The 457,450-nt window shown below is 68.7% G+C and carries 424 protein-coding genes, 3 tRNA genes, 1 pseudogene and 1 riboswitch (2 of these 429 only partly in view); of the genes and pseudogenes, 182 read left to right on the forward strand and 246 right to left on the reverse strand.

What is annotated here, in order from left to right; all coding sequences use genetic code 11:
- The 7 genes in view from KV397_RS11380 to KV397_RS11410 are tightly spaced (at most 32 nt apart) and all read right to left on the reverse strand, a layout consistent with a single transcriptional unit that may run on beyond the window.
- Window positions 1-459, reverse strand: partial view of an NAD-dependent succinate-semialdehyde dehydrogenase gene (locus KV397_RS11380; RefSeq protein ID WP_131493442.1) — the beginning only. It extends 1,014 nt beyond the left edge of the window; 459 of the gene's 1,473 nt are visible here — the first part of the coding sequence; it begins with the start codon at window positions 457-459; its stop codon lies beyond the left edge, outside the window.
- The gene (locus KV397_RS11385) at window positions 456-1,409 is read right to left on the reverse strand and encodes an NAD(P)-dependent oxidoreductase (RefSeq protein WP_131493440.1); all 954 of its coding nucleotides are present in this window, start codon (window positions 1,407-1,409) and stop codon (window positions 456-458) included. Before KV397_RS11385 ends, KV397_RS11380 begins: the two co-directional genes overlap by 4 nt.
- Window positions 1,406-1,942 (reverse strand): formaldehyde-activating enzyme, encoded by a 537-nt coding sequence (fae, locus tag KV397_RS11390; RefSeq protein WP_131493438.1) that lies wholly within the window; start codon window positions 1,940-1,942, stop codon window positions 1,406-1,408. The genes KV397_RS11385 and fae overlap by 4 nt, the downstream gene beginning before the upstream one ends.
- The gene (locus KV397_RS11395) at window positions 1,942-2,883 is read right to left on the reverse strand and encodes a glycine betaine ABC transporter substrate-binding protein (RefSeq protein WP_131493437.1); all 942 of its coding nucleotides are present in this window, start codon (window positions 2,881-2,883) and stop codon (window positions 1,942-1,944) included. The genes fae and KV397_RS11395 overlap by 1 nt, the downstream gene beginning before the upstream one ends.
- A 32-nt stretch (window positions 2,884-2,915) precedes the next feature.
- A complete protein-coding gene (locus KV397_RS11400) occupies window positions 2,916-3,707 on the reverse strand; it encodes an ABC transporter permease (RefSeq protein WP_248569614.1) in 792 nt (263 codons plus the stop codon).
- 2 nt (window positions 3,708-3,709) lie between these two features.
- Window positions 3,710-4,747, reverse strand: coding sequence for an ABC transporter ATP-binding protein (locus KV397_RS11405; RefSeq protein ID WP_131493433.1), 1,038 nt, complete (start codon window positions 4,745-4,747; stop codon window positions 3,710-3,712).
- Window positions 4,740-5,453 (reverse strand): ABC transporter permease, encoded by a 714-nt coding sequence (locus tag KV397_RS11410; protein WP_131493431.1) that lies wholly within the window; start codon window positions 5,451-5,453, stop codon window positions 4,740-4,742. The genes KV397_RS11405 and KV397_RS11410 overlap by 8 nt, the downstream gene beginning before the upstream one ends.
- Window positions 5,454-5,522: 69 nt before the next feature.
- Here KV397_RS11410 and KV397_RS11415 point away from each other — a divergent pair, with 69 nt between their 5' ends.
- A complete protein-coding gene (locus KV397_RS11415) occupies window positions 5,523-6,374 on the forward strand; it encodes an IclR family transcriptional regulator (protein WP_131493429.1) in 852 nt (283 codons plus the stop codon).
- 13 nt (window positions 6,375-6,387) lie between these two features.
- On the opposite strand, the gene KV397_RS11420 is transcribed toward KV397_RS11415, so the two are convergent.
- The gene (locus KV397_RS11420; RefSeq protein ID WP_131493510.1) at window positions 6,388-7,374 is read right to left on the reverse strand and encodes a LacI family DNA-binding transcriptional regulator; all 987 of its coding nucleotides are present in this window, start codon (window positions 7,372-7,374) and stop codon (window positions 6,388-6,390) included.
- Between the two features lie 159 nt (window positions 7,375-7,533).
- Here KV397_RS11420 and KV397_RS11425 point away from each other — a divergent pair, with 159 nt between their 5' ends.
- The 5 genes from KV397_RS11425 to KV397_RS11445 all read left to right on the forward strand — a co-directional run bounded on the left by KV397_RS11425 (window position 7,534) and on the right by KV397_RS11445 (window position 14,205).
- Window positions 7,534-8,451, forward strand: a complete 918-nt coding sequence (locus tag KV397_RS11425; RefSeq protein ID WP_261811301.1) for a carbohydrate ABC transporter permease — start codon at window positions 7,534-7,536, stop codon at window positions 8,449-8,451.
- A 1-nt stretch (window position 8,452) separates the two neighbouring features.
- Complete coding sequence (locus KV397_RS11430; RefSeq protein WP_052193637.1) at window positions 8,453-9,343, forward strand: carbohydrate ABC transporter permease; 891 nt, start codon at window positions 8,453-8,455, stop codon at window positions 9,341-9,343.
- A gap of 67 nt (window positions 9,344-9,410) precedes the next feature.
- The gene (locus KV397_RS11435; RefSeq protein ID WP_261811302.1) at window positions 9,411-10,772 is read left to right on the forward strand and encodes an ABC transporter substrate-binding protein; all 1,362 of its coding nucleotides are present in this window, start codon (window positions 9,411-9,413) and stop codon (window positions 10,770-10,772) included.
- Window positions 10,773-10,849: 77 nt separating this feature from the next.
- Window positions 10,850-12,598 carry a glycoside hydrolase family 35 protein gene (locus KV397_RS11440; RefSeq protein WP_261811303.1) on the forward strand — a complete coding sequence of 583 codons (1,749 nt, stop codon included), beginning with the start codon at window positions 10,850-10,852 and terminating at the stop codon, window positions 12,596-12,598.
- A gap of 146 nt (window positions 12,599-12,744) precedes the next feature.
- The gene (locus KV397_RS11445) at window positions 12,745-14,205 is read left to right on the forward strand and encodes an MFS transporter (RefSeq protein WP_248569616.1); all 1,461 of its coding nucleotides are present in this window, start codon (window positions 12,745-12,747) and stop codon (window positions 14,203-14,205) included.
- On the opposite strand, the gene KV397_RS11450 is transcribed toward KV397_RS11445, so the two are convergent.
- Window positions 14,206-15,237, reverse strand: a complete 1,032-nt coding sequence (locus KV397_RS11450; RefSeq protein ID WP_261811304.1) for an LD-carboxypeptidase — start codon at window positions 15,235-15,237, stop codon at window positions 14,206-14,208. It lies immediately after the preceding gene.
- 73 nt (window positions 15,238-15,310) lie between these two features.
- Here KV397_RS11450 and KV397_RS11455 point away from each other — a divergent pair, with 73 nt between their 5' ends.
- Together KV397_RS11455 and KV397_RS11460 are read left to right on the forward strand one after the other, a co-directional pair.
- Entirely contained in the window at window positions 15,311-15,517 is a 207-nt protein-coding gene (locus KV397_RS11455; RefSeq protein ID WP_047523260.1) for a hypothetical protein, read from the forward strand.
- A 77-nt stretch (window positions 15,518-15,594) separates the two neighbouring features.
- The gene (locus KV397_RS11460; protein WP_261811305.1) at window positions 15,595-17,481 is read left to right on the forward strand and encodes an ABC transporter ATP-binding protein; all 1,887 of its coding nucleotides are present in this window, start codon (window positions 15,595-15,597) and stop codon (window positions 17,479-17,481) included.
- Window positions 17,482-17,919: 438 nt separating this feature from the next.
- On the opposite strand, the gene KV397_RS11465 is transcribed toward KV397_RS11460, so the two are convergent.
- A complete protein-coding gene (locus tag KV397_RS11465; protein ID WP_261811306.1) occupies window positions 17,920-19,782 on the reverse strand; it encodes a phosphoenolpyruvate carboxykinase (GTP) in 1,863 nt (620 codons plus the stop codon).
- Between the two features lie 111 nt (window positions 19,783-19,893).
- Here KV397_RS11465 and KV397_RS11470 point away from each other — a divergent pair, with 111 nt between their 5' ends.
- On the forward strand, window positions 19,894-21,336 hold the full coding sequence (locus KV397_RS11470; protein ID WP_047523168.1) for a helix-turn-helix transcriptional regulator: 1,443 nt from the start codon (window positions 19,894-19,896) through the stop codon (window positions 21,334-21,336).
- A 27-nt stretch (window positions 21,337-21,363) separates the two neighbouring features.
- Here KV397_RS11470 and KV397_RS11475 read toward each other — a convergent pair whose 3' ends face one another.
- Entirely contained in the window at window positions 21,364-22,410 is a 1,047-nt protein-coding gene (locus KV397_RS11475) for a winged helix DNA-binding domain-containing protein (RefSeq protein ID WP_131494415.1), read from the reverse strand.
- Window positions 22,411-22,454: 44 nt separating this feature from the next.
- Complete coding sequence (locus KV397_RS11480) at window positions 22,455-23,903, reverse strand: glyceraldehyde-3-phosphate dehydrogenase (RefSeq protein WP_261811307.1); 1,449 nt, start codon at window positions 23,901-23,903, stop codon at window positions 22,455-22,457.
- 160 nt (window positions 23,904-24,063) lie between these two features.
- On the opposite strand from KV397_RS11480, the gene KV397_RS11485 reads away from it, so the two are divergent.
- A complete protein-coding gene (locus KV397_RS11485) occupies window positions 24,064-25,407 on the forward strand; it encodes an amidohydrolase (protein ID WP_261811308.1) in 1,344 nt (447 codons plus the stop codon).
- A gap of 128 nt (window positions 25,408-25,535) precedes the next feature.
- Here the strand turns inward: KV397_RS11485 and KV397_RS11490 are convergent, their stop codons facing one another.
- From KV397_RS11490 to KV397_RS11535, 10 genes are all read right to left on the reverse strand, one after another.
- Window positions 25,536-26,525, reverse strand: a complete 990-nt coding sequence (locus tag KV397_RS11490) for a methyltransferase family protein (RefSeq protein WP_131494412.1) — start codon at window positions 26,523-26,525, stop codon at window positions 25,536-25,538.
- 73 nt (window positions 26,526-26,598) lie between these two features.
- Window positions 26,599-27,297, reverse strand: a complete 699-nt coding sequence (locus tag KV397_RS11495) for an alpha/beta fold hydrolase (protein WP_261811309.1) — start codon at window positions 27,295-27,297, stop codon at window positions 26,599-26,601.
- 34 nt (window positions 27,298-27,331) lie between these two features.
- Window positions 27,332-27,919, reverse strand: coding sequence for a TetR/AcrR family transcriptional regulator (locus tag KV397_RS11500; protein ID WP_131494410.1), 588 nt, complete (start codon window positions 27,917-27,919; stop codon window positions 27,332-27,334).
- Between the two features lie 47 nt (window positions 27,920-27,966).
- A complete protein-coding gene (locus KV397_RS11505; RefSeq protein ID WP_261811310.1) occupies window positions 27,967-28,800 on the reverse strand; it encodes an ATP-binding cassette domain-containing protein in 834 nt (277 codons plus the stop codon).
- Entirely contained in the window at window positions 28,797-30,632 is a 1,836-nt protein-coding gene (locus tag KV397_RS11510) for a dipeptide/oligopeptide/nickel ABC transporter permease/ATP-binding protein (protein WP_261811311.1), read from the reverse strand. The genes KV397_RS11505 and KV397_RS11510 overlap by 4 nt, the downstream gene beginning before the upstream one ends.
- Window positions 30,629-31,570 (reverse strand): ABC transporter permease, encoded by a 942-nt coding sequence (locus KV397_RS11515; RefSeq protein WP_131494407.1) that lies wholly within the window; start codon window positions 31,568-31,570, stop codon window positions 30,629-30,631. The genes KV397_RS11510 and KV397_RS11515 overlap by 4 nt, the downstream gene beginning before the upstream one ends.
- A 75-nt stretch (window positions 31,571-31,645) precedes the next feature.
- Window positions 31,646-33,175 (reverse strand): ABC transporter substrate-binding protein, encoded by a 1,530-nt coding sequence (locus KV397_RS11520; RefSeq protein ID WP_261811312.1) that lies wholly within the window; start codon window positions 33,173-33,175, stop codon window positions 31,646-31,648.
- A 369-nt stretch (window positions 33,176-33,544) separates the two neighbouring features.
- Window positions 33,545-34,885 (reverse strand): HNH endonuclease signature motif containing protein, encoded by a 1,341-nt coding sequence (locus KV397_RS11525; protein WP_261811313.1) that lies wholly within the window; start codon window positions 34,883-34,885, stop codon window positions 33,545-33,547.
- A 145-nt stretch (window positions 34,886-35,030) separates the two neighbouring features.
- Window positions 35,031-35,603: a hypothetical protein gene (locus tag KV397_RS11530; protein WP_261811314.1), complete on the reverse strand. Its 573-nt coding sequence runs from the start codon at window positions 35,601-35,603 to the stop codon at window positions 35,031-35,033.
- Window positions 35,604-36,010: 407 nt separating this feature from the next.
- Window positions 36,011-36,973: an aldo/keto reductase gene (locus KV397_RS11535; protein ID WP_261811315.1), complete on the reverse strand. Its 963-nt coding sequence runs from the start codon at window positions 36,971-36,973 to the stop codon at window positions 36,011-36,013.
- A 100-nt stretch (window positions 36,974-37,073) separates the two neighbouring features.
- On the opposite strand from KV397_RS11535, the gene KV397_RS11540 reads away from it, so the two are divergent.
- The 6 genes from KV397_RS11540 (at window position 37,074) to KV397_RS11565 (ending at window position 43,247) form a co-directional block, all read left to right on the forward strand.
- Entirely contained in the window at window positions 37,074-37,808 is a 735-nt protein-coding gene (locus KV397_RS11540; protein ID WP_261811316.1) for an SDR family NAD(P)-dependent oxidoreductase, read from the forward strand.
- Window positions 37,809-37,948: 140 nt separating this feature from the next.
- Window positions 37,949-39,049 carry a zinc-binding dehydrogenase gene (locus KV397_RS11545; protein WP_261811317.1) on the forward strand — a complete coding sequence of 367 codons (1,101 nt, stop codon included), beginning with the start codon at window positions 37,949-37,951 and terminating at the stop codon, window positions 39,047-39,049.
- Between the two features lie 7 nt (window positions 39,050-39,056).
- The gene (locus KV397_RS11550) at window positions 39,057-40,019 is read left to right on the forward strand and encodes an aldo/keto reductase (RefSeq protein ID WP_261811318.1); all 963 of its coding nucleotides are present in this window, start codon (window positions 39,057-39,059) and stop codon (window positions 40,017-40,019) included.
- Between the two features lie 33 nt (window positions 40,020-40,052).
- Window positions 40,053-41,051, forward strand: a complete 999-nt coding sequence (locus KV397_RS11555; RefSeq protein ID WP_261811319.1) for an alpha/beta hydrolase — start codon at window positions 40,053-40,055, stop codon at window positions 41,049-41,051.
- Window positions 41,048-42,031 carry an alpha/beta hydrolase gene (locus KV397_RS11560; protein ID WP_261811320.1) on the forward strand — a complete coding sequence of 328 codons (984 nt, stop codon included), beginning with the start codon at window positions 41,048-41,050 and terminating at the stop codon, window positions 42,029-42,031. Before KV397_RS11555 ends, KV397_RS11560 begins: the two co-directional genes overlap by 4 nt.
- A gap of 94 nt (window positions 42,032-42,125) precedes the next feature.
- A complete protein-coding gene (locus KV397_RS11565; RefSeq protein ID WP_261812672.1) occupies window positions 42,126-43,247 on the forward strand; it encodes a multidrug effflux MFS transporter in 1,122 nt (373 codons plus the stop codon).
- Window positions 43,248-43,353: 106 nt separating this feature from the next.
- On the opposite strand, the gene KV397_RS11570 is transcribed toward KV397_RS11565, so the two are convergent.
- The 3 genes from KV397_RS11570 to KV397_RS11580 all read right to left on the reverse strand — a co-directional run bounded on the left by KV397_RS11570 (window position 43,354) and on the right by KV397_RS11580 (window position 46,814).
- Window positions 43,354-44,139: a tetratricopeptide repeat protein gene (locus tag KV397_RS11570; RefSeq protein WP_261811321.1), complete on the reverse strand. Its 786-nt coding sequence runs from the start codon at window positions 44,137-44,139 to the stop codon at window positions 43,354-43,356.
- 1,418 nt (window positions 44,140-45,557) lie between these two features.
- Entirely contained in the window at window positions 45,558-46,223 is a 666-nt protein-coding gene (locus KV397_RS11575) for an SDR family oxidoreductase (RefSeq protein ID WP_261811322.1), read from the reverse strand.
- A 39-nt stretch (window positions 46,224-46,262) separates the two neighbouring features.
- Window positions 46,263-46,814, reverse strand: a complete 552-nt coding sequence (locus tag KV397_RS11580; RefSeq protein WP_261811323.1) for a hypothetical protein — start codon at window positions 46,812-46,814, stop codon at window positions 46,263-46,265.
- Between the two features lie 66 nt (window positions 46,815-46,880).
- Between KV397_RS11580 and KV397_RS11585 the strand changes: the two genes are divergently transcribed.
- Both KV397_RS11585 and KV397_RS11590 read left to right on the forward strand, forming a co-directional pair.
- A complete protein-coding gene (locus tag KV397_RS11585) occupies window positions 46,881-47,465 on the forward strand; it encodes a TetR/AcrR family transcriptional regulator (RefSeq protein WP_261811324.1) in 585 nt (194 codons plus the stop codon).
- Between the two features lie 94 nt (window positions 47,466-47,559).
- The gene (locus tag KV397_RS11590; protein ID WP_261811325.1) at window positions 47,560-49,545 is read left to right on the forward strand and encodes a primary-amine oxidase; all 1,986 of its coding nucleotides are present in this window, start codon (window positions 47,560-47,562) and stop codon (window positions 49,543-49,545) included.
- Window positions 49,546-49,805: 260 nt separating this feature from the next.
- Here the strand turns inward: KV397_RS11590 and murQ are convergent, their stop codons facing one another.
- Window positions 49,806-50,741, reverse strand: a complete 936-nt coding sequence (gene murQ / locus KV397_RS11595; RefSeq protein ID WP_261811326.1) for an N-acetylmuramic acid 6-phosphate etherase — start codon at window positions 50,739-50,741, stop codon at window positions 49,806-49,808.
- Window positions 50,731-51,624 carry an N-acetylglucosamine kinase gene (locus KV397_RS11600; RefSeq protein WP_165875489.1) on the reverse strand — a complete coding sequence of 298 codons (894 nt, stop codon included), beginning with the start codon at window positions 51,622-51,624 and terminating at the stop codon, window positions 50,731-50,733. Before KV397_RS11600 ends, murQ begins: the two co-directional genes overlap by 11 nt.
- 134 nt (window positions 51,625-51,758) lie before the next feature.
- Here KV397_RS11600 and KV397_RS11605 point away from each other — a divergent pair, with 134 nt between their 5' ends.
- On the forward strand, window positions 51,759-52,616 hold the full coding sequence (locus tag KV397_RS11605; RefSeq protein ID WP_047521658.1) for a MurR/RpiR family transcriptional regulator: 858 nt from the start codon (window positions 51,759-51,761) through the stop codon (window positions 52,614-52,616).
- A gap of 18 nt (window positions 52,617-52,634) precedes the next feature.
- Here KV397_RS11605 and KV397_RS11610 read toward each other — a convergent pair whose 3' ends face one another.
- Window positions 52,635-53,741, reverse strand: a complete 1,107-nt coding sequence (locus KV397_RS11610) for a DUF998 domain-containing protein (RefSeq protein WP_256536055.1) — start codon at window positions 53,739-53,741, stop codon at window positions 52,635-52,637.
- Between the two features lie 102 nt (window positions 53,742-53,843).
- Between KV397_RS11610 and KV397_RS11615 the strand changes: the two genes are divergently transcribed.
- The 8 genes from KV397_RS11615 (at window position 53,844) to KV397_RS11650 (ending at window position 61,542) form a co-directional block, all read left to right on the forward strand.
- Window positions 53,844-54,800 (forward strand): AraC-like ligand-binding domain-containing protein, encoded by a 957-nt coding sequence (locus KV397_RS11615; RefSeq protein ID WP_047521664.1) that lies wholly within the window; start codon window positions 53,844-53,846, stop codon window positions 54,798-54,800.
- Window positions 54,801-55,029: 229 nt separating this feature from the next.
- On the forward strand, window positions 55,030-55,818 hold the full coding sequence (locus KV397_RS11620; protein ID WP_261811327.1) for a molybdenum cofactor biosynthesis F family protein: 789 nt from the start codon (window positions 55,030-55,032) through the stop codon (window positions 55,816-55,818).
- 24 nt (window positions 55,819-55,842) lie between these two features.
- On the forward strand, window positions 55,843-56,232 hold the full coding sequence (locus tag KV397_RS11625) for a nuclear transport factor 2 family protein (RefSeq protein WP_047521667.1): 390 nt from the start codon (window positions 55,843-55,845) through the stop codon (window positions 56,230-56,232).
- 67 nt (window positions 56,233-56,299) lie between these two features.
- Complete coding sequence (locus KV397_RS11630) at window positions 56,300-57,472, forward strand: ABC transporter substrate-binding protein (protein ID WP_047521669.1); 1,173 nt, start codon at window positions 56,300-56,302, stop codon at window positions 57,470-57,472.
- A gap of 71 nt (window positions 57,473-57,543) precedes the next feature.
- Window positions 57,544-58,404 carry a branched-chain amino acid ABC transporter permease gene (locus KV397_RS11635; RefSeq protein ID WP_131493782.1) on the forward strand — a complete coding sequence of 287 codons (861 nt, stop codon included), beginning with the start codon at window positions 57,544-57,546 and terminating at the stop codon, window positions 58,402-58,404.
- Entirely contained in the window at window positions 58,391-60,163 is a 1,773-nt protein-coding gene (locus tag KV397_RS11640; protein ID WP_261811328.1) for a branched-chain amino acid ABC transporter ATP-binding protein/permease, read from the forward strand. Before KV397_RS11635 ends, KV397_RS11640 begins: the two co-directional genes overlap by 14 nt.
- The gene (locus KV397_RS11645; RefSeq protein WP_047521675.1) at window positions 60,160-60,852 is read left to right on the forward strand and encodes an ABC transporter ATP-binding protein; all 693 of its coding nucleotides are present in this window, start codon (window positions 60,160-60,162) and stop codon (window positions 60,850-60,852) included. Before KV397_RS11640 ends, KV397_RS11645 begins: the two co-directional genes overlap by 4 nt.
- Before the next feature lie 39 nt (window positions 60,853-60,891).
- Complete coding sequence (locus tag KV397_RS11650) at window positions 60,892-61,542, forward strand: HAD-IA family hydrolase (protein WP_205802376.1); 651 nt, start codon at window positions 60,892-60,894, stop codon at window positions 61,540-61,542.
- A 12-nt stretch (window positions 61,543-61,554) separates the two neighbouring features.
- Here KV397_RS11650 and KV397_RS11655 read toward each other — a convergent pair whose 3' ends face one another.
- Together KV397_RS11655 and KV397_RS11660 are read right to left on the reverse strand one after the other, a co-directional pair.
- On the reverse strand, window positions 61,555-62,370 hold the full coding sequence (locus tag KV397_RS11655) for an SDR family NAD(P)-dependent oxidoreductase (RefSeq protein WP_047521679.1): 816 nt from the start codon (window positions 62,368-62,370) through the stop codon (window positions 61,555-61,557).
- A gap of 53 nt (window positions 62,371-62,423) precedes the next feature.
- Window positions 62,424-63,170, reverse strand: a complete 747-nt coding sequence (locus KV397_RS11660) for an SDR family NAD(P)-dependent oxidoreductase (protein WP_261811329.1) — start codon at window positions 63,168-63,170, stop codon at window positions 62,424-62,426.
- Window positions 63,171-63,414: 244 nt separating this feature from the next.
- Here KV397_RS11660 and KV397_RS11665 point away from each other — a divergent pair, with 244 nt between their 5' ends.
- From KV397_RS11665 to KV397_RS11685, 5 genes are read left to right on the forward strand one after another with little or no spacing between them, the layout of a single operon-like run.
- Entirely contained in the window at window positions 63,415-64,872 is a 1,458-nt protein-coding gene (locus KV397_RS11665) for an APC family permease (protein WP_248569631.1), read from the forward strand.
- Between the two features lie 44 nt (window positions 64,873-64,916).
- Window positions 64,917-65,756 carry a molybdenum cofactor biosynthesis F family protein gene (locus tag KV397_RS11670; protein WP_261811330.1) on the forward strand — a complete coding sequence of 280 codons (840 nt, stop codon included), beginning with the start codon at window positions 64,917-64,919 and terminating at the stop codon, window positions 65,754-65,756.
- 1 nt (window position 65,757) lies between these two features.
- Window positions 65,758-67,401, forward strand: a complete 1,644-nt coding sequence (locus KV397_RS11675) for an amidohydrolase (protein ID WP_261811331.1) — start codon at window positions 65,758-65,760, stop codon at window positions 67,399-67,401.
- 27 nt (window positions 67,402-67,428) lie between these two features.
- Window positions 67,429-67,785, forward strand: a complete 357-nt coding sequence (locus KV397_RS11680) for a YidH family protein (RefSeq protein WP_047521713.1) — start codon at window positions 67,429-67,431, stop codon at window positions 67,783-67,785.
- Window positions 67,786-67,798: 13 nt separating this feature from the next.
- Window positions 67,799-68,182, forward strand: a complete 384-nt coding sequence (locus KV397_RS11685) for a DUF202 domain-containing protein (protein WP_227991460.1) — start codon at window positions 67,799-67,801, stop codon at window positions 68,180-68,182.
- A 72-nt stretch (window positions 68,183-68,254) separates the two neighbouring features.
- Here the strand turns inward: KV397_RS11685 and KV397_RS11690 are convergent, their stop codons facing one another.
- The 5 genes from KV397_RS11690 to KV397_RS11710 are packed head-to-tail and all read right to left on the reverse strand — an operon-like array spanning window position 68,255 to window position 73,981.
- The gene (locus KV397_RS11690; protein ID WP_261811332.1) at window positions 68,255-70,570 is read right to left on the reverse strand and encodes an arylsulfatase; all 2,316 of its coding nucleotides are present in this window, start codon (window positions 70,568-70,570) and stop codon (window positions 68,255-68,257) included.
- Window positions 70,571-71,359, reverse strand: coding sequence for an ABC transporter ATP-binding protein (locus KV397_RS11695; protein WP_131493793.1), 789 nt, complete (start codon window positions 71,357-71,359; stop codon window positions 70,571-70,573). It lies immediately after the preceding gene.
- A complete protein-coding gene (locus KV397_RS11700) occupies window positions 71,356-72,192 on the reverse strand; it encodes an ABC transporter permease (RefSeq protein WP_153243746.1) in 837 nt (278 codons plus the stop codon). Before KV397_RS11700 ends, KV397_RS11695 begins: the two co-directional genes overlap by 4 nt.
- Entirely contained in the window at window positions 72,192-72,971 is a 780-nt protein-coding gene (locus KV397_RS11705; protein ID WP_194239194.1) for an ABC transporter permease, read from the reverse strand. Before KV397_RS11705 ends, KV397_RS11700 begins: the two co-directional genes overlap by 1 nt.
- 5 nt (window positions 72,972-72,976) lie before the next feature.
- Window positions 72,977-73,981: an ABC transporter substrate-binding protein gene (locus tag KV397_RS11710; protein ID WP_261811333.1), complete on the reverse strand. Its 1,005-nt coding sequence runs from the start codon at window positions 73,979-73,981 to the stop codon at window positions 72,977-72,979.
- A 150-nt stretch (window positions 73,982-74,131) separates the two neighbouring features.
- On the opposite strand from KV397_RS11710, the gene KV397_RS11715 reads away from it, so the two are divergent.
- The gene (locus KV397_RS11715) at window positions 74,132-74,743 is read left to right on the forward strand and encodes a TetR/AcrR family transcriptional regulator (protein WP_261811334.1); all 612 of its coding nucleotides are present in this window, start codon (window positions 74,132-74,134) and stop codon (window positions 74,741-74,743) included.
- A gap of 92 nt (window positions 74,744-74,835) precedes the next feature.
- Here the strand turns inward: KV397_RS11715 and KV397_RS11720 are convergent, their stop codons facing one another.
- From KV397_RS11720 to KV397_RS11730, 3 genes are all read right to left on the reverse strand, one after another.
- The gene (locus KV397_RS11720) at window positions 74,836-76,299 is read right to left on the reverse strand and encodes a GMC family oxidoreductase (RefSeq protein WP_232762315.1); all 1,464 of its coding nucleotides are present in this window, start codon (window positions 76,297-76,299) and stop codon (window positions 74,836-74,838) included.
- A 3-nt stretch (window positions 76,300-76,302) separates the two neighbouring features.
- Window positions 76,303-77,742, reverse strand: a complete 1,440-nt coding sequence (locus KV397_RS11725) for an aldehyde dehydrogenase family protein (RefSeq protein WP_194239193.1) — start codon at window positions 77,740-77,742, stop codon at window positions 76,303-76,305.
- A gap of 541 nt (window positions 77,743-78,283) precedes the next feature.
- A complete protein-coding gene (locus KV397_RS11730; RefSeq protein WP_194239192.1) occupies window positions 78,284-78,721 on the reverse strand; it encodes an Lrp/AsnC family transcriptional regulator in 438 nt (145 codons plus the stop codon).
- A 152-nt stretch (window positions 78,722-78,873) separates the two neighbouring features.
- Here KV397_RS11730 and pdhA point away from each other — a divergent pair, with 152 nt between their 5' ends.
- From pdhA to paaZ, 8 genes are all read left to right on the forward strand, one after another.
- Window positions 78,874-79,992: a pyruvate dehydrogenase (acetyl-transferring) E1 component subunit alpha gene (gene pdhA, locus KV397_RS11735; protein ID WP_131493801.1), complete on the forward strand. Its 1,119-nt coding sequence runs from the start codon at window positions 78,874-78,876 to the stop codon at window positions 79,990-79,992.
- Window positions 79,989-81,017: an alpha-ketoacid dehydrogenase subunit beta gene (locus KV397_RS11740; protein ID WP_194239191.1), complete on the forward strand. Its 1,029-nt coding sequence runs from the start codon at window positions 79,989-79,991 to the stop codon at window positions 81,015-81,017. The genes pdhA and KV397_RS11740 overlap by 4 nt, the downstream gene beginning before the upstream one ends.
- Window positions 81,014-82,411: a dihydrolipoamide acetyltransferase family protein gene (locus tag KV397_RS11745; RefSeq protein WP_261811335.1), complete on the forward strand. Its 1,398-nt coding sequence runs from the start codon at window positions 81,014-81,016 to the stop codon at window positions 82,409-82,411. The genes KV397_RS11740 and KV397_RS11745 overlap by 4 nt, the downstream gene beginning before the upstream one ends.
- Before the next feature lie 133 nt (window positions 82,412-82,544).
- Window positions 82,545-83,864, forward strand: coding sequence for an MFS transporter (locus KV397_RS11750; protein WP_047521704.1), 1,320 nt, complete (start codon window positions 82,545-82,547; stop codon window positions 83,862-83,864).
- 130 nt (window positions 83,865-83,994) lie between these two features.
- Complete coding sequence (locus KV397_RS11755) at window positions 83,995-85,185, forward strand: acetyl-CoA C-acyltransferase (protein ID WP_261811336.1); 1,191 nt, start codon at window positions 83,995-83,997, stop codon at window positions 85,183-85,185.
- On the forward strand, window positions 85,185-85,940 hold the full coding sequence (locus tag KV397_RS11760) for an enoyl-CoA hydratase/isomerase family protein (protein WP_261811337.1): 756 nt from the start codon (window positions 85,185-85,187) through the stop codon (window positions 85,938-85,940). Before KV397_RS11755 ends, KV397_RS11760 begins: the two co-directional genes overlap by 1 nt.
- Window positions 85,937-86,803 carry a 3-hydroxyacyl-CoA dehydrogenase family protein gene (locus tag KV397_RS11765; protein ID WP_261811338.1) on the forward strand — a complete coding sequence of 289 codons (867 nt, stop codon included), beginning with the start codon at window positions 85,937-85,939 and terminating at the stop codon, window positions 86,801-86,803. Before KV397_RS11760 ends, KV397_RS11765 begins: the two co-directional genes overlap by 4 nt.
- Before the next feature lie 14 nt (window positions 86,804-86,817).
- Window positions 86,818-88,902 carry a phenylacetic acid degradation bifunctional protein PaaZ gene (gene paaZ, locus KV397_RS11770; protein ID WP_261811339.1) on the forward strand — a complete coding sequence of 695 codons (2,085 nt, stop codon included), beginning with the start codon at window positions 86,818-86,820 and terminating at the stop codon, window positions 88,900-88,902.
- Window positions 88,903-89,170: 268 nt separating this feature from the next.
- Here paaZ and KV397_RS11775 read toward each other — a convergent pair whose 3' ends face one another.
- From KV397_RS11775 to dhaK, 8 genes and pseudogenes are all read right to left on the reverse strand, one after another.
- Window positions 89,171-89,779, reverse strand: coding sequence for a TetR/AcrR family transcriptional regulator (locus KV397_RS11775; protein ID WP_081997108.1), 609 nt, complete (start codon window positions 89,777-89,779; stop codon window positions 89,171-89,173).
- Between the two features lie 79 nt (window positions 89,780-89,858).
- Complete coding sequence (paaK, locus tag KV397_RS11780) at window positions 89,859-91,184, reverse strand: phenylacetate--CoA ligase PaaK (RefSeq protein ID WP_407665261.1); 1,326 nt, start codon at window positions 91,182-91,184, stop codon at window positions 89,859-89,861.
- A gap of 25 nt (window positions 91,185-91,209) precedes the next feature.
- On the reverse strand, window positions 91,210-91,638 hold the full coding sequence (paaI, locus tag KV397_RS11785) for a hydroxyphenylacetyl-CoA thioesterase PaaI (RefSeq protein ID WP_261811340.1): 429 nt from the start codon (window positions 91,636-91,638) through the stop codon (window positions 91,210-91,212).
- Between the two features lie 113 nt (window positions 91,639-91,751).
- A complete protein-coding gene (locus tag KV397_RS11790) occupies window positions 91,752-93,038 on the reverse strand; it encodes a hypothetical protein (RefSeq protein ID WP_261811341.1) in 1,287 nt (428 codons plus the stop codon).
- 145 nt (window positions 93,039-93,183) lie between these two features.
- Complete coding sequence (gene ptsP / locus KV397_RS11795; protein ID WP_407665301.1) at window positions 93,184-94,854, reverse strand: phosphoenolpyruvate--protein phosphotransferase; 1,671 nt, start codon at window positions 94,852-94,854, stop codon at window positions 93,184-93,186.
- Between the two features lie 108 nt (window positions 94,855-94,962).
- Window positions 94,963-95,697, reverse strand: a pseudogene (locus KV397_RS17455) (HPr family phosphocarrier protein); the annotation flags it as partial.
- Window positions 95,697-96,338, reverse strand: a complete 642-nt coding sequence (gene dhaL / locus KV397_RS11800) for a dihydroxyacetone kinase subunit DhaL (RefSeq protein ID WP_131494420.1) — start codon at window positions 96,336-96,338, stop codon at window positions 95,697-95,699. The gene dhaL and the pseudogene KV397_RS17455, both read right to left, overlap by 1 nt.
- Entirely contained in the window at window positions 96,338-97,330 is a 993-nt protein-coding gene (gene dhaK / locus KV397_RS11805; protein WP_047522754.1) for a dihydroxyacetone kinase subunit DhaK, read from the reverse strand. Before dhaK ends, dhaL begins: the two co-directional genes overlap by 1 nt.
- A 158-nt stretch (window positions 97,331-97,488) precedes the next feature.
- Between dhaK and KV397_RS11810 the strand changes: the two genes are divergently transcribed.
- On the forward strand, window positions 97,489-98,256 hold the full coding sequence (locus KV397_RS11810) for an IclR family transcriptional regulator (protein ID WP_047522738.1): 768 nt from the start codon (window positions 97,489-97,491) through the stop codon (window positions 98,254-98,256).
- Window positions 98,257-98,290: 34 nt separating this feature from the next.
- Here KV397_RS11810 and KV397_RS11815 read toward each other — a convergent pair whose 3' ends face one another.
- Entirely contained in the window at window positions 98,291-100,414 is a 2,124-nt protein-coding gene (locus KV397_RS11815; protein ID WP_131494421.1) for a RecQ family ATP-dependent DNA helicase, read from the reverse strand.
- A 60-nt stretch (window positions 100,415-100,474) separates the two neighbouring features.
- Between KV397_RS11815 and KV397_RS11820 the strand changes: the two genes are divergently transcribed.
- The 7 genes from KV397_RS11820 to KV397_RS11850 all read left to right on the forward strand — a co-directional run bounded on the left by KV397_RS11820 (window position 100,475) and on the right by KV397_RS11850 (window position 105,559).
- Window positions 100,475-100,894, forward strand: a complete 420-nt coding sequence (locus tag KV397_RS11820) for a pilus assembly protein CpaE (protein ID WP_153243736.1) — start codon at window positions 100,475-100,477, stop codon at window positions 100,892-100,894.
- A gap of 85 nt (window positions 100,895-100,979) precedes the next feature.
- Complete coding sequence (paaA, locus tag KV397_RS11825) at window positions 100,980-101,954, forward strand: 1,2-phenylacetyl-CoA epoxidase subunit PaaA (protein ID WP_261811343.1); 975 nt, start codon at window positions 100,980-100,982, stop codon at window positions 101,952-101,954.
- Window positions 101,954-102,259, forward strand: coding sequence for a 1,2-phenylacetyl-CoA epoxidase subunit PaaB (gene paaB, locus KV397_RS11830; RefSeq protein ID WP_029262355.1), 306 nt, complete (start codon window positions 101,954-101,956; stop codon window positions 102,257-102,259). Before paaA ends, paaB begins: the two co-directional genes overlap by 1 nt.
- Complete coding sequence (paaC, locus tag KV397_RS11835) at window positions 102,256-103,107, forward strand: 1,2-phenylacetyl-CoA epoxidase subunit PaaC (RefSeq protein ID WP_261811344.1); 852 nt, start codon at window positions 102,256-102,258, stop codon at window positions 103,105-103,107. Before paaB ends, paaC begins: the two co-directional genes overlap by 4 nt.
- The gene (paaD, locus tag KV397_RS11840; RefSeq protein WP_047522724.1) at window positions 103,101-103,595 is read left to right on the forward strand and encodes a 1,2-phenylacetyl-CoA epoxidase subunit PaaD; all 495 of its coding nucleotides are present in this window, start codon (window positions 103,101-103,103) and stop codon (window positions 103,593-103,595) included. The genes paaC and paaD overlap by 7 nt, the downstream gene beginning before the upstream one ends.
- Window position 103,596: 1 nt before the next feature.
- On the forward strand, window positions 103,597-104,775 hold the full coding sequence (gene paaE / locus KV397_RS11845) for a 1,2-phenylacetyl-CoA epoxidase subunit PaaE (RefSeq protein WP_261811345.1): 1,179 nt from the start codon (window positions 103,597-103,599) through the stop codon (window positions 104,773-104,775).
- Window positions 104,776-104,788: 13 nt separating this feature from the next.
- Window positions 104,789-105,559 (forward strand): enoyl-CoA hydratase/isomerase family protein, encoded by a 771-nt coding sequence (locus KV397_RS11850; protein ID WP_248569650.1) that lies wholly within the window; start codon window positions 104,789-104,791, stop codon window positions 105,557-105,559.
- Between the two features lie 9 nt (window positions 105,560-105,568).
- Here KV397_RS11850 and KV397_RS11855 read toward each other — a convergent pair whose 3' ends face one another.
- Together KV397_RS11855 and KV397_RS11860 are read right to left on the reverse strand one after the other, a co-directional pair.
- Complete coding sequence (locus tag KV397_RS11855) at window positions 105,569-110,359, reverse strand: DUF4132 domain-containing protein (protein WP_261811346.1); 4,791 nt, start codon at window positions 110,357-110,359, stop codon at window positions 105,569-105,571.
- A gap of 7 nt (window positions 110,360-110,366) precedes the next feature.
- Window positions 110,367-110,768 (reverse strand): hypothetical protein, encoded by a 402-nt coding sequence (locus KV397_RS11860; RefSeq protein WP_261811347.1) that lies wholly within the window; start codon window positions 110,766-110,768, stop codon window positions 110,367-110,369.
- A gap of 132 nt (window positions 110,769-110,900) precedes the next feature.
- On the opposite strand from KV397_RS11860, the gene KV397_RS11865 reads away from it, so the two are divergent.
- Window positions 110,901-112,424, forward strand: coding sequence for an ATP-dependent DNA ligase (locus KV397_RS11865; protein ID WP_261811348.1), 1,524 nt, complete (start codon window positions 110,901-110,903; stop codon window positions 112,422-112,424).
- A gap of 7 nt (window positions 112,425-112,431) precedes the next feature.
- On the opposite strand, the gene KV397_RS11870 is transcribed toward KV397_RS11865, so the two are convergent.
- Window positions 112,432-112,941: a phosphoribosyltransferase gene (locus KV397_RS11870; RefSeq protein ID WP_047522748.1), complete on the reverse strand. Its 510-nt coding sequence runs from the start codon at window positions 112,939-112,941 to the stop codon at window positions 112,432-112,434.
- A 162-nt stretch (window positions 112,942-113,103) separates the two neighbouring features.
- On the opposite strand from KV397_RS11870, the gene KV397_RS11875 reads away from it, so the two are divergent.
- The 3 genes from KV397_RS11875 to KV397_RS11885 are packed head-to-tail and all read left to right on the forward strand — an operon-like array spanning window position 113,104 to window position 116,051.
- A complete protein-coding gene (locus KV397_RS11875; protein WP_261811349.1) occupies window positions 113,104-114,753 on the forward strand; it encodes a thiamine pyrophosphate-binding protein in 1,650 nt (549 codons plus the stop codon).
- Window positions 114,754-114,780: 27 nt separating this feature from the next.
- Window positions 114,781-115,635, forward strand: coding sequence for a PhzF family phenazine biosynthesis protein (locus KV397_RS11880; protein WP_131494429.1), 855 nt, complete (start codon window positions 114,781-114,783; stop codon window positions 115,633-115,635).
- Window positions 115,636-115,661: 26 nt separating this feature from the next.
- Window positions 115,662-116,051: a VOC family protein gene (locus KV397_RS11885; protein WP_261811350.1), complete on the forward strand. Its 390-nt coding sequence runs from the start codon at window positions 115,662-115,664 to the stop codon at window positions 116,049-116,051.
- Here the strand turns inward: KV397_RS11885 and KV397_RS11890 are convergent.
- The 6 genes from KV397_RS11890 to KV397_RS11915 form a co-directional block, all read right to left on the reverse strand.
- Window positions 116,048-116,422, reverse strand: coding sequence for a VOC family protein (locus KV397_RS11890; RefSeq protein ID WP_047522708.1), 375 nt, complete (start codon window positions 116,420-116,422; stop codon window positions 116,048-116,050). The two genes, KV397_RS11885 and KV397_RS11890, sit on opposite strands and share 4 nt — an antisense overlap.
- An 85-nt stretch (window positions 116,423-116,507) precedes the next feature.
- The gene (locus KV397_RS11895; protein ID WP_261812673.1) at window positions 116,508-117,131 is read right to left on the reverse strand and encodes a response regulator transcription factor; all 624 of its coding nucleotides are present in this window, start codon (window positions 117,129-117,131) and stop codon (window positions 116,508-116,510) included.
- 2 nt (window positions 117,132-117,133) lie between these two features.
- Window positions 117,134-118,336: a sensor histidine kinase gene (locus tag KV397_RS11900; protein WP_261811351.1), complete on the reverse strand. Its 1,203-nt coding sequence runs from the start codon at window positions 118,334-118,336 to the stop codon at window positions 117,134-117,136.
- Between the two features lie 28 nt (window positions 118,337-118,364).
- Window positions 118,365-119,120 carry an ABC transporter permease gene (locus KV397_RS11905; RefSeq protein ID WP_261811352.1) on the reverse strand — a complete coding sequence of 252 codons (756 nt, stop codon included), beginning with the start codon at window positions 119,118-119,120 and terminating at the stop codon, window positions 118,365-118,367.
- 1 nt (window position 119,121) lies between these two features.
- Complete coding sequence (locus KV397_RS11910) at window positions 119,122-120,096, reverse strand: ABC transporter ATP-binding protein (protein ID WP_261811353.1); 975 nt, start codon at window positions 120,094-120,096, stop codon at window positions 119,122-119,124.
- Between the two features lie 299 nt (window positions 120,097-120,395).
- Entirely contained in the window at window positions 120,396-122,267 is a 1,872-nt protein-coding gene (locus KV397_RS11915) for an FAD-dependent monooxygenase (protein ID WP_153243731.1), read from the reverse strand.
- A 145-nt stretch (window positions 122,268-122,412) separates the two neighbouring features.
- On the opposite strand from KV397_RS11915, the gene KV397_RS11920 reads away from it, so the two are divergent.
- Window positions 122,413-123,123, forward strand: a complete 711-nt coding sequence (locus tag KV397_RS11920; protein ID WP_134353208.1) for an IclR family transcriptional regulator — start codon at window positions 122,413-122,415, stop codon at window positions 123,121-123,123.
- 119 nt (window positions 123,124-123,242) lie between these two features.
- On the opposite strand, the gene KV397_RS11925 is transcribed toward KV397_RS11920, so the two are convergent.
- Window positions 123,243-124,622, reverse strand: a complete 1,380-nt coding sequence (locus tag KV397_RS11925; protein ID WP_256536018.1) for an MFS transporter — start codon at window positions 124,620-124,622, stop codon at window positions 123,243-123,245.
- Window positions 124,623-124,763: 141 nt separating this feature from the next.
- Between KV397_RS11925 and KV397_RS11930 the strand changes: the two genes are divergently transcribed.
- The 9 genes from KV397_RS11930 (at window position 124,764) to KV397_RS11970 (ending at window position 133,949) form a co-directional block, all read left to right on the forward strand.
- Window positions 124,764-126,233, forward strand: coding sequence for a fumarylacetoacetate hydrolase family protein (locus KV397_RS11930; RefSeq protein ID WP_407665262.1), 1,470 nt, complete (start codon window positions 124,764-124,766; stop codon window positions 126,231-126,233).
- Window positions 126,230-126,916, forward strand: coding sequence for a GntR family transcriptional regulator (locus tag KV397_RS11935; protein ID WP_131492447.1), 687 nt, complete (start codon window positions 126,230-126,232; stop codon window positions 126,914-126,916). Before KV397_RS11930 ends, KV397_RS11935 begins: the two co-directional genes overlap by 4 nt.
- A complete protein-coding gene (gene hpaE, locus KV397_RS11940; RefSeq protein WP_131492449.1) occupies window positions 126,913-128,412 on the forward strand; it encodes a 5-carboxymethyl-2-hydroxymuconate semialdehyde dehydrogenase in 1,500 nt (499 codons plus the stop codon). The genes KV397_RS11935 and hpaE overlap by 4 nt, the downstream gene beginning before the upstream one ends.
- A 93-nt stretch (window positions 128,413-128,505) precedes the next feature.
- The gene (gene hpaD, locus KV397_RS11945; RefSeq protein WP_131492451.1) at window positions 128,506-129,672 is read left to right on the forward strand and encodes a 3,4-dihydroxyphenylacetate 2,3-dioxygenase; all 1,167 of its coding nucleotides are present in this window, start codon (window positions 128,506-128,508) and stop codon (window positions 129,670-129,672) included.
- A 9-nt stretch (window positions 129,673-129,681) separates the two neighbouring features.
- Window positions 129,682-130,467 carry a fumarylacetoacetate hydrolase family protein gene (locus KV397_RS11950; protein WP_047522684.1) on the forward strand — a complete coding sequence of 262 codons (786 nt, stop codon included), beginning with the start codon at window positions 129,682-129,684 and terminating at the stop codon, window positions 130,465-130,467.
- Window positions 130,452-131,252, forward strand: a complete 801-nt coding sequence (locus KV397_RS11955) for an HpcH/HpaI aldolase family protein (RefSeq protein WP_261811355.1) — start codon at window positions 130,452-130,454, stop codon at window positions 131,250-131,252. Before KV397_RS11950 ends, KV397_RS11955 begins: the two co-directional genes overlap by 16 nt.
- A gap of 111 nt (window positions 131,253-131,363) precedes the next feature.
- Window positions 131,364-132,611: an MFS transporter gene (locus KV397_RS11960; protein WP_261811356.1), complete on the forward strand. Its 1,248-nt coding sequence runs from the start codon at window positions 131,364-131,366 to the stop codon at window positions 132,609-132,611.
- Between the two features lie 22 nt (window positions 132,612-132,633).
- A complete protein-coding gene (locus KV397_RS11965; protein WP_261811357.1) occupies window positions 132,634-133,353 on the forward strand; it encodes a DUF6882 domain-containing protein in 720 nt (239 codons plus the stop codon).
- A gap of 32 nt (window positions 133,354-133,385) precedes the next feature.
- Window positions 133,386-133,949, forward strand: a complete 564-nt coding sequence (locus tag KV397_RS11970; RefSeq protein ID WP_248569654.1) for a phage holin family protein — start codon at window positions 133,386-133,388, stop codon at window positions 133,947-133,949.
- Window positions 133,950-133,995: 46 nt separating this feature from the next.
- Here KV397_RS11970 and KV397_RS11975 read toward each other — a convergent pair whose 3' ends face one another.
- A complete protein-coding gene (locus tag KV397_RS11975) occupies window positions 133,996-134,874 on the reverse strand; it encodes a bifunctional methylenetetrahydrofolate dehydrogenase/methenyltetrahydrofolate cyclohydrolase (RefSeq protein ID WP_248569655.1) in 879 nt (292 codons plus the stop codon).
- A complete protein-coding gene (gene glyA / locus KV397_RS11980) occupies window positions 134,871-136,145 on the reverse strand; it encodes a serine hydroxymethyltransferase (protein WP_047522668.1) in 1,275 nt (424 codons plus the stop codon). Before glyA ends, KV397_RS11975 begins: the two co-directional genes overlap by 4 nt.
- 40 nt (window positions 136,146-136,185) lie before the next feature.
- Window positions 136,186-136,270, reverse strand: a riboswitch (ZMP/ZTP riboswitch).
- A 106-nt stretch (window positions 136,271-136,376) separates the two neighbouring features.
- On the opposite strand from glyA, the gene KV397_RS11985 reads away from it, so the two are divergent.
- The 6 genes from KV397_RS11985 (at window position 136,377) to KV397_RS12010 (ending at window position 143,921) form a co-directional block, all read left to right on the forward strand.
- A complete protein-coding gene (locus KV397_RS11985; protein WP_153243725.1) occupies window positions 136,377-137,888 on the forward strand; it encodes a family 20 glycosylhydrolase in 1,512 nt (503 codons plus the stop codon).
- Entirely contained in the window at window positions 137,885-139,054 is a 1,170-nt protein-coding gene (locus KV397_RS11990; protein WP_131492465.1) for an N-acetylglucosamine-6-phosphate deacetylase, read from the forward strand. The genes KV397_RS11985 and KV397_RS11990 overlap by 4 nt, the downstream gene beginning before the upstream one ends.
- A 696-nt stretch (window positions 139,055-139,750) precedes the next feature.
- The gene (locus KV397_RS11995; RefSeq protein ID WP_261811358.1) at window positions 139,751-141,751 is read left to right on the forward strand and encodes a sigma-70 family RNA polymerase sigma factor; all 2,001 of its coding nucleotides are present in this window, start codon (window positions 139,751-139,753) and stop codon (window positions 141,749-141,751) included.
- Between the two features lie 9 nt (window positions 141,752-141,760).
- Window positions 141,761-142,132 carry a YrdB family protein gene (locus KV397_RS12000; RefSeq protein WP_131492468.1) on the forward strand — a complete coding sequence of 124 codons (372 nt, stop codon included), beginning with the start codon at window positions 141,761-141,763 and terminating at the stop codon, window positions 142,130-142,132.
- Between the two features lie 24 nt (window positions 142,133-142,156).
- On the forward strand, window positions 142,157-143,521 hold the full coding sequence (locus KV397_RS12005; protein WP_153243722.1) for an FAD-binding oxidoreductase: 1,365 nt from the start codon (window positions 142,157-142,159) through the stop codon (window positions 143,519-143,521).
- Entirely contained in the window at window positions 143,514-143,921 is a 408-nt protein-coding gene (locus tag KV397_RS12010; RefSeq protein WP_047519834.1) for an NUDIX hydrolase, read from the forward strand. The genes KV397_RS12005 and KV397_RS12010 overlap by 8 nt, the downstream gene beginning before the upstream one ends.
- A 15-nt stretch (window positions 143,922-143,936) precedes the next feature.
- Here KV397_RS12010 and nagB read toward each other — a convergent pair whose 3' ends face one another.
- The 5 genes from nagB to KV397_RS12035 all read right to left on the reverse strand — a co-directional run bounded on the left by nagB (window position 143,937) and on the right by KV397_RS12035 (window position 151,459).
- Entirely contained in the window at window positions 143,937-144,716 is a 780-nt protein-coding gene (gene nagB / locus KV397_RS12015; RefSeq protein WP_047519835.1) for a glucosamine-6-phosphate deaminase, read from the reverse strand.
- Window positions 144,709-145,674, reverse strand: a complete 966-nt coding sequence (locus tag KV397_RS12020; protein WP_205802334.1) for an ROK family protein — start codon at window positions 145,672-145,674, stop codon at window positions 144,709-144,711. The genes nagB and KV397_RS12020 overlap by 8 nt, the downstream gene beginning before the upstream one ends.
- 43 nt (window positions 145,675-145,717) lie before the next feature.
- Window positions 145,718-146,905, reverse strand: a complete 1,188-nt coding sequence (locus tag KV397_RS12025; protein ID WP_131492472.1) for an ROK family transcriptional regulator — start codon at window positions 146,903-146,905, stop codon at window positions 145,718-145,720.
- Between the two features lie 79 nt (window positions 146,906-146,984).
- A complete protein-coding gene (locus KV397_RS12030) occupies window positions 146,985-150,251 on the reverse strand; it encodes a family 20 glycosylhydrolase (RefSeq protein WP_261811359.1) in 3,267 nt (1,088 codons plus the stop codon).
- A complete protein-coding gene (locus KV397_RS12035) occupies window positions 150,242-151,459 on the reverse strand; it encodes a type III PLP-dependent enzyme domain-containing protein (RefSeq protein WP_261811360.1) in 1,218 nt (405 codons plus the stop codon). The genes KV397_RS12030 and KV397_RS12035 overlap by 10 nt, the downstream gene beginning before the upstream one ends.
- A gap of 25 nt (window positions 151,460-151,484) precedes the next feature.
- Here KV397_RS12035 and KV397_RS12040 point away from each other — a divergent pair, with 25 nt between their 5' ends.
- Together KV397_RS12040 and KV397_RS12045 are read left to right on the forward strand one after the other, a co-directional pair.
- Window positions 151,485-151,889, forward strand: coding sequence for a RidA family protein (locus KV397_RS12040; protein ID WP_047519842.1), 405 nt, complete (start codon window positions 151,485-151,487; stop codon window positions 151,887-151,889).
- A 99-nt stretch (window positions 151,890-151,988) separates the two neighbouring features.
- Window positions 151,989-153,485 carry a L,D-transpeptidase family protein gene (locus KV397_RS12045; RefSeq protein ID WP_261811361.1) on the forward strand — a complete coding sequence of 499 codons (1,497 nt, stop codon included), beginning with the start codon at window positions 151,989-151,991 and terminating at the stop codon, window positions 153,483-153,485.
- A gap of 230 nt (window positions 153,486-153,715) precedes the next feature.
- On the opposite strand, the gene KV397_RS12050 is transcribed toward KV397_RS12045, so the two are convergent.
- A complete protein-coding gene (locus KV397_RS12050; protein ID WP_134353193.1) occupies window positions 153,716-155,935 on the reverse strand; it encodes an NADP-dependent isocitrate dehydrogenase in 2,220 nt (739 codons plus the stop codon).
- A 177-nt stretch (window positions 155,936-156,112) separates the two neighbouring features.
- Between KV397_RS12050 and KV397_RS12055 the strand changes: the two genes are divergently transcribed.
- Window positions 156,113-156,571 carry a GNAT family N-acetyltransferase gene (locus KV397_RS12055; protein ID WP_131492478.1) on the forward strand — a complete coding sequence of 153 codons (459 nt, stop codon included), beginning with the start codon at window positions 156,113-156,115 and terminating at the stop codon, window positions 156,569-156,571.
- 102 nt (window positions 156,572-156,673) lie between these two features.
- Here the strand turns inward: KV397_RS12055 and KV397_RS12060 are convergent, their stop codons facing one another.
- The 8 genes from KV397_RS12060 to KV397_RS12095 form a co-directional block, all read right to left on the reverse strand.
- Entirely contained in the window at window positions 156,674-157,489 is an 816-nt protein-coding gene (locus KV397_RS12060) for a hypothetical protein (protein ID WP_261811362.1), read from the reverse strand.
- A gap of 121 nt (window positions 157,490-157,610) precedes the next feature.
- Window positions 157,611-159,425, reverse strand: a complete 1,815-nt coding sequence (locus KV397_RS12065; RefSeq protein WP_261811363.1) for an ABC transporter ATP-binding protein — start codon at window positions 159,423-159,425, stop codon at window positions 157,611-157,613.
- Entirely contained in the window at window positions 159,422-161,353 is a 1,932-nt protein-coding gene (locus KV397_RS12070) for an ABC transporter ATP-binding protein (protein ID WP_131492481.1), read from the reverse strand. Before KV397_RS12070 ends, KV397_RS12065 begins: the two co-directional genes overlap by 4 nt.
- Window positions 161,354-161,672: 319 nt before the next feature.
- Window positions 161,673-162,170: a methylated-DNA--[protein]-cysteine S-methyltransferase gene (locus tag KV397_RS12075; protein WP_261811364.1), complete on the reverse strand. Its 498-nt coding sequence runs from the start codon at window positions 162,168-162,170 to the stop codon at window positions 161,673-161,675.
- Complete coding sequence (locus tag KV397_RS12080) at window positions 162,167-163,687, reverse strand: DNA-3-methyladenine glycosylase 2 family protein (RefSeq protein ID WP_261811365.1); 1,521 nt, start codon at window positions 163,685-163,687, stop codon at window positions 162,167-162,169. Before KV397_RS12080 ends, KV397_RS12075 begins: the two co-directional genes overlap by 4 nt.
- 179 nt (window positions 163,688-163,866) lie before the next feature.
- Window positions 163,867-165,321, reverse strand: coding sequence for an aldehyde dehydrogenase family protein (locus KV397_RS12085; RefSeq protein ID WP_261811366.1), 1,455 nt, complete (start codon window positions 165,319-165,321; stop codon window positions 163,867-163,869).
- Window positions 165,318-166,496: an acyl-CoA dehydrogenase family protein gene (locus tag KV397_RS12090; protein WP_261811367.1), complete on the reverse strand. Its 1,179-nt coding sequence runs from the start codon at window positions 166,494-166,496 to the stop codon at window positions 165,318-165,320. Before KV397_RS12090 ends, KV397_RS12085 begins: the two co-directional genes overlap by 4 nt.
- On the reverse strand, window positions 166,493-167,818 hold the full coding sequence (locus KV397_RS12095; protein ID WP_261811368.1) for an aminotransferase class III-fold pyridoxal phosphate-dependent enzyme: 1,326 nt from the start codon (window positions 167,816-167,818) through the stop codon (window positions 166,493-166,495). The genes KV397_RS12090 and KV397_RS12095 overlap by 4 nt, the downstream gene beginning before the upstream one ends.
- Before the next feature lie 89 nt (window positions 167,819-167,907).
- On the opposite strand from KV397_RS12095, the gene KV397_RS12100 reads away from it, so the two are divergent.
- Window positions 167,908-169,245, forward strand: a complete 1,338-nt coding sequence (locus KV397_RS12100) for a PucR family transcriptional regulator (RefSeq protein WP_261811369.1) — start codon at window positions 167,908-167,910, stop codon at window positions 169,243-169,245.
- Here KV397_RS12100 and KV397_RS12105 read toward each other — a convergent pair.
- Together KV397_RS12105 and KV397_RS12110 are read right to left on the reverse strand one after the other, a co-directional pair.
- Complete coding sequence (locus KV397_RS12105) at window positions 169,242-170,393, reverse strand: CaiB/BaiF CoA transferase family protein (RefSeq protein ID WP_261811370.1); 1,152 nt, start codon at window positions 170,391-170,393, stop codon at window positions 169,242-169,244. The genes KV397_RS12100 and KV397_RS12105 overlap by 4 nt on opposite strands.
- Complete coding sequence (locus KV397_RS12110) at window positions 170,390-171,409, reverse strand: LacI family DNA-binding transcriptional regulator (RefSeq protein WP_165875511.1); 1,020 nt, start codon at window positions 171,407-171,409, stop codon at window positions 170,390-170,392. Before KV397_RS12110 ends, KV397_RS12105 begins: the two co-directional genes overlap by 4 nt.
- Before the next feature lie 141 nt (window positions 171,410-171,550).
- Between KV397_RS12110 and KV397_RS12115 the strand changes: the two genes are divergently transcribed.
- Genes KV397_RS12115 through KV397_RS12160 form a run of 10 tightly spaced genes read left to right on the forward strand, consistent with a single transcriptional unit; the run spans window position 171,551 to window position 182,110 of the window.
- A complete protein-coding gene (locus KV397_RS12115; protein ID WP_261811371.1) occupies window positions 171,551-173,578 on the forward strand; it encodes a primary-amine oxidase in 2,028 nt (675 codons plus the stop codon).
- Between the two features lie 37 nt (window positions 173,579-173,615).
- Window positions 173,616-175,226: an ABC transporter substrate-binding protein gene (locus tag KV397_RS12120; protein WP_131494452.1), complete on the forward strand. Its 1,611-nt coding sequence runs from the start codon at window positions 173,616-173,618 to the stop codon at window positions 175,224-175,226.
- 1 nt (window position 175,227) lies between these two features.
- A complete protein-coding gene (locus KV397_RS12125) occupies window positions 175,228-176,193 on the forward strand; it encodes an ABC transporter permease (protein ID WP_131494453.1) in 966 nt (321 codons plus the stop codon).
- Complete coding sequence (locus KV397_RS12130; RefSeq protein WP_052193482.1) at window positions 176,190-177,074, forward strand: ABC transporter permease; 885 nt, start codon at window positions 176,190-176,192, stop codon at window positions 177,072-177,074. The genes KV397_RS12125 and KV397_RS12130 overlap by 4 nt, the downstream gene beginning before the upstream one ends.
- Window positions 177,071-178,066, forward strand: a complete 996-nt coding sequence (locus KV397_RS12135; protein ID WP_081996984.1) for an ABC transporter ATP-binding protein — start codon at window positions 177,071-177,073, stop codon at window positions 178,064-178,066. Before KV397_RS12130 ends, KV397_RS12135 begins: the two co-directional genes overlap by 4 nt.
- Window positions 178,063-178,833 carry an ATP-binding cassette domain-containing protein gene (locus KV397_RS12140; RefSeq protein ID WP_261811372.1) on the forward strand — a complete coding sequence of 257 codons (771 nt, stop codon included), beginning with the start codon at window positions 178,063-178,065 and terminating at the stop codon, window positions 178,831-178,833. Before KV397_RS12135 ends, KV397_RS12140 begins: the two co-directional genes overlap by 4 nt.
- A complete protein-coding gene (locus tag KV397_RS12145; protein WP_240740585.1) occupies window positions 178,830-179,849 on the forward strand; it encodes a P1 family peptidase in 1,020 nt (339 codons plus the stop codon). The genes KV397_RS12140 and KV397_RS12145 overlap by 4 nt, the downstream gene beginning before the upstream one ends.
- The gene (locus tag KV397_RS12150; RefSeq protein ID WP_131494458.1) at window positions 179,819-180,496 is read left to right on the forward strand and encodes an FMN-binding negative transcriptional regulator; all 678 of its coding nucleotides are present in this window, start codon (window positions 179,819-179,821) and stop codon (window positions 180,494-180,496) included. The genes KV397_RS12145 and KV397_RS12150 overlap by 31 nt, the downstream gene beginning before the upstream one ends.
- Window positions 180,493-181,584, forward strand: a complete 1,092-nt coding sequence (locus tag KV397_RS12155; RefSeq protein ID WP_261811373.1) for a C45 family autoproteolytic acyltransferase/hydolase — start codon at window positions 180,493-180,495, stop codon at window positions 181,582-181,584. The genes KV397_RS12150 and KV397_RS12155 overlap by 4 nt, the downstream gene beginning before the upstream one ends.
- A 1-nt stretch (window position 181,585) precedes the next feature.
- Complete coding sequence (locus KV397_RS12160; RefSeq protein WP_261811374.1) at window positions 181,586-182,110, forward strand: hypothetical protein; 525 nt, start codon at window positions 181,586-181,588, stop codon at window positions 182,108-182,110.
- Window positions 182,111-182,259: 149 nt separating this feature from the next.
- On the opposite strand, the gene purH is transcribed toward KV397_RS12160, so the two are convergent.
- The 3 genes from purH to KV397_RS12175 form a co-directional block, all read right to left on the reverse strand.
- Window positions 182,260-183,867, reverse strand: coding sequence for a bifunctional phosphoribosylaminoimidazolecarboxamide formyltransferase/IMP cyclohydrolase (gene purH, locus KV397_RS12165; RefSeq protein WP_047523111.1), 1,608 nt, complete (start codon window positions 183,865-183,867; stop codon window positions 182,260-182,262).
- 35 nt (window positions 183,868-183,902) lie between these two features.
- Entirely contained in the window at window positions 183,903-184,490 is a 588-nt protein-coding gene (purN, locus tag KV397_RS12170; RefSeq protein ID WP_047523110.1) for a phosphoribosylglycinamide formyltransferase, read from the reverse strand.
- A gap of 63 nt (window positions 184,491-184,553) precedes the next feature.
- Window positions 184,554-185,954 (reverse strand): cell division protein PerM, encoded by a 1,401-nt coding sequence (locus KV397_RS12175; RefSeq protein WP_261811375.1) that lies wholly within the window; start codon window positions 185,952-185,954, stop codon window positions 184,554-184,556.
- A gap of 90 nt (window positions 185,955-186,044) precedes the next feature.
- Here KV397_RS12175 and KV397_RS12180 point away from each other — a divergent pair, with 90 nt between their 5' ends.
- Entirely contained in the window at window positions 186,045-187,520 is a 1,476-nt protein-coding gene (locus KV397_RS12180; protein ID WP_261811376.1) for an NCS2 family permease, read from the forward strand.
- Between the two features lie 177 nt (window positions 187,521-187,697).
- Here KV397_RS12180 and KV397_RS12185 read toward each other — a convergent pair whose 3' ends face one another.
- The gene (locus tag KV397_RS12185) at window positions 187,698-188,099 is read right to left on the reverse strand and encodes a VOC family protein (RefSeq protein ID WP_261811377.1); all 402 of its coding nucleotides are present in this window, start codon (window positions 188,097-188,099) and stop codon (window positions 187,698-187,700) included.
- Window positions 188,100-188,173: 74 nt separating this feature from the next.
- On the opposite strand from KV397_RS12185, the gene KV397_RS12190 reads away from it, so the two are divergent.
- Window positions 188,174-188,749 (forward strand): TetR/AcrR family transcriptional regulator, encoded by a 576-nt coding sequence (locus tag KV397_RS12190; protein WP_261811378.1) that lies wholly within the window; start codon window positions 188,174-188,176, stop codon window positions 188,747-188,749.
- 94 nt (window positions 188,750-188,843) lie between these two features.
- Here KV397_RS12190 and sucD read toward each other — a convergent pair whose 3' ends face one another.
- The 3 genes from sucD to KV397_RS12205 form a co-directional block, all read right to left on the reverse strand.
- A complete protein-coding gene (gene sucD / locus KV397_RS12195) occupies window positions 188,844-189,746 on the reverse strand; it encodes a succinate--CoA ligase subunit alpha (RefSeq protein ID WP_261811379.1) in 903 nt (300 codons plus the stop codon).
- 18 nt (window positions 189,747-189,764) lie between these two features.
- Window positions 189,765-190,931 carry an ADP-forming succinate--CoA ligase subunit beta gene (sucC, locus tag KV397_RS12200; protein ID WP_153243701.1) on the reverse strand — a complete coding sequence of 389 codons (1,167 nt, stop codon included), beginning with the start codon at window positions 190,929-190,931 and terminating at the stop codon, window positions 189,765-189,767.
- A 115-nt stretch (window positions 190,932-191,046) separates the two neighbouring features.
- Window positions 191,047-191,400, reverse strand: coding sequence for a DUF2510 domain-containing protein (locus KV397_RS12205; RefSeq protein WP_153243700.1), 354 nt, complete (start codon window positions 191,398-191,400; stop codon window positions 191,047-191,049).
- A gap of 59 nt (window positions 191,401-191,459) precedes the next feature.
- On the opposite strand from KV397_RS12205, the gene KV397_RS12210 reads away from it, so the two are divergent.
- Both KV397_RS12210 and KV397_RS12215 read left to right on the forward strand, forming a co-directional pair.
- Window positions 191,460-192,122 (forward strand): TetR/AcrR family transcriptional regulator, encoded by a 663-nt coding sequence (locus KV397_RS12210; protein WP_047523102.1) that lies wholly within the window; start codon window positions 191,460-191,462, stop codon window positions 192,120-192,122.
- A gap of 63 nt (window positions 192,123-192,185) precedes the next feature.
- Window positions 192,186-193,421 (forward strand): acyl-CoA dehydrogenase family protein, encoded by a 1,236-nt coding sequence (locus tag KV397_RS12215; RefSeq protein ID WP_153243699.1) that lies wholly within the window; start codon window positions 192,186-192,188, stop codon window positions 193,419-193,421.
- 21 nt (window positions 193,422-193,442) lie between these two features.
- Here KV397_RS12215 and KV397_RS12220 read toward each other — a convergent pair whose 3' ends face one another.
- The gene (locus tag KV397_RS12220) at window positions 193,443-193,976 is read right to left on the reverse strand and encodes a GNAT family N-acetyltransferase (protein WP_261811380.1); all 534 of its coding nucleotides are present in this window, start codon (window positions 193,974-193,976) and stop codon (window positions 193,443-193,445) included.
- Between the two features lies 1 nt (window position 193,977).
- Complete coding sequence (locus KV397_RS12225; protein WP_153243698.1) at window positions 193,978-194,466, reverse strand: hypothetical protein; 489 nt, start codon at window positions 194,464-194,466, stop codon at window positions 193,978-193,980.
- 72 nt (window positions 194,467-194,538) lie between these two features.
- Here KV397_RS12225 and KV397_RS12230 point away from each other — a divergent pair, with 72 nt between their 5' ends.
- Together KV397_RS12230 and KV397_RS12235 are read left to right on the forward strand one after the other, a co-directional pair.
- Window positions 194,539-195,990 (forward strand): phytoene desaturase family protein, encoded by a 1,452-nt coding sequence (locus KV397_RS12230; RefSeq protein WP_153243697.1) that lies wholly within the window; start codon window positions 194,539-194,541, stop codon window positions 195,988-195,990.
- A 149-nt stretch (window positions 195,991-196,139) separates the two neighbouring features.
- A complete protein-coding gene (locus KV397_RS12235; protein WP_153243696.1) occupies window positions 196,140-197,183 on the forward strand; it encodes an ATP-dependent DNA ligase in 1,044 nt (347 codons plus the stop codon).
- A 6-nt stretch (window positions 197,184-197,189) separates the two neighbouring features.
- Here the strand turns inward: KV397_RS12235 and ligD are convergent, their stop codons facing one another.
- The 6 genes from ligD to KV397_RS12265 all read right to left on the reverse strand — a co-directional run bounded on the left by ligD (window position 197,190) and on the right by KV397_RS12265 (window position 207,349).
- Window positions 197,190-198,263 carry a non-homologous end-joining DNA ligase gene (gene ligD / locus KV397_RS12240; RefSeq protein WP_153243695.1) on the reverse strand — a complete coding sequence of 358 codons (1,074 nt, stop codon included), beginning with the start codon at window positions 198,261-198,263 and terminating at the stop codon, window positions 197,190-197,192.
- Window positions 198,264-198,332: 69 nt separating this feature from the next.
- Window positions 198,333-199,475: an SseB family protein gene (locus tag KV397_RS12245; RefSeq protein ID WP_165875442.1), complete on the reverse strand. Its 1,143-nt coding sequence runs from the start codon at window positions 199,473-199,475 to the stop codon at window positions 198,333-198,335.
- 63 nt (window positions 199,476-199,538) lie between these two features.
- Window positions 199,539-202,016, reverse strand: coding sequence for an ATP-dependent helicase (locus KV397_RS12250; protein ID WP_153243693.1), 2,478 nt, complete (start codon window positions 202,014-202,016; stop codon window positions 199,539-199,541).
- Between the two features lie 102 nt (window positions 202,017-202,118).
- A complete protein-coding gene (locus KV397_RS12255) occupies window positions 202,119-205,193 on the reverse strand; it encodes a lamin tail domain-containing protein (protein WP_261811381.1) in 3,075 nt (1,024 codons plus the stop codon).
- A 141-nt stretch (window positions 205,194-205,334) separates the two neighbouring features.
- On the reverse strand, window positions 205,335-206,357 hold the full coding sequence (locus KV397_RS12260; protein ID WP_261811382.1) for an ABC transporter permease: 1,023 nt from the start codon (window positions 206,355-206,357) through the stop codon (window positions 205,335-205,337).
- A complete protein-coding gene (locus KV397_RS12265) occupies window positions 206,354-207,349 on the reverse strand; it encodes an ABC transporter ATP-binding protein (RefSeq protein ID WP_227991432.1) in 996 nt (331 codons plus the stop codon). Before KV397_RS12265 ends, KV397_RS12260 begins: the two co-directional genes overlap by 4 nt.
- Window positions 207,350-207,438: 89 nt before the next feature.
- On the opposite strand from KV397_RS12265, the gene KV397_RS12270 reads away from it, so the two are divergent.
- The gene (locus tag KV397_RS12270; RefSeq protein WP_131492512.1) at window positions 207,439-207,837 is read left to right on the forward strand and encodes a YccF domain-containing protein; all 399 of its coding nucleotides are present in this window, start codon (window positions 207,439-207,441) and stop codon (window positions 207,835-207,837) included.
- Window positions 207,838-207,863: 26 nt separating this feature from the next.
- Here the strand turns inward: KV397_RS12270 and KV397_RS12275 are convergent, their stop codons facing one another.
- Entirely contained in the window at window positions 207,864-208,850 is a 987-nt protein-coding gene (locus KV397_RS12275; protein ID WP_131492514.1) for a glycerophosphodiester phosphodiesterase family protein, read from the reverse strand.
- A 90-nt stretch (window positions 208,851-208,940) separates the two neighbouring features.
- On the opposite strand from KV397_RS12275, the gene KV397_RS12280 reads away from it, so the two are divergent.
- Window positions 208,941-209,867, forward strand: a complete 927-nt coding sequence (locus KV397_RS12280) for a Bax inhibitor-1/YccA family protein (RefSeq protein WP_131492515.1) — start codon at window positions 208,941-208,943, stop codon at window positions 209,865-209,867.
- A gap of 64 nt (window positions 209,868-209,931) precedes the next feature.
- Here KV397_RS12280 and KV397_RS12285 read toward each other — a convergent pair whose 3' ends face one another.
- The 11 genes from KV397_RS12285 to KV397_RS12335 all read right to left on the reverse strand — a co-directional run bounded on the left by KV397_RS12285 (window position 209,932) and on the right by KV397_RS12335 (window position 221,749).
- The gene (locus KV397_RS12285) at window positions 209,932-211,227 is read right to left on the reverse strand and encodes an RNA polymerase sigma factor (RefSeq protein WP_261811383.1); all 1,296 of its coding nucleotides are present in this window, start codon (window positions 211,225-211,227) and stop codon (window positions 209,932-209,934) included.
- Between the two features lie 15 nt (window positions 211,228-211,242).
- Window positions 211,243-211,668, reverse strand: a complete 426-nt coding sequence (locus KV397_RS12290; RefSeq protein WP_261811384.1) for a YciI family protein — start codon at window positions 211,666-211,668, stop codon at window positions 211,243-211,245.
- Window positions 211,669-211,919: 251 nt separating this feature from the next.
- Entirely contained in the window at window positions 211,920-213,308 is a 1,389-nt protein-coding gene (locus KV397_RS12295) for a glycosyltransferase (protein ID WP_227991428.1), read from the reverse strand.
- Window positions 213,309-213,316: 8 nt separating this feature from the next.
- Window positions 213,317-214,903: a glutamine-hydrolyzing GMP synthase gene (gene guaA, locus KV397_RS12300; protein WP_261811385.1), complete on the reverse strand. Its 1,587-nt coding sequence runs from the start codon at window positions 214,901-214,903 to the stop codon at window positions 213,317-213,319.
- A complete protein-coding gene (locus tag KV397_RS12305) occupies window positions 214,900-215,412 on the reverse strand; it encodes a DUF3817 domain-containing protein (protein ID WP_131492524.1) in 513 nt (170 codons plus the stop codon). Before KV397_RS12305 ends, guaA begins: the two co-directional genes overlap by 4 nt.
- 53 nt (window positions 215,413-215,465) lie before the next feature.
- Window positions 215,466-216,443, reverse strand: coding sequence for a class I mannose-6-phosphate isomerase (locus KV397_RS12310; RefSeq protein ID WP_261811386.1), 978 nt, complete (start codon window positions 216,441-216,443; stop codon window positions 215,466-215,468).
- Window positions 216,440-217,648 carry an ADP-dependent glucokinase/phosphofructokinase gene (locus KV397_RS12315; protein ID WP_261811387.1) on the reverse strand — a complete coding sequence of 403 codons (1,209 nt, stop codon included), beginning with the start codon at window positions 217,646-217,648 and terminating at the stop codon, window positions 216,440-216,442. Before KV397_RS12315 ends, KV397_RS12310 begins: the two co-directional genes overlap by 4 nt.
- Before the next feature lie 37 nt (window positions 217,649-217,685).
- A complete protein-coding gene (locus KV397_RS12320) occupies window positions 217,686-218,549 on the reverse strand; it encodes a ketose-bisphosphate aldolase (RefSeq protein ID WP_131492529.1) in 864 nt (287 codons plus the stop codon).
- A gap of 49 nt (window positions 218,550-218,598) precedes the next feature.
- Window positions 218,599-219,444: a carbohydrate ABC transporter permease gene (locus tag KV397_RS12325; RefSeq protein ID WP_131492531.1), complete on the reverse strand. Its 846-nt coding sequence runs from the start codon at window positions 219,442-219,444 to the stop codon at window positions 218,599-218,601.
- Window positions 219,445-219,446: 2 nt separating this feature from the next.
- A complete protein-coding gene (locus KV397_RS12330) occupies window positions 219,447-220,370 on the reverse strand; it encodes a carbohydrate ABC transporter permease (RefSeq protein WP_261811388.1) in 924 nt (307 codons plus the stop codon).
- A gap of 80 nt (window positions 220,371-220,450) precedes the next feature.
- The gene (locus tag KV397_RS12335) at window positions 220,451-221,749 is read right to left on the reverse strand and encodes an ABC transporter substrate-binding protein (protein WP_131492534.1); all 1,299 of its coding nucleotides are present in this window, start codon (window positions 221,747-221,749) and stop codon (window positions 220,451-220,453) included.
- Between the two features lie 230 nt (window positions 221,750-221,979).
- On the opposite strand from KV397_RS12335, the gene KV397_RS12340 reads away from it, so the two are divergent.
- Together KV397_RS12340 and KV397_RS12345 are read left to right on the forward strand one after the other, a co-directional pair.
- Window positions 221,980-222,786 (forward strand): DeoR/GlpR family DNA-binding transcription regulator, encoded by an 807-nt coding sequence (locus KV397_RS12340; protein ID WP_131492536.1) that lies wholly within the window; start codon window positions 221,980-221,982, stop codon window positions 222,784-222,786.
- A gap of 69 nt (window positions 222,787-222,855) precedes the next feature.
- Complete coding sequence (locus KV397_RS12345; RefSeq protein ID WP_261811389.1) at window positions 222,856-223,479, forward strand: VOC family protein; 624 nt, start codon at window positions 222,856-222,858, stop codon at window positions 223,477-223,479.
- A gap of 71 nt (window positions 223,480-223,550) precedes the next feature.
- Here KV397_RS12345 and KV397_RS12350 read toward each other — a convergent pair whose 3' ends face one another.
- The 13 genes from KV397_RS12350 to guaB form a co-directional block, all read right to left on the reverse strand.
- Window positions 223,551-228,140 carry an ExeM/NucH family extracellular endonuclease gene (locus tag KV397_RS12350; protein WP_261811390.1) on the reverse strand — a complete coding sequence of 1,530 codons (4,590 nt, stop codon included), beginning with the start codon at window positions 228,138-228,140 and terminating at the stop codon, window positions 223,551-223,553.
- Window positions 228,141-228,407: 267 nt separating this feature from the next.
- On the reverse strand, window positions 228,408-229,166 hold the full coding sequence (locus tag KV397_RS12355; RefSeq protein ID WP_131492589.1) for an SURF1 family protein: 759 nt from the start codon (window positions 229,164-229,166) through the stop codon (window positions 228,408-228,410).
- A gap of 58 nt (window positions 229,167-229,224) precedes the next feature.
- Entirely contained in the window at window positions 229,225-230,340 is a 1,116-nt protein-coding gene (locus tag KV397_RS12360; RefSeq protein WP_047524178.1) for a GuaB3 family IMP dehydrogenase-related protein, read from the reverse strand.
- A gap of 241 nt (window positions 230,341-230,581) precedes the next feature.
- On the reverse strand, window positions 230,582-232,270 hold the full coding sequence (locus KV397_RS12365) for an ABC-F family ATP-binding cassette domain-containing protein (protein ID WP_261811391.1): 1,689 nt from the start codon (window positions 232,268-232,270) through the stop codon (window positions 230,582-230,584).
- An 87-nt stretch (window positions 232,271-232,357) separates the two neighbouring features.
- A complete protein-coding gene (locus KV397_RS12370) occupies window positions 232,358-234,163 on the reverse strand; it encodes an ATP-binding protein (protein WP_261811392.1) in 1,806 nt (601 codons plus the stop codon).
- Window positions 234,160-234,507, reverse strand: coding sequence for a response regulator (locus KV397_RS12375; RefSeq protein ID WP_153243680.1), 348 nt, complete (start codon window positions 234,505-234,507; stop codon window positions 234,160-234,162). The genes KV397_RS12370 and KV397_RS12375 overlap by 4 nt, the downstream gene beginning before the upstream one ends.
- Window positions 234,504-234,647, reverse strand: a complete 144-nt coding sequence (locus tag KV397_RS12380; protein WP_165875444.1) for a hypothetical protein — start codon at window positions 234,645-234,647, stop codon at window positions 234,504-234,506. Before KV397_RS12380 ends, KV397_RS12375 begins: the two co-directional genes overlap by 4 nt.
- The gene (locus KV397_RS12385; RefSeq protein ID WP_131492546.1) at window positions 234,644-236,131 is read right to left on the reverse strand and encodes a glycosyltransferase family 2 protein; all 1,488 of its coding nucleotides are present in this window, start codon (window positions 236,129-236,131) and stop codon (window positions 234,644-234,646) included. The genes KV397_RS12380 and KV397_RS12385 overlap by 4 nt, the downstream gene beginning before the upstream one ends.
- Complete coding sequence (locus KV397_RS12390; protein WP_261811393.1) at window positions 236,128-236,844, reverse strand: PHP domain-containing protein; 717 nt, start codon at window positions 236,842-236,844, stop codon at window positions 236,128-236,130. The genes KV397_RS12385 and KV397_RS12390 overlap by 4 nt, the downstream gene beginning before the upstream one ends.
- Entirely contained in the window at window positions 236,841-237,830 is a 990-nt protein-coding gene (locus KV397_RS12395; RefSeq protein WP_153243677.1) for an ATP-grasp domain-containing protein, read from the reverse strand. The genes KV397_RS12390 and KV397_RS12395 overlap by 4 nt, the downstream gene beginning before the upstream one ends.
- Complete coding sequence (locus KV397_RS12400; RefSeq protein WP_131492552.1) at window positions 237,830-238,873, reverse strand: response regulator; 1,044 nt, start codon at window positions 238,871-238,873, stop codon at window positions 237,830-237,832. The genes KV397_RS12395 and KV397_RS12400 overlap by 1 nt, the downstream gene beginning before the upstream one ends.
- Before the next feature lie 143 nt (window positions 238,874-239,016).
- Window positions 239,017-239,331 carry a DUF2277 domain-containing protein gene (locus KV397_RS12405; RefSeq protein ID WP_047524170.1) on the reverse strand — a complete coding sequence of 105 codons (315 nt, stop codon included), beginning with the start codon at window positions 239,329-239,331 and terminating at the stop codon, window positions 239,017-239,019.
- A 150-nt stretch (window positions 239,332-239,481) separates the two neighbouring features.
- Window positions 239,482-240,984 (reverse strand): IMP dehydrogenase, encoded by a 1,503-nt coding sequence (guaB, locus tag KV397_RS12410; RefSeq protein WP_047524169.1) that lies wholly within the window; start codon window positions 240,982-240,984, stop codon window positions 239,482-239,484.
- A 319-nt stretch (window positions 240,985-241,303) separates the two neighbouring features.
- Here guaB and KV397_RS12415 point away from each other — a divergent pair, with 319 nt between their 5' ends.
- The 4 genes from KV397_RS12415 to KV397_RS12430 are packed head-to-tail and all read left to right on the forward strand — an operon-like array spanning window position 241,304 to window position 245,320.
- The gene (locus KV397_RS12415) at window positions 241,304-242,590 is read left to right on the forward strand and encodes a branched-chain amino acid ABC transporter permease (RefSeq protein WP_081997086.1); all 1,287 of its coding nucleotides are present in this window, start codon (window positions 241,304-241,306) and stop codon (window positions 242,588-242,590) included.
- Between the two features lie 3 nt (window positions 242,591-242,593).
- On the forward strand, window positions 242,594-243,571 hold the full coding sequence (locus KV397_RS12420) for a branched-chain amino acid ABC transporter permease (RefSeq protein WP_131492557.1): 978 nt from the start codon (window positions 242,594-242,596) through the stop codon (window positions 243,569-243,571).
- Window positions 243,561-244,556 carry an ABC transporter ATP-binding protein gene (locus tag KV397_RS12425; RefSeq protein WP_052193800.1) on the forward strand — a complete coding sequence of 332 codons (996 nt, stop codon included), beginning with the start codon at window positions 243,561-243,563 and terminating at the stop codon, window positions 244,554-244,556. Before KV397_RS12420 ends, KV397_RS12425 begins: the two co-directional genes overlap by 11 nt.
- Entirely contained in the window at window positions 244,553-245,320 is a 768-nt protein-coding gene (locus tag KV397_RS12430; RefSeq protein WP_047524167.1) for an ABC transporter ATP-binding protein, read from the forward strand. Before KV397_RS12425 ends, KV397_RS12430 begins: the two co-directional genes overlap by 4 nt.
- 121 nt (window positions 245,321-245,441) lie before the next feature.
- On the opposite strand, the gene KV397_RS12435 is transcribed toward KV397_RS12430, so the two are convergent.
- The 3 genes from KV397_RS12435 to groES all read right to left on the reverse strand — a co-directional run bounded on the left by KV397_RS12435 (window position 245,442) and on the right by groES (window position 248,179).
- Window positions 245,442-246,695 (reverse strand): ABC transporter substrate-binding protein, encoded by a 1,254-nt coding sequence (locus tag KV397_RS12435; protein ID WP_131492558.1) that lies wholly within the window; start codon window positions 246,693-246,695, stop codon window positions 245,442-245,444.
- 144 nt (window positions 246,696-246,839) lie between these two features.
- Window positions 246,840-247,772: an EamA family transporter RarD gene (gene rarD / locus KV397_RS12440; protein WP_153243674.1), complete on the reverse strand. Its 933-nt coding sequence runs from the start codon at window positions 247,770-247,772 to the stop codon at window positions 246,840-246,842.
- Between the two features lie 110 nt (window positions 247,773-247,882).
- Complete coding sequence (groES, locus tag KV397_RS12445; RefSeq protein ID WP_047524164.1) at window positions 247,883-248,179, reverse strand: co-chaperone GroES; 297 nt, start codon at window positions 248,177-248,179, stop codon at window positions 247,883-247,885.
- Between the two features lie 169 nt (window positions 248,180-248,348).
- On the opposite strand from groES, the gene KV397_RS12450 reads away from it, so the two are divergent.
- Complete coding sequence (locus tag KV397_RS12450) at window positions 248,349-249,554, forward strand: class I SAM-dependent methyltransferase (protein ID WP_407665302.1); 1,206 nt, start codon at window positions 248,349-248,351, stop codon at window positions 249,552-249,554.
- Between the two features lie 7 nt (window positions 249,555-249,561).
- Here the strand turns inward: KV397_RS12450 and KV397_RS12455 are convergent, their stop codons facing one another.
- Genes KV397_RS12455 through KV397_RS12500 form a run of 10 tightly spaced genes read right to left on the reverse strand, consistent with a single transcriptional unit; the run spans window position 249,562 to window position 257,742 of the window.
- Window positions 249,562-250,737 (reverse strand): hypothetical protein, encoded by a 1,176-nt coding sequence (locus KV397_RS12455; RefSeq protein ID WP_261811395.1) that lies wholly within the window; start codon window positions 250,735-250,737, stop codon window positions 249,562-249,564.
- Window positions 250,721-251,857 carry a hypothetical protein gene (locus tag KV397_RS12460; RefSeq protein WP_261811396.1) on the reverse strand — a complete coding sequence of 379 codons (1,137 nt, stop codon included), beginning with the start codon at window positions 251,855-251,857 and terminating at the stop codon, window positions 250,721-250,723. Before KV397_RS12460 ends, KV397_RS12455 begins: the two co-directional genes overlap by 17 nt.
- Before the next feature lie 4 nt (window positions 251,858-251,861).
- On the reverse strand, window positions 251,862-252,350 hold the full coding sequence (locus tag KV397_RS12465) for a hypothetical protein (RefSeq protein WP_047524160.1): 489 nt from the start codon (window positions 252,348-252,350) through the stop codon (window positions 251,862-251,864).
- Window positions 252,347-253,414 carry a tRNA (adenosine(37)-N6)-threonylcarbamoyltransferase complex transferase subunit TsaD gene (tsaD, locus tag KV397_RS12470; RefSeq protein ID WP_047524159.1) on the reverse strand — a complete coding sequence of 356 codons (1,068 nt, stop codon included), beginning with the start codon at window positions 253,412-253,414 and terminating at the stop codon, window positions 252,347-252,349. The genes KV397_RS12465 and tsaD overlap by 4 nt, the downstream gene beginning before the upstream one ends.
- Complete coding sequence (gene rimI, locus KV397_RS12475) at window positions 253,411-253,899, reverse strand: ribosomal protein S18-alanine N-acetyltransferase (RefSeq protein WP_261811397.1); 489 nt, start codon at window positions 253,897-253,899, stop codon at window positions 253,411-253,413. Before rimI ends, tsaD begins: the two co-directional genes overlap by 4 nt.
- On the reverse strand, window positions 253,896-254,513 hold the full coding sequence (tsaB, locus tag KV397_RS12480; protein ID WP_261811398.1) for a tRNA (adenosine(37)-N6)-threonylcarbamoyltransferase complex dimerization subunit type 1 TsaB: 618 nt from the start codon (window positions 254,511-254,513) through the stop codon (window positions 253,896-253,898). Before tsaB ends, rimI begins: the two co-directional genes overlap by 4 nt.
- 60 nt (window positions 254,514-254,573) lie before the next feature.
- On the reverse strand, window positions 254,574-254,945 hold the full coding sequence (locus KV397_RS12485; protein WP_047524156.1) for a flagellar assembly protein FliW: 372 nt from the start codon (window positions 254,943-254,945) through the stop codon (window positions 254,574-254,576).
- Window positions 254,942-255,823, reverse strand: coding sequence for a flagellar hook-associated protein FlgL (gene flgL, locus KV397_RS12490; RefSeq protein ID WP_047524155.1), 882 nt, complete (start codon window positions 255,821-255,823; stop codon window positions 254,942-254,944). The genes KV397_RS12485 and flgL overlap by 4 nt, the downstream gene beginning before the upstream one ends.
- Window positions 255,824-255,836: 13 nt before the next feature.
- On the reverse strand, window positions 255,837-257,246 hold the full coding sequence (gene flgK / locus KV397_RS12495) for a flagellar hook-associated protein FlgK (protein ID WP_153243666.1): 1,410 nt from the start codon (window positions 257,244-257,246) through the stop codon (window positions 255,837-255,839).
- A 13-nt stretch (window positions 257,247-257,259) separates the two neighbouring features.
- Window positions 257,260-257,742: a flagellar protein FlgN gene (locus tag KV397_RS12500; RefSeq protein WP_047524153.1), complete on the reverse strand. Its 483-nt coding sequence runs from the start codon at window positions 257,740-257,742 to the stop codon at window positions 257,260-257,262.
- A 196-nt stretch (window positions 257,743-257,938) separates the two neighbouring features.
- On the opposite strand from KV397_RS12500, the gene KV397_RS12505 reads away from it, so the two are divergent.
- The 17 genes from KV397_RS12505 to KV397_RS12585 all read left to right on the forward strand — a co-directional run bounded on the left by KV397_RS12505 (window position 257,939) and on the right by KV397_RS12585 (window position 272,465).
- Entirely contained in the window at window positions 257,939-258,739 is an 801-nt protein-coding gene (locus KV397_RS12505) for a sigma-70 family RNA polymerase sigma factor (protein ID WP_261811399.1), read from the forward strand.
- Window positions 258,740-258,848: 109 nt separating this feature from the next.
- Window positions 258,849-259,679, forward strand: coding sequence for a flagellin N-terminal helical domain-containing protein (locus KV397_RS12510; RefSeq protein WP_047524151.1), 831 nt, complete (start codon window positions 258,849-258,851; stop codon window positions 259,677-259,679).
- Window positions 259,680-259,754: 75 nt separating this feature from the next.
- Window positions 259,755-261,143, forward strand: coding sequence for a flagellar filament capping protein FliD (gene fliD, locus KV397_RS12515; protein ID WP_047524150.1), 1,389 nt, complete (start codon window positions 259,755-259,757; stop codon window positions 261,141-261,143).
- Window positions 261,144-261,145: 2 nt separating this feature from the next.
- A complete protein-coding gene (fliS, locus tag KV397_RS12520; RefSeq protein WP_261811400.1) occupies window positions 261,146-261,532 on the forward strand; it encodes a flagellar export chaperone FliS in 387 nt (128 codons plus the stop codon).
- Between the two features lie 2 nt (window positions 261,533-261,534).
- Window positions 261,535-261,825, forward strand: a complete 291-nt coding sequence (locus tag KV397_RS12525) for a hypothetical protein (protein WP_231555080.1) — start codon at window positions 261,535-261,537, stop codon at window positions 261,823-261,825.
- Between the two features lie 112 nt (window positions 261,826-261,937).
- The gene (gene flgB, locus KV397_RS12530) at window positions 261,938-262,279 is read left to right on the forward strand and encodes a flagellar basal body rod protein FlgB (protein ID WP_047524147.1); all 342 of its coding nucleotides are present in this window, start codon (window positions 261,938-261,940) and stop codon (window positions 262,277-262,279) included.
- On the forward strand, window positions 262,276-262,668 hold the full coding sequence (locus tag KV397_RS12535; protein WP_047524146.1) for a flagellar basal body rod protein FlgC: 393 nt from the start codon (window positions 262,276-262,278) through the stop codon (window positions 262,666-262,668). Before flgB ends, KV397_RS12535 begins: the two co-directional genes overlap by 4 nt.
- Window positions 262,668-262,970 carry a flagellar hook-basal body complex protein FliE gene (gene fliE / locus KV397_RS12540; RefSeq protein ID WP_047524145.1) on the forward strand — a complete coding sequence of 101 codons (303 nt, stop codon included), beginning with the start codon at window positions 262,668-262,670 and terminating at the stop codon, window positions 262,968-262,970. Before KV397_RS12535 ends, fliE begins: the two co-directional genes overlap by 1 nt.
- Window positions 262,970-264,595 (forward strand): flagellar basal-body MS-ring/collar protein FliF, encoded by a 1,626-nt coding sequence (gene fliF / locus KV397_RS12545; protein ID WP_261811401.1) that lies wholly within the window; start codon window positions 262,970-262,972, stop codon window positions 264,593-264,595. The genes fliE and fliF overlap by 1 nt, the downstream gene beginning before the upstream one ends.
- Window positions 264,592-265,596, forward strand: a complete 1,005-nt coding sequence (fliG, locus tag KV397_RS12550; protein WP_134353140.1) for a flagellar motor switch protein FliG — start codon at window positions 264,592-264,594, stop codon at window positions 265,594-265,596. Before fliF ends, fliG begins: the two co-directional genes overlap by 4 nt.
- Window positions 265,586-266,191 carry a FliH/SctL family protein gene (locus KV397_RS12555; RefSeq protein WP_261811402.1) on the forward strand — a complete coding sequence of 202 codons (606 nt, stop codon included), beginning with the start codon at window positions 265,586-265,588 and terminating at the stop codon, window positions 266,189-266,191. Before fliG ends, KV397_RS12555 begins: the two co-directional genes overlap by 11 nt.
- On the forward strand, window positions 266,188-267,483 hold the full coding sequence (locus tag KV397_RS12560) for a FliI/YscN family ATPase (RefSeq protein WP_261811403.1): 1,296 nt from the start codon (window positions 266,188-266,190) through the stop codon (window positions 267,481-267,483). The genes KV397_RS12555 and KV397_RS12560 overlap by 4 nt, the downstream gene beginning before the upstream one ends.
- The gene (locus KV397_RS12565) at window positions 267,480-267,902 is read left to right on the forward strand and encodes a flagellar export protein FliJ (protein WP_131492584.1); all 423 of its coding nucleotides are present in this window, start codon (window positions 267,480-267,482) and stop codon (window positions 267,900-267,902) included. The genes KV397_RS12560 and KV397_RS12565 overlap by 4 nt, the downstream gene beginning before the upstream one ends.
- A complete protein-coding gene (locus KV397_RS12570) occupies window positions 267,899-269,293 on the forward strand; it encodes a flagellar hook-length control protein FliK (protein WP_261811404.1) in 1,395 nt (464 codons plus the stop codon). Before KV397_RS12565 ends, KV397_RS12570 begins: the two co-directional genes overlap by 4 nt.
- A gap of 15 nt (window positions 269,294-269,308) precedes the next feature.
- The gene (locus tag KV397_RS12575; protein ID WP_153243660.1) at window positions 269,309-269,746 is read left to right on the forward strand and encodes a flagellar hook assembly protein FlgD; all 438 of its coding nucleotides are present in this window, start codon (window positions 269,309-269,311) and stop codon (window positions 269,744-269,746) included.
- A gap of 31 nt (window positions 269,747-269,777) precedes the next feature.
- On the forward strand, window positions 269,778-270,938 hold the full coding sequence (locus KV397_RS12580; protein ID WP_131491850.1) for a flagellar hook protein FlgE: 1,161 nt from the start codon (window positions 269,778-269,780) through the stop codon (window positions 270,936-270,938).
- A gap of 60 nt (window positions 270,939-270,998) precedes the next feature.
- Window positions 270,999-272,465 (forward strand): alanine/glycine:cation symporter family protein, encoded by a 1,467-nt coding sequence (locus KV397_RS12585; RefSeq protein WP_134353134.1) that lies wholly within the window; start codon window positions 270,999-271,001, stop codon window positions 272,463-272,465.
- A gap of 32 nt (window positions 272,466-272,497) precedes the next feature.
- On the opposite strand, the gene KV397_RS12590 is transcribed toward KV397_RS12585, so the two are convergent.
- Window positions 272,498-274,021 (reverse strand): SulP family inorganic anion transporter, encoded by a 1,524-nt coding sequence (locus KV397_RS12590; RefSeq protein WP_256535950.1) that lies wholly within the window; start codon window positions 274,019-274,021, stop codon window positions 272,498-272,500.
- A gap of 164 nt (window positions 274,022-274,185) precedes the next feature.
- Between KV397_RS12590 and KV397_RS12595 the strand changes: the two genes are divergently transcribed.
- Window positions 274,186-274,590 (forward strand): MerR family transcriptional regulator, encoded by a 405-nt coding sequence (locus KV397_RS12595; RefSeq protein ID WP_407665265.1) that lies wholly within the window; start codon window positions 274,186-274,188, stop codon window positions 274,588-274,590.
- On the opposite strand, the gene KV397_RS12600 is transcribed toward KV397_RS12595, so the two are convergent.
- Both KV397_RS12600 and KV397_RS12605 read right to left on the reverse strand, forming a co-directional pair.
- Complete coding sequence (locus tag KV397_RS12600; RefSeq protein WP_134353132.1) at window positions 274,583-275,068, reverse strand: hypothetical protein; 486 nt, start codon at window positions 275,066-275,068, stop codon at window positions 274,583-274,585. The genes KV397_RS12595 and KV397_RS12600 overlap by 8 nt on opposite strands.
- A 127-nt stretch (window positions 275,069-275,195) precedes the next feature.
- Complete coding sequence (locus KV397_RS12605) at window positions 275,196-276,581, reverse strand: TrkH family potassium uptake protein (RefSeq protein ID WP_227992026.1); 1,386 nt, start codon at window positions 276,579-276,581, stop codon at window positions 275,196-275,198.
- 218 nt (window positions 276,582-276,799) lie between these two features.
- On the opposite strand from KV397_RS12605, the gene nhaA reads away from it, so the two are divergent.
- On the forward strand, window positions 276,800-278,098 hold the full coding sequence (nhaA, locus tag KV397_RS12610) for a Na+/H+ antiporter NhaA (protein ID WP_131491846.1): 1,299 nt from the start codon (window positions 276,800-276,802) through the stop codon (window positions 278,096-278,098).
- 19 nt (window positions 278,099-278,117) lie between these two features.
- Here nhaA and KV397_RS12615 read toward each other — a convergent pair whose 3' ends face one another.
- Genes KV397_RS12615 through KV397_RS12625 form a run of 3 tightly spaced genes read right to left on the reverse strand, consistent with a single transcriptional unit; the run spans window position 278,118 to window position 280,200 of the window.
- Complete coding sequence (locus KV397_RS12615; RefSeq protein ID WP_261811405.1) at window positions 278,118-278,885, reverse strand: ABC transporter permease; 768 nt, start codon at window positions 278,883-278,885, stop codon at window positions 278,118-278,120.
- Window positions 278,882-279,646 (reverse strand): ABC transporter ATP-binding protein, encoded by a 765-nt coding sequence (locus KV397_RS12620; protein WP_261811406.1) that lies wholly within the window; start codon window positions 279,644-279,646, stop codon window positions 278,882-278,884. Before KV397_RS12620 ends, KV397_RS12615 begins: the two co-directional genes overlap by 4 nt.
- Window positions 279,643-280,200, reverse strand: a complete 558-nt coding sequence (locus KV397_RS12625) for a TetR/AcrR family transcriptional regulator (RefSeq protein WP_261811407.1) — start codon at window positions 280,198-280,200, stop codon at window positions 279,643-279,645. Before KV397_RS12625 ends, KV397_RS12620 begins: the two co-directional genes overlap by 4 nt.
- 80 nt (window positions 280,201-280,280) lie before the next feature.
- On the opposite strand from KV397_RS12625, the gene KV397_RS12630 reads away from it, so the two are divergent.
- The 3 genes from KV397_RS12630 to KV397_RS12640 are packed head-to-tail and all read left to right on the forward strand — an operon-like array spanning window position 280,281 to window position 282,752.
- On the forward strand, window positions 280,281-280,970 hold the full coding sequence (locus KV397_RS12630; protein WP_261811408.1) for a TetR family transcriptional regulator: 690 nt from the start codon (window positions 280,281-280,283) through the stop codon (window positions 280,968-280,970).
- Window positions 280,971-281,020: 50 nt separating this feature from the next.
- On the forward strand, window positions 281,021-281,959 hold the full coding sequence (locus KV397_RS12635; RefSeq protein ID WP_261811409.1) for an ABC transporter ATP-binding protein: 939 nt from the start codon (window positions 281,021-281,023) through the stop codon (window positions 281,957-281,959).
- Window positions 281,952-282,752, forward strand: coding sequence for an ABC transporter permease (locus tag KV397_RS12640; RefSeq protein WP_261811410.1), 801 nt, complete (start codon window positions 281,952-281,954; stop codon window positions 282,750-282,752). The genes KV397_RS12635 and KV397_RS12640 overlap by 8 nt, the downstream gene beginning before the upstream one ends.
- Here the strand turns inward: KV397_RS12640 and KV397_RS12645 are convergent.
- Window positions 282,703-284,040, reverse strand: coding sequence for an FAD-dependent oxidoreductase (locus tag KV397_RS12645; RefSeq protein WP_261811411.1), 1,338 nt, complete (start codon window positions 284,038-284,040; stop codon window positions 282,703-282,705). The genes KV397_RS12640 and KV397_RS12645 overlap by 50 nt on opposite strands.
- An 84-nt stretch (window positions 284,041-284,124) precedes the next feature.
- Between KV397_RS12645 and KV397_RS12650 the strand changes: the two genes are divergently transcribed.
- The 13 genes from KV397_RS12650 to csrA all read left to right on the forward strand — a co-directional run bounded on the left by KV397_RS12650 (window position 284,125) and on the right by csrA (window position 293,864).
- On the forward strand, window positions 284,125-284,466 hold the full coding sequence (locus KV397_RS12650) for an ArsR/SmtB family transcription factor (RefSeq protein WP_261811412.1): 342 nt from the start codon (window positions 284,125-284,127) through the stop codon (window positions 284,464-284,466).
- 140 nt (window positions 284,467-284,606) lie between these two features.
- A complete protein-coding gene (locus KV397_RS12655) occupies window positions 284,607-284,858 on the forward strand; it encodes a flagellar FlbD family protein (RefSeq protein ID WP_134353121.1) in 252 nt (83 codons plus the stop codon).
- Complete coding sequence (locus KV397_RS12660) at window positions 284,858-285,670, forward strand: motility protein A (RefSeq protein ID WP_131491838.1); 813 nt, start codon at window positions 284,858-284,860, stop codon at window positions 285,668-285,670. The genes KV397_RS12655 and KV397_RS12660 overlap by 1 nt, the downstream gene beginning before the upstream one ends.
- On the forward strand, window positions 285,667-286,476 hold the full coding sequence (locus KV397_RS12665; RefSeq protein ID WP_261811413.1) for an OmpA/MotB family protein: 810 nt from the start codon (window positions 285,667-285,669) through the stop codon (window positions 286,474-286,476). The genes KV397_RS12660 and KV397_RS12665 overlap by 4 nt, the downstream gene beginning before the upstream one ends.
- A 48-nt stretch (window positions 286,477-286,524) precedes the next feature.
- The gene (locus KV397_RS12670) at window positions 286,525-287,457 is read left to right on the forward strand and encodes a flagellar motor switch protein FliM (protein ID WP_134353120.1); all 933 of its coding nucleotides are present in this window, start codon (window positions 286,525-286,527) and stop codon (window positions 287,455-287,457) included.
- A complete protein-coding gene (gene fliN / locus KV397_RS12675) occupies window positions 287,454-288,113 on the forward strand; it encodes a flagellar motor switch protein FliN (RefSeq protein ID WP_047524792.1) in 660 nt (219 codons plus the stop codon). Before KV397_RS12670 ends, fliN begins: the two co-directional genes overlap by 4 nt.
- A 23-nt stretch (window positions 288,114-288,136) precedes the next feature.
- The gene (gene fliO, locus KV397_RS12680; protein ID WP_261812675.1) at window positions 288,137-288,610 is read left to right on the forward strand and encodes a flagellar biosynthetic protein FliO; all 474 of its coding nucleotides are present in this window, start codon (window positions 288,137-288,139) and stop codon (window positions 288,608-288,610) included.
- A complete protein-coding gene (gene fliP, locus KV397_RS12685; RefSeq protein WP_047524788.1) occupies window positions 288,607-289,422 on the forward strand; it encodes a flagellar type III secretion system pore protein FliP in 816 nt (271 codons plus the stop codon). The genes fliO and fliP overlap by 4 nt, the downstream gene beginning before the upstream one ends.
- Window positions 289,419-289,691 (forward strand): flagellar biosynthesis protein FliQ, encoded by a 273-nt coding sequence (fliQ, locus tag KV397_RS12690; RefSeq protein WP_047524786.1) that lies wholly within the window; start codon window positions 289,419-289,421, stop codon window positions 289,689-289,691. The genes fliP and fliQ overlap by 4 nt, the downstream gene beginning before the upstream one ends.
- A gap of 4 nt (window positions 289,692-289,695) precedes the next feature.
- Window positions 289,696-290,457 (forward strand): flagellar biosynthetic protein FliR, encoded by a 762-nt coding sequence (locus KV397_RS12695; protein ID WP_047524783.1) that lies wholly within the window; start codon window positions 289,696-289,698, stop codon window positions 290,455-290,457.
- The gene (locus KV397_RS12700) at window positions 290,454-291,545 is read left to right on the forward strand and encodes an EscU/YscU/HrcU family type III secretion system export apparatus switch protein (RefSeq protein ID WP_131491834.1); all 1,092 of its coding nucleotides are present in this window, start codon (window positions 290,454-290,456) and stop codon (window positions 291,543-291,545) included. The genes KV397_RS12695 and KV397_RS12700 overlap by 4 nt, the downstream gene beginning before the upstream one ends.
- Window positions 291,542-293,608, forward strand: coding sequence for a flagellar biosynthesis protein FlhA (locus KV397_RS12705; protein WP_261811414.1), 2,067 nt, complete (start codon window positions 291,542-291,544; stop codon window positions 293,606-293,608). Before KV397_RS12700 ends, KV397_RS12705 begins: the two co-directional genes overlap by 4 nt.
- Window positions 293,609-293,612: 4 nt before the next feature.
- Window positions 293,613-293,864, forward strand: coding sequence for a carbon storage regulator CsrA (gene csrA, locus KV397_RS12710; protein ID WP_047524777.1), 252 nt, complete (start codon window positions 293,613-293,615; stop codon window positions 293,862-293,864).
- Here the strand turns inward: csrA and KV397_RS12715 are convergent.
- The 8 genes from KV397_RS12715 to coaA form a co-directional block, all read right to left on the reverse strand.
- Entirely contained in the window at window positions 293,861-295,015 is a 1,155-nt protein-coding gene (locus tag KV397_RS12715) for a hypothetical protein (RefSeq protein ID WP_261811415.1), read from the reverse strand. The two genes, csrA and KV397_RS12715, sit on opposite strands and share 4 nt — an antisense overlap.
- Window positions 295,012-296,610, reverse strand: a complete 1,599-nt coding sequence (locus tag KV397_RS12720; RefSeq protein ID WP_261811416.1) for a sensor histidine kinase — start codon at window positions 296,608-296,610, stop codon at window positions 295,012-295,014. The genes KV397_RS12715 and KV397_RS12720 overlap by 4 nt, the downstream gene beginning before the upstream one ends.
- 206 nt (window positions 296,611-296,816) lie before the next feature.
- Entirely contained in the window at window positions 296,817-297,617 is an 801-nt protein-coding gene (locus tag KV397_RS12725; RefSeq protein ID WP_232762443.1) for a response regulator transcription factor, read from the reverse strand.
- On the reverse strand, window positions 297,614-298,111 hold the full coding sequence (tsaE, locus tag KV397_RS12730) for a tRNA (adenosine(37)-N6)-threonylcarbamoyltransferase complex ATPase subunit type 1 TsaE (RefSeq protein ID WP_227992019.1): 498 nt from the start codon (window positions 298,109-298,111) through the stop codon (window positions 297,614-297,616). The genes KV397_RS12725 and tsaE overlap by 4 nt, the downstream gene beginning before the upstream one ends.
- Entirely contained in the window at window positions 298,108-299,214 is a 1,107-nt protein-coding gene (alr, locus tag KV397_RS12735) for an alanine racemase (protein WP_261811417.1), read from the reverse strand. Before alr ends, tsaE begins: the two co-directional genes overlap by 4 nt.
- Entirely contained in the window at window positions 299,211-299,570 is a 360-nt protein-coding gene (locus KV397_RS12740) for a holo-ACP synthase (protein WP_047524761.1), read from the reverse strand. Before KV397_RS12740 ends, alr begins: the two co-directional genes overlap by 4 nt.
- 94 nt (window positions 299,571-299,664) lie before the next feature.
- Complete coding sequence (glmS, locus tag KV397_RS12745) at window positions 299,665-301,512, reverse strand: glutamine--fructose-6-phosphate transaminase (isomerizing) (protein WP_261811418.1); 1,848 nt, start codon at window positions 301,510-301,512, stop codon at window positions 299,665-299,667.
- Window positions 301,513-301,575: 63 nt separating this feature from the next.
- Window positions 301,576-302,529: a type I pantothenate kinase gene (gene coaA, locus KV397_RS12750; RefSeq protein WP_134353110.1), complete on the reverse strand. Its 954-nt coding sequence runs from the start codon at window positions 302,527-302,529 to the stop codon at window positions 301,576-301,578.
- Between the two features lie 28 nt (window positions 302,530-302,557).
- Between coaA and KV397_RS12755 the strand changes: the two genes are divergently transcribed.
- Together KV397_RS12755 and KV397_RS12760 are read left to right on the forward strand one after the other, a co-directional pair.
- Window positions 302,558-303,532 (forward strand): Ppx/GppA phosphatase family protein, encoded by a 975-nt coding sequence (locus tag KV397_RS12755; protein WP_131491827.1) that lies wholly within the window; start codon window positions 302,558-302,560, stop codon window positions 303,530-303,532.
- A gap of 4 nt (window positions 303,533-303,536) precedes the next feature.
- On the forward strand, window positions 303,537-303,926 hold the full coding sequence (locus KV397_RS12760; protein WP_131491826.1) for a VanZ family protein: 390 nt from the start codon (window positions 303,537-303,539) through the stop codon (window positions 303,924-303,926).
- On the opposite strand, the gene KV397_RS12765 is transcribed toward KV397_RS12760, so the two are convergent.
- Both KV397_RS12765 and KV397_RS12770 read right to left on the reverse strand, forming a co-directional pair.
- Window positions 303,871-305,148: a polysaccharide biosynthesis protein gene (locus KV397_RS12765; protein WP_261811419.1), complete on the reverse strand. Its 1,278-nt coding sequence runs from the start codon at window positions 305,146-305,148 to the stop codon at window positions 303,871-303,873. The two genes, KV397_RS12760 and KV397_RS12765, sit on opposite strands and share 56 nt — an antisense overlap.
- A gap of 141 nt (window positions 305,149-305,289) precedes the next feature.
- On the reverse strand, window positions 305,290-305,733 hold the full coding sequence (locus tag KV397_RS12770; protein ID WP_052193329.1) for a GtrA family protein: 444 nt from the start codon (window positions 305,731-305,733) through the stop codon (window positions 305,290-305,292).
- 54 nt (window positions 305,734-305,787) lie between these two features.
- Between KV397_RS12770 and KV397_RS12775 the strand changes: the two genes are divergently transcribed.
- The gene (locus KV397_RS12775) at window positions 305,788-306,573 is read left to right on the forward strand and encodes a glycosyltransferase family 2 protein (protein WP_131491824.1); all 786 of its coding nucleotides are present in this window, start codon (window positions 305,788-305,790) and stop codon (window positions 306,571-306,573) included.
- Entirely contained in the window at window positions 306,570-308,021 is a 1,452-nt protein-coding gene (locus tag KV397_RS12780; RefSeq protein ID WP_153243642.1) for a hypothetical protein, read from the forward strand. Before KV397_RS12775 ends, KV397_RS12780 begins: the two co-directional genes overlap by 4 nt.
- A 78-nt stretch (window positions 308,022-308,099) precedes the next feature.
- Here the strand turns inward: KV397_RS12780 and glmM are convergent, their stop codons facing one another.
- The 4 genes from glmM to KV397_RS12800 all read right to left on the reverse strand — a co-directional run bounded on the left by glmM (window position 308,100) and on the right by KV397_RS12800 (window position 311,305).
- Entirely contained in the window at window positions 308,100-309,458 is a 1,359-nt protein-coding gene (gene glmM / locus KV397_RS12785; protein WP_047520846.1) for a phosphoglucosamine mutase, read from the reverse strand.
- A gap of 14 nt (window positions 309,459-309,472) precedes the next feature.
- A complete protein-coding gene (gene rpsI / locus KV397_RS12790) occupies window positions 309,473-309,958 on the reverse strand; it encodes a 30S ribosomal protein S9 (protein ID WP_017828210.1) in 486 nt (161 codons plus the stop codon).
- 27 nt (window positions 309,959-309,985) lie between these two features.
- Complete coding sequence (gene rplM / locus KV397_RS12795; protein ID WP_047520838.1) at window positions 309,986-310,432, reverse strand: 50S ribosomal protein L13; 447 nt, start codon at window positions 310,430-310,432, stop codon at window positions 309,986-309,988.
- Window positions 310,433-310,636: 204 nt separating this feature from the next.
- The gene (locus KV397_RS12800) at window positions 310,637-311,305 is read right to left on the reverse strand and encodes an endonuclease/exonuclease/phosphatase family protein (protein WP_047520836.1); all 669 of its coding nucleotides are present in this window, start codon (window positions 311,303-311,305) and stop codon (window positions 310,637-310,639) included.
- Window positions 311,306-311,642: 337 nt separating this feature from the next.
- Here KV397_RS12800 and KV397_RS12805 point away from each other — a divergent pair, with 337 nt between their 5' ends.
- The 5 genes from KV397_RS12805 to KV397_RS12825 are packed head-to-tail and all read left to right on the forward strand — an operon-like array spanning window position 311,643 to window position 314,818.
- On the forward strand, window positions 311,643-311,948 hold the full coding sequence (locus KV397_RS12805) for a hypothetical protein (RefSeq protein ID WP_261811420.1): 306 nt from the start codon (window positions 311,643-311,645) through the stop codon (window positions 311,946-311,948).
- Entirely contained in the window at window positions 311,945-313,135 is a 1,191-nt protein-coding gene (locus KV397_RS12810; protein ID WP_261811421.1) for an apolipoprotein A1/A4/E family protein, read from the forward strand. Before KV397_RS12805 ends, KV397_RS12810 begins: the two co-directional genes overlap by 4 nt.
- A gap of 9 nt (window positions 313,136-313,144) precedes the next feature.
- The gene (locus KV397_RS12815; RefSeq protein WP_261811422.1) at window positions 313,145-313,702 is read left to right on the forward strand and encodes a hypothetical protein; all 558 of its coding nucleotides are present in this window, start codon (window positions 313,145-313,147) and stop codon (window positions 313,700-313,702) included.
- Window positions 313,686-314,294, forward strand: a complete 609-nt coding sequence (locus KV397_RS12820) for a hypothetical protein (RefSeq protein ID WP_261811423.1) — start codon at window positions 313,686-313,688, stop codon at window positions 314,292-314,294. Before KV397_RS12815 ends, KV397_RS12820 begins: the two co-directional genes overlap by 17 nt.
- Entirely contained in the window at window positions 314,291-314,818 is a 528-nt protein-coding gene (locus KV397_RS12825) for a hypothetical protein (protein WP_261811424.1), read from the forward strand. The genes KV397_RS12820 and KV397_RS12825 overlap by 4 nt, the downstream gene beginning before the upstream one ends.
- 26 nt (window positions 314,819-314,844) lie before the next feature.
- Here KV397_RS12825 and truA read toward each other — a convergent pair whose 3' ends face one another.
- The 3 genes from truA to KV397_RS12840 form a co-directional block, all read right to left on the reverse strand.
- The gene (gene truA, locus KV397_RS12830) at window positions 314,845-315,687 is read right to left on the reverse strand and encodes a tRNA pseudouridine(38-40) synthase TruA (protein WP_261811425.1); all 843 of its coding nucleotides are present in this window, start codon (window positions 315,685-315,687) and stop codon (window positions 314,845-314,847) included.
- A gap of 135 nt (window positions 315,688-315,822) precedes the next feature.
- Window positions 315,823-317,364, reverse strand: coding sequence for an APC family permease (locus KV397_RS12835; RefSeq protein ID WP_261811426.1), 1,542 nt, complete (start codon window positions 317,362-317,364; stop codon window positions 315,823-315,825).
- Between the two features lie 99 nt (window positions 317,365-317,463).
- Window positions 317,464-317,829, reverse strand: a complete 366-nt coding sequence (locus tag KV397_RS12840; protein WP_131491815.1) for a winged helix-turn-helix transcriptional regulator — start codon at window positions 317,827-317,829, stop codon at window positions 317,464-317,466.
- Window positions 317,830-317,922: 93 nt separating this feature from the next.
- Between KV397_RS12840 and KV397_RS12845 the strand changes: the two genes are divergently transcribed.
- Window positions 317,923-318,768 (forward strand): SDR family oxidoreductase, encoded by an 846-nt coding sequence (locus KV397_RS12845; protein WP_248569703.1) that lies wholly within the window; start codon window positions 317,923-317,925, stop codon window positions 318,766-318,768.
- A gap of 61 nt (window positions 318,769-318,829) precedes the next feature.
- Here KV397_RS12845 and KV397_RS12850 read toward each other — a convergent pair whose 3' ends face one another.
- The 9 genes from KV397_RS12850 to KV397_RS12890 all read right to left on the reverse strand — a co-directional run bounded on the left by KV397_RS12850 (window position 318,830) and on the right by KV397_RS12890 (window position 322,893).
- Complete coding sequence (locus KV397_RS12850; protein ID WP_227992017.1) at window positions 318,830-319,195, reverse strand: hypothetical protein; 366 nt, start codon at window positions 319,193-319,195, stop codon at window positions 318,830-318,832.
- Window positions 319,177-319,797: an Asp23/Gls24 family envelope stress response protein gene (locus KV397_RS12855; protein ID WP_153243637.1), complete on the reverse strand. Its 621-nt coding sequence runs from the start codon at window positions 319,795-319,797 to the stop codon at window positions 319,177-319,179. The genes KV397_RS12850 and KV397_RS12855 overlap by 19 nt, the downstream gene beginning before the upstream one ends.
- Window positions 319,794-320,360: an RNA polymerase sigma factor gene (locus KV397_RS12860; RefSeq protein WP_047520823.1), complete on the reverse strand. Its 567-nt coding sequence runs from the start codon at window positions 320,358-320,360 to the stop codon at window positions 319,794-319,796. The genes KV397_RS12855 and KV397_RS12860 overlap by 4 nt, the downstream gene beginning before the upstream one ends.
- Before the next feature lie 123 nt (window positions 320,361-320,483).
- Complete coding sequence (locus KV397_RS12865) at window positions 320,484-320,657, reverse strand: CsbD family protein (protein ID WP_047520821.1); 174 nt, start codon at window positions 320,655-320,657, stop codon at window positions 320,484-320,486.
- Window positions 320,658-320,746: 89 nt separating this feature from the next.
- Window positions 320,747-321,364 carry a hypothetical protein gene (locus KV397_RS12870; protein WP_261811427.1) on the reverse strand — a complete coding sequence of 206 codons (618 nt, stop codon included), beginning with the start codon at window positions 321,362-321,364 and terminating at the stop codon, window positions 320,747-320,749.
- Window positions 321,361-321,927 (reverse strand): hypothetical protein, encoded by a 567-nt coding sequence (locus KV397_RS12875; protein WP_261811428.1) that lies wholly within the window; start codon window positions 321,925-321,927, stop codon window positions 321,361-321,363. The genes KV397_RS12870 and KV397_RS12875 overlap by 4 nt, the downstream gene beginning before the upstream one ends.
- Window positions 321,924-322,265, reverse strand: a complete 342-nt coding sequence (locus KV397_RS12880) for a hypothetical protein (protein ID WP_261811429.1) — start codon at window positions 322,263-322,265, stop codon at window positions 321,924-321,926. The genes KV397_RS12875 and KV397_RS12880 overlap by 4 nt, the downstream gene beginning before the upstream one ends.
- Window positions 322,262-322,453 carry a DUF2273 domain-containing protein gene (locus KV397_RS12885; RefSeq protein WP_047520813.1) on the reverse strand — a complete coding sequence of 64 codons (192 nt, stop codon included), beginning with the start codon at window positions 322,451-322,453 and terminating at the stop codon, window positions 322,262-322,264. Before KV397_RS12885 ends, KV397_RS12880 begins: the two co-directional genes overlap by 4 nt.
- Complete coding sequence (locus KV397_RS12890; RefSeq protein WP_047520882.1) at window positions 322,450-322,893, reverse strand: Asp23/Gls24 family envelope stress response protein; 444 nt, start codon at window positions 322,891-322,893, stop codon at window positions 322,450-322,452. The genes KV397_RS12885 and KV397_RS12890 overlap by 4 nt, the downstream gene beginning before the upstream one ends.
- Before the next feature lie 186 nt (window positions 322,894-323,079).
- Between KV397_RS12890 and KV397_RS12895 the strand changes: the two genes are divergently transcribed.
- On the forward strand, window positions 323,080-323,391 hold the full coding sequence (locus tag KV397_RS12895) for a hypothetical protein (RefSeq protein ID WP_227992007.1): 312 nt from the start codon (window positions 323,080-323,082) through the stop codon (window positions 323,389-323,391).
- A 20-nt stretch (window positions 323,392-323,411) separates the two neighbouring features.
- On the opposite strand, the gene KV397_RS12900 is transcribed toward KV397_RS12895, so the two are convergent.
- A complete protein-coding gene (locus tag KV397_RS12900) occupies window positions 323,412-323,747 on the reverse strand; it encodes an L-rhamnose mutarotase (protein ID WP_131491807.1) in 336 nt (111 codons plus the stop codon).
- A 191-nt stretch (window positions 323,748-323,938) separates the two neighbouring features.
- Here KV397_RS12900 and KV397_RS12905 point away from each other — a divergent pair, with 191 nt between their 5' ends.
- Window positions 323,939-325,582, forward strand: a complete 1,644-nt coding sequence (locus tag KV397_RS12905) for an AAA family ATPase (protein WP_165875412.1) — start codon at window positions 323,939-323,941, stop codon at window positions 325,580-325,582.
- A gap of 921 nt (window positions 325,583-326,503) precedes the next feature.
- Here KV397_RS12905 and KV397_RS12910 read toward each other — a convergent pair.
- The 22 genes from KV397_RS12910 to KV397_RS13015 form a co-directional block, all read right to left on the reverse strand.
- A tRNA-Met gene (locus tag KV397_RS12910) sits at window positions 326,504-326,577 on the reverse strand.
- A gap of 34 nt (window positions 326,578-326,611) precedes the next feature.
- Window positions 326,612-326,683: transfer RNA gene (locus KV397_RS12915), tRNA-Thr, on the reverse strand.
- A gap of 68 nt (window positions 326,684-326,751) precedes the next feature.
- Window positions 326,752-328,035: a M23 family metallopeptidase gene (locus tag KV397_RS12920; RefSeq protein WP_261811430.1), complete on the reverse strand. Its 1,284-nt coding sequence runs from the start codon at window positions 328,033-328,035 to the stop codon at window positions 326,752-326,754.
- A gap of 121 nt (window positions 328,036-328,156) precedes the next feature.
- On the reverse strand, window positions 328,157-328,951 hold the full coding sequence (locus KV397_RS12925) for an inositol monophosphatase family protein (protein ID WP_261811431.1): 795 nt from the start codon (window positions 328,949-328,951) through the stop codon (window positions 328,157-328,159).
- Window positions 328,948-329,958, reverse strand: coding sequence for a hypothetical protein (locus KV397_RS12930; RefSeq protein WP_261811432.1), 1,011 nt, complete (start codon window positions 329,956-329,958; stop codon window positions 328,948-328,950). The genes KV397_RS12925 and KV397_RS12930 overlap by 4 nt, the downstream gene beginning before the upstream one ends.
- A 115-nt stretch (window positions 329,959-330,073) precedes the next feature.
- Window positions 330,074-330,874 carry an enoyl-CoA hydratase/isomerase family protein gene (locus KV397_RS12935; protein ID WP_261811433.1) on the reverse strand — a complete coding sequence of 267 codons (801 nt, stop codon included), beginning with the start codon at window positions 330,872-330,874 and terminating at the stop codon, window positions 330,074-330,076.
- Between the two features lie 46 nt (window positions 330,875-330,920).
- Window positions 330,921-331,412 (reverse strand): FBP domain-containing protein, encoded by a 492-nt coding sequence (locus KV397_RS12940; protein WP_047520802.1) that lies wholly within the window; start codon window positions 331,410-331,412, stop codon window positions 330,921-330,923.
- 9 nt (window positions 331,413-331,421) lie between these two features.
- Window positions 331,422-332,390 (reverse strand): glycoside hydrolase family protein, encoded by a 969-nt coding sequence (locus KV397_RS12945; protein WP_261812676.1) that lies wholly within the window; start codon window positions 332,388-332,390, stop codon window positions 331,422-331,424.
- An 11-nt stretch (window positions 332,391-332,401) separates the two neighbouring features.
- Window positions 332,402-333,352, reverse strand: coding sequence for a carbohydrate ABC transporter permease (locus KV397_RS12950; RefSeq protein WP_134353075.1), 951 nt, complete (start codon window positions 333,350-333,352; stop codon window positions 332,402-332,404).
- Entirely contained in the window at window positions 333,352-334,293 is a 942-nt protein-coding gene (locus KV397_RS12955; protein ID WP_131491799.1) for a carbohydrate ABC transporter permease, read from the reverse strand. Before KV397_RS12955 ends, KV397_RS12950 begins: the two co-directional genes overlap by 1 nt.
- 82 nt (window positions 334,294-334,375) lie before the next feature.
- Entirely contained in the window at window positions 334,376-335,668 is a 1,293-nt protein-coding gene (locus KV397_RS12960) for a sugar ABC transporter substrate-binding protein (protein WP_047520795.1), read from the reverse strand.
- A gap of 9 nt (window positions 335,669-335,677) precedes the next feature.
- Window positions 335,678-336,799, reverse strand: a complete 1,122-nt coding sequence (locus tag KV397_RS12965) for a LacI family DNA-binding transcriptional regulator (RefSeq protein ID WP_261811434.1) — start codon at window positions 336,797-336,799, stop codon at window positions 335,678-335,680.
- Window positions 336,800-336,902: 103 nt separating this feature from the next.
- Window positions 336,903-337,784 carry a bile acid:sodium symporter family protein gene (locus KV397_RS12970; protein ID WP_261811435.1) on the reverse strand — a complete coding sequence of 294 codons (882 nt, stop codon included), beginning with the start codon at window positions 337,782-337,784 and terminating at the stop codon, window positions 336,903-336,905.
- 73 nt (window positions 337,785-337,857) lie between these two features.
- The gene (locus KV397_RS12975; RefSeq protein WP_047520791.1) at window positions 337,858-338,310 is read right to left on the reverse strand and encodes a hypothetical protein; all 453 of its coding nucleotides are present in this window, start codon (window positions 338,308-338,310) and stop codon (window positions 337,858-337,860) included.
- A gap of 223 nt (window positions 338,311-338,533) precedes the next feature.
- Window positions 338,534-338,618: transfer RNA gene (locus KV397_RS12980), tRNA-Tyr, on the reverse strand.
- Between the two features lie 86 nt (window positions 338,619-338,704).
- The gene (locus KV397_RS12985; protein ID WP_261811436.1) at window positions 338,705-339,634 is read right to left on the reverse strand and encodes a PfkB family carbohydrate kinase; all 930 of its coding nucleotides are present in this window, start codon (window positions 339,632-339,634) and stop codon (window positions 338,705-338,707) included.
- Window positions 339,635-339,844: 210 nt separating this feature from the next.
- Window positions 339,845-343,720: a DNA-directed RNA polymerase subunit beta' gene (gene rpoC, locus KV397_RS12990; RefSeq protein ID WP_047520787.1), complete on the reverse strand. Its 3,876-nt coding sequence runs from the start codon at window positions 343,718-343,720 to the stop codon at window positions 339,845-339,847.
- 81 nt (window positions 343,721-343,801) lie between these two features.
- Window positions 343,802-347,305 (reverse strand): DNA-directed RNA polymerase subunit beta, encoded by a 3,504-nt coding sequence (gene rpoB / locus KV397_RS12995; RefSeq protein ID WP_261811437.1) that lies wholly within the window; start codon window positions 347,303-347,305, stop codon window positions 343,802-343,804.
- A gap of 209 nt (window positions 347,306-347,514) precedes the next feature.
- Complete coding sequence (locus KV397_RS13000) at window positions 347,515-349,233, reverse strand: ABC transporter ATP-binding protein (protein WP_261811438.1); 1,719 nt, start codon at window positions 349,231-349,233, stop codon at window positions 347,515-347,517.
- A complete protein-coding gene (locus KV397_RS13005; RefSeq protein ID WP_047520784.1) occupies window positions 349,230-350,195 on the reverse strand; it encodes an ABC transporter permease in 966 nt (321 codons plus the stop codon). The genes KV397_RS13000 and KV397_RS13005 overlap by 4 nt, the downstream gene beginning before the upstream one ends.
- Before the next feature lie 34 nt (window positions 350,196-350,229).
- The gene (locus KV397_RS13010) at window positions 350,230-351,234 is read right to left on the reverse strand and encodes an ABC transporter permease (RefSeq protein ID WP_047520782.1); all 1,005 of its coding nucleotides are present in this window, start codon (window positions 351,232-351,234) and stop codon (window positions 350,230-350,232) included.
- A gap of 86 nt (window positions 351,235-351,320) precedes the next feature.
- On the reverse strand, window positions 351,321-352,994 hold the full coding sequence (locus tag KV397_RS13015; protein ID WP_047520780.1) for an ABC transporter substrate-binding protein: 1,674 nt from the start codon (window positions 352,992-352,994) through the stop codon (window positions 351,321-351,323).
- 163 nt (window positions 352,995-353,157) lie between these two features.
- Here KV397_RS13015 and KV397_RS13020 point away from each other — a divergent pair, with 163 nt between their 5' ends.
- Window positions 353,158-354,078, forward strand: coding sequence for a sugar kinase (locus KV397_RS13020; RefSeq protein ID WP_261811439.1), 921 nt, complete (start codon window positions 353,158-353,160; stop codon window positions 354,076-354,078).
- A gap of 27 nt (window positions 354,079-354,105) precedes the next feature.
- On the opposite strand, the gene KV397_RS13025 is transcribed toward KV397_RS13020, so the two are convergent.
- From KV397_RS13025 to KV397_RS13045, 5 genes are read right to left on the reverse strand one after another with little or no spacing between them, the layout of a single operon-like run.
- Window positions 354,106-354,972 carry a MurR/RpiR family transcriptional regulator gene (locus KV397_RS13025; protein WP_131491791.1) on the reverse strand — a complete coding sequence of 289 codons (867 nt, stop codon included), beginning with the start codon at window positions 354,970-354,972 and terminating at the stop codon, window positions 354,106-354,108.
- A gap of 12 nt (window positions 354,973-354,984) precedes the next feature.
- On the reverse strand, window positions 354,985-356,496 hold the full coding sequence (locus KV397_RS13030) for a glycoside hydrolase family 3 N-terminal domain-containing protein (RefSeq protein WP_261811440.1): 1,512 nt from the start codon (window positions 356,494-356,496) through the stop codon (window positions 354,985-354,987).
- Window positions 356,493-357,326, reverse strand: coding sequence for a carbohydrate ABC transporter permease (locus KV397_RS13035; RefSeq protein WP_047520772.1), 834 nt, complete (start codon window positions 357,324-357,326; stop codon window positions 356,493-356,495). Before KV397_RS13035 ends, KV397_RS13030 begins: the two co-directional genes overlap by 4 nt.
- Window positions 357,323-358,297: a carbohydrate ABC transporter permease gene (locus KV397_RS13040; protein WP_047520770.1), complete on the reverse strand. Its 975-nt coding sequence runs from the start codon at window positions 358,295-358,297 to the stop codon at window positions 357,323-357,325. The genes KV397_RS13035 and KV397_RS13040 overlap by 4 nt, the downstream gene beginning before the upstream one ends.
- A 15-nt stretch (window positions 358,298-358,312) precedes the next feature.
- Complete coding sequence (locus KV397_RS13045) at window positions 358,313-359,599, reverse strand: sugar ABC transporter substrate-binding protein (RefSeq protein WP_261811441.1); 1,287 nt, start codon at window positions 359,597-359,599, stop codon at window positions 358,313-358,315.
- Between the two features lie 149 nt (window positions 359,600-359,748).
- Between KV397_RS13045 and KV397_RS13050 the strand changes: the two genes are divergently transcribed.
- The 4 genes from KV397_RS13050 to KV397_RS13065 all read left to right on the forward strand — a co-directional run bounded on the left by KV397_RS13050 (window position 359,749) and on the right by KV397_RS13065 (window position 363,069).
- Window positions 359,749-361,005, forward strand: a complete 1,257-nt coding sequence (locus KV397_RS13050; RefSeq protein ID WP_153243619.1) for an LCP family protein — start codon at window positions 359,749-359,751, stop codon at window positions 361,003-361,005.
- A 29-nt stretch (window positions 361,006-361,034) separates the two neighbouring features.
- Window positions 361,035-361,895, forward strand: coding sequence for a spermidine synthase (locus KV397_RS13055; protein WP_131491787.1), 861 nt, complete (start codon window positions 361,035-361,037; stop codon window positions 361,893-361,895).
- 111 nt (window positions 361,896-362,006) lie between these two features.
- Window positions 362,007-362,534 carry a hypothetical protein gene (locus KV397_RS13060; protein WP_047520763.1) on the forward strand — a complete coding sequence of 176 codons (528 nt, stop codon included), beginning with the start codon at window positions 362,007-362,009 and terminating at the stop codon, window positions 362,532-362,534.
- 46 nt (window positions 362,535-362,580) lie between these two features.
- Window positions 362,581-363,069 carry a SprT-like domain-containing protein gene (locus tag KV397_RS13065; protein ID WP_047520761.1) on the forward strand — a complete coding sequence of 163 codons (489 nt, stop codon included), beginning with the start codon at window positions 362,581-362,583 and terminating at the stop codon, window positions 363,067-363,069.
- Window positions 363,070-363,076: 7 nt separating this feature from the next.
- Here KV397_RS13065 and KV397_RS13070 read toward each other — a convergent pair whose 3' ends face one another.
- The 11 genes from KV397_RS13070 to KV397_RS13120 all read right to left on the reverse strand — a co-directional run bounded on the left by KV397_RS13070 (window position 363,077) and on the right by KV397_RS13120 (window position 372,722).
- A complete protein-coding gene (locus tag KV397_RS13070) occupies window positions 363,077-363,499 on the reverse strand; it encodes a DUF3054 domain-containing protein (protein ID WP_261811442.1) in 423 nt (140 codons plus the stop codon).
- Window positions 363,500-363,565: 66 nt separating this feature from the next.
- A complete protein-coding gene (locus KV397_RS13075; protein WP_248539771.1) occupies window positions 363,566-364,225 on the reverse strand; it encodes a 2-phosphosulfolactate phosphatase in 660 nt (219 codons plus the stop codon).
- A gap of 18 nt (window positions 364,226-364,243) precedes the next feature.
- Complete coding sequence (locus KV397_RS13080; protein ID WP_261811443.1) at window positions 364,244-365,704, reverse strand: ABC transporter permease; 1,461 nt, start codon at window positions 365,702-365,704, stop codon at window positions 364,244-364,246.
- Complete coding sequence (locus tag KV397_RS13085; protein ID WP_261811444.1) at window positions 365,701-366,462, reverse strand: ABC transporter ATP-binding protein; 762 nt, start codon at window positions 366,460-366,462, stop codon at window positions 365,701-365,703. Before KV397_RS13085 ends, KV397_RS13080 begins: the two co-directional genes overlap by 4 nt.
- Before the next feature lie 92 nt (window positions 366,463-366,554).
- A complete protein-coding gene (locus KV397_RS13090) occupies window positions 366,555-367,190 on the reverse strand; it encodes a response regulator (protein ID WP_047520746.1) in 636 nt (211 codons plus the stop codon).
- A complete protein-coding gene (locus KV397_RS13095; protein WP_047520744.1) occupies window positions 367,187-368,365 on the reverse strand; it encodes a sensor histidine kinase in 1,179 nt (392 codons plus the stop codon). The genes KV397_RS13090 and KV397_RS13095 overlap by 4 nt, the downstream gene beginning before the upstream one ends.
- 61 nt (window positions 368,366-368,426) lie before the next feature.
- Window positions 368,427-369,218 carry a class I SAM-dependent methyltransferase gene (locus tag KV397_RS13100; protein WP_261811445.1) on the reverse strand — a complete coding sequence of 264 codons (792 nt, stop codon included), beginning with the start codon at window positions 369,216-369,218 and terminating at the stop codon, window positions 368,427-368,429.
- A 35-nt stretch (window positions 369,219-369,253) separates the two neighbouring features.
- A complete protein-coding gene (locus KV397_RS13105) occupies window positions 369,254-370,408 on the reverse strand; it encodes an AMP-binding protein (protein WP_261811446.1) in 1,155 nt (384 codons plus the stop codon).
- A gap of 13 nt (window positions 370,409-370,421) precedes the next feature.
- The gene (locus KV397_RS13110) at window positions 370,422-371,342 is read right to left on the reverse strand and encodes a 1,4-dihydroxy-2-naphthoyl-CoA synthase (protein WP_131491783.1); all 921 of its coding nucleotides are present in this window, start codon (window positions 371,340-371,342) and stop codon (window positions 370,422-370,424) included.
- A 47-nt stretch (window positions 371,343-371,389) separates the two neighbouring features.
- Window positions 371,390-372,388, reverse strand: a complete 999-nt coding sequence (locus tag KV397_RS13115) for a permease prefix domain 1-containing protein (RefSeq protein ID WP_131491782.1) — start codon at window positions 372,386-372,388, stop codon at window positions 371,390-371,392.
- Between the two features lies 1 nt (window position 372,389).
- Window positions 372,390-372,722, reverse strand: a complete 333-nt coding sequence (locus KV397_RS13120) for a PadR family transcriptional regulator (protein WP_232762505.1) — start codon at window positions 372,720-372,722, stop codon at window positions 372,390-372,392.
- 129 nt (window positions 372,723-372,851) lie between these two features.
- Between KV397_RS13120 and KV397_RS13125 the strand changes: the two genes are divergently transcribed.
- A complete protein-coding gene (locus KV397_RS13125; RefSeq protein WP_261811447.1) occupies window positions 372,852-373,835 on the forward strand; it encodes an o-succinylbenzoate synthase in 984 nt (327 codons plus the stop codon).
- Between the two features lie 97 nt (window positions 373,836-373,932).
- Here KV397_RS13125 and KV397_RS13130 read toward each other — a convergent pair whose 3' ends face one another.
- A complete protein-coding gene (locus tag KV397_RS13130; RefSeq protein ID WP_047520733.1) occupies window positions 373,933-374,556 on the reverse strand; it encodes a TetR/AcrR family transcriptional regulator in 624 nt (207 codons plus the stop codon).
- Window positions 374,557-374,687: 131 nt separating this feature from the next.
- Here KV397_RS13130 and KV397_RS13135 point away from each other — a divergent pair, with 131 nt between their 5' ends.
- From KV397_RS13135 to KV397_RS13145, 3 genes are all read left to right on the forward strand, one after another.
- Complete coding sequence (locus KV397_RS13135) at window positions 374,688-377,543, forward strand: efflux RND transporter permease subunit (RefSeq protein ID WP_261811448.1); 2,856 nt, start codon at window positions 374,688-374,690, stop codon at window positions 377,541-377,543.
- The gene (locus KV397_RS13140) at window positions 377,540-379,513 is read left to right on the forward strand and encodes a YhgE/Pip domain-containing protein (RefSeq protein WP_261811449.1); all 1,974 of its coding nucleotides are present in this window, start codon (window positions 377,540-377,542) and stop codon (window positions 379,511-379,513) included. The genes KV397_RS13135 and KV397_RS13140 overlap by 4 nt, the downstream gene beginning before the upstream one ends.
- A gap of 120 nt (window positions 379,514-379,633) precedes the next feature.
- Window positions 379,634-380,224 carry a 2'-5' RNA ligase family protein gene (locus KV397_RS13145; protein WP_261811450.1) on the forward strand — a complete coding sequence of 197 codons (591 nt, stop codon included), beginning with the start codon at window positions 379,634-379,636 and terminating at the stop codon, window positions 380,222-380,224.
- Between the two features lie 3 nt (window positions 380,225-380,227).
- Here the strand turns inward: KV397_RS13145 and KV397_RS13150 are convergent, their stop codons facing one another.
- Complete coding sequence (locus KV397_RS13150; protein WP_131491778.1) at window positions 380,228-381,733, reverse strand: leucyl aminopeptidase family protein; 1,506 nt, start codon at window positions 381,731-381,733, stop codon at window positions 380,228-380,230.
- 55 nt (window positions 381,734-381,788) lie between these two features.
- Window positions 381,789-383,450 carry an AbgT family transporter gene (locus tag KV397_RS13155; protein ID WP_131491777.1) on the reverse strand — a complete coding sequence of 554 codons (1,662 nt, stop codon included), beginning with the start codon at window positions 383,448-383,450 and terminating at the stop codon, window positions 381,789-381,791.
- Window positions 383,451-383,546: 96 nt separating this feature from the next.
- Here KV397_RS13155 and KV397_RS13160 point away from each other — a divergent pair, with 96 nt between their 5' ends.
- On the forward strand, window positions 383,547-385,115 hold the full coding sequence (locus KV397_RS13160; RefSeq protein ID WP_131491776.1) for an SLC13 family permease: 1,569 nt from the start codon (window positions 383,547-383,549) through the stop codon (window positions 385,113-385,115).
- A gap of 16 nt (window positions 385,116-385,131) precedes the next feature.
- Here the strand turns inward: KV397_RS13160 and KV397_RS13165 are convergent, their stop codons facing one another.
- From KV397_RS13165 to KV397_RS13195, 7 genes are all read right to left on the reverse strand, one after another.
- The gene (locus tag KV397_RS13165) at window positions 385,132-385,767 is read right to left on the reverse strand and encodes a response regulator transcription factor (RefSeq protein WP_153243608.1); all 636 of its coding nucleotides are present in this window, start codon (window positions 385,765-385,767) and stop codon (window positions 385,132-385,134) included.
- Between the two features lie 141 nt (window positions 385,768-385,908).
- A complete protein-coding gene (gene ccsB / locus KV397_RS13170) occupies window positions 385,909-386,883 on the reverse strand; it encodes a c-type cytochrome biogenesis protein CcsB (protein WP_131491774.1) in 975 nt (324 codons plus the stop codon).
- A gap of 4 nt (window positions 386,884-386,887) precedes the next feature.
- The gene (resB, locus tag KV397_RS13175) at window positions 386,888-388,672 is read right to left on the reverse strand and encodes a cytochrome c biogenesis protein ResB (RefSeq protein WP_261811451.1); all 1,785 of its coding nucleotides are present in this window, start codon (window positions 388,670-388,672) and stop codon (window positions 386,888-386,890) included.
- Between the two features lie 52 nt (window positions 388,673-388,724).
- A complete protein-coding gene (locus tag KV397_RS13180; RefSeq protein WP_047520718.1) occupies window positions 388,725-389,504 on the reverse strand; it encodes a cytochrome c biogenesis CcdA family protein in 780 nt (259 codons plus the stop codon).
- Window positions 389,505-389,520: 16 nt separating this feature from the next.
- Window positions 389,521-390,171, reverse strand: coding sequence for a TlpA family protein disulfide reductase (locus KV397_RS13185; protein ID WP_047520716.1), 651 nt, complete (start codon window positions 390,169-390,171; stop codon window positions 389,521-389,523).
- A 62-nt stretch (window positions 390,172-390,233) separates the two neighbouring features.
- Window positions 390,234-390,605 carry a MerR family transcriptional regulator gene (locus KV397_RS13190; RefSeq protein ID WP_261811452.1) on the reverse strand — a complete coding sequence of 124 codons (372 nt, stop codon included), beginning with the start codon at window positions 390,603-390,605 and terminating at the stop codon, window positions 390,234-390,236.
- Window positions 390,606-390,776: 171 nt separating this feature from the next.
- Window positions 390,777-392,966 carry an alpha/beta hydrolase gene (locus KV397_RS13195; RefSeq protein ID WP_261811453.1) on the reverse strand — a complete coding sequence of 730 codons (2,190 nt, stop codon included), beginning with the start codon at window positions 392,964-392,966 and terminating at the stop codon, window positions 390,777-390,779.
- A gap of 567 nt (window positions 392,967-393,533) precedes the next feature.
- On the opposite strand from KV397_RS13195, the gene KV397_RS13200 reads away from it, so the two are divergent.
- Window positions 393,534-394,043: a hypothetical protein gene (locus tag KV397_RS13200; RefSeq protein ID WP_261811454.1), complete on the forward strand. Its 510-nt coding sequence runs from the start codon at window positions 393,534-393,536 to the stop codon at window positions 394,041-394,043.
- Window positions 394,044-394,056: 13 nt separating this feature from the next.
- Here the strand turns inward: KV397_RS13200 and KV397_RS13205 are convergent, their stop codons facing one another.
- A complete protein-coding gene (locus tag KV397_RS13205) occupies window positions 394,057-397,617 on the reverse strand; it encodes a KAP family NTPase (protein ID WP_261811455.1) in 3,561 nt (1,186 codons plus the stop codon).
- A gap of 176 nt (window positions 397,618-397,793) precedes the next feature.
- Here KV397_RS13205 and KV397_RS13210 point away from each other — a divergent pair, with 176 nt between their 5' ends.
- Both KV397_RS13210 and KV397_RS13215 read left to right on the forward strand, forming a co-directional pair.
- Complete coding sequence (locus KV397_RS13210; protein WP_261811456.1) at window positions 397,794-398,774, forward strand: HamA C-terminal domain-containing protein; 981 nt, start codon at window positions 397,794-397,796, stop codon at window positions 398,772-398,774.
- Window positions 398,771-401,428 (forward strand): DEAD/DEAH box helicase, encoded by a 2,658-nt coding sequence (locus KV397_RS13215; protein ID WP_261811457.1) that lies wholly within the window; start codon window positions 398,771-398,773, stop codon window positions 401,426-401,428. Before KV397_RS13210 ends, KV397_RS13215 begins: the two co-directional genes overlap by 4 nt.
- 815 nt (window positions 401,429-402,243) lie before the next feature.
- Here the strand turns inward: KV397_RS13215 and KV397_RS13220 are convergent.
- Both KV397_RS13220 and KV397_RS13225 read right to left on the reverse strand, forming a co-directional pair.
- Window positions 402,244-402,633 (reverse strand): helix-turn-helix domain-containing protein, encoded by a 390-nt coding sequence (locus KV397_RS13220; RefSeq protein ID WP_261811458.1) that lies wholly within the window; start codon window positions 402,631-402,633, stop codon window positions 402,244-402,246.
- A complete protein-coding gene (locus KV397_RS13225) occupies window positions 402,630-402,911 on the reverse strand; it encodes a hypothetical protein (protein WP_261811459.1) in 282 nt (93 codons plus the stop codon). Before KV397_RS13225 ends, KV397_RS13220 begins: the two co-directional genes overlap by 4 nt.
- Before the next feature lie 239 nt (window positions 402,912-403,150).
- On the opposite strand from KV397_RS13225, the gene KV397_RS13230 reads away from it, so the two are divergent.
- Window positions 403,151-404,056 carry an NAD(P)/FAD-dependent oxidoreductase gene (locus tag KV397_RS13230; protein WP_261811460.1) on the forward strand — a complete coding sequence of 302 codons (906 nt, stop codon included), beginning with the start codon at window positions 403,151-403,153 and terminating at the stop codon, window positions 404,054-404,056.
- Between the two features lie 73 nt (window positions 404,057-404,129).
- On the opposite strand, the gene KV397_RS13235 is transcribed toward KV397_RS13230, so the two are convergent.
- Together KV397_RS13235 and KV397_RS13240 are read right to left on the reverse strand one after the other, a co-directional pair.
- Window positions 404,130-404,759, reverse strand: a complete 630-nt coding sequence (locus tag KV397_RS13235) for a histidine phosphatase family protein (protein ID WP_047520707.1) — start codon at window positions 404,757-404,759, stop codon at window positions 404,130-404,132.
- Between the two features lies 1 nt (window position 404,760).
- On the reverse strand, window positions 404,761-405,135 hold the full coding sequence (locus KV397_RS13240; RefSeq protein WP_131491769.1) for a DUF5684 domain-containing protein: 375 nt from the start codon (window positions 405,133-405,135) through the stop codon (window positions 404,761-404,763).
- A 143-nt stretch (window positions 405,136-405,278) separates the two neighbouring features.
- Between KV397_RS13240 and aspS the strand changes: the two genes are divergently transcribed.
- Window positions 405,279-407,060 carry an aspartate--tRNA ligase gene (gene aspS / locus KV397_RS13245; protein WP_131491768.1) on the forward strand — a complete coding sequence of 594 codons (1,782 nt, stop codon included), beginning with the start codon at window positions 405,279-405,281 and terminating at the stop codon, window positions 407,058-407,060.
- Between the two features lie 76 nt (window positions 407,061-407,136).
- Here aspS and KV397_RS13250 read toward each other — a convergent pair whose 3' ends face one another.
- Complete coding sequence (locus KV397_RS13250; protein WP_261811461.1) at window positions 407,137-407,964, reverse strand: sulfite exporter TauE/SafE family protein; 828 nt, start codon at window positions 407,962-407,964, stop codon at window positions 407,137-407,139.
- A gap of 65 nt (window positions 407,965-408,029) precedes the next feature.
- Here KV397_RS13250 and KV397_RS13255 point away from each other — a divergent pair, with 65 nt between their 5' ends.
- From KV397_RS13255 to KV397_RS13280, 6 genes are all read left to right on the forward strand, one after another.
- Window positions 408,030-408,545 carry a GNAT family N-acetyltransferase gene (locus KV397_RS13255; protein ID WP_248539755.1) on the forward strand — a complete coding sequence of 172 codons (516 nt, stop codon included), beginning with the start codon at window positions 408,030-408,032 and terminating at the stop codon, window positions 408,543-408,545.
- Between the two features lie 134 nt (window positions 408,546-408,679).
- Window positions 408,680-409,819: an ABC transporter substrate-binding protein gene (locus KV397_RS13260; protein ID WP_131491765.1), complete on the forward strand. Its 1,140-nt coding sequence runs from the start codon at window positions 408,680-408,682 to the stop codon at window positions 409,817-409,819.
- On the forward strand, window positions 409,816-410,754 hold the full coding sequence (locus KV397_RS13265; protein WP_232762520.1) for an ABC transporter permease: 939 nt from the start codon (window positions 409,816-409,818) through the stop codon (window positions 410,752-410,754). The genes KV397_RS13260 and KV397_RS13265 overlap by 4 nt, the downstream gene beginning before the upstream one ends.
- Window positions 410,751-411,545 (forward strand): ABC transporter permease, encoded by a 795-nt coding sequence (locus KV397_RS13270; RefSeq protein WP_153243600.1) that lies wholly within the window; start codon window positions 410,751-410,753, stop codon window positions 411,543-411,545. Before KV397_RS13265 ends, KV397_RS13270 begins: the two co-directional genes overlap by 4 nt.
- Entirely contained in the window at window positions 411,542-412,633 is a 1,092-nt protein-coding gene (locus tag KV397_RS13275; RefSeq protein WP_261811462.1) for an ABC transporter ATP-binding protein, read from the forward strand. Before KV397_RS13270 ends, KV397_RS13275 begins: the two co-directional genes overlap by 4 nt.
- 88 nt (window positions 412,634-412,721) lie before the next feature.
- Window positions 412,722-412,901: a YegP family protein gene (locus KV397_RS13280; protein ID WP_134353040.1), complete on the forward strand. Its 180-nt coding sequence runs from the start codon at window positions 412,722-412,724 to the stop codon at window positions 412,899-412,901.
- A gap of 241 nt (window positions 412,902-413,142) precedes the next feature.
- Here the strand turns inward: KV397_RS13280 and KV397_RS13285 are convergent, their stop codons facing one another.
- From KV397_RS13285 to KV397_RS13325, 9 genes are all read right to left on the reverse strand, one after another.
- Window positions 413,143-413,898 carry an amino acid ABC transporter ATP-binding protein gene (locus tag KV397_RS13285; RefSeq protein WP_047523409.1) on the reverse strand — a complete coding sequence of 252 codons (756 nt, stop codon included), beginning with the start codon at window positions 413,896-413,898 and terminating at the stop codon, window positions 413,143-413,145.
- Window positions 413,895-414,692, reverse strand: a complete 798-nt coding sequence (locus KV397_RS13290) for an amino acid ABC transporter permease (RefSeq protein WP_131491760.1) — start codon at window positions 414,690-414,692, stop codon at window positions 413,895-413,897. Before KV397_RS13290 ends, KV397_RS13285 begins: the two co-directional genes overlap by 4 nt.
- 34 nt (window positions 414,693-414,726) lie before the next feature.
- Window positions 414,727-415,545, reverse strand: a complete 819-nt coding sequence (locus KV397_RS13295; protein ID WP_131491759.1) for a basic amino acid ABC transporter substrate-binding protein — start codon at window positions 415,543-415,545, stop codon at window positions 414,727-414,729.
- 174 nt (window positions 415,546-415,719) lie between these two features.
- Entirely contained in the window at window positions 415,720-416,022 is a 303-nt protein-coding gene (locus KV397_RS13300; protein ID WP_131491758.1) for a Dabb family protein, read from the reverse strand.
- Window positions 416,019-416,315 (reverse strand): glutaredoxin family protein, encoded by a 297-nt coding sequence (locus tag KV397_RS13305; protein WP_047520571.1) that lies wholly within the window; start codon window positions 416,313-416,315, stop codon window positions 416,019-416,021. Before KV397_RS13305 ends, KV397_RS13300 begins: the two co-directional genes overlap by 4 nt.
- The gene (locus tag KV397_RS13310; RefSeq protein ID WP_047520569.1) at window positions 416,312-416,614 is read right to left on the reverse strand and encodes a rhodanese-like domain-containing protein; all 303 of its coding nucleotides are present in this window, start codon (window positions 416,612-416,614) and stop codon (window positions 416,312-416,314) included. Before KV397_RS13310 ends, KV397_RS13305 begins: the two co-directional genes overlap by 4 nt.
- 78 nt (window positions 416,615-416,692) lie before the next feature.
- Window positions 416,693-416,791 (reverse strand): 30S ribosomal protein bS22, encoded by a 99-nt coding sequence (locus KV397_RS13315; protein ID WP_003792170.1) that lies wholly within the window; start codon window positions 416,789-416,791, stop codon window positions 416,693-416,695.
- Between the two features lie 123 nt (window positions 416,792-416,914).
- Window positions 416,915-417,106: a helix-turn-helix domain-containing protein gene (locus tag KV397_RS13320; protein ID WP_047520567.1), complete on the reverse strand. Its 192-nt coding sequence runs from the start codon at window positions 417,104-417,106 to the stop codon at window positions 416,915-416,917.
- Between the two features lie 350 nt (window positions 417,107-417,456).
- The gene (locus tag KV397_RS13325) at window positions 417,457-417,873 is read right to left on the reverse strand and encodes an ArsR/SmtB family transcription factor (protein WP_261811463.1); all 417 of its coding nucleotides are present in this window, start codon (window positions 417,871-417,873) and stop codon (window positions 417,457-417,459) included.
- 106 nt (window positions 417,874-417,979) lie between these two features.
- On the opposite strand from KV397_RS13325, the gene KV397_RS13330 reads away from it, so the two are divergent.
- The 4 genes from KV397_RS13330 (at window position 417,980) to KV397_RS13345 (ending at window position 422,503) form a co-directional block, all read left to right on the forward strand.
- A complete protein-coding gene (locus KV397_RS13330; protein ID WP_047520583.1) occupies window positions 417,980-419,410 on the forward strand; it encodes a TrkH family potassium uptake protein in 1,431 nt (476 codons plus the stop codon).
- Window positions 419,403-420,074, forward strand: coding sequence for a potassium channel family protein (locus KV397_RS13335; RefSeq protein ID WP_047520565.1), 672 nt, complete (start codon window positions 419,403-419,405; stop codon window positions 420,072-420,074). The genes KV397_RS13330 and KV397_RS13335 overlap by 8 nt, the downstream gene beginning before the upstream one ends.
- Before the next feature lie 78 nt (window positions 420,075-420,152).
- Complete coding sequence (locus KV397_RS13340; RefSeq protein WP_153243596.1) at window positions 420,153-420,929, forward strand: ABC transporter ATP-binding protein; 777 nt, start codon at window positions 420,153-420,155, stop codon at window positions 420,927-420,929.
- On the forward strand, window positions 420,911-422,503 hold the full coding sequence (locus KV397_RS13345; protein ID WP_261811464.1) for a hypothetical protein: 1,593 nt from the start codon (window positions 420,911-420,913) through the stop codon (window positions 422,501-422,503). Before KV397_RS13340 ends, KV397_RS13345 begins: the two co-directional genes overlap by 19 nt.
- 46 nt (window positions 422,504-422,549) lie before the next feature.
- On the opposite strand, the gene proC is transcribed toward KV397_RS13345, so the two are convergent.
- Window positions 422,550-423,389: a pyrroline-5-carboxylate reductase gene (gene proC / locus KV397_RS13350; RefSeq protein WP_261811465.1), complete on the reverse strand. Its 840-nt coding sequence runs from the start codon at window positions 423,387-423,389 to the stop codon at window positions 422,550-422,552.
- A gap of 60 nt (window positions 423,390-423,449) precedes the next feature.
- Here proC and KV397_RS13355 point away from each other — a divergent pair, with 60 nt between their 5' ends.
- Complete coding sequence (locus KV397_RS13355) at window positions 423,450-424,421, forward strand: cation diffusion facilitator family transporter (RefSeq protein WP_047520558.1); 972 nt, start codon at window positions 423,450-423,452, stop codon at window positions 424,419-424,421.
- A gap of 28 nt (window positions 424,422-424,449) precedes the next feature.
- Here the strand turns inward: KV397_RS13355 and tadA are convergent, their stop codons facing one another.
- Window positions 424,450-424,905 (reverse strand): tRNA adenosine(34) deaminase TadA, encoded by a 456-nt coding sequence (gene tadA / locus KV397_RS13360; protein WP_131491752.1) that lies wholly within the window; start codon window positions 424,903-424,905, stop codon window positions 424,450-424,452.
- Window positions 424,906-424,986: 81 nt separating this feature from the next.
- Between tadA and upp the strand changes: the two genes are divergently transcribed.
- Window positions 424,987-425,619 (forward strand): uracil phosphoribosyltransferase, encoded by a 633-nt coding sequence (upp, locus tag KV397_RS13365; RefSeq protein WP_047520553.1) that lies wholly within the window; start codon window positions 424,987-424,989, stop codon window positions 425,617-425,619.
- 6 nt (window positions 425,620-425,625) lie between these two features.
- Here upp and KV397_RS13370 read toward each other — a convergent pair whose 3' ends face one another.
- From KV397_RS13370 to nadE, 3 genes are all read right to left on the reverse strand, one after another.
- A complete protein-coding gene (locus KV397_RS13370) occupies window positions 425,626-426,405 on the reverse strand; it encodes a GNAT family N-acetyltransferase (RefSeq protein ID WP_261811466.1) in 780 nt (259 codons plus the stop codon).
- The gene (locus KV397_RS13375) at window positions 426,402-429,872 is read right to left on the reverse strand and encodes a TM0106 family RecB-like putative nuclease (RefSeq protein ID WP_261811467.1); all 3,471 of its coding nucleotides are present in this window, start codon (window positions 429,870-429,872) and stop codon (window positions 426,402-426,404) included. Before KV397_RS13375 ends, KV397_RS13370 begins: the two co-directional genes overlap by 4 nt.
- 85 nt (window positions 429,873-429,957) lie before the next feature.
- Window positions 429,958-430,776, reverse strand: a complete 819-nt coding sequence (gene nadE, locus KV397_RS13380; RefSeq protein WP_047520547.1) for an ammonia-dependent NAD(+) synthetase — start codon at window positions 430,774-430,776, stop codon at window positions 429,958-429,960.
- Between the two features lie 109 nt (window positions 430,777-430,885).
- Between nadE and KV397_RS13385 the strand changes: the two genes are divergently transcribed.
- Window positions 430,886-431,443 (forward strand): phosphorylase family protein, encoded by a 558-nt coding sequence (locus tag KV397_RS13385; protein ID WP_153243591.1) that lies wholly within the window; start codon window positions 430,886-430,888, stop codon window positions 431,441-431,443.
- A gap of 26 nt (window positions 431,444-431,469) precedes the next feature.
- Here KV397_RS13385 and KV397_RS13390 read toward each other — a convergent pair whose 3' ends face one another.
- From KV397_RS13390 to KV397_RS13400, 3 genes are all read right to left on the reverse strand, one after another.
- On the reverse strand, window positions 431,470-434,469 hold the full coding sequence (locus KV397_RS13390; RefSeq protein ID WP_261811468.1) for an AAA family ATPase: 3,000 nt from the start codon (window positions 434,467-434,469) through the stop codon (window positions 431,470-431,472).
- Entirely contained in the window at window positions 434,470-435,639 is a 1,170-nt protein-coding gene (locus KV397_RS13395; protein ID WP_153243589.1) for an exonuclease SbcCD subunit D, read from the reverse strand.
- Window positions 435,640-435,751: 112 nt separating this feature from the next.
- Complete coding sequence (locus KV397_RS13400; RefSeq protein ID WP_047520540.1) at window positions 435,752-436,060, reverse strand: GNAT family N-acetyltransferase; 309 nt, start codon at window positions 436,058-436,060, stop codon at window positions 435,752-435,754.
- A 332-nt stretch (window positions 436,061-436,392) separates the two neighbouring features.
- On the opposite strand from KV397_RS13400, the gene KV397_RS13405 reads away from it, so the two are divergent.
- From KV397_RS13405 to KV397_RS13415, 3 genes are read left to right on the forward strand one after another with little or no spacing between them, the layout of a single operon-like run.
- Complete coding sequence (locus KV397_RS13405) at window positions 436,393-437,100, forward strand: winged helix-turn-helix domain-containing protein (RefSeq protein ID WP_131491746.1); 708 nt, start codon at window positions 436,393-436,395, stop codon at window positions 437,098-437,100.
- Between the two features lie 43 nt (window positions 437,101-437,143).
- Window positions 437,144-438,103, forward strand: a complete 960-nt coding sequence (locus KV397_RS13410; protein WP_261811469.1) for a DNA-3-methyladenine glycosylase family protein — start codon at window positions 437,144-437,146, stop codon at window positions 438,101-438,103.
- A gap of 22 nt (window positions 438,104-438,125) precedes the next feature.
- Window positions 438,126-438,323: a hypothetical protein gene (locus tag KV397_RS13415; protein WP_047520535.1), complete on the forward strand. Its 198-nt coding sequence runs from the start codon at window positions 438,126-438,128 to the stop codon at window positions 438,321-438,323.
- Between the two features lie 18 nt (window positions 438,324-438,341).
- Here the strand turns inward: KV397_RS13415 and KV397_RS13420 are convergent, their stop codons facing one another.
- From KV397_RS13420 to KV397_RS13435, 4 genes are read right to left on the reverse strand one after another with little or no spacing between them, the layout of a single operon-like run.
- Complete coding sequence (locus KV397_RS13420; protein WP_131491744.1) at window positions 438,342-439,097, reverse strand: iron ABC transporter ATP-binding protein; 756 nt, start codon at window positions 439,095-439,097, stop codon at window positions 438,342-438,344.
- A complete protein-coding gene (locus KV397_RS13425) occupies window positions 439,094-440,122 on the reverse strand; it encodes an iron chelate uptake ABC transporter family permease subunit (protein ID WP_261812677.1) in 1,029 nt (342 codons plus the stop codon). Before KV397_RS13425 ends, KV397_RS13420 begins: the two co-directional genes overlap by 4 nt.
- Window positions 440,123-440,129: 7 nt before the next feature.
- Window positions 440,130-441,116 carry an iron chelate uptake ABC transporter family permease subunit gene (locus KV397_RS13430; RefSeq protein ID WP_261811470.1) on the reverse strand — a complete coding sequence of 329 codons (987 nt, stop codon included), beginning with the start codon at window positions 441,114-441,116 and terminating at the stop codon, window positions 440,130-440,132.
- 48 nt (window positions 441,117-441,164) lie between these two features.
- Window positions 441,165-442,160, reverse strand: coding sequence for a siderophore ABC transporter substrate-binding protein (locus tag KV397_RS13435; protein WP_131491742.1), 996 nt, complete (start codon window positions 442,158-442,160; stop codon window positions 441,165-441,167).
- Window positions 442,161-442,260: 100 nt separating this feature from the next.
- Here KV397_RS13435 and KV397_RS13440 point away from each other — a divergent pair, with 100 nt between their 5' ends.
- The 4 genes from KV397_RS13440 (at window position 442,261) to KV397_RS13455 (ending at window position 445,912) form a co-directional block, all read left to right on the forward strand.
- Complete coding sequence (locus tag KV397_RS13440) at window positions 442,261-443,028, forward strand: siderophore-interacting protein (protein ID WP_248539742.1); 768 nt, start codon at window positions 442,261-442,263, stop codon at window positions 443,026-443,028.
- 393 nt (window positions 443,029-443,421) lie between these two features.
- Window positions 443,422-444,591 carry an RtcB family protein gene (locus tag KV397_RS13445; protein WP_131491740.1) on the forward strand — a complete coding sequence of 390 codons (1,170 nt, stop codon included), beginning with the start codon at window positions 443,422-443,424 and terminating at the stop codon, window positions 444,589-444,591.
- A 236-nt stretch (window positions 444,592-444,827) separates the two neighbouring features.
- Complete coding sequence (locus KV397_RS13450) at window positions 444,828-445,085, forward strand: hypothetical protein (protein WP_227991990.1); 258 nt, start codon at window positions 444,828-444,830, stop codon at window positions 445,083-445,085.
- Complete coding sequence (locus KV397_RS13455) at window positions 445,085-445,912, forward strand: acyl-CoA thioester hydrolase/BAAT C-terminal domain-containing protein (RefSeq protein ID WP_131491738.1); 828 nt, start codon at window positions 445,085-445,087, stop codon at window positions 445,910-445,912. The genes KV397_RS13450 and KV397_RS13455 overlap by 1 nt, the downstream gene beginning before the upstream one ends.
- 2 nt (window positions 445,913-445,914) lie before the next feature.
- Here the strand turns inward: KV397_RS13455 and KV397_RS13460 are convergent, their stop codons facing one another.
- Genes KV397_RS13460 through sigJ form a run of 3 tightly spaced genes read right to left on the reverse strand, consistent with a single transcriptional unit; the run spans window position 445,915 to window position 449,678 of the window.
- The gene (locus KV397_RS13460; protein ID WP_261811471.1) at window positions 445,915-447,375 is read right to left on the reverse strand and encodes an MFS transporter; all 1,461 of its coding nucleotides are present in this window, start codon (window positions 447,373-447,375) and stop codon (window positions 445,915-445,917) included.
- A gap of 55 nt (window positions 447,376-447,430) precedes the next feature.
- Window positions 447,431-448,780, reverse strand: coding sequence for a M20/M25/M40 family metallo-hydrolase (locus KV397_RS13465; RefSeq protein ID WP_261811472.1), 1,350 nt, complete (start codon window positions 448,778-448,780; stop codon window positions 447,431-447,433).
- A gap of 16 nt (window positions 448,781-448,796) precedes the next feature.
- On the reverse strand, window positions 448,797-449,678 hold the full coding sequence (sigJ, locus tag KV397_RS13470) for an RNA polymerase sigma factor SigJ (RefSeq protein ID WP_047520518.1): 882 nt from the start codon (window positions 449,676-449,678) through the stop codon (window positions 448,797-448,799).
- 121 nt (window positions 449,679-449,799) lie between these two features.
- Here sigJ and KV397_RS13475 point away from each other — a divergent pair, with 121 nt between their 5' ends.
- Both KV397_RS13475 and KV397_RS13480 read left to right on the forward strand, forming a co-directional pair.
- Complete coding sequence (locus KV397_RS13475; RefSeq protein WP_261811473.1) at window positions 449,800-450,540, forward strand: SDR family oxidoreductase; 741 nt, start codon at window positions 449,800-449,802, stop codon at window positions 450,538-450,540.
- 92 nt (window positions 450,541-450,632) lie between these two features.
- Window positions 450,633-451,073: a VOC family protein gene (locus KV397_RS13480; RefSeq protein WP_315972128.1), complete on the forward strand. Its 441-nt coding sequence runs from the start codon at window positions 450,633-450,635 to the stop codon at window positions 451,071-451,073.
- A 12-nt stretch (window positions 451,074-451,085) separates the two neighbouring features.
- On the opposite strand, the gene KV397_RS13485 is transcribed toward KV397_RS13480, so the two are convergent.
- The 6 genes in view from KV397_RS13485 to KV397_RS13510 are tightly spaced (at most 41 nt apart) and all read right to left on the reverse strand, a layout consistent with a single transcriptional unit that may run on beyond the window.
- Window positions 451,086-452,600, reverse strand: a complete 1,515-nt coding sequence (locus KV397_RS13485) for a PucR family transcriptional regulator (RefSeq protein ID WP_131491732.1) — start codon at window positions 452,598-452,600, stop codon at window positions 451,086-451,088.
- Window positions 452,597-453,625, reverse strand: coding sequence for a DUF917 domain-containing protein (locus KV397_RS13490; protein WP_261811474.1), 1,029 nt, complete (start codon window positions 453,623-453,625; stop codon window positions 452,597-452,599). The genes KV397_RS13485 and KV397_RS13490 overlap by 4 nt, the downstream gene beginning before the upstream one ends.
- 10 nt (window positions 453,626-453,635) lie before the next feature.
- Entirely contained in the window at window positions 453,636-454,754 is a 1,119-nt protein-coding gene (locus KV397_RS13495; RefSeq protein WP_047520508.1) for a DUF917 domain-containing protein, read from the reverse strand.
- Window positions 454,751-455,851, reverse strand: a complete 1,101-nt coding sequence (locus KV397_RS13500) for a DUF917 domain-containing protein (protein ID WP_047520506.1) — start codon at window positions 455,849-455,851, stop codon at window positions 454,751-454,753. The genes KV397_RS13495 and KV397_RS13500 overlap by 4 nt, the downstream gene beginning before the upstream one ends.
- Before the next feature lies 1 nt (window position 455,852).
- Window positions 455,853-457,400 carry a hydantoinase/oxoprolinase family protein gene (locus KV397_RS13505; protein ID WP_261811475.1) on the reverse strand — a complete coding sequence of 516 codons (1,548 nt, stop codon included), beginning with the start codon at window positions 457,398-457,400 and terminating at the stop codon, window positions 455,853-455,855.
- Window positions 457,401-457,441: 41 nt separating this feature from the next.
- Window positions 457,442-457,450, reverse strand: the 3' end of a protein-coding gene (locus tag KV397_RS13510; RefSeq protein ID WP_047520504.1) for a purine-cytosine permease family protein. The gene runs 1,329 nt beyond the window's last position; 9 of the gene's 1,338 nt are visible here — the last part of the coding sequence; its start codon lies beyond the right edge, outside the window; the stop codon is at window positions 457,442-457,444.

Here is a 457,450-nt window from a genome sequence, read left to right on the forward strand (position 1 = left end):
CGGTCCGACCGGACGCTTCGCGACCAGAAGCCGGTTTCGACCGTCCGGCGCGGTCGCGTATCGCCCGGAGATGCGCGGGGCCTCCTCCGAGAACCAGCGCAGGAACTCGGCGCCGTAGGCCACCTCGGCCCGTGACTCGGCGAGGGGTTTACCCATCTCGAGTGTCATGACCAGTGCGAAGTCGTCGGCGCGCGCGGTCACGAGTTCGAAGGCGCGGCGCAGGATCTCACCGCGGACGCGCGGCGCCGTATCCGCCCAGCCGGCTTGGGCCGCCACCGCCGCATCGAGGGCTGCCATGCCGTCCTCCGCTGTCGCGTCGGCGACTTCGGCGAGCACCTCGCCGGTCGACGGATCGTGCACCTCGAAGGTGCGACCGGAGCTGGCGGAGCGCCATTCCCCGCCGATCAGCAGACAGGTAGGCACCGAGGCGATGACCTCGGTCTCGCGAAGGGCGGTCATGCGGCCACCTCCCGACGCAGATCGCGGCCGAGGAGCTCCTCGTACAAGCGCACCGGGGCCATCTCCCCCGCACGGTCCCCGTAGCTCGCGCGGGCGCGTCGGAAGATCTGCTCGACGAGCGAGGACAGTTCCACGGGCATGCCCACAGAGCGGGCGAGGTCGACCGAGAGTCCCAGGTCCTTGCAGGCGAGGGCGATCGCGAAGCCCTCGTCGTAGTCCCCGTGGTCGAGGATCGACAGCACGTCACGCGAGACGAACGTGCTGTTGGCCGGGCTCGCGATGAGCGCATCCCGCAGGACGCCGAGATCGACTCCTGCCGCGACACCGACCGACAGCACCTCGGCGGTCGCGACCAGGTGCGAGAACCACAACTGATTGATCATGAGCTTCACCGCGTATCCGGCGCCGTGTCGTCCCACGTGGAGGATCCGCTCGGGATCTCCCATCGCCTCGAAGACGGGACGCAAGCGCTCGACGTCCTCCGCCTCGCCACCCACGAAGATCTGCAGCATGCCGTTCGCCGCCCCCACCGACATCCCGCTCACGGGCGCGTCGAGCAGGTGCAGGTCTCGCCCGGTGGTCGCCGCGCGAACGCCGTCGAGCACGTCTGGCACCGAGGTGGACATGTCGATCCAGGTACCGCCGTCCGGAAGCCCGGCGACCAGTCCGTCCGGCCCCGAGGCCACGGCCTCGACGTGTTTCGGCGTTGGCAGCATCGTGATCACCAGGTCGCTGGACGCTGCGACGTCACGAGGCGTGTCCGCCCAGCGAGCGCCGCCGGCGAGCAACTCGGACGCCGACTCGCGCCGGAGGTCGGTGACCACGAGCGGGAAACCGGCCGCCTGAAGGTTTCGGGTCATGCCGGAGCCCATGTTGCCGAGGCCGATGAACCCGACGGTGGGCCGGGTCTCGGTGTGTGCGGGGTCGAGCACAGGGGTGGGGGAACTCATAGGTCGTGCGTTTCCTTCGAGACGGGGGCGGCGGAGGTGAAGAAGGGGTTGCGGGGCTCGTGCCGCACGGCCAGGACCTCGTCGAGGTCGGGCAGCCCGGCGGCACCGTTGGCGAGAGCGGTGCGGATCGCCTCGCGATTGTTCCGATAGACGGCCTCGGCATCATCGGCCGCGGGATTCACCCACACGGCCGCGATGAGCGCGTGCGTGTCCGCGGCCTCACGGGGGATCGTGCCGTCGGCGACTGCATCCGCGACGCCGGACGCGACACCCGCCTGCGCAGGGCCCCAGATGAGGAGCCCGTGCTCCTCGCTCGCCGGGGCGGCCTTGGTGACGAACAGCGTCATCGGCTTGACCGGGAGGGACGGGCGGAGCACCGCCACGAAGGGCACGTGCCCCTGGCTGGGGCCGGCGAGGGCCGTGGCCCACGCCGTACCCGCCGGGCCTTCACGATGGCCGAGCACCGTGTTGATGTGCGCCGCGTTCGCGCCGTCCCCGACGAAGCTCTCACCGAGCTGAAGGGTCGAGACCATCAGATGAGCCCCTGATCTTCGAGCCAGTCGATCGCGATGTCTTCCGGGTCCTCCCCGTCGACGTCGGCCTTGGCGTTGAGCTCCTGCATAACCTCGGTGGTCAGTAGTGGGCTCAGCTTCGCCAGCACATCGGCGATCGCCGGATAGTCGTCCAGCGTGCTCTGCTTGAGCGTGAAGCCGCCCTGGTAGCTCGGGAAGAACTCCTTGTCATCGGCCATGACCACCAGATCGAGCGCCGGGATGCGACCATCGGTCTGGAACACCTCGCCGAAGTTGCAGTCATCGCCCTTCTGGGTCGCGGTGTAGATGACGCCGGTGTCCAGCATCGTGACGTTGGCGTCGGGTGCGTCGAACCCGTAGGCCGCCTTGAGACCGGGCCAGCCGTCGTCCCGCGTGGAGAACTCGCTCTCGATACAGAACGTCTGATCAGCGCTCGGGAGCTTCGCCACATCACTGAGAGTCTTCACACCCAGCTCGTCGGCCTCGCTCTGACGGATCGCGAAGGCATAGGTGTTGTTGAACGGGGCGGGGTCGAGCCACGCGATGCCGTTCACGGCGTCGGCCTCCTTGACCGCCTCGAACTGCGCCTCAGCGCCCTGCACCGGCGCGGTGTTGCCGTTGTAGGTGATCCAGGAGGTGCCGGTGTACTCCCAGTAGCCGAGGAACTGGTCGTTCTCGAGCGCCTGGCGCACATTGGCGGATCCGACCAGCTTGGTGTTGGCCTCGACGTCGGCGCCGTGTGCGTTGAGCAACTCGGCCGTCATGTAAGCGAGGATGTACTGCTCGGAGAAGTCCTTGGAGCCGATCTCTCCGGTGAGACCGTTGAGCTCGTCGCCCTGGGCGCCGGAGCCACCGCCGGAGCTGGAAGTGCAGCCGGTAAGGAGCAGGGCGCCGGCGGCGAGTGCGGCGAACGAAGCGGATGCGATGGTGCGGGTTTTCATTGCGGTTCCTTTCGGGAAGGGAGCGATGGAGGTCAGAGACCCTTGGGGCGCACGATGTCCTCCACGACACCGGCCGCCCAGTCGATGAGCACGGCGATCGCGGCGACCAGGACCGCGCCAACGACGAGAACGGGATAGCGCTGCAGCTTGAGGCCGTTGATGATCATGTCGCCGAGACCGCCGGCATTGATGAACGTCGCGACCGTGGCCACTCCGACGGCGAAGACGAGGGCCGTCCGAAGCCCCGCGAGGATCACGGGTGAGGCGAGCGGAAGCTCGACCCGGCACAGCACCTGGGATGAGGTCATGCCCATGCCCCGAGCCGATTCGCGGATGTTCGGATCGACCTGCGCGAGCCCGGTAATCGTGTTCTGCAGCACGGGCAGGAAGGAATAGATGACGAGGGCGAGGAGAGCTGTCGTGAATCCGGTCTGCCAGACGATCGCGAGCAGGATCACGACCCCGATCGCCGGAGTGGCCTGCCCGATGTTGGCGATGCCGATCACGATGCCGCGGAAGACCTTCGAGCGCGATCGGCTCACGGCGATGCCGGCCGGGATGGCGAGCACGGCGACGAGGACGGAGGCGATGATCGAGAGCACGAGGTGCTCGCCGATCCGCGACGTGATGTAGCCGGCGTTGAGGGTGCGCCGTTCGATCGAGTCGAGCTCCAGGCTGGTGACCCACGCGTAGGTGAGCAGCAGCACGACGGCGACGACGATCAGCGGCATCGTTCGGCGCAGCAGCACGGGCATCCCCCGGCGCTGCACGTTCTGGGTCTGCACCACCGTGGTCGCCGAAGGGACCACCTGCGGGCCGGTCATGCTCAGGCCTCCTCGGCACGGCGTGCGGGCCCTTCGGCCCCGAGCGCCGCAGAGATCGCCGCCTGATCGATCGAGCCGACGGCGGTCCCACTACGCGTCACGTTGACGCGCGGGGCGCCGGTGACGACGAGCGTGTCGAGGGCCTCCCGCAGGGAGGCGTGCTCATCGACGGACGCCGCGGGTGCTGCGGTGTCCACCGCCCCGATACGGGCATCGGTCACGGGGATGAGGGCGAGCCGCTTGAGCGCGGCACCCTCTCCGATGAACGAGCGCACGTAGTCGTTGGCGGGTTCCGCGAGGATGCGCGCCGGGGTGTCGAACTGCTCGATCCGGCTGCGATCGCTGAGCACCGCGATGCGGTCCCCCATCCGGATGGCCTCTTCGAAGTCGTGCGTGACGAAGATGATGGTCTTGCCGATGTCCGCCTGCAGCCGGAGGAACTCGGCCTGCAGCTTCTCGCGTGTGATCGGATCGGTGGCCCCGAAAGGCTCGTCCATGAGCATGACGGGAGGGTCGGCGGCGAGCGCCCTGGCCACGCCGACACGCTGCTGCTGACCGCCGGACAGCTGACGCGGGTAGCGCTGCGCGAACGTGCCAGGGTCGAGCTGGACGGTACGCAGGAGCTCATCGACGCGATCGGCGATCCGCGACTTCGACCACCCGAGGAGCTTCGGCACGATCGCGATGTTCTCCGCGATCGTGAAGTGCGGAAACAGACCGATCTGTTGGATGACGTATCCGATGTGCCGGCGCAGCTCGTTGCCATCCAGTGACAGCACGTCGTCGCCGTTGATGCGGATGGAACCGGAGGTGGGTTCGATGATGCGGTTGATCATCTTCATGGTCGTGGTCTTGCCGCAGCCGCTGGGACCGACGAACATGATCAGCTCGCCCGGTTCCACGCGCATCGAGAAGTCCTCGACGGCCGGCACCTGCTGCCCCGGGTACTGCTTCGTGATGTGGTCGAGCACGATGTCGGCCCCGCCCTGCTGGGCCGCGAGCGAGGAGAGAACGCCGGTGTTCGTAGTGATGTCAGGCACGGAGACCCCTTGAAGTGGTAAGGCGGGCGACGAGCACGAGGATGCCGTCAAGGATGAGAGCGAGGAGGATCACGACGACGGTGCCGGTGAGGGCGTAGTTGAGCGCGTTCTTCGAGCCGAGCGAGCTCAGCCCCTTGAAGATGTACTCGCCCAGTCCGGGACCGGCGACGTAAGCGGCGATCGCCGCGATGCCGACGGTGAGCTGGGCTGCCACGCGGATTCCGGTCATGATGACCGGCCACGCGATCGGGAGCTGAACCGTGAAGAGGATGCGGGTCGGCCCGAGGCCCATGCCGCGCGCCGATTCGAGCACTGCGACGGGGACTTCGCGGAGCCCCACGACGGTGTTCCGAACCACCGGGAGCAAAGAGTAAAAGACCAGTGCTACGACGGTGGGAAGCCAGCCGAGACCGAGCACTGGGCTCAGGAGAGCGAGGAGGGCGAGCGAAGGGATCGTGATAGCGACCGCTGCGGCGGTGAGGACGCTGGTCCGGGCGACACGGCGGTCGCGGACCAGGATACCGAGACCCATTCCGATGATCGCCGCCAAGACGACCGAGATGATGACGACGACGAGGTGATCGCGGGTGAGTTCGAGGATGTCGTCCGCACGACGTGTGAGGAAGGCCATGAGGTCTTCCCAGTTGAATCCGGACAAGGGGGCTCCTGTCTCGTCGCTGAGGCCGGTACCGGGTATGAGATTCACCGTAGCTTGCGTAACCATTTCGTCAAATAGAGTTGTCTATATGGCAACTATTGACGCTAAACTCCCGTTGTGACCACCACGACACCCTCAGCCCCCCGGCGCAACTCCTCCGGCCTCGGGCGCGACATCGAGATCCTCGAACTCCTCGGCGGAGACGACGCTCTTCGATCGGGCGGACTCGGCGTGTCCCAAGTCGCCCAGGCGACCGGACGTGACAAGGCCGTCGTCTCCCGTACGCTCGCGACCCTCGCCGAGACGGGGCTCGTGGAGCGCGACGAGGAGACGCTGCGGTATCTCCTCGGGCCTCGGCTGTACGCCCTCGCCGCGCACACCGCCACCTCCACGCTCGTGCACGCCTCGCGCAGCATCCTCCGCCGCCTCGTGCAGTCAACGCGCGAGACCAGCCACCTCTGCGTGCTGCGCGGCGGCAACGTGCTGACCCTGCTGAGCGAACTCAGTCCGCACGACGTACGCACGACGGGCTGGGCCGGCACGACGACGGCTGCCTGGCGCACCCCATCGGGCCGCGCGCTGCTGAGCGACTGGGACGACGAGTCCCTCGCCCGCTGGTACGACGACCACGGACAGGACCAGCCGCTCGTGGGGCGCTTCGACCAGGCGGATCCGTTCGGATTTCCCGTGCTCGACGCTCCCCCACCGGGAAACTCGCCCGTGGCCGACCTCGACAGCCTGCACGCCGAGCTCGCCCGCATCCGCGAACAGGGCTACGCCCTCTCCGACGAGGAACTCGAGTTCGGAGTCGTCGCAGCGTCCGCACCCATCGTCGACTTCACGGGTCGCATCGTCGCCGCCGTGAATGTGAGCGCGCCGAAGGCCCGCATCGGTCCCCGTCTCGACGCACTGGGAGCCCTCGTCTCCCGCGCCGCGCGCGAGCTCTCCTCCCGCCTGGGGGCGAGCTGACCGGCTTCTCTCCTCAGCGCTTCCGCGGAGGTGCCGTGCTCGCGCGCACGATGAGTTCGCAGCTCACGAGCGGCGTCTGCTGACGTCCGGTGCCGTCGAGCTCGGCGAGCAGCGCGTCCACCGCGAGAGCTCCCACGCGTTCCGGATGCTGCTGCACGGTGGTCAGGGGCGGCCACAGCTGTGCAGCGTCGGGCAGGCCGTCGAAACCGACGATGCTGACGTCGCCCGGCACCTCGCGGCCGACCTCGCGAAAGGCCCTCAGCACGCCGATCGCCATCTGGTCGTTCGCGGCGAAGACGGCGGTGACCTCGCCGCGCTCGCGCAGTTCGACACCGGCTTCGTAACCCGACGCGGCGGACCAGTCCCCCGGCAGCGGCTCCGGCACGCGACGCCCGTGCTGCTCCAGCGTCTCCCTCCAGGCCTCCCTGCGTCGCTCCGCGGAGTAGGAACGGGCGGGACCGGCGACGTGCCAGACGGTCTCATGCCCGAGTTCGAGCAGGTGCTCGGTCGCCAAGCGGGCACCCTGCGCCTGATCCGTGTCGACGAACGGATGGGTCTCGCCGCGGTTCGAGTCGACGAACACGACGGGGAGGGCCTCGGGGATCTCGATGTCGGCCTCGTCGAGCTGGTGCGCCTCGATCACGATGATGATGCCGTCAACGGCATGCTCTTCGAGCCTCCGGAACGCACCGGCCACGGTCTCACCGGCACTCGACTCCACCGGGATGAGGGTGAGGGCATAGCCGAGCTGGGCGGCGCGCACCGCGATCGCGTCGAGCGTGCGCTGATTTCCGTACGAGCTGAACGAGAACATCACGACGCCGATGGTGCGGAAGCGTCCTGATCGCAGAGCACGCGCCGCGCTGTTGGGCCGGTAGCCGAGACGATGCATCGCGGCTTCGACGCGCTCACGGGTGGTCGCACCGACGTAGCCCCGGGCGTTCACGACGCGGGACACGGTCTGCCCTGAGACTCCGGCCTCCCGGGCGACGTCCTCCATGGAGGGCTCACGACGACGCGTCGACGTCTCGGTCGGATGCTCTGGGCTCACGATCACCCATCCCCTCATGTGTTGACGTTGACACACTAGCAGTCCATCGAATATGTTGACGTTGACACACGGCGCAGCAAGCGCCCGGATCGTAAGAAGGACTCGTCGATGACGACTGAAATCCCCGCACCCCTGGGCGCCCCCGGCGTCCGACGGCGCGACAGGCGCGACTGGAAGGGCTGGTCCTTCGTCGGCCCGTTCATGGTCGTGTTCGCCCTGGTGTTCCTGACACCGCTCGCCTACGCGCTGTATCTCAGCTTCTTCCAGGAGAAGCTGATCGGCGGAACCGCCTTCGTCGGCCTGGACAACTACGTCCGCGCGCTCACCGACCCGCAGTTCTGGGAGGCGTTCGGCCGCGTGCTCCTCTTCCTGGTGGTGCAGGTGCCGATCATGCTCCTCCTCGCGCTCGGCGCCGCCCTCGCCCTGGACAGCGCACGCCTGCGCGGAGCGTCGTTCTTCCGCATCCTGATCTTCCTCCCCTACGCGGTTCCCGCCGTCGTCGCGGTCCTCATGTGGGGCTACATCTACGGCGACCAGTTCGGCCTCACCAGCAACATCAACGACTTCCTCGGCATCGACGCGATCACGCCGTTCGCCAAGGAATGGATGCTCGTCTCGATCGGCAACATCGTCACCTGGGAGTTCGTCGGCTACAACATGCTGATCTTCTACTCCTCGCTCAAGACGATCCCGACCGACATGTACGAGGCGGCCGCCCTGGACGGCGCGGGCGCCTGGCGCACGATCTTCTCCATCAAGATCCCCTCCGTGCGCGGGGCGCTCGTGATCGCGACGATCTTCTCGATCATCGGCAGCTTCCAGCTGTTCAACGAGCCCAACATCCTGCGCCCGCTGGCTCCGAACGTGATCACCACGTTCTTCACCCCGAACATGTACGCGTACAACCTGTCGTTCGCCGGTCAGCAGTTCAACTACGCCGCGACGATCGCCATCATCATGGGCGTGATCACGGCCGTCATCGCCTACGTCGTGCAGCTGCGCGGCTCGACATCGGAGGTGCGCTGACATGGCACTCCCCCTCGCCCGCCCCTCGCGCCGACGCGACGATCCGCTGAAGCCCCGCAAGTCCAACACGCTGCTGATCGTGATGGTCATCTACGCGCTGTACACGCTCGTCCCGCTGGTGTGGCTGCTCTTCAGCTCGACCAAGACGCAAGCCGGACTCTTCAGCTCCTTCGGCCTCTGGTTCGCCGACGACTTCGCGTTCTTCGACAACCTCGTCGCCACGTTCTCCTACCGCGACGGCATCTTCCTCCGCTGGCTGGGCAACACCCTGCTCTACGTGGTGGTCGGCGCCGGCGGTGCGACACTGCTCGCCACGATGGCCGGCTACGGACTCGCGAAGTTCCGCTTCCCCGGGCGGCGCGCGGTGTTCGCCGTGGTCCTCGGCGCCGTGGCGGTGCCGGGTACGGCACTGGCCGTGCCGACCTTCCTGCTCTTCAGCGAGCTCGGGCTCACGAACACGCCCTGGGCCGTGATCATCCCCTCGCTCATCAGCCCGTTCGGGCTGTACCTGATCTGGGTGTTCGCCTCCGAATCGGTGCCGACCGAACTCCTCGAGGCCGCACGCATCGACGGAGCCGGCGAGTTCCGGACGTTCTTCACGATCTCGATGCGGCTTCTCGCCCCGGGCATCGTCACGGTCGCGCTCTTCACGGTCGTCGCCACCTGGAACAACTACTTCCTGCCGCTGATCATGCTGTCGGACCCCGCCTGGTACCCCCTGACCGTCGGCCTGAACCAATGGAGCGCTCAGGCCATCGGCGCGGGATCCCAGCCGATCTACAACCTCGTGATCATGGGCTCGCTCCTCACGATCATCCCGATCGTCATCGCCTTCCTGCTGCTGCAGCGCTTCTGGCAGTCAGGTCTCACCGCGGGAAGCGTCAAGCAATAGCTCCCCGCATCTTCTGCAACACCCCCGCGATCCGATGCTGGACCGCACCTCCCGAAAGGACACAGCAATGAAGCACCTTCCCTCACCGACCCGGCGCAGCCTCGCCGTGCTCGCCGCCGGAACCGTGGCAGCACTGGCGCTGGCCGGCTGCAGCACCGGTGGCACGAACGACTCCGGTTCCGGCACCGATGCGGGCTCCGGCTCCTTCGACGCCGTCGAAGCCGCCCTCGAGAAGGGCGGCGAGATCACGTACTGGTCCTGGACCCCGTCCGCCGAGGCGCAGGTCGAGGCCTTCCAGAAGGAGTACCCGAACGTCACCGTCAATCTGGTCAACGCCGGGACGAACAACGAGGAGTACACCAAGCTGCAGAACGCGATCAAGGCGGGCTCCGGCGCCCCCGACGTCGTGCAGATCGAGTACTACGCCTTCCCGCAGTTCGCCCTCACCGACGCCTTCGCCGACCTCTCGGCCTACGGGTTCGCCGACTTCGAGGACGACTACACCGCCTCGACCTGGAACTCCGTCACGAACGGCGACGCGATCTACGGTCTGCCGCAGGACTCCGGCCCCATGGCCCTGTTCTACAACAAGACCGTGTTCGACGCCGCGGGTGTCCCGGTGCCTACCACGTGGGACGAGTACTACGAGGCCGCCAAGAAGATCCACGCGGCGAACCCCGACGCGTACATCACCAACGACGCCGGGGACGCGGGCTTCGCGACCTCGATGATCTGGCAGGCCGGCGGAAAGCCGTTTGAGACCTCGGGCACCGACGTCACGATCGACCTGCAGGACGCGGGCTCGAAGAAGTGGACCGAGAACTGGAACCGCCTCGTCGAGGAGGACCTGATCGCGCCCTACGGCAGCTGGAGCGACGAGTGGTTCCGTGCCCTCGGCGACGGCAGCCTCGCCAGCCTCGTGATCGGCGCCTGGATGCCCGGAAACCTCATCTCGGGCGCACCCGACGGCGCAGGCGACTGGCGCGTCGCGCCCATGCCGACGTATGACGGCACCCCGGCGAGCGCGGAGAACGGCGGTGGCGGCCAGGCCGTCACGACGCAGAGCGAGAACCCTGAGCTGGCGGCCGGCTTCCTGTGGTGGTTGAACAACTCCGAGGAGAGCATCTCGATCTTCCTCGAGAGCGGCGGGTTCCCGTCCACGACCGCCGAGCTGTCCAGCGAGGAGTTCCTCTCCGACGCTCCCGAGTACTTCGGCGGCCAGAAGATCAACGAGGTACTCGCCGCCGCGGCCGATGACGTCGTCGAAGGGTGGAGCTACCTGCCCTACCAGGTGTACGCGAACAGCATCTTCGGCGACACCGTCGGCCAGTCGTACCAGAACGGCACCGATCTGAACGACGGCTTGACCGCCTGGCAGGACGCGCTGGTCGAGTACGGCAACGCGCAGGGCTTCACCGTCAACAAGTAATACCCGCGAGCTGTGCCGGTCCCGGATCCCCCGTCACGGGATCGGCACAGCTCGCCTCATCGAAAGCACCACGACTCGTGACCTCCTTCTCCCTCGGTGACACCGACTTCCTCCGCGACGGACGACCGCACCAGGTCATCTCCGGCGCGATCCACTACTTCCGCGTGCACCCGGACCAGTGGCAGGACCGCATCCGCAAAGCCCGGCTGATGGGGTTGAACACGATCGAGACGTACGTGGCCTGGAACGCGCACGAACCGCGACGCGGCGAGTGGGACGCGAGCGGGTGGAACGATCTCGGGCGCTTCCTCGACCTGATCCACGCGGAGGGTCTGGACGCGATCGTCCGCCCCGGTCCGTACATCTGCGCGGAGTGGCACAACGGCGGGCTGCCGGTCTGGCTCACCGGTGGCACGGGTGGGCTGCGTTCCTCGGCGCCGGAGTACCTCGTGGAGGTGAGCGCGTACCTCCGCCGCGTGTACGACATCGTCGCACCGCGCCAGATCGATCGCGGCGGTCCGGTCGTGCTCGTGCAGATCGAGAACGAGTACGGAGCCTACGGCTCGGACGCGGCGTATCTCGAGACACTGGTCACGGTCACCCGCGAGGCCGGGATCACGGTGCCGCTGACGACCGTCGACCAGCCGGTCGACCGGATGCTGTCGAACGGGAGCCTCCCCGGGCTGCACAAGACCGGGTCCTTCGGCTCGCGCAGCACCGAGCGCCTCGCGACGCTGCGCCGGCATCAGCCCACCGGCCCCCTGATGTGCTCGGAGTTCTGGGACGGATGGTTCGACTGGTGGGGCGGCGTGCACCACACGACGGACGTCGCGACCACGGCCGCCGACCTGGATGCGCTCCTGGCCGCCGGTGCCTCGGTCAACATCTACATGTTCCACGGCGGCACGAACTTCGCACTCACGAACGGCGCGAACGACAAGGGACGCTATCTGCCGCTCGTGACCTCCTACGACTACGACGCCCCGCTCGACGAGGCGGGCAACCCGACGGAGAAGTTCTTCGCCTTCCGCGACGTGATCGCGCGCCATGCGCCCGTGCCGGACGAGCTGCCCGCGAGCGCGGCCCCCGCCCCCGCGCTCGAGGTCCCCCTCGTCGCCGGTGGTGCCTGGACGACGACCGCGGGATCGGCGGAACCGACGGCCCACCCCGAGACCTTCGATGCGCTCGGACACCAGAGCGCGTTGATGCGCTACGACGTCGACCTCCCCCACGGCAACGGCGGGGTGCTCCTCGTCGACGAACTCCGGGACTTGGGCTGGGTCAGCGTCGACGGGCGCGCGGTCGGCACGATCTCCCGCACCCGCCACGACCGCGCGATCCGGATCCCCGGTGGCCGCACCCTGAGCATCCTGGTGGAGGACCAGGGGCGGGTGAACTACGACCACCGGCTCGGCGAGGAGAAGGGACTCATCGGGGCGGTCACCCTCGACGGGGCACCGCTGAGCGGATGGCGCTCCACGCCGTTGGACGTCGCCGCCATCGCCGCGGGGATCGGGAGGGACGCTGTCTCGGACGCCGAGGCAACGACTGCCGGGGACGGTCCGACCGCATGGACCGCCGAGTTCGAGCTGGATGCCCGCGCCGATCTCTTCCTCGAAACCGCGAGCTGGAGCAAGGGCTACGCGTTCGTGAACGGGTTCTTCCTCGGCCGCTACTGGCGCAACGGACCGCAACGCACGCTCTACGTGCCCGCCCCCGCCACCGTCGCCGGGACGAATCGCCTCGTCGTCCTGGAGCTCGAGCAGCTTATCGAGCGCCGGGCCGCTTTCGTCCCCTCACCGTCGCTCGGCGCCACGGAGGAGTGACCCTCGAATCGCGCAGACGGCTGCATCCGGTACGCAGATGCAGCCGTCTGCGCGACTCGAACGGGTCGCGGCGCACACAGGCAACACTCAGGAAGGCGTAAACTCGCCCAGGTCCCCGGCAGACCGGGGCTGATCGGAGAAGCGTCATGAGTACTGCCACTGCGCCCGCGAATCCCCGCTCGCGCGTCATCACCGCGAGCCTGGTCGGCACCACGATCGAGTTCTACGACTTCTACGCGTATGCCACGGCGGCCGTGCTCGTCTTCCCGGTGCTGTTCTTCCCCACGGGCAACGACACCACCTCGCTCCTCTCCTCGTTCGCGGTCTTCGGCGCCGCGATGGTGGCCCGCCCGATCGGCGCCGTGGTCTTCGGGCACTTCGGCGACAGGTTCGGCCGCAAGGCCACGCTGGTGGCGTCGCTGCTGACGATGGGCATCGCGACCTTCGTGATCGGGCTGCTGCCGACCTTCCAGCAGATCGGCTGGTGGGCGGCGCTCCTGCTGCTCATCCTGCGTCTCGCGCAGGGCTTCGCGCTCGGCGGCGAGTGGTCCGGCGCGGCGCTGGTGGCCACGGAGAACGCCCCGAAGGGCAAGCGCGCCTGGTACGGCACCTTCCCTCAGCTGGGCGCCCCGCTCGGCTTCATCATCGCCAACTTCCTCTTCCTCACGATCAACTGGCTGCTGCCGCACTCCGAGAACCCGGCCCTGAAGTCCGAGGCGTTCCTGGCGTGGGGCTGGCGCATCCCGTTCCTGTTCTCCGCGGTGATGGTCATCATCGGCCTGTGGGTGCGGCTCAAGCTCGTCGAATCCGACACCTTCAAGAAGGCCGAGACGAAGGGCGCGATCCGCAAGCTCCCCCTCGCGACCGTGTTCCGTCACCACTGGAAGCAGCTCATCCTCGGCACGTTCATCATGTTGGCGACGTATGTGCTCTTCTACCTGATGACCAACTTCACGCTCGCGTACGGCACCAAGCCCGCGTCGCTGGAGACCGCCTCGGCCGCGGCGAAGGCAGCAGCGGAGGCGACCGGTGCCTCCTTCGACCCGAGCGAATTCGCGGCGCAGTTCTACCCGGGGCTCGGCTTCGGATACACCGACTTCGTGCTGATGCAGATCATCGGCGTGGTGTTCTTCGGCATCTTCACGCTCCTGTCCGGCCCGATCGCCGATGCGGTGGGCCGCAGGAAGCTGCTGCTGTGGGTGACCGGGGCGATCATCGTCTTCGGCTTCACCTTCAACACGTTCCTCCTCCCCGCCGTCGACCCGAAGTTCACCGGTGCGCTCGCCCAGGCGTTCCTCGTGTTCGGGTTCCTGCTGATGGGGGCCACGTTCGGCCCGATGGGCGCGCTGCTGCCGGAGCTCTTCCCGACCAACGTGCGCTACACGGGCTCGGCGATCGCCTACAACGTGTCCTCCATCCTCGGTGCGGCCGTGGCCCCGTTGATCGCCCTGTGGCTGTGGGCGCTCGGCGACGGCGCCCCGTGGCTGGTCGGCCTGTACCTGTCGGCCATGGGCGTGCTGACGTTCATCGCGCTGCTGTTGAGCCCGGAGACGAAGGACCATGACTACGACGGCGACCTCGGCGTCGCCGCCGCCGTCGAGCTCTGATCAGTACGCGGCGGTGATCGTGCGCGCAGCGCCGTCCACGATCATCGTCCCGCCGTAGGGCAGGATCCACTGCGGTCGGGTGTGCCCGAACGGCGGGCCGACGCAGATGACGGCGTCGGGGTTGTAGTGCGTCACGACGTCGATCACTGCATCCCGCTGCGCCGCACGCAGCGCTGCAGCCTCGGCGGGAGACGGGTGGTATTCGAAGTCACTCACGGGCGGGCGGGCGACGACCACGGCTGCCGCAGCCGCGAGGATGCCGCGCTCCCCCAGTCCGCGCAACCACCGGGCCACCCAGCCCGCGGACGGCCGCTCCTCACTGGTCTCGAGCAGCAGGACAACTCCTTCCAGGTCCGTCGCGCGCGGCAGCCGGTCGGCGAAGGCCAGGCCGTCGATCACCTCGAGGCAGCCGCCCCAGGTCACGCCTTCCACCCGTGATGCGGGCCCTGCCCAGGCCCACGGCTCGGTCGGGACGCGGTCGCCGAACTCGAGGAGCGCCCGGGGGTCGTGCCACCGTCGCCCGACGTCTTCCGACTCACCCGGCTCGGTGATGTCGAGCACACCACCGGTCAGGAGCAGGGCACGCAGGGAGCGCAGGTGGATGTCGTCGACGAACGGTCCGGGCCCGAGATGCACGGCGGTCGAGCCGCCGTAGTAGCCCCGAACCCCGAGGCCCCAGAGCCAGTTGAGGATGTTCGTGTTGTCGCTGTACCCGACGAACGGCTTGGGGTCGGCCACGGGCAGCGCCGGGTCGAGGTGCGGGACGACGAGGAGCTGGTCGTCTCCGCCGATCGTGGCGAGGATCGCGCGGATGCTCGGGTCGGCGAACGCCGCGTTCACGTCGGCGGCGCGGGCCTGTGGACTCGCGCCGAGCTCACGCGTGGTCGGGTACTCGATCGGGATCAGCCCCGTGAGGTCCTCGAGCCGGTGCATCGCCTGCGCGTGCAGGTCCGGCGCGACGGCCGGAGCGGCGAATGACGGGGAGAGGACCGCGACACGGTCCCCCGGGGTGAGGCGGGGTGCGGACAGCATCCGCCCAGTCTGACACGTCAACAGATATTGACAGCGCGCGCAGCGTCAACGAGGATTGACGCAGGAGGACATCATGACAATGCCGACTGCGATCGCACAGGACGACGGAAGCGAGCCGCTGGCCGCCCTGCACAGACTCGCCGAGCTGCGCACGGAGATCGCCCGCGCCGAGGAGGCCAACGTGCGCCGCGCACGGAACCTCGGATACTCCTGGCAGGCGATCGCCAGCGCCCTCGGCGTGAGCAAGCAGGCCGCGCATCGGCGATTCGGCCGCTCCTGATCCGCATACAGCCCCTCCATAGGATTCGTCCACGCACGAAGTACGGTCGAAGTACCATCTCCAGATAGAGGTCCCGCATGTCCGGTTCGGCGACAGCACGCCGCCGCGGACGGGGCGCGCAGCCCGACGGCCCGCGCGCCACCTTCCGCCAGCTCCTCCCCTTCCTGTTCGAGCACAAGCGCACGCTGATCGTGGTCGCGGTGCTCAGCGTCGTCGGCGCCGCGACCTCGCTCGTGCAACCCCTGCTCGTGGGGCAGGTCATCGAAGCGGTGCAGTCCGATGCCGGGATCGGGATCCTCGTGTGGCTGCTGGTCGGGTTCGTGATCGTGTCGTCGATCATCTCCGGTTTCCAGCACTATCTGCTGCAGCGCACGGGAACCGCGGTCGTGTACTCGAGCCGGCGCAAGCTCATCGCGCGCATCCTGCATCTGCCCACCTCCGAGTTCGACGCCCGCCGGACCGGCGACCTCGTCTCGCGCGTGGGCACCGACACGACTCTGCTCTACGCCGTCCTCACCCAGGGGCTCGCGGACGCCGTCGGCAGTGCCGTCCTGTTCCTGGGCGCCCTGATCGCGATGCTCGTGATCGACCCCGTGCTGCTGCTGATGATCGTGCTCGTGATCGGCCTCTCGGTCACGGTCGTCGTGCTGCTGAGCGGCCGGATCCGCACGGCCTCGACCGCCCAGCAGATGAAGGTCGGCGAGCTGGCGTCCGGCGTGGAGCGGGCGATCGGCTCGATCCGCACCATCCGCGCCTCGGGAGCTACTGAGCGCGAAGCGGACACCGTCACGACGCTCGCCTCCGAGACCTACGGCATCGGCGTGCGCATCGCCAAGATCTCCTCGCTGGTGGTCCCGGTCTCCGGCATCGCCCTGCAGCTCTCGCTTCTGGTGGTCCTCGGCGTGGGCGGGTTCCGCGTCGCCGCCGGTGCCATCACGATCGCGTCGCTGATCTCGTTCATCATGTTCCTCTTCCTGCTCGTGATGCCGTTGGCGACCACTTTCGGGGCGATCACCTCGGTGAACCAAGCGCTCGGCGCGCTCGGGCGCATCCAGGAAGTGCTCGATCTTCCCACCGAGTCGCAGGACGACGAGAAGATCGCCGCCTCGTTGCCGCGTGAGGCCGCAGCGGCGGATGCCCCGGCGATCGAGTTCCGTGACGTGCGCTTCCACTACCCCGCGAACGTGGTGGCCGCCCGCCAGGCGGCGGCGAAGGAGGCGCGATCCCTGCTCGCGGACGCCCACCTGGAATCCACCGAAGATGCTGCCGACGCCCCGCAGGACCACGAGGTGCTCCGCGGCGTGTCGTTCGCCGTCCCGCACGGCTCCCGCGTCGCCCTGGTCGGGCCCAGTGGCGCGGGCAAGAGCACGATCCTGTCGCTGATCGAGCGGTTCTACGACCCGACCGGAGGGTCGATCCGCGTGCACGGCCATGATGCCCGCACCTACCCGCGCGACGACCTGCGCGCCCACTTCGGCTACGTCGAGCAGGACGCGCCGACGCTGGCGGGCACGCTGGCCGAGAATCTGCGACTCGCGTCCCCCAACGCGACCGATGCCGACTGCGAACGCGTGCTGCGCGCCGTGAACCTGGGCGATGTGCTCGAACGCAATCCGCTCGGCATCGAGGCCCCCGTGGGCGAGGACGGCGTGATGCTGTCGGGCGGCGAGCGTCAGCGCCTCGCGATCGCCCGCGCACTGCTCACGGACGCCCCGATCCTGTTGCTCGACGAGTCGACATCCTCCCTCGACGGCGTGAACGAGCAACGGATGCGCGAGGCCATCGACGCCGTGTCCACCGACCGCACGCTCATCGTGATCGCGCACCGCCTCTCGACAGTGGTGGACAGCGACCTGATCGTGGTGCTGCAGGATGGCGTCGTGGTCGGCCAGGGAACGCATGCGGAGCTCGTGGAGTCGACGCCCCTCTACCGCGACCTCGCCCGCCACCAGCTGCTCGCCTGACGGGCACCCCGCCCCGACCCCGGGTCCGTCTCCACGCCCAGCGCCGACACCCCCGTCCAGCGTCCACGCCCCCGTCCATCGTCCACACCCCCGTCTCCTGGCGTCCCTGCGGAGGGGTGTGGACGAGCAGGAGGGGCGTCGACGAGCAGGAGGTGTGTCGACGAGCAGGAGGGGCGTCGACAAGCAGGCGGGGTGTGGACGAGCAGGAGGGGCGTCGACAAGAAGGCGGGGTGTGGACGAGCAGGAGGGGCGTCGACAAGCAGGAGGGGTGTGGACGAGCAGGAGGGGTGTGGATGAACAGGAGGGGCGGACGACACGAAGGCGGGACGTCGGAGACCACTCAGCCATGGGTTCGTCTCTGATGTCCCGCCTTCGCGGGTCTGCAGGGCACGAGGCCCTGAGGGTGCCGGCTCCCCCGAACCGGCACCGGTCTGGGGGCTACGCCTTGTCGAGGCGGTAGCGGAGCGAGGCGAGTTCCGCGCGCAGCGCCGCGGGGACCTTGTCGCCGAAGGTGTCGTAGAACGCCTCCGTCAGGTCAGCCTCGGTCTTCCAGGCCTCGGCGTCGACGGAGAACAGCTCATCGAGGTCTGCGGCCGGGATGTCGAGGCCGGCGAGGTTGAGGTCCTCCACGCGCGGCAGGCGTCCGATCGGGCTGTCGACCGCCGGGACGTCGCCCGCGATGCGCCGGATGATCCAGTCCACGACGCGGGAGTTGTCGCCGAACCCGGGCCACAGGAAGCGGCCGTCCTCCCCGCGACGGAACCAGTTCACCTGGAAGATGCGCGGTGCGCGGTCGAAGCGCAGGCCACGGCCGACCTTCAGCCAGTGCCCGAAGTAGTCGGCCATGTTGTAGCCGCAGAACGGCAGCATCGCGAACGGGTCGCGGCGCAGCTCCCCGACCGTGCCCTCGGCGGCAGCGGTGCGCTCCGACGAGATGTTCGAGCCGAGGAAGACGCCGTGCGTCCAGTCGGTGGCCTCGACCACGAGCGGAACGTTGCTGGCGCGGCGTCCACCGAAGAGGATGACGTCGAGCGGGACGGCCTCTTCCCAGTCCTCGGAGATCTGCGGGCACTGCGCCGCCGACACCGTGAAGCGGGAGTTCGGGTGCGCTGCGGGCCGGCCGGACTCGGGCGTCCAGTCGTTGCCCTCCCAGTCGATCAGGTTCGCGGGCGGCGCGTCGGTCAGGCCTTCCCACCACACATCTCCATCGGGGCGGAGCGCGACGTTCGTGAAGATCGTGTTGCCCCACAGCGTCTCGACGGCCGTGACGTTGGTCGACTCGCCGGTTCCGGGCGCGACCCCGAAGAAGCCGGCCTCGGGGTTGATCGCCCACATGCGACCGTCTTCTCCCGGACGGATCCAGGCGATGTCGTCGCCGAGGGTCTCGACCCGCCACCCGGGGATGGTCGGCCGAAGCATGGCGAGGTTCGTCTTGCCGCACGCAGAAGGGAACGCGGCGGCGACGTGGTAGGCCTTGCCCTGCGGGTCGATCACGCGGATCAGCAGCATGTGCTCGGCGAGCCATCCCTCGTCGCGGGCGATGACGGAGGCGATACGCAGGGCGAAGCACTTCTTCGCCAGGATCGCATTGCCGCCGTAGCCCGAGCCGTAGGAGTAGACCTCGAGGGTCTCCGGGAAGTGCACGATGTACTTGTCGTCGTTGCAGGGCCACTCGACGTCCTGCTCCCCCGGAGCGAGGGGCGCGCCGACCGAGTGCACGGTCTTGACCCACGGGGCCCCCTCGGCGATCTGGCGCGTCACCGCATCGCCGACCCGGGTCATGATGCCGATCGAGGCGACGGCGTAGGCGCTGTCGGTGATCTGGACGCCGATGTGCGAGAGGGGACCGCCGACGCGTCCCAGCGAGAACGGCACGACGTACATCGTGCGGCCGCGCATCGAGCCCGCGAAGATCTCGTTCATCTTCGCGTGCATCTCGGCCGGAGCGGCCCAGTTGTTCGTCGGACCGGCATCCTCCTCGCGCTCGGAGGCGATGAAGGTGCGTCCCTCGGTCCGGGCGACGTCGCTGGGGTGCGAACGCGCGAGGTAGGAGCCGGGACGCCACTCGGGGTTGAGCTTGATCAGCTTGCCCTCGTCGACGAGATCGCGCAGGAGCCGGTCGTTCTCGGCCCGCGAGCCGTCGACCCAGTGCACGGCGTCGGGCTGGGTGAGCTCGCGGATCTCCTCGACCCAGGCGGCCAGCTCGGCCATGGCAGGGGTGTCATACGTCGGGGCCTCGCCGAACGTACGCGCCGCGGAGACGGGAGACGTGCGGGGGGTGAAGACTTCGGCGATGGCCATGACGTGTGCTCCTTCGAAGTGGGGGCGTTGCACCTATCTTCTTCCGGTTCGGACGCAACTTTCGGGCAAATCAAGCGATAAAAAACGCAATTCTTTCGCTACACTCAAGGAATGGCGTCCTCCGGCATCCACCTCACCACCCTCGGCCACCGCATCCGACACCACCGGCTGGAGAACGGCTTCACGCTCGATGAGCTCGGTGCGCTCGTCGGTGTCGCCGGCTCACAGCTGAGCCTGATCGAGAACGGCAAGCGCGAGCCGAAGCTGTCCCTCCTCCAGGCGATCGCGCAGGCCACGAGCACGGAGGTCACCGACCTGATCTCCGGCGAACCGCCGAACCGACGAGCGGCTCTCGAGATCGAGCTCGAGCGCGCACAGGAGAGCCCCGTCTTCCGACAGCTCGGCGTCGCTCCCGTGCGCGTGACCAAGGGCATGAGCGATGAGACGATCGAGTCGGTCCTCGGTCTGCACCGCGAGCTCGAGCGTCGGGAGCGTGAGGCGATCGCGACACCGGAAGAAGCGCGTCGTGCGAACACCGAGCTGCGGCTGCGGATGCGCGCGCAGAACAACTACCTCCCCGAGATCGAGAAGCTCGCCGAGAAGCACCTCAAGGCGGCCGGTCACGTCCAGGGCGCACTCACGCACCGCACCGTGAGCATCATGGCCGAGAAGCTCGGGTTCGAGCTGATCTACGCCAACGACCTCCCCCACTCCACCCGTTCGGTCACCGACCTCGAGAACGGACGGATCTACCTGCCGCCGGCCTCCATCCCCGGCGGCCACGGACTGCGCTCGATGGCTCTGCAGGCCATGGCGCACCGCCTGCTCGGACACACGCCGCCGACCGACTACGCCGACTTCCTCCAGCAGCGCCTGGAGATCAACTACTTCGCCGCGTGCTGCCTGATGCCCGAGACCGCCGCCGTGGCCTTCCTGCAGCAGGCCAAGAAGGACCGCAACCTCGCGGTCGAGGACTTCCGCGACGGCTTCGGCGTGACGCACGAGGCCGCGGGCATGCGCATGACCAACCTGCTGACCCAGCATCTCGGGATGGCGCTGCACTTCCTGCGCGTCGACTCCACCGGCGCGATCACCCGGGTCTACGAGAACGATGACCTGCCGTTGCCGATGGACGTGACCGGCGCGGTGGAGGGCCAGCGGGTGTGCCGCAAGTTCCAGGCGCGCGCGGCGTTCACGCAGCAGAACCGCACGGTCGAGCACCACCAGTACACCGACACACCCTCCGGCACGTTCTGGTGCTCGACCCAGACCGGATCGTCGAGCGACGGCGAGTTCTCGGTGACCGTCGGAGTGCCGTTCGACGATGCCCGCTGGTGGCGCGGACGGGAGACCAACGACCGGGCCGTCTCCACCTGCCCGGACGAGTCGTGCTGCCGCCGCCCGTCGGCCGAGCTGAGCGAGCGCTGGAGCGGACGGGCGTGGCCGAGTGCACGCGTGCACACGCACATGTTCTCGCCACTCCCCCGCGGCGCCTTCCCCGGCGTGGACGACAACGAGGTGTACAGCTTCCTCGCGCGGCACGCCGGAGAGTAGTCGCGACCGTCCTCGCGGCGAGCGGGATCAGTCGTCGAGGAACCGTGCAAATCGCCCCAGAGCGGCGGTCACCCCTGCGGGATCGGCCGGGTCCGCGAAGAATTCGGGAGGCGCGTCGCGCGTCGCGGTGGCGTGCGACCAGGTTCCGATCACGCGGCCCTGCTCGATGAGCGTCGCGCGCACCATCCCGTTCTTCCCCGGACCGACAGCCGCCAGATGCTCCGGGGCGCACACGTCCGTGCGGTCGGCGTAGGAGATGTAGTACTCGTCGAAGGCACCGAGCGCGTGGACGGCGGACGCATCCATCGTCCGTCGCGGTCGCCGGACCGCCCTGAACAGTCCCTCCTCGACCTCGACGACGCGCTCTGCCGCGCGTGCGGCGGCCTCGCGGGACTGCCCGAGCGTGAGTCCGGACCACCAGGAGAAGTCCGCGACGCCCGCCGGACCGTGGCCGTCGATGTACCGCACGAACAGCTCCGCGAGTGGGTCGTCGGGGCGCGCCGGGTCGGGGATGTGGTCCTCGACGAGGACGAAACGCTGCTCCCGCGTCACGCCGGTCCGCGGGGCGACGGGCCCCTGGCAGATGAGTCCGTCGATCGTGAGAGTGAAGAGCAGGTGGATCCCGCGTTGCCCCGCGGGGTCGATGCCGATTCCCTCGAGGATCTCGAAGAGCTCGGCGCGGGTGCGGCCGCCGTCGCGCAGCGACGGTGTCACCGCCCGCACGACCGCGGCGATCATATCGTCGTCGATGCCGAGCTGTCGATGACGCGTCGCCGCCTGCTGGCGCTGCCGCGCGGCCGTGACCTCCAGCATCCAGCCGAGGTCACGCGCCGGAACCGTGTGCAGCGTGCCGCGCATGGTCCAGCCCCGCACGAGGTCACCGCGGTCGAAGGCGCGATCGACGTCGCGCAGGGTCACGTCTCCCCGGGTGCGCACTGCGAGGGCCCATCGGCCGGCGGTGAAGTCCTGACTCTGTACGGCCAGCATGTGGTGCGCGGCATCGGAGACCGTGGGCGTCGGCGCGGTGAGGCGATGCGAGCGGAGGCGCTCGGCGAGCAGGGTCGCGGACTTCATGACCCCATCATGCCGGGCGCCTCCGACGCCGCGCACGCGCCACGTCAGCCCTGCAGCGTCACCTCACGGCGCTCCGGGAGCACGATCGGGTGCGAGCCCGCCATGACCTCGAGCACGCGGATCACCTGGCAGGAGTAGCCGAACTCGTTGTCGTACCAGACGTAGAGGATGAGGGTGTCCTCGTCGGCGATCGTCGCGAGTCCGTCGACGATGCCGGCCCGGTGCGAGCCGACGAAGTCGGTGGAGACCACGTCGGGGCTCTCGACATAGTCGATCTGCTGACGCAGCTTCGAGTGCAGGGAGACGCGGCGCAGGTAGTCGTTGACCTGGTCCTTGGTCGCCGGACGCTCGATCGTCAGATGCAGCACCGCGAGCGAGACATCGGGGGTGGGGACGCGGATCGAGCTGCCCGTGAGCTTGCCCTCGAGCTGCGGGAGCGCCTTCGCGACGGCCTTCGCCGCACCGGTCTCGGTGATGACCATGTTGAGCACCGCCGAACGCCCGCGTCGGTCTCCCTTGTGGAAGTTGTCGATCAGGTTCTGATCGTTCGTGAACGAGTGCACCGTCTCGACGTGCCCCTTGACCACGCCGTAGGCCTCGTCGATCGCCGCGAGCACCGGTGTGATGGCGTTCGTCGTGCACGAGGCCGCGGAGACGATGCGGTCGGAGTCGGTGATCGTGTCGTCGTTGATCCCGTGCACGATGTTCTTGAGCGGGCTCTTGCCCGGAGCGGTGAGCAGGACCCGGGCGACCCCCTTCGACCGCAGATGCTGCGAGAGCCCCGCCTCGTCACGCCAGCGGCCCGTGTTGTCGACCACGATGGCGTCGTCGATCCCGTGGGCGGTGTAGTCGATGGTGGCGGGGTCGTCGGAGTAGATCACCTGGATGCGGGTGCCGTTCGCGATGATCTGCTCGGCCTCCTCGTCGACCGTGACGGATCCGGCGAAGCGGCCGTGCACGGAATCGCGCAGCAGCAGCGATGCCCGCTTGACGAGGTCGTTCTCCGAGCCGCGCCGCACCACGATCGCGCGCAGCCGCAGACCGCTGCCGCCACCGGTGTGGGCGATGAGGATGCGGGCCAGCAGACGGCCGATGCGTCCGAAGCCGTAGAGCACGACGTCGGTGGGTTCGGCGGCGACGGCACCCATCGCGGGTGCCAGCACGTCGGCGAGGTAGGTCTCCAAGGACTCGCCGCTGGAGGCATGCCCGGCCACGAGACGGGCGACATCGAGCGAGGAGGCGCCGGGCGCGAGCGCGTGGACCGCTTCCAGCACGGCCAGGCTGTCTTCGATCGGGAGGCGCTCGTGTCCGAGCTGGGCCACGCGCTCGTGCACCTCGACGAGCCCGGTCGCCGACAGGCCGAGCAGGCGGTGCCCGTGGAGGGAGGTGACCACGTCGTGCTCGCGTCGAAGCGCCCCGATGAGCGGGATCATCCGCTCCGCCAGTTCTTCGCTCGCCGTCCAGTCTTCGCGGTGTGCCGCGGAATCGTTCATCTGCGTCCTTGCATGTGTGAGCGCGCACCGAGGTCACCGGCGCGCGGGTTGCCGGGTGATCGGGGGATGGCTCCAGCGTACAAGCCCCGGAACCGCGCGCCGAATCCAGGTCTTCCCGGTCTCACCGTGGGTCCGGTTTTACGTCTACACTGGTGGAATAATGAGTGAGACACTGCCCGGCGACGACGCCGACCTGATCATCCGCGGCGGCCGCATCCACACCCTCGACGGGACGGACTCCATCGCCCACACCCTCGCCGTGCGAAACGGCGTGATCGTCGCCGTGGACGACGCCGTCGCACCGCTCCGAGCGCGCACCACCCTCGAACTCGACGGGCGCACCGCAATCCCCGGCATCAACGACGCCCATCTGCACGCCGCCTGGCTCGGCGCGCGCTGGCCGCACCTGTTCTTCTCCGACACGTCATCCGCAGAGCAGCCGTCCGGGCGTCTCGTATCGAGCCGGGAAGAGCGGCGCACCGCCCTTCTCCGCGCATGGAGCCTCCTCGCCGAACGCGGCATCACGAGCTACACCGAGCCCGGGATCGGCCCGGGAGAGGACGCCGGCGAGACCGGCTGCTTCGGCACGGCCATGCTCGACACCTACGGCGAGCTGCACCGCGAAGGCGCCCAGACCTCGCGCGTGACCCTGCTTCGACTGTTCGGCACGATCGACGGCGAGAGCACACTGGAGGACTTCGAGCGCGGCATCCGCACCCCTGCGCCGACACACGACCCCCGGTGGCTCGCGATCCCCGGGGTCAAGATCTTCGCCGACGGCATCCCGCCGATGGCCACCGCCTGGGTCGAGGAGCCCTACACGGACGGCAGCACCGGCGCCCTGCTCACGCGGGGCGGGGATGATCCGCTCTCCGCGTTCCAGCGGATGGTGGAGCTCGCCGCCTCCCGCGGCATGCAGATCGCCGTGCATGCGACCGGCGACCGATCGATCTCGGAGTTCCTCGCCGTCCTGGAACGCCTCTCCGACGCGCCCCGGCCGCCCGCGCCCCACTACGTCGTCCACGGAGACCTGGCCACGCCCGAGCAGATCGCCCGGATGGGAAGGGTCGACGCCGGATTCGCCGTGCAGCCGCTGATCGCCGCGCACACGCACTCCTGGGCGGCGCTCCAGCTCGGCGAAGCACGCCTCGCCGCCGCCTGGCCCCTGGCGGCGATGCTCACCTCCGGAACACTCACGACGGTGACGAGCGACTCGCCGATCGCGAGCCCGGACTGGCGGCTCGGCCTCGACGCCTCGCTCGGCCTGCTCGGCGAAGCCGGCGTCGCCGATGACGCGCGATCGCGCCGCCGCCTGCTGCGTTCGATGACGGTGGATGCCGCGCGACAGGACGGCGCGTCCGCCTGGAAGGGAACGCTCGAGATCGGGAAGGTCGCCGATCTGACGATCCTCGATGAGGACCCCCTGACTCCCGGGCGTCCGTTCTCCTCCCTCGAGGTCGAGCGCACGATGGTCGACGGCCGCACGGTGTTCACCCGCGAGTGAGCTCTCGCACGACCGAACGCGGGTGCGCACGGAAACGGCGGGCGGCATGTTCACGCATGCCGCCCGCCTCTGATCCCCCTCGGACCAGTCCATGACCCCGGCGCCGGTCCCCCGACGCCGGGGTGGCCTCACACCGCGGTCGCCACGAGCACCCGGGGACTCCCCGGCAGAGCGACCTTCTCGCGCACTTCCCAGCCGGCATCGCTCAGCCAGCCACGCACCTGGGCCTCCGGATACACGACGGTCCCGTCGATCACGAGGTACTCCCCCGCATGCAGGGCGTCGATCCCGCGCTGCGCCGGATCGTCGTCGAGGAAGAAGTCGAGCACGGTCAGAGTCGCCCCCGGCGCCGCCGCCGCTCGCAGATTGCGGAAGATCCGGGCGTTCTCCTCGGCGCCGAAGCGGTGGATGACGTGGTTCGCGAAGATCGCGTCGTAGGCGCCCTCCGGCGCGGCGGTCGCGGTGTCGGCGACCCCCACCACGGCACGATCGGCGACCCCGGCCGCGTCGACCGCCTCGGCGATCCCGTCTTCGAAGCCGGGTGCGTACAGGAACGTCGTCCGCAGCTCGGGATTGCGCGCCATCACCGACAGCGCGAAGTCGGCCGAGAGGCCGCCGAAGTCGAGCGCGTGGGTGGCACCGGAGAGGTCGAGGTGACGGCCGAACTCCTGCGCGTGCAGGCGGTTGTACGTCATCACCCCCGCCATGAACGTCGCCCAGCGGGCGTCGTCCATCTGCAGATCGCCGGGCTCGGTGGTGTCGACCGTGTGCGCGAACTGGAGCCAGTGCGGGTAGCTGATCTCATCGAGGAACGTCAGGAAGGGCGCGAGGTCGATCGCGGCATCGGCACCGGTCAGATACGCGGCGGCGTCCGGGGCGACGGCGTACCGCCCGTCCGTACGCACCAGGAGGCCCTTGGCCGCCATCGCATCGGCGAGCAGACGGGCGATGCGCTCGCTCACCCCGCACGTCTCGGCGATCGCCGCCACCGTGTCCGCTCCGCCGTCGACGGCACGGAAGAGGCCGATGCGGCTGGCGTGGAAGAGCTGCTTGGACGCCATGTACCCCGTGGCGATGTCGAGGATCCGTGCCGCATCCGCGGTGGGCGTGTCGGTCATGTGTGGGCCTTTCCCTATATTTCTACGATTGTTGGAATTAAACGGCAGAGGTGTTCCCGGTCGCGGTTGCGGCTCAGTCGGCCAGGAAGTCCCGCACGGCGGCACGGAACTCCGCCGTGTGCAGGGCGGAGAGGTGATTGCCGGGGACACGTTGCACGCGGGCGCTCGGGAGCAGCCGCGCGAGGTCGTCGATCCCGGCCGCCATCGGATCGTCGGTGCCGCCCAGCAGCAGCACGGGCACGGCGATTCCCTCGGCCCGTGGCACGAACGGCTCTGCGGCGAGGCCCTCGATCAGGTCGATCAGATCGTGCGGACGGTTGCCGGACGACGACGCCATGTGCACGATCATGCCCGTGAGGGGATCCGTCGGCATGGCGCCACCGTCGACCGCGGCGCGCGCGGCCGCGAAGTCGACCTGCGCGAACGGCTCCCCCGCGCTGAGACCGCCGAGCACCAGGCGGTGCACGGAGACGCGCGGATGCGCCGCCAGATCCCACGCGAGGCGAGCCCCGAGTGAGTATCCGACCAGGTCGATCTCGTCGCTGCCGACGGCCGAGGCGAGTGCGTCCAGCACTGCGGTCGTGGGCGCCGTGCCGAGTGCCGGGCTCTCACCGTGCGCCGGGAGGTCGACCACCAGGCGGGGACGGTCGCCGACGACGCCGGCCCACTCGTGATCCGGCCAATCCTGCGCTCCGCGCGACGCGAGGCCGTGCAGGAACACGACAGGACGCCCGGTGCCCTGGTGGCGCTCGTGGAACAGGGATGAGGTCATGACGCGCCGTCCTCTCGGACCCGGCGCGCCGTGCTCAGCGCAGGCGTGCCAGGAACTGGTCGATGTAGGTCTCGTAGTCGGCGATCCGCTCGCCGTCGGGGTACATGAGGTTGATGACGGTCGCACCGACCGCCGCCGAGATGTACTCGTTCGCGAGCGGACCGTAGTCCTGATCGCGGATCGACCCCTCGTCCCGCGCGGCCTCCATCCGCTCGATGAGAGAAGCACGCCAGGACGCCAGGTGTCCGCGATACAGCTCGGCCAGCGACTCGTTCGCCATGGCGTACTCCCACAGCGCGAGCAGCACCCGCCCCGCGGCGATCTGCTCCTGATCGCGAGGGATCGTCGCCTGCAGGAACCCCCGCAGCGCGGCATCCGCGGACGTCGGCTCCTCGCCGGCGGCCTGCACGCCCTCGGACATCTGCTGGAGTATCGTCTCGAACGTCGCCGCGACGATGCTCTCCTTGCCCGGGAAGTAGTGCTTCAGCGCACCGTTCGCGAAGCCGGCCTCCGCCGCGATGCTGCGCATGGTCGCGGCCTCGAAGCCACCCTTCAAGATGATGCTCTTGGCGACCTCGACGATGTCCCGTCGACGCTGGTCGTGATCGATGATCTTCGGCATGAGGTCCTTCCGGCCGATTCCGAGGCATGGAGTGATCGGGCCTGGAGCTACCGTACCGCCGCATCGCGCACCTCCCGCAGAGCGAGCCACTGGGCACGTCGCTGACGCTGCGCGACCGGGTCGGCGACGGGCGAGGCGAGGCGCAGCCGCTCGGAGTACGGATGCTGCGGGGCACGGGTGACCTGCTCCCCCTCGCCGACCTCGACGAGCTCTCCGCGGTACATGACCGCCACGCGGTGACAGACGCGGCGCACGACTCCGAGGTCATGAGAGACGAAGAGGTAGGCCACGCCGGTGTCGCGCTGCAGCTCGATGAACAGATCGAGGATCGTCGCCTGCGTGGTGAGGTCGAGGGCGCTGACGGGCTCGTCGCACACGATGAGGCGCGGGCCGCGGACGAGGGCTCGGGCGATCGCGATGCGCTGACGCTGGCCGCCGGAGAACTCGCTGGGATAGCGATCCATGGCCGACTCCGGCAAGCGCACGCGGTCGAGCATCTCGCGCACCTTCGCCTCGGCGGCTCTCGTGCCGATACCGGTGGTGAGCAGCGGTTCGGCGAGGATGTCGCCGATCGTCATCGCGGGGTTGAGCGATCCGTACGGGTCTTGGAAGACGACCTGTACGTCATCGGCGAGCGCACGCCGGGCACGGCCGCCGAGCCTGCTGATCTCCCTGCCGTCGAAGCGGATGCTCCCGCCCGTGACGGGTGCGAGGCCGAGGATCGCCTTGCCGAGCGTCGACTTCCCCGAGCCGGATTCTCCGACGAGGCCCAGGCACTCGCCCGGCGCGATGTCGAGGGAGACGCCGTGCAGCGCGCGGAAGGCGTGTCGGCCACGGCCGTACTCCACGACCAGGTCGTCGACTTCGAGCAGGGCGCTCATGCGGTCACCTCCGTTCCGGTACGGTCGAGTTCGGCGCGGCCCTCCGCATCGTCCAGGGACGCGGCGATCAGTTCGCGTGTGTATTCCTCGGCGGGTGACGCGAACAGCGAGTCGACCGGTCCTGTCTCGACGACGTCACCGCCGCGCATCACGATCACCCGGTCGCAGATGTCGGCCACGACGCCGAAGTTGTGGGTCACGATCAGCAGGGCCATGCCGTACTCGGCCTGCAGCTCTCGCAGGAGTTCGAGCACCTCGGCCTGCACCGTCACGTCGAGCGCCGTGGTCGGCTCGTCGGCCACGAGCAGAGACGGCTTGCCCGCGATCGCGCCGGCGATGAGCACGCGCTGCGCCATACCGCCCGAGACCTGGTGGGGGTAGCTGCGCATGACACGGTCGGGGTCAGTGAGGCCGACGCGCAGGAGCATCGCACGCGCCCGCTCCCTGGCCTCCGCCTTGCGGAGCCCGTGGGTGCGGCGCAGCGGCTCGATGAGCTGGTGGCCGATCGTGTACGACGGGTCGAGGTTGCTCATCGGTTCCTGGGGCACGTAGCCGATCTCACGTCCGAGCAGAGCGTGTCGCTGCTTCGGCGTCGCTCTCGTCACGTCGGCCCCGCCCACCCAGATGGCGTCGGCGGTCGCGCGCCCGCTGGACGGCAGCAGGTCGAGCACCGAGAACACGGTCTGCGACTTGCCGGAACCCGACTCGCCCACGATGCCGACGACCTCACCTGGTGCCACGTCGAGGGTGACGCCGTGCACGACCTCGGTCTCGCCGGTCGGGGTGGCGTGCACGACCCGCAGGTTCTCGACGCGCAGCGCGGACTCCTCTGCGGTGTGCTGCGCGCTTCCGGTCGCGGGGGCGAGCGGCGTCGCGGTCCCGGCGGTGGTACCGGCAGCCGTGCCTGCACCGGTACCGGCAGCGGTGCCGGCGGCCGTGCCGGACTGGCGGGAGACGCGCGGCGTGCGCACCTGCACCAGCTCGGCGAGCGTGGATCCCATGATCGCGAGCACCGCGATCGTGAGTCCGAGAGCGGCCGAGGGCCACAGCAGCATGAGCGGGTACGTGAGCATAAGGCGGAAGCCCTCGAGCATCATCGCGCCCCAGCTGGGCACGTTGGAGTCGCCGATGCCGAGGAACTGGAGACCGGCCTGCATGCCCATCGCGATGCCGGCAGTGAGGGCGGTCTGGATGATGACCGGCGGATACACGGCCTTGATGACGTGGCGGAAGATGATGCGTCCGTCGGACAAGCCCGACACGCGAGCGGCGTCGATGTAGGGCTCGCCGCGCACGGCCAGGGTCTGAGAGCGCGCGATGCGGAAGTAGCCGGGAACCATGAACACACCGACGGTGGCCATGAGCAGTTCGAAGTTGTTGCGGCTGCCCGCGGCGACCACGAGCAGGATGATCATTCCGGGGATCGACTGGAGAGCATCGCTGATCCAGGTGGCGATGCGGTCGAACGCGCCGCCGAAGTAACCGGCTGCGACGCCGGACGGCACACCGATCACGAGCGCGGTGACGATCGTGATGAGCGCGCCCCACAGGGTCGTGCGCGTGCCGTAGATGAGTCGGCTCAGGATGTCCCGGCCGGTCGAGTCGCCGCCCAGGAGGTGCTCGGGCCCGGGAGGCGCCTTGGCCGCGGCGAGGTCGACGAAGTTCGGGTCCATCGGCGCGAGCAGGGGTGCGAAGACCCCGACGAGCACGATGAGCAGGAAGATCGCCAGCGGGATGTATCCGCCGGGGTGACGGAGAAAGCGGCGGAAGAGGCTCGAGCGTCGCTTCTGCGCCGCTCGGTCGAAGGCGACCCGGATGTCTGTGGTGGTCATGCGACGCGCACCTTCGGGTTGATCCAGCCGAGCACGAGGTCGAGCAGGAGGTTGATGAGGACGACGAAGACGATCGAGATGACCGTGATGCCGAGGAGCATCGGGATGTCGCCGTTCTGCGAGGACTGGTTGGTGAGCTGTCCGAGACCGGGGAGGCTGAAGATCTGCTCGACCACGATCGCGCCGGACAGCAGCCCCACGAACATCAGGGCGATGACGGTGAGGGCGGCGGGCGAGGCGTTGCGGAGGATGTGCAGGTTGACCCGGGTGGCGGAGAGACCCCGGCTGCGAAGCGTGCGCACCCAGTCCTGGCGGCTCTGCGCGATCACGGCGTTGCGCAGCTGCTCGGCGACGGCAACGATGCCGCCGAGGGCGAGCGAGATCGCCGGGAGGGTGATGGAGCGCAGCCATCCGTCCACGGATTGCGTCGGCGGCACGTAGCCGACGGCCGGGAACCACTTCAGCTGCACCGCGAGCCACATCACGAGCACGAGGCTCACCCAGAAGCCGGGGAGAGCGAAGAGCACGACCGAGATGCCCTTGATCACGCGGTCGAACCAGGTGCCGGGGCGGAGTCCGGTGATCATCCCGAACGTGACGCCGACGACCGCGGTGATCAGCGTCGCGAACGTCACCACCGACAGGGTGACGGGGACCTTGATCGCGAGCTGTGCGCTGACGGGCTGGAAGTTGCGCCAGGAGACGCCGAAGTCGAGCAGAACCGCGTGCGAGAGCCAGTCCCAGAACTGCACGAGGAGCGGACGGTCGAGGCCGATCTTCTCGGCGAGCGCCGCCTGCTGAGCCGGACTCGCCGTGGTGCCCAGAAGCGAGGCCGTCGGGTCGCTGATGGCGAGATGGGCCAGGAAGAAGGTGCCGATCGAGACCGCGACGAGCAGGAGGATGCCGGACAGCACCCGCTTCGCCGTGAACAGGAACATGGGGACCTCTCGGAGGATGGGGTCGGAGGGGGAAGGTTGCCGGGGCGGCCGGTGTCGCGGCCGCCCCGGCGGGCGTCAGCCCTGGGTGATGTAGCGGAGCGTCGGGAACATCATGCCCACGACGGGCTGCAGCTGGATGCCGGGCGCCGTGTAGTAGATGTTGTTCGCCTGGTACCAGACCGACCACCACGCCTGGTCGACGAGAGCCTTGTTGAGCTCCTTGACGGCGTCGGTCTGCGCGTCGCCGCGCTCGGTCTGCACCTTCTCGACGAGAGGAGCGATGACCTCGTTCTCCGCATAGTCAGGCGCGGGGTTGAACCACTGCGCGCTGGTCACCTGGCGGGCGACGGTGGCGACATCATTGCCGTCCATCGCGAGGAACGAGATGAACATCGGGTAGTTCGGCGCGTTCAACTGGTAGTCGGGCATCTGCATGTTGTCCCACGTGACCTTCACGCCGAGCTCGTTGAGCGCCTGCTCGGCCGAGGGCTTCCACATCTCGAAGATGGGCGACATCGGCATCGAGATCTCGAAGCCGTCGGGGTAGCCGGCGTCCGCCAGCAATTGCTTGGCCTTGTCCATGTTGTAGGCGTAGGTGTCGTTGAGCGACGGATCGTTGATGGGGCCGCCGTCGGGGAACACCTGGTTGGTGGCGACGCCCGCTCCGCTGCCGACCGCGGCGAGGACCGCCGCTCCGTCGAAGGCGTAGTTCAGCGCCTGCCGCACCTCGAGCTTGCCGAGCGGCTCGCTCTTCACGCCTGTGTGGTCGGTGATGACGAGGCCCGCCCATCCGGACACGCGTTCGGCGGTGTTCCACCCCTGCTGCTTCGCCTGCTCGAGGTTGGCGACGTCGCCGTACTGCACGTTGATCTGGCCGCTGAGCATGGCGTTGTGACGGGCGGTGGCATCGGTGATCGGGAAGATCGCGAGCTCGGAGAAGGGATACGCGTCGGCGTCCCAGTGGTCGGCGGTCTTGGTGAAGTGGTACTCGGCACCGGCGACGCTCGTCGTGCTGTCGAGGACGTAGGGGCCGGAGCCGATGGGCTCGCTGCCCAGCGTGCCCGCTTCGATGGCGGCCGGGGAGGCGACGTAGCTGCGTCCGAGACCCATGAAGTAGAGGATCGTGTCGTCGCGCTGCGTGAGGGCGATGCGGACGGTGTCGTCGTCGACCTTCTCGAAGGAGGCGACGTTGACGTAGGCCTCACTCGAGCGCGCACCCGCCTTGAGGTACTCGAGGCTCGTGATCACGGCGTCGACATCGACCGGGGTGCCGTCGCTGAACACGGCGTCGGTGCGGATGTCGAGGTCGATGCTGAGGTCGTCGTCGGCGACGGTCCACTCGGTGGCGAGTGAGGGGATCGGTTCGCCGTCGGCGTCGAGGGCGATCAGAGCGTCGTAGACGGCGGAGAGATACGGGCCGTCGAAGCCGATGTCGGCGAGCGAGGGATCCCACGACGTGACGTCGAGGAAGTTCCCGATGTTGAGGGCAGCGGGGCTGTCGACCCCGCTGCCCTCGGACGGCGAGGGCGACGCGCCGCCACTGCAGCTGGTGAGGGCGAGCGTCACGGCGACAGCCGCGGCGAGCGCGAGGGGCATTCGTTTCATGATTCCTTCTCTCGGGTGCAGGGGGTGGTGAAGAAGGGTCGAGGTGCCGCTGATCGGAAGCCGGGTCCGACGTCACTTCGATGTGTCGTGCTGGTTAGTCTACATGCGTGGAAAAAGAGCGCAAGGGCGATTCTCCCCCGCGGTGTGCCGGACCATGCCCGGGGGCGCACCGGGCTTGACCGAGCGCGCAGGCATGAGCGCGTGGGCTTGAGTAGACCAGCACATCCCGAGCCGCACACGCAGGCAGCGGTATCAGGCGTCGATGTCAGGCAGCGGCATCAGGCGTCGATGTCAGCCGTCGATGTCAGGCACCGGCATCAGACGTCGATGTCAGGCGGCGATGCCAGGCACCGATGTCAGGCGGCGAGGTCAGGCGGCGATGTCGAAGCGCGCTCGACCGCCGAGGCGCGGGCTGCGCGCAGGGTCGACCGAGGCGGGAGGGATGAACCACACCCGCCCCACCGGACCGCCCCCATCGATACGGATGTCCCACCCGTTGTCATGCACTCGGTGGTGGCAGGTCTCGCACAGCAGCACGCCGTTCGACAGATCCGTCGGCCCGCGGTCACGACTCCACCACCGGATGTGATGCGCCTTCGTCATCTCCGGCGGCAACCCGCACATCGCGCAGCCCCCATCGCGCTCCACCAGCGCCAACCGTTGCGATCGCGTGAACAAGCGCTTCTCGCGCCCCCAGTCGAGCACTTCACTCGCGGCGCCGAGCACACACGGAATCACACCCCCACCAGCAGCCATCCGTCGCGCGGCTCCGATGCTGATCGGCTGCTCGACCCCGTCGATCTCCGCGGAACCGGTGCCGGCTTCGAGATCATCGAGGCTCATTCTCACCACGATCGTCGCTCCTGCCAGCGGCACTCTCGCTTCGCAGCCGAGCACGTGGGCGGCGAACACGGCGAGCGCATCAGCGTGCAGCATCGGCACGGTGCGACGGTCGGCGTCGGGCGCGTCGGGAGCGGCGGCATCCTTCCGGGCGGCGAACGCGGCCGTCACGTAGCCGCGGATCGCGGTCATGACAGGGGCAGCCGTCTCGGCATCGAGGACCGCGTTCAGATGCACCATCCCCTCACGCTCGTGGATGGTGAGGGATCGACGGGACCGCTGCTCCTCGAGTCGCGGCTCCACCCCATCCGGGTCCAGCCACGCCTCCGCTCGCACCACCAGCTTCCGCACATCGTCCAGCGCGAGTCCGAACGCTTTCTCCACCAGCACACGCTCTGCCTCGGCGACGCGCGTCAGGCCCACTGCGACGCGACATCGATCGAGCAATGAAATGATCACCGCCGCCGACTGAGCGCTCAGCGTTCCCGCGCCGAGCGCCTCCCGCACGACCGGGTATCTCGCCGGCAGCGGCGCCCCCAGGAGGTCTGCACGCGGGGCAACGGCCTCTCCCACCTTCACGAGCCGGGTCGCATCACCGCGTGACACACCCACAGTCGCCGCGATCAACGTCGCCGGATTGCGGAACCCCTGCTGCTTCGCGAGACTCTCGGCACCGAGTTCGGGGCGGGACTCGCGAGAGATGCACGCGGCCACCTCGACGTGCACGGCATCCAGCCGGCGCTGGAGCACCCCGAGCGACGCGCTGACCGCGATGAGCTGCTCCCGCGACAACTCACCCGAGTCGTCGGCATCAGCCCACGCCGCGTCGAGACGGGACATCGCCTCATGCAACACGGCCAACTTCGACATACCCAGATTCTACCGAAGAATCGCCCGACTTTCGAAGATTTGTTCGAATGAATGCCAGCATATCGCAGACCACCCAGGGGGTCCTCCAGGCAATCCCAGAGCCACCCCCGCCCCGTCACGGAAGGTGCGCGGCGAAGCCGGATCCTCAGTCGTCGCGAAGGGCTCTCTTCACTCGGAGCAATTCGGCCGCCGATTCGATCTCCGCTTCGCGCGGGCCTCGCATACCGGACCCGTTGGTCGGTGTGAGGATGAAGGAGAGCAATCCTCCGCGCACGGTGATGTCGAGCCGCCCATACGACACGCTCGTCTCGTTGCGCCGTGATACCGAAACGATGTCGCGAAGAGCGTAATCCTGCCTCTCGACTGAATGGCGCGGCCTTGCCAGCCCTGCGTGGATGCACACCGTCAGGCGGTCCGGGTGAACCAGCAACCACCCGGCGCTCACACGATCCGCGGGGGTGCCATCCACGTCGAGATCGGCCCGCGAAAACGCGAAGCCAGCCAATGCTCCGGCACCCTGCACGTCGCGCGCGGCGGCTCGAACGAGCCACCGCCACCGAAGCGCGTTCCATCCCGCGGCAGCGATCAAAGCGAGTCCGGCGGCGGCGAACAGCATCACACTGCCGATCGATGCCCCTTGCAGCGCCGGGAGCACGAGAACGACGACGCCGAGGAGAACCGCACCGCACATCGAGATGTTGCGGCCGAGCGTCGTCAACGGCCCGTCGGGGGCGAGGCGAAGAAGCTCCACTCGAGAGAAGCTTCCCTCTTCGCTGGACGACCCGTTGCGCGTCATCACCTCAGCCCACCCGCACGTCGGACACACCAAGCACCGTCATTCGCAGCTCCGCTCGTCCAGCGGTCGCCTCGGCTTCGAGGGGATTGCATCGGTCAAGCCACCGTCTTGCTCGGCAGCCCGGCGTCTCGCACGAGCGCGTCTGTCGAGAATCAGATACCAGCCGACGAAGAAGACCACCAGAAAGAGGAATCCGCCGAAGACCACGGCCATGAGCAGTGTGGGCTCCGGGCTCATCTCATCTCCACTCCCCCGACATCCACGGCGGATCTCGGCGCGCCTCATGTTCCCACACCGGCAGCGCGCAGCCCCCAGAACCCCGGCTCCCTTCACCACGCCCCGTCGGCGCGCACCTCCCGGTCGACCCAGCAGTCGGCGAGCGCGCCCCGCACCTCGGCTCCGTGGTCTCGCGCGAGGGTGAGCGCCGCATGGTTCTCCTCGAGTTGCGCGAGACGCGAGGCACCGAACAGCACGTTCGCGGTGGCGGGGTTCGACAGGCAGAAGGCGACGCCGAGCGCGGCCGGCGTGACCCCGAACTCTCCCGCGACCCGCGCGACCTCGGGGTACACGGCGGCGATCTGCTCCCGGATGCCTCCCACGTCGGCACCGATCTTCCGCTCTGGCATGCGTCCGGTGGCGAGGATTCCGCCCTCGAACACGTCCGACGCCTGGAGCGCGAGAGCCCCCTCGGCGAACAGCGGACCATAGGCGTCCCCCTCCGCCATCGATCGCCGAGCGATCCCGTACTTCAACTGCGCGAACGCCGGGCCAGCCATGCCCTGCGCCGCGGCGACGGCGAGCGCCTCCCGCGTGTGCTCGATCCGCCAGTTGTTGATGCCCCAGGAACCCACGAGCCCCTCGGCGATCAGCTCGTTCACGTCGGCGACGAGGTGCGGTAGGTCCGGAGCGTCGAGGTAGTCGCCCACGACGAGGGTGTCGAACCGGTCGAGGCCCGCTCGCTCCAGGGACTCGACAAGTTGCGCGCGGAAGCCCTGGTTCGGCCAGTCCCACAGCCAGAGCTTGCCGCACAGCACGATGTCATCGCGGTCGACGCCGCTCGCTCTCAGCGCCTGCCCGAAGAGGATGTCGGTCTTCGAGTTCTCGGAGTGCGGACCCATGTTGTAGTACGCGACGTCGAAGAAGCCGGCGTCCAGCTCGACCGCCCGGCGGATCAGCGCCACCGCGTCGTCGGGCGCCATCCGATCCCAGGTGTTCCAGGATCCGAGCGCCAGCGGGGGCACCGGGGCGCTCCGGGAATCCAGCGGCTTCCAGGGATATGTCGTTTCGGGCATGAAGGCTCCTTCGCCGTCTCGAGACACGGGGTTGTGTTTTTCTATGTTTGTAGAATATAACGGAGACATCCCGTCAGAACCGCCGTCAGTGAGGACGAACATGACCGTATCCCCCCGCCGCATCCTGGTCACCGGCGGCGCGTCCGGCCTCGGCCGTGGCATCGCCATCGCGTTCCGCGACCGCGGAGACGAGGTCTTCATCGGCGATGTGAACGCGGAAGCCGCCACGGCGATCGCCGCCGAGATCGGCGCCACGGCGCTCACCCTCGACATCGGCGACGAGTCCTCCGTGCGCGCCGCAGCCGAACGGCTCACTGCCGACGGCGGCATCGATGTCCTGGTCAACAACGCGGGTATCGTCGCCGGCGGCGGCACCCTGCAGGACGTCCCGGTCGACGTCGTCGACGCGGCCCTGCGGGTCAACGTGCGCGGAACCTTCCTCATGCTCCGCGTCTTCGGCGCGCTGCTCGCCGACGCAGGACGCGGCGCGATCGTCAACATCTCGTCCATCGGCGCACGGCAGCCCACCCCCGGACTGGGGCACTACGAGGCGACGAAGGCCGCGGTCGACGCTTTCACCCGCACCGCGGCGATCGAGCTCGCTGCCTCGGGCGTCCGGGTCAACGCGGTCGCCCCCGGTCCCGTGCTCACGCCTCTCACCGCGGACTTCGCCTCGAACCCGCAAGCCCGTGCGGCGTGGGAGTCCCGCATCCCGCTCGGCTCCATCGCCGAGGTCGACCAGATCACCCCGCTCGTGCTGTTCCTCGCGAGCGACGCCGCCAGCCACATCACCGGAGTCTCCGTCCCCGTCGACGGCGGACAGCTCCTGGTCTGACGCGGGATCGATTCCGCACCTTCCCGTCCCCTCCGAGGCCCCTTTCTGATCCGCCACCCGCCCCGCTGATCCGCCACCCGCCCCGCTGATCCGCCACCCGCCCCGCTGATCCGCCACCCGCCCCGCGACTGGAGAACCGCATGCCCCTCCCCACCCGCACCCAGGCCGCCGTGCTCACCGCGCACGGCGAGCCGCTCACCCTGCAGGAACTGCCTCTCCCCGCCGAGATCGAAGCCGGCGCCGCGCTCGTGCGCATCGCGTGCACCACGCTGTGCGGCACCGACATCGAGATCTGGGAGGGACGGATGACCTTCCCCGGCATGCTCCCGATGGTGCTCGGCCACGAGATGGTCGGCGAGATCGTCGCCACCGGCCCCGACACGAAGGACGCCCTGGGCCGCCCCCTCTCCCCCGGAGATCGCATCGGCTGGTCCGAGTCGACCTGCGGAGAGTGCTACGGCTGTGTGGTGCTGCGCGAGCCCGTCGCCTGCTCCCGCCGCGGGTACGGCTTCCTGCAGCGTGCGGACGTGCCTCCGTTCGCCACCGCGGGACTCTCGGAGTACGCCTATGTGACCCCGGGGGCAGCCAAGCTGCTGCTCCCGTCATCCGTCAAGGACACCTGGGCCTCGATGGCCGGATGCGCGGCCAAGACCGTATTGCGGGCCTTCGAGCGGGCAGGGCGCATCCGCCCCGGCTCGACCGTGGTCGTGCAGGGCGCCGGGGCGCTCGGCATCTTCGCCACGGCCGTCGCGAAGATCTCCGGTGCAGGCCAGGTCATCACGGTGGGCGCCCCCGCCTCCCGGCTCGAACTCGCCGGCCGCTTCGGCGCCGATGCGGTCGTCGACTTCCGCGACGGCCCGGTGGTCGATCAGGTGATGGCGCTCACGGGAGGGCGCGGCGCCGACCACGTGTTCGACTTCGCGGGCGCGCCCAGCGTCGGCCCTGACGCGATCGCGATGGCCGCTCAGCGCGGGACCGTCACGATCGTCGGCTCGACCGGTCCCGCGGGCGACGGCTTCCCGCTCAGCACCATCATGGGCAAGGAGCTCACGGTGGTCGGCTCACTCAACGGCGACATCTCCGACTACTCCCGTGCGATCGACTTCTTCACCGCGTTCGCGGATCGCTACCCCTGGGACGACCTCTTCAGCGCCCCGGTCGGCCTCGCCGAAGCCTCCGCGAAGATCGCCCACATGCACGACCTCGATGAGGTCAAAGCCGTCATCGACCCGAGACTGTGAGGACTCCATGACCACTCCCCTCCTGCCCCGACGCGAAATCGGCCGCAGCGGCATCGACGCCTCACTGTTCTCTCTCGGCTCCTGGCACACCTACGACCGGATGGACTTCGCCGACGCGGTCGCAATGCTCCGCGAGGCCGTGGACCGCGGTGTGAACCTCTTCGACGTGGGCGTGTACTCCGCGCCGGGAGCGCCACCGGTCTTCACCGACGTGATCTTCTCGGCGATGGTGCGCGCTGCAGGCCTCCGGCGCGACGACTGGCTGCTCTCGTCGAAGCTGTGGCTCGAGGCCTTCGGCGACGACGGCTTCCGCCCCCAGCTCGAGAACGCGCTGATGCGGGTCGGCGTCGAGCACGCAGACCTCGTGATCCTCGGAGACCTGCGGCGCGACGACCTCGACCTGCGTGACCTCGTGCTCGACCTCGCCCGTCTCGCGGAGGCCGGCCTCATCCGCACCTGGGGTGTGAACAACTGGTCGGCATCGAGCATCCAGTCCCTGATCGACATCGCCGCGGCGGAGGGCGTGGCCGGACCGCAGATCGCGCAGTTGAAGTACAGCGTCTCCCGGCGCTCGATCCCCGACGGCGGCCCCTTCGCCCGGCTGTGGGAACAGGGGCTCACTTTGCAGGCCTCCGACTGCCTCGAGGGCGGCGTGCTCGCCGGCAAGATCAACGGCGACCGGCAGATCGGCCGCGACCCCGGTGACATCCGGGAGCGGATCATCCACGATGTGCCCGCCTTCACCGAGGTCGCCGCATCCCTCGACGTCTCACCCGCGCAGCTCGGGATCGCGTTCACCCTCACCCATCCGGCCCTCACCACGACGCTGTTCGGCGCCTCGAGCGGGGAACAGCTGCGCGCCAACCTCGACGCCGCGGCCCTGGTCGATCGGGTCGGCGACGATGAGCTGCGCCGCCTGGTCGAACCGTTCTGGGCCGATCGCGGGGTCGTCGACCCCGAAGGCCCCTGACCCGCCGCTTCGACCTTCCATCCAAGGAGAACCATGACCGCCACCGCCGCCGGACGCCCGACCGTCACCCCCGTGCCCTTCGACCCCGAGGTGCAGGCCGTGCTCGACGAGCTCGCGAAGAACCCACAGCCGGCGCTCACCCGCGATACTCTTCCGCGTGACGGTGTCGACCGGATGTTCCCCGACAACGACGCCGTGATCGCCGGGCGGGACATCGAGTGGGAGGACCGCGTCATCCCCGGTCCCGCCGGAGCACCCGACCTCGAGATCACGGTGTTCCGCCCCGCCGGCGTCCACGGCGACGTGCTCCCCGGGTTCGTGAACATCCACGGCGGCGGCATGATCGTCGGTCACCGCTCGTGGGAGACCGGCCGCGTGGTCGACATCGTCGACGAACACCGGGTCGTCGGCGTGAACGTCGAGTATCGCCTCGCTCCGGAGAATCCCTACCCCGCGGGCGTCGAGGACTGCTACGCCGCCTTCGTATGGGTTCATGAGCACGCCGCCGAACTCGGCATCGACCCGGAGCGCCTCATCGTCGGAGGAGGCAGTGCGGGCGGGGGGCTGACAGCCGCTGTCGCCCTGATGGCGCGCGACCGACAGGGGCCCGTCATGGCCGGGCAGCTCTTGCTGTGCCCGATGATCGACAACACCAACACCAGCGTCGCGAGCCGCCAGTACGACGGCATCGGCACCTGGCAGCGCGAGATGAACCTGCTGGCGTGGTCGTGCGTGCTGGGCGACGACCTCGCCTTCCACCCGGACGCTCCCGCCTACGCCGCCCCCAGCCGCGCGACCGATGTGTCGGGGCTCCCGCCCGCTTTCATCGAAGTCGGCGAGGCCGAGGCCTTCCGCGATGAGGACACGGAGTACGCGCTGCGCATCTGGGCCACCGGAGGACAGGCCGAACTGCATGTCTGGGGCGGCGGAGCGCACGGCTTCGACATGTACATGCCGGAGGCTGAGATCTCCCGAGCCGCTCTCGCCGCTCGCGCCTCGTGGTTGCGTCGCATCTGGCGGGCGGACCGATGACCGCGCCGCTGCCGGTCCCGTATGACCCGGAGCTCGTCGCCGGCCTCGACGCTTTCGTCGGGATGGTGGAGATCATCCCGCTGCGTGCCGACACGATCCATGCCAACCGCGACCACTTCGCGACGCTCATCCCTTCCATAGCCGCACAGGCCGCGGGTCGGGAGGTCGTCTGGGAGGACCGTGTCATCCCCGGACCGGCCGGGGCGCCGGACATCGAGATCACGATCGTCCGGCCCGCGCGCGCGGCTTCCGTGCCCGCCCCCGCGGTCCTGTCGATCCACGGCGGCGGGATGGTGCTCGGCACCCGGTTCTTCGGCACCGCCGAGCTCATCGACCTCGCCGAGCAGCACGGCATCGTCGGGGTGGCCGTCGAGTACCGGCTGGCACCCGAGCATCCCGGTCCCGCGCAGGCGGAGGACTGCTACGCCGCGCTGGAGTGGATGGCCGCCCACGCCGACGAGCTCGGCATCGATCCCGACCGCATCATCGCCTCGGGGATGAGCGCCGGCGGGGGCCTGTCGGCTGCCGTCGCGCTGATCGCCCGTGATCGCGGCGGTCCGCACCTGGCCGGCCAGCTGCTCGGCTGTCCGATGCTCGACGACCGCAACGAGACCGCCTCCAGTCGGCAGTACGACGGCTTCGGCGCGTGGGATCGGAACAACAACGACACCGCGTGGGATGCCATCGCCGGGGACGACCGGTTCACCGACCGCGTCTCCCCGTACACGGCACCCGCCCGCGCCACAGACCTCGCCGGTCTCGCACCCGCGTTCATTGAGGTGGGCGCTGCCGAGACGTTCCGCGACGAAGCCGTCGACTACGCCCTGCGCATCTGGGCGACCGGCGGACAAGCGGAGCTGCACGTGTGGGCCGGCGGGTACCACGGCTTCTCCGGATTCTCGCCCGAGGCCGAGGTCTCGAAGGCCGCCGTCGCCGCGCGGGAGAGCTGGCTGCGCCGCATACTGTGCCTGGGCGGATGAGTCTCCCCGTTCCCGAAGAGCCAGCTCGCCCGCGCATGAGCACCCTGCGGGCGATGCTGGTGCTCGGGATGCTGGAGGCTTTCGGGCGTTGTCGATGGACCTCTACCTGCCGCAGTTGCCGCAACTCGCCGCGTCTCTCGGCACGACGGAGGCTCTGGCGCAGGTGACGATGTCGGCGTGCATGATCGGTCTCGGGCTCGGACAACTCATCGCGGGGCCGCTGAGCGATCGACTCGGAAGGCGACTGCCGCTGATGGTCGGAGTCTCGGCCTTCGCGGTGCTGTCACTGGTGTGCGCCCTCGCCCCGAACATCGAGCTGCTACTGATCGCCCGTTTCCTGCAGGGGCTCGCGGGCTCGGCGGGCATCGTGATCTGCCTGGCCATCGCGCGAGACCAGTTCGAGGGTGTCGAGCTGTCGCGGATGTTGTCGCTGCTGTTCCTCGTCTCCGGAACCGCACCGATCATCGCGCCGGTCGTCGGTGGGCAACTCGCCCGGGTCATGGATTGGCGGGGTATCTTCGGCGTGCTCAGCGCCGTCGGGGTCGTACTGCTCCTCATCGTCGTGTTCGCCCTGCCCGAGACGCTGCCCGCCTCCGCCTGGCACGGCGGCGGCCTCGTGGTACTGCGGAATCATGCTCATGCCGTGATCCGCGACCGGCTGTTCGTCGCGGTGCTGTGCGCGGCGGCGGGAGGCGGCGTCGCGTTCTTCACCTACCTGTCGATGTCATCATTCGTCCTGCAAGACCAGTTCGGTCTCACCCCGCAGACCTTCAGTCTCGCGTTCGCGGCGGGGGCGCTGGCGAGCATCGTCGGCAGCCAGACCAGCAGGCTCGTCGTGCGGCGGTGGGGACCGTTGCGCGTCTATCTGGGTGGCATCACGGCGACGCTGCTCGCCACGACGACGTTCCTCGTGCTGACGCTGACCGGCACCGGCGTCTACGGAGTGATCGCTGCGCTGATCGGCTTCATGCTCTGCTCGGGCGTGGGCGGCCCAAACGGTCAGACGCTGGCCCTCGCGCACCACGGCAGCCGCGCCGGCACGGCCTCCGCCCTGCTCGGTATGGCGACCTTCCTGTTCGGGCCGGTCGTGGCGCCGATCGCGGCCGGATTGGGTGGCACGAACGCGGTCACGATGGCCGTCACCATGACGCTCGCAGCGGCCGCCGCCGCGGTCGCGGCCTGGGTGTTCGTTCGGCCGGCCGCAACGCCTCAGTAGCCGCAGCGCTCAGTAGCGACACCCCGCCGGAACCGGTCCACGACTGCCTGGGGCACATAATCGTTCGTCGGCAATCGAGAGATCGACACGGTAGCTGCGCTGACCCTTAGTCAGGCGATGCCTCCAGAGGCGTCGAATCGCCCATCCGCTTGGCGAGCTCGTGAAGTTCATGTGCGCGCTCGGTTTCGCCGTTCTCCAGCAACATCACCGCAAGGTTGTGTGCACTATGGCCATCCCCGCTAGAAATGCCCGCCCAGTAGGCCGCCTCAGCTGCGTCAAGCTCTCCTGGTTCCTCGGCAAGGAGGTTTCCGAGCAAGAGTGCGGCACCGTAGACGTCGGCAGCAACTGCTCGTGCGAGAAACTCTCGAGCCTCGGCTGTCCTACCTTGACGGAGCAAGAGGTGTGCCAACGGCACTCCGAATTCCTCCGAGTCTTCTAGCCCCTTCTTGAGCAGATCCTCCGCTTCGTGGAGATCTGTAGACTTTCCCGCGCTTACGAAGCTCTCCCCAAGAAGGCCAGCGAGTCGAGCGGGGTTGCCGGCCTCCGCGGCGATCGCTTTCCTCAACCACACCTCCGCTTCTTCGTTGTGCCCCATCCAGCTGAGACTCTCGCCGAGTGCTGCGAGCGCTGCGCTTGAGCCGCCATCGGCAGCTTCGCGAAACATCGAAATCGCCAGACGCTCGTCGACGCCCCATACAGCAGCTGCAAGCTCGAACAGGGTGCTTGGCGTCGCCCCGGCTTCGAAATCGACGGAATCCAGGTCGACGGTGGGAATCAATCGGCTGATGGTCGCTCGGTCACACGCGCCATCCCTTCCGCACACCGCCCGCAAGAAGTCCATGTATTGCCCCGCGACAAACGCATCCTCTGCAGCATGTCGATCCGGTTTCACCGGTGCCTCCTCAGGCGATTTCGGTCAGCGGTGCAGATTGATGCCCTCTCGTTCTGCCTAGGGCTTACCATCCTGGCCGATCGTGTCCCTCGCCTCTCGTACGCGCTCGGAATAGTCCGCGTCAAAAATCATCGGCAATCGGGACTCGAGTTGCGATTCGAGATCCCACAGGACCCTCTGTTCGACTGACTCAACAGCTTGAGCCTCAGAGTCGTTGATTCTCGCTATCCAGTCGTACAACACGAGCGCTTCCTCCATGCTCAATGCGAGCATCGCACTGTCAGCCACCGCCAACCCTTCCTGTTGTCAGCGAGTTCTCGATCTGCGCCGAAGTCAGCTTCCACCCCTACAAAGAAATCGTCCCCGTGGAGCATGACGTCAGCCTGCCTGGCGGAGTTGTTGTGCTCGCCTCATCGGCTCCTACCATTCCTTCTCGTGAGCAGTCGCAAGCCAATCGTAGAAAACCAGAGCTTCGCTTGAACTCGAATCGAGCACGATTCTGTTGTCCACCACCCAGCCTCCCTGTCGTCATTTGACGATGAAGCTGCGTTTGGTGGAGAGTCCACGCAGCAGGGATCACGCGGCCGGTAGGAACCATTAGACACCTCTTCGACGAGAGAGGGCTCCCCTCGGCGACCGAGTCCGAGCGCGCGGTGTAGCATCCGGCTCCGAAAGGATCCCCAGTCTGTGATTCAAGGATCGAGCGACTTCGTTCGCCGTGCGCCGACTACACACAGTCCCCCCCAGACGCACCGCACTCCCGTCTTTGAATTCAGCGTGCAACTCACCGCTCTCAAAGGGGCCGGAATCTATTGCCCATGCCAGGTAGTAGAAGGGGCCCCCATACGGTTGCACTCGAAACCGCTTTAGATCCCCGCGCTTGAACACTCTGCGCGACCACCAGCCGCGCACGCGCACATCGTCACCCTTGATTGCCACGCCTGTGAAAGGAAGTCGAACCCAAAGCCATACCGTAAGCAGGAGTAGCGCGACGGCGAGGAATCGAAGAGGGCCGAGTGCATCTCTTGCTGATGGACTCGCAGGGATCAGCGCTGGGACCAGGCCGCTGTAGACAGAAGCCACCGCAAGTCTCCCCGCGCGCCCAAGTCGTCCCGAACGGCCCTCATCGCTATGACGAGACATGGAAGCGTCCGACTTTGAAGCACCCGCCCGGTGCGAGCGGACGGCTGGTTCGGAGTGGCTTGAGAAGACTCTGCACACTGTTCGACGACACGACCTCAGCTCCCGCCCGCGATGATCGAATGCCGCATAGGAAACAAATAGCGGATGCTGAGGTCTCACCGCGAGCGGCACCGCATCACGAATTCATAACTTCCTTCGACTTAAGGGGATGATCACCCGCGACTGCGGCCCCGCCGCGCCCGATCAGCCCTCGACGCCCGCCCGCCGCGCGCCGCTCAGTAGCGAGCCGAGAACGCCCCGTCCGACTGGAGCATCTGACCGGAGATCCAGCGCCCCTCATCCGACACGAGGAACTCCACGACCGCGGCGACATCCGCCGGACGCCCCAACCGCCCCAGAGGGGTCATCGCTCCGAGCGAGGCCCGCGTCTCGTCGTCCATCCAGCCGGTGTCGATCGGTCCCGGGTTCAGCACGTTCGCGGAGATCCCACGAGGACCGAGCTCACGAGCGGCCGAGATCACGAGCCGGTCGAGTGCGCCCTTCGATGCACCGTAGGGCAGGTTCCCGGTCACGTGGTCGCTGGTGAGCGCCAGGATCACTCCCCCGTCATCGCCGACCTGACGCGCGAAGGCCGCGATCAGCAGCAGACTCGCCCGCGCGTTCACGGCGACGTGCCTGTCGAAACTCTCCGCAGTGGTGTCGAGGATGCCGGACTCGACGTCGTGGGCGTGACTCAGGATGAGCGCGGTGATGGGCCCGTGCGCGGCGACGACCGCATCCACGAGTGCGCCGGGGCCGTCGGGGGTCGCGAGGTCGGCGAGGTGGTCGGCGTCGTGGAGATCGCTGGTCACGACCGTCCACCCGGCCGCACGCAGACGAGGGACGATGCCGGCGGCGATGCTGTTCGCCCGGGCAGCGCCGGTGATCAGAGCGAGGGGCATCCGGCCACCGTACCGGAACGCACACGCGTCCCGCTGCCTTCAGAACCCCACGCACATGATCACGACGCCCGCTGCCATGGCCCACGATTCCGTCGCCAGCAACCGTGCCGTCCTGCCACGATGCACGGAAGGGAGGAACCACTCCGAGACGACGGTCCACACGACGACCCCGGCCACCCCGACCAGCATCACAACGGAGAGGACGCCGTTCATCCCGTGTCCGCCGTGGCCCGAGACCGCGATCTCCGCGCCTGCACCGGCTGACTGCACCGCGCGCGTCGAGGCGCTCTGGAACGCGCAGACGGCCATCACGAGCGACCCGAGCGCCCGGTGACAGCACGCGGAGGCCGCCGAAGTTCCCCGAACGCCCATCGTTCCGAGCATCGCCGAGACCAGCAGCAGCACCCCGAGCAGGAGTCCCGCGAGCGCGTCGCCGGGTGAGACCGCGAGCGCCAGCATCGCCGCCGCCATGATCAGCGCCGCCTGCCGCCCCTGCCACGGCACCGCACGCCACGCACCGATGCAGGCGACCGCAGCGACGATCGCCGCCACAGCCATCAGCCACGGTGCTGCGGGAAGGAGGAGCTCCATCCGGGAAGTATATTGATCGATCGCTCAATAACGCTAGACCTAGGTCGGATGCGACAAGATGGGCACGTGCCCCGCATCGTCGACCATGATGAGCGCCGCCGGCAGATCGCCGAGGCGCTGCTCGCCGTCGCCGCCCGCGATGGACACGAAAGCGTCTCCTCGCGCGCCGTCGCCAAGGAGCTCGGCGTCGCCACCGGCTCGCTCTGGCACTACTTCGACGGATTCGACGAGGTCGTGCGCGCCGCCGCCGCCGAGGTGACGCGCCGCACCGACACCCGCATCGCCGCCGCCACAGACGGCCTCCGGGGACTGGACCGGCTGCACGCACTGATGCGCGAGGTCCTTCCGATCGACGACGACACCCGCACGGAAGCGCACGTGGTCGTCGGCTTCTGGGGGCGCCTGGCCGCCCTCGCGCCGACCCCCGACGCGGGTGCCCCGACCCTCGCGACCTGGCAGGACAGCATCCGTCTCGCCCTGGCCGAAGCGGTGGACGACGGAGAGCTGCGCGCCGACACCCCCGCCGACGCCGTGATGGCCTTGCTGCGCTCGATCACGTACGGACAGCAGATCGTCGAGGTCACCGAACCTCAGCCCGCGGCGGCGCATCTCGCCGTCCTGGACAGCATCCTCGCCCCCTGGCGCGCCTGAGCCCCGCGAAAACGGCGCTTGTGGACCTGCGACGAGCCGTCGTATCATCATCGCAACCCGTTTATTGAGCATCTGCTCGAAAATAGTGAGGTCGATGATGTCCCACCACGCACCGCAGCCCGTCTCCCTCGACAAGATCGCGGCCCCGCACCCGCACGATCCGCTCTCGGGCGAGGAGATCGCCGCCGCCCGAGCCATCCTCGACGCGGCCGGGCTCCTGACCGAGACCACCCGCGTGCCGATGCTGCTGCCCGATGAGCCCACGAAGCAGGAGTTCGCCGCCTGGACCCCCGGCTCCCCCATCGACCGCCGCGTCGACGTGACACTGCTCGACACGGCGACCGGCGTCGCGACCGAAGCCATCGTGTCGATCACCCGCGGCGAGGTCCTGCGCACCGAACGCGTGCCGAATGACGCCCCGCCCTACGGCCAGCCGCAGTACCTGTTCGAGGAGTACGAACGCGCCGAGGCGATCGCGAAGGCCTCCCCCGAGTGGCAGGCGGCCATGACGCGCCGCGGCCTCGCCGACCACATGGACCTCGCGTTCTGCGGACCGCTCGCCCCGGGCTACACCGGTCGTGCCGATGAAGTCGGTCGCCGCGTGATCCGCTCCCTGACGTTCCTCAAGTACGACGAGCAGGACTCCCCGTGGGCGCACCCCGTCGAAGGACTCGTCGTGCACATCGACCTCACCTCGAACAGCGTCATCCGCGTCGAGGACCACGGCGACGTGCCCGTGCCCGCCGGCCACGGCAACTACTACCCCGAGGTGCAGGGCGAGGCGCGCACCTCGCTCAAGCCGATCGAGATCACGCAGCCGAAGGGACCGAGCTTCACCGTCACCGGCTCGCTCGTCGAGTGGGAGGGCTGGTCGATGCGTGTCGACTTCAACGCCCGCGAAGGCCTCGTGCTGCACGACGTCACCTTCCAGGACCGCTCCGTGCTCAGCCGCGCCAGCGTTCCCGAGATGGTGGTCCCCTACGGCGACACCGCCCCCGGCCGCTTCTGGATCAGCTACTTCGATGCCGGCGAATATCTCCTCGGCAAGAACGCCAACCACCTCGAACTCGGCTGCGACTGCCTGGGCGTGATCCGCTACCTCGACGGCTACGTGGCCGACGACCACGGCAACCCGGTGCGCATCCCGAACGTGGTCTGCATGCACGAGGAGGACGACGGGATCCTCTGGAAGCACACCGACCTCGCGGGCCGCGCCGACGTGCGCCGCTCCCGCCGGTTCGTGGTCTCGTACTTCTCCACGATCGGCAACTACGACTACGGCTTCTACTGGTACTTCGGCCTGGACGGTTCGATCGAGGTCGTCGCCAAGGCCACCGGCATCGTGTTCGTGGGCGGCGGCGAGCCCGGCGTCCGGCAGCGCCACGCGACCGAACTCGCCCCGGGCGTCTTCGCGCCCGTGCACCAGCACCTGTTCTGCGCGCGACTCGACGTCGCCATCGACGGCGACCGGAATCGGCTCGTCGAGGTGGACGCACAGCGCGTGCCGATGGGGCCGGACAACCCGTTCGGCAACGCGTTCAGCTGGTCCGAGACCCCGCTCACGACCGAGACCGCCGCGCAGCGTGACGCAGACTCCTCCGTCGCGCGCGTCTGGGAGGTGCAGAGCACGTCCCGCACGAATCACGTCGGGCGGCCGACCGCGTATCACCTCGTCCCCGAGCCCACCGCGCTGCTCATGGCCGATCCGGAGTCCTCGGTCGCCGCGCGCGCCGCGTTCGCCACCAAGCACCTCTGGGCGACACACTACGAACACGGTCAGATCTGGCCTGCGGGACGGTATCCCAACGCACACCAGGGCGGCGGCGGACTCCCCGCCTACACCGCAGGCGACCGGCCGATCGACGGCGAGGACATGGTGCTCTGGCACACGTTCGGCCTCACGCACTTCCCGCGCACGGAGGACTGGCCGATCATGCCCGTCGACACCGCCGGGTTCCGGTTCAAGCCCAACGGCTTCCTCGACCAGAACCCCGCGATGGATGTGCCCGAATCCTCGCAGGCGCACGCGGTCTCATCCGGCAGCTGCTGCGGCGGAGGCACCTGCACGTGCGAGCACTGACCGCGCGCTCCGGTCGCGAAACCCCACGCTCCGGTCGCGAAACCCCATGCTCCGGTCGCGAAACCCCATGCTCCGGTCGCGAAATGGTCGCGAATCCGGGCAATTAGGATGCGAATTCGCGACGGGAACGTTGAGAGAGGTGCGGATTCGCGACGGGAACGGACGGCGACCGGAGCGAATTCGCGACCGGAGCGAACCGGGAGGGGACGCGACAGGAGCGGATGCGACAGGAGCGGACGCAGGAGCGAGCGGAGGGAGGGTCAGGCGAGCGCGGCGATGGCGTCGCGGAGGATGCCGTCGGCACCCTCGAGAGCCGAGGCCGCGGACTGCGGCGACGCACCGCTGGCGAGCATCAGCAGGGCGAGCTTGACGGAGCCGTCCGCCCCCTCCAGAGCGGCGGCGGCTTCCTCGATCCCGACGCCGGCGAGCTGCGAGACCGTGCGGATCGACCGCGCACGCAGCTTCTCGTTGGTCGCGAGCAGGTCGACCATCACGCCGCGGTAGGTCTTGCCGAGGTTGATCATCGAGAGCGTCGTGAGCATGTTGACCACGAGCTTCTGCGCGGTACCGGACTTCAGGCGCGTGGAGCCGGAGATGAACTCGGGCCCGGTGACGACTTCGATCGCGATCTCCGCGACGGCACCGATCTCGGATGCGGCGTTGGACGCGATCGCGACCGTGAGCGCCCCGACACTGCGGGCGTACTCCAGGCCACCGACGACGTAGGGCGTGCGTCCTGAGGCGGAGATGCCCACGACGGTGTCGCTCTCGGACAGGTCGAGCTCGCGCAGGGAGGCACCCGCTGCGTCGGCGTCGTCCTCGGCATTCTCGACGGCCGAGCGGATCGCGATCTCCCCGCCGGCGATCAGGCCGACGACCAGTGAAGGATCCGTGCCGAACGTGGGCGGGCACTCGCTCGCGTCGAGCACACCGACGCGCCCCGCGGTCCCGGCTCCGATGTAGATGAGTCGTCCCCCGCGCCGGAACCGCGCGGTGATGCCGTCGACGGCCGCGGCGATCTCCTCGGCGCGCTCGGCGACGGCTTCGGGTACGCGGCGGTCCTCGGCGTTCATCCTCCGCACGAGCTCGGCGGTACCGAGGAGGTCCAGGTCGCCGCGCTCGGTCGTGGAGGCCTCGGTGTCGAGGTTCTCCAGCACCGAGAGGAGAGCGGCGAGACGGGGGGTGTCATTCGGCACGGTGCACGAACCTTTCATGGGGGAGATCATCGCGGCGCGCGAGCAACTGCGCGCCGTCGAGGGCGTCGCCCGCAGCCGGTACGACACGGCGACCGGCGGCGAGGAGGGAGGATCCGAGGGCGGCGCGGAACCAGGAGTGTTCGGCGAGCCCTCCGTGCACGACCACGTCGCAGGTCACTGCTGAGGCGGCGACCGCGGTCGCGGTGAGCAGTCGGACCCCCTCGGTCACGATGCCCGAGGCGACCGGGTCGCCCGCTTCCGCCGTGTCGAGGACGAGAGGCGCCAGGGTGGCGAGATGGCGGGCCAGCGGCGCGCTCCGGGCGAGCCAGCCCTGGATGTCGGAGGCAGCGCCGACCGGATCCGCGAGCGCGGCGGTGAGCGCGGTCGCCGGGCCGAGTCCGTCGTCCGCACGCAGCACGGCGCGAAGCCCCTCGCGGCCGAGCCACGATCCACTGCCGAGATCTCCGAGCTCGGGACCCCAGCCGTCGACGAGTCTGACGCCATCGGCGTCGATCCCGAGTGCCGCGGCACCGGTGCCGGCGATCAGGAGCACACCGGGCGCCCCCTCGAGGGCACCGGCATGGGCGGTGACAACATCGGAGGCGACGGCGACCCGCGCCGCGGTCGCCGCGGCCAGGCGCCCCGCGAGTTCCCGGGCGGCTTCCGGGGCGAGCCAGCCCCCGGCGGCACCGACCCCGATGCTGTCGAGGACCGGTGCATCGGCGAGCAGCGGGAGGATCGCATCGAGAGCGGCATCGACGCCGCCTGCCGCGGCGAGCCCGGGCGCTCCCGTCCCCGAGCGCTCGATACGCGTAGCGTCGTGGATGACGACTCGGCACCGTGACTTGCCGAGATCGACGGATGCGGTCGACTGCGCGGTCATCGGCTCTCCTCGGACTCGGTCGGGACGTAACGAAAAGAGACTACATGCGACATAGACTCTCTGAAAAGAATTTACCATCCTTGTCGTGAGCCCCGTCACGACATACTGAGAATCCCACACCCCCGGAGGACTGATTGAGCATCCAGTCGACGATCGAAGCCGCCGCCTCGACCCTGCCGCCGTCGCTCGCACGCATCGCCGCGGTGGTCCGAGAGAACCCCTCGATCGTCATCGACAAGACCATCAACGAACTGGCGGACGAGTGCCGGACCTCGGTCGCCTCCGTGGTGCGGTTCTGCCGGGCGATCGGATTCAGCGGCTACGCCCCGCTGCGCATGGCGCTGGCGACCGAGCTCGGCAAGGAAGCGGCCCAGTTCTCCGCCCGCGGAGCCTTCGGATCGGAGATATCCGATGAGGACACCCTGCAGGAGGCGGTGTCGAAGCTCGCCGCACTCGAACTGCTGGCCATCGAGGAGACCGTCGCGCAGCTCGACTTCGACGTGCTCGAAGCGGCGATCGACGCGATCGACAGCGCCGACCGCATCCTGCTCTACGGCATCGGGGCGAGCCAATTCGTGGCCGAAGACCTCGCACACAAGCTTCTGCGCGTCGGACGCAATGCGCATGTGCTCTCGGACTCCCACGAGGCGGTCGCCGCCAGCGTCCTGCAGTCAGCGCCCACCGTCGCGATCGGGTTCTCCCACGCGGGATCGACGATCGAGACCGTCCGCTTCCTCGAGACCGCCCGTGCCAACGGCTCCGCCACGGTGGCGGTGACGTCGGCGAAGGACTCCCCCCTCGCACGCGCGGCCGACCACGCCCTGTTCACCGAGGTGCGCGAATCGACCTTCCGCGCCGGAGCGATGGTCAGCAGGATCGCACAGCTCGCCCTCGTCGACTGCCTGTTCATCGGTGTGGCCAAACGACGGTTCACCGAGACCGTCGACGCTCTGCAGCGCACCCGCGAGGCGACGCGCGCGCTCCGCGACTGAGGCCGGACGACCGACCGCTCACGTGGTCGCGCGCGCACCGATCGAGCCTGCGGTGCGCAGGAACACGATGATCCAGCTGAAGATCAGCACGGCCGCGATCAGCTCGACGGCGGTGAGGTTGTAGTAGCCGACGGCGAAGAAGGCGGCGAGCAGGATGATCACGAGCACGTAGGCCCACCCCAGACCCACGAAAACCCGCGGGATCGTGCGGAGGAACCAGGGCAGACCCACCACGATGACCGCGAACACCACGCACATCCCGGTCGCCACGGTGTTGTGCAGCAGGAAGAACTCGTCGACGGGGAAGAGACCGACGCAGGCGAGCAGGATCCCGAGCAGGATCAGGCCTCCCCTCACCATGAACCGCCCGCGGCGATCCACCGGATCCTCCGCGGGCAGACCCGCCGTCGCGTAGCGGGAGATCGTCGTCACCATGATCCCGGCGATGACAAGCGTGGTGTTGAACGCGATCGAGGAGCTGTTGCTGCTCATGCCCAGCGCCGAGAGGTTGTCGCGCCACCAGTGCACATCGCTGGAGGCGAGCATGCTCGCGAACGCCCCCACGACCAGGAACACCGCGAGCACGAGGGAGAGCACCATCGGCGTGAGAGCGACCGCGCTGAGGAACGAGACGTATCCGGTCAGCGCGAACGCCACGGCCACCAGCACGGCACCGGGGAACGCGTAGACCGGGGCGTCCGTGAAGCTCCGCTCGAGGAGCTCGGCGACCCCGAGCCATCCCAGGTACGCGATCGCCGCGTGCGCGAAGGCGATGGCGGCCAGGTCGTACCAGCGCAGCCGATCACCCGGAACGCTGAAGCCGTCGCGCGCAGCCCCGGGATCGACCTCCTCCGGACGGACGGCGAGGCGCCCGAGAGCGAAGGCGATCGCGGCGGCGAGCGCACCCCCGAAGGCGGCGAAGACGCCGATCGAGCCGGAACCGCTGATCGCCAGCTCGTGACCCCAGAACACCGGCAGCGCCACCAAGAAACCGATCACGAGGAAGGCACTGCCCACGATCAGGGCCGTGGCCTCGAACACCGCATCGGAGGCGTCCGGCCCGCGGACCTGTCGCAGCACCTGCAGCACACGGTCGGCGAGCGTCTTCATCGGTCGTTCGGTCACGGTCCACATCCTAGAAGTCGCCCACGCGGGCGGAGCCGGTGATACCATCGCGGAACGGATCGTATACAACGTCGTCGTTCCACCATCCCGAGGTGATCAGTCATGAACGGTGCACCCGCCGCCACCGCCGAATCGGTTTCCACGCTCGTCGCGCGCAACATCAGCGACTTCCGCGCGGCCGTCTCCGAGTCGTTCGTCCCGTTGCAGGTCACGACCGAGGGCCCCGACCACTTCCGCGGGGTGATCCGCGGTGCCTCCGTGGACGAGGTGCACGTGAGCGACGTGCGCGCGACCTCGCACATCGTCGAGCGCACCCCCGAGCTCATCGCCCGTGGTGACCGCTCGTACTTCAAGGTCAGCCTGATGCTCGCCGGCACCGGTCTGCTGATCCAAGACGACCGCGAGGCCGTGCTGCAGGCCGGTGACCTCGCCGTGTACGACACGGACCGCCCGTACTCCCTGGTGTTCGACGAGGACTTTCGCACCATGGTCGTGATGTTCCCGAAGCATCTCATCAGCCTTCCCGCGGACATGGTCGGACAGCTCACCGCGGTGCGGATCTCCGGTCACGAAGGCCTCGGCGGCATGGTCGTGCCGTATCTCACGCAACTCGCCGGCAACCTGGATCAGCTCGCCGGCACGACCGGCGCACGCCTCGCGCACAGCGGGCTCGACCTCGTGACCACCGTCTTCACCCGCGAACTCGGACTCGACCAGGTATCGGCCGACCCGCACCGCGCTCTCGTCCAGCGCATCCGCGCCCACATCGACCGCAACCTGGCCTCGACGGACCTCGGCCCCGCATCGATCGCCGCCGCGCACTTCATCTCCACGCGCCATCTGCACGGGCTCTTCCAGGAGCAGGGAGTCACCGTCTCGACCTGGATCCGCACCCGCCGCCTCGAACAGTGCCGCCGGGATCTGCTCGACCCGATGCTCGCCGACCGTCCGGTCGCAGCGATCGCCGCCCGGTGGGGCTTCGTCGACGCCGCGCACTTCAGCCGGGCGTTCAAGTCGACCTTCGGGGTCTCCCCCAGCGAGTACCGCGCCGGACACTGACACCCGGTCCCGCTGCGGGATCGATGACGCTCCTCGGCGAGCGCCGTGGCGCCCGTTTTCGATCCCGCACCGCGCTTGCCCCGGAGGGCACGCCGGTTGACTCTCGGCGCGCGATGGCGGCTGCGACCTTGAGGGGATGACGGGCGCGGACACAGCATGAGGCAAGCGCACCGCGATGAGGCGGTGCCCGGGGCGATGCGGCCCCGCCGCGTGCCACGTCAGGACCCCGATGACCGACATTTCCGCCGACCCCGCCCTCGACCAGTGGCGCACCTATGACGAGTTCGCCGCGGGAATCGACACGTTCCGGCTGCCGAACACGACGCTCACCGGAACCGACCTCGCCCTCACGCTCGACGACGGATCGGCGCTGACCCTGCGGTTCGCCGACGACATCGTCACCTGGAACGGCCTCGAGGCATCCGGAGCCGACCCGTACGATGCCGTGCGGGTGCGGGAGGACGTGGTGTTCGTCAACGTCCCGCTGCAGAGCCGCCCCCGTGAAGCGATCACCGTCGTGTTCTCGACCGGCACGAACCGGGCCACCGTCATCCGCTCCCGGATCGCCGCCGAAGCCGTCGAGGGGATGCCTCAGGTCGGCCAGGATTTCTGGGCGGCGACGATCGACGGAGTTCCCGTGAGCGGGGAAGCCCCCGGCCCGAGCCGCGACCTCATCGGCAAGCGCAACCTCTACCGCTACAGCCCGCACCACCTGTACGAGCACGTGTACATCTCCAGCCAGCGCTACGCCTGGCAGTGCGTGGAGGGCGTGCAGCGGGGCCACGGAGACATGGACCTGTCGACCGTGTGGAAGTTCGCCGACGGCCTGTACCTGTTCTGCTTCCGCGAGTTCCGCATCGCCGTGGCCAGCGTGTGGTTGCACGACCTCGGCTATCAGCTCATGACCACCGGGGTCTTCCTCGGACTCAACGGGGACGGCGACGCCGAGCACTCCCGCGGCGGCGGCCACATCTATCCGCTGGGCTCCGTCGTCTACCCCGACGCACAGCCCGTCTGACCCTCCGGCATCCGAGGAGACCCCATGAGCAACGCAGACCTGATCCGAGAGCACTACGCCGCCAACGACCGCGGTGACCTCGACGGGATGCTGGCCCCGTTCGCCGCCGACATCCAGTGGACGGAGGCCGCCGGCTTCCCGTACGCCGGCACCTACATCGGTCCCGACGCCGTGGCCCGGAACGTGTTCGGCCGCATCCAGGAGGAGTGGGACGACTACACCGTCGCGATCGACGAGGTCGTCGACGGCGGCGATGTCGTCGTGGGCATCGGCACCTACTCCGGCACGTACAGGCAGACCGGGCGGTTCTTCGCCGCACGTGTCGCACACGTGTGGCGGGTCTCCGGCGGCCAGGTCGTCGCCTTCGAGCAGTTCACCGACACGGAACTCGTCAACCGCGCGCTGCGCACCTGAACACCGCACCATCCCCACACCGCACCACCTGACACAGCACCACCTGAACACGAGAGGCAGGAAGCACATGAACACACGAGCATCCGGCACTGCGGCGCTCCTCGCCGTGGCCGCCCTCACCCTCGCCGGCTGCGCCGGTGGAGACGGCGGCGCAGGCGGAGGCGGGGGCGACCCGATCGTCGTCGGCTCCGTCAACACCATCAGCGGCCCGGCGACCTTCCCGGAGGCCTCCCAGGCTGCTGCCGCCGTGTTCGACGCGTTCAACGACGCGGGCGGGCTCGACGGACGCACGATCGACTACAAGATGCTGGACGACAAGGGCGACCCGGCCACGGCCACGGCCTCCGCCCGGGAACTGGTCGGCAGTGACGGCGCGGTCGCGCTCGTCGGCTCCGCCAGCCTGATCGAGTGCGAGATCAACGCCAAGTACTACGAGCAGGAGGGCATCCTCTCGATGCCCGGCATCGGGGTGGACACGGGCTGCTTCGCCAGTGACAACATCTCTCCGGCGAACGTCGGACCGTTCAACGATATGACCCTCACGCTGCAGTACGGCTCCGAGGTGCTCGGCATGGACGACATCTGCATCCTGCTCGAGATCGCCGGCTCGACCCGTCCGACCTACCAGGCCGCGATCGACAAGTGGACCGAGATCACCGGCAAGGAGCCGAAGTACGTCGACGACACCGTCCCGTACGGCGCTTCCGACTACACGCCCTACATCGTCAAGGCGCGGGACCAGGGCTGCAAGGCACTGGCGATCAACCCGGTGGAACCCGACGCGATCGGCCAGGTCAAGGCCGCGAACGCCCAGGGCTGGGATGACGTGACCTGGCTGTACCTCACCAGCGTCTACAGCGAGAACTTCGCCGACGCGATCGACAACGCGGGCGCCGGCATCTACGTCCCGGCCGAGTTCTACCCGTTCACCGACGACGACGAGATCAACGCCGACTGGCGCGAGTTGATGGAGGCCAACGACATCCCGCTCACCTCGTTCAGTCAGGGCGGCTACCTCGCCGCGAAGTACTTCATCGAGGTGCTCGAGGGCATGGACGGCGACATCACCCGCGAGACCGTCTCCGAGGCTCTGAAGAGCATGGAGCCGATCGAGAACCCGATGGTCGGGACGCCGTACGCGTTCGGCACGCAGAACACCGCGGGCTGGCCCATCGTCCTCGAGTCCGGCACCAACGCCTGGGAGAAGGTCGCCGACGACTGGCTCCGCATCGGCGAGTAGCCACCCCTCGCCTGCCGTCGGGCGCATTCCCGGCGGCAGGCCCCCTCCCCTCGGAACAGAAAGGACGCCTCATGCTGCAAGGCGCCATCGCCGGTCTCGCCGCCGGCGGCCTCTACGCCGTCCTCGGCGTGTGCCTGACGTTGATGTCACGCCTGGTGCGGGTGGTGAACTTCGCTCAAGCCGCGACCGGGATGTTCGGCGCCTTCACGGCGGTGTGGTTCGTGCGCGAGCTCGGTCTGCCGATCTGGCTGGGATCCGTCCTCGGTGTCCTGGTCGCCGGGCTCCTCGCCGCGGCGATCGGCTTCATCGCCGCCACCTGGCTCTCCGAGGCGTCGACCACCACGCGCTCGGCGATGACCGTGAGCCCGCTCCTCCTGCTCATCTCGATGTCGTTCATCCTGTTCGGCAACAAGCCGCAGCCGTTCACGCCGATCATCGCGGGCCCGGCCTTCTCGTTCGGCGGCGTCGTGATCAGCCAGGTCACGGTCGCGACCGTGGCGATGGCGATCGTCACGGCCATCGTCGTCCACCTCGTCCTGCGCCGCACGAGGGTCGGCACCCAGCTGCGGGCGCTCTCGGAGCGCCCGACCACCGCCGAGCTCCTCGGCATCCGCTCACGCCCGTTGTCGATCGCGGTCTGGTTCGTCACGGGCGTCATCAGCGCGATCGCGATCATCATCGTCGCCCCCTCGCAGTCCAACGACGCGACCAGCCTGTCGATGCTCATCGTCCCCGCCGCGGCGGCCGCCCTGCTCGGCGGCTTCCGCCGACTCGACCTCGCCGTCGTCGGCGGCATCGTCCTGGGCGTCTTGGGCGGCCTCGTCGCCCAGATCGACGAAGTGGCGCTGGTGCGCAACTTCCTCCCGTTCCTGTTCATCGTCGTCCTGTTGCTCTGGACGCAGCGCAAGGAGGTGTGGGATGCCGCTCGCTGACCGTCCCTGGTTCCGGACCACCTGGCCGTTCGCGGTCGCCCTCGCCGGCATCGGCGTGGGCGCGATCCTCAGCGCCGCCCTGCCGGGGTACTTCGTCTTCCTCGCGATCAGTGCCGTCACCGCCGCGATCGCCATCCTCGGCCTCGGCATCGTCACCGGCTCGGCCGGGATGATCGCGCTCTGCCAGCTCACCTTCGCCGCCGTCGGCGCCTGGATCGTCTCGTTGCTGAACGTCATGCAGGCCCCGGGCGGGTTCATCGTCTGGCTCATCCTCGGGGGGATCGCGGCGGGCCTGGTCGGCATCCTCGTCGGCCTCCCGGCACTGCGGTTGCGCGGCGTGAACCTCGCCGTCGTCACCCTGGGCTTCGCGGCGGCGGCCGGCGTGACCCTCGTGCAGATCCAGTTCCCCGGCTCGGCCGACGGGATCGCGGTCGAACGCCCCGAGATGTTCTCCAACGACCGGCAGTTCTTCTTCCTCTCGATCATCGTCCTCGCCGTCTGCGCGCTCGGCGCCTTCTTCCTGCAGCGGGGCCGCTGGGGGTCGAGCTGGAAGGCCGTCGCATTCTCCGAGCGCGGTACCGCCGCAGCGGGGCAGAGCGTGCGGACCGCGAAGCTCACCGCCTTCGCGGTCTCGGCCGCGCTCGGCGGCATCTCGGGCGGGCTGCTCGCCGGCCAGGTGCAGCTTCCGTTCGCGTCGAGCTTCACCCCGTTGCAGTCGCTCGCGCTCTACGTGCTCGCGATCATGTCCGGCGCCCATCTGATCGACATGGCGATCTTCGGCGGGATCCTCTGGGTGCTGGTCCCCGAACTCCTCAAGCGCTGGGGCGTCCCCCAGGACTGGGCCTTCGTCGTCTTCGGCGTGCTCGGCGTGCAGGCGCTCACCAGCGGCACGAACCTCGGACAGGGCATCCGCAACCTGATCTGGCGTCGCGCGGACCGCAAGACGGCCGCAGCCGCACTGTCGGCGCTTCCTCCGGATGCCGGTCCGGACGCCACGGAGATCACCACCACGACCACGGCGACCGTCGACGAAGCGATGCTCGACGGCGCACCCGTGCTGACCGTCGAGGGCCTGACCGTGCAGTTCGGTGCCCTCAAAGCCCTGGACGACGTGTCCTTCCAGGTTCCGCCCGCCTCGATCATGGGACTCATCGGTCCCAACGGTGCGGGGAAGTCGACCTTCGTCGATGCGATCAGCGGTTTCCTCCCGAAGCACGGCGGACGCGTTCTGCTCGGGGACCGCGACCTCGCCGGCCCGTCCCCCACCCGACGCGCCCGCCTGGGTCTGCGCCGGACGTTCCAGCAGGACCGGGTGCCGCCCTCCCTCACGGTCGGCGCGTACGTGAGGTTCGTGGCCCGGCGCCGACTCGCGGCCGCCGACATCGACGAGGTGCTCGAGTTCTTCGGCTGCCCTCCCGCGCGAGCGCGGCTGTCGAGCGTCGACGTCGGCACGCGGAGGCTCGTGGAGGTCGCCGCGAACGTGGTCTCCCGCCCCCGGCTGCTGATCCTCGACGAGCCGGCTGCCGGCCTGTCCCACGAAGAGCATCTGGCGCTCGCGGCGCGGTTGCGGGAACTGCCGGCGCGCTACGGTGTGGCGCTGATCATCATCGAGCACGATCTCGATCTCGTCCGCTCCGTCTGCCCCACCCTCACGGTGCTCGACTTCGGCCGCGTGCTGGCGAGCGGACCGCAGGCCGAGGTCCTCGCGAACCCCGACGTCGTCAAGGCGTACATGGGAGAGACGGAGCTGCTGAAATGAGCGAACTCGTCCTGGACTCCGTGACCGTCCGCCGCGGCGCCGGGCCGGTGATCTCCGACGTCTCGTTGCGGGTCGCCGGCGGCGAGGTGCTGGCCCTCGTGGGTCCGAACGGCGCGGGCAAGACCAGCCTGATCGAGTCGGTGTCGGGCGTCACCGCCCACTCGGCAGGCACGATGACCCTCGACGGCGAACCGATCGACAAGCTGTCGCGCGTCACGCGAGCCCGCCGTGGGATCGTCCACATCGAGCAGGGGCGCGCCGTGTTCCCCTCGCTGACCGTGCGCGAGAACATCTCCCTCACCGCACGGACCGCCGGTGAACTCGACGCCGCGCTCACGCCGTTCCCCGAACTCCAGAAGCGCATCGATGCGCCGACCGCCCTGCTCTCCGGGGGCGAGCAGCAGATGGTGGTGCTCGCGCGCGCCTTCGCCGCGAAGCCGCGCATCCTGTTGATCGACGAGATGTCTCTCGGCCTCGCGCCCGTGGTGTTCATGCGGCTGATGCCGATCGTGAAGTCGATCGCGGACTCCGGGGTGGGCGTGCTGCTGGTCGAGCAGTTCACCCAGCTCGCGCTCGGCCTCGCGCAGGAAGCGGTGGTCGTCGCCGGCGGCAGGGTCTCGTTCCAGGGGACCTCCGAGGCCCTGCAGGCGGATCCGGAGCTGCTGCACCGCGCCTACCTCGGCGGCTGACCCGGCACTCGCGGAGCCTTCGGGCGTTAGCCTGAAGAGGTGACCCAGACGATCTCCGCCCGCGCCGCCCTCCTCGACATGGACGGCACCCTCGTCGACTCGACCGCGGTGGTGGAACGGCTGTGGCTCGCGTGGGCCGAGCCGCACGGGATCGCGCCGGAGACCGTGCTCAGCGTGGTCCACGGCCGACAGGGTCACCAGAGCATGGCGATCCTGCTGCCGGAGCGCGACCACGAGATCAACCTCCGCGAGAACGACGTGATGCTCGCCACCGAGGCCGACGACGTCGACGGCGTGATCCGGATCGCCGGCGCCGACGCCCTGCTCGAGGCCCTGCGCCCCCACCCGCACGCGATCGTCACCTCCGCGAACGTGGCCCTCATGACCGCGCGCATGGGAGAGGCCGGACTCACGATCCCCGAGCTCACCGTGACCGCCGAGAACGTCACGGCGTCGAAGCCGGATCCCGAGGGCTTCCTCCGCGCGGCGGAGCTGCTGGGAGTCGATCCCGCCGACTGCGTGGTTTTCGAAGACTCCGGCGCCGGGATCCAGGCCGGTCTCGCCGCAGGCATGCGGGTGATCGGGGTGGGCCGCCACGCGGCCGCCCACGAGCCCACCTACCGCGTGGACGACCTCACCGCGGTGCGCATCGTCCCGACCGCCCAGGGCTTCGACCTCACCATCGGCTGACCTCGCGCCGGGTCACATCCCGGCATGGTCGAACGCGATCGTGGGCACATCGACCACGTGCGACCCCCCGTCGGCGACGATCACCGCACCGGTGATGTACGACGACTCGCCCGAGCCGAGGAACCGCACGACCGACGCGATCTCCGCGGGGCGCGCCGGTCGGCGCAGCGGAACATCGGCGGTGACCTTGGCGTAGGCCTCCTCCCGGGAGTCGAGCCCGGCGTGCGAGGCGAACTCGTCCATCTCCTCGTCGGCCATCGGCGTCTGCACCCAGCCGGGGCATATCGCGTTCACACGCACACCGTGGCGACCGTAGTCCCGCGCGAGCGTGCGGGTGAGGCCGACCAGGGCGTGCTTGCCGACGGTGTACCCGGCCACCGACGGCCCGGCGAACAACCCGGCGAGCGACGAGACGATCACGATCTGTCCCTTCGCCTCGATCAGAGCGGGAAGCGCCTCCCTCGCCATCGTGAACGCCGTCGTGAGGTTGGCGCGGATCGCCGCGTCCCAGCTCTCGTCGTCGGTCTCCCCCACCGGAGAGAAGCCGTGACCACCGGCGTTGGCGACCAGCACGTCGATGCGGCCGAACCGCGCCAACACCTCGGCCACGGCGGACTTCGCCGAAGCGGTGTCCGCCGCATCGGCGATGATCGGCAGAGCACCGACCGCGCGCTCCACCTCGTGCAGCGGCTCCGGGCGACGCCCGACGACCACGACGTGCGCCCCCTCGGCCGCGTACCGTTCGGCGATGGCGGCGCCGATGCCCGTGCCGCCCCCGGTGATGACGACGACGCGTCCGGAGACGGTCGATCCGACCACGAGTCCCATGTGTGCTCCTGTGTGTTGGCGCGCGTGCGCGGTGGGTGCCCGATGCGGTCGCGTCAGGCGGGGAATCCGGATCGGGCGGTGTACCCGAAGTCACTGAGGATGCTGGTGCCGTTGATGGCCCCAGACCGGGGCGATACGAGGTAGGTCACGTGCGCGGCGACCTCCGCCGTGCTCTGCACCGGGAAGTCCGGCTCGTCGAACGCGTCGGCCCCGAGGTCGCCCCGGCTCATCGGGGTGTCGACGATCGACGGCGCGACCGCGTTCACCCGGATGCGCGTGTCGGCGAGGTCGACCGAGAGGGCACGGCCGAACTGCAGCAGGGCCGCCTTCGACGTGCAGTAGGGCACCATGCCGGGTGAGGCGACGAACGCCGAATCGCTCGCGAGCAGCACGACCGCGGCGGCCTCCGCCTCGCGCAACGCGGGCAGCGCGTGCTTGAGAACCAGGAACGCCCCGGTCACGTTGACCGCGAGCACCCGGTTCCAGGCGTCGAGAGCGGTGTCTTCGAGAGACGAGCCCACCGGACCGGACACCCCGGCGCAGCAGACGACGGCGTCGAGTCGGCCCAGCGCGGCGACGCCGGTGCGCACCGCGAGTTCGACCTGCACCTCATCGGTGACATCCGCGACGAGGAGCACGGCATCCCGGCAGGCGTCCGCCACGTCCTGAAGCGCGGCTTCATCGCGGTCCAGGAGGGCGACCCTGACCCCTTCGGCGGCGAGCGCGAGCGCGGTCGCGCGGCCGATACCGCCGGCCGCCCCGGTGATGAGGGCGGTCGTCCCGTGCAGCTGCAGATCCATGTCGTCCTTCGTGCGCCGTCCGGCACCCGGTGGTTCAGGGGGAGGACGGCGATGTCGTCTCGGTCATCCTGCTCTCCCGCTCCGGCCGTGCGAACCTCCGTCCGCGGGCTGTGCACGGTGACACCACCGTCTTTCGCTCAGGGTCAAGCGCAGGGGCGACGGCGCGAGCAGACTCGCTCTATCGATGATTCCCCTCGTCGTCGATGCCGTGTCCGCACGGCCGTCACCCAGCAAAGGAGCCGACGTGGCAGAACCGACATCTGCGTCCACGACGACGCAGAACCACACCTCCCTCCGTCCGGGCGCCCTCGGCGTCGCCGGCATCGTCTTCCTCGTCCTCGCCGCGGTCGCGCCCCTGACGGGCATCGTCGTCGTCGCTTCCCTGGCCATCGCCCTCGGCAACGGCGGCGGCACGCCGATGTCCTTCTTCCTCGTCGCGGCCATCCTGCTGCTCTTCGCAATCGGCTACGCCCAGATGTCGAAGCAGCTGGTCAACGCCGGGGGCTTCTACGCCTTCGTGGTGAAGGGCCTCGGGCGCACGGGAGGGCTGATCGCCGGGCTGATCGCGACGCTCGGGTACAACTTCTTCGTCGTCGGCACGATCGGCACGAGCGGCTTCTTCATGCAGACGATCATCCGCGACCTCACCGGGCTCGACGTCAACTGGCTGGTCTGGGGCCTCCTCTCGATCGTGGTGTGCTTCGTGCTCGCTCGGATCGGTGTCGACTTCAGCTCCAAGGTGCTGGGCGTGTGCCTCGTGCTGGAGGTGCTGATGCTGGTCGTGTTCGACATCTCGGTGCTCGTGCAGACCGGCTACGACGTGGCGGCGTTCAGCCCCGAAGCCGTGTTCTCCGGGTCGCTGCCGATCGGCCTGCTGCTCGCGGCCACCGGCTTCCTCGGGTTCGAGGCGACGGCGCTGTTCAGCGAAGAGGCGAAGCAGCCGCTGCGCACGATCCCGCGGGCCACCTACACCTCGATCATCGCGATCGGCGTCATCCTCGGTGTCACCACGTGGGCCGTGGTGAGTGCGACCGGCGTCGCGCAGGCGCAAGCGACCGCTCTCGAGCATCTCCCCACCGGCGACCTGATCTTCTCGCTCTCGCAGCAGTATCTCGGCGGTCCGCTCACGACCGTGATGATGGTCCTGCTGCTGGTGAGCCTGTTCGCGGCGATGCTCGCCTTCCACAACTCCGCGACCCGATACCTGTACTCCCTCGGGCGCGCGAAGATCCTGCCGCAGGCGCTGGCCCGCACCCGCGCGAACGGCGCCCCGCAACTCGCCGGTATCGTGCAGGCCTCGTTCGCCGGCATCGTCGCGATCATCTTCGCGATCGCCGGAGCCGACCCGATCCTCACCCTCGTGCCCGCCATGCTGGGCTTCGGCACCCTGAGCGTGCTCATCCTGCAGGGCCTCGCGGCGATCTCGATCGTCGTGTACTTCCGCCGCCGCCGTGACCCGCGCTGGTGGAGCACCTTCGTCGCCCCCGGCATCGGATTCCTCGGTATCGCCGCGATCTCGATCCTCGCCGTCGTGAACTTCAACATCGTGGCGGGCTCCGAGGAACTGGCCATCCGGCTGATGCCGCTGCTGCTGGTGGTCGCCCTGATCGGCGGCATCGTCTACGGCGCCTATCTCAAGCGATCCCGGTCCGCCGTGTACGAGGGCCTCGCCACCGACCTGGAGAGGTTCAGCACGCGCTGACCGCTCCCCCGCACCCCTCACCGACCGAAGGAACGAACCACACCATGACGACGCTGAACCCCGCCGACACCTCCACCTGGCTGCCGCTCGAGGGGCTCGCCCCCGGCTTCGACGCCAACAAGGCTCCGCACAGCACCGCGCTGAGCGGCTGCGAGATCACGGTCGTCGACGGCCGTGGCACGCGGATCGTGCACCGCTTCGCCGACGACACCGTGACCTGGGACTACCAGCCGGGGACCGACGATGCGACGGGAGCGGCTACCGACACCGACGACTACGAGGCGTTCGAGGTCGATCGCGACCTCTACTTCGTGCAGTTCCACCACCGGTACCTGCCGAACGAGGCGGTCTCGCTGATCCTCGACCTGCGCGACGGTCGCGCGCTGGCCGTGATCTCCGGCATCCTCCCCGCTCCCGAGAAGGGACGCACGCGCGTGCAGCACCACTTCGCGCCGGGCGTGATCGAGGGGATCGAGGTCACCGGCACCGAACCCGCCCCCACGACGACGCTCATCGGACGCCGGGTGGAGTGGGTCTACAGCACCGAGCACGCGTACGAGCACGTGTACCTCTCGACGCGGTGGTACTCGTGGCAGTGCCTCGCCGGCCCCGAGCGCGGGCTGGCCGACACCGACGAGAACAGCGTCTGGGAGGTGCGTCCCGGAATCTACGTGTTCGCCTGGCGCGAGAAGGTGATCCCCTGCGCCTCGGTGACGATCGCCGACCACCGCGACGTCAACGCGATCCGCTCCCACGGCGTGCTCTTCGGCCTCGACGAGAGCGGCGAGGTCCCCACGCACTTCACCTTCGGCGCACACGGACGTCTGCTCTCGACCACGATGCACACGCCCGAGCTCGAGCCCGCGACGTTCGGAGACCGCTGACATGACCGACGTCGCCGACCTCATCGTCACCGGCTCCGTGATCCGCACCGCGGACCGGACGAACCCGATCGTCGAGGCCTTCGCCGTGCGCGACGGGCGGATCCTCGCGGTCGGATCCCGGTCCGACATCGAATCGTTCCGCGGACGCCGGACGCAGTCGCTCGAGGTCGGCGACGCAGCGGTGTACCCCGGTTTCGTCGATGTGCACAACCACCACGCCCTCGCGGGGCGGACCGAGCTGTTCGAGCTGTCGCTGGCTCCCGCGCTGACGCTGGACGAGATCCTCGACCGGGTCCGGGAGAAGGCCGCCGAGCTCCCCGAGGACGCATGGATCGTGGGTGGCGCCGTGGCCACCACCCTGCTGCCCGCGCTCGCGAACACCGCGAGCCGACTCCGCCTGGACGAGGCGGGCGGCGGGCGTCCCGTCATGCTGATGGAGGACTCGCGTCACAACCGGTGGGCGAACAGCCGGGCACTGGAACTCGCCGGGATCACCGCCGATCGGCTGCCCCCGTCCGGGACGGCTCTTCTCGATCCGGATGACGGCACGCCGACCGGTGTGCTCCTCGAAGCGGCGGGCATCCCCGTGCAGGAGGCCTACGACCGCAGCGGCGGGCTCACTCCCGCGCAGCACGCCGCCGCATCACGCCGCGGAATCGAGATCCTCAACTCGTTCGGCGTCACGGCCTTCCAAGACGCCGGGGTGTCGGTTGAGATCCTCGGCGCGCTGGCCGACCTCGACCGGGCCGACGAGCTCGATGCCTGGGTCGTCTCCTCGCTGCTGATCAACGACGAGATCTTCGGCTTCGACCCGGTCGGCGAACCGCTGCTCGACCGCGGCGAGGAGTTCCGCACCGCGCACCACCGTCCCGACTTCGTGAAGATCTTCCTCGACGGAGTCCCCCCGGCACGCACGGCGTCGTTCCTCGAGCCGTATCTGGCGGACGCCGCGCACGGCGCGCACTTCCACGGCGAGACCACCATGACCCTCGACGAGCTCACCGGGTGGCTGCGCTCCGTGGCGCGACGCGGCCTGGGGGCGAAGGTGCACTGCACGGGGGACGGCTCCGCGCGCCTCGTGCTCGATGCGACGGAGCGGGTGCGCCGCGAGGGCTTCACCACCCCCGTTCAGATCGCGCACGGTCAGTTCCTGGCGGAGTCGGACATCCCCCGACTGGAGGCCCTCGACGTCTCGGCCGACATCTCTCCGTTCATCTGGTATCCGGGCGTCATCCCCCAGGCTTTGGCCGAGGTGCTCGGCGAACGCGCGGAGCACTCCCAGCCGAACCGGGCGCTGATCGACGCGGGGGCCCGGGTCGCCGGCGGTTCGGACTGGCCCGTGAGCGAGTCGCCGAACACGCTGGAGGGTCTGCAGGGTCTCGTGACGCGAGCGGACCCGCTCGGACGCGCCCCCGGCACCTTATGGCCCGAACAGGCCATCACCGCCGAGGAGGCACTGGAGGTCTTCACGATCAACGCCGCCGCGGCGATGGGCCTCGACGCCGAGACCGGGTCGCTGACGCCCGGGAAGTCCGCGGACTTCGTCGTGCTCGCCCGTGACGCCATCGCCGGTCCGGCGGACGAGATCGTGCACACCGAGGTCGTGTCGACCTGGTTCGCCGGCCGCCGAGTCCACGGCGACTGAGCGGTGCCGCGCGGATACGATGAGGCGATGAAGCGTTTCCCGGCATCCGTCTACTCCCTCGGCGAGGAGCCCGATCCGCGCTTTTCGCTCGCCAACGAACGGACGTTCCTGGCGTGGACGCGGACCGGACTCGCCCTGATCGCCGGTGGTGTGGCGCTCGAGGTCCTCGGCCTCGACCTTCACCCCGGATTCCGGCTCGCCGCGTCGCTGCTGCTCATGATCGCGGGGACCGCGGTCGCACCGCTCGCCTGGTGGGAGTGGATGCGGGCGGAGCGGGCGCTACGCCAATCGCGGCCACTTCCGGGCGCGTTCTCCGCCGTGGTCCTCGCCGTGGTCGTCGTCCTGGTCGGACTGCTCGTGCTGGCCGGCGTCCTGTGGCGCTGACAGAGCCCCGGTCGTGAGAAGACGTCCGGCCGCGGAGCCCGACCGCCTGTACGATCCCGGGTTGCAGCCCGAACGCACGGAGCTCGCCTGGCGCCGCACGGCCCTCGCGATCGCCGTCGGGTCCCTGATCTCCCTGCGGATCCTGCCGTTGGTCCTCCCCGCCGGCGCCGGGGCCTGGGGGCTCGCTCCCGGCGCGATCGGACTGGGGACCGCGTGCCTGCTCTGGTTCGCCGCACGTCGCCGCCAACGGCGGGTCACCGCCGTGTTGACGGGCGCCGCAGCGGGTCTCCCTCCGGGCGGCGGGCTGCTCCTCGTCCTGACGGTGTTCGGCACCGGCTTCGGCGTCGTCGCCCTCGCTCTCGTGGCGATCGCTCTGGGCGCGAACAGCCCGGTCTGACCGCAACGGATCGACAGGGCGAGCGGCTGATGTCGGCGACCCCTCAGACACCGACCTCAGCCGCTCACCGGATCAGTCGGCGACCGCCAGAACCGCCTGTCCGACGGCGCGCAGCACGGTCGGATCGTGCGGCGAGCGCTCACCGGGCACGTAGCGCACGCGGTGCAGCTCGCCGCCCCGGAACGGGAACGAGCGATGCTGCTCGTGCAGCTCCCAGTCGACCGGGCCACCGAAGTCGTACCCCACGCTGATGCCCGTGAACGGTGACATTCCGATGAGCATGGGCACGCTGTCGATCACCGCCGCGCGGTCGCCGTCCACCTCGACCGTCAGGCTCCAGCGCAGTCCGGGGTGCTCGTCGACGCGCAGCACGATCCGGTGCTCCCCCGGAGACAGCTGCGCTCCGCGGGCACGGTGCATCGCGCCGTAGGCGTTGTAGGCGACGAGAGGCGCCCCGTGGTCCAGGGCGAGCAGGTAACCGCCGCCCTGATCGCCGTGGGCCACGATCACGCCTGCCGCGTCGGCCTCGGTCGTGAGGTCGACCTCGACCGCGAAGGAGCGGAGGACCGTGAGCTTCGCCGAACGGAAGCGCTCCAGAGGAGGACGGAAGGGCACCAGGTCGATCGCCGCGGAGAGCGGTTCCTCGGTGTCGGGGCGCAGGCGGAACAGCGCGCCGTCGTCATCGAGGGGGAACACGGTGTTGCGCCAGGCTTCCGCGTGCCAGCGTGCCGCCATCGCCGCGACGCGTTCGGGGTGATCGGCGGAGACGTCCTCGGTCTCGGTCGGGTCGGACGCGAGGTCGTAGAGTTCCCAGACGCCGCCCGCGGGGCCCTCGTCCTTCGTCGGGGGCACGGTCGAGAGGGCCTTCCACGTCCCGTCGACGAGGGCCCGTCGTCCCACGCACTCGAAGTACTGGTCCTCCCGGCCCGGCGCGGTGGGGTGGGCGAGCACGTCGACGACGCTCCCGCCGTCCATCTCGAGTGCCGGTCGGCCGCGCCGCTGGTCCAGGGACGGCACGCCGCACAGTTCCAGGATCGTCGGTGCGAGGTCCGAGACGAACACGAACTGGTCGCGCAGACCGCCCGCCATCGGGGCGTCCGGCCACGAGATGATCAGCGGAGCGTGGACGCCGCCCTCGTACGTCGTGGCCTTGAACGAGCGGAACGGCGTGTTGGACACCCGCGCCCATCCGGTCGGGTACTGGCCGAACACGCGCGGACCGCCGAGGTCCTCCAGTGGACGCGGCACGTCGGTGATCCACCCCTCGGGCATCGCACCGTTCGCGCCGAACTGGGCGAAGTAGCTCCGGGTTCCGGTCGGTCCCCCCTCGGCCGTCCCTCCGTTGTCGCTGGCGAGCACGACGATCGTGTTCTCGCGCTCGCCGCTGCGGTCGAGTCGATCGAGCAGTCGCCCCACACTCTGGTCGATCTCGTCCACGGCCGCGGCGTACACCTCCATGTGTCGGGCGAACAACCGTCTCTCCTCGACCGAGAGGTCGTCCCACACGGGGATCCGGTCGCCGTCGGCGATCGCCTCCCCGGGGAGCTCCGCGTGATCGGGGACGATGCCGCGCGCACGCTGGCGGGCGAACCGCTCGGCCCGCAGGGCGTTCCACCCGGCCTCGTAGCGGCCGCGGTACTTCTCGATGTCGGCGTCCTTCGCCTGGATGGGCCCGTGCACGGAGGTGTGCGCGTAGTACAGGAAGAAGGGCTTGTCCGGATCGTTCACCCGCAGGTCGTCGATCATGCCGATGGCGCGGTCGGTCAACTCGTCCGTGAGGAAGAAGCCCTCGGGGTACTCGCGGAGGTCGACGACGGAGTTGTCGTGCACCAGCCGATGCGGATGGTGCAGCGACGTGAAGCCGTCCATGCTCCCGAAATACCGGTCGAATCCGCGCTGCAGCGGCCACGTGCTCCGGTCGGCACCGTCGTGCAGGCGCGATTCGAGCGTGAGATGCCACTTCCCGACCATGAAGGTCGCGTACCCCCCGGCGCGCAGCGACTCCGCCAGTGTCGGCGCGTCCTCGGGGAGCTCGCAGCTGAATCCCGGATAGCCGGGGTCGATGTGCGCGACGAAGCCGAAGCCGGCCCGGTGCGGGTTCAGCCCGGTGAGCAGTGCCGCCCGGGCTGGCGAGCACATCGGCGCGGTGCGGTAGTTCGTGAACACCCACCCCTCGTCGGCGAGACCGTCGATGCGCGGTGTCTCGATCTCGCTCCCGAACGGCCCGAGGTCGCTGAAACCGAGGTCGTCGATCAGCATCACGATCACGTTGGGCGCCTTCGGCCCGGGTCGCTGCGGCTCCGGCCACCAGGGCTCGGACTCGGAGGTGAATTCCGCCGCGTGCCCCGCGAAGCTCTCATAGCCGCGCGCCTCCGTCGGCATCGACATCTAGCCCGCCTTCCGGATCAGGCCGAAGATCTGCGTGCGCAGCTCCGCGAACGCCGGAAGCGCCCGCGTCGTCAGCTGGTCGCGCGGGGCCCCGAAGTCGATCTCGACGATCTCGGTCACCTTCGCCGGGCGCTCCCCCAGCACCACGACTCGGTCCGACAGGTAGACGGCCTCGTCGATGTCGTGCGTGACGACCACGATCGTCATCCCGAACTGCTCGCGGATGCGCAGGCAGAGGTCCTCCAGCTCGAACCGCGTCTGCGCATCGACCGAGGCGAACGGCTCATCCATCACGAGCACCTCGGGCCGATAGGCGATGGCACGCGCGATCGCGACGCGCTGCTGCATGCCACCGGACAACTGCCACGGGAACTTGGACTCGGCCCCGGAGAGCCCGACCGCGGTGAGCGCGGAGGCGACCCGCTCCTCGCGTTCCGCACCCGGCAGGTGCAGGTGCTTGAGCGGCAACCGCACGTTCTTCTCGACGGTGAGCCAGGGCATCAGCGACCGGGTGTACTCCTGGAACACGAGCGCCATCTCCTCGGGCGGGCCCTCGATGACGTTCCCGTCGATCGCCGCACTGCCCGCCGTGATGCTCTGCAACCCGGTGAGACACTTCAGCAACGTGGTCTTGCCGATGCCGGACGGCCCGACGATGCAGCACACCTCGCCCACGCGCACATCGAAGGTGAGGTCGGCGATCACGGGGACGAGACCGTTCTTCGTCGGATAGGACTTCGCGAGCCCGCGCACACTGAGCCGGACGGGGGTCTGTTCGATGGTGGTCATGCGTTCTTCTCCTGTTGCTGGGAGGCGATGTACCAGCGCAGCACGCGGCGCCGGAAGAGGGTGAACACGGCGGTGGCCGCGTAGCCGATGATCCCGAGGACGAGGATGCCCGCCCACATGTCGGGGATCGCGAAGGACTGCTGGGCGAGCAGGGTCGCGGCACCGAGTCCGGTGGACGACCCCAGCATCTCGCTGGCGATCATGACCACGAACGCGGTGATGAGACTGACCTGCATCCCGGAGAGGATGCGCGGGCCCGCCGCGGGCAGCACCACGGAGAACAGCCGCTCCGGTCCACTCAGTCGGTAGACGCGACTCACCATCTCGAGCGTCGGCTCGCCGGCGCGCACACCGTCGATCGTCGAGATGAGGATGGGGAAGACGGCGGCGAGGGTGATCGACAGGATCCGGGTCTCGTTGCCGAACCCGATGAGCGACACGAAGATCGGCACGAGCGCCACCGGCGGGATCGCACGGAAGAAGTGGATGGTCGGCTCGACCAACCAGCTCAGCGGACGGATCAGTCCGAGCACCAGGCCGAGCAGCACGCCGATCACGGTCGCCAGCAGGAAGGAGACCACGAGATTCCCGACCGACGAGGCGACGTCCACCAGGAAGGCGGGCGTCTGCACGAGCTGCCACAGCCGCTGCAGGATCACCTGGAGCGGCGGGAAGAAGGCGTTGGTGGAAGCGGCGGAGACGAACCACCACAGCGCCAGCAGCAGCACCGGGACCGCGATCTCGGCGCCGACGAGGACGCCGCGGGGAAGCGCGCCCTGCCCGCGACGGCGCGCGAGACGTGCAGGGGTCTGGATCGAGGTGGTGAGCGTCATCAGAGGACCTGCTTCCGGTATTGCGGATGCCAGTGCAGCAGTCGCCGCTCGCCCCATTGACTGAGTCCCTGGACGAGGAGTCCCAGGGTGCCCAGGATGAGCACGTAGGCGAAGAGCTGGGCCTGGTTGCCGGAGATCTGAGAGAGCAGCAGGCTCTGTCCGAGCCCGGGACCGCCACCGAGGAGTCCGGCGACGACGGCCACGACGAGCGAGGTCGGCGCGGCGACGCGGATCGCGGTTCCGATGTAGGGCAGTGCGCTGGGGAGCACGATGCGCCCCAGGATCTCGGCGCGCCCCATGCCGTACGACCGCCCCGTCGCCCGTGCGACCGGGTCCGTGTCGAAGACGCCGGCGGAGGACTGGACGGCGATCGCGATGAAGCAGCCGAAGAACACCAGGAAGATCCCCATGGCCTGTGTGGGGCCGAGCACGAGGACCACGATCGGCAGGATGACGATCGGCGGGATGGGCTTGAGGAACTCCAGCGGCACGCGGGTCGCGTGCATCGCCAGCGGTGAGGTGCCGATGGCCACCCCGAGCACGACGCCGATGACGATGGCGAGCAGGAGCCCGGTCAACGCCATCGTCAGCGTGTCGCCGACGGCCGTCCAGGTGGCCGGGGTCCCGAGCAGGCGCACGGCCTCACCGATCGCCTCGGTCGCCGCCGGGAGCGGTGACCCGGCGAGCGGCCCCGTCGTCGCCGACCACTCCCAGAGCGCCAGCGCCGAGACGACGCCGACGGCCCCGATCAGCGGAGGAAGGAGCGTGGAACGGATCATGGTGGTCACTCGACTCCGACGATGACGCCCTCGAGGTCGACCGGTGCAGGCAGGTACCCGAGGGCGACGAGCTTCTCGTTGACCCGGTCGAGGTCGATCGGAGCGACCTCCGCGGGCCAGAAGGGCAGCTTCACGTCGTCGACGCTCAGGGTCGAGCCGGTGGCGTCGATGCCGGCCTGGATGGCTTCCTCCGGGTGCTCGTTCGCGTAGGCGTTGCTCTTCGCCACGGCACGCTGGAACCCGGCGATCGCATCCGCCTTCGCGGCGATCGTGCTGTCACCGGCCGTCCAGAGCCCGACGGCGCCTTCTTCGAAGAATCCGACCGACGGCGCGGCGAGGAAGACGGCACCGGCGGCCTCCGCCTCGCCCGTGAACGGGCTGACGAGACCCGCTGCATCGACGTTGCCGCTCTGGAGCGCGGCCACGGCGGAGGTGAAGTCCAGGACGACCCACTCCACGGAGGCGGGGTCGACGCCTTCCCGGTCGAGCGTGTCGGAGATGACGACCTCGAGCTGCGCCTTGCGCGCGGGCACCGCGATGGTCGCCCCTTCCAGATCGGCGACCGAGGTGATGCCGCTCGCGGCGGACGCATACAGTCCGGTGTCGTCCATCGAGGCCGGGTCGTCCCCCTCCGCGGCCCCGCCCACGAAACCGTCGGCCGGGGCGATGACCTTCAACGGGACGCCGCTGGAGAGGGCGTTGAGCAGCGGGATGCTCGGCGCGTACGCCACGTCGACCTGTCCGCTCTGGGCCGCAGCGAGGCCGGCGGGCGGGTTCGCCACGACCGAGGTCTCGAGCGCGATCCCCTCCTCCTCGAAGAACCCCTGCTCCTGACCGACGATCAGGGCGCCGTCGGAGACGAGGCCGATCGTCGCCACTTTGAGCGTCGTCAGCTCACCGTCGCCACCCGATGGCGAGGAGGCGGGTGCAGACGTGCAGGCGGCGAGGGCGAGCACGCCGGCCGCCACGGCGACTCCGGATGCCCGACGTGCGAGACGTGTGACGTTCATGAGAACTCCTCTGCGAGTTAGTCACCAGTTGGTGATTTTAAAGATCGTACTCGTGCCTTGCTTTTGATTGATTACGATCGGGTTACATTAGTCACCAGATGGTGACTAAAAACAGCAAACAGATATTTTGAGATGTGAGGGGGAAACAGCATGCCGAAGATCGTCGACCATGAGGAGCGGCGCACGCACATCGCGGACGCTGCGACGCAGGTGATCATCCGGGTGGGGTTCGACAGCCTCACGATGCGGGAGATCGCCACGGAAGCGGGCTACGCCCACGGCGCGATCGCGCGATACTTCCCCGACAAGAGAAGCATCCTCACCGCCGCGTTCCTGCGCCTGTACACGCTCGCGAACGACCGCATCCACGCCCGCATCGAAGGCGTGCGCGGGCTGGAGGCACTCGAACGGATCTGCCGCGAGATCCTCCCGTACAGCCCGAACGGACCGCTGTACGCCAAGGTGGTGATCGCCTTCTGGGACCACGCGTCGCAGGATGACGAGGTCACCCGCATCCACCGGGTGAACAACCTGCACTGGCGCGATCTGTTCCGCCAGTGCCTGATTGAGGCGCGGGACGACGGCGAGCTCGCCGACGACGTCGACATCGAGACCGCGGTCAACGAGATCGCCTCGCGCAACGCGGGCTGGCAGATGATCTCGGTGCTGATGCCGGATTCGGCGGGTGACGGCCGGCTGAACGACGGACTCGACGCCCTGCTGTCGACGCTCCGCCACCCTTCCCCTCCACGCCCGAGCTGAGCGGTCGACGCCCCCGCTCCTCGTCGACACCCCGTGCTGCAGGCGACCGCAACCGGGGGTCTCGACGATGAGCGGGGGTCTCGACATCGCCCTCAGCCTTCCAGGAAGAACTGGGCGCCGCGTTCGCCGATCATCGCGGCGGGGGCGTTCGTGTTGCCGGTGGGCACGGTCGGCATCACCGAGGCATCGATCACCCGCAGCCCCGCGACACCGTGGACGCGCAACCGGGGATCGACGACAGCCTCGGGGTCCGTCCCCATGCGGCACGTGCCGACCTGGTGGTGGTAGGTGATGGCGGTGCGTCGCACCCAGTCCTCGACGCCGGAGTCCGACACCTCGGGCCCGGGGTAGACCTCGACCGCACCCCAGTCCTCGGCGAGTGCCGGGCGTGCTCCGATCCGACGCGCCTGCCGCACGGAGGCGGCGAGGGAGGCCACATCGCGATCGTCTTCGAGCGCCGCCAGGTCGATCTCCGGAAGGTCGGCGAGCCCCGGGCCGGAGAGCCGGAGGGCTCCGCGGCTGTGCGGCGTCACCAGCCCGGCCATCAGGGTGAACCCGTCGTCGCCGCGCGGCTCGAGCTCCCCCCACATGGGAACGGAGAAGTGGATCGGCTGGGTGTCGGGCTCCGCGAGGTCGTCGCGGCTGCGCCAGAAGAGGTGGCTCTGCGTGACCGACACCCCGGCCTGCGGAGGCCCGACCGGACGCCCCGTCGTGAAGATCACCGGTGAGAGCAGATGGTCGTGCAGGTTCTGCCCGACCCCGGGCGAGTCCTGCACGACCGGAATGCCGAGCGCGGTGAGGTCGGCCGCGGGACCGATTCCCGAACGGAGCAGGATCACGGGCGAGCCGATCGCGCCGGCTGCGAGGATCACCTCGTCGGCGAGGACCTCCTCGGACCCCTCCCCCTCCCCCAGCTGCACGCCGACCGCCCTTCCGTCCCGGACGATCACCGAGTGCACCTCGCGTCCGGTGAGGATCGTCAGCCGATCGGCGATGGGCTGCGCGTAGGCCGTCCAGGTGTTCACCCGGCGACCGTCGTGCATGGTCACCTGCTCTTGCGAGACCCCGTCGAGCGTGCCGCCGTTGTAGTCCGGATTGCGCGGAAGCCCCTCCTGCACCGCAGCATCGATGATCGAGGCCTGGATCGGCGAGAGCGCGTAGTCGTCGGTCACCGGGAGGAGGTCGTTCTCGATCGCGTCGTACACGGGTTCGACGTCGGCCCAGCTCCACCCGGTCGCACCTCCGCGTTCCCAGGCGTCGTAGTCGGACGCCGCGCCTCGCACCCAGATCATCGCGTTCAACGCGTGCGATCCCCCGGTGACCTTGCCGCGGGGCAGGTGCAGCCGGCGGCCGCCCGCGTGCTCCTGCGGCACGGTGAAGTAGTCCCAGTCCTCCGCGGAATGCCAGAGCTCGCCCGCCCGGGAGGGGTCGTGGATGGCCGGGTTGGTGTCGTATCCGCCGGCCTCGACCAGGGTCACCGCGACACCGGCATCCACGAGGCGACGCGCGACGATCGATCCCGAGGTTCCTGCTCCGACGACGATGGCAGAGCGCACGGGTCAGCCCTTCCGGCCGGGTCCCGACACGACCTGGGTCACGGCGACGGACTTGAGTCCCTCGACCCCGAACTCCAGCCCGTAGCCCGAGCTCTTCACTCCACCGAACGGCACCATCGGGTGCAGCCCGCCGTGGGAGTTGATCCACACCGTGCCGGACTGCATCCGCGAGGCCGCCTCCCGTGCCGCCTCGGGGTCGCTCGACCAGACGGAGGCGCCGAGCCCCGCGTCCAGGGCGTTCGCCCAGGTGAAGGCCTCGTCCACGTCGGTGTAGCGGATCACCGGGAGCGCGGGACCGAACTGCTCCTCCTGCACCAGTGCCGCGTCATTGTCGATGTCGGCGACGATGGTGGGCCGGTAGAAGAGCTCGCCCAGCTCAGGGGCGGACTCGCCACCGGTGACGATGCGGGCGCCGCGGCTCTTCGCATCGTCGACCAAGCGGCTGACGATGTCGAACTGGGCGCGGTTCTGCAGCGGACCCAGGACGTTGTTCTCGTCGAGCCCGTTCCCCATCGGCACCGATCCGGCGATGGCGGCGAGCGCGGCGACGACCTCGTCGTAGACCGAGTCGTGAACGTACAGGCGCTTCATCGCGGCGCAGGTCTGCCCGGTGTTGATGAACGCGCCCCAGAAGAGGTCTTCCGCGATCGCTGCCGGGTCGGTGCCCGGGAGCACGATGCCGGCGTCGTTGCCACCGAGCTCGAGCGTCAGGCGCGCCAGGTTGCCGGCGGAGCTCTCGATGATGCGACGCCCGGTCGCGGTCGAGCCGGTGAACATGATCTTGGCGATGTCGGGGTGCGAGGCGAGCCGGGCGCCGACCTCACGGTCGCCGGAGACGCCGATCAGGACATCCGCGGGCAGCACGTCGTTGATCACCGCGATCATCGCGAGCACGCTCAACGGCGTGTACTCGCTCGGCTTCGCCACGACGGTGTTGCCCATCCGCAGGGAGGGCCCGATCTGCCAGACCGTGATCATGAGCGGCCAGTTCCACGGGCCGATGGCACCGACGACGCCGGCTGCCTTGTAGACGAGCTCGGCATGCAGCGTCTCGTCGTCGACCAGGATCTGCGGCTCGATCGTCGTCGTGGCGTTCGTGCGCAGCCAGGCGGAGCAGGCTCCGAGCTCGAAGCGGGCGTTCGGGCCGTTCAGCGGCTTCCCCTGCTCGCGCGAGAGCAGGTACGCCAGTCCCTCGGCATTCGCGTCGATGGCGTCGGCCGCGGCGAGGAGCAGCGCGCTGCGCTCCTCGTGCCCGAGGGCCTCCCACGCCGGCTGGGCCGCCTTCGCACGAGCGATCGCTGCGTCGAGGTCGTCGACCGTGGCGACGGGTGCACGACCGATGACCTCCCGGGTCGCGGCATCCGGGATCTCCCGGCCTGCGCCTTCCGGCGCCTGGATGCGGTCGAGCAGCGCAGCGGCTGCGGAAGCGGCGGAATCGGACATCGGGGACTCTCCTTCGAGCGTGACGCGGGCCAGCGACGGTCGAGAAGCTGGTCGTCCTCTCATTCTCGACCGGCGTTCCTCCCGGCACTTGTCGCGGAGCGCGCCGCAGATGTCCGAGTGCGAAGGATGCCGTGCCCCCGCGCCTGCCCCGCACCTGTCCCGCACGAAGGAGAACCCACGCCCTGAAGGAAGACTCACGCCCTGAAGGAAAACTCACACCCTGAAGGAGAACTCACACCCTGAAGGAAAACTCACACCCTGAAGGAAAACTCACACCCTGAAGGAAAACTCACACCCTGAAGGAAAACTCACACCCTGAAGGAAAACTCACACCCTGAAGGAAAACTCACACCCTGAAGGAAAACTCACGCTTTGAAGGAAAACTCACGCTTTGAAGGAAAACTCACGCTTTGAAGGAGCATCCACGGGATTCAGTCCTTCGAAACGTGAGTTCTCCTTCATTTCGGGCGGGGCGGACCCGGGCGGGGCGGACCGGGCGGCACGAAAACGGATCCGGGCGGCACGGACATGCGAGATACGCTCAGGCCCGCGGGTAGTCCTCGAAGATCAGTGTTGTCCTGGTCGAACGGATCGACGGGATCGCCTGGATGTCCTCCAGCACGATGCGGCGCAGATCGCGGGCATCGTTGGCCCGAACGAGCAGGATCACGTCGAAGTCGCCGCCGACCAACGCCATGTGCTCGATCTCGGGGATCGCGCGCAGCCGCTCACTCACCGCCTGCCAGGTGGCCTGCTCGATGGCGAGCGTGACGTACGCACTCGCGTGGTGCCCGAGGAGGACGGGATCGGTGCGCACCGAGTACCCGATGATCACCCCCGCGTCGGTGAGCCGTTTGATCCGCGCATGCGCGCCGGCGCGCGAGATGTGCACGGCGTCCGCGATCGCCGTCATCGAGGAGCGCGCATCGCGGCGCAGTTCCTCGAGGATCGCTCGATCCGTGTCGTCCAACGCGATCATGTGACCCCTTCCGCCGGCCGGAGAATCCTGACACTTCGTTCAAGAATGCCTTATTCGATGCGATTTCATCCAGGATTCAGCGAACGATCTTGGATGACTGTCGCACGCGGAGGCATGCTGTCTCCAACGAGTTCGGCAAGGAGGGCGAACGCATGCTGCACACCGACCTGCTCCCGCGAGACACCGCGGTGCAACTGATCGACGAGAACGGCACCCCCATCGCGGACGCGCCCTACCCGCTCCCCGACGGCGAGACCCTTCTGGCCGCCTACCGCGGACTCGTCGAGGGACGACGGATCAACGATCAGGCCGGCGCGCTCGTGCGCCAGGGGCGTCTCGCCGTCTACCCCTCTTCCCAAGGCCAGGAAGCATGCCAGGTCGGCGCCGCGATGGTCCTCGGAGCCGAGGACTGGCTGTTCCCGACGTACCGCGATTCGGTCGCCGTCATCGCCCGCGGGGTCGAACCCGCTGACGCGCTCGTGCTCCTCAAGGGTGACTGGCACTCGGGGTACGACGTCCGCGCCCACCGCGTCGCGCCTCAGGCGACCCCGTTGGCGACCCAGCTGCTGCACGCGGTCGGCTTCGCGCAGGCCGCGAAGCATCGGGGAGAGGAGACCGTGGTGCTCGCCCTCTGCGGCGACGGGGCCACGAGCGAGGGCGACTTCCACGAAGCCATGAACTTCGCGGCCGTGTTCCACGTCCCGGTCGTGTTCTTCGTGCAGAACAACGAGTTCGCCATCTCCGTCCCGCTCTCCCGGCAGACCGCCGCCCCCTCTCTCGCGCACAAGGCGATCGGCTACGGGATGCCCGGCCAGCGGGTCGACGGAAACGACGTCGCCGCGGTGCTGGCCGTGCTCGGCGAGGCCGTGGAGCGAGCCCGCACCGGCGGAGGCCCCTCGCTCGTCGAGGCTCACACGTACCGGATGCAGGCGCACACCAATGCCGACGACGACACCCGCTACCGCGAGCGGGCCGAGGTCCAGGCCTGGGTCGCCCGCGATCCCCTCACCCGCTTGCGCGCGCACCTCACCGCCACGGGCGCTCTCGACGCGGACGCCGAGGAGCGCTTCGCCGCCGGCGCCGAGGAGATCGCGACCGCCATGCGCGCCGCCCTGAACACCGACGCCGAGCTCGACCCCGAAGACCTGTTCCGCCACGTGACCGCGACCCGATCGCCACAGTTGGACGAGCAGTGGCACCTGCTGCGCGACGAGATCGAACGCTCACGGCTCGCCGACGCGGACACCGCAACGAACGGAGGCCACCGATGACCATCGCGCAGGACGACACCACGACGCACAGCGACGTCGGGACGACGACCACCATGACGATGGCTGCCGCCCTCAATCGTGCTCTCGCCGATGCGATCGAGTCCGATCCGGACGTAGTGGTCTTCGGCGAGGACGTGGGAGCGCTCGGCGGTGTCTTCCGCATCACCGACGGCCTCACGGCCCGCTACGGCGAGGATCGCTGCTTCGACACCCCCCTCGCGGAATCCGGCATCGTGGGAACCGCCGTCGGCATGGCGATGAACGGCCTGCACCCCGTCGTCGAGTTGCAGTTCGACGCGTTCGCGCTCCCCGCGTTCGAGCAGATCGTCAGCCATGTCGCCAAGCTCGGGAACCGCACGCGCGGTGGCCTGCGGATGCCGCTGGTGATCCGCATTCCGTTCGGCGGCGGCATCGGCGGCGTCGAGCACCACTGCGACTCCTCCGAGGCGTACTACGCGCACACCCCCGGTCTCACGGTCGTCAGTCCCGCCACGCCGCAGGACGCGTACTCGTTGCTGCGCGCGGCCATCTCCTCGCCCGACCCCGTGATCTTCCTGGAACCGAAGAAGCTCTACTGGGCCAAGGGCGAGGTCGACACCGCGCAGACCGCCCGGCTCGGCACCGCGCGTGTCGCCCGGGCCGGGACGGACGTGACACTCCTCGCCTACGGCTCCTCCGTCCCCCTCGCGCTCGAGGTCGCCGAGGTCGCCGCCACGGAAGGACGCAGTGTGCAGGTCGTCGACGTCCGCTCGCTCTCCCCCTTCGACGACGCGACCGTCACCGCGGCCGTGAAGTCCACGGGCCGCGCCGTGGTCATCGCCGAAGCCCCGGGCTATGTGAGCGTCGCATCCGAGATCCAGGCGCGCGTGTTCGAGCGCTGCTTCGAGTATCTCGCCGCCCCCGTGCGCAGGGTCACCGGCTTCGACACCCCCTATGCGCCGCCGAAGTTCGAGCACTGGTATCTGCCCGACGTCGACCGCGTGCTCGATGCGATCGACACGCTGCACTGGGAGGACGAGGCATGAGCACCCCGACGACGTCCGCGCAGGCCACTCACGTGTTCCGCCTGCCCGACCTGGGCGAGGGACTGACCGAGGCGGGCCTCGTGCAGTGGCTCGTCGCGGTCGGCGACACGATCGTCACCGACCAGCCCATCGCCGAGGTGGAGACGGCCAAGAGCGTCGTCGAGTTGCCGTCCCCGTTCGCCGGTGTCGTGACCGCACTGCACGGCACGGTCGGCGACACGATCGACGTCGGCGCCCCGGTGCTCGAGGTCGTCGACCCGGTAGCCGCCCCGCACGCCGACGACGTCTCCGCCCCCGAGGAACAGGAGACCACTCCGACGGAGATCGAGCACGAGGCGTACCGGGAGGAGGAGCGCGCCGGCTCGGGCAACGTCCTGATCGGCTACGGCACCACGGCCCGCGCTGCGAAGGGGCGGCGCCGTCCGTCCGCCGCGGCCACGCCGACTCCGCCCGCTCCCCCCGCCCCCGAGCGCACGACGCCGGAGTCTGCGCGCGACCGTCGCCCGGTCGCGGTCCGGTCACCGCTCGTGCGCCGACTCGCCCGGGATCTGGGACTCGACGTGCACGCGATCACCGCGACCGGTCCGGACGGGGCGATCACCCGCGCGGACGTGCTGCAGGCCGCGGTCGAGAACGCCGTGGACGGCGCCGCCGCACATCACCGCGTGACCACCGGGAGCGACGAGACCGTCGACGGACTGGGCGTGGTGTCGCGCGAGCGGATGTCGCCCCTTCGTCGAGCCGTCAGCGCCACGCTCACCCGCAGCCGGTCCGAGATTCCCGAGGCGACCGTCTGGGTCGATGTCGATGCGACGGAGCTGTGGGACCTCCGTGCACGGATGGCGCCGGAGGGAGGCAGAGCCCCGTCGGTGACGGCCCTGCTCGCGCGCTTCGTCCTGCTCGCGCTCGAAGACTTCCCCGTGCTGGCATCGCGGCTCAGCGAGAGCGGCGAGGAGGTGATCTTGTTCGACGGCGTGAACCTCGGCATCGCGGCGGACACCGAGCGCGGCCTGCTGGTGCCCGTCCTCCCGCGGGCGCACGCGCTGACCGTGGATCAGCTCGACACCGCTCTGCGAGAGCTCGCCGCCACGGCCAGAGCCGGATCGATGCCGCCGGAGCGCCTGCGCGGTTCGACCTTCACCCTCAACAACTACGGCGGCCTCGGCGTCGACGGCTCGGCCGCGATCATCAACCACCCGGACGTCGCGATCCTCGGCATCGGCCGGATCATCGAGCGCCCGTGGGTCGTGGAGGGTGCGATCGTCGTCCGGCGCGTCGCGCAGCTGTCGCTCGTGTTCGACCACCGCGTGTGCGATGGCGGATACGCCGCAGGGTTCCTGCGCCGCGTGACCGAGCTCATCGAGCATCCGCTGCGCGCCTACGGGAGGATCTGACCCGAATACCGCTTCCCCTACACGGCGGCGGCTCCGATGCGATACGCTCGGCGATTAACTGACCGACCATTCGGTCATGAATGCTCGACGGCACCCGGCCGTCGAACCCGAATCGCAGAACAACGGAGTTCGCATGACGACAGCAGTTTCCGGTCCCACTCAGAAGAGCAGGATGCCCGCCGAAGAACGGCGAGTACTCGCCGGCACCCTCGTCGGGACGTCGATCGAGTGGTACGACTTCTTCATCTACGCGCAGGCCGCGGGGCTGGTGCTCGCTCCCCTCTTCCTCGCCCCCATCGCGGAGTCCAGTCCCGGCTTCGCACAGGTGCTCTCTTTCGCCACGATCGGCATCTCCTTCCTCTTCCGCCCCCTGGGCGCCATCGTCGCGGGGCATCTCGGTGACAAGCTCGGCCGCAAGAAGATGCTCGTCTTCACCCTCATCATGATGGGACTGTCGACCTCGCTGATCGGCGTCCTCCCCACCTACGCGGCGATCGGCGTCGCTGCGCCGATCCTGCTGATCCTGCTCCGCATCCTGCAGGGCTTCTCCGCGGGCGGCGAGTGGGGCGGCGCAGCCCTGATGGCCGTCGAGCACGCTCCGCGCGGACGTCGCGGGCTGTTCGGCGCCTTCCCGCAGATCGGCGTGCCGGTCGGCATGATCCTCGCGACCTTCACGCTGTGGGTGCTCACGAGCTCGATGTCCCCCGAGGCGTTCCTCGAGTGGGGCTGGCGCATCCCCTTCCTGCTGTCGATCGTGTTGATCGGAGTCGGGTACGTCATCCGCCGCGCCGTCGATGAGAGCCCGATCTTCGAAGACCTGGTGCGTCGCCGCAAGGAGGCCTCCGCGCCGCTCGGCCGGCTGTTCCGCCAGAACACGAAGCAGGTCATCCTCACCGCCGTCATCTTCATCGCGAACAATGCCGCCGGCTACCTGCTGATCGCGTTCTTCGCCACCTACGCGGTCACGGCGCTCGGCATGGACCGACCTCCGGTGCTGCTGGCGACGACACTCGCCTCGTTCGGCTGGCTCATCTTCACCCTGTGGGGCGGGCACCTCTCCGATCGGCTCGGTCGGATCCGCACCTTCCAGATCGGCTACGTGGCGCTCGCTCTGTGGGCGGTCCCGATGTGGTTCCTGATCGACACCGCGAACATCCTCTGGTACTTCGTGGCGCTCTTCGTGATGACGTTCGCGCTCGGCCTCTCCTACGGTCCGCAGGCGGCGCTGTACGCCGAGATGTTCCCGGCGAACGTGCGGTACTCGGGCGTCTCGATCGGGTACGCGCTCGGCGCCATCCTCGGTGGGGCGTTCGCGCCGATGATCGCCGAGGCCCTGTTGAACCAGTTCCAGGCGGCATGGACGATCGGCGTCTACATCGCCGTGGCATCCGTGATCTCGCTCATCGGGGTGTCCTTGGTGAAGGAGACCAAGGGCATCGATCTGTCGGTCTGACCACGGATCGGCCCGCCGGCATCGCGGCGGACTCCGCGCCTGTGCCATAATTACCATACGATCGGTCAGTAATTCACTGGCCGATCGTATGGCACGGCCAGCACCGAGACGACGCAGTCAGGAGATCCGCATGACCGAGGCATTCCTCGTCGGAGGCGCACGCACCCCCGTCGGCCGATACGGAGGCTCCCTCGCTTCCGTCCGCCCCGACGACCTCGCTGCGATCGTCGTCGCGGAAGCCGTGCGTCGGGCGGGCATCGACGCCACCTCGATCGAGATCGACGAGGTGATCCTCGGTGCGGCGAACCAGGCCGGTGAGGACAACCGCAACGTCGCGCGGATGGCGGTGCTGCTCGCCGGACTCCCCGACACGGTCCCCGGCATCACGGTGAACCGGCTGTGCGCCTCGGGGATGTCCGCCGTCACGATGGCCGCGCAGGCGATCCGTGCCGGTGACGCCGACATCATCGTCGCGGGCGGCGTCGAATCCATGACGCGAGCACCCTGGGTGCAGGCCAAGCCGGAGAAGGCATGGGCCAAGCCCGGGGCCGCCTTCGACACCTCGATCGGCTGGCGCTTCCCGAACCCCCGGCTCCAGGCTCGGGACAAGGCGACCTTCACGATGCCCGAGACCGCGGAAGAGGTCGCCCGCGTCGACGGGATCACCCGCGACGAGGCGGATGCCTTCGCTCTGCGCTCCCAGCAGCGCGCCATCGCGGCGATCACCGCGGGCCGCTTCGCCCCCGAGATCGTCGGTGTCCCGGTCGGCACCGCAGAGGTGCGGGTCGACGAAGGCCCGCGCCCCGAGACCACCCTCGACGCACTCGCGCGGCTGCGTCCCGTCGTCGCCGGAGGCACGGTCGTGACCGCCGGCAACTCGAGTGCGCTCAACGACGGCGCCTCGGCGGTGGTGGTGGCGAGCGCCGCCGCGGTCGAACGCTACGGCCTCGTGCCGCGCGCCCGGATCGTCGTCGGCACGAGCGCCGGCCTCGCCCCCGAGGTCATGGGCCTGGGCCCGGTCCCGGCGACGCAGAAGGCGCTGCACCGCGCCGGCCTGTCGATCGACGACATCGGCTCGATCGAGCTCAATGAGGCGTTCGCGACGCAGTCGATCGCGTGCATCCGCCGGCTCGGACTCGATGAGGAACGGGTCAACGCCGACGGGGGCGCCATCGCGCTCGGCCATCCGCTCGGTTCGTCCGGCTCGCGGCTGCTCCTCACGCTGCTCGGTCGCATGGAGCGCGAGGGTTCTGTGCACGGACTCGCGACGATGTGCGTCGGCGTCGGCCAGGGCGCTGCCGTGATCCTGGAGAAGGTCTGATGCCCGCCGAGATCGACCCCGAGACACCCCTGCTCATCGAACGCCGCCCCGACCGGGTGATCGCCACGCTGCATCGGCCGCACAAACGGAACGCGATCGACCAGGCGACCATCGATGCGCTGCACCTCCTCTGCGCCGAGCTCGAGGAGACGCCGCGGACCCTGATCCTCACCGGAGCCGACGGCGTCTTCGCCGCAGGTGCCGACATCGCCCAGCTGCGCGAGCGCCGGGCCGCCGACGCGCTGCGCGGCATCAACGCGAACGCCTTCGTGCGCATCGCCGAGCTGCCGATGCCGGTCATCGCGGCGATCGACGGCTACGCCCTGGGCGGCGGCGCCGAACTCGCCTATGCCGCGGACATCCGGATCGCGACGCCCGCCCTCGCGATCGGCAACCCGGAGACGGGTCTCGGCATCATCGCCGCGGCCGGCGCGAGCTGGCGGTTGAAGGAGATCGTCGGCGAGGCCAGGGCCGTCGAGCTGCTCCTCACCGGACGCACCGTGACGGCGGAGGAGGCCCTGCGCATCGGCCTCGTCTCGGCGATCCACGAGAGCGCCGACCTGCTGACCGCGGCCGAGGCGATCGCCGACCGAATCGGCCGCAACGATCCCGCGGCGACCATCGCGACCAAGCGCGTGTTCCGCGCTCCCCGCGACCGCCACCCCGCCGTCGACCTGGAAGCGCAGGCCGAGCTCTTCGAGAGCCCGGAGAAGTTCCGACGGATGACCGACTTCCTGGAACGGAGAGACCGATGACCCAGAGCAGCAGCAGCGCTCCCGCCCATGTCGGAGTGCTCGGCGGTGGACGCATGGGCGCCGGCATCGCCCACGCGTTCCTCCTCGCGGGCTCCCGGGTCACCGTGATCGAGCGCGATGAGATCGCCGCCGACGCTGCCGCCGCGCGCGTGCTCTCGTCCGTGGATGCATCGATCTCCCGCGGCACGGCGCACGAGGCCGGCGACGCCTACCGGGCACGCTTCGAGACCGGGACGGACACTGCGCTGTTCGCTCCCTGCGACCTCGTCGTGGAAGCCGTGCCCGAGGATCTCGCCCTCAAGATCGACGCGCTCACCCGCGTCGAGGCCGCGATCGGCCCCGACGCCGCACTCGCCTCCAACACCTCATCGATCTCGATCGACGAGCTCGCGGCGACACTCGACCGCCCCGAACGCTTCCTCGGTATGCACTTCTTCAATCCGGTGCCGGCCTCGACGCTGGTCGAGATCGTCCGCGGCGCGGCGACCGCTCCCACGCAGGTGGACTCCGCCTGCGGCTGGATTCACGCCCTCGACAAGACCCCGATCGTGGTGACCGATGCCCCCGGCTTCGCGTCGTCGAGACTCGGCGTCGCGATCGGACTCGAGGCGATCCGGATGCTGGAAGAGGGCGTCGCCTCCGCCGAGGACATCGATGCCGCGATGACTCTGGGCTACAAGCATCCGGTCGGTCCGCTGCGCCTGACCGACATCGTCGGGCTCGATGTCCGACTCGGCATCGCCGAGTACCTCGCCGCCCACCTCGGCGAGCGCTTCGAGCCACCGACTCTGCTGCGACGCCTCGTCGCCGAAGGACACCTGGGCCGCAAGAGTGGACGCGGCTTCTACGAATGGGACGCCTGATGAAGGGAACAGACATGACGGAGATCCTCCCCAGCTATCTGCAGGGAGCCTGGTGGACGCCCGGCACCGATACCGACGCGGCCGAGGTGCGCGATGCATCGACCGGCCGGGTCGTCGCCCGCGTCTCGACGGAGGGCATCGACCTCGAGGGCGCGCTCACCTATGCCCGCCGGGCAGGACAGGCCTCGCTCGGTGAGCTCACGTTCCATCAGCGCGCCGTGCTCCTCAAGCAGCTCGCCCTCGCCCTCACCGCGCGCAAGGAGGAGCTGTACGAGATCTCGAGCCGCACCGGCGCGACCCGTCAGGACTCGTGGGTCGACATCGACGGCGGGATCGGGGTGTTGTTCGCCTACTCCAGCAAGGGACGTCGGGAGCTCCCGAACGCGAAGGTCTATGTCGACGGCGGCATCGAGAACCTCTCCAAGGACGGCTCCTTCCTGGGTCGGCACATCTACACCCGACTCCCCGGTGTCGCGGTACAGATCAACGCGTTCAACTTCCCGGTCTGGGGGGCGCTGGAGAAGTTCGCCCCCGCCTTCCTCGCGGGCGTGCCGACGGTGGTGAAGCCGGCCACCCCGACCGGGTATCTGGCAGAGGCCATGGTGCGGATCATGGTCGAATCGGAGCTCCTGCCCGAGGGCTCGCTGCAACTCGTCTCCGGCGGCGTCCCCGGACTCTTCGAGGCGCTCCGGCTGGGAGACCTCGTCGCCTTCACCGGGTCCGCATCGACCGCCGAACGGCTGCGCGCCCACGATGCGGTGCAGACCGGCGGCGTGCGCTTCACGAGCGAGACCGACTCGATCAACGCCTCGATCCTGGGGACGGACGCGGTCTCCGGGACGCCCGAGTTCGACGCCTACGTCCGACAGCTCGTGGCCGAGATGACCACGAAGGCCGGTCAGAAGTGCACCGCGATCCGGCGCGCGATCGTGCCGGCCGAAGCTGTCGACGACGTCATCCGCGCCGTGCAGGCCCGCCTTTCGGAGCGCGTCGTCCTCGGCGATCCGCGCGCCGAGGGGGTCACGATGGGACCCCTCGCCTCGACCGCCCAGCGCGACGAGGTGCTGCGCCAGGTGTCGCGCCTGCAGGACGGCGGCGGCGAACTGGTGGTCGGATCGACCGACGCACCGAACGTCCGTCACGACGACGGCAGTGAGGGACCAGCTCCGGACGGCGCATTCGTCGCGCCGATGCTGCTCCGCTTCACCGACCCCGAGAGCGCGGCGGTCAACGAGATCGAAGCGTTCGGCCCGGTCTCGAGCATCCTCGGCTATCGCACCCTCGACGAAGCGAGCGCTCTGGTCGCCCGCGGTGGCGGATCGCTGGTGACGAGCGTGGCGACGCACGACCCCGAGGTCGCTGTCGCCCTGACCACCGGAATGGCCGCCTACAACGGTCGTGTCCTGTTCCTCGACCGCGATGACGCCCGAAGCTCGACGGGTCATGGCTCCCCGCTCCCGAACCTCGTCCACGGAGGGCCGGGGCGGGCCGGCGGCGGCGAGGAGCTCGGGGGAATCCGCGCCGTCCTCCATCACATGCAGCGCACCGCCGTGCAGGGCTCTCCCACCATGATGACGGCCCTGACCGGGGTGTGGCACCAGGGGGCGGACGCGCGTCCGTACCAGGAGAGCGACGGCATCCACCCGTTCCGCAAGTCCCTGGCCGAGCTCAGCATCGGGGACCAGGTCGTGAGCGGTTCGCGCACCGTGACCCTCGACGACATCGAGACGTTCGCGGCCTTCACGGGCGACACCTTCTACGCGCACATGGACGAGACCTCCGCGGCGGCGAACCCGTTCTTCCCCGGTCGTGTCGCCCACGGGTACCTGCTCGTGTCGTGGGCGGCGGGGCTCTTCGTCGATCCGGCACCCGGCCCCGTGCTCGCGAACTCCGGGCTGGAGAACCTGCGCTTCGTGACGCCCGTCTCCCCCGGCGACGAGATCCGTGTCGAGCTCACCGCGAAGCAGATCACCCCGCGCGAGACCGACGAGTACGGCGAGGTGCGCTGGGACTCGGTGCTGAAGAACCAGCGCGAGGAGATCGTCGCCACCTACGACGTGCTCACCCTCGTCGCGAAGCAGCAGGCGGAGGCTGCCTGAGTCCCCTCGACACCCCCTCCCGCCGTCGACGCCCCCTCCCGCCGTCGAGGCCCCCTTCCGTCGTCGACGCCCCCTTCCGCCGTCGACGCCCCCTTCCCGCTTCCGTCGTCGAGGCCCCCTTCCGTCGTCGACGCCCCCTCGAGTCCGCGTCGCCCCAGCGGGGCGTCGACGACAGGACGGGGCCTCGACGACAGGACGGGGCGTCGGGGTGGCGGGGCCTCGGGGTGGCGGGGCGGCGCGGGATGACGGGATGGCGGGGTGGCGGGAGTCAGCGACGACGCAGTCCGTCGAGCGCGATGGCCACGACGTCGTCCGCCAGCCGATCCGCGCCTTCCCTGCCCCCGGGTCGGTACCACTCGACGATCGAGTTGATCATGCCGAAGGTCAGGCGGGCGACGACGCTGGCGTCCATGTCGGCGCGCAGCGCGCCCTCAGCCTGCGCCTCGGACACCAAGGCCGTGATCCGACGATCGAAAGCGCGACGACGGGTCAGCGCTCGACGCTCCACCTCGGTGTTGCCGCGCACCCGGAGCAGCAGCGTGACCGCCGGCAGCTGCGCGATCAGGACGTGCACGGCGCCGCGGAGCACATGCTCGAGTCGTGCCACGGCGCTGGCCTCGACCGCCGACGCGGGAAGCGGATCGTCCACCACGGCCTCGAGTCCGCTGAGCGCCGCATCGAGAGCAAGGTCGAGGATCTGGTCCTTGGACCCGAAGTGGTGGTAGATCGCGGACTTCGACAGTCCGAGCCGCTCGGCGAGCATGCCGATCGACGTGGCGTCATACCCGTGCTCGTTGAAAGCGGCGACCGCGACCGCGAGGATGCCCTGCTGGTCGTATCCCGGGCGGCCGCGTCGTGTGCTCTGCATCTCTGACATCATGCACAGTCTCGCATCCGATCGTGCCGTGCGGCGGGAGCGGTGGCCGCGAGGCGTGCTCGGCCACCGCTCCCGCGGGTCAGCGCAGGTCGTAGACGCGCTTGTACTTGCCTTCGCTCCGCGGCAGCGTGCCCGGCTCCTCGAGCTGGACGGCGACCGTGGAGCCGACGAACACCTTGATCCGCTGCGCCAGCACCTTCGCCGCGCTGGTGCAGGTCTCGACCGAGAGGTCGGGGTGCCGCTCGATACGCACGGTCATCGTGTCCATCCGGCCCTCCTTGGAGAGCTCCAGGATGAAGTGGGGGGTCAACTGCTCGATGCCGAGCACCAGTTCCTCGATCTGCGTCGGGAAGAGGTTCACGCCCCGCAGGATGATCATGTCGTCGTTGCGCCCGGTCACCTTCTCCATGCGCCGCATGCCGGGCCGAGCGGTCCCGGGCAGGAGCCGGGTGAGATCGCGGGTGCGGTAGCGGATGACCGGGAAAGCCTCCTTGGTGAGGGAGGTGAACACGAGTTCGCCGAGTTCGCCGTCCGGGAGCGCGGCCCGGGTCTCGGCGTCGATGACCTCCGGCAGGAAGTGGTCCTCCCACAGGTGCGGGCCGTCCTTGGTCTCCAGGCACTCGTTGCCCACGCCCGGTCCCATCACCTCGCTGAGCCCGTAGATGTCGAGGGCGTCGATGCCGAGTCGCAGTTCGAGCTCCTGCCGCATCTCGTTCGTCCACGGCTCCGCTCCGAGCACCGCGACCCGGAGCGAGGTCGAGCGCGGGTCGATGCCCTGCGCGACCATCGCGTCCGCGATCGTCAGGAGATAGCTCGGCGTGCAGAGGATCGCGTCCGGCTCGAAGTCGCGGATGAGCTGCACCTGTCGCGCGGTCTGGCCGCCGGACATCGGGATGACCGTGGCTCCGAGCGCTTCGATTCCTGCGTGCGCACCGAGCCCACCGGTGAAGAGGCCGTAGCCGTAGGCGTTGTGCACCTTCATCCCCCGGCGGATGCCGCTGGCGCGCAGTGACCGGGCGACCAGCGATCCCCAGCGATCGAGATCGCCGCGGGTGTAGCCCACGACGGTCGGACGCCCCGTGGTGCCACTGGACGCGTGGATGCGAGCGACGTCCTCCATCGGCACGGCGAACATGCCGAACGGGTAGGTCTCGCGCAGATCGTCCTTCGTCGTGAACGGCAGCCGCTCGACATCGGCGAGGGTGCGGATGTCGTCGGGGTGTACTCCGGCGTCATCGAACTTGCGCGTGTACAGGGGCACGTTCGCGTAGGCGTGGCGCACGGTCTGCTGCAGGCGGGTGAGCTGAAGCCGCTCGATCTCCGCTCGGCTCATGCGTTCCTCGGCGTCGAGCTCGTCGGCCGAGGGCGGGTGGATGCGGGTGGATGCGGCGGTCGTCATCGACACGGGAGACTCCATCGGATCGGGGGGGTCAGAAGGCCTGGTTGGTGGTGCGCGAACGGCCACGGAACTCCGCGACCGTGTCGCCGAGCTCATCGACCACGGTCACGTCATAGATGCCGGAGCGGCCGGCGCGGGTGCGGCGGACGGCCGTCGCGGTCAGCGTCTGCCCGGCGACCGTGGACTTCAGGAACGAGATATCGGCGCCCGCGGCGACCGTGACCCTGTCGTCCTCGTTGCAGGCGATCGCGAACGCGGTGTCGGCCAAGGCGAACACGAAGCCCCCGTGCGTGATGTGGAACCCGTTCGTCATGTCGTCACGCACGCGCATCGAGACCACGGCGTGACCGGGGTCGTCGCGCTCGACGACGAGTCCGAGTGCGGCCGAGGCCTGATCGCGCTCCATCATCGCGCGGTTCGCCCGCACCGCATCCGTGGTGCGCGTCATCGCTTCCGTCATCGTCGACCTCCTCGTCGCGTGGTGCCGCGGCAGCGATGCCCCGACGGGCCCATACTAACTGAACGATCGGTTAGTAATGAAGCCCGATGCGAAGATCGGTCTGCGAGAAGGCGTCAGCCGAAGATCAGCGCGTTGCGCAGGGTGGCATCCTCCAGCGTGATCCCGGTGATCACGGCACCGTCGTCGCCGACCGAGTCACGGTCGAGACGGAAGCGCAGCGTCACACCCTCTCGGGTCGACGACTCGTAGAAGTACTCCCCCGAGGAGACGATACGAAGGTCCGTGCCTTCCGGGAATGCGGCGACGGCGACGGAGACGGGATCCCCGACCTTCACGCCGTCTGCGGACGGAAGCGCCGCTCCGTCATCCGACCGATCGCCGACGGTGTTCGCGATCCCCACGGTGAGGGCCGAGACCAACGTCCCGCCTTCCTGCGTTTCGAGCAGCAGCGACGCGGAATCATCCGCGGCGATCAGTCGCGTCGGTCCCCCCTCCCACTCGGGTTCCTGGATGCGGGCTCCGGGCGCCGCCGCGATCGCCTCGTCGAGCTCGACGCCCAGCTGCACCGGCCCGACGCCCACCGGAGTGATCTGCCAGGCGCTCCACGGCGCGGCCGGGTCGGCTGCCGCGGGCGTGTCGACGGGCGCAGGAGGGTTCGCCGTCAGCTTGTCGATCAACATCCGCCGAGCCTCCTCCGCGCGATCGCGCAGCAGCGCTGCGGCGGCCTCGGCGTCGAACGCCGGCTCGCCGGTGAACGGCTGCCACACCTCGACGATCACGTTCCCGACCGAGACGTAGCTCTTGTAGAGGCTGTGGCCACCACCGGTCGAGTAGGTGATGATCAGCGAGCCGGCAAGGGCTCGGATGCCGCCGTCGCCTTCTGCTGTCGAAGACGCGAAAGTGGCCGGTCCGCCGAACTCGAATTCGACGCACTGCGCCGCCGCATCGACATACTGATCCATTCGGGCCTTCGCGGCCTCTTCGTCGGCGAACTGGAGCACGTGGAGCCACCCGTCACTCCCCTCCTCCGCCGTCGTCCAGGTGACGGAGCGCGCACCGATCGACCCCAACGAGGTCTCGGCCGCGAGCGCGCTGCAGATCGCGGGAACAGGCTCGGGGCCACCTCCATCGGAGACCTGGATCAGGGAGGAGACCGCCGGGCTGACCTCTCCGACATCGGGGAGCATGGCCGCGATCTCGTCGGCACTCAGGAGGAACCAGTCCAGCTCGTCTCCGACGAAGGCGATCGGCCCCGCATAGGGATCGGGCGTCGGAGCGACCGGAGCGGTGCTGGGCTCCGGCGTCGATTGCGGAGTGGGCGCGCAGCCGGCGAGCGCCACCAGGACACCCACCGCCAGAGCACCGATCACGCTCTTTCGTACCGACAGCTTCTGCGACATGTGTCCCTCCGACTCCTCTTCGGCGTCCGATCCGACACCCCGTTTCCGACGAGCCTAGGGCGAGGCTGCCGACCGGCGACGAGCGCCCAGGATGTCGATATCGGAATGAGACGGTGAACATTCCCCGCCGGGCATGAATCCGGGGTCAGAGAAACTCGGCGTGGGCCTCCCCCGTCCTCGCCACCGCCCTCGCCTCGTCGACGGTGCGTGCGCCGAGCACCGCTTCGGCAGCCCGGCGGCAGTCCTCCTCGCTCACCACGGAGAGGGCCTCGGCGACGCGGCCGAGCGACCGCGGAGTCATCGACAGCGAGGTCGCACCCAGGCCCACGAGAACCGGGGCGAGTGCGGGATCGCTCGCGGCTTCCCCGCACACTCCGACGGACTTCCCGGCCGCCCTCCCCGCCTCGCCGACGATGCCGATCAGGCGCAGGACGGCCGGCTGCCACGGGTCGTTCAAGTCGCCGAGATCACTCAGGAGGCGGTCGGCCGCGAGCGTGTACTGGGCCAGGTCGTTCGTTCCCAGACTCACGAAGTCGACCACCTCGAACAGCTCCGCGGCGAGCAACGCGGCCGAGGGAGTCTCGATCATGATGCCCGCGCGTTCGATCCCCGCAGCACGAGCCCGCTCGGCGAACTCCCGCGCTTCTTCGACCGTCGCGACCATCGGAGCCATCACGTCGACCTGCGCCGACTCCGCTTCTGCGGCCCAGGCGAGCGCCCGCAATTGATCGTCGAGGAGCTGCGGACGACGACGCGCGATCCTCAGACCGCGGACCCCCAGGGCCGGGTTGTCCTCGTGATCCGCATTCGCGAACGGGAGAGGCTTGTCACTTCCGGCATCCAGCGTCCGAACGACCACCTTGCGGCCGGGGAAGGCAGCGAGCACGCCGCGGTATGCGGCGGTCTGTTCCTCGACCGACGGGGCGTCCGCCCTGTCCAGGAAGCAGAACTCCGTCCGGAACAGCCCCACGCCCTCCGCGCGCGCTGCCGCCGCGTTCACGGCGTCCGCGGCCCCTCCGACGTTCGCGAGCAGCGCCACGCGGTGTCCGTCTGCGAGACGCCCGGTCCCGTCGAACTCCACCGCGGTCGCCGCTGCCGCCGCTTCCGCGACCCGTGACTCCGGCGGGTCGACCTCGACCGTGCCGCGGCCGCCGTCGACGAGAAGCGTCGCCCCGACAGGAATGCCGACTGCGCCGGCCACACCGACCACCGCGGGAAGCCCGAGCGAGCGAGCGATGATCGCCGTATGGGAGGTCGGACCTCCCTGCTCTGTCACGAGGCCGACGCACCGCCCCTCGCCGAGCGTCGCCGTGTCGGCAGGCGACAGGTCGGTCGCGACGAGCACGAACGGTTCCTCACGCTCCGGCACCCCCGGCATGTCGACTTGGAGGATCTCGGCGATGATCCTGTCGCGCACGTCACGGATGTCCGCCGCGCGCTCCGCCATGCGACCGCCCAGTGCGGTGAGGCCCTTCTCGTGCGCCAGGCCGGTCTCCCACACGGCACGGGCGGCACTGCGCCCCTTCGCACGGACCAGCGCGGTCGCCTCGGAGACCAGCTCGGGATCGGAGGCGAGCAGCCGCGACGCATCGAGGATCGCCCGCGCCTCCCCCGTGGCCTGGGCAGTGCGCGTCCGCAGCTGGTCCGCCACCGCCACGGCCGCCCATTCGATCGCCGACACTTCGGCATCGCGTTCCTCCACCGCGATGACGGTGTCCGCATCGGGTTCAGCAACGGCCGGCGCGAGGTGCACGACGGGGGCCGCGACCCGACCGGGGCTCACCCCGCGCCCGCGCAGCACAGCGCCGGACGCGATCGTGACCGGGGCGTCCTCGACAGCGGCGGGGCCTTCGGTGGGGGCAGCCGGGGCGGGGGCGGGCGCTGCCGCGTCGGTTCCCTCGCCGAACCCGTCGTCGAACAGCGCGGACAGCCGCTCCGCCACGGTGGCGGCCTGCGCCCCTCTCACCGTCAGTTCGATCTCATCGCCCTGCCGCGCGCCGAGGACGAGGAGACGCGAGAGGCTCGCCGCCGACGCATCGGGTCCGTCGGGAAGTCGTCGCAGCCGCACCTCCGCCCCTGCGGACGCCTCGGCGATCAGGGCGGCGGGGCGTGCGTGGAGCCCTTGCGGATTGCGCACCCGCACACGACGAACGAGCGCCTCGCCTGCGTCCTCGACCGTGGAGGACGACGCAGCATCCGATGAATCCGTCGCGGAATCGGGTGCGGGCGCGGCGTTTTCCGGGACCCCGAGCTGCCCGGTCTTCGCCCCGAGCGCGGAGGTCGCCTCGGAAGCCACCGCATCCAGGTCGCTCCCCGCCGCGGCCGAGACGACGGCGGCGAGCAGCCCCTCCACGAACGGCGCGGGAGCGAGCCGGACCGGTACGTCGCTCGCGCGCAGTTCGAGCGCGAGTTCCGCACTCAGCACCGCCGACCCGAGGTCCATCAGGACCAGGACTCCCTCGCAGTCCGCAGCCAGCTCGTCGATCGCCGCGGCCACCGCCACGGCATCCGTTCCGAGGACCGGCACGCCGTCGCCGTCCACGCCAGCGCCCGCGGCCACCCGCACGCGCACAGCGGGCCCCTGGACCATCTGCAGGGCAAGCTCCAGTGCCGCCTCCCCGAGCCGTGCGCTGTGGGAGACGGCGACGATACCGATCATCAGGCGCTGCCCGCGACCGCCGCGGCGAGCGTGTCGAAGAGGATCGCCGTGGACGCCGCCCCGGGGTCGAGGTGACCGGCGCTGCGCTCGCCGAGATAACTCGCCCGTCCCTTGCGTGCGACCAGCGGCAACGTGGCGTCTCGGCCCTTCTCTGCGGCATCGGCCGCGGCGGTGACGGCGTCCGCGACGGTCGAGCCCTCGGCGAGCGCGGCGTCCATCGCGTCGACGGCCGGCGCCATCGCATCGAACATCGTCTTGTCCCCCGCTTCGGCCTTGCCGCGCGCGACGATGCCGTCGAGCCCCGCACGCAGCGCGGTCGCGAGGGCAGGGCCGTCGAGCTCGGACACCGCGCCCGCAGCCATCCCCATCCGCAGGAAGAAGGTGCCGTAGAGCGGTCCGCTGGCCCCACCGACGGAACTCACCAGGGTCATGCCGACCGTCTTCAGCAGCTCGTCGATCGTTCCGGGTGCGCCCCCTGCGAGCTTCTCGCCGACGGCACTCATCCCTCGGGCCATGTTCGCACCGTGATCGGCGTCGCCGATGGCCGAGTCGAGTTCCGTGAGCCAGTCACGCTTCTCGGTGACGGCCGTGCCGAACCGGGAGACCCAGTCGGCGAGGACGGCGGTGTCGACAGCAGCCATCAGGCGCCCCACCGCAGACCGGGGGTGTTGACCGGCGCGTCCCACAGACGCAACAGCTCGTCGTCCGCCTTGAGCACGGTGACCGAGCATCCCGCCATGTCGAGCGAGGTGATGTAGTTGCCCACGAGGTTCCTGGCGATCTGGACCCCGGACTTCTCGAGGATCGCCGCCACCTCGCCATACATCAGGTAGAGCTCGATGAGGGGTGTCGCGCCCATGCCGTTGAGCATCACGATCGAGGGGCCGGTGGCGTCGAGGTCGGCGAGGATCGGCTCGACGAGCTGCCGCGCGATGTCCGCCGCGGGGGCCAGTGGTTCACGGTGACGGCCCGGCTCACCGTGGATGCCGATGCCGATCTCCATCTGATCGTCCGGCAGATCGAAGGTGGGCTTCCCTGCCGCGGGCACGGTGCAGCTGGTGAGCGCCATGCCCATCGAGCGGCCCTGCCCGTTGATCTTCTCGGCCAGCGCGACGACGGCGGCGAGATCGCGGCCCTCCTCCGCGGCGGCACCCACGAGCTTCTCGAGCAGCACGGTCAGACCGACACCGCGACGCCCCGCCGTGTACAGGGAGTCCTGCACCGCGACGTCGTCGTCCACGGTGATGCTGCCGACCTCGATCCCCTCCATCGAGGCGAGCTCGGCGGCCATCTCGAAGTTCAGCACGTCGCCCGTGTAGTTCTTCACGATGTGGAGCACACCGGCCCCGCGATCCACGGCCTTGGTGGCCACCTGCACGCGGTCCGGCGTCGGGGAGGTGAACACCTCTCCGGCGACCGCGGCATCCAGCATCCCGGTTCCGACGAAGCCGCCGTGCAGCGGCTCGTGACCGGAGCCGCCCCCGGAGACGATCGCGACCTTGCCCTGTGCCTTCGGCGTCGCGCGAGTGATCACGTGGTTCTCGAGGTCGACGGAGAGCTCGGGATGAGCGAGCGCGACACCTCTCAGAGATTCGACGAGAACATCTTGCGGGGCGTTGATGAGCTTCTTCATCATTCGATCTCCTTTGATCCTTCGTGGTCTCTTTCGCAAAATCCGAAAGGAATTCGTTAATGTCGAATATGCTCGGAGCCAGCCGGGTTGTCAAGATCATTCGTGAAGCCCGGCTGCACTGACACCGGCTCGACGACGCACCGGAAGGAGGGCTCCCCGTGATCCAGGCGATCGACCGCGCGGCGAAGATCCTCGAACTGCTCCAAGGGGCACGCCATCTCGGCATCACCGACCTCGCTGCAGCGCTCAGCCTGCCGCCGTCGACCGTGCACGGGATCGTCAAGTCGTTACGCGCGCACGGGCTCGTCGCGAAGGAGCGCGGGGGCCAGCGCTACATGCTCGGGCCGACGCTCCTGCGCCTGAGCAACGTGTACCTCGACACCCTGGATGTGCGCGCGCGGGCGATGCGCTGGACGCAGGAACTCGCACGGCGCACGAACCTCTCGGTGCGGCTGGGGGCCCCGCACTTCACCGATGTGCTCGTGATCCACCACAACCTGCGCCCCGACGACAGCCAGCAGATGCTGGAGACCGGGGTCGCGATCCCCGCGCACGCCTCGGCGATGGGCAAGGTGCTGCTCGCCTACGACCAGGGCTTCCAGCAGAGCGTCTTCGAACAGCCACTGCGCAGCCTCACCGGCGACACGATCACCGATGTCGCACGGTTGACCCTGGAGCTGCCGTCGATCGCCGAGCGCGGGACCGCCGGTGAGTTCGACGAAGCCGTGCTCGGGGAATCCTCGCTCGCCGCACCGGTCGCCGATGCCTCGAACGACATCGTCGCGGCCGTCGCCGTGGTGCTGCCCACCTCGCAGACCCCGGCCTCGGACGCGATCCTCAACGCCCTCCGCGAGACGGCCCGCAACATCTCACGCGAACTCGGTGCCACCACCTGGCCGCCGCGCGTCGCACCCGCCGACGACTGACCGCCGCCGACTGACCGCCGCCGACAGGCCCGCGTCATCCGCGCAGCGCCAGCGCGAAGGGCAGAACCTCGGTCGCCCCGGCCTGTCGGAGCACGCGGGCCGCGACCGTCATCGTCCACCGGCTGTCCACCAGATCATCCACGAGCAGCACGGGCCCCGACGGCACCTCGAGGTGCTGAGCGCTCAAGCGATCCCAGAGTCCGGCGAGACGGAAGACGCTGTTCCCGCCCGGTCCGCCGGAGGGACCGCCGCCGAGGGGCTCGAGCGCGCCGAGGTACGGCAGGCGCCCGACCTCGGCGAGACCGCGGGCGAGCGAATCGACCATCACGGGGTGCGAGCGCGACGGCAGAGCGACGACGGCGACCGGCCGCTCGGCCCACTCCCACCCCGCGAGCACGCGGATGCACGCCTGGAGCAGTTGAGGAGTGACCTCGGTGTCGGGGGCGCCCGCGGCGAAGATCTCGCGCAGAGCCCCTCCCCAACCCAGATCGGTGAGGCGCGCCAGCGCCCGCCCCTCGCTCGCCTGCTCGTCGGCGGGGATCCTCCCCTTGACCGGCACCTCGAGCCGGTCGGCGCCGGTCGGCCAGGCACGACGGGGCTCGATCGGGACACCCACCCGGTCGAGGGACTCCGCGGCCTGCGAGCTCGCGGACTCCCCGACCTCCTTCGGGAACCATCCGCCTGCACAGTTGTCGCACCGCCCGCAGGGCGCAGCCGTGTCATCGTCCAGCGCCCGCTGCAGGAACTCCATGCGGCACCCGTCGGTCTGCTCGTACTCGATCATGTGCTGCTGCTCGGCGAGACGCTCGGCGGCGATCCGTTCGTAGCGCTCCGCGTCATAGCTCCATGGTTCGCCGGTGGACACCCACCCGCCCTGCACGCGCCGGACCGCTCCGTCGACATCGAGCACCTTGAGCAGCAGTTCGAGAGGCGTGCGGCGGATGTCGACCATCGCCTCGAGCGCCGGTGTCGAGATCGGTGTGTCACCGAGGGCGCCGATGACCCGCTCCGCGCGCTCACGGTCGGGCATCGACGCCGTCGCGAAGTAGTGCCAGATGTCGCGGTCTTCGACGCCGGGCAGCAGCAGCACGTCGGCGCTCTCGCTCGCACGACCGGCACGGCCGACCTGCTGGTAGTACGCCACGGGTGACGACGGAGCACCGAGGTGCAGCACGAAACCCAGATCGGGTTTGTCGAACCCCATCCCCAGGGCACTCGTGGCCACCAGCGCTTTGACCTCGTTGCGCTTGAGCAGGCCTTCGGATTCGGCGCGTTCCTCGGTGTCGGTCTGCCCGGTGTAGGCGCGCACGTCGTGACCGTGGTCGCGCAGCAGGCGGGCGGTGTCGACGGCGGCCGCGACGGTCAGCGTGTAGATGATGCCGGAGCCGGGGAGGTCATCGAGGTGGCTCAGCAGCCAGGCGAGGCGGCTCGTCGAGTCGCGCAGGCGCAGCACACCCAACCGCAGCGATGTGCGCGCGAGCGGTCCGCGGATCGTGAGCACCGGTTCGGCGGCCGCTTCACCCGAGGGCTGGAGGGCGCCGAGCTGCTCGGCGACGTCGGCGACGACGCGGCTGTTCGCCGTGGCGGTGGTCGCGAGCACCGGCACGTCGGCGGGCATCTGCGCGATGAGGTCACGCAGGCGTCGGTAGTCGGGACGGAAGTCGTGCCCCCAGTCGCTGATGCAGTGCGCCTCGTCGACCACGAGCATGCCGATGCGACGCACCAGCGCGGGGAGCTGCTGCTCGCGGAACGCGGGATTGTTGAGCCGCTCGGGTGAGACAAGCAGCACGTCGACCTCGTCGCGGTCGAGCTGCGCGAGCACGTCGGTCCACTCATGGGCGTTCGTGGAGTTGATCGCGACGGCCCGGACGCCGGCCCGTTCGGCGGCGGCGATCTGGTCGCGCATGAGTGCCAGCAGCGGCGAGACGAGCACCGTCGGTCCGGCCCCCTGCCTGCGCAGCAGAAGCGTCGCGACGAAGTACACCGCCGACTTCCCCCACCCCGTGCGCTGGACCACGAGCGCCCGGCGGCGCGCCTCGACCAAGGCCTCGATCGCCTCGTACTGGCCGTCGTGGAAATCGGCGTCGGGGCGGCCGACCAGTTCGCGCAGGGCGGCGAGTGCGGGCTCGCGGGTGTCGGCGGAGACGGAGGAGGTCATGTCCCCACTCTGCCCCACGCCGCCGACACGGTCGGCGGTCCCGTCGTCTAGCGTGGGGAGATGATCACACGCGAGCTCGCCGTCGCCCTGCGAGAGGCCGGGCTCGTCTGGCATCCCGCCGAGGGCGACCGCTTCCAGCTCGATCTGCCGGACGAGGTCGAACTCGAGGCCGAGGCCGACGTCTTCACGGTCAGCGAGATGACGATCGAGGCCCGACAGACGCCGAGTGGCACGGATCTGGCGTTCAACGGCACGACGGAGTGGGCGCTCGATGCGGTCACGCTGGCGGACGCCGTGTGGCTGCCGAGGGAGGACCAGCTGCGCGAGCTGCTGCGTGGCACGTTCCGCGCGCTGGTGCGCCTCGACGACGCTTTCCGCGTCGACATCGAGATCGCCGACGCCGCGCTCTCGTTCGAGCATCCGGATCCGGCCGAGGCGTACGGGCGCGCACTACTCGCGTTGATCTCGCGCTCGCACTGAGCACCGTCTTGAATCCGATGCTCCTCTGTGTCAGAATTACCTAACGATCGGTCAGTAAAGATGACCGGATGTTGAGGAGTCGACGATGACCAGTCCCGCAGACCTGTCCCTGGTGGGCGACCTCTCCGATGAGGAGCGTCTCTTCGACGAACTCATCGCGAACGAACAGCGCATCGAACCGCGCGACTGGATGCCGGATGCCTACCGCAAGACCCTCGTCCGTCAGATCTCGCAGCACGCGCACTCCGAGATCATCGGCATGCAGCCCGAGGGCAACTGGATCACCCGCGCCCCGAGTCTGAAGCGCAAGGCGATCCTGATGGCGAAGGTCCAGGACGAAGCCGGCCACGGTCTCTACCTGTACTCCGCCGCCCAGACCCTGGGTACCACCCGCGACGAGATGATGGATCAGCTCATCAGCGGCAAGGCCAAGTACTCCTCGATCTTCAACTACCCCACTCCGACCTGGGCCGACATGGGCGCGATCGGCTGGCTGGTCGACGGTGCCGCGATCTGCAACCAGGTGCCGCTGTGCCGCGCATCCTACGGCCCCTACGGCCGTGCGATGGTGCGCGTGTGCAAGGAGGAGTCCTTCCACCAGCGGCAGGGCTTCGAGATCCTGCTCACCCTGATGCAGGGGTCCGAGGAGCAGCGCGAGATGGCCCAGGACGCCGTGAACCGGTGGTACTGGCCGAGTCTCGCGATGTTCGGACCGCCCGACGACCAGTCCCCCAACTCGGCCCAGTCGATGAAGTGGAAGATCAAGCGGTTCTCGAACGACGAGCTGCGCCAGCGCTTCGTCGGAATGCTCGTGCCTCAGGCCGAGATCCTCGGAGTGACTCTGCCCGATCCTGACCTGCGCTTCGACGAGGAGAGCGGCCAGTACGTGATCGGCGAGATCGACTGGGACGAGTTCTTCGAGGTCGTGCGCGGCAACGGCCCGTGCAATGCCGAGCGCCTCGAACGCCGACGCACGGCACACGAAGAGGGCGCATGGGTCCGTGAGGCCGCGGCGGAGTACGCACGCAAGCAGTCCCTGAAGACCAAGGCGGTGGCATGATGGCGACGCCGGGAGCGGACGAGCGGGAGCCGTGGCCGCTGTGGGAGGTGTTCGTCCGCGCGAACCGCGGGCTGAGCCACGTGCACGTCGGATCGCTCCATGCGCCGGATGCCGAGATGGCGATCCGCAACGCGCGCGACCTGTACACGCGCCGCGGTGAGGGCGTCTCGATCTGGGTCGCACCGGCGGAGGCGATCACCACGAGCGACCCCGACGCCAAGGGCGCCTACTTCGAGAGCCCGGCCGGCAAGAACTACCGGCACGCCGTGTACTACACGGCTTCAGAGGGAGTGCCGCACCTGTGAGCGCCCCGCACCCGGAAACCGCGCACGAGGACATCGACGTCCACGGCGACGTCTCGGTCGACGAGCTCCGCCTCTCGCAGGAGCTCTCGGGCACCGGGGCGATCGCCGCCTCCGCCGACATCGCCGAGTACGCGCTCCGCCTCGGCGACGACGCGCTCATCCTGTCGCAGCAGCTCGGCGCCTGGATCTCCCGGGCACCGGAGCTGGAGGAGGATGTCGCGCTGGGCAACATCGCCCTCGACCTCCTCGGCCACGCGCGGTCTTTCCTCCACTACGCGGGGTCGTACGACGGCCGCAGCGAAGACGAGCTCGCTTTCTTCCGCGATGAGCCCGAGTTCCGCTGTGCGTGGATCGTGCAGCAGCCCAACGGTGACTTCGCCCAGACGATCGCCCGGCAGTTCGTCGTCGCCACCTTCATGTTCGAGCTCTACTCCGCACTGCGCGCCAGCAGTGACGAGACCTTCGCGGCGATCGCCGAGAAGTCCCTCAAAGAGGTCGACTACCATCGCGATCACGCCGTCCAGTGGGTCCTGCGCCTCGCCGGCGGCACCGAGGAGTCGCGCGCCAGGATCATCCGGGCACTCGGGGATGTCTGGCCGTATGTCGACGAGCTGTTCCGCGACGACGACCTGATCGACCGGCTCGGCGCTGCGGCCGTGCGTCCGTCGAGTCTCCGTGCCGGTTTCGACGGCGTGGTCGACACCGTCTTCGCCGAGGCGGAACTGTCGATCCCTGCCGTCATGCCGTCCTCGGCCGGCGGGAGGCACGGCGCCCACGCCACCCCGCTCGGTCACATCCTCGCCGAGATGCAGGTGCTCGCGCGACGGCATCCGGGGGCGACATGGTGACGCTCACTCCGACGCAGGCTGCCTGGCGCATCGCCGCCGCCGTCCCCGACCCCGAGGTGCCCGTCCTCACGATCGAGGACCTCGGCGTGCTCCGTGCGGTCGAGGTCGACGGCACGCGGGTCCACGTCGACATCACCCCGACCTACAGCGGGTGCCCTGCGATGGACACGATCCGCGACGACGTGGTGCTCGCCCTCACCGCGGCCGGCTTCGACGAGGTCGAGGTGCGCCTGGTCCTCTCCCCCGCCTGGACGACGGACTGGATGACGGATGCCGGCAAGACCAAGCTCGCGGAGTACGGCATCGCGCCGCCCTCCGGCCGCGCCGCCGTGTCGACCGGCCCCATCCGCGTCTCGCTGAGCGTGCGCTGCCCCCGGTGCGGCTCGCTCGATACCCGTGAGGTCTCGCATTTCGGCTCCACCTCGTGCAAGGCGCTGTTCGAGTGCCGTGCCTGCCTCGAGCCCTTCGACCATTTCAAGGTGCACTGACATGTCGCTCTTCACCTCCGCTCCGCCGCCCGTTCCGCGCGCAGCTGCGCCCCGCGCCGCCGCACCCCGCGCCGCCGCACCCCGCACGCGCGCCCGGTTCCACACGCTCGTCGTCGAAGACGTGCGTCCGCTCACCGACGACTCGGTCGAGGTGACCTTCACCGTGCCGGCGGCCCTCGCCGACGAGTACGACCACCTTCCCGGTCAGTACGTGGCGCTGCGCACGACCCTCGACGGCACCGAGGTGCGGCGCTCCTACTCGCTGTGCCGCGCCCCGGAGCACCGTGACGACGGACAGGACACCCGGCTGAGCGTCGCCGTGAAGCGTGACGAGGGCGGGCTCTTCTCCACCTGGGCCCAGACCGGCCTGCACGCCGGATTCGAGATCGACGTGATGAGCCCCCAGGGCACCTTCACCTCGGCGCTCGACGACCTCGATGACCGTCACGTGGTGGGGATCGCCGCCGGTTCCGGCATCACGCCGCTGATGGCGCTCGCGCACACGGTGCTGAACCGGTCCGACTCGTCGCGGTTCACCCTGCTGTACACGAACCGGGCGACGCTCGACGTGATGTTCTTGGAAGACCTCGCCGACCTCAAGGACCGCTACCCGACCCGGCTCGTGCTGCACCATGTGCTGTCCCGTGAGCAGCGCGCGGCGCCGGTGCTCTCCGGGCGGATCGACGAAGAGAAGCTCCGCACGATCCTCGGTACGCTCATCCCGCCGTCGACCGTCGACGAGTGGTTCCTGTGCGGGCCGCTCGCCCTGGTCGATCTCTGTCGCGAGGTGCTCGCCGACGTCGGAGTCGATCGCTCCCACATCCGGTTCGAACTGTTCACGACCGGTGACGAACCGGCACGTGCGGCCCGGCCGGTGCAGGTGCGTGCCGGCGAGAAGACCGTACGCATCGAAGTCACCCTCGACGGTGTCTCCTCGACCGTGGAGAGTCCGGTGGATGCGCATGAGTCGGTGCTCAACGCGGCGTTGCGCGTGCGCCCCGATGCTCCGTTCGCCTGCGCGGGCGGCGTCTGCGGGACCTGCCGCGCCCGGGTGCTCGAGGGCAGCGTCACCATGACCGAGAACTACGCCCTGGAGCCCGACGAACTCGAGCGCGGATTCGTGCTCACCTGCCAGTCCCATCCGACCAGCGACCGCGTGGTCGTGGACTACGACGTCTGACCCGGAGGCCCCCATGATCGACCTCACCATCGCCGACGACGTCGCGACGATCGTGCTGAACGCGCCGTCGAAGCTGAATGCGCTCGACGAGCGGGCCCTCGCCGAGTTGGAATCCGCATACATCGAGGCGGAAGGCGCGGGTGTACGGGCACTCGTGCTCCGCGGAGAGGGGCGCGCCTTCTGCGCCGGCCGTGACATCTCCGGGGTCGACCCCCGGGACGACGATGTGCTCGGCTACCTCGGCGGCCTCGTGACGCCGCTGCTGCAACGGATGTCCCGGTTCCCCGCCCCGACGTTCGCGGTCGCCCACGGCGCCTGCCTCGGCGTGGGGCTCGGTCTCCTGATCGCGACCGATGTCGTGTACGTGGCCGAGTCGGCGAAGGTCGGCTCCCCGTTCGCGGCGCTCGGTGCGACGCTCGACTCCGGCGGCCACGCGCTCTTCCTCGACCGGCTCGGCGCGCACAAGACGCTCGACCTGATCTACACGGGGCGCCTGATGAGCGGGGCCGAGGCCGTGGCGTCCGGCCTCTTCTCGCGCGCCTTCCCCGACGACGAGGTCGTGCAGGCGACGACCGATGCCGCTGCCGCCGCCGCGCGCGGAGCCACCGCAGCCTTCCTCGCGAGCAAGGAGCTGGTCGCCCGCATCCGAGACGAGCGGCTCACGCTGTGGGATGCGGTGGGCATCGAGAACGCCGCGCAGGCCGCCCTCTGCGACACCTCCGACTACCGCGAAGGGTTCGCCGCCTTCCAGGAGAAGCGGAAGCCGGAGTTCCGCGGGCACTGAGCGCGCCGGTCAGCGCACCAGCTGACTCAGGATCGTCGGGTCCTTGATCTTGTCGTCGGCGGCGAGCATCACGACCTTCGACACGATCTCCGCCGTCCGCGGATCATCGTCGACGAACGGGAGGAAGACCCGCCCACGGTGCTGCGCGCTCACCGGGATGATGAACAGCGTGTTGCCGGGGATGCGATGCACGATGCCCGATCCGAGGTGAACCGAGTACGTGCCCAGCGCGCCCTTGATGCGCACGTGATGCCCGTCGGTCTCGACGTTCCGCATGCCCAGGAGCCGGCAGGTCTCGTCGACGATGCGCGCTCTCAGCTCGATTGTCGACTCTGAGCTCTGCGGGTCGACACCGCTCACATGGGCGACCGACACCACGAGATCAAGGTCTCGCATCGCCTCGGAGAACACCCGTGGGGGGACCTCCGACAGCGGGATCGCGAGACGCGAACCGACGTGCCCGAACCGGACGTCGTCGGTCACGGCCTCTTCGACCTCGCCCGGGGTCCCCCAACCACCCGAGGTGTTGCAGAACGCGGTGATCTTCTCGTTGTGGAAGGTGCGCTCGTAGCCGAACCCGTAGTCGCGCACCCAACCGCGAGCGGTGAACAGCGCGGAGGCCCGACGCGAATCGAGCTGGTGGCCGACATACCTCCGCGACGAGATACCCTGCTCGGTCTGCTCGTTGTCGTTGAGGACGTACAGTTCGCGGAAGACCTGCTTGAACGGCTGCGGCCGACCGCGGGTCATGACCGCGTGCTGCAGATCGGGCCAATCGCCGCTCGCCAGCAGATCCAGCGGATGAGCGATGCGCAGACCGCCGACGGCACGGATCACCGATTCGTCGGCGAGCACGAGCTCGTCTCCTGCCGCGCTGAGGAATCCGGCCCGACCCTCACCGTCGACCATCACCAGTTCCGGCAGCATGCGGCCCAGGACGGGATGCGCCTGCAGGAGTGCCAGCTCCTCCGCATCGATGACGTCACCGAGCACACAGGCGGCCTCGAGGGATTCGCGCATCCGCTGCGTCTGCTTCTTGAGCTCGCGTGCGCGAGCGATCAGGGCCGCGATCTCGTCCACCTTGCGGCTCTTCGCCGGCACCGCGGCGAGCGTCTTCCCGGCGCGGTCGACCTCGAGGACCGGCAGGCCGAGGTCGTCGATGCTCAGGCCCACCGTCACATCGCCGTCGACGGCGGTGACGGCACCGCGGCCGAGATCTGCGGAGGTCCTCGCCTCCATCGCCCAGGTCAGACGCTGCGGATCACGGTACCCGGCCGCGCGCGCGAGGTTCTCCAGCGCGGTGTGCACCGCCGCCGTCTCGGCTGCGCGACGCTGCGGTCCGGAGGTCTTGCCCGTACGGACGAAGCCGCGAAGCACCTCGTAGCGGCGCAGCAGCTCGTCCGGATCGCCCGACAACGGCAGCAGGCCGTAGGCGCGGACGGCATCCTGGTGCCGCTTCTCGTGCATGCGCGGGAGCAGCTCGTCTTCACCGGTCCGGCCACGCAGCACGTTCGCGAACAGCTCCGCCTGCGTGTGCTGCCCGGCCGACGACGCGTACTTCGCGGCCTTGAGGATGCGATCGAGCCGGTCGTCGCCCAGCTCCGCGTGCATCCGCGAGAACCACTCGACGTCGGAGCTGCCTCGTTCGCGATCCTCCTCGGACACCGGGGTGCGCCGCTGGATCTCACTCGATCGCTCCTTGCGGATCCGGACTCCGATCTCGTGCCCGTCCACCGGGGTGTGCGCGTGGATCCACCAGACCGCAGAAGCGAACCCCGGCCAGCCGAGGTACTCCTCGAACAGCTGCGCCCACTGCGGAGAGTACATCGCGGTCTCGATGATCCGACTCTCCGGGATCTTCGCGCCGGCGAAGGCGCGGGCCACGGTCTCGGCGGTGTCGTCGGCGGCAGGGTGGTGGATCCGCACGAGGTACGAGAACACGCCCTCCCGCTCCTTGGCGTACAGGTAACGACGCACGAAGGGGCGACGCCCCAGCGCGCGGAGCACGGCGACCAGGCTCTCGGCACCGGTCGCCCGCTGCAGCGACATGGCCATCTCCGAGAACGGCGTCTCGAACTCACCCCGGGGAAGCTCGAGGTCGACCACCGCGCGCTGTACGCCGTCCACGACCGCCTGAACCTGAGGAGAGGCCGACGTGATCCCGCTGAATTGCGCCAGGGGGTTCGTGTCGCCGTTGCGGAGTTCGCAGCGCAGCGCGGGCCGGGTCACGACGAGGTCGACGAGGTCCGCACGGCTGGCGATGCCCCGCTCGAACGCCTCGGTCACGATGTTGACAGGTGGACGGAACCGGAACGGCTGATCGACGACCATCTCCACCACGCCCCGCCGGGACGGATCAGTGAGTTCGACCCTCGGTCCGTCCCACTGATCGACGGCGCCCTCCGGCTCGTCGAGGAAGCGGAGCGTCCGCCACAACCGCGTCAGTTGCCCGTCGTCGAGCACGGCGGGATCCAGATAGCCGCGCGCGAGATCAACGGTGACGAGGTTCTCGCGCGGATCGGATCCGACGCGCGCGCGATCCTCGTTGAACCGCACATTCCGCGGGCCGATGAGCGCTCCGCTCGGCAGCTCCGATGCTTCTAGCTCGATCAGGTCGAGCACCGGCTCCACCCAGGTCGGCCGCCATTCCCGACGAGCCAGATGTCCGAGCAGAGCGACGCGGAGCTGGCGGTTCGTCGTCGCGGTCTCCTCCCCCAGGTCTCCGAGTACCTGCCGCGCCCGCGCGTCTCCGCCGGCACGGAGCAGTCGGAGGAGGACGAGTTCGACACCGCCGTCGACCAGGTCGCCGCTGACGCGCTCCCACCACGGCTGCACGAGGGCCTCGAGCGGCATCGATCCGTCGTCGTTTCGCGCGATACTCGTGATGTTGGAGAGAAGCTCCACTCCCCCGCGCGTGTGCACCTCGACATTCGCGTGCTCGTCGAGCCAGGCACCGAGCGACTGCCAGATACGCCGGGCGCCCGGGTGGTAGATCGCCCACTGCGATGCCGGCGGCGGGGTCGGACGGATGGCAGGGGTGCGGTCCTCGACGCCATAGCGCAGGAGCGCGGGCCGCTGCGCGGTGGCCGACGACCCGCCCGCGCCGGCGACGGGGGCGTCCTTCGGTGCCACGTTCTTCGGCGCCGCCGCGTCCATCGGCGGCGTTCCCGCGGCGCTCCCCGTGAGCCCCGCGAGTTCGGCGAGCTCATCGGCTGCGCGTCGCTGCTCGGGCTTCCCGGCGCGCAGGCGTCCCAGTGTCGCTCGCACGTCTTCGGGGGTCTGCTTCTGCAGAAGTCGGAGCGCCGTCTTCCGGATGTCATCGGTCTTGCGCGTCAGGGCCTTCTCGAGCAGCAGCGCCTCCGCACCAGTGATCTCATCGACCTCGAGGGCAACGCGAGCTGGGGTGCGCACGTGCCAGGAGGCGTCCAGTGCAAGAGCAAAGAGCTCCGCACGATACTTGCTCAGGTTCTTGGCGAACTTCGCCACCGCGTACCGGCGCGCGTCCGCTGACGCGATAGTGAGGTCAATCTCATCGGGGCCCGAAGCCGCCGTGAGGAGGTCGACGAGGTCCGACCGCTTCAGAGCCTCGACGCGAGGCACCAGGATTCCCGTGTCGATGTTCTGCGAAACCCCTACCCCGTGCGCGCGCTCTCGTAGCACGGAGAGCGCTCCCTCCGAGAGCGGAGCCGGCCCGCGTACGAGACCATGGTCGACCCACCAGGCTCCCAGCACGGTGCGGAGCACTGCGAGGTCTTCATCCGCGAAGGCCCTCTCGAGAACATCGGCGGTGGCGGGGCGAGCGAGCATGACGAGAATCCGCGCCGCCGCGAGACGCTTCCCCGCGTCGGGTTCGGCGAGGAGCACGGAGGCGGCGGCGATGGTCGCATCGATGTCGCGGAACGCGAGCGCCCACAGTCCGAGGAATGCCTCGGCAGGCGAACCTGTGCGCAGCTGCTCGGTCGAGAGAGGGGTTCGCATGACCTTCGCAAGCGTCGCGAGGGCTTCTGCAGCCTGAGCGGACCGTCGCGTGTCGAACGGCTCCTGCACCCACTCCGTAAGCGCGCGGATCGTGCTGGAGAACCGCACGAGGTCGTTCTCGACGACGAGCTCGAGCAGCAATGCGAACGCATCGGGGTGACCACCGGAGGCCGCTTCAAGGATCGTCTGCCGCAGCCCCTCGGCCCGCCCTGCCTCCAGTAGCTGCCTGCCGACGAACTCCCACGCCGCGAGGTCATGCGCCGCCAGCAGCGATCGGTAGCCCTCCCGTGACGGGCCGCCGACCGGATGCGTGCCCTCGAGACTGTCGATGAGGATGCGTCGCACCTCGCTATTACCGGCATCGAGCGCCGAGGCGAAGACCTCGCCCAGCGGCGTGTACTCCCCGAAGTACACCAGCCAGCTCGCCTGCCACTCGACCGGATGTGGGTAGTGGTTGACGTGCTTCAGCAGTGTGACGAGCGTCGCCCACCTCGACGACAGGGGGTCGGCGGAGCGCTCGGACCTCGCCTTCTCCCACCAGGCCGCCAGCTCGGTTCCGAGCGGAGGGCACAGCGCGACGAGGACGCTACGGAGTTTTGCATCGGAGAGCTGATCGAGTTCGGTGGCGAGTGACGTCGCTGCCTGTGTGATCTCCTCGCGGACGACGGCGTCGAAGTCTCCCGACCGATCGTTCAGATTCTCCGCGATGCGTCGAGCGAGACGTGGGGCCAGAATCCCGCTCGCACGGATCGGCTTCCGACCGTTGTGATCGCAGGAGCACTTCTTCTGCAGTTCTTGGTTGGCCAGTTCGGCGGTCAGCACTGAGTTCCTATCCCGTCAGCGCGACCAACCGCACCAGCCGGAGGCGGGATCGCGGTTCGATCGTGACGATGTCGTCGAGGTCGGTGATCCGGACATCGTCCAGAAAGGCGAAGAAAAGTTCGTCGTTGAACGCCTCGACCGCGCGGATGTAGGCGGTATCGAAGGTCGGAGGAGCAGGGAGTTCGCGAGGCTCGCGCCCGTAGCGGCCTGTGGACGCGCCCTCGACCAGATCGGCGGGCGTGAGGATGTGCAGCAGAGCCGAACGCGAACGATGCGCCTCGTACGCGACGAGCCCTTGCTCGACGAGGGTGCGCAGCAGCATTCGCAGCGAACGGTCGCCGTCGAGTTCGGGAAGATCGAGCGCCTCGCCGACCGCACGGCTGCCCAGCGTGGCGGTCTCGACGATCATGCGCCTCATTCTGGCATGCGCCTCGGACATCTCCGGACGCACCGACGCCCACGGTCGCTCGCGCTCTCCCCGGCCCCTCAGGTCTCCCCTGAGCACCGCGCGATTGTCGGACGCCGGTGCGAGAATGCCCAGATGATGCTCGCAGAGCTGGTCACCACAGCCGATCGCGTCGGGGCCACGTCGTCCCGGCTCGACAAGACCGACGCCCTGGCCGAGCTGCTCGCGCGCGCGGATCCATCCGAGCTGCCCGCGCTGATGGGACTGCTGCTCGCCTCGCCGCGGCAGGGCCGGCTCGGCGTCGGATGGCGCGGACTCACGGCTCTCGACATCACGCATGCCGACGATCCCTTGCTGAGCGTCGGCGACGTCGATGCCGTGCTCGACGTGCTGGCCGCGACCTCCGGTTCCGGTTCGGCCGCCGCCCGCACCGGCATCCTCGTCGATCTGGCTGCGCGCGCCACGGCCTCGGAGTGGGACTTCCTGGTTCGCGCGATGCTCGGCGAGCTGCGCACCGGGGCCCTGTCGGGAGTGCTCCTCGATGCGATCGCGCGGGCCTCCGACCGTCCGGCCGCCGTCGTGCGCCGCGCGGCGATGTTGTCGGGCGACCTCGGCGAGACCGCCCGCATCGCCCTCACCGGAACCGCAGAAGACCTCGAATCCGTCGGACTGCAGGTCGGGCGCCCCGTGCTCCCGATGCTCGCGGCGACCGCGGCGACGACGACTGCGGCGCTCGAGATCACGGGTGAGGCGTCGGTCGAGTACAAGCTCGACGGCGCCCGCATCCAAGTGCACCGTCAGGGAGACGACGTCGGCGTCTACACCCGGAGTCTGGCCGACATCACGCACCGTGTGCCGGAGCTCGTCGAGGTCGTGCGTGCGCTTCCGGTGAACGATGTCATCCTCGACGGCGAGACGCTCTCGCTCGATGAAGACGGAGGGCCGCGCCCATTCCAGGAGACGATGTCGCGGTTCGGGGCCGAGGTGTCGAGAGACCTCGTGCTACGGCCGTGGTTCTTCGACGTGCTGCACGTGGATGGGCGCGACCTGCTCGACGAGCCACTCTCCGTGCGGCTGGCAGAGCTGGAACGCGTGGCCGGCGACTGGCGGATGCCCGGGCTCGTCACCGCCGATCCGGAGGCCGCCGAGCGTCTCTCGCGCGACGCCCTCGCCGCGGGCCATGAGGGAGTCGTGGTCAAGGCGATCGACGCCCCCTACGCGGCCGGTCGCCGAGGCAAGTCGTGGGTCAAGGTCAAACCCGTGCTGACCTTCGATCTGGTGGTCCTCGGCGCGGAGTGGGGTTCCGGCCGCCGTCGCGGTTGGCTGTCGAACCTGCACCTGGGCGCCCGCGACCCGGAAGGCGAGTTCGGCGACCCCGGCGGGTTCGTCATGGTCGGCAAGACGTTCAAGGGCCTCACCGATGAGCTGCTGAAGTGGCAGACCGAGCACTTCCCCGAGCACGAGTCGCACCGCACGGCCTCGACCGTGTTCCTGCGCCCGGAGATCGTCGTGGAGATCGCGATCGACGGCGTGCAGCGCTCCCCGCGCTATCCGGGGGGTCTCGCCCTGCGCTTCGCGCGGGTCAAGGGGTACCGGGACGACAAGTCGCCGGGTGAGGCCGACACGATCCAGGCGCTTCGGGCGCTGCTGCGCGGGTGACGCGCGATCAGGCCGAGGGCGCCAGCCCGAGATCCTCTTCGCGCACGGTGCCGCGGAAAGACCACGGGAAGTTGATCCAGAGGTCGGTGTCCTTCCAGGCGAAGTCGGGCTGGATGATGGTCGACGGCTTGGTGTAGATCGTGACGGACCGCACGTCGGCACCCTTGTCCTTCAGCAGTTGCACGGCGAGCGCGAGCGTACGCCCGGAGTCGGCGACGTCGTCCACGAGCAGCACCCGGCGTCCGTCGAGGTACGCCATGTCGAGCTCCGGCGGAAGCACCTCGGGCGCATCGAGCACCGTGCCGATCCCGGTGTAGAACTCGACGTTGATCGCACCACAGTTCTTCGCACCGAGACCGTAGGCGATGGCACCGGCCGGAAGCAGACCGCCCCGCGCGATGGCCACGACCACCTCCGGCTCGAAGCCGCTGGCGAGGATGTCCCGTGCCAGATCACGCGTCGCCGCTCCGAAGCCATCCCAGGTGAGCGTCTCGCGCTCGATCGATGCATCTGTCATCTGAGCATTCTCCCGCATCGGCCGGCACCCTCCGCCGGTAGAATGGGCGGGTCCGGCCACGCCGGTGCCTGAAAAAGAGGCACGAAGCACTCCACGACGACGCGGAGGCGAGACACATACGGATCCCGCAGTTCCTCCGTCCCTGTCTCGAAAGGCTTTCGCATGCCCACCGTGTCCGCGCACGTCGCCCTCACCCTCGCCCAGCACATCGACGCCGTCTTCGGGGTGATGGGAAACGGCAACGCCTACTTCCTCGATGCGCTCGAGAAGCAGACGGAGGCCACGTTCACCGCCGTCCGCCACGAGCAGGGCGCCGTGGTCGCCGCCGATGCCCACTTCCGCGCATCCGGGCGGATCGCCGCGGGCACCTCGACGTATGGCGCCGGCTTCACCAACACGCTCACCGCCCTCGCCGAGTCCGTGCAGGCGCACGTGCCGCTCGTGCTCGTGGTCGGCGATGAACCCACCTCGGGTCCCCGTCCGTGGGACGTCGATCAGATCGCGCTCGCCTCGGCCGTCGGCGCGCGCACGTATACCGTCGGTCGTGCGGACGCCGCGGCCACCACCGTCATCGCGATCGAGCACGCCCTCACGTATCGGGTTCCCGTCGTGCTGGCGATCCCCTATGACGTGGCCTCTCTCGAAGCCGGGGAGGTGCCCGCTGCTCCGTCGCCGCGCGTTCCAGCGCCGCTCGCCCCGCGCGGGGAGTTCGCCGAGGGGATGCTCGACCAGATCGCCGCCGCCCTGGCCGGCGCCGAACGCCCGTTCCTGCTCGCCGGCCGCGGCGCCTGGCTCTCCAGCGCGAGCACGGCCCTGGGCGAGCTCGCCAAGGCCACCGGCGCGCTGACCGCGTCGTCCGCCCTCGGTCGTGGAGTGTTCCCCGAGACGAAGTACGACCTGGGTGTGACCGGCGGCTTCGGTGCGGACGGCGCGATGGAACTGATTCACACTGCCGACGTCGCCGTCGTGTTCGGCGCGTCACTGAACCAGTTCACGATGCGATTCGGAGAGCTGTTCGCGCCGGGCACGACGGTGTTCCAGATCGACATCGCACCCGCGGCGACGCACGCACACGTCGGCGGCTTCGTCCGCGCGGACGCGCGACTCGCTGCCGAAGCACTCGTGGACCGCATCGGCACGACCACGATCGCCGCCCCCTGGCGGGAGAGCGTCGATGTCGCCTCCGCCCGCGCCTACGACGACGGGGACGACCTCGCCCCCGACGGGCGCCTCGACCCGCGCTCCGCGGCGCGGCGCATCGCCGAGATGCTCCCCGAAGATCGGATCGTGGTCTCCGACGGCGGGCACTTCATCGGATGGGCGAACATGTACTGGCCGGTCGCCGCGCCCGATCGCATGATGATGGTCGGCACCGCATTCCAGTCGATCGGTCAAGGCTGGCCGAGCGTCGTCGGTGCCGCCCTGGCACGGCGCGAGTCGACCATCGTCCTCACCTCCGGGGACGGCGGCGGACTGATGGCGATCGCCGACCTGGAATCCGCGGTCCGCGCAGCCGGCGGCCGGGGGATGGCCGTCGTGTGGAACGATGCGGCGTACGGTGCCGAGGTGAACCTGTACGGCCTCAAGGGGCTGGCAGAGGCCCCGATGCGCATCCCGGAGGTCGACTTCGCGGCTTTCGGTGCCGCCGTCGGCGCAGAAGGTGTCGTCGTGCGCACCCTCGCCGACCTCGATCGACTCGAGGCATGGACCGCCGAAGCCCCCTCGTCGCGTCGGTTCCTGCTGCTCGACCTGCGCATCTCCGGGGATGTCATCGCCCCGTACCAGCAGGAGATCATTCGCGTGAACTCCTGACCACGGCGGTCCAGTAGGCTCCTCGCCATGCCCGATCACACGCAGGTCCTGCGATACAGCGCCTTCGCGGCCACGCCCGGCGGCGGCAACCCCGCCGGAGTCGTCCTCGACGCATCCGCCCTCGACGACGACACGATGCAGCGGATCGCCGCGGACGTCGGGTTCTCCGAGACGGCGTTCCTGGTGGGCACCGACTCACACGACGGCGCACCTCGGGTTCGGGTGCGGTACTGGTCCCCGGCTGCAGAGGTGCCCTTCTGCGGTCATGCGACCGTGGCGACCGCGGTTGCTCTCGCTGAACGGGATGGGCCGGGAACCGTGGTCTTCGACACCGCGGCGGGGAGGGTGACGCTGCAGTCGGAGACGGATGCGAACGGAACCGTCACCGTGTCGTTCACGAGCGTGGAGCCGGAGGTGCGTGATCTCGAAGTGGGCGTGCGCGACCGGCTGCTGGCGCTGCTCGGGCTCCTCCCCTCCGACCTGGATCCGCGATTCCCGGTGCAGGAGGCGTTCGCGGGCAACTGGCATCCGATCGTCTTCCTGGCGGACCGGGAGCTGTTCCATCAGTTCCGCTTCGCCCCGGCCGACGTCGCCGCCCTCATGCGGGATCAGGGCTGGCTCGGGACAGTGACGGTGCTCCATGCCGACGACCCCGCCGAGATCGAGGCGAGGAACCTGTTCCCGGTCGGACGCATCACCGAGGATCCGGCTACCGGTTCCGCGGCCGCAGCGACGGGAGCGTATCTGAGGCACCGAGGTGTCCCCCTGTCCACGACACGCATCCGCCAGGGCGCGCACGTCGGGCGCCCCAGCGAACTCCTGGTCACGATCCCGGAGCGGGGCGGCATCGTCGTCTCCGGAGGCGCCACCCGCATCGAGTGACGCGGTCACTCTGACAGACTCGGAAGATGCCGGGACTCCATCACGTCGAGCTGTGGATCGTCGACCTCGATGCCGTTCGATCAGAGTGGGGCTGGATCCTCTCCAGGCTCGGTTTCACGAGGGCAGACGCGTGGACCGAGGGGGAAACCTGGACCGGTGGTGGCGCCTACCTCACCCTCACGACCTCGCCGAACCTCTCCGATGCGGTGCACGACCGCCGACGCGCGGGACTCAACCACCTCGCGTTCCAGGGTGGTGCCCGGAGCGATGTGGACGCGATCATGGCTGAGGCAGCCGACCGGGGTTGGCGCCCGCTCTACGCAGACCGCTACCCTCACGCGGGCGGAGACCAGCACTACGCCGGATGGCTCGAAAACGCCTCCGGGTTCAAGATCGAGGTGGTCGCGGAACGCTAGGCGCCGTAGTCGGGAAGCTCCTGCAGCGTCCAGGAGTTGCCGTCGGGATCGTCGAAGGACACGAAACGCCCCCACGCGAGTTCGTCGACCCCTCGCGCCTCGACACCGAGCCCCTTCAGGTGAGCAAGGGCCTCGTCCGCATCCGGGATCACGACCTGGATCGTGTTCTGCTTCCCGGGCTCGAGGTCGATGCCCAGCCCCGTGCCGAAAGCGATCGAGCATGCCGATCCGGGCGGCGTCATCTGCACGAAGCGGAGTCCTTCGACCGGAGTCTGGTCCCAGTCCGCGTGGAAGCCGACCTTTTCGTAGAAGGCCTTCGACCGGTCCACATCGGTCACCGGCACGAAGATGAGTTCGATCTTCCAGTCCATCACACCCTCCTCTCGGGCGCCTTCGCCCGTCGGCATCCACGGTACGCGCGGGCACCGACATCGCCGCAGAGCGGGGTCCGGATCGTCAGATCCATCCCTTGTCGAGTGCGATCTGCACCGCCTGGGCCCGGTTGCCCGCCCCGGTCTTCCCGATCGCCGCGGACAGGTGGTTGCGCACCGTGCCCGCGGAGAGGAACACCTCGGCGGCGATCGCCGCCGCTGAGCGTCCGTCCGCCGCGAGGCGGAGCACCTGCTGCTCCCGATCGCTCAGCGGGTTGGCTCCCTCGAACAGGCTGTCCGCCGCGAGCACGGGATCGAGCACGCGAAGCCCTGCATGCACCCGACGCACAGCCTCCGCGAGCTGTTCGGCCGGGGTGTCCTTCACGATGAAGCCGCTCGCCCCGGCGTCCAACGCCGAGCGCAGGTAGCCCGGTCGGGCGAAGGTCGTGACGACGAGCACCCGCGTCCCGGCACTCGCCTCGCGGATGCGGCGCGTCGCCTCCACACCGTCCATCCCCGGCATCTGGATGTCCATCAGGCACACATCCGGTCGCAGCTCCGTCGCGAGCCGCACCGCCTCTGCTCCCTCGGAGGCCATGCCGATCACGTCGAGGTCGGGCTCCAGATCCAGCAGGGCTCCGAGCGCCCCGCGCACCAGCGCCTGATCGTCGGCGATCAGCAGACGGATCGTGCGGCCGTCCTGCGACATGCTCACCACGTCACCTCCACCCGTGTGCCGGAGCCTCCGGAGGCATCCGCCGGCCCGATGACGAATCCTGCGCCCGCGGCCGCCGCGCGCTCGCGCATTCCGTGGATGCCGTTCCCTTCGCTCCCGCTGATGCCCACCCCGTCGTCCTCCACGATCATGCGTCCGGGCGCGAGTCGTACGAGCACCGTGCGCGCCCGCGAATGGCGGAGCGTGTTGGTGGTCGCCTCGCGCAGGATCCAACTCGCGGTGAGCGCCTGGGCGGGAGACAGCGCGCCGGGCTCACCGTCGACCCGCACCTCGATGTCGGCCGCGCGGAAGGAATCCTGCGACGACGCGAGTTGCTCCACGAGCGTCGTCGCACGCGCTCCCGCCACCGTCGAGCGCACACCCGCGATCGCCTCGGCGGTGAGTCGCTCGATGTCGGCGAGCTCAACCTTCGCCCGCTCCGGATCGGAGTCCATCAGGCGCCGCACCAGCTGCGCCTTGAGCCCGACGACCGTCAGCGAATGGCCGATCAGGTCGTGCACATCGCGGGCGACGGCTTCGCGTCCTTCGCTGGTCGCCAGCTCGAGGCCCAGTCGCTCCGCCTCCGCGGAACGGATGATGAGCCAGGTCGACACGGTGTTCACGACACCGAGCAGGACCACGATGGCAAGCACGGAGAGGTAGGTGAAGCCGCCGGGGATGAGGAAGACGCAGGCCACGGTGACCACGACGGCGCCGATCGTCGTGATCCAGTGCCAGACACGGGTCAGGCCATAGGAGGCGAACGACATGATGAACGGCAGGAAGCTCAGGGCCGATCCCCCCTCGGCCGGGACGGAGATCAGCGCGCAACCGATCAGCGCGGCGAAGGTGGTCCACTGCCGCCTCGACGGTGGGCGTCCCAGTCCCCCGCCCCCGCGCATGCCGTGGATGAAGCCGGTGATGTAGAGGACGACGAAGACGAACAGAGCGATCCAGCCGACGACGACCCAGGCCGGTGCCGCCTCGGAGTGCACCAGCGCTATGACCGGGTACACGAGGAACACGAGCCAGATCACGGCCATCAGCCAGCCGAACCGCGCCCACGGGTCCTTCCCGGTGGCGCGGCGTGCGCCGGGAGCCGACCAGGCCGCCGGGGCCGCACCCGCCGCCGCGAAGGTCGCGGCTTCGTGGGAGGGCCCCGGTGACTCCGGGCGATCCGGATTCGTGTGCTGCGTCATCCGTCCAACCTACTGTCGGTGCGCACCGCTACTGGCGCGCCCGCGAGCGCTTGATTCCCATCGTCACCAGCAGGACGAACAGCGCGAGCCACACGGCGACGTTGAGGAACAGCATCCACAGTTCGTCGGTCTGCCCCGTGGTGAGCACGCCCTCCGTGAGCGGCCAGCGACTCAGCGCGACGAAGCCGTACAGAGGGGTGAACCGAGCGATGTCGAGCATCACACCGTCGAGCGGCATGAAGACGTTGCCGAAGAACGCGAAGAACGTCATCGAGATGGAGGCGAGCGCCGCCGCGGAGTCCGAGCTGAAGAAGAGCCCGACACCGAGGCCGAACAGTCCGTAGATCAAGCCGATCCCGAGGATGATGCCGGCGGTCGCGACCCAGCGCCAGGCATCCTCGACCTGTGCCCCTGTCATGATGCCTGCGGTGAAGACCGCCAGCAGGGCCAGCGTCGCGAAGGAGACGGCGGTGAGCAGCTTGGTCACCGCGTAGCCGGCGGTGGTGAGCGGGGTCATCGCCAGCTGGCGCCCCCACCCCTGCTTCGCCTCGGTCGCGGCGAGGGAGGTGAGCGAACTCATCGCCACGGCGGTGCCGTAGGCGGCCATCGACGTCATCACGTAGAACGAGACGTTGCCGTTGCCGGCCGACAGGGAGCCGTAGCCCATCCCGGCACCGAACAGCAGGTACATCGCGACCGGCATGGCCAGAGTGAACGCGAGCGTGTAGGGATTGCGCAGCTGGCGGACGCCTTCGATGCGCAGCATGGTGGGTGAGACGAGCATGTCAGTTCTCCGTCAGCGCCGTGAAGGCGGTTTCGAGGGTGGGAGCGGCGATCTCGAGATCGTGAGCGCCGTGGTCGAGGAGGAGGCGGGCGACGGCATCGGAGTCCGCGGCCCGCAGGCTCACCCGGTCACCGTCCAGGCGCACGTCCGCGATGCCCTCCGTGGCCACCAACGTGGCGACGAGGGTCGTCGAGGTCTCGGCGACGGTCGCCGACACGGTGCGCTCTCCGAGGCTTGCACGCAGCAGCGCGGTGGGAGCGTCTGCGACGACCGTGCCGCGGTGCATCACCACGGTGCGGCGTGCGAACTGCTCTGCCTCTTCGAGGTAGTGGGTGGCGAAGATGATCGTGCGACCGGCATCCGCATCCGCCCGCATCACGTCCCAGAAGTGACGACGCGCGGTGACGTCCATGCCCGCCGTGGGCTCGTCGAGCACGAGGATGTCGGGGTCGGAGACCATCGCGAGCGCGAACTTCACCCGCTGCTGCTCGCCGCCGGAGCACTTCGCGACGCGGCGACGGGAGAGGTGATCCAGATCGGCGCGAGCCATCACCTCGGGAACCCGTCCCAGCGCGTCCGATCCGTGCAAGGAGGCGATGAGGCGCACGGTCTCGCCCACGGTCAGGTCGCCGAGCAGGCCGCCGGTCTGCAGCACGGCCCCGATCGCCCCACTCGACGTCGCGCGTCCGGGCGTGACACCGAGCACCCGCACGGTACCGCTGCTGGGTTCGGTGAGTCCGAGCAGCATGTCGAGTGTGGTCGTCTTGCCCGCGCCGTTGGGGCCGAGCAGCGCGACCACCTCACCGCGTCGGATCGACAGGTCCACGCCGTCGACCGCGTGCACGCGGCGGTCACCCACGCCGAAGTGTCGCTTCACGGCGCGCAGTTCGAGCACCACGGGATCATCGTTCGGGACCTCGGATGCCGGTCGCGCGGTGACCCGCGTCGCCGACTCGTCCACGGAGGAGTTGTTCATGCCTCCAGCCTCGCCCGTCACGGCAGCCGAGTCCGGAGGGCAGTGTCATCTCCTGGACATGACACGTGTCATGTCCAGGCCCCCGTCCCCCCTCCCGCTCCGTCCCCTCCGTCCCCGCCCCCGGAATGAAGGAGAACTCACGAGATGAAGGAGCAGATGGCCTGAACGCTCCTTCTTTTCGTGAGTTCTCCTTCAGGAGGAGCGGCCCGCCCTGCCGCTGGAGCCTGCCGCTGGAGGCGGAGAGGGAGGCAGAGAGAGAGGGAGGCGGAGAGGGAAACGGAGCGCAGGGCTCCGGCGCCTCACCCCGCGGGAAGGAACGCGCCGTCGAGGAAGTCCGCCAACGCAGCCGTGTCATCGAGCGGGAAGATCGCCGCGACGTACTGGTCGGGTCGTACGACGACCACCACTCCGTCGCGCGACAGCTCACGCGCCGCGAAGATGTCGGTCTCACACCACTTGCTGGGGCCCGCTGCGTAGACCTTCTCCCAGTCGGTGAGCCCGAGGGGGCCGGTCTTCGGCTGGAACAGCGCGGGAGCCGAAGTCACTTCCACCTCTTCGAACGGCTGCTGGTAGACCGCCTTGACGTCGAAGAGTGCATCCACGTCGGCATCGGCCGGGGTGAAGCGGGCGAAGAGCGGCTCGGCCTTCTCCGCCCAGGCGGCGAGCGCGTCACCGGTGCGGTCGCCGAACGCATAGACACGCCAGCGTCCGTCGGCCTTCGCGTGATGGCCCAGGTGGATGACGTTGCCGTCGCCGACCCGCACGACCTCGGCTGACTTGAAGCGCTTGCCGAGCGGATAGCCGGTCGCGAGCGCCTGATGGGCGTCTGTTCCGGTGATCATGGACGAGGTGTACTGCGTCATGAACCCGGAGGGGAACTCGGCGGTGGCGAGGTAGTAGGTCGCCAGCTCGTTGGGGTCGGAGATCTCCTCCGGCTTGCGCGCCATCAGCGTCGACCACTCCCGATCGAAGTCGATGAGCTGCTGTGCCACCGGTCGCCGTTCCGCACCGTACGTCGCCAGCAGCGTCTCGGGGGCGCGCCCCGTGAGGACCGAGCCGAGCTTCCAGCCGAGGTTGAAGCCGTCCTGCATCGAGACGTTCATTCCCTGGCCGGCCTTGGCGCTGTGGGTGTGGCAGGCGTCGCCGGTCAGGAACACCCGCGGGGTGCGTCCCGATTCGTCGATCACGTCGTCGAAGCCGTCGGTGACCCGGTGACCGACCTCGTACACGCTGTGCCAGGCGACCTCGCGTACGTCGAGCGTGTACGGGTGCAGGATCTCGTTGGCCCGGCGGATGATCTCCTCGATGGGCGTCTGCCGCACCCGGTGGTCATCGTCGTCGGCGACTTCACCCAGATCGATGTACATGCGCGAGAGGTACCCGCCCTCACGCGGGATGTGGAGGATGTTGCCCGCTTCGGAGTTGATCGCACACTTGGTGCGCCAGTCCGGGAAGTCGGTGTTGACGAGGACGTCCATCACGCCCCATGCGTGCGCCGAGGACGCTCCCACGTGCGTCCGCCCGATCGCCTGTCGCACACCGCTGCGCGCGCCGTCGCAGCCGACGACGAACCGGGCACGGATGGTCCGTTCCTCGCCGACGCGCTCCCCCGCGACGTAGCGGATCCCCACCTCGACCGGGTACGCGCCGTCGTCGTGGACGGTGAGGCCCGTGAACTCCACGCCGTAGTCGGGGACGATCCTGCCGGGGCCGTGCGCAGCGGACTCGGCGAAGTAGTCGAGGACGCGCGCCTGGTTGACGATCAGGTGCGGGAACTCGCAGATGTCGTAGGCGTAGTCGGACGTGCGGGAGGTGCGGACGATCTCGTCGCGCTTGTCAGGATTCGGGCCCCAGAAGTTCATCCAGCCGATGTTGTACGCCTCGGCGATGATCCGCTCGGCAAATCCGAACGCCTGGAACGTCTCGACGCTGCGTGGCTGGATGCCGTCCGCCTGACCGAGCGGGAGACGTCCGCCGCGCTTCTCGATGATCCGGGTGGAGATGCCGGGGTACTGCGACATCTGAGCGGCGAGCAGCATGCCTGCGGGTCCGGAGCCGACGATGAGCACGTCGATCTCGTCCGGGATGTCGGCGGGCCGGTCTGCACCGATTCCGGCGGCATCCTGCACGCGCGGGTCAGCGGAGACATAGCCGTGGTGGTGGAACTGCATCGTCGTCGATTCCTTCCGGACTTCTTCGTCGGTCTTGCCTGCGGGTCTTGCTTTCGTCGAACGCTGTGTTCTATATTCGAACATGCTGTTCTACTATTGAACACAGCGTAGTCCGCGGCGCCGCACATCGCAAGGGAGCACCCGCATGCCCGAGAACACGAAGACCTCCCCCGCCTCGCAGACCCTGAGCCGCGGCATCCGCATCCTCGAAGTCCTGGCCGACGCGCGCGGGGCGCTCACGATCGACGAGATCTCTGCCCGCCTCGGGGTGCACCGCTCGATCGCCTACCGCCTGGTGCGCACACTCGAAGACCACCGCCTGGTGACGCGCGATGCCGCGGGGGCCGTGGGTCTCGGCGCCCGGATGGCGGCGCTCGCCGCCGGTGTCGCCCATGACCTCCAGGCCGAAGCGCTCCCCGAGCTCACCGCGATCGCCAACGAGCTGGGCATGACCTGCTTCCTCGCCGTGCTCGACGGCGGGGAGTGCATCACGCTGGCGAGTGTCGAGCCCCGCCATGCGGTCGCCAGTGTCGCGCAGCGCCCCGGCGCCCGGCATCCCGTCACCGTCGGCGCACCGGGCAAGGCCATCCTGGCGCAGCTCCCGCCTGCCGAGTGGCCGGCGGGCGCCCCCTCCTCCCTCCCCGCAGACGTCGAGACGACGAAGGACCGCGGCTTCGCGACCAGCCACGACGAGGTCATCCCCACCGTGCAGTCGGTGGCGGTACCGCTCGCGCTCCGGGGTCAGCGCCCGGCCGCGATCGCCGTCGTGCACGTGGCGACCGCGCTCGATGATGCCGCGATCGCCGCGCGCCTCCAGCGTTCGGCCGAGGCCATCCGCGACTCCCTCGCCGGCTGACCCGGCCACAACAGCGCGTGCGGGATCAAAAACGCGCGCCTACGGGTGAGTAGACGCGCGTTTTCGATCCCGCAACGGGGCGAAGAGCGAGACGGGGCGAAGAGCGAGACCGGAGCGGGTCAGGCCTTCGCGAGTCCGTGGATCGGGCTGACGGACTGCTCCGCCTCGTGGTCCGGTCCGAGCGGAATGCCGGAGCGATCGCGCAGCAGCAGCGTGGCGATCAGTCCGAGAACCGTCATCCCGGCGAGGTACCACGTGACGGCGTCCGTCGAGCCGGTCGCGCTCACGATGGCGGTGGCGATCGTCGGTGCGAACGCCCCTCCGGCGATCGCGCCGATCGCGTAGGAGATGGACACTCCCGAGAAGCGGATGCTCGCAGGGAACAGTTCGGCGTACAGCGCCGCCTGCGGGCCGTAGGTGAAGCCGAGACCGATGGTCAGGATCGCGAGACCGGCGAACAGCAGACCGATCTCGCCGGTGTTCACGAGCGGGAACAGGGTGAACACACCGATCAGCTGCAACACCCATCCGATGACGTACGTCGTACGACGGCCGATGCGGTCGGACAGCCATCCGGCGAGAAGGGTCGTGAGCAGCCAGGTGACGGCAGAACCCGCGACAGCCCAGAGGACCGGTCCGCGCTCGAGGCCGATCGACCCCTCGGGGTTGGTCGCGTAGCCCTGGATGTATCCGCCGGTGGTCATGTAGCCGACGGCGTTGTTGCCGGCGAACACCAGCGCCGCGATGATGACGAGCAGCAGGTGCTTGCGGAACAGCTGCGCGATCGGCATCTGCGCCTTCTCCTTGCGCGCAGCGAGTTCGGTGAAGACCGGGCTCTCCTCGACCTTGCGACGCACGTAGTAGCCGACGAGGATCAGCACCACGCTGAGCAGGAACGGCACCCGCCAGCCCCAGGCCATGAACTGCTCGCCGGGAGCGATCACGGTCATCAGCGCCATCACGCCCGAGGCGAGGAGCAGGCCGAGGGGAACGCCGATCTGCGGCGACGCGCCGAAGATGCCGCGCTTCTTGCGCGGAGCGTGCTCGACGGCCATCAGCACCGCGCCGCCCCACTCACCGCCGGCGGAGATGCCCTGGATGATGCGGAGCAGCACCAGCAGGATCGGCGCCGTGATCCCGATCGTCTCGTACGTGGGCAGGAGACCGATGAGCGCCGTCGCGGCGCCCATCAGGATGAGTGTCCACATGAGCACGGTCTTGCGCCCGAGCTTGTCGCCGTAGTGCCCCGCGAGGAAGGCGCCGAGCGGGCGGAAGAGGAAGCTGACGCCGACCGTCGCGAAGGCGACCAGCGCACTGTTCGCGCCCAGGGGCTCGAAGAACAGCTGCCCGAAAACGAGTCCGACCGCTGTGGCGTAGATGAAGAAGTCGTACCACTCGACGGTGGTGCCGACGACGGTTGCGAAGACGACGCGGCGCCGATCGGCCGATGTCGCGATGGTTCCGGTGGGCGTGAACCCATCCTGTGACTGCCCGCTCATGGGGTGTCTCCTTCTGGTTGTGACCGCATTGTCACGGCGCGCAGCGGAACGGATCCAAATGCTTGCCGAGGGGTGAACCGATGATATATGATTTCGAATACGACGCACAAGGCGTCGCAGACGAGCGCGAGGAGGCGCCCCGTGACGGAGACCATCAGCCGCCCCGGCAAGATCATCGCGATCCATCTGAGCTACGCGTCCCGTGCTGATCAGCGCGGCAGGCGCCCCGCCTCCCCCTCCTACTTCTTCAAGCCGGCGAGTTCCGTCGCCGCCTCGGGAGGCACGGTCGAACGCCCCGCCGGCACCGAGCTGCTCGCCTTCGAAGGGGAGATCGCCCTCGTGATCGGCACGGCGGCGCGTCGGGTCCCGCTCGCCGAGGCCTGGTCGCACGTCAGCGGGGTCACCGCATCGAACGACCTCGGCCTGTACGACCTCCGCGCGAACGACAAGGGCTCGAACGTCCGCTCCAAGGGCGGCGACGGCTACACACCGCTCGGCCCGGACGTCATCGACGCCCGCTCGGTCGACCCCGAAGCCCTCCGCGTGCGCACCTGGGTCAACGGCGAACTCCGCCAGGACGACACCACGGCGGGGCTCATCTTCCCCCTCGCGCAGCTCGTGGCCGACCTCTCCCAGCACTTCACCCTCGAACCCGGCGACGTGATCCTCACCGGCACCCCCGCCGGCTCCTCCGTCATCGTCCCCGGTGATGTCGTCGAGGTCGAGGTGGACGCCCCGACCGCTCCCGGCGCCCCGACCTCGGGCCGACTCATCACCACCGTGACGCAGGGCGATGTCCCGTTCGACGGCGACCTCGGCTCACTCCCCGCCGTGGACGATCTGCAGCGCACCGAGGCCTGGGGGTCGCGCGAGGAAGCCGGCCTCCCCCCTGTCGAGAAGGCTTCCGCGCTCTCGCCCGAGCTGCGGACGCTGCTCCTCGAAGCCCCGACCGCCGGGCTCTCGGCGCAGCTCCGCAAGCGTGGCCACCACTCCTGCTTCATCGACGGGGTGTCGGTCAACATCCCGGGTCGCAAGATCGTCGGCACCGCGAAGACGCTGCGGTTCGTGCCGTTCCGCGAAGATCTCTTCACGACCCACGGCGGCGGGTACAACGCCCAGAAGCGCGCCTTCGACGCGGTCGACGAAGATGAGGTCATCGTCATCGAGGCACGGGGCGACGCCACCACGGGCACCCTCGGCGACATCCTCGCGCTCCGGGCGAAGACCCGCGGGGCGGCCGGTGTGGTCACCGACGGCGGGGTCCGCGACTTCGATGCCGTGGCCGAGATCGGTCTGCCGGTGTTCTCCCAGGGCGCGCACCCGTCGGTCCTCGGACGCAAACACGTGCCGTGGGACGTGGATGTCACGATCTCCTGCGGCGGGGCGACCGTGCAGCCCGGCGACATCATCGTCGGCGACAGCGACGGCGTGATCGTCATCCCCCCCGGCCTGGCGGAAGAGGTCGCCGCCGATGCGGTCGCCCAGGAGATCGAGGACGCCTGGATCGCCGAGCAGGTCGCCGCCGGGCACCCGGTCGACGGGCTGTTCCCCCTCAACGCGGAGTGGCGCGCCCGCTACGAGGCCGCCACGTCCGACCGGGGACAGCGATGACCACGGTCGCCAGCACCAGCAAGTCGGAGCAGGCGTACACCTGGATCCGCTCCCGCATCGCTGCACACGTCTTCGGCCCGGGATACCGCCTGGTGCTCGGCGCGATCGCCGAGGAGCTCGACATGAGCGTGGTCCCGGTCCGGGAAGCGATCCGCCGTCTCGAAGCCGAAGGTCTCGTCACGTTCGAACGCAACGTCGGCGCGCGGGTGACGCTCGTGGACGAGAGCGAGTACGCGCACACCATGCAGACCCTGGGGCTCGTCGAGGGCGCCGCCACCGCGCTCTCCGCTCCCCTGCTCGACGCCGACGCCCTCGCCGAGGCCGCGGAGGTGAACGAGCGCATGACGCGACTGCTCGACCACTTCGACGCACACAGCTTCACGGAGTTGAACCGTCAGTTCCACTCCGTGCTGTTCGCCCCGTGCCCGAACCCGCATCTGCTCGACCTCGTCCATCGCGGCTGGGCCCGGCTCTCCGGCATCCGCGACACCACGTTCGCGTACGTCCCGGGGCGCGCCCACCACTCGGTCGACGAGCACACGCAGATCCTCGAACTCATCCGCGAAGGGGCCGACCCGCTCGAGATCGAGCTCGCCGCCCGCAACCACCGTTGGCGCACGAGGGACGCGTTCCTCGATGCGCTGCACACCCGTACCGCTCACGCCACAGGAGAACCGTCATGACTGATTCGCGCATCCCCGCCGACCTTCCCGACCACATCCAGCACTACATCGACGGCGCGTTCGTCGACTCCGTCGACGGCGACACGTTCGATGTCCTCGACCCGGTCACCAACCAGGCCTACACGACCGCCGCCGCCGGGAAGAAGGCCGACATCGACCTCGCGGTCGCCGCCGCGAGGCGTGCATTCGACGAGGGCCCCTGGCCGCGGATGCTCCCCCGCGAGCGGTCGCGCGTGCTGCACCGGATCGCGGACATCGTCGAGTCGCGCGACGCCCGCCTGGCCGAGCTCGAGTCCTACGACTCCGGCCTCCCGATCACTCAGGCTCTGGGTCAGGCCCGTCGCGCCGCCGAGAACTTCCGCTTCTTCGCAGACCTCATCGTGGCGCAGTCGGACGATGCGTTCAAGGTTCCCGGCCGCCAGATGAACTACGTCAACCGCAAGCCGATCGGCGTCGCGGGCCTCATCACACCCTGGAACACGCCCTTCATGCTCGAGTCGTGGAAGCTCGGCCCCGCGCTCGCGACCGGCAACACGGTCGTGCTCAAGCCCGCCGAGTTCACCCCGCTGTCCGCCTCGCTGTGGGCGGGCATCTTCGAGGAGGCCGGTCTTCCGCAGGGCGTCTTCAACCTCGTGAACGGCCTGGGCGAAGACGCGGGCGACGCGCTGGTCAAGCACCCCGACGTGCCTCTCATCTCCTTCACGGGCGAGAGCCGCACCGGACAGATCATCTTCGGCAACGCGGCCCCGTTCCTCAAGGGCCTGTCGATGGAGCTCGGTGGAAAGTCGCCGGCTGTGGTCTTCGCCGACGCCGACCTGGAAGCCGCCGTCGACGCCACGATCTTCGGTGTGTTCTCCCTCAACGGCGAGCGCTGCACGGCAGGATCCCGCATCCTCGTCGAGCGCTCGATCTACGAGGAGTTCGTGGAGCGCTACGCGGCGCAGGCGAAGCGCGTGAAGGTCGGCTACCCCCACGATCCGGCCACCGAGGTCGGCGCGCTCGTCCACCCCGAGCACTACGACAAGGTGATGAGCTACGTCGAGATCGGCAAGACGGAGGGGCGCCTGGTCGCCGGTGGCGGTCGTCCGGAAGGCTTCGAGGAGGGCAACTTCGTCGCCCCCACCGTGTTCGCCGACGTGTCCCCCGACGCCCGCATCTTCCAGGAGGAGATCTTCGGGCCGGTCGTCGCGATCACGCCGTTCGACTCCGACGAGGAGGCACTGTCGCTCGCGAACAACACGAAGTACGGGCTCGCCGCCTACATCTGGACCAACGACCTCAAGCGCGCACACAACTTCGCGCAGTCCGTCGAGGCCGGCATGGTCTGGCTGAACAGCAACAACGTGCGCGACCTCCGCACCCCGTTCGGCGGTGTGAAGGCCTCGGGTCTCGGCCATGAGGGCGGCTACCGCTCGATCGACTTCTACACCGACCAGCAGAGCGTGCACATCACGCTCGCGGCCCACTCGCACAACCCGACCTTCGGCAAGAACTGACCCTCTCCCCGCGCTCCGGTCGCGATATGTCACCCTATTCGGCTCAGAACGCTGACATATCGCGACCGGAACCCCCAAAGCAAGGACGCTGACATGACCGACAAGACCGCAAAGACCCTGACCTCCTCGGGCTACTACGTGAGCCAGGAGGCACCGATCCAATCGGACAACCCCGTCACGACCCCGAAGAGCACGCCACCGGACATCCTGCGGTGCGCGTACATGGAGATCGTGGTCACCGACCTGGCCGCCTCGCGACAGTTCTACGTCGACATCCTCGGCCTGTACGTGACCGAGGAGGACGAGCAGGCGATCTACCTGCGCTCGACCGAGGAGTTCATCCACCACAACCTGATCCTGCGTCAGGGGCCGATCGCCGCCGTGGCCGCGTTCTCCTACCGGGTGCGCACGCCCGAAGACCTCGACCGCGCCGTCGAGTTCTACACCGAACTGGGCTGCGACGTCCGCCGCGACGAGAACGGCTTCGTCAAGGGCATCGGCGACTCCGTGCGTGTCGTCGACCCGCTCGGCTTCCCCTACGAGTTCTTCTACGCGACGGACCACGTCGAGCGTCTGTCGTGGCGCTACGACCTGCACACCCCCGGTGAGCTCGTGCGTCTGGATCACTTCAACCAGGTCACCCCTGATGTGCCGCGCGCGGTGCGCCACTACCAGGACCTGGGCTTCCGGGTCACCGAGGACATCCAGGACGACGAAGGCACCGTCTACGCCGCCTGGCTGCGCCGCAAGCCGACCGTCCACGACACCGCGACCACCGGAGGCGACGGTCCGCGCATGCACCATGTGGCCTTCGCCACGCACGAGAAGCACAACATCCTCGCGATCTGCGACAAGCTCGGTGCTCTGCGCCGGTCGGACGCGATCGAGCGAGGCCCGGGTCGTCACGGCGTCTCGAACGCGTTCTACCTGTACCTGCGCGACCCCGACGGCCACCGCGTCGAGATCTACACGCAGGACTACTACACGGGCGACCCCGACAACCCGGTCGTGACGTGGGATGTGCACGACAACCAGCGCCGCGACTGGTGGGGCACCCCGGTCGTGCCCTCCTGGTACACCGACGCCTCGCTCGTGCTCGACCTCGACGGCAACCCGCAGCCCGTGACCGCGCGAACCGACTCCAGCGAGATGGCCGTGACCATCGGCGCCGACGGCTTCTCGTACACGCGTGCCGACGAAGGCGAGAAGTCGATGCCCGAGTACAAGCAGGGCGAGTACAAGCTGGGCCACCAGCTCTAGGAGGCACGGATGCTGTCAGAGGAGACGATCGCGCAGATCGCCGCAGAACTCGCGGAAGCCGATCGCACGCACGCGGTGATCCCCCGGATCACAGCGCGATACCCGGAGGCCACGGTCGAGGATTCGTACGCGATCCAGGGCGTCTGGCGCGACACCCAGATCGCCGCGGGTCGCCGCCTCGTCGGGCGCAAGATCGGTCTGACGTCGAAGGCGATGCAGCAGGCGACGGGTATCACCGAGCCGGACTACGGGGTGATGTTCGACGACACCGTCCACGAGTCGGGCGCAGAGATCCCGGTCGACCATTTCTCGAACGTGCGCATCGAGGTCGAGCTGGCGTTCGTGCTGAAGAAACCGCTCGAGGGGCCGGACTGCACCCTCGAGGATGCCCTGGAGGCGATCGACTACGCCGTCCCAGCACTCGAGGTGCTGAACTCCCACATCGAGCTCGAGGGGCGCACGATCGTCGACACGATCAGCGACAACGCCGCCTACGGCGCGATGGTTCTCGGAACGGTCCACCGTCGTCCGGACGAGATCGATCTGCGATGGGTGCCGGGGGTCCTCTCCCGCAACGGCGAGATCGAGGAGACGGGGGTCGCCGCCGGAGTGCTCGGCCACCCGGCCACCGGAGTGGCGTGGCTCGCCAACAAGTTCCATCAGCACGGCGCGCGTCTCGAGGCGGGCGAGATCATCCTGGCAGGATCGTTCACGCGCCCGATGTGGGTGTCGCGCGGCGATGACGTGCTGTGCGACTACGGACCGATGGGAACTGTCGCATGTCGCTTCGTCTAGATCCGTCGTTCCGAGAGCAGCTCGCCGCCACCGATCGTCCGTCCGTGGGGATGTGGGTCTGCTCGGGCAGCCCGCTCCTCGCCGAGGTCGCCGCAGGCTCAGGACTCGACTGGCTGCTGATTGACATGGAGCACTCGGCGAACACCCTCGACACGGTGCTCCTGCAGCTCCAGGCGGTCGCCACGTACCCGATCACCCCGGTCGTGCGCGTCCCCTCCAACGACACCGTCGCGATCAAACAGGTCCTCGATCTCGGGGCGCAGAACCTGATCGTCCCGATGGTGTCATCCGCCCCGGAGGCACGCGCCGCGGTCGCCGCCACCCGCTATCCCCCGGCCGGCGTCCGCGGGGTGGGCAGTGCGCTCGCACGCAGTGCCCGGTGGAACCGCGTCGACGACTACCTTCAGGAGTCCGCGCAGCACACTTCCCTCACGGTCCAGATCGAGACGACCGCCGGGGTCGAAGCCGCTGCCGAGATCGCCGCGGTCGACGGTGTCGATGCGGTGTTCGTCGGTCCGTCCGATCTCTCGGCCTCGATGGGCCTGCTCGGCCAGCAGACCCATCCCGACGTCACGGCCGCGGTCAAGACCGTGTTCGATGCCGTCACGGCCGCCGGGAAACCGGTGGGTGTCAACGCCTTCGACCCCGCCACGGCAGACGCCTACCTCGCCGCCGGTGCCGACTTCGTGGCGGTCGGCGCGGACGTCGCACTGCTCGCCCGTGCCTCCGAGGCCCTCGCCGCACGCTTCATCCGCGCGGACGGGAGCGCACGCGCCAGCTACTGACCCCTCGAATCGCGCAACCGGCTGCCTCGGTGGCCTGGAGGGGAGCATGTGCGCGATTCGAAGGTGCCCGCCGTGGCAAGATGATCGGATGCGCACGAGCGAGTCCAGGAGATGATCCGCGGCCTCGCCGCGATGCAGGACCGGAACTTCCGCTGGTTCTTCCTGGCACGCGCGATCACCATGATCACCGGCTCGATGTCGTCGATCGCACTCGCGTTCGCCGTGCTGGAGATCGACAACGACGCGCGTTCGCTGTCCTTCGTCCTCACCGCGTTCACCGTCAGCAACATCGTGTTCGTGCTGTTCGGCGGCGTCATCGCCGACCGTCTGCCGCGCGCTCTGATCATCCAGGCCTGCTACGTGGTGGACATCCTGTCCATCGGCGCGATCGCGGCCCTCCTGTTCACCGGCAATGCGACGATTCCGCTGCTCGTGCTGCTCTCGATCGTCAACGGTGCTTCGACCGCCTTCGTGCTCCCCGCGATGCAGGGCATCATCCCGCAGCTCACGACCCCCGAGCATCTGCAACAGGCCAACGCGATGCTGTCGTTCGTCCGTTCCGCCGTCACGATCGGCGGTCCGGTCCTGGCCGGGATCCTCGTGGCCACGGCCGGCCCCGCGTGGGCGATGGTGGTCCAGGCCGCGGGCTGGGCGGTCGCGATCCCGGTGCTCGCGCTCGTGAAGCTGCCGCCGCCCTCGCATGCCGGCGGCACCACGATGTTCCATGACCTGCGGATCGGGTGGCGGGAGTTCTGGAGCCGCTCCTGGTTGTGGACGGTCGTGCTGGCCTTCATGGTCATGAACGCGATCCACATCGGTGCCTGGGGCGTGGTCGGCCCCTACATCGCGAAGAACAACGACCTCCTCGGGATCACGGGGTGGGGATGGGTGCTCAGCGCCGAGGGTGCCGGCGTGCTGCTGATGACACTGCTGCTGATGTGGTTCCCGCTGCGGAGGCCGCTGCGCTACGGCATGATCGGCATCGCCGCGTTCGCGATCCCGGTGACGATACTGGGCGTCCATCCCGCCGTGGTCCTCCTCGCGATGGCCGCCTTCATCGCGGGTGCCGGCGCCGAGGTCTTCAGCACCGGATGGAACCTCGCGATGATGGAGAACATCCCCGGCGAGAAACTCTCCCGGGTCGCGAGCTACGACATGCTCGGCAGCTTCGTCGTGATGCCGATCGGCACGCTGATCTACGGCTGGCTGATCACGCACGCGGATCCTGCGACCGTGCTCGTGACCTCGGGCGTCGTCTACGCGTCGATCGCGCTGGTCACCCTGATGGTGCCGAGTGTCTGGCGGATGGGTCGACCGGAAGCGATCACGAAGACCCCGGCCGAACTAGCGGATTCATAGCATCTCCGGGGAGACTGTCGGCATGACCTACGCCGCGCTCCAGCCCCTCGCCGACCGTGCCGCTCTGTTCGTCGCGCTCCGCCAGGACGCCCTCTCCGCCGCCGCCGATGCCCTCGGCGAGCACCGCTGGGACGCGGACATGGCGCAGGGAACGCTCACCTTCACCGCGAACGACGACCCGTCGCGCCAGCTCGTCACACGCGCGCACCTGATCGCCACGATCGCACCCGGGCCGCCCTCGCTGCTCTGGGCCTGGGCTCATCCCAGTGGAGACCCGCAGGGCATCGCGACGCAGCTGCACACCTACGGCACCGCGCACGGCATCACCGAACTGACCACGCCGGAGGTGCCGTTCCCCGCCGAAGCCTCGGGTGACGAGTGGATCGCGCAGGCCGCGCACACGGTCGGCGGCGCCGCGGTCGAGCTCACCGGACGCTCGCCGTACTACTCGGCCCCCGTCGGCAACGGCACCCGGGCGGTGTTCCTGCTCGACGCTCCGCTCGCGCCGCTCACCGTCGCGGTGGCCGTCGTCGCGCTGCCCCGCGTGCTCTCGGGAATGGATCTCTCCGACGCCCGCACGGCGGTGTGGGACCTCGCGCGGCTCGCAGGCTGGACCCTCACCTGGACCGACGAGTCCTTCTCGGGCGCGATCGTCACGGATGCCTCCGGGACGGCGACGTTCCGCTTCGACGAGCAGGCCCGCATCAGCGGCATCGAGAGCACGCTCACCGCACAGGGGTGAGTCCGCGAAGGCGGATGTGGGATTCTGGTCGCATGAAGAACGGAATCGTGCGATTCGTCGCGCTCGCGGTGTTCAACGTCGCCGTTCTGCTGCTGATCGGCGTGCTGCTGCCCGGTGTCTCAGTGGGCCTGAACGCCCTGTGGGCGTCGGTCGTCCTGACCCTCGCCGCTCTCTTCGTGAAACCTCTGCTGGCAGGTGCGTTCCGCAAGTCGGCGGCGAAGTCCGCCGCCGAGCGCACGAAGGCCGGCGAGAAGGTCGTGCAGTACGTGCTCGTGTACGTCGTCGAGCTCATCATCTGGGTGCTCACGGTGTGGCTGAGCGGCGTCCGCGCCTCGGGGTTCTGGGGCTTCGTGCTCCCGCCGGTCGCTCTGCTCCTCGGCTGGGTGATCTACGACCGGATCGATGACAGGATGCGGGCCAAGACCGCGGAGATCTACGACTCCGTGCAGGCGAAGGTGAGGGGCGGCAGCCGGTCGAAGCCTGCGCCCGCCACGAACACCGCGGCGTCGGAGTCGCCGGAGATGGCGGCTGCACGCGAAGAGCTCCGCGACGGCCTGACCCCCGAACAGCGTCGAATGTTCGACGAACTCGGCTGACCGTCGTCCGGAGGGGTGCCCCACGCGGGCACCCCTCCGGAAGCGATCAGGCGAGCCGCTCTGCGGCCTCCACGACGTTCGTCATGAGCAGGGCGACGGTCATCGGGCCGACGCCACCCGGGTTCGGCGAAAGGTACCCGGCGACGTCCGCGACGCCGGGCGCCACGTCGCCGAACACCAGGTTCTTCCCGGTCTCCGGGTCGGTCTCCCGGGTCACGCCGACGTCGAGCACTGCTGCCCCCGGCTTGACGTCTTCGGGACGGATGAGGTGCTTGACGCCCGCGGCCGCGACGATGACGTCGGCCTCCCGCAGGTAGCGAGGCATGTCGACCGTGCCCGTGTGGGTCAGCGTGACCGTGGCGTTCAGGTCGCGACGGGTGAGCAGGAGCCCGATCGAACGGCCGATCGTGACCCCGCGGCCGACCACGACCACGTGCTTGCCCCTGAGGTCGTAGTCGTTGCGCAGCAGCAGCTCGATCACGCCGCGCGGTGTGCAGGGCAACGGCGTGTGGATCGGACCGTTGACGTTGAGCACCAGGCGGCCGAGGTTGGTCGGGTGCAGACCGTCGGCGTCCTTCGCCGGGTCGATCCGCTCGAGGATGGCGTCCGTGTCGAGGTGCTTCGGAAGAGGCAGCTGCACGATGTACCCGTGGCACGCGGGATCGGCGTTGAGCTCGTCGATCAGCGCCTCGACCTCGGCCTGCGTGGCGTCCGCCGGGAGCTCGCGCTGGATCGAGTTCATCCCGATGCTCTCGGACTGCCGGTGCTTCATGCCCACGTAGAGCTGCGAGGCCGGGTCGGCCCCCACGAGCACCGTCGCGATGCCCGGGGTGATCCCCTTCGCCGTCAGCGCGGCCACCCGCTCGGTGAGCTCCGCACGGATCGCGGCCGATGCGGCCTTCCCGTCCAGGATCTTCGCGGTCACTGCTGCAGGTCCGGGTAGAGCGGGAACGCGGCGGCCAGGGCGTCGACGCGGGCACGCAGCGACTCCACGTCCGCACCGGGGAGCAGTGCGAGCGCGATGATGTCGGCGACCTCGGTGAACTCGGCGTCCCCGAAACCGCGGGTCGCGAGTGCGGGCGTGCCGATGCGCAGACCCGAGGTGACCATCGGCGGGCGCGGGTCGTTCGGGACCGCGTTGCGGTTCACGGTGATGTGGATGTCGTGCAGGAGGTCTTCTGCCTGCTTGCCGTCGATCTCGGCATCACGCAGGTCGACCAGCACCAGGTGCACATCGGTGCCGCCCGAGCGCACGGCGATGCCGGCATCCTTCAGGTCCTGCTTCGACAGACGCTCGGCGATGAGTGCGGCACCGCGCAGCACGCGCTCCTGGCGCTCCTTGAACTCGGGCGTGCCAGCGAGCTTGAACGCGGTCGCCTTGGCGGCGATCACGTGCATGAGCGGCCCGCCCTGCTGGCCCGGGAACACGGCGGAGTTGATCTTCTTGGCGATGTCGGCGTCGTTGGTGAGGATGAAGCCCGAGCGCGGCCCGCCGATCGTCTTGTGCACGGTCGACGAGACGACGTGGGCGTGGGGCACCGGGTTCGGGTGCAGGCCCGCGGCCACCAGACCCGCGAAGTGCGCCATGTCGACCCAGAGCAGAGCCCCGACCTCGTCGGCGATCTCGCGGAACGCCGCGAAGTCCATCGTGCGCGGGTAGGCCGACCAGCCGGCGATGATGACCTTGGGTCGGTGCTCGATCGCGAGACGGCGCACCTCCGCCATGTCGATCGTCGAGGTCTCGGGGTCGACACCGTACGCGACGATGTCGTACAGGCGACCCGAGAAGTTGATCTTCATGCCGTGCGTCAGGTGACCACCCTGGTCGAGGGAGAGGCCGAGCAGGGTGTCGCCGGGGCGGGCGATGGCATGGAGGACCGCGGCGTTGGCGGAGGCGCCGGAGTGCGGCTGCACGTTCGCGAACTCGGCACCGAACAGGCTCTTCGCCCGCTCGATCGCGAGGGACTCGGCGACGTCGACCTCTTCACAGCCGCCGTAGTACCGACGCCCGGGGTAGCCCTCGGCGTACTTGTTCGTGAGCACCGAGCCCTGCGACTGCAGCACCGAGACGGGAACGAAGTTCTCGGAGGCGATCATCTCGAGGAAGGTCTGCTGACGCTTCAGCTCACGGTCGAGGACCTGAGCGATCTCCGGATCGACTTCGGCGAGCGGGGCGTTGAAGTAACGGTCGGTCATGATGACGTGCTCCTTTGACAACGGATTCGAAAGGGGTGTTCCTATCGGCCCAGGCGCGCGGTCGAATTCCGTGGTCAGTCGCTCCCCGGTGGTAGTCCACCCAGACGCCAGTCGCGACGGTTACGAGCATAGCCGATGCCGGAGCCGTCGCACGCGGTCGCGACGACGACGGCGCAGAATCGTTTCGATTCCCCCATTCCCTCCTGCCACGACGACCGGTAGGTTTTGTTCATGGTCCTTCCTCATCCTCTTCCGCTCGTCCCTGCGCCCGTGTCCGCCGTCGCACGGGAGGAACGGATGCCGCTCACCGCGACGACGCGCGTGCTCGGCTCCTCCCCGGCCGCCGCGCAGCTGGTCGACGCGATCGAACGCCGCACCGGAATCCGCCTCGCCCTCGTCGATGAGGCCGACGCCGAGATCGAGCTCCTCGTCGACCCCGCCTCCTCCGCACCCGAGGGCTACACGCTCGAGATCGGAGAGCGGGCGATCCTCGTCGGCGCCGACGAGGCCGGGCTCTTCTACGGCGTCCAGACCTTGCTGCAGCTGCTGCGCCAGGAGGACTCCGGCTGGGCGCTGCTCGGTGCCGACGTCGCCGACTCCCCGCGCTTCGCCCGACGAGGTGTCATGCTCGATGTGGCTCGGCACTTCTTCGGCGTCGACGACGTGAAGAAGTTCATCGACAGCACCAGCGCCCTCAAGTTCAACCACCTGCACCTGCACCTGACCGACGACCAGGGATGGCGCGTGCACATCGACTCCTGGCCGTTGCTCACCGAGCGGGCGGCCGGCACCTCCGCGAACGGAGACCCGGGTGGCTTCTACACGAAGGACGACTACCGCGAGATCGTGGCCTACGCCGCCTCGCGTCACATGATCGTGATCCCCGAGATCGATCTGCCCGGCCACACCCACGCGATCGGCGTCGCCTACCCCGAGCTCGTCGAGGCACCCGTGCTGAACGACAACCTGATCGCGGACTCCGCTCGCCTCGGCCAGCCGCTGCCCGTCGCCGGCGAGACGTACCTCGGCTGGGGCGTCGGTCACTCGAGCGTCCGCATCCACGACGAGCGCACCTACGCGTTCGTGCGCGACGTCGTCCGCGAGCTCGCCGAGATGACCCCGGGACCGTACATCCACGTGGGAGGCGACGAATCGCTCGGCACCCCGCAGGCCGACTTCGACCTGTTCGCCGAGCGCGCCACCGCGATCGTCGTCGAGGCCGGCAAGACGCCGGTCGCCTGGCACGAGATGGGCTCGGCCGCAGACATCGCCGAGGGCACCGTCGGCCAGTACTGGGGCAAGACCACCCCCGAGGGCACGCACGCCGAGGAGGCCGCCCACTTCGTCGAGCGCGGCGGCGCGCTGATCATGTCGGCGGCGAACGTCACCTACCTCGACATGAAGTACTCCGAGGACTTCCCCCTCGGCCTCACCTGGGCGGCCATCATCGACGTCCGCTCCGCGTATGAGTGGGAACCGACCTCCGTCCTCGACGTGCCGGACGCCGCGATCCTCGGCGTGGAGGCTCCGCTCTGGTCCGAGACCACCCGGACCCTCGCCGAGGTCGAACAGCTGGTCTTCCCCCGGGCGGCAGCGCAGGCCGAAGTGGCCTGGTCGCCGCAGGGAGGCCCGGAACGCACCTGGGAGTCCTTCCGCGTCCGGGTCGGGGCGCTCGCGCCGCTGTGGAAAGCTGAGGGGGTCGACTTCCACCCCGCAGAAGAAATCCCCTGGAGCGAACGTTGAGCACCCACTCCTCCGCGACCGGCTCGCTGGTCATCCATTCGGCACGCATCGTCGACGGCGGCGCGATCACCGAAGACGCCTGGGTCCGGATCGAGGAGGGCACCGTCGCAGCCCGCGGCACCGGTTCGGACTGGACATCGGCGGATGCAGTCGTCGATGCCACGTCCGTCGCCGGAGCGGGCGCCCTGCTCACCCCCGGCTTCGTGGACATCCACGGGCACGGCGGAGCCGGAGCGTCGTTCGACGACGGCGTCGACGCCATCCGCATCGGTCGCGACCTGCATCGCGCCCACGGCACCACGCGCGCCGTCGTTTCCCTGGTGACCGCATCGGTGGATTCGCTCGCACGGAACGTCGCCCTGATCGCCGACCTGACCGAGACGGACGCCGACATCCTCGGCTCCCACCTCGAGGGCCCGTTCCTCGACCCCGGCCATCACGGCGCTCATGAGCCGTCGCTGCTGCGCCATCCGGTCGCCGCGGACGTCGCACGACTGCTGGATGCCGGGCGAGGCACGGTCCGCCAGGTGACGATCGCACCGGAGCTCCCCGGCGCGCTCGACGCGATCAGGCAGATCGTGGCCGCAGGCTCGGCGGCCGCAGTGGGTCACACCGACGCGGATGCCGCGACGGCTGTCGCCGCTTTCGAGGCCGGTGCTTCGATCCTCACCCACGCCTTCAACGCGATGCCGGGCATCCACCATCGTGCGCCGGGCCCGGTGCTGGCCGCTGCGGCGGATCACCGGGTCGTGCTCGAGGCGATCGCCGACGACGTGCACCTCGATCCGCACGTCGTCAAGCTCGTGTTCGACGCGGCACCCGGTCGGGTCGCGCTCGTCACCGATGCGATGGCCGCGGCGGGAAGCGCCGACGGCCACTACGACCTCGGCGCGGTCAGCGTCACGGTGAAGAACGGCGTGGCCAGGGCGGATGACACCGGCTCGATCGCCGGCTCGACGCTCACCCAGGACGTCGCACTGCAGCGCGCGGTCGCTGCCGGCGTGACCCTCGAAGAGGCCGTGCGGGCGCTCACCGAGACCCCGGCCCGGGCGATCGGACGCGGCGCTGTGCTCGGTGGCCTGCGCCCCGGCATGCTCGGCGATGTCGTGCTGCTCGATGCGGAACTGCGCGTCGCGCGCGTCTGGTCAGGACCCCGACTCGCCTAGGTCCTGCGTCGCGCGCGACGCACAGCTCTGCGCTCTCCGGTCGTACGTGCACAGGGCGGAGGGCCGCCGTTCCCCAGATCGGCGGCCCCGTCCCCTGCAGAGACGGGCGGCCGGGAACTCCTCCCCCGAGGCTCCCGACCGGCCCACCGGCGCATTCACCCCTCGCACCAGTGCCTGAACCCCGCCCCCCGGAGGAGTTCTTCGTGGCTGTCTCTCTGTGATGAGACGACGGTCTCATCGATTCATTACGCGACTTCGTGAAAAATCTTCGAGAAGTTCCTTCCGTCGCTCACCCGGTGCGGGCGGGAGGCCGCCGTTCCCCGAACGGCGGCCTCGCTCCCCCTCCTGAGACGGACGGGCGGGGTACCTCCCCCGAGGCCCCGACCGCCCTACCGAAGCGAATACCGCTCGCACCGGCGCCTGGACTCCGCCCCCGGAGTCCGATTCGGCTGTCCTAACGATGAGACGGTCGCACCACGGATTCATTACGCGACTTCGCGAAATTCTTCGAGAAACAGCGTTTCCATGCTCGGACGCGGACCGGATCCGCCGACGCGCGCCCCCGGAAGTCTGCGTACTTCGTGGGAAAGAGTGGCTTCCCTGGGAAATTCGCGAGAGACTGGAAAAGTCGCGTGATGAGCGGCGCCTCCACGCGTCTCACCCTGTAGAGGCGCAACCGCGCCCAGCGACAGATGGATGATTGTGCACGAAGAGAACTCGAGTCACGACGAACTGATCGGTGATGCCGACCTGATCCTCCGCGCCCGTTCGGGCGACACGGGGGCCTTCGGCGAACTCTGGCGACGCCACTACCCCTCGGGAATCACGGTCGCCCGATCCATCACATCATCGATCGACCCGGATGACCTGGTGCAGGAGGCGTACACACGCATCTACCAGGCGATCATCAAGGGCGGCGGACCGAACGGATCGTTCCGTGCCTACTTGTTCACGAGTATCCGCAACACCGCGGCAGGCTGGGGACGTGCCCGTCGCGAGACCGCGATCGACGAGCTCGACACCGTCGCCGACCCCGAGACCACCGACCAGGCGGCGAACGAGGCGCTCGACCGGAGCCTCACCGCGCAGGCGTTCCGCAGTCTTCCCACGCGCTGGCAGGAAGTGCTGTGGTACACCGAGATCGAGCAGATGAAGCCGCAGGAGGTCGGTCACCTCCTCGGGATGAAGTCCGGTGCCGTGTCGCAACTGGCATTCCGTGCACGTGAGGGTCTCCGCGAAGCGTGGATCCAGGCGCATCTGCGCAGCGCCGAAGACGGCTCCGAATGCCAGTGGACCATCGAGCATCTGGGCGCCTACTCGCGGGGCAACCTCAGCACGCGCGACCACAAGCGACTCGAACTGCATCTCGACGACTGCGCGCGCTGCATGATCGTCGCTGCCGAGGCCAAGGATGTCTCGCAGCGTCTCGCCCTCGTTCTGCTTCCTCTCGTGCTGGGTGTCGCCGGCGCCTCGGGCTACCTCGCGACCCTGCAAGGCGCAGGCGCCCCGATCGTCGCTCTCGCGGCCATGCCGTCCAGCATTCCCGGTGCCGTCTTCGGCGGCGACGGAGGAGCCGGGGCCGTCGCCGCAGGCACGGCCGCGTCCGGCGCGGGCACGGGTTCCGGCGGCGGCGCAGGTTCGGGCGGCGCCGCAGGTGGCGGTGCCGGTGGCGCGGGTGCCTCCGGCGGAGTCTTCACCGGGATCGGCGCACTCGTGGGAGCGGGATCCGCGGCTCTGGTCGTGGCCGGCGTCGTCGCTGCGGCGACGATCCTCCCCGGACTCGCCGGAGCGAACCCGGAGACGTCGCTGCCCAGTGCCGGCGACACCGACCCGTCGTCGATCACCTCGGACGTCGGACCCGATGAGTCGATGACGCTCGACGAACCTGTCGTGATCGACGAGCCGGTCACCCCTCCGCCTGCGCCGGTCCCTCCTGTGGAGGAGACCAGGACGCCCGCCGCGGACGCGGCCCCACCGGTCGAGACCCCTCCGGTCGCCCCGGTGACCCCGGTGGCCCCTGTGGCTCCGGTCGCGCCTCCCGAGCCGGTCGACCCCGTGCCTCCCGTCGATCCCCCGGACCCCGAGGTCGCGGAGTATCCCGTGATCATCTTCGGTGCGCCGGGCGCGACCGTCGAGGGACTGCTCGACGACAGCCCGGACGGCGGCGACACCATCGTCCTCGATGAGTTCGGCCAGGGGACGCTCGTCTTCTCGCCGAGCGTCGCTCAGAACGCCGCGCCCGAGGCGACGAAGGTCACCGTCACCCACACGCCCCCCGTGGGACAACAGGCGTTGATCCACCTGCCGCTGCGGGACTTCACTCCTGAGGGCGGCGTCATCGGGATCCGGTTCCTGGGCGACTGGGAGATTCCGCCGACGGAGGAGCCGGACACCGAGGACCCCGCGACCGAGGAACCGAACCCCGAGGACCCCCCGGCAGAGGAGCCCCCGACAGAAGAGACGCCGCTCGACGAGTCCACGAACGACACGACGCCGACGGACGACACGACGCCCGCCGACGAGACCCCCGTGGACCACGCACCTGCAGACGAGGAGCCCACGGAGGCTACCCCGCAGGAGACGGACCCCGCCGCGGTCGAGCCTGCCGCGTCCACGGCTCCCGAATCCGCTGCGCCCGGCACCGGAGCAGCGGATGACTCCACGGCCCCGACCGAGGACGCTCCCGCCGACGAATAGACTGGATCCATGCCCTCGGATTCCGCCCCCGTCCCCGGTGTCGACCGCCCGGCCTTCTCCGTCCTCGACATCGTCCGCGCCGTCGTCCTGGTCGTCGCCGTGGCCTCGCTCGCGCTGTGGGGCTTCGCCAGCTGGGACCTCCCGTGGAACATCATCGTCGGCATCGGGGCACCCGTCATCGTGGTCGTGATCTGGGCGCTGTTCCTCTCGCCACGGGCGGTGCTCCGTGTGCACCCGTTCCTTCGCGCCGCGGTCGAGCTGCTCATCTACGTCGGTGTGACCATCGCGTGGTGGTCGATGGGACAGGCCCTGATCGGCACGGCTTTCGCGCTCGTGGCCGTGGTGTCCGGGGTGCTCAGCGGTCGGCGCGCGCTGTCGTGAGTGCCCTGTCGTGAGTGCCCTGTCGTGACTGTTCTGACGCTTCTGCGCGAGTCGCTCGGCGCGCTCATCGACACCGACGAGGCCTCGCTCGAGGAGGCCAGAGCCGATCGATCGGGTCACGCGGCACCCGGACGCCCTCTCGCCGTCGTGCATGCGGAATGCGTCGAAGACGTCCAGAAGACGATGCGCATCGCCACCGAGACCCGTACGCCGGTCGTCGTCCGTGGTGCCGGGACCGGTCTGGCCGGCGCGGCGAACGCCGGCAGCGGCGAGATCGTGCTGTCCCTGCGGCGCATGACCAAGATCCACGAGGTGCGTCCCGACGATCTGCTCGCCGTCGTCGAGCCGGGCATCCTCAACGCCGACCTCAACACCGAACTCGCACGGCACGGGCTCTGGTGGGCGCCCGACCCCGCGAGCCGCGACATCTCCACGGTCGGCGGCAATATCGCCACCGGCGCGGGCGGACTGCTGTGCGCTAAGTACGGTGTCGTGCGCGATGCCGTGCTCGGCGTCGACCTCGTCCTCGCCGACGGCAGGCTGCTGCATCTCGGGCATCGCAGCGTCAAGGGCGTGACGGGCCTCGACCTCACCGCGCTGGTCGTGGGCTCCGAGGGCACTCTGGGCGTGATGGTCGGAGCGACGCTGAAACTGCGCAGGCTCGTCCCGGGCGAGACCTGCACGATCACCGCCACCTTCCCCGGCGTCCGCGCCGCTGCGGCGGCCTCCGCCGCGGTGACCGCCGCAGGCGTGCAACCGGCGATCATGGAGCTGATGGACGCGGCCAGCCTCGCGGCCGTGCACGCGTTGCTCTCGCTCCCCGCCCCCACGTCAGGGGCGGCCCAGCTGACCATCCAGACCGATGGCCCCGCGGCCGTCGCCGAGGCCGCCACGATCGCCGAGATCCTCCGCGCCCACGAGGGGGTCACGGTCGTCTCGCGCGACCGCGCCGAAGGGGAACGGCTGCTCGCGATCCGCCGGTCCATGCACGCCGCGATGGCGTCGCTCGGCACCACACTCATCGAGGACGTCTCGGTGCCGCGCAGTGCGATGCCCGCGATGTTCGACGAGATCGCGCGCATCGAGCAGGAGTACGCGCTGACGATCCCGACCGTGGCGCACGCCGGCGACGGAAACCTGCACCCGAACTTCCTCTTCGACGGTCCTGAGGCACCGCCGGAGGTCTGGGCCGCGGCCGACGAGCTGTTCCGCGCAGCGATCCGGCTGGGCGGGACCCTGACCGGTGAGCACGGCATCGGGGTCCTCAAGCGCCGCTGGCTCGCCGACGAGCTGGGCGAGGACCAATGGCAGCTGCAGCGTCAGATCGCCGCGGTGTTCGACCCGCTCGGCATCCTCAACCCCGGGAAGGTCTTCAGCCCCGATGCCTGACATCCACGTGAGCGCGGCCGTGATCGCGGATGACGAGGGCCGGGTCCTGGTCGTGCGCAAACAGGGGACGACCCGGTTCATGCAGCCCGGCGGCAAACCCGAGCAGGGTGAGACCGCTGCGCAGACCCTGATCCGCGAGCTGCACGAGGAACTGGGGGTGCTGCTCGACGAGTCCGACCTCCGCCCCCTCGGCACCTTCATCTCCGCGGCCGCGAACGAGCCGGGTCACCGTGTCGTGGCCGAGGCTTTCGCCGCCTCGCTCGATCCCGGATCCGTGACGGTCCAGGCGGAGCTGGCCGAGCTGCGGTGGATCACCCCGAGCGATGTCGCGACACTTCCGCTGGCGCCCCTGAGCATCGAGCACCTGCTGCCGATCGCCTGGCCCCCGCTCGCGGACTGACCGCGTCCTCCGGCGTCAGATGCCCTGCCAGGCCGGCTTGTTCGCGAAGGTGTAGCGGTAGTAGTCGGCCAGGGCGAGGCGAGACGCCGCGGCCTCGTCGACGACGACCGTGGCGTGCGGGTGCAGCTGGATCGCAGAACCCGGGAGGAGCGCGGTGAGCGGCCCTTCGACCGCGCGGGCGACAGCGTCGGCCTTCCCCTCGCCGAACGCGAGCAGCACGAGGTGGCGCGCCTTCAGGATGGTGCCGAGCCCCTGCGTGATGCAGTGCATCGGCACGTCGTCGATCGAGTCGAAGAAACGGGCGTTGTCTTCGCGGGTCTGCTCGGTGAGGGTCTTCACACGGGTGCGCGAGGCGAACGAGGAACCCGGCTCGTTGAAGCCGATGTGCCCGTCGGTGCCGATCCCGAGGATCTGCAGGTCGACACCGCCGGCGGCGTCGATCGCGGCCTCGTAGTCGTCACCCGCGTGCTGGATCGTCGCGAGCGCACCGTTGGGCACATGGATCCGCTCCGGATCGAGGCCGAGCGGCTCCACGACCTCGCGCGAGATGACCGACCGGTAGCTCTCCGGGTGCGCGGGGTCGATGCCGACGTACTCGTCCAGGGCGAAGCCTCGCAGCTGCGAGAGATCACGACCGGCCAGCTGGGCGCGCAGAGCCTGATAGACGGGCAGCGGAGTCGATCCCGTTGCGAGGCCGAGGACGGCGTCGGCACGACGCTCGATCAGCTCCACGATCTCGGTGGCGACCAATGCGCCGGCGGCCTCGGCATTCTCGACGATGACGACCTCAGCCATGCGGGACGATCTCCTTCTCGGTGATGGATGCGCCGACGAGTGCGGCGCCGAAAGCGGCAGCGGGAGATCCCGCGGGGAGCAGTTCGATTCTCTCATCCAAGCGGAGCGACCGCATGAACGGTGACGCCTCCGCCCCCGCATGCAGCGCCGCGCGGACACCGTTCTCGAGACGGTCACCGAGCGCGGTGAGCCCGCCCCCGATGATGACGGTCTCGACATCCGCCGAGAGCACGAGCACACGCACCGCGGCCGCAGCGCCGTGATAGAGATCATCGCGAAGGGCGGACGCCAGGGGATCGCCGGCGTCGGCGGCATCGAAGATGTCCCTGATCGGCAGCGCCCCCGGCCGCCCCCAGGCCTTGGCGAGTGCTCCCCCACCGCAGAAGGTCTCGACACAGCCGCGCTGCCCGCAGCCGCAGAGCCGTCCGTGCGGATCGACCGAGATGTGCCCGACCTCACCGGCCGTCCCGCGGGCGCCGCGCCAGATGCGTCCGTCGAGCACGATCCCGGCCGCGACGCCGGTACCGAGATTCAGATATGCCATCGACCCGGTGACCCCGCTGAGCACGGCCGCCCCGAGGGCCGCCGCCTTCACGTCGTTCTCGACGCGGAAGGGTACTCCGAGGGCGCGCTCGGCTCGATCCGCGAGATCGAGTGACTCCACGCCGAGATTGACCGCGTGGACGACGCGCCCCGCTTCGGCGTCTACCAGCCCCGGGATGCCGATGCCGACGGAGCCGATGCGCGAGATCGGAAGGCCGGCCTCGTCGGCGAGCGCGGCGACCGACGCCACGATGCTCTCGACGACCGCCTCCTCACCCCATCCGGTCGGCCGGCGGTGGCGACCGATGATCTCGCCGGTGGCGTCGACGGCGACCGCGTCGATCTTGGTGCCGCCGACGTCCAGGCCCACTCGAATCTGCCGACCGGCTCGGTCGGCGGCTCCTGCACCCTTCATCGGATGCGGCTCCCCGTGGTGTCAGCGTCGGTGCAGGCGGACGTCACGACACTCCCAGCTGTCCGGAGAGCACCATCACCGCAGCACCGCGCAGGACGATGTCGTCCTGATGCGTCAGTCGCACGATGACGTCTTCGAACACGCCCTCGAGGGTCCGTGCGTGGAGGGTCTCGATGGCGGCGTCGATCAGGATGCCGTCGAGCAGGTCGGCCGGACCGGACAGGACGACCTCGGACAGGTCCAGCGCGGCGACGATGGGGGCGATGGCGATCGCCATGCGGGTCCCGGCGTCACGGAGGATGTCGTCGCGGGAGTCGGGGTCGGCAGCGATCGCGGCACCCAGGCGGCTGACGCTCAGCCAGGCCTCGAGGCAGCCGTCCTTGCCGCAGGCGCATCGCGGTCCGCCGTCGGTGCCGACGACGACGTGTCCGATCTCCCCCGCGGCGAAGCGGCTCCCGAGCAGCGGCTGGCTTCCGGTGATGAGACCGGCACCGACGCCGCGTCCGATCTTGATGAGCATGAAGTCGGCTTTGGCTTCGCCGAAGGTGTACTCGGCCAACACGGCGGCGTTGGCGTCGTTCCTGGCGAGCACGGGAAGGTCGAGATCGACCCCGAGCTTCGCTTCGAGCGGGAAGTTCGTCCATCCGAGGTTCGGTGAGCTCAGCACGACCCCGTCCGGCCGCACCACACCGGGCGTGCCGATCCCGACGCCCAGCAACGGCTGGGTGGAGGCGGCGATGAGCGTCTGCGCGAGCTCGCGCAGCGCGGCATAGGCGGCTTCGCCGTCGGGCGACTCCGGGCGCGGCACCTCACGACGTTCGAGCACGTCGCCGTCGAGGCTCAGGACGGCACCGGTGAAGGCGCTGGGGCCGGAGAGATCGAGACCGAGGATCTGGTGACCGACGCGGTCGATGTCGATGAGGATCGGCGGCTTGCCGGGACCGACGGCCTCGCGGACGCCCATCTCGATGACGATGCCGTCTGCGATGAACTCGGCGACCAGGTCGGAGATGGTCACCCGGGTCAGCCCCGTCTCGCGGGACAGGTCAGCGCGGCTCATGGCTCCCGCGTGGTACAGCGTCTGCAGGACCAGGGCGCGATTGTGTCCGCGCGCGTGCTCCGGAAGCACTTTCGAGCGGGACCGCAGGTGGCGCCCCGGGCCGAAGGCATGCGTGTTCACGCCGAGGTACTCCACCGGCGAGGCGGGACGCTGTTCATCCGAAACGGACATGTTTGTTAGTAGACCTTACGAACAAAATTTGTGCAACCTCTCCCCGCAGACCCGCGAGGAGGGTTACCGAAACGTTACATTACTTTCGATGCTCGACGGGAGTGCTCTCCGAGCGCTCCCTGAGACGGGCGACCAGGCCGGCGACGATCCCCTCCCTGGCCTCGATCGTGAGGGGCTTGCCGGGCACTCCCGGACGACGCTGATCGGGCGTGGGCCCATCCAAGGGACGATACCGCACACCCGCGGCGCGCAGACGGCGCAGATGGGTCGGAAGGCGCCGAGCGAAGTCGGCGTACGGTGCCGGCTCGCCGCCCTCCCAGAGCCGTTCGGCGATCGCCGCGAGCCGCGGGAACATCGCGAAGTCGACACGGTCACGGGTGGGCAGATGCTCGCTCCAGACGTTGGCCTGACCGCCCACCGCGCCCTCCTCGACGCGAAGCGAGTACGCGCGCTCGATCGTCAACGGCGGCCCCACCCTGATCGGCTCCTCCGCCGACTCCGATTGCGGGTAGTCGAGATAGGCCTCGAGGTCGGGACAGGCCACGACGGGGATCCCGCGCGACAGGGCGGCCCGCATCGCCACCGGCCCCCGCCAGGCGAGGATCCGCACTCCTTCCGGCACCTCGCCCTCGAGCACCTCGTCCCACGCGAGCGCCGTGCGCCCTCTGGCCCGGACGTGCGCGACGAAGTGCGCCGTGAACCACGGCTGCACGTCGTACGGGGTGGCGAGTCCGAGTTCCGTCATCCGCGCGGCGGCCGCCGGGCTCTCCGCCCACTCGGTCACGGGGACCTCATCGCCGCCGATCCCGATCCACTCCGAGGAGAACACCTCGCACAGGGCATCGATCGCCGCGCGCCCGAACGCCAGCGCGGCCTCGGTCGGCGCGAGGGTGCGGGGATTGACCCCGAAGCGCTCCCACGCGGAGACAGCCGGGTCGGCGACATCGACGTTGCCGAGCTGCGGGTAGGCGGCGAGCGCGGCCTGGACATGGCCGGGCAGCTCGACCTCCGGCACGAGCGTCACGAAGCGATCGGCCGCGTAGGCGACGAGCTCGCGCAGCTCCGCGGTGGTGTAATACCCCTCATGCACGCCCGGCTCGACGGTGGCGAGCGGACCATGACCGCGCTGCGTCGCTTCTCGGCGCGAGCCGACCTCGGTGAGCAGCGGGTAGCCGGGAACCTCGAAGCGCCACCCCTGGTCATCGGTGAGGTGCAGATGCAGGACGTTGAGGTGGTGCTCGGCGAGGAGGTCGATCACCCGACGCACCTCGTCGACCGGCCGGAAGTGCCGCGCCACATCGAGCATGACCCCGCGCCAGCCGTATGCGGGCGCCCCCTCCCACGCACCGGCCGGGACCAGCGCCGACTCCGCATCCGGATCGCGCAGCTGTCTCAGCACCGTGGCGCCCCGGAACACCCCGGCCGCACTCGCGCCCCGGACCTCGATGCCGTCGGCGTCCACGCGCACGCGGAAGGCCTCGTCGGCGATGCGGCCGTTCGACGCCGCCGCGGCGCCGAGGTCACCGTCGATGAGCAGCCGGATGGGTGCGGCGGCGGCATCGTGCCCTCCACCGCCCAGCCGCGCAATCGCGGCGGCGACCTCCGGTGACCCGGCGATCGGTGTCCCGCTCGTCCAGACGAAGCCGGGCTCCGCAGCATCGATGTGCGCCCGGACGCGGGGTACCGTCGACCGATGTGCCGCCGGTGGCATCCTCAGCGCCCGTCCCGGCGCGGCCCCCGTGGGTTCGCCGTCGGAGACCACGGCCACGCCGTCGACCAGCACCTCGACGATGCCCTGCGGAGCGGTGAAGGGGCTGTCGAAGGTGGCGCCCGCGGCGATCGTCTCCGGATCGAACAGCACCAGGTCGGCGATCGCTCCCTGCCGGATGACGCCGCGCGGGGCGTCTCCGCGGTCGAGGCCCAAGCGACGCGCCGGCGTCGCGGAAAGGTGCTGGACAGCTTCCTCCAGCGTGAGGACTCCGAGCTCGCGCACGTAGTGTCCGAGGTACCGGGGGAAGGTGCCACGGCCCCGCGGGTGCGGTCGGGCACCAATCAGGATCCCGTCGCTTCCTCCCGAGTGCTGCGGATGGCGCATGATCGCGCGCACGTTCTCCTCATCACCGATGTGCATCAGGATCCCGGTCGCACCGGCATCGGCGAGCACCGTGTCGAGCACGACGTCGACGGCCCGTCGTCCGGTCGTCTCGGCGATCTCCGCCACCGTGCGACCGACGAGATCGGCGAGTGCGGGGTTGGCGGTGCCGGAGATCTGGATCTGCGTCCAGTCCGCCGTCTCGCCGTGGAACCCGTCGCAGCCGATGTCCTCGAGCTCTACGCGCACGGCTTCGCGGCCGGCGGCGTCGAGGTCAGAGATGACACGCAGCAGGTCACCCGTCGCTGCCAGCCTGCTCGGCAGCAGAGCCGCGAGCGTCGTCGCACCAGGCAGGTAGGGGTAGGTGTCCAGGGTCACGTCGACACCGTCGGCGAGGGCCCCATCGATCACTGCCAGCAGTTCCCCGGCGCGTCCCCTGTTCGGAGCGAAGTTCATGGTGGCGTGCGTGAGATGCACGGGGCAGCCGGTGCGGCGACCGATGTCGAGCGCCTCCCGGTAGGCATCGAGCGCTCCCCCGCCGTAGCTGCGGGTGTGCGGGGCCCAGTATCCGCCGCGCTCGGCGACCACCCGGCACAGCGCCTCGAGTTCGGCCACGTCGGCATACATCCCGGGCGTGTAGGTGAGGCCGCTCGACATCCCGAAGGCGCCGGCGTCGAGAGCCGCGCCCAGCAGCTCCGCCATCGCGGTGATCTCCTCGGCGGTCGCCGGACGGTTCTCGTGACCGACCACCATCATCCGGAGGTTCCCCTGGGGCACGAGGACAGCGGCGTTCGCGACCGTCGCCGCGTCGATCGCGGAGAGGAGGTCGTCCATGGTGCGCCAGGGCGTGTCGGCGGGCATCCCGTTCCATCCGGCGATCTGGCCCGGGATGACCGCGGCGGTGGCGTCGTCGAGCGGCGCATAGCCGAGACCGTCCTGGCCGAGGACCTCGGTCGTCACGCCCTGCCGGATCTTCGCGTCGTGGGCGGTGCCGCTCAGCACCGCGAGCTCGCTGTGGGCGTGCATGTCGATGAATCCGGGGGCGAGCACGAGACCGCGCGCGTCGATCTCGATCGCCCCGTCCGGAAGGTCGAGGACATCGTCCGGCTCGGCGACCGGCAGGACCGCGACGACCCGGGCCCCTTCGACCGCCACGTCGGCAATGAAGCGGGCGGCACCCGTCCCATCGACGACCGTCGCTGAGCGATACACCCGCACCAGCCCGACCGCAGCCTTCTCCGCGCTCAGAAGCATGTCGCGACCGCTCCGATCACGCGAGGATCAGCGGCGTCGGGATCGTCGATGACCGCGACCACCCGCCACTTGTCGAACGCCGTGCACGGGTGTGAGAGACCGAGACGCACGACGTCGCCGACGGCCACCGCCGCGCCGTCCGTGAGGTGGAGGAAGGCGTGCTGGTCGTTCAGGGCGGTGATCTCCCCCTCGACGGATTGCGGCACGGGCAGGTCGAGATCGAACGGCACATCCCGCCGACCCGCATCGAGCAGGGCGAGTCCGTCCTCCGGCTGCGACACGACGCGGGACCAGGCGTGCATCGCGGAGCGAAGCGGCGCGGTGCCGGTCACGGGGCCGAACGGGGACATCCGTGAATAGAAGCCGTCGTCGTGGATCTGGAACGCGCCCGAGCGGAGGACGACATCCGCCCCGGTCCCCGCGGAGGAAAGCACAGCCGCCGCGCGGTCGGGAAACGCGCTGCCGCCGGCACTGAGCACGGGCCGGACACCTTCGGGGTACTCCACCCTCGTGTGCAGTGCGACCATGGTCCGGAGGTAGGCGTCGACAGCCTCGATGGACGCGTCACTGCGGTCCGGTCCGAACGGTCCCTCGTAACCCGTGACACCGGCGAGCCGGAGACCGGGGGCGTCCGAGATCGCCTGAGCGATCCGCTCCCCCTCCGCCACGGTCCGCGCGCCCGTACGGCCGTGGGCGCCGCCCAGCTCGACGAGGACATCGAGCGGTCGTGCCGCATCACCCATCCCCGCCGCCAGGATCTCGACCCCGGCGAGCGAGTCCGCCCCGCACAGGACGCGCAGATCCTCGTCGGCGGCGAGCAGCTCACCGAGTCGACGCACGGCGGCGCGGTCGGTGACGGCGTTGGCGATCAGGACGGTCGGGACGCCCGCGTCGATCGCCACCTCGGCCTGCCACGGTGTGGCGACCGAGATGCCCCATGCCCCCGCGTCGAGGAGCCGCTGCCAGAGCGCCGGCGCCATCGTGGTCTTGCCGTGCGGGGCGAGCAGCACCCCCTGCTCCTTCGCCCAGGCGAACACGGTCTCCTCGTTGTGCCCCAGCGCCTCCTCGTGCACCGTGAGCACCGGGGTGACCAGATCGGAGAGGCGCAGTCCGGCATCGGGCACCTCCGAGAGACGGAGTCCCGCGGCGCGCGCCGGGAAGCCCTTCGTCCAGGCGCCGAGAACGGGATCCGGAATTTGTAGAGGCATCTAACAAGGCTACTAGGCTGGCGGCATGACCGCGAAGATCCGAGTTTCCACCGACGCCGCCCCCGCCCCCGCTCACACCTTCTCCCAGGGGATCCGCAAGGGTCCGTTCGTGCAGGTCTCCGGGCAGGGCCCCGTCGACCCGCAGACGAACGAATACCTCCACCCGGGGGACGTCGCCGCGCAGACCACTCGCACCCTCGAGAACGTCAAGGCGATCGTGGAGGCATCGGGCGCGACCTTCGATGACGTCGTGATGCTGCGCGTCTACCTCACCAAGCGCGAGGACTTCCCGATCATGAACGACGCCTACGGTGCGTTCGTCACGGCACACACCACGAGCGGCGTGCTCCCCTCGCGCACCACCGTGTTCACCGGCCTGCCGCGGGAGGAGATGCTCGTCGAGATCGACGGCATCGCCATCATCGACTGACACCCGGAGCGCGGGGGGTGACGATACCACGGACCGTTGCCTCCCCGTTACCTCCCATCCCGTACCATTGATCCCCAGGACACGTTTGAGAACCGGGGGGTGAAGTTCGTGACCGATCTGATTTCTGCGCCGGGCGCAGCCGAGGCGCACGGCGACCACTCCGCCTCGACGGCCGTGCTCACGCCGGCAGACGCGCCGACCGACACGGTGCCGCCCACCACCGGCGAGCAGCCGCTGGCCTGGGCTCCGATCGAACCGGCCCCCAAGAAGCGGCACCTCGGCCTCTGGATCGGGATCGGTCTCGGCGCCGTCGCTCTGGGCGCAGGCGCCGCATCCCTGGTCCTCATCGCACCGGGCACCACCGTCGCCGGAGTGCCGGTCGGCTGGATGACGCCGGGCGCTGCCGCCGAGGCCGTCAGCACGCAGATCGCTCAGACCGAGGTCACCCTGACGGGTGCGGGAGAAGACACCGTGCTCACCGGCGCAGACCTCGGCGCCACGGTCGACGCCACCGCGCTCGCCGATACCGCTTTCGCAGAGCGTCCGCTCTGGAATCTCGGCATGTGGATGGGCGATCCCGTCCCGGGCGAGATCACCCTCGATGCCGACACCGCGTCCGCGGCGCTGCGCAGCGCCGTCCCGACGAGCTTCGACGACCCGGTGGACGCCGGTGTCGTGTTCGACGCGGCCGCCGGCACCTACGTCATCACCCCGTCCGAGGCCGGCACCGGAATCGATGTCGACGATCTCAATGCCGCCTTCGCCGACGCGGTCGCCGGCGGGAGCACGACGTTCGACTACCCGGGTGGTCCTGCTGAAGCCCTGCCCGCCGTCTCCGACGACGACGCCACGGCCACGGCCGCCTCCCTCAACACCATGCTCTCGACCGTCGGCTTCTACGTGGGCGACGAACGCACCGTCCCCGTCGCGCCGGCAGTCGCCGCCAGCTGGCTCACCGTGATCGATGAAGACGGCCAGCTGCGCATCGAGGCCGACCCCGCGACCATCCAGGCGACCGTCGACACGCTTCCCGGACTCGTCGACCGCGCTCCGGTCAACGCCACGAACATCGTCGACTCCGGCGGCACCGTGCTCCGCGCCGAGCGGGAGGGCGTCGCAGGCCGCGCGCTCGGTGACACCTCAGACGTCGCGGCGGAGTTCGCTCAGCAGCTCGCCGCGGGCGACGGCGTCTACAAGCTCACGGTCACCGAGACCGCATTCGAGACGGTCAACCTCTTCCGTCGTATCGAGATCAACCTGAGCCAGCAGCGCACGTACCTCTTCGAGAACGACGAGGTCGTCAAGTCCTGGGCCGTCTCCACCGGTCTTCCGGGCACCCTGACCCCGGCGGGCAACTTCCGGGTGTTCGCGCACACGGCGATGCAGGACATGGGTTGCTTCGAGGGCGCACCCTACTGCACGGAAGACGTGCCGTGGATCACCTGGTTCGCCCCGAACATCGGCTTCCACGGCACCTACTGGCACAACAACTTCGGTCAGCGGATGAGCCACGGCTGCGTCAACCTGCCGATCGATCTGGCCAAGTACGTCTACGACTGGTCCCCCGAGGGCCTCGAGATCTCCGTCTACTACTGATCCGCACGCACCCCTGATCCGCACGCACCGCTGATCCGCACGGTACGCCTGTGCCTCCTCAGCCCCCGCCAGCCTTGTGCGCGCCGGCCGCGCAGATGCATGGCCGAACCACACCTGCATGACCCCGCCCCCGGACCGGGTCATGCGTGTGGTCGGGGATCATGCATCCGGAAGGGAGCTGGGACGGGAAAGGGGGCGGATGCCGACGCATCCGCCCCCTTTCCCGTGGATCAACGCAGGGCGTCGACGATGCCGTTCAGCGTCACGGACGGGCGCATGACAGCGGACACGAGGGCGTCATCCGGACGGTAGTAGCCGCCGATCTCCACCCGCGCGCCCTGCACCGCGTTGAGCTCGGAGACGATCTTCTCCTCGTTCTCGGTGAGCGTCGCGGCGATCGGGGCGAAGGCCGCAGCGAGTTCGGGGTCCTTCGTCTGCTTCGCGAGCTCCTGCGCCCAGTACAGGCCCAGGTAGAAGTGGCTCCCGCGATTGTCGATCGTTCCGAGCGCGCGTCCCGGCGAACGGTCCTCTTCGAGGAAGGTTCCGGTCGCGGCGTCGAGGGTCTCGGCCAGCACCCGCGCCTTCTCGTTGCCCGTACGGTCAGCGAAGTGCTCGAGCGAGGCGGCCAACGCGAAGAACTCGCCCAGCGAGTCCCAGCGCAGGTAGTTCTCCTCCACCAGCTGCTGCACGTGCTTGGGTGCGGAGCCTCCCGCCCCCGTCTCGAACAGTCCACCGCCGGCGAGGAGCGGCACGATCGAGAGCATCTTGGCGCTCGTGCCGACCTCGAGGATCGGGAACAGGTCGGTCAGGTAGTCGCGCAGCACGTTGCCCGTCACCGAGATGGTGTCCAGGCCGTGGCGCATGCGCGCGAGCGTGTAGCGCGTGGCTTCCTCGGGCGCGAGGATCGTGATCGTCAGCCCCTTGGTGTCGAGCGTCGCGAGCCCCTGGTGCACCTTGGCGATGATCTGCGCGTCGTGCGAGCGGTTGGCGTCGAGCCAGAACACCGCGGGGTCGCCGGTGGCACGGGCACGCGAGACCGCGAGTCGGACCCAGTCCATCACCGGGATGTGCTTGGTCTGCGTCGCGCGCCAGATGTCGCCCTTGCCGACCGTGTGCTCGATGACGACGGTGCCCTCACTGTCGAGCACCTGGACGATACCGTCCGCCGCGATCTCGAAGGTCTTGTCGTGGCTGCCGTACTCCTCGGCCGCCTGCGCCATCAGCCCCACGTTGGGAACGGTGCCGATCGTGGCGGGGTCGAGCGGACCGTTGGCGATCACGTCGTCGATCACGGCCTGGTAGACGCTCGCGTAGGAGGAGTCGGGGATGACGGCGAGAGTGTCCGCCTCTTCCCCGTCCTTGCCCCAGAGCTTGCCGCCGTTGCGGACGAGCGCGGGCATCGACGCGTCGACGATCACATCGCTCGGCACGTGCAGGTTCGTGATGCCCTTGTCGGAGTTCACGTACGAGAGGCGGGGCCCCTCGGCGATGGCCTTGTCGAAGGCCGCGGCGATCTCTTCGCCCCCCGCGACGTTCGCGAGTCCGCTGAGGATCGATCCGAGGCCGTCGTTCGCGCTGAGCCCGGCAGCGGCGAGCTGATCGCCGTACTGCGCAAACACGTCGGCGAAGAAGGCCCGCACCACGTGACCGAAGATGATCGGGTCGCTGACCTTCATCATGGTGGCCTTGAGGTGCACCGAGTAGAGCACGTCGTCGGCCTTCGCGGCCGCCAGAGTGTCGGCGAGGAACGCGTCGAGCTCCGTGGCTGAGAGGAAAGTCGCGTCGATGATCTCGCGCGGCAGGACCTTGAGTCCTTCCTTGAGCACCGTGACCGTGCCGTCCTCCGCGGTGTGACGGAAGCTGAGCACGTCGTCGTGGGCCGCGACCCAGGAACGCTCGTTGTGCTTGAAGTCGTCGTGGCCGAGGGTCGCGACACGGGTCTTCGATCCCGCAGCGAACGGCTTGTTGCGGTGCGGGTGCTTCTTCGCGTAGTTCTTCACCGCGAGAGGAGCGCGGCGGTCACTGTTGCCCTCACGCAGCACCGGGTTCACGGCGGAGCCCTTGATGCGGTCGTAGCGGGCCCGGACGTCCTTCTCCTCGAGCGACGACGGCTCGTCCGGGAAGTCCGGGATGTCGTAGCCCTGCGCCTGCAGCTCGGCGATCGCGCCCTTGAGCTGGGGAATGGACGCCGAGATGTTCGGCAGCTTGATGATGTTCGCCTCGGGGAGCGTGGCGAGTCCGCCCAGTTCCGCGAGCGCATCGCCGACCTGCTGCTCCGGCGAGAGCTTCTGGGGGAAGGCAGCGAGGATGCGTCCTGCCAGCGAGATGTCGCGAGTCTCGACCTCGATGCCTGCCTGGCCGGTGTAGGCCTGGATGATCGGCAGGAACGAGGCGGTGGCGAGCGCCGGCGCTTCGTCCGTGTGCGTGTAGATGATGGCGTCGTCGGTCACCAGGTGGTTCTCCGCTCTGATAGTCAATTTGTCTCGACACCAAGATACCTGAGTGGCTCTGACCGCGTGGCCGGACCGGTCCCGGCGACGCCTCCCTGGGCACGACGCGCGAGCACGCCGAAGTGAAATGTTCCGCGGGGACGTGTGCCTCCGCGCCGGAGGGGTTAGCCTGGGTGCATGTCCGAACTGCGCATGGTCGAACTCTCCGCTGCGACGATCGTCGCCGTGAACAACCTGTCGCTCAAGCCCGGACAGGAGCAGTTCCTCGCTCCCGTCTCGTACGGGATCGCGGCCACGGTCATCAATCCGAAGACGTCCTGGCAGCGGGTGATCCTCGACCGCAACGAGGTCGTCGGCTTCGTCAGCGCGAACTTCGACGACGAAGCGCCGGAGGAGCACTTCCGCTCCGTGCTGTGGCGCATCAACGTGGACGCCGACGATCAGGGACGCGGCGTCGGCCGGTATGCGGTCGAGTCCCTCATCGACGAAGCCCGCGCACGTGGTGTCGACCACGTCAACGTGATCTACGAGGCCGGAGAGGGCGGTCCGGAGACGTTCTTCCACCGCGTCGGGTTCACGCCCGTCGGCGAGACCGCCTACGGCGAGGTCATCGCCGAGATCCGAGTCACACCCTAGACCGGCGGCGGGGTCTCGAATCCCCTCCCCCATCGAGACCTCGTCGCCCTCGGCTGCGGGACCGCTCCCACGCACCTTCGGGGCCGCGTGCGCCTCGCGTGGTCAGCGATCGCTGCGGGGCGGGTCTCCTCGGCGCCCTCGCGAGGCCCAGTTGGTCAGCGCCGAAGCCGCAGAGGCCGCCGCTCGTTCGATCGCCTCGGTCGAACGAGCGATGGCATCCTGAGCCGCGTCCTGCCACGCGGGCGCCGCCGGCACCTCTCCCGCCTTGACCCGGGCCGCGTGCTCGGCGACCTCGAAGGCACTCGCGAGCGCCGCCACCGCATCCCGGTACGCGGCGTACTCGGCGGGTGTCGGCCGATCCCCGAGCCCGCGTCGGAGCTCGCTCGCCCGCTCCGACGCACGCAGATACGCGACCGTCGCCGGCTGCTTGACGTCGGTCATCTCGGGATAGGCGATCTGGCGCGCGGGGTCGGTCTCATAGACCATCCACCGGGCGACCACCGCATCATGCGTGGAGCGCAACCGGTCGAGGGGACGGGGAGCGGAAGCCGCGGGAACAGCGGCTCTTGCGGCGTGGAGCCTCGCCTGCTTGGCCTTGACGTCGGCCGCACACGCTTTGGTGTCGCGCTCGACGTCACGCAGCATGCGTCGGGAACTAGCGACCTGATCGGGGGACGCCCGCCGCGCCGCGCGCTCCGCCACGACCCTGGCATGATCGGCGCGGGCGACCTTGAGCGCCGCGCGCCTCTCGACGAGTGCAGCCTGGGCCATCCGGAGGTCGTGCCGCGCCGCATCGACCTCGAGGCGCCGCCCGCTCATGGTGCTCCGCCTGCGCAGGCCGATCCAGCCGACCGTTCCTGCCGCGGCCGCGGTCGGCGCGAGCCACCACCACTCGGCGGCGAGCAGCAACGGGTCCATGATTCGATGCTACCGAGCCTGCGCGTCCGCCGAACCCCTTGCGCGGAGGCTCCGAGACGGACCTCCTCCGCTGCGGGCCCGGGGCGTGCCCGGGTCCGCAGCGGAGGAAGCGACGACATCATCAGACCAGTGTGCCCTGCCACGCTGCATGCAGCTGGGCGAACTTGCCCGTGCCTCCGATCAGCGCCTCGGGACTGTCGTCCTCGATGATCTTCCCGTGCTCCATCACCAGCACCCGATCGGCGATCGCGACGGTCGAGAGTCGGTGCGCGATGATGATCGCCGTGCGGTCCTTGAGCAGCGTCTGCAGCGCGTCCTGGATGAGACGCTCCGACGGGATGTCCAGCGATGCCGTCGCCTCATCGAGGATCAGCACCGCCGGGTCGGCCAGGAACGCCCTCGCGAACGAGATGAGCTGTCGCTGTCCCGCAGAGACCCGTCCACCGCGCTTGTTCACATCGGTGCCGTACCCGTCTGGAAGCGACGAGATGAACTCGTCCGCCCCGACGGCCTTCGCCGCCGCACGGATCTCCTCGAGCGAGGCATCCGGCTTGCCGAGGGCGATGTTGTCGGCGACCGTGCCGCTGAACAGGTAGGCCTCCTGCGTGACCATCACGATCGCGCGGCGGAGGTCCTTCGGGTGCAGCGAGCGCAGGTCCACTCCGTCGAGTGTGACGCGTCCTTCCGAGGGGTCGTAGAACCGCGAGATCAGTTTCGCGAGCGTCGACTTGCCCGCGCCCGTCGTGCCCACCAGAGCGATCGTCTCGCCGGCGGGGATGTCGAGCGAGAAGTTCGGGAGGATCGTCTTCTCGCCGTTGTAGCCGAAGGTCACCTCGTCGAACCGGATGTGGCCGCGGGACTCCCAGAGGTCGACCGGCTTCTCGGGGTCCGGCACCGTCGGCACCTCTTCGAGCACACCCGACACCTTCTCCAGCGCAGCCGTCGCCGACTGGTAGGAGTTCAGGAACATCGCGATCTCCTGCATCGGCGCGAAGAAGTTGCGCACGTAGAGCACCGCCGACAGCAGCACGCCCACCGTGAGTGCGCCTTCGGAGACACGGATCCCACCCCAGAGCACCACGATGCCGAGGACCAGCGCGGCGACGCCCATCAGCCCGGGCTCGAACGTCCCGAACAGCAGCATCGATCGACGGTTCACATCGCGGTAGTCGCCCGCGATCTCCTGGAACGCTTTGTCGTTGCGCGGCTCCTTGCGGAAGGCCTTCACGGCCCGGATACCGGTCATGGTCTCGACGAACTGCACGATGACCTTCGCGCTGATCACGCGCGACTCGCGGTAGGCGAGCTGCGAGCGCGAGTAGAACCAGCGCATCAGGTAGAACAGCGGCACGCCGCCGATCGCGAGGATCAATCCCGACTGCCAGTCCCAGATGCAGAGGGCGATGAACGTGAACACACCGAACAGCACGCCCGAGACGAGCTCGTTCAGTCCACCGTCGAGGAGTTCCTTGATCGAGTCCAGGTCACTGGTCTGGCGCGAGATGATGCGGCCGGACGTGTAGGACTCGTGGAACTCCAGGCTCAGGCGCTGAGTGTGCAGGAAGATGCGCTTGCGCAGATCGAGCAGCACCGCCTGGGTGAGCTTGGCGGCGATGATCACGTACCAGGCGATCAGCACCGCGGCCAGCGCTCCGGCGAGCAGGTAGATGCCGCCGATCATGAAGGTCGGCATCCAGTCGGCCTGCTTCACCGCGGCCGGCAGCGCACGGTCGAGCCCGATGCTGATCAGGATCGGTCCGGCGACCTGCAGCGCGGTCGAGACGATCAGCACCGCAGCGGCCAGCACGATCTGCAGCTTCAGCGGGCGGACCAGGGAACCGAGCAGTCGGAGGGACCGACGACGGATCTCCTTGCTCTCCTCGCGGGTGTACTCGGAACGGTCCTCGTTCTGGGTTCCGGTGATGGCGGAGCTCATCGCTGCACCTCCTTCTCGATGATCGGGTCTTCGTCCGCGGCCTGCTTCGCGAGTCCCTCACGGACCTCTTCGGCGACCGCGAGCTGCTCGTCACGGATGATCGGGATCGCTCCGGTCCGCGCCGCCTCCTCCGCTTCCAGGCTGGAGATGACATGCCGATAGTGCCGGCTCGTCTTCAGAAGCTCGGAGTGGGTGCCGACCGCGGTCACGCGCCCACCCTCGAGCAGGGCGACCCGGTCCGCGAGTGCCACCGTCGACGGGCGGTGCGCGACGATCAGGGCCGTGGTGTCGGCGAGGACGTGCCGGAGCGCCTCCTCCACGAGCGCCTCGGTGTCGACGTCGAGCGCCGACAGCGGGTCGTCCAGCACCAGCACCTTCGGCTTCGCCGCCACCGCGCGGGCGAGGGCCAGCCGCTGACGCTGACCACCGGAGAGGCTGAGCCCCTCCTCACCGATCACGGTCTCGACGCCCTCGGGGAGCGCATCGACGAACGACGCTTGAGCGACCTCGAGGGCTTCGCGGAGCACCCGCTCCCCCTCTTCGCTGTGCACGTCGAGTTCGGCGCGGCCGAGCAGCACGTTCTCGCGGACGGTCGCCGAGAACAGCGTCGCGTCCTCGAACGCCATGGCGATGTGCTGGCGGAGCTCGGCGAGCGGGAGGTCTCGCACATCGACGCCGTCGAGCGTGACCCTTCCCCCGGTCACGTCGTACAGACGCGTCGGGAGCGTGGTGAGCGTGGTCTTCCCGCTGCCGGTGAGCCCGACCAGCGCCATGGTCTCCCCGGGACGCAGGACCAGGTCGATACCGTCGAGCAGATCCCGCTCGTGCGAACCGGCGTCCTGGTAGCGGAAGTGCGCGTTCTCGAACGCGAGCTCTCCGCGCGGATGCGCGATGTGCACCGGGTTCTCCGGGTCGGTGATGGTGTTGGTCTCGGAGAAGATGTCGAACACGCGATCGGTGGCCGTGCGGGCGTCGAGCATGAACGAGAACAGGAAGCCGATCGACTCGATGGGCCAGCGCAGCACGACGGCCATCGCGAAGAAGGCGAACAGCTGAGCCTCATCGATCTGCCCCTGCGAGATCAGCCAGATCCCGGACATCAGGCTGAGACCGAACGCGATCTGCGGCATGAGGTCGAGCCAGAACCAGATCGACGCGATCGCGCCGGCCTTGCTCATCTCGGTCTCGCGGAGCGTCTCGGCCTGGCGGCTGAAACGGCTGAGCGCATGCTTTCCGCGCCCGAACGCCTTCAGCACACGGATGCCGTGCACGCTCTCCTCGACGCTGGTCGCGAGATCGCCGGCCTGATCCTGGCTGCGACGGGTCAGGGCGCCGTAGCGCTTCTCGAACAGGTAGCCGCGGATCCACAGCGGGATCGCGGTCACCAGGAAGATCGCACCGAGCAGCCAGTGCCACCGGAACAGCAGGATCGAACCGATGATGATCGTGAGCACGTTGACGACGAGCAGGACCAGCCCGAAGGCGAGCCAACGGCGGATGAGACCGATGTCCTGCATCATGCGGCTGAGCAGCTGGCCGGAGCCCCAGCGGTCGTGGAACGACACCGGAAGGGTCTGCAGGCGCGAGTAGAGCTCGGTGCGCATCTTGTACTCGACCTCGGTCGAGGGATTGAGCACGAACTGACGACGCAGCCAGACCATCAGCGCTTCGCCGAGGGCGAGCGCGAAGACGGCCGCGGCGCCCCAGACGATCGCGCTGATCTCTCCCGACCGGACCGGGCCGGAGATGATCTGTTCGAGGACGATCGGGATCATCAGGGCGATGAGCGCGGCGATGAGCGCACTGGCGGCACCGCCGGCGAGCCGCCAGATGACGGGCTTCACGAAGGGCTTCAGGCGCCACAGTGCAGCCGGGGTGGAAAGAGTGGAGGAAGGCGAGGAGTTCTGCGCGGAAGGCGAGGAGGACATGTCTCTCAGATGAGTTTCGTATGGAAAGCGAGTGCGAATGGGGTCGGATGCGAGAGCGGACTCCTGGAGTCCGGCATCCGGTGCGGAAGAAAGGGAGCGGGGCGGCGCTAGAGGAGCGGCCGTGCCGGGTTCGAGCCGAGAGCTGCGATCCGCGCGGTGGCGATCGATGTCATGGTGTCCTCCTCAGGGCTCGGCGGTGTCGTCCGGTCGGCGCGACAGCCCACCAGCCTATTGCTGTGAACCAGCTGAAAGCAAGAGTCATTCCCGATTCGTCGAGGGAGGTTCGACGAATCGGGACGATCCCGGGACCGCGGTCGACTCACCCGCCGATCGACTCCCGCGCCAGCAGGCTCTCCTTCACGCTCAGTCCCCAGGCGAATCCGCCGAGACTGCCGTCCGTCCGCAGCACCCGGTGGCACGGCACGAAGAGCGCCGGGGCGTTGCGTGCGCAGATCGACGCCGCCGCCCGGACGGCGTTCGGATTGCCGAGCCGCGCAGCGAAGCCGGTGTAGGTGAGCGGAGCGCCGGGTTCGATCGCACGCAGAGCCGACCATCCCGCGAGTTGGAGCGCGGTGCCGGTCTGCGCGACCGCGACCGTGTCGATCGCCGACAGATCGCCGCCGTAGTAGGCCCGCGCCGCGGCTGCCGCATCGGTCTCGCCCTCGCGCACGTGCACGGGACGGTTCGCCGCCGAGAGCCGCCCGAGGATCGCCTCGACATCGGAGGTCCACCCGGAGGCGAGCACGCGCTGCCGGTCGTCGGTGAGGATCGTGAAGGCCCCGTCCGGGGTGTCGATGGTCTGGATGAGAGCGGTCATGAGGTCTCCTTCGAGGTCGTGTGATCGGTGCGAGGGGGACGCGTCGGGGGTGCCGCACGCCGGGTCCTCGCCGGGCGCACCGGCGCGGCGCGCCAGAGGTGTGCGCTGAGGTAGCTGCGCCAGGGAGCGGCGCGCTCCGCCCAGGCGGTGAGCGCCCGCGCCTCTCCGGGGATGCCGGAGGCCGCCGCGCCCGCCCGCAACGCGACATCGCCGGGAAGAAGGATGTCGGGGTCACCGAGAACCCGCATGCGCACGTAGTCGGCCGTCCAGGGTCCGATGCCGGGCAGCGCCAGGAGCCGCTCCCGCTGCATCGGACCGTCGTCACCGACCGTGAGGGTGAGCGAGCCGTCGGCGAGGGCGGCGGCAGCACCCGTGATCGCCCGGATGCGCGCGGCCGGGCCACGGAGCACCTCGGCGCCGTGCTCCGCGATGGCCGCCATGGTCGGGAACAGCAGCCCGTCGTCGGTCCGCTCCCCCAGGGCCTCGGTCAGCGCCGTCAGCGCCGTGCGGGCGGCGACCACGGTGATCTGCTGCCCGATCATGGCGCGGATGAGCATCTCATGGGGGTCGGCCGATCCAGGCACCCGGATGCCCGGTGTGCGGGCCACGAGCGGGGCGAGCTCGGGATGTGCGGACAGCGCCTGATCGATCGCCAGCGGATCGGCGTCGAGGTCGAAGAGGCGACGTACGGTCGAGACCAGCGGTGCCAGGTCCCCAAGCCGGGCCACCCGAGCACGCAGATGCACGCCCGATCGCTGATCCTGCCGCACCTCGAACCAGGCCGCACCTCCGGCCAAGCGCAGGTGCCGGGAGAACGACGCCTCGGAGACCGCTTCGACGCCGGGCACCGCGCGCGCCGCCATCCACGCGAAGATGCCGCTCGCGTCGAGCGGACCACGGTACGGCAGCACGAGGTCGATCGCCCCCGGGGTCGACGTGGCCGGCGTCCGGCGTCGTGCGCGGAGCTCGCCGGGGGTGAGGTCGAACACCTCACGGATCGTCTCGTTGCACTGCCGGATGCTGGCGAAGCCTGCCGAGAAGGCCACATCGGAGATCGGCATGTCGGTGCCGACCAGCAGCATCCGCGCCGTGTGCGCGCGATGCGCCCTCGCGAGGGCCAGAGGCCCGGCCCCCAGTTCGGCGCTGAGCAGACGGGTGAGGTGCCTGCTCGAGTATCCGAGACGCGCGGCCAAACCGGGGACGCCCTCCCGTTCCACGACACCGTCGGAGATCAGCCGCATCGCCCGTGCCGCGGTGTCGCCGCGCAGGTTCCAGTCCGGTGATCCGGGAGCAGCTTCGGGCAGGCACCTCTTGCACGCGCGATAGCCCGCTTCGTGTGCAGCTGCACTGGTCGGATAGAACGTCACGTTCTGCGGTCGGGGCGTGCGTGCGGGGCAGCTCGGACGACAGTAGATCCCGGTCGAGCGCACGGCCGTGACGAACTGCCCGTCGAAGCGGGTGTCTCGGGCGCTGATCGCACGATAGCGCTCGTCGAAGTCGGTCACGGGGAAGCTCATGCCTCCACCCTGTCACGACCCACCGACCTCGACTGGCGGAAATCGGACATGGCTGTGGAACGCTCTTGCGCCGAGACCCCCGCGCACCGCCGGGACCCCCGCCTGCACACGTCGACAGGCGGGGGTCTCGGCGGGCAGCGGGGGTCTCGGCAAAGGGGCGGGCAGGCGGGCGGGCGGGGTCAGCCGCGCAGGTACACCGTCGCGGTCTCGGTGTAGAACTCCCGGGCCGCGCCGCCCTGCTCCTTCGGGCCGAGGGCACTGGCACCGCTCCCCCCGAACGGCACGTGCAGGTCGGCGCCGGCCGAAGCCGAGTTGACGTGCACCACCCCGACGCGGATGTCCTCGATCGCGCTGAGCGCTTCGGCCAGTCCGGTCGTGAACACGGCGGTCGAGAGTCCGTACTCGCTGTCGTTCACGAGCGCGATGCCTTCCGCGGTGGATGAGACGCGGCGGACCCCGATGACCGGGCCGAAGAGTTCCTCGGTCCACAGCTCGCCCGGATCCGCCTCGTTCAGCTCGAAGATCGACGGGGGGATGAAGTACCCCTCGGCGAGCTCACCGGAGGAGTACGGCCCGGCGTCGACGACCGCTCTCGCCGTGGTCCGGGCGCGCACCAGAGCGGCGGCCACGCGATCGCGCGCTCGGGCATCGACCACGGGGCCCACCTCGACACCCTCGTCCTGCGCGTCGCCCACGACCATCCGCTCGGTGCGGATCGCGAGTCGTCGCAGGAACTCGTCCGCCACAGCCTCGTGCACGATCACCCGGGAGGTCGCGGTGCACTTCTGTCCGGCCGCGCGGAAGGCTCCGACCGCCACCTGCTCCACCGCGACGTCGAGGTCGGCGTCGGCGAGGACGAGAGCCGCGTTCTTCCCACCGAGCTCCCCCTGGAACGGGATGCCGCGGGCGGCGAGCTGCGCGGCGATGATCCTGCCGACCTTCGTGGAACCGGTGAACGTGACGGCATCCACGTCGGGATGCGACACGATGGCCTCCCCCACGCCGGCGTCACCGTTCACGAGGTTCAGGACGCCCTGCGGAAGCCCGGCCTGCTCGAGCGCCTGAGCGAACCGCATCGCGAGCAGGGGGACGAAGGTCGCCGGCTTCCAGACCACCGTGTTCCCCCAGACCAGGGCGGGGGCCAGCTTCCAGGCCGGGATCGAGATCGGGAAGTTGAACGGGGTGATGGCCCCGATCACCCCGACCGGACGACGGATGACGAGGATGCGCTCTCCGGGACTCGGCGACTCGAACAGGCCGCCGCTCTGACGCTCGACCTCCTGCGCGTGGAAGCGGAGGATGTTCGCGGCATGCCCGGTCTCGCCGATCGCCTCGACGAGCGTCTTCCCTTCCTCCCGCGCGAGCTCGCGCCCCCACTCCTCGCGATTCGCGTGGATGATGTCGGCCGCTCGCAGCAGGACCGCGGCCCGCGCCCTGGCGGGAGTCCGGCGCCATCCGTCGAGTGCGGCTCGTGCACCGGCGAAGGCACGGTCGACGTCGGCCGCGGACGCGCCGGGGCCCCGCCCGACGATGTCGCCGGGTCGGCTCGGGTTGACATCGACCAGGAGCGGTCCCTCGCCGGTGACCCAGGTCCCGTCGATGAAGTGTCGGAGATCGTACGTGGTGGCCATCATGCTCCTTCGGAGTCGGTGCTGCGGAACGCGGAGAATCCGGTGATGTGCGCCCCGAGCACGAGCGTGTGCACCTCGTCGGTGCCCTCGTAGGTACGGACGGACTCGAGGTTCGCGGCGTGACGCAGCGGCGAGTGGTCGCCGGAGATGCCGTTGCCGCCGAGGATCGTCCTCGCCTCACGCGCGATCGCGATGGCCGCTCGGGTGTTGCTGAGCTTCGCGACCGAGATCTGATGCGGCTCCAGTCGCCCGGCGTCCTTCAGCCGTCCGAGTCGCAGGGCGACCAACTGCGCCTTCTCGATCTCGACCGCCATGTCGACCAGCTTCTGCTGGGTGAGCTGGAACGCGGCGATGGGCTGGTTGAACTGGATGCGCGACCGGGCGTATGTCAGCGCCGCGTCGTAGCTGTCGCGCGCGGCACCGATCACCCCCCAGCCGATGCCGTACCGCGCCTCGTTCAGGCACGAGAACGGCGCACGCAGCCCCCGCGCCCCCGGCAACCGGGCATCGGCGGGCAGCCTCACATCCGTCATCGTGATGTCGCACTGGATCGAGGCCCTCATCGACAGCTTCGGGGCGATGGGCGTCGCCACGAAGCCCGCCGTGTCCGTCGGGACGAGGAAGCCGCGCACCCCCTCGTCCGTCTGCGCCCAGATGATCGCGACCTGGGCGATGGAGGCGAGCCCGATCCAGCGCTTCGCGCCGTTGAGCACCCAGCCGTCTCCGTCGCGACGGGCGAAGGTGGTCATGCTGGAGGGGTCGGATCCGGAGTTGGGCTCGGTGAGGCCGAAGCAGCCGATGACCTCTCCCCGCGCCATCCGCGGGAGCCACTCCTGCTTCTGCTCTTCGCTGCCGTGCTTGTGGATCGCGCTCATCGCGAGCGAGCCCTGCACGGAGACGAAGGTGCGCAGACCGGAGTCGCCCGCCTCGAGCTCCATCGCTGCGATCCCGTACTCGACGGCGCTGCGGCCGCCGCATCCGTATCCGTCGAGGTGCATGCCCAGCACGCCCAGCTCGGCGAGCTCCGGGACGAGCTCGGTCGGGAAGACGGCGCGGTCGTACCAGTCCGCGATGTGGGGGCGGATGCGCGTGTCGACGAAAGCGCGCACGCGGTCGCGCGTGGCCCGTTCGTCCTCGGTGAGGAGCTCGTCGAAGTCGAGCAGGTCGGGAACGGTCATGCGGCGGCCTCCTCGGCGACGACCGTGCGGATGGATGCGGTCAGGATGTCCAGGCCGGCCTCCAGGACAGCCTCTTCGATCACCAGGGGCGGGAGCAACCGGATGACGTTGCCGTGCGTGCCGCAGGTGAGGGCGATCACGCCCGCCGCATGGCATGCCGCAGCGACCCGCTGGGCGAGGTCGCTGCGAGGGGCGAGCGTTCCCGGATCCGCGAACTCGACGGCCATCATCGCACCGCGCCCGCGGACCTCGGCGACCACGGCGAGTTCGTCGACCAGGGGCTCGAGATGCCGACGGATCGAGCGCTCGATACCGGTCACCCCCGGCAGGAGCCCCGGATCGTCGAGCACCTCGAACACGGCGAGCGCAGCCGCGCACGCCAGCGGATTACCCGCGTAGGTGCCGCCGAGCCCGCCGGGATGGGCGGCGTCCATGATGTCCGCACGCCCCGTCACGGCGCTCAACGGCAGGCCACCTCCGAGCGCCTTCGCAGTGAGGGTGATGTCACCGGCGACGCCCTCGTGCGCGCTCGCGAACAGCATCCCGGTGCGGCCGAGTCCGGACTGGATCTCGTCGACGACGAGGACTATCCCGTAGGCGTCGGTGATCCGGCGGAGGCCGGGGAGGAACCCGGGAGCCGGAACGACGAAGCCGCCCTCGCCCTGGATCGGTTCGACGACCAGGGCGGCGAAGTGCTCCGGGCCGTGCTCCGCGATGAGCCGCTCGATCTCGGCGAGGGCCGCATCCGCCCCCTGCCCGCGCAGCGGATTCGCGTTGGGGGCGCGGACCACAGCCTCGGGGAAGGGCCCGAAGCCCGTCTTGTACGGGTGTTCCTTCGCGGTCATCGCCATCGTCAGGAGCGATCGACCGTGGTACGCCTCATCGATCACGAGCACGGCGGGACGACCGGTGTGGGCCCGCGCGATCTTGACGGCGTTCTCCACGGCTTCGGCGCCGGTGCTGAACAGCGCGGTGCGCTTGTCGAAGTCACCGGGGGTGTGCTCGTTCAGCCACTCCGCGACGCGGACGAAGCCCTCGTACTCGGTCACCATGAAGCACGTGTGCGTGAACCGGTCGAGTTGCGCGGCGACCTCGGCGCGCACGACCGGGTTCGCCGCCCCCACACTGGTCACCGCGATGCCGGATGCGAGGTCGATGAGGGTGTTCCCGTCGACGTCCTCGAGCGTCGAGGTGCCGGCTCGCTCGATGAAGACCGGGAGGGTGATGCCGAAGCCGGAGGCGACGGCGGCTTCGCGCTGGGCATGGAGCTCGCGTGACCGGGGTCCGGGGATCTCGGTGCGCAGGTGAGGAACAGTCGTCATGGGCTCGACGCTAGAAGCTCAGACGCCCGAGCGGACGAACACTTCGCCCAGTCTTGGCAGACTCACTGTGCATCCCGCACACTGGATGCATGGTCTCCCTCGGCGAACTGGTCAGCACGGCGGGCACCGCGCTGCGCCCGCTCGCGCCGTTCGACGCCGCGCGGACGATCACGGGCGTGCACGTGTCGGAGCTCGACGATCCCGGCCGCTACCTGGACGGCGGAGAGCTGCTGCTCACCACGGGCATCCCGCTGCGCAGCCGACCGATGGACGCCTATGTGGATCGACTCGATGCGCAGGACGTCGGTGCGATCGGGATCGGCCTCGGCGAGGGCTGGGACGATCCTCCGGCCGCGCTCGTCGACCGATGTCGGACGCTCGGCATCCCGGTGTTCGCCGTCCCGGACGGCGCGCCCTTCCTCGATGTCTCGCGGGCGTTCTGGTCGATCACCGGACGGGGCGGACAGGATGAGGCGCTGCGCACCGCCCACACGCACACGCGACTGGTCCAAGCCGCGGCCGGCCGCGATCCCGTCGCCTCGATCCTGCGCCAGATGTCGCAGGCGATCGGCGGATGGGTGGCCTGGCTCCCCTTCGGACCGGGGGCGTCGCTCGGAACACTGCATCCGCCCTCCCTCGAAGGCCTCCTGCCCGCGGTGCGGGTCGATGTCGAGCGATCGCTCCTCCGATCCGGAGTCGAGGCCGCCTCCTTCGTGTCCCAGGGGTCCGCGGTCGTGGCTCACGCGGTCACGGACGGCGAGCACACGCGCGGGGCCCTCGCCATCGGAGCCGGCCGCCCCCTCGCGCGGGCGGACCGTCAGCTCGCCCTCACCGCGAGCGCGCTCCTGCGACTGGTCACCTCGCCGACGGCCGGCACCCGACGAGCCGAAGGGTGGTTCACCGCCCTGGCGCTGCGGGGAGACACAGCCGCGGCGCGCGCTCTGGCGGCCGTCGCCGACCTCGACCTGCCGTTGGAGTTCCGCGTCCTCGTGGGGGCCCCGGATCCGAGCATCTTCTCGGCCGAGTCGGACGGCGTGGTCGTCGCACTCCTCGACCCCGATGAGCACCCCTCCGCCGGGTCCGGAGTGCTCAGCGCTCCGGTCACCCTCGACGACGTCCCCGCCGCGGCCGCTCGCGCGCTGGCCCTGCACCGTCGCGCGCCGGACACCGCTCTCGTGATCGAACCGGAGTCGCGCGCCGCAGGGTGGGCGGACCTGCTCGTGGCGACGGACCCGATGCTGTTGCGCACCGTGACGTCGTATCTCCGGCATCGCCACCAGGCGGAGCGCACCGCCCGGGAGCTCGGGGTGCATCGCAACACCGTCCGCCCCCGCATCGCCGCCGCAGAGAGCCTGCTCGGCGTCACGCTGGACGATCCCGACGTCGCCGCCGAACTGTGGTTGGCGATCCGGGATCGATCCGTCTAGTCGCGGCCGTCGAGCCAGGCCCGCACGCGGGCGTCGTGTTCGCCCAGCCGGGGCGGAGGCGCCACCGACACGGGGATCTCCGGCTTCCAGGTGAGCGGTGACCGGATCTGGCGCGAACGCCGGCCGTCCTCCCCGATCAGCTCCCGGACCGGGTCGAGGCCCAGACGCGTGGCGAGTTCGACGCCCTCGCCCACGGAGTTCACGACCCCCGCGGCGACGCCGATCTCGTTCAGCCGCTCCGCCCAGGCCGCAGCCGTATCCGTGACCAGCGCGCCCTCCAACTCCACGACGAGATCCTCGCGGTTCGCGACACGGTCCGGGTTGCGACGGAAGCGCTCGTCGTCGATGAGCTCCGGCCGACCGAGCGCGGTGACCATCTTCGCGAACTGGGCATCGTTGCCGCAGGCGACCGCGATCGGCGCATCGGCGCAACGCAGCGACTCGTAGGGGGCGATCGACGGATGTCGGTTTCCGAGCCGCCCCGGCTCCGCGCCCGCTCCGAGGTGCGCGGACATCTGGTTCACCAGGGCCGCCTGGAGACTCGAGAGCAGGTTCACCTCGATCCTCGATCCGTGCCCGGTCAGTTCGCGTCGACGCAGCGCGGCGAGGATGCCGATCACCGCGTCCTTGCCGGTGAGCACGTCGACGAGCGCGACCCCCGCCTTCATGGCCTCGCCGTCGGTCTCACCCGTGATGTGCATGAGACCGCCCACCGCCTGCGCGACGAAGTCGTAGCCGGGAAGCGATGCCCCTGCGCCGAGACCAAAGCCGCTGACCGACACCGAGATGAGACGCGGATGGGCCGCCGCGAGCTTCTCCTCATCGAATCCCAGTGCGGCGAACAGTCCCGGCCGGAAGTTCTCGATCACGATGTCGCTGCGGGCGATGAGTTCGAGCGCTCTGTCGCGATCTCCGGCGTCGGTGAGGTCGAGCGTGACCGACTCCTTGCCCCGGTTGGCGGACTCGAAGTACGTCGTCATGCCGGACTCCGCGTACGGCGGCCCCCATGCCCGGGTGTCGTCTCCCGTGCCCGGGCGCTCGATCTTGACCACGCGCGCCCCGAGGTCGGCCAACGTCATCGTCGCCAGGGGCCCGGCGAGCACACGGGAGAAATCGGCGACCACGATGCCGTCGAGCGGTGCGGTCATGCGTGCACCCGCAGCGGGTGGGCGGTGGAGTCCCGCGCGACGACGGAGATCGGGAACTCGACGTCCGTGCCCGGCGCGGCACGCCCCTCGATCAGGTCGATGAGCAGCTCGGCGCAGGCGACCCCGGAGTCTCGAGGCCGCAGATCGATCGACGTGATCGAAGGGGTCAGGAAGGGCAGCGAGGGATGGTCCACGCACGAGACCACCGTGATGTCCTGACCGACCGTCCGCCCCTGTCGCCCGAGAACGGCGGCGACCTCGATCGCACTGGAGTCCGGACCGCAGATGATCACGTCCGTGTCCGGATGCGCCTGGAGGACCCGCTCCGTCGCCACCCTGACGTCGGGCCACGATGCTTCGAAGGAGACGGGGGCGATGACCGGATCGAATCCGCGTGTCGCACACCCCTTCCGATAGCCGGAGACCAGCTGGCGCGACCAGTCGGTGGCGTCGGGCGCGACCAGCAGCACGGGGTGCCGGGCGCCGGTGACATCGATCTCGTCGAGGAGCCGGAGCATGCCCGCCTCATGCGAGGACCACACGACACCCGCCGGCGCGCCGTCGACGTCGTCCGGAAGGTGCTCCTGGGTGACGACGGGGATCCCCGACGCCATCAGCGCCGGCAGCCCGGGGTCACCGGAGAGCGGGTCGCCGATGATGAGTCCGTCGGCGCGGATCGGACGTGAGCGGCCCGACGAGACCGACGGGCTCACGATCGTCACGTCGATGTCGTGCGCGGCCGCGCTGGTGACGATACCGAACGTGAAAGCCATGTAGTACGCCGACCGCGACACGACCTCAGGAAGCACGATGCCGATCGTGCCGATGCTGCCGCCGCGCAGATGCCGGGCCGCGGTGTTCACCGAGTAGCCGAGCTCCGCCGCCGCGGCCAGGACGGCCTCCCTGGTGGGCTGCGAGACGCGCCCGACGCCGCTCAGCGCATCGGACGCCGTGGTCTTCCCGACCCCCGCGCGCCGTGCGACGTCGATCAATCTGACCCGTCGTGGCTCTTGCATGCGGCCGAGTCTAACCACACGGAGCACGTCGTAATCCACTCGAAACACATCAGGTCTTGCGCTGAAACACATTCATCGCATACTTTTGCCGGAACGTTCCGGCACGCAGACGTTCCCGAACTCACATCCGATGGAGACTCCATGAACTGCAGCTGTTCCCCGTCCGACCACGTCCAGCGTTCGCGCCCGCTCGGAGACGAATCCGGCGCGCCGTACGCGACACTCTCCGCGGACGAGCTGCAGCGGGTCTCCGAGACGCTGCGTGCCCACGGCGCACTGGGTGAGGCGCAGCGGATCGCCTACGTCGGACTCGATGAGCCGGACCGCACCGAGGTCGCCGCCGGGCGCCCCGTCCCCCGCCGCGCCCGTGTCCAGCTGCTCGAGACCGACACCGGACGCGCTCGTGCCCTCTCGGTCGACATCGGCACCGGCGAGATCGTCGCGGACGTCGACATCGACCCGGAGCAGGACGGCCAGGTCCCCCTGCTCCAGGAGGAGCACGCGATCATCCGCGAGTTGATCGGCGCCGACGAGCGCTGGGCCGAAGCACTCGCCGCCCGGGGCATCGACGACCCGAGCACGGTCGCTCTGGCCGGGCTGTCAGCCGGGCGCTTCCCGATCGAGGGCGAGAGCGGGCGCCGACTCGCACGGGTGCTCGGACACCATCAGCCCACTCCGCAGACCATGCCCTGGGCACATCCGATCGACGGACTGGTGGCATACGTCGACGTCGCCGCGCGCACCGTGGTCGATGTCATCGACGTGGGCGCGATGCCGATTCCGCAAGAGACCGCGGACTATCACGTGCCCGGCACCTTCGGCCCGGAGCGGACCACGCAGAAGCCCATCGTCATCACCCAGCCCGAAGGACCGAGCTTCGCCTTCGAGGGAGACGTGATCACCTGGGAGAAGTGGTCGTTGCGCATCGGCTACGACATGCGCGAAGGACTCATCCTGCACGGCATCGGGTTCGAGGACGAGGGCCGGGTCCGCCCCATCGTGCACCGCGCCTCGATCGCCGAGATGCTGGTGCCCTACGGCGACCCGGGGCCCGTGCGCTTCTGGCAGAACTACTTCGACACCGGTGAGTATCTCCTCGGCAGACTCGCGAACTCGCTGGAACTCGGCTGCGACTGCGTCGGCGACATCACCTACCTCGACGTCCCGATCGCCGACGCCCGCGGCAACGTGAAGGTGCTCCCGAACGTGATCTGCGTCCACGAGGAGGACGCCGGGGTGCTGTGGAAGCACACCGAGCAGTTCACGGGATCGAGCGACGTCCGCCGCCAGCGCCGACTCGTGATCTCGTTCTTCGTCACGGTGGGCAACTACGACTACGGCTTCTACTGGTACCTCTACCTGGACGGCAAGATCGAGTTCGAGGCCAAGGCCACCGGACTCGTGTTCACCGCCGCCTATGACGAGCGCACCGGCCGCTTTGCGAGCGAGCTGGCCCCGGGGCTCGCGGCGCCGTACCACCAGCATCTGTTCTGCGCGCGGCTGGACATGGCGGTCGACGACGGGCCTGCCGTCATCGACGAAGTCGACGTGCGGTCACTCCCGATCTCCGACGACAATCTGCACGGCAGCGCGATCGGCTTCACCCGGACCCGGCTTCGCAGCGAGCTCGAGGGGCGGCGCCGAGCCGACGCGTCGGTCGACCGCACATGGCGGGTGAGCAGCGCGACGGCCACGAACCGGCTCGGTCGTCCCACCTCCTACGTCCTGACACCGGAGGGGAAGCCCGTCCTCCTCGCACGCCCCGAATCCGTGATCGCCTCGCGCGCCCGCTTCGCGACCGCCGATCTGTGGGTCACCGCGTACGACCCCGAGGAGCGCTATCCCGCCGGTGACGTGGTCAACCAGAGCGCACCGGAGCAGGGGCTGCCGGCCTTCGTCGCCGAGGACGCCTCGCTGGACGGCGCAGACCTGGTGCTGTGGCACACGTTCGGCCTCACGCACTTCCCGCGCACGGAGGACTGGCCCATCATGCCGGTCGACAGCTGCGGCTTCACGCTGAAACCCCACGACTTCTTCGACCGGAACCCGACCCTCGACGTTCCGGCCTCCCCCACCGCCTGCGCCTGCGCTCACGAGGACGCCGGCGCAGCCCGAACCGAGCACCACCTGCATCACCTCTCTGTCCGCCCGTCGTCGTCCGACGCCTGACCGGCCGTCGCCCGACATCCCGAAGGGAAACACCGACATGCACAAAGCAGCTCGTGCGGGGGTGGCCGTCGCCACCGTCGCCCTCCTCGCCCTCACCGGGTGCGCCGCCGGCGCCTCACCCGAAACCGAACCCACTCAGGACGAAGCCGCACCCGGCTTCCTCGCCGTCGCCGATGAGGCGTTCGACGGGGGCGGCGACCTCGTCGTCCAGGTCGACTACGACACCGCGGAGGCGAGCGGCCTCGACCCGCAGGGGGCCGCCACCGCCCGCTCCTGGATGCTCGAAGGGCTCTCCTACGAGACGCTCACGACGATCGATGAGAACCTCGACGTGGCGCCGAAGCTCGCCACATCCTGGGAGACTCCGAGCGACACCGAGTACGTCTTCACCCTCGCCGATGACGCCGTGTTCTCGAACGGACGCCCGATGACCGCCGCCGATGTCGTCGGCAGCCTCCAGCGGCTGATCGACATCCCCACCACCTGGACCGGACAGCTCGGCCCGGTTGCCTCGATCGAGGAGACCGGAGACCTCGAGGTCACGGTCACGCTGTCCAGCCCCTATGCGCCCTTCCTCGCGGCTCTCGCGAACACCCCCGCCGCGATCCTGCCGATGGCGGAGATCGAGTCCGGCGAGGTCGACATCACCACGGAGATGCTCGGCACGGGCCCGCTCGTCGCGACCGCTCACCGTCAGGACGAGGAGTGGACGTTCGAGCCGAACGTCCACCACCCGGATGCCGATGCCCTCGGCTTCTCCACCCTCACGGTCGACATCGTCGGCGACGAGGCGACGCGGGCAGCGGCGCTGCGCGACGGATCCGCCGACTTCGCGGTGCTGAACTCGATCGACTCCGCGGAACTCCTCGCCAACGCGGCGGACGTGACCGTGGTGGGACAGCGGAACACCGACTTCCACTACCTGATGATCAACTCCCTCACCGGCGACGAGGCGCTGCAGGATGAGGACGTGCGCTTCGCGATCAACTCCGCCATCGACCGTGACGCGATCAACGAGCTCGCGTTCGGGGGGTCGACCGCCTCCACCGGCATCACCCCCGCCGTCCTGCCCGATGCCTGCCGCGCGGAGGATCTGCCTTCCGCGGCCCGGGACGTCGCCGCGGCCAAGTCCGTGATCGACGAGGTCGGCGGACTCGAGCTCGACCTCTTCGTCTACACCGACGAGCCGGTGCTCGCACAGATCGCTCAGGTGATGCAGCAGAATCTGGCGGAGATCGGCGTCAAGGTCGAGATCCAGCAGGTCGACTTCGCCACGTACTCCGCCAAGGTCTACGGCAGCCCCGCGGACTTCGACCTCGCGCTGAGCTGGTTCGCCGGGTACGCCGATCCCGCCATGGTCACGACGTGGTGGAACCCCGAGGTCGCCGGATTCTCCGCGGTCTTCATGAAGGGGAGCGACGAGCTCGACGCCCTCATCGAGGACGGGTACACCACCGCGCCGGGTGAGGAGCGGGCCGCGGTCTTCCAGGACCTCTGCACACTCGCCGACGAGCAGAGCGAGATGGTGCCCCTGGTGCTGCGCCCCTCCACCATCGGCTGGAACACGGCGTCGTTGTCCCCGACGCTCAGCAGCGACGAGGGCTACGGCAACTTCCTGCGCTACCTCACCGAGTTCCGCGCCAACTGACATGGCCGTCGCTCTGTGGTCGCTCCGGCGCATCGGCGCCGCGCTGCTGACGCTGCTCGTCGTCTCGGTGCTGATCTTCGCCTCCGTGCGCCTCATGCCCGGCGACTACATCGACCTCGTCCTGGGTCCGCTCGCCACCGAGGCGCAGCGGGCCCAGGCGGTGGCCGCATCCGGGCTCGACGATCCGGTCGTCGCCCAGTACTTCCACTGGCTCTTCGGCGTCTTCACCGGCGACCTGGGGTATTCCTTCGTGTCCAACGTCTCGGTGTCGGAGGAGTTCGGTGCGAGACTCCCGGTCACGGCGACGATCGCGTTGCTGACGATCATCGTGACCCTCCTGGTCGGCATCCCGCTCGGGTTCATCGCCGCGCTCCGCTCGGAGGGTTCGGCCGGCGCGGCGGGTCGTATCGTCAGCGCGCTCGGCATCAGCATCCCCGAGTTCCTCCTCGCGGGACTCGTGGTCTTCGCCGTGTCGACCCTGGGTCTCGGGGTGTCGCTCGGACGCTTCGCCCCCTTCGCCGTCGATCCGGCACGCTTCTTCGGATCGCTGGTGCTCCCGGTCACGGTTCTGTCCGTCGGCTGCGTGGCCGTGGTCGCCCGGAACACGAGGGATGCCGTCATGAACGTCCTCGTCGAGCCGCACGTGCAGGCAGCCGTCGCACGCGGGGAGACACCCGGATTCATCGTGCGGCACCACGTGCTGCGCAACGCGGCGGCTCCCATCCTCACGATCGTGGGGGCACTGGTCGCCGTCCTGCTCGGAGGCACGGTGATCGTCGAGTTCGTCTTCGACATCCCCGGCATGGGCTCGTATCTGCAGACTGCCCTCGGTCGACGCGACTACGCGATCGTGCAGAGCGCCGTGCTCCTCGCCGCGGTCGTCTTCATCGCCGCGAGCCTCATCGTCGACTTGATCGCCAACGCGCTGGATCCGCGCCTGCGCCTGACCGGAGGGAGCCGCCGATGACCATCGCACCCACAGCCGCCCATCGCATCCGCGCGGCCGGACAGTCATCCCGAGGCGCGTGGCGACGCAGCGATGCCGTCCTGCGCACGGCCGTGATCGTGCTGGGGGTGATCGTCGTCGCCACCGTGATCGCGGTTCTCTCCGGCCTGACCGGTTCCACCGATGCGACGGTCGCCGGGCGCCTCGAGGGCCCCTCCGCGATCGCTCCGCTCGGCACCGACAACCTTGGCCGCTCGCTGTTGCCTCGGCTCTTCCAGGGAACCGCGACGACACTCGTGGTCTCCCTCATCGCGGTCCTCTGCTCCGCGGTGGTGAGCACGATCCTCGGAATGCTCGCAGGATATTACGGAGGCGCCGTCAACGAAGCGGTCATGCGCGTCGCGGACGTCCTGTACGCCTTCCCCGCGCTCGTGCTCGCGATCCTCGTGTCCGCGCTCATCGGCCCCGGTCGGCCCGCCGCGATCATCAGCATCGTCGTGATCACGATCCCTCTCATGACCCGCGTCGTCCGCATCGCGACGAGAGGAGTCGCCGACCGCGACTTCATCGTGTCGGCGCGCATCAGCGGCGTGAGGACCCCCGTGATCTTCGCCCGGCGGCTGCTGCCGAACATCGCGGGCACCATCGCCGTGCAGGCGAGCTATGCCCTGTCCGTCGCGATCCTCGTCGAGGGCGGGCTGAGTTTCCTCGGCTTCGGCGTGCAGGTACCGGAGGCTTCTCTCGGACTGCTCATCCAGCAGGGGATGCTCTACATGACACAGGCGCCGCAACTCCTCATCATCCCCGGCATCGTGCTGGTGATCTCGATCCTGTGCATCAACATCATCGGCGACGGACTCCGGGACCGATTCGAACCGCGAGAGACGAGGTCCCTCCGATGACCGCCGTACGCATCAGCGACCTGGCCCTGGACTTCACCGGGACCACCACCGTCCGCGCGCTGGACGGCGTCGACCTCGACGTCGCCGCCGGGAGTTCGATGGCGATCGTCGGCGAGTCCGGGTCGGGCAAGTCCACCCTCGCCGCCGTGATCGGACGGCTCCAGCCGAAGTCCGCACAGATCGTGCGCGGAGAGCTCGAGGTCGACGGCATCGACGTGCGGAGCCTCGACCACGATGCGCTGCGCGCCTACCGCCGCGACACGCTCGCCTACATCGCCCAGGATCCGATCGGGTCCCTCGACCCGACGATGCGGATCGGTGCGCAGCTGAGGCTCGTGCTGCGGGCCATCGGCGACGACGACGGCCTGCCCCGGCAGCTCGCGCTGCTGGAGTCGATGAGGATCAGCGACCCCGCGCGGGTGGTGAGACTGTTCCCGCACCAGATCTCCGGTGGCATGGCGCAGCGCGTGGCGATCGCGATGGCGATGTGTCGCCGGCCGAAACTGCTCATCGCCGACGAGCCGACCGCGGCGCTCGACAGCCAGGTCCGCGAAGAGGTCATCCGGCTGCTGTTCACCCAGGCACGGGAGCAGAAGACGACGATCCTCTGGCTCAGCCACGATCTGCCCGCCGTCGCGCGCTGGTGCGACGAGGTGGCCGTGATGTACGCCGGACGCGTCGTGGAGCGCGGTCCCGCCGCCGCCGTGCTCGGGCGTCCCGTCCACCCCTACGCCCGCGCTCTCGCCGCCACCGATCCCTCCCGGGCACGACGCGGCGAGCGCCTGTCCAGCATCCCGGGCTCCCCGCCGGTCCTGCATGGCGAGGCCGAGGGATGTGCCTTCGCCGCGCGCTGCGCTCACCGGATCGACGCGTGCGAGGTGGTCCGCCCCGATCCCGTGCCCCCACGGCACAGCCTGTGCATCCGCGCCGCCGAACTCGGTGAAGCGGACCGCCGAGCCGGCCTGGTGCCGGACGAAGGGGTGATCGTATGAGCGGCGCGACCGCACCCGCGATCGAGCTCGACGACGTCAGCCTCGCCTTCTCCTCCGGTATCGGTGCGAGTCGGCGCACGGTCACGGCGATGGCACACGTGTCGTTCTCGGTCGCCCCCGGAGAGACACTCGGCCTCGTCGGCGAATCCGGTTCGGGCAAGACGACGACGGGCTCGGTGGTCCTGGGCCTGCAGCGCCCCGACACCGGCACCGTGCGGTTCCAAGGCGCGCCGCTCGCCCGCAGTCTGCGCTCCCGCGCCGGTCGCATGCAAGCGGTCCTCCAGCACCCTCGCTGGGCGCTCGATCCACGTTCCACCGTCCTGTCCTCGGTCCTCGAACCGCTCCTCGTGCACGAGCGGCGCACCCCCGCGGTCGAGCACCGTGCCATCGCGATGCTCGAACAGGTCGGGCTCCCCGCCTCCTTCGCCGCCCGCCGACCGCATCAGCTCTCCGGTGGTCAGCTGCAGCGTGTGAGCGTGGCCCGTGCCCTCGTCACCCGTCCGGCGTTCATCGTCTTCGACGAAGCGGTCAGCGCGCTCGACGTCTCCGTGCAGGCGCAGATCCTGAACCTCATCCAGGATCTGCAGGCCGAGCACGGCTTCGCCGCCCTGTTCATCTCTCACGACCTCGCCGCCGTCCGCTACATCTCCCACCACGTGGCGGTGATGCGCGCCGGCGAGATCGTCGAGCACGCGCCGACCGACGTGTTCTACGACCTGCCCAGCCATCCCTATTCGCGTCAACTTTTCCAGGAGCTCTCATCGTGACCGACACCCACCGCCTCGCCCCCGTCCTTTCCGCCGGGCCGCGCCTCTCCAACGACGATTTCGCCCTCTCCCCCGTCCACAGCACCGACCGCGGTCTGGTCGAGTACGACTTCCCCGGGGTCCTCCTCGGGACCGCCGAGTACGCGGAGGGACCGACCGGCGCGACGGTCGTCTCGATCCCGGCGGGCGCTCGCACCTTCACCGACCGACGCGGAGGCGCCGTCGGTGCGAGCGGTCTCTACGGCTACAACCATGCGATCTGCCTCGCCGGCGGGTCCGTGTACGGGCTCTCCGCCGTCGCGGGAGTCTCCGAGGAGCTGTTCGCGCGTGTGGACCACCGGTCCGGCTTCGACCAGCTCCAGCTGGTGTCGGGGGCGATCATCTACGACTACTCGGTCCGCGACAACTCGGTGTTCCCCGACGCCGCGCTCGGCAAGGCCGCGCTGCGGGCCGCGCGTGAAGGCGTCGTGGAGGTCGGACGCGTCGGTGGCGGGGCGTCGGCGTCGTCCGGCAAGGTCGACCCCGCGCGTGTCGAGTTCACCGGACAGGGCGTCGCCTTCCGCCAGGTCGGCGATGTGAAGGTCCTCGTCGTGACGGTGCTCAACCCCTACGGTGTGATCCTCGACCGGGAGGGGCGCATCATCCGCGGCAACTACGACGACGCGACCGGAGAACGTCGCCACCCCGCACGCGACTACGAAGAGGCCATCGGCGAATCACGGCTTCTGGATTCCATGGCCGGCAACACCACGATCACGGCCGTGGTCACCAACGTGCAGCTGTCCGACGTCGAGCTGAAGCAGTTCGGACTCCAGGTGCACAGCTCGATGCACCGCGGCATCCAGCCGTTCCACACCCCGCTCGACGGCGACACGCTGTTCGCCCTCACCACCGACGAGGTCGCGCTGCCCGACGACCCCGGGTCCTCCCGCGGGCGGCTCTCGCTGAACTCGACCGCGGTCGCGACCCTCGCCGGCGAGACCGCGTGGGACGCGATCCTCTGCGCGGCGGGCTGACCGTGTACGAGTTCGAGAAGTACCTCGCCCCGTCGCAGCACGAGGTGAACGAGCTCGTCCGGCGACATCCGTTCGCGCTCATCGTGTCCAACGGCGGCGGCGAGTCCGGTGCTCCGACCGTCACCCACACGCCGGTCATCATCGAGCGCCTGGCCGATGACGGAGGCTTCGTCGGAGGCGAGCTCCTCGGACACGTCGCCCGCAAGAACCCGCAGTGGCAGCACATCTCCGATGGCGACGCCGTGCTCCTGGTGTTCTCCGGCCCGCACGACTACGTCTCGCCCACGACGTACGCGGATGACCCGAACGTCCCGACCTGGGACTATGCGGCGGTGCACCTGACGGCACGGGTGACCGTGCTGGAGGACTCCGCAGACGGCATGCACGTCGTCACGCGGACCGTCGAGGAGCTGGAAGGTCTGGAGCCCACGCGCTGGGACATGACGAGCTCGCTCCCCACGTTCCAGCGCATCGTCGGCGGCATCGTCTCGTTCCGCTTCGAGATCATCGAGCAGCGCGCGGTGTTCAAGGTCAGCCAGGACAAGCCGCTCGAGGTCAGACGACGTGTGGCCGCCGCCTCACGCGCCCGAGGCTGCCCCTACGGAGACGTCGCCGAACTCGTCGAGCGCATCGGAGGAGAAGCATGATCATCCACGAGTGGACATCCGAAACCGCCGACCAGCGCGAAGAGGGCCACCGCTTCGGCCAGCACTGGGCACCGCAGCTGCGCGCGGCGCGCGACTCGTACCTCCGGCTGTTCCAGCAGTCCGGGGTCTCCGCGGAGCAGGCCAGGAGCATCGCCGACGAGTGCCGGGGCATGGTCGAGTCCTTCGCGCCCGAGGTCGCGGACGAGTTCCGTGGTGTCGCGGAAGGCAGTGGGCTGGCGCTCACCGACGTGCATCTGCTCACCGCCCGCACCGAGATCCTTGCCCGGATGACGCCGTCGATGGAATGCTCCACGATCGTCTACGTGCCCGACGACGCGAATCCTCCACGCACACTGCAGACGTGGGACTGGCATGAGACGCTCTCGAACGAGACGGTCGTCCGGCGGCTGCGCGCGGCATCCGGAGCCCACGTCGTGACGTTCTCCGAGTTCGGACAGCCGGCCAAGATCGGTGTCAACAACCGCGGTCTCGGCGTGCACTTCAACATCCTCCACCATCGCAGCGACGGGTCGCAGGCGGGTGTGCCGGTGCACGTGCTGGCACGGATGATGCTCGACGGGGCGCACGACGTGGCCGGCGCGGTCGCGATCGCCGAGTCCGTGCCCCTCGCCGCGTCCAGCGTCCTGACGGTGGTCTCGTTCGATGGCGTGACCCCCGAGGCCGCCGCCGTCGAGGTCTCACCCGCGGGAGTCGCCGTGCTCCCCGCCCCGCGCGGAAAGGCCCTGGCACACACGAACCACTTCCTCGACGAGACGCTCGCCGCAGGCGAGTACTCCCCCTACGAGACGACGAGCGTGCCCCGGTACCGCTGTCTGACCGACGCGGCCGACCTCGCCCGCATCGTCGACGACCGTGAGCGGGCGGTCGCCTTCGGTGCGATCCCGGACGCCCCGATCTCGGTCCGCGCACGGCCGGAGGAGCCGGAGCACCTGCGCTGGGAGACGAAGCTCACCGTGGCGCTCGATGTCGCGCACGGAGCGATCGCATTCGCCGCAGCACCGCCGTCCGAGGTCGCCACGGCCCCGTGGCGGCGCGTCGGTGTGCTCGACGAGCGCGTGCCCCGCTGACGTGCACGCGGTCCTCCATGTCGTCGCACTCCTCCCCGCCGCGGTCGGGGTGGGCGCGCTCGTCGGCATGCGGCGGGATGCGGGACGCCCGGAGATCCTCGTCGCCGCCCTGATGCTCGCCGGCATGGCCGATGTGATGACGGTGTCGCTGCTCCCGCCGGTGCTGTGGTTCGCGGTGCTCGTCATCGTCGGGATCGTGCTCGCCGCCGTGCGCCGGGCGGCGCCGGTCCCCACCGCTCGTCCGGAGGCGATGGTGTCGACGCATCTGGCTCTCGGCGTCATCACGACCGCGGTGCTCGTCCTCCTGATGCCCGGGATCCCGTCGCCCGCGGCGTCTCCGATCATCACGTCGCACGTGCACGGAGCCGTCGACACGATGCCCCTGCTGGTGAGTGCCGGGCTGGCGCTGGGGACGGTGATCCTCGCGGTGGTCGCGCTGCGGACCGAGCGCGCCTGGCCGCATCGGCTCCACCACGCGACCATGGCGGTGTCGACCGTCGCGATGTGCGCGATCGTCGCGACCTGACCCTCCCCGTCCCCCGTCCCCCGTCCCCCGTCCCGGTCCCCCTCCTCCAGTGCTGCCGAGACCCCCGCGCAACGCCGAGACCCCCGCCTGCACACGTCGGCAGGCGGGGGTCTCGGCAAGGAACGGGGGTCTCGGCGGGAGACAGTCGCTCAGTGGAAGAAGTGACGCTCCCCGGTGAAGAACATCGTGACGCCGGCCTTGCGCGCGGCATCCACGACCTCCTCGTCGCGCACCGATCCGCCCGGCTGCACGATGGCCGTGACACCGGCGTCGATCAGCACCTGAGCGCCATCCGCGAACGGGAAGAACGCGTCGGAGGAGGCGACAGAACCGGCCGCCCGATCCCCCGCACGCTCGACCGCGAGGCGGCACGAGTCGACACGGTTGACCTGGCCCATGCCGACACCGACCGTGGCGTTGTCCTTCGCGAGCACGATCGCGTTCGACTTCACCGCGCGGCAGGCCTTCCACGCGAAGATCAGGTTCTCCATCTCCGCCTCGCTCGGGCGCTCACCCGACACGAGCTCCCAATTCTTCGCGACCGAACCGATGTCGTCCGGGAAGCGGTCGGCGTCCTGGAGGAGGAGCCCGCCCGAGACCAGACGCACGTCCATCCGCTCCTGCCGCCAGTCCTGCGGAAGCTGCAGCAGGCGCAGGTTCTTCTTCGCCTTGAACACCTCGAGCGCGGCCGGCTCGAACGCCGGTGCGACGATGACCTCGGTGAAGATGTCCTTGAGGTTCTCGGCCATCTTGAGGGTCACGGTGCCGTTCGCGGCGATCACCCCGCCGTACGCCGAGACCGGGTCGCACTCGTGGGCCCGCAGGTGGGCGCTGGCGATCGGGTCGAGGGCGTTGGGAGCGGTGGTCGCGATGCCGCACGGGTTGGCGTGCTTGATGATCGCGACGGCGGGCTTGATCATGTCGTAGGCGGCGCGCAGTGCGGCATCCGCGTCGACGTAGTTGTTGTACGACATCTCCTTGCCCTGCAACTGTGTGGCCTGCGCGATGCCGTGGCCACCGGCGCGGGTGTAGATCGCGCCGCGCTGATGGGAGTTCTCGCCGTAGCGGAGGGTCGCGAGGCGCTCGGCCTGGATGGTGAGGTGCGCGGGGAGGTCGCCCGGCTCGGTGAGCGTCCCCTCGGCGAACCACTGGGCGACGGCCGTGTCGTACGCCGCGGTGTGAGCGAACGCGCGGGCCGCGAGCTCCCGGCGCTGCCCCACGGACGTCCCGCCGGCCTCGATCGCGGAGATGATGGCGGGATAGGACTGCGGCGAGACGACGATCGCGACGTTGGCGTGGTTCTTCGCCGCGGCGCGCACCATGGCGGGTCCACCGATGTCGATCTGCTCGACGACGTCATCGCCGATCGCGCCCGAGGCCACGGTCTCGACGAACGGATACAGGTTCACCACGACGAGCTCGAACGGCGCGATGTCGAGCTCCTCGAGCTGACGCTCGTGCTCCTCGAGACGGAGGTCCGCGAGCAGGCCGCCATGGACCTTCGGGTGCAGCGTCTTCACGCGGCCGTCGAGCATCTCGGCGACGCCGGTGACGGCGGCCACGTCGGTGACGGTGAAACCCGCGTCACGGATCGTCGCGGCGGTCGATCCGGTCGACACGATCTCGATCCCCGCTCCGGCGAGCGCCTCGGCGAGGACGAGCAGGTCGGTCTTGTCGCTCACCGAGACGAGCGCGCGCCGGATCGGCACGGTGTCGCGGTCGCGGTAGAGCGTGGGGTCGTGGCGGGGGCCGGCCATGATGGGCTCCTTCGTGCGGGGGCGTCGGGTGGAGGTCAGGAAGAAGGCGTCAGGGCGAGATCACCGGTGGCGATCCCGCGGACGACGTCGATGAGCAGTCGACGTTCGACGGGTTTGATGCGCTCGTGCAGGCTGTGCTCGGTGTCGTCGGCGAGAACCGGCACGCGCTCCTGGGCCAGGATCGGCCCCGTGTCGACCCCGTCGTCGACGACGATCACACTGGCACCGGTCTCGGAGACCCCTGCGGCGAGCGCGTCCCGCACACCGTGTGCACCGGGGAACTCCGGCAGGTACGCGGGGTGGGTGTTGATGAGGCGCGGCGAGTACCGGGCGACGAGCGTCGGCGGCAGGAGGCGCATGAGTCCGCTGAGCACGATGAGGTCCGGCTTCCAGACGTCCAGCTGCCGGGCGAGTTCCTCACCCCAGGCCTCACGACTCTCGTGCTCGTGCCAGGGCACCGTGAAGCTGGGGATGCCGAACTCCTCGGCGTGGGCCAGCCCGTCTGCTTCGCGGTCGGCACCCACGACGATGATCCTGGCGGGAAAATCGGGATGACGAGCGGCCTCGAGGAGGGCGCGAAGGTTCGAGCCGGTGCCCGAGATGAGAACGGCGACCGTGAGCACGCGCCCAGTCTACCGGGGTGCGCGACCGGCTCTCTTCCGGCCTCCCCGGCCACGCGAAAGCGGTCAGTCGCGCGAATCGGCCGGTTCGTCCTTCGGCCGTTCGAACCGTCGGAGATCGTCGAGCGGTGCCGTGTCGTCGGGCTCGGGTGCGTCGACCGACATTCCGGCCACGGGGACTCCTGCCTCCGCACCGGCGGGCGCGTACCCCGGATCGTACGCCGTCATCTCGGCGATCCACCGGTCGGTCCGCTCTTCCGCGAGCTCATCGCGGTGCCGCGGCGAGAGCAGCAGGATCGCGGCGCCGACGAGGACCTCCGCGCCGAGGGCGAGGACGAACGGGACCACGGCCGGTCCGACCACCGCCATCCGGCCCGGACCCATCGACCCGTTCGCCAGGGCAGCGGCGAGCCCGGCGATCCCCGCGGTGACACCGGCGATGCCGAGTGCGATCACCGCACGCTGCGGCATCCGCAGCGGAGTGCCCTCCCACACGAGGCGAGAGCGCACCGCCCATCCGGCGAAGGCTCCGGCGGCGACGGGGAGGAGCACGACGATCAGCATCCAGATCGAACTGTTCTCGGGCAGCAGACCGAACACCGGGATGCCGGGCACCACACCGAGCTGGGTGCCGGCGGGCGACACGGCCGTCCCGAACCCGACCGCGAAGCCGGGACCGGCGAGCCAGGACGCCGCCCAGACGATCAGGGTCGGCAGGTAGGCGAGTTGGGCGAGCGTCAGCACGGTCGCCCCGAGCGCGTCGACGCGGGCCGCCTGGAACAGCGCCACCACCTCGCCCCCGCGGAACAGGGTCGTGACGGCGAGAGCCAACGCGGAGGCGCCGACCACGGCGACGAGCGCGAAGGCCGCGCCGCGCACGATCGCGACCGGGACCGGCGCCCAGTCCTCGCGGGCGTCGATCCGATCGTGCAGACGGTCGAGCATGCCGCCGTCCCCGTCCTCCCACGCGATGCGCACGGCTCCGCAGAGCGCGCCCACGAGGTAGACCGCGGTGGGAAGGATGATGGCGAGGGGCAACGAGGTCGCGGCGGCTTCCAAGCGGGTCGTCAGTGCGACGCCGGCCGAGATGACGGCGAACACCACGGTGCCGGTCAGGGGCCCCAGCAGCCATGCGCCCGCCTTCGCCGCCCTGTCTCCCGAACGCGCCGCGAAGAGCAGCGTGAAGAACAGGAACGCCAGCGGAGTGATCGACACCGCGAAGCTCGCGGCCTCCGCGGGGATGGCGAGAGCCACCAGGAGCGCATCCGGGATCGTGACCTCGAGCGGCACCCCGTGGCCGAACTGCCAGAGCGTTCCGGTGAGCGGCCAGAGCGCACCCCAGTCCGCGGTGACACCGAAGGCGAGCGTCCACAGCAGCGTCAACGGCGCGAGCAGCACGACGAGACCGACCGCCGCGGTGATGGCGGCATCGAAGGCGGCGAGGAGCGCGACGAGGAGGCGTTGCATAGCGATTCGAGACTACGACGAGTTCCCGACGAAGCCCCTGGGGCGCGCGTGAGGTCGGCGACACGATAGCGTTTCTCCGGAGGTTTCCCGATGACAACTGCCCCGCCCGCCCCGGCATCCACCGAGCCCAAGAACGCCGTGGACCGCTACTTCGAGATCAGCAAGCGCGGATCCACGATCGGCACCGAGATCCGAGGGGGCTTGGTGACCTTCGTCACGATGGCCTACATCGTGATCCTGAACCCGATCATCCTGTCCGGCAAGCCGGATGTCGCCGGCGACATGCTCGAGTTCAACGCCGTGGGGGCAGCGACCGCGCTGACCGCCGGGGTGATGACGATCCTGTTCGGGCTGGTCACACGACTGCCGTTCGGCTTCGCCGCAGGACTGGGCATCAACGCTTTCGTGGCGTTCTCGGTCGTGGGTCAGGTGACCTGGCCGGAAGCCATGGCGCTCGTGATGATCAACGGTGTCGTGATCGTGCTGCTGGCCGCGACCGGTCTGCGCAAGGCGATCTTCGACGCCGTGCCCTTCCAGCTGAAGATCGCGATCACCGTCGGCATCGGCCTGTTCATCGCGTTCATCGGCTTCGTGAACTCCGGTTTCGTGACGGCCACCGGTGCATCGTCGCCGCCGGTCGGACTCGGCGTCAACGGCTCGGTCGCGACCGTGCCGAGCCTGCTCTTCGTGATCACGCTCCTGCTCACCGGCATCCTCGTCGCCCTCAAGATCAAGGGCGGCATGCTGATCGGCCTCATCGGCGGCACCGTGCTGGCCGTGATCGTCGAGGCGATCTGGCACATCGGGCCGCGCGGTTTCGACGATGAGGGCAACGTGGTCAACCCGGGCGGCTGGGGCCTCACCGTGCCCGCGCTCGACGGTTCGCCGGTCGGTGTCCCCGACCTGAGCCTGATCGGTGCGGTGGACTTCAGCTTCGACCTCAGCAAGGTGAGCCTCGTGGCGATCGTGATGATCGTCTTCACACTGCTCTTCACGAACTTCTTCGACGCGATGGGCACCATGACGGGCCTCGCGAAGGAGGCGAACCTCGCCGACGACAACGGTGACTTCCCGCGCATCAAGTCGGCGCTGGTGGTCGAGGGCGTCGGCGCGATCGCAGGTGGCGCGACCTCCTCGTCGTCGAGCACGGTCTTCATCGAGTCGGGTGCCGGCATCGGCGAAGGTGCACGCACGGGCCTCGCGAACGTCGTCACCGGCTTCGTGTTCCTGGTCGCGATGTTCCTCACCCCGTTGACGTCGATCGTCCCGACCGAGATCGCCGCAGCCGCGCTGATCATCGTCGGTGCCATGATGATGGCGCAGATCCGGTACATCGACTTCTCCGACTTCCGCGTGCTGCTGCCGGTGTTCCTCACCGTGTCCGTCATGCCGCTGACCTACTCGATCGCCAACGGCATCGGTGCGGGCTTCGTGAGCTGGGTGCTCATCCACGCGTTCTCCGGCAAGGCCAAGACGATCAGCCCGCTGCTGTGGGTCGTCGGAGCGGGCTTCCTGATCTTCTTCGCCCGCGGTCCGATCGAGGCCCTCTTCGGCGTCGGGATCTGACGACGGGGCAGAGATCACAAGAGGGGCGGATGCTGCGGCATCCGCCCCTCTTTTCACGTGCTTTTCGCGCACCGGGGTCTCCCGCAGCCCGCGGATGCATGAGGATCGCACGGATGCATGACCCCGCGGGGAACGCGGGCCATGCGTGTGTCATCCGGTCATGCAGGCGGAAGGACGTCAGGCGTAGGCCGCCGCGAACTCCGGCGCGGGCTCGATCGGCTCGATCACGTCGATCAGCACACCGCCGGGTGCCTCGACGATGAAGTGCCGCTGCCCGAAGGCCTCGTCGCGCAGCGTCAGGCGCTCGGGAAACCTCCGCTCCCCCACCAGCCGCGCGTGCTCGGCGGTCGCATCCGGCACCTCCACGTTGAGCAGGAGTCCCCGCACGGGCTCTCGGAACCCTTCCGGAATGGTCTCGTGCGCGCGGTCGAGGATCGCGAGCTCGCCGCCGTCGAAGCGCAGACTGACGTACCAGTCGGCCTCGAACGTCACCTCGAAGCCGAGCTCTTCTCGATAGAACCGTGCGGCGGCGGAGACGTCGTCCACCATCAGCACCGGGTAGAAACTCGTGATGTCCATCCTGACCTCTTTTACATGCAGTGTGTTTGTATCGGTGGGGCTAGAATACATACACACCGCACGTAAAGGAACCCATGCCCCGAGCATCCGCAGCCGACGCCGCCGAGACCGCACGGCGGATCCTCGATGTCGCCACCGCACATTTCGCCGAGCACGGCTATGCGGCCGTGTCGGTCGACGAACTCGCCCGGGCCGCGAGCGTGACCCGTGGCGCCGTCTACCACCACTACACCTCGAAGCCGCTGCTGTTCGCCGCCGTCGCCTCCGCGCAGCAGCAGATCGTCGCCGACGCGATCGTCGAAGCCACGGCGGGCAGCGCGCCCGACGCCGCTCTCCGCGACGGCAGCCACGCCTTCCTCGACGCCATCACCCGGGGCGCCGCCTCGCGCGTCCTGCTCATCGACGGCCCCGCGGTGCTCGGGTGGGAGCAGTGGCGCCGACTCGATGCCGAGGGCCCCGAGCAGGAGCTGCGTGCCGGACTGCGCGAGGCCGGTGTCTCTCCGGCCCTCCTGGACCCGCTTGCGGCGGTGCTCTCCGGAGCGATGAACGAGCTCGCCCTCTGGCTGGCCGCCCATCCCGACGGCGCCGCGCGCCCTCAGGCCCACCGCGCGCTCGACACCCTGCTGGACTCCGTCGCTCCCCAGACCTGACCGGCGGCGGTCCGTGGCGGCGGACTTCTGGTCCCGGGCACGAAAGAAGGCCCCGGAGTGGAGTCCGGGGCCTTCAGCTCAAGCGTAGCTCAGATCAGAGCGACTCGATGATCGCGCGCATCAGGTCAGCGGTCTCGGACGGCGTCTTGCCGACCTTGACACCGGCGGCCTCGAGGGCCTCCTTCTTCGCCTGCGCGGTACCGGCCGAGCCGGAGACGATCGCACCGGCGTGACCCATGGTCTTGCCCTCGGGAGCCGTGAAGCCCGCCACGTAGCCGACGACCGGCTTCGTGACGTTCGCCTTGATGAAGTCGGCCGCGCGCTCCTCGGCGTCGCCACCGATCTCACCGATCATGACGATGGCCTTGGTCTCGGGGTCGGCCTCGAACGCGGCGAGCGCGTCGATGTGCGTGGTGCCGACGACCGGGTCGCCGCCGATGCCGATGGCGGTCGAGAAGCCCAGGTCGCGCAGCTCGAACATCATCTGGTAGGTCAGGGTGCCCGACTTCGACACGAGGCCGATCGGTCCCTTGCCCGTGATGTTCGCCGGCGTGATGCCCACGAGCGCCTCGCCCGGGGTGATGATGCCGGGGCAGTTCGGCCCGATGATGCGGGTCTTGTTGCCCTTGCTCTGCGCGTATGCCCAGGCCTCGGCGGAGTCGCCGACGGGGACGCCCTCGGTGATGACCACGAGCAGCGGGATCTCGGCGTCGATGGCCTCGATCATCGCGTCCTTCGTGAAGGCGCCGGGGACGAAGGCGATCGACACGTCGGCGCCGGTCTCCTTCATGGCCTCGGCGACCGAGGCGAAGACGGGGAGCTCGACGGCGTTGCCGTCCTTGTCGGTGTGCGAGACCGTGGTGCCGGCCTTGCGGGCGTTGACGCCACCGACGACCTGGGTGCCGGCCTTGAGCATCAGCGCGGTGTGCTTGGTGCCCTCACCGCCGGTGATGCCCTGGACGATGACCTTGGAGTCCTTGTTGAGGTAGATCGACATTCTTCTCGTCCTTCAGTCTCAGGCGTTGGCGAGCTCGGCGGCCTTGTCGGCGCCCTCGTCCATGGTGGCGGCCAGGGTCACAAGCGGGTGCGCGTAGTCGGCGAGGATCGCACGACCCTCGTCGACGCGGTTGCCGTCCAGGCGCACGACGAGCGGCTTGGAGGCCGTGGCGCCCAGTGTCTCGAGCGCGCCCTTGATGCCGTTGGCGACGGCGTCGCAGGCCGTGATGCCGCCGAAGACGTTGACGAACACGCTCTTGACCTGCGGGTCGCCGAGGATGACGTCGAGGCCGGCAGCCATGACCTCAGCCGATGCGCCGCCGCCGATGTCGAGGAAGTTGGCCGGCTTGACGCCGTTGTGGTTCTCCCCGGCGTAGGCGACCACGTCGAGGGTCGACATGACGAGTCCGGCGCCGTTTCCGATGATGCCGACCTCTCCGTCGAGCTTCACGTAGTTGAGGCCCGACTGCTTGGCCTTGGCCTCGAGCGGGTCAGCGGCGTCCTTGTCCTCGAGCGCCTCGTGCTCGGGGTGACGGATCTCGGAGGCGTTGTCGTCGAGCGTGACCTTGCCGTCGAGCGCGATGATGTCGCCCTCTTCGGTGCGGACCAGCGGGTTGACCTCGACCAGGGTCGCGTCCTCACCCTTGTACACGTCGTAGAGCTTCACGAACACGTCGGAGACCTTCTCGATCAGGTCTTCCGGGAAGTTCGCGGCGCGGGCGATCTCCACGGCCTTCGTCTTGTCGATGCCCGTGAGCGGGTTGACCTCGACGCGTGCGAGCGCCTCGGGACGCTCGACGGCGAGCTCTTCGATCTCCATGCCGCCCTCGACCGAGCAGAGGCTCAGGTACGAGCGGTTGGCACGATCGAGCAGCACGGAGAAGTAGTACTCCTCGGCGATGCGCGCACCCTGCGCGACCATGACGCGCTTGACGACGTGGCCCTTGATGTCGAGGCCGAGAATGGCCTTCGCTGCCTCGTACGCCTCGTCGGGCGTCTTGGCGACCTTGACGCCGCCCGCCTTGCCACGGCCGCCGGTCTTCACCTGGGCCTTGACGACGACGACGCCACCGATCTTCTCGGCCGCCGCCCTCACCTCTTCCGGGGTGTCCGCGACGATGCCGGCGAGGACCGGCACTCCGTACTTCTCGAAAACGTCTCGTGCCTGGTACTCGTACAGATCCACTGTGGTTCCTTCACTGGGCTGCTGTCTGGTAATTCTCTCGATGTCGAGACATCGACCAGTCCCCCAGCCTACTACCTCGACCTGGGCGCGCCCGCGGCCCCGGACTCTCGGTCGATCATCGGAGCGTCGGCACGCCCGGACGCCGCGCCGGCAGCGCGACCAGGCGGAGCTGCCGCGAGATCATGAGCGGAACGAGCAGCAGCGCGGTGCCGGTGGCGACGATCATCGGCCGCACCACGACCACCGGGAGCGCGCTCCACAGCGCGATGAGGATCGACCCGACGAGGAGGGTCCCGAGCACGAACTCGGTCAGGATCAGCTGTCGGCGCACAGCCCTGCGGTCCTCCGCCAGGGTCGTCTCCCTCCCCCGCACCGAGAGGTGCTCGGTCCAGCGCGTGCCGTCCCACCAGCGACGGGTGCCGCGCCGCCGCGTCTCGAACCATCCGGCCGCTCTCCCGCGTTCGCTCACGCCCTCATTATGACGCCCGGCCACCGACACCGATGGCCGCCGAGGTCTAGGCTTTCGCCATGCACGAATCCGCAGAACTGCGCACGGGCGTCGTCGCCGCGGCGCTCGAACTCTTCAGCGCCCAGGGGTTCGATCAGACGTCGGTGGAACAGATCGCCAAGGCCGCGGGTGTCTCGAGATCGACGTTCTTCCGCCAGTTCGGCGGCAAGGAGGACGTCGTCTTCGCGGATCACGAGGTGCTGCTCGAACAGCTCAGGGAGTTCCTCGACGAAGGGCACGACGACCCCTGGGCTGCGGTGTGCGCGGCCTCCGAATCGGTCTTCGTGCATTTCGCGCACGACCCGGAGCTCGCACGCCGCCGCTACCAGATCGTGCGCCAGGTGCCGGTGCTGCGTGAGCGCGAGATCATCACGGTCTTCCGATACGAGCGGCTGTTCGACGAGTACCTGCGCGGAGCCCTCCCCGGCGTCGACCCGCTCGACGCCGTCGGCTTCGCCGCCCTCGTGACGGCCGTCCACAATCACGTGCTGCGGCAGTTGCTCCGCGGCCGCAAGAAGGTGCCGCTCGCGACGCTGCAGACGGCGCTGGCCGACGCCCGCCGCCGCTACGGCGTCGCGGGAGACGCGGCCCCCGATGCGCCGGACGACATGGTCGTCGCGGTGTTCCCGCGGTCCATGCCGATCGCCGAGGTGACCCGCAGACTGCAGTCGGAGCTCGACTGATCGCTCGAGGGTCGTGAAACCGAGTATCGAGGAGTACGATACTTGGTGCCACGAAGGAGCATCATGAGCACTGCAGCCTCCCCCTTCCCCGGCGAGCGCGTCTCGTCGTACGACGTCACCGGGCGCCGGGACAGCGACTACTACGCCGTCTTCGCCGACATCCCCGCCGCCGACCGCGCGGCCTGGGATCGGGCGAAGTCCTACACCGACGAGGTCGCGCCGCAGATGGCGGACGCCTGGGACCGCGCGGAGTACCCGCTCGACGCCGCCCGTCGGATGGGCGAGATGGACCTCGTCGTCGACGGCATCCAGCATCCCGCCCTCACGCACCTGTCGCCGCTGGCCGCGGGCCTGGTGAACATGGAGATCTCGCGCGGTGACGGGTCGCTGGGCACCATCCTCGCGGTGCAGGGCGGCCTCGCGCTGCGCACCCTCGCCCTGTTCGGCTCCCCCGCCCAGCAGGACCGATGGCTCACGGCACTCGCCGACGGCTCGGTTCTCGGCTCGTTCGCGCTGACCGAACCCGACCACGGCTCCGACTCGGTCTCGCTCGAGACGGTGGCCCGCCGCGACGGGGACGCCTGGGTCATCCGAGGCACGAAGAAGTGGATCGGCAACGGCGCATCCGGCGGGATCACCTTCGTGTGGGCGCGCGTCGACGACGCGGACACGGCCGCGCACGGCGCTGTGCGCTGTTTCCTCGTCGAGCAGGACACGCCCGGATACACCGGCAGTGTGATTCGGGGCAAGGCCTCACTGCGCGCGATCCATCAGGCGCACATCGTCCTCGACGACGTGCGGGTGCCGCTGGACGCCGTCCTGCCCGGCACCATGAGCTTCAAGGACGCCTCGACCGTGCTGTACGCGACCCGCTCGGGCGTCGCGTGGTCGGCGCTCGGACACGCGACGGCCTGCTACGAGGCAGCACTGGCCTACGCGATGCAGCGGGTGCAGTTCGGAAAGCCGCTCGCGAAGTTCCAGATGGTCCAGGAGCGCCTCACCCACATGCTCGAAGACCTCACGGCCATGCAGCTGTACTGCCGACGGATGGCCGACCTCGAGACCTCAGGCGAACTGCGCCCGACCCAGGCCTCGCTCGCGAAGTTCCACAACACGCGTGCCGCACGCCGCATCGCCGCGACCGCCCGCGACCTGCTCGGCGGCAACGGCATCCTGCTCGAGAACGGCGTCATGCAACACATGGCCGACATCGAGGCCATCCACACCTACGAGGGCACCGAGAGCGTGCAGGCCCTGCTGCTCGGCCGCGACATCACCGGGATGAGCGCGTTCGCCTGAGGCGCGGAGGTCGCGGCCGCATCAGACGCGCCCGGTGATCGGGCGGGACAGGCACACGAGTCGCTCGCGCGCGTCCCAGCTCGGCACGCGCACGAACCCGCGGGATTCATAGAGGCGCATGGCGCGTTCCCGCCACTCCCACACCGACAGGCGGACCTCGGCCGCCCGAAGAGTCGTCGCGGCTCGCACGGCGGCATCGAGCAACGCCGACCCCACGCCGCGACCGCGGACCTCGGGGACGGCCCACAGGCGCTTGACCTCGGCGAACCCGCCGTTCCCCGCGAGCACGACCACGCCGACGATGCGATCCGCGAGCTCCGCCACCAGGACCAGATGGCCGGTGTAGGCAGCGGCCGGGTCTTCGACTTCGCGGAGGTAGTGCTCCGGCAACATCGGAACATCCGGGGCGAGGACGCCGCCCTGCTGGAGCTTCTCGCGCTCGGTCTGCTGGAGGTAGGCGCGGACAGCGGCGCCGACCTCGTCCGCGTCGGAGCCGGAGAGATCCGCCGCCCGAATCAGCGGACGATCACCCGCCTCGTGCGCGTCGATGCTCACGTCAGCCGCAGCCGCAGCCGCCGGACGGGGTCTTCACCATGAAGCACTCGTCGCACACGCCGTAGTCGCGTTCCTCGACGGGCTTCGGTGCCTTCTCGGCGCGGGGCGCGGCGACGCGTGGAGTCGTCGTGCGCTTGGCGGCGCGGGTCGGTGCGAGCGGGATGAACTCGCTCGGGTGGCTCACGTAGAAGTACGGTGCGCGCCCCTCGCTCGGCTGCAGGCGCAGGGGTGCTGCGCCCACCACGATCCGCTCGTCTTCGGTGAAGCCGTTCGTGTAGGTGCGCCCGATGTGCAGGGACGCGCCCTCGCCTCGACGGATCGCCTCGATGTAGCGCCCACGGTCGATGAACGAGCTGATTCCGATCGCCTCGACGATGGCCGTGATGAACGGATGGTTCGACGGATCGATCCGGTGCGCGCGCAGCGCCTCGGCGAGGGAGCGGTATGGACGGGAGGTGCCTGCGGGGGTCGGCCCCTGAACTTCTTTCATCCTTTCCAGGATCGCACGCCCGGAGGGCCCCTCTCGACCGTTTCGCCGGTGGCGGCATGCCAGACTGACGGAATGGCGCGGGCGACGATCATCGGTTCCGGCCCCAACGGGCTCGCCGCCGGGGTGACGCTCGCGCGCGCCGGCTATGCCGTGCGGGTGCTCGAGGCGGCCGACACGGTCGGTGGCGGTCTCCGCACGGCCGAGTCGACGCTTCCGGGTTTCCGGCACGACGTCTGCTCCACCGTGCATCCGACCGCCCTGGCCTCACCCTTCTTCCATGCTTTCGGCCTCGAACGGAGGCTGGACTGGATCCGCCCCGAAGCCTCCTACGCACACCCGCTCGATGGCGGAAGGGCCGCCATCGCCTGGCGCGACCTCGACCGCACGGCGACCGCGCTCGGGGCAGACGGTGACGCCTGGCGCACCCGCATCCGGCCGTTGACCGCGCACATCGACGGTGTGGTGGACTTCACGGGCAATCAACTGCTCCGAGTCCCCCGGGATCCGTTGACCGCCCTGCGCTATGCGATCAGGATGCTGGAGCAGGGCACTCCTCTGGCCGCCTCGGCTTTCCGCACCGAGGAGGCGGCCGCGCTCCTGGCGGGAGCCGTCGCTCACGGCAACGCGCCTCTCCCCTCCCTCGCGGGGGCCGCTGCGGGCCTGTTGCTGGCCGCCCTGGGACACGCCGGAGGCTGGCCGTATCCACGCGGCGGTGCGCAAGGGATCGCCGATGCCCTGGTCGCCGACATCACGGCGCACGGTGGGTCCGTCGAGACCGGCGTGCGGGTCACCGACCTCGAGACGCTGGACTGGGGCGACCCGCGCCGCGGAGACCTGCTGATCCTGAACACGTCTCCCCGGCTCGCCCTCACGCACCGCGACGTCCCGCCCCGCTACGCCCGGGCCATCGGCGCCTACCGCTACGGGCCCGGTGCGGCGAAGGTCGACTTCGCCCTCGACGGCCCCGTCCCCTGGACGCACCCCGAGGTCGGGCAGGCGGCGACCGTGCACCTCGGCGGGACCAGAGCCGAGGTGTGGGCCAGCGAGAACGCCGTCGCCGCCGGACGAATGAGCGAGCGCCCCTACGTCCTCACCGTGCAACCGTCCGTGCTCGACGACTCCCGTGCTCCCGCGGGCAAGGCCGTGTTCTGGGCGTACATCCACGTGCCGCCGGGCTCCGACCTCGACCCCACGGAGCTCATCACCGCGCAGGTCGAAAGGTTCGCCCCGGGGTTCCGCGACCTCATCCTCGCCCACCACGCGGTGCCGGCATCGTCGCGCGAGGCGATCAATCCCGCGGAGATCGGCGGCGACATCTCCGGCGGGGTGTTCGACATGCGTCAGGCCCTCCGCCGACCGATCCTCTCGCCGACGCCGTGGCGCACGCCGATGCCGGGCGTCTACCTGGCTTCCGCCTCGACCCCTCCCGGCCCCTCCGTCAACGGCATGGCGGGGTGGCATGCCGCCCGCACGGCACTGCAGGACGCCGGTTCGCCCGCGACGCTGTCCGACCTGTTCGACTGAGCGCGCTCACTACTCCTCAAGGACGGGACGCGCTGCCCCCGTAGCCCTGCGAATCACGGGAGGACCGCCGCACCCGCCGCCCGTTTCTGCGGAGTTGTGAACACCGGCCCGCTCTTCCGCCCCACACGGCCGAGGACCAGGATGGGAGCATGCGCTACGAGATCCCCGCGCCGATGCTCGCCAAAGCCGTCCCCGCGGTTCCTCCTGCAGAGAAGGTTCCCGGCGGGCTCCTGTACGAGCCGAAGTGGGACGGCTTCCGCGGACTGATCGCTTGGGACGGGGAGACCGTCGAGATCGGCTCCCGCGGAGCGAAACCTCTCACGCGCTACTTCCCGGAGCTGGTCGAGGCGATTCCCGAGCTGCTCCCCGGTCCGTGCCTGCTCGACGGCGAGATCGTCGTCGCCACCGGCCCGCAGGGGTCCCAGCGCCTGGACTGGGAGGCACTGAGTCAGCGCATCCACCCCGCCGCTTCCCGCGTCGCCACGCTCGCCGCCTCGACCCCGGCGATGTTCATCGCCTTCGATCTGCTCGCCGTCGGCGACGACGACCTCCTCGCCGCGCCGTTCGAGTCCCGGCGAACGCGCCTGGAGGCACTCCTAGCTTCCGTGGAGCATCCGCTGCACATCACCCGGACGACGAGGGATCACGACGCGGCCGTCCGTTGGCTCGCCGAGTTCGAGGGCGCCGGGCTCGACGGCGTGATCGCCAAGCCGCTCACTCAGCCCTACGCGCCGGGCAAGCGCACGCTGTTCAAGATCAAGCACGCGCGCACGGCCGATGTGGTCGCACTCGGCTACCGGGTCCACAAGTCGGGTTCGGGCGTCGGCTCGCTGCTGGTGGGACTGTACGGAGCCGACGGCGTGCTCCGCCAGGTCGGCGGCGTCGCGGCGTGGAGCGATGTCCGTCGGCAAGAGCTCGTCGAGGAACTCGCCCCCTGGGTGGAGAGGGACGACTCCGGGGAAGCGGTGACCGCGGCAGGCGAGCGTTCGCGATTCAGCGGCGGCAAGGACGTCTCGTTCGTCCGGCTGCGCCCGGAGCGGGTGCTCGAGGTGCGCTACGACCAGCTCGAGGGCGCTCGGTTCCGCCATACCGTGCAGTTCGAGCGCTGGCGACCGGACCGCGACGCCCGCTCGTGCACGTACGAACAGCTCGACAGCGTCGCCGGCTACGACCTCGCCGACGTCCTCCGCTGAAGGCGGTCAGTCCTTCTCGACGGGAGTGCCGTCGTCGTCCCAGTTGGCCGCGACCTTCTTGCTGGGCTGCACGCGGGGCGGCTCGCCTGGCATCTTCGGGAACTCCGGAGGAAACGGCAGCTCCCCCAGCCCGTTCTCCTTGTCGCGCTCCCACCAGGCCAGCAGGGTGTCGATCCGGCCCGGGGCCTCCTGCATGGTCGCCCACGGGTCGCCGATCTCATCCAGGCGCTTCGGGATCGTGCGCACGGTGAAAGTCCGCGGATCCAGCCCGTCGAGCTCGTCCCAGGCCACCGGTGTCGACACCGTCGCTCCCGGCAGCGCGCGAGGACTGTAGGCACCGGCCATCGTGCGGTCTCGGTTCGCCTGGTTGAAGTCGACGAAGATCCGCTCCCCGCGCTCCTCCTTCCACCAGTTCGTCGTGACCTGATCCGGCATCCGACGCTCCAGCTCCCGCCCCGCTGCGATGACGGCATGGCGCACATCGAGGAACTCGTGGGTCGGCTCGATCGGCGCGAACACATGCAGCCCGCGGTTGCCGCTGGTCTTGGCGAACGCCTCCAGGCCCGCCTCACGCAACACCTCGCGCAGCGTGTGCGCGGCCGTCACCGCATCCGCGAAATCCGTCCCCGGCTGCGGGTCCAGATCGATGCGCAGTTCGACCGGGTCGTCGGCGTCGGTCGCGAGCGATGCCCAGGGGTGGAACACGATCGTGTTCATCTGCACCGCCCAGACGATCGCGCTCGAGCGGTTCAGCACGATCTGCGGATGCCGGCGTCCGCTGTTGTACGTCACCGTCACCGCATCGACGAAGTCGGGGGTGCCCTTGGGCGGGTTCTTCGAGAAGAACCCTTCCGCCTTCGGCCCGCCCGAGGGGCCGATGCCGTCGCGGAAGCGCTCCAGCGAGACCGGCCGATTGCCGTTCGCCGCGAGGAAGGGCACCGAGACGCGCTGCACGTACTCCGCGAGCTCGGCCTTCGTGATGCCGAGGTCCGGCCACACGACCCTGTTGGGGCTGGAGAGCGCGACCTCACGCTCTCCGTCCGAGTCGACCACGGTCAGGGTCACACGTTCTGAGGCCATGCTCCGACCCTAGAGCGATGCTCGGACGGACGGAACCCCGCGCCCGCCGGCAGGAGCGACGGAGCCCGGTCAGTCGCCGAGATCGACCGCGAGCACCAGGACCGGCGTGAGGGCGTCCCGCTCGACGATGATCGACGGGCCGGCGGGATCGACGATCACTCCGCCCATCTCGGAGTGGCTCGTGAGGACCTTGGCGAGCTGCATCGGCTCGAACGGGAGCGGACGATCACCCCGGCCGAGCGCGATGACCTCGAGCGGGTGCGAGAAGAGCTGCAGAAACCGTCGCCCGTCGGGGGTCTGGGCCTCGGCGATGCCGACCTGACCGCTGCCGGAGCCGTCGTTGACCGCCACCCACATGCGCGTGGTCGCCAGGGCCTCTCCGACCTTGACAGCCGAATCCTGCGCACGGGGAGCGGCCAGGATCGACTTCACGGTCATGTCGACGTCGGCCTGGTCGAGCGTCTTCTGCAACAGCTCGGTCGGGAAGACCACGCGGTGGGGTGCAGACGCGTTGTCGACGATGAGCCCCGCGAAGTCTCCTGCCACGACCTGCTGCAGCACCGACGTCACGGGCTGCGCGACGGCGGAGGTGGCCGCGGGATCCGGCTCGAGCTGCACGGAATCACGCACGGCGGCCGCCGAGCTGAAAGCGAGCATGAACTGGCGGTCGTCGTTGTCGCGGACGACCGCCACGGAGAGCGGCTTGCCCTCGCTGATCTGCGCGCGGGCGTCTCCGTTGACGCGGATATAGAGGTGCCCTTGAAGCGCCTGACGCATCACGCCCAGCAGCTGGTCGTTGGTCGCCCCCGCTTCGATCTCGGTGAGCGCCTCACGGAGCAGGACGTTGTCCTTCATCCCGGCGACGGTCTCGGTCTGCTCGGGCGGCAGCGGCGAGGCGAGAGGCAGACGCCGCTGCGGGGGCTCTTCCTCCTGCGCCGTCGGTGCCTGTGGGGCGCGAGGGGCGGCAGGGGCCGCCGCCGCGGGCGCTGTCTCAGCGCTGGGCAGCGCCACCTCCGGACCGGCCTCGGCGCCGACGCCCCGGAAGGCCTGCACGGAGATGCCGATCGAGGGAGCGTCGACGCTGCCGGCGTCTGAGGCGTCGTCGGCGGCGACGGAGTCGGATCCGGGCGCCCCCGCGTCCGTCTCTACGACGTCGGTGGTGGGGGCGACGGCATCGTCACCGGACTTCTTGCGGCGGGAGAAGAGGGCCATATGAGCCAGCCTAACCGCCATTCCGGCCCGTGATCCGCCGAAGCGTGAACACCCGCGGTGACGTCAGATCTTCTCGATCGGCGCGACCTTGATGAGGAGCTTCTTCTGCCCTGCCGAGTCGAAGCGCACGTGGGCGATGCGTTTGGCTCCCTCGCCGGTCACGGCATCGACCCGCCCTTCGCCGAAGTCGACGTGGCGAATGCGGTCGCCCGCGGCGAGCTCGAGATCGCCGTTGTCGCGCATCTTGGCCGTGACGCGGTTGGGGAACTTGTCCATCGCCGTCGACAAGGGCTTGAGGGAATCGCGACCGGGAAGCGCCTTGACCGCGAAGCGATCGCCCGATCCGGAGCTCGAGCCGCCGAAACCGCCCTGGCGCCGCGCATTGAGGGCGCGAGACTGCATCCCGCCGCGCGAGTTCACGTCGCCCGGCGACTGACGCCAGTCGATGAGTCCCGACGGGATCTCTTGCAGGAAACGGCTGGGCATCGCCACGGTCACTTCGCCGAACTGGGCTCTGGTCATCGCGAGGGACAGGTGCAGCCGCTTGCGCGCCCGCGTGATGCCGACGTAGAAGAGCCGGCGCTCCTCCTGCGGCCCTCCAGGCTCTCCGGCCGAGATCCGGTGCGGGATCAGGTCTTCTTCAACGCCCGTGACGAACACGGCGTCGTACTCGAGTCCCTTCGCCGTGTGCATCGTCATGAGTGAGACCGAGCCGGACTCGTCGTCGAGGTCGTCGGCGTCCGAGACCAGGGCGACTTCGGTCAAGAAGTCGACGATCGTGCCTTCGGGGTTGTTGCGCGCGAAGTCGCGGGCCACGGCCACGAACTCGTCGAGGTTCTCGACGCGCGCCTCGTCCTGCGGATCACGACTCGCACGCAGGGCGTCGAGGTAGCCGCTCTTGCCGAGCAGCAGACTGAGCCCGTCGGCCACCGCCGTGGAGGGCGGAAGCTCGCCGCTGGCCGGGATCAGGATCGCGGTGGCTTCGGTCAGCACGGCGTCGAGCTGACCGATCGCCGCCTGGATCTTCGGGCCGACGCCGAGCTGGGCCGGCATCGACAGCGCGTCACGGAAGCTGATGCCGTGTTCCTCGGCGAAACGCGCGATGGCCGTCTCCGTCACGTCGCCGATGCCACGGCGTGGCTTGTTCAGGATGCGGCGCACCGACATCTCGTCGGCCGGATTCGCCACCGCGACGAGATAGGCGAGCGCATCCTTGATCTCGGCGCGGTCGTAGAACTTCGTGCCGCCCATGATCTTGTAGGGCACCGCCGAGCGGATGAAGATCTCCTCCAGCGCACGGGACTGCGAGTTGGTGCGATAGAACACCGCCATCTCGGAGTACGGCATGCCGGCACGGTGCAGTGCCTCGACCTCGTCGGCGACGAACTGGGCCTCGTCGTGCTGCGAGTAGCCGGTGAAGCCGATGATCGGGTCGCCGTCGCCCTTGTCACTCCACAGCTTCTTGTCTTTGCGGTCGAAGTTGTTGCCGATCACGGCGTTCGCGGCGGAGAGGATGTTCTGCGTCGAACGGTAGTTCTGTTCGAGCAGCACCACGCGGGCGCCGGGGAAGTCACGTTCGAACTCGCTGATGTTGCGGATGTCGGCGCCGCGGAAGGCGTAGATCGACTGGTCGGAGTCGCCGACCACCGTGAGCGAGGCACCGGGCTCGCCGGCATCGGCAGCGGGGGCGGGATCGGGCTCGAAGATCATCATGCCGTTCGAGGCATACGGGTCGGGAGCTGCTCCGGCGCCCGACACGGGTCGCGTCAGTTCATGGATCAGCGCGTACTGCGCGTGGTTGGTGTCCTGATACTCGTCGACCAGGATGTGCCGGAAGCGACGACGGTAGGTGTCGGCGACCTGCGGGAAAGCGCGGAACAGGTACACCGTCTGACCGATGAGGTCGTCGAAATCGAACGCGTTGGCCTTCTGCAGCTGACGCTGGTAGTCGGCGAACACCTCGACGAACACGCGCTCGGCGGGATCGCTCATGTTGGCCTGACGCGCGTAGGACTCGGCGTCGGAGAGCTCGTTCTTGAGCTTCGAGATGCGCGACTGCACCGAGGCCGGGGTCAGTCCGTACGCATCCGCCTCGTGCTCCTTGACCAGCCGCTTGAGCAGAGCGCGCGAGTCGCCGGAGTCGTAGATCGTGAAGGACTTCGTGTACCCGAACTGCTGAGCCTCGCGGCGGAGAATGCGGACGCAGGCCGAGTGGAACGTCGAGATCCACATGCCCCGGGCGGCGTCCCCGATCAGTCCTTCGACGCGCTCGCGCATCTCGCCGGCGGCTTTGTTGGTGAAGGTGATCGCGAGGATCTGACTCGGCCAGGCCTCGCGTGAGCGCAGCAGCGAGGCGATGCGTCGCGTGAGCACGCTGGTCTTGCCCGACCCCGCGCCCGCGACGATGAGCAGAGCGGGGCCGCGATAGGTGACGGCCTCGAGCTGTTGCGGGTTCAGTCCGGCGAGGAGTTCGTCCTGTCCCTCCGCCCCGGAGGTGCGGGGGCCGGCGGATCCGGGGACGATGAGAGGAGCTTCGGTCATGGCCCTATGAGTCTAGGCGTCGGCACAGACACCGCGGCACGGGATGCGGGGGCATCGGCGGCGACGCAGGGGTGCACGGTCGACCTGTGCACCCCTGCGCGCTCAGGCGTCGCGCCTGCGACGGCGGACTGCTGCCGCGCCGGCGGTGAGGAGCAGCAGCGCCAGCGCGACGGCGGCGACCGGGAGCTCGGAGCCGGTCGTCGCCAGCGCACCCGCACCCGTCTCAGATCCCGATCCTGCCGCTCCCGCGATACGGAGGTCCGCCCAGCCGAGGAGCCCGCCGCTCGCATCGAACACGGCGATCCGGTGGGCGCCGAGAGGCGCATCGGCCGGTATGGTCGCCGTGATGGTCCCCGCGGTCGTGAGCGTCCCCGACGCGATCCGCATCGGCTCGGAGTACATCCACACCGACACGTCCGTGCCTGCGCCTGCGGAACCGACCGTGATCGTGACCTCCTGCCCCCGGGCCGCGACCGACGGGTTCACCGTCAGCCCGTTGCGGTTGTCGTCCACGAGCCCTGTGCCGGGGAGGGGCGGGGTCTCGCCGCCGGGAGTACCGCCGCCTGTTCCCGGCAGCGTCCCGGTGCGCAGCGACTCGGAGGCGAAGCCGTCGGCGAACCACCACACCGGGCGCTGCCCGTCGACCGACAGCGAGGCCGGCGCGGTCGCGAAACCCTCGTTGTTGATGTCGGGCAGGCCGGCGGCACGGGCGTAGTGCGCGATGTCGGGCTGTGCGGTGCCGTTCAGCGTGATCTCCGCCGAGCGCCCCTGGCAGCCGTCGTCGCACACCGCCCACAGGGTGTCGCGCACGGTGTCGTAGTCGAGCGCCATCACTCCGGGGAGGCCGGGAGCGATCTCCGACACCAGCGTCGCCGCCCCGTCGGATCCGAGCGCGAACGCGTAGACGTGGCCGTTGTCCTCGACCGCGACGAAGAACAGCCCGTCGCCGTGACCTGCATGATCCTTCGGGTCATACACCGCGCCCGACGTGTCGTCGAAGAGCTTCCCGGCGAGCGCGGCATCGGGCACCCACTGCACGGCCTCGATGCCGAGGTTCGCCCCCACGGCAGGGAGCAGGGCGGTCAGATCCCACTCCTGCTGAGCGATGAGGTCACCGCTCGACGCCTCGGGATCGACCTTGAGGACCACGTTCTGGTTGACGCCCTTGGCACTGTTGTCCCGCTCGGAGGCCACGTACACGAAGCCGTCTCCGTCGACCGTGATGCCCTCGGTGTCGGGGCCCGCAGCCCCCGGATCGGCGGCGTCCTTCTGGAAGCGCACGCGCTTGCCCGCATCCCAGCCGTCGGCCTTCTCGACCGAGCCGTCGGCGCGCGCCTCGAGCTTCCAGATGCGACCCTCGCCGTTGTCGACCGCCCACAGGAACGCACCGTCAGCGGTCTCCTGCACGTCGAGTCCGGAACTGTCCTCGAGGAACGTCGGGATGCTGTCGACCACGCGCACCTCGGCGGAACCGGGCCACGGCGACACGGCGACCTCGCCGATACACACGTTCGTGGCGCCCTTCGTGGACTCCGCAGTCACGGCGAACGCGCCGCTCGTGTCGGGGCAACGGCCCCAGGTGGTGGCGGCGTGGCCGGACCCCCAGGTGGTCTCGTCGATGAGCAGGTCGCCGTCGAACACGCGCACCGCGTCGCCGGAACCGAGACCGAACCCGAGCTGTGCCCGCTCGATCACGAGGTACTCCCCCGCACCGAGGCGGGTTCCGGCTGGGATCGCGTACGCATGGGTGTCGTCGTCGTCCTTCACCACGACGCCCGACACGTCGAGCTCGGTGCTCGTCGGGTTCACGAGCTCCACCCAGTCGTCCGGCGAGCCACCGTCGGATTCGACCTCGTTGATGCGCACCGGGTTGCCGCAGGCGTTGCGGAGACCCTTGGTCGAGACCGCGATGTCGACGAAGTCGCCGGTACCGTCGGCACAGCGCGCGAGGACGCCGGCGGCATGCGCGGTGTAGACGTGCTCGTCGACCGTGTTGCCGTTCGCATCACGGATGGTCACGGTGTCGCCGTTGCCGAGTCCGAACACGAAGTTCGCCGGCTGGTCGAAGACGAAGTAGCCCCCGGGCGGCAGCATCGTACCGGCGGGGAGCGGTGTGGTGTCGTCCGCGTGACCGGTCGGATCGTTGTCCATGACGGTCCAGCCCGAGAGGTCCACCGCAGTCGTGCCCGTGTTCACGACCTCGACCCAGTCGGTGCTGTCACCGTTCGACTCGATCTCGTTGATCACGACGTCGGGCAGGACGCACGAGTTCGCGGCACCGGGGGTCGGATGCGCGAGCACGAAGGAACCGACGCCGTCGGGGCAGCGTGCCAGGGTGGCCGCAGCGAAGTCGCCATCGATCGCCGCGTGCCCCTGCCACGGGAGCGTGTCGTCGGTCATCGCCCCCGAGGCGTCGTAGAGACGGATGCGGTCGGCGCTGCCGATACCGATCGGCTCGCGGAATGCGGCCTCGACGCCTCCGGAGAGTCCGATCGTGCCCTCTTCGACGACGAGGAACTGCCCCGCCGCGATCTGCGTGCCCGGCGGGAACTGCCAGCGGTGATCGTCGGAGTTGTCGCGGACCTCGTAGCCCGAGATGTCGAGCGCCTCGGTGCCGGGGTTGTGGAACTCCACCCAGTCGGCGGGTTGCGAATCGACCTCGTTGATGAGGATGGTGCCCGCGACGGGAGCGACGGCGCAGTCATTGGGAGCGCCGGGAGTCACCGTCGTCGCCGGTGCCCATGCCCCCGTGCCGTCAGGACAGCGCGCCCACACCGACAGCGGCGCGGTGTTCTCATACGCGTACGCGTCGACCTCGGTGCTGCTCGGGTCGAAGAGCACGACCTCGTCCCCCTTGCCGAGCCCGAAGTCGAAGTCGACGTCCTTCTCCAGCACCAGGAACTCGCCCGGTGCGAGCGAGGTGCCTTCCGGCGCAGCTCCGAAGCTGTCGCGCTTCTCATCCGCGATGGTCCACCCCGCGAGGTCGACGGTCTCGGTTCCGGCGTTGTAGATCTCGACCTGGTCGGCGAGGCCGGTCGCGGCGTCGTCATAGACGATCTCGTTCAGGACGAGACTCGGAGCGGTCGAACCGATCGCGGCGATGGGGGTGGCGAGCAGGGCGGCGGCGCTCACGGCGCACACCGTCGTGACCGCCGCTGCGCGGTGCAGGCGGGGCATGGAAACTCCTGGGGTCTCAGTCGGGTACCCGACCAGACCACCGATACCGCGTGGCCGCGGAGAATCCCCCGGGTGCACGGGAGGTGAACGGGGGATGGCGATCTGCCGCGACCGCCACCCCCGCGTCACCCGGTGCCAGTGTCAGGCGATACGAGTGCCCGGCGGGAGGCGCCGGGCAGGCGTCCGCGTGCGCACCCAGGCCCCGGCGAACAGCGACCCCGCGATCACGACCTGCACACCGAGGCCCACGGACCAGCTGGGCACCGACGATTCGATCACCTCCTGCGGCGTGGGATAGCCGCTGCCGTCCCGGTCGCAGTCGTCCCAGCGCTGCTCGAGCGGCGACTGCTGCGCCCCGCGCACGCCCGTCTTGATCTGGCCGAACAGGTCGACCGGGTAGCCGTCGGGCGTGAACTCGGTCGGCGTCGCATCCGCGAGCACCACGAAGGGATTGGCCGCGAGCGCCCACCACACCAGGTCGAACCGGGGCACCTCGTACATCGTGCTGACCTGCCACTCATCGCAGTCGACGTTGCCGTTCGCGTCGTACGGTCGCGAGTAGCTGGTCCCCTCGCTGCGTACCGCCATCCCGCCCAGCCCGAACGCGATGAGCGTGCCGAACACGAACGCGGCGACCACGAGGTACGTGGCTGCAACCGAGAACAGCGGGCGCGCGATGAGTCCGCTCAATCCGACGCCGATCGCGGCGACCACGATGATCTCCGCCGCGAGCACGAGCAGCGAGACGAGCAGCACGAGGGGGTTCGCTCCCCCGCCGAGCAGAGACAGGGCGAGGAAGGGAACGGCGACGAGGAGGAACGCCCCGCCGGTCGCGACAGCGGCGAGGAGCTTGCCGAGCATGATGTCGCCGGTCGAAGCCGCGGTCACCTGGATCGCGCCGAGGGTGGCGGCATCGCGGTCGCCGTTGATCGCGTTGCCGCTGAGCGTCGGCGACACCAGCACCACGAGCAGAAGGACGATGTTGACGACGATCGAATAGACGCCGGCCCCGATGAAGTCGCCCCAGGAGTACACGGCGAATGCGAGCCCGGTGACTCCGAGCAGGATGAGCGCGAACACGCCCAGCAGGACGTACCACCCGACACTCCGCAGGCGCTGGGTCAGTTCGAGTCGGGCGATGATCCCGATGTTGGCGAGGCTCATGCTCCCGCCTCCGTTCCGGTCGGCGCCGGGGGCGCAGGGGGTGCAGGGGGCCGAGGTGCGGCTTGTGGCGTCGGCGCCTGCGGCAGGTTCAGGAACGTGTGCTCCAGGTCGCTCTGCGCAGGAGCGAACTCCGAGACCGGAAGGCCCGCGTCGACGAGGCGGCGCAGCGACTGGGCCGCTGCGTCCTCCCCCGCGAACCCGACCAGCACCGCGCCGCGGTCGTTGGCGAGCGACTCCGGAGCGAGCCCGAGGTTCGAGGCCACCTGCCAGGTGTCGGCGTTCATCCGCTCGGGCGTCGCGCCGGCGAGACGGACCCGCCACGGTCGCACCGTGCTCTGGGCGGGAGCCGCATCCACCACGGAGCCGGCGACGAGGAACACCGCATCGTCGACGACCTCCTCCAGCTCCGAGAGGATGTGGCTCGAGATCAGCACGGTGCGCCCCTCCGCAGCGAAACGACGCAGCAGACCGCGCAGCTGCACGCGCGCTTCCGGGTCGAGGCCCGACGCCGGCTCGTCGAGGAGCAGCACCTGCGGGTCATGCACGAGAGCGCGCGCGAGACCCAGCTTCTGCTTCTGCCCGCGCGAGAGCACCTTGGCGGGCGAGTCCGCGAGCGGCGCGAGCCCGACGAGCGTGAGCAGTTGCTCGGCACGGCCCTGAGCGTCCGCCTTCTCGATGCCGTAGAGACGAGCGGTGGTGACGAGGGTTTCGCGGGCGGTGAGCGACGGCCAGGCTCCCAGTGCATCGGGCATCCAGCCGAGCATGCGTCGCGCAGCGAGAGGATCGACCGCGGGATCGACGCCCCCGATGCTGATCGTCCCGGTGTCGGGGGCGAGGAGCGAGGCGAGCATCAGCAGCAGCGTCGTCTTCCCCGCCCCGTTCGGCCCCACGAGTCCGGTCACTCTGCCGGGGTCCGCGCGGAGCGAGGCCGCTCGCACCGCCTGCACCGTCCCGAACGCTCTGCTGACGTCTTGCACCACGATTCCGGTCATGCGGTCAGTCTGGCATCCGGAACACGGGGCCCTCGGGACCTCGGGGCGGATGCTCAGACATCGCGTCGCGCGGGTGACACAATCAGCTCATGCGCACGATCCTCAACATCATCTGGGTCATCCTGGCCGGCTGGGCACTGTTCCTCGGGTACGTCCTGGCCGGCATCCTGCTGTGCATCCCGATCATCACGATCCCGTGGGCGATCGCCTCGTTCCGCATCGCCGCCTACGCGATCTGGCCGTTCGGACGCGAGGTCGTGAGCAAGCCGACCGCGGGGGTCGGGTCGTTCCTCGGCAACGTCCTCTGGGTCATCCTGGCCGGCTGGTGGCTCGCCATCGGCCACATCGTCTCCGGCATCCTGCTGTGCGTCACGATCATCGGCATCCCGATGGGCATCGCGGACTTCAAGATGGTCCCGATCTCGCTCATGCCGCTCGGCAAGGAGATCGTCTCCACGCGTCGCGGCTCCTTCGATCGCACGCTCTGAGCCGTCGACCGGCGATCGGCGCCGGCTCAGCCGCGGAAGAAGGCGACGCCGAGGTCGGGGTGGTCGACGAACACCCCATCGATGCCCTGCTGCGCGAGGACACCCCACTCCGACTCGTAGTCGCCGTACGCGCCCCGGCCGCCCGCACCGCGGAACTCGGCGGCCAGGAAGGCGTTCTCGGGACGGCAGGTCCACGTGTACACGAGAAGGCCGCGTGCATGGGCGTCCGCGACGATGGTGTTCCCGTGATCGAGGAGCATCTTCTTGTTCACGCTGATGCCGTCGACGAGGCCGACGAGGCCATCGAGCCCGCGAGGGGTGACGGTCGCCTTGTAGGTCATCGCCTGCGCGCCCTCGACTGCCTTGCGGTCGTACGGCCGGCCCGTCGCCTCGATCAGGTAGATGGAGGTCGCGGCGATGCCCCGCTCCCGAAGCTCCCCGAGCACCGTCGACTCGAAGGACTCGATCACGAGAGGCAGCTCGCCGTCGGCCCATCCCGCTGCACGCAGCTCCTGCTCGATGAGGGGCGCGAGCGCGAGGCCGATGCTCGCGAAGTAGGTGGCGTGCTTGACCTCGAGCACGACGCCGATCTCGCGGCCGTGCTCGGCAGAGCCGTCCCGCACGAGGTCGAGCACGTCGCGGAGACGGAGGATGGACTGGGTGCCGTCGAAGCTCGCGCTCGACGCCCGCACCTCGGGCAGCCGCTCACGGCCACGCAGCGTCGACAGCTCGGCCCAGGTGAAGTCCTCGGTGAACCACCCGGTCAGTGCCTGCCCGTCGACGCGCTTGGTCGTCTTGCGGTCGGCGAACTCCGGACGCGCGCTGACGTCGGTCGTCCCGGAGATCTCGTTCTCGTGTCGCACGACCAGCACGCCGTCCTTCGTGGCGACGACATCGGGTTCGACGGCATCCACCCCCATCGCGAGCGCGAGTTCGTAGGAGGAGCGGCTGTGCTCCGGACGGTAGCCGGGCGCACCGCGATGCCCGATGACGAGGGGCGATTTCCTGGGCACGCTCTCAGCGTAGAACACCCCAGGAGGGGTACCTCCCGAGTATCGTAGAGGCAAGAGACCTACTACCCCCCTTTGGAGTGAGGCCCACCAATGAGCAACTTCGCTTTCAACAACCCTGCTTTCCAGCAGCAGGACCCGCGCAACGTCGCGACCTACCCGGGCGGACCTCAGGCTGCTCAGGGCGCGCAGAGCGCCTCGCTCCAGCACGGGGCGATGGACGCGGCGGCCAACGCACAGCTCGAGGGCATGTACGCCGCCCCGCCGGCCGGTGCCATCGAGACCGATCGCATGTCGGTCGAGGACACGGTCTGGAAGACGGCCGGCCTGTTCGGCATCCTGCTCGTCACCGCGGCCATCGGCTGGGTCATGACGCTCGGCGGTGTCGACGTTCCCGCGTTCAGCCGCGAGAGCACCTTCCAGCCGAACATGCTGCCGTGGATCGTCGGTGCGCTCGGCGGCTTCGTGCTCGCCATGGTCATCACCTTCACCTCGCGCAAGAAGGTGCGCCCCGCGCTGATCTTCGCGTACGCGGCGTTCGAGGGCCTCTTCATCGGTGGCATCTCGGCGTTCTTCGAGGTCATCTACCCCGGCATCGTCTTCCAGGCGACGCTCGCGACCGTCTCGGTCGTCGGCGTGACCCTGGCTCTCTTCGCGAGCGGCAAGATCCGCGCGTCGAAGAAGGCGACCAAGATCTTCATGATCGCCATGATCGGCTACCTGGTCTTCTCGCTGCTGAACGTCGTCCTGATGTGGACCGGCGTGCTGCCGCAGGACCAGGCGTTCGGCATGCTGAGCGCCAGCATCATGGGCATCCCGCTCGGCCTCATCATCGGTGTCCTCGTCGTGATCATGGCGGCGTACTCGCTCGTGCTCGACTTCGACCAGATCCAGCAGGGCGTCCGCAACGGCGCACCGCGCAAGTACGGCTGGCTCGGAGCCTTCGGCATCATGGTCACCGTGGTCTGGCTCTACGTCGAGATCCTGCGCATCATCGCGATCGTCCGCGGCAACAACTGACCGCCGTTCATCGAAGTGGCCCGTCTCCCCAGGGAGGCGGGCCACTTCGCGTTTCGACGGGACTCTAGCTCGCGGCTCCGCTCGCCTTCCGCTCCAGCAGTGACCTCTCACGATCATTGCCGGCGAGGCTTGCCGCCACCGCGAACTCGCTCCGCGCTTCCTCCTCGCGTCCGAGCCGTCGCAGCAGCTCCCCCCGGGTGGCCGGAAGGAGGTGATAGCCGCGCAGCACTCCCGACGCCGAGAGCTGATCGATGATCCGCAATGCGGACGCCGGGCCCGTGGCCATCGCGACCGCCGCCGCTCGGTTGAGCTCGACGACCGGAGATGGGGCGATCCGGCCGAGTGCCTCGTAGAGCAGCACGATCCTGTCCCAGTCCGTGTCATCGACGCTCGAAGCCACCGCATGGCACTCCGCGATCGCCGCCTGGAGGCAGTACGCGCCGCGTCCGCGCCCGAGGCCATCAGCCGTCGCGAGCGAGGCACGACCGCGGCTGATGCGTCCGCGATCCCACCGGCCCCGGTCCTGGTCAGCCAACAGCACCGGATCGCCGTTCCGGTCCACACGCGCTCCGAACCGGGCGGCGGTGAGCTCCATCAGTGCGAGCAGACCGTGCACCTCGGGCTCACGCGGCATCAGTGCCGCGAGCACCCTGCTCAGCCGGATCGCCTCATCGCTCAGTTCCGGTCGCATCCAGTCCGGACCACTGCTCGCGGCGTGCGCCTCGTTGAAGATCAGATACAGCACACCGAGGACTGCCCCGATCCGCTCCGCCCGCTCTTCGCGCGGCGGGATCTCGAAGGGAGCGTTGGCGGCGCTCAGCGTCTTCTTCGCCCGCACGATGCGCTGCTGCACGGTCGCCGTCGGCACGAGGAAGGCCCGCGCGATCTCCTCGCTCGACAGGCCACCCACGACCCGCAGTGTGAGGGCGACCTGCGCCTCCTTCGAGAGAACGGGGTGGCACGCGATGAAGATCAGCCGCAGGACATCGTCGTCGAGGGCGTCCGGGTCCCACAGCAGCTCCGGCGCGGCGGCCTGCTCCTGCTCCAGGTCGTGGGCGAGCGCCGCGACCCTGGCATCCAGACGCTCCGCGCGGCGCCACCCGTCGATGGCCTTGCGCTTCGCGACCGCCGTGAGCCATGCCCCGGGGTTGCGGGGAACCCCCTCCTCCGGCCACTGTCTCAGCGCGTCGACCAATGCCTCCTGGGCGAGGTCCTCCGCCAGGCTGAAGTCGCCAACCGTCCGGGTGAGGGTACCGACGATGCGCGCGGACTCGATGCGCCAGACCGCGGCGACGGCGCGTTCCGCCGACCCGTCTTCGGGGGCGGAAGGCGTCGTCTCACCGTGTTCGGATGCGTCCATCACCGTGTGTCGTCGTCACTGCTGCGCGCGTTGCGCCTGCTCTTCGCGCCAGCCGGCTTCCTTCGCGATCCACTCGTTGTCGGCGGGGAAGTCCTCGACGCCCGTGACCCGACGCACCTCGAGGAACGAACCCGCGCCCAGGGGTGCACGGCTCGCCCATTCGGCGGCTTCTTCGCGGGATGACACCTCGATGATCCAGAAGCCGTTGAAGAGCTCCTTCGTCTCGCCGTACGGGCCGTCGGTGATCAGGGGCTTCTCTGCGCTGAAGTCGACCACGAAGCCCTCGGCGGCGTCGGTCAAGCCCTCCCCCGCGACGAGCACACCGGCCTTCATCATCGACTCGTTGTACTTGCCCATGGCCTCGATGACCTGCTCGAACGGCATGTCCTTGTATGCCTCGACGGCGTCGTCGTTCGCACGCATGATGAGCATGAACTTCATGATGTTCTCCTTGTTCGCGGGGCCGTCTCTCGACCCTCTCACCTCTGGCGTCGAACGAGAATGCCTCAGATCGACATCCGCCGCCACTTTCTTCTGCTCCGGTCGCACGCTCCCGTGCTCCCGTCGCGATATGACACCCGAATGAGCCGTTTTGGTTGTCATATCGCGACGGGAGACGGGTGTGCGGGTCGGGCGGGGCGGAGGCGGAGGCTCAGGCGCGACGCGGCGGGCTCAGGCGCGACGCGGCGGGGTCAGGCGCGACGGGGCGGAGCGGCGACTGCGGCGGCGATCGCGGCGGTGAGGGCCTCGAGCGAGGATTCGGGACTCCAGGCCGCGGCGACCGACGGCGCCTCCGCGCTCAACGCCGCGAGACGCTCGGGGTCGGTCAGGAGCGTGCGGATCGCTCGGCCGAGCGCATCGATGTCGCCGCTCGGCACCAGCATCCCGCCACCGCGCTGCAACACATCGCGGATGCCGTAGCGCACGTCGTACGAGATGACGGGAGTCGCGTGCAGCAGCGCCTCGACCACGCCGAGCGGCTGGCCTTCGAAAGCCGTGGACGTGACCAGGACGGACGCGCGGTCGAGCACCGTCCCCGGGGCGTCCGAGTACCCGGCGAGCACGATGCGATCCCCCGCGCCGAGCTCATCGATCAGCGCCTGCAGACGCTCCTGCTCCGGCCCGCCGCCCCAGATCTCCATCCGCGCACCCGGCACATCGGCAGCGAGGAAGGCGCGGATCGCGTGGTCGACGCGCTTTCCGGGAGCGAGGCGCCCGAGCACGACGACGAGCCCGTCCTCCCGCAGATCCGGGCGCGGAGCGACGGGGGCGATCGGATTTGGAACGACGGCGTGGAAAGCCGTGTCCCCGAACCGCGCGACCACGTCGTCGCGCTGGGTCGCGGTCGGCCAGATCACGGCATCGAACCGGTCGGCGAGCCGGAACCAGCGCGTCCAGAGAGTGTTCATGGTCGAGTCCGGGGTGTACGGCGCTTCGACGTGCATGGTGTGGATCGTGTGCACGATGCGCACCCGCGGGTCGGACCAGTCCGCGATGAGCTCACCGAGCTGGCGAGACTCGCAGATCACGACGATGGGGCGATCACCGAAGGCAGCGGTGACGCGGTCGAGCCAGGCCCGGTACAGACCGCGGAACCCGTGCAGAGCTCCGACAGCCTCACCGTCGGCGTCGAACACCAGCACCGGCTCGTCGGTCAGGTGCCAGTCCGGGTTGCCGGGAATCACCGGGAGCGCCACGAAAGGACGGTCTTCGGTGTCCCGGAGGACCCGGTACTCGACTCCGGGGTCAGCGGCCACCGCGGAGTCGGCGGCCACCCTCAGCCATTCCGCCGCGCCGCCGCGGGGCTCCACCGCCTCGTCGAACAGATTTCGCAGGCGCGACGAGTCCCCGAGCGCCCCGTGCTCGACGAACGTGCGCCGATGCGCGGCGTGGTCCGCAGCGGTCCCGGGGTCGAACGTGAGGAGCTGTGGTCCCGCCCCGTCGGCGACTCCCGCCCCGGCGAGCTGCCGGGCGCGCGCGAGCGTGGCGATCGTGTACCCGCCGTCGAGTCCCGGGATCAACCGGCTCGACAGCACCAGGTACTCGGCGTCGGGCAGAGCCGCCGCCGCATCGGGGAGCACCGAGCCCCCTACTCCCACTCGATCGTCCCCGGCGGCTTCGACGTGACGTCGAGCACGACGCGGTTGACGTCACGGACGCCGTTCGTGATGCGGTTCGAGATCTTCGACAGCACGTCGTAGGGCAGGCGCGTCCAGTCGGCGGTCATGGCGTCTTCGCTCGACACCGGACGCAGCACGATCGGGTGGCCATAGGTGCGACCGTCGCCCTGCACACCCACCGAGCGCACGTCGGCGAGAAGCACGACCGGGCACTGCCAGATCTCCTGGTCGAGGCCGGCCTTCGTCAGCTCTTCGCGGGCGATGGCGTCGGCCTCACGCAGAATCTCGAGACGGTCAGCGGTGACCTCACCGATGATCCGGATACCGAGACCGGGCCCCGGAAACGGCTGACGCCCCACGATGGCCTCGGGAATGCCGAGTTCGCGGCCGATCGCCCGGACCTCGTCCTTGAACAGCCCGCGCAACGGCTCGATCAGTTCGAAGTCGAGGTCGTCGGGGAGGCCGCCCACGTTGTGGTGCGACTTGATGTTCGCGGTCCCCGCTCCGCCGCCGGACTCGACGACGTCGGGGTAGAGAGTGCCCTGCACGAGGAACTTCACCGGAGCGCCGCCCGATGCCTTGGCCTCGGCGACGAGGTCGAGCTGCACCTTCTCGAACGCGCGGATGAACTCGCGTCCGATGATCTTGCGCTTCTCCTCGGGGTCGGTCACACCCTTCAGGTGGCCGAGGAACGTGTCGGCCGCGTCGACCGTGATCAGCCGCACACCCGTCGATTCGACGTAGTCCTTCTCGACCTGTTCGCGCTCGCCCTTGCGGAGGAGGCCGTGGTCGACGAAGACCGCGGTCAGCTGGTCGCCGATCGCCTTGTGCACGAGGGCGGTGGAGACCGCGGAGTCGACGCCACCGGAGAGCGCGGAGATCACGCGGGCATCGCCGACCTGCTCACGGATGCGCTCGATCTGCTCGGCGATCACATTGCCGCTGTTCCAGTCGGAGGCCAGACCCGCCCCCTTGTGGAGGAAGTTCTCGAGCACGCGCTGGCCGTGGTCGGAGTGCTTGACCTCGGGGTGCCACTGCACGCCGTAGAAGCCGCGCTCCTCGTGTGCGAACGCGGCGACCTTGGTGGCCTCGGTCGTGGCGAGCACGTCGAAGCCGTCGGGGGCCTTGGCGACCTGGTCGCCGTGACTCATCCAGACGTTCTGCTCCGCGGGCTGGCCGCCCAGCAGGGTTCCGCCGTCGCCGGTGATGACGGCATCGGTGGCGCCGTATTCACGCAGGCCGGTGTGGGCGACCTCGCCGCCCAGGGTCTGGGCCATGTACTGGAAGCCGTAGCAGATGCCGAGAGTCGGGACACCGAGCTCGAAGACCGCGGGGTCGAGGCGCGGCGCCCCCTCCTCGTACACGGACGAGGGTCCGCCGGAGAGGATGATCGCGACCGGGTTCTTGGCGGCGATCTCGGCAGCCGTGGCGGTGTGCGGCACGATCTCGCTGTAGACGCCCGCCTCACGGACGCGGCGGGCGATCAGCTGCGCGTACTGCGCGCCGAAGTCGACGACGAGCGCAGGACGCTGCTGGGTCTCGGACTGTTCGGTCAACGGACACCTTCCGGGGCGGGGGTGGAGGCCTCGGCGGCCTCTCGGGTGGCGAGATAGGTCTTGACCTCACGGGCGACGACCGCCTCCATGAAGAACGACAGCAGCGGCACGACACCGCCGAGCGCGAGCATGATGAAGCGCGGGAAGCGCCAGCGCATCAGGCTCCACATGCGGAAGCACGCGAACAGGTAGACGACGTAGAACCAGCCGTGCGCCACGAGGATGAACAGGGACAGGTTGAACCCGTCACCCAACGAGGTCATCTCGCAGGAGTTGGTCATCGGGGCGAAGAGCGACCACCACTGGCAGTCGGGCCCGGCGAGCACGCCGGCGAACCAGAGCGGTCCTCCGGAGCCGCCCAGGAAGAGCTCGAGGTGGATCGGCGTGTACTTCAGCACCATCTCGGTCAGCAGCAGGAGCAGCATGACTCCGGTGATGATCGACGCGATCTGGTAGAACTTCAGGGCACCGCGGATCGCCGGAAAGCTGGCGACTTTCGGTTCGGGCATGCGTCCAGTCTAGTCGGCGTCGATGGGGGCCTGAGCCGTCGCCGGATCACCCTTCACGCCGCGGGCGGGCGCGCGATCAGGAGCTCTCCGGCACCGCTCACCTCGAGTCGTCCGGCTGCCGCGGGGACCAGGACCGTCGCTCCTGCCGACAGCGGCAGTCCCGCGAGGTCGACGGCGCCGTCGATGACGACCACGATCGAGAAACCGGGGTCGAGCACCGCGGCTCCGCGCACCGGCAGCCGTTCGAGGCGGAAGTACTCGTCGGCGGCACGGGGGAACACGGAGCCGGACGGCGGCGCCGGGTGCACGAGCGCCTCGATCTCGGCAGTGCTCCTCGCTTTCGTCGTCACCGCGCTCAGGGCGAGGTCGAACCCCAGCCCGAGGTGGCCTTCGACAGCACCGTCGATCGCGAAACCCTCCCATTCGAGGAGGATCGACAGGTCCTCGGGTTGCTGCAGTTCGAGCAGGAGCACTCCGGCCCCGATCGCGTGGAGCTCGCCCGGCGGCACCCACACCACATCACCGGGCGCGACCTCGACCTCGTGCAGCAGACCGAGGAGGGCGACCACATCCTGCCGGGCGACGAGTTCACCGAGTTCCTCCGTCGACGCCTCCTCGCGCAGTCCGATGTGCACGGTGCCGCCCTCGAGGATGTACCAGGCCTCCGCCTTGCCGTGCGGGCGACCGAGGTGGGAAGCGGCGAACCCATCATGCGGATGCGCGTGCACGGGCAGCCGTTGCCCGGCGTCGAGCAGCTTGACGAGCAGACGCGCGTCATCCCCCCAGCGCTCGACATGGGATCGACCCAGCCAGGACACGGGGTCATCCGCGATCGCCTCGCGCAGGAGACGCCCGTCCGGGAGGGTCGTCAGTCCGAGGGTGCTCTCGCCCCGGATCGTCGTGGTCGATCCGACCCAGTCCTCGGGTTCCCGCGGCGCGGTCCCCGGCTCGCCGCGGAAGGCGGCGATGCGTGCGCCCCCGCGGTAGAAGCGTTCCGCGGGGCGGTTCGATGCGAGTCGGATCGGTTTCACGGGTGCTCTTCCTGCGGGGCGTGGACGGCGAGGAATCCCCCGACGAAGGTGTCACCGAGTCCGATCGTGGTCGGGTTCGCGATGTCGAGCGCGAAAGCCGCGACACCCACGGCATCGCGCACCGCTGCCTCCACCGTGCGGACGAGGTCGGCGCCGGCACCGTGTCGAGGCATTCCCTCGGTCTCGGCGGCGTGCACCGCGGTGAAGCCGTCGCCGAGCCGGAATCGCGTCGCGGCCACGCGAACGGCACTCTCCAGCGCCGCACGGTGCCGGGCTGCCTCAGCACCGACCGCGAGTGCCCAGTACCGCGTGTGCACCACCAGGGCAGGCGCAGGGATGAGCGCGCGGATCTCCTCCAGCGCCAGGATCACGTCGTCCGGATCGAGCAGATCCACGCGGCGCCGCAGATACTCCTGCAGTTCATCCTCATTCAGGCTGTACACGTCGATGCGCGACAGCAACCGCTCGCGCACGGTCTCGGCGAACGCCCGCGTATAGAAGCCGGCATCCTCGTAGAACACCAGGGCGTCGGAGGGGAGGCTGCGCATCGCCTGCTGCAGGGTGTCCAGCCGGTGCCGGAGCAGGTCCTCGTCCTGCATCGTGTTGAAGCCGGAGATGAGGAACGCCGACGCCGACGCCAGCTCGTCGCCCAGTTCCGCCGCCAGGCGCATGTCCCGGTTCGGAGGGTCATTGGCGAAGATCAACCGGTTGGCGCTCGGGGCCACGATGTCGCCGTCCGGAAGACGGATACGGGCACCCGCGGGATACTGCACGATCAGGTGCGGATCGAGCGTGTCCCGCGTGGCGGAGCACACGAAGGACACCCCCGGTGGCAGCAGGCGCCGCACGGTGTCGTCGATGCTGACGAGGTGCTGCAGGCTGGGGATGCCCAAGCCGTCGAGGACGAGGCCGGCCCGCACTCCGGTGCCCCCGAGGGTCACCTCGTGGGGGAAGTGCGCGGCGAAGGCCTCGACGACCGCGGACGACGCGACGAAGCGCTCCGCTCCCGCCCCGGTCGCCACGAAGGCGAGTACCGCGATCAGCAGCGACCGTTCATCGAGGATGGGGGCGTTCTCGGTCAGTTCCGCGCGCCGCACCCCGTGCTCGGCGACGAGCCGGTCGAACACGGCCGCGTCCCACCGCAGCTCGTAGTCGACCGTGCCGCCGAGCCCCAGGACGAGCTGCCGCCATCTCGCATCGATCATCCGTCGATCGCCCGCCCCTTCGAGGTCCGTCGTCCGGTCAGTACAGGTCGGCCTTGCCGTCCGCCCCGAACAGCTCGATCTTCTCAGCCGCCGTGGCCTTGAGCGCGGCGATCGGCTCCGGCTGGATCGCGTTGGGCTCGCGCAGACGCTCGTCGGTGCCGAGGATCTCCCGCATGCGGTTGTGGTACGAGACCTTGATGTCGCTGGAGATGTTGATCTTGTTGATGCCCAGCTCGACCGCGCGACGCAGTTCGGCGTCGGGGTTGGCCGAGCCGCCGTGCAGCACCAGCGGGATCCCGACCGCGGCCTTGATCTCCTGCAGGAGGTCGTGACGGAGCTCGGGGTTCTTCTCCGCCGGGTACAGACCGTGCGAGGTGCCGATCGCGATGGCGAGGCTGTCGACGCCGGTCTCCTCGACGAAGCGCACGGCATCGGCGGGGTTGGTGTAGATGATCTCGGCAGCGCCGGACTCGCCGTAGCTGTCGTTCGCGCCGATCGTGCCCAGTTCGCCCTCGACCTGGATGCCGACGGCGTGTGCGGCTTCGACGACCTTGCGGGTCAGGGCGACGTTCTCCTCGAAGGGCAGCAGCGACGCGTCGATCATGACCGAGGTGAAGCCGGCCTTGATGGCGGTGATCATCTGCTCGTAGCTGCCTCCGTGGTCCCAGTGGATCGCGACCGGCACGCTCGATCGATGCGCGCGGGAGTGCATCGCGGCGATCAGGTCGGTCGTGATGTGCGCGACCTCGTCGGGGTGGATGGCGATGATGACCGGAGCGGCCTTCTCCTCGCTGATGTCCATGACGCCGTTGAACATCGCCCAGTCGCTGATGTTGAACGCGGGGATGGCGAAGTTGTTCGCGTTCGCGACATCGAGGATGGATTTGCCGGTGTAGAGCACGTGATTCTCCTGTTTTCGTGGTGGTCGGAGCCCCGGGACGGGACGAGTGTCAGCTCTTCACGGAGCCGGCCGTGAGGCCGCTGATGAAGTACCGCTGGAAGAAGAGGAAGAGGATGAGCACGGGGATCGAGCCGAGCACGCTCATGGCCATGATCTGGTTCCACTCGTAGGAGTGCTGTCCCATGAGGAGCTGGATACCGATGGGCACCGTGCGCATGTCGATGGTGCGCGTGAGCGTCAGCGCGAACAGGTACTCGTTCCAGGCGATCATGAACGTGTAGATGCCGACGGAGACGATTCCTGGAACCGAGATCGGCACGAGGATGCGCCAGAGTGCCGTCATGGATCCGGCACCGTCCACGCGCACGGCTTCGTCGAGCTCCTTCGGCAGCGTGTTGAAGTAGCCCGTCATCATGATGATCGCGTAGGGCAGCGTGAAGACCATGTAGGTGAGGATCAGACCGGCGTAGGAGTTGTAGAGACCCAGCGCGACCATGAGCCCGAAGTACGGGATCAGCAGGGTGATGGGCGGCACGGCCTGCACGCTCACGATCACCACGTTCAGGATGCGCTTGCCCCGGAACTCGAAGCGGCTGAACGCGTAGGCGGCCTGGATCGCGACGATCAGCGTGAGGATGGTGACCGAGCCCGCGACGATGTAGCTGTTCAGGAAGAACCGCATCGTCTCGGGGTTCGTGAAGATCGCGATGTAGGCGTCGAAGGAGAACGTGTCGGTGACCAGACGCGGCGGCAACTCGAAGATCTGCGTGTTCGACTTGAACGAGCTGGACAGCATCCACAGCACCGGCCCTGCGGCGAAGACCGCACCGATGAGGAGGCCGATCATGAGGCCGGTCTTGCCGACCCGACGCTGGGTGCGCGCAGTGAGAGCCATGGTCAGTCCCTCGCTTTCTGGTGACGGACGTAGAACACGGCGAGCACCATCGACATGAGCAGGACCAGCACGGCCGAGGTCGACGCGAGCGAGAAGTCGTATTTGGCGAACGCCAGCTTGTAGGTGAAGGTGCTGAGCACCTCGGTGACGTCGATCGGGCCACCGCCCGTGGTCATCCAGATGAGGGCGAACTGCTGCGAGGTCCAGATCAGGTCGAGCAGCACCAGACTGACGATGATGGGCCGCAGCTGCGGGATCGTGACGTTCCAGAAGCGCTGCGCCGCGCTCGCGCCGTCGACGCGTGCCGCTTCGTGCAGATCGGCGGGAACCCCCTGCAGCCCGGCCAGGAGACTGACCATGAAGAACGGGTAGCCGGCCCAGATGTTGATGAAGATGATCGTGCCCAGCGCGAGCTGCGGCGAGGCCAGCCACTCGATGTCGGTGTTGAGCAGGAAGTTGACCACGCCGTTGGGGGCGAGGAGCATGCGCCAGAGGACGGCGATGACGGCGACGGTGAACAGCCACGGGAGAACGTACAGAGCCCGGAAGAGCGACCGCGAGACCCGACCGAGCAGCGGACTGTTGAGCATCATCGCGAAGGCGAGCCCGAGTACGAGATGGGCGGCGACGCTCGTGACCGTGAAGAGGATGGTGTTGCCCGTCGCCTTCCAGAAGCGCGGGTCGGAGAGGATCTCGACGTAGTTCGCGACGCCGACGAACTCGGGCGACTTGTTCAGGATCACGTTGTCCTGGAACGAGTAGCCGATCACCATCACGATCGGCACGATCATCAGCACGAACAGCAGGATGACCGTCGGCGAGAGGAAGGCGTAGGACTCTGTGGTCTTGCGCAGTTGCCGTCGCCGCCGCGAGAGGGCGACTCCGGTGACGATCACCTCGGTGTCGTCGGACGTTCTCAGACTCATGGAAACGCGAGCTCCTTGGTTGGTCGGGTGCCGCATCGCGACCGCGATGCGGCACCCCGTTCAGGCGGGGAGGCGGGTGCTCAGAACTCCGCTTCCCAGGAGGCCTGCGCCTTCTTGAGCGCGTCGGGGATCGACTGCTGCCCGTCGAGCGCCGCCTGGAGCTGCTCGCCGAACTGACGCATCAGGTCTTCCGCGACCGGGAGTCCCGTGAACTCGTTCGCCGGGTATCCCGCCTGGTAGATGTCGAACGCCGTCTTGAAGAGCTCATCGTCGTTGACGAAGTCCGGGACCGAGGTCGAGTTCCCGGGGAAGGCCTTGGCCATCGTGGAGAGCTCGGAGTTGGTCTGCTCGCTCATCAGGAACGACACCAGCTTGAAGGCCGCTTCCTTGTGCTCGGAGTTCTCGGCCACGCCGATGCCCCACGAAGCGTAGGGAATGCCGCGTTCGCCGTCATAGCCGTCCTCGGCCGGAATCGCCGAGATCGAGAACTTCAGGTCGGGGTTCGTCTCACGGATCAGGTTGATGTGCGCGAGCGAGTCGATCATCATGCCCGCACGACCGTTGGTGAACTCCTCCACCTTGTCCTGCTCCTTCATCGTGAAGGAACCCGAGGCGATGACACCGTCGTCCCACAGCCCGCCGATGTACTCGACGGCGGAGGTGACGTCGTCATTCGTGAGGTCGGGCTGCCCGTCCTTCAGCATCGAACCGCCCGAGGCCCACACCCACGACATGACGTCGTTCTGCACGCCGTTCGGCGATTCCAGCGATAGCGGCAGCACCCAGCCAGACACGTCGCCGCCGAGCGCAGCGACCTTCGACGCCGCGTCCGCGAACTCGCTGCGCGTGGACGGTGGAGCCGTCACACCCGCCTGAGCGAGCAGATCGTCGTTCGTGAACATCGGGTAGACGAAGTTCACGACCGGGATCATGTAGGTGCTGCCGTCGACCTGGATCTGGCTCGCCAGTTCGCTGTCGTCGTAGTCGTACTCGTCCATGAGTGCGCTCAGGTCGGCGATGACGCCCTGGGAGGCGAAGTCGTTCACCCACGCACCGTCGAGGCCGACGACGTCGGGCATCGTGCCCGAGGCCGCGCCGGCGAAGAGCTGTTCCTTGGTCGATGCATACGGACCGCTGACCAGCTCGACAGTGATACCGGGGTTCTCCTCTTCGAACTGGTCGATGAGTGCCCGGAACTCGCCGTCGGGCAGCTCCGGCTCCCACCACTGCGCGAATTCGATCGTGACGTCTCCGCCCTCGCCACCGCTGTCGCCGTCCGTGCCGGGCGCGCAACCCGCCAGGGCCAGAAGGGCAACCGCCGCAGTTCCGGCGCCGACGATCTTTCGGGTTCGTCGCTGCCCGCGTCCCACTGTGCTCATCGCTTCTCCTCGTTGAGATCGTGCCGCATCACGCGCTTCAATGCTTGTTCATGCGGTTTTGAGCCATGTTATGCCGTGATCTGCCGAAACGTCAAGCGTCAGATTTCCCGCGATCACGACGAATATCGCGCGAATCGTTGAGTCGATGCCGATATCTCGCAGGAAGTCGATGTGCAGTTTTGTGCATGAGTATGCCGCGTTCTTCGGGTTCCTGTGCTAAATATGTCTGCATGGACGCATCAGCAACCGGACAGCGACGCCGACTGCCCGCCGGACGGAAGGCGGATCTCGCGACGTACGTCGAGCAGACCGGCCAGGTGACGGTGAGCGATCTGGCCGAGCACTTCGCGGTCTCGATCGACACGATCCGCCGTGACCTCGATCAACTGGATCGTGAAGGCGTACTGATCCGCACCCACGGCGGGGCGGTCAGCGCAGCGAACGGGCAGCTCAAGGATCGGGCCCTGGATGTGCGACTGCGCATGCAGACCGAGGAGAAGGAGCGCATCGCCCGGGTCGCCGCGGGCCTCGTCGAGGACGGCTCTGTCGTGATGCTGAATGCGGGCACCACGACGCTCGCCGTGGCACGAGCCCTGCGCAACCACCACGACCTGACGATCGCGACGAACAATCTGCGCATCCCCGGCGAGCTCTCCCCCTCGGCGTTCCGCGATCTCTACGTCTTCGGCGGAGCTGTGCGCTCGATCACCCAGGCCACGACCGGACCGGTGACCTTCACGATGACACCGGGCGGTCCCGAGGTCGACATCCGCTGCGATCTCGCTCTCATCGCGGTCGGTGCCGTCGACGAGGCGGGGTACTCGACCTCGAACCTCGGGGATGCCGCGATGATGTCGGAGATGATCCAGCGTGCCGAGCGCACCGCGATCCTCGCGGACTCCACCAAGCTCGGACGCCGGTTCTTCGCCCAGATCGCCCTGCTCGAGCGCGCGGACTACCTGATCACGGACGCTCCCCCGCCCCCGCGCATCGCCACTGCGCTCGCGCAGGCGGACGTGCAGGTCCTGACCCCCTGACATCGGCCTCCGCACATCGATCAGGAATCGAGAAGCGGGCCCCTGCGGAGCCTCCGTAGCGTCTCCTGCATGAACACCACGATCGATTCCCTCACCCTCGACGTCCCGGACGTGGACGCCGCCCGCTCGTTCTACACGCAGGCCTTCGACCTCGGCGACCGCCTGCGCTTCCGCACCGCGGATGCCGAGACCTCCGGCTTCCGCGGGTACACGCTGTCACTCGTCGTCTCGCAGCCGGCGAACGTCCACGCCCTCGTGGACGCGGCCGTCACCGCCGGCGCCCGCGTGATCAGCCCCGTCTCGAAGTCCCTCTGGGGTGTCGGAGGCACGATCCAGGCACCGGACGGCGCGATCTGGAAGGTCGCGACATCGGCGAAGAAGGACACTGCGCCCCCGAGCCGCACGATCGACGAGATGATCCTCCTGCTCGGCGCGAAGGATGTGGTCGCGTCGAAGAGCTTCTATGCGGATCGCGGCGTCGCGGTCGCGAAGAGCTTCGGACGCAGCTACGTGCAGTTCGACACGGGCGCGAGCCCGATCGGTCTCGGCCTGTACCGGTATGCCTCGCTCGCCAAGGATGCGGGTGTTCCGGCGGCCGGGTCAGGCTCGCATCGGCTCACGGTCCACGGCACGCTGGGCACGGCCGTCGACCCCGACGGGTTCGTGTGGGCTCCGGTCACGGTGACCGCCTGAGTTCCGACGACGCGACGAAGGCCGCCGGGAGCACTCCCGACGGCCTTCGTGCGTGTCATCCGACTAACGGATCAGAACCACCTGGTGAGGAGTTCCCAGAGCCAGTCGAGGATCGCGCCGATGATGCCGCCGGCGCGGTTGACCTTGACGGTGGCGGTCGCCTCGTCGCCATCGGCCTGTGCCGCCGCGACGGTGTACTTGCCCGAGGGAGCGCTCTTCGGCACCGTCACCTGCGTGCTGAAGGTGCCGTCCGCGGACACCTGGACCGTGCCGACCTCGACCGGCTTGCCCTTCTTCGGGCGCAGCTCGATCGTCACCGTCTCACCGGGCTCGTACCCCTGGCCGGTGACCTTGAGGTTCTTGCCCGCCGACACCTTGGACGAGCCCAGGGCGATCGTGCCCGCGAACTCCTCCTCGCCGGCGATCGTGAACGGCACCTGCACGGTGGTCCCCGTCCCGGCGACCGCGACGGAGAGGACCTGTTCGCCGAAGACACCCGACGGAACCGTGAAGGTCAGAGCGGCACGACCGCCCTCATCCGTGGTGTCGACGATCGTCGGATCCACCGCACCCGTCGCCAGGACGGTGTCTCCCAGCGAGAGCGACACCTCTCCCGGAGCCGGCTCGCCCGCGCTGAACGCCAGCGACGAGAGCGACACCGTGACCTGGTCACCGGCGCTGTACCCGTCGGCGTCCGCCGGGCTGACCGACACACCGACCGCGCGCTGGGCGTAATCGGGGCTGGCGGTCTTGTTCGCGTCGAACCAGTCGACCATCGACTGCAGGTCGATCTTGCCGGTGTCGCGCTTGCCCGTGCCCTCCTTGAAGGTGGAGAAGTTGTCTCCTCCCGCAGCGAGGAACGAGTTGGCCGCGACCGTGTAGTCCGCCGCAGGATCCACCGGCGTGCCGTCGAGCGTCATCGAGGTGATCCGCGAACCCTGTGCCGCTGCGGGGTCGTACGTGTAGACCAGCCCCTTCGAGACCCCGAGCTTCAGGAACGGACGTGCCGAACCCGCCGGCTGCCACTGCTCCTCGAGCACGCTCTTCAGCTGCGCACCCGTGAGCGTGAGCGTCACGAGCGTGTTGGCGAACGGCTGGACCGTCGCCGCTTCTCGGTAGGTGACGTTGCCGTCGGGATCGGATGCTCCGGAGGACGCGTACATGAGGTTCGCGCGGATGCCGCCCGGGTTCATGAGAGCCAGGTCGGCGCCGGTGGACGACTGCTGCACGTCGGCGACGAAGTTGCCGATGGTGGACTCTCCACCGCGGTTCTCCGAGCCGTTGGTCTGACGCGCGCGGTTGAAGTCCGCCGTGATGTCGCCGACCTTGATCGCTCCGAGGACATCGGCCTCGGCCTTCGCCTTGTCGACGATCGTCTGCACCTCCGGCACTGCCGGATAGAGCGGCTTGCCGGCCTCGGTGAGGGGCTTGATCTCGTTGGTGATCGAGATCAGGTCCTTCGTGGTGGCGTCGACCTGGATGTTCATCAGACCCAGGTTCTCGCCGTACTGCCCCGCGGAGACGACCGGGCGGCCGTCGATCACGTGGTTGTAGGCGAGGTGGGTGTGGGCCGACACGATGGCGTCGACGTCTTCATCGACCCCGTACACGATCTCGCCGAGCGGCGAATCCGGGGTGATACTCGACAGCTCGACGCTGGAAGCGCCCTCATGCACGAGCAGGATGATGACATCCGCCTCACCGTTGGACTCGTCGCCGTCGCGCAGGTCGTCGGCCACCGCGTTCACGGAATCGGCGATGCTCCGGACTTCGAGGTCCGCGATGCCCTCCGGCGAGACGAGCGAGTCGAGGTCCTCGGTGACGGCTCCGATGAAGCCGACCTTCACACCGTCGAGCTCCTTGACCCAGGCGGGGGCGAGCGCCGGCTCACCGGTCTCGGTGACGAACACGTTCGAGGCGATGTACTCCCAGTCGGCGCGGTCCTGCACCCGATCGCGCAGGTCCTCCCAGCCCTGGTCGAACTCGTGGTTGCCCGCTGCGCTGACGTCGAGACCGGCCGCGTTGAGGGCGTCGATCGTCGGGTTGTCGTCGTTGATGAACGAGGTGAACGTCGAGGCGCCGATCAGGTCGCCGGCGCCGGCGAAGATCGTGTTCGGGTTCGCCTCACGGAACTGCTTCACAGCCCCTGCCAGCACCGCGGCTCCCGCGGCGGCGCCGTCGGCTTCGATCCTTCCGTGGAAGTCGTTGACCGTGACGACGTCGATGCTCACCGGCGGGATCTCCGCGGAGACGCCGACGATGATGGGGTCGTGGTCGCTGGAGCGGTACGGGGTGCCCTCCTCGGTGGCGCCGAACGCGTAGCCGCGGTCGCTCCACTCCGGAGAGTTGATGCCCCAGACTCCGGCTCCCGTGATCGACGAGGCCAGCGACGGCGACGCGATCACGTGGTCGAGGGAACCGAGCTCACCGTCGAACGTGTAGGTGTACTGTCCCGATGCCGTGTCGGCGACCAGGTCGCTCCACCCCTTCGAGGTGAACACGTCGATCGGGTCCTCCTCGCTGTAGGCGTTGAAGTCGCCGATCAGCAGCATGTCGCCGCTGCCCGTCGTCTCCTCCAGGTCTTCCGTGAAGGCGAGGATCGCGTTCGCCTGCGCGACGCGGTCGGCGTTGAAGAAGCCCTGCCCGTCGGCCGGCTCGGCGCCCGCGCCCTGGGGCGGCGACTTCGACTTCAGGTGGTTGGCCACGACCGTGACCACACGGCCGTCGATGTCGAACGCCTGGGCGATGGGCTCGCGGGCGTTGCCCCACACGCTCTCATCCGTGACGGTGGCACTGTCGCCCACCGTCGTGACGGCATCCTTCTTGTAGATGATGGCGTTCGTGATGTAGTCGGTGGTGGCCGCGTCGTTCAGCGCGTCGGGCGTGGGCACGTAGTCCCATACCTCGGCGCCCGCGTCGTCGTTGAGGCCGGCGACCAGATCCTTGAGCGCCGAGTCGATCGGCTTGCCCAGCTTCACGGAGTTCTCGATCTCCATGAGGGAGACGATCTCGGCGTCCAGGCCGTTGATCGCCGCGACGATCTTCGACTTCTGGATCGCGAACTGCGCGGCGTTCGCCGCACCCCGGGCGTTCGAGTTCTCGCTCTTCAGCGTCGTGAAGTAGTTGTAGACGTTGAACGAGGCCACCTGGACGTCACCGCCGACCTCCGGAGCCGACGCGGTCCGCGGGTTCGTCGCCTCGAATCCGACCTTGAGGTCGGCCGACGAGGAATCGTCGATCGGCACGACCGGCTGCAGACGCCAGTCGTCGAACCCCCACTGCAGCACGTAGCCGTTGTCGCTGAAGTCCACGACGTCGCCGTTGCGGACGACGGTGTCCTTCGTGAAGTACGGCTGCTCGCCGGGGTGGCCGCTGTTCGTGACCTGGATCGACCAGCCGTCATCCAGGAGGATGCGGTTAGCGCGGTTGGCCGCGGCGATCGCGGTGGCCTCGTCGCCGGGGCGCGTGGTCTCCGTGCTCTTCACCGCGAGGTCTTCACCGGCGTTCAGCCAGAGCGTTCCGTAGTTGTACAGCTGGTGGCTGGAGGCCAGGCGGTAGCTTCCCTCCGGTGCCACGTACATGTTCTCGTACTGCTCCCGATCGGCACCGCGCACCGAGTCCGGCAGCGGTGTGACGGCGGGGACGCCGACTCCCGCGGTCAGCACCGCGACGTCACCGGCCGCGGCCGGGGTGATCTGGGTCTGCCCGAAGTACTCGCTCACCGCACCGGTCACCGAGACGAGGTCGCCGATCTCGAGTGTCGGGGACAGCGCGTTCAGGAAGACGAACACCCCGTCCGAGGCGCCCGGCGTGGCATCCGTCGCCCCGCCGGAGCCCTGGGTCTGGATGACGATGCCCTTGTAGCCGCCCGTGCGGTAGTCCGCCGTGACGACGCCCTCGACCTCGACCGTCTGGCCGTTCAGCGGGGAGACATCGGTCGTGCCCTGGACCTCGGCGATCGTCGCCGCGATCGGATCCTCACCCGGGTCCGTTCCGGGGTCGGTGCCGCCGGAGCCCTGCGGGGTGATCGTCGCAGAGAGCGTGAAGTCCGCGCTGTTGTCGTCGGTGTCGACAGCGTCCGTGCGGTTCAACGACTTGACGTCGGTGTTCCCCGACGGCGCCGTGGCCGCCTTCGTCTCGAAGGTGTTCGACGAGCCGTAGCCGAGCAGGTCGACCACACCGTCCACACCCACCGTCGAACCCGGCGTGAGAGTGACGGCGGCGGTGCCCTCGACGAGGGCGAGTGTGCCGTTGGTGCCGCTCGGAGTGAGGGTGGTGACGGCATCCGGCGTGGGGAGCTCGGCACCGTTCGCGCCGTTGCTGTTGCCCTGCACCAGGTAGTAGCCGCCGGCGGGGATCTCCCCGGTGAGCGCGGCCACACCGTTGAAGGCGCCTGTGCCGCTGGCGGACCGGTACTGCAGCGACATGCCATCGAGGGTGATCGCGGCGGACGTCGGGTTGTAGAGCTCGACGAACTTGTTCTTGAAGGCCGCCCCCGCGCTGCCGCCGGAGAGATACGCCTCGTTGATCACCACCCCCGTGCCCGTGGTGTCGGCTGCGGCGGGAACGGCGGCCAGCGAGCCGAAGCTCAGCGCGGCGACGCAGGTCACGGCGAGAGCGCCGATGCGCCCCCGACTTCTACGGTGCGAGACCGGAACCATGCGGTTCCTCTCGTCTGGGGCGGACATCATCGGTGCTGTCTCCTCGGTCGGGTTCGACACTACTCAGGACTGTCACGGCACACAGGGGAAACTCCCAGCGCGCTCACATGGTGCGAGCATACGGAGCGGTCAGGACATCCTCAACGGAGTTTCCCGATTCGTCACCGAGCGCTCACCGGATGGCCCGAGGGACCCCTGACGAAGGTCGCTATCGCCGCACGGGAGCACACAATTGCGCACCGTCGAGCGCGCGGATGCGCGCGATGATCAGGTGGTTTCCCGACCGAGAGCGTCTTCGAACTCCTCGACCTCGCGCTCCCAGGCATCTTTCGCCAGGCGGTACCAGAGGTAGAAGGCGAAGCCCGCGAAGATGGCCCACTCGACCGCGTAGAAGACGTTCAGCCAGTTGACCGGCGACATCTCCTCGGGTGCGGGCGACGAGATGTCGACCAGCCCCGCGGACGCCGTGGTCGAGGCGAGGTAGGGGCGGTACACGTGAAGCTGCTCGATGTCGTGCCATCGGCTGAGCAGGGCGGCGGGCGACATCCGGTCCAACTGCTCGGGAGCGGAGTGCGGGGGGACACGGGGCCCTTCGTCCGAGATCACCCGACCGGTCACCTCGACCTCTGACCCGTCCGCGTCGGCTTCGAGCTCTCGCACGGCCGCATCCGCGGTCTCCCGATCGGGGGTCCACCCGATCGCGACGGCGATCGACGTGCGCTCTGCGACCCGCAGCTGTCCGGTCACCCAGTACCCCGGGACATCGTCGTTGAAACGGCTCGACACGACGATGAAGTCCTCGGGGATCCAGCGCCCCGAGGTCTCGACGCGCTGGCCCACGAGCGGCTCGGGGAGGTATTCACCCGGCTCGACGACATCGGTGAGCTGCTGCACCTGCTCGGTCTGGCCGGCGGGAGGCGGATCGGTGTCGATCGCGCGTTCCAACTGCCACTGGCCGAGCCAGGCGAACACCCCGGCGACGAGGAGGCACAGCAGCAGCACCCCGATCCAGCGCCCCCGGAGCATGACCTCGCGGAGGGTCGGGGGGAACAGAGCAGGAGTCGTCACGGTCGAGCGCTGTGCCTCAGGCCTCGTACGGCGCGAGCACGACCTCGACCCGCTGGAACTCCTTGAGGTCGGAGTATCCGGTGGTCGCCATCGACTTGCGCAGCGCGCCGATGAGGTTCGCGGTGCCGTCGGCGACCGGGGCCGGGCCGTAGAGGATCTCCTCGAGCGTGCCGATTCCCCCGACCTCGACACGACGGCCTCGCGGCAGCTTCGAGTGGTGGGCTTCGGGACCCCAGTGGAAGCCGCGGCCGGGCGCATCGGTGGCCCGAGCGAGCGCGACACCGAGCATGACGGCGTCCGCCCCCATGGCGAGCGCCTTGACGATGTCGCCGGAGGTGCCGACGCCCCCATCGGCGATCACGTGGACGTAGCGGCCCCCGGACTCGTCGAGGTAGTCGCGGCGAGCCGCGGCGACGTCGGAGACCGCGGTCGCCATCGGCGCGTGGATGCCGAGAGTGGCACGCGTCGTGGATGCCGCCCCGCCGCCGAAACCGACGAGCACACCTGCTGCGCCCGTGCGCATGAGGTGGAGGGCCGCGGTGTAGGTCGCCGCGCCACCGACGATGACGGGGACGTCGAGGTCGTAGATGAACTTCTTGAGGTTGAGGGGCTCCGCGACGCTCGAGACGTGCTCGGCAGACACGGTGGTGCCGCGGATCACGAACAGGTCGACGCCCGCTGCGGCGACCGTGTCGTAGTACTCCTGGGTGCGCTGCGGCGTCAGCGAACCGGCGACCGTGACGCCGGACTCGCGGATCTCGGCGAGTCGGCGGGTGATGAGCTCGGGCTTGATCGGCTCCGAGTACAGCTGCTGCATCCGGACGGTGGCCTCGCCCTCGTCGAGTCCGGCGATCTCCGCCAGCAGCGGCTCCGGGTCTTCATAACGCGTCCACAGACCCTCGAGGTCGAGGACGCCGAGCCCGCCGAGCTGTCCGAGCATGATCGCCGTCTGCGGGCTCACGACCGAGTCCATCGGCGCTCCCAGCACCGGGATGTCGAAGCCGAAGGCGTCGATCGTCCATGCGGTCGACACGTCCTCCGGGTTGCGCGTGCGCCGCGATGGCACCACCGCGATGTCGTCGAACGTGTACGCGCGACGTGCGCGCTTTCCTCGGCCGAGCTCGATCTCCATGGTCACCCGTCCAGCCTACCCGGGAGCGGGGGTCGGCTCGGGCGGACGCACGCGGCCCGGCTCCTGATGGTCGACCACGACCGAGACGACAGGGTCGGCACGATCTCGTCGACGTACTGGCAGCCACGCAACTGGATGTAGCGCTCGACCACCGTCTGCGTCGGCGCGTTCCTCTCCGGACGACCCAAGGTCGGATCCATCTGGAAGCCGACGATGAGGAAGTCGCACTGCCTCCGTATCGTCAGCGGGCGCGGGCCACGCGGCGCTCATCCCAGACCGGTTCGTCGGACTCGTACACGTCCCCGCCCGAGCCGAACACCAGGAACCGGTCGAACGATCGGGCGAACCATCGATCGTGTGTCACGGCCAGCACCGTGCCCTCGAATCGCGCGAGTGCCTGTTCCAGTGCCTCGGCCGATTCCAGGTCGAGGTTGTCGGTCGGCTCGTCCAGGAGCAGCAGCGTCGCCCCGGAGAGCTCGAGCAACAAGACTTGGAAACGTGCCTGCTGTCCACCGGACAGCGAGTCGAAGGTCTGCAGGGCCTGACGCACGAGCCCATAGCGGTCGAGCGCTGAGCTCGCGGCATCGCGTGGCATCCCGGTGCGCCGATCGTCACCCCGGTGCAGGATGTCGAGGAGCGTGCGTCCGACGAACTCCGGATGCGCGTGCGTCTGCGCGAACAGACCGGGCACGACCCGCGCTCCGAGCGTCGCTGCGCCGGTGTGCTCGACCACGCTCAGCTGCTCCCCCGACGAGGTGACGTGACCGAGCGTGGTGTCGGGGTCGCTGCCACCACGCGCGAGCAAGCGCAGGAAGTGGGACTTGCCCGACCCGTTCGAGCCGAGCACGGCGACGCGATCGCCGTACCAGATCTCCGTGTCGAACGGCCGCATCAGCCCGGTCAGCTCCAGGCGCTGCACGACCACGGCGCGCTTGCCCGTGCGCGCTCCCCGCAGGCGCATGTCGAAATCCTGCGCGGGCGGACGCTCCTCGGGCGGACCCGCCTCTTCGAACTTCCGCAACCGCGTCTGCGCCGCCTGGTACCGAGACGCGAAGCCGTCGTTCGCCGACGCCTTCACCTTGAGGTTCGCGACGAGGGTGCGCAGCTTCTCGTGCTGCTCATCCCAGCGACGACGCAGTTCGTCGAGCCGCTCCATCCGGTCCGCCCGCGCCTGCGGATAGGTACCGAATCCACCGCCGTGGACCCAGGCCGTGGCACCCGCGCCACCGGGCTCGAGCGTGATCAGCCGATCGATGGCACGTGCCAGGAGTTCCCGGTCGTGCGACACGAGCAGCACGGTCTTCGGCGTCGCCCGCAGCTGCTCCTCGAGCCAGCGCTTCGTCGGGACGTCGAGGTAGTTGTCCGGCTCATCGAGCAGCAGCACCTCGTCGGGTCCGCGCAGCAGCGCTTCGAGTGCGAGCCGCTTCTGCTCGCCCCCGGACAGCGTGGTGAGCTCGCGGAACCGCGCCCGCTCGAACGGCACCCCGAGCGCCGCGACCGTGCACTGATCCCAGACGGTCTCGTGCTCGTATCCACCGGCGTCGGCGTATTCGGCGATCGCCGACGCATACGCCATCTGCGTGTCGTGCTCGTCGCGCTCGATCAACGCGTTCTCCGCAGCTTCGAGCGTCTCGGCCGCGGTACGGATGCGCGCGGGCGCGACGCGCACGAGCAGGTGGTGGACCGTCTCCCCGGCCTCGCCGTGACCGACGAACTGGTCCATGACGCCCAGGCCGCCCTCGATCGTCACGACCCCGTCGTCGGCGGGCTGATCGCCGCGGATGATGCGCAGCAACGTCGTCTTGCCCGCGCCGTTGGGGCCGATGAGCGCACTCGTCGACCCGGAACCGACACGGAACGACACCTCGTCGAGAAGCGGTCTGCCGTCGGGGAGCGTCAGTGAGACGCTGGAGACATCGATGTAGCCCACGGTGCGTGGCCGTCCTTCCGCCCCGCATGTGCCGAGCCGACCAGGCTATCAGCGCGAGCGGCCGGGCACGAACCGCGGCCGGCCGCGTCAGTCGACGTGACCCAGGCTCGTGAGCGCTTCGGTGCGAGGGGCGACCGGGAGGACGAACCGGAACTCGGTGCCGACGCCCTCCTGACTCGTGACGTCCATGGTGCCGCCGTGCGCCAGGACGATCGCTCGCGTGATCGTGAGTCCGAGCCCCACCCCCGGTACGGCGTTACGTGTCGCGGTCGACGCGCGGAAGAAGCGCGTGAACAGCATTCCCTGCTCGTTCTCGGGGATCCCGACCCCGGTGTCCCTGACCGAGAGCTCCACTCCCTCGTCCACCAGGCGCACCCGCGCCGTGACCCGACCACCGCTCGGCGTGAACTTGATAGCGTTGGAGAGGAGGTTGTCGAGCGCCTGGCCGATCCTTCCGGAGTCGACCACGAGGCGGACCGGGTCAGGGCCGACCTCGGCGTCGATCTCGATACCCTCTCGTTGCGCGTGCGGGCCCGCCGACACCACCGCCGAACGGACGAGCTCGGCGACATCGGCCTCCTCGCGATCGAGCGGGAACCGCCCGGATTCCACCTGTGCGGTGAAGAGGAGGTCGCCGACGAGGTTGAGCAGGCGCTGCGCATTGCGCTCGATGATGGACACGAACTCCTGCTGGTCGCCGGTGAGCGGCTGACCGGGATCGTTCTGGAGCAGATCGAGGAATCCGATGATCGCGCTGAGCGGGGTGCGCAGCTCGTGCGAGATCATCCCGACGAACTCGTCCTTCATCCGGGCGACCTCGACCGCCCTGGTCTCGTCGGTGAGCACGAACAGGTAGCCCTGCTGCGCACCGGCGCCGTCCTTGTGGGGGCTCACGGTCACGCGGGCGGGAACGGTCGTGCCGCCCTCGGTCGTCACCTCGATGTCACCGTCGACCGTGAGTCCTGCATCGGCCTGCGCGAACAAGGCCTGGATCCCCGGCGAGAGCTCGTTCTCCCCCGAGCGGCGGTCATCGGACGGCGGCAGGCGGTCGGCGTGCTCCGCCGCCAGCATCGACAGGACGGCGGTGGAGAAGAAGCGATCGACGCGCACATCTTTCAGCGCCTCACCGGCCGAGAGCCCCAGCAGGCGCTCGGCCCCGGGGTTCCAGGCCGTGACGACACCGTCGCGCGTCGTCGCGATCACGGCCTGGGCGGTGATCGATGACCACAGGCTCTCGAACGAATCCAGGAGCTCGCGGTACTGGCGCTCCTTGTCGCGCAGCTGCACGATCATCGCGACGTTCTCCGACAGCGCCTTGGTGCGCTCGGCCACCAGCTCCTCGGCCTGCTGGACACGGAGGCGCTGCTGTCGGGCGAGCTGGTTGATGACCGCGGCCACCGCGGCGAACACCAGGGGAGCCACCACGCCGCGGAGCCACTCGGTCGAGGTGTGGGGCGGATCGGTGAGATACGGCATGAGCAGCGCGACAGACGTCAGGCCCGCGACCACGAAGACCCAGCGGATGCCGGGTGCCGCCGCCAGCCACACCACGGGGAGGAGAACGAGAGCGGAGAAGAGGGAGCCGGGGCCACCGGTACCGGTGCGGAAGAGGCCGAGGCCGATGATGTCGACGATCGGGATGAGCAGGACCGCCCATCCGTCGTGGATCCGCCGCGCGGTGAGCACCGCGGCGAGGACGGTGGCCCCGAGGACCAGAGCGATGCCACCGATCGCCGACGCGGCGTGGGTGACCGGCAGGTCCGGCACCCACCAGGTGAGCAGCCCCGCGAGGACGGCCGCGATGACCGTCGGCGCCTGTTTGAGCAGCGGGCTCGGGTCGTCGAAGATCCGATACCACCGGTTCTCGGCCCGGTCGAGCGGCGTGGCCCTCATCGCTCCACCCGCTCCACGATGGCGTGCAGGTCGGCCCCGGTGATGGGCTTCGGCAGAGCCGCATCCGCCGGCGGGTAGTCGGCCGCGTCGAGCACCGAGCTGATCACGAGGAAGCAGCGAGGGAACCGGTCCTGTACCAGACGCGCGCATTCCTGCCCCGAGATCCCGGGCAGGAGCAGGTCGAGCACCGCCAGGACCGGATCGATCTCTTCGAATGCGGCGATCGCCGACTCGGCGTCGCGGGCGATGAACACGTCGAAGCCCTCGCGATCGAGATAGCGGCGCAGCAGCGCCGCCTGATCGGGGGCGTCTTCCACGACCAGGGCCAACGGCCTCCCGGTCATCGAAGGAACAGCTCTCGCACGATGACGACGGCGACGACGACGACGAGAGCGATGATCGCCTGCGGGATCAGTCGCCGCTCGCGGCGCGCATCCTCGGCGATCTCCTCCGCTTCGGTGTCGTGTGACGGTGCTGCGGTCATGAGTCCACACGTCCGATCTTCTCGGTCTTGATCCAGGAGGCGTCGGCGCGACGCCATTCTTTGATGTACGAATCCACGGTGATGGCGCAGAGCAGGGATCCGTAGCCGCAGATGTAGAGGAGCAGGCCGGCGAAGAAGCGTCCGGCAGGGAGCGGTTCCACCGCGCGGGCGAGCCAGATCCCCAGCATCGAGATCGGACCCCACAGATAGAAGATCACCGCCCAGGTGAACAACGTCTGCTCGGTGGCGCGCTGGCCGAGCGCCTGCAGAAGCGCCTGGAACAGCCACGGGAAGAGGGCGATGGCCATGAGGAGGAGCGCCCCGAGCCCGGGGAACATGATCGCCTCACGCCAGGAATGCCTCCCCGTTCGCGGGTCGAGCTGCACGGAGAAGAGTATCGAGAAGAGATAGATGCAGGCCGCCGAGATCCACATGAAGCGGAACACGAACTCGGCGATGTCGCTGTGCAGCACCAGCAGCGCGAGCATTCCCGCCGCGGCGAGGAGCATGAACGCCGGCAGCAGCAGGATCGTGAACCAGGCCAGACCGAATGAGAAGCTCCCCAGGCGATGGGTGGGGCTCGGACGGAACCACAGCTTCCGGTAGATCGATGTCAGCTGCACGTTGCCCCGCGCCCAGCGCAGGCGCTGCTTCCACAGGCTGTCGATCGTCCGCGGCTCTTCGGCCAGCACGACGGCGTGCGGCTCGAAGACCATGCGCCGCCCCTTGAGCTGACCTTCGAACGTGGTCATGGTGTCTTCTGCGAGGGTCCCCGTCGGGATGCGTCCGCCGATCGCCTCGAGGTTCGCGCGGGAATGCAGCTGCGCCCCGCCGGCCAGGCACGCGATCGCGCCGCCGACGTTCTGCACCCGGCGCGCGGAGAGCTGCCCGATCACGTACTCGATCGCGATGAAGCGCGTGAGGTAGTTGCGGTCGCGACTGCCCTCGGCGATGTATGCGGTCGCGGCACCGACGTCGTCGTCGGCGAGATGCCGGCTGAGCTTGCGGAGGGAGTCGCGTGCGAAGATGACGTCCGCATCCATGATGAGCACGGCTTCGGTCCACTCGTCCGCGAGCGCGACCTCGAGTCCGTGGTTGAGCGTGTGGGCCTTGCCTTCGCCGCCCTTCTCGCGCCGCAGGTGCACGACGCGTCCAGGATGTGCTGCCGCCTTCGCGGCGACGATGGTGGGCGTGTCGTCCGTGGACGCATCGTCGACGACGAAGATCCTCAGTCGCTCGCCGGGGTACTCCAGCTGGAGCAGCCGTTCGATGGCGGGGCCGATGACGAGCCCCTCGTTCCATGCCGGGATGATGACCGCGACGTTCGGGTGATACGGGGCCGCTTTGCCGTAGTGGTTGCGGAACGCGTGCAGTGGCAGCACGAGGAACTGCAATCCCGTGTTGACGACGGGCAGCGTGCCGACCAGCACACAGAGCAGGAGGACGACGACGAGCACCGTCTGGAGCCAGGTCAGATCCGTCATGAGGAGGCCTCGATCGCGTCGAGCAGTGGGATCACACGGGAGTATCGGCCGACATCCGCCGCTTCATGACTGTCCGTGGAGGCGACGAGCTCTCCACCCGCCCGTCGCAGGGCCGACAGCACTTCAGGCCCGGGGCACGCCCATTTCTCGTTGACCTCCACCCGTGTCCCGGTCTCGACGGCGGCACGCGCCCAGGCCTGCGTCCGCTCTGCCCCGAGATCCTGCTCGGACAGCCCGATCTTGGGCAGGAGGGAGAAGCAGTGCGCGAGCTGGTTCCCCGGGTACCGGCGCATCGCGGCGATCAGGGCGTTCACGAGCTGGTCGAGCACATCGTCCACCGCCCACCCTGCGGCGATCCGCTCGCGCACGACGGACGGGCCGAGCGGACCGTCGACACCCGGGTACTGATGGTCGGCGATCAGGATCCGGTCGATGCCGTCCGGCAGAGCCGGGATGTCGAGGGATCCGGAGCTGTCGAGGATCTTCGCTTCCACACCGGTGAGCACCACGAGCCCGTCCGGCACCCGGAGAGCGCGCACGGCGGAGAGGTACTCGGGCACCCAGGTGGTGCTTTCACGCACATGGTCGACCAACCGCACCGTGCTCAGGCCCGACGCTGCCGCGGCCTCGACATTCTCGGAGAGCGTCGAGACGGCGTCGTCGGAGAAGGTCGAATGGACGTGGTGATCGCCGCGAAGCAGGGGGTGGCTCACAGCTCCTCCTGGTGCCCCGCGTGGTCGGAGACCAGCACGTCCTCGACCTCGACGATCACGTCTTCCAGGAAGCGCACCGAGGCGACCTCACGGAACGGGATGTTCACCGGCAGCTCACGCCCCAGGAACAGATCCGCGACGAGCGATGGAATGTCGACCCCGGCCGCGATCGTGAGCGGCAGCGCCCCCGGGAAGCGCGGGTTGACCTCGAGCAGCACGGCACGACCGGTGCGGTCACGACGCAGCTGCACGTTCGCGACGCCCACGAGTCCGATGGCCCGCGCGATCGATGCGGCGGTCTCCTCGAGCTCGGGGTCACGCACGGTGCGTCCGGCGATCGCGACCCCCGAGTCGACCCTGGCACGGGTGCGCGGCACGGCGGCGACCACAGCACCCGCAGCATCGGCGATGACGTCGACCGAGTACTCCTCCCCTGGAAGGAAGTCCTGCACGATCAGGCCTTCGTCCGTGGGCAGCGCCTCGAGAGCGGCACGATCCGGCACGAGTCGGACGCCACGGCTTCCCGCACCCTGGCGAGGCTTGGCGAAGACCGGGAACTCCCAGTCGACGGCCTCCGCCTCGGGGCCGGCGAGGACTGTGCGGGGCGTGCGACCGGTCGGGGCGCATCGCTCGGCGAGGGCGAGCTTGTCGAGCGCGGTGTTCAACGTGTCCGCCGAGGGGGCGGCCAGGACCGCGGGGGCCAGCTCGTCCCGTCGTCCGGCGAGGGCGATGAGCTCGACATCCACCGTGGAGATCACGAGGTCGAGGGCGTCGGCTTCGACCATCCGCGCGATGGCCGGCACGAAGTCCACGTCCCGCCCCGGTGGCACCAGACGACGCTGCGCCGGGGGCACCAGATAGATGCCGCTCGCCCATCCGTCCATGTCGGCGGCGAACACGGTCAGATCGGCTCGGCGGAGGAGGGAGCGGATCACGGCCACACCTGCCGGACCTCCCGCGCCGGTCACCAGTACGCGCGTCGTCATCAGCTCTCCCGTCGGCTGAGTTCGTGGGCACCGATGAACTCCGCCGTCTCACGCACGACCTCGAGGGGTTCGACGGCTGTCCCACCCCCGAACCGCGACCAGTATCGTGCGGTCGCCGTGACGAACTCGGGTGCGAGGTACTCCCGGCTCGCGGTCTGCGAGTGGAAGCTCTCCAGGAGCCGGAGCTTCTCGTCCAGGTACTGGTCGATCCGCACGAACCGCGTGGGGCGGAAGTCGATCGTCGACGAGGGGCTCTGGTAGCAGGCGACCGTGCCGACACGCCGAGTGGCCACGATCGTGGCCTCACTCACGGCCCGGTGATCCTGGTGTCTGTCGTGACCCGAATGCGTGTAGACGATGGTGGGGCGGATCTCCTGCACCACCTCTTCGATGAGGCGCACGGTCGATCCGCCGCCGGGGATCTCGGTGTCGACGAGGTCCTTGAGGAAGAGCCGGGCGCCGAGCAACTCGGCCGCGGCCAGCGACTCGTCCTGTCGGCTGTCGGCGTCACCGCCTCTGGCACCGCGGGAGAGGGTGAGGATCGTGATCTCGTCGCCCGCCCTGGCGTGGGCCGCGAGAAGTCCGCCGACGCCGATCTCCACGTCATCGGGGTGCGCGCCGATCGCGAGCACCCGTTCCGGTTGGCGGGCCCCCTCCCGGCGCCGACGCCCCTCCTCGATCAGCCGGGTGACGGACTCGACGAGTTTGGCGTTGTCGAGCGGTTTCGTGAGGAACTCGTCCGCCTGCGCACGCAGCGCGGAGACCGCGTACTCGACGGAGACGTGGGCCGTCATCACCAGCACGGGCACGGTCGGAACCGTTCGACGCAGCTCGGCCAGCAACTCCAGGCCGCTCAGCCCCGGCATCTCGATGTCGGTCACGACGACGTCGGGGCGCTGAGCGCCGACACGCTCGACGGCGACCTGACCGTCTTCCGCGACATCGACGATGCAGCCCGCCCGCCGCTCGAGCACGGTCTTGACGAGCAGGGCGACGTCCGGATCGTCATCGACGACGAGAACGCGAGGAGAATCCTCAGGCATGGATACAGCTCTCCTTGGGGAGGTTCCCTGACCGATGGGGATCGGCCTGCGATCTCGGTGCCTTCATCACCGGAACCGCCGGGAAAGTCGAGCGGGGTATGTCGATTCTGGCATACACGGCCGTCTTCCCCGCGACTTCGTTCTCACGAGGTCGCACGTGCCGCGCGCTTCTCCTGCTGATACACCCGGATCGCCTCGTAGCGCTCTGCGGACCGAGCCCGACGCTTGGCCGCCTCCTCGTCGCGGTTCTTCGGGGGCGCCGTCGTGACGAGCTCGTCCAGGAGCACCCGGGTCGCCTGAGCGATCTCGGTGACAGCGCGATCGAACACGGCTCGATTGGCACGGGACGGTGCCGTCGTCCCGGCGATCTTGCGCACGAACTGCAGGGCTGCGTCGTGGCACTCGTCGTCGGTCGCGGCAGGCTCGAGGTTGTTGAGCGGGACGATGTTTCGGCACATACCCGCACGCTACGCCTGGGGCCGCGTCGGCGGAAGAGTCCGTGCGACCGTGCCGCGTCCGGAGGGGATGGTGCGGGCGTCGACGGCGGGGACACCACGACGAGGAGGGACCGGATACCGCGGTATCCGGTCCCTCCTCGTCTGCCGGGGTTACTTCTTGTAGTTCGGTGCCTCGACCACGATCTGCACGTCGTGCGGGTGCGACTCCTTGAGCCCCGCCGAGGTGATGCGGACGAACTTGCCCCGCGTCTTGAGCTCTTCGATGGTGCGCGCGCCGACGTAGAACATCGACTGCCGGAGACCTCCGACCAGCTGATAGGCCACGGCGGCGAGCGGCCCGCGATACGGGACCTGCCCTTCGATGCCCTCCGGGATCAGCTTGTCGTCGCTCGGGACGTCGGCCTGGAAGTAGCGGTCCTTGGAGTACGAGGTCTGCTTGCCGCGCGTCTGCATCGCACCCAGCGAGCCCATGCCGCGATACTGCTTGAACTGCTTGCCCGATTGGAAGACGATCTCGCCGGGCGACTCGTCGGTGCCGGCCAGGAGCGAACCGAGCATCACCGCATCGGCGCCGGCGACGAGGGCCTTCGCGATGTCGCCCGAGTACTGCAGACCACCATCGGCGATCACCGGGACACCGGCGGGACGAGCGGCGAGCGACGCCTCGTAGACGGCCGTGACCTGGGGCACGCCCACGCCCGCGACGACGCGCGTGGTGCAGATGGATCCGGGTCCGACGCCGACCTTCACCGCGTCGACGCCGGCGTCGACCAGAGCCTGCGCGCCCTCCCGGGTCGCCACGTTCCCGCCGATGACGTCGATGTGCTCGAACGATGCGTCGGCCTTCAGGCGGCGGACGAGATCGATCACGCCCTGGGACTGCCCGTTGGCGGTATCGACGACCAGCACGTCGACCCCCGCGTCACGCAGCGCCTCCGCGCGCTCCCACGCGTCTCCGAAGAAGCCGATGGCCGCACCGACGCGGAGTCGCCCCTGGTCGTCCTTGGTCGCGAGCGGGTACTTCTCGCTCTTGTCGAAGTCCTTGATGGTGATCAGTCCTGCGAGCTTGCCGTCGCCGTCGATCAGCGGCAGCTTCTCGACACGGTGCTTGGCGAACAGGGCGATGACCTCGCCGGCGGCGACGCCGACCGGAGCGGTCACGAGGTTCTCCCGCGTCATGACGTCTTTGACGAACGTGCTCTGACGCTCGAAGCCGGAGACGAAGCGCATGTCGCGGTTGGTGATGATGCCGACGAGCTTGCCCTCGTCGTCCACGACGGGGAGACCCGAGATGCGGTACTTCGCGCACAGGTTGTCGACCTCTTCGACCGTGGCGTCCTGCGTGGTCGTGATGGGGTCGGTGATCATGCCCGACTCGCTGCGCTTGACGCGGTCGACGTGCGCGGCCTGATCCGCGATGGAGAGGTTGCGGTGGAGGATGCCGATGCCGCCCTCACGCGCCATCGCGATCGCCATGCGCGACTCCGTCACGGTGTCCATCGCGCTCGACAGCAGCGGGGTGGCGACCGAGATGCGCCGCGTGATCCTCGACGAGGTGTCCGCCTCGCTGGGGATCACGTCGGTGTGCCCGGGCAGGAGCAGCACGTCATCGTACGTCAGTCCGACGAAGCCGAAGGGATCGTGCTGTTCCATGGATTCTCCTTCTGCGCGTGTCGCGCATGTCCGAGTGCGAGGGGGTGGTCGACGTCGGCCGTTCGCGGGGCAGCGGCCCGTATGAAGATTCTAAGCGAGACACGCCCGAGAACATTCCCAGATCCCCGTCGTTACCGGACCGTTGGCCCCGACGGTAGGTGATTCGCCGATCGCGCATTACGCTCAAGTGCGTCGTCCATCCCCGCGGTCGAACCCGACACCGCGGAGACACAGCACTCAAAGTGGAGGTTGCGTGGGACCCACAACAATCGCCGTGCATCGAAAGCGCCCCTGGCTGGTCGCCTTCCTCGGTATCCTCATGGCGCTCAGCGCCGTCTTGCTCCTGCCCCCTTCATCGGCCTCAGCCGAGACGACGGACGACGGACAGGAGATCACCGACTTCTACTTCGCCGGTGTCGTCACCAACGCGGACGAGCCCGTCGAAGGCGTCGTCATGTCCATCGAGGGCAACGGCTTCGAGGCCGAGACCGAGACCGACGCCGAGGGCAAGTGGCGCCTGTACGTGCCCGAGAAGGAGACGTACACCCTCACGGTCGACGAATCCACGCTTCCGGACGGAGTGATCGTCGACGCGACCCAGCTCCCCGAAGGCATCCAGCCCGTGTCGGGGACGACGGCCTCGTTCGAGCTCGAATTCGGCCTCACCGGGACCAAGATCGTCAACTTCTTCCTCGGTGCCGGCGAACGGGTGACGGTCTCCTTCCTCGATCAGCTCCTCTCGCGCATGGTGGGCGGACTGAACTTCGGTCTCCTGCTCGGCCTCGCCTCGATGGGCGCCGCGCTGATCTACGGGACCACCCGCCTGTCGAACTTCGCCCACGGTGAGATGGTCACGTGGGGCGCGGTGGTCATGCTGCTCTTCACCACGTTCTGGAACCTTCCGCCCTGGCTCGGCATCCTCGCCGCGGTCGTGGGCGGTGCGGCACTCGGCTGGGCCCTGGATGCGGGGATCTGGAAGCCTCTGCGCCGCCGAGGCCTGGGTGTCGTCCAACTGATGATCGTGAGCATCGGCCTCTCCCTCGCCCTGCGCTACGGCATGCAGTACATGATCGGCGGGAGCACCTACCAGCTGCCGGGCGCGAGTCCCGAGCCGATCAAGCTCGGGCCCATCTCGCTCTCCTACATCGACATGATCGCGATGGCGACGAGCATCATCGTGATCCTCGGCGTGGCCTTCTTCCTCACCAGGACCCGCACCGGAAAGGCGACCCGAGCGATCTCGGACAACCCGCAGCTGGCCGCCGCATCGGGCATCGACGTCGACAAGGTGATCCGCACGGTGTGGATCCTGGCCGGCACGCTCGCGGCGATCTCCGGCATCCTGTGGGCGTACTTCCGCCCCGGGGTCAAGTGGGACATGGGTATGCAGATGCTGCTGCTGATGTTCTGTGCGATCACGCTCGGCGGTCTCGGCTCCGCGATCGGCGCCCTGATCGGCTCGATCATCGTCGGCCTCGCGGTCGAGGTGTCGACCTTGTTCGGCGTACCGACAGACCTCAAGTACGCGACAGCACTGGTCGCACTGATCGTGATCCTGCTGGTGCGACCGCAGGGCATCCTCGGGCGCAAGGAAAGGTTGGGCTGACGCATGGACTTCGGCAGTATTTTCGGCAACACCGCCTCCTATCTCTTCAGCCCGACGACGATCGCCTACGCGCTCGCGGCAACGGGCCTCGCCGTGCACTTCGGATACACCGGACTGCTCAACTTCGGCATGGCGGCCTTCATGGCCATCGGCGCCTACGGCTATGCGATCTCGATCCTGACGTTCGGCTTCCCCTGGTGGGCGGCGCTTCTGGTCGGCCTGCTCGGCGGGGCGGTGTTCGCTCTCGTGCTCGGTATCCCCACCCTCCGTCTGCGCGCCGACTATCTGGCCATCGCGACCATCGCGACCGCCGAGGTGGTGCGCCTGTTGTTCGTGACCGAGCTGTTCAAGGACTGGACGAACTCGGCGGGCGGACTCTCGGGCTATCACCAGAGCTTCCGCGATGCGAACCCGTTCCCTCCCGGCACCTACGGCTTCGGACCGTGGACCTACAACGCGACGGACCTCTGGGTCCGAGTCGTCGGTCTGATCAGCCTCGCGGTCGCGGTGCTCGTGGTGTGGGCGCTCATGCGCAGCCCGTGGGGTCGTGTGCTCAAGGGCATCCGCGAGGATGAGGACGCGGTGCGCTCGCTCGGCAAGAACGTCTTCGCCTACAAGATGCAGGCCCTCGTGGTGGGTGGCGTGATCGGTGCCCTCGGCGGCGTCGTGTTCATCCTGCCGTCCGCGGTGATCCCCGGCAGCTACTCCACGTCGCTGACGTTCTTCCTGTGGACGATCCTCCTCCTCGGAGGTGCGGCGACCGTGCTCGGACCCACACTCGGCGCCGTGCTGTTCTGGGTGGTGTTCGCCTTCCTCGGCGCGCTCCTCCCCGCGATGGCGAACGCCGGCTACCTCCCGATGTCCAGCGCGCAAGCCGACGTCGTGCGGTACATCGTGATCGGTGTCGTGCTGATGCTGATCGTCATTTTCCGCCCCCAGGGCATCCTCGGAAACAAGAGGGAGATGACCTTTGTCAAGTAACGACGACGCGGCGGTCACGCCCGCGAAGACCACACCCCGCGCCAAGACCGGCGGTCTCGCCGCCGGTCCCGCAGCCCCCGGGGTCAAGAAGGTCGACCCGATCCTCATCGCCGATGCCGTGGAGCGCCGCTTCGGCGGCCTCACCGCGGTCGACGTCGATCACCTGGAGATCCCTCGCGGGGCGATCACCGCCCTGATCGGTCCGAACGGTGCCGGGAAGACGACCCTGTTCAACCTGCTGTGCGGCTTCGACAAACCGAACGCCGGCACCTGGTCGTTCGACGGCAAGAACCTCTCGGGCATCCCCTCCTTCAAGGTGGCGAGGATGGGACAGGTGCGCACGTTCCAGCTGACCAAGTCGCTGTCGCTGCTCACCGTGCTCGAGAACATGAAACTCGGCGCGAAGGACCAGCGCGGCGAAGGGTTCTGGGCGGGCTTGTTCCCCTTCCTCTGGCGCACGCAGGACCAGGAGATCGAGGCGCGCGCGCACGAACTCCTCACCCGCTTCAAGCTCGACGCCAAGGAGCAGGACTTCGCGGCATCACTCTCGGGCGGTCAGCGCAAGCTCCTCGAGATGGCCCGCGCCCTCATGAGCGATCCGACCCTGGTCATGCTCGATGAGCCGATGGCCGGCGTCAATCCCGCCCTCACGCAGTCCTTGCTCGAGCACATCCTCGACCTCAAGGAGCAGGGGATGACCGTGCTGTTCGTCGAGCACGACATGCACATGGTCCGGCACATCGCCGACTGGGTGGTCGTGATGGCCGAGGGGCGGGTCGTGGCCGAGGGGCCGCCCGACCAGGTCATGGAGGACCCCGCCGTCGTGGACGCCTACCTCGGGGCGCACCAGGATCTCGATCTCGGTGCCGTCACCGGTCGCCTCCCCGTGATCTCGGAGGAGGACGCGATCCGCATCCGGGAGAAGATCGAGACCGAGGTCGAGGCCGAAGAAGAGGCCGAGGACATCGAGGAGAAGAAGTCATGACCGACGCCCCCGTCGAACGCAACGAGATCAAGAACGACGACGTCATCGTCGAGCTGACCGATGTGCACGCCGGCTACCTGCCGGGAGTGAACATCCTCAACGGAGCCAACCTCGTGGCCCACAAGGGCGAGTTGATCGGCATCATCGGACCGAACGGCGCCGGCAAGTCGACCCTGCTCAAGGCGATCTTCGGCATGGTCGAGATCCGCTCGGGCGACGTCACGGTGAAGGGCGAGAGCATCGTGGGCCTCAAGGCCGACAAGCTCGTCCGCCGCGGTGTGGCCTTCGTGCCGCAGACGAACAACGTGTTCCCCTCGCTCACGATCCAGGAGAACCTGGAGATGGGGCTCTACCAGAATCCGAAGATCTTCGCCGAGCGCCTCGAGTTCGTGAGCAGCATCTTCGCCGAGCTCGGCAAGCGCCTCAAGCAGCGCGCCGGATCGCTCTCGGGCGGTGAGCGGCAGATGGTCGCGATGTCCCGAGCGCTCATGATGGACCCCTCCGTGCTGCTGCTCGACGAGCCGTCGGCCGGCCTCTCCCCCGTGCGGCAGGACGATGCCTTCATCCGGGTCTCCGACATCAACAAGGCCGGCGTGACGACGATCATGGTGGAGCAGAACGCCCGGCGCTGCCTGCAGATCTGCGACCGCGGTTACGTGCTCGATCAGGGCAAGGATGCCTACGAGGGTTCCGGTCGCGAGCTGTTGAACGATCCGAAGGTCATCGGCCTCTACCTGGGGACGCTCGGGACCGACGCCGCCTGACGTTCCGGTCGCGAAAAGGCTCGGTATCCGCGCGGATACCGAGCCTTTTTGCGACCGGAGCAGGGTGACCGCACAGAAGAAGGCCCCGGATGGCGTGCATCCGGGGCCTTCCTGTGCGCGATTACTTGATGCGCGAGGTGACGTTGTCGGCGTCGAACTCGTAGACGCCGATCGCGGCGCCCTTCGGGTCGTTGTTCTCGTCGAACGTGATGTCGCCGGAGAGGCCGTCGTAGTCCGCGGTGCCGCCGCCGTTGATGATGTCGGCGCACTCCGCGAACGTGGAGCACTTCTCGCCATCGCCGTCGCCACCGGAGACGGTGCGCATCTGCTCCGCCATGTCCGCACCCTCGACCGAGCCGGCGGCCAGAGCCGACAGCGCCATCAGGACCACGGCGTCGTACGCCTCGGCGGAGTACGTCACGGCGTCGATCGGGTCGTTGCCGTCAGCCGTCCAGACCTCGTTCAGCTGGTCGAGGAAATCCTGCGGCAGCTCGGCGCCGGCGCGGGTGCCCTTCGAGCCCTCGAGGCTGACGGGGATGTCGGTGCCCCAGTCCTTGAGGTTGCCGTCGACGAGGTACAGCGACCCGGTGTCGACCCCGGCGTTGCCGAGGAGCGGCGCGATGGTCGCGAACTGGTCGTACGACACGACGGCCACGGCGTCGGGGTTCGCCGCAGCGATCTCCGAGACCTGCGCGTTGAACTGGCCGTCACCCTGGTTGTAGGACGCATCCGCGACGACCTCGCCGCCGGTGCTCTCGAACGTCGCCTTGATGGCTTCGAAGAGACCGGTGCCGTACGGGTCGTTCTGGTAGATGATGCCGAGCGTCTTGTGACCGTCCTCGGCGATCTCGTTGCCGAGGACCTCGCCCTGGAGGTTGTCGCTCGGTGCCGTGCGGAAGTACAGCGGGTTGATGCCCGTGAAGTCCGGGGACGTGTTCGACGGCGAGACGGTGAGGATGCCCGCACCGGCGTTGCCGTCGAGGATGAGCTTGGTGACGCTCGACGATGCGGCACCGACCATGGCCGTGATGCCGGCGTTCTGCAGGTTGGTGATCGAGGTCTCATACGCCTTGTTGTCGAGGTCGCCCTCGTCGGCGGTGGTGAGGTCGATGGTCACGCCGGCGTCAGCCTCGTTGATCTGGTTGACGGCCAGCTGGACACCGGCCTCCATCGGAGCGCCGAGGAACGCGAGCGAACCGGTCGCGGGCAGGAGCGAGCCGAGCTTGAGCGTCAGATCGACGGCCGGCTTCTCACCACCCTCGCTCGGCTCGGCGTTCGGCGTGCTGCTGCAGCCGGCGACGACGATGGCGGATGCGCTGATCAAAGCGATCCCGGCGAAGACCTTCGCGGTGCGCGAGCCCTTCAGTGCGTTCATGATGCTCCCTTGCGTAACTGAACGTGGATTGTGACCACAGGCGGGTGCTCTAACACTAGGCCGTGATACCCGCGTGCAGGGATCGCAAGTATCTCGGTGCGTTAACGATCCGAGACCGGGTTCGGGCGGAGAAGAGACCCGGGTTCAGACGAGTTCGGTCGCAGCGATCCGACGGCCGCGGCGCCCGGCGAGCAGCAGATCGACGAGGAACACGGCGATGGCGATCCAGACGAGGATGAATCCCGCCCAGCGCTCCGGCGGCATCGGCTCTTTCAGGACGACGGCGCCGATGAGGAACTGCATCACCGGGGTGATGAACTGGATCATGCCGATCACCGTGAGGTTGATCCGCCGGGTTCCCGCGGCGAACAACAGCAGCGGTACCGCCGTCGCGACTCCCGCGAACGCCAGCAGCAGAGCGTGCACCCCTCCGTTCGCGCCCATCGTGATGCCCGCCGGCGTCATCGACACCACGATCAGCTGCGCGACGGCGATCGGGATCAGCCAGAACGACTCGAGGGTGAGCCCGCTGACGGCATCGACCGCCGGACCGATCTTCTTCTTGATGAGTCCGTAGATACCGAAGGATGCGGTCAGCGAGAGCGCGATCCACGGGAAGGCACGGTAGGCCACGATGATCACGACGACGGCGATCGCGGCGATGGCGATCGCGGCCCACTGCAGCCGGCGGATGCGTTCCTTCAAGACGAAGACCCCGAGCAGCACCGTGGTGATCGGATTGATGAAGTAGCCAAGGCTCGTCTCGATCACGTTGTCGCTGAGGGTTCCGATCAGGAACACCTGCCAGTTGACGTAGATCAGGAGCCCGGCGAGCGCCGTCCAGCCGAGCAGGCGGGGCTGCCGGAGGATCGCTCGGAACGCGGCCCACCCGCGGGTGACGGTGAGCAGCAGGAGGCAGAACACGAACGACAGCAGCACCCGCCAGGCGACGACCTCCCACGGCCCGGTCGGTGCGAGCAGGAGGAAGTAGAGCGGAAGCACGCCCCAAAGCAGGTAGGCGGCTCCGGCGTACGCGACCCCCGCGGTCCGGGTGGCGCGGGTCGTCTCAGGGGTCACCGCACAACACTAGCGCCGGGAATGCAGAAGGGGCCCGGATGCCGAAGCATCCGGGCCCCTTCGAGGACCTCGACCCTGCCCCTCGGAGGGGCCGGATCAGGTTCCGCAGATCAGCGGACGACGACCGCCAGGACGTCGCGAGCGGACAGGACGAGGAACTCGTCTGCACCGAACTTCACCTCGGTGCCGCCGTACTTGCTGTAGAGCACGCGGTCGCCGACGGCGACGTCGATCGGAACACGGTTGCCGTTGTCATCGATACGGCCGGGGCCGACCGCCACGACCTCGCCCTCCTGGGGCTTCTCCTTGGCGGTGTCGGGGATGACCAGGCCACTCGCGGTGGTCTGCTCGGCCTCGACCTGCTTGATGACGATCCGGTCCTCGAGCGGCTTGATGGAAACCGACACGGTCTACCTCTTCTTTCTTGACGCTGACACGAAAGACTTGTTCGCACTCTCAACCCGAGAGTGCTAATGCCAGTGTAGGCGGTGTGCTGGCACTCACGCAATGCGAGTGCCAGCACACCCGCTCGACACGGCTCCGCGCGTGGCGGGGAATTAGGCTGAGGGCGTGGAGATGTCCGAGCTGCGCGCCCTGCTGACCCCCGCCGGTCTCGAACTCCTCGACGCGGTCGGGACGGTCGGATCGAGTGCCGACGTCGCTCGCGCGGTCTCGAGGCTGCGCGCCGCCGGCCACTCCCCCGACCTGGTCTCCGCGGTCGTCGGGCAGGCTCACCTGCGCTCCAAGGCTTCCGCCAAGTTCGGACCGTTCGCCGGACGCATGCTGTTCACCCGGGCGGGCCTGGAGCAGGCCACCAGGCTCGGAGTCGCCGCTCGCCACGCGCAGCGGATCCGCAGCGCGGGATTCACCGCTGTCGCCGACCTCGGCTGCGGGATCGGCGGCGACGCGCTGGCTTTCACCGGCGCCGGACTCGACGTGCTGGCGGTCGACGCCGATGAGGTCACCGCCGCGATCGCCGCCTACAACCTCGCGCCGTTCGGTGACGGCGCAGTGGTGCGCCATGACACCGCCGAAGACGCCTTCGAGACGATGCCCGCTGCGGACGACCGGGCGATCTGGATGGATCCCGCCCGACGCACCTCCGGTCACGGGGAGACGCGGCGCGTGTCGGCCGACGACTACTCCCCCTCCCTCGACTGGGCGTTCGACGTCGCCCGCCGCGTGTCCACGGGCATCAAGCTCGGCCCCGCGCACGACCGGGATGCGCTGCCCGCCGACGCGGAGTCGCAGTGGGTGAGTGCCGACGGCAGTGTCGTCGAGCTCGTGGTGTGGAGCGGCGCCCTCGCCCGTGAGGGGGTTCGCCGCGCGGCCCTGGTGATCCGCGACGACCGGTCTCACGAGCTCACCGCACCCGCAGATGCCGTCGATGAGCCGGTGCGTGAGCTCGGCGCCTTCCTGCACGAACCCGACGGTGCCGTCATCCGTGCGCGTCTGATCGGCGATGTGGCCAGGAGCCTCGACGCCGGGATGCTCGACGAGCACATCGCCTACCTGACCTCCGATTCGGCGCTGACGAGCCCCTTCGTACAGTCCTTCCGCGTGCGCGAGACGATGCCGGCGAACCCCAAGGCGATCAGCACAGCGCTGAAGGCGCACGGCATCGGCCGACTCGAGATCAAGAAGCGTGGGGTCGACGTCGACCCGGCGGCCTTCCGCAAGAAGCTCACGCTGCGGGGAGACCAGGAGGCGACGCTGATCCTCGCCCGCATCGGCGATCGACGCGTGGCGATCCTCGCCGACCGGGTCTCCGCCGCGAGCTGATCCGTTTTCAGCCGCCGGTTCCCGCCCCCGGCGGTGCGATCTCGATCGGGTCTCCGGGTGGCGCCTCGACGAAGAACGACTCGCCCGGCGGGACGGTGGCGACGGGCACGCCCTCGGCGACCACCAGATACGCGTTCTGCTGCCCCGTGAACCTCAGCTCGAGCGCCGTGATCGTCGCCCTGCCGTCGCGCGTGTCGTCGTCGACGACCTGCGTGGCGAGCCCTCCTTCCACCGCCGTCTCGAACGGTACGCACGCCATGGGTCCGCCCGCGTCGACGATCAGGCACCTGTCCGTCGTGCCCTGCGCCGAGAGGCGGTCGGCGAGCCAGACCGGCTCCCCCCGGAACATGGTGATCAATGAGAGCCCGAAGCCGAAGCCGTCCGCTGCCAGCTCCTCGGCGCGATCGCGCACCTCTTCCGGGAACTCCGCCGCCAGCGACGACGGTCCGCCCCAGCGCTGGATCCCCACCATCGGCTCACCGTCGACCGACAGGCGCAACGTGGCGATGACCGTCTCCACGCCGAAGGCCCCGTCGCCGGAAGACTCCTCACCGATCGTCCCGTCCGCTTCCACGGGGAGAACCGCGGTCAACCCGTTGTCGACCTCGTCGACGGGGAGGCAGTCCGTCTGCTCCCGACCGCTCACATCGAGGACCATGCAGCTCAGGGCGCCGTCCTCCCTGGTCGCGTACCAGACCAGGGCGTCGTCCGACTCGGCGATCGCACGGACGGAGCCGGGATCGAACGTCGAGGCCGAGAGTTCGGCGCGTCGCTGCTGCTGCTCTCCGGTCAGGGGAATACTCGCGACCCGCGGCGAGAACAGTGCCCAGCCGGCTCCGATGCCGACCGCGAGCACGACGGCGACCCCCGCGATCGCAGCCACGACGTGCTGCCGCAGCGCGCCCCGGCGAGGCACGGGTTCGTCGCTGACGGCAGGCGCGACCGGCACGGAAGGTTCGACCGACGCGTCCGCAGGCGCTTCTTCCGCAGCGGGATCCTCGTCGTCCGCCGAGGGATCTGCACCGGCTTCGTCGACTGCCGACGGCGGGGACTCGATCGGAGAGCGGCGTTGCTCCTCCAGCTCGCGCAGGCGCTCGGCCTCCCCCTCCGTCAGCCGTGTCCCGCGGCCGTAGGCCCGCTGCTGCAGCGCCCGAAGCTCCTCGGCGTCAGTCCTCGGCTGCACCGGCGGCGTCCGCTTCGTGGGTGATGACGAGGTAGCCGGCGCCCGTGCTCGAGGCCAGTTCGAAGTGCGTGACGGCACCGGAATCGGCGTCGACGACGTTGAGGACCAGACTCGCCCCCTGCTCCTGCATCGTCTCGGGATCGAGGCACGTCTGCGGGGAATCGTCGGTGGATCCGTCGTAGATCAGACAGGAGTTCTGCGAGTCACGCTCCACGGCGGTCCAGAGCGGGACGTCGCCGTCGTAGCCGACCACCCAGAGGGAACCGGCGTCGAAGCCCTCGCGCGTCAGTCGCGCCGCGGTCTGCGACTCCTCCTCGTTCGCATACGTGATCCCCGTCTGCGTCGGATCGTAGTCGTACGAGTTCACCGCGACGGCAGGCTCACCCGACGCGGTGAAGAGCATCTGCGCGCTGATCTGCCGCTGCAGGTCTTCTTCGGAGCGCACCGTGATCGAACCGTAGATGCCCTGCGCGGACACGGACTCCGTCTCGTCGCAGTTGGGCAGGGTCACATCGCCCGTGCTCAGGATCAGACACGTGCGCTCGCGACCGTCCTTCGTCGCGGTCCAGATGACCGCTCCCTCCTCCACTCCGAGCGCACGGACCGAGCCGGGATCGTAGTCCCCACCCGCGACGAGGTCGTCCTCCCACTGCTGCTGCTCAGGGGACAGCGCGACGGGTGCGTCGTGGGACCGACCGAAGGCGAGCCACCCCACACCCAACCCGACCAGGAGTACGGCCACGGTGGCGAAGGCGACCGGTCGCCAGTGCGATCGCGTCACGACGAGCAACGACCGTAGGGACGATCCCGGTGAGGCGTGTGCCTCCGCGATCGGCTCGGACATCTCGCCTCCCGACCGATCCGCCGGCGAAGGCTCATCGCGGCGCTCACCCGGCGACGGCCCGACGGAGTCCGTCCCATCGACGTGCGCCGCGTGTGGGAGCTGCGTCGGCTCCTCGACCTGCGTCGGCTCCTCGCTCTTCGGCGCAGCGGCCGTGGTCCGCCGGCGGTCCTCGAGTTCGCGGAGCCGCACCGCCTCAGCGGCCGTCAGTGCGGAGTCGCGGCCATAGGCCCGTGCGTGCAGGGAGCGCAGCTCCTCCGATTCCTCGGCGTCGAGCATCCGGTCACCCGAGCTTCTCGAACTGCATGCCCGCCCAGACCAGCCACCCCAGACTGTAGACGGTCGCGCAGAGACCCAGCACGAGCGCCCACCGCGCGATCGCCCGACTCTCGACCGGGCGACGCAACGACATGGCCGCGGCGATGACCGCGACGATCGCGACGGGGATCCCCCAGCCGACGAAGAACGAGGCTCCGAGCGCGACGATCGCCGCCAGCAGCGCCCACGGCGCGAGTCGAGTGTCGTCGATGGGCGAGGCATCGGTCGACGGCTCCCACTCCACGTCGTCTCGCGCGTCGATGTCGGGACCGCTCGCGACCACGGGTTCGATGCCGACAGGGCCGGTGGGGAACTTGGCATACCCCTCCCGGCGGGCTCCGGGAAGCCGCGCGGCCGCAGCCGGATGCTGCTCGACCTGCTCGCTCGGGCTCTCGATGCGCGTCGGCGGGGTGGGTGAGGCCTTCGCCTCGGCCGCACCCGAGGTGTCGCTCATGCGGGCGCCCCCTCCGCGATCTGGATCTCGGTCACCGGAAGGGTCGAGTCCGCGCCGAACGTCAATCGCGACGGCGGACGCCCCGAGGAGATCAGCTCCGACGCCAGGGCCGCGATCATGGCGCCGTTGTCGGTGCACAGCGAGAGAGGGGGAATGCGGACGGTGACGCCGGCCTCGGCGGCACGTCGGAGGGCGACCTCGCGCAGGCGCCGGTTCGCGATCACCCCGCCGCCGAGGAGCAGTCTCGGCACGCCGAGATCCGCGCAGGCGGCGAGCGCCTTGGTCACGAGCACATCGACGACGGCCTCACGGAAGCTCGCGGCGACGTCTGCCACCGGGACCTCGACCCCCTCCGCTTCGCAACGCTCGACCCAGCGGGCCACGGCCGTCTTCAGTCCGGAGAACGAGAAGTCATAGCGATGCTTCGCCAGATCGGAGGCCCGGGAGAGGCCACGGGGGAAGCGGATCGCCTCCGGATCGCCGTCGGCCGCCGCGCGGTCGATCTCGGGACCACCCGGGTAGGGCAGCGAGAGGAGCCGGGCGACCTTGTCGAAGGCTTCGCCTGCGGCGTCGTCCATGGTCTCGCCGAGCAGTTCGACGTCGGTCGTGAGATCGCGGACGTGCAGCAGCGAGGTGTGCCCACCGGATACCAGCAGGGCGATCGTCGGATACTCGAGCGGTGCGGAGCCGCCGGTCAGGATGTCGGCGGCGATGTGGCCGACGAGGTGATTGACGGCATAGAGCGGTTTGTCGATCGAGACAGCGAGGCCCTTCGCCGCACCCACGCCCACCATCAGCGCGCCCGCGAGACCAGGACCGCTCGTGACGGCCACCGCATCGAGCTCGTCGAGGCCCACACCCGCTTCGGCGAGCGCCGCATCGATGGCGGGTTGGAGCGCCTCGAGATGCGCCCTGGCCGCGACCTCGGGCACGACGCCGCCGTAGCGGGCGTGCTCGTCCATGCTCGACGCGATCGTGTTCGACAGCAGGGTGCGCCCGCGGACGATTCCGATGCCGGTCTCGTCGCAGCTCGTCTCGATGCCGAGGACCAGAGGCTCGTTCATGCCGTCGCCTCCTCGGACTGGTCTCGCGCGACCGGGTGGCGGCGCAGGTCCAGGCGCATCACGATCGCGTCCACATCATCCGGCTGATAGTAGCGGGGACGACGGCCGATCTCGGTGAAGCCTTCGGCGAGGTAGAGGCCCTCGGCCGCGGGGTTGTCGGCCCTGACCTCGAGGAACACCTCGCCGGCACCGCGCTCCGCCGCGGCGGCGAGCAGCGCGCGCAGGAGCGCCCGGCCACGGCCCTGGCCGCGGTATCCGCTGAGCAGCGCGATGGTCTGGATATCGGCGTCGGCGCTCCCGCGCAGGGCCCGCACCCCGCCGTAGCCGATCACACTCCCCTCGTGCTCATCGACCAGGTACCGGCCGTGCAGGCTGGCGAGCTCGGACGCCATGGTCTCCCGGCTCCAGGCATCGGTCGGGAAGGAGCGGTTCTCGATCATCATGATCGCTTCGAGGTCGTCGGGCACGGCGTCGCGGAGGGTCACGTCCCCACCTTCTTCGGGGCACCGGGCAGCGTCACATCCGGGTTCCGCAGATAGAGGGGCTCATCGTCCGTCAACACACGACCGGCGGCGAGGGCGCGCGCGCCGATCCGGGCGAGGTCCCGCGCGGAGAGCGTCGCGACGTCGATGCGTCGGATGCCGTCGAGGTGTGCGTCGGCGTCCGCCGCGCGCACCAGGACCGTCTCGGCGACGACGTGCGGAATCCCGTCGGCGTCGATCCCGTCGAAGACCGTGATCGCGACCTCGCGTCGGCGCGCGTCGGTGACGACGGCGAACGGCCCGGTCTCGGTCTCGGTCGCGGTGAGCGCGGCCGCGAAATGGCTGGGCACCGCGATCACGGGGATGTCGCGTCCGAGCGCGAAGGCTCGTGCTGCGGCGATGCCGATCCGCAGTCCGGTGAACGGTCCGGGTCCCATGCCGGCGACGACGTGGGTCACCGCTCCAGCTCCGGCCTGTGCGAGCACCTCGACCAGCAGGTCGCCGATGATCTCGGCATGGCCGAGCGGGTCGGCTGCACTCGCCTCGGCGCGGAGGTCCCCGTCGGCATCGATGAGGGCCACAGCGGTACCCAGGGAGGTGTCGACGGCGAGGATCACCCTTCCAGATTAGCCGTGGTTCCGCTGGGAGAACGGCCTGGACCGGCCGAGAACGACGGCTCAGCCCAAGGGTGCGCGCAACGGGTAGTCCTGGTCCTCGAGGATCACCTGCGACGCGGCCCCCGTCGTGCGGTTCACGATCACCGGCGCGAGCAGGTTCACGCTCACGCCCTCCGCCGACGGGTGGGCGACCACGAGGATCAGTGCGTCTTCGGCGTCGCGGAGAGCGAGTGCGTCGGCCTGCTCGTCGGTGAGGATCGGCGCGTACTCGCTCAGCACCGTCCGCGGATCGACGAGGTAGAGCCGCAGCTCCGCGTCCTGCACGGCCCGCATCGCGAACAGTCCGTCGGCGCCGTCGACCGGGGCCAGGGCGAAGTCGACATGCGGCGCGAGTCCGGGAGGCGGGGCGAGGAAAGTCAGCGCCGCGGTCATCGGAGGAAGTCCATCAGCGACGGCTGGAGCACCCGCGCGTTCACCGCGAGCGCGGAGCGATACACGAGTTCCTGCGCCTGGAGGCGCACGAGCACTTCGATCGAATCGACGTCCTCGACCGCCGTGCGGCGAGACTCGAGGGACACGGAATTCTGCACTGCCGCCTCCTTGGCGCGTTCGATCTGAGATTGACGGGTGCCCACCGACCCCTGGACCCCGAGCATGGCCGTGCGACGCGCGTCGATCTCCGCGAGTCGCGGTCCGACGTTGGTACCGGAACGGAGATCGGCGACGATCCGGTCCACCAACGCGAACACCGAGTCGTCCCCGGTTCCGAAGACGGCGGCGCCATCGGTGTCGACGCGCACGGAGGCACCGTCGGAGACCCGTCGGGTCACCTCCGCGCCCGGTACGCCACTGTGGCTGTAGTCGGCGGCGAAGGCTGCCGTGTCCGACGTTCCGGCGAACACGGAGCGTCCGAGCAGCCGGGTGTTCGCCTGGGCGAAGAGCTCCTCGCGGAGGCCTTCGAGTTCCACGGCCAGTGCTTCCTTGGCCACGGCGTCGAGCGCGCCGTCGTTCGCACCCTGCGCGGTGAGGTCGCGGACCCGCCCGAGCAGTGAGGTGCTCGCGGTGATCGCCCCGTCGGCCGCCGTGACCCAGGCGAGTCCGTCGTCGATGTTGCGCGCGTACTGGTCGTTGCGTCGCTGCTCGGCGTGAAGCGCGAGCGCGGCTGCCGCGGCGGCCGGATCGTCGGACGGCGCGGCGAAGGCACGCTGCGAGGTGGCCTGCTCCTGCAGACGCGCGAGCTCGGAGAGGTTGGACTGCAGCTGCCGCATGGCCGTCTGCGTCATGGCCGAGGAGGTGACTCGAGAGATCATGATGCTCCTTCGATCAGCGTCCGACGAGACCCGTGCGGTTGATGAGCACGTCGAGCGCTTCGTCCACCGCGGTCATCACCCGGGCCGCGGCTTGATAGGCGGTCTGGTAGGTGAGCAGACTGATGGTCTCCTCGTCGCCGTCGACGGCGGCGACGGACTGCTGCGCGCCGACCGCCGCGACCGCGGCCGCGTCGGACACCTTCGCGCGCTGCACGTCGGCCGCCGTCGCCACACCGAACCGAGTGACATGGTCGGACCAGAGCGCGTCGGGCGAGGTCGCGCTCCGCCCGATCTGGGAGATCAGGTCGGCGTTGCTCGCGTCCCAGGCACCGGCGCCCGGGGCGGCGAGCGCCAGGTCCGACGGTGCTGTGATGGCGACGCTCAGCCCGAGTGCGGCGGAACCGGTCGGGGGGATCGTGAAGAAGTCGCCGCCGGGCTGTCCCGACGATGTGACCCCCGCGCGATGCTGGGTGTTCAGCGCTTCTGCCAGCCGCGTCGCCACCGCGTCGTAGGTGGAAGCGAGCTGCGCGAGCATCCCTCCATCCGCGGCCGGGGCGAGGACGGCGAGCGAACCGCCGAGCTCTCCGCCGTCGATCGATGCCGGCAGACCGGGAGCGGACGCCCAGGAGACCGTGAAGCGCTGGCCGGCGTCGATGGTGGCCGGTCCGTCCAGGACGAGATGGCGCGCATCGGAGCCTGCGACGAGGGCGTTGCCGCCGATGCGCACGGTCATCGTGCCGTCGGTCTCGAGGGTGGCGGCGGCACCCGACATGCGGGCGACGTTCTGCGCGAGCACGCTGCGCTGGTCCATGAGCTCGTTCGCCGAGCGCCCCGAGGCCAGGGCGTCACGGATCTCGCCGTTGAGCACGGCGATCTGGTCCGCCGCCGCGTTCACCTGGGTGATCGTCCGGTCGGCCGCGGCGCGGGCATCGTTCCACTGTCCGGCCACCGTCCGGTACCCACCCGCGATCTGCGAGGCGAGTTCCTTCGCGGATTCCAGGATGCTGGACGCCGCGGCCCCCGAGTCGGGGGTGTTCGCGAGGTCCTGCCATCCCGACCAGAACTTCGACAGTCGGGCCGCGAGCCCGTTCTCGGTCGGTTCGGCGAGAGAGGCCTCGATCGTGGTGGCGGCGACGGCACGGGTGGACCAGAAGCCGGACGCGGCGAGGGAATCGCGGACGCGGGCATCGAGCAGGGCATCGCCGAGACGGGCCACGCCGTCGATCGACACACCGTGCCCCGGCTGTGCGCCGACGCTGAAGCGGCCGGTCTGAGCGATGGCGGCGATGGCCGAGGTCTGGACACGCTGACGCGTGTACCCCTCGGTCTTCTGGTTCGCGATGTTCTGTCCCACCACGTCCATGCCCCGTCGGGCCGCCGCGAGGCCGCTGGCCGCGGTGTTCAATCCACTGAAGGTCGACATGATCCCCTTCCGGTCACATCTCGGTGTCGATGATGCGCGCAGCGTCGTCGCGAGCGCGATCACCCGTCGTCGTGTACTCCCCGGTGTCGTGCCCCAATGCGGCGATCGTCTCCTGGGTCGCGCGGAGCACTCCGCTGAGCTGTTCCGCGTTGGCGTCGCGCATCTGCTCCACCTCGGCGGCGAGCTTGGTCAGCGCCCGCATGTGGTCCGCGAAGACCTCCTGCCACGCACCTTCCGGCGCGTGTGCGATCAGTTCGCGAATCGTCGCGCCCTCGGGAGCCCCCCACTCCTCGGCGACGGTCGCGACCTCGACGGCGCGTGCGAGTCCCGCGCCACGAAGCCTGTCGAGTACCTGATCGATCTCACGCGCGGCAAACTGTATCCATTGGGATCGCCCGGCGGCGAGCAGCAACTGCTGCTCGTCGAGCTTGAAGAGCAGCATCTCGAGCAGTTCACGCTCTCGCCACAGCTGTATCGATAGTTCGTTGGCTCCCATGATCCCCTTTTCCCCAGTGATCGCCACGCCTCATAACGCGGCCAAAGGTCACTATCGGCTGCCGCGCCCCTAAGGTTACTATGTGGAACGGCGATGGGCAGTTCTCCCCATGTACATATCTCGCTCCTTGTGATATATACATCTGCTCATCTCCTCGGATCTTCCGGAGTGCATCCAGAGAGGTGGATCATCCCCCATGCCTTCGCGCGCTGAGCGCAATCTCCTCATCGAGAGCAACCTCCCCCTGGTCGGATACCTCGCCGCCGAAACCCATTCCCGCGCCACCCACATCCCCCGTGACGAGCTGGCGGCCGTCGGCGCGCTCGCGCTCGTGACCGCGGCCGATGCATTCGATCCTGCCCTGGGCGTCCCCTTCGGCGCCTACGCGCGCCGGCGCATCCTCGGTGCCTTCGCCGACGAGATGCGCTCCATGGACTGGGCGTCGCGCGGCATCCGCAAGCGCATCAAAGAGACGGTCGCCGTCCGCGAGACGCTCACCGCCGGTCTCGGCCGGACCGCGACCCCGACCGAGGTCGCCACAGCGATGGGCGTCACGAAGGACGTCGTCGTCGAAGCACTCGGCGATGCCGCGCGGACCGTGACCACCCTGGACGATCCCGCGGCCCGTGACGTCGCCACCGAGATCCCCCTGCCCGAAGAATCCGCCCTCGTCGGCGAACGCCGCGACATCCTCGAGCAGGCCGTCGCGGCGCTCCCCGAACGTATGCGCCGGATCGTGCAGGCCGTGTACTTCGACGAGCGGCCCGTGAAGGAGATCGCCGAGGAACTGGGGGTGACCCACTCGGCGGTGTCGCAGCAGCGCTCGGAAGCCATCCGGCTCCTCCGCGACGCTCTGGATCGGTACTTCGCCGAGGGCGCGGCGCCGACGACGACCACGCGCGTGTCCGCCGGAGCCCGCGACGCCTACTTCTCGCGGATCGCCGATGCGAGCAGCCCGCGGATCGCGGACATCTTCCGCGAAGCCGCCCCCGCCTGACCCGCGCTTCTCATCGCCCGGCTAACGGGCACGCCACCTCCGCCGATAGGTGTGGGCGGGAGACCACGGATGGTCACCCGCACAACACCATTCACGGAGGAGAACCCTTATGGGTATGCAGATCAACACCAACGTGTCGGCGCTCAACGCCTACCGCAACCTGTCCAACACGCAGAACGACCTGTCGAAGTCGCTCGAGAAGCTGTCGAGCGGCCTGCGGATCAACCGCGCGGCGGATGACGCGGCGGGCCTGGCGATCTCCGAGGGTCTGCGTTCGCAGGTCAACGGCCTGAACGTCGCGGCACGCAACGCCCAGGACGGCATCTCGGTCATCCAGACCGCAGAAGGCGCCCTGACCGAAGTCCACTCGATCCTTCAGCGCGTTCGCGACCTGACCGCTCAGGGTGCGAACGACTCGAACAACGCGAAGTCGCGCGAAGCGATCCAGACCGAGATCGGCGCCCTGGGCGACGAGCTCACCCGGATCGCCGAGAGCACCAACTTCAACGGCATCAAGCTGCTCTCGGGCGGCACGACGCTGACGTTCCAGGTCGGTGCGGGCGCGGTCGCCGCCGAGGACCAGATCTCGGTCGCGCTGACCGACTTCGCCAGCCTCGGCGCCGACATCAAGGGATACGCGGCCACGATGACGGACGCTGCCACCTACGGTGCCGCGCTGGCCGACATCGACACCGAGATCCAGGCGGTCTCGACCGCACGTGCCGGCTACGGTGCGCTGCAGAACCGCTTCGAGTCGACCATCAACAGCCTCAACGTGTCGGCGGAGAACCTCGCCGCCGCCGAGAGCCGGATCCGCGACACCGACATGGCGTCCGAGATGGTCAAGTTCACGTCGGCGAACATCCTGTCGCAGGCGGGCACGGCCATGCTGGCCCAGGCGAACCAGTCCAACCAGGGCGTTCTCCAGCTCCTGCGCTGACCCACGCCGTAGTGTCCGGGCGGCGGTTCCGCCCGTCGCCCGGACACCGTCCGCTCCCGATCCGCAAAGGCGATCATGTCCCTCTCGCTCGACGGTCTCGTCTCCGGCCTGAAGACCACGGAGGTCATCAAGGCGCTGATGGACGTGCACGCCATCCCGCGCTCGCTGCTCAAGGCGAAGATGGACGACAAGAACGGCATCGTCTCCCAGCTGCAGACCCTGAACACCGCGATCCAGAACCTCGCGACCGCAGCGGAGAAAGCCGCGGTCCCCGATGGACTCGCCCGCTTCACCACCACCTCCTCGTCGCCCTCGGTCACCGTCGCCACGCGCGCCGGCGCTGCTCCGCTCTCCGCCGACATCGTCGTCGACCAGGTCGCCACGAACCACACGATCGTCTCCGCCGCCACACAGGGCTGGCCGGTCGATCCCCCCGTGATCACGCTCGAGAACGCCACGGGCGAGCGCGTCCAGGTCACGGCCGACTCCGCGTCGATGCAGGACGTCGCCCAGGCGATCAACGAAGCGGGCGCGGGCATCGTCGCCGCCGCCGTTCCCGCCGGGCGTGACGCCGACGGGAACGTGATGCACCGCCTGCAGCTGCGCGCCGCGGACTCGGGAGAGGCCGGACAGTTCCGCGCCTATCGCGGTGACATCGCCGCCGTCGAGAGCGGCACGGCATCCGACCTCTCGACCGAAGCGGGAGCCGCCGTCATCGCCACCGGCGCCGACGCCCGTCTGCGGCTCTGGGCGGGAACGAGCGCAGAGCAGGTGCTGACCTCGTCAAGCAACACGTTCACCGATCTGTTCGACGGTGTGGACGTGACGGTCACCGCACGTTCCGCCGATCCCGTCACGATCGGCGTCGCCGTCGACACCGAAGCACGGACGAAGGCGTCGGCGGACTTCATCGCCGCCGTCAAGGACATCCTGACCCGCATCGACAACGGCTCGAAGACGACCGTCGCCGCGAAGCCGGGAGACAAGACCACCCTCGGCGTCTTCACGGGCGACAGCACCGTGCGCGGGTTGCGCAATGCGCTCGCCGATGCCGTGCAGCACCCCGTCGACGGGGTCTCCCCCTCATCCATCGGCATCTCGACCGACATGTACGGCGTCCTGAGCTTCGACGAGGAGAAGTTCGCCGAGGCACTCGCGAAGGATCCGGATGCCGTGGCCGGCCTCTTCTCCGATGTCGCCGCGCGCGTGCAGGACACCGCGAAGATCTACTCGGACAAGTACGACGGGCTCCTCACCTCCCGCATCACGGGTCAGGAGAGCGAGGTCAAGGGCCTCGGCGAGCAGATGGAACGCTGGGACGTGCGGCTCGCGCAGCGCAAGGCCTCCCTCGAGCGCACGTACGCACGACTCGAAGTCATGCTGTCACAGCTCCAGTCGCAGTCGACGTACCTCTCGTCGCAGATCGCCGCCCTCCCGGGCTCGAGTTCGAACGGGGGGAAGTGAGCATGAACGCCGCCCTGCGCGCACAGCAGCGCTACCGCGAGGATGCCGTGCTGTCGGCACCCCCGGAGCGCCTGGTGACCATGCTCTACGACCGGCTGCTGCTGGACATCGAGCGTGGCGAGACCGCTCAGCGTGCCGAGGACTGGGCCGAGGCGAACGCGCAGCTGCAGCACGCACAGGCGATCGTCTCGGAGCTCTCGTCCTCACTGACCGACGACTGGAACGGCAGTGCCGGACTGCGTTCGGTCTACCTCTTCCTCTCGCAGACACTCATCGGGGCCAACATCGGCCGCGATCCCGAGCGCACCCGCGCCTGCCACGGCATCGTCGCCCCACTGCGCGATGCCTGGCACGAGGCCGCCCGCACCGTGGCGGAGAGCCGGGCGTGAGCATGGACGAGTGGACCGCGCTGCTCGATCGGCTCGAGCACGACGCCGAACGGATCCTCGCCGCTGCCCCCGGCACCGCGGATGCGGCAGACCTGGCCCCCTGGACACCGCCCGCCGCTCCGCTTCCCCCCGCGCTCGCGGATCGCGCCAGACAGGTCGTCGAGCTGCAGCGCACGGCGATGGAACGAACCCGCACCGACCTCGACGGCCTCCGGCAGCACCTCGGCGCCGTGAGCCGCATCCCGGGCACCCGACGCCCCGAGGAGCCCGCCTACCTCGATGTGGACGGCTGAAACCGCTCCCTAACGCCGCGCACGAACCTGCCGATAGAGCAGGGAGAGCACGGATGGCTCGCATGACTCGGCCAGGGATCGGCCACACCAGCCACACACGGGGAGCCGGTTCGTGTTCGATTCTGTGACCATCACCGCACTGACGAGTGCGCTCGACGGCCTCGCGCTGCGTCAGCGGGCCATCGCGGACAACATCGCCAACATCAACACCCCGAACTATCACGCCAAGCGCGTGCAGTTCGAAGAGGCCCTCGCCCGCTCGGTCGATGCCGGCGACGGTCGGGTCGGCGCGACGGTCGGCACCTCGCTCGAACCGACCCGGCTGAACGGCAACAACGTCAACCTCGACACCGAGACCCTCTCCAGCGTCGACACGATGCTGCGCTACCAGTTCGCGACGCAGGCCGTGAACGGCTCGTTCTCTTCGATGCGCACGGCGATGAGGACCTCATGACCTTCGATGCGATCGGGATCGCGAGCACCGGACTGACCGTGCACCGCAAGTGGCTCGACGCCATCAGCGACAACATCGCGAACATCAACACGGCCACCTCGACCGACGGTGCAGCCTTCCGGGCACGGTACATCCTCGCCCAGCCGAGCGATCAGTCGCCCGGTGTGTACGTTGCGGGCACCGTGCAGGGCAGCGCCGTGGGACGGGTCGTCCATCAGCCCGACCACCCGCTCGCCGACGCGGACGGCTACGTCCGCTACCCGGACATCGACCTGGGTGATCAGATGAGCCAGCTCATCCTCGCCCAGCGCGGCTACCAGGCCAGCGCCGGCATCGTCGATCGTGCGCGCAACGCCTACGAAGCAGCCCTCCAGATCGGACGCAACTGATGGACCCGCTCGCCGGCATCGAGGGCATCTCCTCGGGTTTCACGCTCACGCCACCCGTCGCCCCCACGAAGGGCACCGACGACACCGCCTTCGCGAACAGCGTCACCGGGGCGATCGACGAGCTGCGATCGCTGCAGTCGGAGTCCGATGCCCTCAAGGTCGCCGCGGTCACCGGTGACCTCGACGACATCCACGCCGCGATGATCGCCTCCTCCCGCGCCTCGGTGACGCTCGAGCTGGTCGCCGCCGTGCGCAACAAGGGCGTCGACGCGTTCAACGAGATCATGCGGATGCAAGCCTGATGCCCCAGGCCGTCACCACCGTGTTCCAGCGGATCGGACGCGTGATCGCGGGCTTCTCGCTCGCGCAGCGCACGATCGCGATCATCGGCGTCGCCGTGCTCGCCCTCGGTATCGTCGCGCTCTCCAGCTGGCTCACCCGCCCCACGTACACCCCGCTCTTCTCCGGCATGAGCGCCTCCGACGCGAACGCCGTGGTCGAGCAGCTGCGGTCGTCGTCGGTGCCCTACGAGCTGGCGGACGGCGGCGCGACCGTGCTCGTCCCCGAGAAGGACGTCTACGACCAGCGGCTCGCCGCGGCGTCCGCCGGCCTTCCCGGCGCGAGCTCGGGCGGCTACTCGCTGCTCGACGACATGGGGGTGACGACCTCCGAGTTCCAGCAGTCCGTGACCTACAAGCGTGCGATCGAGGGCGAGCTCGCGGCCACGATCTCGTCGATCGAGGGAGTCACGGCGGCCTCGGTGCAGCTGGCCATCCCGGAGGAGAGCGTCTTCGTCTCGGAGACCGTCGACGCCACGGCCTCGGTGTTCGTGGAGACATCCGGCAACGCGACGCTGACCCCGAAGCAGGTCGAGGCCATCGTGCATCTCACCTCCGCGGCTGTCAGCGGGATGAAGCCCGAGAACGTCGCCGTGGTGGACCAGAGCGGACAGACGCTCTCGGCCGCGGGAGTCGGGACCACCGGCGGCGTGGACCAGCAGGCCAGCGACTACGAGGCTCGGGTCACGGCGAACGTCCAGCAGATGCTCGACACCGTGGTCGGGCCCGGCAACGCCAAGGTCACCGTGGTCGCCGAGATCGATCACTCCGTCAACGAGCGCGTCGAAGAGACCTACACCCCGGCCGAGGGCGCTCCGCCGCTCACCGAGCAGACCAGGACCGACAGGCAGGACGGATCGAGCTCGAACGCGGGAGTGCTCGGCCCCGACAACATCGCCGTGCCGTCCACGGACGGCGACGGCACCTCCGAGTCCACGGAGACCTCGAAGACCAACGCGGTCAACAAGAGCACGCAGAGCACCTCCACGCCCGCCGGCTCGCTGCTTCGCCAGTCGGTCTCCGTCGCGGTCGATGCGGGAGCAGGCGGTGACCTGAGCACCGCACAACTGAGCGACCTCGTCGAGACCGCCGCCGGGATCGACACCGAGCGCGGCGACTCGATCGCGGTCGAACTCGTCTCGTTCAACCAGACCAGTTCCGAAGCAGCGCAGGCCGCGCTGCAGGCCGCCAAGGAGACGGAGGCCGCCGAGCGCCAGGCGGTCCGACTGAACACGCTGATCATCGCCGCCGCGATCGCCCTGCCGCTGCTGCTCGCCGTCATCGCCGCTCTGGTGCGCATGCGCCGCCGCGCGAACTCGGCGACCGAATTCGACCAGCTCTTCGGCGATCGCCCGGCGCCGCTGTCGGCCATCGGCGCCGGCGCCACGACGGCAGCGATAGACCAGACGGCCACGACCCCGCTCGCCTTCCTCGAGACCACCCCCGACCCCGAGCCCGAGCCTGATCCGGAACCCGCGCAGGTCAGCCTCGAGCGTCGTCGCGCCGAGATCGACTCCCTCACCCGGCAGGACCCGAAGCGCACGGCCGAGCTGCTGCGCACCCTCATCGACGACAGGCAGCACGTATGAGCGGGCTGACCGATCGGCAGACCGCGGCCGTCGTCCTGATGAACCTCGATCGTGCACAGGCGATCGAGGTCATGAAGCACCTCTCGGAGTCGGAGGCGGAGGCCGTCGCCGCCGAGATCATCGGCCTCCAGGACCTGGATGCCGCCACCACCGCGCAGGCGCTGGGCCAGTTCCACCGCATCGCGAGCGGGCACCTCCCTCCCGCGCGCGGAGGTCGGGACATCGCCGCCGGACTTCTCGAGGCCTCGTTCGGCGCAGAACGCGCGGCCGCCGTCCTCGGCAGGGTCGGTTCGACGGCGATGAACTCGTCGTTCGACTTCCTGGGCTCCGCCGACCCCGCCCAGCTGGCGACGCTGCTCGACGGAGAGCTCCCGCAGACCGTGGCTCTCGTGCTCGCGCACCTGCCCACCGAACGCGCCGCCGCCGTACTGGCTGCTCTCCCCGACCCGACCCGCACCGACGTCGCACACGCCATCGCCACCATGGGGACCGCGTCCCAGGAGGCGATCGCGATCGTGGCCGATGCGCTGAAGACCCGCACCGGGACCTTCGCGAGCCGCGATGCGCCCGAGACCCTCGGCGGCGTCGAGCCGTTGGTCGAGATCATCGCCCGCTCCGGAGCGACCGTCGAGAAGGCTCTGCTGGCGAGCATCGAAGATCGGGACAGCGCGCTCGCGGAGGACATCCGTTCACGCATGTTCACCTTCGCCGACATCGTCAAGCTCGACGATCGAGACACGCAGCGCGTGCTGCGCGGCATGGACATCCGCTCCCTCGCACTCGCTCTGAAGGGTGCCAATCAAGGGATCGCGGACCTCATCCGTCGCAACGTCTCCGAGCGCAACCGCGAGAACCTCGACGAGGAGGCGCGGACACTCGGCCCCGTGCGGATGTCGCAGGTCGAGGAGGCCCGGGCCGAGATCGTGCGCACCATCCGCGCGCTCGAAGCCGCCGGCGACATCACGGTGCAGCGCACCGACGAGGACGAATATGTCTACTGACGCCTTCTCTCCCGTGCTCTTCCCGCGTCTCGACCGACGCGAGGACGGCTCGGAGCATGCCCGGGCGCGGCTGCGCGGCTACGCCGACGGTCACGCGGAGGGATATCGCGCCGGGCTCGCGGAGGCCGCATCCGCCCAGCGCGTCGCAGATGCGGAACGCGCCGCCCGCGAGCAGGAATCCGCCCGCCGCGTCGAGGACGCCGTCTCCGCACTCCACGCAGCGGCGCGCTCCTTCGGCGAGCGGGAGCGGGAGCTGACCTCCGCCGCACAGGACCACGTGCTGCGCTGCGCGATCGAGCTCGCGGAGCTCATCCTGCTCGGCGAACTCTCGGATGCCGGTGCCTCCGCCGCCGCTGCGGCACGTCGTGCCCTCGAGGTCGGCGAGCCCGACGAGATCCGCGAAGTGCGCCTGCACCCCGACGACCTCCGCACGCTGGAAGGCACGGAAGGTACGATCGCCGGTCTCCTGCTGATCGCCGATGACACGCTCGACTGCGGAGACGCCGTCGCGATCCTGGACCACGGCCGCATCGATGCCCGGGTCGGGAGCGCGCTCGAACGTGCTCGTCGCGCACTCGCCGAGGCCGGATCATGACGGCCTGGGGTGCGGTGCGCGAGGCCGTGCGGCCCGAACGCGTCGGGGTCGTCTCGCAGGTGCGCGGACTGAGCGTGCAGGTGCGCGGCCTCGACGGCGCGGTCGGCGACGTGGTGACCCTCGACGGGATGGACGCCGAGGTGGTCGCGGTCGGCGAGGGAGGGTTGCGGTGCATGCCGTTGGGCGCCGTCAGCGGGCTCACGGTGGGGGCACCGGTGCGCGGTCGCGGCGGACCCCTGCGCGTGCCGACCGGAACGCCCCTGCTCGGACGTGTCCTGGACGGGCTCGGCCGTCCCATCGACGGGAAGGGGCCGCTGCACGGCGCCACCGAGGTGAGCCTGGATCATGCTCCGCCGTCGATCATGGGCCGCGATCGGATCGACTCCCCGCTTCCGCTCGGGGTGCGGGCGCTCGACACCCTCGTCAGCGTCGGCCGAGGGCAGCGCGTCGGGCTCTTCGCGGGCTCCGGTGTGGGCAAGTCCTCGCTGCTGTCGATGATCGCGCGCGGCACCGACGCCGAGGTGACGGTGATCGCCCTGGTCGGTGAGCGCGGTCGCGAGGTGCGCGAGTTCATCGAGGACGATCTGGGTCCCGAAGGCCTCGCCCGCTCGGTGGTCGTCGTCTCCACCTCCGACCAACCGGCCATGGCGCGCATCCGTGCCGCCTACACGGCGACGAGGATCGCCGAAGCCTTCCGCGACGACGGCGCGCACGCGATCCTCATGATGGACTCCCTCACCCGCGTCGCGATGGCGCAACGCGAGATCGGTCTCTCCGCGGGCGAGCCCCCCGCCACCCGCGGGTATCCACCATCGACCTTCTCGCTCCTCGCCGGCCTCCTCGAACGAGCGGGCACCGATCGCGGTGGTTCGATCACCGGCATCTACACCGTGCTCGTGGACGGCGACGACCACAACGAACCGATCGCGGACACCGTGCGATCGATCCTCGACGGTCACGTCGTGCTGGATCGGGCGCTCGCGTTGTCCGGACATCATCCGGCGATCGACGTGCTCGGCTCGGTCTCCCGCGTGGCGGGCAAGATCACCGCCGCCGGACAACGGTCGGATGCGGCGACCCTGCGTGCCGTGCTCGCCGCGCGTCGACGGGCGAACGACCTGATCGACATCGGCGCCTACCAGGCGGGAGCGGACGCGCGCATCGACGCCGCGATCACCCATGAGCGGGCGATCTCCGCCTTCCTCACCCAGTCCCTCGATGAGACGAGCGGGATCGACGAGTCCTGGCGTCGACTCGAGGAGCTCGTCTCGACCTTCGGAGCTGTCGCATGAGCCGGTCCTTCTCCTTGGCGGGTCTGCTGCGCGTGCGCGAGATCCAGGAGAGAGCGGCTGCGCAGCGGCTCTCCCGGGCGGTGATCGACGCACAGCACACCGAAGCCCGCGACCGGTCGCTGCGTGCGCACCTGGCGGGGAGCGGGAACGAGGCCGTCGACGTCCGCTCCCTCGCGGCCCTCGCTGCGGCGCGTGTGGCAGGCCGGACGCTGCTCGCCGATCTGACGACGCTCTCGGAGCTGCAAGAGCAGACGGTGTCACAGGCCCGCGCGGAGCATGCCGAGGCACGGAGAGCGATGCGCGGACTCGATCGCCTCGCCGAAGCGCATGCCGAGAAGACGCGGACCGCCGAGCTGCACGCCGAGCAGGCCGAGCTGGACGAGATCGGCGTACGGACCACGACGGAGGGGCAGTCATGACAGCTCTCGGCATCATCGACGTCCTCGATCCGCGTGCCGCGCGGCCCAGCGGCGGCACGGCGCCCGCCCGCACCGCGACGGCAGGCGCCGCCGCGTTCGCCGATGTGATCCACGATGCCTCACGCGCAGAGCGCGCGCAGGATCTGCCGGTGGACGCCGCAGCGGAGGGCGCCCCGGAGCACGAAGCCTCTCCGGAGAACACGCTCTCCGATCCTCCACCGACCGCACCGCTCCACGGCGCTCTCATCGTTCCCGAGACGGTCGGGCTCGTCCCGTCCGCTCCGCCCACCCCCGCCGACGGACCGGAGGCGGCATCGGCCGACGGCACCCTGGCGGCGGCCACCGAGACGTCTACGATCGCGAGCACGTCCGTTCCGCTCGGTCAGAGCAGCCAGGAGCCCGCCGCCGCGGGAACGCTCGTCGCGGCGCAGGTCGTCGAGGCCGTGCGCGAATCGACCGCCCCGGCCGTCGCATCGTCGTCGCGGATCTCGGCGGCGGCCGTCCCCCTCGGCGTACCGGCTCCAGCCGTCGTCGATTCCTCAGGAGACGCAGACGCCACCGCGGGCGTCTCGGCTGCCGCTTCCCCGCGCACGGGGGTCGAGGGAGGCGCGTCTGCGTCCGTGGCGATGCCCCCGGTGCCGGCTTCCCCGCCCGCTACGGAGCTCGTGTCGGGCGCAGACGCGAAGGCGGCTTCCTCTCTCTCTGCTGCGGAGGAGCCGATGCCGGATGCCCCGCGCGTGTCACCCTCACCCGCACCTCCGGTATCGACCACCCCAGCGCCCGCCTCCACGCCCTCGGCCGGTGAAGCGGTCGTGCCGGCACTCACGGGATCCCCGTCGATCCCGCCCCCGCTCACCCCCACGACCCCGGCGGCGGCTGCAGCGATCGCCCGACCCGTCCTGCTCCCCCAGCTCGCCGCACCGGTGGTCTCGCTCGCGCAAGCCGCAGACGGCGATCACAGCCTCACCCTCACGGTGTCCCCGGAGAACCTCGGTCCCGTGACCGTGCGGGCGCACGTCTCCGGAGGTGCCATCCACATCGAGCTGCATGCGCCGAACGATCTCGGGCGCGAGGCTCTGCGCGTGATCCTTGCCGACCTCCGCCGGGACCTGGCCGCTGCCGCCCCCCACGCGACACTCATGCTCTCGACCGCGGACGACGGACCCGGCCCCCTGCACCCGCAGAGCGCACCGAACGGAGGCGCTCTGAACGGGGGCACCTCGAACGGCAACGCGGCGAGCGCGGGCGGCGGTCACTCCCGTGGCGATGCCCCCGCCGATCGGGAAGCCGCCGAGGCTCGCGCGACTCCGGAGCCGCCCACCTCCCTGGCCGACCGACCCGGCCCCCTCCCCCTCCGCTCGCCGCACGGCGGCATCGACGTCTTCGCCTGATCCGAGAGGAATCCCATGACCGACCCGATTTCCGGCACCCTCCCCGCTTCCGGGGTGCACACCGGGAGCACCACGCCCCCGGCGGAGCGCAAGAAGACGCTCGACTCCGAGGTCTTCCTGAAGCTGCTGGTGACGCAGCTCACCAACCAGGACCCGAGTTCCCCCATGAACACCAACGAGATGATCTCGCAGACCACCCAGCTGGCCTCGATGGAGCAGCTCACCGCACTCTCCGCGACGTCGACCGAGAACTTCGCGCTCAGCATGCGCCAGACGGCCGCCGCGCTGATCGGCCACGAGGCGCAGTACGTCGACGAGGAGGGTGTCACGCAGAAGGGCATCGTCACGTCGGTGTCGTACGCCGGCCCGGTCCCGCTCGTGACCATCGGCGAAGCGTCCATCCCACTCGATGCCGTCTCCGGCGTCTCCCTCGTCCCCCGCCCCCAGTCCTGACCAGCCCCGCACATCCCAGAAAGGCATCATCATGCTCCGCTCCCTCTTCGCCGGAATCTCGGGTCTGCGCTCGCACCAGACCATGCTCGACGTCACGGGCAACAACATCGCCAACGTCAACACGACCGGGTTCAAGGCCTCGGCCGTGCAGTTCCAGGATTCGCTCTCGCAGCTCGTCCGCAACTCGATGATGCCGCAGCAGGCCTCCGGCGGTCAGAACCCCGCGCAGGTCGGCCTCGGCGTGCAGGTCGCGGGAATCAGCACGAACTTCGCCTCCGGCGCCCCACAGCCCACCGGAGTGCCGACCAACCTCATGATCGCGGGCGATGGCTTCTTCGTCGTGCGCTCCGGGGGCGAGACCCTGTACACCCGCAACGGCGGGTTCTCGTTCGACGCGAGCGGCAAGCTGGTCTCTGCCGACGGCGCGCTCGTGCAGGGATGGACGGCTCAGAACGGCGCGATCGTCCCCGGCCAGGGCATCGGCGACATCCGGCTCCCCGTCGGAGCCCTGAGCCCCGCCACCGCCACCACCACCGCCCGCGTCACCGGCAACCTGCCCTCCGGTGCGGCCGTCGGCGAGCAGCTGGTGCGCGACATCAAGACCTACGACGCCGAGGGCGCAGCCACGTCGCTGCGTCTCACCTTCACCCGCACCGCCACGGGCTGGGACGTCACCGAGCCCGGCGGTGCGACCACCGCCCTCGCATTCACCGACGGCGCGCAGACGGCCGCGTCCTCCATCGTCTCCGGCGGCGTCACGGTCGACCTCTCGGCGGTCACCGGCTTCGCGGACGTCAGCGATGTCGCGATCAAGGAGCAGAACGGCAAGCCGGCCGGCACGCTGAGCTCGTACGCGCTCCTGAACGACGGCAGCCTCGTCGGTACCTTCAGCAACGGAGACACCGAGGTGCTCGCTCGTGTCGCGCTGGCCGGCTTCGTCAACCCGGGCGGACTCGAGAAGGCCGGATCCTCGCAGTTCCGCCCCAGTGGCAACTCCGGGGAGCCGACGCTGGGAGAGGCCGGAACCGAGGGCCTGGGCGGCATCATCAGCGGTGCACTCGAGATGTCGAACGTCGACCTGTCGCAGGAATTCACCAACCTGATCGTCGCGCAGCGCGGTTTCCAGGCGAACGCCCGCATCATCACCACCAGCGATGAGGTGCTGCAGGAGCTCACCAACCTCAAGCGCTGAGCGGCGGGCAACCGCAGCGGCCCGTGACATCGCGGGTCGCCGCCCTGCCATACTGTGCGGATGGATGCTGTGAATGAGTGGCTGCTGACCTGGGGCGACAACCTGTGGACGTGGCTCGTCCTGCCGATCGTGGTCCTCCTCGGCCTGTACTTCACGGTGCGCTCCGGCGTCGTGCAGTTCCGGTTGATCCCGGAGATGTTCCGCACCCTGAGGGATCGGACGCCACGCACCGACACCGGCGAACCGCAATCGGTCTCCGCGTTCCAGGCCTTCACCATCTCCGCGGCTTCCCGAGTGGGAGTGGGCAACATCGCCGGAGTGGGAACCGCGATCGCGATCGGTGGTCCCGGGGCGATCTTCTGGATGTGGCTGATGGCCTTCATCGGTGGCGCATCCGCATTCATCGAGTCGTCCCTGGCGCAGCTGTACAAGACGCGCGACAAGGACGGATTCCTGGGCGGACCCGCGTACTACATGCAGCGCGGACTCGGTGCCCGATGGATGGGCGTGCTGTTCGCCGTCATCCTCATCATCTGCTTCCCCATCGCCTTCAGCTCCTTGCAGGCGAACACCATCAAGGCGACCATCTCGGGGAGCTTCGGCGACGAATCCGCCGCCTGGCTGCCCGTCGTCATCGGCGCGGCACTCGCGCTGCTCATGGGTCTGGTCATCTTCGGTGGTGTGCGCCGGATCGCGTCGGTCACCCAGACGCTCGTGCCGGTCATGGCGCTGCTGTACCTGCTGCTCGGACTGGTGATCGTGGCGATGCACATCGAGCGGCTCCCCGAGGTCTTCTCCCTGATCTTCACCCAGGCCTTCGGGCCGAACGAGATCGTCGGAGCCGCCCTGGGCTACATCATCCTGACCGGCGTCAAGCGCGGGATGTTCTCCAACGAGGCCGGCCTCGGCTCGGCGCCGAACGCCGGCGCGAGTGCCGCCGTGACGCACCCCGTTAAGCAGGGCCTCGTGCAGACGCTGGGCGTCTACTTCGACACCTTCCTCGTGTGCTCGATCACCGCGTTCATCATCCTCGTCTCGGTCCCCGACCTCGCGAACGCGGAGCGCGGCATCGACTTGACGCAGGGGGCGATCGTCGGCGCCCTCGGGAGCTGGTCGAACATCCTGCTGATCGTGATCATCTTCCTGCTGGCGTTCAGTTCGATCCTCGGCAACTACTACTACGGACAGACCAACATCGAGTTCATCACCTCGAACCCCGGTGTGCTGCTCGGCTACCGTCTCTTCGCGATCGCCGCCGTGTTCGCCGGTGCGCTGGTCTCGGCCGACGTCGTCTGGAACTTCGCCGACGGCGCGATGGGCTTCATGGCGATCGTGAACCTCGTCGCGATCGCTCTGCTCTCCGGCGTCGCCTTCAAGCTCCTGAAGGACTACACGCAGCAACGACGAGAGGGACTGGATCCCGTCTTCACCCAGGCGCGACTGCCCGGGGTGCGCGGGATCGAGGTCTGGGAGAACGAGCTGTCGGTGACGGGTCCGATCGACCTGCCCCGGGCTCGTCGGCGCTGAGGGTCCCCCGGCCGGATAGGGGGCGCCCCTGCTCAGTGCCCGGCGCCGAGGTTCCCGCTCAGACGGCGACGGAACGCTGCTGCGGTGTCGTTGAGACCCTGGATGCTGGCCGTCTTCCCGAGACGCTCGTACTTCGTGGCCACCGCGTCGAGCGCAGCCACCGTCGAAGCGTCCCAGATGTGTGAGCGCGTCATGTCGATGACCACGTGCTCGGGGTCGTCCGCATACTCGAACTGAGTCGTGAGGTCGTTGCTCGAGGCGAAGAACAGCTCCCCGACGACCTCGTAGTGCGCGATGTCTCCCGACTCCGACGGGGCGACGGTACGGGTGACCGTGACGAAGTGCGCAACCCGCCGGGCGAACATGATCATCGCCGTGAGCACTCCGAGGACGACACCGATCGCGAGGTTGTGGGTCCAGACGGTCGCGGCGACGGTGATCACCATGACCGCGGTCTCGCTCTTCGGCATGCGGCGCAGCGTCGACGGGCGGATGCTGTGCCAGTCGAAGGTCGAGATCGAGACGAGGATCATCACAGCGACGAGGGCCGCCATCGGGATCACCGCCACCACGTCGCCGAGTGCGAGCACGAGGATGAGCAGGAAGACACCGGCGAGGAACGTCGAGATGCGCGTGCGCGCACCGGACGCCTTCACATTGATCATGGTCTGGCCGATCATGGCGCATCCGCCCATCCCGCCGAAGGCTCCGGAGAGCACGTTCGCGACGCCCAGGCCCCAGGCTTCACGGGTCTTGCGCGAGTGGGTGTCCGTGATGTCGTCGACCAGCTTGGCGGTCATGAGCGTCTCGAGCAGGCCGACCGCCGCCATGGCGAGAGCGAACGGGCCGATGATCCCGAGCGTTTCGAGGGTGAAGGGGACGTTCGGGATGAACAGCTCGGGCAGGCTCTGGGGAAGCTCGCCCTGATCCCCCACGTTCGGCACGGTCCACCCGAACACGACGACGGCGCCCGTGAGCAGCACGATCGTGACCAGCGGGGCCGGCACGACCTTGGTGATGCGCGGCATGAGGAACAGGATGGCGAGGCCCACGGCGACGAGGGGATACACCAGCCACGGCACGTCCCAGAGCTGGGGCAGCTGCGCGGTGAAGATCAGGATCGCCAGCGCGTTCACGAAGCCCACCATCACGGAGCGGGGGATGAATCGCATGAGCTTGGCGACGCCGAGCAGGGCGAGGCCGATCTGGATGACTCCGCCGAGGAGCACGGTGGCGATGAAGTAGTCCATCCCGTACTCACGTGCGACCGGCGCGATCACCAGGGCGACGGCCCCCGTGGCCGCCGTGATCATCGCGGGGCGTCCGCCGAGGAACGAGATCGCGACGGCCATCACGAACGAGGAGAAGAGGCCGACCCGGGGGTCGACCCCGGCGATGATCGAGAAGGCGATCGCCTCGGGGATCAGCGCGAGGGCCACGACGAGCCCGGCGAGGACCTCACGGGTGAGCAGACGCGGGTTCCGCAGCGCCTGCATGACGGTGGGTTCGATGCGGTAGCGAGACGGGCGTTCCGGGGCGGGGACGACAGCAGTCATGTGCTCTCCTGGAAGGGCTTGCGAAGGAGCGGAGGGCGCGCACGGACCGTGCGCATGCGCCACGGAGCTCGGCACGGAAGAATGGGGGATGCGCAGAAATGCGCGCACGCAGACTCTAACGTAACGTGAGGTTTGCTGTCGAGTCAGGGAAAGGACGCCGATCTGTGGAGCACGAAGAGACGATGCGCATCGGCGAGGTCGCCGACCAGACGTCGTTGTCCTTCCGCACCCTCCGTCACTACGAGGATGTCGGGCTGGTGACCCCGACCGGCCGCACGGACGGCGGCTTCCGGCTCTACACCCCGAAAGACGTCGGCCGCCTCATGATCGTCCGCCGGATGAAGCCGCTCGGCTACACGCTGGATGAGATGCGGGCGGTCCTGGACGTGGTCGACGCCCTCGCCGACGAGCCGGACAGCGAAGATCTCCAGGAACGGCTCAGCGCGCTTCGCCAGGAAGCGACAGCCCGCCGCGAACGCCTCGCGAGCCAGGTGGGGATGGCGGACGAATTCCTCGCCCAGCTCGCGCAGTTCTCGGCGGCCGAGAGCCCGCCGCGCCCCGCTAGATGACGTCGCGCGTGCAGGTGTCGCGGATGCTCTCGCCGCGCAGGTCCTCCCAGGGGATGGCGGCGTACCCGACGATCCCCCGGCCGGTGCTCGCGAGCTCGTCGACGCGCTGCGCGAGCAGCCCGCGACGATCGATCCCTGACAGGTCGATGACGACGACGTCGACGTAGCGCCCCCGCGTTCGTTCGAGCTCGCTGTGCAGCCGCCGCGCGATACCCCGAGCGGTGAAGCGCAGTGATCGGCGCCTCGCGTCGGGGCCGCGATAGGTGAGGACGAGGTGCCTCAGGTCTCCGTACGCGCCGCTGGCCGCGAGCGCCTCGGCCGCCCCCGCACGCAGCAGGCGTCCCGCCTCGCGACGGCGTTCGACGCCGGTCAGGTCGATCGACCACACGAGACAGCGCGCGTCGGTCACCTCGGGCGCGGCGGACGGCGAGGGATGGGCGTCGGCGATGTCGCCCCTGTACGCGATCGTGGTGTGCATCAGGTCTTCCGGTCGTCGAAGAGTGGTGCCGACCAGGCTTCCCGGCTCTCCGGCCCGACCTGCGGGCTTGCACGGAAGTCTAGGCCGGATGCATCGGACGCCTCATCGCGCTCAGGCGTGTCGGCGACTACCCGAGGATCGGACGGTCGGTGGGATAGGTGAAGTGCTCGGTGCGCTGTCGCACGGCGAGGGCGGCGGCGAGACCGATGGGGCCCACTCGTCCCGCGAGCATGAGTGCGGACAGGACGAACTTGCCGAAGGGGTCGAGGTCGGCGGACAGTCCGACCGAGAGCCCACAGGTCGCGAACGCGGAGATGACCTCGAACAGGATGTGGTCGAGCGGCGCCTTGTTCGTGAGGGTGAGGAGCACCGTCCCCGCGAGGACGAGGGACGCCCCGAGGAAGGTGACGGAGATCGCGACACGGAGAACGCTCTCGGGGAGTCGTCGTTCGAAGATCGCGATGTCCCTGGTGCCTCGGGCCTCGGCGACGATGGCGAGGAACAGCACGGCGAGCGTGGTGACCTTGATACCCCCGGCGGTCGAGATCGAACCGCCGCCGACGAACATGAGCGCGTCCGTGAGAAGGAGGGTCGTCGAGGTGGACTGCTCCGTATCGACGATCGCGAACCCCCCGGAGCGCATCATCGTCGACGCGAACAGCGCATGGAGGATCCGATCGAGCGGATTCAGGGTGCCGATGGTCGCGGCGTTGTTCCACTCGCTCGCCCCCCAGCTGACCGCGCCGACCAGGAAGAGCACGAGGGTCGTCGTGACGGTCAGCTTGGTGTGCAGCGACCACCGTCCGCGCCCCCACAGATGAGCGATGACGGCGAGGTACACCGGGAATCCCAGGCTGCCCGCGATCACGCCGACCATGAGCACCCCCATGATCCAGACGTTGTGGCTGTAGACCGCGAGACCGCCCGGATCGAGGACGAACCCGGCGTTGTTGAAGGCCGAGATGCTGTAGAACAGGGCGTGCCACGGGCCTCGCACCCAGCCGTCCTCGACGATGAACGCCGGCAGCAACAGCGCGCAGAGCGCACCCTCGATGATGAACGTGGTCAGCACGACGATCTTGAGGAGCCGCTTGACGTCGCCCAGGGGCGTCGCCCCCATCACCTGCTGGGCGAAGACGCGTCCGCCCAGCCCCAGCCTGCGCGTGACGGCCTGGGTGAGCAGCAGCGCGACGGTCACGATGCCGAGCCCGCCGGTCTGGATGGCGAGCAGGATCACGATGTGCCCGAACAGCGACCAGGACGTCCCGGTGTCGACGGAGGTCAGCCCCGTCACGGTCACGGCGGACGACGCGGTGAACGTCGCATCCTCCCACGGCGCGGCGACACCGTCCGCCGCGGCGAACGGCAGGCGCAACAGCGCGGTGAAGAGCACCGCCGCGAGCACGAACACCGCGATCGACGCACGAGCCGGCGAACGACGGGGGAAGTCGGCGATCCAGCGGATCGGCGCCCACAATCGCGCGGTCCGGACGTTCGGCTGACTGGTGGTCACCACGGGCTCCTTGTCGGGTCGCCGAGCCGACTCCCGGCGCACCGACCATTCACAGTACAGCAGCGGTCGGACGCGGAAACGGGTGGCGACACGGGGCTGCGCGCTCCGGGAAGGCTCCTGGGTGCGCACGCCGGCTTCCACCGTTCGGGTAAGCTGGGAGGCGGAGTGTCGGGAAGCCTGGTCGACGAACACACGCTCATCGACCCGAAAGCTCCCGCATGGTCAAGCCCTCCCCGCGACTCGCCAAAGTCCGCGCCGTCTTCCCCTCCTCCTCCCGCGACGAGTCCCGCCGCATCGGCGAGATCCTGCGCAAGGAGACCGTCGGCGGCATCCTCCTCGTGTCGCTCGCCGCGATCGCGCTGCTCTGGGCGAACTCGCCCTGGGCGGAGTCGTACTTCGCCCTGCGCGACTTCGAGATCGGATACGAGCCCTGGCATCTGCGTCTGAGTCTCGGCGCCTGGGCCGCGGACGGCCTGCTCGCGATCTTCTTCTTCCTCGTCGGTCTCGAGCTCAAGCGGGAGTTCGTGGCCGGCGATCTGCGCAGGTTCAGCACCGCTGTGGTTCCGATCGTCGCTGCAGTGGGCGGCGTGATCGTGCCCGCGGTGATCTACCTCGCCGTGGTGGCAGGCTCGCCGGAAGCCGCACACGGGTGGGCGATCCCGACGGCGACCGACATCGCGTTCGCCGTCGCCGTGCTCGCCATCATCGGATCCCACCTGCCGAGCGCGCTGCGGATCTTCCTGCTCACCCTCGCGGTGGTCGACGACCTGATCGCGATCGGCATCATCGCGCTGTTCTACACCGAGACGATCGAGGTCCTCCCCCTCGTGCTCGCCCTGGTCGTGATCGCGGTCTACGGCGTGATCGCCCAGCGGTATCGCGACTTCTTCCACCTGCGCCCCACTGCGGCCTGGCTCATCCTCCTGCCGATCGGCCTGGTCGCCTGGGCACTGGTCCACGCGTCCGGCGTCCACGCGACGATCGCGGGCGTGCTGCTCGGCTTCACCATCCCGGTACTCCACAAGAAGGCCGACCGAGGGCCCGACTCGGGTCCTGGTCTCGCCGAGGTGTTCGAGCACCGCTTCCGTCCGTTGTCCGCAGGGTTCGCGGTACCGGTGTTCGCGTTCTTCTCCGCCGGCGTCGCGATCGGTGGAGGCGAAGGTTTCGTCTCGGCCTTCACGGACCCCGTCGTCGTCGGGATCGTCGTGGCCCTCGTGGTCGGAAAGCCCCTCGGCATCACGGCGGCGACCTGGATCATCACCAGGATCCGGCGCATCAACCTCGACCCCTCCTTGCGGTGGATGGACATCGTCGGTGTCGGCCTTCTCGCCGGGATCGGGTTCACGGTCTCCCTCCTGGTCGCGGAGCTGAGCTTCGCCGCCGGCAGCGAGCACCATGACCACGCCAAGGTCGCCATCCTCACGGCGTCCGTCGTCGCGGCCCTCGCCGCCTCGGTGCTGCTCGGCATCCGCAACCGCCGTTACCGCCGACTCGACGCTGCGGACGCTGAGTCCTGACCGTCGGAAGCCCGTGGCGTCACCGCGCCTCGGCCGTCTGCCACCACCACCAGGTCGCGGCGGCCGAGGCTGCTCCGATCGGCAGCGCGAGGAGCAATTGGAGCGGTGTGACCGCTTCGGCGAGACTCGCGCCGCCCAACCCGGACCACATGCCGGGAGCGGCATACGGGAACCACGCCCCGGCGCCCAGAGCAACAACGACCTGCGTGATCACGACCACGGCGAGCAGCGCGGAGATCGCGGGGAGATAGCCCCGGGCGGCGCTGGCGACCAGTGCCAGCGGCAGCGTGAGCACGACGGTGAGCGCTCCGACGACGGCGATCCGCCCCGCCCCGGCCGCGGCGTCCGCGTCGGGGACACCGAGTCCGATCAGCGCGCCGGCCACGAGGGTGAGCGTCGCGGCGACACAGGATACGAGGACGCCCCACACCATCGTGACGAGCATCTTGGCGGAAGCGAGGGCGCCGAGAGATGTCGGAGCGGCGAAGAGCGCCCCGAACGTGCGATCGGTGAACTCCCGTCCGAACACCCAGGCGACGACGACGCCGACCGCGAGCAGGGCGCCCACCGACATGATCTGCGCCGAGAAACCGGTGATGCCCGTCCACCCCACATCGGTGAGGAGTGCCGCAGCCTTGATCGCGAGCGCGCCGTCCGAGTCGGAACGCACCACGACGAGGAAACCCGCACTCATCGCGGGAACGAGGAGCGTGATGAGGACGGTCGCGACCCGTACCGTCGTCGCCCTGCGGAACTTGATCCATTCCACGGCGAGCGCAGCCCTCATCCTGCTCCTCCCCCGTCGACGCCGTCATGGACGGAGACCATGTCGAAGAACTGCCGTTCGATGTCGATTCCCTGTGGCGGGAGGGTTCCGATGAGCGACCCGCGGTGCATCACGCTGATGATGTCGGCGATGCGGGCCATCTCGTCGAGGTGATGGCTCGAGATCAGGATCGCGGCACCGCTCGCCGCGGCCTGCTGCAGCATCCTGCGGACGACGTGCACCCCTGCGGGGTCGAGACCGTTGGCCGGTTCATCGAGGATCAGCAGCCGGGGTCGATGTGCCAGCGCTCCGGCCAGCCCCAGGCGCTGCCTGTTCCCCAGCGACAGGGAGTGCGTTCTCCGATGCGCCCAATGTCCGAGTTCGAGTTGATCGATCATGGCCTGCGCGGCCGTCGGAGCATCCGCACGCGACACCCCGTGCAGTCGGGCCGCAGCGACGATCGTCTCCGTGACCGTGAGTTCGGCGTAGGTGAAGGGCGTCTCGATCATGTGACCGACGTGACGCCATTCCGGTCGCAGCAGCCTCTCCACCGGGACCAGGTCGTCCTCGCACCGGATACTCACCCGTCCGGCATCGAGGCGGATCATGTCCAGCATCGAGCGCATGAGCGTGGTCTTTCCCGCCCCGTTCAAGCCGACGAGCGCGTGGATGCTGCCGCCGTGCACGTCGAGGCTCACCCCGCGCAGCGCGACCTCGTCTCCGTACCGCTTGTGCACCTGCCGGGCGGCGATCATCACCGGCAGCGCTCTCGTCCCGGTCACGGCTTCGCCCCGGTGGCGAGCAGGCCGAGCGCATCGACGATCGTCGGGCCGAGGGGTGCATCGGACGCTTCCGACCCCCACTCCAGAAGCGCCGCCATCACCGCCCCCAGACAGGCGCCCGCGGCGACGACCGCTTCGCGTCTCGGCGTCCCCCGAGCGGTCAGGGCTTCGACGATGAGGGATTCCGTCTGCTGCGTGTTCTGCCAGGCCCTGGCACGCAGCCGCGGGTGACCCGCGATGATCGTCACTCGGGTGCGCGTCTCCTCCGGGGTCGCCGCCGGCACGGAATCCCACGCGCGCAACAGGCCTCTTCGCACCCGCTCCACGGAGGGCAGTTCGGCGGGTTGTGCCGCCACCGCCTCCGCGATGAACGGGTCATAGGGATCGTCGAGGATTGCGTCCTCCTTCGTCGGGAAGTGCCGGAAGAAGGTCATGTGCGACACTCCGACATCGCGAGCGATCTGCTCGACCGTGACGTCGTCGAAACCGTGCGCGGAGAACAATCGCAGGGCGGACGCCCGCAGGCGTTCGGCGGTGGCGGGGGTGCGGGCCATGCCAGTGATGTTAGTCACTAACACCACTGGCATGCAACCACCTCTTGCGCGTGACTGAACAACCGTTTAGCATCCTGACTATGCGTTCAGCAGCCGAGGATCTCACGACACGCGCCCGCATTCGCGACGCCGCGATATCGCGGTTCGGCCAGCAGGGTTTCGCGAGCACGAGCGTGCGACAGATCGCGCAGGATGCCGGCGTGAGCCCGGCGCTCATCCTCCACCACTTCGGCAGCAAGGAGGGGCTGAGGGAAGTGTGCGACGCCCACGTCGTGAACGAGTTCGTCGCCGAGCGCGACGGCATGACCGGCGCCGACGCCTCCCGGCTGATGCGCCGGGCCCTGGACTCGCTGGAGGAGCGCAACGCCGGTCTGGACTACCTCGCTCGGATGCTCGTCGACGACTCCGGCGCGTCCGATCGGCTCTTCGATACGTTCCTCTCCCGCACCAGGGAGATGCTGCGCGAGCAGATCGCCGAGGGGACGATGCGCCCACAATCCGACCTCGAAGCGACCGCCGTGTACATGACCCTCTACGGCCTCGGCCCCGTCATCCTGCGACGCCAACTCGCCCGCGCCTTCGGCGAGACCACGCTGACGACCTCCCTGCTGGAACGCTCGACGATCCCCGTCCTGGAGCTGTACACGCACGGCCTCTACGCCGACGACCGGCTGCTCGTCGCCGCCAAGGAAGCACTGTCCAGACGCAGCGGCCCTCGGTCCGACAAAGGAGAGAACGACCCGAATCAGGATCCGGATCCGCCGCGCTGACGCGAAGCCCGAACCCGATTCCTCTCCACCCATCCGAAAGGAGCAGGGAAATGACCCCTGCCATCGAACTGACCCGCCTCCGCAAGCGATACGGCCGGCACACGGCCGTCGACTCCCTGGATCTGAGCATCGAGACCGGCACCGTGTTCGGCCTGATCGGCCCCAACGGCGCAGGCAAGACCACGACGCTGCGCATGATCCTCGACATCATCCGCCCCACCGAGGGGACCATCCGGGTCCTGGGAGAAGACCCGCGCCGGGGAGGCCCTGCCCTTCGACGGCGCATCGGGTTCATCCCGGGTGAACTTCGACTCGACGGCCGAGCGACCGGACGGCGCATGCTGGACTTCTACGCCGAGGTGTCCGGACCCGTGAGGCCCGGCATGATCGGCGAGCTCGCGGACCGACTCGACCTCGATCTGAGCCGCCCGGTGCACGCACTCTCGAAGGGGAACAAGCAGAAGCTCGGTGTCGTCCAGGCCTTCATGCATGAGCCGCCGCTGCTGGTGCTGGACGAGCCGACCAGCGGACTCGATCCCCTCGTGCAGCGCGAGTTCCTCCACCTCATCACCGACGCGAGGGATCGGGGCCAGACCGTGCTGCTGAGCTCACACGTCCTCAGCGAGATCCAACAGACGGCCGATGTCGTCGCCGTCCTCAGCCAGGGGAAGGTCGTCGCGGAAGGCGACGTGGCGTCGTTGCGGCTGGGGGCCGTCCGTCGAGTGCGGGCCGGCCTCCTCGCGACGGACGAATCGACGATCCGCGAACAGCTCGGCGCGCTGCCGCAGGTCACGGATCTCGAGGTGCGCGGCGCGGCCGAGACCGTGCGGGTGAGCGCCACCGTCGAAGGCGACATCGATCCATTGGTGAAGGTGCTCGCCCATCACCGCGTCATCGACCTGGCGATCGAGGAACCAGACCTGGAGGAGTCCGTGCTGAGGCTCTACGGCGAACCCTCGCAGTCGGAGGAAGGTGGTCGCGATGCGTGATGCACTCCCCGTCTTCCGGCGCTCCCTCCGCGAGGACTGGCGCGGGACCCTGGGCTGGACCATCGGCGTCGCCGCCGTGCTGTTCATGTACCTGCCACTCTTCCCCAGCATCGGCGGCAACGGCCAGATGCAGCAGATCATCGACAGCCTCCCGCCCGAGCTGGTCGGAGCACTCGGCTACGACCAGATCGGCACCGGTGCGGGATACGCGCAGGGCACGTTCTACGGGCTCATCGGCTTCCTGCTGTTGACCATCGCCGCCACATCCTGGGGCGCGGGCGCCATCGCCGGCGCGGAGGAGTCCGGCCGACTCGAACTCGATCTCGCCCACGGGGTCGGGCGTGTGCGGTATGCACTGGAGTCCGCCGCCGCGATCCTGGTCAGGCTCGCCTGGTTGGGCGTCTTCGCCGGGGCGGTCGTCGCGCTGCTCAACGACTCCGCCGCACTCGACATCACGCCGATCCACATCATCGATGCCACGGTCGTCTTCGTCGGGCTCACCGCGCTGGCGGGGAGCACCGCGCTGTTCGTCGGCGCGCTGGTCGGTCGCCGCTCCTGGGCGGTGGCAGCGGGTGCGGGCATCGCGCTCGCCGGATACGCCTTCAACGCCATCGCCAACCAGGTCGAGGCGGTCGAATGGCTGCGCACGATCTCGCCCTACTCCTGGGCCTTCCACCAGCCTCCGCTCGCCGAGGGGCTCAGCCCGAGCGGGGCGATCGCCCTGTGGGCGCTGAGCCTCGCGTTCATCGCGGGGAGCGCCTGGGCGCTGCAGCGACGTGACGTGATCGGCTGAGTGGTGACGCGCCGATCTGCAGCACGGAGGGAGCGGCACAGCACCCACCCGCAGCAGCATCGAAATCACCGGATCCCCCGCACACTCCGGTGGCCGGGAGGACCAGTTCGTTGCGAGCCGCCGCCTCCTGATCGCCCGCGAGATGGGCGACGACGCTGCGCACCTGCTCGTATCCGGTCATCGCGAGGAAGGTCGGCGCCCGGCCGTAGGACTTCGCCCCGACGATGAAGAGCCCGGGTTCCGGGTGCGTGAGCTCTCTCGCACCGGTCGCCCCCACGGACCCGCAGGAGTGGATGTTCGGGTCGATCTCGGATGCGATGCCGGCGACGGCCTCGAGCGCCGGATCGAGATCGACCCGCACTTCTCGGAGGATCTCCGTATCGGGCCGGAACCCGGTGAGCGCGAACACGCGTCCGACCCCGCTGATCTCACGCCCGTCCTCGGCGAGGATCGTCAGATCGGACCCCTCCTGGCGGAACTCGGCGACACGGAATCCGGTGACGAGATCCACGGCCCCGTCATCGATCACCGTGCGCGCACGAGAGCCCAGCACGGCCCGCTCCGGCAGATCGTCTCCGGCGCCCCCTCCGAAGATGTTCGCGGTGCTCCCCCGGCGCAGCGCCCACGTCACCCGCGTGCCCGGGTTCCGTCGCGCCATCTCACTCAACCGGAGGACGGTGTGCGTGGCGGAGTGCCCTGATCCCACCACGACCACATGCGCGCCCGCGAGCTCCGAGACTTCCGCCGGGATGCGATACGAGATCAGTCGGCTCGACGCGGACTCCCCGATCGCGGGGAAGCCGTCGGCGCCTGCCGGATTGGGAAGCGCCCAGGTGCCGCTCGCGTCGATGACGGCACGAGCAAGAAGGCGGGATTCCCGGCCGTCGGCGTCGACGGTGTGCACCACGAACGGCTGACTCCGCCGCCCTCCGTCCACGACCTTGTCGCGGCCCTGCCGAGCGACTCCGGTGACGGTCGTCTCGTAGCGGATCCACTCATCGAGGACCTCTGCGAGAGGCGCGAGGTAGGCGCTGACCCACTCCGCGCCGGTGGGATATCCCGCGACGGGCGCGGTCCACCCGGTCGGCTCGAGCAGCCGACGGGCGGCGGCATCCGTGAGCTCCGGCCACGCCGAGAACAGGCGGACGTGTCGCCATTCGGAGACGGCGGCGGCAGGACCGCGCCCGCGCTCGACCACGATCACGTCCTGCTCGCGTTCGACGAGATGCGCCGCGGCGGCGAGCCCCTGCGGGCCCGCTCCGATGACGACGACGGGAAGCTCGGACATCACACTCTCCTCAAATCGAAAATCTTCAATATGGCGACTGTCGCGTATCTATCGAAGATTGTCAATACGTGGCACAATGGATTCGTGACCCTGCCGACGACGATCGAAGCGCCCTCGTGCTGCGTCCCTCCGCTCACTCCTTCGGTGAGCGTCGAGGACGCGGAGCGCATCGCGCGGGTCTTCAAGGCACTGGGCGATCCCACGCGGGTCCGACTGCTGTCCCTCATCGCCGCCGGACCCGACGGCGAAGCCTGCATCTGCGACCTCACCGAACCCGTGGGCCTCTCCCAGGGAACGGTCTCCCATCACATGAAACTCCTGACGGAGGCCGGCCTGGTCACTCGTGAACAGCGGGGGAAGTGGGCGTACTTCGCGCTCGACACGAACGTGATGGCGGCCGCGGCCGACGCCCTTCGCGCCGTCTGAGCGCGCACACCGGCAGACGCCACGGATCCTCGCGGCTAACGACCGGCTCCCTCCGTCCGACAGTCACCCCCGACAGCCCAGGACGGGCCGTCGGGTCCGTGTTCCCCGGAACGCGGACGGATCTTTCCAGGATGGAGCCCATGATCGTCCTCACGCGCCTGAACCGTTCGCGGTTCGCGGTGAATCCCGACCTGATCGAACGTGTCCAGGCCACGCCGGACACGACGCTCATCATGGTCGACGGCGCGACCTTCGTCGTCACCGAGACGATGGACGACGTGATCGCTCAGATCACCCGGTTCCGCGCCGGAGTGCTCGCGACCGCCGCCACCCTGATCGCCGCGGAGGAGAAGAATCCCGCGATCGCCGCCGACACCGAGGCGGGCCTCTGATGGATCCGTCCCTCATCCTCGGCCTGGTCCTCGCCTTCGGCGCACTGGTCGCCATGATCAACATCGAAGGCGCGACCGTCGGCTCCCTGCTGCTGCCGGCCCCGATGGTGCTGGTGTTCGGCGCGACCATCGCGGTCGGCCTCGCGAGCGGCACCCTGCGCGACGCCTTGCACGCACTCAAGTCCCTCCCCCGGGCGTTCCGCGGGGAACGCCGCACCGCCGCGAGCACGATCGACACGGTCGTCGGATACGCCGAGAAGGCGCGCGCGGAAGGTCTGCTCGCCCTCGAGCAGGGTCTGGACGAGGAGAAGGACCCGTTCCTCCGCCAGGCGCTGCAGAGCATCGCCGACGGCACGGATGCCGAAGACCTGCGGACCCTGCTGGAAGACGAACTCACCTCGACCGCCGCCCGCAACCGCACCGCCTCGCGCTTCTACATGACCCTCGGTGGCTTCGCGCCGACCGTCGGCATCATCGGCACCGTCGTCTCGCTGACCCACGTGCTCGAGAAGCTCGACAAGCCGGACACGCTCGGCCCGATGATCGCCGCCGCGTTCGTCGCGACACTGTGGGGGCTGCTGTCCGCGAACTTCATCTGGCTCCCCATCGGCGGACGGCTCCAGCGCCTCGGCGAACTCGAGCTGGAACGCATGACCGTGCTCATGGAGGGGATGCTCGCGATCCAGGCCGGCGCCCCGCCGCAGTTCGTCGGAGAACGCCTGCGTGCACTCGTCGCCGAACGCCCCTCGGCGCGATCCGCCCGGTCGCGCACCCGCACTCGCGCCGCGGAGGAGACGGAGCCCGCCCCATGAGCGTGCGCGCCCGCCGTCGGGTGCCGCAGGAGGAGCACAGCGGACCGGACGAGCGCTGGATGGCCTCGTACCTCGACATGGTCACCGTGCTCATGTGCATGTTCATCGTGCTGTTCGCGATGTCGACCGTCGACCAGGAGAAGTTCGAGGCCCTCAGCGCTTCCCTCGCGACCGGCTTCGGTCAGGAACCATCGGACGACGTGGATGCGGTCACGGGTGTCGTGGTCCCTCCGGAACTGGTCGACGAAGACGGCGACGACTTCGCCGATCTCGACCTGGCCGCCGCACAGACCGAGTTCAGCGAACTCTCCGCTCTCCGGGAGAAGCTGCGGCGGGTGCTCGCGGACAACGGTCTCGAGGCCGACGTCACCTTCACGATCGACGAGCGCGGGCTCACGATCGGTCTCGTCAGTGCGGAGACCTTCTTCACCACGAACAGCACCGCACTCAGCCCCACCGCCGTGCTGGTCCTCGACGCGCTCGGCTCGGTGCTGGTCACCGCACCGAACGAGATCTCCGTCGAGGGTCATGCCGACGTGCGTGGTTCCGTCGCTCCCTACCCCACCAACTGGGAGCTGTCGGCCGGACGATCCACCCAGGTGCTGCGGCACCTGGTCGAGTCGTCGGGGCTGCCGCCGAGCCACCTGAAGTCGGTCGGGTTCGGTGATACGCGGCCGATCGCCGCCGGCAACAGCAGCGAGGCTCTGGCCCAGAACCGACGGGTCGACATCGTCGTCCTGTCCGATGCGAACGAGGAGGTGCGTGCGCTCCTTCCCGAAGCGCAGGCGGCGCAGCCGTCCTCCTGACCCCCTCCTCTCCTAACGCACGCAGGTCACCGCCCGATAGTCGGGTTCGTGGTGATCCAGGACAGCGTGCGCTCCGAAGCGCGCGCAGCGACGGCGACGAAGACCGCCGAAGTCGAGGTGTACGACTTCGGCCGTTCGGCGACCCTTTCGCGCGAGCACACCCGCACCCTGGAACTGGCCTTCGAGACGTTCTCCCGGCAGTGGTCGACCCAGCTCTCGGCGAAGATCCACGTCCGCGCCACCATCGCCGTCGAGCATGTCGGCATGCTGACGTACGGCGAGTACGCGCAGTCGCTCCCGACCACGACCACCATGATCGTGTGCGCGCTGCCCGACTCGGACGAACGCCTCATCGTGCAGCTGCCGACCTCCGCCGCCACGACCTGGATCGTGCAGATGGTCGGCGGACGCTCGTCCAGCGCCTCGGAAGACCGCACCTTCACCCCGATCGAGCAGGCGTTGATCCGCTCCCTGATCGTCGATGCCCTCGATCACCTCACCGGTGCCCTGGACGGGTTGCTGCCCGCCGGGATCACGGTGAGCGGCATCCAGTACAGCTCCCAGTTCGCGCAGGTCGCGGCCTCGGGGGAACCGGTGATCGTCGCGCGGTTCTCGATGCGACTGGCCGGTCGGGCGGTCCCGGCGAGCGTCATGCTGCCCGCCTCGGTCCTCGCCGGTTTCACGGTGCGCACCTCGGACGCGGATCGCTCGGCTGCGCCGGACCTGGTCCGCCGTCAGGTCGAGGTTTCCCCCGTCGAGGTGGCGCTCCGGCTCGCCCCGCGTGCCGTGCTGCCCCGCGAGGTGCTCGATCTCGCCGTCGGAGACATCGTCTCCTTCCCGCACTCCGCCGATCGACCGATGATCCTCGCGGTGGGCGATCAGACCGTCGCCACCGCGGCCGTGGGCAGCGCCGGGGCGCGTCTGGCCTGCGTCGTCGCCACCACCATCCCCGATCCCGCCATCGCCGAGGAGCCCGCGTGACCAGCACCACCACCTATGAGTCCGCCGTCGCCGCCGCTTTCGCGGCGAAGCTGCCGACCGCCGCGGCGACCTCCGCGCGTGCCTCCCAGGTGTCGGGAGACACCGGCGACGCCGTGATCGTCCCGTTCGTGGGCGAGGCCAGCGCGCAGCTGGCGGTGCAGGTGTTCGACCCCGATGCCCTGGTCGACGGCCTCGGCGGTGCGCCTCTGAGCGATCGGCTGCGCGATGCCCTCGAAGCCGCAGCGAGCGCGCTGGGGGCCGGCGCCCTCGGTGACGCCACGATCGGCGACGCCTCCGCTCTGTTCGCCGACCCCGCCGCACAGCTCTTCGACCTGCAGGACGACACCGACCGGACGATCGGACGCCTCGCCGTGATCGTCACGCGCGCGCCGGCCGGCACCGCGAGCTCTTCCCGCCGGTTGCACCGCATCGCCGGCGTCGAGATGGAGCTGACGGTCGAGATCGGCCGCACCAGGATGGCCGTGCGCGACGTGCTCGGCCTCGAGCCGGGACGCATCGTCGAACTCGACCGCTCCGCCGGTGCACCCGCCGACGTCAAGCTCAACGGCCGGGTCATCGCGCACGGTGAGGTCGTCGTCGTCGACCAGGACTATGCGGTGCGGATCACCCGCATCCTCGAGAACGTCGAGGCCTGACCCTGGACGACCTCCTGCTCGCGCTGCGGGTCGCGCTCTCCCTCGCAGCGGTGCTCGGGCTGCTCTGGTTCCTGCAGCGCCGGGTCTCGCGCACCGCCGCGCGGCGACGCGACGGTGAGGTCATCACGGTGCTGGGCCGCCAGGGAGTGGGCCCGAAGGCGCAGATCGTCGTGGTCCAGACCGAAGACGCCCGCTACGTGCTGGGCGTCACCGAACACGGCGTCAACGTGGTGGACCGTCTGCCCGTCAAGCCCGCGGCCCTGCCCGACGATCCGGCGACACCGGTGTGGTCGGCCGCGACGTCCGAAGCGGCCTCCGACGCGGCCGAGTTCGACCGCATCCTCGCCGCGACCGCGCGCACCGAGGACACGACCTCCGCCGTCGCGGCGCAGGTGCCGCAGCGACGCGTGCGCCACCGGAACGATCCGCTGCGCGGTTCCATCCTCTCCCCCGAAACCTGGCGGCAGACCGCCGAGGCCATCCGGCGCACGCGATGAGCATGCCCGGTGGGGCCGCCGACGGCCGCGCGCTGCGACGGGTCGCGCTGCTCCTCGCCGTCGCCTTCGCTCTGGTGCTCGTGCTGACACTGGCCACCGGCAGCCCGGCACACGCGGCCGTGACCCCCGACGATCCCGGCGACGGCGTCACGATCGACATCAACGGTGTCGACGGCTCCCCCTCGGGCTCGATCCTGACGCTGCTCGGCATCACCCTGCTCTCGGTGGCGCCCGCGCTGCTGTTGATGATGTCGTCGTTCACGAAGATCTTCGTCGTGCTCGCGATGACACGCAACGCCCTGTCCCTGCCCACGATCCCCCCGAACCAGGTGCTGGCAGGACTGTCGCTGTTCCTGTCGCTGTTCATCATGTGGCCGGTGCTGACCGAGATCAACACCGTCGCGGTGCAGCCGTACATCGACGGCACGTACACGTTCGCCCAGGCCATCGACGTCGGCCAACTGCCGCTGCAGGAGTGGATGCTGCGGTTCACGCGCGAGGAGGACCTCGCGCTCATGACGCGGATGGCGGGTCAGCCCAACCCGGAGGACCCGACGAGCGTGCCGATGTACACGCTCATCCCGGCGTTCATGATCTCCGAACTGCGCGCCGCGTTCATCATCGGCTTCGTCATCTTCGTGCCGTTCCTGGTGATCGACCTCGTGGTCGCCGCGGCTCTCATGTCGATGGGCATGATGATGCTGCCGCCCGTCATGATCTCGCTGCCGTTCAAGATCCTGCTGTTCATCCTGGTCGACGGATGGGGGCTCATCATCCGTGCCCTCCTGGAGAGCTATGGAGGTGTCGGATGAGTCCCGAAGCCGTGATCGACATCGGCACCCAGGGGCTGATCATCGCCGCGAAGCTCGCCGCTCCGGTCCTGGTCACCGCCCTCGTGGTGGGTTTCGCGATCTCGCTGCTGCAGTCCATCACCCAGGTGCAGGAGGTGACGCTGTCGTTCGTGCCGAAGATCGTGGCGGTCGGGATCGCCCTGCTGATCGCCGGGAACTGGATGATCGCGGAGATGATCGCGTTCACCACCGAGATGTTCGCCCGCATCCCCTCGCTCCTGAGCGGATGACGCGGTGTTCATCCCCATCGACTTCGCGTGGCTGGAGGCGACGATGCTCGCCGCAGTCCGCATCACCGCGTTCATCATGATCGCCCCGCCCTTCTCGTACGGCGCGATCCCGGTGCGGGTGAAGGCGATGCTCGCGATCGGTCTCTCGCTCGCCGTCGGCACGGCCGTCTCCCCCGGATACGAGAACCTCGACACCGGACCCTTCCTGGGCGCCCTGGTGCTGCAGCTGGTCACCGGTGCGCTTCTGGGCTTCCTGGTGCTGCTGTGCTTCTCGGCACTCCAGGCCGCCGGCAGCCTGATCGACGTGTTCGGCGGGTTCCAGCTCGCTCAGGCGTTCGACCCGCACTCCCTCGTGAACGGCGCGCAGTTCACGCGCCTCTTCCACCTGACCGCGCTCACGCTGCTGTTCGCATCGGGGGGCTATCAGTTGATCCTCGCGGGACTCGCGCGCAGTTTCGACGCCGTTCCGCTCGACGGCGTGTTCGAGGTGTCCGGTCCCGCGGAGCTGCTGGTCGACGGCGTCTCGCAGATGGTGCTGGCCGCCGTGCAGATCGCCGGGCCGCTCGTCCTCGTGCTCTTCCTGGCCGACGTCGGGCTCGGCCTCATCACGCGTGTGGCCCCGGCCCTCAACGCCTTCGCGATGGGCTTCCCGGTGAAGATCCTGCTGACCCTCCTGCTGGCCGGAGCGGTCTACGCGGTCCTCCCCGGCATTGTGGACGCCCTCGCCGTGCAGGCCCTCAAGATGATGCAGGGGGTGCAGGAATGAGCGGCACAGACAGCGGCGAGCGCAGTGAGAAGGCGACCGACAAGCACCTGCGCGAAGCCCGCAAGAAGGGGCGGCTGTCGCGTAGCCAGGATCTCACCGCGTGGCTGGGCATCGGCGCCGCGGCCGTCACCATGCCCGCTGCCATCGCCCTCGGGGCATCGGCCGGCACCGAGCAGCTGCTCACGCTGACCTCGCTGGTCGACGCTCCGACGCCGGAAGCGGCACTCACCGCCCTCGGTCGCGGCCTCGCCTCCGTGCTGCCCACGCTCGCCGTGATGCTGGCCGCGGTCGCGATCGTCACGCTGATCGGTGCGGTGATCCAGGGCGGGGTGCACCTGAAGCCGCTGACCGGACGCTTCGAGCAGTTCAACGTCGTCACCGGGATCCGCCGCGTCTTCGGCATGCAGGCCCTCTGGGAGGGCGCCAAGGCGCTCCTGAAGACCGCGGCCATCGGCATCGCGCTGTGGTTCGTGATCGCGAGCCTGATGCCCGTGCTGACCGCCAGCGGCGCACACTCGATCTCGCGGCTGCTCGGCACCGCGAGCGAGGGGACGGCCGCCCTCCTGCAGACCGCCATCGCCGTCGGACTGGTACTGGCCGCGATCGACATGTTCGTCGTGATGCGACGCAACCGCAAGCACACCCGCATGACCAAGCGTGAGGTGCGCGACGAGAACAAGAACTCCGAGGGCGACCCCCTGATCCGTCAGCAGCGGCGTTCCCGACAGCTGGCCATCAGCCGCAACCGCATGATCTCCGCGGTCGCGGGATCCGACGTGGTCCTCGTCAATCCCACGCACATCGCCGTCGCGCTCCGATACGAGGTCGGACGCGCCGCACCCAAGGTCGTCGCGAAGGGCAGCGGCGTCGTCGCGGAGCGCATTCGCGAGGAAGCGACACGGACCGGTGTCCCGATGGTACGTGAGGTCTCGCTCGCTCGTGCCCTGCACGCCGCATGCGAACTGGGCCAGGAGATCCCCGAGGACCTGTACAACGCCGTCGCCCGCGTACTCGTGTTCGTCGACGCCCTGCGGCGGCGCGGGGCCGCGCGCGGCATCCATTCCCTTCCCTATCGGAGGACCGTATGAGACAGCTCTTCCTCAAGCTCATGGTGCCCGTCGGCGTCGTCGGCATCATCATGCTGCTCGTCGTCCCGGTGCCACCGTTCCTGCTCGACATCCTGATCATCCTGAACATCATGTTCGCGCTCGTGATCCTGCTCACGTCGATGTTCGTGAAGAAGCCCCTCGACTTCTCGGTGTTCCCCTCGCTGCTGCTCGTGGCGACGCTGTTCCGGCTGGGTCTCAACGTCGCCTCCACGCGTCTGGTGCTCGGGGAGGCCTACGCCGGACAGGTCATCGAGGCGTTCGGTGCGATCGCCGTCGGCGGCTCGCTCATCATCGGCGCCGTCGTCTTCCTGATCCTCGTCGTCATCCAGTTCGTGGTGGTGACCAAGGGCGCGGAGCGCGTCGCGGAGGTCGGGGCGAGGTTCACCCTCGACGCCATGCCCGGCAAGCAGATGGCGATCGACGCCGACCTCAATGCGGGACTCATCACCGACGCGGAAGCCCGGGAGCGTCGCGCCGAGGTCGCCGCCGAGGCCGACTTCTACGGCGCCATGGACGGTGCCTCCAAGTTCGTCAAGGGCGACGCGATCGCCGGACTCGTCATCATCATCATCAACGTGGTCGGCGGCATCGCGATCGGGATCGTCCAGCACGGCATGACGATCGACGGGGCCGTGAGCACGTACAGCCTCCTCACCATCGGCGACGGACTCGTCACGCAGATCCCGGCGCTGCTGATGGCGGTGTCCACCGGCATGATCGTGACCCGTTCGACGGCGGAAGCCGAGATGGGCAGCGCCGCGTCCGCACAGCTCGGTCAGTCCCGCAATGCGCTCATCATCGCCGGTTGCGCCGCGATCATCATGTCGCTCATCCCGCACATGCCGATGCTGCCGTTCGTGGCGATCGGCGCTCTTCTGCTGCTGATCGCGCAGCGCATCAAGGCGACGCAGAAGCGTGACGAAGCCATCGCCGCGCAGACGACGACGCCGGCCCCCGCGGATCAGCCGGAGGAGCTGATCGAGAAGATGCGCGTGCACCCGCTCGAGATCCTGCTCTCCCCCGACATCGTCGATCTGGTCACCGGAGGACCCGATGACCTCCTCGCGCGCGTGAAGGCACTGCGACGGCGGATCGCCCTCGATCTGGGACTCATCGCGCCGCCGGTGCGCACCCGGGACAGCATCGAGCTGCCCCAGTCCACCTATGTCATCCGCATCGCCGGGGTCGAGACCGGGAGGGGCACCGCTCCGGCCGGCTCCGTCCTCGCGCTCGGGCAGGGCCTGGAGTCCCTCCCCGGCGCCGCGACGCTCGACCCGGTGTTCGGGCTCGAGGGCAAGTGGATCCCCCTCGAGATGCGCCACAGCGCCGAGTTCTCCGGAGCGACCGTGGTCGACAGGGCGAGCGTGATCATCACGCACCTCTCCAGCGTGATCCACGCCCACGCCGCGCGGCTGCTCAGCCGGGAAGACGTGCGCCAGCTCACGGACGCGCTCAAACAGGCCTCCCCCGCCGCGGTCGAGGAGCTCACCCCGGCATTGCTGTCGCTCGCCGAGGTGCAGCGCGTGCTCCAGGGACTCCTCGCCGAGCGGGTCCCGATCAACGACCTCAGCCGCATCTACGAAGCACTCGCGCTGCGGGCGAGGGTCGCCACCGATCCGGAGGGCCTGATCGAAGCCGCACGGGCTGCTCTCGGCCCGGCGATCGCGGCGCGGTTCGCGGATGGCGGCGTCCTACGGGTGGTGATGATCAATCCGCTTCTCGAGCAGGCGATGCTCGAGAGCCTGCGTACGAGCGACGAGGGCACTCAGATCGTGTTCGACCCGCAGCGGATGGAGGCCGTCGTGGAGTCGGTGAAGCAGGCGGTCACCTCGGTGCGCGAGGGGGGCGAACCGGTCCTGGTGTGTGCCCCGTCGCTGCGTCCGGCGGTGCGTCGGCTCGTGTCCGCACAGACCGACGGGCTGCCGGTGCTCTCGTACACCGAGGCGACCTCCGCCGCGCTCACGATCGAGACCGTCGGCGTCGTCCGAGATGCCCCCGCGCCCTCGCCCGCGGTCGGAGCCGTCTCGGCGGCAGTAGGCTGAACGAATGCTGGTTTTGACGAGGCGGATCGGTGAGAGCGTGCGCATCGACGGCGACATCGAGATCACGCTGCTCGAGATCAAGGGCGACAGCGTGCGCATCGGCGTGAAGGCCCCGCGCGAGACCCGCATCCAGCGCACCGAGATCATCGAGGCGGTCGTCGCCGAGAACGTGTCGGCCGCGGCCGAGACCGGCGCCGATGCGGAGGGCGCGATCGCCGCTGCCCTCGCCCGGGGCCGGGAGTCCCGAGACTCCTAGTCGACGGGGGTCACGACCCGCGCCAGATCCGCGGCGTCCGCCCGCTTCCACTGGTCGCCTCCCGCGGCCCGCGCTCGGCTGGCCGCCTGCTCCGCCGTGGCGACGAGCAGGTCGAAGTCGAATCCGACGACCGAAGCCGTCGCCCAGCCGATGCTCGCCGACGACCGGATCCCGGTCATCGTCGTCTCCCTGTCGATCACCGAGATCCGGGTCAGGATCTCCCGCAGATGGTGGCGGACCGACTCGTCACCCCCGCGGATCACGACGATCGCCCGACCGTCCTCCACCCGGTCGGCGTCGGCCGATGCGGGCAGGGCCTCCTGGATGTCCTGGTGGAACCGATCGACGATGGCCGCGAACGCCGAACCCGTCGATGCCTCTCGGAGATCGGCGGGGTCGTCGAGTCGGATGTCGAGCACCGACCACGGGAGGTCGTTCTGCGCTTCGGCCTTGCGGAGCCGACGACGCGCACGCTCCACGAAATCCCCGACATCGCTCTTCTTCGACTCCACCCGCACCATCAGGACGAGGGTGAACGCGGCACAGGTGCTCACCACCACGGTTCCGACGGCGTTCATGCCGCGCAGCGCGCTCAGTTGCGCTCCGACCGCCGCCCCGCCCGACAGCAGGGCGGACACGGCGCTCACGACCGCGACCACGACCAGTCCACAGGAGGCGAGCACCAGCGGGAGCACGATGTCCCTCGCGGCCGGGCGATCACGGAGCAACTCGTAGGCCACGAGACCGCCGAAGACGGCGCTGCCCAGGAAGACGAGGTGGAACGACGGCAGATACCACGGGTTGTCCGCCGTCGTCACCAGCAGCGTCGGCGCGATGACGAGGAAGGCAATCACCGGCCACCAGCGGTCGCGGCGGCCGAAGTGCATCCGCAGACCGATCCACACCAACGGCTCGAAGCACAGCAGCAGGGCCGAGGCGGCGGCGAGCAGAGCCCTGGTCTCGGTCATCTGCTGCCCCGCGAGCCAGAGGTAGGCGCCGAGCATCCCCAGACCGAAGGCCGCCCCCCACGTGACGGTCGCCCTGCTCGGGCGCGCGAGGGTGCCCAGACCGATCACCAGCGCGGTGAGCACCGTGACGACCGCGACCATGCTGGTCGTGATGTCGACGTTGACGGGAACGAGCGGGGTCATACCTGAGCCTCCATCACTCGACGCTGCGGGAAGCGCAGAGTCACGCGGGTGCCGACACCGACCTCACTGGCGATGTCGATACTGCCTTCATGCGCGGCGACGATCTCCCGCACGATGCCCATCCCGAGGCCGGTGCCGCCGATGCCGGCGCGCACGGCGCTGTCGGTGCGGAAGTAGGGCTCGAACACGCGAGCGACGTCGTCTGCCGCCATGCCGAATCCGTCGTCGATGATCGTGACCACCGCCTGGTCGCCCGCCATCGTGTCGAGGTCGATACCGATGTGTCCGCCCGCGGGGGTGTACTTCGCGGCGTTGCTGAGCAGGTTGTCGACGACCTGCCGCAGCCGGAAGGCGTCGCCCGAGATGACCAGGCTCTCGGCGCCTTCGACCCGCAGCGTCTGCCTGTTGCTCGAGATGACGGGAGCGTACGATGCCGCCGCCGATTCGACGACCTCACGCAGATCCACGGATTCGAAAGGATCCTGGGCGGTGTGACTCGTCTGCCGGAGGATGCTCGTGACCAGGTCGTGCATGCGCTCACCCGCGTTCGCGATGATCTCGAGCTGTGCAGGCACCCGCCCCGGCAGGTCTTCGCGCTCACGGAGCAGGTCCACGTGGCCGACGATCGCGGTGAGGGGGTTGCGCAACTCGTGCGAGATCATGGCGTTGAAGGCCCGGCGTTCCTCGTCGACCTCGAGCCGCGCGGTCACGTCGTCGATCACGACCAGCGTGATCGCCTCGCCCTCGCCGGCGCTGGCCATCGGCTGCGTGCTCACCTCGAGGGCCCGCCATTGTCCCGCGCCATCGAACAGCCATACGCGCTCGGCATCGAGTTTCTCTCCGCCGGCGGCGCGGGCGAGGCAGGTGCGGGAGGGGGGCAGCGCGACGCCCCGTCGGGCGTCATACTCGACGGCGGCCGTGGAGAGCTCCGCGCCGAAGCGGTCGCGGCCGTAGAGCGCACGGTACGCGTCGTTCATCTGCAGGATGCGCCCTCCCGCCGTGACGACGACGAGGGCGACGCTCAGAGCGTCGACGATCTGGATCACCCGCCGCTGATTCGCCTCCGCTCGCACCGCGGCACGATTGACCTGCTCGGAACGACGTTGCAGAAGCCGCCGCGCCGCCCGAGAGCGCTGCGCACCGATCCGCACCGTCACGCCGAGGAACCCCAGGGTGATGACGAGCGTGAGGAGTCGCAGCAGGATGTCCGCCGGCGAGCCGCTCTGCTCGGCGAAGAGCACGAGGGTGGCGCTGATGAAGACGATGCCGCCGAACACCCACGGCAGGGTGAAGTACGTGGCCAGCCAGACGATGGGGAAGACCCACAGGAACCCCAGGCGGAGGCCCGGCGCATTGGTGGTGAAGCCGATCGCGAGCGCATCCAGGAGTGGCACGACGGCGGCGGCGGAGCGCGGCAGACGGTGCCACGGCACGGCCAGCGTGAGCACGCTGGTGACGAGGACGAGCACGGCCCCCGCGACGACCAAGGTGTTGGCGAAAGTCTCTGGTTTGAAGGCCGTGACCATCACGACGATCGCGACCACACTGCCGGTGAAGACCAGTTGCCAGCGCCAGATCGACACGGTGCGGATCATCGACGCTCGCCTTTCCGCTCGAAGCTCAGGTTTCCCGCAAGATTACTCAAAGATCCGTCGAGCCCGCTCTTCAGGCGGCCGTGCACCCCTAGCATTCTGAGTGGGGCCGATACTGCGACTGGGGAACAACGCAGACGCCGGGGCCACGCGAGTGGGGATTCGCAGGCGCCGGGGCCGCGGCTGGGGAGCCGCGGCCCCGCCCCGGTTCAGCCTCCCGTGTCATCAGCGGGAGTCAGGCGGTAACCGACTCCGCGCACGGTCTCGATGTAGCGCGGGTTCGCCGAGCTGTCACCCAGCTTCCGCCGCAGATTCGCGATGTGGGTCTCGATCGCCCGCTTGTCCGGTTCGCTCACGTAATCGTTCGACCCCGGTGGCGCTCCCCGCAGTCCGCGCGCGAGCTCCGCTTTGCTGGACACCCGGATGTTCGCCTCGAGGATCGCCGCGAGCAGGTCGAACTCCGTGGGAGTGAGATCTATGCGCTTCTGGCCGACGAGCACCAGCCGTGTGTCCAGATCGAGGCTGAGGTCGCGATGCACCCGGCCCCGCCACGTCAGCACCGTCGCACCGTCGGTGGACGGCTCGTTTGCAGTCGCTGGGCGTGACTCGGTGGTCGGCGGCGCGGCCGCGGGGTGCGGGCGCCTCAGCAGGGCCTGGATGCGCGCACGCAGCTCACGGGGCCGGAACGGCTTCACGAGGTACTCGTCCGCTCCGGAGGTCAGACCGAGGACCACATCGGACTCGTCCGACAGGGCCGAGAGCATGATGATGAAGGTGTCGCTGACCTGCCGGATCCGTCGCGCGACCTCGAAGCCGTCGATCCCCGGCAGGTTGATGTCGAGGGTGGTGATCACCGGGCGATGCTGCTCGACGGCCGCGATCCCGTCCGGGCCGGAACCTGCGAGGAAGGTCTCGAAGCCGGCGGCCAGGAACACCTCGTCCAGGAGCGAGCGGACGCCCGGGTCGTCATCGATGATCACGGCGACGAGGGGGGACGTCGCCGCACTCATGGGGTCTCCTCGCGCACGATGGTCACGATCCGTGGGGCATCCGCATCGAGATCCGAGGGGTCGAGTTCCCCGGAGTCGAGTTCGGAGACGCCGACCGGTCGCTCGAGCTCGATGTCCCACCACGCGTCCGCGAGATCCTCGGCCATCCCCCTCCCCCACTCGATCACCACCACCGAGCGCTCGAGGTCGAGGTCGAGGTCCTCGAGTTCCGCCGCCGATCCGAGTCGGTACGCGTCGACGTGCACGAGCGGCGCACGCCCGACCAGCGAGGGGTGGGTGCGGGCGATCACGAAGGTCGGACTCTGCACGGGTCCGCGCACACCGAGCCCTTCGGCGAGACCACGGGTGAACGTCGTCTTCCCGGCGCCCAGCGGTCCGGTGAGGATGAGCAGGTCGCCCGCCTCCAGCTGCTCACCGATCCGGAAGCCGAGCTGCTCCATCTCCTCGGACGTCGCGATCTCCCGTCTGCCGAGGAAAGCGGGGTCCACGCTCACGACGTCCTCCGCGGCACCCGGGGACCGATGCGCGTGACGATCTCGTAGTTGATGGTTCCGGCGGCCGCGGCCCAGTCCGCCGCCGAGGGCACGCCGAGGGTGGGATCGCCGAACAGGACCACCTCGTCCCCGACCGAGACCGGCGTGTCACCGACGTCGACGACGAACTGATCCATCGCGATCCTCCCGACGTTCACGAACCGCCGTCCGCCGATCGAGACGGGGAGCCTGCCCGAGGCGTTCCGGGGCACGCCGTCGGCGTATCCGAGGGGCACGAGCACCAGCGTCGTGTCGCGATCCGTGCGGTGGGCGTAGCCGTAGGAGACACCCGTGCCCGCGGGCACCCGGCGGACCGCGACGATCGCTCCGCGCAGAGTCATCGCCGGACGCAGACCGAGCTCGGCGGAGCTGCGGTCGTCGAACGGCGAGAGGCCGAAGAGCCCGATGCCGATGCGCACGGCATCGAGCCGCATCTCGGGCAGGTCGATCGCTGCGGCGGTGGCGGCGATGTGCCGGATCTCGGGATGGATACCGAAAGAGGCGGCCGCGGCGACACCTTCCTCGAACTTCGCCAGCGCAGCCCGGTCGTCCTCCGCGGAGGTGTTGGAGAGGTGGCTGAAGAGGCCGACGATACGCAGTCGTCCGATCCGCTCCAGACGCGCGGCCTCGGCCAGTACCCGCCCCCAGTCGGCCGGAGCGATGCCGTTGCGCGACAGCCCCGTCTCGAACTTGAGGTGCACCCCGACCGGACGGTCGACGGCGGCAGCGGCAGCGGCGGCCTCGAGCTGATCGAAGGAGGAGACACCGATCTCCACGTCTTGGGCCGCGGCGTGCTCGAACCGCTCGCCCGGCGCGTGCAACCAGGCCATGATCGGCGCGTGCACGCCCTGCCTGCGCAGTTCGAGGGCCTCGGGGATCTCGGCGACGCCGAGGCGTGTCGCTCCGGCAGAGAGCGCGGCGACGGCGGTCGCGGCAGCACCGTGCCCGTAGGCGCCGGCCTTGACGACCGCGATCACCTCGACGCCGGTGAGGCGGCGGAAGTGCCGCACGTTGTCGGCGACGGCATCGAGGTCGATGGTCGCCTCACGGAACGGGACGGTCACAGCGGCGCTCCTTCTGCGACGACGAACGCGGCAGCGAGGCCCGCGTCGTGGGTGAGAGTCAGATGCAGGGTGCGGATGCCGCGCTCCTCGACGACCGCGGCCGTCGAGCCGGAGAGGACGAAGTGCGGACGACCCGACGCCTCCGAGGCGATCTCGATCTCGGTCCAGTGCACCCCATCCGAGCCGCCGAGTGCTTTGATCAGCGCCTCTTTGGCCGCATACCTCGCCGCCAGGGAAGGAAGACGCAGCGGGCGCTCCGACGGGGCGAAGAGCCGCTCCAGGAGGCGGGGGGTCCGGGTCATCGTGCGCTCGAACCGCGGGATGTCCACGAGGTCGATGCCGGTGCCGATGATCATCCGTTCAGCCTATCGAGCATGCATCCGGTTGATGTCGCGCGAATGGCTCCGTTTCCGGTGGAAACGGAGCCATTCGCGTGATTCGAAGCCTGTCTTACTCGACGGTGACGGACTTCGCGAGGTTTCGGGGCTGGTCCACGTCCAGGCCCTTCGCGGTCGCGAGCGCCATCGCGAAGATCTGCAGCGGCACGACCGAGAGCAGCGGCTCGAACATCGCTCCGGCGAGCGGGATGTGGATGACCTCGTCGGCGAACGGCAGCACGGCCGCATCGCCCTCTTCGGCCACCACGATCACCCGGGCACCGCGAGCACGGATCTCCTGGATGTTCGAGACGACCTTCGAGTGCACGAGCGCGGAGTGACGCGGGGAGGGCACCAGCACGAACACGGGCTGCCCCGGCTCGATCAGAGCGATCGGACCGTGCTTGAGCTCGCCCGCGGCGAAGCCCTCCGCGTGGATGTAGGAGATCTCCTTGAGCTTGAGCGCACCTTCGAGGGCGATCGGGAAGCCGACGTGGCGACCGAGGAACAGCACCGAGCGGGTGTCGGCCATCCATCCGGCGAGCTGGGTGACGTGCTCCTGCTCGCTCTCGAGGACCTCGGCGATCTTCGCGGGCAGCTCGGTGAGTTCCGCGACGTCGGTCGAGGCGTCGGCCACGGTGCCGCGCACGCGCCCCATGTGCAGGCCGAGCAGCAGCAGGGCGGTGATCTGCGCCGAGAACGCCTTGGTCGAGGCGACCGCGACCTCGGGGCCGGCGTGGGTGTAGACGACGGCGTCCGACTCGCGCGGGATGGTCGCACCCTGGGTGTTGCAGATCGAGAGCGTGCGGGCGCCTCGCTCCCGGGCGTACTTCACGGCCATCAGGGTGTCCATGGTCTCGCCCGACTGACTGATCGACACGACGAGGGTGTCGGCGCCGATCACCGGATCGCGGTAGCGGAACTCGTGCGCGAGCTCGACGTCGACCGCGACGCGCGCCCACTGCTCGATCGCATACTTGCCGACGAGGGCCGCATACGAAGCCGTGCCGCACGCGGTGATGATGACGCGGTTGATCCCGGTGAAGAGGTCGTCGAGGCCGTCGAGCTCGGGGATGACGACCTGGCCGTCCTGGATGCGGCCGCGGATCGTGTTCGCCACGGCCTCGGGCTGCTCGGAGACCTCCTTGGCCATGAAGCTCGACCATCCGCCCTTCTCGGCGGCGGCGGCGTCCCACGAGACGTCGAAGGGCTCGGGCTCGACCGGGGTGCCGGCGAAGTCGATGACGCTGATGGAGTCGGGGGTGATCGAGACGATCTGGTCCTGGCCGATCGCCAAGGCCTTGCGCGTGTGCTCGATGAAGGCGGCCACGTCGGAGCCGAGGAAGTTCTCGCCCTCGCCGAGACCGATCACGAGCGGCGAGTTGCGGCGGGCGCCGACCACGAGGCCCGGGTGGTCCTGGTGCATCGCGAGAAGCGTGAACGCCCCCTCGAGGCGGTTCACGACCTTGCGGAAGGCGAGCTGCAGGTCTCCGCCGTTGCCGGCGTACTCACGCCCGAGCAGGGCGGCTGCGACCTCGGTGTCGGTCTCGCTGCGGAACACCACACCGTCAGCGAGCAGCTCTTCACGCAGGGCCGAGAAGTTCTCGATGATGCCGTTGTGGATGACGGCGAGCCTGTCGTCGTCCGCCAGGTGCGGGTGGGCGTTGACGTCGGTCGGTCCGCCGTGCGTCGCCCAGCGCGTGTGACCGATACCGGTCGACCCGTCGGGGAGCGGCGCGTCGGCAAGCGAGTCGCGCAGCTTCGCGAGCTTGCCCGCCTTCTTCCGCATGCCGAGGGATCCGTCACCGTCGATCACGGCGACGCCCGCGGAGTCATAGCCGCGGTACTCGAGGCGGGCGAGGCCGGCAAGAAGGATGTCCTGGCTGGGGCGCGGGCCCACGTATCCGACGATTCCACACATGCGAACAAGAGTAAGCCGGGATTTTTGCGAGTCGTCCGAACAATATTTCGGTCGGCGTGCTCCTCAGAGCTTGCGCAGCAGCACGCTCTCGACGTCATGGTCGGCGCCCTTGCGCAGCACGAGTCGCGCCCGGTGTCGCGTGGGCATCACGTTCTCGACGAGGTTGGGCATGTTGATCTCGTTCCAATACCCGAGGGCGGTCGTGATCGCCTCCTCATCGGTGAGATGGGCGAACACGTTGAAATAGGACGAGGGGTTGCTGAACGCCGCCTGCCGCAGAGCGAGGAAGCGATCGACGTACCACTTCTCGATGTGCGAGGTCTCGGCATCGACGAAGATCGAGAAATCGAACAAATCGCTCACTGCGACGTCGTTCGGGGCGGGCGGCGGCTGCAGCACGTTCAGCCCCTCGACGATCACGACGTCGGGGCGACGCACCACGACGTTCGCGTCGGGGACGATGTCGTAGCGCATGTGGGAGTAGAAGGGCGCGCGCACTTCGGTGGCCCCGCTCTTCACCTCGGTCAGGAACTCGATCAGCGCACGCCGGTCGTACGACTCCGGGAAGCCCTTGCGGTCCATGATGCCGCGGCGTTCGAGCTCGGCGTTCGGATAGAGGAAGCCATCGGTGGTGACCAGCTCCACTCGCGGGGTGCCGGGCCAGCGGCTCATCAGCTCGCGCAGCAGACGGGCGATCGTCGACTTGCCGACCGCGACCGAGCCCGCGACGCCGACGACGAACGGCGTCGTCGTGTCGTCCTCCTGCAGGAACGACGAGGTGGCGGCGCCCAGACGCTTCGTCGCCGTCGCGTACAGGCTGAGCAGACGACTCAGCGGCAGGTACACCTCGCGCACCTCGGTGAGGGACAGACGATCCCCGATACCGCGGAGTTCGACGACCTCGGTCTCGGTGAGCGGCTGATCGAGCCCGGCGGCGAGACGCGCCCACTCCGCGCGTCCGATCTCCCGATAGGGCGACAGCGGCAGCGTGGGGTCGACGGTGGTCACGCAGTACATCGTATCCGGGCGCGAGTAGTCTCTTTCCGTGCGCCTGGGAGTCCTCGACATCGGATCAAACACCGTTCACATGCTGGCGGCCGACGTCCGCCCCGGTGGACGTCCGCTCGCGACGACGAGCGACAGGACGGTGCTGCGCCTCATGCGCTACCTCACACCCGACGGCGCGATCTCGGAGGAGGGCGTGCAGGCGCTCGAGACCGCGGTCACTCAGGCCCGCCGCGTCGCCGAGGCCGAGCGCGTCGACGCCCTCCTGGCCACCGCGACCAGCGCGGTGCGTGACGCCCGCAACGGCGCGGCGGTCATCGCCCGCATCGAGGCCGCTCTGGGGCAACCCCTGCAGGTGCTCGACGGCGAGACCGAGGCGGAGCTGACCTTCCTCGCCGTGCGGCGCTGGTTCGGCTGGTCGGCCGGACAGCTGCTGCTGCTCGACATCGGCGGGGGCTCTCTGGAGATCGCGGCCGGAGCGGAGGAGATGCCCGACGCCGCCGCGTCCGTGCCCCTCGGAGCCGGGCGCATGACGGTGCAGTACCTCCCGAACGACCCGCCCGGCGAGGCGGACGTCGAGAGACTGCGCGCGCACGCGGAGGCGACCATCGCGACCGTCCTGCCCCGATTCGTCGCCCTCCCCCGTCCCGATCACGTGGTGGGTTCCTCGAAGGCGATCCGCTCGCTCGCCCGCCTGGTCGGCTATCCGGCGCCGGGATGGTCGGGGAGCGAACGCATGCTGCTGCCGCGGGCGTCGCTCGGCTCGTGGATCCCCCGGCTCGCGCGCCTTCCCGCGTCGGCCAGACAGGAACTGCCGGGGATCACCCCCGACCGGACCTTCCAGATCGTGGCCGCGGCCGTGTCGCTGCACGTGGCGATGACCGCGCTCGAACTGGAGGAGCTCGAAGTGTCGCCGTGGGCGCTGCGCGAGGGAGTGCTGCTCCGCTACATCGAGCATCTGAACGGGACCCCGATCGAGACTGAGAGCATCGAGGAGCCGCCGCGGCTACCATGACGGCATGCCTTCCCCCCGCCTCGCCCCCGTGCCCGGCGGAGTGCTGATCGCACGGGTGGCGCTCGTCGGCTACCTCCTCTTCGTGGGGTTCACCGTCTGGCTGCCGGCGACGGTCTCCGAGAAGGTCACCGGTCTGGTCGGCATCATGGCCCGGTGGGTCGCCGACGCGGGCATCGCCCCGTACCGCCCGAGTGCCGTGGTGCTGGAGGTGCTCGCGAACGTCTCGCTGTTCGTGCCCGTGGGTCTGCTGCTCGCCTTCGCACTGCCGCGTCTGCGACTCTGGCAGATCGTCGTCATCGGCGCACTGATGAGTGCGGTGATCGAGTCGGTGCAGGGCTTCATGCCCTCCCGAGCACGCTGGTCGGGTTCGCTGCCTTGTCGGTCGAGATGTTGATGAAGGTGCTCACTCCCGCCTCGCGTGCGGCGTCGAGCACGTTGAGCGTGCCGATGACGTTGGTCTTCCAGGCTTCGTCCGGATACTGCTCGAGCATGGGCAGATGCTTGAGCGCGGCGGCGTGGAAGATCACCTCGGGCTGGCGGTCGCGGAAGATCTCGAAGAGGGCAGCGCTGTCGCGGATGTCGGCGAGCACCACATCTCTGGTGTCGAGCAGGCCGTGGCCCGCCGTTCCGAGCTGCGCCATCTGCGGGCCGGTCTCGTCGCGGTCGAGCATCATCAGCTCGCTCGGCCCGTACTTGACGAGTTGGCGGCACAGCTCCGAGCCGATCGATCCGCCGGCGCCGGTGGCCAGCACACGGCGCCCTGTGATGTACCCGGCGATCAACTCGACATTCGTGTCGACGGGATGGCGCCCGATCAGGTCCTCGATGCTGATGTCGCGCACGTCCCCGGGCGATTCCTCGCCGCTCACCATGCTACTCAGGGTCGGGGTGACGACGACTCTGAGGCCCGCCGCCTCCGCATCGTCCGTCAGTCGACGCAGCAGCGCCGCATCCGCGCGTCCGATCGCGATGACGAGGACCTTCGCTCCCGTGCGCGCCGCGATCTCCGCGATCTGATCGGTGCGGCCGAGCACCGGGACGCCCCGTAGCCGGAGGTGCCGTTTGCCCGGATCGTCGTCGAGGATCCCGACCGGCCGGATGGGCGAGGACGGGTCGGTGGTGACGTTGTGCAGCAGCGTGTCGGCGACGTGGCCGGCACCGATGACGACCGCAGGATCCGCGGCGTCGTCCGGCTTGCGCGACCGTTCGATGAACAGGCGGGCCGCGTAACGGACGCCGAACATCAGCAGGAGCACGAAGGGGAAGGCGAGCAGGACGGTCCCCCGGGGGACACCGATGAAGGGCCCCACGATGATGACCGCCACCGCGAGCACCAGCGCCAGCGCGCTCACCGCAGCCGCGAGATTGCGCACCTCCTCGAACGACCCGTAGGTGAAGCGCCCGAGGTAGAAACGCAGGGAGAACCCGATGCCCACCTGGATCGCCGCCGCCGTCAAGGCAAGCACGACCGTGGATGCCCATCCCGCCAGCGTCGGCTCGAACTCGAATCGCAGCACGACGGCGGCGAGGATGCCCACGATCCAGGCTCCTGCGTCGACCGTCGCGGCCAGTGCACGTCGGCGCCGTGGCGCGAGTGCGATCGTCTTCTCCGACATCCCCCTGTGTCAGCCCTCCCTGAAATAGGTCTCTCGGACGTCGGCCTCCCCGCCTCCGCCCGAGTGATCGTCCTCCTCCTGGCATATCGACGACGTCATCGCCGTCACGCGCGCGCCGACGCCGCGGTCACGGAGTGATCGTCACGGCTTCGGGGACGCGCGGAAGACGATGCCGTGATAAAGCACGAAGCGCAGCAGAACCACGATCACGATGCTCGTCAGGTTCACGAGGTTGACCGCGACAGCGCCCGGCTCTCGCCCGAGAATCGCCTCCACGCCTTCGACCCCCACCCAGACGAGAACAGCGCCCAGGGCGGTGCAGACGGCGTTCGTGGCGAGGAACAACACGACCTCCGCGGTCCTCCCCCGCCGATCACGGTGCCGGAAGGTCCACTCCCGGTTGCCGATGTAGGCGTTGACGAGCGCGACCAGTGAAGCCACGATCTTCGCGGCGACGACATCCCAGCCCCACACGAACACCAGGAGGTTGAAGACCCCCACCTCGATGAGAGTGCTCAGCGCGCCCACGACCAGGAACCGGCTGCCGACGCCGGCGAGCCGACGCAGTCGGGTGGGAAGATCCATAGCTCAACTAGGCTACTTCCTGATCCCCGCGCACCTCGCCACCCCAAGGACCCCGTGACCCTCCGCCACCTCGCCGTCGTCATGCCCGCCTACAACGAGGCCGAAGGCATCCGCGACTTCATCGACGAGATCCGCGACTCCTTGTCTCCGGTGGTCGACCGCGTGACGTTCCATATCGCGGACGACCGCTCGACCGATGGGACCGCCACCGTGTTCGACGACGTCGAGGACGTCGCGGTCGAGGTGCAGCCGCTCAACCGCGGGCACGGTCCGACCGCACTCGCGGCCTATCGCGCCGGGCTTGCAGTGGAGCCCGATGTGCTCGTGCACGTGGACGGCGACGGGCAGTTCCACGGCCGCGATTTCCCCCGGCTGCTCGCCGCGCTCGACGCCGAGAGCGCCGATGTCGTCCACGGCGTCCGCGACGGACGCACGGACCCCTGGTACCGCAAGGTGCTCACGGGAGCCGTCGGTCTTGTGATCGCGCTGGCCGCCGGGCGCCGGATCCCGGATGTGAACACCCCGCTGCGGGCGTACCGCACGCCAGCCCTGCGGGCCCTGGTCGAGGCCACCCCACCGGATGCATCGGTGCCGCACGTGCACTTCTCTCTGGCCGAGGCCCGCGCGGGGTTCACGGTGCGCTACCTTCGAGTCGACAGCATCCCCCGCCGCGGCGCTTCCGCCACCGGCACGATGTGGGGACGCGGGAGCACCGTCGCTCTCCCCCCGAAGCGCCTGCGCCTTTTCGTCCGCACCGCCCTCGTCGAAGCGTGGGAACTCTCCCTGCGGCCGTCCGCTCCGCTGCGCAACATCCATCGACCGGAGACCGTCGCGCGATGACCCGCGCACGCACGATCGTGTTCTGGGTGGCCGCGGCCGCCTTGCTGATCGGGCACGTCATCGTCGCCTGGCACAGTCTCGTGGTGTGGCCGTTCTGGGAGGATGAGGCCTTCAACCTCACCGTCCCCCGCAATCTGCTCGACGGGCTCGGATACTCCAGCGACGGCGCGCTCTCCGGCTCGACCATGACTCCGTTCGACCCGCGCATCTCCACGGGACCGGTCGTGCTCCTCCCGGTCGCTGCACTCCTCGCGACCGGTATCGATCCGGTGCTGGCCTCCCGGCTCGTCCCGCTGGGCTTCTGGATCGTGCTGCTCCTGGGTCTCGCGGTGCTCGGACGACGCATCGGCGGTCGCTGGGCTGCGCTGCTCGCCGTGGCCGTGCCCCTCGCCTTCACCGCCGACGCCGGAATCTCCCCGATCCAGGGGCCGGCCGACCTCCTCGGCGAGATCCCCGCGGCGGCCCTGATCGTCTGGGCGCTCCTCGTGCTCCCCCGCCGGGCGTGGCTGGCCGGTCTCTTCATCGGGCTGGCGATCCAGACGAAGCTCATCGCGATCCTCGTCCTCCCGGCCTTCGCCGTGGCCCTGTGGGTGCTCTCGGACGGCGCAGGGTGGGCACGGGTTCGCGAGACGCTGCGGCGATCGTGGCTGCCGCTGCTGCTGGTCGCCGTACCGACACTGCTCGTCGAACTGGCGGCCCTGGTCTCGCTCGGCTTCTCGGGCTACGTGAAGCACCTGCGCGACCTCGCCTACTTCATCCGGAGCGGCGGCCAGGACGACGCGGCGACCACGGTGCTGCAGAAGCTCGACACCCTCGCCGGCTCCTGGTCCCTGCCTCCGGCACTCGCCGTGCTCGGCGCCCTCCTGGCCGTCGCCCTCGCCGTGGTCGGCATCGTCCGGCGGTGGCGCACCGCGACGGAGACCGAGCGCGTCGTGATCGCGTACGCCCTCACGGCGCTCGTCGGCGCACTCGCCTTCATCGGCTGGTGGGCGACGGCCTCGCGGCTGCCGCTGTGGGTGCGGCACCCCGCCCCCGCCGTCTATGCGTTCTTCCCGGTCATCGCCGCCGTCGCCGTCTGGTCTGTCGCGCGACTTCCCCGACGCGGCGTCCTGCGCATCTTCGGTGTCGTCGCCGCGTCGCTCCTGGCCGCCGTCGTCGCCGGGGGCGCTGCCGTGCACGTCGCGTCGTCGTTCGAGCCTCGGGCGCTCACCCTCGAGCGTCAGCGAGCCGCCGTCGTGCCGCTGACCGCCTGGGTCACCGAAAACGGCGTGGAGTGGCTCGCCGCGGATCCGTGGGGCGCGGCCGTCCCGCCCATCGTGCTCACCGGCGCGCATGTCGGCCTCTTCGATGCGCCAGCGATGGCGGGCGTTCCCCGGCTCACAGGTCTCGCGTGCACGACCGAGACGCTCGTCGACAGCGACCTCTACCGGATCTGCGCGGCCCCCTAGAGAAGGGGTCCTCGCGGTGAACGAAGAACCGGCCGGACGCTGTATCAGCGACCGACCGGTTCCGAAGGACTACGGGCCTCAGAGCGCGAGACGCTCCTGGACGACCTCCGCCAGGCGTCCTGCGTAGGCGTGCACCGACTCGGCGTCGGCCGCCTCCACCATGACGCGGACGAGCGGCTCGGTGCCGGACTTGCGCAGCAGCACGCGGCCGGTGTCTCCCAGCTCGGTCTCGATGTCGCGCACGGCCTGCTGCACGACCTCGTCTTCGGAGACGCGGTCCTTGTCGACGTCGCGCACGTTGATGAGCACCTGCGGGTAGACGGTCATCACCGAGGCGAGCTCGGCGATCGTCTTCTTCTGCCGCGCCATCTCCGCGACGAGGTGAAGACCCGTGAGGATGCCGTCCCCCGTGGTCGCATACTCGCTCATGATGACATGACCCGACTGCTCGCCACCGAGGGCGTACCCGCCCTCGTTCATGTCCTCGAGCACATACCGGTCGCCGACAGCGGTCTGCCGGATCGTGATCCCGTGCTCGCGCATCGCGACGTGGAGTCCGAGGTTGCTCATCACGGTCGCGACGAGGGTGTCGTCGGTGAGGTGGCCGCGCTCCTTCATCGACACCGCGAGGATCGCCATGATCTGGTCTCCGTCGATGACCTTGCCCTCGGCGTCGACGGCCAGGCATCGGTCGGCGTCGCCGTCGTGGGCGATGCCGATGTCGGCTCCCAGACGCACGACGGCCTCGGCGAGGTTGTCGAGGTGGGTCGAACCGACCCCGTCGTTGATGTTCCAGCCGTCAGGGTCCGCCCCGATGACGGTGACTTCGGCACCCGCGTCGCGGAACGTCTCCGGCGACACACCGGAGGCCGCGCCGTGGGCGCAGTCGAGCACGACGTGGATGCCGTTCAGACGGTTCGGCAGTGAGCCGAGAAGGTGCACGACGTAGCGGTCCTCAGCGTCGGAGAACCGGTCGATCCGACCGACGCCGGCACCGGTGGGACGCAGCATCTCCCCGTGCATGGCCTCTTCGATGCGCTGCTCGACCACGTCGGGGAGCTTGCGTCCGCCTCTGGCGAAGATCTTGATGCCGTTGTCGGGGGCCGCGTTGTGCGACGCCGAGATCATGACGCCGAAGTCGGCATCGCGGTCGGCCACCAGGAACGCGAGCGCCGGCGTGGGGATGACCCCTGCTTCGAGCACATCGACGCCCGAGGAGGCGAGACCTGCGGAGACGGCCGCGGTCAGAAAGTGTCCGGAGACCCGGGGGTCCCGGGCGACAACTGCGGTGAGTCGCTTGCCCTCGGCCTTGCGGGCCTCCGCAGTACGGCCCTGGCCCAGGACGACAGCAGTCGCCTGGGCCAGGGTGAGCGCCAGGTCGGCGGTGAGGATGCCATTGGCGAGTCCTCGCACGCCGTCCGTGCCAAAGATCGGCATCGGAGCAGTGGACCTTAACGCTTCGAGTACTGAGGCGCCTTGCGGGCCTTCTTGAGTCCAGCCTTCTTGCGCTCCTTGACGCGAGCGTCGCGGGAGAGGAAGCCGGCCTTCTTCAGGGTCGGACGGTTGTTCTCCTCGTCGATGCCGTTCAGCGAACGAGCGATTCCGAGGCGGAGTGCGCCGGCCTGACCCGAGGGGCCACCACCGGAGATACGAGCGATGACGTCGTATGCACCGGCGAGGTTCAGCACCGTGAACGGGTCGTTGATGAGCTGCTGGTGCAGCTTGTTCGGGAAGTAGTCCTCGATCGTGCGGCCGTTGACCGTGATCGTGCCCGAGCCGGGGACGATGCGCACGCGGGCGATGGCCTGCTTGCGACGGCCGACAGCGGCACCGGGGACGCTGAGGACGGGGCGGGGAGCCGCCTCGACCACGTCGGTCTCCGGAGTCGACGTCGAGAAGTTCTGGGGGGTTTCGGTGGTGTCCTGGATGTCAGCCACGAGTATGTCCTTAAGTCTTTACGGCGCTTACTGGGCGACCTGGTCGAGGGTGTACGGCGTCGGCTGCTGCGCGGCGTGCGGGTGCTCTGCACCGACGTACACCTTGAGCTTGGACAGCTGCTGGCGGCCGATGCTGTTCTTCGGGAGCATGCCACGGATGGCCTTCTCCACGGCACGGACCGGGTTCTTCTCGAGGAGCTCGGCGTAGGTGACCGACTTCAGACCACCCGGGTAGCCGGAGTGACGGTAAGCCAGCTTCTTCTGGAGCTTCTGACCGGTGAGCGCGACCTTCTCCGCGTTCACGATGATGACGAAGTCACCCGAGTCGATGTGGTTGGCGAAGGTCGGCTTGTGCTTGCCACGGAGGAGGGTGGCGGCGTGCGAGGCGAGGCGGCCGAGAACGACGTCGGTGGCGTCGATGACGACCCAATCGCGCTGGACTTCGCCAGCCTTGGGAGTGTAAGTGCGCGTCACGATAGTGCTGCTTTCTTGTGTCGAACGGAGAAGTTCGTGAATCCCACTCCGGGGTGGTTCGTCCTCTCCGGCTCATCGAGCGGGAAGAGAGGGGAACACGCCAGTGGAGGGCTCACGTTCGGACGATGCCCTCTCCCGCACGCGGGTAAAGGCACCAAAGGGAAATCATACGCCACCTGGTGCGGTATGCCCAAACCGCACTGCTCAGTCGGGCTTGACCGTCACGAGGATCGGCCGGTGGTCGCTCGCGCCCTGGGGCAGGGTCGTGATGCGTTCGATCTCGAACCCGGCCGACGTCGCGAAGTCGTAGTGTCCGCGGAACACCCGATAGCGCGTGTAGGTGTGGTCGTCGCTGAGCGACAGGGCATAGCCGTGGTTGCGGACGGCCTGTCCGAGGTTCTCCTTGAAGATCGGGTAGTTGTAGTCGCCGACCATCAGCTGGGGCAGCCCTTCACCCAGCGCCGCGAGTTCGGTGAGCGCGGCGCGGATCTGGTGGCGACGCAAGGAGTTCAACGCGGTCAACGGTGCCGCGTGGAACGAGGCCACGATGAAGTCCCGGCCGTCGTCGATGTCGCGCAGTCGCGCACCGAGCACGCGTTCGTGGGCGGGCTTGGCGATCCGGTCATGCAGCGACTTCTTCAGCCCGAGCGTGCGGATGGACTGCAGGTGGTACGAACTCGACCGATAGAACAGGGCGAGGCCGAGGCGGTTGCCCTGTGTGGCGTCGGCGAGTTCGAGATCACCGATCCGCGCGGGAAGCTCGGGGACATCGCACTCCTGGAGGCAGAGGATGTCGGGGTCGTGCTCGCGGACCAGCGCCGCGAGTTCGCCCGCGGCCCGATGCTTCTGGAGGTTGTACGAGATGACCTTCATGACCGTCCCACGCTACTCGCCCCTGCTGTGCCCCGGCTCCGGATCGGCGCCTTCGCGTATCGTCGCGGACGACCGCTCAGAGTAGAATATTACCTTACACATGGTTACCGAATATGATCGACGGGTCTGAAGACCGCGGTCGACGGTATCAACGACATGTCGGAGTCGCTGCTGGGCATGATGCGTGCGATCCAGGATCTGGATCAGCAGCTCGCGGGCAGCTGACGCACGGCGGCGCCTCGAGCGGGCGGGTCGGTGACATCCACCGCCCCTCCCGCTCTGCTCTGCCCGCGCTCAGGCCAATCATTCTGACCCTCACAGCGGAAGGACTCTGACCGTGGACGTACTGCTCGACCGTGAACGCCTCCGCGAAGCTCGCGACACGCTGAAGACCGCGAAGGCCGACTTCGAGGACGCCGGCTCGATCAACGACACCCTCGAGAGCGCCATCGGCACCCCGCAGGGCAAGTCGAAGCTGCGTGACCGTGTCGGCTGGTTCGAGTCCAACTGGTCGGGCAACCGCGATGACCTCAAGGAGTCGGTCGAGAACGTCTACAAGCGGCTCGACGGGATCATCGAGGGCTGGGACGAGTGGGAGGCTCAGGCCTCCGCCGAGCTCGACAGCAAGGAGGGCGGCTCATGAGCAGTTCACCGTTCACCGGCCACGAACTGCGTCAGTTCGAAGGCATCCCCGAGACGATCGCGGCGACGGCGACGCAGTACACGAACCTCGGCGCCGCGATGAAACGCACCGCCGACACCCTGCGCGACATCGCCGCTTCGCAGATCAGCCAGGGCACCGAGAAGCTCAAGCAAGACGCCGAGAGCATCGAGTCCGACCTCCGCCAGGCGGGCATCCGCTATGAAGGAACCGGAACGGCTCTGGCCCCCTACGCGACGGCGCTGGAGACGGCGCGCGCCTGGTACACGAACAACCACCAGGAGCTGGAGTCCGCCGAGACCGCTTATCACTCCGCGGTGAGCGACCAGCAGGATGCGCTCTGGATACCGGCAGCCGACGCAGATCAGCAGTCAGAGGATCTCATGGACGCCGCGAACGCCGTGACCGCGGCTTCCGAGGCGAGAGAAGATCTGTGGCGGGCCTTCGACAGCACGTTCTCCGCGTGGGAGGCGGCCTTCGACACGGCAGCCGACGGCGTCGCTGACGCCATCGATGCCGCCGACAACGACGACGGGTTCTGGGGAACGATCGCCAGTGCTCTGGTGTACATCGGATACGCCATCATCGCGATCGCGGTCGTCGCGCTGTTCGTCGTCTCCAGCCCGTGGTCGACGATTCTCCTCGCCGCGACCTTGGCACTCTCGGCGATCCATCTGGCCGGCACGATCTACATGTACGCCAACGGCAAGGCATCGCAGTCGGATGTGCTGTGGAGCACGTTCGGCCTGGTCACCGCCGGTGTGGGTGGACTCGCCTCGCGCTCCATCCGCCTGGCGACGGCGGCGAACGGTGGAGAGGCGCTCGTGACCGCATCGCAGACGGCGTCGAAGTTCCCCTCGTTCGCGAGCGGAGTGCGCACGGCCTCGATGCCTCAGCTCAGCGGATTCACGAACCCCTTCTCGACTCTGGCGCGCGGCTCCGAGTGGGCGGCGCTGAACAAGTGGGGCACCGCCCTCGCCGACTGGGCGGCGAAGTCCGGACCGCGCAGCGCGACCATCGCGGATGCCTGGGCGGATGCCGTCCTGAGCACGGTTCCGAAGATCGGTGGAGCGGGCGTGACCTCGGTCGGCAGCTGGGTCGCGGGAGTCGCCGGAGGGTTCTACAGCAGCCCGATCAACCCGTTCTACTACTCATTCGGCCGCCCGTAGGCTGACACCGTGCCTTTCTCGACACAGCCCATCTTCGGACTCAATCGCGGCTGGCTGCCCCTGCGGCTCGGCGTCCTACGCTTGATTGCCATCCTCGCCACGATCGCGACACTGGCGCAGTGGATCGTTCCCGCCGGCGCTCGCCTCATCCTCAACTGTGGCCGGGTCTACTACTCCAACGAGTGCTTGAGCTTCGGAGATTCATTGCTGCCGTGGCCGGTGCTGAGCGTGCCCGCCTGGCTCACGATCGCGGCCGGCCTGATCGCCATCGGCTGCGCTTCCGCCTACCTGCTGCTCGGCGGGCTCGAGATCGCCGATGACATCGCCTACATGACCTTCGTGCCGCTTCTGGCGGGCTATGTCACGATCTTCATCGCCGCGTTCGAGAAGGACCCGACGGGGGTGATCTGGACCCCGGGCACTGATGGCTACCCGATCGGCTGGCATTGGATCGTCGCCCCGTTCACTCTTGTGCTCATCGCCTCGGGGATCATCGCTGCGGTGCGCATGAAGCGTCTACGTGCGGAGCGTCGGAGAAAGAGGGCGCTGCGTGTCACTGAAGGATGAGATCCTCGGCCGATTCGAGCCGACGCCGCAGGGCTACACGCTGCTCGTGCCCCCGGACTGGGGGCGGTTCGTCGCCGATGATGCGGGTCGTGACGAGCTCGTCGGCCTCCTGCGTGCGCGCTTCCTCGAGGTGCACCGCCCCGAGTTGTTCGGTCAGGCGCGCGCGGCCGTGCACCAGCAGTGGGCACAGCTACGCGAACGCGGAGCGATCGAAATCTACATGCCCGTCATCCCTCCCGTCGAGGGCGGAACGCCGATGAGCATCGTGACGGTGCCCTGGATCGCACAGGGCACCTTCGAAGAGGACGTGCACCGCCGCGCGGGCGGCGCCACGGTCGAGACCTTGGATGCCGACGACGGGACATCGGTCTACCGCTGGGAGACCGAGCGGGAAGGACGTGGATCGACCGAAGGAGTGTCCGCGCGGGAGATCTGCTACGTCCGCCCCTTCCCCGGAGCGGCCCCGCAGCGAGGCATCCTCGTCATGGCGTCGATCGTGCACCCCGGGGTCGCCGAAGCCGGCCCCGCTCTCGACGGTTTCACCGCACTCGCGGATGCGGTGGCGTCGACTCTCGTCTGGAGATTCGAGTGACCGATGCCCTTCCTTTCGGCTGGCTGCCGACGCCATTCGGTGTCGAGGAGGCCGAGGCCGCAGAACTCGCCATGGAGCTGACGCGCATCGCGGCCGATTCCGTCCCGGGCTTCATCGATGGTGACCAGGCGCGCCGGGCGATGGCCGCCACCATCGGCCGCCCGCCGATCACGGCGAACACGGTCGGCCGGGTGTGGCATGTGCTCGGCGCGGGGGCCACCGGCGCGATCGTCGATCTCAGCGTGGTGGAGGGCACGGAATCCGTTGTCGACTCCCCCTTCGCGTTCACGGTCTCCCAGCGGACCGTTCCCTTCTCCGGAGGTCGGGCCGTGCTCTCCTTCGTCGCGCCGCGGGAACACGTGCCCGTCTCCATGATGCTGCGCGCGCAGCGCCGCGTCGGTCAACGCACGCTGGTCGCCGACGTGATCGACGCGGCCCCGGTGCTCGGATTCATCCTCGATGACGTGATCTCGCTCGTCGGCGGCACACCTCCCGCAGACGTTCATCCCGCCGTCCCGAGCTGAGGCCCGCTCCGGAGACGAGGCGACCGCTACCCGCGGTCGCGGCGAGCGCGCGTCTGCTCGGCCCGCGTCGCCAACAGGTCATCGGCGGGGTAGCCGACCTCGGTGAGGATCAGGCCGCGCGCGGCCAGCACCTTGAACTCACTGGTCCGGGTGAGCGCATCGCGCAGCACGACGAGATCATCGACGCCGAGCCGCCCCTCCCCCACGGCGGCACAGGCCCCCACGAGCGCGCGCACCATGCTGTGGCAGAACGCATCGGCCTTGACCTCGGCGACGAGCACACCCTCGGCGTCGCGGGCCCAGCGGTAGTCGAGCAGCGTGCGGATGGTCGTCGCCTCCTCGCGAGGTTTGCAGTACGCCGCGAAGTCGTGCAGGCCGATGAGGGTGCGCGCCGCAGCGTCCATGGCCTGTTCGTCGAGCCGACCGCGGACGGTCGTCGTGTCGTGCCGGCGCAGCGGGTCGAACCCGGTCCGGGCATCGGCGAGACGGTAGCGGTACCGGCGCCAGACCGCCGAGAAGCGCGCGTCGAAACCTTCCGGGGCGATCGAGGTGCGGGTGACCGTCACATCCGAGTACGCACCGAGCACGCCCCGCATGCGACCGGCGATGGTCTCGGCGGGCTCCAGCGGCGCGCGGCCCTGTCGGGACTCGATGCGCGACCACTGCTTCTCGTCGAGGTCGACATGGGCCACCTGACCGCTCGCGTGCACGCCGGCGTCGGTGCGTCCGGCGACGACGAACTGCACGTCGGAGCCGACGATCCGGGCCAGGGCGGCTTCCAGAGTCCCCTGCACGGTGCGGAGCGTCGGCTGCTTCGCCCACCCGCGGAAGTGGGTGCCGTCGTAGGCGATGTCGAGCCGGATGCGCACGCAGCAAGCCTAGGACAAGCGCCCCGGAGCCGATGGGCGCCGCTCAGCGTTCGACCAGGATCCCGTCTTCGTCGCTGTACAGATACGATCCTTCTTCGAGTTCGTCGTAGAGGTCGGCGGTGGCGACCGTCATCCTCAGATGCCGCCGTCGATGGATCGGATCGTCACCGCGGGCTCATCGGGCACCATCACCTGGGTGTCGCGGTTCAGGCTCTCACCGCGGAAGAAGCGCTTGGACCGGGGGAACAGGTACCAGACGAACATCAGCACCAGGCCGAAGGCGAGGGAGCCGACGCCGATCACGAAGGTGCCGCCGATGCCGAACAGCACGGTGTAGCCGTAGTCCACGTCCCACATGTCGATCGCGGACTGCACGAACGCCCAGGTCAGCATGAGCCCGCCGAGCAGGGGGAACAACCCCTTGAAGAAGAACTCACGCGCCGAGGCGGTCAGGTCCTTGCGGAAGTACCAGACGCTCGCGAAACCGGTGATGGCGTAGTAGAAGGCGATCGCGAGACCGAGCGACAGGATCGAGTCCTGCAGGATGTTGTCACTGATCAAGGTCATGCCGATGTAGTACACGGAGGCGACCACGCCCATGACGATCGTCGAGAACGACGGCGTCTTGTACGTCGGGTGCACCTCCTTGAATTTGGCGGGAAGCGCGCGATAGACCCCCATCGCGAGCGTGCCACGGGCGGTCGGCAAGATGGTGGTCTGCGTCGACGAGATCGCCGAGATGATCACCGACACGACCAGGACCCAACCGAACGGTCCGAGGAGGCCGTCCTTGATCGCGAGGAAGAAGTCGTCGGCGTTCGCCTCGTTGCCGAGTCCCGTGCCGTCCTCCCCCAGGCCGGCGTACATCATCGCCGCGATCGTGACCGCGACATACGTGAAGAGGAGGATGACGGTGGTGAGCAGTGCGGCGCGACCGGGAATGCGCTTCGGGTCCTTCGTCTCCTCGTTCAGCGCGAGGCAGGTGTCCCAGCCCCAGTAGATGAAGAGCGCGAGGAGGATCGCCTCCGTGAAGCCAGACCAGTCGGTGAAGGCGAACGGGTTCAGCCACTCCCAGTCGAACGGGGTCGGGTTCGGGGCCGTCCCGGCGAAGAACTGCCACAGCGCCGTGACGACGAAGATGGCCAGCGCCAGGTACTGGATGCCGAGCAGGATGTTCTGGATGCGCTCGCCGATCTCGACACCGCGCCAGCTCACCCACGTCATGGCGGCGATGAAAGCGACGGCGACGACGACGACGCGCCAGTCGTTGTTCTCCAGGTCCTGTCCGATCAGCGACCAGAAGTAGACCGAGGCGATCTGGGCCAGGTTCGCGAGCACGACCATGCCGGCGACCGCGACGCCCCAGCCGCCCATCCAGCCGACCCACGGCCCGAAGGCCTTGGTTCCCCAGGTGAAGGTGGTGCCGCAGTCGGGAACGGCGTTGTTGAGCTCACGGTAGGCAAAAGCGATCAGGAGCATCGGGACGAACGCGATGATGAAGGCGATCGGAGCCTGAGCCCCCACCGCGAGCACGACGAATCCGAGCGTCGCGACGAGCGAGTAGACGGGGGCGGTGGAGGCGAGACCGATGACGGTGGATCCCCACAATCCCAGTGTTCCCGCAGCGAGACCCTTGCCATCGGGTCGTTCCAGGTGAATCGGCGTCGTTGCTGCCATGTCAGAACAGTAAGGCCACCGCGGTTATCGCGTCAACGGGTTTCTGAAACCGTCAGAATTCGAAGCAAGAGACCGCCTCCCACGACGGAATCCGCAAGTTCAGTCCCGTCCGAGCATGCCGTCGGCGTGGTCGGCGACCCACTCCATCAGCGGGAGCATCCGCTCCATCAGGTCGCGACCGAGCGGTGTCAGGCTGTATTCGACGTGGGGCGGCACGGTCGGCAGCGACTCCCGGTGCACGAGTCCGTCATCGGCGAGGGTGCGCAGCGTCGAGGCGAGCATCTTCTCGCTGATGCCGTCGACCTCACGACGCAGCGCACCCCAGCGGTGTGTGCCATCGGACAGGCACGACAGGACCAGGACGCCCCACTTGCTCATGATGTGATCGAGGACGACACGTGTGCCGCAGTTCTGATCGAAGGCGAAGGGTGTCGATTCCTTGATCTGCGCGAAACTTACCGTTATGTGGGTACCTTACTTCAAAGTGGGTACCCGCAGATTGGAATGCCGAATCACCACCCCGGGGTTGTCGAGTGTGTCACCTACGAAAGGATCCCCATGACCATCCTCGTCACCGGCGCGACCGGCAACCTCGGCCGCCTCATCATCGACAGCCTCCTCGAGCGCGGCGCGGACCCGCAGTCGATCGTCGCGGGTGCGCGCGACACGACGAAGGTCGCCGATCCACGCGTGCGCAGTGTTCACCTCGACTACACCGACGCCGCCTCCGTGGCCGCAGCCGTCGACGGCGTCGACACGGTCATCCTGGTCTCCGGCTCCGAGGTCGGCCAGCGCGTTCCCCAGCACCGGACGGTCATCGACGCGGCGAAGGCCGCCGGTGTCACCAAGTTCGTCTACACCAGCGCTCCGAAGGCGACCTCGAGCGACCTCGTCCTGGCACCGGAGCACAAGGCGACGGAAGAGCTCATCGCCGCCGCGGGACTGCCCGCGGTCATCCTCCGCAACAACTGGTACACCGAGAACTACGCCGCCGACCTCGCACGTGCTGCCGAGACCGGGGTGCTCACCGCAGGCACCGGAGACGGACGAGTCGCGTCGGCCAGCCGCAGGGACTTCGCGGAGGCCGCCGCCGTCGTCGCACTCGAAGACGGTCACATCGGAGAGGTCTACGAGCTGGGCGGCGACGTCGCCTGGACGTACTCCGATCTCGCGGCGGCCTTCTCCGAGGTCACCGGGCGCCCGGTGACTTTCGTCCCGGTCTCCTCGGACGATCAGGTCGCGGCACTCCGCGACGCCGGGCTCGACGAAGGCACGGCCGGCTTCGTCGCCGCGCTCGACGCCGGGATCAAGGGTGGCGCGCTCGCCGACACCGACGGCACGCTCGCCCGCCTGATCGGCCGTCCGACCACTCCGCTCGTCGAGGGCCTGCGCGCGGTCGCCTGAGCTGCACCGCAACCGAGTGCCGCTCCCCGCCGGGAACGGCACTCGGTTGCCTCATCCGCCGCTACGTCGTCGCGCGGGACTGGACGTGCACCACGGTGAGTGTGATGCTGTCGTGTCCCACACCGCGCGTAGCGAGGAGCGCGGCGACGGCGGCATGGACGGCGCGCAGGGTCTCGCCCGAAGGGGCGTCCTCATCCACACCGATCGACGCCTCGACGGCGACGCCGTCGCCGGCCGGGGCCACCGCCACGATCGGTTCGTCGTCCTTGCGCACGCCCAGGGCCGCGGCCCCCACGCGCAACAGGTTGGAGACCAGGGACCCTGACCGATAGACGTTCCGGACACCCGGTGTCGTCCGTATCGTCTCCTCGATCGACGCGGCCAGCTCTGCGCAGGCTTCGGGCGTCATCATCGCTCGTCGGTCCATGACGACACCTCCCGGATGTCTCGGATCGCGATGTCGATCGCGACGATGTTGAGCTCGGTGTGTGCGCGGAGGCTGCGGTCGACCTCGTTCCTCAGCCGCTCGGCGACCACCGGTATCGACTGCCCGTGCATCGCGCTCGCATCGATCTCGACACGGATCGGGGCGTTCGCGGTCGTGACGTCCCCGTCGAGTCGGCACCGTCCGACCAGCAGTCCGGGCACCACCTTCTCCGCGGCGCGGATGAGGCCACGCACGGCACCCTCGGTGATCCCGAGGTCCACGTCCGGGTCGATGGAAGCGAAGGGAATGCGACGGCCGGCACGGGCGTCGATCGCGATGCCGCTGAGGATGCGGTCCACCCAGCTCTCGTCGACCTCCGGCTCAGCCGCGGTCTCCGCCGCGATCAGTTCAGCGCCGAGTCCATGCAGGCGCTCCAGCGCGTCGAGCGCCAGCTGACAGCCGGGCGACTCGTCGATCGAACGATCGGCGGGCTGCCTCCCTGCCTCCAGGTAGTCGGTGAGCTCGTCGAGTGTGTGCCCGTCGAGATCGGTCGGCGCCAGGCTGAGCCGGCGGGCCTTCGGCGTCTCTTTGTCGTCGGTCATCGCCACTCCTCCATCCGTACGATCATGAATCTGCGGGCTCGAGCGAGCAGCCCCCTTGACGTCGAGACCGGAATTCCGAGCTCTTCGGAGATCTCCTCGTACGAGTAGCCGCCGATCTCCCGCAGGATCCAGCACTCCCGCTGCGCGTCGGGCAGTTCTCGAAGAGCTGCCCCGAGCGCCGCGACCCCCGCTCGCACCTCGACCACTGCGGACGGTGACGCGTGCAGCGGTGCCGGCCTGTCGATCGAATCGATGTCGACGGCGGGCCGGGTCGCGCGGATGCGGTCGACCGCTTTCCTGCTCACGATCCTCATCAGCCAGCTCTTCACCTTGGCCGGATCGTCGAGCTCGCCGAATCGCTGCCAGGCGGTCACGAACGTCTCCTGCACGATGTCGTCCACATCGGCTGAGGCGTTCAGCATCCGCTGCGTGTATGCGCGCATCATCGGCGAGTACCGACGCACGAGGACCGCGAACGCCTCGACGTCCCCATCCATCGCACGACCGGCGACGATGGCGTCGTCCGCGTGCTCGAGCGCCCTGCGAAAGCGTTCGTCTTCCATCCACCCCACCCCTCGATCCGCCCCTCTAGGCAATTCGGAACGGACGCCCGATCAGATCGGATCATTTCCCGCCTATCCGCGCGAGATCGGGGAGAGGCTCGCACGAGCCTCTCCCCGTACCCGTCACTTCTTGAACGCGTCCTTGACGTCCTCTGCCGCGTCACGGACACCGCCCTTGGCCTGCTCGGCCTTGCCTTCGGCGACGAGCTTGTCGTCGTCGATCACCTTGCCGACGGTCTCCTTCGCCTTTCCGGCGATCTTCTCCGCAGCGGCCTTGATCTTGTCTTCTGCGCCCATGGCGTCTCCTTTCCTCAGCGACCCCGGGTTCGAGGTCGGATAATCACGCGGGGTCTCCGCGTGTTGGTCTCTTGCGGCGGTCACACCGCCTACTGCACCCTCGTGGGCGACCGGAACGCATCGCGCCACCGGCGATCCGACAGATGCACCAGGATCGGGATGCGGGCGCCCAGGAGGTGGTCCCACTCTCGGACGGCCTTCTCCGTCGCGGCGACGATCGCACCGAGGGGAGCGCCGGGCCGCACGGTGATCGCCAAGGCGACGGCATGCTTCCTTCCGACGCGGTATGCAGCCGCGCGGGCGGAGAGCACGTCGGGTCGGCGGATCAGCGGGTCCGTCAGCACCTCCTCGGCCACGTTCCGATCGACCGTCGTCCGTCCGCCTGCGCCATCGACCTCGAGCACGGCCTTCGCCCTGCCGCGTCTCCGCGTGGCGAGGAAAGCGATGAGGGCGATGACGAGGAGCACGGCCGCTGCCGCTATGAGCAGCACGACAGTGGATACCGGGCCGACGCCCGGGATCTGCCATGTCCACGTCGCAGCGGTCTCCACCGCAGCCGACATCACAGATGCCGGGCGCCGAAGCCACGGGGGCGCGTCCCCGCCGGCGAGCACCCCCGCGGCGAGGGCGAGACCGCCCACCGCCAGCAGGATCGCGCCGGTGACGAAGAGGAGCAGTCGATTCATCAGGCGATTCGTGGCGTTCATGCGATCACTCCGTGCGCATCCACGCTGACGCGAGCGACCGCGACGAATCCGATCCCCGAGAGCACGTCCTTCACAGCCGTCTCGGCTCCGAACCGATCGACGGGGACACCACTGGTGGGGGTGATCCTGACCGCGACGTCACGCCTGCCGACGGTCACGGCTACGCGTCCACGATCGACGCCCACGCGTCGGGCCACGGCCTCGGCGACCGAGTCCGCGATCACCCCGTCGTCCACGAGCAGAGCGGTGCGCTCGGTCGTTCGCGCACGACGGTGGCGACGTCCCGGCAGGACCGCGAGCGCGAGGAGCACGAGAGCGAGAAGCACGACGAGTACGCCCACCCCGAAGGGCACGGCCTGTGCCGTTGCTCCTGCGGCGAGCGCATCGAACTCTCGAGCGACCCTGTCACGGAAGCCCGCGTCGACGACCCACCACACTCCTCCCGCGAGGAGAGCGAGGCCCGGCACGACGCCGATCGATGCGACCACCGCAGCCGGGATGGTGCGGGGCGCGTGCGTCTCCCGACGGAGCACGCGCCGGTATATCGCCTGTTCGTTCGTCATCTCACCCTCTTCTCCGTGCTGCGGCGGACGCCCGAGTATCGGATGTCCACGGTGCTGACCTCACGACCGGCCAGCGTCTGCATCTTCTCGATCAGGTCCCGCCGAAGCTCTTCGCCGCTGTCGACCAGGTTCAGCCCGTGCTTCGGCGCCACCGGGACGGCGACCGAGATCCGCACGGCGCCTCGCCGGTCGGACAGCTGCACCCCGACGTCACGGGTCGACACCCGAGCGACGTCGTGCACGATGCCGACGGCGAGTCGTTGCAGCGCACGGGCCGTGATGGTCGTCGTCCCCACGACGACGTCCTCCGGCGCCGGAGCCGCCTCCTCGTCGGTCATGACGAGGAGCGCCGGCCTCGGAAGACCTCGGCGAGTGCGCGGACGTCGAGCCGGCCGTCGATGATGCGGCCGGCGACCGCTCCGAGCAGCATCGCCAACGCCACGAGCAGGAACGCCCAGAACCCCAGGGCCACCCAGGTGAGCGCCAGCACTGCGGCGGCCGCCGCGCCGATCACCGATGCATTCACTGGACTCGCGCCTCCTGCGTGCCCTCGTCCTCGTCATCGGAGGGGATGTGCACGTCGTTCACGGTCACGTTGACCTCGGCGACCTCCATGCCGACCAGCTCCACCATCGCGCGGTGGATGGCCGCGCGAACCTCGTCCGCGACCTTCTGGAGCGAGACCGGGTACTCCGCGACGATCGTCACGTCGACCGCGACCTGCGTCTCGCCGACCTCGACGCTGATCCCCTGAGAGAGATCGGTCGTGTTGAGCGCGTCACGGATCGCACCGACCATTCGGGCGGCTCCCCCGCCGAGCGCATACACGCCCGCCACTTCGCGTGCGGCGATGCCGGCGATCTTCGCCACCACCGCGTCCTCGATCGTCGTCTTGCCCGCAGCAGTCCCCGACTGCGGTGCGACGACCTGAGCCTTGGGCTGGGCGCCACCAGTCACGTTCGCCATCTTGAGCTCCTTCATCCATGTCTCCGCCTCCGTTGAGGAGTGCGGGCCGCAGGTCAGCGACACCCCTAAGACGGATGCCGACCGAGAAACGTCACAAAATGATCCGAAGAGGTCTCGGGCATCTGTCAAGGGGCTCCCCCTCCGGGCGCCGATCGCGCAAGCTTCACCGTGGGGACAGCTAGGAGAATGATGGAGCACGATCCGGACCGAAGGTTCAGCCTGGTGCAGGTCACGGCGACCGACTGGGCGATCCACGATCTGCACTACCCGACGGACGACCACCGCCGCGTCGTCTGCACGATCTTCGAAGATGCCCCGACCGAGGTCGAGGTCCTGTGGCGGCGCGACCTCCCGCTCGCGTTGCGCTACTCATCCGCGGAAGAGGTCCTGCACGCGGTGCGACGGTTCCAGGACGCCTCACGTGCGACGCGTCCGATCCAGATCCCGCATCACCCGCCGCCACGGCGATCGGATCCCGGTCGGAACCCCTTCCGCTGACACGCGACCGCCCGGTGTGCTCAGCTGCCGGTGGCGCGCTGCGCCGCGAGTGCCCAGACCTGTTCGATGGGCGTGAACCCCTCTTCACCGTCCGGACCGTGGAACCCCTCGACGAAGCGCCCGATGTCGGCCTGCCAAGAATCGTTCGCCGGGGAGGCCTCGACGATGCGCATCGTCGCCTCGAAGTCGTCGCACTCGACGAGGTGGAAGAGGTTGCGCCCCGAGCGCCAGATGGTCCAGTCGTGGATCCCCGCGACGTCGAACAGGTCGCGCAGAGAATCCGGGATCCGAGCGTGATGGGACCGATAGTCCTCGATCGCCCCCTCGGCAATCACTGAATGCAGGGCGATGCGCATGCTTCTCCTCGTGACGACGTCCACAGGACATGATGTCCGCGCGCCGAGAGCCTGTCAAGGGAAAGGTCGGATGTCTGGGTGGTCAAAGCTGGTTGACTGTGATTTCAGTGGGTTTGGGGCATGATGACCATGTGGAACCATTGAGAGGCATCGCGTTCGCTGGCTATCGGAGCTTCGCTTCAAGTGAACTGATGGTGCTCGCGCCCCTCGCAAAGATCAACCTGATCGCGGGACAGAACAACACAGGGAAGTCGAATGTGCTCCGCGCCGTGGCGAGCGCTCTAGGCGCTGACGTCGGCCCTGGAGCGTGGGATCGACCGCTTGGTGATGCCGAGCATCGACCTGTGCGGCTCGTTGCGCACGATCGAGCTTCGGTCGCTGATTGGCTTGATTCCTCGGGGCGTGTCCGAGCGTTCGATGAGAAGCTAAACGACTTCATCTCCGCGATGAAACTTGAGGTCGGCGAAGCTTCAAGTCGGTACCTGTGGCTCGGAAGCGTACCGGGCGAGGTCGTCGACGGGCTCTATCAGGAGTGGGCGCAGGCTATCGGCCGCGACCATTTCGCGTCTGAACTATCTGGCGCCTTGACTAACACCACCGGCGGCGGTCACGGCGGTGATGCCCGCAGGGTGATCAACGTGCTTGCGTCTCGGCAACCCAAGCATCCACCGGTGTTCCGGGTTGAAGGTATACGTGAAATATCGGACTCGAGCGACGATGAGCCCGACTTCAACGGCCGTAGTATTAAACGCAGGTTGCTTGAGCTCCAAGCGCCCAGTACGCAACGGCTAGCCGACAAAGAACTGTTTCAGTCCATTCAAGAATTCGTTCGTGCGGTGATGGACGACGATACCGTAACCATTGACGTACCTCACGACCTGTCGACGATTCATGTAACCCAGCAAGGTCATACCCTTCCAATCGAATACGTAGGTACCGGCGTTCATGAGGTGGTGATTTTGGCTGCCGCAGGTACGATTATCCAAGATTCTGTGGTCTGCATAGAGGAGCCGGAGGTTCACCTCCACCCAATGCTGCAACGCAAACTCCTGCGTTATTTAGCTTCTAGCACCTCGAACCAGTACTTCATAGCAACTCACTCCGCACATATGTTGGATTCTGAGTTGGGCGCGATCTTTCATATCACTCGCTCGGGTGGCACGTCCTCAATCCGCTATGCGGGATCCGCGAGCGAGCGAGCTGCGGTATGCGCAGATCTGGGGTATCGGCCGTCCGATCTCGTACAGACGAACGCGGTGTTGTGGGTGGAGGGTCCATCGGATCGCACCTATCTCAAGCACTGGATTGAGAAGATCAAACCGGGAGTTTTCGTCGAGGGACTGCACTATTCGATCATGTTCTATGGTGGATCTCTCCTAAGCGAACTTTCTCCACTAGATCGGGATGAGGTGGACGAGTTTATCTCTCTGCGCTCTCTGAACAGATACATGGCCGTCTTGATCGATTCCGATCGTCGTCGGTCAGGCGCGAAGCTGAACGCCAGCAAGCGACGGGTTATCGAGGCGCTGCGTCAAGACTCGGAGACGAGCGTCGCCTGGGTCACAGCTGGCTACACGATCGAGAACTATGTTCCTGAGAGCGTTTTGTCTGAGGCAGTCAAACGATCGCACCCGAGCGTTTCTTCCAAAAGGTTCGAGCCGCAGACGCAGTGGTCTAATCCTCTAGCCCCTGACCGAATCGGCGTTAAGCGCCCGAGTAAGACCGCTGTCGCAAGAGCTGCGGTGCAGTCATGGGGGGATGAGTGGCCTCTGAACCTCAAGAGGCAGGTCAACGCGGTGATCGCTCTCATTGAGCGTGCGAACGCCCACACATAACGGTGTCGCGACCGCCTCCGCGGTCGTAGCCGCGCAAGCACCCGAGCGGGCACTCTGCGATCTCCTCAAGCCTGGCCAGCGTCGCATTCACTTCAAGCGTGACAGCCGACGCCGTCAGCCCCTTTCGCGCATGTGCGCTCTCAACGTGCGCATGTCTGTCTGGGACGTGAAACAACGATCCGAAAACGAGGTTCGCCCACTCTCACCTGGCGCTCGATGTGGAGGCCGTCCGTGCTGGGGTCGGGCAACTGATCATCGAACGAGACGATTCTCTGCAACGTGCCGATCGGCTTCTGTCGCCGAAGTGATCCCGTCTCGCTCGGTCATCAGGGATGCAGTGTCGGCATGTCGCTCCACATGAGCATCCGCTGCCCTTGGGTAAGCGATGCCGTCGCCTGGTGCTACTCGAACGGGGGCGATTGGATACGTCGCGTCGGCACGATTGTCGAGTCCCGGGTCACCCGGCTGTAGAAACACGTGAGCCTGGCTCGTCATACCATCCGGAAGACTGCCAGGCTCCGAGGGCTACTGCCCGCCGTAATGGAAGTCTAACTTGTGCACGCTGCAACGGGGCAGCAGCCGGAACGGCGGTACCGATGTCGGTCGTCACAGCTAATCTCCTCACATGACCGTGAGATGCCCCACAGCCCGCGTTGTGATCAGCTCCGAGGCTGAAGCGATCGCAGCAGCCCGACGCGCGCACAAACCGGTACGCGCGATGCGATGCCACTACTGCGGATGGTGGCACGTCGTCGGAATCGGCTCGCCACTGGAGCGTCCGTCGAGGCCCCGTAGGCGCCGCTAAGCATCTGTCGTCGTCGCGCCGTTGACCGTCACGAGAGCTGCACAACGTCCGCAGCAGCATCCCAGATCCCGCTCCAGATACGACAAAACCCCCGGAAATCCGGGGGTTTGAATCTGTAGCAGGAGCGGGGCTTGAACCCGCGACCTCACGATTATGAGTCGTGCGCTCTCACCAACTGAGCTACCCTGCCGCACGGCATCCATCCGTGTGAGAAGAATGCTGCGAGCCCCGAGTCAGGATTGAACTGACGACCCCTTCCTTACCATGGAAGTGCTCTGCCACTGAGCTATCGGGGCGTGCTGCCCGCGCGGGGCAACCGTACGAGAATACCATCACTGTGGCGTCCCCATGAAATCGAGGCGGGTCAATACGAGGTTCGACCAGCGTTCGCCTTGAGCCACGGCATCGGATCGATGGTCGATCCGTTGACGATGAGTTCGAAGTGCAGATGAGCGCCGTACGAGCGGCCGGTGTTGCCGGTCTTACCGACGATGTCGCCGACCTTCACGGTGTCGCCCGCCTTGACCTGCAGAGACCCGTACTGCATGTGCGAATAGTGGCTGGTGATGACCTGGCCGTCGATGACGTGGTCGATGTAGACCGTGACACCGTAGGCGGCGCCCTGCTCCGTCGCGATGCGGACGGTGCCGTCGGCGATCGCCTGGATGGGCGCACCGTCGCCGGGGACGAAGTCGATGCCCTCGTGCAGACGCCCGCTGCGCATGCCGTATCCGTAGCTCATGCCGACCCCGACGAGGAACGGCCACTGGATGGCGGCGTCGGGGTCGTTCGTGAAGACCTCACCCGAGTAGTTGATGCCCTGCTCGGCGGCGACCTCGACCAGCGAAACCGTGCTGAAGTCATCCGAACGAGCGAGAGACTCGTTCTCGACTGCGCCCGGTGCGACGAACGCCTGGATCTCTGCGGCGGCGGAATCCTTCGCGTCGGAACCTGCGGACGAGACCAGCGAGGTCGCTGACATCGCAGTGCGGCCCTGCACCGCAGCCACAGCCTCCGCGGGAAGCGTCATGGACACGGCGAGGAGTCCGGCGAGACTCATCACTCCGACGGTCGCCCCGACGGTGACGAGCTTGCGGATGCTGCGTGGACGGCGCGGCCCGACGTGCGCGGACTCGGGCTCGGAGGACTCGCTCGCCTCCGCGGGCGCGGGCGCGTGCGTGGCCGATGTCCGGACGGACGCCGGAACAACAGGAACCGAGCCCGTGCGGAAGGCGCGCGATGCGCGCTCGAACTCGTCGACATCGTCTTCGGGCGCGGCCGCCGCGACGGGTTCCGCCGGTGCCGGCGACTCGACGGAAGGCGCGACCGTGTCAGGATCTGCGGCATCGACGGAGTCGGCTGCAGTGTCGACGACGACCGGTGATGCCGGGACGTCGGCGATGATCGGCGCGGGAGTCGTGGCGATGAACGGCTCGGCCGGAACCTCGGCGGCGTCCGCGCCGGCTGCCTGGCGCTGGCGAGCAGCGCGACGAGAGAGAGGAGCGACGGCGGCGAGGGCGACGGCAGTGGAGTCAGCCGTGGAGAGGGGTCCCGTCGTTCCCGCCGCAGAGGCCTCGGAGGCCGCGATGCGGAGTCGGCTGGACCGGCGCGTGGGCGCAGAGGCAGCCTCGGGATTCTCGAAGGGCAAAGCGTTTCTCTCGGGTCGTGCGTCAGCTCGGGGGCGCAAACTCAAACTCTCACCTTCGGGTGGTGAGAGTAACGATCGGGTAAAACACTACCCTGGCCACCCTGGGAAAGCCATGGATCATTCACTTTTCCGTTCCCAGGATCGCGAGCAGTCGGTCGTGCACGGCGCGTCCTGCCGCGACGAGCATGGGCCGCGGGGATTCGACGTCGGTGCGTGACACGACTCCACCGGCCTCCGACACCAGGAGCCCACCGGCGGCATGGTCCCACGGACGCAATCCGCGCTCGAAGTAGCCGTCGAGCCGCCCCGCAGCGACATACGCGAGGTCGAGAGCGGCCGCTCCCATGCGACGGACATCACGTGCCATCGGCATCACCCGCGCCACCGTGGCGAGGTCGCCTTCATGGGTTGCAGGGTCGTAGCCGAAGCCGGTACCGAGGAGCGCTCCGGCGGGCGTCTCCGCCGTGACCGAGAGCCGGGCGCCGTCTGACCACGCACCGTGACCGAGGGCTGCGGTGAACATCTCACCGAGCGCGGGCGCGTTGACCGCGGCGGCGAGAGCTTCCCAGGATTCGGGGTCGGGCTCGCCTCGGACGGCGGCGATGCTGACGTTGTAGGCCGGGATGCCGTACGCATAATTGACGGTGCCGTCGATCGGGTCGACGACCCAGGTGATCCCGCTCGTTCCGACCTCGGCCCCGGACTCCTCACCGAGAAAGCCGTCCTCCGCGCGGGCAGCGCGCAGGCGATCGCGGATGAGCGCCTCGACCTCGCGGTCCGCTTCCGTGACGATGTCCGCGAGCGTCGACTTGGTCGCCGCCAGACGCACACCCTCTTGTCGGCGTCTGCGCGCGAGGTCTCCCGCTTCGCGCGCGATCTCCGTCGCGAGTTCGCCGAGCTCTCCGGCGAGGGTCACGGCGCGGGCTGCTGCGGCGCGGGCGGTTGCGGCGCGGGCGGTTGCGGCGCGGGCGGAGGAGGCGGGAACGCAGAGGGCTCTTGCCTCGGCGCCGGGGGCTGCTCCACGGCACCAGGTGTCGGCGGCATCGTATGCACCCCGGGGGCCTGCGGCGGCGCGGGTTGTGCGTACGCCTGCTCCACCGGCTGCGGCACGACGGGGAAGCTCGCGGCCGGGGCCGCCGGAAGCGACTGCTGTGCCGTGACCGTCGGGTACCCGGTGTAGTACGCCGTCCAATCGGGCGACGAGTCGGGAAGCACCGGCAGCGGGGTGATGCCGTCGGCATAGGTCGGCCAGGACGGCGCGGATCTGACGCCCGGCGTGGCCGGTGTCTTCTTGGGCGCGAAGAGCGCGTTCAGGAGCGGGATGAGCGTGGTGCCGACGGCGACGAGGATCGTGAGGGCGACGACGATCCGCCAGTACAGGGCGCCGTACTCGAACGTGTTCGGGAAGGCGAGGAAGAACACGAGCATGCCGACGAGTCCGCCGAGGAAGGTGATCGTGACGATGTAGATGACTCGTGTGAACGTGGTGACGTAGCGCTGGGCAGCCGGTGTGAACAGTCGCACGTGGACGAGCGCGAGCTGGAGGATGCCGATGACCAGCAGCAGTTGGAAGAAGCGCTCGGCGCCGAAGTACATGCCGTCTTCGGGGAGCCAGATCTTGACGGCGCCGACGAGGAGCGCGACGATCCAGCTCACCATGCTGGCCAGCTGCAGCCAGTCGGGACGGTTCGGGGCGAGCCCGGCCTCGGCGATCGCGATCCCCGCGAAGGCCGCCAGGAGGAGGATCGTGAGGAAGGCTCGGCCGATCAGTCCGTCCTGATCCCCGATGAGCACCCAGACGACGCAGACCAGTGCAGCGGCGATCAGAGCGCCGATGGCGATCCAGAGAGAGCCTCGGATCAGCAGCGACATGTTCTTCTTCTCACCCTGCGGCTGCGGTGTGGTGATGTCCGGCTGGGACATGGCGATCCTCTCGTCGAGCGGCGATGCCTTCATCCTGCCACGCCCACCGCCGGATACCGCGGCCACCGCACGGGTTGGGGAAAGTCACCATCCGCACGGGGCGGAGCAGAAGAAGTCAGCCGGCCCTCTTGGCTGCCGAGGCGGCGAATGCCGACACCCGCGCCTGCGCGTCCGGAGTCTCCAGCGCGGCGCCGATCGATCGGGCCTCCTCGCTCAACTGCTCGGCGAAGGAGCGTTCGGGCTGGGAACGGACCAATCGCTTCGCGTGCCCGTACGCGTCGGCGGCTCCCGCCAGCCAGAAGCGGGCGATCTCCTCGCCACGCGCTCGCACCAGGGCGGCCTCGGCCACGGAATCCTCCCCCTCGACGACCTCGGCCACGAGTCCCCAGTCGAGCGCCTCCGAGGCCGACAGCAGACGATCCTGCAACACCAGCTGCAGTGCGCGCCTCTGGCCGACGGCGCGCGCGAGCTGGGCCGACACCGAGAGGTCGGGCGTCAGGCCGATGTTCGCGTACAGGCTCCCGAGCTTCGACCGCGAGCCGACGACCGCATAGTCGCTCGAGAGCAGGATGCCGAGGCCCCCGCCCGCCGTCGTGCCGTGCGCGGCGGCGACCACGGGAACCGTCGATTCCGTGAGGGAACGGATACCGGTGTTGATGACCTCGGCGAGCGCGGTGATCTCCGCGCCGGAAGCTCCCATGGTCGTGGCCATGTCGATCACATCGCCCCCCGCGCAGAAGGCGGGGCCGGACGCATCGATCAGGATCGCCTTCACGTCGGCGCGCGATGTCGCCTCGGCGGTCGCGTCCTTCCACGCATGTGCGAGGTCGGCGTTGAACGCGTTGAGGCGGGCAGGGCGGTTCAGCGAGAGCCGGGCCATCCCCTCTTCGACGGCGAACAGGATGGCATCACTCATGGCGTCTCCTTCGAGCACAGGACGTGTGGGTCCAGCGTAGCCGCGATCAGCTGCGCTCCCAGACCTGCGAGACGAAGCGCTCCATCCGGCGGTGTGTCCCGTCCAGGCGCAGGTCGGCCTGCCCCGGTGCCCTGACCTCGTTCGGTGCCAACGGGTGCGCGAGACGTACGTTCTCGTGGCAGGAGAGGTCGGCGCACATGTAGGCGCCGACCGAATCGCCGCGCCGCCCGGCCTGGCCCGAGCGGCGTGCGGAGAACAGGGAGATCTGGTTGCCGGGCTGCATCGTGTGGCAGATGTCGCACATCCCCGATCGTCCGCGCCCGGGCTCGGTGGCCCGGAGCACGATCCCGACGACCGTCTCCTCCAGCGGGATCAAGACGTAGCCGCGGCGGCTCGCATTCGGATCCGACCAGGCGAAGAAGTCGAGGTAGTCCCAATCGACGAGCAGGAAGTCATGCGGCATCTCCATGATCCGCAGCTCCTCCGCATCCGCGTTGACGAACGATGCCCGGACGTCGGCTTCGGTGAGCGGTCGCATCGCTCCAGTCTACGAACGCCTGCCAGCCAGGGCTTCACGCACGGCAAGACGCCCCTCGACCCATTCGACAGGCATCGGGTCGGTGATCCCCCCGACGAAGTGCCCGTCATCACCACGGTTGCGGAAGGCGAACAGCAACCATCGCCCATCGTCGCGGCGGCGCAGGAGCCTGCCCACGTAGAGGTCGTCACCGGTCAAGGGTTCGGCGCGAGAGATGTCGAAGGGTCCGAGCACACTGTCCGCGGCCACCGCCCATGTGCCGCCCGCAGCCGGCCTCCGCGACGGCATCGAGTGCTCCGCCAGGCAGGAGAACAGGAGAACGGGGCGACCGTCGACGACCTCGACCTGAACGACCTCCAACTGCCCGAACCCGTCGTCGGAGGGCACGCTCAACGGCTCACGCAACTCCCACTCGCGAAGATCGGCCGACCACGCGTGGCCGATCACTCCCCTGCCCTCGACGGGTCCATGAGGTGCACGAGCCGTGACGTACATGTGCCACCCGTCGCCCTCGGGGTCGGGGAAGACCCACGGGTCGCGGAAGGCCTCGTCGTGCCACGCGCCACTGTCGACCGTCTCATACCAGGGGGCCTGCGCGTTCAGCACCGGATGCGGTGCCTTGTGCCACTCGACGAGGTCTGACGAGGTGGCATACCCGATCGACTGGATGTTCTTGCCTCCGCCGCTCAGGCTCGCACCGGTGTAGAAGAGGAACCACGTCCCGTCCGGGTGCCGCACCGTCGAGCCCGTCCAGGTGGCGAGGTCGTCGAACGCAGGAGCGTCACCGCGCACGAGCGCATCCGGTCCCCGTGTCCACTCGACGAGGTCGAGCGAGGTCGCGTGACCGATCGAGGCGCGGTAGTGGCGCTGTTCCGGGTCGTGCAGCGCGCGCGAGGCGTAGAGGAAGAAGAGGTGGTACTGCTCGCCGTCGTCGGCGAACCAGAAGTCCCATACCCACGAGTCGGGAAGGTCGAACACGGTGTTTCCTTTCACCCTTTCACTCCGCTCGCGGCGATCGAGCTGACGAAGGCGCGCTGGAAGATCAGGAAGACGATGAGCACGGGGATCGTGATCATCGACGTGTACGCCATGACCTCACCCCAGGCGGTGTTGAGTTGGAAGAAGTACTGCATGCCGACCATGACGGGCCGGAGGTTCTCTCGCTGCACGACCATGAGCGGCCACAGGTACTGGTTCCATGCAGGCAGGAAGGTCAGGATCGCGACCGTCGCGAACGCCGGGCCCGACAGCGGCACGATGATGCGGCGGTAGATCCTGAACCAGCTCGCCCCGTCGATCCGGGCAGCCTCGTCGAGCGACTTCGGGATCGTGGAGAAGTACTGCGTGAACAGGAAGATGGAGAACGCGTTCGCGATGAACGGCACGATCTGCACCTCGTAGGTGTTCAACCAGCCGAAGTCGTACTTGAGCACGCCGCCTTCGAAGACGAGGGTGGGCAGCTGGGCGACCCAGTAGACCATCGGCACCGCGATGGTCTCGAACGGCACGATGAGGGTCGCGATGATGACGGCGAGCACGACGAGCCGGCCGCGCCATGCGAGCCGCGAAAGGGCGAAACCGGCCATCGAGTTGACGATGAGCCCGAGCCCGACGGTCAGCACCGTCACGAGCACCGAGTTGAACATGAACTGCGCGACCGGCACCCGGTCGAAGACCCCGAAGTAGTTGTCGAGGCTGATGTCACCGACGGGGAGGAAGGCGAGCGGAGAGTCGAGGTCCTGCAGAATCTGCGCGTCGGGCTTGAGGCTCGACACGAACATGAACACGAGCGGGAACAGGAAGATCACAGCGAGCACCGACATGGCGATATAGGTCGCCGCCGTGCCCCATCGGCGGCCCGCAGCAGCCGTGCGCGGGGCGCGGGCGGAGCGCGACGCCGGCCGCCCCGTCTCGGTGTGGTTGTCTACGGTGGCGGTCATCAGTCCTTCTCCCGGGTGATGCGACGCTGGATGAGCGCGATGATGAGCACGGCCACGAAGAAGATGAGCGAGATCGCGGCCGCGTAGCCGATCTCCTGCTGACCGAAGCCCTTGCGCACCGCGTGGTAGACGACCGTCGAGGTGGCGCCCTGCGGACCGCCCTGGGTCATGACGTCGATCTGGACGAACAACCCGAGGGCGGCGATCGTGATGGTGACGAGCACGAACACCATCGTCGGGCGCAGCCCCGGCCACGTGACGTTGGTGAACTGGCGCCACGGGCTGGCGCCATCCATGCGCGCCGCCTCGTAGAGCTCTTCGGGGATCGTCTGCAGCCCCGACAGCCAGATGATCATGTGGAACCCGACGGCCTGCCAGATCGACATGACGATGATCGCGCCGAGCGCCGTCGAGGGGTCGTTGAGCCAATCGTTCCCGCTCCACAACCCGAACGTCACGGCGTCGATCATCGAGTTGATGAGCCCGTCATCCTGATAGAGGAACTTCCACAGGATGGAGACGACGACGATCGAGGTCACGACGGGGATGAAGAACACGACGCGGAAGAACGTCGTGCCGCGGAGCTTTCGATTCACGAGCACCGCGAGCGCGAGGCCGAGGCCGGCCTGCACGGGCACGACGATGAGCGCGAAGATCGCCGTGTTGCCGATCGACTGCACGAAGAGCGGGTCAGCGGTGAAGGCGCGAATGAAGTTGTCTACCCCGACGAAGCGAGGCGGGTTCGGCGAGATGAGCCTCGCATTCGTGAAGGAGAGAGTGAACGCGAGGACCACCGGGACGATGAGGAACAGTGTGAGCAGGAGGGCGGCCGGTGCGACCATGCCCAGACCTGCCCACGTCTCGCGTCCACGGCTGGAGCGGAAGGAGCGGAGGGAGCGCCGAGGAGTCTCGGCCCCCGCCGTCGGAGGTGTGACGGTCATCGATGCGTCTTTCAGGAGCGGGTGGAGCAGCGCGGCGGGGTGGGCACGCGGTCGCCCGCGCCCCCACCTCCGCCGTCACCGTCTACTGGAATCCGTACCCGTCGTTGGACGCGATGTTGGCATCGATGTCCGCGACGGCCTGGTCGAGGGTCGCCGTGACGTCGGCGCCGCTCATGATGTTCTTCGCCGCCGTCTCGAACGTGGTCGAGATCACGGCGTAGGCGGGAGTCTCCGGCCGCAGCACGGCGTACTTCTGCGACAGCTCCACGAACGGGCGCAGCACACCGTCATCGCCGAAGTACTCCGACGCCTGCGCAGCGGCTTCCGTCGCCGGGATGACGATCTGGTTGTCGGCGAACTCGGTGATGTACTCGTCGTTGAAGCTGAACTCGAGGTACTGCCGGGCGCCATCGGCGTCGTTGCAGCCCGAAGAGATCGCCCACTGCCACGACCCGCCACCGATCTTCGGGCCGTTGCCGAAGTCGGGCGGCGGCAGGATCAGGAGATCATCGCCGATCGCTTCGACGGATGCCAGCGCGTTCCACACGCCGGTGTAGCTGAGCGCCACCTCATCGTCGACGAACTCCTGGTTGCCGATCGTGCCCGCGTTGCTCGCGTAGCCCTCGGCGAAGAGGTTCTGGAACCAGGTGCCCCACTCCACGGCGGCGTCGCCGTTCAGCGCGCCGTCCGCGGTGAGCATCGTGTCGCGGTCGATCAGATCGCCGCCGAAGCTCTGCAGCAGCGGGGAGTATGCGTACGGCCACCACTCGCCGGTGTCTTCCGCACCGATGTCGATGGGGGTGTCGTAGCCGGCGTCCTGCAGCGTCGACAGCGCGGCATCGAACTCGGAGGCCGTCCACGGCTGGTCCGTCGAGGGGATGCGGATGCCGTTGGCATCGAGCACCGACTTGCGCGCGAAGATCGACAGCGCCGCATCCCAGTAGCCGGCCGAGTAAATCTCGCCGTCCCACACGCCCACCGCCGTCGGGAGGAGCTTGTCGGTGATCTCGGTCGAGATCTCCAACGGCTGGAGGTACTCCGCCCACGCCCAGTTGGGCATGATCGGCCCATCGAGGTCAAGCAGGCAGGGAAGGTCCCCCGAGGCCGCCGCAGCGACGATCGCGTCGTTGTAGGCACCTTGCGGGAAGGACTCGTGCACGACTTCGTACTCGTCCTGTGAGGCGTTGAAATCGGTGATGATCTTCTCGTAGACGGCGAGCTCCGCGGCGTTCCCCGCCGAGTGCGTCCACATCGTGAGCTGCGTTCGACCGTCTTCTCCGGTCGTGTTGCCTTGACCTGCTTGTCCACATCCTGTGAGGGCGAGGGCTGTCACCAACCCGGCCGCCACGAAGATCGGCGACGTTCTGCGCGTCATTGTGGTTTCCTATTCTTGGTGCCTGACGCCCACGTCGGGCACCTGATCGGGAGCCGCCGAGCGCGGCCCTTCGGTTGTGTGTGAAGCCCGTCGTCGGTTCTGTTTGGCGACATGCGCCGGCGGCGGGCCCACGGAATCCCGTCGGATGACGGGACAGTCCATTCGGTGCGAGGCGTCCTCATCCCCCTCCGCGCGGACGCCGAGCGCGACCTCCATCGCCCAGCGACCCATCTCGTAGTGGGGCAAAGCGATGGTGGTGAGAGGTGGATCCATTTCTGCGGCGACCAACTGCTGATCGTCGTAGCCGACGACCGAGAGGTCGCGCGGGATTTCGAGGCCGCGATGGTGTGCCGCGGCGTAGACGCCGATCGCCATCCGGTCGTTGAAGCAGAAGATGCCGGTCGGACGCTGGTCCTCGGGCAGATCGAGCAACCGCTCGGTTGCCGCACGCCCGCCCTGCGCAGACGTCTCCCCCGTCACATGGAGCGCGGGATCGGCCTCGATGCCTGCCTCGGCCAGCGCTTCGAGGTAGCCCTCGTGACGCAGTCGCGAGGCGATGGGCTCGGGGTCGTCGGTGTCGAGGTACGCGATGCGGCGGTGTCCGGCGGCGAGCAGCTCTCGCACCGCAGCGGCACCGCCCACGCGGTCATCGGGCACGACGCTGCGGAAGCCGCCACCCTCGGGGTAGCAGTCGAGCAGCACCGAGCCCCGAGGGAGCCCGGCGGGTACGTCGACCGCGCGGTGCCACATGCAGGCGTAGATCATCCCGTCGACCTGCTGTGCCGCCAAGGCGCGGAGGGCATCCGCTTCGATGTCTGCGTCGCCGCCGGTGTCGATGAAGAGCAGGAGGTGATCGTGCTCGCGCGCGGCGTCCTGTGCGCCGGCGAGCATGCGGCCTGCGAACGGGGTCGTCGCGATCTGGTCGGACAGGAGTCCCACGATGCGGGTGCGTTGCGTGCGGAGCCCCCGGGCAACGGCGCTGGGGGCGTAGCCGACGGCCTCCGCAGCCGCACGGACACGGATGCGGGTCTGCTCGGAGATGCGCGACTCGGCATCGTTCAGCACGAGTGACACGGTCGTGACCGACACGCCTGCTGCAGCGGCGACATCAGAGATCCGCGCTCTGCCCATCGCGTTCACCTCACTCCGTCGTGTGGCGACCAGATCACCTCGGGCCGCTGTTAAATCGATTTATCAGATGCTAAACCAGGCGTGCGTTCGAGGTCAAGCCCTCTCAGGGCGAAGGCGCCACCGGGGCGGGGATCGCGTGACGGTCTCGGATCAGGAACCCGAAGCCGAACGCGATGAAGAACATCAGCACTCCGTACACCGCGGCGGGGAGGCTCAGCTCCACCGATCCGAGCACCGACTGAGCGATCACGATCGCCAGCGTGGCGTTGTGGATGCCGATCTCGAACGACGTCGCGATCGCCTGGCGCTTCCCGACGCGGAGCATCCGCGGGACGAAGAAGCCGACCGTGAGGCTGATCAGGCAGAACAGCACGGTGATCAGGGCGAGCTGGGTGAAGTTCGAGACGAGGAGGGTCCAGTTCGATGCCACGGCGCCCGCGATCACGACGACCAGGATCACGACGGAGGCGATGCGCACCGGCTTATCCATGCCGGCGGCGAACTTCGGCCAGAAGCGTCGCACGATCATGCCGAGAGCCACGGGCAAGAGCACGATCGCGAACACTTCGAGCGCCTTCGACCACTGCAGCCCCAGTCGGTCGTCGAACGGCTGGAAGTACGCGATCGCGAAGTTCGTGATGATCGGGAGGGTGATCACGGCGATCACGGAGTTCACGGCGGTCAGCGAGATGTTCAGGGCGATGTCACCGCGGAACAGATTACTGTAGAGGTTCGCCGTGGTCCCGCCCGGCGACGCCGCCAGCATCATCATGCCGACAGCGAGGATCGGTGGCAGCTGGAACGCGAGGACGAGGCCGAAGCAGATGGCCGGCAACAGCACGAGCTGACACAGCAGGGCGATGATCACCGCCTTCGGCTGCTTCAGCACCCGCGCGAAGTCGGCGAGGGTGAGGCTGAGCCCGAGCCCCAGCATGATGATGCCGAGGGCGACGGGCAGTCCGATGGTGGTCAACGCTGATCCCATGGAACTCAGTGTGGCCGAGAAGGGGCTCCGGTGTCACGCGTATCCGTGAGGATCCCCTTCTCGGCCCGGACGGTCAGGAGCAGACCGTGGAGAGCTCGGTGATGCTGTCGGTGAGCGCCTGCACGTGCTCGCTCATCTTCGAGACGTCCACGTTCGCCGGGTCGGAGCTCGCCTGGTCGAGGAAGTCGACGTACCCCTTCAGGGCGGCTGCGGAATCATCGGCGGAGGGCTTGACCTCGTCGTTCGACACCTGCTTCGCCGCGTCGTCGATCTTGCCCTGAGCCTCCTTGAAGGCGGCCAGTGCAGCGTTCGGGTCCGACGTGTCGACCGACGAAAGCGACTGCAGGTCCGAGAGGCTCGTGACCATGATGTCGCAGGCCTCTTCCTTGGTCTGCGTCGCGGCCGGCTTGTCCGCCGACTCCGGCTTCGAGTCACTGCCCGAGTCGGAGGCGCCGGCGGCACAGCCGGTGAACAGGAGCGCGAGCAGCGCGATGGAAGCGGCGGTGACGGAGCGAGATGCGTTCATTGTGTATGTATCCTCTTGGCTGTGTACCGGGACCCCGGCTTGTCTCAAGCACACCACGTTACTGGTGCCGCGCCGAGGCACCCGGCATTGGCAGCAGTGTCTGTTCGTGAGGAGTTCAGTGGCGCTTCACCCCTCGACCGAGAGAGGGGCTCCGCGGGCGTGAAATGCGAAATGCCTCCGGGTCCGGAGGCATTTCTGTTCGCGATCGATCGCGCGGAGGTGGTGGTGGCGAGTGAGGGATTCGAACCCCCGAATGCAGAGCAGTCTGATTTACAGTCAGATCCCTTTGGCCGCTTGGGTAACTCGCCAGAGCGCACCCGTCCGACTTGAACAGCCAACCGGGGGCACGAGAGACAAGCATACCCGCCCGAGGCGGGTGCAAGAAATCGAACGGTCAGCTACCGTTCACACCGCGTCCGGCATCCGCGAGCGACTCGGGCGTCCGCAGCAGACCACCCTCGGCGCGACAGGTCGCGGCAGCGACATCCATGGCTCGCCGCAGCAACGAACCCCACTCCCCCACGTCTGACGGAGACGCCGCGACCAGGCCGTCCGACACCGCGGCGAGAGTCGCGTCTCCCGCACCGACGGTGTCGATCACGGCACCGGGAAGCTGCGCGATCGGCGCGGAGACGATTCCGGCATCCGCATCGATCGTCGCGCCGTCGGCACCCGCGGTCGCAAGGACAGCCGCAGCGCCGAGCCCCCGCAAACGCGCGCGCAACGCGTCGAGGTCACCGTCGTAGAGGATCGCCGCGTCATCTGCTCCGACCTTGACGATGGCCGCCGAAGCAGCGAGGCGCTCGAACCCGCGGACGAACTCCTCCCGGTCGCTGAGCATGCCCGTTCGCGGGTTGGGATCGACCGCCACGCGTGCGTCACCCAGGGCGTCGACGAGCGCATCGACCTCGGTCGGCACATCGAAAGGGAAACAGCTGATCGCGACGAGACCGGCGTCGGCAATCGCCTGACGTGCCTCGTCGGAGTAGCGGACACTGCGCTTCTGCGCGGCCTCATTGAAGACGTACTGCGGCTCGCCGTTCGCCGCCCGTTGCACGATCGCCCGGGACGAGCCGAGCGGAGCCTCACTCGCGATCAGACGCACCCCGTGGTCGGACAAGTACTCACGGATGTGCCCACCGGCCTCGTCGTCGCCCACCATCGCGATCAGCGTCGTCGGCACGCCGAGACGTCGGAGACCGACAGCGACATTGAGTGCCGCACCGCCGACGAGCTCTCGTACCCCGGCGTCGTCCCGGATCTCGTCGATCAAAGCGTCGCCGACCACGACCACGGAAACGGCAGAAGTAGTGTCGTTGCTCACCCGCCGACACTATCGCGCCGCGGGTCGCACGGGGAACGCCGTCAACTCTGAAGGAGTTCTCTCGAAAAGAAGGAGCCTTTCGGGAATGCTCTCCTTCAGAACGCGCGAACTCCTTCAGAACGCGCGGCGCCGCGCCCAAGGCCCCCGCCCATCCCGGACACGAAGAAGGCCCCAGGCGAATCACCTGGGGCCTTCTCACTCAGCACTCACTCAGTTGTAGGTACCGGGCGTGATGTCGTCCGTCGAGAACGCGTCGAAGTCGACGTAGCCGAAGTCGCCGTCAGCGTACGCACCGTCGGATGCAAAGATCCGGTTCGGGTAGCGCTCGCTCTTGGCTTCCTCGGTGGCCTCGACCGTGACGTCGCGGTACTTCGAGAGACCGGTTCCGGCAGGGATGAGCTTTCCGATGATGACGTTCTCCTTGAGACCGACCAGCGGGTCACGCTTGCCCTGCATCGCAGCCTCGGTGAGCACGCGGGTCGTCTCCTGGAAGGAGGCGGCCGACAGCCACGACTCGGTCGCGAGCGACGCCTTCGTGATACCCATCAGCTCCGGACGGCCGGACGCGGGGCGCTTGCCCTCGGACACAGCCTCGCGGTTGATCGACTGGTAGCGCTTGAGGTCGACCATCTCACCCGGGAGCAGGGTCGTGTCGGCGTGATCGACGACGGTGACCTTGCGGAGCATCTGACGGACGATGACCTCGATGTGCTTGTCGTGGATCGGCACACCCTGCGAGCGGTACACGCCCTGGACGCCGCCGACGAGGTAACGCTGCACCTCGCGAGCACCCATGACGCGCATGATCTCCTTGGGGTCGAGCGTGCCGACCTGCAGGGGCTGACCGACGGTGACGTGCTGGCCGTCCTCGACGAGAAGCGTGGCACGCTTCAGCACCGGGTAGACCACGGGCTCGTCGCCGCTGTCGGGCGTGAGAATGACCTTCTTGCCCTTGTCGGTCTCGTCGATCGTGATGCGGCCATCGGCCTCGGCGATCGGGGACGCACCCTTGGGGGTACGCGCCTCGAAGAGCTCCTGCACACGGGGAAGACCCTGCGTGATGTCGTCCGCCGATGCCGAACCACCCGTGTGGAAGGTACGCATCGTCAGCTGGGTACCGGGCTCACCGATCGACTGGGCCGCGATGATGCCGACGGCCTCGCCGATGTCGACGGTCTTGCCGGTCGCGAGCGAACGGCCGTAGCACTGCGCGCAGACACCGACGGCGGAGTCGCAGGTCAGGACCGAGCGCACCTTGATGCTCTCGACACCGAGACCGACGAGCTTGTCGATCAGCACGTCACCCACGTCGTCACCGGCAGCGGCGAGCACCTCGCCCGACGCGCTCACGACATCGGAGGCCAGCGTACGAGCGAACACTGAGTTCTCGACGTTCGCGTCGCGCACGAGCTCACCCTGCGAGTTCGGAGCGGCGATCGGGAGCTCGAGGCCCTTCGACGTGCCACAGTCCTCTTCGCGGATGATGACGTCCTGCGAGACGTCCACCAGACGACGGGTCAGGTAACCCGAGTCGGCGGTACGCAGAGCGGTGTCGGCCAGACCCTTACGGGTACCGTGCGTCGCGATGAAGTACTCCGCCACCGACAGACCCTCGCGGTACGAGGAGATGATCGGACGCGGGATGATCTCACCCTTGGGGTTGTTCACCAGACCACGCATACCGGCGATGTTCCGGATCTGCAGCCAGTTACCACGAGCACCCGAGGACACCATGCGGTTGATGGTGTTGTCCTCCGGGAAGTTCGCCCGCATCGCGGCCTGGACCTCGTCGGTTGCCTCGGTCCAGATCTTGATGAGCTCCTGGCGACGCTCGGAGTCGGTCGTCAGACCCTTCTCGTACTGCGACTGAACCTTCGCGGCCTGCTTCTCGTAGCCGGCGACGATCTCGCCCTTGTTCGGCGGCGTGAGGATGTCGCTCAGGGCGACGGTCACACCGGAACGCGTGGCCCAGTAGAAACCGGCGTCCTTGATGCGGTCCAGCGACGCGGCCGTCTCGACCTTCGGGTACTCCTCGGCCAGCTTGTTGACGATCTGCGACAGCTTGTTCTTGTCGGCCTGCTCGCGAACGAACGGGTAGCCCTTGGGAAGCGTGTCGTTGAAGATCGCCTGACCCAGCGAAGCGTCGACGAGACCGTGACGCTCGTAGCCCTCGGGAGCTTCGCCCTCGAGGAAGGTCAGACCGGGGATGCGGATGCGGATCTTCGCCTGCAGGTCGAGGGTGCCCTCGTCCTTGGCCAGGATCGCCTCGCCCACCGAACCGAACGCACGACCCTCACCGACCGCACCCTCCCTGACCGTGGTCAGGTGGTGCAGACCGATGATCATGTCTTGCGAAGGCAGGGTGACCGGACGACCGTCGGACGGCTTCAGGATGTTGTTCGACGCGAGCATCAGCACGCGGGCCTCGGCCTGAGCCTCAACCGACAGGGGCAGGTGCACAGCCATCTGGTCACCGTCGAAGTCGGCGTTGAACGCCGCGCAGACGAGCGGGTGCAGCTGGATGGCCTTACCCTCGACGAGCTGCGGCTCGAACGCCTGGATACCCAGGCGGTGCAGGGTGGGTGCACGGTTGAGCAGCACCGGACGCTCGCGGATGATCTCTTCGAGCACGTCCCAGACCTCGGGACGGGTGCGCTCGACGGCGCGCTTGGCAGCCTTGATGTTCTGCGAGTGACCGAGATCGATCAGGCGCTTGATGACGAACGGCTTGAAGAGCTCCAGCGCCATCTGCTTGGGCAGACCGCACTGGTGCAGCTTCAGCTGCGGGCCGACGATGATGACCGAACGGCCGGAGTAGTCGACACGCTTTCCGAGCAGGTTCTGACGGAAACGACCCTGCTTACCCTTCAGCATGTCGCTGAGGGACTTCAGGGCACGGTTACCCGTACCGGTGACGGGACGACCGCGGCGACCGTTGTCGAACAGGGCGTCGACGGCCTCCTGCAGCATGCGCTTCTCGTTGTTGACGATGATCTCGGGGGCACCGAGGTCGATCAGACGACGAAGACGGTTGTTGCGGTTGATCACACGACGGTAGAGGTCGTTCAGGTCGGAAGTCGCGAAGCGGCCACCGTCGAGCTGGACCATCGGGCGCAGCTCCGGCGGGATCACCGGGACGACGTCGAGGACCATCGCGGCCGGGCTCATGCCGGTCTCGAGGAACGAGCTGACGACCTTGAGGCGCTTGATCGCACGGATCTTGCGCTGGCCCTTGCCCTCGGAGATCTGCAGACGCAGGTTCTCCGCCTCGGCGACGAGGTCGAACGCCGCAAGGCGACGCTGGATCGACTCGGCGCCCATGTAGGCCTCGAAGTACTGGCCGAAGCGGTCCTGCAGCTCGTGGAAGACGTCGTCCTCCGGGCGCAGGGCACCGACCTCGAGGGTGCGGAAGTCCTCCCACACGCGCTCCAGCTTCAGGATCGCGTCGTCTGCACCCTTGCGGATGAGCGACATCTCCTTCTCGGCGGCGTCCTTGACCTTCTTCTTGGCGTCGGCCTTGGCACCCTCTGCCTCGAGAGCGGCGAGCTCCTCCTCCAGCTTGGCCAGGCGCTCCGCGATCTTGGCGTCGCGACGGTCGCCGAGCGTCTTCAGCTCGAGGCGGATGTTGTTCTCCTGCGTGCCCAGGTCGCGGTGGCGAGCTTCCTCGTCGACCGAGATGACCATGTAGGCGGCGAAGTAGATGACCTTCTCGAGGTCCTTCGGTGCCATGTCGAGCAGGTACCCGAGGCGCGAGGGCACGCCCTTGAAGTACCAGATGTGGGTGACCGGAGCAGCGAGCTCGATGTGACCCATGCGCTCACGACGGACGGAGCTCTTGGTGACCTCCACGCCGCAGCGCTCGCAGACGATGCCCTTGAAGCGGACGCGCTTGTACTTGCCGCAGGCGCACTCCCAGTCGCGGGACGGGCCGAAGATCTGCTCTCCGAAGAGACCATCCTTCTCCGGCTTCAGAGTGCGATAGTTGATGGTTTCGGGCTTCTTGACCTCACCGTAGGACCACGCGCGGATGTTCTCTGCGGTGGCCAGGCCGATGCGAAGCTCGTCGAAAGTTGTGGACTCGAGCACTAGTTCTCCTGTGTCGGAAATTCTGTTTGAGAAGTCTGCTTCGGTGTGCCCGGGAGTTGGACCCCCGGGCACACCCGCGGATTAGATCTCGTCGATCGAGGCGGCCTCGAAGCGGCTGGAGATGTTGATACCGAGCTCTTCCGCGGCGCGGAACGCCTCATCGTCGGTGTCGCGGAGGTTCACCAGTGTGCCGTCGGCCGAGAGGACCTCGACGTTCAGGCAGAGCGACTGCATCTCCTTCATGAGCACCTTGAAGGACTCGGGGATGCCGGGCTCCTGGATGTTCTCGCCCTTGACGATCGCCTCGTACACCTTGACGCGGCCGAGGATGTCGTCGGACTTGATCGTGAGGAGCTCCTGGAGCGCGTATGCGGCGCCGTAGGCCTCGAGGGCCCACACCTCCATCTCACCGAAGCGCTGTCCACCGAACTGCGCCTTACCACCGAGCGGCTGCTGGGTGATCATCGAGTACGGACCCGTGGAACGTGCGTGGATCTTGTCGTCGACCAGGTGGTGCAGCTTCAGGATGTACATGTAGCCCACGGAGATCGGGGCCGGGAACGGCTCGCCGGAGCGGCCGTCGAACATCTGGGCCTTTCCGCTCGAGTCGATCAGACGCACACCGTCGCGGGTCGGGGTCGTGGCGTCGAGGAGACCAGCGATCTCCTCCTCGCTCGCACCGTCGAACACCGGGGTGGCGACCTTCGTACCGGGAGCAGCCTCGAAGGCCTCCTCCGGCAGACGGACGGCCCACTCCGGGGTGCCCTCGACCTTCCAGCCCTGCTTCGCGATCCACCCGAGGTGGGTCTCGAGCACCTGGCCGAAGTTCATTCGACCCGGGATGCCGAGCGGGTTCAGGACGATGTCGACCGGGGTGCCGTCCGCCATGAACGGCATGTCCTCGATCGGGAGGATCTTCGCGATGACACCCTTGTTGCCGTGACGGCCGGCGAGCTTGTCACCCTCGGTGATCTTGCGCTTCTGGGCGATGTAGACCACGACGCGGCGGTTGACACCGGAGCCGAGCTCGTCGTCGCCGTCCTCGGCGTTGAACTCCTTGACCGCGATGATGGTTCCCTGCTCGCCGTGAGGCACCTTCAGGGACGTGTCGCGGACCTCGCGGCTCTTCTCGTTGAAGATCGCGCGCAGCAGACGCTCCTCGGCCGACAGCTCGGTCTCACCCTTCGGCGTGACCTTGCCGACGAGGATGTCGCCGGGGCGGACCTCGGCGCCGATGCGGATGATGCCGCGCTCGTCGAGGTCCTTCAGCAGCTCCGGGCTGACGTTGGGGAGGTCACGGGTGATCTCCTCCTTGCCGAGCTTGGTGTCGCGCGCGTCGACCTCGTACTCCTCGATGTGGATCGAGGAGAGGGTGTCGTCCTTCACCAGGTCCTGGCTCAGGATGATCGCGTCCTCGAAGTTGTAGCCCTCCCACGTCATGAACGCGACGAGGAGGTTCTTCCCGAGGGCCAGCTCGCCGTTCTCGGTGGCGGGGCCATCGGCGATGACCTCTCCGACCTCGACGCGCTCACCGGCGTTGACGACGACCTTCTGGTTGTACGACGTGCCCTGGTTCGAGCGGTCGAACTTGCGGAGGTGGTACTCCTGCGTCCCGCCCTCATCGAGCATGACGACGACGCGGTCTGCGGAGACCTCGGAGACGACACCGGCCTTGTCGGCGGTGAGGACGTCACCGGCGTCGATGGCCGTGTAGCCCTCCATACCGGTTCCGACGAGCGGCGAGTCGCTGCGCAGCAGCGGGACGGCCTGACGCTGCATGTTGGCACCCATGAGGGCGCGCTGTGCGTCGTCGTGCTCGAGGAACGGCACGAGCGAGGTCGCGACCGACACCATCTGGCGCGGGGAGACGTCGATGTAGCCGATGTCTTCCGGCAGGAACATGTCGACCTCGCCGCTGCCGCCCTTGGGGCGGGCCAGGACGTGGCTCTCGATGAAGCGACCCTTGGCATCGAGCGGGGCGTTCGCCTGCGCGATGTTGAAGTCGACCTCTTCGGAAGCCGTGAGGTAGTCGATCTGCTCGGTCACGACGCCGTCGACGACCTTGCGGTACGGGGTCTCGATGAAACCGAACGAGTTGATGCGCGCGAAGGTCGCGAGCGCACCGATCAGACCGATGTTCGGGCCTTCCGGCGTCTCGATCGGGCACATGCGGCCGTAGTGCGAGGGGTGGACGTCACGGACCTCGACGCCGGCGCGGTCACGGGAGAGACCACCGGGTCCGAGCGCGGAGAGACGACGCTTGTTCGTCAGACCTGCGAGCGGGTTGTTCTGGTCCATGAACTGCGACAGCTGCGACGTTCCGAAGAACTCCTTGATCGCGGCGACGACGGGTCGCACGTTGATCAGGGTCTGCGGCGTGATCGCCTCGATGTCCTGCGTGGTCATGCGCTCGCGGACGACGCGCTCCATGCGGGAGAGACCGGTGCGGACCTGGTTCTGGATGAGCTCGCCGACCGCGCGGATGCGACGGTTGCCGAAGTTGTCGATGTCGTCGGTCGCGAGACGGATCTCGGCCTTCTTGCCACCGCGGATGCCCGTGAAGGTCTCCTCGGTGCCTGCGTGCAGGCGGACGAGGTACTTGATCGTGGCCACGATGTCCTCGACGGTGAGCACCGAGGAGGTCAGCGGCTGGTCCAGGCCCAGCTTGTGGTTGATCTTGTAACGACCGACCTTGGCCAGGTCGTAGCGCTTCGGGTTGAAGTAGAAGTTGTCCAGGAGGGCGCGGGCGGCCTCGGCGGCGACCTGCTCGCCCGGACGGAGCTTGCGGTAGATGTCGCGGAGCGCATCTTCCTTCGTGACGATCGTGTCCTTCGCGAGCGTCTCCTCGATCGAGGTGTAGCCGGCGAACTCGGCGAGGATCTCCTCGCTGGTCATGCCCAGCGCCTTGAGGAAGACGGTGACCGACTGCTTGCGCTTGCGGTCGACGCGCACGCCTACCTGGTCGCGCTTGTCGATCTCGAACTCGAGCCATGCGCCACGGCTCGGGATGACGCGCGCCGACACGATGTCCTTGTCGGACGTCTTGTCGGGGGTCTTGTCGAAGTAGACACCCGGGGAGCGGACCAGCTGCGAGACGACGACGCGCTCGGAGCCGTTGATGATGAACGTGCCCTTGTCGGTCTGCAGCGGGAAGTCGCCCATGAAGACCGTCTGGGTCTTGATCTCACCCGTGAGGTGGTTCATGAACTCGGCCTCGACGTACAGCGGAGCGGCGTAGGTCTTGCCACGCTCCTTGCACTCCTCGATCGAGTACTTCTCCGGCTCGAGGTAGGGGTTCGTGAACGACAGCTGCATCGTCTCGCCGAGGTCCTCGATCGGAGAGATCTCCTCGAAGATCTCGCCCAGACCGCTGTTCTCGTTGACGTCCGTGCGCCCCTGCTTCTTGGCCTCGGCCACGCGCGCCTTCCAGGCGTCGTTGCCGACCAGCCAACCGAAGGATTCGGTCTGCAGAGCGAGAAGGTCAGGGACCGTCAGCGTGTCGGAGATCTTGGCGAACGAAAGACGGGAAGCTCCGCGTCCGTTCTTGGTGGTGGTGGATGTGGATGCGTTGCGAGCAGCAGCCAAGGGAATAACCTCCGTGAGCCCCGCAGGGCTTCTCGATTCCTTTGTCGTCAGGTGGAGTGTGCGCTCGAGAACTCAACGAAATGCCGACCACCATATGAGGGCAGGGAGGAGCGAGCGCAACTACCAACTATACGCACGATTGTGCGACATGGCAAGCGCAGTCCTTGACCAATGTGGGAAGCTGCGGTATGAGCCCTGGCCCGGTGCTCTCAGGACGCGATGTTCAGCTCGTTGCCGGGGATCGAGGCCAGCAGTCGCCGCGTGTACGGGTCCCGCGGGTTGGTGAAGATCTCCTCCGACGTCGCCGCCTCGACGAGCCTGCCGTCCTTCATGACGCAGACGTAGTCGCTGATCAGTCGCACCACGGCGAGGTCGTGGGAGATGAACAGATAGCTCAGTCCGTACTCCCGTTGCAGGTCGCCGAGCAGCGTGAGGATCTGGTCCTGCACCAGCACGTCGAGCGCCGAGACCGGCTCGTCGCAGACGATCACGTCGGGAGAGAGCGCGAGGGCCCGCGCGATCGCGACGCGCTGCCGCTGACCTCCGGACAGCTCGGACGGGTAGCGACGCAGCATCGACTGCGGCAGCGCCACGTCGTCCAGCAGCTGCCGTACGCGCGTGCGTCGATCGGCTCCGCTGCCCCTCTTGTAGAACTCCAGAGGTTCGGCGATCAGGCGCTCGATCGTGAACATCGGGTTCAGGCTCGAGTACGGATCCTGGAAGATGGGCTGCACCTGCTGGCGGAACTCGCGCGTCTCGGCCCGCGAGAGCGCCGAGATGTCCTTGCCCTCGTAGCGGATCAGTCCGCTCGTGGGCTCGATCACCTTCAGCAGCATGCGCGCGGTCGTGGTCTTCCCCGAGCCGGACTCCCCCACGATCGCGACCGTCTCCCCGCGCGGGATGACCAGCGACACGTCGTCGACGGCCACGAAGTCCTCGCCACGCCCGCGCACCGGGTACACCTTGGTGAGGTTCTCGATCTCGACGATGTTGTCGGCGGGGACGGTCCCGGCGGCATCCGTCTCTGCGGCATCCGTCTCTGCGGTGCGCTCCTGCACCCGGAAGGCCTCCGGCCGCAGTCGGGCGGCGGCGACCGAGGGAGCGGCCTTCACCAGCGACTGCGTGTACGGATGCTGCGGATCCTCCAGGATCTGCCGCGCGGCACCTTGCTCGACGACCTTGCCGCGGTGCATCACGATCACGCGCTCCGCGCGCTCAGCGGCGAGCCCGAGGTCGTGGGTGATGAGCAGCACGGCCGTTCCCAGCTCGCGGGTCATCTGCCCGATCTGATCGAGGATGGTCTGCTGCACGGTCACATCCAGGGCGCTGGTCGGCTCGTCGGCGATCAGCAGTCGCGGCTTGCACGCCAGACCGATCGCGATGAGCGCGCGCTGGCGCATGCCGCCGGAGAACTCGTGCGGGTACTGCTTCGCACGCCGCTCCGGGTCGGGAAGGCCCGCGGCCGTGAGTGCCTCCACCACCTTGGCCTGCACATCCTGCCGGGTCGCGAGACCGTGGGCGAGCAGCGTCTCGGCGACCTGCGTGCCGATCTTGGCCACCGGGTTCAGGTTCGACATCGGATCCTGCGGCACGAGACCGATGTCCCGGCCGCGGATCGTGCGCAGCTCGTTCTCGGAGGCGTGCGTGATGTCCCTCCCATCGAGCCGGATGCTCCCGGAGGCCACCTTCCCGCCACCCGCGAGCAGTCCGATGATCGCCATCGCGGTGGTCGACTTGCCCGAACCGGACTCGCCCACGATCGCGACGGTCTCGCCCGGACGGATCTCGAGGTCGACACCTTCGACGGCGTGCACGACCCCGTCCATGGTGGCGAAGTCCACGGCGAGTCCTTGGACGGACAGCAACGGCTCGGTCGACATCTGATTCTCCTTCACGGCGCGCGTCGCGCCTTCGTCGCGTGCGTTCATCGCGCCCTCGTCCGCGGGTCCATCGCCTCGCGCAACGCCTCGCCGAGGAGGGTGAAGCCGAGCGCCGTGACGGCGATGCAGATGCCGGGGAGGAACGCGAGCCACGGGGCGATCGCGAGTTCGGACTGTGCGTAGGTGAGCATGCGCCCCCACTCGGCCGTCGCGGGGCCGCCGCCGCCGAGACCGAGGAACGACAGCGCCGCCGCATCGATCACGGCGGTCGCGAGCGTCAGCGTCCCCTGCACGATCACGGGGCCGATGGCGTTGGGGAGCACGTGCGACATGGTGATCTTGCCGCGGCCGAGGCCGAGCGTCTGCGCCGACAGGACGTAGTCACTCGAACGCTGCTGCAGCATCGACGCACGGAGCAGCCGCGCGAAGATCGGCACCTGGGACGCACCGATGGCGATCATCACGGCGAACGGGGTCTGTCCGAGGATCGCGGCGATCGACACCGCGAGCAGCAGGTTCGGCACCGAGAGGATGATGTCGACCACGCGCATGATCACGGTGTCGACCCAGCCGCCGAACGTCCCGGCGATGAGGCCGAGGATCATGCCGCCGACAAGGCCCATCGCGGTGGAGATGACACCGATCAGGAGTGATGCCTGCGCGCCCCAGATCAGCTTCGACAGCACGTCCCCGCCAAACCGGTCGAGGCCGAGCGGGAACTCCGGCAGCTCCCCCGGACCGGGGATGTGGGTCGGCGTGATGTACTTCGCCCCGGGAAGCGCCGTCTCCGGGTACGGAGCCAGCCAGGGGGCGAGTGCGGCGACGAGCAGGAACAGCAGCACGATGACGGCGCCGATCCAGGCCGTGGGATTACGACGGAGGCGGCGGAACACGTCCTGCCAGAATCCGCCGGAGCTCTTCTTCAGGTCGGCCTGCGCGATCGCGACGGTGTCGATGCCGCCGCCGCTCTCTGCCGATGGCCCCTGGGCGGGCGGAAGAGGGATGCTCATGCGACCGCCTCCTTTCGGACGATGGAGAGGGACATCACTGCACCCTCACTCTCGGGTCGATGAAGCTGTAGGAGACATCGACCGCCAGGTTGATCAGCGCGTACGCGATCGCGATGAAGATGATGAAACCCTGAAGGACCGGGAAGTCCCTGGTGAAGATCGCCCTCGCCAGGAACGAGCCGATGCCGGGGAAGGCGAACACCGTTTCGGTGAGCACCGCCCCGGAGATCAGGAGTCCGGTCTGCAGGCCGATCGTGGTGATCACCGGGAGCATGGCGTTGCGCAGGATGAAGCGGTTGCGCAGCGTCGGGGAACCGACGCCCTTCGCCCGACCGGTGCGCACGTAGTCCGCGTTCTGGACTTCCAGCACGCTCGCCCTGGTGATGCGCACGATGATCGCGAGCGGGATCGTCCCGAGCGCGAGGGCCGGCAGGATCAGATGCAGGATCGCGTCCCATGCGGCGTCGAATTCACCGGTGATGATGCCGTCCCACACATAGAACCCCGTGGGATGCGTGGCGTCTATTCGAGGATCCTGTCGTCCGTCAGACGGCAGCCAGCCCAGCTGCACGGCGAACACGTACTTCAGGATGAACGCCAGGAAGAACACCGGGATCGTGATGCCGACGAGGCTCAGCACGACCGATGCGTGGTCGGTGAACTTGCCGTGACGGCGGGCCGCCCAGTAGCCCAGCGGGATACCGATGCCGACCGCGAAGATGAGCGCCATGACGCTCAGCTCCAGCGTCGCGGGGAACCGGCGGAGGAACTCCTCCGTCACCGGCCGGTTCGTCTGGATGGACGTTCCGAAGTCGCCCTGCAGGAGTCGGCCGATCCAGGTGAAGTACTGCTGGATGATCGGCTCGTCGAAGCCGTACAGCTCGTTGACCCTGGCGATGGCCTCGGGGGTGGCCTTCTCACCGAGGAGGGCGACCGCGGGGCCGCCGGGAAGGGCCCTGACCCAGGCGAACAGCAGGATGCTGAGCCCGAACAGGGTGGGGATGAGGAACAGCAGTCGCCTGCCGATGGTGCGCAGCACGAAGATCTCCGTCGATCGGAAGGTACGCCGCTCCCCGGTCCCGCGGAGTGCGCGGGACCGGGGCTCGACGTATCACACGGTCAGGCCTACTTGGTGAGGACGATGTCGGTGAAGACCTCGTCGTTCACGGGGCTGGCCGGGTAGCTCTCCACGCGCGGGTCGAACGCCAGGGTCGGCGCCGGGTGTGCGAGCGGGACACCGGGGATGAACGTGGCGACCATCTCGTTGATCTCCTCGTACAGCGCGGTCTGCTCCTCGAGGTTGGAGACGCCGCGCGCCTCGGTCAGCTTCTGGAACAGCTCCGGGTTGTCGAAGCCCCACTCGGAGCTCTTCTGTCCGAAGAAGACGCCGACGAAGTTGTCGGTGTCGTTGTAGTCACCGGTCCAGCCCAGCAGGTGGATGCCGTGGTCGGCCGTGCCGGTGGTGCGGTCGAGGTACTCGACCCACTCCTCCGAGACCGGGGTGGTCTCCACGCCGACTTCGGAGAGCTGCGACGACAGGACCGTGTAGATCTGCTCGGGGTCCGGCATGTAGGGACGAGAGACGTTGACCGGGTAGTTGAACGTCAGCTTCAGCGGGTTCGCCTCGTCGTAGCCCGCCTCGGCCAGCAACGACTTGGCCTTCTCGGGGTCGTAGTCGAAGGTCGTCACGTCCGGGTTGTAGCCGTTGACGACCTCGGGGACGAACTCGATCGCCTTCTGCGTGCCCTCGGGGAGCACCTGGCTGATCAGGGCGTCCTTGTCGACGGCGTACGACAGCGCCTCACGGACCTTCGGGTCCTGGAGCTCCGGGACGGCCTGGTTGAACGCGAGGTACAGGATCGTGAACGGCGGGCGCGAGACCATCGTGAACCCGTCGTCGGCGAGGGCCTTGGTGTCGGCGGGGCCGACGAGGTCGTAGCCGTCGATCGAGCCGGACTCGAGTGCCTGGCGGCGGGCGGTCGGGTCATCGATCGTGCGGAAGATGATCTCGTCGATCTGACCGGCATCGCCCCAGTAGTCGTCGTAGGCCGTGAGCGTGACCTGCTCGCCCGGTGCCCACTCCTCGAACTGGTACGGCCCGGTACCCACTGGGTGTCCCATCGCGTACTCGGACAGCTGCGGTGCCTCGGCAGAACCACTGACGTCGTCGGCGCCGAACTCCTGCATGGCCGACGGGCTCTGCATGGCGAACGAGGGCAGCGAGAGGGAAGCGACGAAGCCGGCGAACGGCTTGTTCAGGTCGACCGTGACCGAGTAGTCGCCGTCCGGGGTGCACGACTTGTAGACGGCATCCGCCGCGTTGGAGGCGTACCCCTTGAAGAGCTTGTTGTAGTAGTAGCCGAAGGCCTCAGAGGCGGCCAGACCGGTCCAGTTGAACCAGCGGTCGAAGTTGGCGCAGACGGCCTCGGCGTTGAACGGCGTCCCGTCCTGGAAGGTCACGTTCTCCTTCAGCGTGAACGTGTGCGACATGCCGTCCTCGGACGACTCCCACTTCTCGGCGAGGAGCGGCGCGGGGTCGGCGGTGCCGGGCTCGGTGCCGACGAGACCCTCGAAGATCTGACGCGAGACGCGGAAGCTCTCGCCGTCCTGCGCGAACGCGGGGTCGAGGCTCGCCGGGTCGGAGGACGCCGCGAAGACGAACGTCCCGTCCACGTCGCCGGAGCCCTCGGCGCCGTCATCCCCTCGTTCGCTCGCGACGCACCCGGCGAGGGCGAGAGCGGCGATCGTGGCTCCGGCTGCGGCGATGAGACCTCGCCGACGCTTGACTGATTGGTGCATTGTGTGACCTTCCCTGTCGGGCGCTTCTTTGCGCGTCCCGAAGCCTCTTCGCCTCGGGGACGGTGATGACTAGACGGTACCCAGCGGATCCTCAGATACCAAACGCATCCAGGTTGCAATCCGGTATCGGCGCGACCGGCGTCGATCCGGTAGTGTCCAGATCGTGCCCGACTCCCCCACGCTCGCCGTCTGCTTCGGAGAAGGTATGGTCGCCCTGGTCGCGGCCGCCGCGGGACCGCTCGAGGACTGCCGGACCTTCCACCGCTCCCTCGCGGGAGCCGAGTGGAACACCGCGATCGCCCTGGCGTCCGCCGGTATCCGCACCGCCGTCGTCTCGCGCGTCGGCGATGACGGGTTCGGTCGCTTCCTCAGGGCGGAGCTGCGCGCCCACGGCGTCGACGATTCCGCGGTGCAGGTCGACGCCGACGCGCCGACCGGACTCTATGTGAAGGAGCTCGCCCCGCGAGCGGATGGCGCGGTCGACGGCACGATGCACTACTACCGGTCGGGTTCCGCGGCCTCGGCGATGTCCCCGCAGACGTTGGCCGAGCCGAGGACCTCCGCACTCCTCGCCGAGGCGGCGCTCGTTCACACCTCCGGAATCACCCCGGCCCTGTCCGCATCGGCACTCGCGGCGCAGGAATCGCTGCTCGCCGACCGGCGTCCCGACAGTCTGCTCAGCTTCGACCTGAACTGGCGGCCCGCGCTGTGGCGTGGCCGCGTGGCGGAGGGGAAGTCGGTCGTGTCGGACTTCGCCCGCCGGGCCGACATCGTGTTCTGCACCCGTCCCGACGCCGAGGCGGTGTTCGGGACCAGTGACCCGCAGGAGCTCCGTGTGCTCTTCCCCGAGCCCCGGTACCTGCTGGTCACCGACTCCGGCGGCGCCGTCGCCTACGACGGCACCGAACGTGCTGAGAGTGAAGCGCTCGACGCCCCGGTCGTCGAGACGATCGGTGCCGGGGATGCCTTCGCCGCCGGATTCCTGGCCGGCGTCCTCACCGGACTCTCGCTCACGGGAAGCCTCGCCCGCGGACACCGCATCGCGACGCGCGCGCTCGTCAGCACCCGCGACCACGTCGACTGACACGCCCTCGGTCCAGGAAGAGTGGCCTCAGGGCCTCCGTCGCGACGGCACCGCGTCGTGCGTGCGCTGCAACGACACGGCCACCGGTTCGCCGCTGTGCTGCACGACGCGGACGAAGAGCACGTCGACCAGGGCGAGCTGGGCGATACGGCTCGACATCGCGGCCATCCGGAACGGCGACTCCCGCGCGTGCGTGAGCAGCACGACATCCGCCGCGAGCGCCACCGGTGAATCGGCCACGCTGGTCACCGCGACCGCCAGGGCTCCGGCGTCGCGCGCGACGTCGAGAGCACGGATCGTCTCGGCGGTCTCGCCGCCGTGCGAGAACGCGATCGCCACATCACCGGTGGTGCGCAGAGCGGCGGCGGTCACCGCGAGATGCGGATCCGAGGAGTGCGAGACCGAGCATCCGATGCGAGACAGCTTCAGCAGCAGGTCCTGCGCCGTCAGGGACGACGCCGCCTGCCCGAAGAGATCGATGTGCCGTGCACCGACCACCGCGCGGGCGACCCGGTCGAGGGCATCGGCATCGAGGGCGAGCGCGGTCTGCTCGATCGCGTCGATCTCCTGCGCGGCGAGCTTGGCCGCGATGGCCGTCGGCCCGTCCTCCCTGTCGATCGCCGTGGTGTCCAGGCCGAAGCGCGCCTGCTGCGCCTGCGCGAGCGTGATGGCACGCGCGACCGCGACCCGGAGTTCCCGGTACCCGGAGTAGCCCAGGGACTGGGCATAGCGGGCGACCGTCGACAGGGACGTGCGGCAGAGCTGGGCGAGATCGTTGATCGCGAGGTCCACGACGAGCGTGGGGTCTCCGAGGATCGTCTCGGCAACCCGTGCCTCTGCGGCACTCACCTTCGGAAGGGAGCGTCGCACCCGAGCGAGAACGTCATCGTCCATGGGGGTCCTGTCTCAGCCGGCGCTGTTCATCCTCTGCTTCACGGCGAAGCGCCCCAGGAGTGCTTCCCTCGCCATCTGCGCACCGAGCCTACTGGCAGCGGCGACCTCGATGGTGGGCAGCGGAAGGGGACTCCGCGTCGGAAGACCGACGTTGACGACGACCGCTCCGGGATCACGGACAGCCGCCCGCTCGACGAGAGAGCGCTGCGCGGCATCCGTGTCGGGTCTGTCGATCAGCAGCACCGTCGTACCGGGCGCCGCCGTGACCTCGTCGAGCACACGGTCCTGCTCCGGCAGGTCGGCGGACGCGACGTCCAGGCGCACACGGAGTCCGTCTGCGGCGAGGGCATTCGCCACGTACGATCCCGCACTGTCGACGGCGAGGGTCGACCGGCGGCGCGCGTCGATGACCGCGAGGGCCGTGGCTGCCTCGGGGGCATCGCCGGAGATCGTCACCGTCCGACGCACGATCTCCGCGGCGTCGTAGTCGTCCGGGTCGTCGTGCCCGAGCTCTGCGGCGGCGCGCAGCTTGGTGGCGAGTGCGGCGACGCGAGCGGCCGCCTCCTCCACGCGCGCACGGGAGAGCGAGCCGTCGCGCAACGCGGCGACGATCCCGTCCCTGGCCGCGTGGAAGTCCCGTTCGTCCTGATCCACAAGCGCGGCGTCACCCGGGTTGGTCGGGTTGCCGATGCAGAGGAGGTCGGCGCCGGCAGCGAGGGCGAGCGCCGCTCCCCCGCCGAGTCCGACCGTCTCGCGGATGGCGGCCATGTCCAGCGCATCCGTGATGATGACGCCGTCATAGCCCCAGTCGCGCAGCTTTCCGAGCACGCGGGGGTTGAGCGTCGCGGGCTGCTCGCCCCACGCCGGGACCACGATGTGGGCGGTCATCACGGCATCGACGCCGGCATCGACCGCCGCGCGGAACGGCTCCAGGTGCACCCGTTCGAACTCCTCGACGTCGAGAGTGATCTCGGGAAGGGAGTGGTGCGAGTCGAGGTGGGTGTCGCCGTGGCCGGGGAAGTGCTTCACGCACGCGGCGACCGCGGAGTCCTGGATGCCGTCGATCGTCGCGACCACGTGACGGGAGACGAGCGCCTCGTCGTCACCGAAGGCCCGCACGCCGATCACCGGGTTGCGAGGGTCGGTGTTGACGTCGGCGACTGGACCGAGCACGACGTTCGCGCCGACCGCACGCACCCGCCGGGCGAGTTCCGCGCCGGTCCGCTCCGAGGCGACCAGATCGTCGAGGAGCCCGAGCTGAGCGGCTCCGGGCACGGTGGAGCCGGTGGCGGATTCGAGGCGCGTGACGCTGCCGCCCTCTTCGTCGATGCCGATCAGGGCGTTCGGGTTCGCGTCGAGGATCTCTGCGCTCAAGGCCGGGAGTCCTTCGCCGACGTTCTGGCCGAAGTACACCACGCCGGCGAGGCCGTCGCGCAGTTCCTGGCGCAACCACTCGGGTGCTTCGGTGCCGAAGAATCCCGGCCACAGCACACCGTTCGCGAGGCGCTCGAGCTCGTCGGTCATCCCTTCACCGCTCCTGCGACCATGCCCGAGGCGAGCTTGCGCTGCACGAGGACGAAGAAGATCATGACCGGGACCGTGATGATGGTCGAGGCCGCCATGATGCTGCCCCAGTCGTTGGAGTAGAGGCCGAAGAACGACTTCAGACCGATCGAGACCGTGTACTGGTCGGTCTGCGCGCCGAGGATCGTCATCGCGAAGATGAACTCGTTCCACGCGGTGATGAAGCTGAAGATGCTCGTCGCGACCAGACCGGGCATGACCAGGGGCAGCAGCACCGAACGGAACATCCGCCACCAGCTCGCGCCGTCGATGTACGCGGCCTCTTCGAGCTCGACGGGGACGGCCGCCACGAAGCCGCGCAGCATCCAGATGCCGAACGCGAGGGACAGCGCGACGTACACGACCATGAGTCCGAGGATGCTGTTGAGCAGACCGAGGCTCTTGACCTGGAGGAAGAGCGGGATGACGAGCGCCTCGAGCGGCACCATCTGCACGATGAGGATCATCATCAGGATCATGGTGCGGAACTTGAACTTGAAGCGCGCGACCGCGACCGCGGCGAGCAGACACACGAGCGCACTGACGAGCACAGTGACGAGCGCGACGATCGCCGAGTTGCGGAGGTAGGTGCCGAAGCCCCCCTCGGTCAAGACGAAGGCGAAGTTGTCCCACGTGAATTCCTGGGGGACCAACGACTGCCCACCGCTGGAGGCCTTGGCGTCGAAGGCGCTCGAGACCATCCAGTAGACGGGGAACAGGGTGAAGATCAGGACCGCGGCGACCGCGATGCCGGTGCCGATGCGGGAGCGGAGCCTCGGACGCGGGTTCACAGCTCGTCCTCCTTCATGAGGGAGCGGATGTAGACGATCGTGATGCCGATGAGCACGAGGGTGAGCAGCACGGCGAGAGCGGCACCGAATCCGTAGCGGTTCTGTCCGAAGGACTCGACGTAGGACCAGACACCGAGGTTCAGCACCTGACGGTTGCCACCCCCGCCGCCGGGCATCAGGTACACCTGTGCGAAGACCTTGAAGTCCCAGATGGTCGAGAGGATGATCACGACCGAGAACACGGGCCTGAGCGTCGGGAAGATGATCTTCCAGAAGCGGCGCCAGGCGCCCGCACCGTCGAGCGCTGCGGCTTCGAGCATCTCCTTCGAGACGCCGAGGAGGCCGGCCAGCACGGTGATCGCCACGAACGGGAAGCCGTGGTGGACCACGTTGAGGAGCACGATGGCGTAGAACGACCACTGGTTGGTGAACCAGTTGACCGGATCGCTCATGAGACCGAGGTCCATGAGGACCTGGTTGAAGATGCCGCGGTCGGCATCGAAGATGAAGGTCCAGACGTACGTGCCGGTCACGGCGGGCATCGCCCACGCGACCATGATGCAGCTGGAGACGATGACCCGCCAGGTCGTGCCGAGGCGCGCGAGGAGCAGGGCCACGAGCGTGCCGACGGCCACGGTGACGAACACCGCGACAGCGGCGAACCCGACCGTGTTGGGCAGCACCACCGTCCAGAGAGTCGGGTTGGTGAGCGCCTCGACATAGTTGTCGAAGCCGATCCAGTTGTTCTCCCCGGTGTTGATCTCACGCAGGCCGTAGTCCTGCAGCGAGTAGATGAACACCTGGACGAGCGGCCAGAGCATGAGCACCGCGAGGATGGCCAGCCCGGGCGCGAGAAGGAGCCAGGGGCGGGCCGCGACGATCGAGAGACCGCGTCGCTTCCGGCCGCCGGCCACGGAGGCGGAGGTGGACTCCGCCTTCGTGGCCGGCAGTGGCGCTTGCACCATCGACATGGAAGGGATGCTTCCTTACTGGTTGAGCAGTGCGGTCATCTCGGCGGCGGCGTCCTTCGTCGCGGTGGCGACGTCCTTCTGCCCGCTGAGGATGGCCTGGATCATGGAGTTGGTCGTCTTCTTCGCCTGCACGGCGCCGAAGTTCGGGGTGACCGGCACGGATGCGCCGCCGTCGACCATCTGCTCGGCGAACGGTGCGACGAGCGGGTCGGTCGAGGCGAGGGCCTCCTCCATCGCGGACTGCACGCCCGGGAAGTAGCCGGTCTCGTTCGACCACTGCTCGGCGAACTCACCGGTGGTGACGAGCTTCACGAACTCCCACGCCAGGTCGGCGTTCTTGGTCGTGTTGAAGATCGAGAGGTGCGATCCGCCCAGCACGGACGGGGCGATGCCGCCGTCTTCGCCGGGGATGACCGCGGCGCCGATCTTGCCTTCGAGCTCGGGGTTCGCCTCGATGAGCGAGTTCGGCGTCCAGGAGCCGGAGAGCATCATGGCGACGTTGCCCTGGGTGAACGCGTCGCGGAGGTCGGTCTCCTTCCAGGTGGTGGCACCTGCGGAGGAGAAGCCGTGCTCGGTCGCCAGGCCCGTGTAGAACTCGATGCCCGCCTGCGACTCGGGGCTGTCGAGCTCGCTCGTCCAGGTGTCGCCGTCCTTCGTGGCGATCTCGCCGCCGGCACCCCAGACCCAGGGGTAGACCTGGAACTCGGCGTCACCCGGAACCGGGAACGGCAGCATGTCGGGCTTGGCCGCCTTGATCGCGTCACCCGCGGCGACGATGTCGTCCCACGTCTTCGGAGCGTCGAGACCGAGTTCCTCGAACACGTCGGCGCGGTAGACGAGCGAGCGGACGCCGGCGTACCAGGGCATGCCGTAGAGCTCACCGTCGTAGGTGCCGGCGACCTCGAGGCCCTCGACCAGGTCGCCGCGCAGGTCCTTCTCACCGTCGACGTACTCGTCGATCGGGAGGAGTGCTCCGGCGTCGGCGAACTCGGCGGTCCAGGTGGTGCCGGTCTCGGCGATGTCGGGGGTCGTGCCACCGGCGATGGAGGTCACGAAGCGATCGTGAGCGTCGGCCCACTGGATCTCCTCGATCTTGACCGTCGCACCGGTCTCCTTCTCGAAGGCTGCCGAGACGTCGTCGTAGAAGGCGGTCGCGTCGGGGTTGGTGCCCTTCATGATCCAGACGGTGAGCTCCTTGCCCTCACCGTCGGCCGAACCGGTGTCGCTGCCGCCGGCGCAGCCGGCGAGGGCGAGCGTGGCCACGGCGCCGAGCGCCACGGCCGAGAGAATGCGCTTGTGCATTGCGGGGATCTCCTCTTTGAAAGTCCTGGAAAGCATCGGGTACTCACCGGGGGTTAGGAAAAAGTATCCACGACTAACTAATTCCCTGCAAGTTGCTCCCACAATCGTCATATGGCCGTAACATCAGCTTCCCCCGGTAGGCTCCCCGGATGGTTCGCCGCACTCCCGACAAGGACCGTTCGACGGTCGCCCGCCACGCGACGCTCCCCTCTCCCGGGCCCGCCAGAGGTTTCCTGAAGATCGCCGGAATCACGCTGGGCGTCGTGCTCGTCTCCGCGATCGCCGTCGCCGCTTTCGTCGTGACCGACTACTTCAACCGATTCAACGACGGTGCCGTCACGCTGGAGGGTGCGCCGGAGGTCGAGCCGCCCTCGATCAGTGCCTACCCCGGCGAGTTCAGCATGCTCATCATCGGGACCGACGAGTGCGGTGCGGTGTCGACGGGCCTGCTGGGTGAGCGCTGCTCCGAGGCTGACGGCGGGATCCTCAACGACGTGAACCTGCTCGTGCACGTGTCGGCGGAACCCCGCAAGGTCACGGCGATCTCGCTCCCTCGTGATCTGATGCTCGAGACGCCGGAGTGCACCCTGCCCGACGGATCCGTCGCCTCGGCCACGAGCAAGACGCAGATCAACTCGATCTTCCAGCGAGCAGGACTGTCCTGCGTGGCGAAGACGGTGACCGAGCTCACGGGCATGGAGATCCCCTTCGCCGCGAAGATCGACTTCGACGGCGTGATGGAGGTGACCGATGCGATCGGCGGCGTCGAGGTGTGCATCGGCGGCGACGGCATCCGAGACAGCCACACCGCTCTCGACTGGGCGCCAGGCCCCCGCACCGTCTCCGGCTACGAAGCCCTCCAGTTCATCCGCACGCGGCACGGCGTCGGCGACGAGAGCGACATGGCGAGGGTGTCGAACCAGCAGCAGTACATGTCGCGCCTGGTGAAGAAGATCATGAGCGACGAGGTCCTCACCGACCCCGGCAAGGTGCTCGGACTCGCCAACACCGTCGTCGACAACATCGACCCGAGCGACCAGCTGGCCAACCCGGTGCGTCTGGCCCAGCTCGCCCTCTCCATCAAGGACGTGCCGTTCTCCGAGTTCGTCTTCGTGCAGTACCCCGTGTTCGAGGACCCGGACGATTCCGACCGCGTCATCCCCAACCGCGAGGCTGCCGCGACGATCTGGGATGCGCTGAAGGCCGGCCAGTCGGTGCAGCTGACGGGCAAGGCCAGCAACAACGGCGGCGTCGAGCTCGTCGACCCCGCGCCGGGAACCGATCCGGAGGCACCGGCGACCGAGGTGCCTCCCACCGGGACACCCTCGCCGCGTGCCACGCTCGACCCGGCCATCTCCGGCCAGACGGTCGAGCAGGAGACGTGCGCCAACGGCAAGCTGCGCTGAGCCCCTCCCCGGAGCGTAGGCTCGTGCCCATGGGCCGGACGAGATCGCGCGACACCGAGCACCCGCAGGCCCGACTCGATCATGGCGGCATCGCCGGTGTCATGCCGTCGGAGTTCACCACGGGCTTCGAGCTGATCGTCGACGGCACCCCGCAGTCGCACGTCGACCTCGACGACCCGACGCACCTGCACTTCGAGTACATCGTGCGCATGGGGGCGGTGATCGACCAGCTCGCCGCAGGCCCGCTGACCGCCGTGCACCTCGGCGCCGGCGCGATGACGATCCCCCGCTACATCGAAGCGACGCGCCCCGGCTCCCGCCAGCAGGTCATCGAGCTGGAGGCTCCGCTGGCACAGCTGGTCCGGGAGCACCTCCCGCTGCCGAAGGGCGCCTCCATCCGGATCAGGATCGGCGACGCGCGGGCGGGCGTCACGAAGCTCCCGAACGCACTGCGGACGAACTGCGACCTCGTCGTCTCCGACGTCTACTCGGGAGCACAGACGCCCGCACACCTCACCAGCGTCGAGTTCTACCGCGAGCTCGCGGAGCTGCTGGCTCCCGGCGGCGTGCTCCTCGTCAACGTCGCCGACGGTCCCGGCCTCGCCTTCGCCCGGCGCCAGACGGCGACGATCGCGGAGGTCCTCCCGGAGGTCGCCGTGCTCGCCGACACCCAGGTGCTCAAGGGCAGACGATTCGGGAACCTCGTGATCGCGGCGTCCGCCGCTCCCCTGCCGACGGAATGGCTGCCGCGGATTCTCGCCGCCGGCCCCCACCCCGCGAAGATCGCCCAAGGCGCCGAGGTCGAGACGTTTACCCAGGGCGCCCGCATCGTCACGGATGCGGATGCCGTCGCCTCACCGCGTCCCGACGCCTCGCTGTTCCTGCGCTGAGCCGGCCTATCCGGCACAGCGACGACGCCGGATGCGGCGACCAGGGCGCGCCGCCGGGACGACCCCGCGACCGGAAGGCAGACTGGACGGGGACGCTGCGGAAGGAGAGCAATGAGTTTCATCCGGGGATACGACCAGGAGACCCTCCGCGAGGTGGTCGATCTCGACGAGTGCGCGACCCGTCTCGCGGAGATCGAGGGGCAGCGGAGCCTGCCCGCACTGCTGGAGCGGGTCTGGCTGTTGAAAGTGCTCGACCGCCTGGATGAGGCGCTCGCGCTGGCCGACGAGACCGTCCGCCAGGCGCGCATGGCCGGCACCCGCAAGGACGTGCTCCGCGCTCGCGTGCTGCACGCGACGATCCTGCAGTATCGGGGAGCGCATGCTGCTGCCGAACAGGAGCTGGCGACCTGCGCGACCGAGGCCGAGGGACAACGGTGGCTGTCGATCGCGGCCTTCGCGTATCAGCACCACGGCAAGAACGCCTACGACGCCGGGGACTTCGAGACCGCCCGGGAGAGCTTCAAGCAGTCGCTGTTCCTGCGTCGCGAGTCCGGTGCACAGGACAGCGAACTGGAGACCGCGCTGCTCGCGATCGAAGCGGCCGAGCGGCATCGTCCCTCGCAGCTCATCGCGGGCTGAGTCCTCCCGCGACCGCGATGTCGGTCGCATGGCTTACCCTGATCGCATGGCGGAACTCGACCGTGTGCGTGTCTGGGGCGAAGCACTGATCACGCTGCATCTCGATGACAGCTGGTCCTTCGGCTTCGACAATGCCAAGCGCCGTGCCGGGCAGTGCGACTACACGAAACAGCGCATCACGGTCTCGCGCTATCTGGCCGCGCGGTTCGATGACGACGAGATCCACCAGGTGCTGCTGCACGAGGTCGCGCACGCCCTCGCCGGTCACGCGGCGGCGCACGGACCGGCGTGGAAGCGCGTCGCGCGCGACCTCGGATACGTCGGCGGCACGACGCACCACGGAGAGACCGCCGTCGAGCTCGCCCCCTGGGTGGGAAGCTGTCCCGCGGGTCACGTGACGTACCGCCACCGCCGACCGACCCGCCCCACTTCATGCGCGCGTTGTTCGCGCACCTACGACGCCCGACACCTGTTCGCCTGGACGCGGCGCGAGATCTCGTCCGACGTGCGTCTCGCCGCGCAGATGCCGCGCTGACCGCGACTCAGGTGACCGAGTCGCCTGGGTCACCCTGCTCGGTCGAGTCCGCGAGGTCGTGGTGAGGGGCGGCGCCACGTCGGCGGCGAAGCAACGCCGCGATCCCGCGCCAGCCGACGAGGAACGCGCCGAGGACCAGCGTCGCGACGATGATGAACGGCACCTCGGCGGTGTCACCACTGAGCACGCGGATGAGCATTCCGCCTGCGACCGTCACGATCCACACGACCACGCCCCACAGGACGGACCACGGGCGGCGCGGCCTGCCCGGGAGCAGAGCGGCGAGGAGATGCCCGAGGAGCACCGCGATCAGGAAGGGCCAGGCGGTGAGCAGGAACCCGGCGGGGTTCTCATCATGCGAGGCCCGGCCGATCACAGCGAAGACCAGCACGAGCACGATGTCGACGATGACGGCAGGGAGGTACCTCATGCCACGACCCTACGTGCCCTGAGCCCAACCGGAGCCTCCCTCGCCGCACGAGTCCTCGCCGGGGAATCAGGCGAACGGGACGAACGCCCCCGCCCGCAGCACCGGGACGACGTCGACCGCGTCGAGCGCGGCAGCGTCCGTCGTCGACGTCGGCACCAGACCGGCTGCCTCGATGCGGGTGGTCGCCTCGACGCCCCCGGCGAGCTCGCGCCCTGACCCGCTCGCGCCGATCATGTGCCGCAGGGCGCCTCGCAGGGCACGGAACCCCTCGGCAGCGACCGCCGCATCCGGGGCCGTGTGATCGATGCCGCGATCCGAGAGGGCCAGGACGATCGCCCCCGCGCCGAGCTGGTCCTCGACCGCGAACCGCAGCGTTCCCTCCGCATCGGCCTCCCCCGCAGCGATGATCGCGACCGAGGTGCGCGCCTGCCGCCGCTCCTGGAGCGTCTGCACCGCGCGTGCCACGGCAGAGGCGTTGCGAACACCGCCGATCAGCACGGTCGCATCCGGTGCTGCCGCCGCGGCGACTGCCGCGCCGTTCCGCGACCAGCCCTCCGCCTCCGCCAGCACGACCTCCGTGCCGGACACCACCGCATCGATGACCGTGGAGGAGAACCGCAGCACATCCACGACCACCACGATGTCAGTGGGGGCGAGGCGGGCGAGGCCCGCGGTGCCCCACTCGAGACGGACCTGATACGTGGACTGATCGAACGGCGACGGCATCCGACCAGCCTAGAGGCGTCAGTCCGCCGCGAGCGCCTCCACCGGAGCCACCCGCGTCGCCAGGCGGGTGGGCGTCGCCGCGGCCACGAGGGTGAGCACGGCCGTGGAGGCGACGATGATCGCCACCGGGATCCACGGGATCTGCGGTGCCACGAGGCCGGCGGGGACGAAATCGGGCAGGGTCGGGACGGATCCCAGGAGCGACTGCGCGGCGATCCAGCCGTACACGATGCCCAGCACGAGGCCGGTCAGCGTCGCCGCGACGGTGATGTGCGTCGCCTCCAAGAGGACCATCCGCCGCACCTGCCCGTTGGACAGACCGATCGAGCGCAGCAGACCGAGTTCGCGACGGCGCTGCACGACACCGATCGTGAGCAGGTTCACAAGGCCGACCGCGGCGATCACGGCGGAGACGGCCACGAGCACCATCATGATCGCGGCGAAGGCATCCATCGGGGCGAAGAACTCGTCGGGGACCTCTCCCGTGACCTGGCTCATCATCAGACGCTTCGCGGACTCGAGCGCGACGGCGAACATCGTCACCAGGGTCACCCCCATCACCACGCCGATCGCCATCCGCGACGAGCGCTCCGGATACCGCAGTGCGTTCTCGGCGGCGAGTCGCGCGGTGGCACTCGACCCGAACATCCGCCCCACCAACCGCAGCACGGGCGGCATGAACAGCACGGATCCGAGGGCCAGGCCGGTGAACGAGAGCACCCCACCGAAGAAGGCGACCACGACGCCGAGGGGCGTCATGAGGCCGACCACCACCCCACCGGCCAGCAGTGCCGCACCGGTGAGGAGCAGGATCCACGCGCCGATGTGTCGTCCCTTCGTGCCCGAGACCTCCTCGTGCGTGCGTTCCACGGCGCCGCCGAGGGCCTGCAGCGGGGTCACCGAGAGCACCCGTCGCGAGCCGGCCCAGGCTGCGGCCCAGGTGGTGAGCGCCACGCCGACCGCCGGAAGCGCCACGAACGGCTGCGCGAGGGAGAAGGAGGTCGGGACGTTGTCGAGGAACTGGGCGCCGACCTGCACCCCGATCGCCGCCAGCACGAGTCCGGCGAGAAGGCCGAGCCCCGCGCCGATCAGCCCGACCACGAGGCCCTGCGTGCCCACCTCGGCCCGCTGCGAGCGCGCCGTCGCTCCGATCAGACGGAGGAGAGCGATCTGCCGGGTGCGCCCGGCGATGATCGTCGAGAAGGTGTTCGCCGTGACGATCGCCGCGACATACATCGCGACCACCGTCAGCAGCACCGACAGGAGCGCGACGACGAACGCGAGCGTCCCGCTGTCGCCGATGAACGGATCGGCCTGCAACACGGCGCCGATGTAGGCGGTGATCTCCACGAGGAGCACCCCGAACGCGGCCGACAGCGCGGCCACCAGTATGCTGGCGCCCATACCGCGATCACGCAGCCAGGCCAGACGCGGTCCGGTCGCCCGACTCTCAGGGACGACCGACGCGACGGCGGTCACGCGGCCACCTCCGCGGCGAGCATGTACGCGGAGATCTCCTCCGCGGTCTGCCGAGGGTGGTCCGCGACGATGCGGCCGTCTCCGAGGTACAACACGCGGTCGGCGTGACTCGCAGCGATCGCGTCATGCGTGACCATCGCGATGGACTGCCCGTGGTCCCGGCTCGCCGTGGCGAGCAGACGCAACACCTCTCGTCCTGTCTTCGAGTCGAGGTTCCCGGTGGGCTCATCCGCGAACACGAGGTCGGGCGCGGTGGCGAGAGCGCGGGCGATCGCGACCCGCTGCTGCTGCCCGCCCGACAGCTGATGGGGCCGGTGGTTCAAGCGTGAGCCGAGGCCGAGGGTCTCGATGAGACCGTCGATCCTGGCGCGTTCGATCGCGCTCGGACGCCGGCCGTCGAGCTCGAACGGCAGCATGATGTTGGCGCGTGCGTCGAGCGTGGGGACGAGGTTGAACGCCTGGAAGATGAAGCCCACGCGACGGCGGCGCAGGATGGTGAGGTCGATGTCACCGAGCCCGGTGATCTCGGTGTCGCCGATCCACGCACGGCCCTCCGTGGGGCTGTCGAGCCCCGCCATGATGTGCATCAGGGTGGACTTCCCCGAGCCGGAGGGCCCCATGATCGCGGTGAACTGTCCGCGGCGGATGCCCACGCTGACATCGTCGAGCGCACGGACGGTGCCCTCGCCCGAGCCGTAGGTCTTCTTCAGGTGCTGGACGCGGGCGGCGAGCCCCATGTCGGTGGTCGTGATCTCCATGCCTCCGACGCTATTTCGGCCGCTGCCTGCGGGTCATCGCCCGGGCGGATCATCCGCGTACATCGCAAGGATGATCCGTGCTCGACCGACGGTCAGGCGAGGCCGTGCTCGAACGCGAAGACCACGAGCTGCACCCGGTCGCGCAGCACGAGCTTGGTGAGGATGCGGCTGATGTGCGTCTTCACCGTCGCCTCGCTGAGGTACTCCCGGCCGGCGATCTCGGCGTTCGACAAGCCGCGTGCCGCGAGCGCGAAGATCTCCTTCTCGCGGTCGGTGAGCGTGTCGTACTGCGGAGGCACCGGGCGCGGCGCTTCCGCGAAGTGCGCGAACAGGTCGCGCGTCGCCGCGGCCGCGATCACGCTCGAACCGGAGTGCACCGTGCGGATCGCGGCGAGCAGGAACTCGGGATCGGCGTCCTTGAGCAGGAAGCCGCTCGCCCCCTGCCGGATCGCCCGGGCGGCGGCCTCGTCGAGGTCGAACGTGGTGAGCATGACGACGCGCGGAGGCTCCGGACGGGCGAGGATCTCGGCCGTCGCGGTGAGCCCGTCCATGACCGGCATCCGGATGTCCATCAGCACCACGTCCGGCCGCGTCGCCCGCACGACCTCGAGAGCCTCCCGCCCGTCGCCCGCTTCGCCGACCACTTCGAGATCGGGCTGCGAAGCCACGAGCATGCGGATACCGGCACGGAACAGCGCCTGGTCGTCGACGAGCACGACTCTGATCATTCGGCGGCTCCGATCGGAAGCGTGGCATGGACGACGAACTGCGCCCCTCGACGCTCGGCTTGCAGACTACCGCCGACGAGCTGCGCCCGCTCCCGCATCCCGATCACGCCGTGGCCCCCGACACCGACGGCAGCGTCGCGCGACACCGTGTTGCGCACGTCGACGTCGACGCGGTCCGCGAGCCACGCGAGGTGGACGTCGACCGCGCCGTCGCCGTGCCGGATCGCGTTCGTGAGCGCCTCCTGCAGGATGCGGTACACCGCGAGCTGGATGGCCCCGGGCGGCTCCCCCGGGGGCATGGGGTCGACCGTGACCCGCGGCTCGATCCCCGCTTGCCGGACCTGCGCGAACAGGGCTTCGAGGTCGGCGAGGGTCGGTTGCGGACCGTCGCCCTGCCGGTGTCGGAGCTGCGTGAGCAGCATCCGCACATCGCTCAAGGCTCCGCGCGCGGTCTGCGCGATCGTGCCGAGTGCCTCGGTCGCCATCTCGGGTTTCGCCGCTGCCGCATACCGTGCACCGTCCGCCTGCGCGATGACGACGGCCAGGGAGTGGGCGACGATGTCGTGCATGTCCCGCGCGATGCGCACCCGCTCCTGCTCCTCGATGGCGAGTGACTCGGCCTGCAGCTGCGCCGCACGGGTGCGCCGCGCACGCAGCACGACCCGCCACAGCAACCCGCACACCCAGGCGAAGCCGAGGGCCATGACCGAGATCACCAGCAGGAGGGTGCCCGTCGTCACCTTCTCCCAGCCGCTGCTCGTGCCGAAGGCGACACCGTTGACGACCACCATGTACAGCGCGGCGATGAGGCCGCCCAGAAGCGCGGACCCGAACCCCCACCAGAGCACGCGCCGAGTTCCCCAGGCCGCCGTGGCGTAGAGCACGAGCAGGATAGCGATGTCGATCGGCACCGGCCCGAATCCGGCCAGCATCTGGAGGATCGCGCCCGCCCACGCGGCGGCGAGGGCGAGCCCGGGCGCGAGTCGCCCGATCGCGACACCGCCGAACATCAGGACGGCGGCGAAGACCACGGCCACGACCGCCGCGCCCCCGAGCGCGCTGTTCCCGGTGCCCGGACCGTAGAACACGATCGACATCGGGACGAAGACGAGGAAGAGCAGCGCCGCCCCGACGATGTCGAGGATCAGCGCCGTGCGGGACAGGGGGCGGATCACTCCCCCACGCTACGCGAGGGTCTGGGCGCGGGCATCCGTCGCAGGATGTATCCCCGGCTCGTCACACGCGGGCGATGATCTCTCCGTGCGGCACGAGGTACCAGCCGTCGCCGTCATCGGCCCAGCGCTTCCAGGCGTCGCTGATCTCCTGCAGCTCGGCCCGCGTCGCCAGCTCGCTGTCGACGAGTTGCCGTGCGAGCGCCGACTCGAGGATGCGGTCGGCCCACATCCCGCCCCACCAGGCACGCTCGGAAGGAGAGGCGTAGCACCAGGTGGACGCCGTCGCCGTGACCTCTTCGAAACCCGCGGCGCGCGCCCAGGCCAAGAGTCGTCGTCCGGCATCGGGCTCCCCGCCGTTCGCCCGCGCGGCTGCCTGGTACAGCGTCAGCCAGCGGTCGAGTTCGGGCAGGATCGGGAACCAGATGAAGCCCGCGTAGTCCGCATCGCGAGCGGCGACGATGCCACCCGGAGCGGTCACTCGGCGCATCTCTCGTAGGGCCTGCACCGGGTCGCCGACATGCTGCAGCACCTGGTGCGCGTGCACGACGTCGAAGGAGGCATCGGGGAAGCTCAGGGCGTGCACGTCCTCGATCGAGAAGGCGAGGTTCGTCAGGCCCCGCTCGCCGGCGAGGTCGCGCGACAGGGACAGTGCGTTCTCATCGATCTCGGTCGCGGTGACGTGGGCGACGATCCCGGCGAAGTCGGCGGTGATGGTGCCCGGCCCCGCCCCGACGTCGAGAAGCCGCGTCGCCGCGGTGAGGTGCGGACGAAGGTAGGCCGCGGAGTTCGCGATGTCGCGCGTGTTGTGCGAGCGGAGGACGGATTCGTGGTGTCCATGCGTGTACGAGGCCATGCGGTTCAGTCTGGCAGAGCGCAGGGCAGCGACACTCAGTGCAACTCGACGACGGCGCGCCGGATCGCCTCGCGGTCGGGCTTCCCGGACGGGAGGACGTCGATCTCGTCCACGAGGATCAGGCGGGCCGGACGTGCGTGCCTGCCGAGCTCGTCTTCGACGACGGCGCGCGCGTGGGCGAGCTGCTCGGACTCGCTGCGCCGAAGGACCTCGCCGCGGACTGCGACGATCACCGAGGCCTCCCCCCAGCGCTCGTCTTCCACACCGACCACCACGGCCTCGTGAAGTCCCGCGATCCGACGGACGATGCGCTCCACCCGATCGAGCGAGATGTTGATCCCGCCCGAGACGATCACGTTGTCCGCTCTGCCGTGCACGCGCACGATCCCGTCCTCCACCAGGCCCAGGTCGCCGGTGCGGTACCAGCGGATCCCGTGCTCGTCGTGGACGAACGTCCGGGCCGTCAGCGACCCGTCGCCGAGGTACCCTTCGGCGAGCATGGGACCCGCGAGACGCAGCTCGCCGTCGACCACGCGCACGCCCACGGTGTCGAGCGGCACACCGTCGTAGACGCACCCGCCGCTGGTCTCCGTCGAGCCGTAGGTGCGCACCAGACGCACTCCGAGGTCGGCCGCCCGCTCGCGGAGGGGCTCCGGGAGCGCCTGCCCACCGACGAGGATCGCTCGATACGCCGTGAGCGCGGCGCGGACCGCCGTGTCCTCCGCCGCATCGAGCAGCGTCGCTACCTGGGCCGGGACCAGCGAGGTGTAGAGGTCGGGGATGCCCGACGGCGACGAAGGGCGCATCATCTCGAAGGTCGCCTGAGCGAAGGACTCCGGCGAGAAGCGGCCCTCGATCCGCGTCGGCTGGGTGCCGGCGAGGATCGAGCGCACGAGCACCTGCAGCCCCGCGACATAGCCGGCGGGGAGGGCGAGCAGCCAGCGTCCGCTGCCGATCCGCGCCGCGGTGGCCTCGGCGCTCGCCCGCAACGCCTCACCGCTGAGCGCGACTCGCTTCGGGATCCCGCTCGACCCGGACGTCGCGATGACGGCCGCGATTCCGTCGGCCACCCCCTCGGGCGCTCCGGCGACCATCCCGAGTCCCAAGGCGGGGCCGCCGTCGAACGCGCGTTCCAGGGCATCCCGCAGCTGTGCCGGGTCTTCGGCATCCGTCGGGATCAGTGCGACCATGCTGCTCTCCGGCTCAGTAGTGCCAGGGGAAGGAAGACCAGTCGGGGTCGCGCTTCTCGAGGAACGAGTCGCGGCCCTCGACGGCTTCATCGGTGCCATAGGCCAGGCGGGTCGCCTCCCCGGCGAACACCTGCTGTCCGACCAGACCGTCGTCGACGGCATTGAAGGCGAACTTCAGCATGCGGATCGCCGTGGGCGATTTCGTGAGCACGGTGCGGGCCATCTTCAGCGCTTCGCGTTCGAGTTCGGCATGCGGGACCACACGATTCACGGCGCCCATCTCGTACGCGCGCTGCGCGGAGTACTCCTCGGCGAGGAAGAACACCTCACGCGCGAACTTCTGACCGGTCTGGCGGGCCATGTATGCAGACCCGTAGCCGGCGTCGAAGCTGCCGACATCGGCGTCCGTCTGCTTGAAGCGGGCCTCCTCCGCGGATGCGATCGTGAGGTCGCAGACCACGTGCAGCGAGTGCCCGCCTCCTGCTGCCCACCCGGGGACGACGGCGATGACGACCTTGGGCATGAAGCGGATGAGGCGCTGCACCTCGAGGATGTGCAGACGACCGACCGCGGCACGGCTCGCACCGTCGACGACCGCCGTCTCGGCGTCCGAGTACTTGTAGCCGTCACGACCGCGGATGCGCTGGTCGCCACCGGAGCAGAACGCCCAGCCGCCGTCTTTCGGGCTCGGGCCGTTTCCGGTGAGCAGCACCGCGCCGATGCGGGCATCCTGCCGGGCGATGTCGAGGGCACGGTAGAGCTCGTCGACGGTGTGCGGGCGGAACGCGTTGCGCACCTCCGGACGGTTGAAGGCGATGCGTGCGACTCCGCCGTCGTGCGAGACGTGCGCAGTGATGTCGGTGTAGCTCTCGGCCCCGGGCGCGAGCACCCATTCGGCCGGGTCGAAGAGGTCGGAGACGAATGCACTGGTCACGACATCCAGCCTATTCCTCGGCCCGCTCGGTACGGGATTCCGTGATGTCAGGCGCGGCGTGCGCGAACCGTCTTGATCCAGCCGTCGACGATGTCCCAGCCGACACCGATCGCGAAGCCGAACCCCAACAGCACGGCGAGGATGCGGAAGACGCCACCCTCGTCGGCGGATGCCGCCTGCCCCGCGGCGAAACCCTCGCCGCCCGCAGCTGCGATCCGCGCGAGGAAGTCCGGATTCACGAGCTGGTTCGTGAGCAGGAGGGCGACGACCCAGAGAAGGAACATCAGCGCGAGGATCGTGTTCACCACAGCCAGGCCGATCGTCCACCGTCTCGTGCGGAACAGCACGACGGCGAACACCGCCTCCGCGGCGATCAGGAGGAACAGGACGCTGATCCCCCAGGGCCACAACTGTGGATCGACGATCGGCACGACGGTGCCGTCCACGATGACGAAGCCTCGGAAACGGTCCCAGAGGAGCGCGCCGACGGAGATCCCGAGGAAGACGAGCGATGCGATCAGATCGTTCCGCCCCGCCACACCGTTCTCGCTCGGCTCCGGGAGCTGGTCGAGGTCCCACTTCTCGATCGCCGTCGCGCTGTCGGTGCGATCGAGGATGACGAACACCAAAGTGGTCCAGAAGCAGATGTGGAGGATCGCGCCCCCGGCGGCAAGGATCGATGAGGAGATGATCTCGCCGACCGGAGCACCCGCGATGGTCTGCCCGAGGGCGACCGCTCCGAAGACGCAGACCGGAACGATGATCAGCAGCAGCTTGAGCAGCCGCCACCAGGTCAGGTAGAACCGCGGACCGATGAGGTACAGCGGGCGATCCGCATAGCCGGCGGCGAGGACGCCGGGGTCGCCGAGCTCGGTGAGCACCGCGCGCTCGGCATCCTCCGGTGCGTCGCCCTGGTCCACCCGCGCCTCGATCGCATCGGCGATGGAGGCCTCGAGCTCTGCACGGACGTCGTCCTGGGCGTCGGGACGGAGACTGCGGATCGTGGCACTGATGTACCGCTCCGTGAGCGTGGTCGTCGTGGTCATGTCAGTTCTCCTCTGTGGTGAGAGAGGTGATCGCGGTCGTGAGTGACCGCCATTCGTCGGTGAGGGTGTCGGCCAGCCGGATGCCTGCTTCGGAGGTGCGGTAGAACTTGCGCGGCCTGGCTTCCTCGGTGTTCCACTCGCTCGTGAGGTACTCCTGCTTCTCCAGACGGCGAAGCAGCGGATACAGCGTGTTGGCGTCCGTCGCGAAGCCGCGGCGCTCGAGTTGCTCGAGAAGCGAGTAGCCGTACCCCGGCGTACGCAGCAGCTGCAGGCAAGCGAGCACCACCGTGCCGCGCCTCAGTTCCTGCAGGTGCGTATCGAGCGTCTCGTTCATGTCGAACACATTACTGTACGTCACACACTATTGGCAATGGCACATCGACGATCGAAGCGCGGTGCCGACCTGACGACTCACCCGGACGACGAACACCGGCCCGCATGCTCCACGGAGCAGAATGGGCACATGATCCCGCCGCTCGCAGACCTGCTCGACTCGGCCAGGGTCGTCGCCCTCCCCCTGCACAGTCGCTTCCGCGGCGTCGATGTGCGCGAAGCGCTCCTCTTCGAAGGACCGGAAGGCTGGGCGGAGTTCTCACCGTTCGTCGAGTACGACGACGTCGAGGCCTCGACCTGGCTCGCCGCGGCGATCGACTTCGCCTGGCGCCCCCAGCCTGAACCGCTCCGTGATCGGATCGGCGTGAACGCGACCATCCCGGCAATCGAGGCCGGCCGCGTGACTGAGCTGCTGTCGCGGTTCACGGGGTGCCGCACGGCCAAGGTCAAGGTCGCCGAGCCGGGGCAGACCCTCGCCGACGACGTGGCACGCGTCCGGGCGGTGCGCGAGGCGATGGGGCCCGAGGGACGCATCCGGGTCGACGCGAACGGCGCCTGGAACGTCGACGAGGCCGAGCACGCGGTGCATGCCCTCGGTGAACACGACCTGGAATACGTCGAGCAGCCCTGCGCGACGGTTCCGGAGCTCACGGAACTCCGCACGCGCGTGAAGTACATGGGCATCCCGGTGGCAGCAGATGAGAGCGTGCGGAAGTCCTCCGATCCACTCGCGGTCGCCCGCGCCGGTGCCGCCGACCTCCTCGTGATCAAGGCCCAGCCGCTGGGCGGCATCACGCACGCCCTGCAGATCGTCACGGCTGCTGGGCTCCCGGTCGTGGTCTCGAGCGCGCTGGACACCGCGATCGGCCTGTCCCAGGGAGCCGCGCTCGCCGCCGCCCTTCCGACGCTGGACTATGACTGCGGGCTCGGCACGGCGTCGCTGTTCCTCGACGACGTGGCCGACCTGCGTCCGGTCGATGGCTCGATCCCGGTCGGACGCGTGACCCCGGACGCCGAAGCACTCAGCCGCCTCGCCGCCTCGGACGAACGCCGCGAGTGGTGGTTCGCTCGCCTCGCCCGCTGCCACTACGAGCTGTCCGCCGCCGCGCACTGACCCGGCGCACCGCCGACACGCCAGATCTCGGGCGCTTCCGCGGGTACGGTCCGGCATCTGGCGTGTCGGCCGAGGATTGAACGAGCGGCCGGGACCGCTACAACTCGATGAACAGCTGCACGAGCCGTCCGAGCTGCTCGCTGCCCGAATGCCGCAGCTGCGCGTCGTCGAGCCCTGCCATCGCACCGCGCACGGTCATGCCCTCCCAGAGGATCATGAGCATCCGCGCCGCCGTCTCCGCAGGCAGACGCAACTGCAACGGCCCCGCCGACACGATGTCCTCGATGATCTGCGCGATGCTCCCGACCATCTCGCTCTCCTGAACGAGATAGGCCGCGCCGAACTCCGGGTCACGCAGTGCACGGATACGGATCTCGCTCATCAGCATCACGCCGAGGCGGTCATCGCCTCCGAGCTCCATGATCTGCTGGACGAGTTCGATGGGGTCGCATCCCTCGGCGAGCGCGCCGTCCGCGGTCAGCTGCTCGACGCGCGCACGCACCGCGCTCACACGCACCTCGGAGACGCTGGCCGCCAGCATCAGGAAGAGCTCGTCCTTGGATTCGAAGTTCGAGTAGAACGCGCCGCGAGTGAACCCTGCACGCTCGCAGACCGCCTCGACGGAGGCACCGTCGAGGCCGACTTCGGCGAAGACCTGCGCCGCCGCCTCCAGTAGACGGGCACGCGTGTTCTCGCGACTACGGGTTGCGGGTGTCGACATCGAAACCTCCTGACCCTTCACTCTCGCACGATTCACACCCCGCACACAGACTCACCCGTGCGGGTCACCTTACGATACATCTATGTATCGGATACACCTGTGTATCCACCCCGCACCCTTCGGAGGAACGCGTGTCCACACTCCTGTCCTCACTCGGACGTTGGTCGTTCCGTCACCCGTGGCGAGTCCTCGTGTCCTGGCTCCTCGCGCTCGGCATCGCCGGTGCCGGTGCCCTCGTGCTCGGCGCAGGTACGGACAACACCTTCTCCATCCCCGGAACCGAGTCCCAGGCAGGTCTGGAGCAGCTCTCCCGGTCCTTCCCCCAGGTGAGCGGCACGAACGCGCAGTTCATCGTGGTGGCCGCCGACGGCGATCAGGTCACGGATGACGACTACCGCGACCACATCGAAGATGCCGTCGACCAACTTGCGGACCTCGACGGTGTCCTCGCGGCCACCTCGCCGTACGACGAGATGGTCAGCGGGATGATCAACGACGACGACACCGCGGCGATCGTGCGTGTGCAGTTCGACGGTGAGTCCACGGATGTCTCGGACGACACGAAAGAGGCGCTGCGCACGGTCGTGAGCGACCTGGACTCGGAACTCCCGGACGGTGCACAGACCTCCCTCGGCGGCGACCTCTTCGCGATCTCGATCCCGGGCGTCACGCTCACCGAGGCGGTCGGTCTGCTCATCGCGCTGCTGGTCCTGATCGTCACCTTCCGCTCATTCGTCGTCGCCGGTCTTCCCCTCCTCACGGCGATCCTCGGCGTCGGCATCTCGATGGCAGGCATCTTCACGGCGACGGCCTTCGCCACGGTCTCCTCCACCACGCCGCTGCTGGCGCTCATGCTCGGGCTCGCGGTCGGCATCGACTACGCACTGTTCATCATGGCGCGGCATCAGGATCAGGTGCGCGAGGGCGTCGATCCGGAGGAGTCCGCGTCGCGCGCCGTCGGGACGGCTGGCTCCGCCGTGGTGTTCGCGGGCGTCACCGTGCTCATCGCCCTGATCGGACTCGGCTTCGCCGGCATCCCGTTCCTGACGACCATGGGCATCGCCGCCTCGGTCGCCGTGGCCGTCGCGGTCGCGATCGCGGTCACCCTCACCCCCGCGCTCCTCGGATTCATGAAGGGCAGAGTGGTCGGTCGGCCGAAGCGCGCACCGAAGCCCAAGAAGAAAGACGCGAGCGACGACCCCGACAGCGCGCCCGCGGCTCCCGCCCGCGCCAAGGGCAGTGCCCGCTGGGTGAACGGTGTCACCAAGCGCCCCCTCCTCGTCTCCCTCGCCGTGGTGATCGGCCTCGGCATCGTCGCCATCCCCGCCCTCAGCCTGAACCTCGCCCTCCCGAACGCCGGGGTGCTGCCGAAAGACTCGGAAGCGCGTCAGAACTACGACCTCGTCGCTGAGGAATTCGGACCCGGATTCAACGGCCCGCTGATCCTCACGGGCACGATCGTCACGTCCACCGACCCGCTCACCTTGATGGAAGACCTCGGGGATGCCGTCGCGAAGGTGCCCGGCGTCAAGGAAGTCGCCCTCGCGACACCGAACGAGACCGCTGACACCGGCATCGTCCAGATCATCCCGGAGACGGCCCCGGACGACCCGGCGACCGCCGACCTCGTCCGCGAACTGCGCAGCCATCACGACGAGTGGCTCGACGAATTCGGCATCGACCTCAAGGTCACCGGCTTCACCGCCGTCGGCATCGACATCTCCGATCAGCTCGGCAATGCCCTGTTGCCGTTCGGCATCTTCGTGATCGGCCTCTCCCTCATCCTGCTGACCATCGTGTTCCGCTCGCTGTGGGTGCCGATCACCGCGGCCGCCGGATACCTGCTCTCGATCGTGGCGGCGTTCGGCGTCGTCGGGGCCGTGTTCGAATGGGGCTGGTTCGCCGACCTCCTGCACGTCGCCCGGGTCGGGCCCATCATCAGCTTCATGCCGATCATCCTGATGGGCGTGCTGTTCGGGCTCGCGATGGACTACCAGGTCTTCCTCGTCTCGCGCATGCGGGAGGACTTCGTGCACGACCCGGACTCCAAGAGCCCCGACCGGGCGACGCGGCGCGCTGCCGCATTGCGCACCGTTCGCAGCGGGTTCACCGGGTCGGCGAAGGTGGTCACGGCGGCCGGCCTCATCATGTTCGCCGTCTTCGTGGCGTTCGTCCCCGAGGGCGACTCGTCACTGAAACCCATCGCCCTGGGCCTCGCAGCCGGCATCGCGATCGACGCCTTCCTGGTGCGCATGACCTTGATCCCCGCGCTGATGGCCATCCTCGGCGAGCGCGCCTGGGAGCTCCCGGCCTGGCTGGAGAAGGTCCTCCCCCGCGTCGACGTCGAGGGCGAGGCGGTGGAACGCGAGCGGCACCTCGCTGCCTGGCCGGGAGACGGTTCGATCGTCGCCGCCGACGACCTCGTGCTGACGGATGCCGGGATCGACGGGCTGCACCTCCGGGTCCGGCCGGGCGGAGCGCTGCTGCTGACCGGGAGTTCCGGTGCCGCGTTGCGTGCGCTGGCTCTGACGATCGCCGGACGGGTGACGCCTGACGCGGGACGCCTCCGGGTGGCGGGGCATCTGCTGCCAGGACGCGCGGCCTGGGTGCGCGCACACGTCGGCGCCTTGATCGCGACGGACGCCGGGGTCCCGGCATCCGAGCTCTCCGAGGCGCTGCGCGATCGACCCGCGGTGGTCGTGATCGACGGCGTCGAGAGGCTCCCCCTCGCCGCGCGCGATCAGATCGCCGCCCGACTCCGGGATGCGGATGCTGCGACCGCCGTGATCCTCACGACCACCGCACCCGAGGTCGCGCGCGACCTCCTCGCCGCCGCGGGCCGTCCCGCCCCCGAGCTTCTCTCCGTCGACACCCCCGCCGAGCGTCGACACCCCCTCGGGTCACCGCATCCAGACGGGGGTGCCGACGAAGAACGGGGGCCTCGGCCTGAAGACGACACGACGAAAGCCACCGAGGTGACCGCATGACCCTCCCCATCGAGCGCGCCCGCTCCCGCAAACCCATCACGTGGCTCACGATTCTCGGAGTGCTGTTGCTGCCTGCCGCGGTCGGCGGCATCCTGGTCGCGGCCCTGCAGAACCCGACAGAGCGCCTGGACTCGATGACCGCGGCGATCGTCAACCTCGACGATCCGGTGACCCTCGACGGGCAGGTGACCCCGCTCGGACGCCAGCTCGCCTCGGGCCTGGTCGAAGGATCGGACGACCTGGACTCGAACCTCACCTGGGTCATCTCCAACCAGGACGACGCCACCGACGGACTCGCCGACGGCACCTACCAGGCCGTCATCACGATCCCGGAGGAGTTCTCCGCAGCCGCCACCTCCGCGGGCACCGCGATCTCGGACGGCGGCGGGAAGGCCGAGCAGGCCACGATCACCGTGACCACACCCGACGACGGCCTCGTCGCCGATGACCTCATCACGGGCCAGATCGCCGACGTCGCCGCCTCGACCATGGGCACCATGCTCTCCGAGGCCACGACCGAGAACATCCTGGTCGGCTTCACCACGATCGGCGACCAGATCGGCGAGGCGGCGGATGGTGCGTTGAAGCTAGCGAACGGAGCGCGGGATGCCGCGACCGGAGCCGCCGCGATCCCCGACGGCGCCACCCAACTCGCTTCCGGTGCGGGAGAACTCAGCACCGGCGCATCGTCACTCGCCACGGGACTCGACACGATCGCGGGCAAGACGCGGGATGCCGCCGCGGGTGCTGCGCAGATCGGGTCAGGGCTGACAGCTGGGGCATCTCAGCTCCAGTCCGGAGCCGAGGACTCGAAGCAACTGGTCGGCGCGATTCAGAGCGCGTCCTCGTCGGCGCAAGCGGCCGCGAGCGGCTCGGCCGACCTCGCTCAGAAGCTCGGGGCCGCAGCAACCGCGGCCTGCACGCCCCCGGTCTCGGACCCGGCGGAATGCCAGCAGCTCTCCGACCTGGCCGCGGAGGCAGGAACCGTGGCGACGGACGCCGGCACGGCCTCCGGCATCCTGAACAGCAAGAAGGTCGCCGACGGCGTCGCCGCGCTTCCGGGGACGTTCTCGACCCTCGCCGGGCAGATGTCCCAAGCCGGCGCCGGTGTCACGCAGCTGTCGTCCGGGCTCACCCAGCTCGCGGATCAGGGCATCAGCGCGTCCGCCACGGGCGCGCGGGGCATCGCCTCCGGAGCCACCCAGCTGTCGACCGGCGCCACAGCCCTCGCCGACGGTGCCACCGAGCTCTCGACCGGGCTCGACACCCTGGCCACCGGTACGGGTGACCTCGCGGGCGGGCTGCGCACGGCCTCCGACTCGCTCCCCTCCTTCAGCGACAGCGAGTCGAAGTCCCTCGCCTCGGTGATCGCCGATCCGGTGTCGTCGAACTCGTCGATGGACACGATCTTCGGCCCGACCGCGATCCCGCTGCTCGCCGCGGTCGTGCTGTGGTTCGGCGGACTCGCGACCTTCCTCGTCATGCGCGCCCACACCGCCCGCACCCTCACCTCACGACGCTCGTCTGCCACGCTCACGTTGCGCGCCTTCGCACCCGCTGCTCTGATCGGGGCAGGGCAGGGCCTACTGGTGTCGTTGATCGTGCAGATCGTCGCGAGCTACGACGCCCCCGCCTGGTGGGCCTTCGCCGGCACAGCCGTGCTCGCCGGCGTGGTGTTCGCCGCTGTGAACCAGGCACTCGTCGCACTGTTCGGCGGTGTGGGGCGCTGGATCTCGGCGCTCGTCGGTGTGCTCGCGGTCGCCACGGGTCTGATCTCCACCGTGCCCGATTGGCTGGCCGGACTCGGCGCGGTCCTGCCCACCGCTCCGGCCTTCGCAGGACTGATCGCCGGGAGTGGATCTGCGGTCGCAGCCCTGGTGGTGTGGGGCGTGCTGTCGCTCGTGGCCACGACCCTCGCCGTCGCCCTCCGACGGACCACTTCGGCGCGGGCGGTCATCGCCACGGCCTGAGCACCCTGCGAAAACGGAGACCATCCGCTCCCGGCCCGGCGCGTCGACTCATGACGCGCCCGGCCGGAGTGTTTCGATCTCGGTTTTCGCATCCCCCTCGACGAGACCTAGGCTCTCCGCATGCGCCGACCGTTCATGAGCACCCCCGACCAACTGGAGAGCCTGAACGGTCAGCAATACCTCGTGCTCCGGCCGACCGCGGACGTCGCAGCGACCTACCGGGAGATCCAGAGCACCGCACTCGCGCGTCTGGGGATGCCGCTGCGACACCCGCACACGGAGCACGTCACCCTCCGAGGCTTCTTCGAACCGGAGCGGCGAGAGGAGCTCGGCGAGCTGGTCCGCGCGTGGGCCGCGCAGCAGTCACCCATCGAGATCATCGGCGAAGCCGTCGACGAGTTCCCCACGCCCTGGCAGATCCTGGTCGTCCGTCTCGCACGCACGACGTCACTCGTCTCCGCATACTCGTCGCTGACCGATGCGCTGGATTGCACGGATCTTCGTCGCATCGGAGAGCTGCCCCTCGAGGAGTGGACGTTCCATCTGTCCGTGCTCTACGGCAAGACGCTCGACGCCGCCACGTGGGACCGCGTCGTCCAGGAGGAGGCCCGCTACCTCACGCCACAGCCTGCCGAAGTCGTGCGCGAAGCCGAACTGGTCTGGTACCAGGACGGCGCCGAGCACGCCGAGGTGATACCCCTCGGCGGCTGAGGCTCACGAGGTCGGCGTGAAGCTCCGGGCCGCCTCCAACAACAGTCGCGCACCGAAACCGGTGGCACCCGCGGTGCGCCAGGAGTCGTCCTTCTCGGTCTGCATCGTCCCGGCGATGTCGATGTGCGCCCACGGCGTCTCGCCCACGAAGTGCTGCAGGAACAGCGCCGCCGTCGTGGCTCCGGCGAAGGGGCCACCGAGGTTCGCGATGTCGGCGATGTCCGAGTCGAGCTGCTTGCGATACTTCTGCTCGAGCGGCAGCTGCCACACGGGCTCGTCGGCGAGCGCCGCGGCCTCACGCACCCGGTCGACCATCGTCTGGTCGTTGCCGAAGACCGGCGCGGTCGCGGAGCCGAGAGAGACCAATGCGGCACCGGTGAGTGTGGCGATGTCGACGATCGCGTCCACCCCGTCCTCGGTCGCGAGCACGAGGGCATCGCTCATCACGAGACGCCCTTCGGCATCGGTGTTCTTCACCTCGATCGTGGTGCCGCCGCGCGCCGTGAGCACGTCACCGAGTTTGTACGCGGTACCGGACGGCATGTTGTCGGTGCACATCAGCCAGCCCGAGACCTTGGTCGAGACTCCGGCGTCGCGCAGCCCGACGAAGGCACCGAGCACGGCCGCAGCACCGCCCATGTCCATCTTCATGAGCAGATGCATCGGGTCGCTGGGCTTGAGGCTGATGCCACCCGAGTCGTACATGATGCCCTTGCCCACCAGGCCGAGGTGGCCGGAGCCGCCACCTTCGGGCGTGTAGACGAGCTTGATCATGCGCGGCTCCTCCACGGATCCCTGATTGACGCCGAGCAGACCCCCGCAGCCGAGATCGATGAGCGCCTGCTTGTCGAACAGCTCGACCTCGAATCCGAAACGCGCTCCGAGTTCCACCGCGATCTCGCCCATGTTCACCGCCGTCAGGTGACCGGGCGGGGTGTTCGCCAGATCACGGGCCACGACACCAGCGCGGGCAGCCGTGCGTGCGACCTCGAGTGGCCCGCCGTCCGCGCCCGGCACATCCACGGTGAAGGCGGCGAGCGGGACGTGCTTCGACGACGCGTTCAGCACCGTGTACCGGTAGCGCGCGAGGAGTGCCCCTTCGGCGAGCGCTCGCACAGCCTCGCCTGCCTCCACCCCCGCGAGGTCGCCGATCCGCAGCCCCAGGGTCGCCCGACGGGGGACGGCGCGAGCGAGAGCAGCCGCTGCATCGCGAAGGCCACGCGGCCCGACATCCGCCCGATCGCCCAGACCGACGGCGACGAGATCCGGCTGACCCGCGCGCGGCAGCACCAGAGAGGTCCCCGGCTCGGCAGTGAACCCCGCATCCTCCAGGCCGGCGCGGTCGAACCCGAGCTCACCCGGAACGTCCCCGTCGGTGTACACCCCGACTCCGATCGCCTCGACGTCGGAGGCGATCTCACCGACCCGGAGATCCACGGTGTCCACGGCATCCAGCCCGGGCGTGGTCTTCAGATCGGCGGGGATCAGCTTGTTGGGTCTGCGGTCCATGAGGTCTGCTCCTTCTGTGCGGTTGTTCGGATACGTCGTCCGCCGGCGATGTCGGTCAGCCGGCGATGTCGACCGGTGAGCCCGGGCCCCAGGGGATGCCGAGGAGGAACCAGACCACGTACAGCGCCGTCCAGGAGAGCAGCATCCACACCGCATACGGGATCATCAGGGCGATGATCGTGCCGATACCCGCCTCCTTCTTGTAACGCTGCGCCACGGTGACCATGAACGGCAGGTAGACCATCAGCGGCGTGAGCACGTTCACGGGCGAGTCCCCCACCCGGTAGGCGGCGAGGAGCGTCTGCGGTGCCACGTCGAGCGACGCGAAGATCGGGATGAACACCGGCGCGAAGATCACCCACTTGGGCACGAGCCCCGGGAGGATGAAGTCCAGGATCACGATCACGACGATGAACGCGAGCAGCAGGACGATGGCGGGGACACTCGCCTGCTCCAGCAGCTCGGCGGCCGAGACCGCGGCGACGGTCGGGAGATTGGTCCAGTTGAACAGCGCGATGAACTGGGCGATCATCAGGAACATCACCAGCAGACCGCCCAGACTCGCGAACGTCTTGGCGATCGCACGGACGGTGGCCGTTCCGCCTCGCAGCGTCCTCGCCCCCGCGCCGTAGGCGACGCCGCACACCAGGAAGGCGAGGGAGATGAGGAACACCAGGCTGGCCATGAAGGGCGTCGTGCCGATGATCGCGCCGGTCTCCGGGTCACGCAGCGGTGCGCCGGGTGGCAGGGTCAGCGCGAGGACCAGGGCGACGAACCCCAGCAGCGCCCAGAACGAGAACTTCAGCCCGCGGGCCTCGGCATCGTGGTCGACGCCTTCGGCCTCATCCGCGATCGTCATGTCTCTGCGGTCGTAGGAGCCCAGACGTTTCTCGGTGACGAACACCGTCACCAGGAGCGCCACCGTGGCGAGCAGGAAGGTCGACACGATCCCGAAGTAGAAGTTCTGCGTCACCTCGATCGGCTGCATCCCGGCGCTGACGAGCACCTCATTGGTGATCTCGGTGAGCATGCTGTCGCTAGGCGTGATCAGGAGATTCGCCCCGAAGGCCGCGCCGACACCGGCGAACGCGCCGGCGAGGCCGGCCAGCGGATGCCGCCCGACGGTGAGGAAGGCTGCGGCGGCGAGCGGCACGAGGATCAGGTAGCCGGCATCCGTCGCCACCGACGACAGCACACCGACGAAGATCAGGATGAACGCGAGCCAACGGCGCGGGGCCACTTTCACGACGCGACGGATCATCGCGCCCATCAACCCCGCGTGCTCTGCCACACCGACGCCCGCCATCGCGATGAGCACGACGGCGACCACACCGAAGCCCGCGAAGTTGTCGACGAAGGAGGAGAAGAAGAAGCGGATGCCGTCGATCGAGAGCAGGTTGCGCACCTCGAAGGTGCGCTCCTCGATCGTGTAGTCGGGGATCTCGGCGGGCATCCCGGTGGTGGTGTCATAGATCTGCCAGTTGCCACCGAACTGCTCGTTGACCTGGGAGAACTCTTCCTTCGGAACGGGGATCACGACATCGTCGGTGACCGACACCCCGATCCACGCGAGGACCGCGGAGAGCACGGCGATGAGGCCGATCAGGTAGACGAACATGATCGTCGGATCCGGCACCTTGTTGCCGACCTTCTCGATCCAGTTCAGGAACCCTTTGTCCCCGGCATCGGGGGTGCTCGACGACTTCTCCGTAGCCATAGCCCCCATGATCCTGTCGAGCGAGAAGCTCCCACAAGACCACCCCCTAGAACTAGGGGGGTCGCCGCGATGCGAGCGTCGCCCTATCGTGGGGCCGTGGACCCGATCATCGCGACGTTCGTCATCCTGCTCTGCGCAGTGATCGCGTTCGTCTCGAATCGCATCCCGCTCGGCGTCGTGGCCGTCGGGGTCTCGGTCGCCCTCTACCTGACCGGGGTGCTCGATCTGACCTCCGCCCTCGCCGGGTTCGGCGATCCGACCGTGCTCTTCATCGCCTCCCTGTTCGTGGTGAGCGAGGCTCTGGAGTCGACGGGCATCATCGCCTGGGCCGGACAGGAGGTCGTGGCCCGCTCCGGAACCGGCCGCGCGCGCCTGCTCCTCACGATCGGGCTGCTGGCCGCCGCGATGACCGCGGTCATCAGCGTGAACGGATCGGTGGCCGCGCTCCTGCCCCTGGTCGTGGTCGTCGCGGCGCGCGCCGGGATCCGCCCGTCTCAGATGCTGATGCCGCTCGCGTTCTCCGCGCACGCCGGCTCGATGCTCGCTCTCACCGGCACACCGGTCAACATCATCGTGTCCGAGGTCGCCGCCGACAGCGGTGCCCGCCCGTTCGGGTTCTTCGAGTTCGCCCTCGCCGGGCTTCCGCTTCTGGTGGGGACACTGGCCATCATCCTGCTGCTCGGCAACCGGCTGCTGCCCGAACGGACCCCGGCGTCGGCACCGATCGACCTCGAACGCCTCGCCTCGACGTTGCGATCCGACTACGCGATCTCGCCCGACCGCGCCTTGGTCTCGGCGTCGCGAGGGGTCGCCGAGGTCGTGGTGCCGCCGCGTTCCGTGTTGATCGGCCTGCATGTCTTCCCCGGTATGTGCACGCCGTCGGGCGATCTCGTCGTGCTCGGAGTGCGACGAGGGCAGGAGGCGCTCGACGAGTCGGGCACCGACCTGCAGGCGGGAGATGCGCTGCTCCTCGACGGGTCCTGGGACGACCTGCACCGGCACACCTCGAAGCGCGACGAAGTTCTGGTCGTCGATGCGCCGCTCACCCTGCGCCGCTCGGTCCCGCTCGGAGTCGGTGCCAAGCGTACGGCCGTGATCCTGCTCGCGATGATCGTCTTGCTCGCGACCGGCATCGTGCCCGCCGCGATCGCGGGGCTCCTCGCAGCCGGTGCCCTGATCCTGACGAGGGTGGTGTCGATCACCCGGGCGTACCGGGCGATCTCCTGGACGACGGTCATCCTGGTCGCCGGCATGATCCCGCTCTCGACCGCGTTCCAGGAGACCGGCGCCGCGCAGCTCATCGCCGACGGCCTGCGCTCGTTCCTGGGCACGGCCGGCCCGCATGCCGCCGTCGCGGTGATCGTGCTCATCACGCTGGTGCTCGGGCAGCTCATCAGCAACACCGCGACCGTGCTCATCGTGGCCCCGGTGGCGGTCGCTCTCGCCGCCGCGATGGAGGCGTCGGTGCTGCCGTTCCTGATGGCCCTCACGATCGCGGGTGCGGCCTCGTTCCTCACCCCGGTCGCGACGCCGGCGAACCTGATGGTGATGGAACCCGGCGGCTACCGCTTCGGGGACTACGCGCGCTTCGGCTGGCCCCTGATGATCCTGTTCTTCGGCGTCGCCGTCTTCTACGTCCCCCTGATCTGGCCGTTCACGGGCTGACCGCCTCCCGCCGGGATCAGCTGGGCTGCAGGACCAGTCCGTCCTCCACCGCGCGACGGAAGAGGTCGACCTTCGTCGGCGCCGCCCGGTCGACCGCGGCGTACTTCGCGCGGATGCGACGGATGTGATCGAGCACGGTCTCCCGCGACAGGAACAGGGCCTGTGCGACCTGCTCGGCCGTCTCGCCGGAGGCGTACAGCGACAGCACCTCGGACTCACGGGGGCTGAGATGCGCAGCGACGAACCGGCGGTCCGCATCGAGCGCTGCCGCCCATTCGGTCGTCGCCACGACCTGCCCCTGAGCAGCGCGTCGCACCGACGCGGTGATGACCTCGAGCGAGTCCGACTTGGCGATCATCCCCGAGGCACCCGCACGCACCGCCTCGCGGAGCCGTTGCGACTCGTCCCCCGAGGTGTACGCGAGGATGCTCGCCGCGAGGCACTGGAGCGTCCGGATGTTCTCCGCCGGGGTCGAACCATCGGAGAGGGCGAGGTCGAGCAGGACCACATCGAGCCTCCGTGCACGGCGCGCGACCTCGTTCGCGGTCGCACCGCTGGCTGCGACACGGATGCCGCCGCTGCGGTTGAGGATGGTCACGATCCCGAACAGCATCGCGGGATGATCTTCAACGATTCCGACGAGGACGGGCATGTGGGACTCCTGCCGTGGGCGCTCCCTTGCGATGAGCATACAACTGCGCATCGGTGCACCGGGGGCGATACTCCGGACGCACGAGACCCGTCCGCGCGGATGGTGCCGCGGACGGGTCTCGGTGTCGTTACGAGAGTCGGGTCAGCTCAGACCGGAGTACGCGTGCAGGCCCTTGAAGAACACATTCACGATCGTGAAGTTGAAGATCACGGCGGAGAAGCCCACGATCGCCAGCCACGCCGAAGGGTTGCCGCGCCAGCCGCGGGTCGCACGGGCGTGGATGTAGCCGGCATAGAGGACCCAGATCACGAACGTCCAGGTCTCCTTCACGTCGAAGCCCCAGAAACGGCTCCAGGCGTAGTACGCCCAGATCGAACCGGCGATGAGGGTGAAGGTCCAGAGGATGAAGCCGATGATCGTGAACATGTACGCCAGGCTCTCCAGGCGTACCGCGTTGGGGAAGGTCCGGAGGAAGCCGGGACCGGTCTTCGTGGCACCTTCGCCGACGAGTCTCTCACGACGCGACTGCATGAGCTGGATCACCGAGAGCGCGAACGCGAGGGCGAAGAAGGCCGTCGCGAGAGAGGCCACGAACACGTGGATGACGAGCCACACGCTCTTCAGCGGGTCCATCAACGGAGAGACATCGACGTAGAAGTTCGTCGCCCCCAGGCCGAGCAGCACGACGACGAGTCCTGTGATGAAAGTGCCGAGGAACCGCAGGTCGATGCGGGTGAGCACCACGAGGTACACCGCGATGATGAGCAACGTGCCCATCATCGCGAATTCGTACAGGTTCGCCCACGGCACGCGCCCCGCCGCGATGCCGCGGGTGACGGTGGCGGCGAGCTGAAAGAGGAATCCGAGCACCGTCAGCGAGGTGCCGATCCGCGCCATCACGAATCGCTGCGGGGCGGCGACCGCACCGGAGGCCTCGCCGGATGCCGGGACGCTCCCCCCAGAGGCTCCGACGAGCACCTGCTCGCGGACGGTGAGCGCGTCGGCCGTCGCCTGCGAGCGCCGCGCGAGATCGAAGGCGTAGGCCACGAAGGCCGCCGCGTAGATCGCGATCGCCGTCCAGAGCAGGACCGGCGAGATCACGTTGAGCTCGAGCATGGTGTCAGTCTACTTTCCGGGTTTCGGGCGCCGGGGTCTCCGGCTCGGCGGACTCGTCCGCGGTGTCATCGATCGGGGAGCGCGCCGTGGTTCCTCCGGCCGCGTCGAGCAGTCGGGTGTGCCCTGCGACGAGGTCGTCCACGGCGGCAGCGAGAGTCGGGTCCTCGCCACGGGCGAGTGCGGCGTACTCCAGAGCGATCTCGCCGTCGCGTGCGGTGGCCTTGACCCAGACGCGTCGACGGGGCACGAACAGGGCGATCATGAGACCGCCGAGGGCGAGCAGCGCGAAGCCGAGGACCCAGACGCCGGACTCGTCACGGTGGATCTGCAGCGAGGCGAAGCGCTTCACCGACTGCGAGGCGTCCGTCGCACCTGCGGGAGAGTCGTCCTCGAAGGTGACCGAACCGAGGCCGTTCGGCAGCTGCGCGGTCTGTCCGGGGGTGAGTTCGATCGACTCGACGTCCGTGGTGCGGCCGGTGAGCTTGGTCATCCCCGTGGTGTCGAGCACGTAGACCGAGCGCGGCACGCCCTCGTTGATGCCCAAGTCGCCGGTGTACACGTCGAGCGTCAGCGTCGGGTTGGTGAGGTCGCCGTACGCGGAGAAGAACGCACCGGTGTCGAGCACGCCGGTCGTCGGATAGAAGAACCCGACCAGGCCGACCTGCTCGGCGAGTCCGTCCGGCACCTTGAGAACTCCGAGGGAGGTCATGCTGGTGTCCTGCGGGAGGAAGGGCGTGCTGCCCGTGAAGACGACCTTGCCCTCGGGATCACGCACGGTCACGGTCGGCGCGTAGCCGTTGCCGAGCAGGAACACGTCGTCGTCGGCGACCGCGAGCGGCTCGTTCACCTTGACCGCGCCGGTGCGCTCCTCACCGTTCTCCTGCACGGTCACGTTCGCCGAGAAGTCGCCCGCCTGCCCGGAACCCGGCTCGCCGAACGGCTGATACGTCACGTCGAACGAGTCGAGGCGCATCGAGTACGGAGCGAACGCATCGTCGCCCACGAACCGACCGCGGTTCATCGAGTCGTAGTCGAGGAGCGTGTTCGCGAAAGTCTCGCCCTCGACGAGCACGCGCTGACCTGTGTACGAGAACCCGCCGCCGATGCCGACCGTGACGAGCACGCCCACGAGCGCGAGGTGGAACAGGAGGTTGCCGGTCTCACGCCAGTATCCGCGCTCCGCGGAGACCGAGAACGTGCGGCCCCGGTCGTAGCGTTCGACCCGATAGCCGAGTGCCTTGAGCTGTCTCGTCGCGACCTCGATCGATGCGGCGGCCTCGGCATCGGCATCACCGGTCTTCGTCCCGGAGTCCGCAGAGGGGTCTCGCGTCACCGCACGGTAGTCCTCGAGGCGCTGCAGCCGTGCGGGAGTGCGCGGCGGACGTGCGCGGAGCGCCTTCGCATGGTGCTTGATGCGCGGGATCACACAGCCGACGAGCGAAGCGAACAGCAGCAGGTAGATCGCCGAGAACCACGGCGACAGGTACACGTCGAACATCTTGAGTCCGTCGAGCACCGGGAACAGGTCGGGGTTGTCGCGCTCCCACTGCGTGACGCCGTTCGGGTCGGCCATCCGCTGCGGGAAGATCGAGCCGGGGATCGCCGCGATCGCGAGCACGAGCAGCAGGATGAGAGCTGTGCGCATCGAGGTCAGCTGTCGCCACCCCCACCGCAGCCAACCCACGAACCCGAGCCGCGGCTGGGTGATCGTGTCGTCGCCGTCGACGTGGTCGGACGGGCGGAGCGGGTCGCTGGAGTCGCTGTTCACGGCACCCTTGTTCTCGGTCATGGTGTTCTCTGTGCGGGGGTTCTTCTCGGGGCTGGTGGATTTCGCGGCGCGATCAGAGCGGGAGGATGACACTGCCGATCACCGCCATCAGCCGGGACATGATCTCGGTCCACAGGCCGGTGGCCATCAGGACGCCGAGGACGATCAGCATCACTCCGCCGATGACGTTCACCGTGCGGATGTGACGACGGAGGAAGCCGACCGCCTTCGTCGCCCACCCGAACCCGAGCGCGACGAGGAGGAACGGGATGCCGAGTCCGAGCGAGTAGGCGAGGCCCAGGAAGCCCGCACGCACCGGATCTCCGGCATTGAAGGAGAGGGCGATGATGGCGGCGAGCGTCGGCCCCATGCACGGGGCCCAGCCGATGCCGAGGGCGATACCGAGCAGCGGGGCTCCGACGATGCCGGCCCGCGAGTCGACATGGAAGCGGAACTCCTTCTGCGCGAACCCGAACAGGCCCAGGAAAACCAATCCCATCCCGATGATGACCACGCCCAGGATGCGGGTGATCAGGTCACCCCACTGCAGGAGGAAGACACCGACCGTTCCACCGAGCACCGTGTAGGCGATGAAGACGATCGTGAAGCCGAGGATGAACAGCAGCACGCCCATCACGAGACGACCGCGGGTCGCCGTCGCCTGGGTCGTCGTCTGCGCCTCCGCACCGGCGACCGTGGAGGACCGGGGCGCGACCGCACCGCCCAGGAACCCGAGGTAACCGGGGACCAGCGGGAGGACGCACGGGGACAGGAACGAGACGAGTCCCGCGAGCATCGCGACCGGAATCGCGAGCCAGAGGGCTCCGGAGCCGATGATCGCGTCGGGGTTCACAACGCTCCCGAGGTACTCACGAGTCCTCCGCGAGCGCGTCCTTGACCAGCGTGGAGAGGATCGACGGGCCGTCGATCGGACCGATGATCTTGGCGGCGACACGACCCTGCTTGTCGAGGACGAGTGTGGTGGGTGTGGCCGCGATCGGCACGACCTTGGCGAACGCCAACTTGGCCTCAGCGGTGTCGACGTCGATCAGACTCGGGTAGGTGATGCCGTACTCCTCGGCGAACGCGACGGCGGTGTCGGCCTGATCGCGGGTGTTGATGCCCACGAACGACACATCCTCGTCGGCGAACTTCTGCCACACGGCCTCCAGGTCGGCGGCTTCGAGGCGGCACGGCGCGCAGCCGGCGTACCAGAAGTTGACCACCGTGACCTGTCCGGCGACGTCTGCGCTGTCGAACTTCTCGCCGGTCTCGGTGACACCGCCGAACTCCACGGGTTCGCCACGGTCGGCGGCGGGGATCTCGACGATCGCACCATCGGCCGCGACATAGCCGGTGTTCTCGCCGTTCAGGAACGATTCACTCACCGGATCGGGAGCGCACGCGCTCAGACCGATGGCGAGCACCGCAGCGAGCGCGGCACCGACCGCACGACGCGAGCGCCGGGTGCGGGAGGAGCGGCCGCTGCGGATCGGACGGACCGTCGAATCGCTTGGCACGACTCCGAGTTTACGCAGAGCTTCCTATGCGCGAGATGGAAACGGAGGCGTCTGACGAAGCCTCAGAACCGCGCCAGGACGTCGTCCACGCCGGCTCGGAAACGAGGGCACGTGGCGATGTCGTGCGCGCGACAGCCCATCGCGTGCTCGGTCATCTCCCGCGAACGGCGCATCTCCTCCATGCGCCGGTCGATGTCGTCCAGGTGCTGCTGCAGCACCTGGTGCCGTCCGGCGCTCCCGTCGTCGAGCAGCACCGCGATCTGCTCGAGGCTCATCCCCGCGGCCTTGCTGCGCTGGATCACGGCGATGCGCACGACCTCGTCCTCGCCATATCGTCGCCGCCCGGCGGAGTCGCGGGGAGGGGTGAGAAGGCCTACCGACTCCCAGTGCCGCAACACGTTGGTCGGCAGATGGATGTCAGCCGTCGACCGCACTGACCCCGTGCAAAGGCATCTGATCCTTGAAAACTCGGGCAACGCGAGAAACTCGAGAACGAAGTTTGTTCACGCTGATTTATCCAATCTTGCTCGGCCTCTTAGATAGCTCTTTCGCGGGCCGCCAAGATGAAGGACTGCTGCCGCGTCTGCGTCCGGGTCGAAACTGATCTATCCCTGCAACTTCCAGTAGATGCCCCCCTGCGGTAGACCGTGTTGCGTTAGCCTCATCCGTTGTGACGGCGAGTGAAATCCACCCATCGTGGCCCAGATGTCGTACAGGACGGGGTGACTCCCGGCGTAGTACTCATGACCGAGGAATGAGAAGTCGACATCTGTTGCGTCGATGGCGTCGATGCCCTGCACCAGGGTGAGAGGGGGGCACGAACCCGCTCTCGGGCCGGCGAGGAGTTGCTGCGCCAGCCAGAGCGCGCGGTCTCGCTCGGAGACGTACATTGTCGCCTTTTTCGAGATAGGCACGATAGACGGTGCTGTTTGCTCGAAACGAGCCTTGGAAACGTCCGGCGCGGCGAGGGCGACGACTCCGAAGCGGATGTGGGCGAATCGAACTGTCGACACCATAGCCTCAACAGCTTCCGTGAGTAGTTGGTTGCCCATCGAGTGGACGATGAGATCGACGCGTTCGACGCCTGCTTTGGCGACGAGTGTGTCCAGGAACTCGACGAAGGACTGCTTGCTCTCTCGCGCCCGGTCGCCGTCGGCTGGGTACCGCAGGTATGCGGCGTGCGAAGGCCAGCTAAAGAACGCGGTAATTCCGGGAAGGTTGAGGTCCGCGTCTAGTTGTCCGGCACGGATTGCCGCTTCCTCGAAAGTTGTGTTGTACCCGTGCACGTAGACGAGAGCACGGCTTTCAGCTTTCTCGTGATCCAGAGCTCTGCGTAGGGCGATGGCAAATTCGTTGACCGTGTCGTTGGGCCGGATCTCTTCAAGGCTTAGTCGACCGTCTTGCACTCCCGGCTTCCACATCCTTTTCCACGCAGATGTGCCGGTGGAGCCGAACCGATGGGATGAAGGCACGCGAATGACACAGGCTCCGTAGTGCAGTTGATTCCCCCCGGGCGCGTGGTGAAATCCGATGTGTGCGCCGCCCTCCCGAGGGAGCCTGTTGGTACCAAACCAGACGGTGACAACTTTCGCGTCGTCGTCAATGCTTGCAAGACTGGCGCCCACTGTCCCAAGCGCCGCCGTTTGCCCGTCAACTTCGAGTGCGAACCCTGTCCCGACGCGAAGAGGTACGGGCGCGTCGAGCGCGACGGTTACGACGGGCGTAGAGCCGATAACCCCTATCGTTTCGTCCACTCCCACGACACGTCCTTGTACGGGGCCGCCATCGAACGCAAACCGCATAGTCCGATCTGTAGCGCCTAGTTCGAGCCACCACGCTTGATCGAGGTCGGGGACGCGCAAGGTTGCCGTGAACATCGTGCTTCGCGTGAGTGTGCCTGCGAGCGCGATGACGTCTCCGACTTTGATTCCTTGAGCTTGCGCCCCGCGCAAACTCAAGGCTGCGTAGTCGCGTCGACCAATCCTTCTTGACGGCCGCTCGACATCAGCGATGTCACAGATGAGTCGGTCGCCGGTGCCGAACACATCGACCGACATTCCCGCGTGGGCCTCAGCCAGCAGGAATCCGTATGCGGTAACCGTGTCGGCCTGTATCTCCAGCCCGGCCACAACCATCAGTGTGGATGACGGGTTAGGAGCGTCCGACATGTCCGCGGCCGATGTCACCGCTGCGACGACGCCCTCCATGGATCGTTGATCCCGTGGATCAGCGCGGACCACGCTGTAGAGGTCGCGGTCTATACCTGGGCGAGTGAGTTGCTCCGCGACAGACATCTCGATGAGCTCGTCAATATCGGGATCGCCGACGGCGACCACCGCGACGACGATGTGTCCTACGCCTGTTTGCCACGCCCGGTCCATCGCGTTGAGCGTGCGCGAAGTCGCCCCATCCCTGGGGTCGACCAATACGAGGCCAACCTCAGCGCTGTTCCGCAAACGGGCGTCGCTGTCGCCCTCAACTGCGAAGGGAACCTCTTCACCATGGAGAACGTAGAGTGCGCCTTCGCTCTCGATGCTTAGCGTCGACCGAGAACTCCACAGGATGAACGGAAGCCCGTCGAGACCTCGGACATAAATGGCGTCAGATTCGAACGCTGGCTGAACTGCACGCGCTAAAGCGAGGAGTACCTCACCCGCTTCACGATCCGAATCCGTGAGGACTCGTACACCTACCGTTCGTCGGCTCCGCCACGCCCCGCCGTCCACCATGATGCCCTCCCCGCCTGAACGCTCGTTCACCGACACCGTAGCGCGCTCGACGCCGGTGTTGCGCAATGCGCGTTCCAGGGCTTCTCCGGCCGGATCTGCACAAACAAACGCGCAGTGCTGTTGCCGCGATCTTAAGCACGCGACGCGGGCGGATATGAGGTTCCGGGCGGCGGACCGCCGGCCCGGTAACTGGAGCCGGCGTATCGCTGAGAAACCTGCGCCCGCGGCTGCCACGATCAATGCGCTGGTCTAGCTCGTCGCACACAGCCAACGTGTGACGCAGCACGCCTCCCCATCACACCGCTGCACTCCAAGACCGCAGTCCAGTCCTGCACGCGGACGGGACCAAACACTCGATGCACCCGCGTAGGCGCAGGCTCCCGGAATGGTCCGCGCCGGTTCGCCGCTACGCACTCTACCGAGAAGTGCCTCGCAAACGCCTGTCCTTATCGTCCAGCACGATGCGATCCGCGTACTCGAGTGCGTCCACGCGTTCTCCGCTCTGCTCAGCTACTACCTGACGACTGCATCGTAACGCAATGCGGACTAAAGTCCGTAACGAGGAACCCCTACTCGACGAAAGTCAGCGCTCCGACGGCCGTCGTCGTTTCATCCGCCGCGCATAGAGGGTGCATGACCATCCTGAACAAGACCCCATTCCCCCTCTTCCTCACCTACGAGGAGGTGGCCGCTTATCTGCCCGACGTTCCGCTCGACGAGACGCTCGACATCGGCGGTCATCGCATCCTCCCCATCCGCGCGCTGGCCCCTGACCTCGGATACGACGAGATTCACGAGGCCATCCACCTCACCGAGCGAGAGAACGCCGATGCCCTGCGCACCGGCGACGGCGAGCTTCGTTTCGAGTACGCCTGCACCCAGCTCGAAGTCATCCTCGCCCTGGCCGAAGAGCAGGGAGTCCGAGCGTGGGACGTGGTCGCCTACATCGCGCAGCAGGTCTTCCCGGAGCTCACCGTGCTGGACTCGACGAAGACGCCCGTCACCACCCTCGACGCACTCCCCCGCCACGACGGTGTCGACCAGCGTTCGTTCCACGGCATGTCGAACTTCCCGCTGAGCGTTGCGCCACCGGCGTGGTTCCCGAAGGGCGGGATGCCGAACGTGGTGTTCAGCGGAATGTAGAGCGCTCCCCGGCTCAGCGCTTAGATATCTTCTTCACGACATCCCAAAGCGACGAATTCTTCGTAGCAAAACCATTATTCACAAGCCAGGAGATGTCACGCTTAGCCACAAGCCCCTCGCCCTCTTCCGCCCACGAAGAAACGAGCGGGCGGAGAGACTTGACCGCTGATCCGGGGACCACTCCCACATAAGCCTTCAGGAGCAGGATTCCCAGAGCCAACTCTCCACGCTTGTTGTCCTGTGCCATCACCTTGACCATGGCACGGACCTCATCAGCGGCCTCGCGGCGAACGGGAAGAGCGAGGAAGACCTTCACCGCACGCTCTCGGGCGGGGATCGTCTTGGCTGTGCGGACTTTGTCTCCGGCCTCCTCGTAGACATCGAGGGGCTGGCCGGGCTCGCTGAGCGCGCGCAGGTCTCCTATATGTGCTTCTTTCTTCGCCAGGAGTCTCCAAGCCTGACCCCGCTGTATCTCGTCTGCGTTCTGGCCGAAACGGTGCCACGCATCCTGAGGCAGAGTCGTCACGCTAGGCAGCTTCTCGATGTCCGTGACTGGAGGAGCCGTCGACACCCAGGTTGCCCTGAGGGAACGAGCGATCTTTGGATCGCTCACCGCGGATAGGGCAACCACAGGTAGGTGGACGATAGCGATGCCGCCCGACAGCGCGCGATGATGCGCAGCTAGGATCACGCCGAGCGCAAGTTCCGGGCTGGCTTCGTCCCATGGCTGCTTCGAAAGCATGGCAGTAGCGATTCGCTCGGCAAATGCGGGCTTTTCGGATCCCAGGGACGCAACGATGACGTCCACTGCGGCCGCCTCTGCTTGCGCAGAGGCAACGGCCCCCAGATAGAGTTTTTCGCGCATGCCGTCGGTGGTATTTACGTCACTACCGAGGGAATCCAGGATGGCCAGCAGACGCAATTGGGTCTCGAACCGCGAGTCGGAATACTCATCCCAGTCAGTTTCAAGATCGCCGCGAATCAGCTCCACGACGCTTGAAAGGTCGAACTCGTCGGACGGAACGCTCGCGACCCTCTGAGCAGCGATGGCGCCGCCCTCGCGTACCGACTCGTTGTTACTGTCGGTGACGAGCTTGACGACAGCGTGAAGCGCATCATGCTTTGACGCCGCCGAAACCGTTTCGCTTCCGTCGAGCCTGTCGACCCATCGTGTTTTCGCACGCGTGGGAGATCGGAATATCGCGTCCATGAGGAGCGAGTTCGCTTCGCCTCCCTGGCCGCGCTCGATGTCTTGGTCGATCAGTGAATCGTGAAGGTCCAGGAAGCCCCTGTTGGTGTCTGCGCGGCGAAGGACGCGTAGAAGGTCCCGCCGAAGCGTCGAACCAAGCGCGAACTCCGCCCAGCCCGCGGTAATCTCCGCCGCGATCCCTCGGTACGCTTCACGCTGCTGCTCGTAGGCAGCCTTGTTCTCTGCGTCTTGTTCATCCGCGACTGTCTTCGCCGCCGCGGTCGCCGCTGTCGGCTCCACCGGCTCCGGAGCTGTTGCCGAGAGCGCTGCAGCGAGCTCCTTGATCTCATCGAAGGTCAGCTTCGCGTCGAGATCCTCGGAGAACTTGGTGAAGAACGCAGACGCCACATCGGGCTGCGCGACCGCGTGCCGCAGAACCGCTGGCAGCATGTCTGTACGGGCCCTCGGCCAGTCCTTGTCTCTGATCGAGTCTTGAAGAAACCAGATGACCTTTGCTACACCTTCGCCAGTCTGTGCCTGCGCAACGTCGAGAATCGTTCGCATCTCCCGGCCCCTGTAACCAACCGTTGCAGCCCTGCCATACCCCTGGAGGCTCTGAACGCTCATGCCGCTGATCGCTGTTGACACTCGCCCTTCCAGCAGGCGTGCGATGTCCGGTTCGACGGCAACAAGCTCGGCCGCAATCTCGCCCGCGAGAACAACGAGGCGGTCCGAGACGCCCTTCGATTCCTTCTCTGTCTGGTCGAGGAGGTAGCGAATCGCCTCTCCAAGGTCGCGGTCACTGGCCTGGTTCAACCCGTTGAGGAGATCCGCTCGAGGCATATCAGCGGCGGAGAGGAGCTCGTGATAGACGCCGGGATCGTCGAAGGCGAGAAGAGAGCCGTCGGAGTGCATCATGATCAGGTCTGCGCGAGGCTCGGGAACGTTTCGCTCCCTCAGCAGCCGCAGATAGCGTTCGAGGTTCTCCTCGAGTTGTTCCTTTACCTCATCCGCATCGTCTTCACCCACGACCTCGTCCAGCGCGGTATCGCGCTTGTCCTCACCGACGTACTGATTGACGAGCTCAAGAAGGGACGGGCGTGTGGGCTCGGCAGTGCCTGGGCGGTACAGGTATCGCATGAGGGCTGGCTCACGTTCGAGGTCAGCCGCCAGACGAGGAAACTCGGTTTGCAGGACGGTGAGAACCGCGATTTCCTCAGCCCGATCCAACCACTCGAAGTTCATGCCTTCGTAGATCCTGGCGTTTACCGCGAAGTCATTCAGCAATACCTTGGTGCGTCGAGGACTGGCAAGGTGCATCGGCGACAGGATGTTCACGACTCTGTCGAGCAGGTCGGCATCGTGAGATCGAAGCTGGCCCCACACCCCTCCTCGTTCTCGAACAAGCGAGGAGGCGAAGCGACGGAAGGTGTGTACGGGCTGCGGCGGGAGGGCCAACTGGAACTGGAAGATCTTGTCGAGGTACTCCCCGCTCGTGCGGTAATAAGGCGCCGCGTTGTCCCGAGGGGCGCTCTCTTTCAGCTGACTGGCAATGACTCCGGCGACTGCTTCGCGGTCAAACGCGACGACGAAGACACACTCCTTGTGTCCGAGGAAAGTGCGTAGACCTTCCAGGGTCGCCATCACGTCTGAAGGCGTACAGCGGTCGAGTTCATCGACGAAGATGACGAAGCGATGCTTCTTCTTGGTCTCAAGAATCTCTTCGAACAGCTTCCCGAACTGCGCCACGTGACTCGGCGTGGATTTCGACACTGTGACCTTCGAGAGCTCGATGATCGCCAGCGCGACGACAACGATGAGCGTGCCGCCCGCAGCCATGTTCGCGAAGCCACCGATGTTTTCGACGAAGAGGCTGAAGTATGTGCGCTTGACGCCCGAGAGAAGCTGCACACCGGTCCAGAGGGCCGGCAGGCCGAAGAACACGCCGAGGAGGACACCGATCAGGATGAAGAATCGTGCGCGTGGGCTCCACTTCCGGTCGGAAAGCGGTCCTTGCACGGAGGTCGTCGCTTGAAAGAGCTTGTCCGAGATCTTGACGTCCGCTTTCAGTTGCGCGGCGACCTCAGACAAGAAGTTCGTGCGAAACCCAGAGCCCGCGTTCTTCCATGCGTCGAAGGTGATGTGTTGAGTCTTGGTCGACTGCTTACCGAGTTCCTCACGCAACAAGGCGTTGAAACTGCTCTTTCCCGATCCCCAAGGGCCGAACAGGGCGATGTTCGCGTTACCGGGAGACGACACCGCTAGTTCCGCTGTTCGTCGGGCGAGCACTCGGTGGTGCAGCAGATCGTCTTTCTCGCCGATGCCCCCAGCTCCCGCGCCGAGTGGCTCATCCGGTACGAGATCCTCTGCACTGAGCACCTGCATTTGAACGTTCCCCCTGTCGTCACCTGATCCTGACTCTATCGGGGTGAATGGACATCCGATAGCGCTCCTGCGTGGATCGCGCGCGGGTAACGATCCCTCGGAGGAACGCGTATTGCCGATAATGTCGGCTTAGGTGGGACGTGAGGAAGCGGCCCATGCACAGGGGGGGAATACACATGAGTCGGCAGCCGCCGCTTCCGCTATCGCTAGTGAACCGTCAGCGGTTTCTTGATCTGTTCTACGAGCCCGACACCTTCGACCTGCATAAGAAGGTCTCGGTACACCTACACGTACTCCGCATCGACGGCGGCGAGTTTGTCGTATCCCAGCTGTATAAAGAACTCGCGAACTCCACGCTCGGGTACGTCCTGTCCCGACAGAACTTGGAGAAGCTTCGGCAGGACCCGGGGCGGACAGTCGAGGTGGTCAACAAGGTGCAGACGCAGTTCCGCAAGCCCGACGCGAAGGCGGGCGAGGGTGGTGAGCTTCTCCTCTACGCTCTGCTTGAAGGTCATCTCGGCGCTCCAAAGGTTCTATCCAAGATGGAGCTCAAGACCTCGCCGAACCACTACGTGAACGGCGCCGACGGCGTGCATCTCCTCCTCGACGACAACGGCGTCTTTCAACTGATCTTTGGTGAATCGAAGATGTACGGCGACCTGAAGAAACCGAGATCCAGCGTGAAGCGAGCGGTCAAGGCGGCCTTCAAATCGATGGCAGAGGTGCACAAGGGAGCGTTCGAGTTCGACACCTGGCTCGTCGAATCAGAGCTGCTCAAGGAGACGCTAGACCCTGACCAAATCAATGTGCTCGCGTCGATTCTGCTGCCGACCGCGCGCGGGCAGAACCCCGTCACGAAGACCAACGCGTTCGGAGTGTTCATCGGGTTCGAAGTGGACGCGTCCACCGTCGCGTTCGAGGACCTCACCGTTGGTGAGATCGAGGTCCAACTGCGGGACGACGCCCGAGCGCTCATCGACGAAGCCACGGACGCCATTTCCAAGCAGATCAAAGACCGCGGGCTAGGCGGCTACCACTTCCACATCTACGCAGTTCCGTTCCTTCGCCAGGTCGTACAGGGAGAGATCCGCGGAATCGAGAACGTCCGGGAAGACCTTGCCCGCGCACTGCGAAACGACCGGAGTGATGAGAAGTGAAGAAGACTGCGGCGACGGCGCTCGGCGAGATCATCGCGGAACGCGACGACTTCCGGGATGCCTTCCACCTCGCCGAGAGCACCGTGGCACAGGCTTTCCTCGAGGGGAAGGTGGCTGCAACTCTCGACGAACAGACTGTACGCGGGCTGCTCCGGTACGCCGACATCCTCTCCCACTCGGAAGCTGACACTCATCGCGAGCTCGCATATAGCGTGATCGCCCTCTTACGGGAGTATGACGAACTCCTCGGTCTCCCTGCAGCGCTGCAGACAAGGACGCTGGCGGTCTCCGAAGCTGTCCTGATCCAGCTCGGAAACTTCCCGGGGATCAGCACACTTCAGAAGGAAGTCGGGAGTCTGTTCACGATGCCGCTATCCCGCGGCGTGCTTCGGGCCGCGAAGGAGACCATCCAGGCAACCCACCACGGGGACAAGGTCTTCACCGATACCCAGTTCGAGATTGCTGAGGGCCTGCGCAGCTCCGACTACTTCAGCTTCTCTGGACCGACGTCCCTCGGCAAGTCTTTCATTATCAAGGATGCCCTCTACGAGATCGTTCAGCGTCCGGAACTGGACCAACACTGCGTGGTCTTGCTCGTTCCCACTAAGGCGCTGATCGGGCAGACAGCTGCCGACCTTCGCGAGTTGCTTCAAGACGTCCCTGATGTCAACGTTTCGACTTTCCCCATCCTCCCGCGGCTGATCCGTGAGCGGTACTCGCGCTCGATCTTCGTCCTCACTCCTGAGCGCCTTCTTCGATACCTCGCCGCCCCCACTCGAGACATCGACTACCTCATCGTGGATGAGGCCCAGAAAGTCGTGGCAGAGAACGACACTCGAAGCGCCCTGTACTACCACGCCATCGTTGAGACAACGCGAAGATATGCGACGAAGCTGATCTTCGCCTCCCCAAGCATCAAGAACCCGGAGCTCTTCCTGGAGCTCTTCCAGAAAGCGTCTTCGGGCGCCATGAAGGTACGCGAGCGCACGGTCGCTCAGCAGCGCTACTTCGTAGATCTGGTCGACCGGGAGCAGTACCGCTTCTCGGGACTCAGCGGAAGTGCCGAGAAGATGGATGCGGCGCCCGTCGCCGGCGACGAACTCGAGCTGATCACGACTCGAAGCCAAGGCCGCAAAGCCATCGTGTACATCAACAGCGCGGCCAAAGCGGCCGAGTTCGCACTCCGACTCGCCCGCTCACTGCCCAAGGTGAAGAGCCCCATAGTTGCCGAGTTGAGCGCATACGTCCGAAAGTTCGTCCACAAGGACTACTTCCTAGCCGATTGCCTCGAACACGGGGTCGCATTCCACCACGGCAAAATGCCCCAGGAGGTGCGGGAGAAGGTCGAGGAGTGCTTCTCGGCGGAAGACTCGCCACTGCAATACGTAGTGTGTACATCCACCCTGCTCGAAGGCGTGAACCTGCCCGCGAAGAACATCTTCGTGCTCAGCGACAAGCATGGAAGTCGTAATTTCCGAAAGATCGATTTCGAGAACCTCGTCGGACGTGCCGGCCGCCTGACGTACGACTTCTCCGGCAACGTGATCTGTGTCCGCCACGAAGCCAGTAGATGGCAAGCGACAACCCGCGAGCTGATTGCGAAGACAGAGCCGGAACCGGTGACCAGCTTCCTTCTGCCTTCCGACAGACGGACGCGCAAGGACTACACCAACATCGAGCGAGTGCTGAAGGGTCAAGATCTCCCGAAGGGCACCTCGGCCGACGCGCTACAGAACGTCCAGCAGTACGCCTCCATCTTGATGACGCATCACCTTGACCAGCAGGCCACGCCACTTCGCACCACTTTCTTGGAGAAGATTGAGGGCGCGAGCGACCTGCTACGGAAAGCAGCGGCAGCGGTTGACGTTCCGACTGACATCCTCCGACGGTCCCCGAATATCCTCCCCGTGTATCAGGACCGCGTCTGGAAAGGACTCGAGAGTGGGCAACTCGGACCGCTGGTCTCCGACAACGCGGATCTCGGTTCGACCGACACCTACCACGATGTCCTTCGACGCCTGAGCGAGCTTTACAACTGGCGGGTCGAGGAGTCAAGGATCCGAGACTCTCTGGTTTCGAAGAACTCGACCGCCGACGCACTGGACAGGCGCCTGAGGTACTGGGCGATCCTGATGAGAAGTTGGATCCGCGGGCTGCCGCTATCCCTCCTGATTCGTAATTCAATCGGTTACTACGAGGACCGAGGAGTCATTACCTTCCCCGATTTCGACGCGCCCACAGGCTTCCGAACCGAGCCTTTCACGTCGTCTTCTAAGCAGGTGAACTTCGTCATCGAAGAAACGCTGCGGGACATCGAAGGCGGCCTCAGATTCCGGATTATCGGATACCTGCAGAACTACTACGACCTTTCCCGTCGCGCACTGGGCGCCGATGAATCCGGCCACAACTTGGCGAACCTCGTCGAATACGGGACGACCGACGCGCGAGTGGTCGAGCTTCAGGAGATCGGCTTCAGCCGAGCCACGGCAGGGGCACTCGTGCGCAACTACGGGAAGCTCCTAGAGTTCACCGATCACGGCGAGCTGTTTGGTCTCCAGGTCGAGTCACTGCTAGTTGCGCTGAAAGACGAGCCCGAGGCGCGGGACGAGGTGAGCAACATCTTCGTCAAGGTGCCCGCGGTAGCCACGGCCTGATTGTTCGTATCCAAAGACGGGAGCCCCCAGGCAAGAGAGCCTTCCAGGCATCGGGCTACCGCCACGCCCGAGGAGGCCCCGTGTTGGACTGTCGGGCCTAAATTGCGGACGATGGCCGGAAACGACGGAGAGCGATTCGGACTCGCCGCTACTCGTCAAGTCGCCCATTCCACGGGCTCGACGAGCTGGCTGACGCAGGCTCCGCGACCAGCATGTCTGAGTAACGACCCACGCCTGCGTGGGCAACTCCGATATGCGGACCGCGCATGGAAGTCATGAAGGCCAGCGCGACCGGCGCGGCCCCGAGCAAGGAGACATGTCATATCCAGAGCTAGATCGGACGACTAGCCGTGCGCGACAAGCTTGCGAAAGAGTCGACGATGGTTCGGCTTCTCGGGCGCGCTACTGTCTGGCTGTACCGATTTCATGATTCCCCGTACTAGGAAAGCGCCAAGGCTCACTTTCACCACGCCGCTTACATCATCGAGCAGACCGGCGTCGGAAAACCCGTCGAGCGCTGGCTCGTGGACCACTCGCGATACCGCCCGCCCCCGCTCGTCCCTGACGCGAAGGTCGCGCTGACCGGGTGCCTCGCCACGCTGATGAGTGGACTGCCCCCCCTCACCCCGAACGTGACGTCGTGAACCTGTCCTTCGACGAGTACGACATCACCGCCGACGGGGTGCGCGACTTCACCGGGCGATTCCTCTAGACCATAGAGCAGACGTGGCCGGTCGCCGAACAGAGCACCTCACTGGTCTGACTTTGACGGGGTCGCCAGCAGCTCGGCGGCCCCGTCAGTAGCATCCCCAGTCTCAGAACCGGGACATGACGTCATCGACACCAGCGCGGAAGCGCGGACACGTCGCGATGTCGTGGGATCTACAGTTCATCGCATGCTCCGTCATCGCCCTCGACCGCCGCATGTCTTCCATACGCCGGTCGATGTCGTCCAGATGCTCCTGCAAGATTTCATGACGCTCTCTCGCGCCATCGTCGAGCATCACGCCGATCTGCTTCAACGTCATTCCCGATGCCTGGCTTCGCTGGATGACAGCGATTCGCACGATCTGGTCCTCGCTGTATTTCCTTCGACCCGCTGTATCGCGCTCCGGGAGGAGCAGCCCAACCGTTTCCCAGTGCCGGAGGACGTTCGTGGGCAAGCCCATCACGCGCGCGACGTCGCCGATGCTCTTGAGCGTCACTGGTCAGCCCCGTCGCCAGACCACAGCGGTGTCCCCACCGCCTGCTCGAGCAGAACAATCGTTCGCAAGTCCGGCCACCGTGCACCAGACAGCAGCTTGCGGATCGTGCCTTCATCGAGACCTGCAATGTCGGCGATGGATCGTATGCTCGCATCACCGATTGATCGCCGTAGGTTGACGGCAAGCTGACGTGCTGTCTCCCCCGCGATATCGGGCGAGACGGTGTTCGGCCACTCCTCAGTCAATTCTGACGGTGGCAGGCGTTCGGACTTGGCCATGAGGACCCTTCGATGGTTGCGGGTGAAATCCGTGGAATCATGCGGATCAAGTAGCGCGAGTTGAGTCAGTTGGGTGGCGCGAGCGCAGGATGAAGGTGATATTGGCGCACAATGCGGGCCGATTGACAATCGAACCGGGTGGCGACGTCGCCCACGGACCAGGGATGCTCGGCGCTTGACTTCATGTTGACATGAAGTCACAGACTGTGCGGGAAAGCAACCTCCACGGAAGGATCCCCATGTACGACGCCATCGTGATCGGCGCAGGCCCGGCAGGGCTGCAGGCCGCCCTGACCCTCGGCCGGATGCACCGCTCGGCACTGCTGCTGGACTCGGGCGAGTACCGCAACGGCACCGTGCTGCACATGCACAACATGATCGGTGCAGACGGCGCTCCCCCTGCCGCGTTCCGAGCGAAGGCCCGAGACGAGCTCTCGACCTACGCCGACGTGGAGATCCGCGAGGGTGCCGCCACCGGGATCTCCGGATCCGAGGATGCGTTCACCGTGACGCTCACCGACGGATCGACCGTCGAGGGGCGACGGGTCATCCTGGCCACCGGCGTCGCCGACGATCTGCCCGTCGTCCCCGGGCTGCAGGACCTGTGGGGCACCCTCGCGTTCAGCTGCCCTTTCTGCGACGGTCACGAGCATGCGGGCAGGTCCATCGGCATCATGGGTGCCGCCCCTCGCGCCGGCCATCTGATCGGGCTGCTCGGGCGCATCGTCGAGGACATCACGGTGTTCCCGATCGCCGAGGCGTTCACGGACGAGGAACGCATCTCCCTCGAGGCGGAGGGAGTGCGGATCAGCGCCGCTCCGGTGGCATCCGTCGAGAGGCACGAGGACGGGGTCCGGATCGTCGCCGGTTCCGAGGAGTCCGTGGTGGCCGGCGTCTTCGTGGCGTCCGGCACGATGCGGCAGCGGGCACCCTTCGCCGCAGATCTCGGCGTGCGGATGCTCGAGTCCGGTGCGATCGAGATCGATGAATTCGGCCGCACCTCGCTCCCCGGGGTCTTCGCCGCGGGCGACCTCGCGCACCGCGCCTCGCTCCCCGGCCCGATGGCGTCCGTCCTGCTGGCGGCCGGCGCCGGTCAGCTCGCAGCCGTCGGCATCATCCAGTCACTCCTGGCTGCCGAGCACTGACCTCGGCTTTCGAATCGCGCAACCGGCCGCATCCGTCGCCGAAGGGGAGCCGGTTGCGCGATTCGAACGGGGGTCAGACGGCCCCGACATCCACGGCGCCGCCGGTCGCGGCCGGCTCGGCGTAGGCGACTTCGCGCCAGACATCACCGACGCGTTCGAACGAGGTGACGCTCGACAGGGCGCAGCGGCGGGTGCGCGGGTCGTGACGCAGGGGCAGACCCGCGACGCGGAGGTGCGTGATCCAGATCGGCGCCTGATGGGACACCATCACGACGTCTCCGTCGGCCGCCTCATCCCAGGCCTCGTCCATGACGCCGAGCATCCGCTCCGCGATGGAGGAATACGGTTCGCCCCAGCTCGGCAGCGCGGGCTGGCGCAGGTGCCACCAGTTCAGCGGGTTCATGAGGGAACGACGCATCTGCGTGCCCTCGAAGACGTTGGTCGGCTCGATGAGGCGGATGTCGATCTCCGGCACGAGATCGAAGCCCTCGGCGAACGGCTCGGCGGACTCCTGCGCACGCTCCAACGGTGAGGAGTACAGCGCGGAGACCGGCCGACCCGACTCCGCGACGTGCTCGGCAGCGGCCGCCGCCATCCCCCGGCCCGCCGTGCTCAGGTGGTAGTCGGGCAGCCGCCCGTAGAGCACGCGGGCCGGATTGTGCACCTCGCCGTGTCGGACGAGGTGCAACCGGGACGCCGTCATGTCACGCCTTGCTGTAGCGCGAATCCCCGAAGCCGAGGATCAGGTACCCGATGTACGGGAAGAGGACCAGCAGGAAGAACGAGAAGACTCCGCCCTTGTCGAAGCGTGCGCCGAGCTTGAACGCCACGATGATCGCGAGGACCAGGTTCACGATCGGGATCAGGTAGAGCAGCGCGAACCACCCGGACATGCCGGCGATCTTCACCAGGAAGACGAGGTTCACGATCGGGATGATCGCGAGGATCCCGGGGTATCCGGCCTTCGTGAACACCTTCCAGAGTCCGACGGCGACGAGGATGTAGAAGACGAGCGCGATCAGCCCCGTGGTGCCGGAGAAGATCGATGCGTAGAGATCGGAGATGCCGTTGTTGTCCACGGTGCTCCCTTTCTGTGTAAGAGCTGTGTCGTGGCGATCCTACTGATCCGACGGCTCCGGCGCCGCTGACGGGGCCGGAGACGGGCCGACCACCCCCATAGAATGGGCGCGTTCCCCATTTCCCAGATCAGAAGGAATACTCCGTGCTTCGCACCCACTCGGCAGGCTCTCTGCGAGCCGAGCACATCGGTCAGACCGTCACCCTCACGGGTTGGGTCGATCGCCGTCGTGACCACGGAGGAGTCGCTTTCATCGATCTGCGGGATGCCTCGGGCATCGCCCAGGTCGTCATCCGCGACGAGGAGATCGCGCACCCGCTGCGCAACGAGTTCGTCCTGAAGGTCACCGGTGAGGTGTCGCTGCGCCCCGAGGGCAACGCGAACCCGAACCTGCCGACCGGGGAGATCGAGCTCATCGCGACCGATGTCGAGGTGCTCAACGAGTCCGCTGCGCTGCCCTTCCAGGTGTCGACGGCGCTCGCCGACACCGAGACGGTCGGAGAAGAGGCGCGCCTCAAGTACCGCTACCTCGACCTGCGTCGTCCCGGACAGGCCGCCAACCTGCGCCTGCGTTCCGACGTCTACAAGGCGATCCGCGATGTGCTGCACGCCGAGGACTTCACCGAGGTCGAGACGCCGACCCTCACGCGTTCGACGCCCGAAGGTGCCCGCGACTTCCTGGTGCCCGCGCGACTGAGCCCCGGCAGCTGGTACGCCCTGCCGCAGTCGCCGCAGCTGTTCAAGCAGCTGCTGATGGTCGGCGGTGTCGAGAAGTACTTCCAGATCGCGCGCTGCTACCGCGATGAGGACTTCCGCGCCGACCGCCAGCCCGAGTTCACGCAGCTCGACATCGAGATGAGCTTCGTCGACCAGGAAGACGTCATCGCCCTGATGGAGTCGCTCATCGTCGCGATGTGGGCGACGATCGGCGTCGAGGTCGCGACCCCGCTGCCGCGCATGACGTACGCCGATGCCATGGCGAAGTACGGTTCCGACAAGCCCGACCTGCGCTTCGGCCTCGAACTCGTCGACGCGACCGAGTACTTTGCAGACACCCCGTTCCGCGTCTTCCAGGCCGAGTACGTCGGCGCCGTGCGGATGCCCGGTGGCGCGAGCCAGCCGCGCAAGCAGCTCGACGCGTGGCAGGACTGGGCGAAGCAGCGTGGAGCCCGTGGTCTCGCGTACGTGCTGTTCAACGAGGACGGGACGCTCGGCGGCCCCGCGGCGAAGAACCTGTCCGAGTCGGAACAGGCCGGACTCGCAGAGCTCGTGGGTGCGGAGACCGGCGACTGCGTCTTCTTCGCCGCCGGTTCCACCAAGGAGAGCCGCGCCCTGCTCGGTGCCGCACGCGTCGAGATCGGTCGTCGCCTCGGCTACCTGAGCCCGGATGAGTTCGCCTTCACCTGGGTCGTCGACGCCCCGATGTTCGAGCCAGCCGCAGATGCCGTGGCCTCGGGCGACGTCGCTGTGGGCGCTGGGGCATGGACCGCCGTGCACCACGCGTTCACGGGCCCGAAGCCGGAGTTCGAGGACACCTTCGACACCGACCCCGGTTCTGCTCTCGCCTACGCCTACGACATCGTGTGCAATGGATCCGAGCTCGGCGGCGGGTCGATCCGCATCCACCGCGAAGACGTGCAGAAGCGCGTGTTCGAGGTCATGGGCATCAGCGACGAGCAGGCTGACGAGCAGTTCGGCTTCCTGCTCGACGCGTTCAAGTTCGGCGCCCCGCCGCACGGCGGAATCGCGCTCGGCATGGACCGCGTGTTGCAGCACCTCACCAAGACCGAGTCGATCCGCGAAGTCATCGCGTTCCCGAAGTCCGGCAACGGTTTCGACCCGCTGACCGCCGCACCGGCTCCGATCACCGCGGCGCAGCGCGCTGAGGCCGGCGTCGACTTCGAGCCGGAGGACGACGAGGCCTGACCCCGCCGTCACCGCGACGCGCGCCCGGGTCGCACGAGATCTTCGGATCCGTGCGACCCGGGCGGTTTTTCATTGCTCAGCCGAGGAGCGCGAGCGCGGGCACGATGTTCTCGTTCCACACGTCGACACCGAGCTTCGCGATCAGGGCGATCACGACCGCCAGGAACACCACGCGGATGAAGGTGGTGCCGCGGGAGATGGCCATGCGCGAGCCCAGGTAGCTGCCCGCGACGTTCGCCACAGCGAGGATGCCGCCCAGCAACCACAGCACCGCGCCGTGCGGGATGAACAGCATCAGGGCACCCGCGTTCGTGGCCAGGTTCACGATCTTCGCCTTGGCGCTCGCCTGCAGGAAGTCGTAGCCGAGCAGTGCGACGAGAGTGATCACGAGGAAGGTACCGGTGCCGGGACCGATCATCCCGTCGTAGAAGCCGATCCCGAGGCCGGCGGCACCCGCCATGATGTGATGCTTGTGCCCGTGGAAACGCAGCTGGGTCGCCGCGCCCATCTGGGGACGGAATGCGGTGAACAGCGCCACCACGAGCAGGGCGATCACGATGATGGGCTTGAACGCGGCGGGCGGAAGCACGGTCGCCACGGCCGCGCCAGCGAACGAGCCGACGAAGGCGATCGCCGCCATGGGCAGGGCCGTGCGTACGTCGGGCTTCGCGCGGCGGTAGTAGGTGACGCTACTGGTCGCGGTGCCGAAGACCGAGGCGAGCTTGTTCGTCGCGAGGGCCTGCACCGGCGAGATGCCGGGGATCAGCAGGAGCGCGGGGAGCTGCAGCAGGCCTCCCCCACCGACGACGGCGTCGATCCAGCCGGCGCAGAATGCGGCGATGACGACGAGCAGCAGTATCCCCCACGTGAGTTGCTCCAGTCCGAGCACAGCGCCGATATCCACCTGGCCATGATTCCAGAGAGTCGGCGGTGCTCCGGCATCCGGCCGGGCGCTGGCAGACTGGTGGCATGCTCGATGCCCTCCCACTGCCGCACTCGTTCGATTCGCGCAGGGGCACCGCGCTCCTGCGCCGGGCGACCGTGGACGACACGGATGCCGTGATCGCTCTCCTCGCCGACGATCCGATCAGCGCCGCGCGCGGTGACGTGGCTTCCGACGAGGACCGTCCCGCGTACACACGGGGGCTCGTCGAGATCCTGACCGAGCCGTCGAACGACCTCCTCGTGGTCGAGCTGGACGGCGACGTCGTCGGCACGCTGCAGCTCACCTCGATCCCGGGGATGGCGCGTCGGGGCGCGCGGCGACTGCTCGTCGAGGCAGTGCGCGTGCGGAGCAGTCTGCGCTCGTCGGGCATCGGCTCCACCGTGATGCGCTGGGTGGGAGAGGTCGCTGCCCCCGCCGTGGGCGCGACGATGGTGCAGCTCACCTCCGATGCCGCCCGTACCGACGCGCACCGCTTCTACGAGCGACTGGGCTACGTCGGCTCGCACCGCGGCTTCAAGTACAGCGTCCCGCAGGTCTGAGGCCCGCGGCCCTGTTCGGCCACCCCCTCGCCACCGTCCGTTCACCCGCACCGCGACGGTCGGCAACCTGCGCCTCATAGTGTCCTCTCGCAACCCGAACCCGGCTCACAGCGCCGGACACCGAGAGGACACTCATGGCCCGCATCACCCGCCGCGCGCGCATCGGCGCCGGCATCGCCCTGGCCACCACGGCCGCACTCGCACTCACCGCCTGCTCCGGCGCAGCGGACGCGACCGGTGGAGGCAGCTCCGATGTCGACGCCGCCACCGCGACCTCGGTCACCGACTTCGGCACCTTCGCCGACCTCGAAGCCGCAGCCAAGGCCGAGGGCTCCCTCAACGTCATCGCCCTTCCGCGCGACTGGGCGAACTACGGCGAGATCCTCGATCTGTTCGCCGAGAAGTACCCGGAGATCACGATCAACGAGACCTCGCCCGACGTCTCCAGCGCCGAGGAGATCCAGGCCGCGGAGACCAACAAGGGTCTCGACACCGCCCCGGACGTGTTCGACCTCGGACTGACCGTCGCGCTCCAGAACACCGACGCGTTCGCGCCGTACAAGGTGCAGACCTGGGACGACATCCCCGAGGAGCTGAAGGAGCCCAGCGGCCTCTTCGTCGGCGACTACGGCGGGTACATGTCGATCGGCTACGACTCGTCGAAGTTCGATGCTCCCGCCGAGCTCTCCGACCTGCTCTCGTCCGACTACAAGGGTGCTGTGGCGATCAACGGCGACCCGACGCAGGCCGGTGCCGCCTTCGCCGCCGTGGGCCTGGCGACCGTGCAGTCCGACGGCACGCTCGACGACTTCCAGCCGGGCATCGACTTCTTCTCCGAGCTCCAGCAGGCGGGCAACCTGCTCAAGGTCGACGTCACCACTGCGACCATCGTGAGCGGCGAGACCCCGGTCGTGTTCGACTGGGACTACCTGAACGCCTCGCACTCGGCCGACAATGAGGACTGGAAGGTCGTCGTGCTCGACGGCACGGGCTACGCCGGGTACTACAACCAGGCCATCAACGTCGACGCCCCGCACCCCGCTGCAGCCCGTCTGTGGCAGGAGTTCCTCTACAGCGACGAGGTCCAGAACCTGTGGCTGAAGGGCGGCGCCCGTCCGGTGCGCATGGAGGCCATGACCGACGCGGGCACGATCGACGCCGACCTCGCTGCTGCGCTCCCCGAGGCGCCGGAGACGACCGTGGTCCCGACCGAGGAGCAGTCCACGAACGCCGGCACGCTTCTCGGCGAGAAGTGGGCCGCGGCGGTCCAGTGACGACCCTCACCGCAACGGGGGCGGATGCCACGGCATCCGCCCCCGCTCCCACCGCCGGGTTCTCGCCCCACGCGAGGGCCCGGCGGTCCGCTCCGTCCTTCGCCTGGCTCGGGCTCATCCCCTTCGCCGCCTACGTCGTGCTGTTCCTCGCCGTTCCCACCGTGCTCGCGGTCGGTTCCGGCTTCTTCACGAAGGACGGCGCGTTCACCTGGTCGAACATCGCGGCCCTCGCCGACCCCGTCGTGTTGAACACGTTCGCGAACTCCGCTGGGCTCTCGCTTCTCACCGCCCTGGTCGGCGCCGTCGTCGGTGCGCTCGTCTGCTACGCGCTGCTCGGCATGGATCCCGAGAGCCGCAGCCGTTCCGCCGTGGATGCCGCGGCCGGAGTGCTCGCCCAGTTCGGTGGCGTCATGCTGGCCTTCGCCTTCATCGCGACCATCGGCATCCAGGGCGTCGTCACCGTCTTCCTGAGGGACTCGCTCGGCATCGACATCTTCGCGAACGGCACCTGGCTCTACGAGCTGCCGGGTCTGATCCTCCCCTACTTCTTCTTCCAGATCCCCTTGATGGTCATCACCTTCATGCCCGCCCTCGCTGCCCTCAAGCCACAGTGGGCGGAGGCGAATCTCACCCTCGGCGGCACCCGTGCGAGCTTCTGGATGCGCATCGGCCTCCCCGTGCTCGCCCCCTCGTTCCTCGCCAGCCTGCTGCTGCTGTTCGCGAACGCGTTCTCGTCCTATGCCACGGCCGCCGCCCTCGCGAGCCAGGGGGCGCAGATCGTGCCGCTCCAGATCCGTACCGCTCTCACGAGCGAGACCGTGCTCGGGCGGGAGAACCTCGCCGGTGCCCTCGCGCTCGGCATGATCGTGGTGGTCGGCATCGTGATGGGCCTGTACTCCTTCGTGCAGCGACGCGCGGCGAGGTGGCAGTCGTGAACCGGCTCGGTCCGTCCCGCACCACCCGCTGGGCCATCGGCATCGTCGTCGGTGTGTTCTTCGCCGTCCCGCTGGTGTCGACGTTCCTCTTCACGCTGCGCGATCCCGAGGGCGGTCTGTCGTTCGCTCGCTGGATCGCGCTGTTCGATCCCGCGGCCGCCGCCACCCTCAAGCCGATCTGGACGGGACTCGGCAACTCAATGATCCTCGCCGTCGTCACCGTGGCCATCGTGCTGCTCCTGCTGGCACCGACCATGATCCTGGTGAACCTGCGCTTCCCGAGACTCCGGCCGGCGTTCGAGTTCGCGGTGCTCCTCCCGATCTCGATTCCCGCGATCGTGCTGGTCGTCGGTCTCGCGCCGATCTACCTGCATATCGGACGCACGCTCGGCACCGGCACGTGGACGCTGGCCTTCGCCTACGGCATCACCGTGCTGCCGTTCGCCTTCCGCTCGATCCAGGCTTCGATCGATGCCGCCGACCTGCGCACACTCGCCGAGGCCGCACGCTCGCTCGGAGCGAGTTGGCCGGTCGTCGTGCTCAAGGTGCTCGCTCCGAACCTCCGCCAGGGGCTCCTGGCGGCTTCGCTGATCTCGATCGCCGTGGTGCTCGGCGAGTTCACGATCGCCTCCCTCCTCAACCGCCAGGTGTTCCAGACCGCGATGGTCGTGGTGAACAAACAGGATCCGTACGCGCCGGCCATCTTCACCCTGCTCGCGCTGGCGTTCGTGTTCCTCCTGCTCCTCCTGATCGGCCGTGTCGCCCGCGGCCCACGAAAGGCCCGCTCATGACCGTCGACCATGCCCTGCCCCGTACCAAGGACAACCTGCTGCTCGCCCGTGCCGGGGAGGGCACGCGCGTCGAGCTCCAGGGGATCGTGAAGAGCTACGCCGGCACGCGGGTCCTGCACGGTGTGGACCTCGACATCGCACCCGGGGAGTTCGTCTCCCTGCTCGGTCCCTCGGGGTGCGGCAAGACGACGCTGCTCCGAGTGCTCGCAGGCCTCGAAGGAGCCGACGCCGGCGCCGTGCTGCTCGGCGGTGGGGACGTGTCACGCATACCGACGAACAAGCGCGACATCGGCATGGTCTTCCAGTCGTACTCGCTCTTCCCCCACCTGCGGGTCGCCGACAACACCGCCTTCGGACTGCGGCGACGGGGCATCGGCAGGGCGGAGGCGGAGAAGCGCTCCCTCGACGCGCTCGCGCTGGTCGGTTTGCGTGACTTGGCCGACAGGTTCCCGCATCAGCTCTCGGGCGGTCAGCAGCAACGGGTGGCCCTCGCGCGAGCGCTGGTGACCGAGCCCAGGGTGCTGCTGCTCGATGAGCCGCTCTCCGCGCTCGACGCGAAGGTGCGGGTGCAGCTGCGCGACGAGATCCGCCGCATCCAGTTGCGCCTCGGGATCACGACCGTCTTCGTCACGCACGACCAGGAGGAGGCGCTCGCCGTCTCCGACCGGATCGCGGTGATGAACGCCGGACGGATCGAACAGATCGGTTCGCCGGAGCAGCTGTACACGCTGCCTTCCACGGCGGGGGTCGCGGCCTTCGTGGGACTCTCGAGCGTCGTCTCGGGCGTGGCGGAGGGCGACCATGTGCTGGTGTGGGGACAGCGCCTCCCCCTACAGGCGCCGGCGGATGGCCCGGTCGATGTCTATCTTCGGCCGGAGAACGTGTACTTCGTGTCGGAGGCGGACTCCTCGACCGACGCCCTGGTCGAGGAGAGCACCTTCCTGGGAAGCATGCGCCGCACCCTGGTCCGCACCGAGTCGGGCGAGCTCGTGCGCGTGCAGCACGCCCCCGGGATCCATCCTTCGTTCGGCGACCGCGTGCGTATCGCGGTCGCTCCCGAACCCGTCGCCGTGCACCCGCGCGGCTGACCACGCGCTCTTCCCCGGATCCGCGTCGACCGCTAGCGTGAGGCGCGAGGGGGCGGGGTGCCCTCATCCGAGAGAGAAAGGACTCCTCATGGCAGGCAAGTTCGAGCTGTACACCGACAGGTCCGGCGAGCACCGCTTCCGCCTCAAGGCCGGCAACGGCGAGGTCATCGCGATCAGCGAGGGCTACTCATCGAAGTCCGCTGCCCTGAACGGCATCGAGTCCGTCCGGCGGAACGCCCCCGACGCCGAGGTCGTCGAAGTCGACTGACCTCGCGTCCGACTGACCTCGCGGTCAGCTGAGCTCGCGGTCAGCTGAGCTCGCGTCCGACTGAGCTCGACGCCTCCGTTCAGCGTCGAGACCCCCTGTGGCAGACGTCTGTCACCGGGGGTCTCGACACGCAGACGGGGTCTCGACGCGCAGACGGGGTGCCGACGCGCAGACGGGGTCTCGACGCGAAGACGCGGGGCCGCGCGCAGACGGAGTGCCCACGCGCAGACCGGGTACCGGGTCAGAGCACGCGCGAGAGGAAGTCCTTCGTGCGCGGATGCTGCGGGTTGCTGAGAACCTCGCGCGGGTCGCCCTCTTCGACGATGTGTCCACCGTCCATGAAGATGAGGCGTGACCCGACCTCGCGCGCGAAGCCCATCTCGTGCGTGACGACGAGCATCGTCATCCCCTCGTCCGCCAGCGAGCGCATGACCTGCAGCACCTCGCCGACCAGTTCGGGGTCCAGCGCCGACGTCGGCTCGTCGAAGAGCATCATGTCGGGGTTCATGCACAGGGCACGCGCGATCGCCACGCGCTGCTGCTGCCCTCCCGACAGGTGTCCTGGGAAGGCATCCGCTTTCTCGGAGAGCCCCACTCGCTCGAGCATCGCGTGTGCGACCTGCTCGGCCTCCTTCTTGGAGCGCTTCTTCACCCGCTGCTGAGCGATGGTGAGGTTGCCGAGCACATCGAGGTGCGGGAACAGGTTGAAGCTCTGGAACACCATGCCGATCCGCGTGCGCACCCGGTCGATGTCGACGTCGGGATCGGTGATGTCGATCCCCTCGATCAGCACCTTGCCGTCAGTCGGTTCCTCGAGCAGGTTCACCGAGCGCAGCAGCGTCGACTTCCCCGAGCCCGAGGGCCCGATCACGCAGACCACCTCGCCCTTGGTGACGGTGAGGTCGATGCCCTTGAGCACCTCGTTGTCGCCGAAGGATTTCACGAGCCCCTGCACGTCGATCGCGGGGGCATGGACATCGATCAGGTCGGTGATCATCGCTGCCTCGCCATCCGTCGTTCCAGCCACGCACTGAAGCGCGTGAGCGGGATCGTCACGATCAGGTACAGGATCGCCGCCATGATCAGCGGCGTTCCGTTCGCGTTCTGCGTGCTCGCGTCGCGGGCGAAGTTCGTGAGCTCCTTCGACCAGATGAAGGATCCTGCCACGAACAGGAGCGAGGTGTCCTTCAACAGCAGGACGAACTCGTTGGTCAGCGGCGGGATGATGATCCGGAAACCCTGGGGCACGACGATCCAGAAGGTCGTCTTCATCGGCGACATGCCCAGCGAACGCGCCGCCTCCGTCTGCCCCTTAGGAACCGCCTGGATACCGGCGCGGATCGTCTCGGCCATGTAGGCCGAAGCGACCAGGATCAGACCGATGAGTCCGAGGACCACCGGTCCGCCGAGCTTCGTCGCCGGCACGCCGAGCCCGATCGGGAGGATGAACGCGATCGCGAAGATCGTGAGGATCGCGGGGAGGCCGCGGAACAACTCGATCCAGCACGTCGCGATCCAGCGGAACGGACCGATTGCGGACAACTTCATCAACGCCAGCACGACGCCGAGCAGCAGACCGCCGACGAAGGCCACCGCGGTGAACCACAGGGTGTTCACGAGTGCCGTGGTGATGATGCCCGGGAGCATCTTCACCGCGACCTCGGGGTTGAAGTAGAGATTCGCGATCCGAGCCCAGTCAGTGCTGACGATCACCCAGACGGCGATCGCGATCAGCACCGCATAGACGGTGTACCGGTACAGCTTGCTTTTCGTGGTGCGCCTCAACGCCATCGTCAAGGTCCTCTCGACCGACTCGCCTGCGGACTCAGTTGGCCGTGAAGTACTGGTCGTAGATCTTCTGGTACTCGCCGCTGTCGCGGAGATCCGCCAGTGCTCCGTTCACCGCGTCGAGCAGCGCGTCCTTCTCGCCCTTCGCGAAAGCGAAGCCATACGACTCGTCGGTCTCGTAGGTCTCGACGATCTTGTAGTTCGAGTCGGCCTTCTCGTGCTCGAGGTTCACCGGCTGGTCCTGCAGGATGGCCTCGATCTGTCCGGCCTGCATGGCCGGCCACAGCTCACCGTCGGACGGATACTGCACGAGCTCTGCCTCAGGCGCGTTCTCGCCCGCATAGGCTTCGCCGGTCGTCCCCTGCTGCACGCCGACGTTCTTCCCGGCGAGGTCGTCGATGGACTCGATGCCCGAATCCGTGCGCACCAGGAGCGACTGCAGCGAGTCGTAGTAGGGGTCGGAGAAGTCGATGTTGGCCTTGCGCTCGTCGGTGATCGTCATGGCGGATGCCCCGACGTCGCACTGCCCGGCAGCGAGGGTGGTCCCGGACTGGAGCGCGTCGAAGCCCACGTCCTGTACCGAGAGCTCCAGGTCGAGCTGAGCGGCGATCGCGCCGAGCAGGTCGATGTCGAAGCCGGAATAGCCGGTCTCCGAGTTCGGGTCCTCAAACTCGAACGGCGGGTAGGGGATATCCGAGCAGACGGTGAGCGTACCCGCCTCGATCAAGCCGTAGTCGTCGCCCGCAGCCGGCTCACCACCGCTGCCCGCGTCGGAGGATCCCGTCGCGCAGCCGGCGAGCGCGAGGGTGGCGGTCGCCGCGAGGGCGAGACCGGCGATGAGGTTACGACGAGGCATGTCGGCTCCTGTGAGTCGAGGGCGAATGTGACGCCCGGTGACGGGTAGGAGAACATCTAAACATGCGGTCGGTCACGTGACCAATGGCATCGGCGTCGCCGCATATCACGTTTGTGTTGCGAGACCGCCGGGAAGACGGACGAAATCGAGTTCCTCGCAACCCGCGACGGAGTGTCAGACCTCGAAGTCGACGGCGACGCGCGATGCCACGACCGAGCGGATGTACGTGACGACCTCTTCGTGCGCGGGGTGCACCTGGTACTCCTCGATCGCCTCCACCGAGTCGAAGTCCGCGACCAGCGTCACGTCCCAGTTCGCCTCCGGGTACGCCATGTTGGCTCCGGCGGAGATCGAGAGGAGCTGCGGCACCACACCCTCGAGGGCGTTCAGGCGGCGCGCGGCTTCCTTCGCCTGCTCGGCACGCACGGTGGCGTCCTCGGCGGCGAGCTTCCAGGTCACGACATGGCGGATGGTCACAGGGCTTCCTTCGACTCGGACTTCATATCGCTGCGGACGGCTGTCTCCAGCGCTTCCCGCAGACGGTCCGGCGTCACGCGCCAGTGCGCATGCAACTCGCCGTCGATCAACAGGACCGGGATCTTCTCCCACCACAGCTCGTACAGGGCGGGGTCGTCGTTGATCGACGCCTCGACGATCTCGATCTGCTCCGCCGCCGCGTCCGGCAGTTCGGCGACGACGGCGTCGATCACCTCAGAAGCCACCTCACACAGATGGCAGTCGGGCTTGCGGATCAGGGTCAGCGTGGTCACGCCGACGGCACCTCGACGGCACGTCCCTGCGAGATCCACTCACCGGTGCCACCCTCGACGTTCGTCGCGTCGTACCCGCGGGACTCCAGCGCCTCGACGACCCGCGCCGAACGGCCGCCGGCCTGGCAGATCACGTCGAACGCCTCCGATGGCAACTCCTCGAGCCGGTTGCCGATCTCGGACATCGGGATGTTGACGGCACCGGGCACGTGGCCTGCGGCGAACTCGTCCACCTCCCGGACATCGATGAGCGGGACACCGGAGCGCTCGGCGAGTTCGGTGACGGTGATCGACTTCATGACATCCTCTCGGCGGTGGAGATCTGTGGGCAGAGACACAAAGCGCCCGTCCGAAGACAGGCGCTCGTGTCTGGTCGCTTACTTCTTGTTGCGACGCTGGTGGCGAGTCTTACGAAGCAGCTTGCGGTGCTTCTTCTTCGCCATGCGCTTGCGGCGCTTCTTGATGACAGAACCCACGGAAACCTCACTAAGTCAGGGGCTGGGTGTCCCCGAAATCGGACACCCGGGTACGGGCACGGAAAAATGCCTCGGATCAGTCTAGCAAACCCGACGGCGTGCGCCGTGCGGCCTCGCGTCGACTCACCCGACGTCGGCGATGGGGCGCTGCAGCGCGTCGGCCACGGCCGACTCCGGTACGCGGTAGCTCCGCCCGAAGCGGACGGCTGGCAGTTCCCCGGCGTGCACCAGCCGATACACGGTCATCTTGGACACGCGCATGATTTCGGCGACCTCGGCCACCGTGAGGAATCGGACGTCTGGAACCTCGGGCATCCCACGTACCCCTTTCTCGATGTGCACACTCTATGGGGTAGCTGGGACACCTGTAAACCCGTGTGACTCATGTGATCAGTGGGGCATCGGCGGGATCCTCAGCCAGGAAACTCGCGCAGGCCTCCGGCACCCGCTCCCGCCGTCCAGCCGAGACATAGGCGTCGCTCGCCTTTCGCTCAGCCGCGACTGCCACTGTCAGTGCAGGACTCGCGCCGGCACCGCGCCGAGTCCTCGCGGATCTGGGGATCCGCGGATCGCCCCTGACGTCATGCCCCCCGGCCGTCAGGGGCGAGGCGTTTCCGGGCACGCCACACGAGCGGCCACACCGCGACGCGAACCGTCGATGAGGCTCAGCCGCCGAATCGCTTGAGCGCCGAGGTGACGACGTGCTTGGCGGATGCCGCGGCGCGCCCGACGACCTCGGCGGCATGTGCTGCACTGTCGGGAAGCGGGCCACCGGGGTAGTCGATGTCCGGGGCCGCGTCGCCGTACGCATCGACCAGGAACGGAACGAGCCAGTCATCGACGACTCCGAGCGGTTCGACCGCGAGGCTGTAGAACCGGCGCTGTCCGTCTTCGCGCACGGACACCAGTTCGGCATCGCGAAGAACCTTGAGGTGCTTCGAGACGGTGGGCTGGCTGATGCCCAGATCGGCGACGATCTGGCTGACACTCGTGCCGGTCTCCCCTTCGGACATGTGCCGCAGCAGGAGCTGGAGGATGTCGCGCCTCGTACCGTCTGCGATCACGTCGAAGATGTCCGTCATGTGATCAGGGTAGTCGGCTCCGGCACGGAGTACCATGACGGAGGCTCGGCTGACCGGCGCCGTGCGACCGTGGGGCGCGTCCGAGAGAGAAGATGAGGGGGCAGCGATGTCGGGCATCGTTTCGGCGTCGTCCCCAGGACAGGGTCTGTCGGGCATCGCCGGCCGTGCGAGGCAGATCCTCACCTCCTCGCCCTCCCGTTTCGCGATCGTCGTCTTCGCGCTCCTGATCCTCGTGTTCACGGTTCTCCTGTCGCTACCGATCGCGTCCGCCAGCGGCACCGTCACCCCGCTGAGCGACGCCCTCTTCACGGCCATGTCGACGATCTGCGTCACCGGCCTGTCGACCGTGGACATGGCGAACCACTGGTCGCCGTTCGGGCACGTCGTCGTCTTCCTCGGCGTGAACATCGGCGGTATCGGCGTCCTCACCCTCGCGTCCCTCATGGGGATGCTCATCTCGAAGCGCTTGGGGCTGCGGGCCAAACTGCTGGCGGCCGGCGACACGAACCCTCTGCGCGCGCACGGGGGCGTGGTGAACGAGAGCCAGACGGTGCGCCTGGGCGAGGTCGGCCAGCTGCTCACGACCGTCGCGGTATCGGCGCTCATCATCGAGGCCACGCTCGCCGTTCTGCTCTACCCCGCCCTCGTGATGGCGGAGGTCAACCCCATCGCGGCGCTCTGGGAGGCCCCGTACTTCGCGGCCATGGCCTTCACCAACACCGGCTTCGCCCCGAACGACGGCGGTGTGGCCGTGTTCGGCGACGACTACCTCGTGCTCTCTCTCCTCATGGTGGGCGTGTTCCTCGGCAGCATCGGCTTCCCCGTCATCTACTCGCTCGCCAAACACGTCTGGCACGTCAAGCGCTGGTCGCTGCACACCAAGCTCACCCTCGTCACCACGGTGCTCCTGTTCATCCTGGGTGCGGCCGTCTTCGTCGTCCTGGAGTTCGACAACCCGAAGACGTTCGGGTCGATGGATGCCGCCGACACGACGTTCCAGGCCTTCTTCCTCTCGGCGATGACCCGATCCGGTGGCTTCAGCGTGATCGATATGGACGATCTGAACGGCTCCTCCCTGCTCGCGGCCAGCATGCTGATGTTCGTGGGCGGCGGCTCGGCGTCGACGGCGGGCGGCATCAAGGTCACCACCCTGGCCGTCCTCGCGATCGCCGTGTGGTCGGAGGCGAAGGGGCGTCAGTCCGTCGAGGCCTTCGGGCGGCGCATCCCGAGCGACGTGCAACGTGTGGCCCTCAGCGTCGTCGCGTGGGGGGCGACCATCGTCGCGCTGTCGACCATCGTGATCGCCCAGCTCACCAAGGAGGAGATCAGCCACGTCCTGTTCGATGTGATCTCGGCCTTCGGCACCGTCGGGCTGTCGACGGGGCTCACCGCGGATCTGCCCGATTCAGCCTCCTACGTCATGGCCGCGACCATCTTCATGGGGCGCGTTGGTACAGTGACTCTCGCCGCGGCGGTCGCCGCGACATCGCGAACGCAGTACTACTCACTGCCCGTGGAAAGGCCGATCGTTGGTTGAAGTCCTCCGGGGCGACGCTCCCGTCCTCGTCATCGGTCTCGGCCGCTTCGGCGCCGCCTGCGCCGGAGAGCTCGACCGTCTCGACCGCGAGGTGCTCGCGATCGACGACAACCTCGAACTCGTGCAGAAGTGGTCCGACCGCGTCACGCACACCGTGCAGGCCGACGCGAAGAACATCGATGCGCTCCGCCAGATCGGTGCGCAGGACTTCCAGGTCGCGGTCGTCGCCGTCGGCTCCTCGATCGAGGCGTCCGTGCTGATCACGGCCAACCTCGTCGACCTCAAGGTGCCGCAGATCTGGGCCAAGGCCGTGTCCCAGTCCCACGGCAAGATCCTGGCCCGTGTCGGCGCGAACCACGTCATCTACCCGGAGCGCGAGGCCGGCGAGCGCGTGGCGCACCTGGTGAGCGGACGGATGCTCGACTTCATCCGCTTCGATGACGACTTCGTGCTCGCCAAGATGTACCCGCCGAAGTTCATCCGCGGCGTCGGCTTGAACGAGTCGGGCGTCCGCTCGAAGTACAAGGTCACCGTCGTCGGGGTGAAGAGCCCCGGCAAGCCGTTCCGCTACGCCGAGGCGAACACGATCGTCACCAACCACGACCTCATCATCGTGTCGGGCACCAACAGCGACATCGAGCGTTTCGCTGCACTCGACCGCTGACGGCGGGACCCACCCCGGATCCACGACTCCCCCTCAGGGCGGACGCGCAGACGACCCGTCCGTGGTGGGATGGAGGGCATGACCGACCACACAACGGCCCCACCCGTCCTCGCCCTCCGCGGGCTCCACAAGCAGTTCGGGCCGAAGGTCGCCGTCGACAACCTCTCCCTCGACGTGCCGGCCGGATCGATGCTCGGACTCCTCGGACCGAACGGCGCGGGCAAGACCACGACCCTCGCCATGGCGACCGGACTGTTGCGTCCGGACGCCGGGAACGCGTGGGTGCTCGGTGCGGATGTGTGGCAGAACCCCGCCGAAGCCAAGGCGCGCATGGGCGTGCTCCCCGATGGCATCCGCATGCTCGACCGGCTCTCCGGCGCAGAGCTGCTGCGCTACACGGGCCTGCTGCGGGGCATGCCCGAGGCTGACGTGGCATCGCGCACCGAAGAGCTCCTCGCCGCCCTCGGCCTCACCGATGCGCGTGATCGCCTCGTCGTGGACTACTCGGCGGGCATGCGCAAGAAGATCGGCCTCGCGTGCGCCCTGATCCATGCGCCGCGACTCCTGATCCTGGACGAGCCCCTCGAGGCGGTCGATCCTGTGTCGGGCGAGACGATCCGCCAGATCCTGCGCGCGTTCGTCGACGGCGGCGGCACGGTGGTGCTCTCCAGCCACGTGATGGAGCTCGTCGAGTCGATGTGCGACCGGGTCGCCATCGTCGCGGAGGGTCGTCTGCTCGCGCACGGCACGCTGGATGAGGTGCGCGCCGGTCTCACGCTTCAGCAGCGGTTCCTGGCCCTGGTGGGCGCACACGATCTCGGGACGGAGACACTCGCGTGGTTGCGCTCCTCGTAAGCCTGCGCTGGCGGCAGCTGGGCCACCAGCTCTCGCGCAACCCCTGGATGATCGTGACCCTGGTCCTCACTGGGATGATCGCCCTGGGCATGCTCGCGGGTCTGACGGCAGCACTCGTGGCGCTGCGCTTCGCCGCCCCCGAGGCCGCGGTCACCGTCATGGTCCTCGCCGGCACTGTGCTGGTCGTCGGGTGGTGGGTCGGGTCGATCCTGGTGAGCGGTGATGATTCGCTGGCCCCCGAGCGATTCGCTCTGCTCCCCCTCACCGCCGGAGCCCTGCTGCCCGGACTGGTCGTCGCCGGCGCGACGACCATCGGGGGCGTCGGCACGATCACGGCACTGCTGCTCATGCTCCTCGGCTGGTCGATCAGCCTTCCGGCACTGCTCAGCGCTCTGATCCTCGCACCCGTCGCCGTCGTGACGTGTGTGCTGGGCGCCCGTGTGGTGAGCGGGGTCCTCGCCGGGTGGTTGGCCCGCCGTGGCACCCGCGACCTCGTCGTGATCCTGGGGGTGCTGCTCGTCGCCTCCTCCGGCCTGCTGCTCAACCTCGGCATGGGTGCGCTGTTCCGGGTGAACGACATCGGCGGGGCGTTCACCGCCGTCACCGACATCGTCGGCTGGACGCCCATCGGCGCGGTGTTCGGCGTCTCTGCGTCGGTCGCGCAGGGCGACTACCTCTCCGCAGCACTCCGCCTGCTCATCGCCCTGGCGACGGTCATCGCCCTATGGTTCGCGGCACGGGGACTGCTCGCCGCACGCCTCGTCGCCCCGATCCAGAACAGCGGCGGAGGACGTGTACGCTCCGGTGGTCTGCTGGACCGGGTCCTGCCGGCCACTCCGACCGGCGCCATCGCCGCACGCACACTGCGATATTTCCGCCGCGACCCTCGACAGGTCGTGAACATCGTGATGATGCTGCTCCTGCCCGCGATCTTCATCGGGCTCGCGCTCATGAACGGACTGCAGGACGAGTCCGTCGGATTCGGGCCCGCACTCACGCTGATCCCGACGATCAACGCGCTCCTCACCGGCACCATCATCCAGATGGCGATCGCCTACGACAACGACGCGATCGCCGCCCACATCCTGGGCGGCGTCCGCGGCGCCCAGGATAGGGCGGGACGACTGCTCGGATTCGGGCTGATCGCCGTGCCCCTGACCCTCGTGCTGTGCGTCGCCACCTGCCTGCTCGCCGGCCGGATGGACCTGCTGCCCGGCAGCCTCGGGTCGGCGCTCGGACTGACGGCGATCTCGGCCGGCGCAGGCGCCTGGGTGGGCAGCTTCCTCCCGGGTCGCGCTCCCGCGCCCGAGGCCAACCCGCTCGGTCGCGGCTCCTCCGGTGGCGTGCAGTCGCTTCTCGCGATGATCGTCATCGGACCGATCACGCTGTTCGTCGGCGCACCCGCCCTCGGGTTCGCGATCGCGGGGATCTGGAATCCTGCGCTGGGCTGGGTCAGCCTCGCGTGCGGTGTCGTGCTCGGCGCGCTCGCCCTGTGGGGTGGGACGGTGCTCGGAGGCAGCATCCTCAACCGACGCTGGCCCGAAGTGCTCGCCGAGGTCGCCAGCGAGAGCTAGCGACCTCGTGCACCGATAGGGGGGTGCCGATCCGCCGGGGCCCGGCTTAGGCTCCGGCGGCGAGTTCCTTCGCCCGCGCGAGTGCGGCGGCGGCGGCATCGGAGAAAGTGCGGTCGAGGTGCGCGTCCTGCAGCACCGCGACAGCCCGCTCCGTCGTCCCCTTCGGACTCGTGACGCGGCGACGCAGCTCGGCAGGGTCCTCTCCCAAGGCGTCGAGCAGTGCGGTCGCGCCGATGAATGTCTGCTCCACCATCAGCCTGGCGTCGACATCCTCGAAGCCCATGCCGACGGCTGCCTTCGTGAACTCCTCGATCAGCAGATACACGTAGGCCGGACCCGATCCCGAGATCGTCGACAGCGCGTCGATCTGAGACTCCGGCACCTCGACGACGGCGCCGACGGTCTCGAACAGACGACGCACGAGCGACAGATCGTCCGCGGTCGCGGCGGCGCCTGCGGCGAGACCGGTGACGCCCTTGCGCACCGTCGACGGAGTGTTCGGCATCGACCGGATCACGCGGGCATCGGGGCCGAGCACATCGGCGAAGGTCTGCAGCGTGACACCGGCGGCGACACTCACCACGATCGCGTCGGCGGCGAGGTGCGGGGCGATCTCGCGCAGCAGGTCGGGCACCATCGCCGGCTTGACGCCGACCAGGACGATGCGCGCGCCCGCAGCGGCCTCGACGTTGCCGTCCGGCCGCTCTGCGAGTGCGATGCTGGTGACGCCTTCGAGCCCTTCGAACGCCTCCGCCTTCTCCGCGGTGCGGTTCGTCGCGGTGATCCCGCCGTCGATCCGGATGCCCGACGCGACCACTCCGCGCAGGATCGCACCGCCCATCGAGCCGGCACCGAGGAAAGCGAGGGAAGGAAGCGAGTCAGCCATGTCGTCATCCTACGGCGGGCACTCCCTGCATCCTCCGGTGGGCGGTTCTAGACTCGTCCCATGAGTGCATCCGGAGGCAACAAGGCCATCGTCGCGGCGTTCCTGGCGAACCTGGGCATCGCGCTCGCGAAGTTCGTCGCCTGGGCGCTTTCCGGTTCCGCCTCGATGCTCGCGGAGGCCATCCACTCGGTCGCCGATTCCGGCAACCAGCTCCTGCTCATGCTCGGCGGACGCAAGGCACGTCGCGAAGCCGACCGTGCACACCCCTTCGGCTATGGCCGGGAGCGCTATGTGTACGCGTTCGTCGTGTCGATCATCCTCTTCTCCGTCGGTGGACTGTTCGCGATCTACGAGGGCGTCGAGAAGCTCACCAACCCCCACGAGCTCGACAGGACCTGGTGGTGGTTGCCGCTGGTCGTCCTCTTCATCGCGATCGGGCTCGAGTCGTTCTCGCTGCGCACCGCGGTGCGTGAGAGCAACATCGTGCGGGAGAAGGGGCAGTCGTGGGTCTCCTTCGTGCGTCGTTCGAAGGCTCCCGAACTCCCCGTCGTGCTGCTCGAAGACGTCGGTGCGCTGACCGGCCTCACGTTCGCGCTGCTCGGCGTCGGGCTCACGCTCCTCACGGGAAACCCGGTGTTCGACGCCCTCGGCACCGTGATGATCGGTGTGCTGCTGGTGCTGATCGCGATCGTGCTGGGCGTCGAGACGAAGAGCCTGCTGGTCGGCGAAGGGGCGACGGCCGCCGATCACGACCGCATCGTCGATGCCATCAACGCGGGCGACGAGATCGAGAAGATCATCCACATGAAGACTCTCTACCTCGGACCGGACGAGCTGATGGTCGCTGCGAAGATCGCCCTCAACGCCGACAAGCCGTTGCGGGAAGCCGCCGACGACATCAACGCGATCGAGGCGCGCATCCGCGAGGCCGTTCCGGTCGCGCGCATCGTCTACATCGAGCCGGACGTGTATCGCCCCGCGATCGATCCCGAGCCGTCGACCGACGTCTTCGTGCTGAAGTCCTCCGACTGAGCGCGGAGTCCGGACGGGCGGCGAGTGCTCAGCGCCGCTGCTCGAAGAAGGTGCGCAGCTGCGTCGCCACCGCGTCCGCCTGCACACCGCCGATCACCTCGGCGCGGTACGGAAGCCTCCGGTCGCGCAGGACGTCGTACATGGAGCCGGCCGCGCCCGCCTTCTCGTCCCAGGCACCGAAGACCACGCGCCCGATGCGCGCCTGCAGGATCGCCCCGGCACACATGATGCACGGCTCGAGGGTGACCACGAGAGTGTGCCCCTCGAGATTCCACGAGCCGACGGATGCCGCCGCACGACGCAAGGCCTCCACTTCGGCATGACCGGTCGGATCGTTCGTGGCCTCGCGGGTGTTTCGCCCCTCGGCGACGATGTTCCCGTCACGGTCGAGGATCACCGCTCCGACCGGGATCTCCGCCGCTGCCGCTGCCTCGTCCGCAAGCGCGAGCGCCCGCTGCATCGCGAGGTCGTCGGCGGCGGTCATGCGTCGAGCCTACGACAGCCGCACCCAGGTCACCCGGGCCCGGATGTCGTGCCGGGCTCCCTGGCGCATTACCCTGTATCCATGCGTGTTCACGTCGCCGACCACCCTCTCGTCACTCACAAGCTCTCGGTGCTGCGCGACGCGCGCACCCCGTCGCCGGTGTTCCGTCAGCTCACGGAAGAACTCGTGACCCTGCTCGCGTACGAGGCGACCCGCAATGTGAAGGTCAGCCCGATCGAGATCACCACCCCCGTGACGACGACCACGGGCGTCAAGATCTCGGAGCCGCGTCCCATCGTGGTGCCGATCCTCCGCGCCGGCCTCGGGATGCTCGAAGGTCTGGTCAAGCTGCTCCCGACCGCAGAGGTCGGGTTCCTCGGAATGGTGCGCGACGAGACGACCTTCGAGCCGACCACGTACGCCGAGCGTCTCCCCGACGACCTGAGCGACCGCCAGTGCTTCGCCATCGACCCGATGCTCGCCACCGGTGGATCGCTCGCGGCGGCGATCCAGTTCCTGTTCGACCGCGGGGCAAAGGACGTCACGGCGATCTGCCTGCTCGGCACCCCTGAAGGCGTCGCCGCGATCGAGGCGATGGCGGGCGACCGCGACGTGACCCTCGTGCTCGGCGCGCTCGACGAGCGTCTCGACGAAAAGGGCTACATCGTCCCCGGACTCGGCGACGCCGGCGATCGCCTCTACGGCACGGTCTGACCGATATCAGTCTGCGAGGGTGAGTCGATAGGCGCGCTCGTCGCCGAAATGCCGGAAGCCCACACGCCTGAGGATCGGTGCGGACGTGGCGACACGGCCCTTCACGAGGGCGGTCGCCGCGCCCCGTTCGGCGGCAGCGCGCAACCGCTCGGCGAGGACAGCCCGATACGCACCCCGACCACGCGCATCCGGTAGGGTCGCCGCTCCCCACAACCGTGCGAAGCCGTTGACGATCGTGCACCCGCCGGTACTCACGGACCGTCCCTCCAGCCGACCGAGGACGCGCACGTCGCGCCCCGTCTTCAGCCCTGCGACGACCTCATCCTTCTCGATGCGGATCCCCTCCTCGTCGAGCGGTTCCTGCGCCCAGACCGGCACGTTGATCGCGTCGACCTCCCGCACCTGTTCGAGCGTGCGCACGATCTCCGCCGACGCCTCACCGGGGACGTCGACGACGAGTTCATCGATGGCGCGCGCGAGGACGGCGACGGTGTCGATGTGCTCGGCGCCGCGCCGACGCAGCTCGTCTTCGAGATCGGGAGAGTCCGAGGGGTTGGTCCAGAATGTGAGCTGCGCCTCGCCCCAGCCGCGGGTGTGCGCGATCGCGTGATCGAGCACCGAAGAGGCATCGCCAGACGAGCGGACCTGCGATGCACGAACCCCGCCGCCGAAGCGCGCCGGGTACCGCACGAGTTGCAGTTCCTCGTGCACCTGATCGCTGTCGCGGGGGAACCACACCCACGCAGCGGAAGCCCGGAGGATGTCCTCCGTGGTGTGGACGCTCACTCCGCCGCACCCACGAGACGCGCGAAGGCACTGAGACGAGCGACTCCCTCGGGCGTATACGGCAGATCGTCGAGGAGGGCCGGGGAGTGGATGAGGTAGGCGACGACCTGAGCGCGGGAGATCGCCACGTTGAGACGATTCTGCAGCAGCAGGAACTCCGGCCCCCGCGGCGCATCCCGACCGCTCGAGGCAGCCAGCGAGGTGATCGACACCACCGCCTCCTTGCCCTGGAAGTTGTCGACCGTCCCCACGGGAACATCCGGGAAGCCTGCATCGGCCAGCGCATCGAGCACCAGCTGTCGCTGCGCGTTGTAGGGCGTGACGACGATGATGTCGGACTGCGTCAGCGGACGCGCCGAGGCATTCGGGTCGTTGTCGGTGAAAGTCCGACCGATCAGATCGTCGACGAGCCGCACGACTTCGGCGGCCTCCTCCGCTGACGCGGTGGCGTTCCCCCGGTGCCGGAGCGGAACCACGTGCAGTCCGGGCTCCACACCGTCGAGCGAGCGGAGTTCCGTGCCGGGCGCCGAGGCGAGCTGTCCGGCGTATGCGAGCTTCGACACCGGAGCCGCCACCGCCGGGTGCATGCGCCACGATCGCGCGAGGAAGTAGCCGTACTCCGGCCGGACCACCGGATCGCCGTCCATCACCCACCCGAGAGCGGACGTGTCCACCGGCTCGGGATGAGCGCCCTGGCTCACCTGCGGGAGCTGCTGCGGATCACCGAGCAGCAGGAGCCGTTTCGCACCGGCGGCCACGGCGATGGTCGAGGCGAGCGAGAATTGTCCGGCCTCGTCGATCACGAGCAGATCGAGTCCCTCCCTGTCGACGCGCTGGGTGTTGCTGAAGTCCCATGCCGTGCCACCGACGACCGCACCCTCACCGATGTGCTCTGCGAGGAAGGCTGCCATGCCGTTCTTCGGGATCGCGGTGTACGGCGGTTCGGCGTCGGGATCCTTCGGCGCTTTCGCCACCTGAGAGGGCGAGACGCCGTCGGACACGATCCGCGCCAGCAGCGTCTCGATGATGGCGTGCGACTGCGCGACCACGCCGACCTTGAAACCGTGCTCGTTCACGAGACGTGCGATCACACGAGACCCTGTGTAGGTCTTGCCCGTTCCGGGAGGCCCCTGCACGGCGAGATAGCTGTGGTCGAGGTCGAGCACGCCGCGCACGATCGCGTCGATGACGTCGTCGTCTGCGGGCGGGAGCGCATCCCCTGACGTCGTGCGCGGAGGGATACGACGCAGGATGTCGGTCGCGGCATCATGCGGGTAGCCCGGGGCCGCAACGTGCACGGCATCGGCCCACTCGTCGATCGCCCCTTGCAGGGAGACGACCCGCGGCGGCGCGGCGGGGGTGAGTGCGAGGGGAAGCTCGTCCCAGGTCTGGCCCTGCACCGCCGATTCGGTGACGAGGTAACCGTCGTCGAGCACTTCGGCCACCGTGACGGTGTGCGGCACGTGGACTGCTCGGGACGGCACTTCGGTATCGAAGGGCGCCGGCACCTCGTACAGGGCGAACGGTTGCGAACCCGCGCCGAGGGTCGTTCCCGGTGACACCTCTCCCCGGATCTCGATGTCGCGGGACATCACCCTGCGCCCTTCCCCGATACTCCAGTCCCGACGGACGGAAGACGAGGGACGATCGACCCGCACCACGTCTCGCGTGCCGTCCCACATCGTCACCGGCTCCCGCAGCCGCTGGAAATGCGACACCCAGAAGCTCTTCGCCTCGCGAGGGAAGTAGTCGATCGCCGCGGCCGCGATGCGATGGACGAGTCCGTTGCCCCCGGCCTCCACGGCCTGCTCCGCGTCGGCAAGGAGCGCGACGGAGCGGGGCGACGGCTCGTAGATGACCTCGTCGGCGGCGTCCGGCGGCGCCGGTGTGACGCCCTTCTGCCGTGCGATGTCGATGAGCCAGTTGCGCAGCCTTCGCGTGGACACGCAGTCGTAGCGGTTGTAGTCGGCGAGGTCGGCGAGGACCACCTCCGCCTCACTCTGGTTCCCGGCCGCCGCGAGCTCGCGCGCCGCGACGTACTGAACGATCGAGTCGTCGCCCTTCTGCACGTCGCTCGTGCGCACGTCTTCACCCATGTAGAGCGGTTCGAGCTTCTTGATCGAGTACGAGCGGGATCCCACCCGCACGGTGCGCAGCACCAGCGGGTACAGATCGACGAACACCCCTTCTCGCAGCAGCCGGTCGACCTCTCCTTCGCGCACGCCGTGTCGCGCGGCCATCGCCACCAGATGCGACGTCTCGTACGGGGCGTAGTGATAGATGTGCATACCGGGATGCGCCGCCCGGCGCAGGGTGACGAAGTCGAGGAAGGACTCGAGCGCCCGCTTCTCGTCGGCGAAGGTGTGCGCCCACAGCGCCGAGTACTGGTCCGCGTTGTCTACCCAGCCGAAGAGGTAGTCGATCCCCCACTGCGCCTCCCCGTCGGCTGCGGGCTCGGTGTAGAGCGGATCCCCCTCGAAGTCGAAGAAGATGTCGCCGTGGCTCGGCAGGGGAAGAGTATGGATCGCTTGCGCGTAGTGCACGTCGTACGTCGGCTCGCCCTCTGCATCCGCGCGCAGCTGCAGACGGGCTTGAGCGCGGAGATTCTCGAACGTGTCGGTGTTCATTCCCGCCGGAGCATGGACCGCGGCGGCGAGGGCGTCGATCGTCTCGACACCGGCTGCCCGCAGTCGCGCCCGCTGCACCGGTCGCATCCGCGCGACCATCAGGAGGTCTCGATGCGCGAGCACCTGCTCCTCACAGGTCGCGCACCGGCCGCAGGCCACGATCTGGAGGTCACCGCGATCATCGCCCCAGGCGAGAGGAGTGCCCGTCGCACCGTCGGCGACACGACGATCGGCGATGAGTGCACGAAGCCGGGCGCGACGCACCTGGAACAGCGGGAGCAGGTCGTCGACGGCATGCGTGCTGAGGGTGCCGTCGCCGAGGATGAGATCGACCTCATCGGAGCGCGGGATGCCGAGCCGGTCGAGCTGATCGGCATATGCCGCGAGCTGCATGAGCGCCGTCACGCGAGCCTTGCGCGCCAGCTTCGAGTCCTGGACACGCCACCGCCCCTCGTCGTCCTTGCGCAGGAAATCAGCGAACCCGACGAACTCCTCGGTCGCGAAAGCCGCCTGGAAGACGACCAGCGCCTCGGACCGCAGCGCCCGCACGGTCTCGTCGATCGCCGCGGCCAACGCCTCCGCATCGACCGAGGACACCTTCTCGATGCGATGCACGTTCTCGTCGCCGAGGTCGTCGATGTAGCGGGCGAGCACGTTCTGCTCGTGGACGTCACCGAGCTCCGCGGCGCGCTTCAGCGTCGCATCCTCCGGCTCTTCGACGGCCGGCACCCGGCCCAGCTTCGCGTCGATCGCCCGACACCACGCGAACTCGCATTCCGCGGCCGCCTTGAGGTCGCTCGCGCTCCAGATGACGCGCTGCGCCTGAGTGTCGATCCGCACGATGCTCCCGTTCTGTCGGATGCTTCGACACTATCCGCGGCATCCGACACGGGCGAAGCGGGACGCCCTCAGAAGCGGCCTGCGATCACCGCCACCAGGTGTCGTCCGGGGTCACCGGCAGGTGTCTCTTGTGCTGCGTCGCCAGGTATCGCGCCTCGATGCGGCCGGCGACGTCGGGATCCACCGACCGCCCTTCGAGGAAGTCGTCGATCTGCTCGTACGTGAGCCCGAGTTCTTCCTCGTCGGCCCGGCCGGGTTGCCCGTCGAGAAGATCGGCGGTGGGCACCTTGAACGCGAGTCGATCCGGGGCATCGAGGAACTGCAGTAGCGAACGCCCCTGCCGTTTGCTGAGACCGGACAACGGAAGGATGTCGGCCGCGCCGTCACCGAACTTCGTGAAGAAACCCGTCACCGCTTCGGCAGCGTGATCCGTGCCGATGACGAGGAGGCCGTCGTGCCCGGCGAGCGCGTACTGCGTGACCATGCGCACGCGTGCTTTGATGTTGCCGCGGTTGAAGTCGCTGATGTCACTCGTGACCGCGAACTCGATGTCTTCCTCGACACCGTCGACGCCGTTCTGGATGTTGACCTCGACCGAGGAATCCGGAGCGATGAAGTCGAGTGCCGCCTCAGCGTCCGCCGCATCGTGCTGGACGCGGTACGGCAGGCGCACGGCCAGGAACTTCGCCTCGCCGCCCTCGGACCGCACCCTCTCGACCGCGAGCTGCGCCAGACGCCCGGCGAGGGTCGAGTCCTGCCCGCCCGAGATCCCGAGTACGTAACCCTTCGCGCCCGTCGTGCGGAGGTACTCGACGAGGAACGCGACTCGACGTTCGACCTCGGCTTCGGGATCGATCTCGGGCCGGACGCCGAGGTCCTCCGAGATCTGCTGCTGCAACGACATGTGATCCTCCGCTCTGTTCCTCGAATCAGTATCGCCCCTCCGTGTTACACCCGGGTGACGCCGCGTCGCTCGTCAGGTTCTGTCCGCGGTGACCTGAGAGAATGGGGCAGTGAAACTCCTCGTCGCCGCGCTCGCCTCCGAACTGTCCGCCTTCCCGGAGGAGCTCGAGGGCTTCGATCGGCTCATCACGGGCCCCGGCAAGTTGCAGGCGACGTACGCACTCACCCGTGCCCTCGATGCGAACGACTACGACGAGATCGTCGTGGTGGGCACCGCCGGGGCGATCGACCCCGACCTCGAGTCGAGGGTGCACGAGGTCGGCACGGCATTCCAGCACGACGTCACCGATCTCGACGGGATCTCCGGGCAGCACGTCTCCCTTCCCACGAAGGTGTCGACCGGGAAGGAGGGCGTGCTGATCGCGACCGGCGACCACTTCGTCGAGGACGCGGAGATCACCGCCGTGATCCGCCCGTCCGGCGCGGTTCTGGTCGATATGGAGACCTATGCGTACATCTGGGTGGCGGGGCGGTTCGAGGTCCCGATCCGCGTGTTCCGGGCCATCTCCGATCAGGCCGAAGACGGCGCCCTCACGGACTGGCGCGAAGCCGTCGCGCGCTGCAGTGTGCAGCTGCGCGAGTTCATCCTCGCCGAATACGGCGTGTGACACCGCGGCGCCGTTCGGGCACCACCTCAGCGAGGCTCGATCATGCTGGGACCGTTCGGCAACGCCCGCACCGTGAGCTGCGCCGGGATCTGCTCCTGCATGGCCTCGACGTGGCTGATCACCCCGACGGTCCTGCCGCCCTGTCGTAGTTCGTCGAGGGTGCGCATGGCGACATCGAGAGTGTCTCCGTCGAGCGAGCCGAATCCCTCGTCGATGAAGAGCGTGTCCAAGCGGATGCCGCCGGCTCGCGCGGTGACGACTTCGGCGAGGCCGAGCGCGAGCGCGAGCGAGGTGAGGAACGTCTCCCCACCCGAGAGGGACTGCGGCGGCCTGGACTGTCCGGTGAACGCGTCGAAGACCACGATGCCGAGGCCGGAAGCGGCGCCTCGTGCGGCGAGCGCATCCGAATGCCGCAGCTGGTAGCGCCCCGTCGACATGTCGTGCAACCGCCGGTTCGCCGCTTCGACGATCTCTTCGAGTTCGGCGGCGAGGACGAAGGTCTCGAGAGTCATCTTGTGCGTGTTCGCTCCGCGTCCGGCGATCGTGTCTGCGAGATTCTTCAGCAGCTCGAATTCGGTCGCCTCCGCGGTCGTCCTCGCATTCTCCGCGGCAGCCGACTCGATCAACCCTTCGAGTCGCTCGGCGACACCTGCAGCGCGGGCCGCCTCATCGACCGCGCCCTTCCAGAGCGCCCGGGCGGCTTCCGCCGCCTGCTCGGCCGGTTCCAGGTCGATGGGCTCTTCGGGGAGCGTGCGCAGTTCCAGATCGAACAGGATCCCGCGTTCCTTCTCGCGCTGGACGGCATGCTGCGCGATCCGGGCGTCGAGGGTCTCTTGCGCCGCCGACGAGCGAAGCGCCTCCTCCGCGGCCGCCGCGTCGCTGAAAGGCGAGTCGGCGAGGGCCGTGTCTCGCTCGGATTCCGCAGCGACGAGCGCCTCGGACCTGCGGCGGTGTTCCGCGACCGCCGCAGCGAGAGCACGGGCGGCGGCGATCGCGGTCGCCGTGTCCGCGAGCCGGGCGGCGACCGTGTCGAAGTCGCCCCGAGCCTCGGCGATCGACTCGCGCGCCTGCGCCTCCCGCTGCCGCAGCACGGCGTGGTCTTCTCGTGCCTGAGCGAGGGCCGCCGCGTCTGCCGCCTTCTCGGCCTCGAGCCGTTCGACACGTGCCGTCAGTGCCGCCAGTCTCGCGTCGATCGCCTCCAACTCCTCCACGGCGCTCAGGCTGCGTGTGTACGCCGCCGTCGCCTCGGCGTGCTCCCTCTCGGCCTGCTCGACGCTCCTTCCGTCGGCGCGAGCCAGGACCGCGGCCAACTCGGCCTGCACGGCCGATGCGGCCGACATGAGTTCACGCTCCCGCTCTGCCGCAGCGTCACGAATGAGTTCGGCGTCGGCGATGTCGTCGGGCGACACCGGATCGGAGTGCGTGGCGAGGCTCGGGTGCTCGACAGAGCCGCAGACCGGGCAGGGGTCGTCAGGGCGGAGACTCGACGCCAGTTCGCCGGCCATCCCGTCGGTGCGACGCTGACGGAGCTTCGCGAGCGCGGTCTGCGCAGCGGCGTGCTCGGTGGTGGCAGCGGTGAGATCGCGCTCCGTGGCCGCCTGGTCGGCCTGGAGTTGCCGGGCTGCCCTCGCCGCCACGACACGCACGTCCGCCGACTCCCGCGCGATCCTCAGGTCGTCCGCACGATCGGCGATGCGCCGGGTCTGGTCTCGCTCCGCCTTCAGCGCGGCCACCGCGTCGGGCAACGAGGCGCGCTCCGCTTCCCCGGCCTCGATGCGTGCGGTCGCTGCGTCGACGGCGGCGACCGCGATCCGCAGTTCTTCGTCGAGGGCCGGTACCTGTTCCTCGAGCTCACGCGCCCGCTCCCAGGACCCGGTCTCCTTGGTACGCGCCGTCACCCACGCCTCGAGGTCTCCGTCGACGTCGAACTCGAGGGCGTCCCATTCCGCGCGAGCGCGCTCCTCGGCCGTCGCGGCAGCGTCGACCAGCTCGTGAGCCCGTGATGCCGCGGCGATCGTCGAGCGCAGCGCCTCGGCAGCACGCGCAGCCGTGAGCTCGGCACGCGCCTCGTCGATCAGCGGCGCATCCGCTTCGAGACGGGCGAGTGCCGCACGTGCACGGTCGCGTTCCTGCTGTGCGCGCCGCTCCTCACGCGTCGTCGCCAGCGCCGCATCGGCCTCGGCCGATAGCTTCTCGGCGTCGGCCTGTTCGGAGGCCCGCCGCCCGGCACGGTAGTCCGCTCGCGCCTGGGCTCGGCGAAGGGCGTCGAGACGCTCATCGATCGTCAGTGATGCCGTCGGCTGCTCCCCCGCCGCCGTGGGGGCCGTGCCGTCGTCGGCATCGCCCGAGAGGCCCGCGGTGTCCACCAGACGTTCGGCCTCACCGACACGAGCGTCGACGGTGGCGAGCCGCGCACCGAGCGTCTGCTCCGCCTGGCGGCGCCGCTCGTCGAAACGGGCCTGCACGTCTTCGAATCGCTGAGTGCCGAAGAGGCGGCGAAGCAGCGCCTGGCGATCCCTGCTCCCCGCCAGCAGGAACTCGGAGAAGCGGTTCTGCGCCAGGAGGATCACCTGCAGGAACTGCTCGCGGCTCAGCTGCAGGATCTCATCGAGGTCGCCTGCGACGTCGACGGCTCGTGCGGCACGCCCCACCCAGCCCGCGTCCGTCCATTCCTCCAGTGACACCGCTGCGGCCTGCTTCGTCAGCCCCCCGCCGCGCTTGGCCGGACGAAGGTACTCCGGCGAGCGCGTCACGCGGAACCGACCGGCCGGAGTACTGAACTCGACCACGACCTCGGAGGGATCATCGGGCTCGCAGTGGTCGCTGCGGAGCCGCTTCTCGCCCCCGTCGTAGCGTGGCACACCACCGTAGAGACCGAAGCAGACGGCATCGAGGATGCTCGACTTGCCGGCGCCGGTCCGCCCGGCGATCAGGAAGATGCCATCGTCGCCGAAAGCGTCGAAATCCACGATCTGCCGCGACCGGAAAGGGCCGAACCCCTCGATCTCCAGGCGATGGAGGCGCATCTAGACGAGAGCTTCCGCGCGCACGCGCTCGTCGAGCACCGCGCGGATCAGGTCGCGCTCCGCATCCGTGGCGCCGTGCCCGGCCCGGACGTGCTCGAGGAACGCCTCGATCCGGTCGACATCGGTCACCGCGGTCCGGAGTCGCTGCGAGTACGACCTCTCCTCCGCCTCGGAGACGGCCACGGGCTGGTGCTGCACCATGGCGCAGTAGGGGTAGCTCTCGCGCAGACGCCGCATCGGCTCGGCCTGGGGCAGAGCATCGGTGTACACGGCGCACACCCACTCGTTCGCATGCTCGGCGACCATCTCCGGCGCCAGGATCTCGTGGAGCGTTCCCGTGAGCGTGACCAGACGACGCGGCACGGGCAGCTCGAGCCACTCGACGGCGGCGAGACCGTGGGCATCGAGGTCGACGAGCCACGAACCGCGCGCCTTGTGCTGCTCGCCGAAGCTGTAGTGCAGCGGAGCCCCGGCGTAGCGGACGCGCTCGCTGAGCGTCTGGCGACCGTGGATGTGCCCGAGCGCCACGTAGTCGGGGCCGTCGAACACGCTGAGGGGCACGACGTCGAGCCCACCCTGACGCACCTCGCGCTCGAGGCCTGCGGTGGCATCGACCCCTGCGGCGAAGCAGTGCGCGATGGCGACCGCACGGCCCTCGTGCGTGTCCATGCCCGCACGGACGAGGTCCATCGCATGCCCCATGGTCTGCGCCTGGGTGCGCAACGGGCGGCCCGCGCTGTCGCCCTCGGGCCAGTGCTGACGCACGATGGCCGGCTCGAGGTAGGGGATGCCGAAGAAATGAACCGGTCCATCGGCATCCGCGATCGTGATGGGCTCCCCGACGGCGAGCGGATCGGTCAGCACGTGGATGCCGTCACGGAGCAGCCGCGCCTGGAAACCGAGTCGCGCGGCCGAGTCATGGTTTCCGCTCGTGACGATCACTCGCGCCCCGGCCTCGTCCAGCGCCACCAGCGCATCGCCGAGGAGCGAGTAGGCGGGACCGGACGGCGTCGCGGAGTCGAAGACGTCTCCGGCGACGACCACGACGTCGACGGAGTGCGTGCGCACCTGCTCGGTCAGCGCCCCGAGCACCTCGGTCAGCGCGTCCATGGTCGAGTTGCCATGGAACGTGCGGCCGATGTGCCAGTCGGAGGTGTGCAGGATTCGCATACTCACACGGTACGAACCCCCTCGGACATTCCGTCCGAGGCGTGCCGCGACCCGTTCATGACGTCACCCCGTCGGTAACCCGCCGTAACACGACGTCATGAAACGACGGCGGTCAGCGCGAGCGCAGCAGGGGGGCGTGCTCGGGGTGCGCGGCGAACCAATCGGCGACGTACCAGCACACCGCGTCCACCGTGCGGTCGCCACGCTCCTCGATGTCGGCCACCGCACCCTCCACGACCTTGCCCGCGTAGCCGTTGCCGCGGAAAGTCGGGATAGTGAACGCGCGGGTGAGAGCGATCGTGTGACCGTCGTCGCGGTAGTCGAGAACGCTCACGAGCTTTCCATCGCGCATGAGCGTGTAGCGGGACGCGTCCTTCTCGTCGGTCAGGATGAAGCCTCCGACAGTGTGCGAGATCGTCATTCGATCCACGTTACGCCCGCCAGGAGCGCCCGGGCGTTTTGACATGGGGCGTCACGATCGGACATAATCCCCCCATGACCACCAACGCAAGCCCTTTGTCCGCCCAGGAGGCGAACAGGACTGCCGGGATGATGATGCCCGGTCGCGTTGGCATGTGTTGCCGAATGTGTCGCTGAACGAACAGCCACCCCGCCTGACCTGATTCCTCGCGAACTGCGAGGCCAGTGTCTCCGAGCATCCACCCTCTGCTCGCTTCCCGGCTCCGCCGGTCATTCATGCAACGCATCAGAGCCCCCCTCGATCCGGGCTCACGTCCTGAGGACTTCATCATCATGTCGAACACCGCACTTCTCGAGCGTCCCGCCACCACCGCCGCGATCCGCACTCGTACCGAGGCCACCGCACCGGTGCCCTCCGCCACCGCAGACCTTCCCGCCGTCCGCTCCCCGCGAGGCTTCGCGCTCTACGTGGGGCTCGACGAGATCAAGGCCGCCGAAGCCGGTGTGAGCCTGCCGCTGCTCGTCGATGCCCTGCGGCGCACCCTCGCCGAACTCGCTCCGGGTGCGGAGACGCACGCCACGGTCGCCCTCGCGCCGCACGGCTCGGGCGGCCGCGACCTCGACGTCGTCCGCCTCGCCCTGCAGGAGCCGGGCGCCATCGCGCGCACCAAGGCCGCTGCCGAAGAGGACACGGCGGAAGAGGAGAGCGGCGTCACCGTCGACATCTCCCGCAAGCGCGTCCTGATCGACGGGGAGTCCGCGGCCTTCACCTACAAGGAGTTCGAGCTGCTGCAGTACCTCGTGCTGCGCGAGGGCCGCACGATCGAACGCAGCGAGCTGGTCTCTGCTCTGTGGCAGGCGCAGGACGACGAGACCCCCGGTGAGCGCACGATCGACGTCCACGTGCGTCGTCTCCGCGCGAAGCTCGGACGCTACGAGGACATCGTCCGCACGGTGCGGGGAATCGGCTACCGGTTCGACCGTCACGCCGACGTCGTCATCCGCTACGGACACGGAACCCCCTCGCCCGACCGCTTCTGACCGTCTGCGAGTCGGTGTCAGGGCCGGCGCGTAGGGTGGGCGCATGACATCGACGGCGCAATCCGCAGCGGCTGAGGTCGCGCCATCGGATGCCCCTCGGGAGACCGTCTACCGCCCCTCGCACCCTCTCGATCTCGGCCGCACACTCGGCTTCCTTCGCCGTGGCACGGGCGATCCGACCATGGTCATCACCGGATCGGTGATCTGGCGGGCAGTGCGCACACCTCTCGGTCCGACGACGTTGGCGGTGCGCACGATCGGTGGCGAGGTGCGCGCGACCGCCTGGGGCCCCGGAACGGACTTCGCGCTCGACGCCGTCCCCGCACTCTGTGGAGCCCACGACGACGCCGAGGGGTTCGACGCATCGCATCACCCTCTCGTCGCCGAGTCCGCGCATCGCCATCCCGGGCTGCGCCTGACACGCACCGACGAGGTGTTCGACGCGCTGGCATGCGCGATCATCGAGCAGAAGGTCACCGGCATGCAGGCGTTCGGAGCGTGGCGTTGGCTCGTCTCCCGCTTCGGCGAGCGCGCCCCCGGTCCGACGCCCCGACCGATGTTCACCGCGCCCACCGCCGCACAGTGGCACCGCATCCCCTCCTGGGCGTGGCACCGCGCCGGGGTCGAGCCCCCACAGTCCCGGACCCTCGTGCGCGCCGCGGAACGAGGCGATCGCATCGCCCACGCCGTGCGGACCGCCCCGGACGGCACGGCGCGCGACCGCGTTCTCACGAGCCTTCCCGGCGTCGGGGTGTGGACCTCGGCGGAGACCCGGGCCCGCGCGCTCGGCGATACCGATGCCGTCAGCGTCGGCGACTACCACCTCGCCCACGAGATCGGTTACGCTCTCACCGGCACGCGCACCGATGACGCCGGGATGCTCGAGCTCCTCGCTCCCTGGACGGGGCAACGGCAGCGAGCGGTCCGCCTCATCGCCGCCAGCGGGGTGCACGAGCCGCGCCGAGGCCCTCGCCTCGCACCCGAGAACCATCGCGACCGCTGACTCCGCCGCCTATGCTGGGGCCATGTCCCGCAGAGCGATCCGCATCTCCATCACTGTCGGCCTGTTGATCGTCGGCGTGGTGGTCGGGCTCATCTTCCAGAATGTGTGGCTGGGCGTTCTTCTCGCCGCCATCGTGTGGCTGGGCTGGTTCCTCGGGTACGAGTCGCGGCGCGGGAACAACGCCGGCGTCAACGATGAAGACCACGGCATCGAGCTCTGAGGAGCTCGTGCCCGGAGGTCAGTAGTACACCGCGAGCGGTCCGGAGGGTCCGGCGATCACGCTCACGGGGGTGTCGAAGACCCGTGACAGCACCTCATCCGTCATGATCGCGGCAGGGGATCCGAACTCCACGACCGCGCCGTCCTTCATCGCGCAGATGTGGTCGGCGTAGTGCCCCGCGAAGTTGATGTCGTGCAGCACGATCACGATCGTGCGTCCGAGCTCCTCCGCCGCCCGTCGCAGGTGCTTCATCATCTGCACCGCGTGGCGCATGTCGAGGTTGTTCAGCGGTTCGTCCAGCAGCACGAACTCGGTGTCCTGTGCCAGCACCATCGCCACGTAGGCGCGCTGACGCTGCCCTCCGGAGAGCTCATCGAGGTACCGCCCCTCCAGCGGACCGAGGTCGAGGAAGTCGATGGCCTGGCTGATGATCTCCTCGTCGGCCCGGTTCAGCCGTCCCTTCGAATGCGGGAACCGGCCGAATCCCACGAGCTGGCGCACGGTGAGTCGCGTGACGAAGTGGTTCTCCTGACGCAGGATCGACACGACCTTCGCCAGGTCCTTCGACTTCGTCGAGGCCACATCGAGCCCCGCGATCTCGATGGCCCCCGCATCCATTCCGTTCAGCCGGCCGATCATCGTGAGCAGCGTCGACTTGCCTGCGCCGTTGGGTCCGATCAGCGCGGTGATGCCGCCGGTCGGGATTTCGAGGTCGACCGGACCGATCGCAACCTCGCTGCTGTAGTCCCGGCGGACGCCGTCGAGAGCGATCACAGTCTGCCCTTTCTGAGGATGACGATGAGGAACACGGTCCCGCCGACGAGCTCGATCAGGATCGAGACCATCCCCTGCGCGTAGAACACGTTCTTCATCACGAAGTACGCCCCCGCGAGGATCGTGAAGGCGGTGAGCACCGCGACGGGGAAGATCAGCCGATGGTCATGCGTGTCGGCGAACTGGTAGGCGAGCGTGGCGACCAGGAAGCCGAGGAAGGTCATCGGCCCGACCAGCGCGGTCGACGTCGCCATCAGCACGGCGACGAGGAACAGCACGACGAACAGCTCGCGCCGATGATCGACACCGAGCGAGCGCGCGGCGTCCGGGCCCAGGGCCATGAGATTGAGCCGACGCGATCGGATCCACAGCAGAGCGGAGGCCACGATCACGAGCGGGATCGCGAGCGGCAGGTAGGAGGCGTCCGCGTTCGAGACGTTGCCGAAGAGACGGGCGGCGAGCACGTCGAACTCGCTGGGGGTGAGCAGACGCTGCATGAACGTGGCGACCGCTCCGAGACCGCCGCCGATCACGATGCCGACCAGAAGCATGATCTGCAGGTTCCCGTACCGCCCCGAGAGCAGCCATCCGTACAGGGCGACCGCGAGTCCGACCATGATGACGACCTGGATCGCGAACTGGCCGATGCCCTGGATCGCGACGAGTCCGGCGACCCCGAACAGGTAGACGGTGGAGGTCTGCACGACGCGGTACAGCGACTCGAAGCCCATGATCGACGGCGTGATGATGCGGTTGTTGGTGACGGTCTGGAAGCTCACCGTGGCGATCGCCTGGGACACGGCGACGAGCGCCATCACGGTGACATCGATCGCGCGGTGCTGGGCGATGCGCCAGAATCCTGCGGAGCCGACCGGCATCGGGTTCGCCCATGCCAGCAGCCCGAAGCCGGAGACGGCGGCGAGGACGACGAGCACGCCGAGGACGAGGACGTAGCGACGGCGCGCTCGCGGGGTCGTGAACGAGCCGGCCGATCGCACCGGGCCGCCCGTCGTCCTCGGTGTCATCACCGCGCTAGCCACGTCGACGCTGCCTCAGCAGGAGGAGCACGAACACCACCGCGCCGACGACCCCGAGGATCAACGACACCGGGACCTCGAACGGCATGATGATGGTGCGGCCGATGATGTCGCACACCGTGACGATCGCGATGCCGAGCAGGCACACCCACGGCAGATTGCTGCGCAGATCGTCACCGCGCACCATCGAGACGATGTTCGGCACGATCAGCCCCAGGAAAGGAAGATTGCCGACGACGACCGTCACGACACCGGTGGTCACCGCGATGAGCACCGTGCCGAGCAGGATGATCCGGCTGTAGTTCACACCGACGTTCGTGGCGACCTCCTCCCCGAGTCCGGCGATGGTCAGCCGATCGGCGACGATGAAGACGATGACCCCGATGACCGCCACGATCCAGAGCATCTCGTACTGACCGCGCATCACCGAGGTGAAGCTCCCCGCGAACCAGACGCCGATGATCTGCAGCGAGTTGGTGACCAGGGCGAGATACGTGGACAGGGCACCGACGACCGCACCGAGCATGATGCCGACGATCGGGACGATGAGCGAGGACTTGAGGGCGACCCGGCGTAGGAACGCGAAGAACACCATCGTGCCGATGAAGGCCGCGAGGATCGCACCGGCCATCCGCATCGGGAGCGACGGCTGCGGCACGAGGATCATGACCATCAGCAGCCCGAGCCCCGCCCATTCGGTGGTCCCGGTCGTCGTGGGCTCGACGAAGCGGTTCTGGGTGAGAAGCTGCATCACGAGGCCCGCCATGGCCATTGCGGCGCCGGCGAGAACGAGGGCGATCGTGCGGGGGACGCGCGTGATCTGGAACATCTGCGCGCCGTCGTCCGCCCCGGCGATGTCGTAGACGCCCGTGAAGAGCGAGATCACGAGGAGCACCGCGACGACGAGCACGCCGATGAGCAGTTTCACGTCGAAGAGCCGCCCGGCGTGGCGGGGCGGCTGGGTGATGTCGGTGGAGACCATGATGACCGTGCGGCGGCACCCGGATCATCCGGATGCCGCCGCAGTACCTCAGTTCTTCGCGCTCTTCTCGAGGGCGTCTGCGAAGTCGTTGAGGAACGACGTGTAGGTCTGGATGCCCTCGTTCAGGTACGTGTCGGTGGGCATGTAGACGAGCTGCTTCTCCTTCACGGCCGTGACGCCGGCGAGGGCCTCGGAGCTCTCGAGGATCTCCGCAGCCTGCACGTAGTCCGGGGTTTCGGCAGCGAACACGGCGTCGCGGTCGAGCACGAGGATCCAGTCGGGGTCCGACGCGGCGATCGCCTCGACGGAGATCTCATCGCCCTGGTGGTCATCGGTCGCGTCGTCGACCTGAAGCGCCGGGGTGAGCCCGAGAAGGTCGTAGATCGGGCCGAGCGAGCGGCCAACGGTCGGGGCGAGGTAGCCGATCTCGCCGCCCGAGGTGTTGACTGCCATGACGGTGTCGGCGTCGTCGTACGCGGCCTTCGCGCGCTCGGCAGCGGCGTCGAAGTCCTCGACGAGCTTCGCGGCCTCGTCCTGCTTGCCGAAGATCTCTCCGAGCACGGTGACCTGGCGCTTGAGTTCCTCGTCGAAGGGCTCTCCCTCGCGCGGCTCGAGGTCGACGATCGTCGCATCGGGCACGAGGTCGGCGATCGCGGTGTTGTGCTGCGTGAACCGCTGGCCGCTGATGATCAGGTCGGGCTCCACGGCGACGATGGCCTCGAGGTCGGGCTCGCTGTGCAGTCCGATGTCGACGATGCCGTCGTCCTTCACGTACGACACGGTCTCGGGCATGAGCGCGACGGCTCCGGCCGAGAGCTCGACGCCCCAGTCGGACAGTGTCTGGAAGGTGCGGTTGTCGAGAGCCACGACGGAGGTGGGAGGTGTCGCGATCTCGTGCGTGCCGGTGTTGTCCTCGACCGTGACGGTCGCGGCTGCGGGTTCGTTGTTCTCCGATTCCGCCGAACCGCCGGATGCGCAGCCGGCGAGGGCGAGAAGACCGACGAGCGCGACGCTCGTGGCGGTGAGGGTTCTGGGCACGGACATGGAGAGACTCCTGTTCTGCGGGATCGATGCGCACACGACGGGCGCCGGATGGCGAGGTTAGGGCAACCTTCCCTCGACAGTTTTAGGTTAGCCTTACTTTATGAGCAACACGAAATCCGGATTCTCGATCGAACGTCGTGGCCTGGAGCTGCGCTTCCGCCACGTCGCACTGAGTGCCCGGGAATGGCTCGCGCCGGATTTCGTCCGCGTGCGGCTGACCGGCTCGGACCTCGCCGGCTTCGATTCGCCGGGCGCCGACGACCACATGCGGCTTTTCTTCCCCTCCGGCCCCACGGACTCGGTCGAGGAACTCCGCGCCTCGCCGAGCCGCGAGTACACGCCGCTCGCCTGGGGTGACGACTGGCTCGATGTCGAGTTCGCGGTGCACGGAGATCAGGGCGTCGCGGCCCCCTGGGCGGCGACGGCACCGCTCGGCTCCCGGATCGGTGTCGGCGGTCCGCGCGGGTCAGCCGTGCTGGCCGGCGACCCTGGCTCCTGGCTGCTGGTCGGCGACGAGACCGCGATCCCCGCCATCCGACGCTTCGCCGCGCTGATCCCGGCAGGCACCCCGGCCCGCATCGTGGTGGAGACCGTGAACCAGGGACGCGAGTTCGAGATCGATGCACCGGTCGACATCGAGTGGCTGCATCGCGGCGAAGCCCCCTCCGGTTCCGCACTCATCGCCTTCCTCGAGACTCTGACCGCGGACGACGCCGTCGGAGACGACCCGTTCGTGTTCATCGCCGCGGAGCAGTCGATCGTCAAGCCGGGCAGGGCACTGCTCGAACGCTGGGGCGTCGACACGGCGAAGGCCGTCGTGAAGGGGTACTGGAAGCGCGGCGAGGCCGAGTACCACGCGCCACACTGACCCTTCCCCCGGCGAAAGCCCGGACCAGCCGACGTGTTCGCGGCGGGTCGTGGTTCGACACACCGGAGCTCCCGGCGCTGGTCTGGGTTTTCGCCTTCCGGCGCGGTCGGTGCCGCTTGACTCCCGGGCGTGTCGCACCCTAGGGTGGCAAAGCTGTGCCATTCGGCGCAGCACACCAGCCGAGGAGTCGACGGATGACCGCGCAGCGGAACCTCCCCATCGCAGCGGTGTTGCAGCTTCAGCAGAAGCGCAATGACCGCTACGAGTCGTACCCTCCGGCACGCGCCGTGTGACAGCACCCGCTCTCACAACGCCCCGTACCGTCAGGTCCGGGGCGTTTTCCGTGGAAGACCCCCTGACCTGTGGCCGGAAACCACCACAAGGAAAGGAATCATGGAGAGGCTCTCCGCACGGCTGCTGTCGTGGGCGTCACTGATCGACGAGAAGACACTCGCTCAGGCGCACACCACGGCCCGCATGCCGTTCATCCACCCGCACCTGGCACTGATGCCGGATGCCCACCTCGGCAAGGGGGCGACGGTCGGCTCGGTCATCCCGACGCTCGGCGCGATCATCCCCGCGGCCGTCGGCGTCGACATCGGCTGCGGCATGATCGCCGTTCGCACCCAGTTCACCGAGAACGACCTCGCAGGTCATGACCTCGCAGGACTCCGGGAGCAGATCGAGCGCGCCATCCCCCTATCGGCCGGACGCTACAACCGCAAGGTCGTGGCCACCGCCGAACCGCGCATCGCCGAGCTCGAGCAGCTCGCCGAGAAGAGCGGCTTCGATCCCGCCCAGTACGCCGGGAACTGGCGGCTGCAGCTGGGGACGCTCGGCTCGGGCAACCACTTCATCGAGGTGTCGGTCGACGAACTCGACCGGGTCTGGCTGTTCCTGCACTCGGGATCGCGAGGCGTCGGCAACAAGATCGCCGGACACCACATCGGCGTCGCCCAGCGGCTGGCGAAGCAGTGGTGGATCGACCTCCCCGACCCCGACCTGGCCTACCTGGTCGAGGGGACCGCGGAGTTCACCCGCTACATCCGGGAACTGCGGTGGGCCCAGCACTTCGCCCTGCTGAACCGGGAGGAGATGATGGACCGCGTCATGCGCCAGGTCTCGGAATTCCTCGGCACCGCGGTCGACGAGCAGGAGCGCATCAACTGCCACCACAACTTCACGGAGTCGGAGAAGCACTACGGCGCGCAGGTGTGGGTGTCGCGGAAGGGTGCCATCCAGGCGGACGCCGGGCGACCAGGACTGATCCCCGGGTCGATGGGCACCGCCTCGTACGTGGTCGAGGGGCTCGGCGACCCGCAGTCGCTGAACTCCTCTCCGCACGGTGCCGGGCGGGAGTACTCCCGGTCGGCAGCACGGCGGACCTTCACCCACGAGCAGCTGCGGGCAGCGATGACGGGAATCGAGTTCCGTGACACGGATGCCTTCATCGATGAGATCCCCCAGGCGTACAAGCCGATCGACCAGGTGATGGCGGATGCCGCGAGCCTCGTATCGATCCGGCACACGCTGCGGCAGATCGTCAACGTGAAGGGCGACTGAACAGGACCGGGCGGTGGGAACCCCACCGCCCGGTCGGGTGGCAGCACCTCGCCTCCGTCGAAGATGCCGACGGCATCCGGATCGAGTTCCTGCACACCCCCCAGGGCGGGGACTGACGTTTCCTCCACCGAACGGCATGCAAACCAGTTGTCCGCCGTTCGTGAGTAGCCGATATCTTCGCCTCCCGCACTCTGGCAGGCTTGCCGGATCGATGCGACGATGACGGAGTGGGATTCATGAATGACGCACAGATCTGGACCATGATCGGATCGTTCACCGTGCTGATGTTCAGCACCCTCACGGTCGTCTCGACCCTGTTCGTCCGGATCGTCCGCAGCGAGATCGCTGGCCTGCGCACCGAGATGAACGGACAGCTCGGCGGTCTGCGCACCGAGATGAACGCCCGATTCGACACCGTGAACACCCGCATCGATGCCCTCGACCGCGACGTCCAGGCCATCGTGAAGCGCACGTTCGGGCTCGATCGCGAGTGATGACGACGAAGCTTCCCCGCACCTCGGTCGACCCCGCCGACCGGCACGACGCCTTTCCAGAGGCTCCCTGCGGCACCGCGGTCCTGCTCCTCGCCGGATCCAGCGGACGTGTGGAGGCTCAGCGGGCCGACCTGCTCGCGCGGCACGGGGCCCGGGTCCGCGCCATCCGCTGGTTCGGCGGCACGGGCCAGCGCCCCGCTCCGCACGAGGTACCGATCGAGATCTTCGTCGACCAGTTGGATCTGCTCCGCCGTGATGCGGATCGCGTCGCGATCTTCGGCACGTCGTTCGGAGCAGAAGCGGCACTCGTCACCGCGTCGCTGCACCCGGTCGACGCCACCGTCGCGGTCGCGCCGTCATCCGTCGTCTGGTCGGGCATCGTCGACGGCAACTGGTCGTCGCACTGGAGCCTTCGTGGCACTCCGCTTCCCTCCGTGGGGTTCGATCCGTCGTGGTCCCCGACGACCGAACCGCCCGAGTATCGCTCGCTCTACGAATCCAGCCTCGCCCGCGATCCCGATCTCACCCGCGCGGCGGAGATCCGGGTCGAGGGCATCACCGGTCCGGTCATCCTCGTCGCCGGCGGAGACGACCGCGTCTGGCCAAGCGACCGATTTGCGGCCGAGATCCAGCGTCGCCGCTCGTTGCACGCCAGAGAGACGACCCTCGTCACCCACCCCGAGGCCGGACACCGCATCACCCTTCCCGGCGAGACGGCCGTCCACGGCGGTGTGACCATGGGTCGGGGCGGCACACCATCCGCCGATGCGGCCCTCGGCGCCGACGCCTGGACGGCGATCGCCCGGGCGCTCGATCTGCGCGAGTGACGTCAGAGTGCCGGGACGACCTCCGCATCGGCAGCCCGGTCGGTGAACGCGGTCTTCGGGACGAACACGAGGATCACGGCTGCGGCGAGAGCGGTGGCGCCGCACACGATCCACACGGTGAAGTAGCCGGCGAGCGAACCCGCGGTCCCCTCGGTCGCCCCCGCCGTGGTCGCGACGCCGTGCAGCAGCGCGATGCCGAACACACACGAGGCGATCGCCCCGCCGACGGTCTTGACGGAGTTCGTGAGGCCCGTCGCGACGCCGGTCTGCGACGCAGGTGCTGCCGAGGCCGCGGCGGCAGGAAGCGCGGCCACCAGGGCGCCTGAGCCGAGTCCGACGACGACCATGTTCGCGATGACCTGCGTGTAGGTGTCGTGGAACGGCAGGAAGAGCAGGAAGCCGAGTCCCACGAGCACCGATGCCCCCATCAGCGTCAGGCGTGGGGTGATCCATCGCGCGAACGACGGGAAAAGCAGGGCACCCGTGATCATGGCGACGAGGTAGACGCCGATGATCAGCGAGGTCGCGAATCCGCTGGTCCCGAGACCGTAACCGTAGACCGCGGGGTCGGTGCGCGCGAACGTCGACAGCGGTGCCTGCGCGCCGAGGACGCTCACCCCGAAGAGCCCTGCCGTCAGGAACACCGGGCCGAGTGCGGGCGAGCGGAACATGCGCACATCGATGAGGGGGTCTTCGCACCGCAGCTCCCACAACACGAACGGAACCACCAGCAGCACACCCAGGACCACCACACCCCACGACCAGGGGTTCTCCAGTCCACCCTCGAGGCGAAGCAGACTGAGCCCCCCGGTGAAGCAGACGAGTGCGAGCGAGATCAGCACGAGACCGACCGTGTCGAAGACGCCGCCCGCGGGCTCCGGAGACTCCTTGACCCCCAGCAGGATCACGAAGAAGCACACCACGATCAGCACGGCGGGCACCAGCAGGACCACGGTGAGCGGCAGGACGTCGATGAGTGCACCGCCGACGAGGGCGCCGATGATCGCGCCGCCTTCGAGCGCCGCGACCAGGAGTCCCGCCGCCTTGGCCGTGATCGAGGAGCGACCCTCCATCCGCCGCGACCGCGACCAGATGAGGGCGATCTCCAGCGGGAGCCAGACGACGTAGAACCCCATCAGCGCCCAGGCGGCGAGGAACACGCCGAAGGAGTCCGTGAACGGCAGCACCAGCGCGGCCGCGCCGGTGACCGCGGTGGAGATCAGCAGCATCCGCTTGTGGCCGACCATATCGCCGAGCTTCGCGAACGCCGGGACGACGAGGGCTGAGAGCATCAGCTGCGTGCCCTCGAGCCAGTTCACGTCGGCATCATGGACCCCGAGATGACGGGCGATGTCCGTCAGCATGGGCGTGTAGTACCCCTGCAGCACACCGCTCGTGAACTCGACGAAGGCGAGGAAGCCGACGACGACGGCGAGGGTGCCCAGTGTGCGGGTGCGCGTCATCGCGTCTCCTGCTTCTCGTTCGGATGCTCCTGCGTCGGCAGGAGGCGGGGTGAGATCACCCTAGTCGTTCGAGAAGCGCCCGATGGAATCGCTCCCCGCGCTCCAGGGCGACGATCTCGACGCTCTCGTCGACGCCATGGATCGACGCCCGCTGGGCATTCGACATGTCCAAGGGCGCGAAGCGGTAGACAGCGGGCGAGAAGCGATGGAAGTGCCGGGAGTCGGTGGCGGCCATCATCACATAGGGCACGGCGGGGACTCCGGGGTGAGAGACGTCCAACGCGGCTGCGAGCAGCGCGAACTGCGCGTTGTCGGTGGGCGACTCCGGCGAGGGCTCCCCCGCTTCGACCACCTCGACGGAGACGAGCGGATCGCGGATGCGCCGCCGCACCCGGAAGACTGTCTGCTGGGTGGTCTCGCCCAGCGCGATGCGGAGGTTGAGGGTGGCGGACGCCTGCGAGGGCAGCACGTTCGCCGCCGTGCCGCCCGACTGCATGGTCGGAGCCACGGTCGTGCGGACGAGAGCGGCGGGTTCACCCCCGAGCGCGGCGAAGACCCGCGCGGTCACCAGCGGCATCGACCCCAAGAACCTCAGCAGGTGGCGGGCCGGCCCCGGGGTGCGTGTCGCCAGTTGCGACAGCATCCGCAGGATCGCTTTCGAGGCACGAGGTCGGAAGGTCGTGGGTCCGAGCCGGTCGACGGCTCTCGCGACGCGTCGGACCGCGGTGAGCGACGGCGGTGCGGACGCATGACCACCCTCGCCCCGTGCCGTCAACCGGAGGGTCATCACGCCCTTCTCCCCCACACCGATCATCGCCGCTCGACCGGGGACGAAGGGCAGCGGCGCATCGACGACGGCGCCGCCTTCGTCGAGGACGAGCCACGGCATCACGCCGCGTGCGCGCAGCACGCGTGCGATCTCCTCCGCCGCCTTCCCGTAGGTCTCCTCGTTGCCGCCGAACGAGAGGTACACGTCGCGGGACGGGACGAAGCCGTCCGCGAGCATATTCTCCACGGCTTCGAGCACGACGAGCAGCGGGCCCTTGTCGTCCAGGGCGCCTCGGCCGTACACCGAACCGTCGGCGATGGTTCCCGCGAACGGCGGATACGTCCACGCGTCGCTCTCGTCGACGGGGACGACGTCGTAGTGCGCCATCAGCACGAGAGGGTCTCGGCCCGCCGCGCCGTTGCCCGCCCAGTGGAACAGGAGACCGAAGTCGGTGTGCCGTTCCAGCCGCAAATCCTGGTGCGTCAAGGGGTACAGTTCGGCGATCAGCGCGACGAACTCCTCGAAGGGTGCAGGTCCGCGCTCATCGAGCTCCGCCGAGACCGTCGGGATCCGGATCATCTGCGAAAGCCGTTCGGCGATGCCGGGGCGCACGGTCGAGGTGGTCACGCTCGCCATCGTACCGAGTGAGGTCTCACGGCCATTGGCTGAGTTTGTCGGGATTGCGCACGGCGAAGACTTCCGTGATGCGGTCTTCGCGGACGACGAAGGAGAAGACCGCATCCGCGCGGCCGTCGATCGTCGCGAGCATCACGAGCCCGTCGGGAGCCGCGACGAGCGAGACCTCGGCCTCGGGATGGCGCTGCGCGATCCCCCGCAGGAAGCGTGCCACGCGGTCCGCTCCCGCCACCGGCCGCAGCGCGGCCGACTTCTTCCCTCCTCCGTCGGAGACGAGCACGACGTCGGGGTCGAGCAGTGCGATCAGACCGTCGAGCTCTCCGGTCGACGCAGCGGCGAGGAAAGCTCTCGCCACGGCATCGTGCTGTTCCCGCGACGCCACGACCGCCCGGCGTTCGCGCACGCGCCGACGACCCTGCGAGGCGAGCTGGCGCACCGCATCCGGGCTCCGACCGACCGTCTCCGCGATCTCGGCGAAGGGGACACCGAACACGTCGTGCAGCACGAACGCGACCCGCTCGGCGGGGGTGAGCGACTCCAGCACGACGAGCAGGGCCATCCCCACCGACTCGTCGAGCGTCATCCGCTCCAACGGATCCGGGTGCGGACGGGCGGCGAGCAGCGAGTCGTGCGGAACGGGCTCCGGCAACCAGGGGCCGACGTACCTCTCCCGACGAGCACGCGCCGATCCCAGCGCGTCCAGGCAGATACGTCCGGCGACGCGGGTCAGCCACGCAGCGGGGTTCCTGATCTGTGCACGTTCCTCGACGCTCATCCGGTACCACCGCACATACGTCTCCTGCACCGCGTCTTCGGCATCGGCGACCGTGCCGAGTAGACGATAGGCGAGAGCGAGCAGGGTGCGGCGTTCGGCGTCGATCACCTCGAGATCATCCATCGCCTCCATCCTGGCCCGACTCGGCGCCTGCCGCTGCCGTCTTTTCGGCTGTCGCCTCACATTCCCGGGGTCTGCGTCGTCGAAAGAGGAGAAGGATGAAATCGAGAGAGAAGGAGCACCCATGAGAATCGCCGTCGCAGGAGGAACCGGGACGGTCGGTCGGCCGACCGTGGCCGCGATCGAGGCGGACGGACATGACGCGGTGGTGCTCAGCCGTTCGCACGGGGTGGACCTGGTGACCGGCCGGGGCCTCGATGCCGCACTGAACGGTGCCGACGTCGTGATCGACGTCACGAGCATCGAGACGCTCAAGGCCGCCGCGGCGATCGAGTTCTTCACCGCCGCGACCGGGACCCTCGTCTCCGCGGCCGAGGAGGCGGGGGTCCGACACGTCGTGCTCCTGTCGATCGTGGGTATCGACCGCATCCCCTACGACTACTACGCAGGCAAGATCGCGCAGGAGAAGGTGATCGCGTCCTCACGGGTGCCCTGGACGATTCTGCGGGCGACACAGTTCCACGAGTTCGCGGGGCAGATGTTCGCGCGGGCGAAACTGGGGCCGCTGCACCTCGCCCCGAACGCCCGCACCCAACCCGTGGCCGCCTCCGAGGTCGGCGCCCGGCTCGCAGCCCTCGCGACGTCGGAGCCGCAGGGCCGGGCGCGTGACCTCGCCGGCCCGCGCGAGGAACAGCTCTCCACCATGATCCGGGCGTTCGCCCGCCGGGAGGGGTATCGAGGGTGGATCCCGGCGCTCAACGTCCCCGGCCCACAGATGGCGGGGATGCGTGCCGGCGATGCACTTCCCGGTCCCGACGCCGCCCTCGGACACCAGACCTTCACGGAGTGGCTCGCCGCGCGGTGAGCACCTGCTCCACCGACGCACGGGGTTCTCGGAGCGCGCAGGAGTCCTCTTGCGGATCCGGTCGGAGGCGGCGCAGACTGAGCGTGCGGTCGATGCATCCACCTCACCCCGGAGCGATCATGGCGAACCTCAATCCGTATCTGTCCTTCCGCACCGAAGCCCGCGAGGCGATGGAGTTCTACCGGAGCGTGCTCGGCGGGGAGCTCGTGATCAACACCTTCGGAGAGTTCCCCGACATGGTGCAGGATCCGAGCCAGAAGGACCTCGTCATGCACGCACAGCTGGATGCACCGGGCGGACTCGTGCTGATGGGCTCCGACTCCCCCGACGGCATGCCGTACGAGAAGCCGCAGGGTTTTTCGGTCTCGTTGAGCGGCAACTCTCAGGACACCACCCGCAAGGTCTGGGAGAAGCTGTCCGAAGGGGCGACCATCACGATGCCGCTCGATGTGCCGCCGTGGGGTGGCCTCTTCGGGATGCTCGTCGACCGCTTCGGCATCCCCTGGATGCTGCACGGCGATCCGGAGGACTGAACCCGCCCGGCCTCAGCGCGGCTGCACGGCTCGACAGGCCAGGTGCAGCGCCAATCGTGCCTCGGGGTCGTTCATGTCGATCCCGAGCAGCTCCTGCACGCGCCGGATCCGCACGGCGATGGTGTTGCGGTGCAGACCGAGAGCCGTCGCCGTCGCCGCTATGCCCGACTCGTGATCGAGATACGCGGAAAGAGTGGTGAGCAGTTCGCCTCCCCCTTCCCGCAGCGGGGCGAGGAGGGATTCCGCGGCGGGCACGAACGTGTCGTTCCCCGTCCACGCCAGCAGCAGCTGCTCCAGGCCGAGACTGTCCACCCGTACGAACCACCCGGTCGCCGACCGCGCCGCCGCGATCCGCGCCGCATCCCCCGCCTCGTCCAGCGTCGTGGCGAGTCCCTCGGATCCGGCCTGCAAGGATCCGACGCCGGTCGCGACGGTGAAGTCCCGCAGGACACCCAGGTGGAGCTCACGCAGTGCGGCCACGGCCCGCTCGACGCGATCGGGATCGGGGGCGTCCGGGAACGTCAGCCACCCGCTCAGTCCTCGACCCGCTGTCGTGGCATGCGCCTCCGCGTCGATCGCACTGAGTCCGGCACTGACGGAGCGCAGCAGCGAGAACGAATCGAGCCGCCCTCTCGCCACCACCCGGAAACCGAGATGATGACCGCTCGTGCGCCAGCCGCGCTCGAGCATCCGCCGCTGGACATCGGCATCCGCCGCTCCGTGCAGGTCCACGAAGTCACGCAGCAGCCCGGACGACACGGCGACGTCATTCACGGCCGCCACCTCGTCGATCAGGATGCGGGCCGCGACGGCGGGCATCGCGACCTCGGCCGCGACCGAGAGCGACTGCACCTGTGCCTCGCCGAGGCCCTGCCCGAAGAGCACGAGCCTCAGACCGCTGCGTCCGGGGCTGTCGACCCGCACCGACGCCGCAGCCGTCTCGCCGACGCTCACGCGATCGAGCCACGAGTCGAAGCTGATGGCCGCATGCAGTCGCTCGTCGAGATGCGCGCCCGCCTCCTGCAAGACACCGGACGAGTCGATCAGCGCGGCACCGACACCGAGGTTCGCCGCGATGTGTCCGAGCAGATCGGTGAGATCATCGGCGGCATACTCGAACGACTGCGCGACCTTGCGCACCTGGCTGAGCGTCAGCGCATCGCGTGCCTCGATCAGCATCCAACAGGCCTTCGCGAGCTGGATGGGGCGCGGGACGTCGAGCAGGCACAGGCCGATCCGATCCGCGAGGCGGAACGCGCCCGCGTCGAAGTCCGCCGCCCCGGACACGGCGAGCCCGGTGAACCCCCGGTCGCGCAGCCGGCGCAGCAGAGCGTCCTGCTGCCAGGTCGATGTCGGGGCCGATGCGGTGATGATCGCGAGCCGCTCGGCACCCCTCTCGGTGAGTTCGACTTCGCTCGCGCCGACGGCCACCGCCTCCCACGCCGCATCGCGTGGTCCGGCGACCCACTGCAGGCCGCCGTTCTCCGTGTGGGAGAGCAGCGCGCTCACGGGCAGCCGCGCGCTCACGCCGCATCCAGATCGTCGAGGCCGTAGGCGGAGGGCAGCACTTTCGCGCGACGCTCGGGCCGCGCATTCCACCAGGCGGGCGCAGGGATGGAGAAGACCGCGACGTTCCGTGCCAGACGCAGTTCCGTGGCCTCAAGGATCTCGCGTGACACCGCATCGACGACCACGATGATCGTGGGGGCGGACGCGACCAGCAGCCCATCGGTCAGCACCGCGAGGGTCTCGGATCGGCTCACCACACGGTGGACGGCACCGCCGAGTCCGCTGATCTCGACGGCGTTCACGTGCGGATCCTGCGGCGAGGCGGCGACCGAGACGATACGCCCTTCAGCCAGCAGCTCGCCACCGAGGGCATCCGCCAGGAGCGGGAGGGGCGCGCCCGCCGATGCGAGGTAGGCCCTGCCGAGTTCGAGTGCATGCGCCAGATGGCCCCCGATCGCGTGTTCGTGGAGGTCGCCGACCGTGAAGCCTCCGAGCACCGCACAGCCGACGCCGCCCGCCTGGATGATCGCGGACCGCACGACCCGCTCGGCGTCGATCGCCCGGTGCGCCTCGACGAGGGCGACCCCTCCGGCGCCGGTGTCGCAGGCGAACACGAGTCCGGGAACCCGGTCGACGAACAACGACATCTGGTCCAGCCCCGGAACGGCACGGCCGGTGCAGTCCGCGTCCACCACGATGTGGGACCCGGCCAGAGTCAACGGAGCGAGCCCGTTCATCCCGCCGCCTTCGAGGGAGCAGACCGCGGGAACGGGATGACCGATCCACCGTTCGACCGCGGCCAGCAGACGAGCGAAGGGGTCGGCGCCGGGAAGGCGTTCGCCGAGCAGCATCGTCGAACCGACGAAGGCGACGCCCAGGCAGGGTGTCCGCGGGTCCAGCGAGGAGATCGGGGAGATCTCGATCGGCTCCCGGTCGGACCCGGCGAGCATCAGCTCGAGCATGGTCGTCGAACCGCCACCGCCGGATCCGAGGAGCGAATAGCCGCGGGCAAGCGCCGTGAGGTCGTCGCGCTGCAGCATCATGCGCTCCAGCCTAGGGAGAAACGTCCTCACCCGCGGCCAGCGTCTCGACCGGGACGAAGTCCGCGGCGAGGCCGAAAGCGGACGGTCCGAAGGCGGCGAGCGCCTCGGGGGTGCGCATCATCTCGGGTGTGGAGATGCCGAGCACCCGTACGCGCTGCCCGTAGCGGAGTCCCTCGGTGGTGATGGGCTCGGCCGTCTCGTGATCGACCACGCAGATGAGGTCGGGCACGATGGCCACGAGCGTCTCCCCGTGATGGGCGATGAGGTTCTCGTTCTGGAACGAGATCTCGAAGGTGGCGCCCTCCTCTGCGCCGAGCGGTGCGATCACCGCACGCCCCTTGGCGAACCCCTCGGTCGTGCGCCGCTCGACGTCGATGACCTTGCCGACGCAGAGTTCCCGAAGGTGCGGGTAGAGCGTCGTCGCGAGGGTCGAGGCGATCGCCTCGAACGGTGAACGATGCTCCTCCCGGGCGAGACGGATGGCGCGGCCCAGCGCGAGGGCCATCGAGATCGTGCGCGGGACGGCGGTGCGCCGGACGTCCGCGCCGGTCATCGCGTACTCGGCGATGTGGCCGACGCCGCCGAGACGGATCGTGATGCCGCGGGCGAGCCACTCCATCTGCCGGTCGTCGTCTCCCGTGTCGATCACGACCTTCTCGCCGCGCTCTCCCGCGAGCGCGAGGGGCGATCCGTGCACGCCGTACACGGCGAAGGTCTCCATCGACAGCTCGGGGAACGCCCTGCCCATGCCGTCGGCATCTACCACCGGCAAGCCCGTCTCGGCCGCGACGATGAGCGGGATCATCGAGTTGATGCCGCCGCACTCGATCGGCATCGTGGCATCCGCCGTGCGTCCGAGGTGCTCCTCGAGGGTGCGCAGGGCGAGCGTGGGCTCGGTGCCGGCCGGGATCTTCTCGACCATGACGGTGGGCGCACCCATCTGGGCGGTCGGGATCACGAACAGATCGTCGGCGAGCTCGTCCGGATCCAGGATCGTGATGCTCCCCTCGCCCAGCACGCGCTCGACGAGCATCTTGCCGATGTACGGGTCACCGCCCCCACCGGTCCCGAGCAAGGTCGCGCCGCGAGCGAGATCGGGAAGGTCGGCCGCGGTGAGCTGCCAGCTCATGCCGTCGCTCCCGCCGACACGGTTCCGGTGGAGATGCTGCCGTCGAAGCGGTGGGCCGCCATGTCGTACCCGAAGTACCCCGGGCCGACCATCGCGAGGGCGGCGTCCGAATGCCAGCGCTCATCGGCCGGAGCCGCGATCACCCGGACCCGCTGTCCGTAACGCAGTCCCTCGGTCGTGATCGGCTCACCGGACTCGCCGTCGAGCACCATGATCAGATCGGGCGTGGTCGCCAGGACCGTGCCGTCGGCTTCGGCCACCAGGTGCTCGTTCTGGAACTGCAGCGTCAGCGAGCGGTCGGCGTCCCCGTCGATGCGAGCACGGCCGCGCGCGAAGCCCGTGGTGGTGGCGCGGTGCACGTCGACGACCTTCCCGTCGAACAGCTCGCGTCCGCCGAGGAGCCGGACGACTGCGTCGACCGGATCGGACTTCTCCTCGCGTGCCGTCGCGATGCGCTGCCCGATCTCGATGCAGCGGGACAGCGATCCCGCGACGAGCGACTCGCGCGCCGCCGAGCCGGACATGGAGAACCCGGAGATCATGACCGAGCAGCCCATCTCGACGCAGGCCACGCGAGCGATGCGTTCGGTCCACGAGTTGTCGGCCGTCTGCAGCACCCCCGTGTTGCCCTTCTCGTCGCTGAACGCGAGGGGCGATGCCGTCACGCCGTACAGCGTCGGCAGAACCATCTGCAGCTCCGGGAACGCGCGACCCATGCCGTCGGCATCGACCAGCGGCAGTCCGAGTGCGGCCGCGGCGGCGATCGGGATGGTGGAGTTGACTCCGCCCACCTCCGCGCACGCGATGTGGGTCACCGGACGCCCCAGGTGGACGCTGAGCGCTTTGACCGGTTCGATGACCTCGGCGAGGCTGGGGAGCTTCTCGACCATGACGGTCGGCGCGCCCATCATCGCGACGAACAGCACGAGCGCATCGTCGGGCACCTCGTCGAGTCCGACGACCGTGACGTCGCCGGAGGTCAGGGCCTGACGCGCGAGGAGGGCACCGATGTACGGATCCCCTCCGCCTCCCGTGCCGAGCACGGCGGCACCGCGAGCGAGCCCGTCGATGTGGGCGGGGGTGATCGTCCAGCTCATGTCACGCCCCCATGTCGAGGTCGCCGACCGCCTTGACGCGGATGCGCGTGGCGTTGCCGGGCAGATACGGGATGGGCACCTCGTCGAAGTCGATGATCGACACGGTCGAGGGCTTGGCACCCGCCGCGATCGCCTTGTCGACCGCCTCGGCGCGCACCTCGGCGAGTGTCTCGTCACGACGACCGGGCTCGATCGCGTAGACCTTGTCGATCTCACCGCCGACCTGTGCGATCGAGGCGCCGATGGCGTTCGCGACCGCGTAATTTTCAGGTCGGTGCACGGTGCCGAACAGCGGCAGCTCGTCGGGGAGCAGGATCGAGCCTCCGCCGACGGCGACCACCGCGATGGGCTCGGGTGACGTGCGCATGCGGTCGACCGCCTCCGACACACGCTCGGCGATGCGGGCGAGCACCCGCTCGACGAACACGGGGTCGAGGTGCGCGACCTTGCTCGCGTCGCCCACGTGGGCGCGGCCGGCCGCGACCGCGATGTCCGTGGCGGTCAGGGTCGATCCACCGAACACCAGCGCTTCCGTGGTCAGCTTGTACCCGACGGATGCCGGTCCGACCTCCGCAGTCTCCTCATCGACGATGCTGCCGCCACCGATGCCGAGCGAGAGGACGTCCGGCATCCGGAAGTTGGTGCGGATGCCGGCGACCTTGACCTCGTTCGCGGTCTCCCGCGGGAAGCCGTTGATCAGCAGCCCGATGTCTGCCGTGGTGCCGCCCACATCGATCACGGCGCAGTCGTCCAGACCGCTCGTCGCGGCTGCTCCGCGCATCGAGTTCGTCGGACCGGAGGCGAACGTCGCGACCGGGTAGCGACGCACGTACTCCTCGTCCATGAGCGTGCCGTCGTTCTGGCTGAGGAAGATCGGCGCCTCGATGCCCTGGGCGCGCACGGCGGAGGTCAGCCCATCGACGATCTCGGACGCGAGCTCGCGCAGCGCGGCGTTGATGATCGTCGCGTTCTCGCGCTCCAGCAGTCCGATGCGTCCGATCTCGTGGGAGAGCGAGATGGCGGCATCCGCCCCCAGCACCTCTGCGACGATCTCTGCCGCCCGCACCTCGAGGTCGTGGTTGACCGGGCTGAACACCGACGAGATCGCGACCGAGCGGATACCGTGCGACTTCATGTCTTCGGCGTGCGCCCGGATCTCGTCCGGGTCGAGGGGTGAGATCGGTCGGCCGTCGAACTCGTAGCCCCCGTGGGCGAGATAGCTGCGGGCCTGCGTCGCCTCGACCAGCACGTCGGGCCAGTCGATCAGCGGCGGCAGAGCTCGCGTCGCCGGGAGTCCGAGGCGGAGTGCCGCGACCGGCGCCAGACGGCTCGCCTGCACGAGTGCGTTGATGAAGTGCGTCGTGCCGATCATGACGGCGTCGACGTCGGCGCCCTCGAACGCCTGTCCGGCCCGCAGATCCTCGATCGCCTGGATGATGCCACTGGTGACATCGGGGGTGGTCGAGTGCTTCACGCCCGCGAGCGTGCGGGTGCCGTCCATGAGGACTGCGTCGGTGTTGGTGCCGCCGACGTCGATGCCGATGTGCATGATTCTCGCTTTCCTGTGAGGAGGTTCTGACTCGGGGCGGCTCAGGCCGC

Source organism: Microbacterium aurugineum (genome assembly GCF_023101205.1).
GTDB lineage: Bacteria > Actinomycetota > Actinomycetes > Actinomycetales > Microbacteriaceae > Microbacterium > Microbacterium aurugineum.

Excerpts from the sequence above, each read along its gene's own strand:
- KV397_RS11385 (WP_131493440.1), bottom strand. The coding sequence starts at position 1,409 with ATGAGTTCCCCCACCCCTGTGCTCGACCCCGCACACACCGAGACCCGG.
- fae (WP_131493438.1), bottom strand. The coding sequence starts at position 1,942 with ATGGTCTCGACCCTTCAGCTCGGTGAGAGCTTCGTCGGGGACGGCGCG.
- KV397_RS11395 (WP_131493437.1), bottom strand. The coding sequence starts at position 2,883 with ATGAAAACCCGCACCATCGCATCCGCTTCGTTCGCCGCACTCGCCGCC.
- KV397_RS11400 (WP_248569614.1), bottom strand. The coding sequence starts at position 3,707 with ATGACCGGCCCGCAGGTGGTCCCTTCGGCGACCACGGTGGTGCAGACC.
- KV397_RS11420 (WP_131493510.1), bottom strand. The coding sequence starts at position 7,374 with ATGGAGGACGTCGCCCGGGAGGCCGGAGTCTCAGGGCAGACCGTGTCC.
- KV397_RS11425 (WP_261811301.1), top strand. The coding sequence starts at position 7,534 with ATGACGACTGAAATCCCCGCACCCCTGGGCGCCCCCGGCGTCCGACGG.
- KV397_RS11430 (WP_052193637.1), top strand. The coding sequence starts at position 8,453 with ATGGCACTCCCCCTCGCCCGCCCCTCGCGCCGACGCGACGATCCGCTG.
- KV397_RS11435 (WP_261811302.1), top strand. The coding sequence starts at position 9,411 with ATGAAGCACCTTCCCTCACCGACCCGGCGCAGCCTCGCCGTGCTCGCC.
- KV397_RS11445 (WP_248569616.1), top strand. The coding sequence starts at position 12,745 with ATGAGTACTGCCACTGCGCCCGCGAATCCCCGCTCGCGCGTCATCACC.
- KV397_RS11450 (WP_261811304.1), bottom strand. The coding sequence starts at position 15,237 with ATGCTGTCCGCACCCCGCCTCACCCCGGGGGACCGTGTCGCGGTCCTC.
- KV397_RS11455 (WP_047523260.1), top strand. The coding sequence starts at position 15,311 with ATGACAATGCCGACTGCGATCGCACAGGACGACGGAAGCGAGCCGCTG.
- KV397_RS11460 (WP_261811305.1), top strand. The coding sequence starts at position 15,595 with ATGTCCGGTTCGGCGACAGCACGCCGCCGCGGACGGGGCGCGCAGCCC.
- KV397_RS11465 (WP_261811306.1), bottom strand. The coding sequence starts at position 19,782 with ATGGCCATCGCCGAAGTCTTCACCCCCCGCACGTCTCCCGTCTCCGCG.
- KV397_RS11470 (WP_047523168.1), top strand. The coding sequence starts at position 19,894 with ATGGCGTCCTCCGGCATCCACCTCACCACCCTCGGCCACCGCATCCGA.
- KV397_RS11475 (WP_131494415.1), bottom strand. The coding sequence starts at position 22,410 with ATGAAGTCCGCGACCCTGCTCGCCGAGCGCCTCCGCTCGCATCGCCTC.
- KV397_RS11480 (WP_261811307.1), bottom strand. The coding sequence starts at position 23,903 with ATGAACGATTCCGCGGCACACCGCGAAGACTGGACGGCGAGCGAAGAA.
- KV397_RS11485 (WP_261811308.1), top strand. The coding sequence starts at position 24,064 with ATGAGTGAGACACTGCCCGGCGACGACGCCGACCTGATCATCCGCGGC.
- KV397_RS11490 (WP_131494412.1), bottom strand. The coding sequence starts at position 26,525 with ATGACCGACACGCCCACCGCGGATGCGGCACGGATCCTCGACATCGCC.
- KV397_RS11495 (WP_261811309.1), bottom strand. The coding sequence starts at position 27,297 with ATGACCTCATCCCTGTTCCACGAGCGCCACCAGGGCACCGGGCGTCCT.
- KV397_RS11500 (WP_131494410.1), bottom strand. The coding sequence starts at position 27,919 with ATGCCGAAGATCATCGATCACGACCAGCGTCGACGGGACATCGTCGAG.
- KV397_RS11505 (WP_261811310.1), bottom strand. The coding sequence starts at position 28,800 with ATGAGCGCCCTGCTCGAAGTCGACGACCTGGTCGTGGAGTACGGCCGT.
- KV397_RS11510 (WP_261811311.1), bottom strand. The coding sequence starts at position 30,632 with ATGACCACCACAGACATCCGGGTCGCCTTCGACCGAGCGGCGCAGAAG.
- KV397_RS11515 (WP_131494407.1), bottom strand. The coding sequence starts at position 31,570 with ATGTTCCTGTTCACGGCGAAGCGGGTGCTGTCCGGCATCCTCCTGCTC.
- KV397_RS11520 (WP_261811312.1), bottom strand. The coding sequence starts at position 33,175 with ATGAAACGAATGCCCCTCGCGCTCGCCGCGGCTGTCGCCGTGACGCTC.
- KV397_RS11525 (WP_261811313.1), bottom strand. The coding sequence starts at position 34,885 with ATGTCGAAGTTGGCCGTGTTGCATGAGGCGATGTCCCGTCTCGACGCG.
- KV397_RS11535 (WP_261811315.1), bottom strand. The coding sequence starts at position 36,973 with ATGCCCGAAACGACATATCCCTGGAAGCCGCTGGATTCCCGGAGCGCC.
- KV397_RS11540 (WP_261811316.1), top strand. The coding sequence starts at position 37,074 with ATGACCGTATCCCCCCGCCGCATCCTGGTCACCGGCGGCGCGTCCGGC.
- KV397_RS11545 (WP_261811317.1), top strand. The coding sequence starts at position 37,949 with ATGCCCCTCCCCACCCGCACCCAGGCCGCCGTGCTCACCGCGCACGGC.
- KV397_RS11550 (WP_261811318.1), top strand. The coding sequence starts at position 39,057 with ATGACCACTCCCCTCCTGCCCCGACGCGAAATCGGCCGCAGCGGCATC.
- KV397_RS11555 (WP_261811319.1), top strand. The coding sequence starts at position 40,053 with ATGACCGCCACCGCCGCCGGACGCCCGACCGTCACCCCCGTGCCCTTC.
- KV397_RS11560 (WP_261811320.1), top strand. The coding sequence starts at position 41,048 with ATGACCGCGCCGCTGCCGGTCCCGTATGACCCGGAGCTCGTCGCCGGC.
- KV397_RS11565 (WP_261812672.1), top strand. The coding sequence starts at position 42,126 with ATGGACCTCTACCTGCCGCAGTTGCCGCAACTCGCCGCGTCTCTCGGC.
- KV397_RS11575 (WP_261811322.1), bottom strand. The coding sequence starts at position 46,223 with ATGCCCCTCGCTCTGATCACCGGCGCTGCCCGGGCGAACAGCATCGCC.
- KV397_RS11580 (WP_261811323.1), bottom strand. The coding sequence starts at position 46,814 with ATGGAGCTCCTCCTTCCCGCAGCACCGTGGCTGATGGCTGTGGCGGCG.
- KV397_RS11590 (WP_261811325.1), top strand. The coding sequence starts at position 47,560 with ATGATGTCCCACCACGCACCGCAGCCCGTCTCCCTCGACAAGATCGCG.
- KV397_RS11600 (WP_165875489.1), bottom strand. The coding sequence starts at position 51,624 with ATGACCGCGCAGTCGACCGCATCCGTCGATCTCGGCAAGTCACGGTGC.
- KV397_RS11615 (WP_047521664.1), top strand. The coding sequence starts at position 53,844 with ATGAACGGTGCACCCGCCGCCACCGCCGAATCGGTTTCCACGCTCGTC.
- KV397_RS11620 (WP_261811327.1), top strand. The coding sequence starts at position 55,030 with ATGACCGACATTTCCGCCGACCCCGCCCTCGACCAGTGGCGCACCTAT.
- KV397_RS11625 (WP_047521667.1), top strand. The coding sequence starts at position 55,843 with ATGAGCAACGCAGACCTGATCCGAGAGCACTACGCCGCCAACGACCGC.
- KV397_RS11630 (WP_047521669.1), top strand. The coding sequence starts at position 56,300 with ATGAACACACGAGCATCCGGCACTGCGGCGCTCCTCGCCGTGGCCGCC.
- KV397_RS11635 (WP_131493782.1), top strand. The coding sequence starts at position 57,544 with ATGCTGCAAGGCGCCATCGCCGGTCTCGCCGCCGGCGGCCTCTACGCC.
- KV397_RS11640 (WP_261811328.1), top strand. The coding sequence starts at position 58,391 with ATGCCGCTCGCTGACCGTCCCTGGTTCCGGACCACCTGGCCGTTCGCG.
- KV397_RS11645 (WP_047521675.1), top strand. The coding sequence starts at position 60,160 with ATGAGCGAACTCGTCCTGGACTCCGTGACCGTCCGCCGCGGCGCCGGG.
- KV397_RS11655 (WP_047521679.1), bottom strand. The coding sequence starts at position 62,370 with ATGGGACTCGTGGTCGGATCGACCGTCTCCGGACGCGTCGTCGTCATC.
- KV397_RS11660 (WP_261811329.1), bottom strand. The coding sequence starts at position 63,170 with ATGGATCTGCAGCTGCACGGGACGACCGCCCTCATCACCGGGGCGGCC.
- KV397_RS11670 (WP_261811330.1), top strand. The coding sequence starts at position 64,917 with ATGACGACGCTGAACCCCGCCGACACCTCCACCTGGCTGCCGCTCGAG.
- KV397_RS11675 (WP_261811331.1), top strand. The coding sequence starts at position 65,758 with ATGACCGACGTCGCCGACCTCATCGTCACCGGCTCCGTGATCCGCACC.
- KV397_RS11680 (WP_047521713.1), top strand. The coding sequence starts at position 67,429 with ATGAAGCGTTTCCCGGCATCCGTCTACTCCCTCGGCGAGGAGCCCGAT.
- KV397_RS11690 (WP_261811332.1), bottom strand. The coding sequence starts at position 70,570 with ATGTCGATGCCGACGGAGGCGCGCGGCTATGAGAGCTTCGCGGGGCAC.
- KV397_RS11695 (WP_131493793.1), bottom strand. The coding sequence starts at position 71,359 with ATGACCACCATCGAACAGACCCCCGTCCGGCTCAGTGTGCGCGGGCTC.
- KV397_RS11700 (WP_153243746.1), bottom strand. The coding sequence starts at position 72,192 with ATGACGCTCACCACCTCGATCCAGACCCCTGCACGTCTCGCGCGCCGT.
- KV397_RS11705 (WP_194239194.1), bottom strand. The coding sequence starts at position 72,971 with ATGATCCGTTCCACGCTCCTTCCTCCGCTGATCGGGGCCGTCGGCGTC.
- KV397_RS11710 (WP_261811333.1), bottom strand. The coding sequence starts at position 73,981 with ATGAACGTCACACGTCTCGCACGTCGGGCATCCGGAGTCGCCGTGGCG.
- KV397_RS11715 (WP_261811334.1), top strand. The coding sequence starts at position 74,132 with ATGCCGAAGATCGTCGACCATGAGGAGCGGCGCACGCACATCGCGGAC.
- KV397_RS11725 (WP_194239193.1), bottom strand. The coding sequence starts at position 77,742 with ATGTCCGATTCCGCCGCTTCCGCAGCCGCTGCGCTGCTCGACCGCATC.
- KV397_RS11730 (WP_194239192.1), bottom strand. The coding sequence starts at position 78,721 with ATGATCGCGTTGGACGACACGGATCGAGCGATCCTCGAGGAACTGCGC.
- pdhA (WP_131493801.1), top strand. The coding sequence starts at position 78,874 with ATGCTGCACACCGACCTGCTCCCGCGAGACACCGCGGTGCAACTGATC.
- KV397_RS11740 (WP_194239191.1), top strand. The coding sequence starts at position 79,989 with ATGACCATCGCGCAGGACGACACCACGACGCACAGCGACGTCGGGACG.
- KV397_RS11745 (WP_261811335.1), top strand. The coding sequence starts at position 81,014 with ATGAGCACCCCGACGACGTCCGCGCAGGCCACTCACGTGTTCCGCCTG.
- KV397_RS11750 (WP_047521704.1), top strand. The coding sequence starts at position 82,545 with ATGACGACAGCAGTTTCCGGTCCCACTCAGAAGAGCAGGATGCCCGCC.
- KV397_RS11755 (WP_261811336.1), top strand. The coding sequence starts at position 83,995 with ATGACCGAGGCATTCCTCGTCGGAGGCGCACGCACCCCCGTCGGCCGA.
- KV397_RS11760 (WP_261811337.1), top strand. The coding sequence starts at position 85,185 with ATGCCCGCCGAGATCGACCCCGAGACACCCCTGCTCATCGAACGCCGC.
- KV397_RS11765 (WP_261811338.1), top strand. The coding sequence starts at position 85,937 with ATGACCCAGAGCAGCAGCAGCGCTCCCGCCCATGTCGGAGTGCTCGGC.
- paaZ (WP_261811339.1), top strand. The coding sequence starts at position 86,818 with ATGACGGAGATCCTCCCCAGCTATCTGCAGGGAGCCTGGTGGACGCCC.
- KV397_RS11775 (WP_081997108.1), bottom strand. The coding sequence starts at position 89,779 with ATGTCAGAGATGCAGAGCACACGACGCGGCCGCCCGGGATACGACCAG.
- paaI (WP_261811340.1), bottom strand. The coding sequence starts at position 91,638 with ATGACGGAAGCGATGACGCGCACCACGGATGCGGTGCGGGCGAACCGC.
- KV397_RS11790 (WP_261811341.1), bottom strand. The coding sequence starts at position 93,038 with ATGTCGCAGAAGCTGTCGGTACGAAAGAGCGTGATCGGTGCTCTGGCG.
- dhaL (WP_131494420.1), bottom strand. The coding sequence starts at position 96,338 with ATGGCTGCTGTCGACACCGCCGTCCTCGCCGACTGGGTCTCCCGGTTC.
- dhaK (WP_047522754.1), bottom strand. The coding sequence starts at position 97,330 with ATGAAGAAGCTCATCAACGCCCCGCAAGATGTTCTCGTCGAATCTCTG.
- KV397_RS11815 (WP_131494421.1), bottom strand. The coding sequence starts at position 100,414 with ATGACCTCCTCCGTCTCCGCCGACACCCGCGAGCCCGCACTCGCCGCC.
- KV397_RS11820 (WP_153243736.1), top strand. The coding sequence starts at position 100,475 with ATGATCACACGCGAGCTCGCCGTCGCCCTGCGAGAGGCCGGGCTCGTC.
- paaA (WP_261811343.1), top strand. The coding sequence starts at position 100,980 with ATGACCAGTCCCGCAGACCTGTCCCTGGTGGGCGACCTCTCCGATGAG.
- paaB (WP_029262355.1), top strand. The coding sequence starts at position 101,954 with ATGGCGACGCCGGGAGCGGACGAGCGGGAGCCGTGGCCGCTGTGGGAG.
- paaD (WP_047522724.1), top strand. The coding sequence starts at position 103,101 with ATGGTGACGCTCACTCCGACGCAGGCTGCCTGGCGCATCGCCGCCGCC.
- paaE (WP_261811345.1), top strand. The coding sequence starts at position 103,597 with ATGTCGCTCTTCACCTCCGCTCCGCCGCCCGTTCCGCGCGCAGCTGCG.
- KV397_RS11850 (WP_248569650.1), top strand. The coding sequence starts at position 104,789 with ATGATCGACCTCACCATCGCCGACGACGTCGCGACGATCGTGCTGAAC.
- KV397_RS11860 (WP_261811347.1), bottom strand. The coding sequence starts at position 110,768 with ATGATCGTCGAGACCGCCACGCTGGGCAGCCGTGCGGTCGGCGAGGCG.
- KV397_RS11865 (WP_261811348.1), top strand. The coding sequence starts at position 110,901 with ATGATGCTCGCAGAGCTGGTCACCACAGCCGATCGCGTCGGGGCCACG.
- KV397_RS11870 (WP_047522748.1), bottom strand. The coding sequence starts at position 112,941 with ATGACAGATGCATCGATCGAGCGCGAGACGCTCACCTGGGATGGCTTC.
- KV397_RS11875 (WP_261811349.1), top strand. The coding sequence starts at position 113,104 with ATGCCCACCGTGTCCGCGCACGTCGCCCTCACCCTCGCCCAGCACATC.
- KV397_RS11880 (WP_131494429.1), top strand. The coding sequence starts at position 114,781 with ATGCCCGATCACACGCAGGTCCTGCGATACAGCGCCTTCGCGGCCACG.
- KV397_RS11885 (WP_261811350.1), top strand. The coding sequence starts at position 115,662 with ATGCCGGGACTCCATCACGTCGAGCTGTGGATCGTCGACCTCGATGCC.
- KV397_RS11890 (WP_047522708.1), bottom strand. The coding sequence starts at position 116,422 with ATGGACTGGAAGATCGAACTCATCTTCGTGCCGGTGACCGATGTGGAC.
- KV397_RS11895 (WP_261812673.1), bottom strand. The coding sequence starts at position 117,131 with ATGTCGCAGGACGGCCGCACGATCCGTCTGCTGATCGCCGACGATCAG.
- KV397_RS11900 (WP_261811351.1), bottom strand. The coding sequence starts at position 118,336 with ATGACGCAGCACACGAATCCGGATCGCCCGGAGTCACCGGGGCCCTCC.
- KV397_RS11905 (WP_261811352.1), bottom strand. The coding sequence starts at position 119,120 with ATGCTCGTCTCACCCACCATGCTGCGCATCGAAGGCGTCCGCCAGCTG.
- KV397_RS11910 (WP_261811353.1), bottom strand. The coding sequence starts at position 120,096 with ATGAACAACTCCTCCGTGGACGAGTCGGCGACGCGGGTCACCGCGCGA.
- KV397_RS11915 (WP_153243731.1), bottom strand. The coding sequence starts at position 122,267 with ATGCAGTTCCACCACCACGGCTATGTCTCCGCTGACCCGCGCGTGCAG.
- KV397_RS11920 (WP_134353208.1), top strand. The coding sequence starts at position 122,413 with ATGCCCGAGAACACGAAGACCTCCCCCGCCTCGCAGACCCTGAGCCGC.
- KV397_RS11925 (WP_256536018.1), bottom strand. The coding sequence starts at position 124,622 with ATGAGCGGGCAGTCACAGGATGGGTTCACGCCCACCGGAACCATCGCG.
- KV397_RS11935 (WP_131492447.1), top strand. The coding sequence starts at position 126,230 with ATGACCACGGTCGCCAGCACCAGCAAGTCGGAGCAGGCGTACACCTGG.
- hpaE (WP_131492449.1), top strand. The coding sequence starts at position 126,913 with ATGACTGATTCGCGCATCCCCGCCGACCTTCCCGACCACATCCAGCAC.
- hpaD (WP_131492451.1), top strand. The coding sequence starts at position 128,506 with ATGACCGACAAGACCGCAAAGACCCTGACCTCCTCGGGCTACTACGTG.
- KV397_RS11950 (WP_047522684.1), top strand. The coding sequence starts at position 129,682 with ATGCTGTCAGAGGAGACGATCGCGCAGATCGCCGCAGAACTCGCGGAA.
- KV397_RS11955 (WP_261811355.1), top strand. The coding sequence starts at position 130,452 with ATGTCGCTTCGTCTAGATCCGTCGTTCCGAGAGCAGCTCGCCGCCACC.
- KV397_RS11960 (WP_261811356.1), top strand. The coding sequence starts at position 131,364 with ATGATCCGCGGCCTCGCCGCGATGCAGGACCGGAACTTCCGCTGGTTC.
- KV397_RS11965 (WP_261811357.1), top strand. The coding sequence starts at position 132,634 with ATGACCTACGCCGCGCTCCAGCCCCTCGCCGACCGTGCCGCTCTGTTC.
- KV397_RS11970 (WP_248569654.1), top strand. The coding sequence starts at position 133,386 with ATGAAGAACGGAATCGTGCGATTCGTCGCGCTCGCGGTGTTCAACGTC.
- glyA (WP_047522668.1), bottom strand. The coding sequence starts at position 136,145 with ATGACCGACCGTTACTTCAACGCCCCGCTCGCCGAAGTCGATCCGGAG.
- KV397_RS11985 (WP_153243725.1), top strand. The coding sequence starts at position 136,377 with ATGGTCCTTCCTCATCCTCTTCCGCTCGTCCCTGCGCCCGTGTCCGCC.
- KV397_RS11995 (WP_261811358.1), top strand. The coding sequence starts at position 139,751 with ATGATTGTGCACGAAGAGAACTCGAGTCACGACGAACTGATCGGTGAT.
- KV397_RS12000 (WP_131492468.1), top strand. The coding sequence starts at position 141,761 with ATGCCCTCGGATTCCGCCCCCGTCCCCGGTGTCGACCGCCCGGCCTTC.
- KV397_RS12010 (WP_047519834.1), top strand. The coding sequence starts at position 143,514 with ATGCCTGACATCCACGTGAGCGCGGCCGTGATCGCGGATGACGAGGGC.
- nagB (WP_047519835.1), bottom strand. The coding sequence starts at position 144,716 with ATGGCTGAGGTCGTCATCGTCGAGAATGCCGAGGCCGCCGGCGCATTG.
- KV397_RS12020 (WP_205802334.1), bottom strand. The coding sequence starts at position 145,674 with ATGAAGGGTGCAGGAGCCGCCGACCGAGCCGGTCGGCAGATTCGAGTG.
- KV397_RS12025 (WP_131492472.1), bottom strand. The coding sequence starts at position 146,905 with ATGTCCGTTTCGGATGAACAGCGTCCCGCCTCGCCGGTGGAGTACCTC.
- KV397_RS12030 (WP_261811359.1), bottom strand. The coding sequence starts at position 150,251 with ATGCTTCTGAGCGCGGAGAAGGCTGCGGTCGGGCTGGTGCGGGTGTAT.
- KV397_RS12035 (WP_261811360.1), bottom strand. The coding sequence starts at position 151,459 with ATGCCTCTACAAATTCCGGATCCCGTTCTCGGCGCCTGGACGAAGGGC.
- KV397_RS12040 (WP_047519842.1), top strand. The coding sequence starts at position 151,485 with ATGACCGCGAAGATCCGAGTTTCCACCGACGCCGCCCCCGCCCCCGCT.
- KV397_RS12055 (WP_131492478.1), top strand. The coding sequence starts at position 156,113 with ATGTCCGAACTGCGCATGGTCGAACTCTCCGCTGCGACGATCGTCGCC.
- KV397_RS12060 (WP_261811362.1), bottom strand. The coding sequence starts at position 157,489 with ATGGACCCGTTGCTGCTCGCCGCCGAGTGGTGGTGGCTCGCGCCGACC.
- KV397_RS12065 (WP_261811363.1), bottom strand. The coding sequence starts at position 159,425 with ATGAGCTCCGCCATCACCGGAACCCAGAACGAGGACCGTTCCGAGTAC.
- KV397_RS12070 (WP_131492481.1), bottom strand. The coding sequence starts at position 161,353 with ATGTCCTCCTCGCCTTCCGCGCAGAACTCCTCGCCTTCCTCCACTCTT.
- KV397_RS12075 (WP_261811364.1), bottom strand. The coding sequence starts at position 162,170 with ATGACCGCTCTCATCCAGACCATCGACACCCCGGACGGGGCCTTCACG.
- KV397_RS12080 (WP_261811365.1), bottom strand. The coding sequence starts at position 163,687 with ATGAGCTTCCCCGTGACCGACTTCGACGAGCGCTATCGTGCGATCAGC.
- KV397_RS12085 (WP_261811366.1), bottom strand. The coding sequence starts at position 165,321 with ATGATGGCCACCACGTACGATCTCCGACACTTCATCGACGGGACCTGG.
- KV397_RS12090 (WP_261811367.1), bottom strand. The coding sequence starts at position 166,496 with ATGACCGTTCCCGACCTGCTCGACTTCGACGAGCTCCTCACCGAGGAC.
- KV397_RS12095 (WP_261811368.1), bottom strand. The coding sequence starts at position 167,818 with ATGACGACTGTTCCTCACCTGCGCACCGAGATCCCCGGACCCCGGTCA.
- KV397_RS12100 (WP_261811369.1), top strand. The coding sequence starts at position 167,908 with ATGGTCTCCCTCGGCGAACTGGTCAGCACGGCGGGCACCGCGCTGCGC.
- KV397_RS12105 (WP_261811370.1), bottom strand. The coding sequence starts at position 170,393 with ATGACCGCACCGCTCGACGGCATCGTGGTCGCCGATTTCTCCCGTGTG.
- KV397_RS12110 (WP_165875511.1), bottom strand. The coding sequence starts at position 171,409 with ATGCAAGAGCCACGACGGGTCAGATTGATCGACGTCGCACGGCGCGCG.
- KV397_RS12115 (WP_261811371.1), top strand. The coding sequence starts at position 171,551 with ATGAACTGCAGCTGTTCCCCGTCCGACCACGTCCAGCGTTCGCGCCCG.
- KV397_RS12120 (WP_131494452.1), top strand. The coding sequence starts at position 173,616 with ATGCACAAAGCAGCTCGTGCGGGGGTGGCCGTCGCCACCGTCGCCCTC.
- KV397_RS12125 (WP_131494453.1), top strand. The coding sequence starts at position 175,228 with ATGGCCGTCGCTCTGTGGTCGCTCCGGCGCATCGGCGCCGCGCTGCTG.
- KV397_RS12130 (WP_052193482.1), top strand. The coding sequence starts at position 176,190 with ATGACCATCGCACCCACAGCCGCCCATCGCATCCGCGCGGCCGGACAG.
- KV397_RS12135 (WP_081996984.1), top strand. The coding sequence starts at position 177,071 with ATGACCGCCGTACGCATCAGCGACCTGGCCCTGGACTTCACCGGGACC.
- KV397_RS12140 (WP_261811372.1), top strand. The coding sequence starts at position 178,063 with ATGAGCGGCGCGACCGCACCCGCGATCGAGCTCGACGACGTCAGCCTC.
- KV397_RS12155 (WP_261811373.1), top strand. The coding sequence starts at position 180,493 with ATGATCATCCACGAGTGGACATCCGAAACCGCCGACCAGCGCGAAGAG.
- purH (WP_047523111.1), bottom strand. The coding sequence starts at position 183,867 with ATGGCCGGCCCCCGCCACGACCCCACGCTCTACCGCGACCGCGACACC.
- KV397_RS12175 (WP_261811375.1), bottom strand. The coding sequence starts at position 185,954 with ATGCAACGCCTCCTCGTCGCGCTCCTCGCCGCCTTCGATGCCGCCATC.
- KV397_RS12180 (WP_261811376.1), top strand. The coding sequence starts at position 186,045 with ATGACAACTGCCCCGCCCGCCCCGGCATCCACCGAGCCCAAGAACGCC.
- KV397_RS12185 (WP_261811377.1), bottom strand. The coding sequence starts at position 188,099 with ATGGACATCACGAGTTTCTACCCGGTGCTGATGGTGGACGACGTCTCC.
- KV397_RS12190 (WP_261811378.1), top strand. The coding sequence starts at position 188,174 with ATGCCCCGAGCATCCGCAGCCGACGCCGCCGAGACCGCACGGCGGATC.
- sucD (WP_261811379.1), bottom strand. The coding sequence starts at position 189,746 with ATGTCGATCTACCTCAACAAGGACTCCAAGGTCATCGTCCAGGGCATC.
- KV397_RS12210 (WP_047523102.1), top strand. The coding sequence starts at position 191,460 with ATGCACGAATCCGCAGAACTGCGCACGGGCGTCGTCGCCGCGGCGCTC.
- KV397_RS12215 (WP_153243699.1), top strand. The coding sequence starts at position 192,186 with ATGAGCACTGCAGCCTCCCCCTTCCCCGGCGAGCGCGTCTCGTCGTAC.
- KV397_RS12225 (WP_153243698.1), bottom strand. The coding sequence starts at position 194,466 with ATGAAAGAAGTTCAGGGGCCGACCCCCGCAGGCACCTCCCGTCCATAC.
- KV397_RS12230 (WP_153243697.1), top strand. The coding sequence starts at position 194,539 with ATGGCGCGGGCGACGATCATCGGTTCCGGCCCCAACGGGCTCGCCGCC.
- KV397_RS12235 (WP_153243696.1), top strand. The coding sequence starts at position 196,140 with ATGCGCTACGAGATCCCCGCGCCGATGCTCGCCAAAGCCGTCCCCGCG.
- ligD (WP_153243695.1), bottom strand. The coding sequence starts at position 198,263 with ATGGCCTCAGAACGTGTGACCCTGACCGTGGTCGACTCGGACGGAGAG.
- KV397_RS12245 (WP_165875442.1), bottom strand. The coding sequence starts at position 199,475 with ATGGCCCTCTTCTCCCGCCGCAAGAAGTCCGGTGACGATGCCGTCGCC.
- KV397_RS12250 (WP_153243693.1), bottom strand. The coding sequence starts at position 202,016 with ATGACCGAAGCTCCTCTCATCGTCCCCGGATCCGCCGGCCCCCGCACC.
- KV397_RS12255 (WP_261811381.1), bottom strand. The coding sequence starts at position 205,193 with ATGCCCCGCCTGCACCGCGCAGCGGCGGTCACGACGGTGTGCGCCGTG.
- KV397_RS12260 (WP_261811382.1), bottom strand. The coding sequence starts at position 206,357 with ATGAGCCTCGCCAACATCGGGATCATCGCCCGACTCGAACTGACCCAG.
- KV397_RS12265 (WP_227991432.1), bottom strand. The coding sequence starts at position 207,349 with ATGACCGGAATCGTGGTGCAAGACGTCAGCAGAGCGTTCGGGACGGTG.
- KV397_RS12270 (WP_131492512.1), top strand. The coding sequence starts at position 207,439 with ATGCGCACGATCCTCAACATCATCTGGGTCATCCTGGCCGGCTGGGCA.
- KV397_RS12280 (WP_131492515.1), top strand. The coding sequence starts at position 208,941 with ATGAGCAACTTCGCTTTCAACAACCCTGCTTTCCAGCAGCAGGACCCG.
- KV397_RS12285 (WP_261811383.1), bottom strand. The coding sequence starts at position 211,227 with ATGGACGCATCCGAACACGGTGAGACGACGCCTTCCGCCCCCGAAGAC.
- KV397_RS12290 (WP_261811384.1), bottom strand. The coding sequence starts at position 211,668 with ATGAAGTTCATGCTCATCATGCGTGCGAACGACGACGCCGTCGAGGCA.
- KV397_RS12305 (WP_131492524.1), bottom strand. The coding sequence starts at position 215,412 with ATGCCCGAACCGAAAGTCGCCAGCTTTCCGGCGATCCGCGGTGCCCTG.
- KV397_RS12315 (WP_261811387.1), bottom strand. The coding sequence starts at position 217,648 with ATGATCGATGCGAGATGGCGGCAGCTCGTCCTGGGGCTCGGCGGCACG.
- KV397_RS12325 (WP_131492531.1), bottom strand. The coding sequence starts at position 219,444 with ATGGCTCTCACTGCGCGCACCCAGCGTCGGGTCGGCAAGACCGGCCTC.
- KV397_RS12330 (WP_261811388.1), bottom strand. The coding sequence starts at position 220,370 with ATGAGTCTGAGAACGTCCGACGACACCGAGGTGATCGTCACCGGAGTC.
- KV397_RS12335 (WP_131492534.1), bottom strand. The coding sequence starts at position 221,749 with ATGAGCACAGTGGGACGCGGGCAGCGACGAACCCGAAAGATCGTCGGC.
- KV397_RS12340 (WP_131492536.1), top strand. The coding sequence starts at position 221,980 with ATGGACGCATCAGCAACCGGACAGCGACGCCGACTGCCCGCCGGACGG.
- KV397_RS12345 (WP_261811389.1), top strand. The coding sequence starts at position 222,856 with ATGAACACCACGATCGATTCCCTCACCCTCGACGTCCCGGACGTGGAC.
- KV397_RS12350 (WP_261811390.1), bottom strand. The coding sequence starts at position 228,140 with ATGGTTCCGGTCTCGCACCGTAGAAGTCGGGGGCGCATCGGCGCTCTC.
- KV397_RS12355 (WP_131492589.1), bottom strand. The coding sequence starts at position 229,166 with ATGCTCCGGGGGCGCTGGATCGGGGTGCTGCTGCTGTGCCTCCTCGTC.
- KV397_RS12360 (WP_047524178.1), bottom strand. The coding sequence starts at position 230,340 with ATGGAGATCGAGCTCGGCCGAGGAAAGCGCGCACGTCGCGCGTACACG.
- KV397_RS12370 (WP_261811392.1), bottom strand. The coding sequence starts at position 234,163 with ATGAGGGCCACGCCGCTCGACCGGGCCGAGAACCGGTGGTATCGGATC.
- KV397_RS12375 (WP_153243680.1), bottom strand. The coding sequence starts at position 234,507 with ATGACCGGGAGGCCGTTGGCCCTGGTCGTGGAAGACGCCCCCGATCAG.
- KV397_RS12380 (WP_165875444.1), bottom strand. The coding sequence starts at position 234,647 with ATGACCGCAGCACCGTCACACGACACCGAAGCGGAGGAGATCGCCGAG.
- KV397_RS12385 (WP_131492546.1), bottom strand. The coding sequence starts at position 236,131 with ATGACGGATCTGACCTGGCTCCAGACGGTGCTCGTCGTCGTCCTCCTG.
- KV397_RS12395 (WP_153243677.1), bottom strand. The coding sequence starts at position 237,830 with ATGACGACGCGCGTACTGGTGACCGGCGCGGGAGGTCCGGCAGGTGTG.
- KV397_RS12400 (WP_131492552.1), bottom strand. The coding sequence starts at position 238,873 with ATGCCTGAGGATTCTCCTCGCGTTCTCGTCGTCGATGACGATCCGGAC.
- KV397_RS12405 (WP_047524170.1), bottom strand. The coding sequence starts at position 239,331 with ATGTGCCGAAACATCGTCCCGCTCAACAACCTCGAGCCTGCCGCGACC.
- guaB (WP_047524169.1), bottom strand. The coding sequence starts at position 240,984 with ATGGAACAGCACGATCCCTTCGGCTTCGTCGGACTGACGTACGATGAC.
- KV397_RS12415 (WP_081997086.1), top strand. The coding sequence starts at position 241,304 with ATGGCGCTCAGCGCCGTCTTGCTCCTGCCCCCTTCATCGGCCTCAGCC.
- KV397_RS12420 (WP_131492557.1), top strand. The coding sequence starts at position 242,594 with ATGGACTTCGGCAGTATTTTCGGCAACACCGCCTCCTATCTCTTCAGC.
- KV397_RS12430 (WP_047524167.1), top strand. The coding sequence starts at position 244,553 with ATGACCGACGCCCCCGTCGAACGCAACGAGATCAAGAACGACGACGTC.
- KV397_RS12435 (WP_131492558.1), bottom strand. The coding sequence starts at position 246,695 with ATGAACGCACTGAAGGGCTCGCGCACCGCGAAGGTCTTCGCCGGGATC.
- KV397_RS12450 (WP_407665302.1), top strand. The coding sequence starts at position 248,349 with ATGTCCGAGCTGCGCGCCCTGCTGACCCCCGCCGGTCTCGAACTCCTC.
- KV397_RS12460 (WP_261811396.1), bottom strand. The coding sequence starts at position 251,857 with ATGCTCGACGCCGAGGAATCGGAGGAGCTGCGCTCCCTGCACGCACGG.
- KV397_RS12465 (WP_047524160.1), bottom strand. The coding sequence starts at position 252,350 with ATGAGCGACACCTCGGGTGCGGCCGAGGCGAAGGCCTCACCCACCCCG.
- tsaD (WP_047524159.1), bottom strand. The coding sequence starts at position 253,414 with ATGAACGAGCCTCTGGTCCTCGGCATCGAGACGAGCTGCGACGAGACC.
- KV397_RS12485 (WP_047524156.1), bottom strand. The coding sequence starts at position 254,945 with ATGACCGCGGCGCTGACTTTCCTCGCCCCGCCTCCCGGACTCGCGCCG.
- flgL (WP_047524155.1), bottom strand. The coding sequence starts at position 255,823 with ATGATCTCTCGAGTCACCTCCTCGGCCATGACGCAGACGGCCATGCGG.
- flgK (WP_153243666.1), bottom strand. The coding sequence starts at position 257,246 with ATGTCGACCTTCAGTGGATTGAACACCGCGGCCAGCGGCCTCGCGGCG.
- KV397_RS12500 (WP_047524153.1), bottom strand. The coding sequence starts at position 257,742 with ATGGGAGCCAACGAACTATCGATACAGCTGTGGCGAGAGCGTGAACTG.
- KV397_RS12505 (WP_261811399.1), top strand. The coding sequence starts at position 257,939 with ATGCCTTCGCGCGCTGAGCGCAATCTCCTCATCGAGAGCAACCTCCCC.
- KV397_RS12510 (WP_047524151.1), top strand. The coding sequence starts at position 258,849 with ATGGGTATGCAGATCAACACCAACGTGTCGGCGCTCAACGCCTACCGC.
- fliD (WP_047524150.1), top strand. The coding sequence starts at position 259,755 with ATGTCCCTCTCGCTCGACGGTCTCGTCTCCGGCCTGAAGACCACGGAG.
- fliS (WP_261811400.1), top strand. The coding sequence starts at position 261,146 with ATGAACGCCGCCCTGCGCGCACAGCAGCGCTACCGCGAGGATGCCGTG.
- KV397_RS12525 (WP_231555080.1), top strand. The coding sequence starts at position 261,535 with ATGGACGAGTGGACCGCGCTGCTCGATCGGCTCGAGCACGACGCCGAA.
- KV397_RS12535 (WP_047524146.1), top strand. The coding sequence starts at position 262,276 with ATGACCTTCGATGCGATCGGGATCGCGAGCACCGGACTGACCGTGCAC.
- fliE (WP_047524145.1), top strand. The coding sequence starts at position 262,668 with ATGGACCCGCTCGCCGGCATCGAGGGCATCTCCTCGGGTTTCACGCTC.
- fliF (WP_261811401.1), top strand. The coding sequence starts at position 262,970 with ATGCCCCAGGCCGTCACCACCGTGTTCCAGCGGATCGGACGCGTGATC.
- fliG (WP_134353140.1), top strand. The coding sequence starts at position 264,592 with ATGAGCGGGCTGACCGATCGGCAGACCGCGGCCGTCGTCCTGATGAAC.
- KV397_RS12555 (WP_261811402.1), top strand. The coding sequence starts at position 265,586 with ATGTCTACTGACGCCTTCTCTCCCGTGCTCTTCCCGCGTCTCGACCGA.
- KV397_RS12560 (WP_261811403.1), top strand. The coding sequence starts at position 266,188 with ATGACGGCCTGGGGTGCGGTGCGCGAGGCCGTGCGGCCCGAACGCGTC.
- KV397_RS12565 (WP_131492584.1), top strand. The coding sequence starts at position 267,480 with ATGAGCCGGTCCTTCTCCTTGGCGGGTCTGCTGCGCGTGCGCGAGATC.
- KV397_RS12570 (WP_261811404.1), top strand. The coding sequence starts at position 267,899 with ATGACAGCTCTCGGCATCATCGACGTCCTCGATCCGCGTGCCGCGCGG.
- KV397_RS12575 (WP_153243660.1), top strand. The coding sequence starts at position 269,309 with ATGACCGACCCGATTTCCGGCACCCTCCCCGCTTCCGGGGTGCACACC.
- KV397_RS12580 (WP_131491850.1), top strand. The coding sequence starts at position 269,778 with ATGCTCCGCTCCCTCTTCGCCGGAATCTCGGGTCTGCGCTCGCACCAG.
- KV397_RS12585 (WP_134353134.1), top strand. The coding sequence starts at position 270,999 with ATGGATGCTGTGAATGAGTGGCTGCTGACCTGGGGCGACAACCTGTGG.
- KV397_RS12590 (WP_256535950.1), bottom strand. The coding sequence starts at position 274,021 with ATGACTGCTGTCGTCCCCGCCCCGGAACGCCCGTCTCGCTACCGCATC.
- KV397_RS12600 (WP_134353132.1), bottom strand. The coding sequence starts at position 275,068 with ATGCACACCACGATCGCGTACAGGGGCGACATCGCCGACGCCCATCCC.
- nhaA (WP_131491846.1), top strand. The coding sequence starts at position 276,800 with ATGGTCAAGCCCTCCCCGCGACTCGCCAAAGTCCGCGCCGTCTTCCCC.
- KV397_RS12615 (WP_261811405.1), bottom strand. The coding sequence starts at position 278,885 with ATGAGGGCTGCGCTCGCCGTGGAATGGATCAAGTTCCGCAGGGCGACG.
- KV397_RS12625 (WP_261811407.1), bottom strand. The coding sequence starts at position 280,200 with ATGGCCCGCACCCCCGCCACCGCCGAACGCCTGCGGGCGTCCGCCCTG.
- KV397_RS12630 (WP_261811408.1), top strand. The coding sequence starts at position 280,281 with ATGCGTTCAGCAGCCGAGGATCTCACGACACGCGCCCGCATTCGCGAC.
- KV397_RS12635 (WP_261811409.1), top strand. The coding sequence starts at position 281,021 with ATGACCCCTGCCATCGAACTGACCCGCCTCCGCAAGCGATACGGCCGG.
- KV397_RS12640 (WP_261811410.1), top strand. The coding sequence starts at position 281,952 with ATGCGTGATGCACTCCCCGTCTTCCGGCGCTCCCTCCGCGAGGACTGG.
- KV397_RS12645 (WP_261811411.1), bottom strand. The coding sequence starts at position 284,040 with ATGTCCGAGCTTCCCGTCGTCGTCATCGGAGCGGGCCCGCAGGGGCTC.
- KV397_RS12655 (WP_134353121.1), top strand. The coding sequence starts at position 284,607 with ATGATCGTCCTCACGCGCCTGAACCGTTCGCGGTTCGCGGTGAATCCC.
- KV397_RS12660 (WP_131491838.1), top strand. The coding sequence starts at position 284,858 with ATGGATCCGTCCCTCATCCTCGGCCTGGTCCTCGCCTTCGGCGCACTG.
- KV397_RS12665 (WP_261811413.1), top strand. The coding sequence starts at position 285,667 with ATGAGCGTGCGCGCCCGCCGTCGGGTGCCGCAGGAGGAGCACAGCGGA.
- fliP (WP_047524788.1), top strand. The coding sequence starts at position 288,607 with ATGAGCATGCCCGGTGGGGCCGCCGACGGCCGCGCGCTGCGACGGGTC.
- fliQ (WP_047524786.1), top strand. The coding sequence starts at position 289,419 with ATGAGTCCCGAAGCCGTGATCGACATCGGCACCCAGGGGCTGATCATC.
- KV397_RS12700 (WP_131491834.1), top strand. The coding sequence starts at position 290,454 with ATGAGCGGCACAGACAGCGGCGAGCGCAGTGAGAAGGCGACCGACAAG.
- KV397_RS12705 (WP_261811414.1), top strand. The coding sequence starts at position 291,542 with ATGAGACAGCTCTTCCTCAAGCTCATGGTGCCCGTCGGCGTCGTCGGC.
- csrA (WP_047524777.1), top strand. The coding sequence starts at position 293,613 with ATGCTGGTTTTGACGAGGCGGATCGGTGAGAGCGTGCGCATCGACGGC.
- KV397_RS12715 (WP_261811415.1), bottom strand. The coding sequence starts at position 295,015 with ATGACCCCGCTCGTTCCCGTCAACGTCGACATCACGACCAGCATGGTC.
- KV397_RS12720 (WP_261811416.1), bottom strand. The coding sequence starts at position 296,610 with ATGATCCGCACCGTGTCGATCTGGCGCTGGCAACTGGTCTTCACCGGC.
- KV397_RS12725 (WP_232762443.1), bottom strand. The coding sequence starts at position 297,617 with ATGAGTGCGGCGACGTCCCCCCTCGTCGCCGTGATCATCGATGACGAC.
- KV397_RS12740 (WP_047524761.1), bottom strand. The coding sequence starts at position 299,570 with ATGATCATCGGCACCGGCATCGACCTCGTGGACATCCCGCGGTTCGAG.
- glmS (WP_261811418.1), bottom strand. The coding sequence starts at position 301,512 with ATGTGTGGAATCGTCGGATACGTGGGCCCGCGCCCCAGCCAGGACATC.
- coaA (WP_134353110.1), bottom strand. The coding sequence starts at position 302,529 with ATGTACTGCGTGACCACCGTCGACCCCACGCTGCCGCTGTCGCCCTAT.
- KV397_RS12760 (WP_131491826.1), top strand. The coding sequence starts at position 303,537 with ATGCCTTCCCCCCGCCTCGCCCCCGTGCCCGGCGGAGTGCTGATCGCA.
- KV397_RS12765 (WP_261811419.1), bottom strand. The coding sequence starts at position 305,148 with ATGTCGGAGAAGACGATCGCACTCGCGCCACGGCGCCGACGTGCACTG.
- KV397_RS12770 (WP_052193329.1), bottom strand. The coding sequence starts at position 305,733 with ATGGATCTTCCCACCCGACTGCGTCGGCTCGCCGGCGTCGGCAGCCGG.
- KV397_RS12780 (WP_153243642.1), top strand. The coding sequence starts at position 306,570 with ATGACCCGCGCACGCACGATCGTGTTCTGGGTGGCCGCGGCCGCCTTG.
- glmM (WP_047520846.1), bottom strand. The coding sequence starts at position 309,458 with ATGCCGATCTTTGGCACGGACGGCGTGCGAGGACTCGCCAATGGCATC.
- KV397_RS12800 (WP_047520836.1), bottom strand. The coding sequence starts at position 311,305 with ATGAAGGTCATCTCGTACAACCTCCAGAAGCATCGGGCCGCGGGCGAA.
- KV397_RS12810 (WP_261811421.1), top strand. The coding sequence starts at position 311,945 with ATGAGCAGTTCACCGTTCACCGGCCACGAACTGCGTCAGTTCGAAGGC.
- KV397_RS12835 (WP_261811426.1), bottom strand. The coding sequence starts at position 317,364 with ATGGCAGCAACGACGCCGATTCACCTGGAACGACCCGATGGCAAGGGT.
- KV397_RS12845 (WP_248569703.1), top strand. The coding sequence starts at position 317,923 with ATGACCATCCTCGTCACCGGCGCGACCGGCAACCTCGGCCGCCTCATC.
- KV397_RS12850 (WP_227992017.1), bottom strand. The coding sequence starts at position 319,195 with ATGGACCGACGAGCGATGATGACGCCCGAAGCCTGCGCAGAGCTGGCC.
- KV397_RS12855 (WP_153243637.1), bottom strand. The coding sequence starts at position 319,797 with ATGACCGACGACAAAGAGACGCCGAAGGCCCGCCGGCTCAGCCTGGCG.
- KV397_RS12860 (WP_047520823.1), bottom strand. The coding sequence starts at position 320,360 with ATGGAAGACGAACGCTTTCGCAGGGCGCTCGAGCACGCGGACGACGCC.
- KV397_RS12865 (WP_047520821.1), bottom strand. The coding sequence starts at position 320,657 with ATGGGCGCAGAAGACAAGATCAAGGCCGCTGCGGAGAAGATCGCCGGA.
- KV397_RS12870 (WP_261811427.1), bottom strand. The coding sequence starts at position 321,364 with ATGAACGCCACGAATCGCCTGATGAATCGACTGCTCCTCTTCGTCACC.
- KV397_RS12875 (WP_261811428.1), bottom strand. The coding sequence starts at position 321,927 with ATGACGAACGAACAGGCGATATACCGGCGCGTGCTCCGTCGGGAGACG.
- KV397_RS12880 (WP_261811429.1), bottom strand. The coding sequence starts at position 322,265 with ATGACCGACGAGGAGGCGGCTCCGGCGCCGGAGGACGTCGTCGTGGGG.
- KV397_RS12890 (WP_047520882.1), bottom strand. The coding sequence starts at position 322,893 with ATGGCGAACGTGACTGGTGGCGCCCAGCCCAAGGCTCAGGTCGTCGCA.
- KV397_RS12895 (WP_227992007.1), top strand. The coding sequence starts at position 323,080 with ATGATGGAGCACGATCCGGACCGAAGGTTCAGCCTGGTGCAGGTCACG.
- KV397_RS12900 (WP_131491807.1), bottom strand. The coding sequence starts at position 323,747 with ATGCGCATCGCCCTGCATTCAGTGATTGCCGAGGGGGCGATCGAGGAC.
- KV397_RS12905 (WP_165875412.1), top strand. The coding sequence starts at position 323,939 with ATGGTGCTCGCGCCCCTCGCAAAGATCAACCTGATCGCGGGACAGAAC.
- KV397_RS12930 (WP_261811432.1), bottom strand. The coding sequence starts at position 329,958 with ATGTCCCAGCCGGACATCACCACACCGCAGCCGCAGGGTGAGAAGAAG.
- KV397_RS12935 (WP_261811433.1), bottom strand. The coding sequence starts at position 330,874 with ATGAGTGATGCCATCCTGTTCGCCGTCGAAGAGGGGATGGCCCGGCTC.
- KV397_RS12940 (WP_047520802.1), bottom strand. The coding sequence starts at position 331,412 with ATGCGACCGCTCACCGAAGCCGACGTCCGGGCATCGTTCGTCAACGCG.
- KV397_RS12950 (WP_134353075.1), bottom strand. The coding sequence starts at position 333,352 with ATGACCGCCACCGTAGACAACCACACCGAGACGGGGCGGCCGGCGTCG.
- KV397_RS12955 (WP_131491799.1), bottom strand. The coding sequence starts at position 334,293 with ATGACCGTCACACCTCCGACGGCGGGGGCCGAGACTCCTCGGCGCTCC.
- KV397_RS12960 (WP_047520795.1), bottom strand. The coding sequence starts at position 335,668 with ATGACGCGCAGAACGTCGCCGATCTTCGTGGCGGCCGGGTTGGTGACA.
- KV397_RS12965 (WP_261811434.1), bottom strand. The coding sequence starts at position 336,799 with ATGGGCAGAGCGCGGATCTCTGATGTCGCCGCTGCAGCAGGCGTGTCG.
- KV397_RS12970 (WP_261811435.1), bottom strand. The coding sequence starts at position 337,784 with ATGGGATCAGCGTTGACCACCATCGGACTGCCCGTCGCCCTCGGCATC.
- KV397_RS12975 (WP_047520791.1), bottom strand. The coding sequence starts at position 338,310 with ATGAACGCATCTCGCTCCGTCACCGCCGCTTCCATCGCGCTGCTCGCG.
- KV397_RS13000 (WP_261811438.1), bottom strand. The coding sequence starts at position 349,233 with ATGAACGCACGCGACGAAGGCGCGACGCGCGCCGTGAAGGAGAATCAG.
- KV397_RS13005 (WP_047520784.1), bottom strand. The coding sequence starts at position 350,195 with ATGAGCATCCCTCTTCCGCCCGCCCAGGGGCCATCGGCAGAGAGCGGC.
- KV397_RS13015 (WP_047520780.1), bottom strand. The coding sequence starts at position 352,994 with ATGCACCAATCAGTCAAGCGTCGGCGAGGTCTCATCGCCGCAGCCGGA.
- KV397_RS13025 (WP_131491791.1), bottom strand. The coding sequence starts at position 354,972 with ATGGACGATGACGTTCTCGCTCGGGTGCGACGCTCCCTTCCGAAGGTG.
- KV397_RS13030 (WP_261811440.1), bottom strand. The coding sequence starts at position 356,496 with ATGACCGACGAGCTCGAGCGCCTCGCGAACGGTGTGCTGTGGCCGGGA.
- KV397_RS13040 (WP_047520770.1), bottom strand. The coding sequence starts at position 358,297 with ATGTCGATGGTGCAAGCGCCACTGCCGGCCACGAAGGCGGAGTCCACC.
- KV397_RS13045 (WP_261811441.1), bottom strand. The coding sequence starts at position 359,599 with ATGCACAAGCGCATTCTCTCGGCCGTGGCGCTCGGCGCCGTGGCCACG.
- KV397_RS13050 (WP_153243619.1), top strand. The coding sequence starts at position 359,749 with ATGGTTCGCCGCACTCCCGACAAGGACCGTTCGACGGTCGCCCGCCAC.
- KV397_RS13055 (WP_131491787.1), top strand. The coding sequence starts at position 361,035 with ATGGGCCGGACGAGATCGCGCGACACCGAGCACCCGCAGGCCCGACTC.
- KV397_RS13060 (WP_047520763.1), top strand. The coding sequence starts at position 362,007 with ATGAGTTTCATCCGGGGATACGACCAGGAGACCCTCCGCGAGGTGGTC.
- KV397_RS13065 (WP_047520761.1), top strand. The coding sequence starts at position 362,581 with ATGGCGGAACTCGACCGTGTGCGTGTCTGGGGCGAAGCACTGATCACG.
- KV397_RS13070 (WP_261811442.1), bottom strand. The coding sequence starts at position 363,499 with ATGAGGTACCTCCCTGCCGTCATCGTCGACATCGTGCTCGTGCTGGTC.
- KV397_RS13075 (WP_248539771.1), bottom strand. The coding sequence starts at position 364,225 with ATGCCGTCGCCGTTCGATCAGTCCACGTATCAGGTCCGTCTCGAGTGG.
- KV397_RS13085 (WP_261811444.1), bottom strand. The coding sequence starts at position 366,462 with ATGGAGATCACGACCACCGACATGGGGCTCGCCGCCCGCGTCCAGCAC.
- KV397_RS13090 (WP_047520746.1), bottom strand. The coding sequence starts at position 367,190 with ATGATCAGAGTCGTGCTCGTCGACGACCAGGCGCTGTTCCGTGCCGGT.
- KV397_RS13100 (WP_261811445.1), bottom strand. The coding sequence starts at position 369,218 with ATGGCCTCGTACACGCATGGACACCACGAATCCGTCCTCCGCTCGCAC.
- KV397_RS13105 (WP_261811446.1), bottom strand. The coding sequence starts at position 370,408 with ATGGTCGCACTGATCCCGACGGATGCCGAAGACCCGGCACAGCTGCGG.
- KV397_RS13115 (WP_131491782.1), bottom strand. The coding sequence starts at position 372,388 with ATGACCACGACGACCACGCTCACGGAGCGGTACATCAGTGCCACGATC.
- KV397_RS13120 (WP_232762505.1), bottom strand. The coding sequence starts at position 372,722 with ATGAACGAGACGCTCGATACGCACCTGCAGGAACTGAGGCGCGGCACG.
- KV397_RS13125 (WP_261811447.1), top strand. The coding sequence starts at position 372,852 with ATGATCCCGCCGCTCGCAGACCTGCTCGACTCGGCCAGGGTCGTCGCC.
- KV397_RS13130 (WP_047520733.1), bottom strand. The coding sequence starts at position 374,556 with ATGTCGACACCCGCAACCCGTAGTCGCGAGAACACGCGTGCCCGTCTA.
- KV397_RS13140 (WP_261811449.1), top strand. The coding sequence starts at position 377,540 with ATGACCCTCCCCATCGAGCGCGCCCGCTCCCGCAAACCCATCACGTGG.
- KV397_RS13145 (WP_261811450.1), top strand. The coding sequence starts at position 379,634 with ATGCGCCGACCGTTCATGAGCACCCCCGACCAACTGGAGAGCCTGAAC.
- KV397_RS13150 (WP_131491778.1), bottom strand. The coding sequence starts at position 381,733 with ATGGACCGCAGACCCAACAAGCTGATCCCCGCCGATCTGAAGACCACG.
- KV397_RS13155 (WP_131491777.1), bottom strand. The coding sequence starts at position 383,450 with ATGGCTACGGAGAAGTCGTCGAGCACCCCCGATGCCGGGGACAAAGGG.
- KV397_RS13165 (WP_153243608.1), bottom strand. The coding sequence starts at position 385,767 with ATGCCCGTCCTCGTCGGAATCGTTGAAGATCATCCCGCGATGCTGTTC.
- ccsB (WP_131491774.1), bottom strand. The coding sequence starts at position 386,883 with ATGCTCGAGCTCAACGTGATCTCGCCGGTCCTGCTCTGGACGGCGATC.
- resB (WP_261811451.1), bottom strand. The coding sequence starts at position 388,672 with ATGACCGAGAACAAGGGTGCCGTGAACAGCGACTCCAGCGACCCGCTC.
- KV397_RS13200 (WP_261811454.1), top strand. The coding sequence starts at position 393,534 with ATGACCATCCTGAACAAGACCCCATTCCCCCTCTTCCTCACCTACGAG.
- KV397_RS13205 (WP_261811455.1), bottom strand. The coding sequence starts at position 397,617 with ATGCAGGTGCTCAGTGCAGAGGATCTCGTACCGGATGAGCCACTCGGC.
- KV397_RS13210 (WP_261811456.1), top strand. The coding sequence starts at position 397,794 with ATGAGTCGGCAGCCGCCGCTTCCGCTATCGCTAGTGAACCGTCAGCGG.
- KV397_RS13225 (WP_261811459.1), bottom strand. The coding sequence starts at position 402,911 with ATGGCCAAGTCCGAACGCCTGCCACCGTCAGAATTGACTGAGGAGTGG.
- KV397_RS13230 (WP_261811460.1), top strand. The coding sequence starts at position 403,151 with ATGTACGACGCCATCGTGATCGGCGCAGGCCCGGCAGGGCTGCAGGCC.
- KV397_RS13235 (WP_047520707.1), bottom strand. The coding sequence starts at position 404,759 with ATGACGGCGTCCCGGTTGCACCTCGTCCGACACGGCGAGGTGCACAAT.
- KV397_RS13255 (WP_248539755.1), top strand. The coding sequence starts at position 408,030 with ATGCTCGATGCCCTCCCACTGCCGCACTCGTTCGATTCGCGCAGGGGC.
- KV397_RS13260 (WP_131491765.1), top strand. The coding sequence starts at position 408,680 with ATGGCCCGCATCACCCGCCGCGCGCGCATCGGCGCCGGCATCGCCCTG.
- KV397_RS13275 (WP_261811462.1), top strand. The coding sequence starts at position 411,542 with ATGACCGTCGACCATGCCCTGCCCCGTACCAAGGACAACCTGCTGCTC.
- KV397_RS13280 (WP_134353040.1), top strand. The coding sequence starts at position 412,722 with ATGGCAGGCAAGTTCGAGCTGTACACCGACAGGTCCGGCGAGCACCGC.
- KV397_RS13285 (WP_047523409.1), bottom strand. The coding sequence starts at position 413,898 with ATGATCACCGACCTGATCGATGTCCATGCCCCCGCGATCGACGTGCAG.
- KV397_RS13290 (WP_131491760.1), bottom strand. The coding sequence starts at position 414,692 with ATGGCGTTGAGGCGCACCACGAAAAGCAAGCTGTACCGGTACACCGTC.
- KV397_RS13295 (WP_131491759.1), bottom strand. The coding sequence starts at position 415,545 with ATGCCTCGTCGTAACCTCATCGCCGGTCTCGCCCTCGCGGCGACCGCC.
- KV397_RS13310 (WP_047520569.1), bottom strand. The coding sequence starts at position 416,614 with ATGAAGTCGATCACCGTCACCGAACTCGCCGAGCGCTCCGGTGTCCCG.
- KV397_RS13320 (WP_047520567.1), bottom strand. The coding sequence starts at position 417,106 with ATGCCCGAGGTTCCAGACGTCCGATTCCTCACGGTGGCCGAGGTCGCC.
- KV397_RS13325 (WP_261811463.1), bottom strand. The coding sequence starts at position 417,873 with ATGACGGACATCTTCGACGTGATCGCAGACGGTACGAGGCGCGACATC.
- KV397_RS13330 (WP_047520583.1), top strand. The coding sequence starts at position 417,980 with ATGTCGGGCATCGTTTCGGCGTCGTCCCCAGGACAGGGTCTGTCGGGC.
- KV397_RS13340 (WP_153243596.1), top strand. The coding sequence starts at position 420,153 with ATGACCGACCACACAACGGCCCCACCCGTCCTCGCCCTCCGCGGGCTC.
- proC (WP_261811465.1), bottom strand. The coding sequence starts at position 423,389 with ATGGCTGACTCGCTTCCTTCCCTCGCTTTCCTCGGTGCCGGCTCGATG.
- KV397_RS13355 (WP_047520558.1), top strand. The coding sequence starts at position 423,450 with ATGAGTGCATCCGGAGGCAACAAGGCCATCGTCGCGGCGTTCCTGGCG.
- tadA (WP_131491752.1), bottom strand. The coding sequence starts at position 424,905 with ATGACCGCCGCCGACGACCTCGCGATGCAGCGGGCGCTCGCGCTTGCG.
- upp (WP_047520553.1), top strand. The coding sequence starts at position 424,987 with ATGCGTGTTCACGTCGCCGACCACCCTCTCGTCACTCACAAGCTCTCG.
- nadE (WP_047520547.1), bottom strand. The coding sequence starts at position 430,776 with ATGTCGTTGCAGCAGCAGATCTCGGAGGACCTCGGCGTCCGGCCCGAG.
- KV397_RS13390 (WP_261811468.1), bottom strand. The coding sequence starts at position 434,469 with ATGCGCCTCCATCGCCTGGAGATCGAGGGGTTCGGCCCTTTCCGGTCG.
- KV397_RS13395 (WP_153243589.1), bottom strand. The coding sequence starts at position 435,639 with ATGCGAATCCTGCACACCTCCGACTGGCACATCGGCCGCACGTTCCAT.
- KV397_RS13400 (WP_047520540.1), bottom strand. The coding sequence starts at position 436,060 with ATGACGATCTCGCACACTGTCGGAGGCTTCATCCTGACCGACGAGAAG.
- KV397_RS13405 (WP_131491746.1), top strand. The coding sequence starts at position 436,393 with ATGTCGAACACCGCACTTCTCGAGCGTCCCGCCACCACCGCCGCGATC.
- KV397_RS13410 (WP_261811469.1), top strand. The coding sequence starts at position 437,144 with ATGACATCGACGGCGCAATCCGCAGCGGCTGAGGTCGCGCCATCGGAT.
- KV397_RS13415 (WP_047520535.1), top strand. The coding sequence starts at position 438,126 with ATGTCCCGCAGAGCGATCCGCATCTCCATCACTGTCGGCCTGTTGATC.
- KV397_RS13425 (WP_261812677.1), bottom strand. The coding sequence starts at position 440,122 with ATGACACCGAGGACGACGGGCGGCCCGGTGCGATCGGCCGGCTCGTTC.
- KV397_RS13430 (WP_261811470.1), bottom strand. The coding sequence starts at position 441,116 with ATGGTCTCCACCGACATCACCCAGCCGCCCCGCCACGCCGGGCGGCTC.
- KV397_RS13435 (WP_131491742.1), bottom strand. The coding sequence starts at position 442,160 with ATGTCCGTGCCCAGAACCCTCACCGCCACGAGCGTCGCGCTCGTCGGT.
- KV397_RS13440 (WP_248539742.1), top strand. The coding sequence starts at position 442,261 with ATGAGCAACACGAAATCCGGATTCTCGATCGAACGTCGTGGCCTGGAG.
- KV397_RS13445 (WP_131491740.1), top strand. The coding sequence starts at position 443,422 with ATGGAGAGGCTCTCCGCACGGCTGCTGTCGTGGGCGTCACTGATCGAC.
- KV397_RS13450 (WP_227991990.1), top strand. The coding sequence starts at position 444,828 with ATGAATGACGCACAGATCTGGACCATGATCGGATCGTTCACCGTGCTG.
- KV397_RS13455 (WP_131491738.1), top strand. The coding sequence starts at position 445,085 with ATGACGACGAAGCTTCCCCGCACCTCGGTCGACCCCGCCGACCGGCAC.
- KV397_RS13460 (WP_261811471.1), bottom strand. The coding sequence starts at position 447,375 with ATGACGCGCACCCGCACACTGGGCACCCTCGCCGTCGTCGTCGGCTTC.
- KV397_RS13465 (WP_261811472.1), bottom strand. The coding sequence starts at position 448,780 with ATGGCGAGCGTGACCACCTCGACCGTGCGCCCCGGCATCGCCGAACGG.
- sigJ (WP_047520518.1), bottom strand. The coding sequence starts at position 449,678 with ATGGATGATCTCGAGGTGATCGACGCCGAACGCCGCACCCTGCTCGCT.
- KV397_RS13475 (WP_261811473.1), top strand. The coding sequence starts at position 449,800 with ATGAGAATCGCCGTCGCAGGAGGAACCGGGACGGTCGGTCGGCCGACC.
- KV397_RS13480 (WP_315972128.1), top strand. The coding sequence starts at position 450,633 with ATGCATCCACCTCACCCCGGAGCGATCATGGCGAACCTCAATCCGTAT.
- KV397_RS13490 (WP_261811474.1), bottom strand. The coding sequence starts at position 453,625 with ATGATGCTGCAGCGCGACGACCTCACGGCGCTTGCCCGCGGCTATTCG.
- KV397_RS13495 (WP_047520508.1), bottom strand. The coding sequence starts at position 454,754 with ATGAGCTGGCAGCTCACCGCGGCCGACCTTCCCGATCTCGCTCGCGGC.
- KV397_RS13500 (WP_047520506.1), bottom strand. The coding sequence starts at position 455,851 with ATGAGCTGGACGATCACCCCCGCCCACATCGACGGGCTCGCTCGCGGT.
- KV397_RS13505 (WP_261811475.1), bottom strand. The coding sequence starts at position 457,400 with ATGCACATCGGCATCGACGTCGGCGGCACCAACACCGACGCAGTCCTC.